Here is a 458704-nt window from a genome sequence, read left to right as displayed (position 1 = left end):
TCACCGTGCTCGAGGCCGACAAACAATTGCGCAACGTCTGCGGCACCTTGGGCCTGGAGCAGGCGCCTGTCGCGGGCTACGAAATCCATGCTGGCGTCACCCGTGGCCCGGCCCTGGAACACCCGGCCGTGCAACTGGCCGATGGCCGTTGCGACGGTGCCGTCAGCGCCGACGGGCAGATCCTCGCCACCTACCTGCATGGCCTGTTCGAAGGCAGCCAGTCGTGCGCCGCGCTGCTGCGCTGGGCGGGCCTGGAAGATGCCGAGGCCATCGACTACGAAGCCTTGCGCGAACGTGACATCGAGCGCCTGGCCGACCTGGTGGACAAGCACCTGGATACCGCGCGCCTGCGCCAGCTTTGTGGAGTCGCCTGACATGCGCAACCTGATCCTCGGCGGCGCCCGCTCCGGCAAGAGCCGCCTGGCCGAGCAACTGGCCACTGCCTGCGGCCTGCCGGTGACCTACATCGCCACCAGCGAGCCGCTGGATGGCGAGATGAACGAACGTGTCCGCCTGCATCGCCAGCGCCGTCCTGCGCAATGGGGGCTGATCGAGGAACCCCTGGCCCTGGCCGCCGTGCTGCGGGCCGAGGCCGCCGAAGGGCGCTGCCTGCTGGTGGACTGCCTGACCTTGTGGTTGACCAACCTGCTGATGCTCGACGATGAACGACGCCTGGCCCAGGAGCGTGACGCGCTGCTCGACAGCCTGGGGACGCTGCCCGGAACGCTCATCCTGGTCAGCAACGAAACCGGTCTGGGCGTGGTGCCCATGGGCGAGCTGACGCGCCGTTACGTCGACCAGGCCGGCTGGTTGCACCAGGCCGTGGCCGAACGCTGCGAGCGCGTAGTGCTGACCGTGGCCGGCCTTCCCCTCATGCTCAAAGGACCCGCTCTATGAACCAGCCCTGGTGGCGCGATGCCTGCCAACCCTTCGACACCGCCGCCATGGAGCAGGCCCGTGCGCGCCAACGGCAACTGACCAAGCCTGCCGGCTCGCTCGGCCAACTGGAGGACCTGGCGGTGCACCTGGCCGGTTTGCAAGGGCGCGAGCGGCCGACCCTGGAGCGGGTCGCCATCACTGTCTTCGCGGGCGACCATGGCGTGGTGGAGGAGGGGATCTCCGCCTACCCGCAGGCCGTGACCGGGCAGATGCTGCGCAACTTCGTCGGTGGCGGCGCGGCGATCAGCGTGCTGGCGCGGCAACTGGAGGCACGCCTGGAAGTGGTCGACCTGGGCACCATCGAGCCCGACCTGGAACTGCCAGGCGTGCACCACCTGCGCTTGGGCAGCGGCACGGCGAACTTCGCCCGTCGCCCGGCGATGACCGAGGTACAGCTAGGTGCCGCTTTGCAGGCCGGCCGCGACAGCGTGCGACGTGCCAGCGAGCAGGGCGTGCAGTTGTTCATCGGTGGCGAGATGGGCATCGGCAACACCACGGCCGCCGCCGCCCTGGCCAGCGTCTTGCTGGGGTGCCCGGCACGCGCGCTCAGTGGCCCGGGGACCGGCCTGGACAGCGCTGGCGTGCGCCACAAGGCCGATGTGATCGAGCGCGCCCTGGCATCGCACGGGCTGCGCGCGGACGATCCACTGCAGGCCCTGGCCTGTGTCGGTGGTTTCGAGATCGCGGCCCTGGCCGGTGCCTACCTGGCCTGTGCCCAGCAGGGCGTGGCGGTGCTGGTGGATGGCTTCATCTGCAGCGTTGCTGCCCTGGTGGCGGCGCGCCTGAATCCCCAGAGCCGCCCCTGGCTGCTGTTCGCCCACCAGGGGGCCGAACCCGGTCACCAGGCCGTGCTGGAGGCTCTCGAGGCACAGCCGCTGCTGGCCCTTGGCTTGCGCCTGGGCGAGGGCAGCGGTGCGGCGCTGGCGGTGCCATTGTTGCGCCTGGCCTGTGCCCTGCACGGGCAGATGGCGACGTTCGCCGAGGCGGCGGTGGCGGACCGTCCGGCATGATCCTCGACATGTTGCGTCACGGCGAGACCGAACGGGGCGGGGGCTTGCGCGGCAGCCTCGACGACCTCCTGACCGAGCAGGGCTGGGCGCAGATGCGCGAGGCCGTGGCCCAGGCCGGCCCGTGGGATGCGCTGGTCAGTTCGCCGCTGCGCCGCTGCGCGCAGTTCGCCGACGAGCTGGGGGCACGGCTGGGTTTGCCGGTGCAACTGGAGGCCGGTGTGCGCGAGTTGCATTTCGGTGACTGGGAAGGGCGCAGCGCGGCGCAGATCATGCAGGACCAGGCCGATGCCCTGGGGCGCTTCTGGGCTGATCCCTATGCCTTCACGCTGCCTCGGGGCGAGCCGGTGAGCGCTTTTGCCGAGCGGGTCCTGGCTGCCCTCGATGGCCTGGGGCGGCAGCATGCCGGCAAGCGGGTGTTGCTGGTCACCCATGGTGGCGTGATGCGCCTGCTGCTGGCCCAGGCCCGTGGTTTGCCGCGCGAGCAACTGCTGCAGGTGGAGGTTGGGCACGGTGCTTTGGTGCGTCTGGCCCTGGGCAGCGACGGCCGGCTACAGGAGCGCTGCTGAGATGTCGCCGTTCTGGATTGCCCTGCAGTTTCTCAGCAGCCTGCCGGTACGCCTGCCGGGCATGCCGGCACCTCGGGAGGTGGGGCGGTCGCTGTTGTACTACCCGCTGGTAGGCCTGTCGTTCGGCTTGTTGCTGTGGTTGGCCAGTCATCTGTTGCAGGGCACGGCGGCGCCGCTGCACGCGGCCTTGCTGCTGGTGTTGTGGGTCGTGCTCAGTGGTGCCCTGCACCTGGATGGCCTGGCCGACAGTGCCGACGCCTGGCTGGGCGGTTTCGGCGATCGCGAGCGTACCTTGCGGATCATGAAGGATCCGCGCAGCGGCCCGATCGCCGTGGTGACCCTGGTGCTGGTGTTGCTATTGAAGTTCTGTGCCCTGTGGGTGCTGGTGGAAAGAGGCGCGGGAGTCATGCTGGTGCTTGCGCCGGTGGTGGGGCGAGCTGCCTTGCTGGGGTTGTTCATGACCACGCCCTATGTGCGTCCGGGCGGTCTGGGGCAGGCTCTTGCCGAACACCTGCCCAGGCGTGGGGCGGGATGGGTGCTGTTGGCCAGTGCCGGGTTTTGCGTGGTCGTTGGCGGGTGGCGCGGGCTGGCCATGCTGCTGCTTGCAGCGCTGGTGTTCGCCTGGTTGCGTCATGTGATGTGCCGGCGCCTGGGCGGTACCACCGGCGATACGGCGGGGGCGATGCTGGAGATACTGGAACTGGCGGTGGTGCTGGGGGTGGCACTGTTGCCGGTCGGTTAAGGCTTTGGCTGCCATCTGGGGCGCGAAGCGGCCCCAATGGGCCGGTCCAGACACCCGGCGACCTGAAGGCAACCTCTTGCTGTAATGTCTGGCAACCCTTTGGTAACTGCTTCCCTGTGCAACCGGGCGTATCCTCGGCCGCCACTGCAACCGGCCAGGGAGGCCTCCCATGCGTCACTGGATACTCGCCAGCCTGCTCGCGCTGGCTACCCTGCCAGCCACGGCAGCCGATCTGATCGGCTTCTGGAACAGCCCTCGCCATGGCGGCAACAGCTTCAACCGCCTGCCCCCTGACCAAGCCTATTTCGAAGCCCTGCGCGGCTACGGCGCTACCTGGGTGCGGCTGTCCTACGACAAGTGGCGGCCCGAGAAACGCGATTTCCTGCTGGGCAACGCCGATGCCTACCAGGGCCTCGCGGCAGCCGACCTGGCCCAGCTCAGGGCTGTCCTGGACCGCGCCCACGCCGCAGGCCTCAAGGTCGTGATCGCGCCCCTCTCGCTGCCCGGCATGCGCTGGGCGCAAAACAACGAAGGCCAGTTCGACGATCGCCTCTGGCAGGACAAAGGCTATTGGACCCAAGCCGCCAACTTCTGGCGTGACCTGGCCCAGGCACTCGGCGACCACCCGGCCATCGCCGCCTACAACCTGGTCAACGAGCCGGCACCGGAAAAGCAGGGCGGCCTGCCCGAGCATGCCGATCCGCTGCGCATGAAGCAGTGGTACCAGCAGGTGCAGGGAGGCGCGCGCGACCTGCCTGCCCTCTATCGGCAACTGATCGCAGCGATCCGCGAAGTCGATGCCACTACCCCGATCATGGTCGACGCCGGCTGGTACGCCGCGGCCGATGCGTTCAGCTATTGGCCGGCCCCCCTGGCGGACGAGCGCGTGCTGTACAGCCTGCACATGTACGAACCCTACTCGGCCACCAGTGCGCCGAACATGGCCCGCCAAGCGCCCATCGCCTACCCAGGGCCCGCGCCCTTTGCGGGGCGCTCCGAGCCATGGGGGGCGAGGCGGGTGGCGCAGTACCTGCAGCAGCCGCTCGACTGGATGGCCATGATGAAACTGCCACGTTCGCGCCTGGTGGTTGGCGAGTTCGGTTGCATGCGCCGCCTGCCTGGTTGTCGGCAGTACCTGGAGGATGTACTCAGCGTGCTGGACCGTCAGCAGGTGCACTGGGCCTTCTACAGTTTCCGCGAAGACAGCTGGGATGGCATGGACTACGAACTGGGTTCGGCCAAGGTGCCCTGGCGCTATTGGCAGGCGATCGAACAGGGCGCGCCGGATCCGCTGCCGCGCAAGGCCACGGCTGAATTCGAGCCGATCCGTAGCCGCTTGGCCCGCTGATCGAGATGTGAAATGTCTTGCAACATTCAATGTGCGGGTATATACACGCATTCATGTTGACCAGCGAATGCCTCTGTACCCACCTGCGTCGTGCCGCCCGCGGGGTGAGCCGGCACTATGACGAAGCCCTTGTCGGTTTCGGCATCAATGTCGCCCAGTTTTCCCTGCTTCGCCACCTGCAGCGGCTCGACCGCCCCAGCATCACGTCCCTGGCCGAAGCCATGGGGCTGGATCGCAGCACCCTGGGCCGCAACCTGCGGGTGCTGGAAGCCGAAGGTCTGGTTGCCCTGGCCGAGGGGGACGACCAGCGCAATCGCCTGGTGCTGTTGACCGAGGCGGGCAAGGCGCGGCTGCAGGCGGCCCATCCGGCCTGGGAGCGGGCCCAGCGGCAACTGGTCGAGCGGTTGGGGGAAGGGCAACGGGACGCACTGGTGCGGTTGCTGGAGCGCCTGGCCTGATTCACACACCAGAAGCGGGCAGCTACCCGCCTCAACCTTGCGATGCGCAGGAGAACGACAATGACTTCGGTATGGCGAACCAGCGGATGGATTCTACTGGGGGCGGCGTTGATCCTGGCGCTGTCGCTGGGCGTGCGGCACGGTTTTGGCCTGTTCCTGGCGCCAATGAGCGCCGATTTCGGTTGGGGGCGCGAGGTGTTCGCCTTCGCCATCGCCCTGCAGAACCTGATCTGGGGGCTGGCCCAGCCTTTCGCCGGTGCCCTGGCGGACCGCCTGGGCGCGGCGCGGGTGGTGATCATCGGCGGCATCCTCTATGCCGCGGGCCTGATGCTGATGGGCATGGCCGACTCGGCCTGGTCGCTGTCGCTGAGCGCCGGCTTGTTGATCGGCATCGGGCTTTCGGGAACGTCCTTCTCGGTGATCCTCGGCGTGGTGGGGCGTGCCGTACCGGCGGAAAAGCGCAGCGTGGCCATGGGTATCGCCAGCGCGGCCGGCTCCTTCGGTCAGTTCGCCATGCTGCCCGGCACCCTGGGGCTGATCCAGTGGCTGGGCTGGTCGGCGGCATTGCTGGTACTGGGCCTGCTGGTGGCCCTGATCATCCCGCTGGTAGGGATGTTGCGGGATCGCCCGCTGCCCAGCCTCGGCGCCGAGCAGACCCTCGGCCAGGCCTTGCGCGAGGCCTGCTCGCACAGCGGTTTCTGGCTGCTGGCCCTGGGCTTCTTCGTCTGTGGTTTCCAGGTGGTATTCATCGGGGTGCACCTGCCGGCCTACCTGGTGGATCAGCACCTGCCGGCCAGTACCGGCACCACCGTGCTGGCGCTGGTCGGGCTGTTCAATATCGTCGGTACCTACACCGCAGGCTGGCTGGGTGGGCGCATGTCCAAGCCGCGCCTGCTCAGCGCGCTGTACCTGCTGCGTGCTCTGGTGATCGTGCTGTTTCTGTGGGCGCCGGTGACCGAGGTCAGTGCCTACCTGTTCGGCATCGCCATGGGGCTGTTGTGGCTGTCCACGGTACCGTTGACCAATGGCACCGTGGCCACGGTGTTCGGCGTGCGCAACTTGTCCATGCTCGGCGGCATCGTCTTCCTGTTCCACCAGTTGGGCGCTTTCCTGGGGGGATGGCTGGGCGGCGTGGTGTATGACCAGTCCGGCAGCTACGAGCTGGTCTGGCAGATCTCGATCCTGCTCAGCCTGCTGGCGGCCGCGCTCAACTGGCCGGTGCGCGAGCGGCCCGTCGCGCGCTTGCAGGTGCAGGCCGCATGAACCGCTACCTGGCCCGCATCCTCTTGGTGGCGGGTGCGGCAGTGCTCCTGGCGCTGGTGTGGTGGGGCTGGCAACTGGGCGGGTTGCGGTTGATGCAGCTGGGCATGAGCGTTTGTTAGGCGCTACCCTGCAAGTTCAAGGATCGCCTTGCAGGAGAACAACGATGATGCGTGTACGCTGGCTGACGATACCCGCGCTGGCCCTGGCCACCTTTTCTTCCAGTTGGGCAGCGGATTGCCCGGCACTGCTGCAGGGTAGCCTGCCCGAGTTGCGTGGCAAGGAGCAGGTCGACCTGTGCCAGCGTTTCGCAGGCAAGCCGCTGGTGGTGGTGAATACCGCCAGTTATTGCGGCTTCGCCCCGCAGTTCGAAGGGTTGGAGGCGGTCTACAAGGAATACCACGAGCAGGGCCTGGAAATGCTCGGCGTGCCGTCGAACGACTTCAAGCAGGAGGACGCCGACAGCGAGAAGACCGCCAAGGTCTGCTATGCCAACTACGGTGTGACCTTCACCATGACCAAGGCCCAGGCGGTGCGTGGCAAGGATGCGGTGCCGCTGTTCGGTGAGTTGGCGCGCCAGAGCAGTGCGCCGAAGTGGAATTTCTACAAGTACGTGGTAGACCGCCGCGGCAAGGTGATCGCCAATTTCTCCAGCCTGACCAAACCTGACGACCCGGCGTTCAGGACGGCTATCGAAAAGGCGATCGCTTCCCAACCCTGAGTGCCCGGCCTGGCGAGCGTCGCTGCCTTTCTCGGGCTGGGTCGAAGCGGTGCTAATACCTGGGGCCGCTTCGCGCCCCATCGCTGGCAAGCTCCCACAGTGGGGCCCATGCAGAGGACTCTGTGGGGATCACCCAGCCCTTCGGGCTGCGCTGTCGCGTAGAGAACATGCGGTTGACGCAGGCCCCTGTGGGAGCGGGCTTGCCCGCGAAGGGCCGCAGAGCGGCCCCATGGCCTGAAGAAGCCTACGTCTCTTGCAAGGCCCCGGCGACTCAGAAGCGGTAGGTGAGGGACGCGCCGATACCGTGGGCGCTGTTCTCGTACTTGGCTTGGTAGGAGCCCTTGGTCGCGCTGACCTGGTTGACCTTGGTGTCTTCCTCCCACAGGTAGGAGTACGCCACGTCGATGGTCATGTCGTCGGTCGGGCTCCAGCCGGCGCCGAGGCTCAGCACCTTGCGATCGCCAGTCGGGATGCGCGGCGAACGGTCGTGGTTGTTGGTCGGCGACTGGTCCACGGTGAAGCCGGCACGCAGGATCCACTCCTTGTTCACCTTGTAGGACGCGCCGATGGCGTGTGCCCAGGTGTCATGCCAGTTCTGCTCCTCGCTGATGGTCTGGAACGGCGAACCGACCAGTGCCGGCGGCACATCGTTCTGCACGGTGATGTCTTCCAGGCGGCTCCAGCGGGTCCAGGTGCTGCCCGCGTAGAGGGTCCACTGGTCGTCCAGCTCGTGGGTGATCGACAGGTCGACGGACTCCGGCGTCTTGATCTTCAGGCTGGCGTCGAACTTGCTGCCGTCGTAGGGGCCGATCAGCGGGGTGCTGACGCGGGTCTTGCCCTCGAGCTTGTAGTCGACCATGGAGTGGTAGGTCAGGCCGACGCGGGTGCGGTCGGTGGCCTGGACCAGGATGCCGATGTTGTAGCCGACTGCGGTATCGTCGCCCTTGATCTTCACTTCGCCATCGTTGCTGCCCGGGGTGAACGGGTTGATCAGGCTGGAGCCCAGCTCGCCCTTGATGCGGTTGAAGGTCGGGCCGAAACCGATCGAGACCTTGTCGTTGAAGGCATAGCTGACGGTTGGCTGGAAGGTGATGACCTCGACGTGGCTCTTCTTGCCCCAGTAGCGGGCGGCGTCGTCGCTGCCGTAGTCGGTGACCAGGCCGAACGGTACGTAGACGCCGAAACCGACGCTCCAGTGCTCATCGATTGGCTTGACGTAGTAGCCCATGGGTACGCCGACGGTCGGGACCATGTCGCCGTCGGTCTCTCCCCCCAGGTTGCTGCCTGGGCCCGAGATGTCGGACTTGGCGATGACGGCGGCGCCGCCCACGGTGATTTGCTCGCGCTTGAGGCGCGACATGCCGGCAGGGTTGCCAAAGACGGTGCTGGCATCTTCGGCAGAGGAAGAACGACCCGCGAAACCTGTACCCATGCCGCTGACGCTTTGCTCGTTGAGGGCGAAACCACTGGCGAGCAACTGGCTGGAAGCGAGGGCAACGGCAACGCCGAGGGAGGTTTTGAGCATTGCTTTTTTCATTATTGTGAAACTCCTTGGGATCTCCGGGGCGAAAAGCTACCAACAAATCACGTGCTGCGCCATAGGCTCGATCGCAGGAGTTAGAGCGGTTTTGTAGGACAATCCGACCAAAATTCCGTTTTTTCCGGTTTTAGCGTAGGACGTTTCTCAAGATGCCTGCGACATCATCGGCTCGACGCACAGATGCCAGGCTTGGGTGAAGTCGCGCAGGCGCCCCGGGGGGTGGAAGACCTGCCGCCAGATACGCGCCAACCCCAACAGGTCGTCGGCGGCGGGCAAGGGCGTGGCCTGTTCTTCGATGAGCATCCAGGCGATGGCGGTGGAGTAGCGCAGGTTGACCGCCAACTCCAGGTGCGGCCCGCGCAGGAAGGCGTGCTGGCTGGCCAGGCCACGGACCAGGCTGGCCAGGTCAGGGTCGCGGGCGAGGAAATCGTCCCACAGCGCCTGGTGACGCGTTTCGCCGATCCGGTAGAGACCATGCCCGCGCCGGTCGTGCAACGCCGAGCCGAGCGCCGATTGGCTGGCGGCGACGCCCAACAGCAGGGCCTCGGCGCTTTCGCAATGGCGGTCCAGGTAGACCAGGGTCGGCCGGATCACATACTGACACAACTCTTTCGCTGCGATACCCATGATGCCCTCGAACGATAAAGGCCGACGGGCACTGGAGCTTGGCAGCTGGTGGATTGATCAGGCCCGCCGGAAGCGGCTCGCACCGCTCGAGTTGAAGTGTAGTGTGATAATCATGGTGTAAAGGGCTGTTTTTAAATCGATTGCTGCCTGTCGTCCGGTGCTATATGCCCTACGGCAATTACGCCAAGAACGATCAGGCAGCGCAGTGGCGGGGATCGATCGCCTGAATGGGCGGGCATTCGCCGCTCATGCGGCCAGCGACTGGCGGGTTCGCTCGATCACTGCCTGCAGCGGTTCGCCGCGGCCGTATTGCTCTGGGTACAGGCGCTCGGTGTGGCACGCGACGCCATGTTCGTCGACCAGGGTGAAGCTGAAGCTGCCCTTGCGTGGGGCGACGATCAGGCACTTCAGTGGGGCGAAGGCCTGGGAAAGGGTGCCGATGGCAGCCTGGATCTGATGGTGCGTATTCATATTGTTGGATGTTCCTGCTTTAAACACGGGTTTCGATCCGTGCATCTTAGAAACGTTCCAGTGACGTCATTATTAAGGGACGCAGAACCTGACTGGAACAGGGCAGCCAGGGAGGCGCAATAAAAAGTGGGCGCTGGGCTGACTGGTAGGTACGTCAAAAGGCGGGCAAGCACACCAGGGCCAAGGTTCGTTGCCTCTGGGTGAAGATCCCGATCAATCTGTGCGTGATTCGTGCTAGGGCAGGTAGGGCTGCCGAGTGAACCATCGAATGGGCCGGTCCGTTTTCAGCATCGCCCGGAGGATCGAGCCGATGACTGAAGGGCGCTTGTGGCCAGAATTGACTTTCAGCTGGGTACTAACAGGGCGGCACCATACAGGAAGCACGCAGCAGGTGCAAGCCTTTGTTCGTTTCGCCAGGCGAGCCGAACAGTATGGCCTTTCTTGCTCAGTCTGTGAAGTAGGGCAAACGGATCATACGCGGCGGGATGATGCCATTTCGTGCATTCAAATGGAGGGATTCGGTGCACTTGTACACACTTGGTGCACGACTTGTAACGGCCCCGCAACATGTCTCGGCGGGCTCGCCAATGCCTTGACTGCACGCTTAAGTCAATGAAAAAAAACACTAATTTTTACTGGTGAAAAAATCGTCAGTTTGACTGAAACCCCCGTTTCATCGGGGTTTGAGGACTTGTCGAGGGGGTTGTCCACCGAGTTATCCACAGGATCTGTGGATTGTCCCGAGCGCTTGCTCTAGGACGGGCGTGCCAGCTCTTTTTCGAACTGTCCGACAATCGTCAACCCGGGATGATGGCAGGGACCACCCAATCGAAAACGTCAAGAAAAGATCATCGAATTTTTTTTCGCCTGCGTGGCGATCGATCAGGCCATCGGCGAAAAAATGGAGTAGAGTGGCGCGCCTCTCGAGTTGCCTTCGCTGTTTGGTCATGAAGTTTCGCGGTAAATACCTCGCAAGCCCCGCTGCAACCCCGTCGGTGCCATCCCCCAAGCGTTTTTCCCTGAAAGTGGCCCTCTGGCTGCTCGATAGCCCGCGCCTGGGTGACAAGCCCAGCGTCAAGCACCTGGCCGGTCGTCTGCTCAAGCAGCCGGCGCGCCAGGGCGTGGTGGTCGCCCAGAGCCGCCTGGGGCAGATGCTCTGCCGGGACTGCGGTAACGCCCGTGACCGCCGCATCGGCCATGAGCTGCTGCGCCAGGCCGCACGGGCCGGCGACCGGCGGGCGCAGGTGGAGTATGCCCGCCTGTGCCAGCACAGTGAGCCGGAGCAGGCCCGCTACTGGCTGGAGTTGGCGGCAGGGCAGGGGTCGCAGGAGGCGCGGCGGTTGCTTGGGCAGTTGCGCTCGAGTTGATACCTGGGGCGGCACGACCGCCCCGGGCCTCACCTGTTAAGCTGCGCGCAGCATTGTCGAACATCGATCGGAGTAGCTATGGCAGTGGATCTTGCCAGTATCCTGCTGGGCATCGTGGCAGCAGCGGTTCCATGCCTGGCCTGGGCGTTGCAGGTGCAGCGACGGCTGTCGGCCCGGCAATCGGAACTGGCCCTGGTGCAAGAGCGTCTCACCGGTGCGCAACTGGCCCAGGAAGGCCTGCAGGCCCAGCTGGAGGCCTGCCGCGACGAGATCAGCGACCTGAGCGAGGCCAACGTGGCCAAGCAGACCACCCTGGCCGCCCAGGCCCGGGAACTGGAACTGCTGCAGATCGAGCGTGACAACGCCCGCGACGCCGCCCATGCCTGGCAACTGGAACGTGTCGGCCGCGAGGCCGAGCTGCGGCGCCTGGAGGCCCAGGTCGCGCGCCTGGAGGCCGAGTTGCGTGAGCAGCAGGAAAGCCACCAGCAACGCCTGGAAGACCTGCAGGAAGCCCGCGACACCTTGCGCGCGCAGTTCGCCGAGATGGCCACGAAGATCTTCGATGAGCGCGAGCAGCGTTTCGCCCAGACCAGCCAGCAGCACCTGGGGCAGTTGCTCGACCCGCTCAAGGAGCGCATCCAGGCCTTCGAGAAGCGCGTGGAGGAGAGCTACCAGCAGGAGGCCCGCGAGCGTTTTTCCCTGGCCAAGGAGCTCGAGCGCCTGCAGCAGCTCAACCTGCGCCTGTCCAACGAAGCCACCAACCTGACCCAGGCGCTCAAGGGCCAGAAGACCCAGGGCAACTGGGGCGAGCTGATCCTCGAACGGGTGCTGGAGCATGCCGGCCTGGAAAAGGGCCGCGAATACCTGACCCAGGTCAGCCTCAAGAGCGCCGAGGGCGAGCGCTACCAGCCCGATGTACTGATCATGCTGCCCGGCGACAAGCAGGTGGTGGTCGATGCCAAGGTCAGCCTCACCGCCTACCAGCAATTCGTCGGCGACGACGACGCCGAGCGCGCCCAGGCTGCGCTGAAGCAGCACGTGCAGTCCCTGCGCAGCCACGTCAAAGGGCTCTCCAGCAAGGACTACAACCGCCTGGAGGGCTTGCACAGCCTGGATTTCGTCCTGCTCTTCGTGCCCATCGAGGCGGCCTTCTCGGCGGCCCTGCAGGCCGAGCCCAACCTGTTCCAGGAGGCCTTCGACCGGCAGATCGTGATCGTCAGCCCCACCACCCTGCTGGCCACCCTGCGGGTGATCGACAGCCTGTGGAAGCAGGAGCGCCAGGGCCAGAACGCCCGGGAGATCGCCGAGCGTGCCGGGTGGCTGTACGACAAGTTCGTGTTGTTCATCCAGGACCTGGACGAGCTGGGCAGCCGCCTGCAGCAGGTGGACAAGGCCTATGCCGCGGCGCGCAACAAACTCTGCGAAGGGCGTGGCAACCTGGTCAGCCGCAGCGAGCAGCTCAAGCTGCTCGGCGCCCGGGCCAGCAAGAGCCTGCCGGCCGACTTGCTCGAACGCGCGCTGTCCGACGACGCGGTGCCTGACGAGGCGCTCACTGAACCAGGCTCAGATGCCGATTGAGCAGGGCGCGCAGGGCCGCTGGCTTGACCGGCTTGGCCAGGTAGTCGAGGCCGGCGGCATGGACCATGGCGATGGTCTCGTTGCGTCCGTCGGCGCTGATCACCACGCCCGGTACCGGTTCGCCCAGGCGGGTGCGTAGCCAGGCCATCAGCTCGGTCCCCGTCTCGCCATCGTCCAGGTGGTAGTCCACCAGCGCCAGGTGCGGGCGCATGCCCTTGGCCAGCAGGGCTTCGCATTCGGCGCGGCTGCGCGCGGTCCACACCTGGCAACCCCAGCGGCTGAGCAGGCTGTTCATGCCGACCAGGATGCTGTCTTCGTTGTCGACGCACAGCACCTGCAGCCCGGCCAGCGGTTGGCCAGCCTGTGGCTCCGGTGGCGCGCTGGGCGCCGCGACGGCGGCCTTGGCGATCGGCACGCCGACCCGGAACACGCTGCCCTTGCCTGGCCAGGAGCGCACCTGAAGCGGATGGCCGAGTACCCGGCACAAGCCGTCGGCGATCGCCAGGCCCAGGCCCAGGCCTTTTTCGGCGCGCGTCTGGTGGCTGTCCAGGCGCTTGAACTCCTGGAAGATCACCTGCAGCTTGTCGTCGGCGATGCCTGGGCCTCGGTCCCAGACTTCCAGCCACAGGCGCCCGCCCTGGCGGCGCACGCCAAGCAGCAGTGGGCTCTTGCCATAGCGCAGGGCGTTGGTCAGGAAGTTCTGCAGCACCCGCCGCAACAGTTTCATGTCGCTGTCGACCCGCAGGCGACTGCCGCGCAGGCGGAACTCCAGGCCCTTTTCCGCAGCCAGCAGCTTGAACTCGGCGCCGAGGGTGTCGAACAGCTCGTTGAGGGCGAAGGGCTTGATGTCGGGGGTGATCCTGCCGTTTTCCAGGCGCGAGATGTCCAGCAGGTCGCTGATCAGTTCCTCGGCCGAGCGCAGCGAGCTGTCCATGTGCTGCACCAACTGCCGGGCTTCCTCGGACATGCCCTCGGCCTGCTGCGACAGGGCGGCGGAGAACAGCCGCGCGGCATTGAGCGGTTGCATCAGGTCGTGGCTGACCGCGGCCAGGAAGCGGGTCTTGGACTGGCTGACCGCCTCGGCATGGCTCTTGGCCTCGGACAGCGCCTGGTTGAGCTGGGACAGCTCATGGGTGCGCTCGGCGACCCGCTGCTCCAGGCCCTCGTTGGCGTCCTTGAGCGCCTGCTCGGCCTCGCGGAACGGGGTGATGTCGGTGAAGCTCATGACGAAGCCGCCGCCAGGCATGGGGTTGCCGATCAGCTCGATCACCCGGCCGTTGGGGAACAGCCGCTCGGAGGTATGGGCACGGCCCTGGCGCATCCAGTGCAGGCGCCGGGCCACATGGACCTGGGCCTCGCCGGGGCCGCACAGGCCACGTTCGGCGTTGTAGCGGATGATGTCGGCAATTGGCCGGCCCACGCTGATCAGCCCGTCGGGGTAGTTGAACAGCTCCAGGTAGCGCCGGTTCCAGGCCACCAGGTGCAGGTTCTGGTCCACCACGCTGATGCCCTGGTTGATGTTCTCGATCGCCCCCTGCAGCAGGGCGCGGTTGAACTGCAGCACCTCGCTGGCCTCGTCGGCGATGCGCACCACGTCCTCGAGCTGCATGTCGCGGCCTTCGATGGCGGCCTTGACCACCGCACGGGTCGAGGAGGTGCCGAGCACGCCGGCCAGCAGGCGCTCGGTGTGTTCGATCCAGTCGCCGTCGGCGTTCTGGTTGGGGTTGAAGCCCTTGCCCTGGCGGTAGGCGAAGCGGATGAAGCTCTGCCGCGCGCGTTCCTCGCCGACGAAGCGTGCCGCCAGCTTGAGCAGGTCGTCGATCTGCACCGCCAGCAGCGACCGGCTGTTGGGGCGGGTGGTCTGCTGGCCGATGAAGCGCCCGGCCTGCCAGTGTTCCGAGACCCGGGTGCGGGAGAAGATCGAGACCCAGGCGAACAGCACGAAGTTGCCCGCCAGCGACAGCACCACGCCCTGGGTCAGCGGGGTGATCGGCAGGTTCAACGGGTTGCCGTGCAGCCAGGCAAGGCCAGGGAACAATTGCAGCGACCAGCCCAGGCTGTGCGCGGCGATCGGCAGCACCAGGGTGTAGAACCACAGGAAGATCCCGGCCGCCAGGCCCGCGAACACGCCGCGCCGGTTGGCCTGTTTCCAGTACAGTGCGCCGAGCATGGCCGGGGTCAGCTGGGTCACTGCGGCGAAGGCGATCTGGCCGATGGTCGCCAGGCTCGCGGTGGAACCGAGCAGGCGGTAGCTGACGTAGGCGAGCAGAAGGATGACCACGATGGTCACTCGGCGGACCGAGAGCATCCAGTGGCGGAACGCCTCGAACGGCCGTTCGGCGTTCTTGCGGCGCAGCAGCCAGGGCAGCAGCATGTCGTTGGACACCATGGTCGACAGCGCCACGGCCTCGACGATGACCATGCCGGTGGCGGCCGAGGCGCCGCCGATGAAGGCCAGCAGGGCCAGGCTCGGGTGGGCTTCGGCCAGGGGCAGGCTGATGACGAAGGAGTCGGAGATCACCGTGCCCGGCAGCAGCATCTGCCCAGCCAGGGCGATCGGCACCACGAACAGCGCGGCCAGGGCCAGGTACAGGGGGAAGACCCAGCGCGCCATGCGCATGTCCTGGGGCTCGATGTTCTCCACCACGGTGACGTGGAACTGTCGCGGCAGGCAGATGATCGCCATCATCGCCACGGCCGTCTGCACCACCATCGAGGGCCAGTTGATGGTCTCCTGCCAATAGCTTTCCAGGTGCGTCGACTGGCGCGCCTGCTCGAACAGGTCGTCGAAGCCGTCGTACAGGTTGAACACCACGAAGGCGCCCACGGCGAGGAATGCCAGCAGCTTGACCAGCGATTCGAAGGCGATCGCCAGGACCATGCCGCGGTGGTGCTCGGTGACATCCAGGCTGCGGGTCCCGAAGACGATGGAGAACAGCGCCAGCACCAGCGACACCACCAGCGCGGTGTCCTGCACGCGGGTGCCGGTGGCATCGGCGCTGGCGCCGATCAGCAGGTTGACGCCGAGCACGATGCCCTTGAGCTGCAGGGCGATGTAGGGCAGCACGCCCACCAGGCAGATCAGCGCCACCACCACGGCCAGGGTCTGCGACTTGCCATAGCGCGCGGCGATGAAGTCGGCGATCGAGGTGATGTTCTGCTGCTTGCTGATCAGCACCATCTTTTGCAGCACCCAGGGGGCGAAGATCAGCAGCAGCACCGGCCCCAGGTAGATCGGCAGGAACGCCCACAGCTGTTCGGCGGCCTGGCCGACCGCGCCGAAGAAGGTCCAACTGGTGCAGTACACCGCCAGCGACAGGCTGTACACCCAGGCACGCAGGCGCGGCGGCAGCGGGGTGCTGCGGCGGTCGCCGTAGAAGGCGATGGCGAACATGATGGCCATATAGGCCAGGGCGACCACGGCGATCAGCCCGCTGGACAACGACATGCAAACTCCGGAGCAAAGAATAGAACGCGGTCCCGATCAATCAGTCTGGCATGGCGCCTGGCGTTCGTCAGCGCAGACGATGGTCGCAGTGGCAGGACGTCGCAGCCCTTGCTGCTCAGCATAAGGGCGAGGGCGGGGTTTGTCGTGAGTCTTTGTGGTGCTCAAGCTCGATGCCGGTCATTCGAGTGGCAGCGGGGCTGCTGTGCAGCCATCGTCGGGGGGACGTGGTGCTCCTTCGGCATCTGCTTGGCAGAGGATTCTGTGGGTGCGGCTTGCCAATGGCCGGCTTTCCCATGCAGATTTGTGGCTCTGTGCGGCCTGCGGGCCTCCAATGACAAAAGCCCCCAGGAACAAGGACGATGAGTCACCCCTCGCAATTCACCTTGCTCGGCAAGCGGCGTTTCCTGCCGTTCTTCATCACCCAGTCGCTGGGTGCCTTCAACGACAACCTGTTCAAGCAGTCGTTGATCCTGGCGATCCTCTACAAGCTCAGCCTGGAAGGCGACCGCTCGATCTGGGTCAACCTCTGCGCCTTGCTGTTCATCCTGCCGTTCTTCCTGTTCTCGGCCCTGGCCGGGCAGTTCGGCGAGAAGTTCGCCAAGGACGCGCTGATCCGCGCGATCAAGCTGGCCGAGATCGTCATCATGGCCATCGGCGCCACGGGCTTCGTCACCCACCACCTGGAGCTGATGCTGCTGGCGCTGTTCGCCATGGGCACCCATTCGGCGCTGTTCGGCCCGGTGAAATACTCGATCCTGCCCCAGGCCCTGCGCGAGGAGGAACTGGTGGGCGGCAACGGCCTGGTGGAAATGGGGACCTTCCTGGCGATCCTCGCCGGGACCATCGGCGCGGGGGTGATGATGTCGTCCACCCACTACGCCACGGTGGCGGCGGGGGGCGTGGTGGGCACCGCGGTGCTCGGCTACCTGGCCAGTCGCTGGATCCCTCGGGCCGCGGCAGCGGCCCCGCAGATGAAGCTGGACTGGAACATCTTCCGCCAGTCCTGGGCCACCCTGCGCCTGGGCCTGGGGCAGACGCCGGCGGTTTCGCGCTCGATCGTCGGCAACTCGTGGTTCTGGTTCGTCGGGGCCATCTACCTGACCCAGATCCCGGCCTATTCCAAGGACTGGCTGCACGGCGACGAAACCGTGGTGACCCTGGTGCTGACGCTGTTCTCGGTGGGCATCGCGGCGGGCTCGCTGCTGTGCGAACGGCTCAGCGGCCGCAAGATGGAGATCGGCCTGGTGCCGTTCGGCTCGTTCGGCCTGACCCTGTTCGGCCTGCTCTGGTGGTGGCACTCCGGCGACGTGCCAGCCGGCGAGGCGCCGCATGACTGGCTGGCCCTGCTGGGCATGGGCCAGGCCTGGTGGATCCTGGTGTCGATCGTAGGCCTGGGGGTATTCGGCGGTTTCTACATCGTGCCGCTGTATGCCCTGATCCAGGCGCGTACCCCCGAGGACCAGCGGGCGCGGGTGATCGCCGCCAACAACATTCTCAATGCCCTGTTCATGGTGGTCTCGGCGATCCTCACCATCGTCCTGCTGAGCCTGGCGCAACTGAGCATCCCGCAGTTGTTCCTGGTGGTGTCGCTGCTCAACATCGCGGTCAACGCCTATATCTTCCGCATCGTCCCTGAGTTCACCATGCGCTTCATGATCTGGCTGCTCAGCCATTCCATGTACCGGGTCGAGCATCGGGACCTGGAGCGTATTCCCGACGAGGGGCCAGCGTTGCTGGTGTGCAACCATGTGTCCTTCGTCGATGCGCTGCTGATCGGGGGGGCGATCCGCCGACCGGTGCGTTTCGTCATGTACTACAAGATCTACGACCTGCCGCTGCTCAACTTCGTATTCCGCACCGCCGGGGCGATTCCCATCGCTGGCCGCAGCGAGGACGAAGCCACCTACGAGCGGGCCTTCGCGCGTATCGCCCAGTACTTGGCCGCGGGTGAAGTGGTGTGCATCTTCCCGGAGGGCAAGTTGACCTCCGATGGCGAGATCGACGTGTTCAAGGGGGGCGTCAACCGCATCCTCCAGGAAACCCCGGTACCGGTGATTCCCCTGGCGTTGCAGGGCTTGTGGGGCAGTTTCTTCAGCCGCGATCCGGCCAAGGGCTTTTTCCGGCGCCTGTGGTCGCGGGTGACCCTTGTGGCTGGCGCCGCCATCCCGGTGGAGGCGGCGCAGCCAGAGGTGCTGCGCGAGAAGGTCATGGCCTTGCGCGGCGACCAGCGTTGAGGGAAGGGGAGTGGGTCAGCCGGTGCTGACCTTCAGGCCGACCAGGCCGGCGATGATCAGGGCCACGCTGGCCAGGCGCACCAAGGCCATGGATTCGCCGAACAGGATGATCCCGGCGATCACCGTGCCGACGGCGCCGACGCCGGTCCAGATGGCATAGGCGGTACCCAGTGGCAGTTCCTTCATGGCCAGGCCCAGTAGACCCAGGCTCACGGCCATGGCGGCGACGGTCAGTACGGTGGGCAGGGGACGGGTGAAACCGTCGGTGTACTTCAGGCCTACGGCCCAGCCGACTTCGAACAGGCCGGCGAAGAACAGGATGATCCAGGACATGAGAGCCTCCATCGTTTTCAAGGATGGGGCCGTCCCCGGAATGGTCACGCGGTGCGTCGTGAGGTCGTCCTCACAGTGCGCACTATAGTGCACATTTGCCATGTGCAGGGCAAGTCGGGCGGATCTGCGGTGCCTGTTCCGGCACAGTGGAGAACACCGGACGTGTGGATCAGGCTGCCGCGAACAGGCCGGTGCCGTCAGCCCATCAATGCCTGGCCGGCTCGGCCTCTACAGGAGCGCCGGGCTCTTCCATCCGGCGGAACCAGGTCGACAGCACCGCCCCGGAGATGTTGTGCCACACGCTGAACAGCGCACTGGGCACCGCTGCCAGCGGCGAGAAGTGCGCCGCCGCCAGTGCCGCGCCCAGCCCGGAGTTCTGCATGCCCACTTCCAGCGCCAGCGACTTGCGCTGGGCCAGCGGCAGCTTGCACAACTTGCCGGTCAGGTAGCCGAGCAGGAAGCCGAAACTGTTGTGCAATATCACCACGGCCATGATCAGCAGGCCCGACTCGGCGATCTTCGCCTGGCTGGCCGCGACCACCGCGCAGACGATCATGACGATGCTCACCACCGACACCAGCGGCAGCACCTGCACCGCCAGTTGCACCCGCGCGCCCAGTACCCGCTGGGCCAGCACGCCGAGGACGATCGGCAGCATCACCAACTGCAGGATCGACCAGAACATGTCCATGAAGGACACCGGCAGCCAGGCCGAGGCCAGGAACCAGATCAGCGCCGGGGTCAGCAGCGGTGCCAGCAGTGTGGTCACCGCGGCAATGGCCACTGCCAGGGCCAGGTCGCCCTTCGACAGCCAGACCATCACGTTCGAGGCCGTGCCGCTCGGGCAGCAGCCGACCAGGATCACCCCCACGGCGATCTCCGCTGGCAGGTGGAACAGCTGGCACAGCAACCAGGCCATGCCCGGCATGATCACGAAGTGCGCCACCACCCCCAGCGCCACCCGCCAGGGCTGGCGGGCGAGGGCGGCGAAGTCGTCGAGCTTGAGGGTCAGGCCCATGCCGAACATCACCAGGCCCAGCAGCGGCACTATGGCCACCTTCAGGGCGATGAACCACTGGGGTTGAAGGAAGGCCAGACAGGCGAACACCAGCACCCACAGGGCGAAGGTGTTGCCGACGAAGCGGCTGAAGGCGGCCAGGGCACGCATGGGGGGAAATCTCCGGTTTCAGCTTCAAGCTTCAAGCTGCAAGTAAAAGCGGGACGGTGTGGCCGTTCGATTCCGCATGTTCTCGAAGCTCTGTGCTGTCGCTTTGGCTTTTTCTTGCAGCTTGCAGCTGCCGTCAAACCCCTTGGGGAATCTCTTCGCCGCCCAGGGCCTCGAACAGCGCCGGGAGGAACTCGGTGAAGGTCATCATCATCAGGGTGAAGCTGGCATCGAACTGCTGCTGGGCCTCTTCGCCGCCATCCTGCTCGGCCTGCTCCTGCAGCAGCTCCTCGAACTTCAGGCGCTTGATCACGGTCTTGTCGTCCAGCACGAACGACAGCTTGTCCTGCCAGGCCAGGGCCAACTGGGTGACCACCTTGCCAGTGCCCAGGTGCAGCTGGATCTCCTCGCTGGCCAGGTCCTGGCGCTTGCAGCGCACGATGCCGCCGTCTTCATGGGTGTCGCGCAGCTCGCACTCGTCCAGGACGAAGAAGTCCGCAGCCGGCGCCTGGGACTTGACCCAGTCGGTCATGGTCGCGCTCGGGGCGGTTTTCACGGTGACCGGGCGCACCGGCAGCGAGCCCATGACCTCGCGCAGGGTCGAGAGCAGGTCTTCGGCGCGCTTGGCGCTGGCCGAGTTGACCAGGATCAGGCCCAGGCGCGGGGCGATGGCGGCGAAGATCATCGAGCGACGGATGAAAGCACGGGGCAGGAAGCTTTGGATGATGTCATCCTTGATCTGGTCGCGCTCCTTCTTGTAGACCTTGCGCATCTGCTCGGTCTCGATCTCCTCGACCTTTTCCTTGACCGCATCGTTGACCACGCTGCTGGGCAGGATGCGTTCCTCCTTGCGTGCGGCGATCAGCAGGAAGTCACCGCTGACGTGTACCAGCGGTGCGTCCTCGCCCTTGCCGAACGGGGCGACGAAACCATAGGTGGTCAGCTCCTGGCTGGCGCAGGGGCGGGCCGGCTTGCTGGCCAGGGCGGCTTCCAGTGCTTCGGGTTCGAACGGGACATCCTGGGTCAGGCGGTAGGTCAGCAGGTTCTTGAACCACATGAGGGGGAATCTCTCCTTAATGCATAAGGCGGGCATTATTCTCCGAGTGACGGTTTGCGACCACCCCTGTCAGAGGGCCAGCAGCCATTAATCGCCAGGAAAAGGGCAGTGATGCTAGGTCTTTGAAAGGCTTCAAAAAAAATTTGAAAAAAGTGCTTGCCAGGGTGGCGGGTCCTCCGTAGAATGCGCGCCACACCGAGACGAAGGGTGGTTAGCTCAGCCGGGAGAGCATCTGCCTTACAAGCAGAGGGTCGGCGGTTCGATCCCGTCACCACCCACCAATCTCGATGTATAGCGCAGCGGTAGTTCAGTCGGTTAGAATACCGGCCTGTCACGCCGGGGGTCGCGGGTTCGAGTCCCGTCCGCTGCGCCATATTCCAGCTTCCAGGGCCCACTGAACACCCGGAAGCCACAAAGAAAGCGACCTTGAGGTCGCTTTTTTTGTTTATGGCATTGCGTCAGAATCCTTCCTGTCCGCCGGATGCGGCCAGCAGGTCGCGTTCCGGTTCTTCACCGCGAGCACGAGACCGACCATGCAGGATGCCAGTACCTCTCCATCCCCCGCGCAGCCAACCCCGCTCCTGGGCATCGACCTGGGCACCACCAATAGCCTCATCGCCGTCTGGCAGGATGGCCAGGCACGCTTGATCGCCAATGCCCTGGGCGATGTACTGACGCCGTCGGTGGTCAGCGTCGACGACGATGGCAGCATCCTGGTGGGCAAGGCCGCCCGTGCGCGCTTGACCACCCACCCGCAGCGCACCGCTGCGGCCTTCAAGCGTTTCATGGGCAGTGACAAGCGTTTCGAGCTGGGCGAGCACCGCTTCAGCCCCGAGGAGCTCTCCGCCCTGGTGCTGGGCGCGTTGAAGCAGGATGCCGAGGCCTACCTCGGCTGCCAGGTGAGCGAGGCGGTGATCTCGGTGCCGGCCTATTTCAGCGACGAGCAGCGCAAGCGCACGGTGTTCGCCGCGGAGCTGGCGGGGCTGAAGGTACAGCGGCTGATCAACGAACCGACCGCCGCGGCCATGGCCTATGGCCTGCATGAACAGGCATTCGAGCGCACGCTGGTATTCGACCTGGGCGGCGGCACCTTCGATGTCACCGTACTGGAGTACGCCCTGCCGCTGATCGAGGTGCATGCCTCCACCGGCGACAACTACCTGGGCGGAGAGGATTTCACCGACGCCTTGCTGGCCGCCTGCCTGCACGACTGGGGCCTCGAGGCCGAGGGCCTGGAACCCCAGGCGCTGGCCAGCCTGCATGACGCCATCGAGCAGTTCAAGCATGACCTGGGCGAGGGCAGGCGCATCCTGGACTGGAATGGCGATGGCCAACTGCGCGAGTGGACGCTCGACGAGACGCGCCTGCAGTCGATCTGGGCACCGTTGCTGGCCCGGGTGCGAGCGCCCATCGAACAGGCTCTGCGCGATGCCCGCCTGAGCCCGCGCGAGCTGGACAGCCTGGTGCTGGTCGGTGGTGCCACGCGCATGCCGCAGATCCAGCAACTGGTGGCCAAGCTGTTCGGCCGTCTGCCGTACCGTCATCTCGACCCGGACACCATCGTCGCCCTCGGCGCTGCCAGCCAGGCCGCCTGCAAGGCCCGTGACCAGGCCATCGACGAGCTGATTCTCACCGACGTCTGCCCCTATACCCTGGGCGTGGCGTCCCAGCGTGGCGAGGAGGTGTCCGGCGCCTTTTCGCCGATCATCGAGCGCAACACGGTCATCCCCACCTCCAAGGTGCAGCGCTTCTACAGCAGTCATCCGCAGCAGAAAAGCGTGCGCATCGACGTGTACCAGGGCGAGCGCCCCTGGGTGCGCGACAACATCCTGGTAGACAGTTTCGAGATTCCCTTGCAGCAGACCGGGCAGGTGCAGTCGCTGGACGTGCGCTTCAGCTACGACATCAATGGCCTGCTGGAGGTGGACGTGACCTTCCTGGAAACGGGCCAGAAGCACAGCCACAGCATCGACCGCAGCCCCACTGGCCTTGACGCCGAGGCCCGCCAGGCCAGCCATGAGCGCCTGGCGCGGTTGAAGATCCACCCCCGCGACGCCTTGCCCAACCGCACCCTGCTGGCGCGCCTGGAGCGGGCCTGGATGCAGAGCCTGGGCGACGAGCGCGAGTTGATCGGCAGTTGGCTGGATGCCTTCAATGCGGTGCTGGCCAGCCAGCAGGCTGGCGAGATCAACCGGCAGCGCCAGCAGTTGAGCCAGGCGCTGGACGATCTGCGTTACTGAAAGCCAAGGCCCAGGGGTCAATGCCGGTCGGTCAAGGGGGGCTGGGGCTGCAAAGCAGCCCCGGGGGCGGTGAAGAACGCTGACCTAGCGCCGCAACGCCGCTTGCAGCCCGTACTGCAGAACATCCTGCCTACTCGCGGTGATGCCATAGCGGTTAGGCAACGGATCACCTCCAAGACCGAGCAGCACCAGCACGGCGAACGGCAACAACCGGCTGACCCCCATCAGCACCAGCAGCGACGGTACGCCACGCCCCATGTCGCGCAGGCGGCGCAGGCAGGCGCTGATCAGCACCAGGGCGATCACCGGCAGCACCGCGGGCTGCGTGGTATAGAAGGGGGCCGCCAACAGGCACAGCAGCAATTGCAGGGCAAAGTTGCTGCGATCCAGGCGGCTGCGCAGTTTCCATAGCTCCCAGGCCGGTGTCGGGGGCGTCTGCGCGAACTCGAACAACAGGCGCTCGCTCCACGACAGCAGGGCGGTGAGGGCACAACGCAGGCCGAGATCGAGGTTCGGATCGTCCTTGCCCCGTTGCAATGCCCGCAGGGTACGGTGGCGTGGAATGCCATCCAGGCCTTGGCCTGCCAGGCTGCGCAGGCTGTTCAGGGCGCTGCGCAACAGGTCGTATTCCAAGCCCAGGCCAAGCGCCCTGGCATCCCGCGCAGACAAGACGGGCGTGCCCTTGACCAGGCTGTCGCGAAAGCGCAGCGCCAACTCGCTGCCCGCATCCAGGCCTTCGAGCCGTTCCAGCATGCGCTGGCGTTGCGCCCTGTCCAGGCTGGGGTCGTGGTAGAGCACGGCGTACAACAGCATCTGGTGGAGCCGATGCCCGTCAAGCAGCGGTGTGCAGTGTTCCAGGCAGGCATGCAGTTGCAGGTTGCTCGGCAGCCTGTCGCTGGCCAGCGCCTGGTGCAGGTCGAGCAGGCGTGCGCTGACGATGCGCTGCAGTGGATCATGGCCGTCCAGCCAACCGAGCAGGTGGTCGGTTTCGTCCTGGCGCTGCAGGTGCAGGAGCAGGTCGTGCAAGGCGGCGCAGGGGTGCCCGGCGGGAAACGCCAGCTGCGTGAGCAGTGTCGGCGAAACCAGCGCCAGCCAGCGGGCAGGGTCGAGCACCAGGGCGAGCATGAACAGGTTCTGCCGGTGCCAGCCCCACAAGGCCTCGTCGTCGTCGGGCGGCGCCGGCAGCAGCGCCTGCTCGGTCAGCAACGCCTGCACATCCATGGCGAAGGGGGCGGTGAACATGCGTTGCATCTGGAAGTGGTCGTTGAGCCGCTGCAGGGCGATGGCCGAGTAGGGGCGCATGCGCCGCAGCCATTCGCGGCACACCGGGTGAATGTCGACCTCGTCGAGCGCCTCGGGCAGCATGGGCGCCGGGTCGTCGCTGGCGCAGGCGCGCACCAGGGCCTGCACCACCGGCGAGTGTTCGAGCCAGTGCAACTGTTGTTCGGCCTGGCGCTGGAAGCCTTCCAGGATCAAGGCGTCGAGGGCATCTTCGCCGATAGGCTCGGCGAGGACCTGCCGCAGCAGGCCGGCCTCTCCCCGCTGCAAGGCCCAGGCATGCCGGTACAGGCGGTGCAGCGCGTGGTCCTGCTGGTCCTCCAGCAGCCAGGCGAGCAGTGGCAGTTCGTCGTCGCCATCCAGGCGCCACTCGACGAAGCGGCCGGCGATGCCGTCCAGTTCCAGGCGTGCGGCTTGTGACCAGCGCGCCAGGGTCTGCGGGCTTTGCGCCGGGCTGCCCCAGGCCTGCGCCGGATCGGCCAGGTCGTCGGGCCAGGTAGTGGGCCTGGCCTGTCGGTCGAAGGCCTGGATCAGCAGGGGCAGGCGCTGGGGCTGGAGCCGGGTGCACAGGTCGAGCAGCCAGCGTTCGGCCTCGGGGTGCGCCTGCTCGCGCCACAGCCGCAGCCAGCAGTCCAGGGCCTGCTCCTGCGCGCCGAGGGCATCGGCCTGGCGCGCCAGCAGGTAGAGCAGGTCGGGATCGTCCGGGGCCAGGCGCTGCTGTTCCAGCAGGAGCCCATGCAAGGTGCGGCTGGCGATCCCGGCCTGGCTGAATTGCACCAGCAGGCGCTGCACCAGGGCTTCATCGTCAGGGATCGCCAGGCAGGTATGCAGGCTGGCGAACTGCTCGTACTCGAACAGTGGACGGTTCTGGTAGCAGTACTCCAGGCTGCGGAAGTACCACAGCGTTTCCAACTGCGCGGTGGGAGGCCAGTCGCGCATCAGGCCGGTGTCGAACGGGTCTGGCTCTTCCAGGCGTTGCAGCAGGGCCTCCACCTCTTGCGGGTTGGGCAGGCGCAGCACCTGCTCGGCCCAGCCCAGGCGCCGGGCCAGCAGGTTGGCGCAGCGGTGGCCGAGCGGTCCGCAGTTGGGCAGTAGCGCCAGCAATTGCCGGCCGAGGTCTTCCAGCGTCTCCAGCGGCAACTCGTCGAGTTCGGCGATGTAGCGCTGCCAAGCCTGGGGATCGAAGCGTTGGGTGGGCTCCTCCAGCAAGCGGTGAAAGGCCGCCAGCGCCGGATGGCGTTGCGTATCGTCGTGGTCTGGCGCTTGTTCCTCCAGGCTCGACGCTGCGCCTTCGCGGGCCAGGCGCAGGGCTTGCTCATAGGCTGCGCGCAGGGCCTGGAAGCCCTCCGGGTCGGATTCCGGGTGGTGCGCCGGCAACTGGCGGCGGTAGGCCTGGCGGATGGCGTCCAGGTCGTGGGTCGGCTCCAGGCCCAGGTGAATCCAGCAACTCATGACCAGCAGCCCTTTTCCAGCGAGGCGGGGCGTTGCGGTTCGGGCAGCGGCAGGTCCCAGGGCAGGCTGCGCAGCAGGCTGCTGGCGCCGAGCCGCAGGTTGAGCACGATGCAACGGTTCCAGTGCTCGCTGCCTTGGCGCTCGAGGTCGGCGGCGAGGCTTTCGTCGCTGCTCTGCGAGACATTCCACAAGGCCTTGCCGAACAGGTAGCCGGCCAGGTAACTGTCCCAGCGGTTGTAGTAGTGGCGCGCGCGCAGGGCCAGGCGATGGTGCAGGTAGAGGCTCTCGTCGCGGCTGACCAGGCCCTTCTTCACCCCGGCGCGCAGCAAGAAACCCATGCGCCCCAGGTCCCAGGCACGGGTACCGCCGGGGCCGCAATCGGGGAAGGTGCGCGCGGCATATTCGAACTTGATGCGTTCGCGCAGCGGCAGGCCGTCGAGCAAGCTGCGCCATTGGCTGGGCAGGCAGCGCTGGAATTGCCAGTAGGCTTCGCTCAGCTCCGTGGCGTGGCCGTTGTCGGCCATGTGCAGGGTGTCCAGCAGTTGGCTGCGGTCGCTGATGCCCCAGCCGCGTTCCAGGTCGGTCTGGTCTTCGCCTTCGAAGTACTCGGCGGCGGTATAGCTGGCGCCGTTGAGGGCGGCCATGGGCGCCGAGAGGGCATGCAGCCAGCGCTGTGCGTGTTCATCCATGAGCGGGCTCCTGATCAGACGACGTCCTGGCGCAAGGCCCGTTCCTCTTCACGCAGGGTGAGCACCTCGAAGCCTTGGCCCGTGACCGCCACGGTATGCTCCCACTGCGCCGACAGGGCGCGGTCGCGGGTGATCACCGTCCAGCCATCGCGCAGGGTGCGTGTGCCGCGCCCGCCCTGGTTGATCATCGGTTCGATGGTGAAGACCATGCCAGGCTTGAGTTTCATGCCCATGCCCCGTTGGCCCACGTGCAGCACCTCGGGTGCCTCGTGCATCTGCCGGCCGATGCCATGCCCGCAGTATTCGCGCACGACGCTGTAGCCGGCGGCTTCGGCATGGGCCTGGATGGCATGGCCGATATCGCCGAGGGTGGCGCCCGGACGGACCTGCTCGATGCCCTTCCACAGCGCCGCGTAGGTGGTGTCCACCAGGCGCCGGGCCTCGTCGCTGACCGGGCCGAGGCAGTACATCTTCGACGAGTCGGCGATGTAGCCGCCCTGTTCCAGGGTGATGTCGACGTTGACGATCGAGCCTTCCCCTAGCACCTCGTCGGCATTCGGCACGCCGTGGCAGACCACGTGGTCCACGGAGGTGTTGAGGGCGTAGGGGAAACCGTACTGGCCCTTGCTCGCCGGGCGTGCCTTGAGCGTTTCGACGATGAACGCCTCGGCGCGGTCGTTGATCTGCAGGGTGGTCACCCCGGGACGGATGAAGCCGTCGAGGTGGGCGAAAACCTGAGCCAGCAGTTGCCCGGCGCGGCGCATCAGGTCGAGTTGGGCGGGGGTCTTGAGGATCACCTGGGACATGGGGGCAGGGGCGGATCTCGATCGATAGGGGTGTTCAGGATATCCCCATGAGGATCGCAGGTGCCACCGCTTGGTGCGCGGGTCACCAGGATGGTGCGGTATCGGGGTTCCCATAGGCGAGTGCTGGGGCGCGAAACGGCCCCAAAGCACGCTTCACAGCCTCGCCCTCCCACTGGCCCGCCTTTTGCTGCAGCTCGTCCATCCAGGCCATCAACGCCGATGGCCCACATCCTCTTCACGACAAAGGCGCCGTGTTGCCCCTCCTGCTCCAGCAGGCCGGGGCGGCCGGCGCTTTTTTCGTTCATTCGGGCAGGAGACAGATCGATGAGCAGCAGCGAGGTGCGCAGCGTTTGCCCGTATTGCGGGGTAGGGTGCGGCATCGTCATGTCTGTGGTCGACGGCAAGGTCAGCAAGATCAGCGGCGACAAACAGCACCCGAGCAACTTCGGCCGCCTGTGCACCAAGGGCCTGACGGCGCACCTGCCGCTGAGCGCTGCCGGGCGCATGGAGCATGCCTACGTGCGCCAGCAGCGCCACCAGGAGCCGGCACGCGACGCCATCGACCGCGCCATCGATCAGGCCGCCGGGCGCCTGCGGCGGGTCATCGACGAGCATGGCCCGGACGCCGTGGCTCTGTACGTTTCCGGGCAGATGTCGCTGGAGGCGCAGTACCTGGCCAACAAACTGGCCAAGGGCTTCATCCGCACCCGCCACATCGAGTCCAACTCGCGCCTGTGCATGGCCAGCGCGGGCAGTGGCTACAAGCTCTCCCTGGGCGCCGACGGCCCGCCCGGCAGCTACCAGGACTTCGAGCATGCCGAGGTGTTCCTGGTGATTGGTGCGAACATGGCCGACTGCCACCCGATCCTCTTCCTGCGTCTGCTCGATCGCGTCAAGGCCGGTGCCAGGCTGATCGTCGTCGACCCCCGGCGCAGCGCCACCGCCGACAAGGCCGACCTGTTCCTGCAACTGCGTCCGGGCACCGACCTGGCCCTGCTCAATGGCCTGTTGTACCTGCTACACCAGGACGGCAAGACCGACACCGGCTTCATCGCCCGCCACACCGAGGGCTGGGAGGCGATGCCGGCCTTTCTCGAGGACTACACCCCGGCGCGGGTCGCCGCCATCACTGGCCTGGCCGAGGCCGACATCCGCCAGGCCGCCGAGTGGATCGGCACCGCGGGCGACTGGATGAGCTGTTGGACCATGGGCCTGAACCAGAGCATCCACGGCACCTGGCACACCAATGCGCTGTGTAACCTGCACCTGGCCACCGGCGCCCTCTGCCGTCCTGGCAGCGGCCCGTTCTCGCTGACCGGCCAGCCCAATGCCATGGGCGGGCGGGAAATGGGCTATATGGGGCCAGGCCTGCCGGGGCAGCGTTCGGCGCTGGTCGAGGCCGACCGCGCGTTCGTCGAGCAGCGATGGGGCCTGGCCCCGGGTAGCCTGCGCAACGAGGGCGGCGAGGGTACCGTGGCGCTGTTCGAGCACATGAAAGCCGGTGCGGTGAAGGCCTGCTGGATCATCTGCAGCAACCCGGTGGCCAGTGTCGCCAACCGCCAGCAGGTGATCGATGGCCTGCGCCAGGCGGAGCTGGTGATCAGCCAGGATGCCTTCCTCGACACCGAGACCAACCGTTACGCCGACATCCTCCTGCCTGCCGCCCTGTGGGCCGAAGGGGAGGGGGTGATGATCAACAGCGAGCGCAACCTGACCCTCATGCCCCAGGCCGTCGAGCCTCCCGGCCAGAGCCTGCCTGACTGGCAGATCATCGCCCGTATCGCCTGTGCCATGGGTTACGCCGAGGCCTTCGACTACCCCGACGCCGAGGCGGTGTACGACGAGATCCGCCGTTTCTGGAACCCCGCCACCGGCTACGACCTGCGCGGCATCGGCTATCCCGAGCTGCGCCAAAAGCCACGCCAGTGGCCCTGTGCACCGGGGCGCGAGGACGACCGCAGCCCGCTGCGTTATCGCAACGACGGCGTCAGCCAGCAGCTGTTGCGCGACGAGCAGGGCGAGCTGCCGGCGCTGGCGTTCCCCACCGCCAGCGGCAAGGCGCACTTCTTCGCCCGCCCCTGGCTGCCACCGGCCGAACTGCCCGACACGGACTTTCCGCTGGTGCTCAATACCGGGCGCGTGCAGCACCAGTGGCACACCCTGACCAAGACCGGCAAGGTACCGAACCTGAACAAGCTCGAGCCTGGGCCCTTCGTCGAGCTCAACCCCGAGGACGCCAAGCGCCTGGGCATCGCCGACAAGGACCAGGTGGCGATCCGCTCGCGTCGCGGCCAGGCCGTGCTGCCGGCGCGGATCAGCGAGCGGGTGATGCCGGGCAATTGCTTTGCGCCCTTTCACTGGAACGACCTGTATGGCGAGCAACTGGCGATCAACGCCGTGACCTGCGACGCGGTGGACCCTGTCTCGCTGCAACCGGCCTTCAAACACTGCGCCGTGGCCCTGGAGCGGCTCGCGGGAGAACGCATCGAGGCCCTTGAACTGACCCCAGCCATCACCGCGGAGCCTGCCAGCATGCCGACCGCCACCCTGTCCCGCCTGCTTGGCCTGGACACCCTGCCCACGCCCGTCCTGGCCGACGAGGAGCGTCATTACCTGCAGGGCTTCCTGCTTGGCCTGGAGCAGGGCCAGGCCAGGCAGGCGGTGCCGAGCCTGCCGGACGCCGCGCCGCTGTCACCGGCCCAGCGCTTGTTCGTCGATGGCCTGCTGGCCGGCCTGTTCGCGCAGCCGGCGACGCAGTCGGCGGAGCTGCCGGCGGCATTGCCAAAGGCGCCGTGCCACCGGGTGCTGTGGGCGTCGCAGACCGGCAACGGCGAAGCCCTGGCCGAACGCTGCGCCCAGCGCCTGCGCGATGCCGGCCTGGCGGTCGAGCTCAGTTGCATGGAGGCGGTCAGCCCTCGTCAGTTGCAAGGGGCCGCCAGCGTGGTGCTGATAGCCAGCACCTTCGGCGACGGCGAGGCCCCCGACAGCGGCGCGGCGTTCTGGCAGGCCTTGCAGGGCGAGGAGGGCAGCCACTGTGCCGAGCTGCCCTATGCCGTGCTGGCCCTGGGCGACTCCAGCTACGCGCAGTTCTGCGGCTTCGGCCGCCGGCTCGACCAGCGCCTTGCCGAACTCGGCGCTCGGCGCCTGCTGTCGCGGGTCGACTGCGAGCCGGAGTTCGACGAGGCCTTCAGCGCCTGGCTCGACGCCCTGCTGCCGGAGCTGGGCAGCCCGGCAGCTCCGCCGGTGCCCCCCGTGTCGGCCCCGGTGTCCCTCTACAGCAAGCAGCAGCCCTGGCCAGCCAGGCTGCTGGAGAACCGCCTGCTCAATGGCCCGGGCGCCAGCAAGGAAACTCGCCAGTTGGTGTTCGACCTCAGCGGCAGCGATTTCACCTACCAGGCTGGGGACGCTCTCGGGGTGTGGCCGCGCAACTGCCCGGCGCTGGTCGAGGAGCTGCTGGCGCTGATGAAGCTCGACGGCCAGACACCGGTCGAGCTCAAGGGCCATCCGGCCATGCCACTGGCGACCGCCCTGGAGCGGCACCTGGAGATCGCCCGGGTCACCCGACCGCAACTGGAGGTCTTCAGCCGTTGCGCCGACGACCTGCAGCGCCTGCTGCAGCCAGGGCAGGAAGCCGCGCTGGGCGACTGGCTGTGGGGGCGGCAACTGGCCGACGTGTTGCGTGCGTTTCCCCAGGACTTGCCGCTGGCCGACTGGTTGGCCCTGCTCAAGCCGTTGCAGCCGCGCCTGTACTCGATCAGTTCCAGCCCTGCGGCTCATCCTGGGCAGGTCCACCTCACCGTTTCCACGGTGCGCTATGGCACGCGCAAGGGCGTGTGCTCGACCTTCCTCGCCGACCGTGCCGAAGGGCTGGAGGTGGCGATCTTTCCCCAGGTGTCGAAGCACTTCCGCCTGCCGGACGATGACAGCGCCCCGGTGATCATGGTCGGCCCCGGCACCGGCATCGCGCCGTTCCGCGCCTTTCTCGAAGAGCGCCAGGTGCGTGGAGCGAGCGGGCGCAACTGGCTGTTCTTCGGCGAGCAGCACGAGGCGAGCGATTTCTACTACCGCGACCAATTGCTGGCCTGGCAGGCCAGCGGCCACCTGCGCCTGGACACCGCCTTCTCCCGCGACCAGCAGGCCAGGATCTACGTCCAGCAGCGCATGCTCGAGCAGGGCGCGCAGCTGTGGCGCTGGCTGGAGGAGGGGGCGTATTTCTACATCTGTGGCGATGCCCAGCGCATGGCCAAGGATGTCGATGCCGTGTTGCGCCAGGTGGTGGCCGAGCAGGGCGGCATGAGCGCGGAGGCGGCGGATGCCTATGTCGAGGCGCTGAGCAGGGACAAGCGCTACCGGCGCGACGTGTACTGAAATGCACCGGGATGGGGAGAGGCGCACCGCAATGGTTCGATATCGTCAACGAGCATTCGGTTGCTCCTCCACAGGGGCGCTGCAAGTCCTGGGTTGAGCGCTTGGCACGCTCCCTGCTTTGAGAAGGTTACAACACGCCCCGCCGGTCAACGGCGACCCGCAGGGGCCTCACACTGATGAGTACAGGCAAAGGCGCCTGGAGCTTCGGCTCCAGGCGTTTTTTTTCGTCTTGAGCGCGGGTAGCCCCGCGAACCGTGAGCGAGGATCGGCGATGAAGGCAACAGAGAACGGCGGACAACGGCAACGATTGGTCATCGTTGGCAACGGCATGGTCGGCCATCACTGCATGGCGCAACTGGTCGAGCGCGGTGCCTTGGCGCACTTCGAACTGCGGGTGTTCGGCGAGGAGCGCCAGCACGCCTACGACCGGGTACACCTGTCGGCATACTTCAATGGCAGCGACGCCCAGGCCCTGGCCCTGTGCGAGGCGGGGTACCACGACCGCCATGGCGTGCACCTGCACCTGGGCGAGGCGGTCCTGGAGATCGACCGCGAGCGCCGCGAGCTGGTCACCGCCGAGGGGCGCTACGGTTACGACGTGCTGGTCCTGGCGACTGGCTCCTATCCCTTCGTGCCCTCGATCGAGGGCTCCAGCGGTGCCGCGCGCCTGGTCTACCGGACCCTGGACGACCTCGATGCCATCCGCGCCGCCGCCGGCGAGGCCCGTCGCGGCGTGGTGGTGGGCGGCGGCTTGCTCGGCCTGGAGGCCGCCAACGCGCTCAAGTCCCTGGGCCTGGAAGCCCATGTGGTGGAGTTCGCCCCACGGCTGATGCCGGTGCAACTGGACGGCGAGGGCGGTGCCGCGCTGCGTGCACGCATCGAGGCGCTGGGCGTGGGCGTGCACCTGGCCCGGGCCACCCAGTCGATCACCGCCGGGGAAGACTATCGCTACCGCATGAACTTCGACGGTGGCGAGTCCCTGGAGACCGACCTGATCGTGTTCTCCGCCGGTATCCGGCCCCAGGATGCCCTGGGCCGCGCCTGTGGCCTGGAGATCGCCCCGCGCGGCGGTGTGGTGATCGACGGCGAATGCCGCACCAGCGACCCGCGGATCTTCGCCATCGGCGAATGCGCCTCGTGGAACGGCAGCGTGTTCGGCCTGGTAGCGCCGGGCTACGCCATGGCCCGCAACCTCGCCGCGCGCTTGCTCGGCGAACCTGCCGAGGCCTTCGCCGGGGCCGATATGTCGACCAAGCTCAAGCTGCTGGGTGTCGACGTCGGCTCCATCGGCGACGCCCATGGCGCCACGCCGGGCGCGCGCAGCTACCGCTTCATCGACGAGGCCAATGCCGCCTACCGGCGCCTGGTGGTGGACGCCAGCGGCAAGCGCGTGCTCGGTGCGGTGCTGGTGGGCGACAACAGCTACTACGACACCCTGCTGCAGTACGTGCAGAACGGCATCGCCCTGCCGGTTGACCCAGCGGCCCTGATCCTGCCGCAAGGGGGTGGCGCACCGGCGCTGGGCGCCGATGCGCTACCCGACAGCGCGACGCTCTGCTCCTGCCACAACGTCAGCAAGGGAGCGGTCTGCGCGGCCATCGACAGTGGCTGCACCGACCTGGCGGCGGTCAAGGGCTGCACCAAGGCCGCCACTGGCTGCGGCGGCTGTGCGGCGCTGCTCAAGCAGGTCTTCGAGCACGAGCTGGGAGCCCGTGGCATCGCCGTCGACAAGCGCCTGTGCGAGCACTTCGCCCATACCCGCCAGGAGCTCTATGCACTGGTGCGGGTCGAGGGCATCCGAACCTTCGACGAACTGCTCGCGCGCCATGGCGAGGGCCATGTCGGCTGCGACATCTGCAAGCCGGCGGTGGGTTCGATCCTCGCCTCGTGCTGGAACCAGCCGATCATGGACCCGGCCCTGGTGCCGTTGCAGGACACCAACGACACCTTCATGGCCAACATGCAGAAGAACGGTACCTACTCGGTGGTGCCGCGTATTCCTGGCGGCGAGATCACCCCCGACAAGCTGATCGTGATCGGCCAGGTGGCGAAGAAATACGACCTCTACACCAAGATCACCGGCGGCCAGCGCATCGACCTGTTCGGCGCCCAGTTGCACGAGCTGCCGCTGATCTGGGGCGAGCTGATCGAGGCCGGTTTCGAGACCGGGCACGCCTATGGCAAGTCGACCCGCACGGTCAAGTCCTGCGTCGGCAGCACCTGGTGCCGCTATGGCGTGCAGGACAGCGTCGGCATGGCCCTGCGCCTGGAAGAGCGCTACAAGGGCCTGCGCTCGCCGCACAAGCTCAAGTTCGCCGTGTCCGGCTGCACCCGCGAATGCGCCGAGGCGCAGAGCAAGGACATCGGTGTGATCGCCACCGACAAGGGCTGGAACCTGTACGTGTGCGGCAACGGCGGCATGCGTCCACGGCATGCCGAACTGTTCGCCACCGACCTCGATGACGAAACCCTGGTGCGCCTGATCGACCGGGTGCTGATGTTCTACATCCGCACCGCCGACAAGCTGCAGCGTACCTCGGTCTGGCGCGAGAGCCTGGAGGGCGGCCTGGATTACCTCAAGGCGGTGATCCTCGACGACAGCCTGGGCCTGGCCGCCGAACTGGAGGCGCAGATGCAGCATGTGGTCGACCAGTACGAATGCGAGTGGGCCAACGCCCTGAAAGACCCCGAGAAACTCAAGCGTTTCCGTACCTTCGTCAACGACCGGCGCGCCGACCCGGACGTGCATTTCGTCCGCGAGCGCGAGCAGCGCCGGCCCGTTGCCCCCCTGCACCTGATCCCCACCATCGAGGAGGCTGTCTGATGAACCTGTCCAATGCCGCTGTCGTCCAACAACCCAACTGGCAGGCGGTCTGCCATGTCCAGGACCTGGTCGCCGATTCCGGCGTGGTGGTCTGGCACGAGGGCGCCCAGGTGGCGCTGTTCTACCTGCCGGGGCAGGCGCAGCCGCTGTACGCCATCGACAACCGTGACCCGCGTTCGGGGGCCAATGTCATCGGCCGTGGGCTGGTGGGCAGCCTGCAGGGCGAACTGGTGGTCGCCGCGCCCTTGTACAAGCAGCATTTCAGCCTGGAAAGCGGGCGCTGCCTGGAGGACCCGGCCCAGGCGCTGCGCGTGTGGCCGGTGCGTTTGAAGGGCGAGGCGGTGGAGTTGGCGGTCTGAACGATTCAGCCTGCTCTTGCAGCGTACGGTGCGACGCTGCAAGCTGCCGGGCATGAACCTCGATACCCGTATCAAGTATCGCCACCTGCTGTGTTTCCTGGAGATTGCCCGGCAGGGCAGCCTGGCCAGGGCGGCCGACATGCTGGCGATCAGCCAACCGGCGATTTCCAAGACCCTCAAGGAGCTCGAGGACCTGCTCGAGACGCGGCTGTTCGAGCGTTCCCGCCAAGGGGTCGAGCTGACCCCGGCGGGGGTGCGCTTCATGCGCTATGCCGGGCCCAGCGTGCAAGCCCTGCGCGATGGTGTGAGCACCCTGCGCGGCGAGGCCCGGGTGCCGTCGCAGGTGCGCATCGGCGTGTTGTCGACGGTCGAGAGCCTGCTGATGCCCGAGGTGCTGTGTCGCCTGCACCAGCGGCACGAGGCCCTGGTGGTCGGCGTGGTGACCGGTGCCAGCGCCCAGTTGCTCGGGCAGTTGCGCCTGGGCGAGCTGGAACTGGTGGTCGGGCGCATGACCGACAGCCCGCAGATTCAGGGGCTGTCGTTCGAGCACCTGTACAGCGAATCGATGACCTTGGTGGTACGGCCAGGGCACCCCTTGCTGGCGCGCCAGCCCGTGGAGCGCGCCCGGGTCGGTGACTACCCGCTGGTCTTGCCGCCGACGGGCACCACCATTCGCCAGCATGCCGACAGCCTGTTCGTGCAGTGCGGGATACAACTGCCGGCGCAACGCCTGGAAACCTTGTCCCTGGCCTTGAGCCGGCGCTACCTGTTGGGTAGCGATGCGGTCTGGGTGGCGCCCCGTGACGCCGTCCTGATCGATCTCGGGCGCGGCGAGCTGGCCGAACTCGACCTGGGCGTGCGCGAGCCTGGCGGTTCGGTGGGGATCTGTCGTAACGCCGCCTTGGCGCAGAGCCTGCCGGCGCAGTGGGTATGCGAAGTGCTGCGGGAGGTCGCGGCGCAGTACAGGGACGGGCACTATCCCTGAACACGTCGCTGGCACCGCCGGATGAACAAGCCTTCATCCGCTGAACTTCTCGCCCGCAGGCCGTTCCTATGCCGGTAGCCATTGGTCGTGGCAGCCTGATAAGCTCGCGGCTTTACCCTGATTGCCCTCATGGCGCATGAACAAGGAAATAGCATGAAACAGCATCGTTTGGCGGCTGCGGTTGCCTTGGTTGGCCTGGTCCTGGCGGGCTGCGACGCACAGACCAGCAGCGTCGAGCTGAAGACTCCGGCACAGAAAGCCTCCTACGGTATCGGCCTGAACATGGGCAAGAGCCTGGCTCAGGAAGGCATGGAAGACCTTGATTCGAAAGCGGTGGCCCTCGGCATCGAGGACGCGGTCGGCAAGAAGGAGCAGCGCATCAAGGACGAAGAGCTGGTCGAAGCCTTCACCGCCCTGCAGAAGCGCGCCGAGGAGCGCCTGGCCAAGGCCAGCGAGGAAGCCGCTGCCGCTGGCAAGAAGTTCCTCGAGGAAAACGGCAAGAAGCCAGGCGTGGTCACCACCGCCTCGGGCCTGCAGTACGAAGTGGTGAAGAAGGCCGACGGCCCGCAGCCCAAGCCTACCGACGTGGTCACCGTCCACTACGAAGGCAAGCTGATCGACGGCAAGGTGTTCGACAGCTCCGTCGAGCGTGGCAGCCCGATCGACCTGCCGGTCAGTGGCGTCATCCCGGGTTGGGTCGAAGGCCTGCAACTGATGCACGTCGGCGAGAAGTACAAGCTGTACATCCCGGCCGACCTGGCCTACGGCGCGCAGAGCCCGAGCCCGTTGATCCCGGCCAACTCGGTGCTGGTGTTCGACCTGGAGTTGCTTGGCATCAAGGATCCGAGCAATCCGGAAGGCGAGGCACCGCAGGCCGAAGAACCGGCCAACTGAGCCTGGCTCCAGCCACGACGCCCCGTTTTGACGGGGCGTCGTCGTTTCTGCGCCCGACTCGCCCGCGAACCTCACGGGGCCTGTACTGTCCGAACAACAGCGTAGACTTTTCACGCGAGTGCTTCGGACGTTTCTGACGCAAATCGTTTGCGGATCTGAAACGACTGTGTAAAAAACGGCCGATCTGAGCGAGGCCCTTGCCCGATGGGCACCTCGCGGCGGAAACTGCACCCTGTTCACAAGGTTATCCACAATAAATGTGGATAACCTTCCTGCCGATCTGGAGGCCCCATGAGCGCACCCTGGAATTTCGCCCGCTTCCTGCCCCTGGCCGAGCGCCTGCTCAGCCGTGGCCGGCTGCCAGCCTTGCTGTTCGCCGTGGCGCGCAAGGGCCCGCGGCTTGGCCAGTTACGCGAGGATGTGCGCCTGTTGCAGGCGTTGTGCCTGGCCTGGTGGCGCGGCGAGTACCGTGCCATCAGCCCCAAGGCCCTGTTGACCGTGGTGGCGGGGCTGCTGTATTTCGTCAGCCCCCTCGATGCCATTCCCGACTGGCTGCTGGGCGTCGGCCTGCTCGACGACATCGCCGTGCTGGGCTGGGTACTGAAGACCGTGGCCGACGAGCTGGCGCGCTTCAAGGCCTGGCGCGACAGCCAGGCGCCCGACCGGCTGCGGGTGGTCGAGCGCCTGCCGGATACCCCCGAAGCCCTGCGTCTGGAGCGGCGTGCGCCCTGAAATTGGCTTGAACTGCACAGACTCCCGAGCTTGGTAATATAATTGGCATAAGGATTATGCCTACGGATTACATGCTGTAATCCTACGTAAGGGGGTGGTAATGGGTATTCAGGTCATCAGCCGGGACGGTCAGCCCGAGTACGCCGTCGTTCCCTGGGAGCAGTACCAGGCACTGCTCAAGGCCGCAGGACAGGCGCCTGCCGATGCTGGGGAGAGCGAGGCGGCAGCGGCGGTCGACGGCAGCAGCCAAGGCACCAGCAGGCCCTCCCTGGCCGAGCTGGCGCACTTGCGTCAGGCCAAGGGGCTGGCGCCGGAACAACTGGCGCGCAATGTCGGTATCAGCCCAGCCTACCTGGCCATGATCGAGGCCGGCGAGCGCCAGCCAGATGCCGCGATCCTGCGCAGCCTGGCGTGGCACCTGGGCGTTGCCGGCTGGAGCGAGCCGTCATGAGCCAGGTCAGGATCAGCCGCCAGCATTGGGAGAGCCTGCTGAGCGAGCTTGATCTGGCCCGCCGTCAACGCCACCTGCTCACCTACCGCGCGCTGCTAGAGCGCCTGCAGTTGCCCAGCCCGGCCATGCAGACCCTGACCGCTGCCCTGGAGTACCTGGCGGTGCTCGACGCCCGGGCCGACCAGCCGCTGCGCAGTTCGCTGGTGATCAGCCAGGGCGCCAGCCGGTTGCCGCGTACGGGGTTCTTCGAATGCGTCGAGCGTCTGGGGCGCTTCTCCGGACCGGTCGACGGCATGGAGGCGGCCTCCTGGCACGCCTCGGAAGTGGTTCGGGTATTCGAGTACAGCTATCCCGAAGAGGCGTGATGCGGGCACCCAGAAAAAGGGCCGGACGTTCGCACGTCCGGCCCTTCTTGTTTGCCGATACCGCGAGGCCGGATCATTCCGCCCTCGCGCTGTCGACCCGCATTCAGTGCTTGGCCACCTGGGCGTTCAGGCTCAGGTAGTCGAGCAGGATGCGGCCCGTCTCGGACAGGTAGGCGTCGTCCTCCGGCTTGGTGTTTTCCTCCTCGGCCAGCAGGGCATCCTCGTCTTCCTTCTTCAGCTCCTTGAGCGGCTCCTCGCCCTTGGCCTTGCGCCGGGTGTTCTCCAGCGCCAGCTGCTTGGCTTCGATCGCATCGTGGCGGGCGCGGCGCTCCTGTTCGTTGAGGCTGACGGTCTTCTCGTTCATCAGCTTCTGGGTCAGGGCCAGGCGGTCGCGGATGTAGGCGAACTCCGGATCCTTGGCGCTGCGCGCATCATGCCGTGCCTTGAGCTCGGCCAGGAACGGCTTGAACGGGTCCACCGCCGGGCGTACCACCGGGCGGATGGTGTCCCACGGCATGGCCTCGGGCAGGGCGCTCTCGCCGATTTCCTTGGTGTCGATGATCGACGGGTAGTCGATGTCCGGCAGCACGCCCTGGTGCTGGGTGCTCTGCCCGGAGACACGGTAGAACTTGGCCAGGGTCAGCTTGAGTTCGCCATGGTTGAGCGGCTGGATGGTCTGCACGGTGCCCTTGCCGAAGGTCTGGCCACCGATGATCAGGGCGCGGTGGTAGTCCTGCATGGCGCCGGCGAAGATCTCCGAGGCCGAGGCCGAGAGGCGGTTGACCAGCAGCGCCAGCGGGCCTTTGTAGAAGGCGCCGGTGTTCTCGTCCTCGAGCACGTCGACGCGGCCATCGCTGTTGCGCACCAGCACGGTGGGGCCCTTGTCGATGAACAGGCTGGTCAGCTCGGTGGCCTCCTGCAGGGAGCCGCCGCCGTTGTTGCGCAGGTCGATGACCACGCCGTCGACCTTTTCCTTGTTCAGCTCGGTGAGCAGCTTCTTCACGTCGCGGGTGGTGCTCTTGTACTCTGGATCACCGGCACGGTAGGCCTTGAAGTCCAGGTAGAAGGCCGGGATCTCGATGATCCCCAGCTTGTAGTCACGACCGTCCTGCTTGAGCTTGAGCACCGACTTCTTCGCCGCCTGCTCCTCGAGCTTGACCGCCTCGCGGGTGATCGACACCACCTTGGTGGTCTGGTCGTTGGGCGCATTGCTGGCCGGGATGATCTCCAGGCGCACCACCGAGCCTTTCGGGCCACGGATCAGCTTGACCACTTCGTCCAGGCGCCAGCCGACCACATCGACCATCTCCTTGTCGCCCTGGGCCACGCCGATGATCTTGTCGGCCGGGGCCACCTGCTTGGTCTTGGCCGCGGGGCCGGCCGGCACCAGGCGAACGATCTTGACCTGGTCGTTGTCGCTTTGCAGCACCGCACCGATGCCTTCGAGCGACAGGCTCATGTTGATGTCGAAGTTCTCGGCGTTGTCTGGCGACAGGTAGTTGGTGTGCGGGTCGTAGGACTGGGCGAAAGTATTGATGTAGGCCTGGAAGATGTCCTCGGCGCGGGTCTGGTCCAGGCGCGACAGCTGGTTCTTGTAGCGCTTGGTCAGGGTTTCCTGGATCTGCTTGGGTTCCTTGCCGGCCAGCTTCTGGCGCAGCACCTCGTCCTTCACGCGCTTGCGCCACAGGTCGTCGAGCTCGGCCTCGTTCTTCATCCAGGGGGCGTCCTTGCGGTCGACCAGCAAGGTTTCACGGACGCTGAAGTCCATCTTGTCGACGCCCTTGCCCAGTTCGGCCAGGGCGAACTCCAGGCGCGACTTCACCCGGTCCAGGTAGCGTTTGTAGATGGTGAAGCCGGGGTCGAGGTTGCCACTTTTGAGGAAGTCGTCGAACTGGGTCTTCCATTTGTCGAACTGGGCGATGTCGGCTGCGGTGAAATAACTGCGCGACGGGTCGAGCAGCTTGATGTAGCTGTCGTAGATGATGATCGAACGGGCGTCGTCCAGGGGGGGCTTGCTGTAGTGGTGGCGCTTGAGCAGTTCGACCACGTTGAGGCTGGCGACGATCTCGTCACGGTCGGGCTGCAGGCTGTCCCATTTGTTGGCGGCCGCCGCATTGCCGCCGAGCGTCAGGCTGCCGAGGCCGATCATGAGGGCCAGGGCCGTGCTGGGCAGGAAATGCTTCATGCTGATTCGACGTAAAGGCAATTGATCACGCATAGTAGGCCGTCTTTTCCGTTCGCCGGTTCCACAGGAGCCGGACGCATACTGCAAAAAGCCTGGGACATGGCGATCCCAGGCTCAGTCATGACTCAACTATGGAGGCACTGTGAAGGCATTGCAAGGCGTTGACGGACATGTGGTGTGGGGCGAGGTCGAGCGCCCGATCTGTGATGCGGGCCAGGTACGCATTCGGGTGGCGGCCGCGGGACTCAACCGCGCCGACCTGCTCCAGCGCGCGGGCCTGTACCCGCCGCCGCCGGGTGCCAGCCCTTACCTGGGCCTGGAGTGTGCCGGGGTGATCGAAGAGGTCGGCGCCGGTGCCGACTGGCGTGTGGGCGATCGGGTCTGTGCGCTGCTGGCCGGGGGTGGCATGGCCGAGGAAGTGGTGGTGGATGCCCGCCATGTGTTGCCAGTGCCCGAAGGCCTGAGCCTGCACGAGGCGGCGGGGATTCCCGAGGTCTATGCCACGGCCTGGCTGAATATCTTCCAGCTCGGCGGGCTGAAGGCCGGCGAGAAGGTGCTGGTGCATGCCGGAGCCAGCGGCGTTGGCTCGGCGGCGATCCAGCTGTGCAAGGCGTTCGGCAATCCGGTGTGGGTCAGCGTCGGCTCCCGGGACCGCCTGGCCTACTGCCAGGGCCTGGGGGCGAGCGGTGGCGTGGTGCGCAACGAGAACCTCGACGACCTGGAGGGCCTTGCCCCGTTCGACGTGATCCTCGACCCGGTGGGCGCCAGCTACGGGCCGCTCAACCTCAAGCTGCTGGCGCGTGACGGGCGTTGGGTGATCATTGGCCTGATGGGCGGGCGCAAGGTCGAGCTGGACCTGGCGCTGGTGCTGGGCAAGCGCTTGCAGGTGACCGGTTCGACCCTGCGTAACCGCGACGATGCGTTCAAGGCGGAGTTGCTGCGCGACCTCGGCCAGCAGGTGTGGCCGCTGTTCGCCGAAGGGCGGCTCAAGCCGCAGTTGGTGGACAGCTACCCGGCGGCCCTCGCCGAGGCGGCATTTGCCGAACTGGCCAGCAACCAGGTATCGGGCAAGCTGGTGCTGGTGATCGACGAGACCCTCGTCTAGCCAGCGCCGTTCCATTCGCGGCGGTCCAGCGCTCCGGCCCGCCGCGAATGGAGCCTCAGCTCCAGCTCAGGATCGGCCAGCCATTGATCTGGGCATGCTCGCGCAGCACTGGGTCCGGGTTCACCACGTGGGGGTGGTCCACCCTCAGCAGCAACGGCAGGTCATTGCGCGAGTCGGAATAGAAACTCGCTCCTTCCAGGTTCTCCTGCTCCTGGTCCAGCCACTCCAGCAAGCGGGTGATCTTGCCCTCGCGGTAGGTCAGCACGCCGTGGGTCTTGCCGGTGTATACGCCATTGACCGCTTCCAGCTCGATGGCCAGGTACTCCTCGACCCCGAGCCGCGCGGCGATAGGGCCGACCAGGTGGGTGCCGGAGGCGGAGATGATCAGGATGCGGTCACCCAAGCGGCGGTGCTCGGCGATGCAGCGGCAGGCATCGCCATAGATGATCGGCTCGATCACGTCCTCGACCCAGGGCTCGACCAGGTGCTCCACCTCTTCCAGGGTGCGCCCGGCGATCGGCTCCAGGCTGAACGCCATGTAGTCCTCCATCTGCAGGTGGCCCTTGCCGTAGGCCTCCATCAGCTCATGGTCGCGGCGCAGGAATTCCTTGCCATCGACCCAGCCCAGGCGGGCCATCTGCTCGCTCCACAGCGATGCACAGTCGCCGTGGATGAGAGTTTCGTCCAGATCGAAAATTGCCAATGCCATTGCGTTAGTCTCCTAGGCCACTTCTCGTAGCGCCGTGGGGTCGATCGACAAGCCTACCTGCTGCCCGTCGGCATGCAGGTCGGCGGACGAGCGATTGAGCACGTCCACCACCAGTTCCACGCCACGAACCTCGACCCGGTAGCGGATCACGTTGCCCAGCAGGCTGTGGCTGCGTACGTAGCCTTGCAGCTCGCCGCCCGCACCCAGGCTGATGGCCTCCGGGCGGATCGCCAGGCGGCTGGCCACCGGGCGTTGCAGCAGGCGGCTGGCACTGTCGGGGTCGAGCAGGTTGTAGTTGCCGATGAAGCCTGCGGCGAACAGGTCCACAGGTGCGGTGTAGAGCGTCTCGGCATCGCCGCTCTGGACGATGCGCCCTTGGTTCATCAGGAAGATGCGGTCGGACATCGTCAGCGCTTCTTCCTGGTCGTGGGTAACGAAGATGGTGGTCAACCCCAGCTCGCGCTGGATGGCGCGGATCTGTTCGCGCAGGTGCTTGCGGATGCGCGCATCCAGGGCCGACAACGGCTCGTCGAGCAGCAGCAGGCGCGGCCGGGTCACCAGCGAACGGGCCAGGGCCACGCGCTGGCACTGGCCGCCCGACAACTGATGCGGGTAGCGTTCGGCGAAACTGCCCAGCTCCACCAGCTCCAGGGCCTCGCGTACCCGCGCCTGGCTTTCGCCGGCCTTGATCTTCTGCATGCGCAGGCCGAAGGCGACGTTCTGTTCCACGGTCATGTTGGGGAACAGCGCATAGCTCTGGAACACCATGCCGACTCCACGCTTCTGCGGGCTGAGTGGCACCAGGTCGTGGCCATCGAGGAGGATCTGGCCGCTGTCCACCGGGGTGAGCCCGGCAATGCAGCGCAGCAGGGTGGACTTGCCGCAGCCGGAGGGGCCGAGCAGGGTGACGAATTCGCCGCGCTCGATCTGGCAGTCGATGTCGTGGAACACCGGGTTGCCGGCATAGCGCTTGTGCAGTTTGCGGATGCTGACGAAGCTCATCGTTGCGATTTGTCCTTGTTCAGGCGGTTGGCGACCCAGGTCAGCGCCAGCACGAAGGCGAAGTAGGATATTACCAGCGCGCTGTTGAAGTGGCCGCTGCTGTTGCGCATGTTGTTCAGGTACACCTGCAAGGTCTCGTAGCGGGTACCCACCAGCAGGTTGGCGAAGACGAATTCGCCGAACAGGAACGAGAACGACAGCAGCAGCGCCACCATCAGGCCCTTGCGCAGATTCGGCAGCACCACCAGCAATGCCGCCTGCCAGGTGCTGGCGCCGAGCAACTGGGCGGCGTCCATCAGGTCGCGCAGGTTGATCGCCTGGAGGTTGTTGGTGATGGCCCGGTACATGAACGGCAGGGCGATGGTGAAGTAGCAGCCGATGAGGATCCACGGCGTGCCGACCATGGCCATCGGGCCGCTGCCATACAACTGCAGCAGGCCCACCGAGGACACCACCGGCGGTACCGCGAAGGGCAGCAGGATGAGGATGTTCATCAGTGCATCCAGGCGCGGGAAGTGGTAGTGCACCACGAACAGCAGCGGCAGGATCAACAGCACCGACAGCACCAGGGCCGCGACGCACACCAGCAGTGACTGGCCGAAGGCGGCGAGGAAGCGCGGTTCGCTCCACAGCGCCAGGTACCACTTGAAGGTCAGGCCGCTGGGCAGCAGGCTCGCCGACCAACTGGTGGCCAGGGAGTAGAGCAGGGTGCCGGCCAGCGGCAGCAGCAGGATGAGAAACAGCAGGTACACCACCATCCGGTGGTAGAGGCTGCCGCGGGGTTCAGCGCGCATGGTAGCTCCTTCTCAGCAGCCATTGGTGGACCACCGTGACCAGGGTCATCAGCCCCACCAGCACCATGGCCAGGGCGCTGGCCAGGTTCGGGTCGAGGGTGATGTCGCCGGCCACCAGGGCGGCGATGCGGATCGGCAGCACGTTGAAATTGCCGGTGGTCAGGGCGTAGACCGTGGCGTAGGCGCCCAGGGCATTGGCCAGGAGGATGACGAAGGTGCCCAGCAGCGCCGGGGTCAGCACCGGCAGGCCGATGTGTCGCCAGTACTGCCAGTGGCTGGCACCGAGCAGCGCGGCGGATTCGCGCCAGTCTTCGCGCAGGGCGTCGAAGGCCGGGTAGAGCAGCAGCACGCCCAGCGGGATCTGGAAGTAGGTGTAGACCAGGATCAGCCCGCTCTTGGAGTAGATGCTGAAGTCCTCCAGCAGGCCGACCTGCTTGAGCAGCAGGGTCAGGGCACCGTTGAAGCCCAGCAGGATGATGAAGGCGAAGGCCAGCGGCACCCCGGAGAAGTTGCTGGTCATGTTGGCGAAGGCGCTGACGAAGTCGCGCAGCTTCGAGTCGACCTGGCGCAGGGAGTAGGCGCCCAGGGTGGCGATCACGATGCCGAACAGGCTCGACCAGAAGCTGATTTCCAGGCTGCGTTGCAGCGCCTGCAGGTAGAACTTCGAGGCGAAGATCCGGCTGAAGTTGTCCAACCCCCAGCCGCTTTCGCCTTGCAGGCTATGGAGGGCGACCCAGCCCAGCGGGGCGATCTGGAAGATCACGAAGAACACGGCGAACGGCAACAGGCAGAGCAGGGCGAGGTAGCGGCCTCGAGGGCGGGCATTCACTTGAGCAGCTCCCGGCACAGCGATTTGTCGTGGGGGGCTCCGAGCAGTTCGCAGAGGGTGCCGCACAGCTCGGTCTGCAGGGGCTTGGCAGCCGGGTCAAGGCTGAATGCGTCGCCGAAGACGAACAGCGGCACCTCCCGTTCCTCGGCCAGCAGGCCGTTGTGCGAGCGATCGTTGTTCATGCCGTGGTCGGCGGTGACCAGCACCTGGTAGCCCTCTTCCAGCCAGCGTGGCAGGTAGTCGGCCAGGAGGATGTCGGCCGTGCGCGCGGCATTGCGGTACTGGGCGCTGTCCAACCCATGGCGATGGCCGGCGTCGTCGATGTTCATCGGGTGCACCAGCAGGAAGTTCGGGGCATGGCGGCGGCGCAGGTACTCGGCGTCGGCCAGCAGGTGCGAGTCGGGGTAGTGGTCGGCGTAGTAGAACAGGCCGTGCTGGATCGGCAGCTTCGGCGCGTGGGTGTGGCGGTCGCGCAGCGGGTCGAACGGCGAGCGGTTGTACAGCTCGCTGATCCAGTGGTAAGCCGCCGCCGCGGTACCCAGCCCGGCTTCGCGGGCATAGTGGAACACGCTGCGTTGGGTGGACAGGCGGTTGATGTTGTTGTGCACGATGCCGCTGTCGATCGGTGCGACACCGGTGAGGATGCATTCGTACAACGGCCGGGACAGTGCCGGCAGTTCGCACTCCAGGCGGTACAGGGCGGCGCGGTCGGCCTCGACGTAGGCATGCAGGTGGCCCATGGCATGGTGGGCCACCTGGTGGTTGAGGCCGTCGAGCAGGACCAGGATGACGTTGTGTTGCATGGGGGGCTCCGTTCAGCGGCAAGCTACAAGCGGCAAGTAAAAGCAGGGCGTGCGATGGGCCGCTTTTTTCGCACGGCTTGAAGCTGCGGTCTTCAAGCGGCAGGAAGAAGCGGGTCTATGCACGGCCCGCTTTTACTTGCCGCTTGCAGCTTGCAGCCGCCTCATTCCATCTCGATGATCACTTGCTCCTGCCACATCTGCGGCAGTTTCTTCGAGGTCGCTTCCCAGGCCTCGGCGTTCTTGATCGGCTGGGCGGCGGCGTACTGGTCGTTGGGCAGCAGCTTGGCCTGTACCTCGGCCGGCAGCTTCAGGTGCTCGGCGCGGATCGGGCGGGCGTGGCCGATGGCCAGGTTGGTCTGCCCGGCATCGCTGAAGATGTACTCGCGCGCCAGCTTGGCGGCGTTGGGGTGCTTGGCGTACTTGTTGATGAGCGTGGTGTAGCCGGAAATCACCGAGCCGTCGGACGGGATCAGCACCTCGAAGCGCTTGGGATCTATCTGTTCACGATAGCTCAGGCCGTTGAAGTCCCACACCACGCCAACCTCCACCTCGCCCTTCTCCAGGGTCTGGATGGTCGGGTTGGCCAGCGACAGGCGCTTCTGCTGGGCCAGCTTGGTGAACAGCTGCAGGCCAGGGGCGATGTTGCTTTCGTCGCCCTTGTAGGCGATGGCGGCGGCCAGCACGCCATTGGCGGCCTGGGCGGCGGTGCCGACGTCACCGATGGCGACCTTGTACTTGCCTTTTTCCAGGTCGTGCCAGGTTTTCGGGCGTTCGTCTTCCTTGACCAGGTCTTTGTTGATGATGAAGGCGATGGTGCCGGTATAGGCCAGGGCCCAATGGCCATCCTTGTCCTTGGCCCAGGCTGGGACCTGGTCCCAGGTGCTCGGCTTGTACGGCTGGGTCACGCCCTTGGCGACGGCGATCGGGCCGAAGGCGGCGCCGACGTCACCGATGTCGGCGCTGGCGTTGTCCTTCTCGGCCTCGAACTTGGCGATTTCCTGGGCCGAACTCATGTCGGTGTCGCTGTGCTTGAGGCCGTACTTGCTGGCCAGGTCTGCCCAGGTGTCTTTCCAGTTGGCCCAGGCATCCGGCATGCCCACGCTGTTGACCGCGCCTTCCTTGCGGGCGGCCTCTTCCAGGGCCTTGAGGTCGGTATCGGCGGCCATGGCCGAGGTGCACAGGGCGATGGCCGAGCCGAGCAGTGACGCCATGAAGAACTTTTTCATCCGAAGCTCCTTTGGTGGGGGCCTTGCAGTCGTCAGGGAGAAAACCTTGCGTGCGAACCTTTGGTCTAGGTCAGCAAACCTTGAGCCAAGGTAGGCCCGTTGCGTGACAGTTTGATGTAAGCGCCTCGCTGGCCCGGTATGCCAGCGACCTTGGAACTACAGCGTAGACCAGATCGAAGGCCTTGATTCCCAAGGCCTGGTTCGGTTCTGGCAAGGGGCTTGGGGATGCCTTTGTCACAGGATGTTCATCGGCCGTGCCTAGGCTTGCACTATTCTCCAACTGCCCTGTTCTGGGGCTGGACTAGTCCAGATAGGTAACCATCGATGCAGTCGACGCCACCGCGCGCGGTAACAGCCATCTGCCATGCCTTGCAGGAGCAGATCGAACACGGCCTGCTGGCGCCAGGCGGCAAGCTGCCGGCCGAACGCAAGCTCAGCGAGGTGTTCGACACCACCCGCATCACCCTGCGTGAGGCGTTGGTGCAACTGGAGGCCCAGGGCCTGATCTATCGCGAGGAGCGGCGGGGCTGGTTCGTCGCCCCGCAGCGGCTGACCTACGACCTGATCGAACGCAGCCACTTCCACGCCATGGTCCGCGACCAGGGGCGGGTGCCGAGCACCGAGCTGTTGTCAGCGCGCCTGCAGCCGGCTTCGGCGGCCATCTGCGCGCGATTGCGCCTGCCAGCGTTGTCCAGCGTGGTGCGCATCTGCCGGCTGCGGCGCATCGATGGGCGGGCGGTGCTGTATGCCGAGCACTATCTCGACCCGCGCTACTTCCCCGGGATTCTTGAACAGGACCTGAGCCAGTCGCTGACCGAGATCTATGGCCGGGCGTACGGCATCGCCTATGGCCAGGTGTGCTTCGAGATCCTGCCGACGGCCCTGCCGGTGGCGGCGGCCAGTGCCTTGAAAGTGTCGGTCGGCAGCCCGGGGTTGCATATCACCCGGGTCAACAGTGACCAGCATGGGCACCTGATCGATTGCGACCTGGAGTATTGGCGACATGATGCGATCCGCATCCGGGCGCAGGCGGGGTAGGGAACTGCCTTGCCGGCGAGGGGGCGAAGCGGCCCTAGCTGCCAGCACCTGCGGCCTCGCTCATTGCGCCGCCGCCGGCCGTCACCACCTGCACCGACAAGCGCGGCGTCGCCAGGTCCAGCCCGGCCTCGTCCAACTGCCGCTTGAGCGCCAGGTTGAACGCCCGCGACACTTCCCACTGCTTGATCGGTGCGGTCTTGAACCGCGCCCGCAGGATCGCCGACCCTGACTCGAAGCTCTCCACCCCCTGCAGCTCCAGCGGCGACCAGATGTTGCGGCGCATCAGCGGGTCGTTGCGCAGTTTCTGCCCCACGTCGCGAATCAGCGTGATGGCCTGGTCGATGTTCATGCTGTGGGGGATGGCCACGCGGAAGATGGCGTAGCCGAACTCCCGCGAGTAGTTCTTGATGCTCTTGATCTCGCTGAACGGAATGGTGTGCACGATGCCGTCGATGTCTCGCAGGCGCACGGTGCGGATGGTCAGGCCTTCGACGGTACCCAGGTGGCCGCCGACGTCCACGTAGTCGTCGATGGCCAGGGAGTCTTCGATGATGATGAACAGGCCGGTGATCAGGTCGGCCACCAGCGACTGCGCACCGAAGCCGATGGCCAGGCCGATGACGCCGGCACCGGCGAGCAGGGGCGTGACGTTCATGCCCATGTTGGCCAGGGCGACGATCACCGCGATGATGAAAATGGCCACGAACATCACGTTGCGGATCAGCGGCATCATCGTTTGCGCCCGGGCATTGGCCATGCCCCGGCGCGACCGCACCAGGGCATGGTGCACGGCGGTGTCGGCGAGGATCCACACCAGCCAGGCGACGATCAGCGTACCGGCCAGGCCCAACAGGCGCAGGCTGACCTCATGCCCCTCGCCCTCGGCGAAGTCGATCATCGACAGGCCCCAGACCCGCAGGCCCAGCTCGATGAACACCAGCCAGATGAACAGGTGCACCAGGGCATAACCGAAGTTGCGCAGGCGCTCGGCATATACTGCCTGGCGCCGGCTGGCCCGCTTGGGATTGTTGGCCTGGCGGCGCACCAGGCCGTTGAGCACCATGCACACCACCACCAGCACCGTGCACATCAGCGACTGGCGCAGGGCCGTGCTGGTGTCGCCGGCGGAGACGAAGGTGGCGAACAGCGAGATGGCCACCAGGATCAGCGCCGGCACGAACCAGAAGCTGCCGAGGATCTCGATGGTATCGCTGAGGGTGCGACGGGTCAGGCGCCGGGACAGGGGCTGGTTGCGGATCAGGTGGGCGATCGGCCGGCGGAAGCGCAGGATGAACAGCCCGGTGCACAGCGCCGCCAGGACGTTGGCCAGGGTCGCCAGGGAATGTGCCAGGTGGCTGCCCAGCGCGGTAGTCATGCGCGGGTCGCTCATCGCCTCGCCGAAGGCGGCGAAGCTACCGATCAGCCACAAGGGGCGGAACGCCTGGCGGCGCAGGATGTACAAGGCACGGTGGCGGTGCGGGCCGTCCAGCAGGGAGAAGGCGATCACGCAGATCGCCGAGAAGCAGGTGCCGACCACCAGGGCATAGGCCAGGACCATGGCCAGCGACTTGCCGAGTGACGGCGGCAGGGCGAAGCTCAAGTACACGGTGAACACCAGGGCCACCAGCCATGGCCCGAGCTTGCGCAGGGCGAAGCGCACCAGGTCCCAGGTGCGCGGGTGTTGCGGCAGTTCCTCGGTCAGGCCGAAGCGCAGGCGCACCCGGTGGCCGATCCAGTTGAACAGGTAGGCCAGCAGGCTCCACACCGCGATGATCGCGGCGAAGCCGAACAGGATCGTCGGCCATTGGTGTACCGGCACCACCAGCGCGGTCAGTTCCGACTGGGCCTGGTCGATCTCCAGGGACCAGCGGCGGAATGGGCTGGCATCGCCGCTGAACTGTTTTTCCAGGTCATGCAGGGCGCCGCCGATCAACCCGAGCACGCCCTGTTCGGCGGGCGGTTGCGATTGCCGGGTGGCGTCGCGCAGCTTCTTCAGGTCGCTCAGCAGCTTGGTCCGCTGCTGGTCGTTCTCCAGGGTCTTGATCACCTCGTCCAGCGACTTGCCCAGCGGCTCGGTGGCTTCGGGCTGCGCTGGCGCGCTAGAGCCGAGCAGACCGGGCAGGCCAGCGGCCTGCACCGGGGCGATGAACAGGAACAGCAGCAGGGTCAGGCAACGCAGGAGGGCAGGCACCGGGAAATCTACCTCAGGTCAAACGATTGCCCGAGTGTAGAGGTTTCTCAGGCCAGTTTCTCGAGGATCTTCCAGCACATGATGCCGATCATGCCGAGGGTGCCGATCCACATCATCAGCACGCCGATGTTGCGCTCGCGCAGGCTGAAGCCGATGGTCAGCAGAAGCAGGCCAGCGAAGACCGGCAGGAACAGGGAAAGGAACGGCGACATGGACAGGGATCCTTCTGTATGGGGGGCCATGTCCTAAGCATAGCGGTTTGGCTTGCCGGGAGGATTGATCGAGGGCAGGTAGGAGGCTGCTGTGCGGCTTGGGCTGGCCTGTTTGCGGGCAGGCCAGCCCAGGCACCGTGATGCTTCAGGGCAACTCGCGGCTACGGTAGAACGCCGTCAGCACCTTCACCAGGTGCGCCAGGTCGTGACTGCCGCACAGCTCGCGGATCGAGTGCATGGCGAAGGTCGGCAGGCCGATGTCGACCGTGCGCACGCCCAGGTGGCTGGCGGTGATCGGGCCGATGGTCGAGCCGCAGCCCATGCCGCTGCGCACCACGAAGCTCTGCACCGGTACCTCTTCGGCCATGCACAGGTGGCGGAAGAAGCCCGCGGTCTCGCTGTTGGTGGCGTAGCGCTGGTTGGTGTTGACCTTGATCACCGGCCCGGCGTTGAGCTTGGGCCCATGGTTGCCGTCGTGCTTGTCGGCGTAGTTGGGGTGCACGCCATGGGCGTTGTCGGCCGAGACCAGCAGCGAGCGCTGGATGGTGCGTACGTAGTCGTCGCCGTCAGGCAGCAGGCGCTGCAGGGTCTGCTCGAGCATCGGGCCGTCGGCGCCGCAGGCCGAGCACGAGCCGACCTCCTCATGGTCGTTGCACACCAGCACGCAGGTCTCGTCGCTGTCGGCGGCCAGCAGCGCCTGCAGGCCGGCGTAGCACGACAGCAGGTTGTCCAGGCGGGCACCGGCGATGAAGTCGCCGTTCAGGCCGACCAGTGCGGCGTCCTGGGTGTCGTAGAAGCTCAGCTCGTAGTCCAGCACCACATCGGCGTTGAGCTGGTGTTCGCGGGCCAGTTGCTCGGTGAGCAGGGCGCGGAAATCGACCCGCTCGTCGCCGGCGACCTGGGCGAGGATCGGCGGCAGTTCGTGCTGCGGGTTGATCGCCCAGCCTTCGTTGGCGGTACGGTTGAGGTGGATGGCCAGGTTGGGAATGATCGCGATCGGCAGCTTGAAGTCCACCAACTGGCTCTCGACCTTGCCATCGCGGCGGAAGGTGACCCGCCCGGCCAGCGACAGGTCGCGGTCGAACCAAGGCGCCAGCAGCGCACCCCCATAGACTTCCACGCCCAGTTGCAGGAAACCCTGGCGCTGCAGCTCGGGTTGCGGCTTGACCCGCAGGCACGGGCTGTCGGTGTGGGCGCCGACCATGCGGATGCCACCCAGCAACGGTGAATGCTTGCCGAGCTTGATGGCGATGATCGAGGAGTCGTTGCGGGTCACGTAATAGCGCCCGCCGGGCACCGTGGCCCAGCTGTCACGCTCGTCCAGGCGCTGGTAACCAGCGGCCTCCAGGCGCAGGGCGAGGCTCGCGGTGGCATGGAAGGGCGTGGGGGAGGCCTTGAGGAAATCGATCAGGCCGGCATTCAGGGAATCGCGCATAACTCACTCCAACAAATCGAGCTGCAAGCCTCAAGCTTCAAGCAAGAGCGCCCACCGGAGCAAGCACCAACGCGATCCGCTCTGGCTTTTTCTTGCAGCTTAAAAAGGTGCCGGGCACTCGAATTTCAATCGTTCACCGGAAACCGGGTGGGTAAAGCCCAGCATGCTCGCATGCAGGCACAGCCGCTCATGAGCCGCCAAGGCCTCGGGGTTGGCATACAGACGGTCGCCCAGCAACGGGTGCCCGATCGACAGCATGTGCACGCGCAACTGGTGCGAGCGCCCGGTGATCGGGGTCAGCTCGACCCGGCAATGGTCGCCGCAGCGCTCGAGGATGCGCCAGAAGGTCAGGGCATGCTTGCCCTGCTCGTGATCCACCACATGGCGCGGCTTGGTCGGCGGGTCGTAGCGCAGGGGCAGGTCGATGCTGCCGCTGTCCAGCGCCGGCTGCCCCCAGCACAGGGCGGTGTAGGCTTTCTCGGTCTCGCGGTCGTGGAACTGGCGCGACAGCTCGCGATGGCTGTCGGCATCGCGGGCCAGCAGGATGATCCCGGAGGTCTCCCAGTCCAGGCGGTGGACGATCAGGGCGTCGGGGTAGCCGTTCTCCTGCAGGCGGGTGATCAGGCAGTCCTTGTTGTCCTCGGCACGGCCCGGCACCGACAGCAGCAGGGTCGGCTTGTTGACCACCAGGATGGCGGCGTCCTCGTGGAGGATCTGGATGTTCGACAGCGGCATTGTCGCAGGTTCTCTAAAGCACTGTGGGAGCGGGCTTGCCCACGAACGGGCCGGTAGGCGCCGTGGAGGATGGCGCCGGTACCGGCCCGTTCGCGGCACAAGGCCGCTCCCACAGGGATCGCGGTGTGCCCGGAAGCGCTGGATCAGCGGTCGGGCAGGGTGATGTTCAGCTCGAGGATCGAGCAACTGCCCTGGTTCTCCAGCTCGATGTGCACGTCGTCGTTGCCGATGTTCACATACTTGCGGATCACTTCGAGCAGTTCTTTTTGCAGGGCTGGCAGGTAGTCCGGCTCGCTGCGCTGGCCTCGCTCGTGCGCCACGATGATCTGTAGACGCTCTTTCGCTACCGACGCGCTGCTCTGTTTCTGTCTGCCACGAAAGAAGTCAAAAAGGTTCATGGTTTATTTGCCTCCAAACAGGCGCGCGAAGAATCCTTGCTTCTGCACATCGATGAACCGCAGTGGCTTCTCTTTACCCAGCAGACGGTCGACCGTGTCGCTATACGCCTGGCCGGCATCGCTCTGGTCATCCAGGATGACCGGGATGCCCTGGTTGGAGGCCTTGAGTACGGCCTGGGATTCGGGGATCACGCCCTTGAGCTTGATGGCCAGGATCTCCTCGACATCGGCGATGCTGAGCATCTCGCCCTTGCTGACGCGCTCGGGGTGGTAACGGGTGATCAACAGGTGTTCCTTGATCGGCTCCTCGCCGTTCTCGGAGCGGCGCGACTTGCTCGAGAGGATGCCCAGCATGCGGTCGGAGTCGCGTACCGAGGAAACTTCCGGGTTGGTCACGACGATCGCTTCGTCGGCGAAGTACATGGCCAGGTGGGCGCCTTTCTCGATACCTGCCGGGGAGTCGCAAATCACGTAGTCGAAGGTTTCCTTCAGTTCCATCAGGACCTTCTCGACGCCTTCCTGGGTCAGCGCGTCCTTGTCGCGGGTCTGGCTGGCGGCCAGGACGTAGAGGTTCTCCAGGCGCTTGTCCTTGATCAGGGCTTGCTGCAGGTTGGCCTCGCCGTTGACGACGTTGACGAAGTCGTACACCACGCGGCGCTCGCAGCCCATGATCAGGTCGAGGTTACGCAGGCCGACGTCGAAGTCGACGATGACTGTCTTGTAGCCACGCAGTGCGAGGCCGGTACCGATAGCGGCGCTGGTGGTGGTCTTGCCCACGCCCCCCTTGCCGGAAGTAACCACGAGAATCTTGGCCAAGGTGTTTCACCCCTAAATAAACGGGACGCGAGTCCCTGCAAATACGAAAAACGGCAACAGCAAAAAAGTTGCGCTAAAAATGGCGGCAGTATCCGTTAAAGACGGGTGATGTTCAACACATCGCCAGACAGGCTGACCTGCACGCCGGCCCCCCACAACGGGTCGCGGCGCAGGTCTTCGCAGACCTTGTACTGGCCGGCGATGGACACCAGTTCCGCAGTCATCTGCTGGCAGAAGATACGCGCCCGGGTATTGCCCTTGATGCCGGCCAGGGCGCGGCCACGCATGGCGCCGTACACATGGATGTTGCCATCGGCGAGAAGTTCCGCACCCGGGCTGACCGAAGCGGTCACCACCAGGTCGCCGCCCTGGGCGTAGATCTGCTGGCCGCCGCGCACTGGCGAGGTGATGATGCGCGTGGGGCGCACCTCGGGTTCCGGCGCTGCCGGGGGGGCTGGCGCGGGCTCGGGCTTCTTCACCTCGGGTTCGGGCTCCAGCGGCCGCTCGCGGGCACCGGAAGGCGGCAGCACCGGCAGGTCGATGGCGATCGCCGCGGCGATGTCCTCGATGCGGTTGGCGCGGATCGCCAGGGTGCGCAGGCCGTGATGGCGACAGATGCGCATCAGCCCGGGCAGGTCGATCGCCCCTTCGCCGGCCGGCAGCTTGTCCAGGGCCAGCACCAGCGGCGTGTTGCTGAAGAAATTGGGGGCCTGGGCCACTTTCGCCGCCAGTTGCAGGTCGAGGGCTTCGAGGTCGTTGCGCGCGAGTTCCAGCACGGTGATGGCAAGCATGCTGCCCTTGAGCTGGAACACGGAGGCGATATCGGGTGTCTGGTTGAGGCTCATGGTCTGCATAGACGGCTTGTTGCGGAAAAAGTGCCCTGACTTATAGCGATAAGACCCGTTGGCCGCAACCGATGTAGAATGCCCACCTTTGTCTTTCCGGAAGCTTCAATGGAACGCCCGCGTTTTCGTCCCTCTTTCCTTCACCCGCGATTCTGGGGCCTGTGGCTGGGGCTCGGCCTGCTGTGGCTGGTGGCCCAGTTGCCGTACCGCGCCCTGCTGTGGCTCGGCCGTGCCCTGGGCGCGCTGATGTACCGGGTGGCCGGCGAGCGTCGGCGTATCGCCGCCCGCAACCTGGAGCTGTGTTTTCCTGAACTGTCCGGCGACGAACGGCAGCGTTTGCTGAAGGAAAACTTCGCCTCCACCGGCATCGCCTTCTTCGAGATGGCCATGAGCTGGTGGTGGCCCAAGGCCAGGCTGGCACGCCTGGCCCACATCGAAGGGCTGGAGCACCTGCAGGATGCCCAGCGCGAAGGGCAGGGCGCGATCCTCATGGCCGTGCACTTCACCACCCTGGAGATCGGCGCCGCGCTCCTGGGTCAGGCCCATACCATCGACGGCATGTACCGCGAGCATGGCAACCCGGTGTTCGACTACATCCAGCGCAGCGGCCGCGAGCGCCATAACCTCGACTCCCTGGCGGTGGAGCGCGAGGACGTACGCGGCATGCTCAAGCTGCTGCGCGCCGGCCGGGCGATCTGGTACGCCCCGGACCAGGACTACGGCGCCAAGCAGAGCCTGTTCGTGCCGTTGTTCGGCATTCCGGCAGCGACGGTCACCGCCACCACCAAGTTCGCCCGCCTGGGCAAGGCTCGGGTGATTCCCTTCACCCAGAAGCGCCTGGAAGACGGCAGCGGCTACCGCCTGGTGATCCACCCGCCGCTGGCGGACTTCCCCGGCGAGAGCGAAGAGGCCGATTGCCTGCGGATCAACCAATGGGTCGAAAGCGTGCTGCGCGAGTGCCCCGAGCAGTACCTGTGGGCGCACCGGCGCTTCAAGTCGCGACCGCCAGGGGAGGCGCGGCTGTATGACAAGAAGAAGCGTTGAGATGCGTGGCCTGCGCCGGCGATGGGGCGCGAAGCGGCCCTAAATGGCAGTTGAGCGTCATGGCTGACTGGCTTCGGTACTGACACCCCACCAGGGAGGCATTCGATGGCTTCACCCCCCACCACCGGCCTGATTCTCTCCGGCGGCGGTGCCCGCGCCGCCTACCAGGTCGGTGTGCTGGCCGGCATCGCCGAGCTGCTGCCAGCCGGTGCGGCCAACCCCTTCCCGGTGATCGTCGGCACCTCGGCAGGTGCCATCAATGCCGTGACCCTGGCCAGTGGCGCCACCCGTTTCACTGAGGCGGTTCAGCGGCTCACCGCCTTCTGGCAGCACTTTCGCAGCCACCTGGTGCTGCGCAGCGACTGGCCCGGGGTGATCCGCCAGGCCAGCCGCTTCGTCAGCCACAACCTGCTGGGCCTGGGGGGCCAGGTGCCGGTGGCCCTGCTCGACAGCAGCCCGCTGCGCTCGCTGCTGCAGTCGCACCTGGACCTGGACGGCATCACCCATGCCCTGGCCGCCGGGCAACTGCGGGCTGTCGCCATCACCGCGTTTGGCTACGAGTCCGGCCAGGCGGTGACGTTCTACCAGGGCCGTGGCGCCATCGAGCCCTGGCTGCGCCACCGGCGTATCGGCCTGCCGACGGCCCTGACCATCGAGCACCTGCTGGCCAGCGCGGCGATCCCGCTGCTGTTCGCTCCGGTCAAGCTCGGCGAGGAGTACTTCGGCGACGGTGCGGTGCGCCAGTCGGCACCGATCAGCCCGGCGCTGCACCTGGGCGCCAGCCGCGTGCTGGTGGTCGGGGTCAGCGGCAACCCACAGCGGCCCGCGCCTCCCTTGCCGACCCAGCGGGTCTTCAGCGGCCAGCAACCGAGCCTGGCGCAGATCGGTGGGCACATGCTCAACAGCACCTTCATCGACAGCCTGGAGGACGATATCGAGCTGCTCCAGCGCCTGAACCACCTGAGCCACCTGTTGCCGGCCCACCTCGACGCCCGACGCCTGGGGCTGGCGCCGATCGAGGTGCTGGTGGTGGCGCCCAGCCAGCCGCTGGACGAGATCGCCGCGCGGCATCGGCGCGAGCTGCCGGCGGCGTTGCGCCTGTTCCTGCGTGGGCCGGGCGCGACCCGTACCAGCGGGGCAGGGGTACTCAGCTACCTGCTGTTCGAGGCCAGCTATTGCAGCGAATTGATCGAACTGGGGCGCAAGGATGCCCTGGCCAAGCGACGGGAGCTGTGCCAGTTCCTGGGGCTGGCGGGGTAGCTGCCGAGCCAGCGGCCTTGGGGCCGCTTCACGCCCCAGGCGAACAGGGCGGCACCTTACTCGGCGATCTGCAGCTTCCTCGCCTGGGTATACACGTACCGCACCTTCTCGTACTCGAACGGCGAGTTGAGCTGCCCATAGCGGAAGTTGGTCGTGTAGCGCTTGTCCACCGCGCGCAACACGGTGATCTCCGGGTGGTCGCTGCTGGCCTCGGCCACATTGAGGAAGTTGGCCTCCTGCTCGCCCACGTAGTCCACCACCAGCCCGGCGGTATCGCGCAGGTTCGACGGCCCGAGGATCGGCAGCATGATGTACGGCCCGTTGGGGACGCCATAGAAGCCCAGGGTCTGGCCGAAGTCCTCGCTCTGCCGTGGCAGGCCCATCTTCGTGGCCGGGTCCCATAGCCCGCCGACGCCGATGATGGTGTTGAACATCAGCCGTGCGGTGATTTCCGCCGAGCGCTTGCCCTTGAGCTGCAGCAGGCTGTTGAACAGGTTGGGCACGTCGCCCAGGTTGTTGAAGAAGTTGCTCACCCCCGTGCGCACGAAGCGCGGGGTGACATAGCGGTAGCCGTCCACCACCGGCAGCATCACCCACTGGTCGAAGCGGTAGTTGAAGTGGTAGATGCGCCGGTTCATCGACTCCAGCGGGTCATAGACGTTCAGTGCGGTCAGGGTCGAGCGCTCGAACTCGCGCTGGTCGAGCCCGGGGTTGAACTTCAGCTCGCGCAGTGGATCGAGGAAGCCGTCGGTTTCCACGGCCGGTGTGTCGATCGGGTCGGCCTCGACCACGCTGGTCCGTGGCGCGGTCTCCGCCGCCAGGGCATTGCCGGCGGCGAACAGGGCGGTGACGAGCAGCAGTTTGTTAACCACGGAAGAACTCCAGCATGGCGTCGCTGTTGACGCGGTAGTTGAGGTTGCCGCAATGGCCGCCATGGGGGTACAGGGTCAGGCGATCGCCGAACACCCTGCGCAGAAAGCCGATGTCGCCGGGGCCGAGGATGACATCGTCGGCGTTGTGCATCACGGCGATCTTCGTGCTTTGGCGCAGGTAGTCCTCCAGGGCGTAGAGGCTGGCCTGGTCGATCAGTTGCAGGATGCTGCCGCCGTCGGTGCGGGCGCGCCACATGGGGATCACCTGCTCGGTCATGTAGCACTCGAAATCACACTGCAAGGCACGCTTGAAGAACGGCGTGAGGCTGCTGCCCTCGGTGATCGGGTACTTCGGCGGGGTGATCAGCCCACGACGGTTGATCAGGTCGGAGGTGAAGGCGATGTCGGCCGCCGAGAAACGGAACGAGGTGCCGATCAGCATGGCCATCTGTTCGTTGGACAGGTGTTGGCGGGACTTCTGGAAGTCGTAGAGCAAGGCTTCGTTGAGGTCGATGTAGCCCTTTTCCTGGAAGTAGAGCGTGAGCTTTTCCAGCATCAGCTCGTAGAAGGTGGTGCTGCGGTCGATGCCCCTGACCCGCGTCTGCACCAGCTTGTCCAGGTTGCTGACCGAGGTGTACAGGTTGACCGGTGGGTTGAGCAGCAGCACACGCTTGAAGTTGAAGCTGCGCCGGGTTTCGTCCAGGTGGCTGACGAAGGCGGCGTCGAGGGCGCCGAGGCTGTAGCCGGTGAGGTTGAAATCGCTGACCGGCAGGCGCGGATGTTGGGCACGCACGGCCTGCATGACCCGGTACAGGTCCTCGGCATCCTCGCTGCTGATGCCAGGGGTGGCGAAGCGCGAGGCGGCGCTCATGAAGTCCCAGCTGGTGGGCGACGACAATTGCACCACGTGGTAGCCGGCCTGGTAGAACAGCTTCTTCAGGTATTCGTTGATGGTGCTGGTGTAGGGCGCGCCGGTGCCGGCGATGATGAAGATCAGCGGCGCCTCGCGGTCCTGGCGGGCCAGGCGGTACTTGAGCTTTTTCACCGGCCAGAAGTTGGCCGGTAGGTTGAAGGTTCGCTCCGGGCGCAGGTTCAGGCTGTAGTCGGCCTGGGTGATGTCCTCGTCGCTGGGCAGGGTAGGGCGTTGGTCCGGCGGCGTGGTGGCGATGGTTGCCTCGAACGGGTTGGTCAAGGGGTAGCCGTAGCTGGCGGCGTCGATATCCCGCGCCGAGGCGGCCGCAGCCAGGAGCAGGCCGCCGAGCAGGGCGGCGAGGCGCAAGGGTCGAAACATGAATTCCCCCAAAGAGATCGGCAAGGCGAAGCGATGACGAGCCTAGGACCGCAACGAACAGGGCAAAGTTGCCCATCGCCCCGCCATTTGTTGCACCAGATGTTGCCGCGAAGGTCTACGGCGCGGCAATGCTCGTTCTGTGGAACATAGCGCAAAGTGATGATTTTGCCTGGGCAGCGGGCCGCAGGCATGCAAGGATCGCGCAGGCTGGCGGGGCGATCTGGCGTTAATGGCGAAATGCTGTCGCTTACTGTTCGGTGAAGGTCGCTGACAGAGCAGGTCGCCTCGTGTGGCAGGTTGATGATGCAGTTTCCGAGACCTGACGAGGGGATGCTTTGATGAAAATGCGACGTTTCCTGGGCGTGGGGACAGCCCTGGTATTGGCCATGAGCGCTGCGCAGGCGATGGCCAAGCAAGTGAGCATAGGTTACGTGGATGGTTGGTCCGACAGCGTGGCGACCACCTTCGTGGCCGCCGAAGTGATCAAGCAGAAACTCGGTTATGACGTGGACCTCAAGCCCGTCGCCACCGGCATCATGTGGCAGGGCGTGGCCACCGGCAAGCTCGATGCCATGCTGTCGGCCTGGCTGCCGGTGACCCACGGCGAATACTGGGCCAAGAACAAGGACAAGGTGGTCGACTACGGCCCCAACTTCACGGATGCCAAGATCGGCCTGATCGTGCCCGAGTACGTCAAGGCCGCCAGTATCGGCGACCTCAAGACCGATGACAGCTTCAAGCACAAGATCGTCGGCATCGACGCCGGCTCCGGCGTGATGCTCAAGACCGACCAGGCGATCAAGGACTACGCCCTGGACGGCTACAAGCTGCAGGCCAGCTCCGGTGCGGCGATGACCGCCGAGCTCGGGCGTGCCTATGCCAAGCAGCAGTCCATCGCCGTGACCGGCTGGGTGCCGCACTGGATGTTCGCCAAGTGGAAGCTCAAGTTCCTCGAAGACCCACAGGGCGTGTATGGCGCTGCCGAGACGGTCAACAGCATCGGCAGCAAGGAATTGGCGAGCAAGGCACCGGAAGTGGTCGAGTTCCTCAAGAACTTCCACTGGCAGTCCAAGGACGAGATCGGCGAGGTGATGCTGGCGATCCAGGAAGGCGCCAAGCCCGAGGCGGCGGCCAAGGACTGGGTGGCCAAGCACCCGGAGCGGGTGAAGGCGTGGACCGGCAAGTGATCGGCTGGTATTGAGCGATCATCCAGGGCCGCTTCGCGCCCATCGCCGGCAAGCCGGCTCCCACAGGGACCGAGTCGACCACATATGATGCGGTTTGCAGGGGCCATGTGGGAGCCGGCTTGCCGGCGATGGGGCGCGAAGCGGCCCCGGCATGACAAAGCCCTACCTGGCCGGCCTTGGGCCTTGCTGTGCCCCCCAGGTTGTTACCGATCCTGCAAAACAGTTTCTCATCTAAGACTAAGGTCGTCTGGTTGGTGTCCATCGGCAGCATAAAGTAAGGGCGGGTTCTCCCTTATTTGTGTTGCTGCTAGGACAAAAACAATGAACGACAGCATCTACCAATCGATACAGAACAGTCCGCGCTTCAAGGAACTTGTCACCAAGCGCGAGCGTTTCGCCTGGATCCTCTCGGCGATCATGCTCGGCCTGTATTGCGCCTTCATCCTCCTCATCGCCTACGGTCCGCAGGTACTGGGCGCCAAGCTCAGTGTCGGCTCGTCGATCACCTGGGGTATCCCCCTGGGCGTCGGCCTGATCGTCTCGGCATTCATCCTCACCGCCATCTACGTGCGTCGCGCCAATGGCGAGTTCGATGAGCTGAACAAGGAAATCCTCAAGGAGGCGCAGCAATGATCCGCCAAACCAAAGCCTTGGCCGCGCTGGCCTTCGGTGCCTTCGCACCCGCCGTGTGGGCCGCCGACGCCCTGACCGGCGAGGTGCACAAGCAGCCGCTCAACGTCTCGGCGATCGTCATGTTCCTGGCCTTCGTCTGCTTCACCCTGGGGATTACCTACTGGGCCTCCAAACGTAACAAGTCGGCGTCCGACTATTATGCCGCCGGCGGCCGTATCACGGGCTTCCAGAACGGCCTGGCGATCGCCGGCGACTACATGTCGGCGGCCTCCTTCCTGGGGATTTCCGCCCTGGTGTTCACCTCCGGCTACGACGGCCTGATCTACTCGATCGGCTTCCTGGTCGGCTGGCCGATCATCCTCTTCCTGATCGCCGAGCGCCTGCGCAACCTGGGCAAGTACACCTTCGCCGACGTGGCCTCGTACCGCCTTGGGCAGAAGGAGATCCGCACCCTGTCGGCCTCTGGCTCGCTGGTGGTGGTGGCGTTCTACCTGATCGCCCAGATGGTCGGTGCCGGCAAGCTGATCCAGCTGCTGTTCGGCCTGGACTACCACGTCGCGGTGATCCTGGTGGGTATCCTGATGTGCCTGTACGTGCTGTTCGGCGGCATGCTGGCCACCACCTGGGTACAGATCATCAAAGCCGTGCTGCTGCTCTCCGGTGCCAGCTTCATGGCGCTGATGGTGATGAAGCACGTGGGCTTCGACTTCAACACCCTGTTCTCCGAAGCGATCAAGGTGCACGCCAAGGGTGAGGCGATCATGAGCCCGGGCGGCCTGGTCAAGGACCCGATCTCGGCGTTCTCCCTGGGCCTGGCGCTGATGTTCGGTACCGCCGGCCTGCCGCACATCCTGATGCGCTTCTTCACCGTCAGCGACGCCAAGGAAGCGCGCAAGAGCGTGCTCTACGCCACTGGCTTCATCGGCTACTTCTACATCCTGACCTTCATCATCGGCTTCGGCGCGATCCTGCTGGTCAGCACCAACCCGGACTTCAAGGACGCCGCCGGCGCCCTGATCGGCGGTAACAACATGGCAGCGGTGCACCTGGCCAACGCCGTGGGTGGCAGCGTGTTCCTCGGCTTCATCTCGGCGGTGGCCTTCGCCACTATCCTGGCGGTGGTCGCGGGCCTGACCCTGGCCGGTGCCTCGGCGGTGTCCCATGACCTGTACGCCAGCGTCTGGCGCAAGGGCAAGGCCAACGACAAGGACGAGATCCGCGTGTCGAAGATCACCACCATCGCCCTGGGCGTGCTGGCGATCGGCCTGGGCATCCTGTTCGAGAACCAGAACATCGCCTTCATGGTCGGTCTGGCCTTCTCCATCGCTGCCAGCTGCAACTTCCCGGTGCTGCTGCTCTCGATGTACTGGAAGAAACTGACCACCCGTGGCGCCATGATCGGCGGCTGGATGGGCCTGGTCAGCGCGGTGGGCCTGATGGTCCTCGGCCCGACCATCTGGGTGCAGATCCTCGGCCACGAGAAGGCGATCTACCCGTACGAGTACCCGGCGCTGTTCTCCATGATCATCGCCTTCATCGGCATCTGGTTCTTCTCGGTCACCGACAAGTCCAAGGCCGCCGACGAAGAGCGTGCGCTGTTCTTCCCGCAGTTCGTGCGTTCGCAGACTGGTCTGGGGGCCTCCGGCGCCGTCTCCCACTGATAGCGCAGGCCTGACGGCAAGCCGCAAGCGAGTGCCTGGTGCACTGGCTTGCGGTTTTTTCTTTTCTAGATCATGCCCAGCAACAACAGCACCAGCAGGATCACCAGCACCACGCCGATGATGCCGGAGGGGCCATAGCCCCAACTGCGCGAGTGAGGAAAGACCGGTAAGCCACCAATCAACAGCAGGATCAGGATGATGATGAGGATCGTGGTCATGGCGGAGTCCTTGCGTGGTTGAGGGTCAAGGGCCTCGGAATGCTGGCCTCTTGATAATTCCGACTGGGGGCGATGGCTAAAGATTCCATTTGCGGTCAGTTGGGGCTGCTCTGCAGCCATGCTCCTGCATTCACCAGCCTGATAGCAGCGCCCTGCACGCCAGGCCTTGTATAGACTCCCTCCATCACCTGTCAGCACAAGGCTTGCCACCATGCACGACCGCATCATGATCACCGGAGCCGGCTCCGGCCTCGGCCGCGAGATTGCCCTGCGCTGGGCCCGCGATGGCTGGCGCCTGGCGCTGGCAGACGTCAACGAGGCCGGGCTGCGCCAGACCCTCGAACGGGTCCGCGAGGCCGGTGGCGACGGTTTCGCCCAGCGTTGCGACGTGCGCGACTACAGCCAGCTCACCGCCCTGGCCCAGGCCTGCGAGGAGCAGTTCGGCGGCATCGACGTGATCGTCAACAACGCCGGGGTGGCCTCGGGCGGTTTCTTCGCCGAGCTGTCCCTGGAGGACTGGGACTGGCAGATCGCGGTCAACCTGATGGGCGTGGTCAAGGGCTGCAAGGCTTTCCTGCCGCTACTCGAGCGCAGCAAGGGGCGGATCGTCAACATCGCCTCCATGGCTGCGCTGATGCAGGGGCCGGGGATGAGCAACTACAACGTGGCCAAGGCCGGCGTGCTGGCCCTCTCGGAGAGCTTGCTGGTCGAGTTGCGCGCGTTGGACGTGGCGGTGCATGTGGTGTGCCCATCGTTCTTCCAGACCAACCTGCTCGACTCCTTCCGTGGGCCGAACCCGGCCATGAAGGCCCAGGTCGGCAAGCTGCTGGAGGGTTCGCCGATCAGCGCCGCCGAGATCGCCGACTACATCCATGCCCAGGTGGCCGCTGGGGTGTTTCTCATCCTGCCCCATGAGGCTGGGCGCCAGGCCTGGGAGTTGAAGCGTCAGGCGCCGGCGCGGCTGTATGACGAGATGGCCGACATGGCGGCGAAGATGCGGGCCAAGGGGCGTAGTGGTACCTGATGTATCTTGGGGCCGCTGTGCGGCCCATCGCCGGCAAGCCGGCTCCCAGGGGATGTGGGTCATTCTTCAGATCAGGCTCCCAGGGAGGTGGGCCATTCTTCAGATCAGCGCTATCCCTGTGGGAGCGAGCTTGCCCGCGATGGGCTGCAACGCAGCCCCAAGGACCCTGACTGACCGGTGCTGGAGCGTACCTTGCGCGAACCGGACGCTCTGGCCAGGGCGCTCGATCAGGTATGCTGTGCGCCGCTTTGGACTGGCAAGGGTGCCTGGCGTGATCAATTACCTGTGGTTCTTCCTGGCGGCGATGTTCGAGATCGCCGGCTGCTATGCCTTCTACCTGTGGCTGCGGCTGGGCAAGAGTGCCTGGTGGCTGCTGCCGGCGCTGGTCAGCCTGACCTTGTTCGGGCTGATCCTCACCCGCGTCGAGGCCGCCTATGCCGGTCGGGCCTACGCCGCCTATGGCGGTATCTACATCGTCTCCTCGCTGCTCTGGCTGGCGCTGGTGGAGCGGGCGCGGCCACTGGGCAGCGACTGGATCGGCGCACTGCTGTGCGTCGTCGGGGCGACCATCATCGTGTTCGGGCCACGGCTGCAACAGGGCTGAAACCAGGCGATTTCTGTAGGGATAGTTACCCGTCTGCGTAGGCTGCGTCTATTTAATGGGTGAAGTGTTGAGTGGCCGAATGTACCCGATGCAGTCTCCGATTTTCCCTTGGGTGGAGGATCGGATCATGCTGGTTATAGGGCGCGAAGTCGGGCAGGTCATCAACATCGGTGACGACATCCAGCTCAAGATCATGGCGATCGATGGCGGTGTGGTGCGTTTCGGCATCAGTGCGCCGCGCCAGGTCCAGGTGCATCGGGCGGAGGTCTACAGGCGCATCAAGGAGAAGGCCGAGCGGCAGGCCGATGGCTGACAGGGGGCTATTCGCGGCCCCAAATGGCAACTCGAAGTCTTGACTGACCGTATTGAGCAAGCCAACCGCTTCCCCGCTACTCAAGCCACTCCCGCGGCACCTCATGCCGGGCCAGCAGTTGGCACTGCTGGCTCTCGGGGTCGAACAGGATGAATGCCTGCCCCTTGGCCAGGGCCTGGCGTACCCGCAGCACGCGGGTTTCCAGCGGCGTGTCGTCACCGTTGTCGGTGCCGTCGCGGGTGACGAAGTCCTCGATCAGGCGGGTCAGGGTTTCGGCTTGCAGTTGGTCGTAGGGGATCAGCATGGCGGGCAGGGTTCGTTCATGAATGCCGCCATGCTACGCCAAACCCGCCGGGGGCATCAGTTTTTGTTGCCCAGCAGGCTGTCCACCGCCGGGACCCGGGTATCGCTTTCCATCTGCGCGTCGTGCTCCAACTGGTGGCTGAAGCGCTCGAGGGAGGCATTGGCCGGTTGCGAGTCGCTGGCGAACACCGGCGGGCTGAGCAGGTAGCCGGTCAGCAGGCGGCTGAGCGCTGCCAGGCTGTCGATGTGGGTACGCTCGTAGCCGTGGGTGGCGTCGCAACCGAAGGCCACCAGGGCGGTGCGGATGTCGTGGCCAGCAGTCACCGCCGAGTGGGCATCGCTGAAGTAGTAGCGGAACAGGTCGCGGCGCACCGGCAGGTCCTGGTCGGCGGCGAGCTTGAGCAAATGGCGCGACAGGTGATAGTCGTAGGGCCCGGAGGAGTCCTGCATGGCCACGCTCACCGCATGCTCGCTGGAGGCCTGGCCCGGTGCCACTGGGGCGATGTCGATGCCGACGAATTCGCTGACGTCCCAGGGCAGCGCCGCGGCGGCGCCGGAGCCGGTCTCCTCGGTGATGGTGAACAGCGGGTGGCAGTCGATCAGCGGCTGGCGGCCGCTCTCCACAACGGCCTTGAGCGCCGCCAGCAGCGCCGCCACGCCGGCCTTGTCGTCCAGGTGTCGGGCACTGATGTGGCCGCTCTCGGTGAACTCCGGCAGCGGGTCGAAGGCGACGAAGTCGCCGATGGCGATGCCCAGCGCCTCGCAGTCGGCGCGGGTGGTGCAGTAGGCGTCCAGGCGCACTTCCACGTGTTCCCAACTGATCGGCATCTGGTCGATGGCGGTATTGAAGGCATGCCCGCTGGCCATCAGCGGTAGCACGCTGCCCCGGTACACGCCGGTGTCGGTGAACACACTGACCCGGCTGCCTTCGGCGAAGCGGCTGGACCAGCAGCCTACCGGCGCCAGGGCCAGGCGGCCGTTGTCGAGCAGTTGGCGCACGCTGGCGCCGATGGTGTCCAGGTGCGCCGAGACGGCGCGGTCGGGCGAACTCTGCCGGCCCTTGACGGTGGCACGGATGGTGCCCCGGCGGGTCAGCTCGAAGGGGATGCCCATCTCGTCCAGGCGTTCGGCCACATAGCGCACGATGGTGTCGGTGAAGCCGGTAGGGCTGGGGATGGCGAGCATCTCCAGGAGGACTTTCTTCAGGTAGTCCAGGTCGGGTTCGGGATGTCGGTCCGGCATGTCCATTCCTCTGTTGGCATGGGCTGGGTGATGCATGGCTGACGCCTGTGGAGGGGGCACTTCGTGGGAGCGGCCTTGTGTCGCGAAAGGGCCGCTCCCACGAAGGCTGCTCCTGCAAGCGTGCGTCAGGCCAGCGGCCGGCTGTGCGGGAACAGCAGGTCGACGAAGCGTTCGGCGGTAGGTTGCGGTTCGTGGTTGGCCAGGCCGACCCGTTCGTTGGCCTCGATGATCACGTAGTCCGGCTGGCTGGCGTCGCGCACCATCAGGTCGAGGCCCACCACTGGGATGTCCAGGGCACGGGCGGCGCGTACCGCGGCATCGGCCAGCACTGGGTGCAGGCGCTCGGTGACGTCCTCCAGGGTGCCGCCGGTGTGCAGGTTGGCGGTGCGGCGCACGGCCAGCCGCTGGCCGGCTGGCAACACGCTCGTATAGTCAAGGCCCACGGCGCGCAGGGTGCGCTCGGTTTCCTCGTCCACCGGGATACGGCTCTCGCCACCGGTGGCAGCCTGGCGCCGACGGCTCTGGGCTTCGATCAGCGCGCCGATGCTGTGCTTGCCGTCGCCGGTCACCTGGGCCGGATGGCGGATCGCCGCGGCGACCACTTCGAAGCCGATCACCACGATGCGCAGGTCCAGCCCCGGGTGGTAGCTCTCCAGCAGCACGCGGCTGTCGAAGCGGCGAGCCTGCTCGATGGCCTGGCTGACCTCCTCATGGCTGCGCAGATCGACTGCCACGCCCTGGCCTTGCTCGCCATCCACTGGCTTGACCACCACTGCGTGGTGTTCTTCGAGAAAGGCCAGGTTGTCGTCGGCATTGCCCGCCAGCTGTTGCACCGGCACCTGCAGGCCGGCGGCCTGCAGGGCGTGCTGGGTCAGGCGCTTGTCCTGGCAGAGGGTCATGCTCACGGCGCTGGTCAGGTCACTCAACGATTCCCTGCACCGGACCCGGCGCCCGCCGAGGCTCAGGGTGAACAGGCCGGCGGCGGCATCGTCCACCTGCACCTCGATGCCCCGGCGGAAGGCTTCGTCGACGATGATCCGGGCATAGGGGTTGAGCTCGGCCTCGGGGCCGGGGCCGAGGAACAGCTGCTGGTTGATGCCGTTCTTGCGCTTGACGGCGAAGGTCGGCAGGTTGCGAAACCCCAGCTTCTGGTACAGGCGCTTGGCCTGGCGGTTGTCGTGCAGCACCGACAGGTCGAGGTAGGCGAGGCCGCGGCTCATGAAGTGCTCGATCAAGTGGCGTACCAGCACCTCGCCGACGCCTGGGCGGCTGCACTGCGGGTCGACCGCCAGGCACCACAGGCTGCAGCCATGCTCCGGGTCGTCGAAGGCTTTGTCGTGGTTCAGCCCCATGACACTGCCGATCACCGCACCGGTGTCTTCGTCCTCGGCCAGCCAGTACACCGGCCCGCCGAGGTGACGCGGGGTGAGCAGCTCGGGGTCGACCGGCAGCATGCCGCGAGCCTGGTACAGGGCGTTGATCGCCTGCCAGTCGGCCTCGGCCTGCGCCCGGCGGATACGAAAGCCGCGGAACACCCGTTGCGCCGGGCGGTAGTCGGTGAACCACAGGCGCAGGGTGTCCGACGGGTCGAGGAACAGTTGCTGTGGGGCTTGGGCCAGCACCTGCTGGGGGGCGGCCACGTACAAGGCGATGTCGCGCTCGCCAGGGCGTTCGTCGAGCAGCGCCTCGGCGAGCACGGCCGAGTCAGGGTAGGTGTGGCCGATCAGCAGGCGGCCCCAGCCGCAGTGCACGGCACGCGGCTGGTCGTGGGGTTCGCTGCCGTCGCCGGCCAGGCGCGCCTGCAGGCGCTCGTACGAAGGGGCTTGCCCGCGAAGAAGGCGCTGACCGTAGGCAGTATGGGCTTTCATCGGTCAGATTCCTTGTTCGCTGAGCCACAGGTTCAGGGCCGCCAGTTGCCACAGCTTGGAGCCGCGCAGCGGGGTGAGCTGGCCGTGGGGATTGCTCAGCAGGCGGTCGAGCATCGCCGGGTTGAACAGGCCACGGTCCTGGCTCGGGTCGGTCAGCAGCTCGCGTACCCAGTCCAGCGTGGCGCCTTGCAGGTGCTTGAGGCCGGGCACCGGGAAGTAGCCTTTCTTGCGATCGATCACTTCGTGGGGGATGACCCGCCGCGCAGCGGCCTTGAGCACCTGCTTGCCACCGTCCGGCAGCTTGAAGCGTGCCGGGATGCGCGCCGACAGTTCCACCAGGCGGTAGTCGAGGAACGGCGTGCGCGCCTCCAGGCCCCAAGCCATGGTCATGTTGTCGACGCGCTTGACCGGGTCGTCCACCAGCATCACCGTGCTGTCCAGGCGCAGTGCCTTGTCCACCGCCTCGGACGCACCGGGGCGGGCGAAGTGCTCGCGGACGAATTCGCCGGCCACGTCGGTCTCCAGCAGCCAGGGCGCCAGCACCGTGTCGCGGTATTCGGCGTGGCTGCGGTCGAAGAAGGCTTCGCGGTAGGCGGTGTAGGCATCGTCGGCGCCATCGACCTGCGGGTACCAGTGATAGCCGGCGAACAGCTCGTCGGCGCCCTGGCCGCTCTGCACGCCCTTGCAGTGCTTGGCCACCTCCCGCGAAAGCAGGTAGAAGGCGATGCAGTCGTGGCTGACCATCGGCTCGCTCATGGCGCGGAAGGCGGCCGGCAACTGCTCGATGATCTCGCTTTCGGCGATGCGCAGCTGGTGGTGACGGGTGCCGTAGTGACGGGCGATCAGGTCTGAGTATTGGAACTCGTCGCCGCGCTCGCCGCCGGCGTCCTCGAAGCCGATGGAGAAGGTCGACAGGTCGTCCACGCCGACGTCTCGCAGCAGGCCGACCAACAGGCTGGAGTCGACGCCACCGGACAGCAGCACGCCCACGTCCACCGCCGCGCGCTGGCGGATCGCCACGGCATCGCGGGTGGCGTCGAGCACGCGGGTGGTCCAGTCGTCCAAGTCCAGCTCTTGTTCGTCAGGGTTGGGGCCGTAGTGCAGTTGCCACCAGGTCTGGCGTTCTACCTGGCCATGGCGGTCGAGGCGCATCCAGGTGCCTGGCTCGAGTTTCTGCACGTTGGCCAGCAGGGTGCGCGGTGCAGGGACCACGGCGTGGAAGTTGAGGTAGTGGTTGAGCGCGACAGGGTCGAGCACCGGGTCGATGTCGCCGCCCTTGAGCAGCGCCGGCAGGCTCGAGGCGAACCGCAGGCGCTCGCCATTGCGCGACAGGTACAGGGGCTTGACGCCGAGGCGGTCGCGGGCGAGGAACAGGCGCTGGTTGTCGCGCTCCCAGATGGCCAGGGCGAACATGCCGTTGAGCTTGGGCAGCAGTGCCGCGCCCCAGGCGTGGTAGCCCTTGAGCAGCACTTCGGTGTCGCCGTCGGAGAAGAAGGTGTAGCCCAGGTCCTGCAGCTCTTGGCGTAGTTCCGGGAAGTTGTAGATGGCGCCGTTGAAGGCCAGCGACAGGCCTAGAGTGTTGTCGATCATGGGCTGGGCCGAGCCGTCGGACAGGTCCATGATTTTCAGGCGGCGGTGGCCGAGGGCGATCGGGCCCTGGCTATGGAAGCCCCAGGCGTCGGGGCCACGGGGTGCCAGGTGATGGGTCATGCGCTCCACCGCGGCGAGATCCGCCGGGCGAGGGGCTTGGTCGATGGGGGTGAAACGAAACTCTCCTGCTAATCCGCACATAGGTCCTTACCGGTTTTGCCGTTGGGGAAGTCTTTTTTAGGTATACCCCGAAATGGGGTGGTATGGAACCGACCTTTGAGATTTATGAGAGTTTTAGAACGATTTGCTATAAGCGTGGATGTGGGGGGCCGCTTCGTGCCCCCAAGGAGTCCCTACTTGCCGCGAATCAACCTGCGCAACGCAAAGCGATTCGGGTGACAGGCCTCGGCCACCGCGCGAGGCACCGGCAGGGGCTCGCCACTGGCCCAGGCCGCGATCAGCTCACCGCTCAAGGGCGCCGTGATCAACCCCCGCGAGCCATGCCCGCTGTTCACGTACAGCCCTTCCAGCCACGGGCAGGTGGGGTCGGGCACCTGGCGGGCATCCTTGGCCAGCACCGCATAGGCCTCGGCGAACGCCTGGGCATCGGCCAGCGGCCCGACGATCGGCAGGTAGTCGGGGCTGGTGCAGCGGAACGCCGCGCGGCCCTCCAGGTGTTCTGGGTCTAACTCATCGGTGTGCAGTCGCTGGGCAAGATCGGTGGAAATCGCCTCCAACAAAGCCAAGTTGCCTTGGTGTTCGGCGACAGTCGGCGCAAGGTCGTCACTGTGGAAGTCGAAGCTGGCGCCCAGGGTATGCTCGCCCTCGCGCGGGGGCGCCACGTAGCCTTCGGCACAGACCACCGTGCGCAAGGCGCGGCTGGCTTCGGTGCTGGGCAGGCGGGTGACTTGCCCGCGGATACGTTTGAGCGGCAGGCCGGCGCAAGGCGCGAAACGACGCACGTCGGCGGCGCCGGCCAGCACCACCAGCGGCGCACTGGCCAGCAGGCGCTCGCCATCCCAGGCCTGCCACAGGCCGTCGGCCTTGCGCAGCTCGATCACCTCGTGGTGCGCCAGCACGCGGATGCGTGGGTGCTGCAATTGCGCCTGGCACAGGGCCGGCGGATGCACCCAGCCGCCCTCGGGATAGAACAGCCCGCCAGCAGGCAGGGCCACGCCGGCCAGCGTTTCGGCCTGGGCCTGGTCGAGCGGCTGCAGCAGGCTGCAGTCGAAGGTCTGGGCCAGCTTGGCCTGGCGTTGCGCTTCCGGGGCGTCGAAGGCCAGTTGCAGCACGCCACAGGCGTCCCAGTCCTGGCCGCGTCGCAGGCGCTGCAGCCAGCGACGGGTATAGCCGAAACCGGCGAGGATCATCTGCGACAGGGCGGTGCCATGGGCCGAGAGCTTGAGGTACAGCACGCCCTGGGGGTTGCCGGAGGCTTCCCGGGCGGGGGCGTCGTGGCGCTCCAGCACGCTGACCTGCCAGCCGCGCGCGGCGAGGCTGGCGGCACTGGCGCTGCCGGCCAGGCCCGCACCGATGACCAGGGCCTGGCGTGCGCCGGGCATTGGCCGGGGGCGGGCATACCAGGGGGCCGGCCGCGAGGGCACGGGCTGCTCGGCGGGCCAGCCCTGGAAGTCGCCGCGCATGATCTCCCATTTCTTGCCGATGCCCGGCACCTTGTGCATGGCGAAGCCTGCGGCGATCAGGCCCCGACGGACCCAGCCGGTGGTGGTGAAGGTGCCCAGGGTGGTGCCCGGGTGCGATAGCCGCGCCAGTTGCGCGAACAGCTCGGGCGTCCACATGTCGGGGTTTTTCGCGGGGGCGAAACCGTCGAGGAACCAGGCGTCGACCTGGGCATCGAGTTGGGGCAGTTGTTCGAGCGCATCGCCGACCAGCAATGTCAGGGTGACCCGCCCATCCGCGAAGGAGAACTGCTGGAACCCCGGATGAATCGCCACGTATTGCGCCAACAGCGGTTGCCAATAGGGCGCCAGCTCCGGCCACAGCTGCACGGCGCGTGCGAGATCGTCATGGCTGAGCGGGTACTTCTCGACACTGACGAAATGCAGGCGGGCCTCGTCAGGCGCCTGTTCGGCGAACAACTGCCAGGCGCAGAAGAAATTCATGCCGGTCCCGAAGCCTGTCTCGCCGATCACCAGGCAGGCGCCGGGCGCCAGTTCGGCGAAGCGCTGACGCAAGTGGTTCTGTTCGAGGAAGACGTGTTCGGTCTCCGCCACGCCCTCGTTCTTGGAGAAATAGACGTCGTCGTACTGCCGCGAATGAGGTCGGCCCTGGTCGTCCCAGTCGATTTGGGCGTGTTGGGGAAGGCGGGTATCTGGCATGGTCGTTTCAATTGCGGATGATCGGGGAGCTGCAAGCTTCAAGCTGCAAGTTACGAGATGGTGCGCATGGTGGCACGGCCTACACTTTCTTGCAGCTTGCAGCTTGCAGCTTGCAGCTTGCAGCTTGCAGCTTGCAGCTTGCAGCTTGCAGCTTGCAGCTTGCAGCCCCGACTTCCGCTAGTCTTGCTTATCCATTGAAGGAGCCCAGGCAAGCATGTTCGAATCCGCCGAAATAGGCCACAGCATCGACAAGGAGGCTTTCGACGCCGAAGTGCCCGCCCTGCGCGAGGCGCTGCTCGAGGCCCAGTACGAACTCAAGCAGCAGGCGCGCTTTCCGGTGATCGTGCTGATCAACGGCGTCGAGGGCGCCGGCAAGGGCGAGACGGTCAAGCTGCTCAACGAGTGGATGGACCCCCGCCTGATCGAGGTGCGCACCTTCGACCAGCAGACCGACGAGGAACTGGCGCGGCCGCCGGCCTGGCGCTATTGGCGAGCGTTGCCGCCGAAAGGGCGCATGGGGGTATTCTTCGGCAACTGGTACAGCCAGATGCTCCAAGGCCGGGTCCATGGCCTGTTCAAGGACGCGGTGCTCGATCAAGCCATCACCGGGGCCGAGCGCCTGGAGCAGATGCTCTGCGACGAGGGCGCGCTGATCATCAAGTTCTGGTTCCACCTGTCCAAGAAACAGATGAAGGCTCGCCTCAAGGCGCTCAAGGACGACCCGTTGCACAGTTGGCGCATCAGCCCGCTGGACTGGCAGCAGTCGCAGACCTACGACCGCTTCGTGCGTTTCGGCGAGCGGGTGCTGCGCCGTACCAGCCGCGACTATGCACCCTGGCACATCATCGAAGGCGTCGACCCGTACTACCGCAGCCTGGCGGTGGGGCGCATCCTGCTGGAGAGCCTGCAGGCGGCCCTGGCCAGCGAGCCGAAGGGCAAGCACAAGGGCAACGTCGCGCCCCTGGGCCGCAGCATCGACCAGAAGAGCCTGCTCGGCGCGCTGGACCTGAGCCAGCGCCTGGACAAGCGCGACTACCAGGAGCAGTTGGTCACCGAGCAGGCGCGCCTGGCCGGCCTGCTGCGCCACAAGCAGATGCGCCGCCACGCCCTGGTGGCGGTGTTCGAGGGTAACGACGCGGCAGGCAAGGGCGGTGCGATCCGCCGCGTCGCCGCCGCGCTCGACCCGCGCCAGTACCGCATCGTGCCGGTCGCCGCGCCCACCGAGGAGGAGCGCGCCCAGCCTTACCTGTGGCGCTTCTGGCGACACATCCCGGCGCGAGGCAAGTTCACCATCTTCGACCGCTCCTGGTATGGCCGTGTACTGGTGGAGCGGGTCGAGGGCTTCTGCACCCCCGCCGACTGGATGCGCGCCTATGGCGAGATCAACGATTTCGAGGAGCAGTTGAGCAACGCCGGCGTGGTGCTGGTCAAGTTCTGGCTGGCGATCGACCCGCAGACCCAGCTGGAGCGTTTCGAGGAGCGCGAGCAGATTCCCTTCAAGCGCTACAAGATCACCGAGGAAGACTGGCGCAACCGTGACAAGTGGGATGTCTATGCCGAGGCGGTGGGCGACATGGTCGATCGCACCAGCACCGAGATCGCGCCCTGGACCTTGGTCGAGGCCAACGACAAGCGCTGGGCGCGGGTCAAGGTACTGCGCACCATCAACGAGGCGCTGGAAGCGGCATTCGACAAGAAGTAGTCGTGGCGCGCTTTCAAGCTTCAAGCTTGCAGCTCGCCTGCCATGCCTGGGGGGAATGACCTGATGAAATCTTTTCCAGGCACTTCCCGCCAGCCAATCACAGCAAACCCTTAGAATTTCAGCACCCCCACCAAAGGGCTTGAGATCGAGGACGTTATGCACATTTCTTCCGGACGCTGGGTCTATGGCCTGTTCCTGGCACTTCTGACCGCGTTGCTCTGGGGCATCCTGCCGATCAAGCTCAAGCAGGTCCTGCAGGTGATGGACCCGGTGACCGTCACCTGGTATCGCCTGCTGGTCTCCGGCAGCCTGCTGTTCGCCTGGCTGGCGGCCAACCGGCGGTTGCCGTCGTTCGGCAAGCTCGGGCCCAAGGGCAAGGGGCTGGTGGCGCTGGCTGTGTGCGGCCTGATGGGTAACTACGTGCTTTACCTGGTCGGGCTGAACCTGCTCAGCCCCGGCACCGCGCAACTGGTGGTACAGATCGGCCCGGTGCTGTTGCTGGTGGCCAGTGTGTTCGTGTTCAAGGAGCGCTTCAGCCTGGGGCAGGGCCTGGGGTTGCTGGTGCTGCTGGCGGGCTTCGGCCTGTTCTTCAACCAGCGCCTGGAAGAGCTGCTGACCTCCCTGGGCACCTACACCACCGGTGTGCTGACCATCCTCCTGGCGACCAGCATCTGGGTGTTCTACGCCCTGAGCCAGAAGCAACTGCTGACCGTCTGGCATTCCCAGCAGGTGATGATGGTGATCTACCTGTGCTGCGCCTTGCTACTGACGCCCTGGGTGCACCCGCTCGAAGCGCTGCGACTGACCCCCATGCAGGGCTGGTTGCTGCTGGCGTGCTGCCTGAACACCCTCGTGGCCTACGGCGCGTTCGCCGAGGCCCTGGCCCATTGGGAAGCCTCGCGGGTCAGCGCGACCCTGGCCCTGACGCCGCTGGTGACCTTCGTGGCGGTGGCCGTGGCGGCCTGGGTGTGGCCGGAGTATGTGCATGCCGAAGACATCAATGCCCTGGGCTATCTCGGCGCGGTGACGGTCGTGGTCGGGTCGGCGCTGGTGGCCCTGGGGCCTTCGCTGGTGGCCGGATGGCGGGCCCGGCGGGCGCGGTTGGCCCAGGTGCACTGAGCGCGGGTCGGCACCGACGCCGGTCAGGCCTGTAATCCTGGGGCTGCTTTGCAACCCATCGCCGGCTTGCCGGCGATGGGGCGCGAAACGGCCCTGAACGCTAGGCCAGGGTGGCGAAGACTCAGCCCTTGGCACCGGGGGCGAGCATGTTCTGCGGCCTTACCCACTGGTCGAACTGCTCATTGGTCAGGTACTTCAACTCCAGCGCCGCCTCGCGTAGGGTCTTGCCCTCGCTGTAGGCCTTCTTGGCGATCTCCGCGGCCTTGTCGTAGCCGATGTGCGGGTTGAGCGCGGTCACCAGCATCAGCCCCCGCTCCAGGTGCGCGGCCATCTGCTCGGCATCCGGCTCGATGCCGGCCACGCAGTGCTGCTGGAAGTTGCGGCAGCCATCGGCCAGCAGCTCGATCGACTGCAGCAGGTTGTGGATGATCACCGGCTTGAACACGTTCAACTGCAGGTGCCCCTGGCTGGCGGCGAAACCGATCGCCGCGTCGTTGCCCAGCACCTGGCAGGCCAGCATGGAGAGCGCCTCGCACTGGGTCGGGTTGACCTTGCCCGGCATGATCGAGCTGCCTGGTTCGTTGGCCGGCAGGCGCACCTCGGCAAGCCCCGCGCGTGGGCCGGAACCGAGCAGACGCAGGTCGTTGGCGATCTTCATCAGGGCCACGGCCAGGGTCTTGAGGGCTCCGGCCAGGCTGGTCAGCGGCTCATGGCCGGCGAGGGCGGCGAACTTGTTCGGCGCGGTGACGAACGGCAGCCCGGACAGCGCCGCCAGCTCGGCGGCCACGGCCTCGGCGAAGCCATGCGGGGCATTCAGGCCGGTGCCCACGGCGGTCCCGCCCTGGGCCAGCTCGCAGACCGCTGGCAGGGTGGCACGGATCGCCCGCTGGGCATAGTCGAGCTGGGCGACGAAGGCCGACACCTCCTGGCCGAAGGTGATCGGCGTGGCGTCCATCATGTGCGTGCGGCCAGTCTTGACCAGGTGCTGGTGGCGCGCCGACAGCTCCGCCAGCCCCGAGGACAGTTCGGCGATCGCCGGCAGGAGTTTCTCCTGCACCGCCTGTACCGCGGCGATGTGCATGGCGGTGGGGAAGCAGTCGTTGGAGCTCTGCGAGCGATTGACGTGGTCGTTGGGGTGCACTGGCGCCTTGCCGCCACGGCCCTTGCCGGCCAGTTCGTTGGCGCGCCCGGCGATCACCTCGTTGACGTTCATGTTGCTCTGGGTGCCGCTACCGGTCTGCCAGACGACGAGCGGGAACTGGTCGTCGTGCTGGCCGGCGAGCACTTCGTCGGCAGCCTGTTCGATCAGCCGGGCGATGTCGGCCGGCAGGTCGCCATTGCGGTCGTTGACCCGTGCCGCGGCTTTCTTGATCAGCGCCAGGGCATGCAGCACGGCCAGGGGCATGCGCTCCTTGCCGATGGCGAAGTTGATCAGCGAACGCTGGGTCTGCGCGCCCCAGTAGGCGTCCTCTGGAACTTCGACCGGGCCCAGGCTGTCTGTCTCGATACGGCTCATGCTGCGTTCACTCCTTTGCGGGTTCGAAACCGCAGTTTAGGCCCTGATTCGACAGAGCGGTTCCATCGCTCGTCGTGCCACTTGAGCAGGGCGCCCGCCGCGGCGCAGAATGCTCTACTCTGAGGTATCCGCCTCCCTCTCTCATGAAGGAATTGCAATGACCCGTCTCCGTGCCCTCTGCGCCGCCGTCGCCCTGGTCTGTGCCAGCGGCCAGGTCCTCGCCGCCACCGCCAGCCACAACGCCAGCGCAGAAAAATTCCTGGTCCTGGCCAATGCCGACAAGCTGGGCACCCCGGTGTACATGCAGGTGCAGCAGATGTTCGCCCAGCGTTTCGCCCAGACCAAGGCGCCGACCTCCAAGCAGGCCGTGCTGGAGAGCTACCAGGCCAAGGCCAATGCCGCCCTGGACAACGCCATCGGCTGGAGCAAGATCAAGCCCGACATGGTCAAGCTGTACACCGACACCTTCACCGAGGCCGAGCTCAAGGACCTGGTCAAGTTCTATGAGTCGCCGCTGGGCCGCAAGGTCATGCGCGAGATGCCCAAGGTTACCCAGCAGTCGGCCCAGCTGACCCAGGCCAAGCTGGAGCCGGCGGTACCGGTGGTCAACAAGCTGCTCGAGGACATGACCAAGGAACTCGACCCGAACGCCGGCAAGGCCGCGCCAGCGAAGAAGTGAGTGCGACACCCATGAGCATGCAGCAACGCATCGAGCAGCAACTGGCTGCCCTCGGCCCACGCCATCTGGAAGTGCTCGACGAGAGCCACATGCACAGCCGTGGCCAGGAAACCCACTACAAGGCGGTGATCGTCAGCGAGCAGTTCGAGGGCCTGAACAGCGTCAAGCGCCACCAGAAGGTCTACGCCACCATGGCTGAGCTGATGAGCCAGATTCACGCCCTGGCGATCCATACCTACACGCCCGAGGAGTGGGCCCAGGTCGGCGCAGCGCCGGCATCGCCGGTGTGCGCTGGCGGCGGGCACTGAATCCTTTCCGGGATTCTGGTAGACTCCCGCGTCGATTATCGGGGCCGCTGCGCGGTCCTTTCGCGACACAAAGCCGCTCCTCCAGGTACCGCGCGGTACCTGGAGGAGCGGCTTTGTGTCGCGAAAGGGGCGCACCGCGCCCCGAACCAACCCGCACCACCTGTCATCCGGTCCGCCCTTTGCGAGGGCGACCACCTGGAGAATCGTTTCATGACCCAAGCTATCGTCGTGGCGGCGCTGTACAAGTTCGTCACCCTGGAAGACTACGTCGAACTGCGCGAGCCACTGCTCAAGACCATGCTCGACAACGGCGTCAAAGGCACCCTGCTGCTGGCCGTCGAAGGTATCAACGGTACGGTCTCGGGCACCCGCGAAGGCATCGACGCGCTGCTCGCCTGGCTGCGTAGCGACCCGCGCCTGGTGGATGTCGACCACAAGGAATCCTATTGCGACGAGCAGCCGTTCTACCGCACCAAGGTCAAGCTCAAGAAAGAGATCGTCACCCTCGGCGTGCCGGGCGTGGACCCCAATCACAAGGTCGGTACCTACGTCGAGCCGAAGGACTGGAACGCCCTGATCAGCGACCCTGAAGTGCTGCTGATCGACACCCGCAACGACTACGAAGTGGCCATCGGCACCTTCAAGGGCGCCATCGACCCGAAGACCGAGACCTTCCGTCAGTTCCCCGAGTACATCAAGGCCAACTTCGACCCCAGCAAGCACAAGAAGGTGGCGATGTTCTGCACCGGCGGCATCCGTTGCGAGAAAGCCTCCAGCTACATGCTCGGCGAAGGCTTCGAGGAGGTCTATCATCTCAAGGGTGGCATCCTGAAATACTTCGAAGAAGTGCCTCAGGAAGAAAGCCTCTGGGACGGCGACTGCTTCGTCTTCGACAACCGCGTCACGGTGCGCCATGACCTGTCCGAAGGCGACTACGACCAGTGCCATGCCTGCCGCCATCCGATCAGCGTGGAGGACCGTGCGTCCGAGCACTATTCGCCAGGCATCAGCTGTCCGCACTGCTGGGACAGCCTGAGCGAGAAGACCCGGCGCAGCGCCATCGACCGGCAGAAGCAGATCGAGCTGGCCAAGGCGCGCAACCAGCCCCACCCGATCGGTTACAACTACAAAGCCGAGGCCTGACGCATGTCCGCACGCCTGCTCTATGTGATGGACCCGATGTGCTCCTGGTGCTGGGGCTTCGCGCCGGTGGCCGAGACGCTGATCGCCCAGGCGCGCGAGGCCGGCGTGCCAACGCGCCTGGTGCCCGGTGGTTTGCGCTCCGGCGGCAGCGCCCTGGATGCCGCGACCCGTCGCTACATCCTCGAGCATTGGCAGGCAGTGGCCGAGGCCACCGGCCAGGCGTTTCGTTTCGAGGGCGCCATGCCCGATGGCTTCGTCTACGACACCGAGCCCGCCTGCCGCGCCCTGGTCGCGGCCCGTGAACTCGACGCCGAGCGCACCTGGTCGTTGCTGGCACTGATCCAGCAGGCCTTCTACGAGCAGGGCGTGGACATCACCTGTGCCCCGCAACTGGTAGCGCTGGCCGAGCGTTGCGGCTTCGACCGCGGGCGTTTCGCCGAGGCCTTCTCCCACGCCGAGACGCGCGCCGCCACCGCGGCCGACTTCAGCTGGGTGCAGGGCCTGGGTATCGCCGGCTTCCCGACCCTGCTGGCCGAGCGCAACGGCCAGCTGGCCCTGCTGACCAATGGCTACCAGCCGCTCGAGCGCTTGCAGCCCTTGCTCGGCCGCTGGCTGCAGCAGGCCGTCTGTGCTTGACCTGCCAGGGTCGTCCGACCCTGTGCCGGGGAGCGCCCCCGCCGTGGCCGATCGATTGAGCTGGGCGGAAATCCGCCGCCTGGCCCTGCATCACCGCAAAGCCCTGTGGAGCGCCAACCTGGTGGCGGTGCTCGCAGCCCTGTGCAGCGTGCCGATCCCCTTGTTGCTGCCCCTGCTGGTGGACGAAGTGCTGCTGGGGCATGGCGATGCGGCGCTGAAATGGATGAATCACCTGTTGCCGACCGGCTGGCAGGTGGCAGCCGGCTATATCGGCCTGATGCTCGTGGCCACGCTCGGGCTGCGCCTGGCCGCGCTGGCCTTCAACGTGGTCCAGGCCAAGCTGTTCGCCGGCCTGGCCAAGGACATCGTCTACCGCCTGCGCATCCGCTTGATCGAGCGGCTCAAACGCATTTCCCTCAAGGAGTACGAGAGCCTGGGCAGCGGCACGGTGACCACGCACCTGGTCACCGACCTGGACACCCTGGACAAGTTCGTCGGCGAGACCTTGAGCCGTTTCCTGGTCGCCGTGCTGACCCTGACCGGCACCGCTGCGATCCTGATCTGGATGCATTGGCAACTGGCCCTGCTGATCCTGCTGTTCAACCCGCTGGTGATCTACTTCACCGTGCAGTTGGGCAAGCGCGTCAAGCACTTGAAGAAGCTGGAGAACGACAGCACTGCGCGTTTCACCCAGGCCCTGGCCGAGACCCTCGATGCCATCCAGGAGATCCGCGCCGGCAACCGCCAGGGCTATTTCCTCGGCCGTCTTGGCCTGCGCGCCCGTGAAGTGCGCGACTATGCCGTGGCCTCGCAATGGAAGAGCGACGCCAGCGGGCGTGCCAGTGGCCTGCTGTTCCAGTTCGGCATCGATATCTTCCGGGCCGCGGCCATGCTCACGGTGCTGTTCTCCGACCTGTCCATCGGCCAGATGCTGGCGGTGTTCAGCTACCTGTGGTTCATGATCGGGCCGGTCGAACAACTGCTCAACCTGCAGTATGCCTACTACGCCGCCGGCGGCGCCCTGAGCCGGCTCAACGAACTGCTGGCGCGGGCCGACGAGCCGCGCTACCCGGCCGCCAGCGACCCGTTCGCCGGGCGCGAGACGGTCGGCATCGAGGTGCGCGACCTGCGTTTCGCCTATGCCGAAGAGCCGGTGCTGGAGCACCTGGACTTGTCCATCGCCCCGGGCGAGAAGGTGGCCATCGTCGGCGCCAGCGGTGGTGGCAAGAGCACCCTGGTGCAATTGCTGCTGGGGTTGTACAGCGCCCAGGGCGGGACCATCCGCTTCGGTGGCGCCAGCCTCCAGGAGATCGGCCTGGAGACCCTGCGCGAGAACGTCGCGGTGGTGCTGCAGCATCCGGCGCTGTTCAACGACAGCGTGCGCGCCAACCTGACCATGGGTCGCGAGTGCAGCGACGACGCCTGCTGGCAGGCGCTGCGCATCGCCCAGCTGGACGCCACCATCGCTGCGTTGCCCCAGGGGCTGGACAGCGTGGTGGGGCGTTCCGGGGTACGGCTGTCGGGCGGCCAGCGCCAGCGCCTGGCGATCGCCCGCATGGTGCTGGCCGAGCCCAAGGTGGTGATCCTCGACGAAGCCACCTCGGCCCTCGACGCCGCCACCGAATACAACCTGCACCAGGCCCTGGCGCGCTTTCTCAGCGGCCGCACCACACTGATCATCGCCCACCGCCTGTCGGCGGTGAAGCAGGCCGACCGGGTGCTGGTGTTCGATGGCGGGCACGTCGCCGAGGAGGGCGATCACCAGCAACTGATCGCCGAGGGCGGGTTGTACGCCAAGCTGTATGGGCATTTGCAGCAGAGCTGAGGTTCCTGGGGCTAGACCCTGCATGCCTGGCAGTGGGGCGCGATGCGGCCCCAAATGGACGTCGAATGTTGTGAACGGCTCGAGCGAGTTTGCCGGATCGCCCCGAATGAGCCAGCGCAGGCCAGCAAAAAGCCCTTCAAAACCGTGGCAAATCGCCTACGCTGTGCTTGTCTGGATCGACCCAGTCTGATCCGCTCTACGACAGGGACTACATGAAGGGAACTCGCACACTCGAAGCCCCCAGGTTGCTGGGCATCATCTGGCCATTCATCGCCATCGTGGTCTTCCAGGTGCTGCTCGGCAGCATCAGCCTCTATGCCTTGTCGGCGGTACGCGCCTACGTGGCCGGCGAAAGCCTGTGGTCCAAGGCGCAGAAGGACGCCATCTACTACCTCGACCGGTACGCCGACAACCGCGACGAGCGCATGTTCCAGCGCTACCGGCAGGCCATCGCCGTGCCCCAGGGCGACCATGAGCTGCGCCTGGCGCTGGATCAGGCCAGCCCCGACCTGGTGGCGGCGCGCAACGGTATCCTGCAGGGCGGCAACCATCCGGACGATGTCGATCGGATCATCTGGTTCTACCGCAACTTCCGCCACATCAGCTACATGGAAACGGCCATCGCCTACTGGGATATCGGCGACGACTACCTGCGCCAGCTGGACACCCTCGCCACGGAGATGCGTGACGGCTTCGCCCAGGGCCAGGTCCCTGCGCACCAGGTGGACGCCTGGAAGGCGCGTATCGTCGCCATCAACGAAGGCGTGACCCCAGCCTCCAAGGCATTCAGCGATGCGCTGGGAGAGGGCTCGCGGATGTTGTTGCGGGTGTTGCTGATCACTAACCTGGCCACCGCGCTGTTCCTCATCGCCCTGGCCTGGCGGCGTTCGGGCAAGTTGCTGGCCCAGCGCCAGGCCTTCGCCACGGCCTTGCAGGCAGAGCGGGAGCGGGCGCAGATCACCCTGCAATCGATCGGTGACGCGGTGATCACCACCGATGTCGAGGGCTGCATCGTCTACATGAACCCGGCCGCCGAGCAGTTGACCCACTGGCAGGCCGGCCATGCCCAGGGCCTGCCGCTGGCGGCCTTGTTCAGCCTGGTCGACGAGCAGGCCGAGCACGACAGCCGTACCCTGGTCGAGCAGGTCCTCAGCGGCAGCCTGAAAGGGGACTCGGAGCATGCCCGGCTGATCCAGCGCCTGGACGGCAGCACGGTGTCGATCAACCTGGTCGGTTCGCCGATCCTCACCGATGGCCAGGTCAGCGGTATCGTGCTGGCCCTGCACGACATGACCCAGGAGCGCCAGTACATCGCCAACCTGTCCTGGCAGGCGACCCACGATGCCCTGACCGGCCTGGCCAACCGTCGCGAGTTCGAATATCGCCTGGAGCAGGCGCTCAATGGCCTGGCGCGCCAGAGCGGGCGGCATTCGCTGATGTTTCTCGACCTGGACCAGTTCAAGCTGGTCAACGACACCTGTGGCCATGCCGCCGGCGACGAGCTGCTGCGGCATATCTGTGCGGTGTTGCAGGCTGGCCTGCGCGAGGGCGATACCCTGGCGCGGCTGGGGGGCGACGAGTTCGGCGTCCTGCTGGTGAACTGTCCGCCGGAGCATGCCGAACGCATTGCCGAACAACTGCGCCAGAGCGTACAGAGCCTGCACTTCGTCTGGAAGGGGCGGCCGTTCGTCACCACCGTGAGTATCGGCCTGGTGCATGTCACCCAGGCACCGGGCACCCTGGAGGCATCCCTGCGCGCTGCCGACATGGCCTGCTACATGGCCAAGGAGAAAGGACGCAACCGGGTCCAGGTGTACCATGCCGACGACAGCGAGCTGTCCCTGCGCTTTGGCGAGATGGCCTGGATCCAGCGCCTGCATCTGGCTCTGGAAGAAAACCGCTTCTGCCTCTACGCCCAGGAGATCGCCCCGCTCAAGGCCCTGGAGGGGCCGGGCCATGTGGAGATCCTGCTGCGCCTGCACGACGAAAGCGGCCGCACCATCCTGCCCGACAGCTTCATCCCCGCTGCCGAGCGCTATGGCTTGATGACTGCCCTGGACCGCTGGGTAGTGCGCAATGTGTTCCAGGTCATCCGCCAGTGCCTGGACGAAGGCCGGGAGGGGCCGCTGGCGATGTGCGCGATCAACCTGTCGGGGTCGAGCATCGGCGACGACAACTTCCTCGAATACCTGCAGCGGTTGTTCGGCGAGTTCGGCATACCGCCACGGCTGATCTGTTTCGAGATCACCGAAACCATCGCCATCGCCAACCTCGGCAGTGCCATTCGCTTCATCAACGAATTGAAGGGGTTGGGTTGCCGGTTCTCCCTCGACGACTTCTGCGCGGGCATGTCGTCATTCGCCTACCTGAAGCACTTGCCCGTAGACTTCCTGAAGATCGACGGCAGTTTCGTCAAGGACATGCTGGATGACCCGGTCAACCGTGCCATGGTCGAGGTCATCAATCATATCGGCCACGTCATGGGCAAGCGCACCATTGCCGAGTTCGTCGAGACGCCATTGATCGAGCAGGCGCTGCAGGAGATCGGCGTGGACTACGCCCAGGGCTACCTGATCGAGCGCCCGCAGGTGTTCACCTGCGACAGCCTGCAGCGCCAACGGATTGCCGCGAAGCCCCTGTTACACCGGGCGCCTGGGACCTTTCGCTGAAACACCTGTCCGGAAAATCACAAGGAACCTAAGGAGCTGAAAGTGATGGACGCATTCGTACGGATCGGGCCGCTGATGGACCCTGCCAGCTATCCCGACTGGGCCCAGCAACTGCTCGAGCGATGCCATGAAAGCAAGCAGCGGGTGGTGGGGCACGAGCTCTACCAGCGCCTGCGCGATGGCCGGCTAAGGCCTGCGACCCTGCGCCAGTACCTGGTCGGGGGCTGGCCGGTGGTCGAGCAGTTCTCCCTGTACATGGCCCACAACCTGACCAAGACCCGCTATGCCCGCCACCCGGGCGAGGACATGGCGCGGCGTTGGCTGATGCGCAACATCCGGGTCGAGCTCAACCATGCCGACTACTGGCTGCACTGGTGCCAAGCCCATGGCATCAGCTTGGCCGAGCTGCAGGCCCAGGAGGTGGCGCCCCAGCTCAATGCCCTCAACGACTGGTGCTGGCGGGTGTGTACCACCGAGCCCCTGGCGATCGCCATGGCTGCCACCAACTACGCCATCGAGGGGGCGACGGGGGAGTGGGCGGCGCTTGTCTGTTCGTCCGACACCTACGCCCTGGGCTTTCCCGAGGACCAGCGCAAGCGCGCCATGAAGTGGCTGAGGATGCATGCCCAGTACGACGATGCCCACCCGTGGGAGGCGCTGGAGATCATCTGCACGCTGGTGGGCGAGCGCCCGGCGCCGGCCTTGCGCGACGAACTGCGCAAGGCGATCTGCAAGAGCTATGACTGCATGTACCTGTTTCTGGAGCATTGCATGCAGTTGGAGAAACAGCGCCAGCCAGGGAGGGCGCGGCCGGCGTTGGCGGCGGGGTGAGGCCAGGGGGCCTGCCTTTGCCAAGGCCCCAATGCCCTATTGCGCGTCGAACGCCTGCCCATTCACCCCGGCGCTGTCCGGCCCCATCAGGTACAGGTAGACCGGCATGATCTCCTCGGGCAGCGGGTTGTTCTGTGGGTTCTCGCTAGGGTAGGCCTGGGCGCGCATGGCGGTGCGGGTGGCGCCTGGGTTGATGCTGTTGGCCCGTACCGGGGCGACACCTTCCAGTTCGTCGGCCAGGGTCTGCATCAGCCCTTCGGTGGCGAACTTCGATACCCCATAGGCCCCCCAGTAGGCGCGGCCCTTGCGCCCGACGCTGCTGGAGGTGAACACCACCGAGGCGTCCTCGGATTGCTTGAGCAGCGGCAGCAGCGTGCTGGTCAGCATGAAGGTGGCGTTGACGTTGATGTGCATCACGCGCATGAAGTTGTCGCCCGACAACTGCTCCAGCGGCGTGCGCGGGCCGATGATCGAAGCGTTATTGAGCAGGCCGTCGAGGCGGCCGAACTGCTCCTCGATCATCACCGCCAGCTCGTCGTACTGGTGGGGCAGGGCGGTTTCCAGGTTGAACGGGATCACCACTGGCTGTGGGTGACCCGCGGCCTCGATCTGGTCGTAGACCTCGTTGAGGTTGGCCTCGGTCTTGCCCAGCAGCAACACGGTCGCGCCCAGGGCGGCATAGGCCCTGGCGGCTGCGGCACCGATACCGCGGCCAGCGCCGGTGACCAGGATGATCCGGCCCTTGAGCAGGTCGGGGCGGGGGGTGTAGTCGAACATGTCGGGGTCCTTGGGGTTGGAGCGGCAAGCTGCAAAAAAGCAGGGTGCTGCACAATGCCGGTCAGTTAAGACTTTCAGTTGTCATTTGGGGCCGCTTCGCGCCCCATCGCCGGCAAGCCGGCTCCCACACTGTCCGTGCAAACCGCATCATGTGTGGTCGCCGCGGTCCCTGTGGGAGCCGGCTTGCCGGCGATGGGGCGCGAAGCGGCCCCAAAAATGACAAAGCGCCGCTTAACTGACTGACATTAGGGTGCTGCACGGTTTACTCTTTCTTGTGGCTTGCAGCTTGCGGCTGAAAATCAGCAGCCGCAGAGCGCGCTGTCGATCACCTTGCGCAGTTCCAGCGGGTGGTCCACCACCACGTCAGCGCCCCAGTTGTTGGGGTTGTCCTGAGGATGAATATAGCCGTAGCGGACCGCCGCCGTGCGGGTGCCGGCATCGCGGCCAGACTCGATGTCGCGCAGGTCGTCGCCGACGAACAGCACGCTGGCCGGGTCCAGGTTCAGTGTCTTGCAGGCCAGTATCAGCGGCTCCGGGTCGGGCTTGCTGTTCTTCACGTGGTCCGGGCAGATCAGCAATGCCGAACGCTCGGCCAGGCCCAGGCGCTGCATGATCGGCTCGGCGAAACGCACCGGCTTGTTGGTCACCACGCCCCACAACAGGTTGCCTTTCTCGATGTCGGCCAGCAGCTCGGCCATGCCGTCGAACAGGCGGCTGTGCACCGCGCAGTCGCGCTGGTAGCGTTCGAGGAACTCCAGGCGCAGGGCCTCGAAACCTTCGTCTTCAGGGTCGATGGCGAAGGTCGCCGCGACCATCGCCCGGGCGCCGCCGGAGATCACGTCGCGGATGCGCTTGTCATCGATGGCTGGCAGGCCGCGCTCTGCCAGCATGGCCTGGCAGATGGCGATGAAGTCCGGCGCCGTGTCCAGCAGGGTGCCGTCCATGTCGAAGAGTACTGCTCGCAAACGCATGCTCATTCCTCGCGCAGGGTCTGGATCATGTAGTTGACGTCGACGTCGCCGCTGAGCTTGTAGTGCTTGGTCAGCGGGTTGTAGGTCAGGCCGATGATGTCCTTCACTTCAAGGCCGGCAGTGCGGCTCCAGGCGCCCAGCTCCGAGGGGCGGATGAACTTCTTGAAGTCGTGGGTGCCACGTGGCAGCAGCTTCATGACGTATTCGGCGCCGATGATGGCGAACAGGTAGGCCTTGGGGTTGCGGTTGATGGTCGAGAAGAACACCTGGCCACCGGGCTTGACCAGGCGTTGGCAGGCCTGGATCACCGAGGACGGATCCGGCACGTGCTCGAGCATCTCGAGGCAGGTGACCACGTCGAACTGGCCGGGCATTTCCTCGGCCAGGGCCTCGGCGGTGATTTGCCGGTATTCGACCTCCACGCCCGACTCCAGTTGGTGCAGCTGGGCTACGGCCAGCGGCGCCTCGCCCATGTCGATGCCGGTGACGGTGGCGCCACGCAGGGCCATGGCCTCGCTGAGGATGCCGCCGCCGCAGCCGACGTCCAGCACCTTCTTGCCGGCGAGGCTGGCGCGCTCGTCGATCCAGTTGACCCGCAGCGGGTTGATGTCGTGCAGCGGCTTGAATTCGCTTTCGCGGTCCCACCAGCGGTGGGCCAAGGCTTCGAACTTGGCGATTTCGGCGTGGTCGACGTTGCTCATGGAACAGTCCTCTGAATCTTCGATAAAAGTGTCACAGGGCGGCAGCCGTGGCTGCCGGCCGGTCATTCCTTGCCTGCGATGCGCGCGCCCCAGGCGCGGGCGGTGGCCGTCAGGGCCTGTTCGTCCATCCGGGTCAGGCGGCGGTCGTCGAGCAATTGCTGGCCGGCCACCCAGACGTGCCGCGCGCAGTCGCGGCCTGTTGCGTAGATCAGTTGCGAAACCGGGTCGTGTACCGGCTGCTGGGCCAGGCCCGACAGGTCGAAGGCCACCAGGTCGGCGGCCTTGCCCACCTCCAGCGAGCCGGTGACGGCCTCCAGGCCCAGGGCGCGGGCGCCGTTGAGGGTCGCCATGCGCAGCGCCCGATGGGCATCCAGGGCCGTGGCCGAGCCCGCCACCGCCTTGGCCAGCAGGGCCGCGGTGCGGGTTTCGCCGAGCAGGTCGAGGTCGTTGTTGCTGGCCGCGCCGTCGGTGCCTACTGCCACGTTGACCCCGGCCAGCCACAGGCGTTCGACCGGGCAGAAGCCGCTGGCCAGCTTGAGGTTGGACTCGGGGCAGTGCACCACGCTGGTGTCGCTTTCTACCAGCAGGGCCAGGTCCTCGTCGCTGACCTGGGTCATGTGCACTGCCTGCAGGCGCGGGCCGAGCAGGCCGAGGCGGGCCAGGCGCGCCAGTGGACGTTCGCCACGTTCGGCCAGGGCCCGCTCGACCTCGCCGGCGGTCTCGTGGATGTGCATGTGCAGGGGCGCGTCCAGTTGGTCGGCGATGACGCGGATCTTCTCCAGGTTCTCGTCGTTGACCGTGTAGGGCGCGTGCGGCCCCAGGGCGATGCTGATGCGCGGATGGTGGCGCAGGTCGCCGAACAGCTCGATGGCCAGGTGCAGGCCCTCCTCGGGCGTGCGTGCGCCGGGGATGGGGAAGTCCAGCAGGGGCACGGCGACCTGGGCACGGATGCCGCTGCGGTGCACCCGGTCGCAGGCCTCCCGGGGGAAGAAGTACATGTCGGCGAAGCAGGTGATGCCGCCCTTGAGTTGCTCGGCGATGGCCAGGTCGGTGCCGTCGCGCACGAACCCTTCGTCGACCCAGCGGCCTTCGGCCGGCCAGATGTGCTGCTCGAGCCAGGTCATCAGCGGCAGGTCGTCGGCCAGCCCGCGCAGCAGGGTCATGGCGGCGTGACCATGGGCGTTGACCAGGCCGGGGCACAGCAGGCAGTCGGGCAGCTCGCGTACCGCGTGGGCCTGGGGTGCCCGCTCGCGGGGGCCGATCCAGGCGACCCGCCCGTCGCGCACGCCCAGCGCATGGCCCTCCAGCACCACACCGGCCGGTTCCACGGGCACCAGCCATTGTGGAACGAGCAGCAGGTCGAGGGGGGAGGGGGCTGTGGGCATGCGCGGTACCTGGGCGATTCGGCGGAACGCGCAGTATACCCGAGCGTCTGCGGCCGAGGCTCGCTATAATCGTCCGCTTTTTATGTCCGGACGTTGGGGAGAGGCGATGCGTGAGCGACTTTTGGCGGCGGAGAAGGTGACCGGCATCCGCTGGCACGACGGCGCCTTGCACCTGCTCGACCAGCGCTTGCTGCCGTCCCGGGAATGCTGGCTGACCTGCACCGATGTCGCGGCGGTCGCCGAGGCGATCCGCGGCATGGCGGTGCGTGGCGCCCCGGCCATCGGCATCAGTGCCGCCTACGGCCTGGTCCTGGCCTTGCGCCAGCGCCTGGCCGAGGGCGGCGACTGGGAGCAGGCGCTGGAAGAGGACTTCCTCTGCCTGGCCGAGGCGCGGCCGACCGCTGCCAACCTGTTCTGGGCCCTCAACCGCATGCGCGAACGCCTGCAGCGCCTGCGTGCCGAGGAAGACGCGCTGGCAGCCCTGGAGGCCGAGGCGATGGCCATCCACGAGAGCGACCGCGAAGCCAACCTGACCATGGCCCAGCATGGCATCGAGCTGATCCGCCGGCACCAGGGCAACGAACAGGCCTTGCTGACCCACGGCAATGCCGGCGCGCTGGCCAGCGGTGGCTTCGGCACCGCGCTGGGGGTGATCCGCGCGGCCTATCTGGAGGGCATGGTCGAGCGGGTCTACGCCAGCGAGACCCGTCCCTGGCTGCAGGGCTCGCGCCTGACCGCCTGGGAGCTGGCTCGCGAGGGCATTCCCGCGACGCTGTTCGCCGACGCGGCGATGGCCCACCTGATGAAGACCAAGGGCATCACCTGGGTGGTGGTGGGGGCCGACTGCATCGCCGCCAATGGCGACGTGGCCAGCAAGATCGGCACCTACCAGCTGGCGGTGAGCGCCATGCACCATGGCGTGCGTTTCATGGTGGTGGCGCCGAGCACCAGCATCGACCTGAACCTGGCCACGGGCGACGACATCCCGCTGGAGGAGCGCGATGCCGATGAGTTGCTGGACGTGGCCGGCAATCGGGTGGCGGCCGAGGCCGAGGTGTTCAATCCGGTGTTCGATGTGACTCCGGCGGACCTGGTCGATGTGATCGTGACCGAGAAAGGTGTGGTCGAGCGGCCAGACACCGCGAAGCTGGCGCAACTGATGTGCCGCAAGCGGTTGCACTGAGCGGCGGGTTTCCAGCTTGCCGCTGGAGGCTTCGAGCATGTCGCTCGATCTCTGCCTTTGTGATACCATCCGACAGTTTCCAGGGCCGCCCATTGCAGCGGCTCTCATTGCGCAGATCCATGGCTCAACTCATTGATTTGTCGTAAGTCGTCGCACCACTGTGCGCTGCGGCGGCGAGCTTCGTTCGTCCTCCGAGGGAAACGACGAAGTTTCACCAGAAAAAGGAATCAGGCTTCTCATGGGCGAACTGGCCAAAGAAATCCTCCCGGTCAATATCGAAGACGAACTGAGACAGTCTTACCTCGACTACGCGATGAGCGTGATTGTCGGGCGAGCGCTGCCCGATGCGCGTGATGGCTTGAAGCCCGTGCATCGCCGCGTGCTGTACGCGATGAGCGAACTGGGCAACGACTGGAACAAGCCGTACAAGAAGTCCGCCCGTGTGGTCGGTGACGTCATCGGTAAATACCACCCCCACGGCGACATCGCGGTCTACGACACCATCGTGCGCATGGCCCAGCCGTTCTCGCTGCGCTACCTGCTGGTCGACGGTCAGGGCAACTTCGGTTCGGTGGACGGCGACAACGCCGCGGCCATGCGATACACCGAAGTACGCATGACCAAGCTGGCCCACGAACTGCTGGCCGACCTGCACAAGGAAACCGTCGACTGGGTGCCCAACTACGACGGCACCGAGCAGATCCCGGCGGTCATGCCGACCAAGATCCCCAACCTGCTGGTCAACGGCTCCAGCGGTATCGCCGTGGGCATGGCGACCAACATCCCGCCGCACAACCTCGGCGAGGTCATCGACGGCTGCCTGGCGCTGATCGACAACCCCGAGGTCACCGTCGACGAGCTGATGCAGTTCATCCCCGGCCCTGACTTCCCCACTGCCGGCCTGATCAACGGCCGCGCCGGCATCATCGAGGCCTATCGCACCGGCCGTGGCCGCATCTACATGCGTGCTCGCTCCGAGGTCGAGGACATCGACAAGGCCGGCGGCCGCCAGCAGCTCGTCATCACCGAGCTGCCCTACCAGCTGAACAAGGCACGGCTGATCGAGAAGATCGCCGAGCTGGTGAAAGAGAAGAAGATCGAAGGCATCACCGAGCTGCGCGACGAGTCCGACAAGGAAGGCATGCGCATCGTCATCGAGCTGCGCCGTGGCGAGGTGCCGGAGGTGGTGCTCAACAACCTCTACGCCCAGACCCAACTGCAGAGCGTGTTCGGCATCAACATCGTCGCCCTGATCGACGGTCGCCCGCGCCTGCTCAACCTCAAGGACCTGCTCGAGGCGTTCGTCCGTCACCGCCGCGAAGTGGTGACCCGCCGCACCGTGTTCGAGTTGCGCAAGGCTCGCGAGCGCGGCCACATCCTCGAAGGCCAGGCGGTGGCGCTGTCCAACATCGACCCGGTGATCGCCCTGATCAAGGCCTCGCCGACCCCGTCCGAGGCCAAGGAAGCCCTGGTCAGCACCGCCTGGGAATCCAGCGCCGTGCAGGTGATGGTCGAGCGCGCCGGTGCCGAGTCCTGCCGCCCGGAAGACCTTCCGGAGCAGTACGGCCTGCGCGACGGCAAGTACTACCTGTCGCCGGAACAGGCCCAGGCGATCCTCGACCTGCGCCTGCATCGCCTGACCGGCCTGGAGCACGAGAAGCTGCTGGCCGAGTACCAGGAGATCCTCGAACAGATCGGCGAACTGATCCGCATCCTCAGCAGCGCCGAGCGCCTGATGGAAGTGATCCGCGAGGAACTCGAAGCGATCCGTGCCGAATACGGCGACGTGCGCCGCACCGAGATCCTCAACGCCAGCCACGACCTCAGCTACGGCGACATGATCCCGGAAGAAGAGCGCGTGGTGACCATCTCCCACGGCGGCTACGCCAAGACCCAGCCGCTGTCCGCCTACCAGGCCCAGCGCCGTGGCGGCAAAGGCAAGTCGGCCACCGGCGTGAAGGACGAGGACTACATCGAGCACCTGCTGGTGGCCAACAGCCACGCGACCCTGCTGCTGTTCTCCAGCAAGGGCAAGGTGTACTGGCTCAAGACCTACGAAATCCCCGAAGCGTCCCGCGCCGCCCGCGGCCGCCCACTGGTCAACCTGCTGCCGCTGGAGGAGGGTGAGCGCATCACCGCCATGCTGCAGGTCGACCTGGAGGCCCTGCAGCAGAGCGCCGATGCCGAGGAAGACCTGGACGACGCCGACGACAGCGTGATCGAAGGCGAACTGGTCGAGGCCGAGGATATCGACGAGGAAGACGGCGATACCCCGGAATGGGCCGCCGAGCCGACCGGCGCCTACATCTTCATGGCCACCGCCTCCGGTACCGTGAAGAAGACCCCGCTGGTGCAGTTCGCCCGTCCGCGCTCCAGCGGCCTGATCGCCCTGAAGCTCAAGGAAGGCGACACCCTGATCGCCGCGGCCATCACCGACGGTGCCAAGGAAGTCATGATGTTCTCCGACGCCGGCAAGGTGATCCGCTTCGCCGAGAGCGCGGTCCGCGAGATGGGCCGTAACGCCCGCGGCGTGCGCGGCATGCGCTTGGGCAAGGGCCAGCAGGTGATCTCCATGCTCATCCCCGAGTCCGGCGCGCAGATCCTCACCGCCTCCGAGCGCGGCTTCGGCAAGCGCACGCCGTTGTCCAAGTTCCCGCGTCGCGGCCGTGGTGGCCAGGGTGTGATCGCCATGGGTACCAAGGGGCGCAACGGCAACCTGATCGGCGCCATCCAGGTGCAGGAAGGCGAGGAGATCATGCTGATCTCCGACCAGGGCACCCTGGTGCGTACCCGTGTCGGCGAGGTCTCCAGCCTGGGCCGCAACACCCAGGGCGTGACCCTGATCAAGCTGGCCACCGACGAGACCCTGGTGGGCGTGGAGCGTATCCAGGAGCCGTCCGAGGACGATTTCGATGACGTCATCGAAGCGGACGAGGAGGGCGTCGAAGTCGACGTGCCTGAGACGGCGGACGACAATGCGGGGGCCGAAGAGGCGCCGCAGGAGTAATGCTACACCCGGACGGGGCGACCAAGGTCGCCCCGTTTGACTGATAACAGCTGGTAAAGCCTGGCCCTGTGGGGGGCGGGCTTGCCCGCGAAGCAGACGCTGCGGTGTAGGGCGCCGGCCTTGCCGGTGTTCGCGGGCAAGCCCGCTCCCACAGGGTCGCTGCTAACCCATGTAATGGTTTTTGTTCTGTTTAGAGCGAGAGTGGATGTGAGCAAACGAGCCTTTAACTTCTGCGCAGGCCCTGCTGCGCTTCCCGACGCTGTCCTGAAGCGTGCCCAGGCCGAGATGCTGGACTGGCGTGGCAAGGGCTTGTCGGTGATGGAAATGAGCCATCGCAGCGACGACTATGTGGCCATCGCCGAGAAGGCCGAGCAGGACCTGCGCGACCTGCTGTCCATCCCCTCCAACTACAAGGTGCTGTTCCTCCAGGGCGGTGCCAGCCAGCAGTTCGCCGAGATCCCGCTGAACCTGCTGCCGGAAAGCGGCACGGCTGATTACATCGAGACGGGCATCTGGTCGAAGAAGGCCATCGACGAGGCGCGCCGTTTCGGCAACATCAACGTCGCCGCCAGCGCCAAGCCCTACGATTTCCTGGCTATCCCAGGCCAGAATGAGTGGAACCTGACCAAGGGCGCTGCCTACGTTCACTATGCGTCCAACGAGACCATCGGCGGCTTGCAGTTCGACTGGGTGCCCGAGACCGGTGATGTGCCCCTGGTGGTCGACATGTCCTCCGACATCCTCTCGCGCCCGATCGACGTCTCTCAGTACGGCCTGATCTACGCGGGTGCACAGAAAAACATCGGCCCCAGCGGCCTGGTGGTGGTGATCGTCCGCGAGGACCTGCTCGGCCATGCCCGCAGCAGCTGCCCGACCATGCTCGACTACAAGGTCGCCGCCGACAACGGCTCGATGTACAACACCCCGGCCACCTATTCCTGGTACCTCTCGGGCCTGGTGTTCGAATGGCTCAAGGAGCAGGGTGGCGTCGAGGCCATGGAGCAGCGCAACCGCGCCAAGAAAGATCGCCTGTACGGTTTCATCGACGACAGCGCGTTCTACAGCAACCCGATCAGCAGCAATGCCCGCTCCTGGATGAACGTGCCGTTCCGCCTGGCCGACGAGCGCCTGGACAAGGCCTTCCTGGCCGGCGCCGATGCCCGCGGCCTGCTCAACCTCAAGGGCCACCGTTCGGTCGGCGGCATGCGCGCCTCGATCTACAACGCCCTGGGCCTGGAGGCGGTGGACGCCCTGGTGGCCTACATGGCTGAATTCGAGAAGGAGCACGGCTGATGTCCGACCAGGAGCTCAAGGCCCTGCGCGTGCGCATCGATAGCCTCGACGAGAAGATCCTCGAGCTGATCAGCGAACGCGCCCGTTGCGCCCAGGAAGTGGCCAAGGTCAAGACCGCCTCCCTGGCCGAAGGCGAGAAACCGGTGTTCTACCGCCCCGAGCGCGAGGCCGCGGTACTCAAGCGCGTGATGGAGCGCAACAAGGGGCCGCTGGACAATGAAGAGATGGCGCGGTTGTTCCGCGAGATCATGTCCTCGTGCCTGGCCCTGGAAGAGCCGCTCAAGGTCGCCTACCTGGGCCCAGAAGGGACCTTCACCCAGGCCGCGGCCATGAAACACTTCGGCCATGCCGTGATCAGCAGGCCGATGGCGGCCATCGACGAAGTGTTCCGCGAAGTGGCGGCCGGTGCCGTGAACTTTGGCGTGGTACCGGTGGAGAACTCCACCGAGGGTGCGGTCAGCCACACCCTGGACAGCTTCCTCGAGCACGACATGGTGATCTGTGGCGAGGTCGAGCTGCGCATCCACCATCACCTGCTGGTGGGCGAGAATACCAAGACCGACAGCATCACCCGCATCTACTCCCACGCCCAGTCCCTGGCCCAGTGCCGCAAGTGGCTGGATGCCCACTACCCGAACGTCGAGCGGGTGGCGGTGTCCAGCAACGCCGAGGCGGCCAAGCGGGTCAAGGGCGAGTGGAACTCTGCGGCGATCGCCGGCGACATGGCAGCCAACCTCTATGGCCTGACCCGTTTGGCCGAGAAAATCGAGGATCGCCCGGATAACTCCACGCGCTTCCTCATGATCGGCAACCAGGAAGTGCCACCGACCGGCGACGACAAGACTTCGATCATCGTCTCCATGAGCAACAAGCCAGGTGCGTTGCACGAGCTGCTGGTGCCGTTCCACGAGAACGGCATCGACCTGACCCGCATCGAGACCCGTCCTTCGCGCAGTGGCAAGTGGACCTACGTGTTCTTCATCGACTTCGTCGGCCACCACCGCGACCCGCTGATCAAGGCGGTGCTGGAGCAGATCAGCCAGGAGGCCGTGGCGCTGAAGGTACTGGGGTCCTATCCGAAGGCGGTACTCTGATCGAGATTTCGGGGTCGCTGCGCAAACGCGGTACTTGTGGGAGCGGCCTTGCGTCGCGATGGGCTGCGCAGCAGCCCCCTGCGGTCTCACTGACTGGCATAGTTTCTGAACAGGGTTCGCACACGTGGTTGATGTGGTAGCAAACAAACCGGGGCCGATCATCGGTCGCCTGGTGGTCGTAGGCCTGGGCCTGATCGGCGGTTCCTTCGCCAAGGGCCTGCGTGAAAGCGGCCTGTGCCGCGAGGTGGTCGGCGTCGACCTGGACGCCCCGTCGCGCAAGCAGGCCGTGGCCCTGGGCGTGGTCGACCGCTGCGAAGAAGACCTCGCCGCAGCCTGCGTCGGCGCCGACGTGATCCAGTTGGCCGTGCCCATCCTGGCCATGGAGAAAGTGCTCGCCCGCCTCGCCGACCTGGACCTGGGCGATGCCGTCATCACCGACGTCGGCAGCGCCAAGGGCAATGTGGTGCGCGCGGCCCGTGCGGCCTTCGCCGAGCGCCTGCCGCGCTTCGTCCCCGGCCACCCGATCGCCGGCTCCGAACAGAGCGGGGTGGAGGCCTCCAATGCCGCGCTGTTCCGTCGCCACAAGGTGATCCTCACGCCACTGGCCGAGACCGACCCCGCCGCGCTGGCGCTGGTCGACCGCCTGTGGCGCGCGCTGGAGGCGGATGTGGAGCACATGCCGGTGGAGCGCCACGACGAGGTCCTGGCCGCCACCAGCCACCTGCCGCACCTGCTGGCCTTCGGCCTGGTCGACTCCCTGGCCAAGCGCAATGAAAACCTGGATATCTTCCGGTACGCTGCGGGGGGCTTCCGCGATTTCACGAGAATCGCCGGCAGCGACCCGATCATGTGGCACGACATCTTTCTCGCCAATCGCGAGGCCGTCCTGCGCACCCTGGATACATTTCGCAGCGACCTCGACGCCTTGCGCGACGCGGTCGATGCAGGGGACGGGCACCAACTGCTGGGTGTGTTCACCCGCGCCCGGGTCGCCCGCGAGCATTTCAGTAAAATCCTGGCCCGCCGGGCCTATGTGGACGCTATGAACGCCAACGATCTGATTTTCCTGGCCCAACCTGGTGGCCGCCTGTCCGGACGGATCCGCGTACCGGGCGACAAATCCATATCCCACCGCTCGATCATGCTTGGCTCGCTGGCCGAAGGCACCACCGAGGTCGAAGGTTTCCTCGAAGGCGAGGATGCCCTGGCGACCCTGCAGGCCTTCCGCGACATGGGGGTGGTCATCGAAGGCCCGCACCATGGCAAGGTGACCATCCATGGTGTTGGCCTGCATGGCCTGAAACCGCCACCCGGGCCGATCTACCTGGGTAACTCCGGCACCTCGATGCGCTTGCTGTCTGGCCTGCTGGCCGCCCAGCCGTTCGATGTGACCATGACGGGCGACGCTTCGCTGTCCAAGCGCCCGATGAACCGTGTGGCCAACCCGCTGCGCGAGATGGGTGCCGTGGTCGAGACCGGCCCCGAGGGCCGTCCGCCGCTGACCATCCGTGGCGGCCACACGCTCAAGGCGCTGAACTACACCCTGCCGATGGCCAGTGCCCAGGTCAAATCCTGCCTGCTGCTGGCCGGCCTGTACGCCGAAGGCACCACCACCGTCACCGAGCCGGCGCCGACCCGCGACCACACCGAGCGCATGTTGCGCGGCTTCGGCTATACCGTGGAGTCCAACGGCCCGGTCGCCTCGCTGCAATCCGGCGGCAAGCTCACCGCGACCCGTATCGAAGTGCCGGCCGACATCTCCTCGGCAGCCTTCTTCCTGGTGGCGGCGTCCATCGCCGAGGGTTCGGAGTTGGTGCTCGAACACGTCGGCATCAACCCGACCCGCACCGGCGTGATCGACATCCTGCGCCTGATGGGCGGTGACATCACCCTGGAGAACCAGCGTGAAGTCGGCGGCGAGCCGGTGGCCGACCTGCGCGTGCGTGGGGCGAAGCTCAAGGGGATCGAGATCCCGGAAAACCTGGTGCCGCTGGCCATCGACGAGTTCCCGGTGCTGTTCGTCGCCGCGGCCTGTGCCGAAGGCCGTACCGTGCTGCGGGGCGCCGAGGAACTGCGGGTCAAGGAGTCCGACCGTATCCAGGTCATGGCCGACGGCCTGGTCACCCTGGGCGTGAAGTGCCAACCGACCCCGGACGGCATCATCATCGACGGCGGCCCGATCGGGGGGGGCGAAGTGCATGGTCACGGCGACCACCGTATCGCCATGGCCTTCAGCGTGGCATCGCTGCGTGCCACGGCGCCGATCCGCATCCATGACTGCGCCAATGTCGCCACCTCCTTCCCGAACTTCCTGGCGCTGTGCGCTGAAGTCGGCATCCGTGTTGCAGAAGAGGGCAAGTCGTGAGTTCGCAAGCACCGGTCATCACCATCGACGGGCCAAGCGGCTCGGGCAAGGGCACCGTGGCTGGCCTGCTGGCCCGCGAGTTGGGCTGGAAGCTGCTGGACTCCGGCGCCCTCTACCGCCTGCTGGCCTTCAACGCCACCAACCACGGCGTCGACCTGACCAACGAGGAACTGCTCAAGGCCTTGGCCGCCCATCTGGATGTGCAGTTCATCGCCGCGGAACCGGGTAAGCTGCAACAGATCATCCTCGAAGGCGAGGATGTCAGCAATGTCATCCGCACCGAGACGGTCGGCGCCGGCGCCTCGATGGTCGCCTCGCTGCCGGCGGTGCGTGAAGCGTTGCTGCAACGCCAGCGTGCCTTCCGCGAAGCCCCCGGGCTGATCGCCGATGGCCGCGACATGGGCACCGTGGTGTTCCCGGACGCGCCCTTGAAGGTCTTCCTCACCGCCAGTGCGGAGGAACGCGCTCGACGCCGTTATTTGCAGTTGAAGGCGAAGGGCGATGATGTTAGTCTGGCGAGTCTGCTAGATGAGATTCGTGCGCGCGATGAGCGCGACACCCAGCGTGCGGTAGCCCCGCTGAAACCAGCGGCCGATGCCATCCAGCTGGACTCCACCGAGTTGTCCATCGAGCAGGTGTTGCAACGCATCAGGAGCGAGCTCGTCCAGCGCGATCTGCTCTGATAGCCAGGAAGGCAGGCAGGGTCACCAGTCAACGTCCTGCCGGTCTTCCTTTACATGAACGAAACCCACATTGTCTGGAATGTGGCGATGGGCGTCTGTTTCGCCCGAATCTACAGGAATTAAAATGAGCGAAAGCTTTGCAGAACTCTTTGAAGAAAGCCTGAAAACCCTCAATCTGCAGCCGGGCGCGATCATCACCGGTATCGTTGTCGACATCGATGGCGACTGGGTTACCGTTCACGCTGGCCTGAAGTCCGAGGGCGTCATCCCGCTCGAGCAGTTCATCAACGAAGCTGGCGAGCTGACCATCAAGGTCGGTGACGAAGTTCACGTTGCGCTGGACGCGGTCGAAGACGGCTTTGGCGAAACCAAGCTGTCCCGTGAAAAAGCCAAGCGCGCCGAGTGCTGGATTGTTCTGGAAGCAGCTTTCGCCGCCGAAGAAGTGGTCAAGGGCGTTATCAACGGTAAGGTTAAGGGCGGCTTCACTGTCGACGTTAACGGCATCCGTGCGTTCCTGCCAGGCTCCCTGGTCGATGTCCGCCCTGTGCGCGACACCACCCACCTGGAAGGCAAAGAGCTGGAATTCAAGGTCATCAAGCTGGACCAGAAGCGCAACAACGTTGTCGTTTCCCGTCGCAGCGTGCTGGAAGCCGAGAACAGCGCCGAGCGCGAAGCCCTGCTGGAAACCCTGCAGGAAGGCCAACAGGTCAAGGGTATCGTCAAGAACCTCACCGACTACGGTGCCTTCGTGGACCTGGGTGGTATCGACGGCCTGCTGCACATCACCGACATGGCTTGGAAGCGCATCAAGCACCCGTCGGAAATCGTCAATGTTGGCGATGAAGTCGACGTTCGCGTCCTGAAGTTCGACCGTGAGCGCAACCGCGTTTCCCTGGGTCTGAAGCAGATGGGCGAAGATCCATGGGTCGCCATCACCTCGCGCTACCCAGAAGGTACCCGCGTACAGGCTCGCGTCACCAACCTGACCGACTACGGCTGCTTCGCCGAGCTGGAAGAAGGCGTCGAAGGTCTGGTACACGTTTCCGAAATGGACTGGACCAACAAGAACATCCACCCGTCGAAAGTCGTTCAGGTTGGCGACGAAGTGGAAGTCATGGTTCTGGACATCGACGAAGAGCGTCGTCGTATCTCCCTGGGCATCAAGCAGTGCAAGTCCAACCCATGGGAAGACTTCTCCAGCCAGTTCAACAAAGGTGACAAGATCACCGGTACCATCAAGTCGATCACCGACTTCGGTATCTTCATTGGCCTGGAAGGCGGCATCGACGGCCTGGTTCACCTGTCCGACATCTCCTGGAACGAGTCCGGCGAAGAAGCCGTACGTCGCTTCAAGAAGGGCGACGAGCTGGAAACCGTCATCCTGTCGGTCGATCCAGAGCGCGAGCGCATCTCCCTGGGTATCAAGCAACTGGAAGACGATCCGTTCTCCAACTTCGTTGCTCTGAACGACAAGGGCGCTATCGTCAAGGGTACCGTCAAGGAAGTTGACGCCAAGGGCGCCATCGTCACCCTGGCCGACGACATCGAGGCTACTCTGAAGGCTTCCGAAATCAGCCGTGACCGCGTCGAAGACGCCCGTAACGTGCTGAAGGAAGGCGACGAGATCGAAGCCAAGATCATCAGCGTCGACCGCAAGTCCCGCGTCATCAGCCTGTCCATCAAGTCGAAGGACGACGCTGAAGAGCGCGAAGCCATCCAGAGCCTGAAAAACGCTCCGGAAGCGGCTGCCGACACCACCATGGCTGCGCTGCTGCGCGAAGCGATGGCCAAGCAGAACTAAGTTCTGTTTGATCGGTAAAAAAGGGCGACCTTCGGGGTCGCCCTTTTTTTTTGAGCTTTGTTGCGGGGTGGATAAGGGCGTCGTGGGTTTTGGTCGGCAAATCGAGCGCCGCCCGCGCGATCTCGCAGGCACCATGCGCCTTAAGGTGTGCCCCCCCTCGGCCCCAACCCAATCCCTGCCAAGCCCATCCAGTTCAAGACATATTTCACTTCGTTCAATCTTGAATTTTTTTATTAAGTCAAGAACCACCCTGTTCAAATCTGCCGTACCGTGCTACAAACTGGTTAAGCAATGATCTAGCTGCTTGATAACGAAGGGAAAAATATGACGAAGTCGGAGCTGATCGAACGTATTGTCACCCATCAGGGGCTGCTCTCGTCCAAGGACGTGGAGTTGGCCATCAAGACCATGCTTGAGCAGATGTCACAATGCCTGGCCACTGGCGATCGCATCGAGATCCGTGGTTTTGGCAGCTTTTCCCTGCACTACCGGGCGCCACGGGTAGGTCGCAACCCCAAGACCGGCCAGTCGGTGAACCTCGAAGGCAAGTACGTGCCACACTTCAAGCCAGGCAAGGAACTGCGCGACCGGGTCAACGAAGAAGACCAGGTCCCGCACTGATCGAAAAAGGAACAGCCTGATGCGTAACCTCAAGCGCGCCATCGCGGCGTTGTTCGTGCTGCTGTTGGCGGCAGTGGTCCTGTTCTTCGTTCTGGAGAACCAGCAAACGGTATCCCTGATGCTGTTCGGCTGGTCGGCGCCGGCCGTGCCGGTGGCGATCCTGGTGCTGGCAGCATTGGTCGTCGGCCTGGCCGTTGGCCCGTTGCTGGGGGCTTATGGCGTATTGCGCAGCAAGCGCAAGATCCGAGCTGCTGCGCGCGAGGCGGCGCTGTCTCGTAGTTAAAGGGCTTTTCCTATGCTGTTTTGAGAATCCTCTGACGTAAGTGCAGGCAGAGGCATGGAGTAATAGGGCGCTTCACTTCTCGCACCCGAAAGGCATCAGCAGCATGGCATATCCCGCCCTTGCGCATCATGGCGGCACCCGGGGTGTCACCGGTTCCTGCCACCAGTTGCACCTCGACAGCACTACCAGTCTCCTGATCGACTGCGGCCTGGAACAAGGTGCCGAAGCCAGCCCCGAGGGTGAGTTTTCATCCCTAGGCTTCGCTATCGAAGGCATTCAGGCCCTGGTCATCACCCATGTCCACCTCGATCATGTGGGCCGGGTCCCCGCGTTGCTCGCCGCCGGTTACCGCGGCCCGATCCTCTGCAGCGAACCCTCGGCGGTGCTTCTGCCGCTGATTCTCGAAGACGCCTACAAGCTCGGCATCAGCAGCGAACCCACCCACGTGGCCCGTTACCTCGAGTTGTTGAATGGCCTCATCGAGCCCGTGCCGTTCGAACAGTGGTACCGCGTCGTCGACCGTGAGGGGCTGCAGTGCCGTATACGCCTGCAGCGTGCCGGCCACCTGCTCGGCTCGGCCTATGTGGAGTGCGATGTGCGTTACACGCAAGGTGAGCCAAGTACCCGTGTGGTCTTCTCCGGCGACCTCGGCGCCCCCTGCAATCCTTTGCTGCGCCCCCTGCAGCCTCCGGAGCGCGCCGACCTGTTGGTGCTGGAAAGCACCTACGGCGATCGTCTGCATCCCGACCGTAGCGAACGCCAGCAGCGCCTGGAGGCCGCCATCGATCGCGCCCTGGCCGACCAGGGTACCATTCTCATCCCTGCGTTCAGCCTTGGCCGTACTCAGGAGCTGCTGTACGAGATCGAAGACATCCTTCATCGCAAGGCCTTGCTGACTAGCCCGACCGAGAAGGCTGACGGCGATCCTCTGGACTGGTCCCAACTCCCCATCATCCTCGACTCGCCCCTGGCTCAACGGGTGACTCGGGCATATAGGGCGCTGCACCAGTACTGGAATGACGAAGCCAGGCAGCGGCTGGGGGAGGGGCGTGATCCTCTCGGGTTCGGTCAGTTGATCTGTGTCGACACGCATGCCAGGCATCAGCAGGTCGTCAATTACCTCAAGAGCACGGGGCGGCCTGCTATCGTTATTGCTGGTAATGGCATGTGTTCTGGTGGGCGAATCGTCAATTACCTCAAGGCCATGCTGGGGGATCCACGGCATGAGGTGATGTTCGTTGGGTATCAGGCCAGAGGGACGCCTGGGGCTTTCATTCAGGCCAGCCAGAAGGCTGGAGGCGTGGTGGGGGTTGACCTGGATGGACGAATGCTTGAGATTCGTGCGAAGGTCATGACGCTGGAGGGGTATTCGGGGCATGCCGACCAGGAAGGCTTGGTGCGGTTTGCTCTAGGGCAAGGCAATGCGGTGAAAAAGGTTGTACTTGTGCATGGTGAGGGGAAGGCGAAGCAGGCGCTGGCCCAGGCGTTGCGGCGGTGCTTCTCGAGGCTGGGATTGGAGCTGGAGATCAGCATACCGGGATGACCGCTTGGCGGAGGGCTGGGGGTTGGTCGGGAAGCGGGGAACTTATTTAGATGCGTTCCCTCTACTGTCGATTATAAAAATTTTGAAGCGAAGCTTAGAGCATCACGAACATTGGAAATTGAAAAAATGTCCTGAGTGTCGGCAAAATGATGTTACATCTCATGGAGACGGCTTGGGGCTGAAATAGTGGGTAGCCCCAGTGATGTCGGCTCCAGTTGGGAGCTTACGCAAACAGACGGACCCCAAGGAAAAGTAGAATAAATGCGCAATGAACGTGAGCGCCTGAGAAGTGCTGATGGTGAGATTGATCTTTTCGAACTGATTGAGGAGATATGGAGGCAGAAGGTGTTGATCATCGTGACAACGGCGATTGTGACGGTGATTGCGATAGCTTACGCCCTGCTTGCGAAACCTGTCTATGAAGCCAAGGCTTTTGTTCAGCCTCCTACGCAGAATGACATTGCCCAATTGAATTTTGGGCGTGGTGGCACCTCTGGATTGAATATCCTCACGGTAAAGGATGTCTATGACATCTACTTGCGAAATCTCCAGTCAGAGTCGCTGCGGCGAGAGTTCTTCCGAAGCATCTATCTGCCAAGTCTGACAGAGAAAGAGCGTACCGGCTCGCAAGATGAGCTGTATAGCCGTTTTCAGGAAGTGCTAGCGTTAGGGGTGGCGGCCAAGGAAACGCCGAATCGGTTTTTCGTAAAAGTTAATGTATCGGATCCTCGACAAGCCGCCGAGTGGGTTGTCCGTTATTTAGAAATGGCGGGTGAACGAGGTCGGACAGAGGTTATCAGGGATGTAAAAGCCGATGCCACAGTCAAGGCAGACAACCTGGAGCAGCAGATTACTGCAGCGCTTGAAAGTGCCAGAAAGCAACGTGAAGATCAGATCATTCAATTGACTGAAGCCTTACGTGTAGCTAAAGCTATCGGTTTGGAAAGCCCCCCGATAATCTCTAACACTTTGTCGAGTGAGGTCTCTGCTGGGATGGACGGCTCGCTTATGTACATGCGTGGTAGCAAGGCCTTGGAGGCTGAGATAGACAATCTACGCAAGCGCACGTCCGATGGTCCGTTCATCAAGGACCTCCGCCAGCAGCAAGAGGCTTTGGCGTTTTACCGGTCCTTGCAGATAGAAAAGGGTGTGATCCAGGTCTACAGGCAGGATGGTGCTATTGAGTCGCCAGACAGGCCTGTAAAACCGAAGAGGCTGATTATCATAACTATAGGGATAGTGATGGGCTTCGGGTTGGGCCTGCTATTCGCTATCTTGCAATATTGCAAGAATGAAATGACTCGGCGAAAAATGGCTCAGGGTTAAGCGAAATGATTGCAGCGCGCTGGTGTAGTACCGCATGAGTAAATGTGAATGAATTCTCATTCGTACCTCCGGGTCAAGGATGTTTCTGGAGTGGGAGCTTTCTCTACTCTGGCGCGTAGCATGTTGTGGTTTCTGTCGACATTGAATGTACGGACGGGACAGTGTTCTCGATTTTTATCTGCTATATAGATTATCGCGTCGACATAGATAGGATGCTTTTCTTTATGACCAATGTAACGCTACCTTGATTAGCTCCCAGAGTGCCAACTTAAGCGGATATTAAGCCATTGGATATGTTACTGGAAAAATTGCTTTCTAATCGGATTTTGCTAAGGTTTTTAAACATTGGTATCCGCGGTGGCACGGTTTTGGGGCGATTCGTGCTAATAATGTTTTTGGCAAAATTTCTACCCGAGGCCGATGTCGGTAAGTTCGGGATATTTGTCGCTACGGTATTATTTTGTGTGCTCTTGGTGAGCTTTGATTTTAATAAGTATATGTACGGAGAGCTGTTTGCGCAAGGAGAAGGTGCCCGAGCTCGAATACTAGGATCGCATTTTAAGACTGTAGCCTGTCTTTACCTTGTCAGTATTCCGTTCTTTTATTTAATATTTTTCGGCGGCTTCATTGAGTTTGACTACATCGTTTATTTCTACTTGACTCTATTTTTTGTAATGGTGTCTCTGGAACTGGAGGCGCTATTGGTTGTGCTTGGTAATCAGCTTTTGTCTAGTTTTGTGTTTTTTACTCAGACATCTGCATGGGTTTTTTTTGTCGTTCCGGTTGTTTATTTCTTTCCCGCTTATAGGTCGTTGGAATTCATATATCTCTCGTGGCTAGGGGGAGCCGGTTTATCTATTCTGATCGCATTGTGTTTTTTAAAGGCTAATAATATAAGGGTGGATTTCAATGGGATGGGAGGGGCTTGGGTTCGCAGTGGTCTGAAAAAAAGTGTAATTTTTCTCTTGTCATCCATCATGTTGAAGTTGTTGTTGACTGTTGATCGGTACGTGATGGAGTATTATTCGACTCCAGAGTTGGTGGGTGTTTATGTGTTTTATATAAGTGTGGTGATGGGGGTGTTTAACTTTCTCGATCCCGCTGTTTTTTCATTTATATACCCGAAGCTTTTGCGCTCCTATAAGGAAGGTAATCATGCTGCTTATGCGGCGGCGCATAAGGAGTTAATATGTTCTACGGCGATTGGAGTGGTAGTGCTTGCTCTGTTTATCGGCTACCTTGTTCCTTATATAATTGAAGTGCTAAGCTTGCATGCATACGAAAAAAATTTAGATAGCCTTTGGCTTGTGATTTTTGCGGCAGCTGTCTTTAAACTTGGGTTCATCCCTCATTATGTTTTGTATAGTCGAGGGATGTTTAACTGGCTTTCGTATTCCAATGCAGCCTCGCTTGTCGCGTTTTTGTTATCGGCATACTGTTTGTCAATGCAGTCAACCATCAGCTTGCTCGCCAGTTGTCTGTTAATCGCCTTTTCTGTTGGTGGTGCTGTGAAACTATATGCGGCATATGGGCTGCGGGATGGGCAAGTTCATAATGTACAATAATAGATGGTTGTCTGGTGAGGCATTACTATTTGGCGGCTTTTTGTTTTTTGTCTACATGCTCGCCAAGGCTCCCTTGCTTTTGGCTGGAGAGATGGATGGTATTCAATTGATCGGCTCTCTATTGTTGATGTTGATGTTAATGTCGATCGCTATTTTGCTGCTGGTGCTCTGTAGGAAAATATATGCCTGTTATTTTTTGACATCGTTTAATTTGTTGTTTTTGTTTAATTTGATGTTTGGGGCTTTTAATGATTTCGGCTTTTTGAAATATGTGTCGCTGTCATTTCTTCTCTCAGTGACAGCCATTGTGTACTGCATACTGCCGAAAAGAAAATCGCTAGGGTCGGTATTGCTGAATTTTGCTGGGTTGTTGGTCTTCTATGGTTGTTTGGCTGTTCTTTGGGGGGGTGCCAAAGGGCAGCAATTTGTATTGCGTGAACCAATTGGGGTAAATGGCCCCATTGTGTTTGGTCAGCTTATGGTTATCGCAAGTGCAATTCTTCTGCTATATGGCAATCGAAAACTAATACTCGCCTCGCTTCCTGCCGCTCTTTCATTGCTATCTTATTCCAAGGGGCCTATTTTGGCGGGAATGTTTATATTGTTTTTGAAGAAAAGAATGTTCTTTATGATGTTGATAGTCCTATCTGTTCCTTTGCTCTTGGTGTTGCCAGGTGAGCTTCTTGATAATAGGGTGTTTCGTTTTTTTGGGTCGCTATATGAGTCTCTCAGTAGTTCGGATTTTGGAATGCTATTCGAAGGCGCGAACTATGGATCGATCGGTGCGCGTCTGGAGCAATATTTGCTTGCTATTAATTTGCTATCTGACTATCCATTGGGTATTGGTATAGGGCAGTGGGCGCTTTTCTCGGAGTATGAATATCCACATAATTATTTAGTTGAGATATTGATAGAGCAAGGGTTGGTTCTAGGTATGGGGTCATTGCTCATGATCGCGTTTTTTTTCACAAAGATACGTGATAGGAATTTAGTTTATCTTTTGTTGATGCTTTTTCTGTTTTCTATGTTTAGTGGTTCGGTGGTGGATAATAGAGGGATTTATCTTATGGTTCTTCTAGGAATGCTCTATCGAGAGGGGAGCAGCCCTGAGCAGAAAGAAATGGAAGTTAGACACCTGGGCTCAGATAGCAAAAGTCTTTGCTAATCATGGGGGAATGCCAGAGAATACCCTCTGGATAGCCGCATGGCTACTGATTCTAGTACTGTTCAAGCGATATAGCGACGTACAATTTTACGGAGGGGTGTGTTGTGAAGACATTGTGTGTATTTGGGACGCGCCCTGAGGCTATTAAAATGGCTCCCCTGGCTATTGCACTAGCCGATGATGGTCGCTTTGAGGCCAAAGTGTGCGTAACAGGTCAGCATCGAGAAATGCTTGATCAGGTGTTGAATCTGTTCTCATTAGAGCCAGACTATGATCTGGATATTATGAAAGCAGGACAGGACTTAACTGATATTACTGTCGCTATTCTTGGTGGTCTTAAAAAAGTATTTATGGATTTTAAACCAGATGTGGTTTTGGTTCATGGAGATACCGCCACGACCTTTGCTGCTTCTCTGGCAGCCTATTACCAGCAGATTCCCGTGGCTCATGTTGAGGCTGGCTTGCGTACAGGAAATTTATTATCCCCATGGCCAGAAGAGGGGAATAGGAAGTTGACTGGAGTCCTTGCGAAAATACACTTTTCGCCGACGGAGACTTCAAAGTCAAATCTTCTTAAAGAAGGGGTTGACTGTAGGGATGTAATAGTGACCGGTAATACCGTCATTGATGCACTGCTTGACGTTATCCATCGATTGGAAACGGATGGCGAGTTAAGGGCTGCAGCCATGAAGCCAGCCGGGTTTCTATCTGATGATAGGAAAGTTGTTTTGGTTACTGGTCACAGGCGCGAAAGCTTTGGCGGTGGGTTCGAAAGAATTTGTCAGGCACTAATTGAATTGGCGAGAAAGTATCCTGAGGTGGATATTGTCTATCCGGTTCATCTGAATCCCAATGTGAGGGAACCCGTCAACCGGCTACTAAATGGTTTGGATAATGTTCATCTTATAGAGCCATTAGACTACCTTCCGTTTGTGTATTTGATGAGCAGGTCTTATGTGATCTTGACCGATTCAGGTGGGATACAGGAGGAGGCTCCTTCCCTTGGGAAACCTGTCTTGGTAATGAGAGATACCACGGAGCGCCCTGAGGCTGTCGTTGCAGGTACAGTTCAGCTTGTTGGGACTGAGACGGATAAAATAGTTTCGCATGTCAGTAGGCTTCTTGATGATGAGGAAGCTTACCAAAAAATGAGTATTGCCCATAATCCATATGGTGATGGGAAGGCTTGTGAAAGGATCATTGAAGCGTTGCTTCAGATTAATTCATGAGCTGACTTGTAAAGTAATCTTTATTTGAGGTTGGTGGATTATGCCTTTTGAAAAAATTTCAGTTGTTGGCCTTGGCTATATCGGTTTGCCAACGGCTGCGGTATTTGCCTCTCGAAAGAAGAGCGTTATAGGCGTGGATGTAAATACACATGCAGTCGATACCATCAATCAAGGTAAGATTCATATCGTTGAACCTGATCTTGACATGCTTGTGAACGCTGCTGTAACTAATGGATATCTCAGGGCGACCACGGTTCCAGAGTCGGCTGATGCATTTCTCATTGCTGTGCCTACACCGTTCAAAGATGATCATCAGCCGGATCTTTCCTTTATTGAGGCTGCCTGTAATGCGATAGCTCCCGTATTGGAAAAAGGGAACTTGATAATTCTGGAGTCGACTTCGCCTGTTGGTACTACGGAACAGATGGCTACTTGGTTGGCTAATAAACGACCCGATCTTACGTTTCCACAGAATCATGGCGAAAATTCTGACGTTCGAATAGCGTATTGCCCAGAACGTGTTTTGCCAGGGCACGTTCTTCGTGAGCTCGTGCAAAATGATCGAGTGATTGGTGGGTTGACGACACGTTGTTCCAAAGCGGCTGTTGAACTTTATAAGACCTTCGTTGAAGGAGAGTGCGTCGTTACAAATGCTCGCACAGCGGAGATGTGCAAGTTAACCGAGAATAGCTTCCGGGATGTTAATATTGCGTTTGCTAATGAGTTGTCGATGATCTGCAATAAATTAGATATTAGCGTATGGGAGCTTATTAAGCTTGCTAACAGGCATCCGCGCGTAAATATTCTACAGCCGGGGCCCGGTGTTGGAGGCCATTGCATTGCTGTTGACCCTTGGTTTATTGTCAGCAAAACTCCGGAAGAAGCAAAACTAATCCGGGTGGCTCGGCAGGTTAATGATAGCAAGCCTGACTGGGTGTTGAATAAGTTAAAGTCTGTTATTGGCGAATTTCTACAGAAAAATCCGAACAAAACAGCTTCTGATGTTACGATTGCTTGCTATGGCCTCGCTTTTAAGCCAGATATCGATGACCTGCGAGAAAGCCCAGCGATGCTTATCGCGAAAAAAATTGCCGCTGAGCACCCAGGCGAAGTTCTAGTCGTTGAGCCGAATATTTCACAGCTTCCCCCAGGGTTGGGAAAGGCTGCTCTGGTCTCATTGACGAAAGCCTTGCAAGTATCTGATATTCAATTACTGCTGGTTGATCACTCCGAATTCAAGAGTGTTGAGGTTTCTAGTGGTTCTTTGGTTGATACAAGAGGTATATGGCAGGACTGAAATTAGGTAGCTGAGGTAGGCGCTATTATTACAGCGCTAGTCCTTGGGGTTTGAACGTGATCGTTGGGTTGCACGATTCGATAACCATGCCGTAATGGTCTGTTGGCCACTCTCAAGCGGTTTAATAGATTTAGGGCGGGTGTCATATGTCGATGAGGCCTACTCGGTTTGAACTGGTGTCAGGTTGAGAGTCGCGTTACTATCTGGCTTAGGACGAGCTTCTGGTATTTATAATGAAATCGATCAACCAGGGTCGCTGATGACGGAGTTTTCTTGAGGTCATGAAGGTTTTATATTTTCATCAACACTTTACAACTCCTCAAGGTGCGTCGGGGATCCGTTCGTACGAGATGGCACGTCGCTTGCTGGCACGAGGGCATCAGGTCACAATGGTATGTGGCAGTTCGGGTGCAGGAAAAACCGGGTTAACCGATCCGTTCAGGCATGGTATGCGCCGAGGATTTGTGGATGGTATTGAGGTTGTTGAGCTCAATCTTCCTTATTCAAATAGTGATGGTTTCGTCAGGCGTGGAGTTACTTTTCTAAAGTTTGCACTACGTAGTGTCAAATTGGCACTGACTGAGAAGTACGACCTAGTATTTGCGACAACAACGCCGCTCACCGCAGGTATTCCTGGGGTATTTGCCCGTTGGTTGCGTGGTAAACCATTTGTATTTGAGGTTCGTGACCTATGGCCGGAACTCCCTAAGGCAATGGGGGTTATTCGCAATCCATTGATTTTGTGGGCCATGTCTGCGTTGGAATGGGTAAGTTACCGATCGGCGCATCGCGTTATCGGACTCTCGCCCGGAATAGTGGAGGGGATTTCTAAATGCGGGGTGCCGTCCCGAAATATAGCGCTTATCCCTAATGGCTGCGATCTTAGTATATTTTCTCAAGATGTAGACCGTTGGCGACCGTCGCAAGTAGGTACGAATGATCTATTGGCCGTTTTTGCTGGTACACATGGAATAGCTAATGGCTTGGATGCTGTCTTGGATGCAGCGATGGAGTTAAAGCGCCGTCATAGAACAGATATAAAAATTGTTCTGATCGGGCAGGGTAAACTAAAGCCGAGTTTGCAGGAGCGTGCTCGGCGCGAAGGCCTGGATAACGTCATATTTCATGAGCCTGTTAATAAGGCCCGTCTGGCTGGACTCATGGCGAGTACGGATGTTGGGTTGCAGGTGCTGGCGAATGTTCCAGCTTTTTACTATGGAACTTCGCCGAACAAATTTTTCGACTATATTGCGTCTGGCCTCCCTGTACTTTGTAATTACCCAGGGTGGATGGCCGACATGATAAAGGATAGTCAGTGTGGATTTGCCGTGCAGCCTGAGCATGCTGGCGATTTTGCAGATGCCCTGGAGAAGGCGGCTGATGATCGTATTGCCTTGAAGACAATGGGGCGCAGGGGACGTACTCTTGCAGAGCGAGAGTTCGATCGTCAGAAGCTCGCAAATCAGTTTGTAGATTGGCTAGAGAGGGCGAGGTCATGAGCAAGCGTATATTCGATATCTTTGCTTCACTCTTCGGTCTTTTTATTTTGGCTCCAGTAATTTTGATAATTTCCTGGCAGGTGAAGAAAAAGCTGGGGGCGCCTGTTTTTTTTCGACAGGTACGTCCGGGGCTGCATGGACGGCCATTTGAAATGATCAAGTTCAGAACAATGCGTGATGCCTATGGAGCTGATGGCAAACCTCTAGCAGATGTAGAGCGAATGACTCCGTTTGGTCAATTCCTGCGCTCCACTAGCCTCGATGAGTTGCCTGAACTTTGGAATGTTCTGAAAGGCGATATGAGCCTCGTCGGGCCTCGGCCCTTATTAATGGAGTATCTACCGCTCTACAACCCATATCAGTATCGCAGGCATGAGGTTCGTCCCGGCGTCACCGGTTGGGCTCAAATTAACGGACGCAATGCATTGAGCTGGCAGGAAAAATTCGAGCTGGATGTTTGGTATGTCGATAACCGCTCTCTATGGCTGGATTTTAAGATCATCCTATTGACGATCAGAAAAGTGGTCCGAAGAGACGGTATTAGTGCGGCTGGAGAAGTTACTGTGTCCAAATTTACAGGCAATCCGTAATGAAGAGGCTTGCTATCCTTGGGGCCAGTGGGCATGGCAAGGTTGTTGCCGATACTGCTGAGTGTTGCGGTTGGGATAAGATAGAGTTCTTTGATGATGCATGGCCTTCATGTAGCGAAAACGGAAACTGGCCGGTCAAAGGCACTACGAAGGAACTGATCGAACAGATCAATAATTTTGACGGTATTGCAGTCGCGATCGGTAATAACGCTGTCAGGCAGGAAAAAATTTCCTTAATTACGCAGATGGGAGGACGTTTACCTTCACTCATTCATCCTATGGCCTATGTGAGTCGCCACGCTTTCATTGGTCATGGGACAGTGGTTTTTGCCGGTGCTGTAGTAAATGCCGGAGCAAAGATTGCTTCAGGTGGCATTCTCAATACAGGCTGTAGTGTTGATCATGACTGTATCTTAGACGAGGCTGTTCATATCAGCCCTGGTGCCCGTCTCGCAGGTGGCGTCGTGGTCGGCGCGCGAACATGGGTGGGCATTGCCGCCTGCATCAAGCAGTTGGTATGCCTCGGTGCAGATGTGACTGTGGGTGCAGGCGCTGCCGTAATCCGTAGTGTTGCTGAAAAAAATACGGTCGTCGGTGTACCAGCTGATCTAATAGAGTCACGGGGTGATAAATAATTAATTTATTACCTTTGTGTGAGTGTGGACTGTCTGTCTATATACTTTTTTGCACGTCGGAGTTTATATGCTCAACACACCTTTTTCGCCTTGGCCCTCCTTTACAGAAGAAGAGGCAAACTGCGCCCGTGATGTCATTTTGTCTAATAAGGTCAACTATTGGACAGGGCAGGAGTGTCGTAAATTCGAGCAGGAGTTTGCCGAGTGGATAGGCACAAAATATGCTGTTGCGGTTGCCAACGGGACCGTAGCGCTTGATCTGGCGCTAAAGGCGCTTGGTATTGGAAACGGAGATGAAGTTGTCGTTACGTCCCGTACATTTCTGGCCTCGGTCTCCAGCATTGTCAATGCTGGCGCAGTGCCTGTTTTTGCAGATGTCAACCGCGACTCGCAGAATATCGACGCCTCGACCATCCAGCGGGTACTGACTCCCCATACCAAGGCAATTGTTTGTGTGCACCTTGCCGGTTGGCCTTGTGACATGGACCCGATCATGGCATTGGCTGCCGAGAAAGGGCTGTGTGTCATCGAAGATTGTGCTCAGGCTCACGGCGCTACCTATAAGGGCAAGGCGGTTGGCTCGATAGGGGATGTTGGCGCCTGGTCTTTCTGCCAGGACAAGATCATGACCACAGGAGGCGAGGGGGGCATGGTCACCACCAACGATCGTGAACTCTGGTCGAGAATGTGGTCGTTCAAGGATCATGGTAAAAGCTGGGAATCCGTATACGAGCGCCAACACCAGCCTGGTTTTCGCTGGCTGCATGAAAGTTTTGGCACCAATTGGCGCATGCTGGAAGTGCAGGGAGCGATCGGCAGGCTTCAGTTGCAGCGTATGCCTCAATGGCATCAAGCTCGATTGCACAATGCTCAGCGTATCTGGGCCTGTGCCAACACGCTGGCTGGTCTCAGGGCTCCGCAGTTGCCCGATGACATTGAACACGCTGCGTATAAGTGCTATGTGTTCGTTGAACCTGATGCTCTTCGTGATGGATGGGATAGGGATCGAATCCTCAATGAGATCGTAGCGCGGGGGGTGCCGTGCTTCTCCGGTTCCTGCTCGGAGGTCTACCTGGAGAAAGCGTTCGATGGTACTGCCTGGAGGCCTGAGCCACGGCTGCAGGTGGCTCGGGAATTGGGCGAGACCAGTCTTATGTTCCTCGTGCACCCAACCCTGACAGATGCCGAAATCCAGAAAACTTGCGAAGTACTGACGTCTGTCATGGGCGAGGCAGTAACAGCGGCGGAATTGAAGACACGCTGATTTGCATGTTGTAGCGTGCAAGCAATTGATGACCTGTCATTGGCTCGGTCGGCTTTTGATCAGGAAGAATCTAGGAAAATGGATAGAAAGGGGTCCGGCTTGGTTCGGAATCAGGAGAGCAATCGAATGACGGATAAGCTTCGCAGGGGAATGCTCTTGCTACCGAGGCATTATAAGCGTGCCCTTCAGGTGATTACGGACGTAATATTGGTGTGGCTTGCTCTTTGGCTCGCCTTCCTTGTGCGTCTGGGCATCGGTGGCGTGTACGAGCCATTGCGCATCCATTATTGGTTGTTCCTCGCTGCTCCGGTCATTGCTATTCCTATCTTTATCAGATTTGGAATGTATCGGGCCGTCATGCGATATTTTGGTAATGACGCACTGATTACAATCGGAAAGGCTGTCTCTCTGGCCTCCTTGTTACTGGCTCTGGTGGTCTACTGGCATAGTAATCATACTGCTGTGGTGCCGCGCTCGATCGTATTCAACTACTGGTGGTTGAGCCTGGTGCTAATTGGTGGCTTGAGGTTGGTGATGCGCCAGTACTTCCTCGGAGATTGGTTTGCCGCCAGCCAGCATGTGCCCTTCGTCAGTCGCGACAATGGGTTACCGAAGGTAGCCATTTATGGAGCTGGTGCTGCCGGTAACCAACTGGTGGCAGCCCTGCGTATCGGCCGGGCCATGCGTCCCGTTGCCTTTATTGATGACGATGAAAGTGTCGCTGATCGCGTAATTTCGGGTCTTCAGGTGTTCCGGGGAAAGGATATCCAGCGGATGATTGATATCACCGGCGCAGAAGAGGTGCTATTGGCCATTCCTTCGGCATCCCGAGCCCGCCGCCGTGAAATTCTGGGTTTTCTGGAGAATTTCCCGCTACACGTGCGTAGCGTTCCGGGTTTCATGGATCTGGCGAGTGGTCGGGTCAAGGTAGATGATATTCAGGAGGTGGATATCGCTGACTTGCTGGGGCGCGATGCTGTTCCTGCACAAGATGACTTACTCGCCCATTGCATTACTGGCCAAGTTGTCATGGTCACCGGCGCGGGAGGGTCGATTGGTTCCGAGCTATGTCGCCAAATTCTCCTGCTGGAGCCGAAGGCTCTCTTACTGTTCGAGCACAGCGAGTTCAATCTATACAACATTCACAGTGAGTTAGAACAGCGTATCCATCGTGAAGCATTGTCGGTTCGCTTGGTGCCATTCTTAGGGTCGATCCGAAACCCAAAGCACCTTCTTGATACCATGAGCATGTGGCATGTAGATACTGTTTACCATGCGGCGGCATACAAACATGTGCCGATGGTTGAGCACAATATCGCTGAAGGTGTCCTCAATAATGTCATCGGTACGTTGAATGCAGCTCAAGCCGCCCTGCAAGCGAACGTTTCAAACTTTGTGCTGATTTCGACAGACAAGGCTGTACGCCCTACCAACGTTATGGGAAGTACCAAGCGTTTGGCCGAAATGGTGTTGCAGGCTCTTAGTAAGGAAATGGCGCCAGTATTGTTCGGAGACTCTGCAAATGTTGCGCGCGTCAACAAAACCCGCTTCACTATGGTACGCTTTGGCAATGTTTTGGGCTCTTCGGGTTCGGTAATTCCCCTGTTCCACAAGCAAATTAAATCAGGCGGGCCGTTAACTGTCACGCACCCCAAGATTACACGGTATTTCATGACTATCCCTGAAGCAGCGCAATTGGTCATTCAAGCGGGCTCTATGGGCCAGGGTGGAGATGTATTCGTGCTTGATATGGGAGAGCCAGTGAGGATTGCCGCATTGGCGGAAAAAATGATTCATCTGTCCGGCTTGAGCATTAGATCCGAAAAGAACCCTCATGGAGACATTGCCATCGAATTTACAGGCCTTCGCCCTGGTGAGAAACTCTATGAAGAGTTGTTGATTGGCGACAATGTATCGCCGACGCCACACCCTATGATCATGACGGCAAATGAAGACTATCTGGACTGGGACTCTCTGAAGGATCGTATATCTGCCCTGTTGGACGCCGTAGGCAAAGAGGACTTCACCCGAGTGCGCCAGCTGTTACGCGAACTGGTTAGCGGCTACACCCCAGAAGGCGAGATCGTTGACTGGGTTTATCAACAACGTCGCCAGGATATCTGACAGCGAGAGGTATCCCACTCGAGGTTTCGCGTAGCCCTACAGCTGGCAGTAATCATGCTGTCAGCTGTTCAATTCAGTAACTATTCCATCTTTCAAACCACTTTCAAGACACCTTCTGAACCGCTAGCTTTGCCTGGGCAGCAACGGAAACGCTGCCCCCAAAACTGCAACTCACAGGAGTGTCCAAAGTGCGCAACACCATCCTTTCCTACCTCTTCCTCCCATTGTTCACCGGCCTGTCCTTTTCCCTCAGCGCCGCCCCGAACGCCACCCCTGTCCCGACAACCGAGCTAACCACTACCCAAACGGTCGCCTCGGCAGCAGACGCTCAATCCGCAAGAATCAACCTCAACACCGCCGACGCCCCAACCCTGCAAAAGGAGCTGAACGGCATCGGCAAGGCCAAGGCCGAAGCCATCGTGGCCTACCGCGAGGCCAACGGCCCCTTTGCCTCGGTGGACGAGTTGCTGGAAATCAAGGGTATCGGCAACGCGCTCCTGGAGCGTAACCGTGACAAGCTGGTGGTAGCGGAGTAACAGGCAGGGTAATGGCCGGCCCACGCGGGTCGGCCCATCGAGAAGAGGATCTCAACGATCCTTCGCCTCCTTGGCATCCATCTCGGCGTTGCGTTCATGGATCTTCTTCAACTGCTCTTCGGTCAACGGCAATTTCTTCGCCGTATCCCGCAACAGCAACAACCCGCCAACGATCGAGCCAAGGGCTATGATCAGTATCAACCAGGCATACCAGGGCATGATGTTCTCCTGTAGACCGGGGATGGCAACGCTCGTACGAGGTTCGAGCGATTCTTGCATCCTTTGGTTCAATTATAGGAGCCGACCACTCCTGGGCCAATTCTCATGACCCATGGCCCCCAAAGCCCCCGCCACATCGTTTACAATGCGCGCCGTTTTCGACTTGCCAAGAGACCCTGCCCATGTCCGCCTGCCAGACGCCCTTGATCGTCGCCCTGGATTTCCCCACCCGTGAGGCCGCTCTGAAGCTGGCTGACCAGCTCGACCCGGCCCTGTGCCGGGTAAAGGTCGGCAAGGAACTGTTCACCAGCAGCGCCTCGGGGATCGTCGAGACCCTGTGCGAGAAGGGCTTCGAGGTATTCCTCGACCTCAAGTTCCACGACATCCCCAACACCACGGCGATGGCGGTGAAGGCCGCGGCCGAGATGGGGGTATGGATGGTCAACGTGCACTGCTCCGGCGGCCTGCGCATGATGGCGGCGTGCCGTGAGGAACTGGCCAAGCGCAGCGGGCCGCAGCCGTTGCTGATCGGGGTGACCGTGCTGACCAGCATGGAGCGGGAAGACCTGGCGGGCATCGGCCTGGATATCGAGCCGCAGGAGCAGGTGCTGCGCCTGGCGGCGCTGGCCGAAAAAGCCGGGATGGACGGCCTGGTCTGCTCGGCGCTGGAGGCGCCGGCGCTCAAGGCGGCGCATCCGGCGCTGCAACTGGTGACGCCGGGCATTCGCCCCAGCGGCAGTGCCCAGGATGACCAGCGACGGATCCTCACGCCACGCCAGGCACTGGATGCCGGTTCCGACTACCTGGTGATCGGCCGTCCGATCAGCCAGGCCAGCGACCCGGCCCAGGCGCTGGCGGCGGTGGTGGCTGAAATCCGCGGTTGATCCTTACCCAGGATCGGCGCCTTGCCAATGCCGGAGTGGGGGCTGCATGGGCTTTTCCCTTTGCCCCCAGATCGCTATTATCGCGTCTATACATCAGCAATTTCTCACGCCACGCGTTCAGGCCTGGTCTTGCTTTTTTCCTGTACACAGCAAGGCACTCCCCGGAGTCGAACCGCTCTGGGGCGTTGAGCCGCTTTGCCGAAAATGTGTTGGCCAGACATACCGGCTGTCCGCAGGATGGGGCGGTGCTCGGAAGCGTTTTAAAGGAATAGGTTTTGATTAAGCGTAAACAGGTAGCAATTGTCGGTTGTTCTTTCCGTTTTCCGGGCTCCACCTCCAGCACTTTCTGGCAAAACCTGATGAATGGACGCGACCTGGTGACCCAGGTCGATCCTTCGCGTTGGGACCACGCACAGTTCCTGCACCCAGACAAGGCTCACCCTGCCACGAGCTACACCTTCGCCGCTGGTACCCTGGGGGATATCAGCGCGTTCGATGCAGGCTTCTTCAATATCTCGCCGCGCGAGGCGGCGATGATGGACCCGCAGCAGCGCATGCTCCTGGAGATGTGTTGGGAAACCTTCGAGAACGCCGGGGTCAAGCCGTCCAGCCTGCGGGGCAGCAATTGCGGTGTGTACCTGGGCATCGCGGGGGTTGAGCAGGCCTATCGGCTGGTCGAGGACTTGGCATCGATCGACGGTGCCTCCGCCACTGGCAACACCATGAGCATTGCCGCCAACCGCCTGTCCTTCTTCTATGACTTGCGTGGCCCGAGCATGGCCATCGACACGGCCTGTTCGTCGTCCCTGGTAGCTTTCCACCAAGCCTGCCAGGCCATCCTCAACGGTGATATCGACCAGGCCGTGACGGGTGGAATCAGCCTGCACATGCACCCGTTCGGCTTCATGATCTTCGCCAAGGCCACCATGCTGTCGCGCGGCGGCCGCTGCCAGTCGTTCGATGAACGGGGCGATGGTTATGCGCGTGCCGAAGGCGGTGGCCTGTTCCTGCTCAAGGACTACGACCAGGCCGTGGCCGATGGCAACCCCATCCTCGCCGTGGTAGCGGCGACCGCGGTCAATACCGATGGCCGCAAGTCCAGTCTGACCCTGCCGAATTCGCAAGCCCAGGCCGCGTTGCTCGAGAGCGCTTATGCCCGGGCGGGCATCGACCCGGCGCAGCTCGACTACTTCGAAGCCCACGGCACCGGAACGGCCGTTGGCGACCCGGTGGAAACCCGTGCCATTGGCGAGACGCTCGGCCAGGCGCGTGGCGATGGCAACCCGCTGCCGATCGGCTCGGTCAAGAGCAACCTCGGCCACCTCGAGGCGGCCTCCGGTGTCGCCGGCCTGGTCAAGGCCCTGTACAGCCTGCATGCGCGTGTCGTGCCGCCCACCATCGGCATCCAGGCGCTCAACCCGAACATCGACTTTGCCGGGCTCAACCTGCAAGTGGTCAGCGAGCCCCTGGCGCTCAAGGCGCAGGGGCAACTGACCGTTGGTGTCAACTCCTTCGGCTTCGGCGGGGCCAATGCCCACGTCATCCTGCAGAGCGCCGAGCCGCAAGCGCCATCGTCTTCTGCGCCGCAGGCGCGGCCGCTGCCATTGCTGCTCAGTGCCAAGACGGCCGAGGGGCTGCGTGCCAACGCCGAGCGTTTTGCCGACTACCTGGCCGGCCACGACGATGCCTGCTACTACGACGTGGCCTACCAGGCCATGTTCCGTCGCGACGCCTTGCCCCATCGTTTGCTGCTGGTCGAGGCCGATCCGGCCAAGGCTGCCCAGGCGCTGGCCGACTACGCCCAGGACCCGAGCCTCAGCGAGCTGAGCTCGGTGCTCGAGGCCGGTGTTGGTCTGGAGCAGGCCAACGGCCCGGTCTTCGTCTACTCCGGCAACGGCTCGCAGTGGCAAGGCATGGGGCGGGCGATGCTCGACGAGCCGGTGTTCGCCGAGGCGCTGGCGGACGTCGATGCGATCTTCGAGCCGCTGGCAGGTTATTCGCTGCGCGCCGAGTTGCGCGGCGAGCATGGTGACGACCGCTACGCGCTCACCGAGATTGCCCAGCCGGCACTGTTCGCCTTGCAGGTCGCGGTAACCCGTGTGTTGGCCGCACAAGGCGTGCAGCCGGTAGCCGTGGTCGGCCATAGCGTCGGCGAAGTGGCCGCCGCCTGGGCCTGTGGTGCCCTGACCCTGGAAGACGCGACCCAGGTGATCTACCACCGCAGCCGCCTGCAAGGCCTGACCCGTGGTTGCGGCCAGATGAGCGCTGTCGGCCTGAGCGGCGAAGCCACCGCAGCGCTGCTCGTCGAACTGGGGTTGGCCGAGCGCCTGGTCGTGGCCGGTGAGAACAGCGCCCGTGGCGCGACCGTCGCCGGTGATGTCGAGGCCCTGGCGGAGCTCGAGCAGGCCCTTGCCGAACGGCAGGTTTTCGTCCGCCGTCTGGGCCTGGACTACGCGTTCCACTCGCCAGCGATGAATGTCATCGAGCAGCAGGTCATCGCCGACCTGGCGCACATCCGCCCACGCAGCGCCAGCCTGCCGTTCTACTCCACGGTGACTGGCGGCCAGCTCGATGGCCTGCGCCTGGACAGCCAGTACTGGTGGCAGAACATCCGCTTCCCGGTGTTGTTCCAGGGCGCGATGGACAACCTGGTGGAGCAGGGCCTGAATGTCTTCGTCGAAGTCGGCCCGCATCCTATCCTGCGCGGCTATGTGGTCGACGCCCTGGCCCAGCGCGAACAGCCGGGGCAGGTGATCGCCACGCTGCTGCGCAACGACCACAGTCCGGTGCTGTTGCAGCGTAGCCTGGCCAAGTTGCTGATCGCCGGCATCGAGCCGCACTGGCAGGTGCATTTCCCGGTCGCGGGCAATCCCGTGCAACTGCCCAACTACGCCTGGCAGCATGACCACTTCCAACTGCCGGTGAGCGCTGAGTCGTTCGGCGTGCTGCAGCGCGCAAGCCTGCATCCGCTGTTGGGCTATCCGCTGGCCGACCATGCCCTGACCTGGGAGAGCCAGCTCGACATCCAGCGTTTCCCCACCCTGGCCGACCACAAGGTCGGTGAATCGGTGCTGTTCCCGGGGGCCGGCTTCACCGAGCTGGCCCTGGCCGTGGCCTTGGTGCAACAGCCGGGTGAGTACGTCGATATCGAGGAGCTGGAGATCCATAACCCGCTGCTGCTCGCCAGCGAGGGCAGCAAGAAGGTCCGTGTCACCCTCGAGGAGGCCGATGGCACCCTGCGCATCGCCTCGCGTACCCTGGCCCAGCGTGAAGAGTGGGTACAGCATGTGGTCGCGCGCCTGCCGGGCGAAGCCCGTGGCGTCCTGCTCGACGCGCGCGCCCCGGCCTTGCCCCAGCGCCCGGCCGACTACAGTAGCGAACGGCACCTGGCCCTGACCCGTGCGGTCGGCCTCAACTACGGCCCGGCCTACCAGGCCGTGGCGGCGGCCTGGGTGGAGCCGGCGCGCATCCTCGCGCAACTCGAGGCGCCGGCGGTCATCGAGGCCGAGTTGGCCAGCCTGCATGTGCATCCGGCGCTGCTCGACGGCGCCTTCCAGTTGATCACCGAACTGCTGGTCGACCAGCCCGGCAGCAACCGGGGGCTGGCGTTCATTCCGGTGCGCTTTGGCCGCATCGCCTATGCCGTGGGCAAGGGCGTGCCGTGCCTGGCCGAGGTTCGCCAGCTCAAGCGCACCGCGCATTCCCTGCTGGTGGATTTCACCCTCTTCGACGCTGCCGGGGAGGCCGTGCTGGCGATCAAGGAGGCGCGCTTCCGTGGCGTGCGCCTGCAGCGCGACCGCTCCAACGACGTCAAGCGCCTGGCCCATGTCGGCATTGCCGCGCCTGGCCAGGTGGTACCGCTGCAACGCCATGCCCAGGCTGCCACGCCGTTGCTGGCGCAATTGCAGGGCCTGGCCGACGACCCGCTGCAGGCGCGCTACCTCGATGAGGTCGAGCCCTTGCTCGATGCCCTTTGCTCGAGCTTCGTCCAGGACCTCGTCGAACACTGCGGCGGCAGCCTGGGCGCCGAGCAGTTGGCGCATTGGTCGCAGGTCGAAGGCGTGCCGGGCGACTACCTGGCGACCTTGCTGCGCCATGGCGAGCAGGACGGCAGCCTGTCGTGCGCTGCCGATGGCAGCTGGCAGCTGGCCGACCCGGCACCGCGCCCCGCGTCCGAGGCCATCTGGCGCGAGCTGTTCCACAGCTACCCGGAATGCTTCCAGATCATTCATTCGGTGGGGCGTATCGGCCGCCACTTGAAAGCCCTGCTCGACGGCTGCCAGGCGATCGACCAGCTGCAACCGCGAGAAACCAGTGCCGCCAGCCTGGCCCGCATGGTCCTCGGCGCCGCTGGCCAGCAGCGCCTGCTGAGCGGTGTGCGCGAAACCCTGGCCCAGCGCCTGGCCGCATTGCCCGCAGGGCAACGCCTGCGCGTGCTGGAGTTTGGCTTCGGCGCGGCGTCGTTCGCCGAGCTGCTGTACCCAGGCATCGACTTCGACCGGGTCGACTATTGCTACTGCGTTCAGGCCCCGGAGCTGGAGCAGCGGCTGCGCGACGAATGCCCGGCCCTGCAGGTCCTCGCCCTCGAGCAATTGGCCGACGCTGGCGCATTCGATTGGGTGCTGGTGCCGACCGACCTGGCGCCGTTGGCCACCCTCGGCGAGGCCCTGCGCCTGGCCGCCCACCAACTCAACCCGCATGGCCAACTGGCCTTGCTCGCCCATTACCCCACCCGCTGGGCCGAGTTCGTCTTCGGCGCCCAGGCCGATTGGTGGCTGGCCGGTCCGCAGCAGGCCCTGTCGCGTCAGCAGGCGCCGGCGTTCTGGAGCCACGAGCTGCAACGCCACGGCCTTGACCCGGCGCAACTTGTCGAAGCGCTGCCGGGCAACGCCTGCGGCAGTTACCTGCTGCTAGCCGAAAAGCCGGCCACTCCTTTGGCCAGCCGAGCACCGGTCGCACAGCAGCGCTGGGCATTGCTGGCCGAATCCGGGCAGGAGGCTACCGAGCTTCTGGCCAGCCTCCTGCGTGAGCAGGGCCAGCAGGTCAGCCTGCTGCAGCCGGGCGATGCCCAGGCGCTGGTGACGCAGTTGCGGGCCCTCGAACAGCCTCCCGAGCACCTGGTGCACCTGGCGGGCTTCGACAGCGACGCAGGCCTGGAGGGCCAGGCCGCACGCTGCATGCAGGCTGCGGCATTGGTGCAGGCCTGCGAAGCCCTCGGCGTTGCCCCGCAATGCTGGCTGCTGACCCGTGGCGCGGCCATGCACTGGCATGCGGGCGCCGAGGCCGAGAGCCTGGCGTCCATCGCCGATGCCGCGCTCTGGGGCTTTGGCCGTACCCTGGCCAATGAATCGGGCAACTGCCGCGTGCGCCTGCTCGACCTGGCGCACGGCGCGCCCGTGGAGCGCCTGGTGCCGGCCCTGCTGCACGCCGACGCCGAGACCGAACTGGCGCTCGACGCCGAGGGCCGGCGTTACGTACCCCGCCTGCGCGTGCTGCGCGAACAGGCCCAGGCCGACGACGGCCAGTGGGTGTGCCTGGGCTTCGACCTGCCTGGCCAACTGCGCAACCTGCGCTGGGAAGTACGTCCACCGCGTCAGCCGGCGGCGGACGAGCTGGACATCGCCGTGCGCGCCACGGGTCTGAACTTCCGCGATGTGATGTTCGCCCTTGGCCTGCTGTCCGACGAGGCCATCGAGAATGGCTTCTCCGGCCCGACCCTGGGCTTCGAGTTCGCCGGTGTGGTGCAGGGCAGGGGGGCCCAGGTGCCGGGCGACTTCGCCCCAGGCGACCGGGTTGTAGGCTTCGGCCCCTGCAGCTTCGCCACGCGCCTGGTGACCAACGCCAACGCCGTGGCGCGTATTCCGCAGGGTATGTCGTTCGAGGCCGCAGCGACCATCCCCAGCACCTTCTTCACCGTCTATTACGCCCTTCACCACTTGGCGCGCCTGGAGCCTGGCGAGAAGGTGCTGATCCACGGGGCCGCCGGCGGCGTGGGCATCGCCGCGATCCAGGTCGCCCGCTGGTGTGGCGCCGAGATCTACGCCACCGCCGGCAGCGACGAGAAGCGCGACTTCCTGCGCCTGCTCGGGGTCGACAAGGTGTACGACTCCCGTTCGCTGGCCTACGCCGACCAGATCCTCGCCGACACCGACGGGCGGGGCGTGGACGTGGTGCTCAACTCCCTAGCGGGCGAGGCGATCAACCGCAACCTGCGCGTGCTCAAGCCGTTCGGCCGCTTCCTGGAACTGGGCAAGCGCGACTTCTACCAGAACACGCGCATCGGCCTGCGACCGTTCCGCAACAACATCAGCTACTTCGGCATCGATGCCGACCAGTTGATGAGCGAGCGCCCGGCACTCACCCGGCGGTTGTTCGCCGACATGATGGCGCTGTTCGAGCAAGGCATCCTGCACCCGTTGCCGTTTCGCGAGTTCGATGCCAACCAGGTCGTCGAGGCCTTCCGCTACATGCAGCAGGCCCGGCAGATCGGCAAGATCGTGGTGACCTACGGCAACCCGATCGAGCAGCGGGTCGATACCCGCGAGCGCCCAGCCGCAGCCTTGCGCCTGTCTGGCGAGGCGACCTACCTGGTCACCGGCGGGCTGGGCGGTTTCGGCCTGCGCACGGCCCAGTGGCTGATCGACAAGGGCGCTCGCCACCTCGTGCTGCTGGGGCGTCGTGGGCCGGCCAGCGTCGAGGCGCAACCGAGCCTGGCGCTGTGGCAGGCCCAGGGCCTCGACGTGCAGGCCGTGGCCTGCGACATCACCGATGCCGGGCAACTGCGCACGGTATTCGAGCGCATCGCCGCCAGCGCCTACCCACTGCGCGGCCTGGTGCATGCCGCGACGGTCATCGACGACAGCCTGATCCGCAACCTGGATGACGAGCAGTTGCGCCGGGTGCTGCAACCCAAGGCCCAGGGTGCCCAGCACTTGCACGAGCTGACCCGTGGGCTGGCGCTGGACTTCTTCGTGATGTTCTCCTCGGCTACCACCCTGTTCGGCAACCCCGGGCAGGCCAACTACGTGGCCGCCAACCATTGGCTCGAAGCCCTGGCGCGCCATCGCCGCAGCCAGGGGCTGGCGGCCACCGCCGTGCTGTGGGGGGCCATCGACGACGTTGGCTTCCTGGCGCGCAACACGCAGATCAAGGATGCCCTGCAAAGCCGGATGGGTGGCGCCGCGTTGCGTGCCGAGGTCGCCTTGGCGCAGCTCGAGCGCATGCTGCTCGAGGGCGACGATGGCATCGGCGTGCTGGAGCTGGACTGGAAGGCCCTGTCGCGCTTCCTGCCCAGTGCTGCCACGCCGCGTTTCGTTGAACTGGCCCGTACCCATGGTGGCGACCAGGAAGACGACAACGACGGTGAGGACATCCAGCGCATGCTCGCCGAGCTGGATGACGCCGAACTGCTGGAGCGTTTCGCCGAGATGCTCAAGTACGAAGTCTGCGAGATCCTGCGCTTGCCCGCGGCGCGCCTGGACACCCAGCGCCCGCTGCAGGAGCTGGGCCTGGACTCGTTGATGAGCGTGGAACTGGTGGTGGCCCTGGAGGAGCGTTTCGGTATCCGCCTGCCGGTGATGGAGCTGAGCGACAGTTCCAGCATCGACAAGCTCAGCGTGCGCCTGCTGGAGCTGCTGCGTGGCGACGCCAGCGAGGAGGCTGCGCCGGCCAACCTGGCCGAGAACCTGCTGGCGCGCCACGGTAGCGAGCTTACCCGCGAGCAGATGGCCGAGCTCAATGCCGGACTGGCCGATGCCAGTGCGGCGCCCAATCGATTGATCGAGTAACAGACTTCATGAGCGCAACGACGCCGACCGGCCTGGCGGTCGACACCAAGCAACGCCTGATCCAGCAAGCACTGGCGCGCCGTCGCAGCGAGGGCCGGGACGCCGCCGGTGCGACCCTGGAGCAGGCGCAGCAGGCGAGCCTGAAGGTGCCCGAGGCGTTCTACCGCTTCGACCAGCACCCTGGCTACCAGCAGTTGCGGGTGATCCAGCAGAGTGCGCGACAGCTTGGCCTGGCCAACCCGTTCTTCCGCCTGCACCAGGGCACTGCCGGGGCGCAGACCTGTATCGGCGATCGGCAGTACCTCAATTTCGCCAGTTACAACTACCTGGGGTACTCCGGCCATCCCGAGGTGGTTGAAGCGGCCAAGGCCGCCATCGATCGCTATGGCACCTCGGTTTCGGCCAGCCGCCCGGTGTCTGGCGACCGGCCGCTGCACCGCGAGCTCGAAAGGGAACTGGCCAACCTGTACCAGGTCGACGATGCGGTGGTGATGGTCAGCGGCCATGCCACCAACGTCACCACCATCGGCTACCTGTTCGGCCCGCGTGACCTGGTGCTGCACGACGAGCTGATCCACAACAGCGTGCTGCAGGGTATCCAGTTGTCCGGTGCCCGCCGCTTGAGCTTCGCCCATAACGACTGGCAGGCGCTGGAGCGCCTGCTCGCCGAGCAGCGTCAGCATTTCGAGCGTGTGCTGGTGGTGGTCGAAGGCATCTACAGCATGGACGGCGACTACCCCGACCTGCCGCGTTTCGTCGAGCTCAAGCGCAGGCACAAGGTCTTCCTGATGGTCGATGAAGCCCACTCCTTGGGCGTGATGGGCGCCACTGGCAAGGGGATCCGCGAGCATTTCGGCCTGTCGGGCGATGACGTGGACATCTGGATGGGGACGCTCAGCAAGACCCTGGCCAGTTGCGGTGGCTACATCGCTGGCAGCACGGCGCTGATCGAGCACCTGAAGTTCCTGGCCCCGGGGTTTCTCTACAGTGTCGGCATGCCGCCCGCCGTCACCGCATCGGCCCTGGCCGCGTTGCGCTTGCTGGCCAGCGGCCGCGAGCGCGTGGCTACGTTGCAAGCCAGGGGCGAGCTGTTCCTGCGCCTGGCGCGCGAGGTCGGGCTGGACACCGCGACCAGCACGGGCCTGGCGGTGATCCCGGTGATCACCGGCAGCTCGTTCAAGGCCGGGCGGTTGTCCAGTGCATTGTTCGACCGGGGAATCAATGCCCAGCCGATCCTGTATCCGGCAGTGCCGGAGCAAGCGGCGCGGGTGCGGTTCTTCGTCTCGTGCGAGCATACCGAGGAGCAGATCCGCCAGACCGTGGCGATCGTTGCCGAGGAGATGGCAAAGCTGGGGTGAGAGGGGCTCGCCAGTGCCGCCCCAGGGCGCTATACAACTTGCCGCCCTGGAAGTAATCGCCCTCACGCAGCGCGGCAATGTCCCGCACACGCAGGGTACGCTCGGACGCAGCGACGATGACGGATTGGCCGTCCGTGCGGGACTTGAGCCAATGGTTGAACGCCAGGTTCATCAAGATGGCCAGGATTGCCGCCGAACTGATCCCCGACGCAAACCAGTCCGGGAATGGCTCATAGAAGTTCGGTGCGGCGATCGGAATCATGCCGAAGCCCAAGGACGCGCAGACAATGAGCAGGTTCAAGTTGTTGCGGTAGTCGACCTTCGACAGGGTACGGATGCCACTGGCAGCGACAGTGCCGAACAGGACAAGACCTGCGCCACCGAGCACCGGCGGTGGAATGGCCGCAATAACACGTCCCATGATCGGCAGTAGCCCCAGCACCACCAGGAATACCCCGCCAGTGGCCACGACGAAGCGGCTCTTGATGCCTGTTAAGGCAACGAGCCCTACATTCTGGGCAAAGGCGCTCTGGGTGAAGGAGCCGAACACTGGCGCGATCAGGCTCGACAGCATATCGGCACGTAGGCCGTTGCCCAGGACCTTGGTGTCCACCGGGGTATTGATGATCTCACCGACCGCGAGAATATCGGCAGAGGTTTCCACCAGGATGACCATGACGACGATGCACATCGATAGAACAGCGGCGACTTCGAAAACCGGCATACCGAACTAAAACGGCGAGGGTAGTGCCAGGAGCGGGCCGTCGACGGCTGTGGTGAAGTCGGCCATGCCCACGGCGGTCGCGATGAGGGTGCCGATGACCATCGCCAGCAAGATCGACAGCCGCGAAATCGCAGCTATCCCCAGCTTGCTCAGAATGAGGACGATGAGGAAGGTGACGGCTGCCAGGGCGATATTGGCCATGCTGCCGAAATCGCTTGCATGGCTGTTGCCGCCCATGATCCAGCGGGCCGCGACCGGAAGCAGGGAAAGGCCGATAGAGGTAATGACGATGCCGGTGACCAGCGGCGGGAAGAAGCGGATGATCTGGGAGAATATCGGTGTGATCAACAGGCCAAAGAGCGAAGCTGCCATGACGGCCCCGAGCACTGCCGGCATACCTCCTGATCCGCTGGTCAGAATAGCGCCCATGGTGGCCACGCCGGCGAAGGAAACGCCTTGAACCAGGGGCAATCTACAGCCGAAAAACGGGAGGCCTATCGTTTGCAGCAAGGTAGCCAAGCCACCGGTGAACAAGGTTGCAGCAATGAGCAGGCCTATTTCGCTGGGTGTCAGTCCGGCAATCTGACCCAGAATGAGTGGGGTGGCGACCATGCCGCCGTACATGGTCAGTACATGTTGCAGCCCGTAAACCACATTGGGGCCTATGCCAAGTCTTTCATCTTCAGGTCGTTGCGCTGCAGGCGTAGTCATGGAGTTCGAACCTCGTATTATTATGAAAATAGCCGATCATCCAGAAACATATGTATAGCGACCTTGTCAGGCTTATAAGGCGTGAGCTCCTTTTTATGTGAGTGTGGCGCGTGGGATAACGTTATTTTGCCAGTCAAGGTATTGCGACTGGCCCCGAGCAAACATCAGATGGCTCGAAGCCATGTCGCTGCAGACGGTATTCAACGTTTACAAGTGGGCCTCAGTAAACGATGGCAGAGCGTATCGGCTCTCCTCGCCTCATGAGGTAAATCACATCGAGCGCAAGTCAGTCGGATTTTTTTCAGCCTTTATTTCCTCCCATGTCGCGCGGAACCACTCTGCAATTGCCACGTTTTGCTCAAACAAAGAGTATTTAACGCCGCCGCCATAGTCAGGCATGTCGATCATGTCTGTCGTGATGTATCGCAGTGGGCTGTCGGGGGTGTCGCGATGATGACGCAATACTCTGCGCACAACATCCTTGCAGGGTTCGACCCGATACGCTCGCCATGGCAAATGCCACTCGCCCGGTGCTGGTCGGAAAAATGGATACTGGCACGCCCGACCGTAGGTCCCACCGTCCTTGAGCTGCCAAATGTTCTTTGGTCCTTGCGGCGAGACCGGACGAATCTGCAACCAGTGTGTCATGTTCATGCCGATCCATTCGTCGATGACATTGCCTGGTTCATACGGGTCGATCACCAGCTGGCCCGACTCGATGTCACCGCGAATGCCGCTGACATCCTGCTCTTCGAGACAATCGACTTTCAGCAGTACATGGCTATGATCGAGCACGAAGTTGAAAGGGACTCCGCGCGCGCTCACCTGTTTGGCCACCCGGCTAATGCGGCGGAAGTCTTCGGTCCACATATAGATATGAACTTCAAAGCCGATGGTGATGCCGATTGTTTCGCCGGCCTCGTGGGCGTGCAGGTAAAAGTCGACGATTTCATTGTCTGTCAGGGTGTGACCTTGCGCATGCTTGGTGTAAAGCATGATGTTGTGAAATTCAGCGCCGGCTTCTTTGCACAATTTCAAGTTCTTGACCAGTAGCGCTTCATCACGACCTGCAGTATATGACCAGAGGCCTGTGCGAATAGGAATGCCGTATTTGTTGGAGGCACGCAGGTATTCAGATTCTTCGCCGGGCTGCGGCATGCGATCGAAGTGGTCGAAGACACCTGACTCCTTGATCATTCGAAACTGCTCGTCCACCGAAACGGGCTCAAGGTGTTGTACACCGCGACCATTGCAGCCTACAGAAAATTCCATGCTGTTCTCTCTTGTATTTGTTTTTAATAAACGAACGTCACGCGTCGACGGTCTGGACTGCGATCTGGGCTGGCACGTCACTGCGCTCAGCCACTTGCAGGCGCTCTATCATCTTACGGATGCGCACGGGGGCATTATCGATGCCCAGGCGAACATACTCGCGCACCCCGGTTATCTCTTGCTGGGCCTGGACGTGGGTCAACAGCTCCAGGTCTTCATTGAATGTCAAGGTCATCAGTTCGGCGACTTCTTCATCCACGCGGGTATCATGAGGATGATAATTGCGAAGGTGAAGCCAGAAGTAGTGGGTCGTGCGTTCTGTTTCTGGGGTCAAGAAGTTGAAGCTGAATGAGCGCAAGCCACGATCTTTGTTTTCTTCGGTGGGTTCGACACCGGCGTCTATCCCGCCAAAGTCTACATAGGAAACCGATGGCATATGCAGGTAATAATATTGCCAGCGATCGGTCAAGCCCTTGAAGTTACCCATTTTTTCAAACAAAGGGACAGGCGCGGCATTTTTGATCCAACGGTAAGCCAAGACATGGTCATCACCTTGCTCGACTTTGACTCCCACTTCAGCGCCATCGGCCCCACCGATAGTGTTTTTATGAACGTAGGTGGTGTGGGCGGGGTCCACCAGGTTGTCCGTAATGTTCAAGTAGTTTGACTTGAAGTACAGGTATTGGTTGTCGACCAAGCCCCAGCCTTTATCGCCATAATGCGGAATATCAATGATTTTTTCAGGGTCGGCCAGCGCAGGTTCGCCCATCCAGATCCAAACGGCGTTGTACTTCTCGAATAGCGGAAACGCTCGCACTTTGGCGTTAGGGGGGATGCTGGCCTGGCCGGGAATGTGCGAGCATTGACCTTTGCAATTGAAGGTCATGCCATGATAGCCACACTGCAGTTCGTCCCCCTTCAACTCGCCGAGCGATAAAGGCGCAAGCTTATGGGGGCAGCGGTCCATCAAGGCAACGGGCTGCCCATCTTCGCGACGGTAAAATACAATTTGCTCATTCAGAATTGTCCGGGCCAGTAGTGTGCGACAGATTTCATGGCTCCAGGCTGCGACATACCACCCGTTTTTAACGAAGCTGCTCATTCTTATCTCCTCACCGTTAGGGCACACTGACGGTTTAAGCATCCAGTGTTAAGCGTGGGCTAGTGGCACGGGACACACAGATGCATATTTTATTTTCGTTGTGACGCTCATCTTCGGATAACGCGTAATCGCGATGATCTGGGGTGCCGGTCAGTACCGTCTGCGCGCACACACCGCATTCGCCGCGCTTACAATCAAACAGTGGATCGAGCCCCGCTTCGAGCATTGCATCGAGCAGGCTTTGCGACGCAGGTACATGGAGGACTCGCCCGCTCCGGCGCAGAACGAGTTCCACAGGCTGGTCCGACTGATGGCCGCTGCTGCCGAACAATTCGAAATGCACATGCGACGACGGCCAGGAGAGCTCCGCCGCGGTGGCGATCACGGCATCCAGTAGCGGCTTGGGCCCACACACGTAGACGTGCCGGGATTTATCATGGGGGCCTAGCAAAGCAGCCAGTGACATTGTTCGTGGTGCCGGCCCTTGGTCAAAGTAAAGGCTTGCCTGTGGCCCCAGGCGTTCTATTTCAGCGCGGTACGCCATCATCGCGGGCTCGCGCGCACCGTAATGCAGTTCAAAGCTGCTGTTGTTGCGCGTCAATATTCGAGCCATCGATAGAATGGGCGTGATCCCGATTCCGCCTGCGATCAGAACCGCATGGTGTTCCGTGTCGAGCAAGGCAAAGTCGTTCCTTGGCGTGCCCGCCAGTATTTGATCCCCGGCGCGAAGACCGTGCATGTACCTCGAGCCACCCTGGCCTGCATCTTCTCGCTTTACGGCGATTTCGTAGTAACCCGATTGGTTGTCACTGTTGACCAAAGAGTAGGCTCTTTCATCAGTGCGACCGTCTTCAAGTCGGACACACACTTTCAAGTGTGCGCCGGCCGAAAATACAGGCAACAGGGAATCGTCTGCAGCCTTTAGAATGAATGATTTAATTTCGGGTGAGCGTTGCCGTACTTCCGAGACGATCAGTCGAAGGGGATATTCTTTATTCGAATTCATTCTTTATCTCCGGGGTACGTTGAACTCAAGTCGAGCGCTACCGTCGCGCCCACACAGAAGGCACAGTTAGAGGGGCTCCAGGCGATAAAAATATTCCTGGAGTTTCAAGAGGCGTAGAGATGCTTCAGTACTTAAAAGGCGACAAGCCTGTCATGATCAGGCGCCAGGCAATCACATCTATCGATCAAGACACGTTGATAGAGTCGTCTGCGTCTAGGCAAATGGTAAAACGAGGTGGGTGATGCGAAAAGTGCTAAATAAACACTGCTGCGCTGTATTTTTTGCATCGCATGGCCGTCAATCGGCGCTACGCCGTTTCGTAGGCGCGCAAGAGTTCGCTGACGATGTTGACGAAGGCGGCGAGCGACGGAGATAGAGCCCTGCCTTTGCGAATGTAGACGCCAAGCTTCGCCTCCACTGCGCTGGGTGGGCGCAACGGTAGATGTACCAGCGAGCCCTCCTGGAGCTCTGCTTTCATCCCTAGCCTGGTTTGAAACGCCACGCCCATTCCTCGTTGTGCGAGCTTCTTCATCATGACCAGCGAGCTGGTCTGAAGCAGCACATTGGCGCAGCCTTGGTGTCCCTCTAGCAGCGGCTGCATCAGGGAATAGATAGCGATCTCCGGTGTCCCCAGAATCAGCGGGTATGCCAGGCAATCGGCAAAGGTGATGTCGACCCGGCTAGCCAACGGGTGGCTTGGCTGTACGATTGCGCCCAGCTTCAAATTGACCGCTGCACAGCATTGAAGGTTCGCTTCTGACGGGATGGAAAACGCCAGCCCCAGATCCACCTCACCCTCTTCGATCAGCCGGGCAATATTGGCTGAGCCATCGAATCGACAGTTTATTTTCACACCGGGGTAGGTCGAGATCATTTTCTCGATCACAACCGGCATGAAGTCTTCATTGAGCCCCTCGACCGAAACGACGCTGATGTTCCCGCTGCGAATGCCTTTTAACCCTTCGAGTTCGCTTTTGAGCCGCTGCTCGTCTTGAAAAACCGTGACCAGGTGCTGCGCCAATAAACGGCCCGCTTCGGTAAGCTTCAGCCCGGACGGCAGGCGCTCGAAGACTTCTGCCCCTAAGGTTTCTTCTAGTTTTATGAGTTGGCGGTTGACGGCTGAGGCATCGACATGCAGTTGGCGTGCGGCTTCTCGAATGGAATGGCACTGACGAATCTTTTCAAAATAGAGTAAAGAGCGGGCATGGATCTTCAAGGTGTAGCCGCCTTAACGCCTTGCGTTTTTAACACGCTTGTTTGGATGGGGGCGAGTATGGTCGGGCGTGCCGTCGCACGCAAGATTGCATAAGCCCCAAATGGCGGGTGCAAGCAGGCCCTGCACAGGCCTGCAAGCCACATCATTGGTCGTTCAGATATGCGGCGCCTCGTAGGCATTCAATTGCTCGATGAAACGCCAGTGGCTGCGCTTGTCGAACCCCATCAGCCGCTTGAGACGGATATCCCAGCGCATGTGATGGTTGGCGATCCAGGGCAGGGCGAACAGGTGCGCGCCGCGCCAGGGGATGAAGGGGTTGCGCCGCAGGCTCGCATAGATCTCCACCCGATGGCTCGCCTGGCGGCTGGCGCAACGGGCATGGAAGCCGGAGGTGTCGGCCACCACCAGCGTGTTGGCGGGCACGGCGAAGCGGCGCGGGGCGGGCAGGCCGAGGGCCGCCAGTTGCTCCTCGTCGATACGGAACGAGCCTTCGCGGTGCATCTGCTCGCCCGAGCGGGCGGCATCCAGGCTCTGGCGGTATTCCCAGGCCAGGCGCTCCGGGGTCAGGCGATGGGAGCCGGGCACATAGCTGAACGGGCCCTGGTCATCGGCCACGTCGTCGAGGAACAACCAGGCCTTGGCCGTCGGGTGGAAGGTGTCGGCATGCAGGCGGGTCTGTGGGTCCTGGTCGGCATTGGCGGCGTCGATGATGATCGACTGCAGTTGATAGGTGATGCCACCGCTGTTGGACGAGGCATAGGCGATCAGGTCGCGTACGCCACGGTCGGCGACGAAGGCCGCGCTGGCCGGATTGTGCACCAGCACGTCCTGGTCGAGGCTGACCCGGCGGGTCACCGCACGGCCCTGGCGCATTTCCCAGCCGGTACTGCGCAGCGCGCCCAGCTCGGCGCGCAGCGCGGCGAACTGCTCGGCCGGCAAGGCGTTCTCGCGGATGAAGAAACCGTTCTGCTCGAAATGCTCGCGCTCGCGGGCATCCAGCCGCGACGCCAAAGCCCGCCGGCGCAACGCGGCCATGCCCATGGCCAACTGGCGGCGCTGCACATGCAGGCCCAGGGCGTTGAGCCGACGGCTGCCGATCAACGGGTTGTTCTCGAAGGATTTGGCATGGGTCGCCAGTTGCAGGCAATGCCAGGGGAGTGCCGCGTAGCGGCCGATGTCCTTGATCGAAACAGGCATGGTCTAGTCCTTTGATGGGGCCAGTGGCCGGCCGCAGCCGAGCATGGTCCAGGTGTAGTTGAGCAACGGCGCCACTCGGGCGTGTTCGGCCAGCCGCACAGGGCGCGGCGTCGACAGGCAGGCGAGGGCGTGCCAGGCATCGCAGGGCAGGGCTTGCTGGACGTCGGCATAGCGCGCATAGCGCAACAAGGCGCCGGCTACCAACTGGTCCAGGGTCAGGCGCCGGGTGCGGCGCGGCATTGGCTGGTGGTCGTGGGTCAACCCCCAGCCGGCATAGAAAGGTGTGCCATAGGTCACCACGGGCAGGCCGCGCAGCAGCGCCTCGAAGCCGGCCGTGGAACTCAAGGTGTGCAACTCATCGACCTGACCGTACAGCACGGCGATGTCGACACCGTCGAGCACCTGGTCGGCCAGCCCCGCCAGCTGTTGCGGGGCGATATGGCCCAGGCGCTTGCCGGCCTCGACATCCGGATGTGGCTTGTACAGGATCCAGGCAGCGGGCGCAGCGGCGCGTACGCGCTGCAACAGGCGCAGGTTGCAGCCCGGGCCGCCACCGCTGCACAGCGTCGAGGCGTCATCCTCGACCTGGCCGACCACCAGCAGGCGCCGCTGCCCCGGCCGGCCTAGCAGCATTGGCTGCGGCCCCTGGCGCAGGTTGAACTTGCTGGTACCGCTGGCGACGATGTGCGCCCGCAACTGCGCGGCTTCGGCGAGGCTGGCGGCATCGAACGCCTCGTGCTGCAGCAGTTGCTCGAGGTCGCTGGCCGAGGCGGCATCGTAGTGGATACCCCCGCGGTCGAGCACCAGCGACAGTGCCGGGCTGTTGGTCGCCCCCAGCCCGATGGAGCGCAGGAAGCCGTCCTCGACCCGCCACAACGGCACCCCGGCCTGCCGGGCACGCTGGGCCAGGCCAGCGGGTTCGCGCGCCGCCCAGACCAGCAGGCGGCCTTGTTCGGCGGCCACCCGCTGCACCAGTCCTGGCCCATCCACGGCAAAACGCAACTGGCCCCAGCGGCTGGCGAAGAAGCGGCGGATGTTGTGCCGCTTGTGGCGCTTGACGCCGATCACCGTGGTAGGGCCGGCGAACGCCGCGTCGCGGGCCTTCTTGCGTGCCAACTGGCGGGCCACGGTCAGGGCGTCGGTGAGCTGGCCGGTGAGCGGGTCGACATAGCGGCAGTAGCGCACGTAGGCCGCCGCCACCAGTTGCACCAGGTCTGGCCGGCCCTGGCGCCGGGGGATCGCCATGCGGTCGTCGGTCAGCCCCCAGCCGGCATAGAACGGCAGGCCGAAGCAGGTGACCGGCACCCCCTGGATCAGCGCTTCCAGGCCGGCCTGGCTGGTGCCGATGTACACCCGCCGCGCGCGCCGGGCGAGCGATGCCCACGACACCGGGCGTGCCTCCAGGGTGACTCCGCGGGTCTGCGCCGCCGCCAGCAGGCAACTGGGTTTTTGCCCACCGAGGCAGTCGGGGTGGATGCGCACTCGCACATCGGCATCGGGGTTTTCCGCCAGGGCGGTGTCGAGCATGCGCACGTAGTCGGCTTCGCACAGCCCGCCACCGGGGATCGAATAATCGCCCGCCGTCTGGTCGACCACCAGCACCAGCGGGCGTTCGCGGCCCAGCGGGTCGTCGGCGGGCAGATCCTGGGCATTGTTGTACTTGCCGATACCGCTGCTGCGCATCAGCGCGATCAGCTCACGGGCGCAGGCCAGCTCGTCCTCGCCCAGACGCTCAGGGGATTGGAGGATGTTTTCCAGCAGCGATGGCCGGTCGGCCAGGTAATGGATACCGATGGGATCGACCACCATCGACATCGGCGTGTCGCCCTCGATGCCCAGTGACGACGAACGCAGGAAGCCGTCTTCCAGCGCGATATACGGCAGGCCCCAGCGCTGGCACAGCACCCGGGCATGGGCGGAGGAGGCCTTGTAGCCGATCCCGGCGATGGCCTTGAGCCCCTTGGGTGCCTTGCGGCCACGCCGCCACAGCCAGAAGGGCGGCCCCTCGGGGCCGAGGAACTGCGGCAGGTGCAGGACCTTCCATGCCACCCACTGGGACATGATGCCGATCCAGCCGGGGCCGTCGACCAGGGAGGGTACCGCGACCGGGCTGCCCAGACGTTCGCTCATGGCAGCGCCCTCCACATGCCGCGCACCGGCGGGAAGGGCACCCAGCGCTTGCGCCGCAGGGCGAAGCCATTGTGCAGGTAGAGGCGGCGCGCGCGCGGATTGTCCAGCGGCACTTCCAGGTCGACCCGGGCAAAGCCCTCGGCGGCGGCATGGGCGCAGCAGGCCTGGACCAGCGCCGAGCCCACGCCCCGGCCGCGTGCGGGCTTGTCTACCCGCAGGCCATACAGCAGGAACGGGTAGCGCCACTCGCGCAGCTCGCTCAGGCAGAAGCCGGCGAAGCGCAGCCAACCGCCGAGGTAGCCGAACTCACGGATGAACGGCCGCCAGTGCAGGGCGAACGGCCCGCGCCGATGATGCTTGAAGGCGGCAAAGCCCAGTACCTGGTCGCCCTCGAAGGCCAGCAGCACACGGTCCCAGTGGATGCTCGCGCCGAGCAGCCGATGGCGGCAGGCCGTGTCGCCGATCAGGAACGCCAGCGAGCCGCGCCCCTGGGTCAGCAGGCGCGCCAATGCCGGGTCGGCAGCACGTTCCGCTGCCAGGTTCGCGCCCAGGACGATGCGTACCACCTTGTCAGGCCACGCCCGAAACAGGCTTGACCTTGGGCGCACGGGCGTGCCCGAGCAGCGCACCCGACAGCGCCTCGACCCGGATCGGCGCGGGTGCGCAGCCAGGCTGGCGGCGATTCGACCAGATCAGGTAGTCGGTATCGCCCGCCGGTGCGCCGATCGCCTGGTAGACTTGCGGCAAGATCGGCACATGGTCACCGAAGAAGCACAGCAGCGCCTCGTTCGGCTGGGCCATCAGCGTGTCGCGGAGCATGCCGAGCATGCGATCGGCGTTGCCGATGTGCCGCAGGTAAGGCGCCAGGTCGCTCATGCCCGGTTGCAGGGGGCGCTCGAACCAGGCTGGCAGCTCGCTGTCGGCCACGGTCTCCAGGTGCAGCGGGCCGTGGTTCTCCATGGTCACGGCATGGATGAACAGCGGCTGCTCGCGGCCTGGCGCCTGCAGCAGTTCGCGGATCTTCTGCGCCACCGCGCAGTCGCCAATGAATGGCCCGGCCTTGTGCGAGGCGTCGAAGGCGCGCACATCGATGAAGGCGTCGAAGCCCAAGGCCGGCAGCACCTTGTCGCGGCCATAGAAACTGCCGTCGTAGGGGTGGATGCAGACCGTGCGATAGCCTTGCGCTTTGAGTGCCGAGGCGATGCTCGGCAGGCCCTGGCGAGCCAGCACGCGGTAGGGGTTGAAACGGTGCACGCCAAGGCGCCCGGCAGGGATGCCGGTGAGGTAGGCGAACTCGGTACGCACGGTGTTGGCCCCCCAGGCCGCCACCTGCAGCTTGCCCCGTGCCAGGGACTCGCGGCCCAGGCGGTCGAATTCGCCGAGGACTTCCCGGCGCACGCCGGGCCACAGGTCGCGGACGTCGAAGAACGACTCGCTCTGGATCGAGACCAGGTCGGGGAGGGGGCCTGTGGCGGTCTGCGCTGCCGTGCAGGCAAACGGCGACCCCAGCCCCGCCCGATCCACCGGCACCCGCGCCGCCCAGAAATACCGCCACAGGCTGGCTGCCAACCCCCACGTCCGTACATCCTGCTCGGCGTCGAAGCTCGGCGTCACCCGCCGGCTGCCCAGCCGCAACAACCCCAGCCCCAGCGCCAGTGGAACCAGCGCCTCCAGCCGCGCGCCCGGCGTCTCGAAGCTCAAGCCCGCCCACAGGTACACCAGGAACCCCAGCGCCAGCAGCGCCGCCTTGCCGAAGCCGAAGAACGGCAGGTACAGGCGCGGAAAGTGCACCGCGTCGCTGAAGTACTCGAAGTCGGCGCACACGAAGGGCTCGCGCAACGAGTGGTACTTGGCGTTGCTCACCAGCACGATCAGCAACCACAGCAGCAGCAGGTTCACGCCGCTGAACAGGGGCCGCGCGGTGAGCCCGTACAGCAGCCCCAACCCCACGCACCACAGCCCCGCATGCAGCATCCAGCAACTGGCCGGGCGACGCAGGGCAGGTCGGGGCACCAGCAGGCGCTCCACCAGCACGGTCAACGACAGGCCGATCAGCGCGACCGGCAGGAGAGAAACGTCAATCACTGTACTTCAGCCCACGCAGGATCATCGAAGAAAGCCACTGCGGGATCAGCCCCAGCAGCCAGGTACCCAGGTTGAGCGGGAAGGGGAAACTGATGCGCGCCTGGTTCGCCGCCAACCCGCGCTTGATGCGCCGGGCGGCCTTCTCGGCGGTCCACAGGAAGGGCTTGGGCCCAGGCATCTCGAAGCACATCTTCGACTCCACGTAGCCCGGCACGATGACGTTCACCTTGATCCCCTCCGGCGCCAGCCAATCGCGGATCGCTTCGCCATACACGCGGATCGCCGCCTTGCTGGCGCTGTAGGTGGGCGTCACCGGCAGGCCGCGCCAGCCAGCCAAGGAGCTGAACAGCGCAATTTGCCCATGGCCGCGGCTGCGCATGGTGGGCAGTGCCGCCTCCACCGTAGCCAGGGCCGCCAGCACGTTGACCTCCAGCAGCGCACGGCTGTCGTCCCAGTGCTCGGCCTCGCCATTGCTGCCGACTGCCGTGTTGAGGCCGGCACCGACCAGCACCAGGTCTGGCTGCTCCTGTTCGCTGACGCGCCGCACCATGGCGCGCAGGGCATCGAGGTCGCGCACGTCGATGGCTTCGAGCAGCACGCGGGCACCGAGGGCACGGCATTGCTCGGCCATTTCATCCAGCCGGTCCTGGCGGCGGCCTTGCAGGATCAGGGTCACGCCCGGTGCGGCATAGGCCGGCGCCAGCGCGCCACCGATGCCGCCGGTAGCGCCGGTGATGAGGATGCAGCGAGGCGAAGCGGTGTGGTTCATAGGTAGTTTTCGATTCTCGACGTTCTGGCCATCAGGACTTCCAGGCAGTTGGCCACAGCCATCTCGATGCCGCAGCGGGTGTAGAAACCGCCATTGACCTGGGTGGTGTGGATGACCGTGTTGCGAAAGCGATGGAACAGGGTGTTGTCGGGCGCCTCGGGGTTCTGCCAGAAGTCGTCCAGATGGCCCTGGTGGGTGAGCCCCGGCATGGCGTAGATCGGGTCGGCCAGCACGCACGTCGGGCGGTGGTGCAGCAACGCCGAGGCACCGGCAGTGCTGTTGACCGTGATCAGCCCGGCAATGTGCGATAGCAGCGTGGGCATGTGCCCGCTTTCGAGGAAGTCGACCCGTTCGGCCACATCGTATTCGCGTGCCAGGCGCTCGGTGACCTTGCGGTAGTTGACCAGGCCCGGGGTCAGGGGATGGTTCTTGATCAGCAGCCGTGCATCGAACGGGGCATTGAGCGAGAACGAGTTGATCACGTGGTCGATCACCTCGGTCATGTTCTGGAATGGCGAGTGGTCGCGGATCTGCGCATCGCTGTCCAGCTGCAGCGGCAGCAGGAAGGTCGGGTGTCGCTCACGGGCCACTTCCGCCACCAGCGCATCGTCATGCACCCGCGCGCGCAGCAGGCGCAGGCCCTGACGGACGAACCCCGCGTATTCCACCGCCGCGTTGAAAGGCGCATGGGTGCGGTACCTGGGGAAGCACAGCGCGTTGAGCGCACCGCCGGTGTGGTACAGCACATCGTGGGTGGCGCGGGCGGTGAACGACAGCTTGAAGGCGTTGCCGTTCTGGTAGCGCGGGATGTGCTTGCCGACCTGGCGGTACCAGTCCGGGTCGCGCGGCAGGCGCGAGTTGTTGTTGACCCCATCGCGCTCCAGGGTGACCCAGTAGGGGCGGAAATAGCCCTCCTCGAACACATGCACGCGAATGCCCAGCGTCCGTGCCAGGCTCACCGCTGGTTGGTGCACCGGCCGGCAATCGCCGAACAACACCAGGTCGGTGATATCCAGTTCGTGGAACACCTGGGCGTAATAGGCGTGCAGTTCTTCCTGGCGCTGCATGCAGGTGCGCACCGATCCACCGGCGCCGTAGAGCACGTCGCCGACGTTGAAGCGGATGCTGTGCACATGCTGCCCGATATCGCGCAGCGCCTTGGCCAACTGACGGAAGAACGGCGAGCTCACACCCTGCAGGAACAAGAAGTTGTTGCACGGAAGGCGCAGCAGCGGACCGCGCGGCGCCTTCGCATTCAGTTCGCTGGGCGCTTCATGCCCAACAAACTGCTCAAGCGTCGTATCAAGTCCTGCCATCGGGAGGGTGCTCCTGGCTGCGGTAGCGCGTGCCAATGTTGTAGTTCGTAAAGGGTCTGTTCAGCGGTGGTGAAACGGTTGGTGATGCGGCTGACATAGGTGGGGTAGAGCAGTAGCGTCCCCGCCACCAGTTCGTCGAGGGTGAGTCGGCGGCTGCGCCGGGCCTGCACCTGGGGGTCCAGGTCGCGGTCTTCGGTAAGCCCCCAACCGGCGTAGAACGGCTGGCCGTAGGTAGTGACCGGTACGCCACGCAGCAGCGCCTCGAAGCCGGATTGCGACGTCAGCACGTGTACCTCGTCGACTACCTCCAGCAACTGTTGCAGCGGCGTATCGCCGATCACCTCGTTGCACCAGTGCACGGTCTGCGCCTCGTCGTCGCCGCGCGCGCGGGTGCCGGCCAGGACTTCCGGGTGCGGCTTGTACAGCACCCAGGCCTGCGGGTTGGCCTCGCGCACCGCACGCAGCAACTGCAGGTTGCTGCGAATACGGTTGCCACCGAAACGAATCGATGCATCGCCCTCGACCTGGCCCGTCACCAGGATCACCTGGTGCGCGTCGGCCGGCCGCTGCCAATGGGCACCGGGCAGGTTGTACTTGGTCAGCCCGGCGCGGCAGATGGCCAGGCGCAGGGCCGCGGCGCGCGCCAGCAGGTCGCTGTCGAACGCCTGGGTGGCGAGAATCCGCTCCAGGCGGGAAGGGCGTGTGGCGTCGTAGTAGATGCCCAGGTCATCGACCACCCACGACAACGGCCGGGCCTTGCCCGCGCCCAGGCCGACCGATCGCAGGAAGCCGTCTTCGACGCGGTTGATGGCGTGAGGGTGGTCGTGCAGGTCGTCGTCGTGCTTGCAGCCCCAGGTCACTACCGGCAGGTCGCGGGTCAGCGGTTGCTCGGGCTTGACGAAGCGAATGGCCGCGCCGTTGAAGAACAGGTCTGCCAGCGGCTCCTTCCAGCGGCTGAAACCGAGCATCTGCACCTGTTGTGGTAGAGCGCTGCGGTGATGACGCTGCAGGCCCAGCCACTCGATCAGCGCTTCTGGCGTGCACGGCTCGCCGCGCTCCGGGCACACATAGCGCGGGTAGCGCACCAGGCTGGCGTGGATCAGTTGGGCCAGGTTCACCGGCTGGCGCCGTGCCGGTGCCGGCAGACGGTCGTCGGTCAGTCCCCAGCCGGCGTAGAAGGGCATGCCCCAGGTGTGCACCGGCACATCCCACAGCAGTGCATCGAAGCCGAGTTGCGAGGTCATCACGAATACCGCGCGCATGCGTGGCAGCAGTTCGGCCGGATGGACATTGCGCGCCAGCACCTGCACCCGCGGATTGCCGGCCAGCGCTGCCAGGTCGAAGTGCCCAGCCTTACGGCCTGCCACCACGTCTGGATGCACCTTGAGCAGGATCGTGCTGTGTGGATAGCGCGCCAGTGCCGCCTCGAGCATGGCGCGAAAGTCATCGGCTCCGGCGCCCTGCAAGGACGCATCGGCGCAAGTCTGGTCGGCCACCAGTACACAGTCGTCGGGCAACTCCAGCGTTTCGATGCGCGCATCGTTGTACTTGGAAACCCGCTGGCGCTGCCACAGCGCCTGCAGGGCCAGGGCCCGTTCGGTTTCCTGCGCGGTGAGCGGCGTGGCGATCAACTGCTCCAGGCGCGAGGGCGCGCTGGCATCGTAGTACACGCCCACATCGTCGACGATCAGCGACAACGGCGGGTCGTCGGCACCGAGCCCCACCGAGCGGAGAAAGCCGTCCTCGAGCGTCAGCACCGGCTTGCCGGCCTTGCGCGCCTCGGCGATGGCCTTGAGTGCACTCGGCTTGCGTCCCCAGGCCATGATCCAATCCGCCTGCGGCACGTCGCGCACGGCACCGTTATGCAGCGCGTAATCGGGCAGCAGGGCGGGCAGTGTCGTGATGCTTTGGGCCCCCTTGGAAAGGACCAGCAGGCGTGGGCGGGACGAAGCGTCATCCATAGAAGTGAAGCGGCTTTCCGTGCGAAATGGGACGGTTTGGGCGTAGGCCCAATGGATCCAGAGGAGGAAGATTTAGTGCGCGGAATCTTAATACAAATTCACAGATTGTAGGATCTGTTCGACAGGAAATCGTATGAATAATTCCGGCATACCAGACATCGGTCAATGAATGATGTCAAAATGACAGTTTTACAGCAAGCTCAGCAGGTACTCGTACTTGTCGCGCAGCAGCGGCATACGCTCGCGAGCCTGGTATTCCTCGAGGGTTTCCGGGCGCAGGCAGTGGAAGAGGGCGGTCAGCAGGAACACATAGCGCAGATTGCCTAGCGCCTGCTCTCCCTCGAAATGCGCCGGCAGCGCCTCCCGGTAGGCTTCGGTAAACTCCGACTGGGCGGTGAGAAACATCGCCATTTCCTTGCGCCGGAACAAGCTGCCCAGGTACGCCCCCCCATCGAACCCCACCCGCCCGATTTTCACCTCGCTCCAGTCGATCAGGTGCAACTGGCCCTTGTCGATGAACAGGTTCTTGCGCAAATAGTCCATGTGGCTGATGCAGCGCGGGCTGCGCCGCGCCTGGCTGGCCAGGTGACGGACCAACGGCACGAAGCCGCTGAAACGCTCGGCCAGGCCGGCAAAACGCGCATCCTCCTGCCCCAGCTGTTGCAGCCCCGGCAGGCAACGGGCGAAGTTGAAGCGCGGGCGCAGCAGGAACCACGGCCGGAAGAAGTCCATGCTCCACAGCAGTGGCGCCTTGCCTAGCGGCTGCGCTGCCAGGTATTCATGGCTGCGGCTTTCCAGTTCCGCGATACCCAAGGCCAGTTGACGCGCGATCGCCTGCATGCGCGGCGGCTTGCCACGCACGAACTCGGTGAAGATCAGGCTCTCGAAGGGTGTTTCGATCACGCCCAGGCAGGATGGGTAGCGAAAGTGCGTGCTACCCGCCAGCATGCCTTCGGCGCGGTGGAAGCGGGCTTCCTGGCTGCTGATGAAGGCCAGCTTGCGGATCGACTTTTCCACCAACTCCACTGGCTGCCCCGTGCAGGGGTCGAGCAGGCGGTGATGGCGCACGTAATTGACGAACGACGCATTCGACGCCAGGTCCTGGCTGGTGATCGCCAACGGGAGCTCGCCCCAGTGGGGCATCAGTGCGCGCAGGTGATTTTCGAGAGGGGCCCGTTGCCAGCGGTAGAGCGTCTTGCGCTCCGCGGGCGAGGGAGAAGGGGCATTCATGACATCCAATCAGGCAGCGCCGTACGTCCGATTTGTAACTGTTCTGGTAACAATATGCTGCGTCATACGTCGGCGACACACAACGAAAAGTTTCAACAACGTATTGATTTGCAACGTCGCGACCTGTCGGTTGCGCTGTCCGGCGGGCTGATTCAACCACTCTGGAGCAGAGAAGAACCGCCGGCTGACGGCAGGCCCCGAGCTTTCTATCTGACAGGGAGCCCTGTGAGGGACTACCCAGCTCTCCGAACTGCCCTGCCGCGAATAGGTCGGTCCTGGCACCACCAGTCTGCGAGCAAATAACTTCTGCCTGACAGGGAACCCTGTGGGAATGAGCTTGTCCCACTGGCGATCGGTTAAGGCTTCCAACCGCCACGTGGTGTTGTGAAGCAGGCCTAGGATTGCAAGGCTCCATTTAACTGACCGGCATTGGGGCTTGCCCCGCGAATAGACTGATCCTGATACCACTGATGTATGGCAAACCGTCTTCCCATTCGCAACGTAAGCCTCCAATCAGCTGCTCAGCAGCTGCGGTTCCAGCTTCCTCCGTGACCTACTAGTCATATTTCGCTTCAATCCCCATCATCGCGCTTTGCTTATATTTGCAAAATCTTTAACATTCGCCGTTTCTCAACTATCTGCAGTCTTCAAGGACGAATATGAATCACCTCACGATTGCCAAAGAAGCCCTCATCGCTCAGGCCCAAGCCGTTACCCAGCTGGCCGAGCGCATCAATGGCGAATTCCAGAGCGCCGTCGAACTCATCCTAGGCTGCAAGGGGCGCACGGTCGTCTGTGGCATGGGCAAATCCGGCCTGATCGGCCAGAAGATGGTCGCCACCTTCGCCTCCACTGGTACCCCGAGTTTCTTCCTGCACCCAGCCGAAGCCTTCCACGGTGACCTGGGCATGCTCAAGCCGATCGATGTGCTGATTCTCATCAGTTACAGCGGCGAGACTGAGGAACTGATCAAGCTGATCCCGAGCCTGAAGTCCTTCGGCAACAAGATCATCGCGATGACTGGTAATGGCAAGTCGACCCTGGCTAAGCATGCTGATATTTGGCTGGACATTTCTGTCGAGCGCGAAGTCTGCCCGAACAACCTGGCGCCGACCACTTCGACCTTGGCCACTATGGCCATGGGGGATGCCTTGGCGGTTGCCCTGATTGACGCGATCCAGTTCAAGCCGATGGACTTCGCTCGCTATCATCCCGGCGGCAGCCTGGGTCGTAAACTGCTGACCCGTGTCAGTGATGTCATGCATTCGCCAGCGCCGTTTGTGAGCCCAGCTACCAGCTTCCATGATTGCCTGCTGGTCATGACTCAGAGCCGCCTCGGTCTGACCGTTGTTATGGATGAAGGCAAACTGGTCGGCATCGTCACAGACGGTGACCTACGCCGTGCCTTACTGAGTAACGAAGGCGTGATCCATACCACTGTTGCTCACTTCATGACCGCTACCCCTCATACCATCAAGGAAGATGCGCAAATGTCGGAAGCGGAAGCCTATATGGTCGATAACAAGATTCGTGCGTTGGCTGTTACCAACGAGGAAGGAGTTGTTGTGGGTGTGGTTGAAATATTCGACTAACCACTAATAAATATCTGCTATGTATGGACTTCGACATGTCCCAGTCTTGTGGTATTAATAGAGCTAGTGAGTGTCACTTCGTTACTCTCTGAATGTGGACTTTTGTGCTGTCCAACGAGGTGATGCTGCCTATAGTTAATGCAAGTAACACTCATTAAGGTTGTGAGCATTAAATTTTAATTGCGCAAGGCTTCATGATTGTGCTGTTCGGAGGCGAGTTTGAATAATAGTAGGCGAGGCAGCAAAAATATGATCAGCTCCGAGTCCAGAGTCTCGGAGGAGGCCACGCTGATAGCGCCTGTGCGGTTATATGGCAAAGTGGTAATTGATAAAAGCTCTACAGTTGGAAAATATACATATATTGGGGCGGGGACGTATGTTCAGCATAGTTCTATTGGGAACTATTGCTCTATAGCTAGAAATATTGAGATCGGAGCTAAATCTCATCCATTAACTATGCTTTCGTCTCACTCATTCCAATACAACAATAATCATTTCTCTTCGCAGCCTGGGTATAAAACTGTAAAAGTAAAAGCGCCTATAAAGGCTGGGCGTATGACAGAGATTGGTAGTGATGTTTGGATAGGTACGAAGTCTGTTATACGCGGAGGCGTTAAAGTTGGTCATGGAGCAGTAATAGGTTCGAGCTCCGTCGTTACAAAAGATGTTAGACCATATGCCATCGTGGCAGGGGTGCCTGCGAAGGAAATAAGGCTGCGCTTTGATGAAGCGACTATTTCACGTTTGCTGGAATCAAGATGGTGGGAGCTTGACCCAGAGGACATGGAAGGTGTTGATTTTAATGATATTGAAAAAGCTTTGAGGGAAATAGAATCTCGACGAATCAGTTACAGGAAATCAATAATCGATTCTCTCCGCGCCTCGCTAAAAAATACAGTGAGTAGCAAGAGTGGAATAATTTGGTTTGATGTTGATAAGTCATATGCGGAGCCAGAAATCTTAAAGGAATTTGACACTGTTAATGTTGTTGAATCATTTTTTTGTGCGGGTGTCTTTGAAGTTGAGAATTCTTGGTATAATGCAAAGAAAAATCTCTTCGCCTTAAAGATTTCTGGGGTGTCGGGGGAAATTCCTGAGGGAGCGGTAACGTTCACTTTTAATAGGGTTGATGACTAATGGGTTGGGTGAATTTATAATTTTGTGGTGTTTTCAGAATTAGAATTCATGCTTGCTCAAATCATGAGGCTTAAAAATACCTCCACCTCGCACAGATCCATACATACGAATTTGTGCGAGGGAGAGGTGATTACTGCTTACTGCGTCATCTTTGCCATTACTTGCGCATAGCCAGCTGCTGTGCCTAATACGGCATCTTTGCCCTGCGCAAACAGAATGGCATCTGCCACTTCGCGGAATGCGCCAGTACCCCCTTTAGCATTCAGCGTATGGGTGGCCGCTGCCTTGACATACGTAGGTGCATCCGCCACAGCAAACGATAGGGCGCAAGCTGTGAATGCCGGCAGATCGATGGAGTCATCGCCTATGCATGCCGTTTGTGCAGCGCGGACACCTGCTTCGGCCATCAACTGGTTGCAGGCGGCCTGCTTGTCCTTCACACCGAATTGACAGAGGGTAATGCCCAGGTCTGCAACGCGCTTGCGCAAGGTCGCCGAGTCACGACCCGAAAGTACCGCTACGCGAACACCGCTTTCTTCCAGCAGACGCATACCCATGCCATCGCGTACGTGGAAGCGCTTGATGCATTCACCGGTGGCATCGTAATAAATACCGCCATCGGTAAGTACGCCATCCACATCGGTAATTACCAGGCGGATGTCATTGAGCGACGGTTTTGGAGCAGGAGGTTGGCCGCTCATCAGCGCACGAACATGCTCTAGGCATTCCGGAGTATCGACGCCTGGGCCAGTAGGTTCTACCAGGTAGGCGCGAATACAATAACCTGCAGCCATCAGCCTCAATTGCTCAAGCTTCTCTGCATGCTCCAGCATGGGTTGCGGTAGGCTGCTGTAATCGGCCAGCACTTCGCGACGGTAGCCATACACACCGACGTGCTTGAGATAGTTGGTGACTTCGCCGTCACGTGGGTAGGGGATAGGCGAGCGGCTGAAATACAATGCATTGCCGTTATTGGCAAGTACCACTTTCACGGTGTTGGGGTTGCTGGCTTCGTGCGTATCGATCGGATGGCACAAGGTACCAACCTTTACGCTCGGATCGTCCAGCATACCGCTGGCGAGCGCTTCGATGTCGGCCGGCCGCACCAGCGGCTCATCACCTTGTAGGTTGATGTAGATATCTGCATCAACCTGGGTCATGACCTCCGCCAAGCGGTCGGTACCAGATGGGTGATCTGGCGAGGTCATGACGCATTCGCCACCAAACTCTCGTACCGCTTGCGCAACGCGCTCATCATCGGTAGCAATGACCACTACTTGGACATTACCGACCTGTAGGGCGCGCTCGTAGACGTGCTGCACCATGGGCTTCCCGGCAATGTCGGCTAGTGGTTTGCCGGGTAGACGAGTTGAGCCATAGCGGGCCGGAATGACAATCGCGACCCGTTGTTCTGGGCTTGCCATGTTTACAATCCTTGCGTCTTAAAGAGGCATAGCTTTTAGCGGATGTTCAACACTGGGAACGATTTGACCAAATCATCCAGGGCCTTGATTTGCGCCAGGAAGGGTTCCAGTTGGTCCAGTGGCAGGGCGCTTGGGCCGTCGCATTTGGCTTGATCCGGGTTCGGGTGTGCTTCTAGGAACAGGCCTGCCAGGCCAACACCCATACCGGCACGGGCCAGTTCCACTACTTGCTCTCGACGGCCGCCGGATGCTGCGCCCGAAGGGTCGCGCTGCTGCAGGGCGTGGGTCACGTCGAAGATGATTGGCAGGTCTTCGCAGGTACGCTTCATCACTCCGAAGCCGAGCATGTCTACCACCAGGTTGTCATAACCCAGGCAGGTGCCACGGTCGCAGAGAATCAGTTGATCGTTACCGGCCTCCTTGAACTTGTGCACGATATTCTGTACTTGCGATGGGCTCAGGAACTGCGGTTTCTTGATGTTTACTGGTTTGCCGGTTTTGGCCAGAGCCATGACCAGATCAGTCTGGCGTGCCAAGAACGCAGGCAGCTGCAGCACGTCTACCACCTCGGCAACCGGTGCGGCCTGGTAGATCTCATGGACATCGGTGATCACTGGAACGCCGAATTCAGCCTTCACTTTCTCGAAGATGCGCAGGCCTTCTTCCATGCCTGGGCCACGGTAGGAGTGAATGGAAGAACGGTTGGCCTTATCGAAGCTTGCTTTGAACACATACGGGATGCCCAGCTTCTCGGTGGCACGAACGTATTCTGCACAAGCGGTCAGAGCTAGATCCAGAGACTCTAGAACGTTAATGCCGCCGAATAGGACAAAAGGAGCAGTGTTGGAGCATTCGATAGTGGGGGTGATTTTGATCATCTGGATACCCAGCAAAATTATAAGATTTTGAATATATACTCGGGTTAATATTTAAGCCGAGTATATATGATTGTCTTGGTGGATTGTTTGTTGTACGATATATGTCGGTTTATTAGTTTAGCCAATCGGCGAGCCAGTCGTGAATTCCCGCAGTATCACTTGCAGGAATAGAATATTTGTTAACGTAGTAGTGTAGAAGTTTTCGTGTGCGCTGACGATCGAAATTTAGGTCACCACTAAGGCAGGTTTTTAGCTCGCCAATAGTACGTGGGTAAGCTGAAACAGCATAAGAGTAGTCGCAGTCACCCGTAATAACAACTGGGCGACCATGTAGCAAAGCTTCCAGGCCAACACCGGAGTTAACCGTGAACACAGCTTTTGCGCCTCCGATCAGGTCATGAACTGAGGCGTCGGACAATTCAATCGCGTTGCTGCTAGAGAGCGATTCAAGCGTTCTTTGAACTTCCATGCTGTTACAGTATGGGTGGCGTTTAACTCGAACTTTTGTCGAGCTTCCGAAATAGTGTTCGGCAACGGTGCGGACAAGTTCGACTCCGGTGATACTAGCGAGCGCTGCTACGGTATCTGTGGGGATTTGCATCGCTACAAACACGTAATCGTCCTCGAATGTAACTCGTTCGAGAGTTTGCGAGTACTTAGATACGTTGTTGTGCACGTAGGTTTCGCGCAGTTCTCGCTCATTATCTGCTAACGCTTGCTCTGAGCAATCAAGACTAAATAGTTCAATTGGTGCGTGAATCGTTGCTAGAGATGAGTAGCCAGCAAAACCCTGGTGGTCCATGCTACAACGGCCTGCCAATGGAACTTCTTGAATATGCAGGTGATTACTGTTCAGCGGAGCGTTAGTGTGATAACTGACGACCTTTGCTCCGGGAATTCGTGGATCACAATTCCTCCAATTCCACTGATGCCTTGGAACCAATATTAAGTCACTTCGCCCCATCAGATAGCTGTAGACGTTAGACAGGAATTCACGGACTGTAGCGTAGCTTGGCTTTTCCTCGGTAGGTGCAGCAAAGAACACAGTCGGAATAAAGACCTCTACAACTTTAGAAAGATCGATGTTCTCGATTTCTATATCTACGATTGAACCGTTTTTCAATCCATACAAGTGCGGAGAGGTTTCATTAGCGCTCGCTGCCTCTACCAAGGGGCGGGCATGCCCTAGATTATAAAGGACAGTATTTAGCCACGCCTGGTTTTCGCTGGAAACAGGTTCGTTTCCCGACTTGTTCCGATTGATTATTTGCTGCGCCTCAAATAGCCAGCGGCACTTTATGGCGACCTTTACCTGCTCGGTCGGATTCATGCCTTTTCTGCCTTTTTCTGCAGCAATAAGCTCGCGCGCCTGGTTTCGTGCCGCTAGTGTTTCATCACGCAAGTCAGGAAAGAATGGAGTTGCGCGATTTATCATCGGCATAAACTTCATCAGTACTTCTCGTGGGAACTCTAGGATGCCCAAGAGCGTATCACGCGCATTATCAAATAGCGCATGGTCAATTTCGAAGGAAAGACGCCTTACTGAGCCATAAGCAGGGTATACTGCTTGCGCGGCACACAAATACGAATACGCACGTGCTACCTGAGTATCATCCCGCAACATATCACTGATCCGCATTAGCAGTTTACGCTCCGACGGATGTTCAATTTGTGCGGCAATCAAAACGCCAAAAGCCGCCAACTGATTACGGTTCGAGTTATAAGCGCTCGCAAGCATCAGGCGATAGTTAAGTTTTGAGGACACGCTTTCGGGAAAGGAGTTAATTGCTTCGATCAGTTTTTCGTGTTGATTGAGCTGGCTGTAAGTGCGCGCGAGGATATTGTAGTTTGTAATATTTTCTGGGTTGTTTTTTATTGCTTGGTGTGCTTGTTCAGCAATTATATTAAGCCAAGAGGCGTCATTGCCAGCCATGAGCAATGAACTTTCCAAGTCGTCAGTTGGTACCCGCGGCCTGGGCTTTATAGTATTGGATTTTTTGGGCTTGGAAATTGGGGGGGCGATACGATATTGCAACATAGCGTCAAGAACCGGGCCGCAGGATGGGGCCTGTTCAAGCGTCTCTATAGCGTCTTCAGTTGCTCCGCGTGCAGCTAAGATTTTAGCTTTTTCCAAATAACCGAATGAATTAGACGGGTATCTTTCAATGGCATAGGTCGAAAAGCGAAGCGCTGCATCATAATCGTTTTGAGTGATAGCTGTAAGAACGGCTTGTCTTAATTGGCCTAGCGATACATTCAAACGCAACAGCCTATCGGTACAAGCAAGACTTGCACGATGCGCGCCAAATTTGGAAAGCAGGAATATTGCTTTTACAATGAGGTGTCGCTGGATAGATTGCATTATTTTTGTTCGCTCTGATTTTTCTTGGCAATAGCCAATTGTCGCTTGGTTTTATAATATTCCTTTAGTTCCTTGCGTACATAGGATTGAGGCTGGCTAGGCGTGAACTCACCTTTCCATAATCTAATCAGTGCATCATGTGCCAAACCTAAAGAGTTTTTGGTGTCGGTAAACAAAGTATCGCGAAGGGCTCCATACTGTTCAATGTATTTTTCTGGACTTTTCGCAATCTCTTCGACACCAGCCCTTAGCGCCTCAGGTGACTTGACTGTGAGTCCCAGGTCCTCGCGGCGGGAATATTCTAGACTATACTCATCGATCTTTTTTCCGCCCATCTGCTCAGCAAGATCGGCGTCAAGCAACACTATGGGTTTTTTGCAGTAGATTGCGTCAAAAATGGCGCCGCTGTAATCCGAGATTACAATGTCGGAAATCGAAAGAAGTTCTAGAAGGTCATCATTTGCCCCGAAGTGGCAAATGGCACCCATGTCCATTTTGCTCTTTCGTTCACTTTCAAGAAGCTCTGTATTGTGATGCATCTTCATCAAAACGTTAAAATTTTCAGCCAAATCATAAATGGCATCAACGTATTTATCTACGCTAGATAGTTCGCCCCATGTCGGTAGGTAGAGAACAGTTTTTCGACTGGGGTTTAATTTGCCAGCATGCTTCAACTTGGCAGACTGATGAAAGCTATCAATATGCCAATCGTCGTATCGAGGATTACCAACGGAGGTGGTAGGGCTAAAGTAATCGATTCGTTCAGACGCGTAGGGCCCATAGGTCAAGCAAACATCTGCGAAGGCACGCCATGGGCCGTAGTTGTGTGGCTCCTTCGCATATCCGTACTGAATCATCGCAATCTTTGATTTCTCAATAGCTTCAATACGAGAAAACGGAGTTTGACAGACAATAATGTCAAAGACGCCGTCAAGCGATGCCATTTTGGCGCGATCCCACACCATGATTGGTGTCTTTGGATTTTTCAGAACATCATCGCTGAATTCAGAGATAAAGTCTTTGCGCTTTTCAATAACGAAGCAAGCCCCAGGGAAGGTGCTTGCCAGCTTTTGAATATGAAGGAACTGAAAAGGGTTCCATCCCACGAACCCAATTCGGGGAAGGTTACCCATACTTCTTGATCTCAGCTATCAATTGAGTTGTGGAAATACCATCGGTGCGAGGCAGATAAATAACTTCGCACAGAGACTTATATTCGTCAAAACGGCCCTCCCAGTCATTGCCCATGACCAAAACGTGAGCACCGAACTCTTTGATATATTGAGCTTTAAGTTCTAGTGACTCCTCGATGAATACTTCATCTACGCAGGCTAGGGAAGCGATAATATCGCGACGCTCGGCTTCTGGATAAACCGGGTTGCGTTGTTTTTTTGAGAAATTCAACGCGTCAGAAGAAACGCCGACAATCAGTCTGTCACCTTGAGCACGGGCGCGCTGCAGGATCCTAACGTGACCGATGTGAAGCACATCGAAAGTGCCGAAGGTGATTACTGTTCTCATAACTATCCCTATCGTATTTGCGGTTGCGTTACATGGGCCTACACATGGCCTTGCTATCGAGCTGAAACTGACAAGTACCTTGTCCAATAGCTTCAGTCTTTATCCCCGGTTGGGAATGGGCACCGCTCCCAGCTTTGGATAAATCCATGTGCAGCACAAGCACCTATCAAGCTAACTACTCGACTGCATCGAACGTCCCCATTGGGGACGCTCTGTTTGATGACTCGTCGGTTTGCTTACTAGTTTGGCTGAGGGCTGGCTGTACCAAGCTTGAACTTGAACTTTTTCTTGAAAATTTTTCCTTTGTAGGGTTTATCTTCTACTAGAAATGTGAGGCGGTACCTGCCGCGCTTGACATCATACGATGCGCTCTCAATCGGGTAGGTACCGGGAGATAGCAATTCTGAGGTGTCGTCCGGCCCTGCTTCATGTGCAACGATCTCGATCGATGTAAATCGATCGAGAGCATCTAGGTCGGCATAGGCTGTTGGAGTCGTGAACCACACAATACCAGATGCGGTACCACTAGCATTATTAGTTAGCGTGCGTGCAAGAGCGCTGCGGTTTCGAAGATTGATATGCAGTTTAATAGCACTGATTTTATCCAGCGCTTCATGAACATCTTCAAAATTGACATCAAGCATGTCTTTGGGCTCAAGGTCCCACCACTTACTAGCCAAAAGTCTATCGATAGTCGCCTCATCAAACCGATAGCGAATGATTTGAGCAGGAACTCCACCGACGATGGCATATGGTGGCACATCTTTGGTGACGACAGCTCCTCCGGCAACTACGGCTCCTGTGCCAACCGTCACACCTTGGCAGATCATTGCACCTGCTCCAATCCATACATCATGACCAATTACCGCGGGATTTGAGATTGGCCCTTTTACGCGCTGATGAACTAAATAGTCCTCAAGCTCAGTAAAGTGATTGGTATTGTACTGAAAGGGATGACAACTCAAATAATGGGTTGGATGATTGATTGGGCTTATTTCCGCATTGCGCGCAATTGAGCAGTAATTGCCAATGGTTACACCTCGGCCTATGTAGCCGTCGCGCCCAATATAAGTATATTTTCCGATTTGAGCCTTCGCGTTAACTGTGACGGCACCGTAAAGCTTTACTGGGGAGACTAAAACGGCATCCTCGGAAATGGTTGCAAGCTTCGATATTAACTTATCTTCCATGAGTTAAATTGCTCTAAATCAAAAATGCTTTCAGCATAAAACAAAAAATAAGGGTGTTCCGATAGCGTCAAATCGACAATTTTATCGATGTGTCAAATTTATGTCAAGCATATAGTTTCCTTATGGTAGTTATGGTAGTGAGGTAGTTATAAGAAGCCAGAAATGGACTCTGGCTGATGGCATTTTGCGTCTGCGCTGACGTCGGGCTGTCTTGGTAGATGACTCTGCCCCTGCTCGCGAGCGTGGGGGTGTGGAGGGTTATGTTTTCATAATTTTTTACGAAAAATCTATAAAAATCGGCGAAAATTTAGAGGTTTTGTGAGAGTTTTTGCTTTTTGCCTTGTCACTGGAGGGCTTTCTGGAGATATATAAGGAAAGCCTTGGAATGTGGCAAATGGCCATGATTGGTATGCCTGATGTTATTTTTACCTAGTTCCTCTTTTAAAATCTTTTAGGGGTGGGCAGCGGGCAGGAAGGAGACAGCGGGCAGAGAGAGAAGTTCAATAGATTGCGCTGCCAATAATATGGCGCCTGTATTTTGGCGGTGCGTCTGTAAGTCCACTAATCATGTAGTGGCATGCCTATAATTTCTACGAGCAGCTCCGATCGTACTTATGCACTTTCGATGGGGGCTTAGCAAAAAAAGTCATAAGGGTTGAGTCTGTGAGTCAAGTAATTTCTATTTTATATCAATTAGCTGAACAGGGCGGGGGAGTGACGCGGGTGTCTCTGGGGAGGACGGCAGCCTTATCTAAATCAGGGTTACTCGCTCGCGTTGCGCTATTGGATTACGATGAGAAGCTAGATAAGACATTCAAGCAGCTTGTTATGCAAGGTAGGGTTTGCAAAACACTGCAGGTTCTGAATTTTTATAAGTGGTTTTCCTACAGGGCTTCTTGTTTGGCTTCAGATAAAGATGCAAGTGCTAATTTAGACACTCTGGTGCATTTGCGTGTTAAGGTTAAAAGGCGTGTTGATCATATTAATTCCACAGGTCTATGCGTAGTAAGATATATGACCGAGGCTGGGCTTATTTTTTTAGAGGAGTTCGTCAAGCCCGGCAACGTCGTTGTTATGGTTATGATTTCTATGCCTGGAACTGGTCCATTAAAATTCAATTCGCTGGCATCGGCTCATGCTTATTGGCTTAAGTGCTTGTCTGAGGAGTGTCTTCCCAGCTTCCTGGTTGCCGATTCTATTGGGGCTGCCGATAGCATTTGCATGATAGAGAGAGAGGGGGTGTTCCGCATACTGATGATGCACAGTAATCATTTGCTTAAGCCGTACGTGGTGGGAGGTAAGGTTGCGCCGAAGTATGATGGCGTTATCCGTGGGATACCAAGTTGTGATCGCTTGGTCGTTCTGACGTCAGGGCAGATGCGTGATCTACAAGAGCAGTTTCCATCGGATAAATATTCTGTAATTGGAAATCTAGTCACCATTTCACCTGACGTAACTGATGTTAAGCGTGAAGAAAATCTTGCAGTCATTGTTTCTCGGCTTCATGGGATAAAGCGGATCAAGGCAATTATTAGTGTATTCGCGCGTGTGGTAGAGCTAAACTCTGCTGCACGACTTGAGATTTGGGGGACAGGAGAGCAGGAGGAGGCGATTAGAGAGCATATAGAAAAGCTGGGTTTGCAGGAGGTTGTAAAGTTGATGGGGTTTGCGACGGATGTTTCCGTCGTTTTCCGGCGTGCCAGTGTCAGTTTGGGGATGTCGGCTACTGAGGGGTTTGGGATAAGTTTTGCTGAGTCTTTGGGGTATGGGACTCCTCTTGTTTCAACGAAAACTAATTATGGACCATCAGAGATTGTTACTAATGGTGTTGATGGATATATTGTAGATTCCGAAGATGAGTTTGTGGAGAAGGTTTGTTTGCTGTTGGGTAACAGGGAGTTGGTCGAGAGAATGGGGCGGGCGGGGCGGCTAAGTGCGGAAAGATATGGGGCTAAGACGATAGTTAATCTTTGGTTGGAGCTGTTTGAGTTTTTGTTGAGTTCACCTTCTGGTCGTGTTGATGCTCTTTTGCCCGACGGGCCGGTACTGCAAAATGCAATGTCAAGCCGGTTTGGGTGGATATATTTATCAAAATTTGATGGCGACAGTGTTCGGGAAAGCTTCTTGAGGTCGGTTAGTAGGGCGCGAGTGATAGATGTCTGCCGTGATGTAGAAGTTTTCGGCGAATTTATTTCCTTGTCGACAGGGGACTATGAAATAGACGAAATGATTTTTGATGGTGAGAGACAGAGATATAAGTTTCGTCTTATGAGGGACGGGAAGCCATATTGTGGGGTGATTGCAGGTCAGGCGGTTAAATTCATTCTGATGTGACTTGTTTCAAATACTTTTCATTGCTTTCGGAGGGGGTTTTAGCTGGCATATGAATTTCCCTTATTAGTAGTAGGGCGGATTTATTGGACTGCTTGGATCTAGGCTAACTGACATCGTTTCGTCATGGGGATCGGGTAGAACTGAGCTCGAATGCAATTTCGAGTCTTAGGTTTGCTTGGATCGGCCTGTCGGTCTTGCGATGGAGGAAAGCTGCATGGGAATCTCGCTTTGGGGGCTTTGTGGGGGGGGGGGCGCTATGTTTCTTTGTTGTGATATCTTCATCATTGCTTGGCTGGATTCTTCATTTGCGAACTGAGAAAGATATTGATTATTAGGCGTGTTGTTCTGTTCTTGGTTTAATGGAGTGGTCTGTTCGTGTAGTTAAGATTTGGAGGCTTAGTGTTTATTGGGGTGGTTGTTTTTGGGGCGTTTGTTGTTGGTATTCAGAGTGGCTATTAGTTTGATGAAGAGCTAATGGGGATTTTTTGGATGGTGAGAGGTCAGCTTTTGTATTAGTTGACTGCTTGTTTGGGGGGATTATGAGGAAAACTTTGTATTTTTTATTGGCGCTGGGCGGTGGAGCGTTTTTGGTCAGCCCCCTTGGAGTGCTAGCTGCAGACATTAGTAATCGTTGCACTTCGCCTAAGAGAGTTGTAGGTAATGTGAAGCTGCAAGCAGATTGTATTTATTATCAGTCTTTCGAGATATCAAGAAGTGACACTAGTTTAGACTGTGATGGTGCGATTCTGGATGGTGAGCATTCACGTGCGATTGGTGTATCGGTTAATGGTAGAGGCAGGCCGATAGAAAATATAAAAATATCAAATTGCCGAATAGTAAATTTTAGGAATAGGGGGGTTAGTATTACCTCTGGCGTTCGTATTAATGAGTTCTCGTCAGACATATCGGAAAATTACAAAATCGCTCCTAGAAATGTTGTATTGGATGGTGTAAAGGTCTTGAGAAGTGGGCGTGGAGGGGTCTATTTTGAAAGCTATGTCACTGACTCAGTACTTAAAAATTCTATAGTTAAAGATTCGGGTAAGGTTGGAGTGTACTTGGATCAGGGGAGTCAGCGTATAAGTATTTTGAATAATGTTATTCAGGGGAATGGGGTGAATGGCCGGCGGGAGGGGGTGGCTATAGACTCGTCTGCTTATAATGTTATTGAGGGTAATAAATTTTTAGGTAATGCTGGTGGAGGGATTTTTCTATATAAGAATTGTGGGGAGAATTTCAAAACGGGAAAGTCGGCTATTCGGTGGCAGTCTAGTGATCATAATGTAATTAGGAACAATTTATTTTCACATGAGCCAGTGGGTGTCTGGATAGCATCAAGGCAAAGCAGAGATTTGAGTAAGTGGGGGTGCGGCGATCCGGCGTTAGATGATAAAGGTCGATTTTACAGAGACTATGCTAACTTTAATGTTGTTGAAGGTAATGAATTTTGTGGCTCGCGTATTGGGGTAAAAATTGAGGGGGACAACAACGTAGTTGTCAAGAATCGGATGGGGAAATCAGTTAGGCAGCATGTGGTTGAGCCATACAAAGATATGCTTAAGCCTGATGGGTATAAGAATCTTGGGAATAAAGTGAAAGAAAATGAGATTTTCTCTTGCTCTAGATGATCTCATTGGGGCAAAGAGCTGTTTTGCTCTTGAGGCTTCTGCTTAGGTTATCTAGCTAGTGTCCCGAATGGGTAGGGTAGTTCGTTAATCTAAAAGCCTCGGAACCATTGGGTGAAGCAAGTTAAGTAGATAGCGAATTAACCGCTTAGTGCGCTACTAGATAAATCAAGGCTTTTTGATTGGCCTTGATTTATCTTTGGTGTAAAACTTATGCTGATCTAGCAGAAAGCTTATTATTTGCCTCGGCCCCGTTGATGCTGATGGGGGCGCGGTCGATCAACTCAAGCTCTCCGCGTAATTCCATTTCTTTGATTTGCTTTATGGCTAATTCAACGTTGTCAAAATCAACGCCAAGTAGAGAGTCTGCGTCAAATCGCCACCACTTTAGCTCTAATAGTTCTTGAATTGTTTGTTCGTGGAATCTGTACTTTATTATTTTTGCTGGGCAGCCAGCAACAACTGCATAAGGTGGAACATCTTTGGTGACAACGGCCCCGGCACCAACCACCGCCCCATCAAAAATTTTAACTCCTGGCATAATTGTTGCGTTTGCTCCTATCCAGACGTCATTTCCAATCTCACTTGCGCTTGGCTTTTTCTGTTTCATTTTTTTGAAAGGGAAATCTTTTTTCTTTGTCCACGCTTTAAATACGGATCCGGTGCCGTACTGAAAAGGATGACTAGACAACCACGTCATCACATGATTGGAGTCTCCCGCCGTAAAGCCTGGTGCAATAGAACAGTATCGACCAATTCTTTTCAGGGCTGGGCCTATCCTGCCACCCCTCATATACGAGTATGCACCAATAAAACCTTTCATATTGGTATCGGTACCAATCAGGACAGGTGGTTCGCACTGTAATATCGAGGCGGTACCTATGGTACCGCCTCCAGCGATGTAGATGCCTTTGTTTTTGAGCTCACTCTTTAACTCTTTGTTAATCACCGGCTCCAGCTCCTTCAACGTGAGTCAATATTTTGGCCCGTAATGGAATTAAGGGCACGTGTGGGCAGAGCGGCAATGTATCTCGCAAAATGCGTTTTTACAACAGCAGATGCTTGATTCGAGTGGCTCTCGATTGAGTTTTCCAGATTGGGGCAGCTTTGGTGTGGTGGTGTTTGAATCATGTGCGCCCTGAATAAGGTTAACCTTGGAGGTTTGTCGACGAAGCTTACGGAGTCGTGTGTTATTGGAGGGGCGCTGAAGTTATTTAAGTGGTTCTGAGCCTATTTGTCATAAGAAATTTTCTTTTATCATCGCTTCTTAAAACTAGGTTAAGGAAAGGTGAGGCGTTGTAGTTTAAAGGGGCAGCCCTGAAGGCGGCAGGGCTGGTTTTTGTGGGCTTCAAAAGTTCTTTTTTATTTTGGATTTTAGCTAATTACTGAACGCCGGTGGCGCGTCCCAGTAACATGGTTTGAACGATTGGGCTAATAACTTTTTGCCATTCATGTACTGCTGCGTTGGTTACATAGATTGTGTCGTCTGGTTTGATCATGATTTGACGTGCATAGAATATAGCTGTTGGTTCACGCATATTCAGACGCATCACGACCGGTTTTGCATTCTCTTCTGTGCCCATGCGGAATACAAATACGCCTTCAGGATTCGCGCTACCTTCTTTCAATCCGCCGACACTGCTTAAGGCATCGAGTAGGCTTGTGTATTGTGCTGGCATATCTTTTAAGCCAGGCTCTGCGACAGCTCCCATAGCCACAAAGCGCTGGCGTGCTCGATCCAAGACGACTTCGGAGTTTGGACGCAGCACCATATTGTTGCCTGCCAGTACGTCTTCATAGTTGAACTGCTGAACTTGGCTACCAGTCCGCACGGTGACATTGACCAAGTGTGGTTCCATCACCGGGCCGCCGGCCTGATTCACAGCATCCAGCAGAGTCAGGGGACCTTGAAGGGTGCTGAATCGGCCTGGAGCTTTGACGGCGCCAGCTACCAGTACCGAGCCAGATAGGTCGCCGACCAATTCGACGTGGGTTTGCACGTCAGTGGTGATGCCCTTGAGTTGGCGACGAATCATGTCCTCGACCTCATTGAGGGTCATGCCAGCGACGAACTGGCGACCGACATAAGGCAGCGATAGCATGCCTTTAGCGTCAATGCGGGACTTGAGCTGGGTACCACCGGTAGCCAGTGGAGCGAACAGCGCCGAGCCTTCCGGTGCGGTGTCGGCGATCAGCACGTTGAGGGTATCGCCAGGCATCAGCCGAACTTCTGGTGGCAAGGGCTTAGTCACGGTGGCGAGTGGCGGGCGCACGGCGCCACGCATGTATGGGCCGATGGTGCTGGCATTGATATCTACAAGGTTATAGGCCTCGGTCTTGCTTTCTATCTCGCCCTTATAGGGACCGGCACCCGACAAGGTGCCGCCACATCCGGCTAGCCCCAAGGTTGCCAAGGCCAGCGCAGCCAGTTTCAGGTTGAGCTTGTGGGGGACAGCTATGGATTTAATCACGATGATCCTCGATCGAAGCCAGGATGAAGCGGGTGATGCCGTACACCATCAGCAGGCCAAGCAGGATGGTTGCCAGGTTGTACAAGCGCTCCGGGTACAGGGCGAGTTGCGGGGTATTGGGGCTGACCACGGTGACCAGGGTGCGGATCTTCTTGCTGGCCTCGATGCGAGCGTTGTCCAGCGCAGCGACGGCGGTCTTGTAGGTTTCTTCCGCGATGCCGGCGTCGAGCGTCAATTGCTGATAGCGCGAGGCGACCACGTTGAGTTGTGAGCCCTGTGGCGAGGAGACGAGCAGGCGTTTTTCCTTGGCCAGTTGCTGGGTGATGGCTTCGACCTTCTGCTTCTGCTGGCGGATCTGCGGGGCGTCGGCGCGTAGCTTGAAGGACATCTCGGTGAGCGCGGCCTGTTCGGCGGTGTACTGCCCTTCTAAGTTGGCGATGATGGTCGCGCGACTCTGAGCAGTATTGCCGCCGTCGAGCACCTTGTTCTCGTTCTGGAAGTTCAGCAGCTGGGTCTTGCGCTTGGAGTAGTTCACGCGTGCGGTTTCCAGCTCGCCTTGGGCGAACTTCATCTGCTCGCGGGCGATATTGTGGCTGACCTCGTTCACGAAGTGTTCGCTGGCCTGGAGAATGGTGCGCAGCATCTGCTCGGACAGCTCAGGTGTGAACGCCTGGACTTCGACGCGCAGCAGGCCAGTGGTTTCGTCGTAGTGGGCCGAAACCATACGCTGGTAGTACTCGAGTAGGTCTTCGCGTGGAGCGTCCTTGTCGAGCCAGAAGAACACATCGCGGCTCTGGTCGGCGTATTGCTCGATCCAGTGCACACGATCTTCAAGCAGCAGCATCATATCCATCGAGGTGATGTATTCACGCAGGTAGAGGGTCTCTTCCCGCGACGCTGGGTTGGTGCCAGTCAGCAAGGTGGCAAGGCCTGGTACCTGGGCCGCCTGGTTGTTCCCGTCCTGGCGGACTACTACTTGGGCGGAACTGACATAACGATCGATGGCAAAGATGCCGTAGTAGATGGCCGCAAGGACCATTGGCACGACGACCATGGCGATCGCCAGGCCCCAGCCCTTGTGTTTACCCGTACTGCTCATAGTGTGATGCATCCTTGATGTGGAACGGTGCTGCGAAGCGGTAATGGTGTGATCAGTTGTTGTAGGCCTTGATGCCTTCGGCGACGTCGTCATAGACCTGGATGCCGCCGTCACGCACCAGCAGGACGATGTCGCAGAGCTTCTCGATCTCCGGCATGGAGTGGGAAACGAGCACGACATTGGATTTCTGCAGTTTTTCCTTGAACACTGCGGCGCACTTGCGCTTGAACTGCGCATCGCCCACCGACATCACTTCGTCGATCAGGTAGTAGTCGAAGTCGAACGCCATGCTCAGGCCAAAGGCCACCCGCGAGCGCATGCCCGATGAGTAGGTCTTGATCGGCTCGTCGATCCAGTCACCGATCTCGGCGAACTCCTGCACGTAGCGGACCTTCTCGCGCATGGCATCGCCGGTGGCGCCATAGACGCGGCAGACGAACTTGATATTGTCGCGACCGGTCATGCTGCCCTGGAAGCCACCGGTCAGGCCCACCGGCCAGGAGATGCTGCGGTCGGTGACGATGGTGCCGGAGTCGGGCACATCAGCGCCGCCGAGCAGGCGCATCAGGGTCGACTTGCCAGCGCCATTGCGGCCGATCAGGCCGATGTTCTTGCCGGGCGGAATGGCCAGCGACAGGTTGCGGAAGACGTAACGCCGCCCCTTGGGCGTGAGGTACGACTTGGTGACGTTTCTGAGCTCGAACACGTGGGGCCTGTAGTTAACCGTTCTTGGTGGAAATCAGGTGCATCCTGCGGGCGCGGTAGGCGCCAAGAGACAGGAACAGCAATACCAGGGTAAAGGCGATCACATAGGTCGCGGACACCCCATCAACAGGGGTGTAATGAGGTAGTACTTCGGCGCGGATAAGTTCAAGCAAATGTAAGAAAGGATTCAGGAGTAGCAGGGGCATCATGGGCGTAGGTAAATAAGACGGTGGAAGAAGCACGCCGGAAATGAAATAGAGGGGGAAGAATGCCATGCGGATAAAGGCTTTGAGGCTCGGCAAGGCATGGGTGATTAGGGCCAGGAACATCCCCAGGCCGAAGGCGAACAGCAGACCGAGGAATAGGCTGGCGACCCACTGCAGTGGGCTGTGCACCGACATGTCGAATCCAAACCAGGCGAAGGTGAACACCAGAATGGCGTAGACCGTGGCTGCGACACAGGTTTCCACGATGACGCGGGCGACATAGGTGTCCAGGGGCTTGATCTGTTTGTAACCGAACAGCGAGCGGTTTTCTCGCAAGCTGTCCATTAGGCGCAGGGCGGTGTTGCGGTAGAGCAGGAAGGGAGCCATGCCGACCAAGATGAACACAGGGTATTCGACCCCGGAGATGGTGCGTCCGCGTAATATCGCGAACAGCAGGGAGAAAATCAGCAGGTGGCAGATGGGTTCGACCAGCATCCAGACTGCCCCCATACGACGAGCTCCAAAGCGGGCACGAGCCTCGCGCAGGACCAGAGCGAAGATGACCGATTTTTGGATCTGGAAAGAGGAGCGAGGCTTCAAGATGTTTACCGCAAAGCAAAGCAGCGCGCCTAAGCACGCCGGGGGTTCATCTTCAGGAAAGACCCGCTTCCAACTTGCGCCTGGCTAGGGAGGATCTCGGAGACTTCCATGTTCTAAGGCTCGCGAGAGTAAGCGCAGAAGGGTATAAGCGTCAAGGATATGCCATGAAACTGCTTGAAGCCCCGGGGATTAGGGGGGCTCAGATCTCCCCTTGGCCGTACATATGAAGTTGATTTGTTGCAAGTGTCATATGTCTGATTCTTGTTTTTGCGACTAACGGTTGTCAGGCGTCGGGTAGGAGCAACAGTGCTGCTTCGTATCCCCTTCGCAGCCCTTCGCGGGCAGCCGCTTGCCCTCCCGCACGACAGCGTCATCCGCACGGAGAGGCAAACAGCATCAGATTCTCACACCTTCAACACCAACTTCCCAAAATTCTCCCCACTGAACAACCTGAGCAACATCTCAGGAAACGTCTCCAACCCCTCCACCACATCCTCCTTGCTCTTCACCTGCCCGCTGGCCAACCAACCGGCGATTTCCCGCGCAGCCTTCCCATACTCCTTGGCATGGTCGAACACCACGAACCCTTCCATGCGCGCACGGTTGACCAGTAACGACAGGTAGTTGGCCGGCCCCTTGACCGCCTCTTTGTTGTTGTACTGGCTGATAGCCCCACAGATGACCACGCGGGCCTTGAGGTTCAGGCGGGTGAGCACGGCATCGAGGATATCGCCGCCGACATTGTCGAAGTACACATCGACCCCCTGGGGGCATTCACGCTTGAGGCCGGCGAGCACGTCTTCGGCCTTGTAGTCGATGACGCCATCGAAGCCCAGTTCGTCCTTGAGGTACTGGCATTTCTGCTGGCCACCGGCGATGCCGACCACGCGGCAACCCTTGAGCTTGGCGATCTGCCCGGCGATGCTGCCGACCGCGCCGGCGGCGCCGGAGATGACCACGGTTTCGCCGGCCTTGGGCTGGCCGACTTCGAGCAGGGCGAAGTAGGCGGTCATGCCGGTCATGCCCAGGGCGGAGAGGTAGCGGGGCAGGGGGGCGAGCTTTGGGTCGATCTTGTGCAGGCCCTGGGCGTCACCGGTGTAGTAGTCCTGCACGCCGAGCAGGCCGCTGACGTGATCGCCAGGCTCCAAGCCAGGGTGCCGGGAGGCGATCACTTCGCCCACGCCCAGGGCGCGCATTACCTCGCCGAGGGCGACAGGTTGAATGTAGGACTTGCCTTCGTTCATCCAGCCGCGCATGGCCGGGTCCAGGGAGAGGTACAGGTTCTTCACCAGCACCTGGCCGTCGGCAGGGGCGGTGGTAGGGACCTGTTCATAGGTGAAGTCGTCCCGGCGCACGGCACCGACCGGACGTTTGGCGAGCAGGAAGCGGCGGTTGGTCTGGGGCATTGGGGGTTCCCTTTGGTTGGGGGAGGCAGTGCCGGCCGATTTGCAGGCGGCTTGCGTGTGAAGTAGGCCATCACTGGCAACGCAACTCACGGCGGCAGACTCCATTAGATAGCCCGCCCTCGCCCTTGGATCAAGTTCCACAGCCCCCGCAAATACACCCCGATCCACCTGGTTGATCCTGCTGCCCAGCGTACGCCGCTCCTGTCTAGACTCCCTCCACCCCTACGAATCCGTTAAGGAGCCAGCAATGAGCATGAGGTTTTCCGGCCAGGTCGCCCTGGTCACCGGTGGTGCGGCGGGCATTGGCCGGGCGACGGCGTTGGCGTTCGCCGCCGAGGGCCTGAAGGTGGTGGTGGCCGACCGTGATGCGGTGGGCGGTGAGGCGACGGTGGCGCTGATTCGCGAAGCGGGTGGCCAGGCGTTGTTCGTCGCCTGCGACGTGACCTGCGAGGGCGAGGTGCGCCAGCTGCATGAGCGGGCCGTCGAGGCCTTCGGGCGCCTGGACTATGCCTTCAACAATGCCGGCATCGAGATCGAGCAGGGGCGGTTGGCGGAGGGGAGCGAGGCACAGTTCGACGCCATCATGGGCGTCAACGTCAAGGGCGTGTGGTTGTGCATGAAATACCAGCTCCCGCTGATGCTGGCGCAGGGCGGCGGGGTGATCGTCAACACCGCCTCGGTGGCGGGGCTGTCGGCGGCGCCGAAGATGAGCATCTACAGCGCCTCCAAGCATGCGGTGATCGGCCTGACCAAGTCGGCAGCCGTCGAATATGCCAAGAAGGGCATCCGGGTCAATGCGGTATGCCCAGCGGTGATCGACACCGACATGTTCCGCCGGGCCTATGAGGCCGACCCGCGCAAGGCCGAGTTCGCCGCAGCGATGCACCCGGTCGGGCGTATCGGCAAGGTCGAGGAGATCGCCAGCGCGGTGCTCTATCTGTGCTGCGACGGTGCCGCCTTCACCACAGGCCACGCGCTGACCGTCGATGGCGGTGCCTTGGCGATCTGAATGGCCTACCAGCGGCTTTCGATGTGGCCTGCGAGGAAGATATCGCGGCGCGCCAGGCGCCCGATGTCCTGGTGCTTGGCGATGGCGTACACCCGGTCGAACGCGGTCCGTTCGACCTGGGGGAAATACGTGGCGAGTGCCTGCTCCACCTTGGCGTCGTAGTCCGCTTCGGTGATGTAGCGGTAGATTTCGTGATAGTAGAGGAAGCCGAGCTGGAACCCCAGGGTTTCGTTGGGGAAGTCCGTCGGTTTGCAGAAGCTGTTCTCCAGGTCGATGGCCATGGGCTGGGCGCGTTCGTCGAGCGGCAGCATCACGTTAGCGGCCCAGAGGTCCATGTGGGTGATGCCTTGCGCCTGCAGCGCATGCAGCAATTCAAAGGCCGCCTCGAGCACGCGGTCGAGGGCCGCCGGGTTCTGGCGGATCAAGGTCAGCCCGTCGACATGGCCTTCCAGCAATTGGGTGATGAGAAACAGGTCTTGCACCAGGCCCAGCTTCGAGCGGCTGTAACCGTAACCGACCAGGTTGGGCACCCGTGCGCCGCGCCTGGAGGCTTCGCAGGTATTGATCAGCTCTTCCAGAGTCCAGTCGTAGAGGCCGCTGCGCTTGGGCGTGCCCCGCTGCACGCGCCATTTCTTCTTCAACGAATCCAGCTGTTCGCGCTTGGTGAACAGCGCGCTCTGGGCGCAGCCCAACGGTGCGCTGACACGCTTGGCGCCCGGGCGCTGTTCGATCAGTTGCTCGATGGCGGCACGAGTATGGGGGGTAAGCGGGGCTTGGAAATGCAGCGTGGTGCGGCGGTGTTTCAGGGTGTAGGGGTATTCGCCGGCGAGAAGATGAATGCTACGGACCACGCTGCCTTATTCCTAGTGATATCAAAGTGACATTGTTATTTCCTTGAAATATTACAGTTATTTAATAAATTTCCTACAGATTTTTACGTATTTTCACACTTGCGAAGCGGCGAGTTCCTCCAAGTGCTGTTGACGCATCCGCCGCAACAGGGCGCTTGCGACCAGCAGGCAGCCGATGAGCAGCGCCACGCCGAATACCACCAGCGCCATGCGTGGTCCCAGTCGGTCGTTCAACCACCCGGTCACGATCACCGGCAGGCTGAATCCGAGGTAGGCCAGCAGGAAGAATCCGGCGCTGGCGCGGGTTTTTTCGCTGCTGGCCAATTGGTTCACCGCAGCCAGCCCTCCGAGGTAGATGAAGCCGTAGCAGGCGCTGCTGGCAGCCACCGCGCCCAGCAGCACCGCGGCCAGGTGCCCGCCGGCGGCGCCCCAGGCCAGCACGGCATAGCTGCAGGGCAGGATCGCCAGGCCCAGCAGGGTGGCGTGGGCATTGGGCAGGCGACGGGCCATGGGCTGGAACAACAGGCCGCAACTGATCACGCAGAAGGTGGAGAAGCCCGACCAGGCACTGAGCGCGTGCTGGCGCAGGATGCCTGGCAACAGGGCAATGACCAGGCCGACGCAGGCCCAGGCCAGGAGAATGGCAAAACCGTAGGCGAGGCTGCCGGCCGGGTAGCAGGGCAGGCGCAGCATGGCGCTGCGTTGGGCCGGGCGTGGATCGGGCAGGCGCCACACCAACACCAGGGCGACGGTGGCGAGCAGCAACTGCAGGTGGAAGCTGGCCGGTGCCAGGGTGGGGCCGGCCAGCAGGCACAGGCTGGTCAGTGCAGCACCCAGGCCAAAGCCCAGGGAGGTGCTGGCGGTCACCCAGTTGGCGGCGCGGCCGATATCGCCGCCGGCCATCAGTTCGCCCATGTAGGCGGTGGCGGTGGCTGTCGCCATCCCGGTGCCCAGGCCCAGGACCAGGCGCGCCAGGCCGAGGGTTTCCAGCCCTGGGGCGAGCAGGAGCAGGGAGGTGGCGATCATCGACAGGCACAGGGCGGCGAGGATCAACGGCCGGCGCCCGACGCGGTCGGCCAGGCCACCCAGGGCGATCAGCACAGGCAGTACGCCCAGCACATAGCTGGAGAAGGCCGTCGCCGTGGCCGCCGCGCCACGGCCGGAAAGGTCTGCATAGGCGATGTACAGGGGCGCGGGCAGGTTCACCGCCAGGGTGATCAGGCACAGGGCGAAGGCCAGACGGGCCGGGGCGGAGCGGGTGGGCATGGGGGAATCCTTCTTGAGGGCGCGAAGCGGCCCCGGAGGGCAACCGAACGTCTTGGGCTCGTGAGCACAACAGTGGGCCTGGCCCCCTTGACCAACAAGGCACACTCCCAGCCCATTTGTGATTAACTGTTCTGTCAAAACAACCGAACACCTGACGATGAACATCCACCTCGACCGCCACGCTGCCACCCCCCTGGTGCAACAACTGACCGACCAGCTGCAAGCCTGGATCACCCAGCAACGCCTGCGCCCCGGCACCCGCTTGCCGTCGATCCGCACCCTGGCGCGCAACCTGGCCGTTAGCCCGTCCTGCGTGATCGAGGCCTACGACCGGTTGGTCGCCAGCGGCTGGCTGGAGGCGCGCCATGGCACGGGGTTCTTCGTCGCCGAGCGCAAGCCGGGCCTGGAGCAGGATCAGGCACAAGCCTGGGGCGAGGCGGTGGATGGCAGTTGGCGGCAGTTTCGCGAGGGCCATGACGAACTGCTCAAGCTGGGCTGTGGCTGGCTCCCCAGCGCCTGGCGGGCCGGCGACGAGCTGGCCCAGGCCATTCGCCAGGTCAGCCGTAGCCACCCCGAAGCGCTGTTCGACTACTGCCCACCTCTGGGCCTGGCCAGCCTGCGCCTGCAACTGCACAAGCGCCTGGCGCGCCTGGACATCCCCGCCGGTACGGAGCGCATCCTCACCACCCAGGGGGCCAGCCATGCCCTCGACCTGCTGGTGCGCACCCTGTTGCGTCCGGGCGATGCGGTACTGGTGGAAAGCCCCGGCTACTACAACCTGTTCAACCTGCTGCGCCAGCACCAGGTGCGCATGCTGCCGGTACCGCGCACCCCCAGCGGGCCGGACCTGAACGCACTGCAGCGCCTGCTGGCCGAGCACCGCCCGCGCTGCCTGTTCGTCAACAGCCTCTACCACAACCCGACTGGCACCAGCCTCACGCCCAAGGTCGCCTATCGCCTGCTGGAACTGGCCCGGGAGCATGACCTGCGGATCGTCGAGGACGATATCTACGCCGACTTCCAGGACGGCCCGGCAACACGCCTGGCGACCCTCGACAGCGAGCAACGGGTGATCTACATGGCCAGCTTCTCCAAGACCCTGAGCAGCGCTCTGCGGGTCGGCTACCTGGTGGCCGACCCGGCGCTGGTCGCGCGCCTGGCGGAGCTGAAGATGGTCACCGGCATCGGTACCTCGCGCTTCGCCGAGCAGGTGGTGGGGCAGATGCTCGCCAATGGCAGCTACCGCAAGAGCATGCAGCGCCTGCGGCTACGCCTGGGGCAGCACATGGCCAAGCTGCTTGGGCAACTGGAGGCCTACGGCTGGGAGGTGTTCTGCGAGCCCTATGGGGGCATGTTCGTCTGGGCGCGTGCACCTGGCCTCGACTATGCCCGCCTGGAGCGGATCGCCCTGGACAACGCCGTGCTGCTGACGCCGGGCAGCGCCTTCGATCACCAGGGGGCGTCGAGCGACTGGCTGCGCATCAATGTCGCCTATGGGCAGGATGTGCGTGCCCAGGCGTTCTTCCGGCATGCAGGGCGACCTTCAGCCTGCTGAAAACGACACAGGCATAGCTATTTGACATCATTGTGGCGGCTGGGCCTTGTGAGCAGGGCGCGCCTGTTGCCATTCTTGGCCTGAAAAAGGGCTGCTCTGCAGCCCCCATCGGCATACATGCGACTGGCAGGGGGAATCGGTGATGCGGGCGACCAAGCACGGTGTTCTGGCCAACCTGGGCATGGCCCGCAAGCTGGGCCTGGGTTTCGCCCTGGTGCTGTTGCTGACCCTGGCGGTGGCGGCCATCGGCGTCGTGGCGCTGCAGGGAGTGGGCCAGCGTTTCGACGGGTTGCGCCAGATGAGCCAGTTCAACACCGACCTGCTCAGGCTGCGCCAGCACGAACAGGCCTTCGCCCTGCGCTCGGACATCAAGGAGGCCGACGCCCTGCGCAGCGGCCTGCAGGGCCTGCTCGAGCGCGCCCGCGGCGTGCCGGCGCTGGCGGCGGCGCAAGCGGACCTGCAAGCCTATGGCCAGGCTTTCGAGGCCTTCGTCGAGGCGGTGCAGGGCAAGGAGCTGGCGCTGGACATGGCCAGTTGGTCGGTGTCCAGCGTGGCCAACAACCTCGATGTGCTGCAAGCGGGCCTGGCCGACGATGGCACCTATACCTTGCAGCAGTCCCAGGGCCAGGAGGGGGGCGAGTTTCTCGAGCAGGCCGCGCAGGTGGCCCAGGTCTCGCGCCTGATGCTGCAGGCCATGGACGAGGCGCGGGTGCGCCTGGAGCAAGGGCGCAAGGGCGAGGAGGCGGTCAACGAGGGGCGCATCGCCCAGACCGTCGAGGCCGCGACCCTGGTCGACCAGCTCAAGGCGGCGGTCAGCGATGCCGGCTACCAGAGCGTGCTCGGCGAAGTGGCCGGGCATATCGCCAGTTTTTCCGACAAGCTCAACGAATACACCGACCTGTTGGCCAAGGAGCAGGGCCTCAAGGCGCAGTTGCAGGCGCGCGCCGGGCAGGTCACGGCACGGGTCGACCAGGCCTACGCCACCCAGGAGCAGGCCATGCAGGGCGAGCTGGGCCGCAACACCCTGGCCATCGTCCTGGCCACGGCGCTGGCCTTGCTGGTGGGGGTATTGGCGGCCTGGTTGATCACCCGGGCGGTGGTCGGGCCGCTCAAGCGGGTGATCGACCGCGCCCGGCGCATTGCCGCCGGTGACCTGGCCATCGACGGTGAGGTGGCGCGCCGTGACGAGGTGGGCCAACTGATGCAGGCCATGCAGCAGATGGCAGCGGGGTTGGCGGGCATCGTCAGTGGCCTGCAGCATGGCATCGAGCAACTGGCCGGCAGTGCCCAGGCGCTGTCGGCGGTGACCGAGCAGACCAACCGTGAGGTGGGCAGCCAGAAGGAGGAGACCGAGCAGGTGGCCACCGCCATGCAACAGATGACCGCCACCGTGCACGATGTGGCGCGCAATGCCGAAGAGGCCGCCCAGGCTGCGCAGAGTGCCGACGACAAGGTCGGCTCCGGCCAGCAGGTGGTACGCCAGAGCATGCAGCGTATCGAGCAGTTGGCGGCGGCGGCGGAAACCGCGAGTGCCGGGATCGACAGCCTCAGCGCCGAGATCCACACCATTGGCGATGTGCTCGACGTGATCAAGAGCGTGGCCGAGCAGACCAACCTGCTGGCGCTCAATGCGGCCATCGAAGCGGCCCGGGCCGGTGAGCAGGGGCGTGGTTTCGCGGTGGTGGCCGATGAAGTGCGCGCCCTGGCCCGGCGTACCCGGCAGTCCACCGAGGAAATCGAGCGCCTGGTCGCCAGCCTGCGCGGCAATGCCCAGCAATCGGTGGCGCAGATCCGTGGCAGCACCGAGCTGGTGCGGCTGGCGGTGGCCGATGCGCTGCATACCGAGAGCGCCCTGGGCAGCATTGCCGCGGCGGTTTCGTTGATCCAGCAGATGAACCAGCAGATCGCCGCGGCGGCCGAGCAGCAGAGTTCGGTGGCCGAAGAGATCAGCCGCAGCGTCACGCAGATTCGCGGCAGTGCCGATCAGGCGGCGTTGGCCATGCAGGGCAATGCCCGGTCGAGCGTGGCGCTGGCGCAGTTGGGAGATGAGCTGAAGGGGATGGTGGGGCATTTCCGGTTGTGAGTTGCCTGCGTTGGCTGGTTGGGGCTGGCCAATGCTGGGGCTGCTTTGCAGCCCATCGCCGGCAAGCCGGCTCCCACAAGTTCTCTGCATGACGCATGATACGTGAGCACCTCGGGCTCTGTGGGAAGCCGGCTTGCCGGCGATGGGGCGCGAAGCGGCCCCAAGGCTTCCCGCTGGCTTCGAAATAGTGCGGAGCCAGCCCCATCGATCAAACCCTGCGCGGGCTCAGGATCAGCAAGGTCAACACCCCCGCCACGATCCCCCAGAACGCCGACCCGATCGAAAACAACGTGAACCCCGATGCCGTGACCATGAAGGTGATCAACGCCGCCTCACGCTCGCGGGCCTCGCCCATGGCCACGCTCAGCCCGTTCATGATCGAGCCGAACAGCGCCAGCGCAGCGATCGACAGCACCAGCTCCTTGGGCAAGGCGGCGAACAGCGCTGCCAGGGTGGCGCCGAACACCCCGGCGATGCCATAGAAGATCCCGCACCACACCGCCGCGGTATACCGCTTGCCTGGGTCTTCATGGGCATGCGGCCCGGTGCAGATCGCCGCGCTGATCGCCGCCAGGTTCACCCCGTGCGAGCCGAACGGCGCCAGCAACAGCGAGGCCAGGCCAGTGGCCGAGATCAGCGGCGAAGCCGGCACCTGGTAGCCATCGGCACGCAGCACCGCGACGCCGGGCATGTTCTGCGAGGTCATGGCCACCACGAACAGCGGGATGCCGATGCTGATGGTCGCCGCCAGGGAGAAGCTCGGCGTGGTCCATACCGGCCTGGCCACTTCCAGGTGGAAATCGCTGAAGTCCAGCAGCCCGAGGGCGCCGGACAGGGCGGTGCCCACCAGCAGCGCGGCGAGCACGCAATAGCGCGGCGACAGGCGCTTGACCAGCAGGTAGCTGAAGAACATGCCCAGCACCAGCACGGTGCGGTGCTGGGCCGCGACGAAGATCTCGCTGCCGATCTTGAACAGGATCCCAGCCAGCAGCGCCGAGGCCAGCGACGCGGGGATGCGCCTGACCAGGCGCTCGAAGCTGCCGGTCAGGCCGCAGATCAGCACCAGCACGGCGCAGGTGATGTAGGCGCCGATGGCTTCGCCATAGCTGACCCCGCCGAGGCTGGTGATCAGCAGTGCGGCGCCGGGCGTCGACCAGGCCACGGTGACCGGCGTGCGGTAGCGCAGCGACAGGCCGATGCTGCACACCGCCATGCCGATCGACAGGGCCCAGATCCACGAGGAAATCTGCGCGCTGGTCAAGCCGGCCGCCTGGCCCGCCTGGAACATCAGCACCAGCGAGCTGGTGTAGCCGGTGAGCATGGCGATGAAGCCGGCGACCACCGCCGACGGGGAACTGTCTGCCAGGGGGCGCAGGCGCGCGGAGGTGGCATCGGTCATGGGAAAGTCCTTGTAACTATGTAAGCGTTTTTTTCAGACTACCCTGCCAAGGCTCGATCCTTGCGATACAGCGACCATTGCTTTTAACCGTACAGTCGCCAACCATTGGGCTCGAACCGGCAACTGCATGCGAGGGGGAGGGGTGATGTACAAGGTCTACGGGGATTACCTGTCGGGCAACTGCTACAAGGTCAAGCTGATGCTCCATCTGCTCGACCGTCCGTATGAATGGCAGGCGGTGGACATTCTCAAGGGCCAGACCGAGACGCCCGAGTTCCTGGCCATGAACCCCAACGGCAAGGTGCCGGTGCTGCAACTGGAGGACGGCACCTGCCTGTGGGAATCCAACGCCATTCTCAACTTCCTGGCCGATGGCAGTGCCTTCCTGCCGAGCGAGCCGCGCCTGCGTACCCAGGTGCTGCAGTGGCAGTTCTTCGAGCAGTACAGCCACGAGCCGTACATTGCCGTGGCGCGTTTCATCCAGTTCTACCTGGGGCTGCCGCAGGAGCGGCTGGAGGAGTACAAAGGTCTGCACAAGGGCGGCTACAAGGCGCTCAAGGTGATGGAGAAGCAGTTGCAGATGACGCCCTACCTGGTGGGTGAGCAGTATTCGATCGCCGACGTGGCGCTGTATGCCTATACCCATGTGGCGCATCAGGGGGGCTTCGACCTGGGGCCATATCCGGCGGTGAAGGCCTGGCTGGCGCGGGTGGCGAGCCATCCGCGGCATGTGCCGATGGGGGAGTGAGGGGCAGGGCCGCTTCGCGCCCCATCGCCGGCAAGCCGGCTCCCACACGGATCAGCGGTGCTCACAAATGATGTGCCAGGCGCAGAACCCTGTGGGAGCCGGCTTGCCGGCGATGGGCTGCAAGGCAGCCCCAAGATGACAAGGCACTGCGTGCCTGACGGGATCGAGGCCGCAGCAGGCGACCGAAAAGCCAGTCTCAGATCGCCGAGAACCGCTTGTCCAGGTAGGCGATGATGTCGTTGGATTCATACATCCAGGTCACCTTGCCGTCGTCTTCCTCGATCCGCAGGCACGGCACTTTCACCCGACCGCCGCCTTCGAGCAGGGCCTGGCGATGCACCGGGTCGTTCTTCGCGTCGCGCAGGGTCACCGGCACGTTGAGGCGGTGCAGGGCGCGGCGGGTCTTGACGCAGAATGGGCAGGCATGGAACTGGTACAGCGCCAGGCCCTTGGCCTGCTGCTCGACACGCGCCTGGGCCGCCGCGTCGCGCTTGCGCTTGGCCGGGCGGCTGATCCAGTCGCCGAACACGATGAGCTGGCCGAGGCCGACCCGCAGGGCTTTGACGATCATGGGCAACTCCTGGGCAAAAGAAAAAGCCGACCCGCGAAGGGTCGGCCCGGGGTCACAGGCCGATCACTTGATCAGGCTGAGGAACTCGCTGCGGGTGGCGGCGTTCTCGCGGAACTCACCGAGCATCACCGAGGTGATCATGGTCGAGTTCTGCTTCTCGACACCGCGCATCATCATGCACATGTGCTTGGCCTCGATGACCACCGCCACGCCGGCGGCGCCGGTGACCTGCTCCACGGCCTCGGCGATCTGGCGGCTGAGGTTCTCCTGGATCTGCAGGCGGCGGGCGAACATGTCGACGATCCGCGCCACCTTCGACAGGCCCAGGACCTTGCCCTTGGGCAGGTAGGCGACGTGGGCCTTGCCGATGAATGGCAGCATGTGGTGTTCGCACATCGAATAGAGCTCGATGTCCCGGACCAGCACCATCTCGCTGTTGTCGGAGCTGAACAGCGCGCCGTTGGTGACTTCTTCCAGGGTTTGCTCATAACCGCGGCAAAGGTACTTCATGGCCTTTGCGGCCCGCTTGGGCGTGTCGAGCAGGCCCTCACGGGAGACGTCCTCGCCGAGCTGGCTGAGGATCTCGGTGTAGTTCTGTTCCAGGGACATGGATCTACCTGTGGGAATAATCGCAAAGGCGAAGGGTACGGCGGCGAGGGCGGCGCTGCAAGCGCGGCGTCACTCGTCGCGGCCTTCGAGCATGGTGCGCTTGAGCATCACGTACACGGCGCCGGTGCCGCCATGGCGGGCCTGGCAGGAGGTGAAGCCGAGCACTTGCGGGTGCTGGCGCAGCCAGGTGTTGACGTGGCTCTTGATCATCGGCCGCTTGCCGTCCAGGCGCGCGGCCTTGCCGTGGGTGACGCGCACGCAGCGCACTTCCAGCCGGGTGGCTTCGGCGATGAAGTCCCAGAGGGTCTCGCGGGCCTTTTCCACGGTCATACCGTGCAGGTCGAGGCTGCCCTCGAAGGGGATCTGGCCGAGCTTGAGCTTGCGGATCTGGCTTTCCTGCACGCCGTCTCGGCGCCACATCAGTTCGTCTTCGGCACCGACGTCGATGACGAACTGGTCGGACAGGCCATCGACCACCAGCGGCTGGTCGCTGCGCAGCGTCGCGGCCTGGCGCAGGCTGGCCATCTGCTTGCGGTCGGGCTTGGGCTTGCCGACATCGGCACGGTCGTGCTTGATCGGTTTCACGCCGCGCATCTCGGAGTGGAACAGGGAAAAATCGTCGTCTTGCATGATGCCTCCACGTGGGCGGCGTAGTTTACGCGACTGTGGGCGGGCGTACAGCCTGTGGTGGCCTATTCGCGGGTGGCTTCGGTGTCACCGCATTGAGGCGCCTCAGTCGTGTTTCTTCATCAGATGCGGTGCCAGGTTCAGTTCTCGGCTGCGGCGCAGGCGAATGCGGCTGCGCCGCCAGAAGCGCACGCCGACATACAGCAGAAGCAACCCGACCACGGCCAGGGTGACGGCCAGCGGCCGGTTGGCATTGAGTTCAGCCAGGGCTTCGTAGTTGCCCAGCAGGCCGGCGATGCCGGCCATGGCCAGGAGCACACCCAGCGTGGCCAGCAGGGCGGACAGGCCGGCAGCCAGGCGTGCACCCCAGTTGCGCGGTTCGCGCGGGCGCAGGCGCTTGGCATCGAGACTGTCGCGGAGCTTCATTACGGTTTCCTCGGGATCTTGCGTCGCTGATCCAGAATTCGACCTGAAGCCGGCCGGCAGGTTCCGCCCGGCCGCCGGGCGGTCGTCGCGGTCAGATCAGGCTGGCGGTCGGGGCGACGCAGGCGAAGTTGTCGGCCATCACGGCCATTTCGCACTGGTGGATCTGCGCGGCCGGGATGACCGTGTCCTTGAACGCCAGGTCGCGGGTGGTGGAGGCATCCTCGACCAGGGTGCAGCGGTAGCCATAGTCCTTGGCCCGGCGCACGGTGGTGCTGACGCTGGAATGGCTCATGAAGCCGCAGACGATCAGGTCCAGGTGGCCCAGCTCCTGCAGCGTCTCGTGCAGCTTGGTGTTCTTGAAGGCGTTGGGCATGCGTTTTTCGATGATGATCTCACCTTCGTGCGGCTCCAGGCCGGGAATGAATTCACCGCGGCTGCCCTGGGGGTCGAACAGGCCGCCGACGGTGCCCAGGTGGCGGACGTGGATGATCGGACGACCGGCGCTGCGCGCGGCGTCGAGCAACCGGGCGATGTTGGCCACGGCCTCGTCCATGCCCGACAGCGCCAGGGGACCGCTCAGGTACTCCTTCTGCGCATCGATGATGATCAGGCTGGCTTGGCCCAGCTTGGCCGGCGGGTAGTCGCGGCCGCTGAGGCGGAACATCGTGGTTGGAACGGACATCAAGGGCTCCTTTGGATAGGGCTTTTGTGCCCCTATTCTCCCTTGCCTCGCCGCCAATGTGAATGGTTGACATCGCAGGCGGCATGGTTACTGGTCTCTGGCCGGCAAATGACGAACCCGGGGGAACATTTGCGCGGGTGGGCTGTTAGACTTTTGTCCTGTCTGAAAAGGAGTCCCCCGTGATCACATCCCGCCTGCGCACCCTGCGCGACCATATCCGCTGGGCGGTCAGCCGCTTCCATGAGCACGAGCTGTTCTTCGGCCACGGTGCCGACAACGCCTGGGACGAGGCCCGCCTGCTGGTGCTGGGTGCCGTGCACCTGCCCTGGGAAGTGGCCGACAGCTACCTGGACTGCCAGCTCGAGGATGACGAGCGGGTGCGCCTGCAGCACCTGCTCAAGCGCCGTATCGAGGATCGGGTGCCGACCGCCTACCTGCTGGGCGAGGCCTGGTTCTGTGGCATGTCGTTCCTGGTCGACGAGCGCGTGCTGGTGCCCCGTTCACCGATCGGCGAGCTGATCGAGAAACGTTTCGAACCCTGGCTGGCGGCCGAGCCTGCGCGGATCCTCGACCTGTGCACTGGCTCCGGGTGCATCGGCATCGTCGCCGCCGACGTGTTTACCGAAGCCGAGGTGGTGCTGGCCGACCTGTCCTACGATGCCCTGGAGGTGGCCAACCAGAACATCGAGCGGCATGGCCTGGAGGCGCGTGTCTACACCGTGCAGGGCGATGGTTTCGCCGGGTTGCCGGGGCAGCGTTTCGACCTGATCCTGTCCAACCCCCCCTATGTCGATGCCGAGGATTTCGCCGACATGCCGGCCGAATACCACCATGAGCCCGAGTTGGGCCTGGCCTGTGGCAACGATGGCCTGGACCTGGTACGGCGCATGCTCGCCGAGGCGGCCGACCACCTGACCGAGAAGGGCCTGCTGATCGTCGAGGTGGGCAACAGCCAGGTGCATGTGGAGGCGCTGTATCCAGAGGTAGACTTCACCTGGCTGGAGTTCGAGCGCGGCGGGCATGGGGTGTTCATGCTCACGGCCGAGCAGTGCCGGCAGCACCAGGAGCTGTTCCAGGCGCGGGCCTGATCGGGGCAGGGGGCTGCTTTGCAGCCCATCGCTGGCAAGCCAGCTCCCACAAGTTACCCTGCAAAGCGAATCACCTGTGATCGACTCGGACCTGTGGGAGCTGGCTTGCCAGCGATGGGCCGCGAAGCGGCCCCGCTCGATCTCAGCGCGTAGCGATCCAGATCAACAACCCCGCCTGGAACACCGCGAACGCCACCAGGCAGGTGATGGTGAAGCGCAAACCGCTGTCTTCGCGGCGGTACTTGGCCACACGCTCATCGCGCTCGCGCAGTTGCGCTTCCTTCTCCTGCAGGTTCTGCTCGGCCTGCTGCAGCATCCCCGCCGCCTCGAGAATGTCGACGCGCTGCACCTTCTCGCCGTTCCAGCCGCCCTTGAGCTGGCCCACCGGGGTTTCCACGGTGCGGCCCTTGAGCAGTTGCCCGTCGGTGTACTCCACCTCCAGGCCGACACTGCGCAGCACATGGTCGCGGCGCAGGCGGGAGTCCTCGTTGAGGGCGTCCTTGCTCGGCAGGCTCATGCCTTCGATCTGGTAGTGCGACCACTTGCCCTGCAACCACTGCGCGGCCTGGCCCAGCAGGAAACGGCCAAGGCCACGGTTGAGCGGCTCGAGCTGCAGGCCGCCGTCGCCACCGATGCGCACCTGGCGCTGCTCATGGTCGACGCGGATATCCAGGTGGTTCTGCTCCTTGCGCACCTTCTGCCCGGGCAGGCGGATCTCCATGCGCAGCAGGCTGTGCGTCTTGCTGTGCCGCTCGGCATGGCCGAACTGCACGAAGCGCAGGGGGCGGGCGCCGCTGTTGCGGTCGGTGGGCAGGGGCGCCAGGCGCAACAGCTGGAAGTGCTCGACGGCAAGGTCTTCCCAGGGCAGCGGAGCGCTTTGCGGGGCTTGTGAGTCTTCGTCCGCCTCAACGGCGGCGGGGGCATCGGTCATCAGGGGTGTCCTCGAATGCACGGCGGGCGGAATGGGGGCATAGGGCTGCTGCGCAGCAGCCCCAAGAGCACCGGTACCGCCTCGATACCGCGTTATCGGCAGCGACGAGGACTTCCTGAGCGCAATCTAGGCCGGCGGCAACTGGCGGATGAACGCGACGATCCGCTCACCCAGTTCGTGGGCCAGCGGCAGGCCGGGGTTGTTGTAGCTGTCGCGTTGCTGGCGCATGCCCCTTGGGCTGATGCGCAGCATATGGTTCATGCCATCGATCAGCGCCAGTTGCGCATCGGGCTTGGCCGCCTTGAGGCGCTCGGCGTCGGCGACGTCCACCTGCACGTCGTTGCGGCCCTGGACGATCAGCGCCGGCACCTTGAGACGGGCGAAGGCCGCCGCCGGGTCCTGGCGCAGCAGGGAGATCAGGTACGGCTGCACCGTGGGGCGGAACACCTCGCGCAGCGAGGGCGGTACGTCGAGGCTGGTCTGCCCGGCCTGCAGGCGATCGATCAGCGCGTTGCCGCGCGCCAGTTGCGCCGGCGGCAGGCGTTGGGCCAGCTGTTCGCGCAGCACTTCGGCCACCGGCCGGCCGCTGCCGGCCACGGTGATCACCGCGCTGGCGCCGGCCTGTTCCGCGGCCAGGCTGGCGATCAGCGCACCTTCGCTGTGGCCGAGCAGGATCAGTGGGCCGAAGCGCGGGTCGGCCCTGAGTTTGCGACCCCAGGCCACCGTGTCGGCGACATAGCGCTCGACGCTGAGGTCGCGCTCGTCGGGCGTGGCCGGCTGGCTGGCGGCCACGCCACGCTTGTCGAAGCGCACGCTGGCGATATGCTCGCTCGCCAGCAGTTGGGCCAGGCGCTTGAGGTTGTCCAGGCGCCCGCTCGCCGGGTTGTTGCCGTCGCGGTCGGTAGGGCCGGAGCCGGCGATGATCAGCACCACCGGTGGCGGGCTGTCTTGCTGGGGCAGCAACAGGCTGCCATGCAGCACGCCCTGGCCGGTGTCGAGGTCGATGGGGCGATGCAGGACGGTGGGGGAAGCAGCCTGGGCGAGGGTGGTACAGCATAGCAGGAGGAGGGCGGCAAGGCGCAATATCATGGAGCTACTACCTGGAGGGATGCTGGTTGGACCGGATGGTGGTGGGAAGGTTCGCGCGGGCCAGTGGCGGCCAGATATTTCGAATTTTTTCGCAAACCCCCGGCTTTCCGTATACTGGCGGCCTCCTTCCCATTCAGGCAGATTCGCGGAGCGTCCATGTCCGGCAATACCTACGGCAAGCTGTTCACTGTCACCACCGCTGGCGAAAGCCATGGCCCGGCGTTGGTCGCCATTGTCGATGGGTGTCCACCGGGCCTGGAGATCTCCCTGGCCGACCTGCAGCACGACCTCGACCGGCGCAAGCCCGGCACCAGCCGGCACACCACCCAGCGCCAGGAGCCTGACGAAGTGGAGATCCTTTCCGGGGTCTTTGAAGGGCGCACCACCGGCTGCTCGATCGGCCTGCTGATCCGCAACACCGACCAGAAGTCCAAGGACTATTCGGCGATCAAGGACCTGTTCCGCCCCGCCCACGCCGACTACACCTACCACCACAAGTACGGCATCCGCGACTACCGTGGCGGTGGCCGCAGTTCGGCGCGCGAGACCGCCATGCGCGTGGCCGCCGGCGCCATCGCCAAGAAGTACCTGGCCACCCAGGGCATCCGCGTGCGTGGCTACATGAGCCAGCTGGGCCCGATCGAGATCCCGTTCAAGACCTGGGACGCGGTGGAGCACAACGCCTTCTTCAGCCCCGACCCAGACAAGGTGCCGGAGCTGGAGGCCTACATGGACCAGCTGCGCCGTGACCAGGATTCGGTCGGCGCGAAGATCACCGTGGTCGCCGAAGGCGTGATGCCGGGCCTGGGCGAGCCGATCTTCGACCGCCTCGATGCCGAGCTTGCCCATGCGCTGATGAGCATCAACGCGGTCAAGGGCGTGGAGATCGGCGCCGGCTTCGCCAGCGTCGCCCAGCGCGGCACCGAGCATCGCGACGAACTGACCCCGGACGGTTTCCTCAGCAACAACGCCGGCGGCATCCTCGGCGGGATTTCCTCCGGGCAGCCGATCGTCGCCCACCTGGCGCTCAAGCCGACCTCCAGCATCACCACCCCGGGCCGCTCGATCGACATCGATGGCAACCCGGTCGAGGTGGTCACCAAGGGCCGTCACGACCCCTGCGTGGGCATCCGCGCCACGCCGATCGCCGAGGCGATGATGGCCATCGTGCTGATGGACCACCTGCTGCGCCATCGCGCGCAGAATGCCGGTGTGCAGGTGGGGACGCCGGTGCTCGGGCAGCTCTGATTGCGTCTGTGATTGTGCTGGCCTTTTCGCGGACAAGCCCGCTCCCACAGGTTCAACGCTGACGTGCAGAGCAGCGCAACCCCTGTAGGCGCGGGCTTGCCCGCGAATGGGTCGGTAGGCGACAACATTCCTGACTGACCGCCGGCCCGCCCCATGACCTCCATCCCTTATTGGCGCCTGTCCAGCTTCTACCTGTTCTACTTCGCCCTGCTCGGTTCCACCGCGCCGTTCCTGGCGTTGTACTTCGACCACCTGGGCTTTTCCCCGGCCCGCATCGGCGAGTTGGTAGCCATCCCCATGCTGATGCGCTGCATTGCGCCCAATCTGTGGGGCTGGCTGGGCGATCGCAGTGGCCAGCGCTTGCTCATCGTGCGCCTGGGCGCCTTGACGACCCTGGCGACCTTCTCGCTGATCTTCCTGGACAAGAGCTACGCCTGGCTGGCGTTGGTCATGGCCTTGCACGCGTTCTTCTGGCACGCGGTGCTGCCGCAGTTCGAGGTGATCACCCTGGCCCACCTGCATGGGCAGACCGCGCGCTACAGCCAGGTCCGCCTGTGGGGCTCGATCGGCTTCATCCTCACCGTGGTCGTCCTGGGTCGGTTGTTCGAATGGCTGAGCCTGGACATCTACCCGGTGGCCCTGGTGGTCATCATGGCAGGGATCGTCGCCGCCAGCTGCTGGGTGCCCAACGCCCAGCCGGTGGAGCATGCCGAACGCCGTGCGACGGGCGGCTTCCTGCGCCAGCTGGCGGCGCCGGGCGTGGCGGCCTTCTATGTATGCGTGGCGTTGATGCAACTGAGCCACGGGCCGTACTACACCTTCCTCACCCTGCACCTGGAGCACCTGGGCTACAGCCGTGGCGCCATCGGCCTGCTGTGGGCGCTGGGGGTGGTGGCCGAGGTGCTGGTGTTCATGGCCATGAGCCGGATCTTTACGCGCTTTTCCGTGCGCCAGGTGCTGCTGGCCAGCTTTCTCCTGGCGGCGCTGCGCTGGCTGCTGCTAGGCAACCTGGCCGACCTGCCCGCAGTGCTGGTGTTCGCCCAAGTATTGCACGCGGCCACCTTCGGCTGCTTCCATGCCGCGGCGATCGCCTTCGTCCAGGCCAGCTTCGGCGCCCGCCAGCAAGGCCAGGGCCAGGCGTTGTATGCGGCGTTGTCCGGCACCGGCGGCGCATTGGGCGCCTTGTATTCGGGCTACAGCTGGAAACTGCTGGGCCCGTCCTTCACCTTTGGTATGGCCAGCGTCGCGGCGCTGGCGGCAGCCGTTATCATTGCCATCCGTTCGAACCAGACCAGGAACAGCCCCTGATGAGCATTCTCAGCGTTTTCCACCCGTCCAGCCCGGAGCTGCCGAACAAGGTGCTGACCCACCACGACGATATCACCGCGACCCTGGCCGAGCAGGGCTTGCGGTTCGTGCACCGCCCGCATGAGCTGCGGGTTCGGCCGGGCAGCGGCCAGGACGAGGTGATGGCTGCCTGCAGCGGGCTGCTCGATCAACTGATGAGCGAGCATGGGGGCGCGGCCTTCACGTTGCTGAACCGCGACGGCGTGGACCCGGGGCAGATCGACTTGCGCGACGAGCACGTGCATGACGCCGATGAGGTATTCGCGGTGGTCACTGGCCGTGGGCAGGTCAGCCTGCGCGTGAACGATTACGTCTTTGCCGTGCTGTGCGAGAAAGGGGATGTGCTGGTGGTGCCGGCTGGGGTGCGGCGTTGGTTCGACCTGGGCGATGCGCCGTTCTGCCTGGCCTTGCGAGTGTTCGGCAGCGAGCAGGGGATGCCGCCGCGCTTCACCGGGGATGACAGTGCCCGGCAGTTTCCGGGGATCGATGAGTTCTAGCAAGGGGTGACGCTTGAGCCCATCGCTGGCAAGCCAGCTCCCACAGGGGCCGAGTCGATCACGCATCATGTGATTTGCAGGCCCTTGTGGGAGCTGGCTTGCCAGCGATGGGCTGCAAAGCAGCCCCAACATCCTCGGATCAGCGATACGTCGGCAGGGCGAACCGCTGCTGGCTCTGCAACATCGAGATCACCGGCAGCTCACTGGCCTGTTCGGCCAGGTCGCGGCGAATGGCGCTGATCGCCCAGGACAGTTGCTCGGCGCTGTGCAGTTGGGCATACGACAGCACGCGGCGGGTGATCTTGCCATCGGCGGCGCGCAGGCTCAGCAGGATGCCGCCATCGGGGCGGGACTGGGTCTCGACCTGGTAGGCGCAGAAGACCGAGGCGAATTTTTCCTGGATGAGGTCCATATCAACTCCTGACTGTTATGTTTGCAGACGTGAGTTGAGTGCTGCAGCGACCGTGCCAGGCTTTACGGCCTTATAAAACCCTTTTGAATCAGTAGCTTACTCGTTTGTGCGGATCGCTGGGCCGTGCATTCTGCATGGTCGTGCATTTTGCACAGTGCATTTTGCAAGGTCATAGGCTCTGTCTCTGGCCCCCATAGAATCTGAACCTTTGACCCGCCGCCATTGCCTGACGAAGACTTGGGCTCCCAACGATGCCAGGAGGTTCCCCGATGTCCGACCAACAGCCCACCGCCATGACCGACGAAGAAACCGCCGCCTTCGCCGAGGAGGTGTTCGAACGGGCCCGCCGGGGCGATGCCCAGATGCTCGGGCGCCTGCTGGAAAGCGGCCTGCCAGCCAACCTGCGCAATCACAAGGGCGATACCTTGCTGATGCTGGCCAGCTACCACGGCCACCATGACGCGGTGCGGGTGTTGCTGGCCCATGGCGCCGATCCGCTGATCGCCAACGACAACGGCCAGTTGCCCATCGCTGGCGCGGCGTTCAAGGGCGACCTGGCGATGATCCGCCTGCTGCTGGAGCACGGTGTGCCGGTGGACGCGGCCGCAGCCGATGGGCGTACCGCACTGATGCTGGCGGCCATGTTCAACCGCCGCGAGATCCTCGACTACCTGCTGGCCCAGGGCGCCGACCCGGCGCGCCAGGATGTCCGTGGCGCCACCGCCCTGGCTGCGGCCCAGACCATGGGCGCGGTCGACACCGCCGCGCGCCTGCAGGCGCTGGCCGGCTAACCCTGCGGGGGCGTTTGCGGCTATCCTTGGCGACTTTTTTCGCCAGCGCAGGGCCCCCGTCATGAAAAACCAGTTGCTCGAACTCATCAGCCTCATCGGCGCCGGCTGCATGCGCGAGCAGGATATCGAGCGCATCGCCGACGAGGCCGCCCAGGCCTACGCCGATCCCGCCGGTTTTCTTGCCGCCAACCCGGACATCAACTACGACGACAGCTTCCCCATCCCCCTGGGCGAATGGGTGGTGGTCGGCAGCCTGCCAGACACCGTGCTGTTCCAGGCCGACAGCTACCAGGAACTGTTCCAGCGCATTACCGACTCGTTCGACAAGCGCGTGCCGTTCAACCTCAAGCCCAAGCAACTGGCGCGCACCGAGCCGCTGACGGCGCTCAACCGCATCCAGGTGCAGATGGCTGCGCTGAACAAGGAGGCCGGCGGTTATGTGCTGCTCAATTTCAGCCAGTTGCTCGATGACGAACTGCAGATGGTGATGGTGGGGCAGAACGACCTGGCGCGGGTGCTGGCGCTCGGTGCCGAGGTGGGGATCAAGGTGGAGCCGGCATTGGAGGCATTGAAGGTCGCGGTGCACGTCTGAGTCGGGGGCTGCAAAGCAGCCCCCAAAGGCTCAACCCAACGCGGTATCGAGGAACATCATCACCCCGAACCCACCCATCAACCCGAGGGTCGCCGCAGTCTGGTGGCCATTGCGGTGGGTTTCGGGAATCACCTCGTGGGACACCACGAAGATCATCGCGCCCGCCGCCAGGCCCATGCTCACCGGGTAGGCGAGGGCGAAGCCGGTGGATATCCCCAGCCCGATCACCGCGCCCAGGGGCTCCATCAGGCCAGAGCCCACGGCCACCAGCGCCGCTTTCAGGCTCGACAGCCCGGTGGCGCGCAAGGCCAGGGCCACGGCCAGGCCTTCGGGAATGTCCTGGATGGCGATGGCGCTGGTCAGCGGCAGGCCGATGTGCATGTCGCCATTGGCGAAGCTCACGCCAATGGCCATGCCTTCGGGCAGGTTGTGCAGGGTGATGGCCAGGACGAACAACCACACCCGGCTGATCCGTTCCGCCTCGGGGCCGCAGGGGCCAGTGCTTTCATGTTCGTGCGGGGTGAAGCGGTCCAGGCCGAGCATCAGCAGGACGCCCAGGCCCATGCCCAGCACCACGGTGAAGGCCGCGGCCGGTCCGTTGCCGGTGATCTCCCGGGCGGCATCCAGGCCGGGCAGGATCAGCGAGAAGGAGCTGGCGGCGAGCATCATGCCGGCGGCAAAGCCGAGCATCACGTCCTGGCTGCGCGCGCTGACGTCGCGCAGCACCACCGCCAGCACCGCGCCCAGGGCGGTGGCGCCGAAGCCGGACAGCCCGCCGAGCACCGCCAGGTGCAGGTACTGGGCATGGTCGCCGTGCACCGCGTTCCACAGGCTGGCCAGCAACAGGACGAGAATGGCCAGCAGGCTCACGCCAAGCCCGGCACTGAGCCAGGGCATGTCCTGGGCCTGTTGCCGCCAGGCGCTCAACAGCGAGACGGGGGCGGTGCTTTCGGTGCTTTCAGTCTGGGCAGGGGGCATACGGACCTCACGGCAATGTATGGAAACAGTCTACCCAGCGACCCACCCGGCTGGCCAAGGATTCCCCTCTATCGACGTGATAGCCGGCTATGCTCAGCAACACAGGTTGCCAAGGGAGTGAAGGCATGGGTTCGACATTCAACGGCCTGGTGGGCCTGATCATCCTGGTGTTGGACATCTGGGCGATCCTCAACGTTCTCAAGAGCAGTGCCGAGGTGGGCATCAAGGTGCTGTGGATTCTGCTGATCCTGTTGTTGCCGGTGATCGGGCTGATCATCTGGGCCATCGCCGGGCCCAGGGGCAACGTGCGCCTCTGAGCCAACATCGCTCGTCACGAAATTTTCACACCCTATTATCGAAAATCCGCGCCGCACGCAATGCTGCGTTGGCCCTATTGCCATGCCAGCTGCAGGGCGACACCGCCTTTTTCGCAAACCCGCAATCCTAGGATCTTCCCATTCATGGCTAACACGGATGCCTTGAAACAACGGGCCGTGCCGGCCCCGTTCGCGCCGACCCTCAAATCGCACCTGGCCTACACCTTGCTGAGCGCCCTGGTGATCATGCTGATGCTCAGCCTGGTCCGCCTGGCGCTGCTGGTCTACAACAGCGACATGATCGGCGACACGCCCCATGCGACCGTGGCCGAGGGCTTCTTCAACGGCCTGCGCTTCGACCTGCGCGTGGTGGTGTACCTCAGCATTCCGCTGCTGCTGGCGGTGCTCAGCCCCTGGGCCATGGCCCGTCGCGGGTTCTTCCGGCTGTGGCTGACGCTGACCGCGAGCATCGTGATGTTCCTGGGCCTGATGGAGCTGGACTTCTACCGGGAGTTCCACCAGCGCCTCAACGGCCTGGTGTTCCAGTACGTCCAGGAAGACCCCAAGACCGTCCTGAGCATGCTCTGGTACGGCTTCCCGGTGGTCCGCTACCTGCTGGCCTGGCTGTTCGGCACCTGGTTGCTGAGCCTGCTGTTCAAGGGCATCGACCGCCTGACCCGTGGCGCCGGCGGCGATCATGGCCAGGCTGCCGGGCGCCGCAGCATCACCCCCTGGTACAACCGCCTGGCGGTGTTCATGGTCGTTCTGCTGGTGGCCGTGGTCGCTGCCCGTGGCACCCTGCGCCAGGGGCCGCCGATGCGGTGGGGCGACGCCTTCACCACCGAGTCGAACTTCGTCAACCAGTTGGGCCTGAACGGTACCCTGACGCTGATCGACGCCGCCAAGAGCCGTTTCGGCGAAGACCGCGCCAATGTCTGGAAGGCTACCCTCGACCCCGAGGTGGCCCGGCAGAGCGTGCGCGATTTGCTGCTGACCACCAACGACACCCTGGTCGACGGCGACGAGGCGGCGGTGCGCCGTGACTTCGTGCCGCCGGCCGACCGTACCCTGCCGGTCAAGAACGTGGTGGTGATCCTCATGGAGAGCTTCGCCGGCCATTCGGTGGGCGCCCTGGGCGGCAACGGCAACATCACCCCGTACTTCGACAAGCTGGCCAAGGAAGGGCTACTGTTCGACCGCTTCTTCTCCAACGGTACCCATACCCACCAGGGCATGTTCGCCACCATGGCCTGCTTCCCCAACCTGCCGGGCTTCGAGTACCTGATGCAGACCCCCGAGGGCGGCCATAAGCTCTCCGGCCTGCCCGCGCTGCTCAGCACCCGCGACTACGACGACGTCTACGTCTACAACGGCGACTTCGCCTGGGACAACCAGTCCGGGTTCTTCGGCAATCAGGGCATGACCACCTTCATCGGCCGCAACGACTTCGTCAACCCGGTGTTCTCCGACCCGACCTGGGGGGTGTCCGACCAGGACATGTTCGACCGCGCCGCCGAGGAGCTGGCCCACAACTATGGCAAGAAGCCGTTCTATGCCCTGTTGCAGACCCTCTCCAACCACACCCCGTATGCCTTGCCCGAGGACCTGCCGGTGGAGAAGGTGACAGGCCAGGGCCGCCTGGACGAACACCTGACCGCCATGCGCTATTCCGACTGGGCCCTGGGCCAGTTCTTCGAGCAGGCGCGCAAGCAGCCGTATTTCAAGGACACCCTGTTCGTCATCGTCGGCGATCACGGCTTCGGCAACCACCAGCAGGTCACCGAGCTCGACCTGGGCCGCTTCAACGTGCCGCTGCTGCTGATCGCCCCGGGCATCCAGGAGAAGTTCGGCGCGGTGGACCATACCGTGGGGACCCAGGTCGACATCGTGCCGACCATCATGGGCCGCCTCGGTGGCCAGACTCGCCACCAGTGCTGGGGCCGCGACCTGCTCAACCTGCCGCAGGGCGACCCGGGCGTGGGCATGATCAAACCCTCGGGCAGCGAGCAGATCGTCGGCCTGGTGCAGGGCGATCGCATCCTCATCGAGTCCAAGGACATGAGCCCGCGGCTGTATCGCTACCAGCTGGGGCGCGAGTTCAAGGCCGAACTGATCCAGAGCCCCGACCAGCCGGAGTTGCTGAAGAAACTCGAGTCGTACATCCAGACGGCCACCAAGAGCCTGCTGGACAACACGGCCGGCGTGGTCCACGGCACGCCGAAGTAGAACCAGGCGGGGCTGCAAGGCAGCCCCTCTGCCGCGCAACAAAGCCCAGGCCAGGACTGAACGAAAGCCCTCGCCAACGGTCAAGCATACAGGCGTCAACCGGTATTCCTTGATGGGAGGGCTGATCAATGAAAGAGTGGGAAGTCACCTTCGTCGACCAGGACGGTGTGCAGGGCTCGCTGCTGTACAACGCCGATCAACGCCCCAGCGACGAGGAGGCCGCACGGCTGATTCGTTCGCACTTGTTCCCGGTCATCGATGAACTGGACCTGAACGACTTCCAGGACCGTAGTCCATCCCCCACGGTGCGCTGGCTCAAGGAGCAGAGCGGCGTGTCCATCACCCGCATCAGCGAACGGCCCTGAACGTGGCCACTGGCGCCGTCCGGCGCCAGGCACTAGGATGCAACGAGGCACAGGTCTTTTCTGCGGGCCTTTGTCGGTTTCACTCGCGTCTCGCATCAGCTCGGTCTGCCAGGCACCTTGGGTGTGTCGGCAGGTGCGTAGTGCACGGAAAGTCTATCCATTGCTTTGCAGGAGGACGTTTCATGAGCAGCCAGAACGACGACATCAGCAGCAGTGTCCTTCGCCAGATGAAAGCTGGCGGTTTCGACTTCACCCGCATCCATCCCATCGAGTTCTACGCGGTGTTTCCCGACGAGGCCGGTGCGCGCCGGGCGGCGGGGCAGTTCCGCGGCGAATCCCTCAATGCCCAGGTGCGCGAACGCGACGACGGCGCCTGGCACCTGGAACTGAGCAAGATCATGTATGCCACCTACCGTGGTATCGGGGCCTTCGAAGAGGCTTTCGAACAGGTCGTCTCGCCCTTGGGCGGCGAGGTCGAGGGGTGGGGCGTCAAGCAGGAGCGGCCGGTTGCCTGAGTGGCTCCGGGATCTCACGGCTTACGCGTAGCCATGTGCGCCAGATAGGCGATCAGGTCGTCCAGTGCCTGATCGCTCAGCACGCTCTGCGCGAACCCCGGCATCCGCCCTTGCGGCCACTGCCGCAGGCTCTGCGGATCACGGATATAGCGACGCAGGAAACCCGGCTGGAAATACTCGGTCGGGTTGTATGGCACGTTCAGGTCCGGGCCGAACTGAGCGTCGCCTGCGCCGTTGAGCCGATGGCAGGCCAGGCAGTTCTGCTGGAACAGGGCAAACCCCCGGCGCACCGGATCGTCCGCCGGCAAGCCGACATCGGGCAGCAGGGCAGGGAAGCGCGCCTGCACCGACGCCAGGCGACGGATCGTGGTGATCTGGAACGGCCATTGCTCCGGGCGGATACCGCTCGCCTGCGGATCGGTCCACACCAGGTAGAACGGCCCGGCGCTCGGCTTGCCAGGGCCCAGGGCCGGCCACGGCCTGGCGGGGTCTTCGATGGCCAGCCAGGCGCGTGCCGGGCCGGTCTGCAGCAAAGGGCCAGCGGGCATTTCCGCGGCGAAGCCGTCCAGTGCCACCGCCTGCAGGTGGTCGCCGGCGCCCACGCCGTCGAGCAGCGCGGCCAGGGGCACGGCGCGGTACTGCATGGGGCGCTTGTAGGAGACGTCCTGGGCGATGCTGATGTCCCGGGCTTGCGGGTGGGCGAGCAGCTCGGCGCTTTGCCACTGGCCGTGCCTGTCGCCCAGGTCCAGGTGCAGTTGGGCCGCCGACAGCGGCAGGCAGAGCAGGAAGGTCAGCAAGGCGAAGCAGTGGCGCATGGGTGATCTCCAACCGTCAGGGTCGGCAGATTACCTGTGCGTTGCCCGCAAGAGCCACCGCTGCGTTCATCCGAACAGACGTGTCAGGTTCGGCAGGATCAGCAGCAAGGTCGTGGCGAAGAGTATGAGCCCGGCTTGGCGTATCTTGGGTTGTCTGAACATGGCGGACCGCCTTCTTGTTGTTATTCCTGAATAGCCCTTGGCTTCCTTGTCTCGCTTCGGGTCGATCGCAGTGGCGTGGCTGCACGCCATTCCTGCTTGCCTCTTGTGTCTGGATATACAACCAACAGTAGGGCGCGCGTCATCCATGTTTCAGAACCCTTTGTTCTAGATTTTTTTCTGTAGATTTCCATTGGTTTTAAGGCCAATGGCCAGCTCGCTGGCATGCTCTGGCTAGACGGGTGCGCGAAGGGGGTTACCAAGGGTGACAGGCACTACCGTTCGTCAGCGCATCCTACTTGCTTGTACGTGCCTTTCGCGTCAGTCTCTACAGCAAATCCCACCCATGTCGTTCAGGACTATCCTTATGTCGTTACGCATCTGCATCCTTGAAACCGATGTCCTGCGACCGGAGCTGACCGCGCAGTACCAGGGCTACGGAAGGATGTTCGAGCAGCTGTTCTCGCGTCAGCCGATCGCCGCCGAGTTTCGCGTGTACAACGTGATGAACGGCGAGTATCCCCCCGAAGACGAAACCTTCGATGCCTACCTGGTGACCGGCAGCAAGGCCGACTCGTTCGGGAGCGACCCCTGGATCCAGACCCTCAAGGCCTACCTGCTCAAGCTGTACGAGCGTGGCGAGAAGCTGCTGGGTGTGTGTTTCGGCCATCAGGTGCTGGCGCTGGTGCTCGGCGGTAAGGCCGAACGGGCAGAGCAGGGCTGGGGCCTGGGCATCCACCGCTACAGCCTGGCCGCCCATGCGCCGTGGATGGACCCGGAGGTGTCGGAGCTGACCCTGTTGATCAGCCACCAGGACCAGGTCACCCAGCTCCCGGAAGGGGCCACGGTGATCGCCTCCAGCGACTTCTGCCCCAATGCCGCGTACCACATTCGCGACCAGGTGCTGTGCTTCCAGGGCCACCCGGAGTTCGTGCACGAATATTCCCGGGCGCTGCTCGATGCACGCCAGGAGGTTCTGGGCGACGAGGTTTACCAGCGGGCGATCGCCAGCCTGGCCGAGGACCACCAGGGCGATCTGGTGGGCAAGTGGATGCTGCGTTTCATCGGGCATTCGGGCAAGAAGGCCAAGGAGAACGCGGCCTAGGTTTGGCGTTTCATCGAGTGGAGCCGCTTTGCGGTCCTTCGCGGGCTTGCCCGCGAAGGGCGCGGCGAAAATCTACAACCAGCCAGAACGCTTGAAGCTGGCATACAGCGCCGTGCAACCCACCCCGATCACCCCCAGTATCCCGAAATAGCCATAGTGCCAGCCCAGCTCCGGCATGTTCTGGAAGTTCATCCCGTAGATCCCGGCAATGGCGGTAGGGAACGCCAGGATCGCCGCCCAGGCGGCGAACTTGCGTTGCACGATGCTCTGGCGCGACGACTCCAGCAGCATGCCGATCTCGATGGTCTGGCTGGCGATGTCGCGGATGCTGGCGAGGTCTTCCATCTGCCGGGTGACGTGGATCTGCACGTCACGGAAGTACGGGCGCATGTTCTTGTCGATGAAGGGGAAGCTCAGGCGCTGCAGCTCTTCGCTGACCTCCACCATCGGCGCTACGTAGCGGCGCAGGCGCAGGATGTCGCGGCGCAGGCTGTGCAGGCGCTGGATGTCTTCTTCCCTGAGCGAGTTGCCCAGCACGCTCTGCTCCAGTTCCTCGATCTCGCCGTGGATGGCTTCGCTGACCGGCTGGTAGTTCTCGGTGACGAAATCGAGCAGGGCATAGAGCACGAAGTCCTCGCCGTGCTCGAGCAGCAGCGGGCGCGCTTCGCAGCGCTGGCGCACCAGGGCGTAGGACTTGGAGTGGCCGTTGCGGCAGGTGATGATGTAGCCGTTGCCGGCGAAGATGTGGGTCTCGATGAACTCCAGCTTGCCTTCATGGCGCACTGGCGAATAGGTGACGATGAACAGGGCGTCGCCGAAGGTCTCGAGCTTTGGCCGGCTGTGTTTCTCCAGCGCGTCCTCGATGGCCAGCTCGTGCAGGTTGAACTGGCGCTGCAGGTTGGCCAGCTCCTCGGCGTTGGGTTCCTCCAGGCCGATCCAGACGAAGTGGCCGGGCTTGCGCGCCCATTCGCTGCCTTCGTCGATGTTGATGTTGGTGACCTTCCTGCCGGCGCTGTACACCGCCGCTGCCACGACTCGGCCCATGGTTGCTCGCTTTTTCGGTTGAACACGCAGATACAGCTTGGGCTGTGCCGGGCCATAGAGCAACCGTCGGCTGGCCTGGTGCATTGGGGCAAGCCACTCAACCGTTAGCCAGCTCGCCCTCCACCCGCTCGAGCTCGCTGTCCATCCGGTCGATGCACTGCTGCATCTGCGTGCGGCACTGTTCGATCAGGGCCGGCAGGTCCTGCTGGCTCATGCCTGCGGTAGCGATCGGTGGCAGCGAGCGGACGATCACTGTGCGGCGCCGCCAGCTGTTGAGGCCCAGGCGTTTCGAATAGCGGCTGACGCACACCGGGACGATCGGCACACCGGCCTCGACGGCCATGTGGAACGCGCCTTTCTTGAACGCCAGCAGTTGTTCGCCAGGGTTGCGTGTGCCTTCGGGGAAGATCCAGATCGAGGTGCCATCGCCCAGGATCCGCGTAGTGACCTGCAAGGCCTTGCGCGCCTGGTAGGCGTTCTTGCGGTCTACCAGGACGTTGCCGCCGAGCCAGAACAGCTGGCCGAACAGCGGGATCCAGCCCAGGCTCTTCTTGCCGATGGCCACGGTGCGCCGGGGCACCACCTGGCCGAGGATGAACAGGTCGAAATTGGACTGGTGGTTGGCGACGATGACGCAGCCCGGCGGCTGGTCCCACAGCGGGCCGACCTCGGCCTTGACCTGGATGCGCATCAGCCAGGCGGCGGGCACGCTGTAGAGGCGGGCGAACAGGCGGCTGTTATCGGGGTTGAACGGGCGGCACAGGCCGATGACCAGGCCCACCACGCCAACGAGCAAGAAATGCAGCGCCAGAAGGAGCATGCGGAGCATATAGAGCATGATACGACTCACACCAGACAGTCGCGGCGCAGTGTACGGCTGTACACTGTCCGGGGCAAACCCTGGGTGGGCAGTGCAGGCCTGCTCGCGGGCAAGCCTGCTCCGATGATCGATTCGGACCTTGGGAACCGGCTTGTCGGCGAATGGGTCGGTAAGGTCAGCCGAGATGCTGCTGGTCCCGCACGATGGCCGCGTCCAGCGTATCGAGCAGCCCTTTGCGCACCTTCAGCTTGGTGTTCTTGTGGGCCAGCATGTTCAGCTTCTTCAACTCGCGAGCCGTCGCCAGGGCGACCTCCTGCAGTTGCTCGGCCGGTACCACTTTATCGAGAAAGCCGGCATCCACCGCAGCCAGGGGATCGAACACCTCGGCATTGATCACCGAACGATGGAAGGCCGAGCGACGCAGGCGGTCGCGGGCCAGCTCGATGCCGGCATGGTGCATGGTCATGCCGATCTGCACTTCGTTCAGGCAGATCTTGTACGGCCCCTCGACCCCGATGCGGTAGTCGACCGAGAGCAGCAGGAAGGCGCCCTTGGCCACGGCATTGCCGGGGCAGGCGACGATCACCGGGAACGGGTGGGCGAGCAGGCGGCGGGCCAGGGTGGAGCCGGCGGTGACCAGGTTGATCGCTTCCTTGGGGCCGGATGTCATCACCTTGAGGTCGTAGCCGCCGGAGAGAATGCCCGGCTGGCCGGTGATGATCACCACCGCGCGCTCTTGTTCGGCGCGGTCCAGGGCGGCGTTGAAGGCCGTGATGACATCCGGCGAGATGGCGTTGACCTTGCCGTTGTTCAGGGTCAGGGTGGCGATGCCGTCTTCGGCGTGGTAGGTAATCAGCTCGCTCATGACAGAGTCCTTTGGGTGGCGTGGCGACGACGTTACCCAGCGGCGCGGGCCAGGTAAAGCGGCAAGGCTGACTGGTCAGTCAGCAGTTGCGGGCATGCCGTGCGGCATCGGGGCAGGGGCCTTGGCTGGCTGCAAAAGCGCGGGGCAGATTGGCAGCATCGCCCTGGCGCCCAGGGTTTTTTGGGCGAAGGGCTTAAGCGCATGAAAATTCTGAAAAAAATGCTTGCCAAAGGGAATGGCTTCTACTAAATTAGCGCGCCTCGACAGGCTGAACAGCTTGAAGAGATCCGGTGAAGTGTCCGAGTGGTCGAAGGAGCACGCCTGGAAAGTGTGTATACGGGAAACCGTATCAAGGGTTCAAATCCCTTCTTCACCGCCACATTCCGCAAGAAGCCCCCGCGCTGAAAAGCCCGGGGGCTTTTTGTTTTCTGGCATGGTTCAGGGCCAAGCGGGGCCTTGTGATCCTGGGGCCGCAAAGCGGCCCCGGGGGCCCTCAGAAACTCACCGACGCCGACAACCGCGCCGTACGCGGCGCCCCCTGGAACAGGTAGTTGTCCCCCAGGTAATCCCCCACATCGCGCCAGTAGCGTTTGTCGAAGACGTTGTCCACCGTCAGCCGCAGCACCGTGTCATACCCGCCGATGCGCGTGCGGTAGCGGCTGCCGATATCGAACACGGTATAACCGCCGACCTCGACATTGCCCGCCTGGCTGGCGTACTTGCTGGCGCTGTAGCGGGCGCCGCCGAGCAGCGCCAGGCCTGCGACCGGCAGGCTGTAGTCGGCCTGCAACGCGGCGCGCAGCCGGGGCACGTTGATCGCCTGGTGGCCTTCGTAGGCGTCGGTGCCGCTGTTCTGCACCCGGGCGCGGATCGCCGCGGCGCTGGCCTGGAGCTGCAGGCGCGAGGTCAGCCAGCCGCTGGCGCCCAGCTCCAGGCCGGTGTTCTTCTGCTGGCCTTGCTGCACGTAGGTGAAGGCACCGTCAGCCTCGGGGCGTGCGTACTGGTAGGCCTGGCGGATCTGGAACAGCGCGGCGCTGAAGCTCATGCCCTGCCAGTCGCGCTTGATGCCCACCTCCAGTTGGCGCGACAGGGTGGGGGCGAGGATCTGGGCCTGGTTGGTGGCGTACCAGGGGGCGGTGCCGCCCGCGGACAGGCCCTTGGAGTAGCTGGCGTACAGCGTGGTATCCGGGCGCGGCTTGTAGATCAGTGCGGCGTTGGGCAGCAGTTGGTACTTCTGGGTATGGCGACCCGCGACACCGTTCTCGTCCCAGGTTTTCTCGTCCAGGCGGACTTCGCGGGCACCGAGGACGGCCTGCCAGTGTTCGTCGAAGGTGATGCGGTCGCTGACGAACAGGCCGTACTGGCGGCTGTCCAGGCGGCGCTCGCTCGAACCGACGGGCCTGTCGGACGGCGGCAGCGCCGGGGCGCCGGTATGGATGTTGCCGGTGCCAATCCACTCGTTGTAGTACGGCCGCTGGTCGAGGGTGCGGCGTTGGGCGCTGGTGCCCAGGGTCAACTCATGGCCCAGGCCCAGGGCCTCGAAGTGCCCGGCGAGCATGGCCTGGGCCTCGTCGACGCGCCGGGTGTCGTCCGGGCTGCGAAAGTCATAGATGTCGTAGTCGCCTTCGGGGCTGAAATGGGGCGCCCAGCCTGCTTGGCTACCCCACGCGAACGAACTGTAGTCGTCGATCACCACCTTGCTGCGCGAGGCGCTCAGGGTAGCGCTCCAGGCATCGCTGAAGCGGTACTCGAAACGCCCGCCCAGGTTCAGCGAATCGGTTTGCACCGGCTTGGCCCAATGCTGGTAGGCCAGGCGGTCGTCGGGGTCGATGCCATGGGGCACCTCGGTACCGCCGAGCAACTGGTAGCCCGGCACCGAACGTTGTTCACGGTGCTGGTATTCGGCATCCAGTTGCAGGGTGGCGTTGGGGGTGATCTGCCAGTCGAAGGCCAGGGAGGCGAAATCGCGCTTGCCGTCGGCATGGTCGACATAGGAGCGGATGTCTTCGTGGGCCAGGTTGGCGCGCAGGCCGAACTGCCGTTCGCTGCCGAACCAGCCGCCCAGGTCGGTGGCCAGGTAACGTTCGCCCTGTTCGTTGCTCGAGACGCTGATGCTGTGCACATCCTCCGGACGCTTGGTCACGTAGTTGACCAGCCCGCCCGGCGCCGACACGCCGCTCTGCAACCCTGACAGCCCCTTGAGCAGTTCTACCTGTTGCTTGTTCTCCAGGGCCACGTTCTGCTCGCCGGCGATGGTCTGGCCGTTGATCCGGTAGCTGCTGGCGGCGTTGAGCTCGAAGCCGCGCACGTTGAAGTTCTCGTAGTAGCCGATGGGCGCGTAGCTCTCGCCCACCGAGGCGTCGCTTTGCAGCACCTCGCTGAGCAGGCGCACCTGGCGGTCCTGCAGCAGCGGCTGGCCGAACACGCTGACCGAGGCCGGGGTATCGAGCAGGGGCGCGGCCTGCCAGCCGCCTGCCTGGGCCTCGCGCACCTGGTAGCCGTCGTCGCCATAGCGCTCCGATACGCGCAAGGGCGCCAGGGTGACGCTGTCGTCGGCAAAGCCCTGGCCGCTGTGCAGGGCAAGGCCCAGGCCGAGCAGGCTCAGGGGCAGGCGGGGGCGAGGCGAGGTCATGCAAGGGCTCCTTGAAAGGCGGGCGGTGCGGGTGTGTCGGGCAGTGGGGCCGGCCGGTCTTTGTGCCGGTCAGGCAAAAGGGCGCCATGTTAGCAGGCACGGGTGCGCCGGGTGCCTGCATTTCGCAGGCGCCCGGCTAGTGGACGGATGGGATGGCGGCGGATTCAGCGAGCCGGTGGCCGCTGGTGCCTGCGCCAGGTGTCGTCGATCTTCGACCAGGTCTTGCCATCGGTGATGGCCATCAGCTTGCGGCCATCCTTGAAGGTGGCGACGAAGGTGGCTTCTTCTTCCTTGCCTCCCAGCCAGAGGCCGGCGAGCAGGCCGACCGGGCCCGCCACCAAGGCACCGGCCACGCCCCAGCCGAGCGTGCTGCCCAGGCTGCGGCTGGATTCCAGGCTGGCCAGCTTGAGATCCTTGATGCGCGCCAGCGAGATCCGCTCGCCGGGCGAGGGGCTGCGCGGGGTCTTGAGGGTGAGCGCTCCATTGCGATACTCGCCTTCACCTTGCAAGAAATCGCCGGATTGCACCGTGAGCCTTGTCATTGTGTCGTCCTGTCAGGGAAAGGGCTGTGGCTAGCACTTAATGAGCGCTACGGCAGCGGCCAAGTCAACGAGCAGGCGACGGAGGGTGGATGGCAGGTTGCCGCATGCTTGGGCAGGGTGTCAGTGAGGGCCTATTCGTGGGCAAGCCCGCTCCCACAGGGTGCGCGCTGCTCTTGAGACCGGCGCAAGACCTGTGGAAGCCGGCTTGCCGGCGATGGGTTGCAGGGCAGCCCCAGCGCTCACGTGGCCTGGACAGCCACCTTGCGCTTGCGCTCGGCCAGCCCCCAGACCACCAGGGCCAGCGTCCCGATCGCCGCGCCGGCCATGACGATCCCCGTCCAGCCATGGCGCTGGAACAGCTGGGTCCCCAGCAGCGAGCCGAGTGCACCGCCAATGAAGTAGCAGGTGATGTACCCGGCATTGAGCCGCGTGCGCGCTTCCGGCCGTAGGACGATCACCGCGTTCTGGTTGCTGACGTGCACCAGTTGCACCGCCAGGTCGAGCAGCAGCACGCCCAGCAGCAGCGCGACCAGCGACGTCTGGGCGAAGCCCAACGGTATCCACGACAGCAGCAGGGCGACCAGGCCGACGGTGGTGCCCAACTCCCCGCGACCGCGGTCGGCCAGGCGCCCGGCCCAGTTGGCCGACAGCGCACCCGCCGCGCCGGCCAGGCCGAACAGGCCGATCACCGCGTCGGAGTAATGGTAGGGTTCGCGGGCCAGGAGAAACGCCAGTGGCGTCCAGAACAGGGCGAACAGGCTGAACGCCAGCAGGCCCAGCAGCGAACGCAGGCGCAGCACCGGCTCTTCGATGAAGAGGCGGAACACCGAGCCGATCAGCGCCGGGTACTTCAGCCCGGCATGGCTGTGGTGCTGCGGCAGGCTGCGGTACAGGGCGATGGCGGACACGGCCATCAGCACCGCGGCCAGCACGTAGATGCTGCGCCAGCCACCCAGTTCGGCCATGAAGCCAGCGGCGGTGCGGGCCAGCAGGATGCCCAGCAGCAGGCCGCTCATCAGCGTGCCCACGGCCCGGCCGCGTTGTTCCGGCGAACTGAGCGCCGCGGCCAGCGGCACCAGGATCTGCGCCACCACCGAGAACAGTCCGGTCAAGGCGGTGCCGAGCAGCAGCCAGGGCAGGCTCGGTGCACAGGCGCTGATCACCAGGCCCAGGGTGGAGATGGCGACCATGACGACGATCAGGCGGCGCTGCTCGAACATGTCGCCCAGCGGGGCCAGCAGGAGCAGGCCGGCACCATAGCTGAGCTGGGCGGCGATGACGATGGTACCGGCGGTGGCGGTATCCAGGCCGAACTGTTCGGCGATGCTGTGCAGCAGCGGTTGGGCGTAATAGTTGCTGGCCACGGCCAGGCCAGTGGCGGTGGCCATCAGCAGGATCAGGGCGCGGCTCAGGGCGGGGGCGTTCATGGCAGCTCTCGGGGCGGATGGTTCAACAGGCAGGCAAGTGGCCGGCATGATAGCAACTGGCGGCGGGCTTGCCCTCAGTTAAGGTTTTCAGTTGCCATTTGGGGCCGCTTCGCAGCCTAGACAACCTCCACCACGATTTGCACCTGCGCCTGCCCACCCAGCACCAGGCTCACTTCGTCATCCTGCCGCTTGCCGAGCAATTGCTGCCCCAAGGGCGAGCGCGGGGTGATGACGGTCACTTGCTCCTCGCCCTCGCCAATCTTCAGCCCGGCCCCCTCGGGCCCGAGAAACAGCCGGCGCGGGTGGCCAGCCTCGTCCTCCAGGGTGACCAGGTTGCTGACCTGGATCCCACGCGCCGGATCGTAGTCGCGCAGCAACAACTGCTGGTAGGCCAGCAGCGCCTGGCGGATCTCGGCGGTGCGCCGGGCCTGGCCGGTGGCCAGGTACGAGGCCTCCAGGCTGAGGGTGTCGTACTTGTTCTCGGCGATGTTCTCTTCGGCGGTGGCGGCCTCGTAGGCGGCCTGGGCTGCGCGGCGCAGCACGTCCATGTCGTGTTCGAGGGTTTCGACGATACGGGCGAGCAGGGTGGTTTTGTCCATGGTCAGTAGCAGAACTCCAGCACGTTGGCCTGGCTCTTGTCGGTGGGCGCGGTACGGTTCTGCTGCAGCCAGAACTGGCACTTGGGGTTGTTCAGGTTGCGTGGGCTGCCCTGGGCGGTTTCGGCGGCTTGCTGCATTTGCTGGCGGTGCAGGATCTGCTTGTAGCGCTCGAACATCTCGGCCTGGGCATCGGCCGGTTGCGCGGGGGCAGCCGTGGCCGGCGCGATGGCCTGGGCCAGCGGTTGCACCTGCTGCGGCCACAATTGCCAGGCCAGCCACAGGCTCAGGGCAATGGCCACGGCACCGAGCCACAGGCCGAAGGCCACGCAGAGAATGAGCTGCAGGGGCTTTAGGGTTATCTTCAGTTCGCGGCGGGGCATGGCGGCCTCCTGGCAGGGCGGGTCGTGAGCGCATTGTCGCATGGCGGGGCAGGCATTTTTCAGCAGCCCTTTCGCCGGCGAGCATTTATCCGCAGAATCCGCGGTTTTTCCGCGTAGCGAGGGGCGTGGGCATGAAAGCCACCTGGGACATCTTCTGCACGGTCGTCGACAACTACGGCGACATCGGCGTGACCTGGCGCCTGGCTCGGCAACTGGTGGCCGAGCATGGGCTGGCGGTGCGCCTGTGGGTGGATGACCTGAACGCCTTCGTGCGTCTGTGTCCGCAGGCCGAGGCTGCGGCCGAGCGGCAGTGGCAGGCCGGTGTCGAGGTACGTCGCTGGCCGGCCGAGTGGCAGCCGGCCGGCACCGCCGATGTGGTGATCGGCGCCTTCGGTTGCCGCTTGCCGGCCGACTACATCGAGGCCCTGCGCTTGCGTCCGGTGCCTGCGCTGTGGCTGAACCTGGAATACCTCAGCGCCGAGGAGTGGGTGGAGGGTTGCCATGGCCTGGCTTCGCCCCAGGCCAATGGGCTGCGCACGCTGTTCTTCTTCCCCGGCTTTACCGACAAGACCGGTGGGCTGCTGCGCGAGGCCAGGTTGCTGGCGCGGCGCCAGGCCTTCGAGGCGGACCCGGCGGCGCGCGCGGCGTTTCTCGGCGGCCTGGGTGTACAGGTGGAGGAAGGCGCGCGGCTGATGTCGCTGTTCGCCTACGAGAACGGGCAACTGGGCAACTGGCTCCAGGCCCTGGCCGAGGATGGGCAGGCCACGCACCTGCTGGTGCCCGAGGGGCGCAGCCTCGCCGATGTGCGCGCCTGGCTGGGCGAACCGGGGCTGGCGGTCGGCGATGTGCGACGCCAGGGGGCGCTGACCGTGCAGATCCTGCCGTTCGTCAGCCAGGACGACTACGACCGCCTGCTCTGGTGTTGCGACTTCAACGCCGTGCGCGGCGAGGACTCCTTCGTCCGCGCCCAGTGGGCGGGCCGGCCGCTGCTGTGGCACATCTACGTGCAGGAGGAGAACGCCCACTGGGAAAAGCTCGAAGCCTTCCTCGGGCTTTATCGCCAGGGCCTGTCGCAGGCGGCGGGGGATGCGCTGGTCGATCTGTGGCGTGCCTGGAACATGGACCGCGACATGGGCGAGGCCTGGCGCCGGGCCCTGGGGCACTGGCCGGAACTGCAGGCCCACGCCCGCCAATGGAGCGCCGCGCAGGCCGCTCGGCCGGACCTTGCCACGACGCTGGTACAGTTTTACCGAAATTGGCTATGATATGCGGCCTCGATTTTTATAAATCCATCCAGATTCGGATATTTCGTAATGAAAACTGGTAAAGAGCTGAAACCCGGTACCGTACTGCGGATCGACAACGACCCGTGGCTGGTCCAGAAAGCCGAATTCACCAAGTCGGGTCGCAACAGCGCGATCATGAAGACCAAGCTGAAGAACCTGCTGACCGGCTACAAGACCGAAACCGTCTACTTCGCCGACGACAAGCTGGACGACGTGATCCTGGACCGCAAGGAAGTCACCCTGTCGTTCATCAGCGGTGATGCCTACACCTTCATGGACACCACCGACTACACCATGTACGAGCTGAACGCCGAGGACATCGACGCCGTTCTGCCGTACATCGAGGAAGGCATGCAGGACGTCTGCGCGCTGACCATGTACGAAGAGAAAGTCGTATCGGTCGAACTGCCGACCACCATCAGCCGCCAGGTCACCTACACCGAGAACGCCGCGCGTGGCGATACCTCGGGCAAGGTCATGAAGCCGGCCAAGCTGGCCAACGGCACCGAACTGCAGGTTGCCGACTTCATCGAGATCGACGAGTGGATCGATATCGACACCCGCGACGGCAGCTTCAAGGGCCGTTCCAAGAAGTAATGCTTCTTGCGGTGTACGAAAAACCCGGCCTCGGCCCAGTGCCGGTCAGTTAAGACTTTCAGTTGTCATTTGGGGCCGCTTCGCGCCCCATCGCCGGCAAGCCGGCTCCCACATTGTCCGTGCAAACCGCATCATATGTGGTCGCCGCGGTCCCTGTGGGAGCCGGCTTGCCGGCGATGGGCTGCAAGGTAGCCCCAAAAATGACAAAGCGCCGCTTGACTGACTGACATTAGGCCTCGGCCGGGTTTTTCGTGCGCGTGGTATCGGTGTTCGGGGCTTTGCGGGCAAGCCCGCCCCTCAGACCGTCACATGCAGCCGCACGTCGACGTTGTTGCGGGTGGCGTTGGAGTACGGGCAGACCTGGTGCGCCTTTTCCACCAAATCTTCGGCATCCGCCTGGGCCAGCCCTGGCAGGTTGATGTGCAGGTCGATGTCGAGGCCGAAACCACCTGGGATCTGGCCGATGCCGACCTTGGCGGTGATCGAGCTGTCTGCCGGCAATGGCTGCTTCTGCTGGCCGGCGACGAATTTCAGTGCGCCGATGAAGCAGGCCGAGTAGCCGGCGGCGAACATCTGCTCGGGGTTGGTGCCTTCACCGCCTGCGCCACCGAGTTCCTTGGGGGTGCTCAGCTTGACGTCCAGCTTGCCGTCGCTGGAGCGCGATGTGCCGTCGCGACCGCCGGTGGAAGTGGCTTCTGCGATGTACAGTGGAGTGACCTTTTGCATCTTGAGCCTCGCTTGTGTGCTGTGCGCCATGGCGCGGGGGTGGGTACGGGATTTAAATTATCGCGCAATTATTTTGCGCGCAAGATAAATCGTTCACCGTTCATCCGAACGGCCACTTCACAGCATAGCCCTCAGAGGTTCTTTTGCAGGCTGGCGCGCAGCTCCAGCAGGTCGGCCTGTAGCTGCTGCAGCTGTTCCACGCTGCGGCCGCTGGCTTGCAGGATGCAGTGCGGCACGCGCTTGGCGTCTTCCTGCAGGGCTCGCCCCTTGTCGGTCAACTGCACCAGCACCACCCGTTCGTCCTCGCGGCTACGGGTGCGCTTGAGCAGGCCTTCGCTCTCCAGGCGCTTGAGCAGGGGCGTGAGCGAGCCGGGGTCGGTGAGCAGGCGCTGACTGATCTCGCCCACGGTCAGGCCGTCCTGCTCCCAGAGCACGAGCATGGCCAGGTACTGCGGGTAGGTCAGGCCGAGCGCTTGCAGCAGCGGCTTGTAGACCTTGGTCATCAGCAACGAGGTGGAGTGCAGGGCGAAGCAGACCTGGTTGTCCAGCAGCAGCTCGTCGCAGGGGGCTTGGGTGTTGGCGTTCATGCAGGTCCTTGGATTGGGTCAGGTAAGAATCTAGCACGCTGATGGTTAGCGCGATCATCATCCACGCAGTTCGCTGCGCAGGGCCAGGTCCCAGGGAGGCACCGGGCTGAAACGGCTCTTGAGGAATTCGAGCAGCAAGCGGCTGCGAGAGTTCGTTTCATGTGCAAGGCGCAGCGCATAGATGCCGCTGCTTTCCGCCGCCGGCAGGCCGCCGTCGCAGAACAGCGGCAGCAGGTCACCCCGCACCAAGTAGTCGCTGATCAGCCAGGTGGGCAGGTGGGCGATACCAAGCCCGGCCAGTGCGCCGAACAACAGGGTCTCAGCATTGTTGGCGGTCATGCGCATGCGCGACGGGCGGTACAGGCGCGTCTGGCCGTTCACCACGAAGCGCCAGGCGAACGGTGGTGCCAGGCCGTCCCAGTCCAGGCCATCGTGTTGCGGCAGCTCGCTCGGGCAGGCCGGCACGCCACGGCTGGCCAGGTAGGCGGGGCTGGCGCAGGCGATGCGCACCATGTAGGCCAAGGGGGTGGCGACCAGGCGAGTATCGGCCAGGGGGCCGGCGCGCAGCACCAGGTCCACTTCGCCGAGGTGGCTGCCGTGCAGGTCGACGAAGCTGTCGATCAGGCGCAGTTGCACGTCCAGCCCCGGGTAGGCCACCAGGAAGTCGGCGATGGCGGGCGCCAGGTGGCGGCGACCGAAGGCGGCGGGCGCGTCGATGCGGATCAGGCCTTCCGGCGCGTTGCTCAACGACACCGCCTCGGCGCGGGCCAGGCGCAGTTCCTCGACGATACGCCGGGCCCGTTCGGCGAAGGCCGTGCCTGCCGGTGTGGCGCGCACGGCGTGGGTGCTGCGCGTGAACAGGCGGCTGCCTACGGCCTGCTCCAGGTTGTCGATACGCCGCGCCACGGCCGAGGGGGTCAGTGGATGGCGGCGGGCGGCGGCGGAGAAGCTGCCGGTTTCCAGGACGTCGAGGAACAGGCTCAGTTGTTCGGTAAGGGCATCGGGGCTCATGGTTGCTCTGCTTATGCGAAATACGCAAAGCCATTTTGCGCTGCTATGCGTTTCCCCACCAGCCCCGACTCGCTAGCATGCGCCCATTGGCAAACAGGCGGATGAGGCACTGATGATCGAGTGGTTGATGTACGTGGTCCTGGGGGCCTTCCTGGGCACGATGGGAGGCTTGTTCGGCATTGGCGGCGGGCTGATCGCCATCCCGGTGCTGGGCGTGCTGTTCGGCCTCGACCAGCAGTTGGCCCAGGGCACGGCCTTGGTGATGGTGGTGCCGAACGTGCTGTTGGCATTGTGGCGCTATCACCAGCGTAATCGCATCGAGTTGCGTCATGCGTTGCCGCTGGCGGTGTGCAGCTTCCTGTTCGCCTGGCTGGGGTCGATCTGGGCGGTGGGTATCGATGCCCAGTCCATGCGCCTGGGCTTCGTCGGTTTCCTGATCGCGCTGGCGGTGTGGAACGTGACGCGCATGTTCCTGCCGCTGGCGCCACCGAGCAGCGAGCTGCGCTACCCCTGGCCGTGGCTGGGTGTGCTGGGCGGTTTCGCCGGCACCATGGGCGGCCTGTTCGGCGTGGGTGGGGCGGTGGTCGCCACGCCGATCCTCACCAGCGTGTTCGGCACCACCCAGGTAGTGGCGCAAGGGCTGTCCCTGGCCCTGGCCGCGCCCAGCACCCTGGTGACGCTGGTGACCTATGGCGTGCACCACAGCGTTGCCTGGCCGGTGGGCATACCGCTGGCGGTGGGCGGCCTGCTCAGCATCAGCTGGGGCGTGCGGCTGGCCCATGCCCTGCCGGAGAAGGTCTTGCGCTCGCTGTTCTGCCTGTTCCTGGTGCTCTGTGCGGTGATGCTGGGGGTGGAGGGGTGAAGCGGCAAGCTCCCAGCTTGCCGCTGGTTCAGGGCGCAAACCCTTCGATGATGTAGCCGGCCATGCAGTCGGTGATCGGCGACTGGTGTTGGGTGTTGCGCAGCAGCATGACGTTGGCCAGGGGTAGCTGTGGCAGGCCTTCGTTCTCGCCGAGGATGCGCAGGTTGCCGCTGATCAGGCTTTGCAGTTGCGCGGTGACCGCAAGGCCGGCCGTGACGATGGCGAACAGCGCCGCCAGGCTCGGGCTGGTGTAGGCGATGCGGTAGTCGACGCCCTGGGCCTGCAGGGCATTGCACGCCCAGGCGCGGCAGAAGCAGTCGCTGTTGAACAAGGCCAGCGGTATCGGGCGCTGCTCCTGGGGGCAGAAGCCCTCGGCTGCCGCCCAGACCAGGCGCTCTTGGCGCAGCAACTCGCCGATCTCGTTGCCGGGCTCGCGGGTGACGATGGTCAGGTCCAGGTCTTGGCGCAGCATCAGTTGCTTCGACGAGTCGCAATGCACCTCCACCTGGATCAGCGGGTAGGCCTGGGCGAAGCTCGACAGGATCGTCGGCAGGAAGCGCATGGCGTAGTCGTCCGGGGTGCCGATGCGCACCACGCCGACCATGTGCGGCATGCGCAGGGTGTTGAACACCTCGCCCTGCAGCTTGAGGATGCGCCGGGCATAGCCGAGCAGCACCTGGCCCTCGGCGGTCAGGCGCACCTGGCGGCCGTCGCGCTCGAACAGCTGGCGCTGCAGGATGTCTTCCTCCAGGCGTTTCATCTGCATGCTCACGGCGGATTGGGTGCGGTTGACCACCTCGCCGGCGCGGGTGAAACCGCCTTGCTCGGCGATGGCGACGAAGGTGCGCAGCACGTCCGAATCCAGGCTCTGGTACTGGGACATTGCATCAATCTCCGAGATGCATGGCATCAGAAACATTCGTTGGATTGATCTTAGGCCTGGCAGGAGACTGAAGCCATCTACACGGAGGGCTTCGCGATGAAAGGTCAAATCACCACCCTGTATGGCAAACCGTCCTTTTCCTTCGTGGGGGTAGGGCGTGGGCTGCTGGCGCGGATTGCCCGTTGGCACCAGCTGTATCGCCAGCGGCGCGAGCTGGCCAGCCTGAGCGATGCGACGCTGGAGGACCTGGGGTTGAGCCGGGCGGATATCCTGCGGGAATCTGAGCGGCCGTTCTGGGATGATCCGTTGCGCAAGTGAGGATAGGGGGCATTGCCCCAATGCCAGTCAGCTAGACGGCATTGGGGCGCGAAGCGGCCCCTTAGCGGCGCACCTGCTTGAGCGTCTCGGCGATCAGGAAGGCCAGCTCCAGCGACTGGTCCGCATTCAGCCGTGGATCGCAATGGGTGTGGTAGCGGTCGGACAACCCATCCTCGGTGATCGGCCGGGCGCCGCCGATGCACTCGGTGACGTTCTGCCCGGTCATCTCGATATGAATCCCCCCGGCATGGCTGCCTTCGGCCTGGTGCACCTGGAAGAATTGCCGGACCTCGTCGAGGATCTGCGCGAAATCCCGGGTCTTGTAGCCGCTGCTGGCCTTGATGGTATTGCCGTGCATCGGGTCTGAGCTCCACAGCACCTTGCGCCCCTCGCGCTCGACGGTGCGGATCAACCCCGGCAGGTGCTCGCCGACCTTGCCGGCGCCCATGCGCACGATCAGGTTGAGGCGGCCCGGGTCGTTGTCCGGGTTGAGGATGTCGATCAGGCGGATCAGCTCGTCCGGGTCCATGCTCGGGCCGACCTTGACCCCGATCGGATTGTGCACTCCCCGCAGGAACTCCACGTGCGCGCCGTCCAGCTGGCGGGTGCGGTCGCCGATCCACAGCATGTGCGCCGAGCAGTCGTAGTCGTCGCCGGTCAGGCTGTCGCGGCGCACGAAGGCTTCCTCGTAGTTGAGCAGCAGCGCTTCGTGGGCGGTGAAGAAGCTGGTCTCGCGCAGTTGCGGTGCGCCGTCCAGGCCGCAGGCGCGCATGAACGCCAGGGTCTCGTCGATACGGCCAGCCAACTGGTGGTATTTCTCGGCCAGGGCCGAGTTGGCGATGAAGTCCAGGTTCCACTTGTGCACCTGGTGCAGGTCGGCGAAACCGCCCTGGGCGAAGGCGCGCAGCAGGTTGAGGCTGGCGGTGGCCTGGTGGTAGGCCTGCAGCAGCCGCTCCGGGTCCGGCACGCGGCTGTGCTCGTCGAAGCCGATGCCGTTGACGATGTCGCCACGGTAGGCGGGCAGGGTCACCTGGCCGATGGTCTCGTCGCCCGAGGAGCGCGGCTTGGCGAACTGGCCGGCCATGCGCCCGACCTTGACCACCGGGCAGCCGGCGGCGAAGGTCATGACGATGGCCATCTGCAGCAGCACCTTGAAGGTGTCGCGGATCTTCGCCGCGGAGAACTCGGCGAAGCTCTCGGCGCAGTCGCCGCCTTGCAGCAGGAACGCCCGGCCTTCGGTGACCTCGGCGAACTGCCGGCGCAGCTCACGGGCCTCGCCGGCGAACACCAGCGGCGGGTAGCTCGCCAGGGTCTGCTCGACCTTGAGCAGGTGCGCGGCGTCGGGGTAGGTCGGTTGCTGCTGGATCGGCAGGGTGCGCCAGCTGTCGGGGCTCCAGGGTCGGTTCATCACGGGCTCGATATCGTGGGTAGGCTGCCTGTCATGGTATCAGCTGGCGCTGCGCTTGTTGCACCGAGGGCATTGACGGACAATGCGCGTTTTGCATGGGGCAGGTGGCGAGCAATGACGACGGAGCGGGAAGAGCGGCTGCTGGCCCGGGTCGAGGATGCCTTCGGCGTCATCAGCGTGTACGAGGTGGAGGACTATCGCTTCCTCGAGTTCGGCGACGCCATCGAGCAGAGCTGCACCTTCACCGCCGACCCGAGCTGGCTGGAATACGACTACACCCGCGCCATGCTGGTCGGCGCGCTGTGCCACGGGCAGCCGGAGAGCGCGCTGTTCCTGGGCCTTGGCGCCGGTACCCTGACCCAGGCCTGTCTGAAGTTCCTGCCCCTGGAAGATGTCGAGGCGATCGAGCTGCGCCCGGATGTGCCGCGCCTGGCCATGGAGTTCATGGGCTTGGACGATGACCCGCGCCTGTACGTGCGGGTGGGCGATGCCATCGAGTTGCTGCCCAGCGCGGAGAAGGCCGACCTGATCTTCGTCGACCTCTACACCGACCATGGGCCGGGTGTCGGCCACCTGGCCTGGGGTTTTTTGGAGAACTGCCAGAGGCAGCTCAACCCGGGCGGCTGGCTGGTGATCAACCAATGGGCCGGCGACGACGGCAAGCCGCTCGGCGCGGCATTGCTGCGCGGGTTGTACCACCGGCACTACTGGGAGCTGCCGGTGAAGGAGGGCAACGTGATCCTGCTGGTGCCGGCGGACCTGGAGCAGGCGGTGGACCTTGATGGTATCCGTGCCCGTGCCGAGGCGCTGGCGCCGCGCCTGGGGTATTCGCTGGATTACCTGATCCGGGAAATCCGGGCTGCGACCTGACGGGCAGGGAAACGATTCAGCCTGTGCGGGCAGGTGGCCGAATGCTGGCCTGTGCCCTTGAAAAAAATCTAACGGCCCGGCGCGAATTCGGGTATAGTACGCGCCGGTCTTTTAGCGGACCCTAAAATCAGGTGGTGCAAATCCTCCGAGTCCAGCTTCGGCTGCGCGTCCGCTAGGCGGACCTCCCCAAGACGTTCCTTTTTCAATCGTTTTCGCAAATCCCCGCCGCCAAAGCTGCCTGGGTGACCCTCGGGTCTTTCAAGGCATGTGCAGCTTTGGAGCATGGGTCTTTGCGGATGCACCTAGAGGCAGACCCATGACCCAGGAAACCGGCGGATTCGCCGCTCTCGATCTTCATCCGAACATCGTTGCCGCCGTGCTGGCTACCGGCTATGAAGAGCCATCGGCCATCCAGCAACAATCGATCCCGATCATCCTCGCCGGTCACGACATGATCGGCCAGGCGCAGACCGGCACCGGCAAGACCGCTGCCTTCGCCCTGCCGATCCTCAACCGCATCGATGTGAGCAAGCGCGAACCGCAAGCCCTGATCCTGGCGCCGACCCGTGAGTTGGCGCTGCAAGTAGCCACCGCCTTCGAAACCTACGCCAAGCAGATGCCGGGCGTGAACGTGGTGGCCGTGTATGGTGGTGCCCCGATGGGCCCACAGCTGCGTGCCATTCGCAACGGCGCGCAGATCGTCGTGGCCACCCCGGGCCGCCTGTGCGACCACCTGCGCCGCGACGAGAAAGTCCTCTCCACCGTCCAGTACCTGGTGCTCGACGAAGCCGACGAGATGCTCAAGCTCGGCTTCATGGACGACCTCGAAGTGATCTTCGACGCCATCCCCGCGTCGCGCCAGACCGTGCTGTTCTCCGCCACCCTGCCATCGTCGATCCGTTCGATCGCCGAGCGTCACCTGCGCGAGCCGAAGCACGTCAAGATCCAGAGCAAGACCCAGACCGTCACCGCGATCGACCAGGCCCACCTGATGGTCCACGCCGACCAGAAGATCCCGGCCGTGCTGCGTCTGCTGGAAGTGGAGGAGTTCGACGCGCTGATCGCCTTCGTGCGCACCAAGCAGGCCACCCTGGACCTGGCTGCCGCGCTGGAAGCCAAGGGCTACAAGGCCGCTGCGCTGAACGGCGACATCGCCCAGAACCAGCGTGAGCGGGTGATCGACTCGCTCAAGGATGGCCGCCTGGACATCGTCGTCGCCACCGACGTCGCCGCCCGAGGCCTGGACGTACCGCGCATCACCCACGTGTTCAACGTCGACATGCCGTACGACCCGGAGTCCTACGTCCACCGTATCGGCCGTACCGGCCGTGCCGGTCGCGATGGCCGCGCGCTGCTGCTGGTCACCCCGCGTGAGCGGCGCATGCTGCAGGTCATCGAGCGTGTGACCGGGCAGAAGGTCGCCGAAGCCCGCCTGCCGAACCCGCAGGCCGTGCTCGATGCGCGTATCAAGAAGCTGACCGCGAGCCTGGCGCCGCTGGTGGCCGAATCGGAAGCCAGCCATGGCGAGCTGTTCGACCGCCTGACCGCCGACCTCGGTTGCACCCCGCGTGCCCTGGCCGCGGCCCTGCTGCGCAAGGCCACCAACGGCCAGGCGCTGGACCTGGCCTCGGTGGAGCGCGAGCAGCCGCTGGTACCGACCTACACCCCGCGTGAGCGTGGTGAGCGCAGCGAGCGTGGCGACCGCGAGCGTCGTGCGCCGATGCCGCTGCCGGAAGGCCGCGTGCGTTGCCGTACCGCCCTGGGTGCCCGTGACGGCATCGCCGCCAAGAACCTGCTGGGCGCGATCCTCAACGAAGGTGGCCTGGCCCGCGATGCCATCGGCCGCATCCAGGTGCGCGACAGCTTCAGCCTGATCGAGCTGCCCGAGGAAGGCCTGGAGCGCCTGCTGTCCAAGCTCAAGGACACCCGCGTGGCCGGCAAGCAGCTGAAGCTGCGCCGCTACCGCGAGGATTGATCCTGGCGCAATGAAAAAATCCCCGGCTCAGGCTGGGGATTTTTTTGTCTGCTCGGTAGGGGCAAGCGTTAATGCTGGGGCCGCTGCACTGTCGCAGCAGGCCTTCAGCCGAACCGATAGATATCCATCCCCAGCGCCCCCAGGGTGAAGCCCTGGTGCACCAGGCCGAACGTGCCGCCAGCCCCGAGGGCGAAGAACAGCGGCAGCAGGTGTTCGTCGCTGGGATGGTTGCGCTCCGCGAACGGTGCCTGCCGCCGATAGTCGAGCAGCGCCGCCTGGTCATCCTCGCCCAACCGCTCGACCACCCAATCACGGAACGCCAGCGCCCAGGGCTCGACGGCATCCGGCCCGGCATGCCAGTCCAGCTCGCCCAGGTTGTGGGTGATGCTGCCGGAGCCGACCAGCAGGATGCCTTCCCCGCGCAATGCCGAAAGCGCCCGGCCAACCCGCAGTTGCAACGCCGGGCCGAGCTGGCTGGGCAGCGATACCTGGATCACCGGGATGCTGGCGTCCGGGTACATCAGCGACAGCGGCACCCAGGCACCATGGTCGAACGGCCGCTCAGGGTCGAGCTGGGCGGGCAGGCCGGCAGCCTCCAGCCGCTCACTGACCTGCCGGGCCAGCAAGGGATCGCCCGGGGCAGGGTATTGCACGGCATACAACGCTGCGGGGAAGCCACGGAAATCGTGCCAGGTCTGTGGTCGTGCATGGCCTGTCACCCGTAGCGCCTGGCTTTCCCAGTGCGCCGAGACCACGACGATCGCCTTCGGCCGTGGCAGGGCGTTGGCCAGCGCGGCCAGGGCCGGTCCGCTGGCACCGGGTTGCAGGGCGAGCATGGGCGATCCGTGGGAAATGAACAGGCTGGGCAGCATGGTGTGCTCCTGGCGGTTAAGATGAGGTCATCTTCGATCAGATACCGATCGAGATCCAATATAAGTTTTCCGGGTATTTCATCGAAAAAGCGGGAGGGAACATGGAGCCAGCGTTCTGGCACAAGCGGTGGGCAGACAACCAGATCGGCTTCCACCAGGCGCAGGTCAATTCCTGCCTGCAGGCCCACTGGCCCGTGCTGGGGCTGGCGCCGGGCAGTCGCGTGCTGGTGCCGCTGTGCGGCAAGACCCTGGACCTGGCCTGGCTAGCCGGCCAGGGGCACCGGGTGCTGGGCGTGGAGCTGTCGCGGCGGGCGGTGGAGGCGTTTTTCCATGAGCATGGCCTGACGCCGGAAATCAGGGTGCAGGGGGATTTCGAAGCCTGGCGCAGCGGCGATGTGGAGTTGTGGTGCGGGGATTTCTTCGCCTTGCGGGCCGAGGATCTGGCCGACTGCGTCGGTGTGTATGACCGCGCGGCCTTGATTGCACTGCCGCCGAGCATGCGTGAGCGCTACATGGCGTTGCTGTCGGCGTTGTTGCCGGCTGCCTGCAAGGGGCTGTTGGTGACGCTCGACTATGACCAGGCGCGGCTCGACGGGCCGCCGTTTTCCGTAGCGGATGATGAAGTGCGGCGAGGGTTCGCGGGGTGGCGAGTGGAACTGCTGGATGAGCAGGAGGTGCTCCGGGACAGCCCGAAGTTCATCCAGGCTGGAGTGCCGAGCCTGGTCGAGCGGGCCTACCTGTTGCAGCGGTGAGGGGGCATCTTGGGGCGCGAAGCGGCCCCAGTTCGCAAGAAAAAGGGCGACCGAAGTCGCCCTTTTTTGTTCCAGCCGGATCAACCGCGACGGCGCAGGGCCTCGATACGGTCTTCCAGCGGCGGGTGGCTCATCAGCAGGCCGGCCAGGCCGTGCTTGAGGCCGCCGTTGATGCCGAACGCCTTCAGGGTGTCGGGCATGTGCACCGGCATGCCTTGTTCCACGCGCAGGCGCTGCAGTGCGCCGATCATCGCGCCGGTGCCGGCCAGCTGGGCGCCGGCTTCGTCGGCGCGGTACTCGCGGCGGCGCGAGAACCACATGACGATGATGCTGGCGAGGATGCCCAGGACCAGCTCGGCGACGATGGTCGCCACGTAGTAGGCAATGCCCTGGCCTTCTTCGTTCTTGAAGATGACCTTGTCGACGAAGTTGCCGATGATGCGCGCGAAGAACATCACGAAGGTGTTCACCACGCCCTGCACCAGCGCCAGGGTGACCATGTCGCCGTTGGCCACGTGGCCGATCTCGTGGGCCAGCACGGCACGCACTTCATCGGGCGAGAAGCGTTCGAGCAGGCCTTGGGACACCGCCACCAGGGCATCGTTGCGGTTCCAGCCGGTGGCGAAGGCATTGGCCTCGTAGGCCGGGAAGATACCCACCTCGGGCATCTTGATGCCGGCCTCGCGGGACAGCTCCTCGACGGTCTGCAGCAGCCACTGTTCATGGCGCGTGCGCGGCTGGGTGATGATCTGGGTGCCGGTGGTCATCTTGGCCATCCACTTGGAGATGAACAGCGAGACCAGGGAGCCGGCGAAACCGAACACGGCGCAGAAGACCAGCAGTTGGTTGAGATTGAGGTCAACCCCGTTGGCCGCCATGAACCCGTTGAAGCCGAACAGGCTCAGGGTAATGCTTGCAACCAGCACCACCGCGAGGTTGGTGGCTACAAACAACAAGATGCGCATCATGGTTGTTACGTTCTCCTGACGGACGAAAATGTCGCTTACTGCGGGCTATATAAGGGGCGGGTCCCGGCGATTCAACCGGTCGACTATTTCAAACTGTGTACCGGCGGAGTATGACAGAGGATTCTGAGAAGCTTCGAAGATAGAGCGTTGCAGGATGTAAGGAATATCCCATCCGGACGGGTGCAAGCGGGGACGCTGCGCGCTCCATTCGCGGCGCGCCGGTGTGCTGCTCCCACATGGCCCTGCAAGCCGCACCATTCGTGATCGACTCGGACCCTGTGGGAGCCGGCTTGCCGGCGATGGGCTGCACCGCAGCCCCCATGGCATTCGAGCTTACTGCTGATAGCTACGCAGGAAATTGCCGATCCGCCCGATCGCCTGCTCCAGGTCATCCACCCGTGGCAAGGTGACCACGCGGAAGTGGTCCGGCCACGGCCAGTTGAACGCCGTGCCCTGGACGATCAGCAGTTTCTCCGAGAGCAGCAGGTCGAGGACGAACTTCTCGTCGTTGTGGATCGGGCAGACCTTCGGGTCGATCTTCGCAAACGCGTACAGCGCGCCCATCGGCTTGACGCAGCTCACCCCGGGGATGGCGTTGAGCAATTCGTAGGTGCGGTTGCGCTGCTCGAGCAGGCGGCCCGGCGGCAGCACCAGGTCGTTGATGCTCTGGTAGCCGCCCAGGGCGGTCTGGATCGCGTGCTGCGCCGGCACGTTGGCGCACAGGCGCATATTGGCCAGCATGTCGATGCCTTCGATGTAGCCCTGGGCATGCTGCTTGGGCCCGGAGATGATCAGCCAGCCGGAGCGGAAGCCCGCCACCCGGTACGACTTGGACAGGCCGTTGAAGGTCAGGCACAGCAGGTCCGGGGCCAGCGAGGCGGTGCTGATGTGCACGGCTTCGTCGTAGAGGATCTTGTCGTAGATCTCGTCGGAGAACACCACCAGGTTGTGCTGGCGCGCCAGCTCCAGCATGCCCAGCAGCAGTTCGCGCGAATACACGGCGCCAGTCGGGTTGTTCGGGTTGATGATCACCAGGGCCCTGGTGTTCGGGGTGATCTTGGCCTTGATGTCTTCAAGGTCGGGGAACCAGTCGGCCTGCTCGTCGCACAGGTAGTGCACCGGCTTGCCGCCGGCCAGGCTCACGGCGGCGGTCCACAGTGGGTAGTCCGGCGCCGGGATCAGCACTTCGTCGCCATTGTTGAGCAGCGCTTGCATCGACATCACGATCAGTTCGGAGACGCCGTTGCCCAGGTAGATGTCCTCGATGCCGACACCTTCGATCTGCTTCTGCTGGCAGTACTGCATGACCGCCTTGCGCGCGCTGAACAGGCCCTTGGAGTCGCTGTAGCCCTGGGCGGTGGGCAGGTTGCGGATCACGTCCTGGAGGATCTCGTCCGGCGCCTCGAAACCAAAGGGCGCCGGGTTGCCGATGTTCAGCTTGAGGATGCGATGGCCTTCCTCTTCCAGGCGTTTGGCGTGCTTGAGCACTGGGCCGCGAATGTCGTAGCAGACATTGGCGAGCTTGTTCGATTTGCTGAACTGCATGATGTGATCCCGATTGAGAAGTCGCGGCGCGCCGCCGTCAAAAGGTTTGAAAAGGGCGAGGCGCGTGCCAGACTGGCTGGCACAACAAGCCGACTAATATACGTGCCACCGGCGCCATAAATAAAGACGGCGCACGGTGAAATTCAGCCTGCCGAGGTTCACCCATGCAAAAGATCGAGAAAACCCTGGAGCAGTGGCGCGAGATGCTCGATCCCGCCCAGTACCAGGTGTGTCGCCTGAAGGGCACCGAACGGCCGTTCAGCGGCAAGTACAACAGCGAGCGCCGCGACGGCATCTACCATTGCATCTGCTGCGATCTGCCGCTGTTCGACTCACGCACCAAGTTCGACGCCGGCTGCGGTTGGCCGAGCTTCTACGAGCCGATCGAGGAGGGCGCGATGATCGAGGTACGCGACACCTCCCACGGCATGATCCGTACCGAGGTCACCTGCGCCCGTTGCGATGCCCACCTGGGCCATGTGTTTCCCGACGGCCCGCCACCGACCGGCCTGCGCTACTGCATCAACTCGGTGTGCCTGGACCTCAAGCCGCGTGACTGACCGGAGAACCGACATGGCCGATTCCCTGCTGGACATTCCCTGCGTCACCCTGGGCGGCGAGCACAAGCGGCTGGGCGACTTCCAGGCCAAGGCGCTGCTGGTGGTCAATACCGCCAGCCAGTGTGGCTTCACGCCCCAGTACAAGGGCCTGGAACAGCTGTGGCAGCTCTACCGCGAGCGCGGGCTGGTGGTGCTGGGTTTTCCCTGCAACCAGTTCGGCAAGCAGGAGCCGGGCGATGCCCGGGAGATCGCCCAGTTCTGCGAGCGCAACTTCGGCGTGAGCTTTCCGCTGTTTCGCAAGATCGAGGTCAACGGCCCTGGCGCTCACCCGTTGTTCGTCGAACTGAAGCAACGCGCGCCTGGCGTGCTCGGCACCCAGCGCATCAAGTGGAACTTCACCAAGTTCTTGGTCGATCCGGCCAGCGGCAAGGTCACCCGCTATTCCCCGAGCACCAAGCCCGAGGCGCTCAAGGCAGCGGTGGAGGCCTTGCTCAGCCGCTGATCGGCACCCAGTGGTCGATCAGCGCCAGCAGCTCCTCGCGGCGAAACGGCTTGGCCAGGTAGTCGTCCATGCCCGCGGCCCGGCAGCGTTCGCGCTCCTCGGGCATGGCGTTGGCCGTCAGGGCGACGATGGGCAGTTGTGACCAGCGCCCGTCCTGGCGAATCCGTCGGCTGGCTTCGTAGCCGTCCATCACCGGCATGTTGCAGTCCATCAGCACCATGTCCACGGCCTCCCGCTCCAGTTGCTCCAGGGCTTCGGCGCCCTGGGTGGCGAGCAGCACCTCGCAGCCGAGCTTGGCCAGCATGCCCTTGGCCACCAGTTGGTTGACCGGGTTGTCTTCCACCAGCAGGATGCGCGCCCGCTGTCGTTGGGCCTTGGCCTGTGCGCCGCCCTGCGGGGTGTCGGCCTCGCCACCTTGCAGGGTGCGCCGCAGGGTCTGGTACAGGGCCTTGCGCGCCAGGGGGCGGGCCAGTTGCAGCAGTGGCGCCAGGCCTGTGGCCGCTTCGCCGTGCAGGAAGCTGCCATAGGCGGTCACCAGCAGGATGGGGGCCTTGAAGCCAGGGCGTAGCGCGAGCGGATGTTCCCGGTTGTCGGTGATCAGCAGGTCGGGCGCCGTAATCTGCACCTCGGCCAGGTCGTCCAGCCGTCGGTAGTCGAGCCCCCAGCCGGGCAACAGGGCCTGTAGCAGCTCCGCCAGGCCACTGGTGGCGTTGCACAGGGCGACGACACGCCCCTGCAACGGTGCCGGGGCCATGGCCTCGGTATGGGCGGGCAGGGGCAGGTCGGCGCTGAAGCGGCTGCCGAAGCCCGCCTCGGAGTGGATGTACAGGTGCCCATGCATGACCTTGCACAGGTTGTGGGTCAAGGTCAGGCCCAGCCCGGTACCGCCGTACTGGCGGGTGATGCCGGCGCCGGCCTGGGTGAAGGGCTGGAAGATCCGCGCCTGGGCCTGTTCGGGAATGCCGATGCCGGTGTCGCGCACCTCCAGGCGCACACCACCGACGATCGTGCCCAGGCGCACGTCGACACGGCCGAAACGGGTGAACTTGAGCGCATTGGACAGCAGGTTGCTGACGATCTGCCGAACCCGGGTGGGGTCGCCCAGCACCCTGCTGGGGAAGTCGCTGGCCACCAGGCAGGTCAGCTCGACATGCGCCGCGGCATTCTGCGACAGCAGGTTGGCGGTGTCCTCGACCATGGCGCCCATGTCGAAGGGGATGCGCTCGAGTTCCAGTTGGCCGGCATCGAACTTGGACAGGTCGAGGATATCGTTGAGCAGCTCGACCAGCACCTTGCCCGAATCATGGGCGATCGACAGCTGTTGGCGTTGTTCGGCGGCCAGCGGGCTGTCCAGGGCCAGGGCGATCATGCCGAGCATGCCGTTGAGCGGGGTACGGATCTCGTGGCTCATGTTGGCCAGGAAGGCGGCCCGCGCCTGGGCCATGTCCAGGGCGCGTCGGCGGGCTTGCTCCAGCTCCTGGTTGGACTGGCTCAGGCGCTCGTTGCTGGCCTTGAGCTCGTCGGTGCGGGCCGAGACGATGTCTTCCAGCTCGTTGAGGTACTGGGTCAGGCGGTTCTCGGCGTTGCGCCGCTGCTGGATCTCGGTGGCCATGCTGACGAATTGCTGGTTGGCCACCTTGACCAGCACGCCGATCTCGTCGTGCTCGTGGCCGTGGGGGCATTCCAGGCGGGCCTGCTGCGGTTGGCGCGGGTCGCTGCTGCTCAGGGCGCCGATCACCGTGACCAGCGGCCTGGTCAGCATCATGTAGAACAGCGCCAGGAGGATACCGGCCAATACCAGGCTGCGGGTGAAGCCGTTGACCAGGGTGACCCCGGCGCGGTCGAGGAAACGGCTGCCGAAGGCGTAGGTGTCGACATCCAGGTACAGCGTGCCCAGGTACTCGTGGGGCATGTGGGCGAAGAACAGGCGCTCCTGGAACAGGCGTTGCTCGCCGAACAGGAAGTCGCTCAACGGGCGGTAGCGGTCTTCCACGCGCGGGCGCTGGACATCGGCCAGCACGGTGTCGTTGTTGTCGATCAGCCGGGCGCGGATCACCGTCGGTGCCTGCAGAAGGCCCCGGGTCAGTTCCTGGGCCAGTTCGGCGTCGATGTTGTAGGCCACGCGTGAGGCCGGATCACGGCTGATTTGCAGCAGCGCTTGCACTTCGCGGTTGATGGAGGCGTCTTCGCTGGCATAATCGATGCCGATCTGGATGAGACTGAGCAATGTTCCCAGGATGAAGCCGACCAGGACTGTCAACCGGGCTTGCTTGTATGACAGGCGATTGGTGAACTTGATATCCATGAGTCCCGAGCCGGTTTCATGTCCCTTGCGCTGCGCAAGCATAGCCGATCAGCCTCGGCTGCTGGCGGGTCTGTCTGTTCATTTCAGTTGATGGCTTAGAGGGGGCCGCCTGACGGCCCCGAAAAAACTGAAATCTGTCTGCTAGGAGTCGTCATGGACGCTCGCTTGAATGCTTTCCTGGAACGCGCCGAATCGGTACTGGCGCGCCTCGAACCCCTGTTGCCCGCGCCCCGCCCGGACATCGACTGGAGCACCACCCTGGCTGCGCGCTGGCAGCGCGATGGCCGCAGCGGCTACCTGATGCCGCTTCAGGTCAGCCTGGACATCCGCCTGGACGACCTGATCGGCGTCGACCAGCAGCGCGAGCAACTGGGCCGCAACACCCGGCAGTTCATCGATGGCATGCCGGCCAACCACGCCCTGCTGTGGGGCTCGCGCGGCACCGGCAAGTCGTCGCTGGTGCGTGCCCTGTTGGCCGAGCACGCAGGCCGGGGCCTGCGCCTGATCGAGATCGAGCGTGACCACCTGGCCGACCTGCCGCGGGTGGTCGAGCAACTGCAGAAGCTGCCTCAACGTTTCGTCCTGTTCTGCGACGACCTGTCGTTCGAAGCGGGGGAGGGCGACTACCGGGTGCTCAAGAGCGTGCTCGACGGTTCGCTGGAGCAGGCCCCGGACAACGTGCTGTTGTACGCCACTTCCAACCGCCGCCACCTGGTGCCGGAGAAGCAGAGCGACAACGAGAACTGGAAGATGATCGACGGCGAACTGCACCCCAGCGAGGCGGTGGAAGACAAGATCGCCCTGTCCGACCGTTTCGGCCTGTGGCTGTCATTCTACCCGTTCACCCAGGAGCATTTCCTCAACGTGGTCGAGCACTGGATCGGCCAGTTGGCCCAGGCGGCCGGGCTCACCTGGCAGCGCGACGAGGCGCTGGACAAACTCGCCGTGCGCTGGGCCACTGGCCGCGGCAACCGTAATGGCCGTTGTGCCTACCAGTTCGCCCGCTACTGGGTCGGACTGCAATTGCTGGAGCAGAAACAATGATCGATCTCAATGCCAGTGGCAGCGGCCTCGATGGCTACGACCTGCTGGCCGCGCAAGTACAGGCGCTGTTTGCCGACGAGCGCGATTTCATCGCCAACGCCGCGCAGTTCTCGGCCTTCCTGTTCAACCAGGTGGAGGACTTGAACTGGGCTGGCTTCTACCTCAACCGCGACGAGCAGTTGGTGCTCGGGCCGTTCCAGGGCCAGGTGGCCTGCGTGCGCATTCCGTTCGGCAAGGGGGTGTGCGGTGCCGCGGCGGCTTCGCGGCAGACCCAGCGGGTCGAGGATGTGCATGCCTTCCCGGGGCATATCGCTTGCGACAGCGCCTCCAACAGCGAATTGGTGATTCCGCTGGTGAAGGCGGGCCGGTTGATTGGCGTGCTGGATCTGGACAGCCCGAAGCTGGCGCGCTTCAGCGAGGCGGATCAGCTGGGGCTGGAGCGCTTGGCGGCGATCTTCCTCGAGTTGACCGACTGCCGATAAAAGAAAAGGGCCGATGATGATGGTAATGCTGTTCACTTAAGCAATTGGGGCCGCCTTGCGGCCCTTCGCGGGCAAGCCCGCTCCCACAAGTACGCTGCAAGCACGATCCTGTGGGAGCGGGCTTGCCCGCGAAGGGCTGCAAGGCAGCCCCAATCGATGTCACATCAGACTTAAGTGAACAGCATTACGATGCTGATGGCCCCTTTTCATGCCTGTTCAGGCCCACGGCTGAGCCAGGATCAGTCGTAGATCACCTTCTTCTTCCAGGTCTCGTCCTCATCGGTCTTGAGTCCCTGGGTCAGCGCGTTCTCGTCGCTCTGCGCCGGCTCCATCTGGTCCAGCACCTGGGCATTGGCCCGCGCCAGCAGTTTCTCCAGGTAGGTCAGCTGCTCTTCGTACACCTTGGGCTCGGGCTGCTTGCGCAGGTATTGCACGCCCCGTTCGAAGGCCAGGCGCGCCTGCCCCGGCTGGTTCTGCTGCAGGGCCTGCTGGCCGAGGTTGTTGAAGAACTCGATGTGCAGCAGCACCAGCATGTGGCGGATCTCCTTGACCCAGTGCTTGCCTTCGCTGGTGGCCAGGAAGCCTTCCTGGGTGGCGCGCACGACCTGGTTGTGCAGCAGCTCCAGCAGGAAACGCACGTCCTTGGCCTTGGCCTCGGTCTGGATCGGGCTGGGCGGGTTGTTCACCGCAATCCCTTCGCCCTGGGCGACCAGCCCTTCGAGTTCGGTGATGCGCGCCGCGAGGTCGCCGTTGTGCTTGTCCAGGGCCAGTTGGCGCTGGTTGAGGTTCAGCTCCAGGCGGGTCAGCAGCAATTTGAGGGCGGGCGTCATCAGTTGCCCGGGGAAGGTCTCGGTGATCTCGCCGCAGCGGCGCAGGCGCTCGCCCAGTTCGATCTTCAGGCGCGCGCGCTCGAGCTTGGCGTTCTCGACCACGTTGTTCAGATAGCCGATCACGATCAGCAACGCGATACCCGCCACGATGAGCAGGGTGATCAGAAGTGGTGTCACCGTTAACGCCTCATGAAGAAGTTTTACAGCTTGAGTGTAGTAAGTTCGCTTTCGACCGAACAGTGCAGCCGGGCGGACAGCGTTCGATCTGCTGTAGCCCCCTGTGGGAGCGGGCTTGCCCGCGAAGCGGTCCCCACTGAGTGGGTATCGGCAAAAAGCCCGATTTCCCCAGGTGCTGGCACTTTGCTGCGAGCTTGCCGGGGTGTCGTCAGAAAATCAACGCCAATCCTTGGGCGCCTCCAGCCCTGGCTATCAAGAAGGGCGGAAGTCATTGATTTAAATAAATTTCCACAAAAGGGTTGACGGCTTCCCAAGGCGTCCATAGAATGCGCGCCACTTGCAGCGTAAAGCACAACGCGATATGCGGCAGGGAGTGAAAAGATGTAGCGTGTCCCCTTCGTCTAGTGGCCTAGGACACCGCCCTTTCACGGCGGTAACAGGGGTTCGAGTCCCCTAGGGGACGCCAATGCGGGAATAGCTCAGTTGGTAGAGCACGACCTTGCCAAGGTCGGGGTCGCGAGTTCGAGTCTCGTTTCCCGCTCCAGTTTCCACGGCATGGCCTTCGGCGGTGCTGGAAAAAGAAATCCAGGATGCTTCGAAAGGAAATCCTGGTGCGCTGAAAAGCGTTGTGTGTCCCCTTCGTCTAGTGGCCTAGGACACCGCCCTTTCACGGCGGTAACAGGGGTTCGAGTCCCCTAGGGGACGCCATTTGCGGGAATAGCTCAGTTGGTAGAGCACGACCTTGCCAAGGTCGGGGTCGCGAGTTCGAGTCTCGTTTCCCGCTCCAGTTTCGATACTGTGGCGTCTATGCGGTGCAGTGATGGTGAAGGTCTTCAAGGCGCTTCACGTCGATTGGCGGTAAAGCTTCACAATGCGGGAATAGCTCAGTTGGTAGAGCACGACCTTGCCAAGGTCGGGGTCGCGAGTTCGAGTCTCGTTTCCCGCTCCAAATATCGATTTGCAGGGTTCCAAGGGAGTCTGTAGATCAACGAAAAAAGACGCTTCGGCGTCTTTTTTCGTTTGTGCGGCGCCGCATCACATGGGCTGGCCATTGCGCCATGGGCAAGGGTGCGTCAGACGCTCGAGCCTCCGTGACCCGCTTGCGCTGCGGCCCGATGAAGCTGTTTACCCACCCAGATGACGATGGCCGCTTTCTCGTAGAGCTCTGCTGCCGACACGCTGGCGTCGGGGCGCAGGAGCGCCAGGCTGCTCCTGGCCGTGCCGTCGTGCAGCGGCTGCACCCAGCCATGCGTCAAGCCCATCGCTTGCGCCCTGGCCCACATGTCAGGGGTGGCGGCGAAGATTTCTGGGGTCCAGAACAACGGGAGCTCCGAACCTTGCTGGTGGGGGGCGCTAAGCTCGAGTGCGGCGTGAATCAATGCAGGGGCTCCCGCCGGCAGGTTACCTGACTCGACGTGATGCCCAGGGCTGCAGAAGGAAAAGTCATGGAACCGAAATCCCAGTTCGTTGGTGATATCCGGCAGGGCGTCGAGCATTGCAGGTAGATCGCTCAAGCGTTGCCAGTGTTCAATGGTCCTGCATTTCATTGCACCTCCTTGTAGGTTGACGCCTGACCTGTGTCGGTCGTGGCGGTCCGACTACCTTTCTTTCTGGAATCGTTGAGGCGGGTCTAGCCGGGGCTGATAGGTCAACCACTGTAGCGCTGAATCCGTGTCCAGGAAAATAAACAGGATGTTTAATCAAGTGGCTGATGAAATCTAACCTGCCAATGGAGCATGGTGTTTTTTGTACTTGGCGTCTGGAGGTCGGGCTGAGCCTTGCCGGAGCCGAGCCGCCTCCGTCACTCGTAACTCACAGTAAAGCTCAACGCGCCCTCCGCCAGCCCAGGTGTGACCTTCGAGGCGCTCTGGTAGTAGCGGGCCTGGAAATCCAGGCGTGTCACGCCTATCTCCACGGGTTTCACATTTACCTTGGTACCTAGCGGCATCGGCGTACCATCGCTGCGTAATAGTTGGATTTCGATGCCCGCGGCGTCCGAGCTTCCCGTCAGGCTGAACCGCCCTTCAGCCGGTACGGTTGGGGTCGAGCCTTTCACGCCATCGAGCTCGATATGAACTCGGGCGGGCTGAGGGTTAGGCGCGCTGGCGTCCTGGCAATCGCTCAGTGTGATATGGAAGGGCACCGCAGGTGTTGTCGTACCAACACCTTTGAAATCATCGAGCTTGTAGTCGCCCAAGAGTACCGGGTCGGCGCTTACGGCATCGGCTTTCAACGAACATTGGGCCTGATGGACCGTTGCACTGAGGTGATACTCCATGACTTTGCCGAAATGGTGGATGAAGCCATGGAATATTTCGCCGCTGACGAACTGGGGCCCTGGTGGGATGTCGCCGATCTTTATGAACAGGGCTTCACCGTACATCGCTGACAGAGGCATGTTGAATCCTGTATTTCTTCTCATCGTCCCGGTATAGGGGATTGCCGTAGAGCCGTCGTCGGGCGTGAAGTTGTTATCGGCGCTGTCATTGTAGGGGTAGCCCAAATCAATGTAGACGCCAACGCCTGGCACATTCGTCTGCATCACGTGGCCATTGACATCCTTGCCGTTAATCGGAGGGAGAGTGCCTGGGAATATAGGCGCCGTGTTGGGCAGGTTGGCCGTGGGTGGATCGTCGGGCATGTAGAAGCAGTTCAGGACCGCGCCTTCCTTGTTTCCCGTATACATGTCTTGCGGGCTGCCGATGACCGAGCCTATGGGGGCGTCTCGGGGCACCCAGAGGGTGCCCATGGCGCGTTCGAAGGTCATGTAGGTCGGGCCGGGGTGGAATCGGCAGTAGGCTTGCACAGACGTTGACAGCAACCAGCAGGGCAGCGCACAAAGTGCCAGCCCGAAGGCGCGGTGACGATGACGGTAACTCGATTTCATTAGAAGAATTCCTGGGCAGTCAAAGAGGAAGAAGGGCTGACGTCATGGTCATGGATGCGATGGCAGTCCAGGCTCTGCAGGCGATACCCGTTGTCCACTGCCATGCTGTGCGGGTCGAGCGCCACTTGGCAGGCTTGCGCGTGAGCATCGCCCCAGCGTACGGTCACGTTCTGCTGGCCTTGCGTGCTGGTCGCCAGCAGTGTCTGGCCGGCCTGACCCACCACGCCCAGGGTTTGCCCCTGGCTGTCGATGACCTGGGCGCCAAACGGCAGTGGCTGGCCGTCGGCTTGCCGGAGTGTCAGCACCATGCGTATGACCCGGCGCGCCTCGAAGGCGGCCTTGACCACTGCGCCGCGCCGGGGCACTACCTGCTGGCTGGCATTTTCGATGATGATCTCTGGCGACAATTGGTCGGTTTCCAGCACCAACGAGTTGCTCCGGTACGGGCGCAGGTAGGGAACCAGGGCATAGCCCTCGGCATTGGTGCGTGAGGCGGTATTTTGTATGCCCAGATCGGCTACCTCCGGCACATGGACCAGCGCCATGGTCTCGCCAAGGTACGGGCTCAATGCCACGCCTTCACCATGCAGTAGAAGCGCGCCGCTGGCGTTGACCGACAGGTTCCGGTAATCGTCGCCTTCGGTGTAGCCCATGCCGATACTGCCCTGGCTGCCTTGATAGGCTAACGACAGCGCGCCGCTTTTGTGCCCCATCCTATCGTTGGTCGCTGAGGCGGTGTAGTTGAGCCGACTGCCCGGCAGGGTGCCGTTGAGGCTGGCGCGTTCGCTGTAGCGGCCATTGTCGCGTTGCAGATCGAATGTGGCGTGGTGGGGGGTGCCGAAGTCCAACGGCAGGCTCAGGCTCACCCCAAACAGGCGGTTGTCGCTGTTGCGTGAATCCAGTGCTTGGGAGGCGAAGAGGTTGATTCCCAGGTTTCCCATGCGGGTGGTGTATTGCACCTGGTACTGGCGGCGCTGATAACGGGTGTGCCAATAGCTGTCTTGCGAGAAGGTCAGGTTCAGGGTGCTGCGCTGGCCGATGCTCTGGTACACCGAGGCTTCCAGGCGGCTGCGTCGATTGCCTCGATAGTGAGTGGCAGCGTTGCGTTCTCGCACGGCCTCGTCGAAATCGCGATACCCTTCGGTGGAGTAGCGGTAGCCGGCGAAACGCAGGTTGGTGCGGGTCTGGAAGCTTTTGCCGTAGCGGATGGCGAAACTGTGGCCCTGCACCTTGCCCAGCTCGGCACCAAGATCGCTGTCGGCACGGGTCACGTCGAACGACAAGGCGCCAAGGTGCGCGAAGTCGCGCGCCAGGCCGAACACGCTGGCATTGTAGTAGTCGCTCGACAGCAGACCGCCATAGAGGGTGGTGTCCCAGGCACCGCCGCGGGCCAGCGTGGCTTGCCAGAAGGGTGGATTGTCGAGATGCTCGGAACCGTCGTAGCGGCCGACGGTTGCCGTGTAGCGCCAGATGCCGTCGCGCAGCAGGTTGCCGATCGATGCGTAGGGTTGGGTAAAGCGGCGGACTTGACCGTCGGCTTCGGTGATCACCACCTCCAGTTCACCATGGCCCGACCCTACGCTCAGGTCGTCGATGGCATAAGGGCCCGGGGCCACATAGGTGGAATAGATCGGGTAACCATTGTGCAGGACTTCGATCTTCGCTCGGCTCTGGGCAACGCCACGTATCACCGGGGCATAGTGCTGCAGTGCGTCAGAGAGCATGCCGTGGTCGGAGGCCAGTTGCGCGCCCTTGAAGCGCACGCTGCGAAACATCTCGTTGTTGGTGAACGTCTCGCCCAGGGTGAGGTTGGCGTGCAAGCCTGGTATGTCGCGCTGGGCATAGGTGTCGCTGCGCGTCCAGCTGCGCGAGCCGTCCTGGTCTTCACGCAGGGCCTGGTTGCTGCGCAGGCGCCAGCCACCGAGATTGAGGCCGGTATTGAGGTACAGGTCCTGGCTGCTGCGGCTACCCCCTGCGCGGCTGCTGCTGTGCTGGGCCGATGCCTGGTAGTTGATGAAGGCGGCATCGATGCCCTCGCTCCAGCGCGCTTCAGGTACGCTACCGAGCCGGTCCTGGCGCAGGACGATCTGCGGTATGGAGAGCGATAGTTGCAGGCGGGTCGGGTCGAACTCGACGCGTGCCTGGGGTATGACCTGCTGCAAGTCCAGACAGCGGTCGTCATCAGGCAGGGGCATGTCCAGGGCCTCTTCGCGCAGGTTCAGCTCGCGTAGCAACTCTGCATTGATGCAGGGTTGCAGGCCACGGCCATCACGACGTTCGCTGAAGTCCACATCGCGTTCGTGCAGGGGTACCAGGTTGAGGAGGATTGCTACGCGATAACGCCCGGCAGGCAGGGCGGTTTGGGTGGCAAGGGCCTGTAGCGCCAGGGCACCGGCTTCGGCGGATTGGCCGGGCGGTTGCCGCATGAAGCCTGCCTGGAATGCGCTGGGTGCAGTGGCCGCTGCCGTGGGTGCAGCCAAGGTCAGGATCATGCTGCAGCCAAGCAGCGGTGGCAATCGGGGAAAAGGGGGGCGCGACGGCATTAGCCTGCGCCGTGCGAGCTGGAGCATGGGCGTGTCCTGAGCGGCGCCAGCGAGAGATGGAGCAAAAGTGGCGCCTGAGCATGAGTGAGAGTGACGACGGTCGTGCAGTCACTGCGGGATGCGGGGGTTAGGTTAAGTACTCAGGACGAGTTGGGCTGTAGGGCGAATCTACGGAGTGGGGAGAATGATTCGATGAACAAGAGGGGTTCCTGCTGCGATCAGCAGCAGGAACGGTAGTGGAGGGAACTACTTAGGCGCACCTGGGATGGTGCCAGACCGCTGGACGACCTCATACTTTCCACCAAGGTTTTTCATGAGGACAAAGCTTCGACTTTCATCAAGTAACGTCAGATTCATTCCGAATCCTGTTCCATTGTTTGAGACATTGTTTGGGAGGGGATGTGTTTTCGGTGTCATCTTGGCTGCAGTGGGAACCGGGTGGACTTCAGCCTTCACCTGGCTGATGGGTTTTGTCTTGATGCCTTGAGACGTCGAAGCGACAGGCGCACGACTGGCGGCAGTCCGCGTTCGGGTGACCGACTCGAAACCCTCCGGGAATGGAAGTTCATCCATCAGATTGACAGCGGTTGCGCGGATGTTTCCGCCCGTTTGAGTTGCGGCCGGTGCCGTCGACGTACCGAGCTCGACTTGTACACCCGCATTGGCAGTGCTCTTGGCGCCGGCATTGGCTCCCCTTGCCAGGGCGCCGGCTGCTTGGGCCTGATTTGCCGCCCGCAGTGACTGATTGACCGCTGCGACCCCCGCTCCACCCAGCACCATACCCAGGAAGCCTACCCCATACGCGACATTGGAAAGTGTACTGGACATCTCCGGATCATCAGCCCAGGTCAGTACCGACGCGGTTTGCAAAGCCGCAGCCGCGGCGTTGGCAGCCACGCCTGCCACCCCTGCGATATAGCCTGCGGTAATGCCTATCGTGGCAGGTGCCGTCCACGGCATGGTGATGACCGACACCACCAGTACGGCAAAGGCTACGGCGACCCCGATCCATGCATACCAGGGGACTTTGGGCTTTTCGGGTGGATCGATGTAGGACCATGGCGCATCCGGCCGCCAGATCGAGCGTGCACGGTGGCCCGTAGGGTCGCGCCAGTTGACGGGGTTGGCCAATGCATACAGGTAAGGGTTGATGCCTGAAACCTCGGGCGGCAGGGAGTCTGGGCTATGGAAACGCATGAGGCCAGGGTTGTAGGCACGGTAACCGCTGCCTAGCAGGTACCAGCCCAGCGCTTGTTCGCGAGCCTCGCCGTTGAAGGCCAGCATGCCGCGCAGGGTGTCGCCCGCTACTTCGCAGGACTGTTCGCCATAGACACTGTAGCTGGCATGCCGAACGCCGTCCTCGTCGCATTCGGTCAACACACTGCCCGCACTGTCGGTCAACAGCAGTGTATTGCTGGCGGCTTGCACGGCTGTCGGCTGGCCACCTGCGTAGAGGTACTGCGTCAGCGCACCGTCTTCCAGAAGACTTTCCAGGCGGTGGTCGAGGAAGCGACGTTGCGATTGGCGCGTGCCTTCCAGTGTCGCGGTCAGTTGGTTGTGGCCGTCGTACAGGTACTCGGCCAGCACCGACGTACCATCGGTATCTATTACCCGTTGCAGGCGCCCCAAACTGTCGTATTGCAGGGTGCGGCCATATTCGTCGTTGAGCATGTTGCCCTGGTCGTCATATCGGAATGCCTGTTGTTGCGGATAATCTTCGAGCAACGTGTGGGTGACTTCGTGCAATTGGAAACTGCCGTCGGGGGCGTAAGAGAAACGTGCATCGTCCTTGTTGCCGTCGACGAAATGGGTGACGCATCGGGTGATGTTGTCCAACTCATCGAAGCGGAACAGTTGGCTGCTGATCGCCCGGCCACGGGCATTGCCGGGCGGCGCCTCGCCCTCGCAGTCATAGGCTTCCAGACGATCGAGCGCGTCGTACTCGAAGGTTTCGCGGCGTACCTGCCTGCCTTCGCGCGACAGGGTGCGGGCACGCAGCATGTCGTTATCCTGCCAGTCCAGCGTCAATGTCTGCTGCTGGCCGTTGGCGCTGAGGGTACGGGTCGTTTCCCGGCCCAGGGCATCATATTGCAGGGTGCACAGGGCTTGCTGCTGGCTGGCGGTGTCCTGAGTATGCGCGCTGTGGAGCAGGCCTTGCGCGTTGTAGGTCAGTGTCGACTGCAAGGTGCCTTGACGGACGCTGCTGACCCTGCCGTGGTCGTCGTAGGTGTACGTGCAGGCCACACCGTCGTTGTGTTTCCGATACAGGGCGCGGCCTTGCTGGGAATGTCGGTACTGGGTCTCGTAGGAGGGGATGCCCTGGTTGCCGATCCAGCACTCCTCGGTCAATTGCCCTAGCGCGTCGTAGCGGTAGATGCGTTCGCCAAGATCGTTCTTCGCGCTGCTGATGCCGGCTGTGCGTGTGTCATAGCCGAAAACTGCCGTTTCACTGGCAAGCGGCTGATTGCCCCCTTCGATGCTGGCGGTCACCTGGCTGGGTTGCTCGGTGAGTTCGGGCCGATACTTATAGGTGATCACCCGCTTGCGTGTTCGGTTGTCGGTCGGTTGCAGGGTGTATGCCGTTCGGGTTTCCATGAGCGATGTAGCGGCCTTGTAGCCATACGTTTCGATACGCGGACCAACGCTCAGGCGGGTCAGGCGCCCGAGCCCGTCGTAGCCGCGCTTGCAGACGGTTTTGCTCGGTGCGTCTTCGCCAGCGCGCACCTGTAGCAGTGTGGTCAGCTCGCCCAGGCTGTGCTTGGCGAAATGCCGGGTCAGTATCGACCCGTCCGCGCGCTGGGTTTCGAACATGCGGCCCAGGGCATCGTATGTGTAGCGCTTGGTGCGTTCGATCGCCTTTCGCTGGGGGGGGTCGTCGAGGGTGAGGGTTTCGCGGATGCAGCGGCCAAGGCCGTCATAGGCATAGTCGGTACGCCCTACTTGTCGTGGGGCCTTGCCGTCTTCTTCGATCAGCCGGTAGTGGTGGATCGGTTTGCCGAAACGGTTCAACTCGCTGACGTTCAACTGTAGGCGTTGGCCAGGGTTCTCGGGACTTTCCTGCCAATGGGCGATGCGTTGTCCGTCGATACCGAAGGGTGAAGTGTCGGTGCGCTCCTTGACGCCATCAGGGCGAGTGACCTCGCAGCGCTGCCCCCAGCCGTCATAGGCATAGGTGTAGGGCATGCTCAGGATGCGTTCCTGCTGGGTCGGGCTGTCCTCTTCGGGGGGCAGGTAATCATGGAAGGTCTCACCGACCAGGCGCCCGATCGAGTCGTATTGGCTGTCCGATACCTTGCGGGTGACCACCTTGGCGTCCTCCCCTTCCTGGGTATCACGCTCTCGTCGCAGCGGGCGGCCGCTGCCATCGTACACTGTGCGCGTGAGTACGCCATTGACGTCGGTGGTTTCTTCGCAGGCATAGGTACGCCCGTTCTCGGTGAGTAGTCGATAAGCAAAACGACGCGTCGCCTGCTCGGGCATGCCAGTGGCGGTGGTTTGTTCCACCAGGCGGCCCAGCACATCGTAGTGGTGGCGTATGGCGATCCCGTTGGGGTCCTCTTCTTCTACCAACAACCCGGTGTGCAGGGAGTGCTTACGGCTGGTGGTTTTTTCCACGGTGCCGCAGGGGGCGCTGAAGGTCTCGGTGCTCTGGCTCCAGGTCAGCTTGTCGGCATCGTCCTCGACCCGTTGGTAGCGCCAGCGGCTGGTCGACGAGGTGCCGTCGATGGTGACGGTCTGCTGGTCGAGGCGCCCATGCAGGAAGGGATTGTCGGGTTTGTGCAGGTAGCGGCGATGAGTGCAACTGAGCACCCGCTCGGTCTTGCCCTCGCCCTCGCCTTGAAGTTCGATCAGTTCCTCTTGTTCGATGGCCAGCCAACCGCCGAGCTTCAGGTTTGGGTCCTGTTGTGCCAAGGCGGGCAGCTTGACGTAGCGGTAACGGGTGGTCACCGTCTGGGCGGGTGCCCCTTCGGTACTGGCGGTAGGCGCCGGATACACGGTCAGGCTTTTGACGCTGCGTACGAAACCTTCTGGGTCGTCTGGGCAATCGTCGTTCTCGTCGTTGGTGTAATACTCCCGCACCATGCGCATGCCGTTGGCCAGTCGTTCTTCGAGCAGGTTGCCATGCTCGTCGTAGGTCATGGTGGCTACTTCTTCCTGGCGTAGGCGTGGATCGTCACGCAAGGTCCAGACCCTTCTTACCTCGCGGGGCAACTGGAAGTGGGCTGGCTGGTCCGGGAAGCGGGCGTTATCGACTTCGTGGTAGAGGGTCTCGACGGTGTCGATGCAGCCCTCCTGGCAAGTCACCTGTTTGCGCAACAGATGAAACCGGTTGAACGTACTCTCGACCGTGCGCAATACCTTGCCGTCCAGGTAGTGGCTGGCCGTGCTGCCATATTCGAAATCGCTACCGGTGAACTCGTAGAGGTTGTCGCCCAGGTCGTCGTTCCAGGTAATGCCTGTACCGTTGCCCAGGAAGTTTTCGGGGGTGTAGCTGTAGCAGGTGTGAATGAAGCTTTTTTCATCAAACGGGTCGGGCTTGACCACATGCTCCCTCACGTAGGGCAGGTACCTGGCGATGCCAGGAAACTGATGACCTTTTTCCTTATAGGTCACTGACTCTCTACCGCCGCCAGGGTTTTGCAGCTGGGTGATGAAGCGTAGCTTGCCGTAGCGCTGGTAGGTCAGTTCCCAGCGGGTATCGTCGGGCAGGATGATCGTTCGAAGTTCGTCGTTGTCCAGCTTCAGCGCGAAGCGCGCGAAGGCCTCCGTGCCGGGATGGATGTCCAGCTTCGGGCGAATGGCGTTTTCGTAATCGATGCTCAGCAGCGTGCGGTGGTCGTCATGGATCTTCCATAAACGCGGCTTGGCCTCGTGAGTGTATTCAAGACGGATACCATGACCGGTGTGCGACAGGATACGTACCGGTAGCGCCATAGTCGGATCGCTCGGCTGTGGTTCGAGCACCTCGATAAGGCCGGATTGATGAGCCACCCGGTAGCGCTTGGTATCGTCATCACTGATGTTCTTGAAGTTGAAACTCTTGAGTTTTTGCTCGGGGATAACGGGTGTCTGGCCGGGCCCATTGTCGTATACCTTCAAACTCTCGCCGGTATGGAGCTCGAGCATGTTGCTGGTCAGTGAATAGCGGCTGAGCTTGAGGCTCCAACCGATCCCCAGCCCGGCATCTTGCTCGTTCAAGGGATTGAAGGTTAATCGCAGGGGCAGGTCGGGTCCGCACAACTCATTGGCGTGCAATACCGGCAGTTCGATAGACAACGTAAATTGCCCGGTCCGCGGGTCGACATTGCTCTGCACGAAACTGCCGAAATTAAAGGCATTGGATGCAATGGCCATGGCATGAAAACTCTCGTGTTGGGATGAGGGCGAAGGAGGTCAGGCCGCGGGCGGGGCTGCGGAGATTTCAACGGTAATACTGCCCAAGCCATCCCGCTTCACTTCCTCGGTGGACTTTTTTGTTACCAGTATGCCCAGGCCTTCGATAATGAAGTCACCTTCGATATAGGAGTTACCAAAATAATAAACTTCAAATCGACGTAGCATTGAAGGGGCATGCGTGGTTTTCCATGTTACCCACCATTTAGGTTGGTCGTTCTCGTCCTTGTCTCTGGACGCGAGGGTAATGATGGCCGCCGACGGTATGCCAGACATCTCGATGAACCGAGGTTCTTCGGTCTTTTCTTCAATATCGAATACTACGGTTTCACCGCTTCCTGACTCGGGAAGATGAAACGTGTAGGACTCTTGCTCCTCGCTGGTCCAGATAATGATGGAGCCTGCTTGTCGTGCCGCCGATGTTCTTGAATTTCCTGGATGCATGAACGTTGCCTCGCTTGCGCTGTCGCGGCAAATGGAAAGATGCGCTCTGTTCGGGCAGAGCGGAGCGTCGAATGGCGCCCGTTTGCCAAAAAAGCTTATAAAAAAGCCAAGGGGGACGCACCTGGCAGATTTATCAGGTCGGGTGGGCTGCGGTTATTCGATTTCGGCATTAGCCCAATGACCTAGCAATTTTGCCAGTTGTTGGAGAAGGTGGGCTGGGCTAAAAAGTTTCCGTGTGGCAGCAGGGCGAAACTCGTATGCACGTTATTTTCTGCAGCCCTCAAGGTCTTGGTAATACGGTGCTGGTACAGGAGCAGTTGGAAATGAATGATCGCCAATCATCAAATCTTGAAGTACCTATTGTTCCTGATTTGACTGAGTTCGATGAAATCGATCTGGAAAAACTGGGCAGCGCTGATCTGGTTGCCGTCATCAAGTACACCGGCATGCAAAAGGGCGACTTGGTCTCACCCCGTTGGGTGGGCAGCAGCCCCGCCGGAGAGGCATTCGATGATGTCGGGGCAACCGTGCCAGTCAGGGAGGGTGACTTGGAGCGGGGGCTCGAGGTCACTATCGCGAACAGCACCATAACCTCCGCTGCTGGCGGTTGGGCGTTTTTTTCGTATACCCAGGCCGGGCGCGAGTCGCTCCGCCAGTTTTGTTATGTTGGCCTGCGAACACGTGGGCAGGACGAACGTTTGCCCGTCATGCAAGCCATCCAGTCGCAAGGATTGATCATTCAGCCAGATACCCTCGACGCTACGGGCGTGAGGTTCCTTGTCCCTCCTTACCAGGCGATGCAGGTCGGTGACAAGGTCACCCTGACCGTAGTGAGCTACGACGAGGAGGGTGACGAAGACGACGAAGAGCGCAAGGTGCTCACGGTCACCCAGGAGCATCTGGACAAAGCGGCGCTGAGTCATGACGTGAGGCGTACGTTCTTCAGGTTCATCGACCCAGGGCATGTGCAGGCTTCGTATGAGATCGAGTTCGTCGACGGCGAGCGTATTGGGTCTCCCGTGCAGCGCCTGGCCGTCGACTCGACGGCAATGCTGCCGCCTCCGTTGGGCAAGCCGGTCATCGACGGGCACGAGGAGGGCGACCCGTTGGACCCGGCGCAATTTCGCAATGGCCTGGTCGTGCGGGTGCCCATCTACGACGAGATGGCTGTTTCCGACCGCATTGTCCTGCGCTGGCGCAGCCCTGCCCGGGATTACCTGCAGACCCTGCGCGTCGACCCCAGCACGGTCGCGTCGCAATCGATTGCGTTCCAGGTGGATTTCGCGGTCTTGGCCGAGAGCCAGGGGGCCACTGTGGAGGTGAGCTATCTGTTCGGTCGAGAAGGGGCTGGATTGCGCTCCGAAGCGTTGCGGCTCGAGGTAGTGATGGCACGCCAGCTGGAGGCGTTGTTGGTCAACCGTGCCACTGCCGATAAGACACCCAACTGGGGCACCCTGGCAGCTGACGATACCCTGAGCGGCGTTTACGTCGATGTACCGCCCGGGGTCGTGCAGCCAGGCGAAGCACTGCACGTGCATTGGTGGGGGATTTCGCCGCTCGGCCAATACATCGCCGAGGAGCCGGCAAGCCCCGACAACCCGTTGCGATTCCATATTCCGCCTGAATATGTACCAGCGAACATGGGCAGAGGGGAGAAGGACGAGTCGCGTCGTTTCCCCGTGTTCTACCGGCTGGTCAGTGCCAAGGGGCACGTGGATTCCGAGCATTTCTTCCTGCGGATAAAACCGGAGCCTGCCCAGTACCATCCGCAAGTCACCTGTGAGCAGGCCGAGTCTCTCAGCTTGTCGCTGGCAGCTGTACCGGCAGCGGGTGCTGACTTGTCATTGGGTACCTGGTCGTTCATCGCCGAAGGGCAATTGCTCACCTTATCGATTGGCAGGGGCTCGGGCCCCGGCTCATGGGAGGAGGCCATCCGTGATGCCCTGCCGGTGACCGCGCAGGAGGTGACGGCGGGGGTGAAGGCCAAACTGGCGAAAAGCCTGCTCGAAAAAGTGCCCCTCGGGGACACCTTCACCCTGTACGCCAGGGCCAGTTTCGATGGTGGCGACTTTTTCACCGAGTTCAAAAGCAAAAGTTTGCAGTTAGTACCCTAAGTTCCGCGCGACATAACAGCACATCGTACTCACGCGACCCGCTAATGCAGGTCGTTATCGCATGATGATGGTGGAGAACCGATCATGGCTAGGCCTACACTTTCGCAATACCTGAATTACCTTGAACAAGAGCCCCGGACCAAAGGCTGGGGGGCGCTGTTGGTTTACGATCGCCAGCGGGCCAACCGGTTGTTGGCGCAGGAGTTCATCGCACGTTTCGATGACAGTCACTGGTTGAAGCCGATCAATGGAACCAAGGAAACCGATAGCGGTATCTGGACGCAAATGTCCGACTTCAAGCTTGGTCAGCCGCGTTTATCGTTCGAAACCGCCAACATCGGCAGTTCAATAGCGACACTGAGCATGCCGGTGGTGAGCGGTAGGCTGACCGAATGGCGTCGTTCCGATAACGGTCAGGCCGAACTGGTGGGCATTTCCCATCTCGACCCGCTTACCGCACCACAGGTTCGCATGCAAATCAAACTCAACCATGCCGATGGGGTTATCGATCAGGATGGTCGTGTGCTGATCGACCTGTCGGACGGGGAGGCGGGCACTTATACCTTCGAAGTGTCCAGTTGGAAAGACCTGAACCTCAAGTTGGGTGAGTTCATCAAGGACGAGTTCGGAAAGCTTCCGGATAACGAAAGGGTATGGGAGTTGAACACGATCCGGCGATTCGAGGACGGGATCGATCCTACTTCATTTGCCGTGCGGACGCATTCCCTGGCCAGAGCTGGCAGATCGACACCGAGTCTGGATGCAGAGGAGCAAGAAGACGGTGCCATATTGGTTGGCGTCGCATTCAATGGCGAGGGTAATGGTGACTTCCCTACCCGAGACCAAGATATGCCGTTTCTATTGCCCGAGTCCACGGACGGGGAGGATTACTCGCTGAGTGTCCTGTTGGGTAATGAAGCGTGGATGAAAAATGTCCTCACCGAAGGCCTTCGGCAGATGCCGGGTTATGGTGGAAATAATTATGAGTATGAGCGTGATGACAGTAAATTTATAACAAAAGTCAGTACTGGTCATATTTTATTGAAGGGTTATCAAGATTATAAGCTTTTTAATGATAATCGGAACCGAATAAATATTGATATCTTTGCAATGTCAGGAGTTGCAAGCGGAGAGTTCAACAAGGGAAAAATTGTATTTCGCTGGAAAGGGATGGCCCCACTGCCGTACGGTTTTGGGTTCTACGTATACATTAATAACGGTTGGGAAGGGGGCAAGATGCCCCTCTATGGTGACATTGATTTGTCCTGCGAGTTTTCCGCAGCGTTAGATGATGAGGGATGCATCGTGTTGACTGGTGGCGAGGTCGCCGGCACAGTCAACCTCTCCACGGGCGATGAGGAGTACGATCGAGATTATATCCCTCACATGCTGGCTAACTTCAACCAAGCCGCTCGTGCAAGCTTCACCCCTGTCCTCAATGCAATGAAAAATATCAGTGTGACTGTCGACCTGCTACGGCTCAACTCGTTGTTGTTCCGTAGTGAACAAGTCGCTACGCCAAGTCTGCTTGAACTACCCGGCGATGTGTCATTACTCGGGTACCTAGCCCCTAAACATACGGCGTTCGCCATCGATCCACTCGAGAAGGTACTGGCTGCAGACGGTACGCTGCAGTTGCGTTTGGACCCTCAACCTGCTGGGGCCGTAACCTGGTCGGTCAAGGGGCTTCCCGGCGAAGAAGGTGATGTCGGGAGTGTCTCTGACGGTCTTTACCAGGCACCAGCAGCAGAGCAGATCACCGGTACTGTGAAGCGCGTCATCGTCACCGCCACCGTTGGCGATCATAGCAGCAGCGCCTTGTTGAGCGTCGTGCCCAAGGCCGTGGCGGTTCGCCCGAACCTGCTCAATGCGTTCTATTCCACTGCCGAAAAGCCGCAGCGCTATGTGGTAGAGGGTGGGAGTATCGACGCGAGCTTGCAATGGGCCATGTCCGAAGACTCACTGGGCACTCAACGAGCACCGGAGCCCGGCGATTCGGACTTGGACATTCCCAAGGACAAGAACGTGCGGATCTATGTCGCACCCGAGAAACCGGCCAACCGAGAACCGGGCCTTGCCAAGCTCATGCATCTGGACCAACTGCAGGTGACCGGTGCTGGACGCACGGAAATCATCGACATTCCAGTGGCTTGGGTCGCCACGCCAGCGTTCATCAGCCTGTCGAAAGTGGGCGATGGTCTCAAGCTTGTATTGTCAGCCGAGGGGGAGGACGGTGAGGTCATTTTCGATCCTGCCGAAACTAACTGGTACACCGTCAAAGGCACAGGCAGCGTCGATGCCGCTACGGGAATCTACACCCCTGGGGCGGACGAGGGCGACTACGTGATTATCGCCGGCGCAGCTAAAAACAGTCCGCTCATCTCGATCTGGAATTACACGGTGGTGCCTATGCCTTATACCGACGCCGAGGCGGCATGTACCGCGCAGATGCGCCAGTTGGTACGTAGCCGGAGGTTCTGACCATGGCCTATTCACTGCAAGACTTGCTCGATGCGCTCAAGGAGGGTGACGCCATGCACGGTTGGGGCGCGATACTTGCCTTGGGCCGCGATCCGGTCAATGAAGCGCTGCAGACGCGGTATGTCGAGGCGTTTGGCCTCGAGGGCATGGCGACTCCGATCAGTGGCAGCTATTACATCGACGAGTCGCGTACCGGGCAGGTGACCTTCGACAATGTGGTCCTGGGCCCTGCGCAACTGTCATTCAAGGGGGCAGTGGGGACGAGCGCCAAGCTCAAAGTGACGATGGAGCTGATTGCAGGCAGTTGTCTGTATACGTCCATGTTGGCGGGCAACGTCCAGCGATTCAGGAAAAAGGACGTGCTCTATCTGGGCATGGGCTATCGCTTCGAGGTAATTGGCGAACTGAAGGTGGTGCCCAACACCTACCTCAGGCGCAGCCAAGTCGTGCTGGACTTGAGTGCCGCCAGCGAACCGACGTGTACCCTCGGCAGTACGCCCATCGCCGCACAAAAGATGGGTGGGTTCATCCTGGAGCAACTCAACCAGCAATTGGCGCTCTCCCGCCCGTTGCCAATTCTGGACATCGACTTCTATGGCAACCATGCCCTGGCGACCGTGGATTTTGCCGTCACTGGTCAGCAAGCACCTGGCGATGCCCAAGAGGGTGGGGCGAGCGAAGACGAGGGTGCACTGCTGTTGCTCTTGCAGTTGGTAGCTGACCGTGCACGAGGAAACTTCCCTAGTAACCTGCCGTACCTGTTACCGCCCAAGGATGAGACCAGCAACTATTCCGCTGCGTTGCTGGTTAGCCGGGAGCGGTCACCGTTGGTTCACGACCTTGGTCGCAGTGGGCTGGACCAGGTGCTCCTGCCTGATGCCTATGAGGTACGGATGGCGAGCGAGCATGCGCCGTACGACAAGATCCTGCTTGGAGACGTACAGGCGGGTGATCTGACACGCCAGGTTCGGCCTGCAATGAGCAGCATGGGGGCAGCGCAGAGCCGGCAGTTTACCGTGAGCGGGCCAGCACCGCTTGGCTGGTCGGCACGCAATGTGGCGTATCCACGTGCCTCGGGCACGATGGACACCAACGGAAATTACACCACCCCAGCCCCCACCGCGATCGCTGGTGAGCAGCAGATCATGCTGGTGAGTGCGCAGGGTGTCGAGGATGCCCCCGGCAAATCGGCATTGGTAGTGGCTTCTGCCGATGCGCTGGGCATCGCGCCCAGGGCGGTGGTGTGGACCAAAGGGCAGGAGCCCATTCGTCTGACCGCGTCCGAAGACGGCGGCACGTGGTCCTTGGTCGAGGCCGAATACGGAACGCTCGATGTCGAGCCGGCGGACACTCGCCATGCTCTGTTCACACCCGATGAACCGGATACCGGCGAGCCGATATGGCTACAGCGCATCCAGGTGCGCAAAGGTGCGAATACTGGCTATGCAACGGTGGTGATCGTTTCCAGGACCTTGGCACTGCAGGTGGAGCCTTTTCATGTGGCGCAGTTGCCCAGCAATGGCCAGCAGCAATTCGAACTCATCGCCGAGCCGCAGCAGCTCGCCCAAGACATCGATTGGGCGGTGTATGGCGTGGGCAACATCGAGGATGGGCTGTATCGCGCTGGGGAGTCGATCACGGGCGAGGTCAGTGTCATCGTGGGCTCCATTGTCGGGCTGCCAGGGTTTGCCGTGATCGAACACCCGCGTAGCTCGGCACGGCAACTGGCAGTGAACCAAGAGCGCTGGAGGGAGTTAAATCACTTCAAGCTGACCCCCAATCGAGCCAATGCCCAGCAGGTTCTGGCCAATGGCAGGCAGCAGGTGGGTATCCGGATCAAAATCGAGACCAAGCCAATCGAAACGCCCGATGGCATCATCTATGACCCCGTGAGTGATCTCGAACTCTCTACCTTGAAACTGCTGCACGAGGACGGTACCGAAATCGACTGGTTGCCGATCGGCGTGGAAGGCCTCGATCCAGAACTTGCAGAAGGCAGCGGCAAGCAGTGGGCAGCCAGCAAACTGCGCAATCGGTTCGATTACCTGCCGGTTTCGACTGCGGGTTCAGGCACGGACGTCGGGCAAGTCGCCGGGGACAATACGCGGATCCTTAACGTTTATGTGCACACGCTCGAAGTGGAGCCTCGCAATATCAAGGCTAAGTTCCAGGACCATCGCAACCGGTGGCACTTTTCGGATGCCAAGGACATCGACGAGAAATGGGTTGAAATCACCGGTGTCAAAGTCCCGGAGGGGGATCGGGCACTTTATGAGTTCGAGCCCAAACGCGTGGAAGCGAAAAATGGCTTTGACTGGGTGGGTGAGGCAGGGGAAACCGACAACTTCAATTATTGGCACTACACCACGCACTATTGGGTTCTCCGGAGTAGAGCCGGGCTCAGCTTCACGGACGTGCGGTTCGATCACTGCTCGATGATACGTTGGGAGAGTGAGCAGCTCGCCGAATCGTTCGCCAGCTATACCGGCTTTGCCTTCAAGCCCAAGCGTCACCCCGATGCCCGGCCTGCTTCCACTGGCATTCAATACCAGGCGCAGTTGCAGCTGTTGGCCCTGGAGTCCCCGGAGGCCGTGTTGGATTACAACTTCAAGGGCCATGAAACCGTCTCCGAAGGCACGTTGTTGCTGAGTTTGGACCGTGTGCCGGATTGGCCTTTCTGGTACGACCGGGGAGTGAAGACGTACCGCCAGGTGCTCGACAGGCCGATGACCTTCACCTTGCTCGACAACTACGGAAGTCCTCACAGGCTGAAGGTGTCTTTTGAGCTGTCCGGCTCGCAAGACCACCGCAACATCCTCGGCTGGGATTTTCAATAATGACAATGATCGTCGCCCCGTTGGGGGCGACGTCATGGCCTTTGAGAGTGAGCACGATGACGACTCAATCGCTGGTGCATTCAAACGCGTTCAATTTCATGAGTTTCGTTCAAGGCAGCGTCGATCCGCGCACAGGCCAATACAGCCTGGCCATCGAACTGCCCGAACTGACCGCCAATCAGCTCAATGGGCCGAGCTTGCCGTTGCGCTTGGGCTTCAACCCGATGAACACCCACGATTCCGGTTTTGGCACAGGTTGGAGCCTTAACCTCAGCCAATACGCCGTGGCATCCGGCCTTCTCAGCCTGCACAGTGGCGAGCGTTTCCTGGTTTACGACAATGGTCCTGGCCAGCCGCCAGTGATTCCTGAACGCAAGATCGAGAGTTTTCACTTCGAGAACGTCACCACAGGGCAAACGCAGCGATTTCGTGTGGCGCACAAGTCGGGACTGGTGGAGCTGCTCGAGCCGCAGGCGCCGGACTACACCCTGGCCCTTCCGGTGCGTGTGCTGGCGCCGACTGGGCACGGTATTACCTTGGCCTACCGGCCGCACAACGGTGTGCCTTGCCTGGAGACTGTCATCGACGACTGCGCCCGCGTGTTGCTCCGGCTGGACTATTCCAGCGGTGCCTGGGTGGACCTCGATATCAACCCCGATACAGTGGCCTTTGCACGTTATCGACTGGAGCGCGATGGAGATGACCTGGGTAGGGTCGTGCTTCCCGATAAGGCCAGCTGGACGTTCACTTACCGCACACTGGGCGAAGTCCGCTGCCTGACCCGGCTGCAAACGCCTCTGGCGGGCGTCGAAGAGATCGAATACGAAGAGCGTGGGCACCACCTGCCAGGTGATGAAGGCAGAACCCTGCCTTGGGTCAAGCAGCATGTGATCAAGCCAGGCGCTGGACAACCCGACATGCTGACGTGCTACTGCTTCAGCGAGGAGAACTTTCTGGGCTACGGCTCGGGCATCGGTTGGATCGACGATGGCCTGGACAATCTCTATCGGTTCACGGGGGCCGACTATTTCTACTCGTCCGTCGCCAGCCATTACCAGCACGGCGAAGTGGCAAGAACGGTCGCGTGCACCTTCAACCGTTTCCATCTGATGACCGAGCAGGTCATTACCGAGCAGGGGTGCGTCGAAGCGAAGACCATCAAGTATGGGGAACTCGCGAATATGCGCTTCGAAGACCAGCCGGCCAACTTTCAGTTGCCTTGCCTCACGATCACCTCCTGGCGCCGAGGCAATGACCGGCGCGACGAAGAGGTCAACACCACGTATGACCACTACGGCAACCTGATCTGGCAACAGCAGGCCAACGGCGTGCAAACCCACTCCAGCTACCTGCCGGCCGAGCAAGATCCGGAGGGCTTCGTCCGCCATCTCGACACTCAGGAGGTGATCCCAACGACCGGTGAGGGAATGGCCGAGGCCTTGCGCAGCGTGTACAGCTACATCGAACTGCCATCGCTGGCGCAGGATGGGAAAGGCACCTTGCTGCTCGAGACCGAGAAGCTGGTGCGTGTGCGTGACGATGCCGTCTTGCAGCTCACCGAGACCCAGTACCATGCGACGGTCGGCGACCCGCTGCGCTACGGCCGGCCCCGGCAGCAGGTGCTCGTGCTCGATGGCAAACGCACCTGTAGCGATTACGCCTACGCGCTGGCCTCGTTGGACGGTCATCCTGTGGTGCAAACCGAGCAGACCATCACCGGTTTCGATCACGGCGCGCCATTGACGCTGCGCGAAACGCTACACACCAAGGCTGGTACCGTGCGCCATGCACGGAAGGTCAATACGTTGCAGCATTCGGTGCTGATCGGCGAGCCCATGCTCAATTATGACGATAACGAGGTGCAGATCGCCTACGTGTACGACGTGCTGCGCCGCGTTACCCAAGAGACGGTCGCACCTGGCACTCCATACTGCGCTACGCGCAACTACAGCTACCACCTGTCCGCCAATGGTGAGCCGGCCGTGCAGACACAAGTTGATGTCAAAGGCGTGACGACTTGGACCTACGTGGACGGGCTCAACCGTGTGGTCAGGCAAGAACGGCAGGACCCGGATTATGGACGAACCTCCGAGGCCAAGGAGGCGGCACGACTTTTCTACAAGGCGCTTTTTGACGAGCTAGGCAACTTGGTATGGGAGGCCGAGCATGATTGGCTTGAACTGGTCGATTTGCCATTGCTCACAAGCTACGAGTACGACGGTTGGCGGCAGCGGTGCTGCGAAGTCGGGCCCGATCGTGTGCGTAACCACGATGTTACCGACTTGACTGGTGCACCGGATTTCACCGGGCCGATTCGCAGGCAATGGCGAGAGTCGGCAGACCAGTCGTTGCGCAGCGGCATGACGATCACGCAGCTCAATCTTTTCGACCAGCCAGTATGGGTCGAGCGTGTAGATACCGAGCAACGACGTGTCAGCTTGCATCAGTACTTTTACGATGGGCTCGGGCGCAGGGCCCGGGAGGTCGATGGGCGTGGTGCGCAGACCTCGTTCCGCCATGATGAGTTCGGCAGGCTTACCGATCACACCCTGGCCGATGACTCGGTGGTACACAGAGTCTATGCCTCTCACAGTACCGAAGACTTGCCTGTTTCGATCGAGGTGGTCGATGGCAGCGACCAGACCAGGTACCTGCTGGGTACCCAGGCGTTCGATGGCCTGGGCCGTCTGATCGGCTCGGTGACGGGAGGGCGTGAACGTACGCAGCTCTACGCGCCAGGGCAGCGCCAGCCCGAGGCAGTCATCACTCCAGCGGGCGTGTGCATCACATATGAATACCTCCCGCAACTGGGTGAAGAACCCTTGCGCCGCATCTTGACGACGTCTGGTGTTGAAGCGAACTACCAGTACGACAAGGAAAATGCCCGCTTGTTGTGGTGCGAGGAAAACGACGAGTCGCTGAGCCGGGAGTACTTCAGTACCGGGGAACTGAAGCTGGAAAGGCGTGAACGTCCCGGGGAGGCTCCCTTTGAGATGAAGTACGTGTACAGCCTGCAAGGGCGTCTGCTCAGTTATACCGATGTGCTGGAGCATACCCAGTCTTATCGCTACAACGCGTATGGCCAGCTCGAGCAGACGTGCCTTGAAAATATCGTGAGCACGTTCACCTATGACGGCTTGGGCCGTATGGACAGCATTCTGACTGAAACCCAAGATCCGGATGGGCAGCCTCGGTATCTCAAGACCGCTCTGGCTTATGACGATTTCGATCGCGAAAGCAGCCGAACTTTCGATCTTGGTGATTCGGTGCAAGTACTCAAGCAGTGCTACGACGCGGTCGATGCCATCAAGACCAAGACCTTGAAGAGTGGCGAGCAGTTGCTGCGCGAAGAAACCTATGGCTATGACCCTCGGGGCCGGTTGGAGGAGTACGATTGCGAGGGGGAGGATGAATACGTGCCAGTCGATTCCTATGGCAAGAAGATCCAGGCCCAAGTCTTCACCTTCGATGCCCTGGACAACATCATCCGGGTTCGCACGTTGTTCGAAGGGGGCAGGATCGATGCAAGGTATCGCTTCGAGAACGAGCAGGATCCGGCGCAGTTGACCGGAATCGAGATCACTGGGCTTGAGGACGTGCCGCGTGTCATTGCCCTGACGTATGACCCAGACGGTAATCTGACGTGCGACGAGCAGGGCCGGACCCTGGTATATGACGCGCTGGGGCGGTTGGAGCGCGTTCAGGCACCCGCGCAGGGCATTGACGCGTTGTATGGATATGATCCGTTGGATCGTTTGGTGACGCAGAGCAACTGAGCCTTTCATAGTCTTACGGGCGAGCCCCAATACTGGCTAGCAAGGGGGGCCTTGCAATCCAGGGGCGGCTTTGCAGCCCAGGCAAGCCCGTTCCTACAGGGCCTCTGCAATCAACGAGTCATGTGTCGATTTATAAGAAGCTGGCTTGCCCCGAGCACGTTTGGCGTGCATATCGAAAACGTGTCGACCTGATAAAAATGCCAGTTGTCATCGTGTATCGGAATGCGTTGAATGAAGTCGCGTGAGCGGAGGTGGTAACTCTTAATCTGTGTCTCCCAGGGAGGTGGATGTGAATAGCTCCGACGCCAAAATCGATGCGGCTGACAATGTACGACGGGCGTTTAGGCTTCGCCGTGCCGAGATATTGAGGGCCGACCCGCTAGCCCGGATTTCTCATGACCGCATAAACAAAAACGGCTGAAAGCCTTATGATTCTTGTCGCCAAACAAAGCCCCATAAGTCTTCAGCCGCGCACAAAATGCTACCAGAAAAACTCCACTTTTCACCCCTCTCTCGCCGCCTCGTCGAGGCCTCTTTCACCGGTGGTCACATCACCTCGGATGCGGGCTTGTTGCTGCTGCGCGAGGTCGACCGGCAACATGGCTTGACCCGCCGCCTGGCCAAAATCGTTCCCGATCGGCGTGATCCTGGGCGTGTCCAGCATGGACTGCAGACACTGCTCGCCCAGCGTATCTATGCACTGGCCGCCGGCTACGAGGATCTCAACGATCATGACGGCCTGCGCCATGACTACGCGCTGCAGACTGCGGTCAACCGCCTGCAACCGCTGGCCGGCAAATCCACTCTGGGGCGCCTGGAACAGCAAGCCGATCGCGAAACGGTGGTGCAAGCCCATCGCCTGCTGTGGGAGCACTTCATCGCCCAGCATGACCAGGCGCCGGCTGAGATCGTGCTCGACTTCGATGCGACCGATGTGCCGGTGCATGGAGATCAGGAAGGGCGCTTCTTCCATGGCTATTACGACCATTACTGCTTCCTGCCGCTCTATGTGTTCTGTGGTCGCCATCTGCTGGTGAGCTATTTGCGCCCGAGCAACATCGATGGCGCCCGACACAGTTGGGCCATCCTGGCACTGCTGGTCAAGTTCATTCGCCGCTTCTGGCCAGAGACCCGCATCGTGTTCCGCGGTGACGGCGGTTTTTGCCGACATCGCATGCTCGACTGGTGTGACCGCAAGCAGGTGGATTATGTGGTGGGTCTGGCCCGCAACACCCGCCTGCAGCGGATGGCGGCGCCGGCCATGCAAGCGGTCGCCGAGGCCTACCAAGAAACCGGGCAGAAGATGTCCGGCGTGTATCGCTTCCTCTATCAGGCCGGTAGTTGGCGTAGGCGCCGCCTGGTCGTGTCGCGCCTGGAACATGGCGAGCAGGGTGCCAATCCACGCTTCATCGTCGTGTCCCGCTTTGCCGAGGATGCTGCCCAGCAGTACTACGAAGACTACTGCGGCCGTGGCGACATGGAGAATCGGATCAAGGACCAACAGTTGGATCTGTTCGCCGACCGCACCTCCAGCCCACGCTGGTGGACCAACCAGTGGCGGCTGATGCTGTCGGCCTTTGCCTATGTGCTGTTCGAACGGCTACGCGATCATCTCCAGGGCACCGCATTGGCGCGCATGAGCATCCATAACCTGCGCTTGAAACTGCTCAAGATCGGTGCGGTGATCATTCGCAACAGCCGGCGCATCCGCGTGCTGATCAGCGAGGCCTATCCGCATCAGGAACTCTTTGCGGGGCTGGTTGCCCGCCTCAAGCCGACCTGAACAGGCGGGCGCCCCCGGCCCGGCTCAATGGGGGAAAGGGGGCAGTGCGCCCCATACGCGGGAATTGAATAAAAAACGATCAATTTTTAGCGGTGGAAGGCAGGTTGTTGATACGCCGAGGCTTCACCGGCCACGCCTGCCGGCCTCATGAGAAATCCGGGCTAGATCCACTTATCGTCGATCCAGACTATTTTGCCGACCCTTCCGATAGGACAGTGAAGAGTGTGCTTTTGCGCTCGGATGGCGCTGGCTTATTCGTCCAGGTACCCCAATGGTTCGTGACCGATGAAGATCTCCTGCGGATAGAGCACTCGCGTGATGGCGTCGGATTTACCTCTATTCATGAGGAGCGTATCCGCTTCTTTGATGACCCCATTAGTTTCCCATATCCCGTCAAACTCGACTTGACGCTCGATGCTTTGCAGCCAGAAGGGGTACACTATTTCAGAAGTTACATCATGTCGGATAATTTTGAAGAGAAGTATTCCGACCCTATCACGCTGCGCTTCGATCGTGTTCCCCCTTATAACAGGGATGTGCCTAACAAGTTCGCGGGTATTCCGGTGGTCACAGATGACAGCCTCGCGGCAGGTAACGACAAGGTTCTTTTGACATTACCCGCTTACCCCGACTGGGAAGCAGGTGACAAAGTCCGTTGGTACTGGTTGAACGAGATACCCACAGACGTTGAAAACATCGAAGAGGTCGGCACCCTTGCAACCACGGGCCAGGCTCAGCAACTCGAAGTGCCCGGCGACTATGTACGCAAGGTCAACGACGGCGGCGTCTATGCCGTGTATGTATTGTTCGACAAGGCCGGCAACATCAGCCAAATCTCCGACTACCTCGCTGTCGATGTGGCGCTCGGTACCTTGCCAACGGTGTTCGATCCGCCGGAGGTACCATTGGCCACGGCGGCGGATGGTTTTCTCATCGATCAGGCCGATGCCTTGGAGGGCGTTGAGGTATGGGTGCCGTTGTTCGATGACCACAAGCCCACAGACACGGTGAAAGTGATCTGGAAGGCTGCGCACTTGAAGCCGCAGCCTGTCGGGTCTACGCCTGAATCCATGATCAGGTTCCCGGTGGACAGCCGCGAAATCCTGTTGACCGAATACGATGATTCATCGGTGCCGGACGTCACGCTGGTTCGTTATGAGGTGTATCGGGGTACTCATTTGTTGGGTGGGAACGAGACGCAGGTCAATGTCGACTTCGAATCGATCGACCCCGGCTGGCCAGGCCCAGATTGGCCGGACCCTGAGCATGCGGGCCTGAACCCTGTGCGGGTAGCAGGAAAGGGAGGGACAAGCGGCGAGAACGAACTCGACATCAACGACACAGGCAAGGCCGCCGATATCACGATCGAACTGCATGACTTTGCACTGGAGGATGATGTGCTGACGCTTTCCTGGGGCGACCAGGAGGGTGCTGCGCGCTACACCGTGAGCGACTCTGACGTGCCAGGGGAAGACGTTACGTTCGAAGTGCCCTGGGCGGTGATCGAGGCAGGAGGGAACAATCCTGCGCTGCCGGTGAGTTATTGGGTCAGCCGGCCCGATGTGCACAATCCGCTGAAGTCGCGTGATACGCCTGTCTTGGTGAACGCCATCAAGATCGTTGCACAGGCGCCTGGATTCCTGGATGCCAATGCGGCAGGCCAGTTGAATTGCAGCACGATCAGGGCCAGTTTGCCGCACGCCGATGGTGGCGCGGTGCAAGTGACGGTGCCTGACCTGACGCAATACACCCAGTACGGAGCAATCACTGAATTCGTTCTTACCTGGTGGGCCGTGAAAGGAGGAAATGAAGATCAAGGTGAGGATGAAGTACCTGGTGTAAGGGAGTCGTTCCCGGTGCCCTTGGGCGCTGACTACCCTCTGGAAGGCTTTACGTGGCGGGTACCTTACTTGAAGCATGTTGCGCCTACATTCGACCCTGATGATCCACTTTTTTACAGAGCCCGCGCGCGGGTGGTCTACAGCTTTAAGGCAGGAACGGAAGACATTGCTTCCGAGCGCGGCGAAATCGTATTGGCCATGTATGAGCCCAGCGGCGCATGCGATTTGACTTGACTGTGCGTCGTTGTGGTACGCGCAGTAAATTGTGGTTTTTTCGCGTAGGAATGTAGGTTTTTTCTTACATGCTTGGCAGAAAAAGCCATGTAGTCTCGTCAGGAAATTCAGGGACGATCCGAACCTGATTTCAATCATTCATGTTGGCGAGCATATATCGATGAACAAACACTCTGCACGCTTCGGCGGCGCGGGTCGGCACGTTTTTGCCTTCGCGTTCGCGCCATTGTACCTGGTCAGTCAAGTGGCATTGGCACTGACCACTATCGTGGAGGACCAAGTCATAGATGGGACAGTGCCATTGGACAGTTATCAAGTCCTTGCCGGTGCCACGTTGACGGCCAATGGTGCCCAGGCGCAGGAGATCCAACTGCGCGCTGGATCGGCGCTGGAATTCAACGGTGGCGGTATCACTGCGACGGGCGACGCGCTGGTGGTCGGAAGCGACTCGGTAGCGAGCCTCAAGGGCACCCAGATCGTCAGTCAGGGCCGCGGTATTGTCGCGGCGCGTAGCGGTGACATCGGTTCCACGGTCAATGTGACGGATAGCACGATCGTCGGTGAGCGCGGTGGTGCGGCGTTGGCCAGCAACTCGCAGCTTCATGTCAGCGGTAGCCTGCTACGTGGCACAGGTGCCGCAAGTGCCGGTTTGCGTATGTTCAATGGGCGGTTCGAGGCGATGGACAGCCAGGTGGTGGGAGCCCAGGAAGGTATCTTGGTGTCGGGCGACACTTCGCTGGATGGTCAGGCCCAGATCGACCTGCAGGGCACGGTTGTCGATGGCTTGGACGGGGCCGCGATCGTCGTCGCCGGTGGCGGCACGGTGCCGGCTTCGGCGCGGATCACTGTCGGCAATGGCTCGCAACTCTCAGGCAGCAATGGCAACGTGCTCGAGGTACGCGACCGCTCGACGGCCGACATGACGGTCGATAATTCGCACCTGGTGGGTAACGTAACGGTAGAGGATGGCTCCAGCGCAACATTGACGCTTGCCAACCAGGCCAGCCTCACCGGCCAACTGGAGGGTGTTTCGCGGTTGAGCATCAGCGACCAGTCGCGCTGGGTCATGGTCAGCGATGCCTCTGTTGGTGACCTGGCACTCAAGGACGGCGCTGTGCAGTTCGGTGGCCCAGGCGCATTCCATCGATTGACCGTGGAAAACCTTTCAGGTAACGGGACCTTCGTCATGGATGCCGATTTTTCGACGGGGCAGAGCGACTTTCTGGAGGTTACCGGCCAGGCGAGCGGCAGCCATGGCTTGCTGATCGGCAGCGCTGGCAAAGATCCCGAAGAAGAGAATCAGCTGCATATGGTGCACACCGCTGGCGGCGATGCATCGTTCTCGCTGGTCAATGGTCCGGTTGATCTGGGTGCTTTTTCCTATGAGCTGGTCCAACGTGGGAACGACTGGTACCTGGACGGTTCGCGCAAAATCATCAGCCCTGGTACGCGTTCAGTGTTGGCCATGTTCAACGCTACCCCCACGGTATGGTACGGCGAACTGACCTCGTTGCGTGGCCGAATGGGCGAGCTTCGCTTGGATGAAGGCAAGGCCGGTGCCTGGGTCCGGGCATACGGTAACAAATATGACGTCGCGGCCAGTTCCGGTGTCGCTTACAAGCAGGTGCAACATGGGATGTCCTTTGGTGCGGACGTCCCCCTGCCGATCGGCGACGGGCAATGGCTGGTCGGCGCGTTGGCGGGCTACAGCCGCTCGGACCTGGATCTGAGCCAAGGTACTTCCGGCGAAATCGACAGCTACTACGTGGGGTTGTACACGACGTGGCTGGATAAACAGAGCGGTTACTATTTCGATGGTGTGCTCAAGCTGAACCGTTTTGAAAACGATGCCAAGGTAGCATTGAGCGACGGCCAGAAGGCCAAGGGTGACTACAGCAACTATGGCGTTGGCGCGTCGGCCGAATTCGGTCGCCATATCGCCTTGCAAAACGATTACTTCGTAGAACCTTATACCCAATGGTCGATGGCGCAGTTTCAAGGTCGGGACTACGAGCTCGACAACGGTCTACAGGCCAAGGGCGAGACGGCCCGGTCTCTGTTGGGTAAGGTAGGCGCTACCTTGGGCCGCAACATCGACCTGGGGGCGGGGCGAATCATTCAACCGTACTTGCGCGCCGCCTATGCATACGAGTTCATCGATGACAATGAGGTCAAGGTCAATACCCATCGCTTCGATAACGACCTGTCAGGCTCGCGTGGCGAACTCGGTGTGGGTGTGGCTGTATCGATGGTGGAGCGCTTGCAACTGCATGCTGATTTCGACTACAGCCGTGGCGAACATATTGACCAGCCGTGGGGGGTGAACCTGGGGCTGCGCTACAGCTGGTGAACAACGCTGAAGAGGAAGACGCCGAGTCTTCCTTTTTTTTTGGGGAGAGGTCGACGATGCGCCAGTCCGATGAAAGCCTGCTCTTGCTCAAACCGGTGATTGTTCCTGATCTGCTGGAGGATATTCCGGGAGGTGAGCCTAACTTGTTGCCCGTCAGGGCTGTGCGAAGGCCGCTTCTGGTCAGCGTTCCCAAGTGGCTGATATCCGACCCCAGTGAAGAGGAACCAGAAACCCTGGAGTTGCAGTGGGATGGCCAGTTTCTCGACTCCAGGTGTTGGACCGTTCCGGTGCGTGAAGAAGACCTGGATTTCGAGGTGCCGGTGGAGAAACTGGTCGAGGGGCGGCATAGCTTGACGTACCGGGTGACACTGGGCAACGAAGGGACGGAAGCGTCCGAGCCGCTTACGCTGTACATCGACAAGACAGCACCTGCGCTAGGCGGCCAACGTGGTCGACTCGAAATCGTCGAGGATGCCGAGCAGATCGAGAGGGACGGGCTGACCGCTCGTTATCTGGAGCGTCACCAAGACCGTTTACGTACCCGGGTCCCCGATTACGAAACCCCCATGCCGGGCGACATCATCACGTGGTACTGGGGAGCGAGCGCTGATGATTCGGAACGCGTCGACAGTAGAACCCTGAACGTCGATGACATCGCGCAGCCCTTGTTCATCGACTTTCAAGGCCAGATGATTCGTGAGCGTCAAGACGGCCAACGTTATGCCTACTACGAGATAGAGGATCGCGCGGGCAATCTGAGCGCGCAGGCTCGTTCGTTGGAGATGGGGGTGAACGCTCAGCCAATACCACGCGACCTGGGCTGGGTGGAAATTCCCCAGGCAACCGGCGCAGGGCCAGACCTTACGTTGTCGATGAATGCATTCGTCGAGCCTTTATTGGTAGAAATCCCTGAGACAGCACGGTTGTTTCCGGACGAGACGGTGACGGTGACGTGGGGCGATCCTGGCGATTATGGTTATTTCTCCACAGCCGAGCCGCAGCCTGGAACCGAGCGGCATTTTCTCATCCCGGTGAAGAGCCTCCTGGCCTACAGTCGGCAAACGGTGGTTGTCGGCTACCACGTGTTTGATGGGGTGGAGACCTTCCCCTCTGCTGCGCGTAATCTTGCTGTAAGCCCATTGTCGGAGCACTTGCCCCAAGTGCAGTTGCAAGGGGCCGATGGTAATGGTTTCAGTCTCGGGCCGGCGCCAGCGCTGGTACCTGTCAGGTTGGGGATCTGGTCATGGATGGCCGTTGGCCAGCAGGTCAGGATCACCATCACTGGCGTCCTGCAAAGTGGTGGTGATGCACAGCCTTACCCTGTGCTCGAAGCGCATGTCGTCACACCGGGCGAGGTCAGCCAGGGTATCGGGATGAACGATAGCGTGACAGTTCCCAAGACGTATCTGGCGCAACTGCGCCGTAACCACACCTTCACGCTGCATGTGGGGGTGAGTTTCGACGCGGGCAAGACATGGGTCGACTTCCCCACCTATAGCCCGATGCTGAAGGCATGAGACGCATCAGGATCGGCTCACGGGGCTGATCACTTTGGGAGTGATACCACCATAGTCATTGACGGTGGTGAACTCGACCTTCAGTCCATCCTGGACCGACAACGTATGGAGTGGATAGGTTTGACGGCCCAAGGGGAGCGCCATGTGCCTGGATTCGATTTTCTCGCTCGCTTGGGGGCCGGTGACGGTGAGTTGGTTGAAGGTGAAGTGAAAAGGGGAGGGGTTGTCCACCACCAGATGCGCCTTGCCCTCTATCGACTGCACTGACCAGGCCAGCTCCGCCAGCCGATCTTGCGGGCGACCTTTGAGCTGGCTTGGGCGGTAGAAGACCTTGATACGGGTGCGCATGGCGATGGTCAAGGCGTTGCCTGGTTCGGCATCCGACTGGGGAATCTCCTGCAGATTGAAGAAAAACAATGACTCGCGATCTTGCGGCAGGTCATTGGGCAGACGGTTGATCTGCACGGTCTGCTCGCTGCCCGGATCGATACGGAACAAGGCTGGCGACGCGATCAACGGGACAGCGGTGGTGTTGTCGTCGGTGCTGGTGTTGACCCAGGCTTGCGCGGCATAAGTGCGCTGACTGGGGTTGGCGACGATCAAGGACGTACTGTGCTTGTCGCTGGGCTGGATAAGGCGGGTTGCGCTGATGGTCAGGGCTGCTTGGGCGTCGAGCGGCGAGAGCAGGCCCAGGCAGGCTGCCACCGCTACTGGCAACTGGCAACCGCGCAGGATCTTGCGAAACATGGAAGAATCTCGTGGTGGGCGGGTAACGGAATGCTCCAGGCTGGTTCGAGACTGCCTGGAGCAACGTATTACTTGATGTCGACCAGGAAGGTCACATCAGCGGCAGCATAACCTGGGGTGACGGTTGCGTTGGTAGCCTGGTACATGGCGTAGAACAGCATGTCAGTGGGCTTGGTATCGTCGAGCGCGTAGCCTGCCGACTCCGCATCGGGCGCCAGGTTGGTCCTGCTCTTGTCTTGAATGGCCAGTGCCAGCCCCTCGGCACCGCCTGGTCGCAGTGCATAGAGATCGGTGCCGCTGGGGCCGTGGAGGGGCGAGAAGGTCACGTAACCTTGCTCACCTGGGTTGATGGTGCAACCGGCTCCCGGTGTGACACGCAGGGCGAATGGAATATGCGGGGTTCGCTTGCCAACGCTGTCGAAATAACTGGGGTGAAAGTTACCAATCACCACGCGGGGGAGAATGGTGCCGCCGCTGCCGGGCTCGACGATTTCGATGGGGCAGGTGCCCCCCGGTGTGACCGTGCCGTGAAAATTGATGTTGCCTGTATTGGCCACTGCGGCGCTGCTTGCTAAGCCCAAGGCGAGGGCTGCCAAAGTCTTTTTCATATCCATAGATCCTGAAGGTGAAAAACGATGCTCAAACATGGACGCGCATGTTCGGCTCGCAGGATAGGTGGGATGGCTCTACAAAAATGTAAGGCTCTTCACCCGAGGGGCGTGGAAATATGGACGGTTACTCTGCAGCCCGTTAAGGCTCAGGCGCTCGAGCGTGACGCACGGGGGCACCTCAGTGCCGGCCGTCACCGTCTGGCAGGCTGAGCCGTTGCTTTTGCTGGTGCCAGTCGAACGCTTCGCCTTTCTGCTCTGCCTCGTACCGGAGTTCTTCCAGTCGCTGATACAGGTCCAGTTCTTCGTCAGGCATGAAATGCAGGCAATCCCCGCCGAAGAACCACAGCAGGTCACGGGGGACCAGATGGGCAATCTGCGGGTAGCGCTGGATCACCTGGCAGATCAGGTCCTGGCCGAGGTACTGGCTTTCGAGCGGGTCCTTGGGAAGCACGGCAAGCAGTTCATCGAAGCGCTCCAGGAACAGCGTGTGGCTTTCTTCAGGCACCTGCTCGGCGTCGCCGAGTGCTACCAGGATGGTGCGCAGATGATGCAGCAACTGCAGGTGGTAGGCTTGGTAGTCGGTCGCCATGAAAAAGTCCTCGAGGAAATTGAGTGGGACGGGATTATAGAGGTCGGTGCATCACCGGCCAGCCAGATTTTTCGTACCTGACAATTCTGCCAGTTTCGAGCCGAGGGGAAAGGTGTTCCACTTGGACGAAAGAGGAGAGTTGCGATGAAAATCATGGAGCTCGAGCCTTCGCCGGTGTTTTTCCTGATTGATCGGGACACGATCAATCGCCAGTGGAGGCTGCATGCCGACAAAGCAACTGCAAAAAGCGAGAGGGTCTATTTTGACCGCATCACCGGCCCGGTCAGTAGGAAAATCAGGCTGGTGTGGCTGGGTTACCCATCGCTTCTCTATACCGATAAGCATATTGAAGTGAGCAAGCACCTGCTGAGTGACTTGGAGATGACCCTGACCCACGAAGCAGGCACAAGTCATGGTTGGGTCAGTGACATAAGCCAGACATGGCCCGGTGACGATAAGACCCTGTCGATCAAGGCCTTGCTGGGGGACAGTCGGTTACGCTACAGGACCTTGGACCTGGGGGCGCTGCGCCTGGAGTGGTCGAGCCCGGCCGAGTACACCTTTAATGGTAGCGATGCGGATCTTGCGTTTTTCAGAGGCTATTTCGAACGTCGGGGGCAAACGCTGTTGTATCGCCTTACGCCACCGTTGAACCCGCTCATGCATGATATATCGGTGCATTTCGAAAACGCTGGTAAGTTTTCGCCCTGGCTTTGGCTGTTCGGCGAGGACACGCGCGCTTTTGCAGCAGCACCGCCATCAGCAGAGATCGCCAGTGATTACAATGTGATCATTATTTCATCGTTGATGTACCCCGAGGTTTATAAAGATCTGCCGCCGAGCGATAGTCAATGGATCGCTTCGCTTTTGGCTCCGCCGTCATCGTTCGAATTCGAGGGCGGTGTCTTTGAAGCCAGCCTCTACAGTTACTGGGCATTCTATGCGGCTGGTACGGCGGCAACGCCACGATCGTCCGACGATGAGATAGCCGGTTTGACGAACACAATGGCCATCACGCCTCTGGTCCGCGCGATTGGCAGTTTCGATGCCAAGCAGGAACTTGTGCTTGAGCCTGCCGGTGAAGCCACCTTTGCTTTCGAAGGTGCCCATCTGGGGACGATGGGGCGTGAAAACGGTAGGCAGTACTACTTCCCGCCAGCGGCGCTGCAACCAGCCGCCGAACTGGAGCCTGACAACAAGACCGACCGCCCTGCCGCGCTGTCGGCGACGGTCCGGGAGCCTGTGACGGTGGATGTGATCAAGGCCAGCCGAGGTGAGAGCATTGCCTTCTCAACATTCATTTCCCGTTATGCGCCCCAGACGCATTTTTTCAAGGCCAAGGTGTCAGCAGGCAAACTGTCGCTGTCGCTATGGTACGTGAGCGCTGAATCCGATGAGCAAGTACAAGTTCCAGTCGACGAGCTCGAGTGGAAGATCGTTTCGGGCAATGGAAAGATCTCTCGGGCGGGCGTGTTCACGCCCGCCGCTGTCTTGCCCACTGCTTTCACTGCCGTGTGGGCGCGCGACCTGAGTGACACCCGGTTCATGTATTGGGCGTTCACGATCATTCCCGTCCCGTTGTTCTCAGCGGAGAAAGTGAGCGAGCTGTTCAATGAATGACCGCTCGCTGCTATCTGGCTTATGCCGGCTATCGCACCTGGTCTGGGTTGAGCGTGAGCGCGTCTTTTTCGAATGCATCGACGTCGATCACTGCCCGTCGGGCTCTTTCGGCTTCGTGCAAACGCTGGCCCTCGGCTGGCTGCAGGACACCGGCTGCGACGGCTTCGTCGATAGCCGATTGCCCGTTCGCTAGCCGTACCCCCCCCTCCTTGATGGCGTGGTGCAGCGTCTTGTGCAAAGGCCCGGTTTCATCCAGCAGGTCGCAGGCCCGCTGCAGTGCCGCCACCGGGTCGCCTTCCGCCTGGGGCCGGAAGCAACCGGTCAACAATTCTTCGAGCGCCGGGTCACCTTTGCTTCGGCCGATCAGCGCCGCCACCTCGGCGTCCAGCTCGTCGCTCGGCCCGGTATGCCGACGGCCGAACGGAAACACCAGGACGCGCAAGGCACAACCGACGAAACGGTTAGGGAAGTTATCGAGCAACCGGTCCAGGGCGTTTTCCGCCTGGCCCAGGCTTTCTTCCATGGCCCAGCGCAACAGGGGCTGCATGTGCTCGGGCGAACCCAGGTCGTGATAGCGCTTGAGCGCCGCCGAGCCCAGGTACAGGTGGCTCAGCACATCGCCCAGGCGTGCGCTCAGCCGTTCGCGGCGCTTCAGCGCACCGCCGAGCAGCATCATCGACAGGTCGGCCAGCAGGGCGAAGGCCGCGGCCTGGCGGTTGAGCGCACGGAAGTAGCCTTGGCTCAGGGCATCGCCAGGGACGTTCTCCAGGCGGCCCAGGCCGAGGTTGTAGACCAGGGTGCTGGCCGCGTTGCCGGCGGCGAACATGATGTGCTTCATCAGCAGCTCATCGAACTCGACCAGCGCCTGCCCGCGGTCCTCGCGCCCGGCCAGGGCCATTTCCTCGAGCACGAACGGGTGGCAGCGGATCGCGCCCTGGCCGAAGATCATCAGGTTGCGCGAGAGGATGTTGGCGCCCTCGACGGTGATGAAGATCGGCGCACCTTGCCAGTTGCGGCCCAGGTAGTTGTTCGGGCCCATGATGATGGCCTTGCCGCCATGCACGTCCATGGCGTGCTGGATGCACTCGCGGCCACGTTCGGTCAGGTGATACTTGAGGATCGCCGACAACACCGAGGGCTTCTCGCCCAGGTCCACGGCCTTGGCGGTGAGCAGGCGGGCGCTGTCCATCAGCCAGGCGTTGCCGCCGATGCGGGCGAGGGATTCCTGGATACCCTCGAAGGCCGCCAGCGGTACGTTGAACTGCTCACGGATGTTGGCGTACTGGCCGGTGACCAGGCTGGTGTACTTGCCCACCCCGGTGCCCACGGCAGGCAAGGAGATCGAGCGGCCTACCGATAGGCAGTTCATCAGCATCATCCAGCCCTTGCCGAGCATACCCTGGCCGCCGATGAGGAAGTCCAGCGGCACGAACACGTCCTTGCCGCTGTTGGGGCCGTTCATGAAGGCGGCGCCCAGGGGCAGGTGGCGCTTGCCGATCTCGACGCCGGGGGTGTCGGTGGGGATCAGCGCCAGGCTGATGCCCAGCTCTTCTTCCTCGCCCAGCAGGTGGTCCGGGTCGTAGGCCTTGAACGCCAGGCCCAGCAGGGTGGCGATCGGGCCGAGGGTGATGTAGCGCTTTTCCCAGTTCAGGCGCAGGCCGATGACCTCTTCGCCATTCCACTGGCCCTTGCAGACGATACCGGTATCAGGCATCGCACCGGCGTCGGAGCCGGCCAAGGGGCCGGTGAGGGCGAAGCAGGGGATTTCCTCGCCACGGGCCAGGCGTGGCAGGTAGTGATTGCGCTGCTCGTCGGTGCCGTAGTGCAGCAGCAGTTCGGCCGGGCCCAGGGAGTTGGGCACCATCACCGTGGAGGCCAGGTCGCCGCTGCGGGTGGCCAGCTTCATCGCCACCTGGGAGTGGGCGTAGGCGGAGAAGCCCTTGCCGCCGTATTCCTTGGGGATGATCAGGGCGAAGAAACCTTGATCCTTGATGTGCTGCCAGGCTTCGGGCGGCAGGTCCAGGTCCTGGCCGATCTGCCAGTCGCTGACCATGGCGCAGAGTGCTTCGGTTGGGCCGTCGATGAAGGCTTGTTCTTCGTCGGTCAGTTTCGGTGCCGGATAGTCGAGCAGGGTGTTCCAGTTCGGGCGGCCGCTGAACAGCTCGCCGTCCCACCACACGGTGCCGGCGTCGATGGCCTCGCGCTCGGTCTGCGACATGGGCGGCAGGGTGCGCTGGAACCATTCGAACACCGGGCCTGTGAATACCTTGCGCCGCCACTGCGGCAATGCCACCAGGGCGATCTTCAGTGCCAGCACGATCCACAGCAGGGTCAGCAGCCAGCCGGGGGCGCTGCTGAAAATGCCCATCAGCAGCACATAGGCCGCGAGGATACCCAGGATCTGCAAGGGCGCCAGGCGCCGGTGCGTGAGGTACGCCGCGCCGATCACCAGCACCACCAACCACAACAGCAACATAATCGGTCCTCCTTGGAACCAGGGGCTTGAGCCGTCCCACAGAGCTTAGACGCAACGGCATGAAGGGTAGGGTCTGAACGATGACAGGGTGTGGTTGCAGGCGTTCTGTCGGGTTCGTCATCCTGGGGCTGCCTTGCAGCCCATCGCTGGCAAGCTCCACACGGACCGAGCCGTTCTTGGGGGCGTTGCCGAACCTGGGGCTTGCCGGCGATGGGGCACGAAGCGGTTCTCTGGAGTAGACTGGTCACCCTCCGCATTCACAAGGACAGGGTCATGCTGAAGATCTGGGGCCGCAAGAACTCGAGCAATGTGCGCAAGGCGCTGTGGATCGCCCATGAACTGGGCCTCGATTTCGAATCCATCGATGCCGGCGGCGCCTTCGGCGTGGTCGACGAGCCTCACTACCGGGCGCGCAACCCCAACGGCCTGGTGCCGATGCTCGAGGACGGCGACCTGGTGCTGTGGGAGTCCAACGCCATCGTCCGCTACCTTTGCGCCGAGTACGGCCAGGAGCAGGGCTGGTACCTGGACGATCCTCGCCAGCGCGCCCAGGCCGACAAGTGGATGGACTGGGCCACCTCGTCCTTCGCCGGCCCGTTCCGCCCGCTGTTCTGGGGCCTGCTGCGCACGCCCGAAGAGCAGCGCGACTGGGTGGCGATCAACGCCGCGCACAAGCAATGTGCCCAACTGCTGGCCATCGCCGATGAAACCCTGGCCCACCAGCCGTACTTGTCTGGTGACCAGATCGGCATGGGCGACATCCCATTGGGGAGTTTCATCTATGCCTGGTTCGAGATGCCCATCGAGCGCCCGGCCATGCACCACCTGCAGGCCTGGTACGAGCGCCTGACGGCGCGCCCGGCCTACCAGGCAGCGGTGATGACCGCGCTGACCTGATCGAACACCTCGGCTTCTTCGATAGTCATTATCAATAGACATGACTGTACTTGTGCGGCCAGGCCTTGCACCATTGGCCGCACTCACTGCGCCAGTGACTTTACCTGGCGTGTCCTGCACCTTTTTCTTCGGTAAGTGACCCGCTATGAGTTCCGCCCTGTCCATACGACAGTTGACCAAGACCTACGGCAATGGCTTCCAGGCCCTCAAGGGCATCGACCTGGAGGTTGCCGAGGGCGACTTCTTCGCCTTGCTCGGCCCCAACGGCGCCGGCAAATCCACCACCATCGGCATTCTCTCGACCCTGGTGAACAAAACCAGCGGCACGGTGAATGTCTTCGGCCACGACCTGGACCGCGAGCCTGCGGCGCTCAAGCGCTGCCTGGGCGTGGTGCCCCAGGAGTTCAACTTCAACCAGTTCGAGAAGACCTTCGATATCGTCGTCACCCAGGCGGGTTACTACGGTATCCCGGCCAAGCTGGCCAAGGAGCGCGCCGAACAGTACCTGACCCAGCTCGGCCTGTGGGACAAGCGCGACGTGCCATCGCGTTCGCTGTCCGGTGGCATGAAGCGCCGGCTGATGATCGCTAGGGCGCTGATCCACGAGCCGCGCCTGCTGATCCTCGACGAGCCGACCGCCGGGGTGGACATCGAGCTGCGCCGCTCGATGTGGAGCTTTCTCACCGAGCTGAACCAGAAGGGCATCACCATCATCCTGACCACGCACTACCTGGAGGAAGCCGAGCAACTGTGCCGCAACATCGGCATCATCGACCACGGCACCATCGTCGAGAACACCAGCATGCGCAAGCTGCTCGGCAAGCTGCACGTCGAGACCTTCGTCCTCGACCTCAAGCACGACTTGCCCGCCGCACCGGCGCTGGAGGGATATCCGTGCCGGCTGATCACCCCGCACACCCTCGAGGTGCAAGTGGACAAGGACATCGGTATCACCGCGCTGTTCGGCCAGCTGGCGCTGCGCAACATCGAGGTGCAGAGCCTGCGCAACAAGACCAACCGACTCGAGGAACTGTTCGTGGCCCTGGTGGAAAAGAACCTGTCGAAGGTGGCCGTATGAACCTGGAACTGCGCACCAACTGGGTCGCCCTCAATACCATCGTCTACCGCGAAGTCCGGCGTTTCCTGCGCATCTGGCCACAGACCCTGCTGCCCCCGGCGATCACCATGGTCCTGTACTTCGTGATCTTCGGTAACCTGATCGGCCGGCAGATCGGCGACATGGGCGGCTTCAGCTACATGGAGTACATCGTCCCGGGGCTGATCATGATGTCGGTGATCACCAACTCCTACGGCAACGTGGTGTCGAGTTTCTTCGGCAGCAAGTTCCAGCGCTCGATCGAGGAACTGATGGTCTCGCCGGTGTCGCCGCACACCATTCTCGTCGGCTATGTGCTGGGCGGTGTGTTGCGGGGGCTGGCCGTGGGGGTGATCGTCACCTTGCTGTCGCTGTTCTTCACCCAATTGCAGGTGCATCACCTGGGCGTGACCATCGTCGTGGTGCTGTTGACCGCGACCATCTTCTCGCTGCTGGGCTTCGTCAACGCGGTATTCGCGCGCAACTTCGACGATATCTCGATCATCCCGACCTTCGTGCTCACGCCGCTGACCTACCTGGGCGGGGTGTTCTACTCGATCAACCTGCTGCCGCCGTTCTGGCAGACCGTGTCGCTGGCCAACCCGGTGCTGCACATGGTCAATTCGTTCCGCTACGGCATCCTAGGGGTGTCGGATATCCGTATTGGCACGGCGATTACGTTCATGCTGGTGGCCACCGCGGTGCTCTACCTGCTGTGTGTCCGCCTGCTGGTCAGCGGCCGCGGCATGCGTGCCTGACAGCCGCTGCTTGCGCCGGCGCCACTGCCGGCCCACCCACCAGCGCCAGTACAGCATGGTCGCGAAGTAGGCGAGCACGCCCAGGACCACGCCGCAGACCACCGAACCGAGCAGGAACGGCTGCCAGACGGTGGCGAGCTGGGCGGTGATCCACTCGAAGGTCAGTTCGTCGGGGAGGGTGCGCGGTGGGATCTGCATCAGCCAGGCGCCGGTCATGTAGGTGACGAAGAACACCGGTGGCATGGTCAGCGGGTTGGTCAGCCACACCAGGCTGACCGCGATCGGCAGGTTGCCGCGCAATGGGATCGCCAGGCTGGCCGCCAGCAGCATCTGCATGGGAAGGGGGATGAGCGCTGCGAACAGGCCGACACCCATGGCCCGCGCCACCGAATGGCGGTTCAGGTGCCAGAGGTTCGGATCGTGCAGCAATCGGCCGAGAAAACGTAAGGACTTGTGTTCTCGAATGCTGGTCGGATCCGGCATGTAGCGTTTGAAAAGACGGCGCGGCATGTAGGCTCCCGGCGGGTCGAAGGCGCTCAGTATGCCCTGATTCCCGCACAGCCTCGTTCAGAGTTTGTGACAATTGTTGAGCGGGCTTTGTCGCCATTTCGTCTATGCCTCAGAAGGCGATTGTGCTTCTGGAGCCTTACCTCATGCGCACAGGGATGTTTGCGCTCGCGCTCGGGCTGTTGAGCCTGGGCTTTCTGCCGGCCTTGCCATCGGTCGGGTGGCTGCTCGTGCTGGCCCTGGCCGGCCTGGCAGGCCTGTGTACGCGCGGCTGGCCGCTGGGCTGCCTGCTGCTGGGCCTGGCCTGGGCCTGCTGGTCGGCGCAGTTGGCACTGGACGATCGCCTGGCGGCGGAGCTGGATGGCCGCACGCTGTGGCTGGAGGGGCGGGTAACGGGCCTGCCGGCCCAGTCGGGGCGGGCCATGCGCTTCGAGCTGGACGAGGCGGTATCGCGCCGCGCGGGCTTGCCCCGGCGGCTGCAACTGAGCTGGTTCGACGGCCCGCCGGTCAAGGCTGGCGAACGCTGGCGGCTGGCGGTCACGCTCAAGCGCCCCCATGGCCTGCTCAACCCTCATGGCCCAGACCGCGAGGCGAGCTTGCTGGCGCGGCGGGTCGGCGCCACGGGCACGGTCAAGGCCGGGCAGTTGCTGGCACCGGCCACCGGGGCCTGGCGCGATGCCGTGCGCCAGCGTCTGCTGGCGGTGGATGCCCAGGGGCGCGAGGCGGTGCTGGCGGCGCTGGTGCTGGGCGATGGCGCAGGGCTTGCGCGTGAGCAATGGCAGGTGTTGCAGGCCACCGGCACGGTGCACCTGCTGGTGATTTCCGGGCAGCACATCGGCCTGCTGGCTGGGCTGGTGTATGGCCTGGTGGCCGGGGCCGCGCGTCTGGGCGCCTGGCCAAGGCGCTCGCCCTGGCTGCCTTGGGCTTGCGCCCTGGCAATGCTCGCGGCCCTGGGCTATGGCGCATTGGCGGGGTTCCAGGTACCGGTGCAGCGGGCGTGCCTGATGTTGGCGGCCGTGCTGCTGTGGCGCCTGCGTTTTCGCCATCTCGGTGCCTTGTTTCCCTTGCTGCTGGCGCTGGTGGGCGTACTGCTGGTCGAGCCGCTGGCCAGCCTGTTGCCGGGCTTCTGGCTGTCGTTCGCGGCGGTGGCGGTGCTGATCTACTGTTTTGGCGGCCGTCTCGGTGGCTGGCGGCCCTGGCAGGCCTGGAGCCGCGCCCAGTGGGTGATCGCCGTGGGCCTGTTGCCGGCCTTGTTGGCCTTGGGGTTGCCGGTCAGCCTCACCGCCCCGCTGGTCAATCTGCTGGCGGTACCCTGGATAAGCCTGGCCGTGCTACCCCTGGCCCTGCTGGGGACGGCGCTGCTGCCGCTGGCAGGGCTGGGCGAGGCGCTGCTGTGGCTGGCCGGTGGCTTGGTCGATCTGCTGTTTCGCCTGCTGGCCGTGGTGGCGGGCTGGCGCCCGGCCTGGACGCCTCCATCCCTGCCGCTTTGGGCCTGGCTGTTGGTACTCGCCGGGGCGGTGCTGGTGTTGTTGCCTCGGGGCGTGCCTCTGCGTGGCCTGGGGCTGGTCATGCTGCTGGCCCTGTGGGCGCCTAGGGAACAAGTACCGCAGGGCCAGGTGGAGGTCTGGCAGTTGGATGTCGGCCAAGGCCTGGCGGTGCTGCTGCGCACCCGCAACCACAGCCTGCTCTACGATGCCGGCCCCGCCTGGGGCGACACCGACCTGGGCGAGCACGTGGTGTTACCGACCCTGCGCAAGCTGGGGGTGAGTCACCTTGACCTGCTGCTGATCAGCCACGCCCATGCCGACCATGCCGGTGGCGCGCAGGCCATTCATCGCGGCTTGCCGGTTGGCCGCGTGCTCGCTGGCGAGGCGATGGCGTTGCCACAGGCGTTGCAGGCACAAGCGTGCAGCAACGACCAGCGCTGGGAATGGGACGGCGTGCGTTTCTCGCTCTGGCGCTGGCCCGAAGGGCAGGGGAGCAACGATCGCTCCTGCACCTTGCTGGTCGAAGCCCAGGGCGAGCGCCTGCTGTTGGCCGGGGATATCGAGGCGGGTGCCGAACGGGCCTGGCTGGATGCCACCGGTGGGCCGCGTATCGACTGGTTGCAGTCACCGCACCATGGCAGTCGCAGCTCTTCCACCGAGGCTTTCATCCGTGCCACTGCGCCGCGTGGTGTGCTGATCTCGCGGGGGCGGAGCAATGGCTTCGGGCATCCGCACCCGCAGGTCATCGAGCGGTACCGGCGGCATGGGCTGGCGATTCACGATACGGCGGTGGACGGGGCACTGCGGCTGGTACTGGGGCGCCACGGCGAGGTCGAAGGGCTGCGGGCGCAGCGGCGTTTCTGGCGAGAGCCTTTCGGGCTTGCAGCCCGAAGCGACCTCCGGCAGATGAGCCCCCCTCGCGCCTATGGTAGAGTGGCGACCTTTTTCCAAGGGGATGTTCAACGTGTGGGAATTGGTCAAGTCCGGCGGTTGGATGATGCTGCCGATCATTCTGAGCTCCATCGCCGCCATGGCTATCGTCGCCGAACGCCTGTGGACCCTGCGCGCCAGTCGCGTGACCCCGCCGCACCTGCTGGGCCAGGTGTGGATGTGGATCAAGGACAAGCAACTGACCAGTGACAAGCTCAAGGCCTTGCGTGCCGATTCGCCGCTGGGCGAGATCCTCGCCGCGGGCCTGGCCAACTCCCGGCATGGCCGCGAGATCATGAAGGAATGCATCGAGGAGGCCGCCTCGCGGGTCATCCACGAGCTGGAGCGCTACATCAGCACCCTCGGCACCATCGCCGCCATGGCGCCGCTGCTGGGCCTGCTGGGCACGGTGCTGGGCATGATCGACATCTTCAGCGCCTTCATGGGCACGCAGATGACCGCCAATCCCGCGGTGCTCGCCGGTGGTATCTCCAAGGCCCTGGTCACCACCGCCGCTGGCCTGATGGTCGGTATCCCGGCAGTGTTCTTCCACCGCTTCCTGCAGCGGCGCATCGATGAGCTGGTGGTGGGCATGGAGCAGGAGGCGATCAAGCTGGTCGAGGTGCTGCAGGGCGATCGCGAAGTCGAAGTGGCCGGAGGCAAGGCGTGAAATTCCGGCGCAATCGGCAGCGGGAGAACGTCGACATCAACCTGGCGTCGTTGATCGACGTGGTGTTCGTGCTGTTGCTGTTCTTCGTGGTCACCACCACCTTCACCCGCGAGACCCAACTGCGCGTCGAGCTGCCCGAAGCCGCCAGTGCCGAGCAGGCGCCGCCGGAGGAGGGCAAGCGCCTGGAGGTCACCATCAGCGCCGATGGCGTGTACTCGGTCAACAACCACCTGCTGCCCAAGAGCGACCTGACCACCCTGGTCGAGGCGCTGCAACGGGAGTCTGGCGGCGACACCGAATTGCCCCTGGCGATCAGCGCCGACGGCCGTACCCCGCACCAGGCCGTGGTCACCGCGATGGATGCTGCCGGCAAACTCGGCTTCAGCCACTTGCGCATGACCACCGTCGAGGCGGCCCAGGGGACCCCCTGATGGCCTTCGCCGACCGCTTGCTCGCCGCCTGGTACACCGGGCACCCGGCCCTGGCCTTGCTGCGGCCGCTCGAGGCCCTGTACCGGCGTGTGGTGATGCGCAAGCGCGCACGTTTTCTCGAGGGTGGCAGCGCCAGCTACCGCGCACCGGTGCCGGTGATCGTGGTGGGCAACATCACCGTCGGCGGCACTGGCAAGACGCCGATGATCCTCTGGCTGGTCGAGCACTGCCGCCGGCAAGGGCTCAGGGTGGGGGTGGTCAGCCGTGGCTATGGCGCCAAGCCACCCCGCTTGCCTTGGCGCGTCGAGGCCGGCCAAGGCGCCGAACAGGCTGGCGACGAGCCGCTGCTCATCGTCCAGCGCACCGGCGTGCCGCTGATGATCGACCCCGACCGCTCCCGCGCCGTGCAGGCGCTGCTGGCCAGCGAGCCGCTGGACCTGATCCTCTGCGACGATGGCATGCAGCACTATCGCCTGGCCCGTGACCTGGAACTGGTGCTGATCGATGCCGCCCGCGGCCTGGGCAATGGCCGCTGCCTGCCGGCCGGCCCGCTGCGTGAGCCGGCCGAGCGCCTGCTGGAGGCCGACGCCGTGCTGTACAACGGCGCCGAAGCCGACCGCGACAACGGCTTCGCCTTCCGCTTGCAGCCCAGCGCCCTGGTCAACCTGCGCAGCGGCGAGCGCTGCGCCCTCGATCATTTCGCCGCCGGCCAGGCCGTGCATGCCGTGGCCGGCATCGGCAACCCACGGCGTTTCTTCGACACCCTGCAGGGGCTAAACTGGCAGCCGGTGCCGCACCCTTTCGCCGACCATGCGCAGTTCAGCGCCGAAAGCCTGGCCTTCAGCCCGCCGCTGCCGCTGGTGATGACCGAAAAGGATGCGGTGAAATGCCGTGGGTTCGCCAGCGACGACTGGTGGTACCTGGCGGTCGACGCCGTGCCATCGCCAGCCTTCATTGCCTGGTTCGACAGCCAGCTCGCGCGCCTGCTGCCCACGCACCGGCAGCCCTGAATCATCGTCAATTTCCGGCCATTGGCCTCAAGGAAGCTTCCATGGACACCAAACTGCTCGACATCCTGGCCTGCCCGATCACCAAGGGCCCGCTCAAGCTCAGCGCCGACAAGACCGAGCTGATCAGCAAGGGCGCGGGCCTGGCCTACCCGATCCGCGACGGCATCCCGGTGATGCTGGAAAGCGAAGCGCGCACCCTGACCGACGAAGAGCGTCTGGACAAATGAGCCTGAACTTCACCGTGGTGATTCCCGCCCGCCTGCGTTCCACGCGCCTGCCGGGCAAGCCGCTGCTGCCGATCGCCGGCAAGCCGATGGTCCAGCACGTGTGGGAGCAGGCGCGCAAGAGCGGCGCCAGCCGTGTGGTCATCGCCACCGACGATACGAGCATCGTCCAGGCCTGCGAGGCTTTCGGCGCCGAAGTGCTGCTGACCCGCGCCGATCATGAGTCGGGTACCGATCGCCTGGCCGAAGTCGCCGCGCGCCTGGAGCTGCCTGCCGACGCTATCGTGGTCAACGTCCAGGGCGACGAGCCGCTGATCCCGCCGTCGATCATCGACCAGGTGGCGGTGAACCTGGCCTCGCACCCGGAAGCGGGCATCGCCACCCTGGCCGAGCCGATCCACGCGCCGCAAGCCGTGTTCAACCCCAATGCGGTCAAGGTCGTCAGCGACAAGAACGGCCTGGCCCTGACCTTCAGTCGCGCGCCGCTGCCGTGGGCGCGGGATGCCTTCGCCAAGGATCGCGACAGCCTGCCTGAGGCGGTGCCTTACCGCCGGCATATCGGCATGTACGCCTACCGTGTGGGCTTTCTCCAGGACTTCGTCGCCTGGGGCCCCTGCTGGCTGGAGCAGGCCGAGTCGCTGGAGCAGTTGCGTGCCCTGTGGCACGGCGTGCGTATCCATGTCGCCGATGCGCTCGAGGCCCCGGCCGTGGGTGTCGATACCCCCGAAGACCTGGAGCGCGTGCGGCGCTTGCTGGAGGCCTGATGCGCGTTTTGTTCGTCTGCCTGGGCAACATCTGCCGCTCGCCGACCGCCGAAGGCGTGCTGCGTCACCAGCTCGAAGCGGCGGGGCTCGCCGCGCAGGTCCATGTGGCCTCGGCCGGCACCGGTGACTGGCATGTCGGCAAGGCGCCCGACGGCCGTACCTGCCGCGCCGCCCTAGCGCGTGGCTACGACCTGTCGCGCCAGCGTGCCCAGCAGGTCCAGGTGGCCCACTTCGGTGAGTACGACCTGATCCTGGCCATGGACAAGCACAATCTCGGTCATCTGCAGGCCATGCGCCCGCACACCGCGAGCGGCGAGCTCGACCTGTTCCTACGGCGCTACGGCGCCGCCCTGGATGAGGTGCCGGACCCTTACTACGGTGGCGCCGAAGGCTTCGAGCAGGTGCTGGACCTGATCGAGGCCGCCTGCCGAGAGCTGGTCGTGGAAATCAAGGGGCGGCTATGACGGCGTGCTGGCAGGAGCGGGTGTCGCTCAAGCCCTACAACACCTTCGGCATCGATGTAACGGCGCGTTACTTCACCCAGGCGTGCAGCGACGAGGCGATACGCCAGGCCCTGGCCGAGGCAGGCGAGCGGCAGGTGCCGGTGCTGGTGCTCGGCGGTGGCAGCAACCTGCTGCTCACGCGTGACGTCGACGCGCTGGTGCTGCACATGGCCAGCCATGGCCGGCGAGTGTTGCACGACGATGGCGAGCGGGTGGTGGTGGAGGCCGAGGCCGGCGAACCCTGGCACCCCTTCGTGCAGTGGAGCCTGGCGCAGGGTTTCTGCGGTTTGGAGAACCTCAGCCTGATCCCGGGCACCGTGGGCGCCGCGCCGATGCAGAATGTCGGCGCCTATGGGGTCGAGATCAAGGATGTGTTCGCCGGGCTGACCGCGCTGGACCGGGAAACCGGCGAGTTGCGGGACTTCGGCCTGGAGGCGTGCGCCTTTGCCTACCGGGATAGTTTGTTCAAGCGCAACCCGGGGCGTTGGTTGATCCTGCGGGTACGCTTCGCCCTGACGCGTACATTGCAGGCACACCTGGACTACGGGCCGGTGCGTCAGCGCCTGGCTGAGCAGGGTGTCGAGCAGCCGACCGCACAGGCCATCAGCGAAGCCATCTGCAGCATTCGCCGGGAGAAGCTGCCGGACCCTGCCGAGCTGGGCAATGCCGGGAGCTTCTTCAAGAACCCGGTGGTGCCGGCGGCGCTGGCCGAACGGATCCGCTCGCGCTATCCGAACCTGGTGGCCTATCCACAGGCCGACGGCCAGGTGAAGCTGGCGGCGGGTTGGTTGATCGAGCAGGCGGGGTGGAAGGGGTACCGGGAAGGGGATGCGGGGGTGCATCGCTTGCAGTCGCTGGTGCTGGTCAACTATGGCCAGGCGAGCGGGGCGCAGTTGCATGACCTGGCGCGCAGGATCCAGGCCGATATCCTGGAACGGTTCGGTGTCGAGTTGGAGATGGAGCCGAACCTGTATTGACCGAGGCGGCTGCTGCGCAGCCGATCGCCGGCAAGCCGGCTCCCACGGGGTCCTTGTTGTGCTTTCGGTCTTTGGTTTCCCCGATGAAAAAGCCCCGCCAGTTCGCACTGGCGGGGCTTTTTCATTCAGCCGATGGCATCAACCGTGGTGAGGCTTGTGCTCCTCGGTGGTTTCCAGGGGCTGTTGCTCGGCCACTTCCGGTTGCTCGGCCGCAGGCGCTTGCTGCTCGATAGCTTCGGGCTGGGCCTCCTGCTGGGCCGCCGCCTGGGCAGCGGCGGCAGCGGCGGCGGCCGCTGCTGCAGCTTCGGCCTCGCGCTTGCGACGACGCACTTCACGCGGGTCGTTCGGGGCGCGGCCGTTGGGCAGCATCACGGTGGCGGGCTCGGCCGGGGCTGGGGCTTCGGCTGGGGTTGGCTCGGCGGCGGCCGGGGAGGCCTCGGTCACTTCCGGCGTGGCCTCGACGACAGCGGCTGGTTGCTCGACGACTGGCGTCTCGACCGGCGCCTGCTCGGCGACCACTGCTGGCTCGGCTTCACCGCCTTCGACCGCAGGCGCCTGCTCGACAGCTTCAGCTTCGGTAACGGGCTGCGGCACGACTTCGACCACTGGCTCGGCGCTTGGCTCGACCACGGCGACAGGTTCGCTGACCGGCTGCTCGACCACTGGGGCGGCGGCGGTTTCCTCGGCCTGGGCAGCCTGTTCGGCTGGCTGGCTGACGGTTTCGGCCTCGCGGGTAACGGCAGTGGCGAGCTCTGCCTGCTGGTTGGCCTGGGCCTCGGCTTCGGCGCTGATGTTGCTGCTGGCGACGGCAGCGGTCACGGCCAGGCCGGCAGCCAGTTCGGCACCCAGCTCGGTGGCCTTGTGTGGCTGTGGCTGCTGCTCGCCGCTGGCTTCTTCCTCGCCACCTTCGATCAGCTCGCCATTGGCGTTGCGCTGGCGTTCGCGGCGGTTGCTGCGACGACGCTGGCCACGGGAGCGGCGGCGTGGGCGTTCGCCATCGGTGCCTTCCTGTTGTTCGTCCTGCAGCAGTTCCTCGTTCGGCAGTTGCTCCTCGGCCGCTTCGGCAGCCTGCTCGGCAGCGCGTGGCTGACGTTCTTCACGTGGCGGACGTGGCTGGCGCTCTTCGCGCTCGACACGTTCTTCGCGTGGCGCACGCTCTTCACGCGGTGCACGTTCCTCACGTGGAGCACGTTCTTCGCGCGGTGCGCGTTCCTCGCGTGGGGCGCGCTCTTCACGGGGCGCACGCTCCTCGCGTGGTGCGCGTTCTTCACGTGGCGCACGCTCCTCGCGGGTTACGCGCTCTTCGCGCGGTGCGCGTTCCTCACGTGGGGCGCGCTCTTCACGGGGCTGGCGCTCCTCGCGGGCGGCAGGGGCTGCATCCAGCGGCTCGCGCAGTTCGCGAACGCGTTCCTCGCGGTTGCCGCGACGGTCTTCGCGTGGCTGGCGCGGCTGGCGCTCCTCGCGTGGTGCACGTTCTTCACGCGGGGCACGCTCTTCACGCGCCTGGCGCTCCTCGCGCGGGGCGCGCTCGCTGCGCTCTTCGCGTGGCTTGCGGTCTTCCTCGCGGCGACCACCGCGGTTGCGGCTCTGCTGGCGGCCGTTGCGGCGCTCCTCGTTGCGCTGCGTGCGCTCGGTGGTGGGCTTGGCGGGGGTGGCGGCCGGTGCGGCGGCAGGCTCTTCCTTGCCGGCGAACAGGCTGACCAGGGATTTCACCAGGCCCTTGAACAGGCTCGGCTCGGGAACGCTGGGCGCGGCTGCGACCGGCGCGGCGGGCTGTTGCTCGGGCGTGCTCGGCAGCGGTGCATTGGCGCGGGCCGGCGCGGTCTTGACCGCAGCTTCCTGGCGAACCAGGGTGCGGGTCGCGGTCGGCTGGGGCGCTTCTTCCGTTTCGGCGGCGGCGATCTCGTAGCTGGACTGGCTGTTCAGCACGTCCGGGTTGTCGTCGCGCAGGCGCTGGACTTCGAAGTGCGGGGTTTCCAGGTGATCGTTCGGCAGGATGATGATGCGCGCACGGGTGCGCAGTTCGATCTTGGTGATCGAGTTGCGCTTTTCGTTCAGCAGGAAGGCGGCGACCGGGATCGGCACCTGGGCGCGAACCTCGGCGGTGCGGTCCTTCAGGGCCTCTTCCTCGATCAGACGCAGGATCGCCAGGGACAGCGACTCGACGTCACGGATGATGCCGGTGCCCGAGCAGCGCGGGCAGACGATGCCGCTGCTTTCGCCGAGCGATGGGCGCAGGCGCTGGCGGGACATCTCCAGCAGGCCGAAGCGCGAGATGCGGCCGACCTGCACGCGGGCACGGTCGGCCTCGAGGCATTCGCGCACGCGCTCTTCCACGGCGCGCTGGTTCTTCGCCGGGGTCATGTCGATGAAGTCGATGACGATCAGGCCGCCGATGTCGCGCAGGCGCAGCTGGCGGGCGATTTCCTCGGCCGCTTCCAGGTTGGTCTGCAGGGCGGTTTCCTCGATGTCGCTACCCTTGGTGGCGCGCGCCGAGTTGATGTCGATGGACACCAGGGCCTCGGTCGGGTCGATGACGATCGAGCCGCCCGATGGCAGGTCGACCACGCGCTGGAAGGCGGTCTCGATCTGGCTTTCGATCTGGAAACGGTTGAACAGCGGGACGCTGTCCTCGTACAGCTTGACCTTGCTGGCGTACTGCGGCATCACCTGGCGGATGAAGGTCAGGGCTTCTTCCTGGGCGTCGATGCTGTCGATCAGCACCTCGCCGATGTCCTGGCGCAGGTAGTCGCGGATGGCGCGGATGATGACGTTGCTTTCCTGGTAGATCAGGAAAGGCGCGGCGCGGTCCTGGGAGGCTTCCTTGATGGCGGTCCACAGCTGCAGGAGGTAGTCGAGGTCCCACTGCATTTCTTCGCTGCTGCGGCCAAGGCCGGCGGTGCGCACGATCAGGCCCATGTCGGCGGGGACGGTCAGGCCGTTGAGGGCCTCGCGCAGTTCGTTGCGCTCCTCGCCTTCGATGCGGCGGGAGATACCGCCGGCGCGGGGGTTGTTGGGCATCAGCACCAGGTAGCGGCCAGCCAGGCTGATGAAGGTGGTCAGGGCGGCGCCTTTGTTGCCGCGCTCTTCCTTCTCGACCTGGACGATGACTTCCTGGCCCTCGCTCAGCACTTCCTTGATGTTGACGCGGCCTTCGGGGGCCTTCTTGAAGTACTCGCGGGAGATTTCCTTCAGCGGCAGGAAGCCGTGGCGTTCGGAACCGAAGTCGACGAAAGCCGCTTCGAGGCTGGGTTCGATCCGGGTGATCTTGCCTTTGTAGATGTTGGCCTTTTTCTGCTCACGCGCGCCGGACTCGATGTCCAGGTCGTAGAGACGTTGGCCGTCCACCAGGGCTACACGCAACTCTTCGGGTTGAGTCGCGTTAATCAGCATTCTTTTCATGTTGTACCGTCGGTTTCCGGGCTGCCGGAAACGGCGTTCGGCACACACGACTTCTCATGGTCGGTGCCAAGGTGCGCAAAGGGTGGCGGGCCACCCCCGTGTCCAGCGACGTTCGGCACCAGCCGGTTGCCCAGCCTGCCGTGGTCGCGACGACGCGTCCTGATTTGCTGCATGTGCACTCAGTTCAGGAGGAGGAATCAGCCAGGGGGCCGTGGACGCCCGTGGGCATCTGGAAAACAGCGGGTCCGCTCGCCAGGCCGTTGTCAGAAGGCCGGTGGCCGGATGCCGTGCTACACGGTCCGAGGTCTGTGCATCTCCACCCTGCACGTATCCCTGATAATTCGGGTGCTGCCGCGCGCTGAATCCGCAACGGGTTGCATTTTTCGCGAGCTCCACGTCGGGAGCTGGCGCATTCATGTCCAAGGCAGATGTTTCCGAAGCATTCGCCAGGTTGCGCGGAAGCGACGGTGGCGGGCAGAGGCGCGGCGAAAAAGAACAGGGAAGGAGGTGAAACACCGCACTCGTCGTTTTTTTTCGGTCTTCTCTACTCGGCGCTGGTGGCGATTCCAGGCATTTCGGTAAACTGGCGAAAACCCCGTCGGACGGCCTCGCGTCCTCGAGAATTGCGTTGGTCAGGGGCCGGCGTGGAGCCATGTGCCGCTGGCCTGCCGCTTTTGGCGGCGTTCGCGACTATAGCAGTAATGATTAAGTGCTTCAATTCCATAAAAAATTGTTATGATCCATCCATGACGACCAATACCCCCCCGACTTCCGGCGTTCAGCTGATCGAAGTCGCGCCGGAGCTTGCCGGCCAGCGCATCGACAATTTCCTCATCACGGCCCTCAAGGGCGTGCCCAAGACCCTGGTGTACCGCATCCTGCGCAAGGGCGAAGTGCGGGTGAACAAGGGCCGGATCAAGCCCGAGTACAAGCTCCAGGCCGGCGATATCGTGCGGGTACCGCCCGTCCGCTTGCCCGAGCGCGACGAGCCGGTGCCGGTGGCCCAGGGGCTGCTGCAGCGCCTGGAGGCGGCCATCGTCTACGAGGACAAGGCGCTGATCGTGCTCAACAAGCCTGCCGGCATCGCCGTGCACGGCGGCAGCGGCCTGAGCTTCGGGGTGATCGAGGCGCTGCGCCAGCTGCGCCCGGACGCCAAGGAGCTGGAGCTGGTCCATCGCCTGGATCGCGACACCTCCGGCCTGCTGATGATCGCCAAGAAACGCAGCATGCTGCGCCACCTGCACGCGGCCTTGCGTGGCGACGGCGTCGACAAGCGCTACATGGCCCTGGTGCGCGGCCATTGGCCCACGTCGAAGAAACAGGTCAGCGCGCCGTTGCAGAAGAGCAACCTGCGCTCGGGCGAGCGCATGGTCGAGGTCAACGACGAGGGCAAGGAGGCGTTGACCCTGTTCCGGGTGCTGCGCCGCTTCGGTGATTTCGCCACCCTGGTCGAGGCGCGTCCGGTGACCGGGCGTACCCACCAGATCCGCGTGCATACCCTGCATGCCGGGCACAGCATCGCCGGTGACAGCAAGTACGGCGACGAGGATTTCACCCGGGAACTGCGCGATCTGGGCGGCAAGCGCTTGTTCCTGCATGCTTATGCGCTGACCGTGCCGCTGCCTGACGGCGGCGAGCTCAAGCTCGAGGCCCCGGTGGACGACATGTGGGCCAGGACCGTGGAGCGCCTGAGTGCGACCTGACTTTTCATGAAAAAGAGCTACGAGCTGTTGATTTTCGACTGGGACGGAACCCTGGCCGACTCCATTGGGCGCATCGTCCTGGCCATGAACGCCGCGGCCGAGCGCGCCGGGGAGGCCCCGAGCGACGAGCGGGCGATCAAGGGCATTATCGGCCTGGCTCTGGGCGAGGCCATCGCCACCCTCTATCCGCACCTCGATGCTGTCCAGGTCGAGGTGTTTCGCCAGCACTACGCTGACATCTACATGGCCCTGGACCAGCAGCCGTCGCCGCTGTTCGACGGCGTGGTCGAGTCGCTGGAGGCCTTCCGTGCCGAGGGCTATCGCCTGGCGGTGGCCACCGGCAAGGCGCGCCGCGGCCTGGATCGTGTGCTCAAGGCCAACGGCTGGGAAGGCTACTTCGACATCACTCGCGCCGCCGACGAGACCCGTGGCAAGCCCCATCCACTGATGTTGGAGGAGATCCTCGCCCACTGTCGGGTCGAACCGCGGCAGGCGCTGATGGTCGGAGATTCGGCATTCGACCTGCAGATGGCCAGCAATGCTGGCATGCACTCGGTCGCGGTGGGCTATGGCGCGATGTCGCTGCAGGCCCTGAGCGAGTTCGGGCCGCAGGTGTGCATCGATCATTTTTCACAGTTGCGCGAGTGGCTGGCCGCTACGCGCAGCGCCACTTCCAAGGTAGGTGAGCATGGCTGACGAGTGGAAAGCGCCCGAGCCCGATGACGGCGAGGAGCGCAAGAGCTGGAAACTGCTGGAGAAGACCCTGCTGGCGGGCGTCCAGGAACAGCGTCGGGCGCGGCGCTGGGGCATCTTCTTCAAACTGCTGACCTTCGTCTACCTGTTCGGTGTGCTGGTGCTGTTCACGCCGCTGATGGACATGGACAAGGCTACTTCGCGCAGTGCCAGCCATACGGCGCTGGTCGAGGTGCGCGGGATGATCGCCGACCAGGAGCCTGCCAGCGCGGACAACATCATCAAGAGCCTGCGCGCAGCGTTCAAGGATCCCAAGACCAAGGCCGTGGTCATGCGTGTCAACAGCCCGGGTGGCAGCCCGGTGCAGGCGGGCTATGTCTATGACGAGATCCGGCGCCTGCGGGCCGAGTATCCGGCGATCAAGCTCTACGCGGTGATCGCCGACCTGGGGGCTTCGGGCGCCTACTACATCGCCAGTGCGGCGGACGACATCTATGCCGACAAGGCCAGCCTGGTCGGCTCCATCGGCGTCACCGCGGCCGGGTACGGTTTCGTCGGTGCCATGGAAAAGCTCGGTGTGGAGCGGCGTACCTATACCGCTGGCGAGCACAAGGCCTTCCTCGACCCCTTCTCGCCGCAGAAGCCGGAAGAGACCGAGTTCTGGCAAGGGGTGCTCGACACCACCCATCGCCAGTTCATCGCCATGGTCAAGCAGGGGCGGGGCGAGCGGCTCAAGGACAAGGAGCACCCAGAGCTGTTCAGTGGGCTGATCTGGTCGGGCGAGCAGGCCAAGGCGCTGGGGTTGGTGGATGGCCTGGGCAGTGCCGGTTATGTGGCGCGTGAAGTGGTGGGCGAGAAGGAGCTGGTGGACTTCACCGTCCAGGAGTCGCCGTTCGACCGCTTCTCCAAGCGCCTGGGCGCCAGCGTGGCTGAACGCCTGGCCATGTGGATGGGGTTCCAGGGGCCTTCGTTGCGCTGAGGGCGCGTCGCTGGCCTTGCGGTGCCTGTGAGATCGAGTGCTGCCCGCGCTGTGCTCGATCTCACAGGCGCCAGAGATCCTGAGCCAGGCTAGGGAATCACCACGCCTTCCTTGGTCAGCATATCCACCAACCTGATCAGTGGCAGGCCAATCAGGCTGGTCGCATCACACCCATGGGTGCTCCGGAACAAGCTCACCCCCAGACCCTCCGCCTTGAAACTGCCAGCGCAGTCCAGCGGCTGCTCCGCCGTCACATAGCGCTCCACCCGCTCCCGGTCCAGTTCACGCAGTGTCACGGTAAACGGCACGCAGTCGACCTGGCATTCCCCGGTGGCGCTGTTCAGCAGTGCCAGTCCGGTCAAAAAGCTCACCTGCTGCCCGCTGCATTCCAACAATTGCTCGCAGGCGCGCTCGAAGGTATGAGGCTTGCCGAGGATCTGCTCGCCGAGCACCGCCACCTGGTCGGAGCCGATGATCAGGTGCCCGGGGTGACTGCCCGCCAGCGCCTCGGCTTTTTGCCTGGCCAGCCGGCGCACCAGTTCCACGGCGGGCTCGTCATCCAGGCGGCGCTCGTCTATGTCGGGGGTTGCCCAGGTAAAAGGCAGGCGCAGGCGCTCGAGCAGTTCGCGCCGGTAAGGGGAGCTGGAAGCCAGTAACAGGGGAAGCATGGTAGACTCCTGGTCAGATGAGCCGATTCTAACATGGCAGATGCCGCCGAATTTCCTTTGACAGGGGCGGGGGGCATCCCTAGAATGCTGCGCCTATGTTGAATGACCCGATTCCACCTCACGTTGACCCGCGCAAATTGGCCGATCGTGGCGTAACCCTCCAGGGTTCGCTGCAACTCGCTGATTTGGAAAGACTCTGCGACCCGCTGTCCGACGATGTCGGTACGGTGCAGGCGAAGTTCGATTTTGAGCGAGACGAGCAAGGCGTTGTGGTGTTCCACAGCGAACTCGATGTCGAAGTCAAGATGGTTTGCCAGCGTTGTCTTGAGCTGGTCACCCTGCCGATTCACAGCGAGTGTACCTACGCTGTGGTGAAGGAGGGTGCGAATACCCAGTCGTTGCCGAAAGGCTATGACGTGCTGGAACTGGGCGAAGATCCTTTGGATCTGCAGGCACTGATCGAGGAGGAGCTCTTGCTCGCCTTGCCCATCGTGCCTGCTCATCATCCGGAAGAATGCCAGCAGCCGGCGGGCGCCGACGAGCCCGAACCGAGCAAGGACGAGGTATCGCGGTCCAACCCGTTCAGTGTCTTGGCGCAGTTAAAGCGTGACCCAAACGTTTAGGAGTTAATCAATTATGGCTGTTCAGCAGAACAAAAAATCCCGCTCTGCCCGCGACATGCGCCGTTCCCACGACGCCCTGTCGGAAAACGCGCTGTCGGTAGAGAAGAGCACCGGTGAAGTACACCTGCGCCACCACGTTTCGCCAGAAGGCGTATACCGTGGTCGCAAAGTGATCGACAAGGGCGCCGACGAGTAATCCTTGTCCGCTCAGATCATCGCGATCGACGCAATGGGCGGGGACTTCGGTCCCCGCAGCATTGTCCAGGCAAGCATTGCCTGCCTTTCGGCTACCCCCTCGCTGCACCTGACCCTCGTCGGTCAACCTTCCTTTCTCGAAGAGCTCGTCAGCGGCCTACCGGCTGCGGATCGTGCGCGCCTGCAAATCGTTGGGGCGAGCGAGGTGGTGGGTATGGACGAGCGGCCGTCCCAGGCGTTGCGCGGCAAGCCTGACTCGTCGATGCGCGTCGCCCTGGAGTTGGTGCGTGACGGCAAGGCGCAGGCCTGCGTGAGCGCCGGCAATACCGGTGCACTGATGGCCCTGTCGCGCTTCGTGCTCAAGACCCTGCCGGGCATCGACCGGCCGGCCATGGTGGCCGCGATCCCGACCCAGGCAGGCTACTGCCAACTGCTCGACCTGGGTGCCAACGTCGATTGCAGTGCCGAGAACCTCTACCAGTTCGCCGTGATGGGCTCGGTGGCCGCGCAGGCCCTGGGTATCCATCGTCCGCGCGTGGCGCTGCTCAATGTCGGTACCGAGGACATCAAGGGCAACCAGCAGGTCAAGCTGGCCGCCAGCCTCCTGCAGAATGCCCGTGGCCTCAACTATATAGGCTTCGTCGAGGGCGACGGCCTGTATCGCGGCGAGGCGGACGTGGTGGTCTGCGATGGGTTCGTCGGCAATATCCTGCTCAAGTCCAGCGAAGGCCTGGCGACCATGATCGGTGTGCGTATCGAGGCGCTGTTCAGGAGCGGGCTGCTCGCCCGTGCCGCCGGTGCGCTGGCCATGCCGCTGCTCAAGCGCCTGCAGGCCGACCTGGCGCCGGCGCGACACAATGGCGCGAGTTTTCTCGGCCTGCAGGGTATCGTCATCAAGAGCCATGGCTCGGCGGGGGTGCAGGGTTTCCAGAGCGCCATCCAGCGGGCGCTGATCGAGATCCAGGAGAACCTGCCGCAACGGCTGCATGGTCGCCTGGAAGATCTCTTGCTTTAATTCCCGCCGTGAAGTGGTTAAATGTGACCGCTTGGTCCCTTTTCCCATCCAAGTGTTCAGTTTCCGCGTCCAGCCCCGGGCTCGACGCACCCTATCCGACGACAAGATCATAAGGGCTTGTTCAATGTCTGCATCCCTCGCATTCGTCTTTCCCGGTCAAGGTTCCCAGTCGCTGGGCATGCTCGCCGAACTCGGCGCAGAGAAGCCGGTAATCGTCGAGACCTTCAAGGAAGCCTCCGAGGCCCTGGGCTACGACCTGTGGAAGCTGGTCCAGCAAGGTCCGGAAGAACAACTCAACCAAACCGACAAGACCCAGCCGGCGATCCTCACCGCCTCCATCGCCCTGTGGCGCCTGTGGCTGGAGGAGGGCGGCGCACGCCCGGCATTCGTCTCCGGCCACAGCCTGGGTGAATACAGTGCGCTGGTTGCCGCTGGCAGCCTGAGCCTGAAGGACGCCGTTCGCCTGGTCGAGCGCCGTGGTCAGCTGATGCAGGAAGCCGTACCGGCAGGCCATGGCGCCATGGCGGCGATCCTGGGCCTGGACGACGCCGACGTGGTGGCCATCTGTGCCGAAGCGGCCGAGGACGAAGTGGTCAGCGCGGTCAATTTCAACTCCCCTGGCCAGGTGGTCATCGCCGGCAACAAGGCTGCGGTGGACCGTGCCATCGAGCTGTGCAAGGCCAAGGGCGCCAAGCGCGCGCTGCCGCTGGCGGTCAGCGTGCCGTCGCACTGTGCCTTGATGAAGCCGGCCGCCGAGCGCTTCGCCGAGGCGGTCAACGCCATCGAGTGGAAGGCTCCGCAGATCCCGGTGGTGCAGAACGTCACCGCCGCGGTCGCCGCCAGCCTCTACGCCCTCAAGCAAGACCTGCTGGCGCAGCTGTACCAGCCGGTGCGTTGGGTGGAATGCGTGCAGACCCTGGCCGCCAACGGTGCGCTCAACCTGGTCGAGTGCGGCCCGGGCAAGGTCCTGGCTGGCCTGAACAAGCGTTGCGCCGACGGCGTGACCACCTACAACCTCAATACCCCTGACGCTGTCGCCGCCACCCGTGCGGCGCTGGCCTGAACTAGGAGAAGCTTGCATGAGCCTGCAAGGTAAAGTTGCATTGGTCACTGGCGCGAGCCGTGGCATCGGCCAGGCCATCGCCCTCGAACTGGGCCGCCAGGGCGCGACCGTGATCGGCACCGCCACCTCGGCCTCGGGTGCCGAGCGCATCGCTGCCACCCTCAAGGAGCACGGCATCGCCGGTACCGGTATGGCGCTGAACGTGACCAGCGACGAGTCGGTCACCGCGGTCCTCAATGCGATCCAGGAACAGTTCGGCGCGCCGGCCATCCTGGTCAACAACGCCGGTATCACCCGCGACAACCTGATGCTGCGCATGAAGGATGACGAGTGGTTCGACGTGGTCGACACCAACCTCAACAGCCTCTACCGTCTGTCCAAGGGCGTGCTGCGTGGCATGACCAAGGCGCGTTGGGGCCGTATCATCAGCATCGGCTCCGTGGTCGGTGCCATGGGCAACGTCGGCCAGGTCAACTACGCCGCCGCCAAGGCCGGCCTGGAAGGCTTCAGCCGCGCCCTGGCGCGTGAAGTCGGCTCGCGTGGCATCACCGTCAACTCGGTGGCCCCGGGCTTCATCGACACCGACATGACCCGCGAGCTGCCAGAAGCGCACCGCGAGGGCCTGTTGAGCCAGATTCCGCTGGGCCGCCTGGGCCAGGCCGAGGAGATCGCCAAGGTGGTTTCCTTCCTGGCATCCGACGGTGCAGCCTACGTCACCGGCGCCACCGTGCCGGTGAACGGCGGGATGTACATGTAAAACTGCAACTCAATGTGACGGATTGCTTCAAAAAAGAGTCATACACGGAGCCTAAAATCCGTTATAAAGCTGCAACCAGATTCCGGGCAGAGGGTCGGGTGACTTGGTGGAAGGCGCGTTCCGCTTGAAAAGCAGGCGTCTTCCTATAAACTTGGTCACCGGCCAGCTGCCTGACATATGTCCATTAGGAGTGAAAACTAGGTATGAGCACCATCGAAGAACGCGTCAAGAAAATCGTCGCCGAGCAACTGGGCGTCAAGGAAGAGGAAGTGACTGCCGAGAAGTCCTTCGTCGATGACCTGGGTGCCGATTCGCTTGACACCGTTGAGCTGGTGATGGCTCTGGAAGAGGAATTCGAGACCGAAATCCCTGACGAAGAAGCCGAGAAGATCACTACCGTTCAAGCTGCTATCGACTACGTCAAAAGCCACCAGGCCTAAGATGCAGTAGTCGACGCTTCTTGTCGGGAAAAACCGCACTGCCTTTGCCGGCGTGCGGTTTTTTCTTTGCGAGCGCCGAGGGCCTGTTGCCATTTCATTCCCTCAACGTGAATGCAATGGCAAGAGACTCTAGTTATTAGAAGAGGAGAGTACTGTGTCGCGTAGACGCGTCGTGGTCACCGGTATGGGTATGTTGTCGCCACTGGGTACCGATGTACCGAGCACTTGGCAAGGCATTCTGGCTGGCCGCAGTGGCATCGGTCCGATCGAGCATACGGACCTGTCTGCCTACTCCACCCGTTTTGGCGGCTCGGTGAAGGGCTTCGATGTCGAGCAATACCTGTCGGCCAAGGAAGCCCGCAAGCTCGACCTGTTCATCCAGTACGGCCTGGCGGCCGGTTTCCAGGCGGTGCGCAACGCCGGCCTGGAAATCTCCGACGCCAACCGTGAGCGCATCGGCGTGGCCATGGGCTCGGGCATCGGCGGCCTGACCAACATCGAGGACACCAGCCGGACCTTGCACGAGCAGGGCCCGCGGCGGATCTCGCCGTTCTTCGTACCGGGTTCGATCATCAACATGATCTCCGGCTTCCTGTCGATCCACCTGGGTCTGCAGGGGCCCAACTACGCCATTTCCACCGCTTGCACCACTGGCACCCACTGCATCGGCATGGCCGCGCGCAATATCGCCCATGGCGAGGCCGATGTGATGATCGCCGGTGGCGCCGAGATGGCCGCCTGTGGCCTGGGCATGGGGGGCTTCGGCGCTTCCCGTGCGCTGTCGACCCGCAATGACGAGCCGGCCCGCGCCAGCCGTCCGTGGGACAAGGGCCGTGATGGCTTCGTGCTGTCCGATGGCGCCGGTGCCCTGGTGCTCGAGGAACTCGAGCATGCCAAGGCCCGTGGCGCGACCATCTATGCCGAGCTGGTCGGTTTCGGCATGAGCGGCGATGCCTTCCACATGACCTCGCCGCCCGAGGACGGTGCCGGCGCTGCCCGTTGCATGGCCAACGCCTTGCGCGATGCTGGCCTTGCGCCGGAAGCGGTCAGCTACATCAATGCCCACGGCACCTCGACGCCTGCGGGCGATTTGGCCGAAGTGGCGGCGATCAAGCAGGTGTTCGGCGAACATGCCTACAAGCTGGCGGTCAGCTCCACCAAGTCGATGACCGGCCACCTGCTGGGCGCAGCCGGCGCGGTGGAGGCGATCTTCAGCGTGCTGGCGATCAACAGCCAGATGGCGCCACCGACCATCAACCTGGACGAGCCGGACGAAGGCTGTGACCTGGACTTCGTACCGCACGAGGCACGCAGCATGCCGATCGACGTGGTGCTGTCCAACTCCTTCGGCTTCGGTGGGACCAACGGTTCGCTGGTATTCCGCCGGTTCGTTGGCTGATGCACAGCTGGATCGACGGCCAGGAGGCGACTGCGGTCAACCTGCAGAACCGCGGCCTGGCCTATGGCGATGGCCTGTTCGAGACCATCGCCGTGCGTGGCGGCAGGCCGAGCCTGCTCACCCAGCATCTCGATCGCCTGGCGCTGGGTTGCCAGCGCCTGGCGATCGAGCTCGACCTGGCGCTGGTGCGTGACGAAGTCGTGCGCTATGCCAGCCTGCTCGGCGACGGCGTGGCCAAGCTGATCCTCACCCGTGGCGATAGCCTGCGTGGCTACGCACCTGCCGTGGGTGCCATGCCCCGGCGTATCCTCCAGGGCAGCCCTCTGCCGGCCTATCCCCGTGAGCATGCCGAACACGGCGTGCGCCTGTTCGCCTGCCAGACTCGTCTGGCGGAACAACCGTTGCTGGCTGGGCTCAAACACCTGAACCGCCTGGAACAGGTGCTGGCCCGTGGCGAATGGCAGGATGGCGAGCATGCCGAAGGGTTGATGCGCGACATGCGCGGGCGGCTGATCGAAGGGGTGTACAGCAACCTGTTCCTGGTGCACGACGGCGTGTTGCTGACGGCCGACCTGAGCCGCTGCGGCGTGGCGGGCGTCATGCGCGCGGCGTTGCTGGAGCAGGCGACGGCGCTCGGCATCCCGGTGCAGGTGCGCGACCTCGAGCTGGCGGAGCTTGCGCGAGCCGACGAAGTGTTTCTGTGCAACAGCGTCTATGGCGTGTGGCCGGTGCGCGAGTTCGCCGCGCTGAAGCTCGGCTGGTCGCCAGGCCCGCTCACCCGTAAACTGCAGGCCGTTGCCCGTACGTTACTGGATATCTGAATTCGTGAGACGCAAATTCCTGCTGCTGCTGGAAATGGGCCTGATCCTCGCCGGTCTGGCCTTGGGCTGGGGGGCCTGGAAGGTCTACACCGTCCTGGAGCAGCCCCTGCACGTGACGCAGGAGCGCCTGCTCGACGTGCCCAGTGGCACCACCCCCAATCGCATGTTCTATCGCATGCAGGGCGAAGGCCTGCTCGAGGATGCCCTCTGGCTGCGCCTGTACTGGCGCTTCAACATGGCCGGTACCCCATTGCACACCGGCGAGTACCGCCTCACGCCGGGCATGACCGTGCACGACCTGTTCGAGGCCTGGCGCCGGGGCGACGTGGTGCAGTACAACCTGACCCTGGTCGAGGGCTGGACCTTCCGCCAGGTGCGCGCGGCCGTCGCCAAGCATGAAAAGATCAAGCATACCCTCGGCGGCTTGTCCGACTCGGAAGTGATGGATCGGCTCGGCCACACCGGCGTGTTTCCCGAGGGCCGCTTCTTCCCCGACACCTACCGTTTCGTGCGGGGCATGAGCGACGTCGAGCTGTTGCAGCAAGCCTACATGCGCCTGGAAGAGGTGCTGGCCAAGGAGTGGGCCGCACGGGCCAGCGGCTTGCCGTATCGCGATCCGTACCAGGCGCTGATCATGGCCTCGCTGGTGGAGAAGGAAACCGGTATTCCCCAGGAGCGTGGGCAGATCGCCGGCGTGTTCGTGCGCCGCCTGCGCCTTGGCATGATGCTGCAGACCGACCCGACGGTGATCTACGGCATGGGCGAGCGCTACAACGGCAGGATCACCCGTGCCGACCTGCGCGAGCCGACGCCCTACAACACCTACACCATGACCGGCCTGCCGCCGACGCCGATCGCCATGGTCGGTCGCGAGGCCATCCATGCCGCGCTGAACCCGGCCGATGGCAGCAGCCTGTACTTCGTCGCCCGTGGTGACGGCAGCCATGTGTTCTCCGACGACCTGGACGACCACAATACGGCGGTACGTGAATACCAGCTCAAGCGTCGTGCGGACTACCGTTCCAGCCCGGCGCCCCAGGCGCAGCCGGAGGAGGGCGGGCAGGTCGCGCCCTCCGAGCCGCCGGCCGAGACCGGCGAGCCCCCGGCCACCGGCCCGGCGGACGCGGGCGACGAGCCTGCCACCGAATCCGCGCCGGCCGAGCCGCCGGCACCTGACGAACAACAGTAAGGACTGCCCGTGAGCGGTTTGTTTATTACCCTGGAAGGCCCCGAAGGCGCGGGCAAGAGCACCAATCGCGAGTACCTGGCCGAGCGCCTGCGCGAGCAGGGCGTGGACGTGGTGCTGACCCGTGAGCCCGGCGGCACGCCGCTGGCCGAGCGAATCCGCGAGCTGCTGCTGGCGCCGAGCGACGAATGCATGGCTGCCGACACCGAGCTGCTGCTGGTCTTCGCTGCCCGCGCCCAGCACCTGGCCGAGGTCATTCGCCCGGCGCTGGCCCGTGGTGCCGTGGTGCTGTGCGATCGTTTCACCGATGCCACCTACGCCTACCAGGGCGGTGGCCGCGGCCTGCCGCAGGCGCGTATCGCCACCCTGGAGCACTTCGTCCAGGGCGAACTGCGCCCCGACCTGACCCTGGTCTTCGACCTGCCGGTCGAAGTCGGCCTGGCCCGTGCCGCCGCGCGGGGGCGCCTGGACCGGTTCGAGCAGGAAGGCCAGGCCTTCTTCGAGGCGGTGCGCCAGGCCTACCTCGCGCGTGCCCGCCGTGAACCCCAGCGCTACAGCCTGTTGGACGCCGCGCAGCCGTTGGAGGCCGTGCAGCGCGCCATCGATGGCCTGCTGCCGGGGATCCTGGAGCGCTGCCGTGGCTGACGCCTATCCCTGGCAGCAGGCGCTCTGGCAACAGTTGGCCGGCCGTGCCCGGCACGCCCATGCCTACCTGCTGCACGGGCCCCAGGGGATCGGCAAGCGTGCCCTGGCCGAGCGCCTGATGGCCCGGCTGCTGTGCCAGCAACCCCAGGGGGTGGATGCCTGCGGGCAGTGCAAGTCCTGCCTGTTGCTCAAGGCGGGCAGCCATCCGGACAACTTCGTGCTGGAGCCGGAAGACACCGACAAGCCGATCAAGATCGACCAGGTCCGTGAGCTGGTGTCCTTCGTGGTGCAGACGGCCCAGTTGGGCGGGCGCAAGGTGGTCCTGATCGAGCCGGTCGAGGCCATGAACGTCAATGCCTCCAACGCCCTGCTCAAGAGCCTGGAGGAGCCCTCCGGCGATACCGTGCTGCTGCTGGTCAGCCACCAGCCTAGCCGCTTGTTGCCGACTATCAAGAGCCGCTGCCAGCAGGTTGCCTGCCCGCAGCCCAGCCTGGCCCAGAGCAAGGCCTGGCTGGCGGATGCCTTGCCCGAGAGCGACGAGGCCGAGCGTGACGAGTTGCTGACCTTGGCCGCAGGCTCGCCGCTGATGGCCGTGAGCTTGCAGGCCCAGGGCATACGCGAGCAGCGGGCGCTGGTCACCGAGGGCGTCAAGAAGTTGCTCAAGCAGCAGCAATCGCCCAGCCAGTTGGCCGAAGCCTGGAGCAGCGTCCCGTTGTTGCTGCTGTTCGACTGGTTCTGCGACTGGTCGCACCTGATCCTGCGTTATCAATTGACCCAGGATGAACAGGGGCTAGGCTTGGCCGATATGCGCAAGGTCCTGCAATACCTGGCGCAGAAGAGCCGGCAGGGCCGGGTGCTGGAGGTCCAGGCGTGGATCCTCGAGCAGCGCCAGAAGGTGCTGGCCAAGGCCAACCTCAATCGCGTGCTGTTGCTGGAAGCCTTGCTGGCCCATTGGCTGCAGTTGCCGGGCTCCCGTTGATCTTTCCTTTCGTTTCCTTCACGTGTGTCGTCATCCCATGCTCGTAGATTCCCATTGCCACCTCGACCGTCTTGACCTGAGTGCCCACCAGGGCTCCCTCGATGCCGCCCTGCAGGCCGCCCGTGAGCGGGGCGTCGGGCATTTCCTGTGCATCGGCGTGAGCGCCGATAACGCCGATGCGGTCAAGGCGCTGAGCGAGCGCTATGCCGATGTCGACTGCTCGGTGGGCGTGCATCCGCTGGACCTGGCGCCGGGCGAGACACCGGCGCTGGCGTGGCTGCTGGGCGAGCTCGCCCATCCTCACGTGGTGGCGATCGGCGAGACCGGGCTGGACTATCACTACGAGCCGGAGGCCGCCGAGTTGCAGCAGGCCTCCTTCCGCCTGCACCTGGAGGCGTCGCGGCAGACCGGCAAGCCGGTGATCGTCCATACTCGCGCAGCGCGGGCCGACACCTTGGCGCTGCTGCGCGAGGCCAGCCTGCCCCAGGCCGGGGTGCTGCACTGCTTCACCGAGGACTGGGACATGGCCCGCGCGGCGCTGGACCTGGGCTACTACATCTCGCTGTCGGGCATCGTCACCTTCCGCAACGCCGATGCCCTGCGCGATGTCGCCCGCCAGGTGCCGGCCGACCGCCTGCTGGTGGAAACCGATTCGCCCTACCTGGCGCCCATCCCGTACCGTGGCAAGCCGAACCTGCCGCAGTACGTACGCGAAGTGGCCGAGTACGTGGCCTCGCTGCGCGGCGTCAGCTATGAGCAGTTGGCGCAGCAGACCACCGCCAACTTCAAGCGGCTGTTTCCGCTGGCGCGGGTTGCCGGCTGAGTTTGCAGGCCGCTCTGTGTGAGCGGTATAGCCATTACTCGGGCCGCTTCGCGCCCCAACGGTGTAACCCGACGCAGTGGCCTGATCGCAGGCAAAAAAAACCCGGGTTCTGGGGGGGGAATCCGGGTTAAGACCATTAGGAGTAAAACAAAGGTACCGCGGTCCCTGGGCACCTTTATTGGCGTGCCACTTGGGGGGATGCGCCACGCCAACACTCCAAGTATTGGTCAGCTTTGGCACAGTGCCAGCGACAACTGGTCGTTTTTTAAACAGATTTGGAATACGCCTGGGATGCATCCGGCCATCAACGCATGGCCAGCGCGCGGACTTGCTGGATCGCTTCGTCGATCGAGCGCTCTTCTGTATGGAAATGCGGCGAAAAACGCACACCCGACCCGCGCAGCGCACAGATCGTCCGCTCGGCGGTGAGTGCCCGGTAGATATCCTCACTGTCGTGCCCATGCAGGCTGAAGGTCACGATACCGGCCCGTCGCGCCGGGTTTGCCGGGCTGTGCAGGCGCACGCCAGGAATCGCCGCCAACCCTTGGTGCAATTGCTCGATGCGTTGCTCCAGGTGGCGCGCCACCACGTCCATGCCGACGTCTTCCAGCAGCGACAGGCTCGCCTCCAGCGCACAGGCGCCCAGCATGTTCGGGCTGCCGCACTCGAACCGCCGGGCGCTGCGCGCCGGTTGCCACTGACGGCGCTCGAAATCGCCCAGATGCTCGAGCATGTGCCAGCCATAGGCGTTGAGCTTCAGGCGCGGGCGCAGTTCGGCGCGGCAGTAGAACATCCCCAGGCCCTCGGGGCCGAGCATCCACTTGTGGCCATCGGCCATGGCGAAGTCGCACTGGTAGCGCTGCACGTCGAAGGGCAGGGCGCCGACCTGCTGGATGGCATCGACGCAGAACAGCACACCCCTTGCCCGACAGGCCTGGCCGAGCCGGGCCAGGTCCAGGCGCAGGCCGCTGGCGAACTGCACGGCGCTGACCGCCAGCAGCCGGGCCCGCTCGCCGCAGGCGGCAAGCAGGGCGGCCTCCGGGTCGGTGCCGGCGAGGCTCACCGGGATCACCTGTACGCCGCGGTCGGCCAAGGCTTCCCAGACCACTCGGTTGGAGGGGAACTCCTCGTCGCTGATCACCACCTGGTCGCCCACCTGCCAGTCGAGGCCGAAGGCCACCAGGGAGAGCGCCTCGGACGTGCTCTTGACCAGGGCGATGTCCGCGCGCGACGGCGCATTGACCAGGCGGGCCAGGCGTTCGCGCAGGCGCCGCTCGGTATCCAGCCAGCGTGGGTACTGGCTGGCGCCCAGCTGCACGCTGTCGCGGGCGAAACGGGCCACCGCCTCGCCGGCCCGCCGTGGCCAGGGGGCGACGGCGGCGTGATTCAGGTAGCGCAGGCCCGGCGCCAGGTCGAACTCATCGTGAAACATAGACATGCTTGGATGATCCGTGCAATTTGCTGCAAGTTAGGCATAATAAACCGCTTCGATTGTCATCCAGTCCTTCCTATGCAGAAAGAACCTCGTAAGGTCCGTGAGTTTCGCCGCCGCGAACAAGAGATCCTCGACACCGCGCTCAAGCTGTTCCTCGAACAGGGTGAAGACAGCGTCACCGTCGAGATGATCGCCGACGCCGTGGGTATCGGCAAAGGTACGATCTACAAGCACTTCAAGTCCAAGGCGGAGATCTACCTGCGCCTGATGCTCGACTACGAGCGCGACCTGAACGCCCTGTTGCACTCGGACGACGTCGACCGCGACAAGGAAGCCCTGTCGCGCGCCTACTTCGAGTTTCGCATGCGTGACCCGCAGCGCTACCGGCTGTTCGACCGCCTGGAAGAGAAAGTGGTCAAGGGCAACCAGGTGCCGGAGATGGTCGAGGAGCTGCACCGTATCCGCGCCTCCAACTTCGATCGCCTGACCCTGCTGATCAAGGGGCGCATCAGCGAGGGCAAGCTCGAGGACGTGCCACCGTACTTCCACTACTGCGCGGCCTGGGCCCTGGTGCACGGTGCCGTGGCACTGTACCACTCGCCATTCTGGAGCAACGTGCTGGAAGACCAGGAGGGCTTTTTCCAGTTCCTCATGGACATCGGGGTACGCATGGGCAACAAGCGCAAGCGCGACCCGGAACCCGCGAACTGAAGCACGCCACCGGGTTTTTCCCGGTACTGTCCGACATGCAGGCTTGCAAAAACCTGATTTTTGAGTCAGGTTTTGCAGGCCCGATTCTTCCATGCCGGAGTCATCCATGATCGTCGATCGTCAAGGCAGGCGCTTTCGCAACCTGCGTGTCAGCCTGACGGCTGCTTGCAACTATGCCTGCAGCTATTGCGTGCCCGACGGCAAGCGCCTGGTGGCGGCGCAGGATGAGCTGCCGGCCGATGCCCTGGCCCGCGGCGTGGCGTACCTGATCGAAGCCGCGGGCATCGAGCGGCTGCGCATCACCGGTGGCGAGCCACTGGTCAGCCCCCGCCTCGAGGCGTTTCTGCAGACCGTGGCAGGGCTGGGCCTGGTGGATATCGGCCTGACCACCAATGGCCAGTTGCTGTCGCGCAAGCTGCCGCTGCTGCGCGCCGCTGGCATCCGCCGTCTCAATGTTTCCCTCGATACCCTCGATGCCCAGGCCTTTCGCCGCATCGCCCGTGGCGGCGACTTGGCCTGCGTGCTGGCCGGCATGGAGCAGGCCAGTGCCGCCGGTATGCGCATCAAGGTGAACATGGTGCCGATGCGTGGGCAGAACCTCGACCAGGTCTTGCCGATGCTCGACTACTGCCTGGCGCGGGGCTACGAGCTACGCTTCATCGAGCTCATGCGCATGGGCCACCTGGCGCGTGATACCAATGCCTTCCTGCAGCAGTTCGTGGGCCTGCAGCACTTGCTGGAGATGATCGGCCAGGCCCACGACTACCAGCCGGCCAGCGCGGCACCGGACGCGACGGCGCTGCGCTACCGGATTCCCGGCAAGGGCCATTTTGGTGTGATCGCCAACGAAAGCATGCCGTTCTGCCGGAGCTGTTCGCGCCTGCGCTTGTCGTCCACCGGCTGGCTGCATGGCTGCCTGTCGTCGGGCAACCGTCATTTCATCGGTGATTTGCTCGACAAACCTCGCCACCAGGCGCTTCCCGCCTTGCAGCGGCTGCTGGTCAAAGCCCTGGCGGACAAGCAGGACCTGGCGTTTTCCGGGGGCGCGACGATCATGAAGGTGATCGGCGGCTGACTCTGGCGCAAAAGCTGCATCTGGCGGCTGTTCGCCGGTTTTTCGTCACCGGTTCTGGAGGAAAGATGCGTAGCCTGGTCTTGCTGCTGGCGCTGATGGCGCTGGGCGGCTGCATGAATGTCAGCGATATGGGCGAAGGTGTTCGCTACCACATGAGCGATGCCGGATTGCTGGATCACAGCGATACGCGCCGCAGCCTGTCGGTGCGCCTGCAACCCGATTCGTTCATCTTCATCGGCCAGGGGGCCTTCGTGCCGCCGGGCAAGGGGCCTGCGCCCCGGCCGAACGTGGTGGCCGAGCAAGCATTCAAGAGTTTCGTCGAGTATTTCCCCTTGGTACGTCGTGCCCAGGGGCCACTGGGGCTGGAGCAGGCGATTGCCGAGGCCCGCTCGGTGGGGGCTCACTATGTGTTGTACACGCGTTTCGCACGGACCGACGACCGGATCGGCAATGGCGATGAATGGTACGACGAGCAGGCGGTCGATCGCCTGGGTGTGGACACCGGCGTGGTACAGATGATGCTGATCGAAACCAGTACCCGCTACTTGATCGACACGGCACGCATCAAGAGCCGTGGCGGTTTGTTGACGTTCCACGACAAGGCGCCGGAAGATTTGCTTGGGCCGCCCATGCGCGATTACGCTCGTAGCTTGTTGGGCATGAGTCGTTGAGGAGAGGGTGATGACAGCTACCGGCAAGGCCAATGATCTTCTGGCGCAGATCCCCAAGGAGAAGGGCCTGCCGCCGGTGCACCTGTGGAACCCGGATTTTTGCGGCGACATCGACATGCGCATCGCCCGCGATGGCACCTGGTACTACCTGGGGACGCCGATCGGGCGCAAGCCGATGGTGCGCTTGTTCTCCACCATCATCCGCCGCGACGGCGACGACTATTTCCTGGTCACGCCGGTGGAGAAGGTGGGGATCCGCGTCGATGACGCGCCCTTCGTCGCGGTGTTGCTGGAGGTGGAGGGCAGTGGCGAGCAACAGGTGCTGCGCTTGACCAGCAATGTCGACGACCAGGCCGAGGCGGGCCCCGACCATCCGCTGCGGGTCGAGATCGACCCCGGCACCCAGGAGCCTTCGCCCTACATTCTCATGCGCAGCAACCTCGAGGCGCTGATCCATCGCAATGTGTTCTACCAACTGGTCGAGCTGGCGGTGCCGCGCGAGATCGCGGGGGAGGAGTGGCTCGGGGTCTGGAGCCATGGCGAGTTCTATCCGATCGGGCGGCCCTAGGTTTTTTGGGGCCGCTTCGCGCCCCATCGCCGGCAAGCCGGCTCCCACACAGGCTGTGTGAAAATCCTCCGAGCAATCGGGCTGTTCAAAAAACAACCTAAAAATCGCGCTTCTACGCGTATTCTGGGTGAGTTGAGCAGCCAAGCTTTTCCAGATTTCGCGTAGAAGCGCGATCCTGAAAAAGCATTGGAGGTTTTCACACAGCCTGCACAGGTATGGCGCAATCCTGAAGTTCGGCGCTAACCCTGTGGGAGCCGGCTTGCCGGCGATGGGCTGCAACGCAGCCCCAGTGTCGCTTAACTGACCGGCATTGCGCGAAGCGGCCCCCTGCTTTTCCTTCAGATTGGCTGTTTTTCTCCCACGGCGTAGGGCCTAACCTGCTGGCAGCCACCCATCAGGAGATGCCCCATGAGACCCATCCCTCTATCCCTGGCCTTGCTCACTGCCGCAGGTCTACTCGCCGCCCAGGCATCCGCCTGGGCCCACGGCGAGGAGCACGGCCAGGTCAAGGTCCTGCAGCAGCAGCGCCCCAGCAACGCCCCCGGCAAGCAAGCCGTGATGCTCACCGTCAGCTATGCACCCGGGCAGGCATCGCCCGCCCATCGGCATCCGGGCGCCGTGATGGCCTACGTGCTGGAAGGGGCGGTGGTGTCGAAGCTCGGCGATGGCCAGGAGAAGACCTACAAGGCCGGCGAATACTGGTACGAGGCGCCAGGCACCGTGCACAGCGTGTCGCGCAATGCCAGCGAGGCCGAGCCGGCCAGTTTGCTGGTCTGGAGCCTGGTGGACGAGGGCAGGGCGGTCACCGAACCGCTGGAATGAAAAAACCTCCAGTGCTTGCGCATCTGGAGGTTTTCAATGTCTGGCTCCGCGACCTGGACTCGAACCAGGGACCCAATGATTAACAGTCATTTGCTCTACCGACTGAGCTATCGCGGAATCTGGGCGTATCTTACTGATTGCCAAGGAGAAGTCAAGCTCCTCCTTGGCAATCGGCGCGTTACAGCACCTCGACGATGGCCTTGGTGACCACGTGGATGTTGCCCTGGTTCAGCGCGGCGACGCAGATGCGGCCGGTGTCCAGGGCATAGATGCCGAACTCGTCCTTCAGGCGGGCGACCTGCGCGGCGCTCAGGCCCGAGTAGGAGAACATGCCGCGCTGGCGGCCGACGAAGCTGAAGTCACGCGAGGCGCCGTATTCGGCCAGCAGCTCGACCATCTGCTTGCGCATGCCGTGGATGCGGCCACGCATCTCGCCCAGCTCGGCTTCCCACATCTGGCGCAGTTCGGCGTTGTTGAGCACGGCGCAGACGATGCTGGCGCCGTGGGTCGGCGGGTTGGAGTAGGTGGTGCGGATGACGCGCTTGACCTGCGACAGCACGCGGGTGCTCTCGTCGCGGGAGCCGGTGACGATCGACAGGGCGCCGACACGCTCGCCATACAGCGAGAACGACTTGGAGAACGAGCTGGAGACGAAGAAATCCAGGCCCGACTCGGCGAACAGGCGCACGGCGAAGGCGTCTTCGGCGATGCCATCGCCAAAGCCCTGGTAGGCCATGTCGAGGAACGGCACATGGCCCTTGGCCTTGACCACGTCCAGGACGTTCTTCCAGTCGTCCAGACCCAGGTCGACGCCGGTCGGGTTATGGCAGCAGGCGTGCAGAACGATGATCGAGCCGGCGGGCAGGGCGTTCAGGTCTTCGAGCATGCCGGCGCGGTTCACGTCGTTGCTCGGTGCGTCGTAGTAACGGTAGTTCTGCACCGGGAAGCCGGCACTCTCGAACAGGGCACGGTGGTTCTCCCAGCTCGGGTCGCTGATCGCCACCACGGCGTTGGGCGACAGGCGCTTGAGGAAGTCGGCGCCGATCTTCAGGGCGCCGGTGCCACCGACCGCCTGCACGGTCACCACGCGGCCTTCGGCCAGCAGCGGCGACTCGGCGCCGAACAGCAGCTTCTGCACGGCCTGGTCGTAGGTGGCGATGCCGTCGATCGGCAGGTAGCCGCGGGAGGCGTGCTGGGCGGCACGCTGGGTCTCGGCCTCGATGACCGCGCGCAGCAGCGGGATACGGCCTTCCTCATTGCAGTACACGCCCACGCCCAGGTTGACCTTGTCGGTACGGGTATCGGCGTTGAATGCTTCGTTGAGGCCCAGGATGGGGTCGCGGGGTGCCAGCTCGACAGCGGAAAACAGGCTCATTGTTACCTTGGCTCTGAATGGAGTGTGATAGGACGCGCACGCTCCGGCCGAGTGCACTGAAGCGGTGCGCAAACGGGGAGTCAGTATAGTGATACCGGCCGGTCACGGCGACAGCCTGGCGCGGCTTTTCCGGGGTTTTGCGCGAATATTTTTCAACCATTGGTCGTATTGCCAGGTCCATTGGAGAAAATGCCCGTCCGCTTGCCTTGAAAGGGGCGCCTGGCACGCTCATTTGGGTATAGACTACTGGCTAAATTTACAGTTGCCGCGACACCATCGAGGTCCGTCATGTCCGAGTTCCAGCTCGTCACCCGTTTCCAGCCGGCCGGCGACCAGCCCGAGGCCATCCGCCAGATGGTCGAGGGCATCGAGGCCGGGCTTTCGCACCAGACCCTGCTCGGGGTGACCGGCTCGGGCAAGACCTTCAGCATCGCCAACGTCATCCAGCAGGTCCAGCGCCCGACCCTGGTGCTGGCGCCCAACAAGACCCTGGCCGCCCAGCTCTACGGCGAGTTCAAGGCGTTCTTCCCCAACAACGCGGTGGAGTATTTCGTTTCCTACTACGACTACTACCAGCCGGAAGCCTACGTGCCGTCGTCGGACACCTTCATCGAGAAGGACGCCTCGATCAACGACCACATCGAGCAGATGCGCCTGTCGGCGACCAAGGCGCTGCTGGAGCGGCGCGACGCCATCATCGTCACCACGGTGTCCTGCATCTACGGCCTGGGCAGCCCCGAGACCTACCTGAAGATGGTCCTGCACGTCGACCGTGGCGACAAGCTCGACCAGCGCGCCTTGCTGCGCCGCCTGGCAGACCTGCAGTACACCCGCAACGAGATGGACTTCGCCCGCGCCACTTTCCGCGTGCGCGGCGACGTGGTCGATATCTTCCCGGCCGAATCGGACCTGGAGGCCATTCGCATCGAGTTGTTCGACGACGAGGTGGAGAACATCGCCGCCTTCGACCCGCTCACCGGCGAGGTGATCCGCAAGCTGCCACGTTTCACCTTCTACCCCAAGAGCCACTACGTCACCCCGCGCGAGACCCTGCTCGAGGCGGTGGAGGGGATCAAGGAGGAGCTCAAGGATCGCCTGGCGTACCTGCACAAGGCCAACAAGCTGGTGGAGGCCCAGCGTCTGGAGCAGCGCACCCGCTTCGACCTGGAGATGATCCTCGAGCTCGGCTACTGCAACGGCATCGAGAACTACTCGCGCTACCTCTCCGGACGCCCGGCCGGCGCGCCGCCACCGACCCTGTACGACTACCTGCCGCCCGACGCGCTGCTGGTGATCGACGAGTCCCACGTCAGCGTTCCCCAGGTCGGCGCCATGTACAAGGGCGACCGCTCGCGCAAGGAGACGCTGGTGGAGTATGGCTTCCGCCTGCCCTCGGCGCTGGACAACCGGCCCATGCGCTTCGACGAGTGGGAGGCGGTCAGCCCGCAGACCATCTTCGTCTCGGCGACCCCGGGCCCCTACGAGGACGAGCATGCGGGGCGGGTGATCGAGCAGGTGGTACGCCCCACTGGCCTGGTCGACCCGCAGGTGGAAGTGCGCCCGGCGCTGACCCAGGTCGACGACCTGCTCTCGGAGATCGGCAAGCGCGTGGCGGTCGGCGAGCGGGTGCTGGCCACGACCCTGACCAAGCGCATGGCCGAGGACCTTACCGACTACCTGGCCGACCACGAGGTGCGGGTGCGCTACCTGCACTCGGACATCGACACCGTCGAGCGGGTCGAGATCATCCGCGACCTGCGCCTGGGTACCTTCGACGTGCTGGTGGGCATCAACCTGTTGCGTGAAGGCCTGGACATGCCAGAGGTGTCCCTGGTGGCCATCCTCGATGCCGACAAGGAGGGCTTCCTGCGCTCCGAGCGCTCGCTGATCCAGACCATCGGCCGAGCTGCGCGCAACCTCAATGGCAAGGCGATCCTCTACGCCGACCAGGTCACCGGCTCCATGCGTCGGGCCATCGACGAGACCGAGCGGCGCCGGGCCAAGCAGATCGCCTTCAACGAGGCCCATGGCATCGTGCCCAAGGGTGTGGTCAAGGACATCACCGACATCATGGAGGGCGCCAGCGTCCCGGGTGGCCGCAGCAAGAAGCGCAAGGGCATGGCCAAGGCGGCGCAAGAAAGCGCCCGCTACGAGGCCGAACTGCAGACCCCGGCCGAGATCACCCGGCGCATCAAGCAACTGGAAGAGAAGATGTTCCAGCTCGCCCGCGACCTGGAGTTCGAGGCCGCGGCGCAACTGCGCGACGAGATCGCCCAATTGCGCGAGCGGTTGATCGCCAGTTGACCGGGGAGGGCGGTTGCGGCCTCGAGGTGCTTTGACGCGGCCCCAATGCGCTCAGCTCTTCCCCTGCCGGATGTTCACTGCTGGAGCCCGATACCCGCTCCCTGCTAACATCCGGCCTTTGTTTCATCTTTCGTCCGAGACTGTCCATGACCACCGTTCGCACGCGTATCGCGCCATCGCCCACCGGCGATCCCCATGTCGGCACCGCCTACATCGCCCTGTTCAACTACTGCTTCGCCAAGCAGCACGGCGGTGAGTTCATCCTGCGTATCGAAGATACCGACCAACTGCGCTCGACCCGCGAGTCGGAGCAGCAGATCTTCGACGCCCTGCGCTGGCTCGGCATCGAGTGGAACGAAGGCCCGGACGTCGGCGGCCCCCATGGTCCGTACCGGCAGAGCGAGCGGGGTGAAATCTACGCCAAGTACGCCAAGCAACTGGTGGATGCCGGCCACGCCTTCTATTGCTTCTGCACCGCCGAGGAGTTGGAGCAGATGCGTGCCGAGCAGATGGCCCGCGGTGAAACCCCGCGCTACGACGGCCGCGCCCTGAAGCTGAGCGCCGAAGAAGTGCAGCGCCGCCTGGATGCCGGCGAGCCCCACGTGATCCGCATGAAGGTGCCCAGCGAGGGCGTCTGCGTGGTGCCGGACATGCTCCGTGGTGACGTCGAGATCCCATGGGACCGCATGGACATGCAGGTGCTGATGAAGAACGACGGCCTGCCGACCTACTTCCTGGCCAACGTGGTCGACGACCACCTGATGGGCATCACCCACGTCCTGCGGGGCGAGGAGTGGCTGCCGTCGGCGCCCAAGCTGATCAAGCTATACGAATACTTCGGTTGGGAGCAGCCGAAGCTGTGCTACATGCCGCTGCTGCGCAATCCTGACAAGAGCAAGCTGTCCAAGCGCAAGAACCCGACCTCGGTGACCTTCTACGAGCGCATGGGCTTCCTCCCCGAGGCCATGCTCAACTACCTGGGCCGCATGGGCTGGTCCATGCCGGACGAGCGCGAGAAGTTCTCCCTGGCCGAGATGGTCGAGCATTTCGACCTGTCGCGCGTCTCGCTGGGCGGCCCGATCTTCGACATCGAGAAGCTGTCCTGGCTCAACGGCCAGTGGCTGCGTGACCTGCCGCTGGAGGAGTTCGCTACGCGGGTGCAGAAATGGGCCTTCAACAGCGACTACCTGATGAAGATCGCCCCGCACGTGCAGAGCCGGGTCGAGACCTTCAGCCAGATCGCGCCGCTGGGCGGGTTCTTCTTCGAGGGCGCGTTGAAGCTCGACGCCAAGCTGTTCGAACACAAGAAGCTGTCGCCCGACCAGGTGCGCCAGGTCATGCAACTGATCCTGTGGAAGCTGGAAAGCCTGCGCCAGTGGGAGAAGGAGCGCATCACCGGCTGCATCCAGGCCGTGGTCGAGGCCCTGGAGCTGAAGCTGCGCGATGCCATGCCGCTGATGTTCGCCGCCATCACTGGCCAGGCCAGTTCGGTCTCGGTGCTCGACGCCATGGAAATCCTCGGCCCGGACCTGACCCGCTATCGCCTGCGCCAGGCCCTGGACCTGCTCGGTGGCGTGTCGAAGAAGGAAAACAAGGAGTGGGAGAAGCTGCTGGCGAACATCGCCTGATCGCTTCGAGCATGGCCTGTAGGGCTGCTTCGCAGCCCATCGCCCCACCCATACGGCGCCGCTGCCAGGGCGGCGCCAGCCTTGTGGGAGTGGGCCTGTCCGCGAAGGCGCGGGTGAATACCCCGCCGCATTTCGGGTGGTTTTTCTCGGCAGGGCGGTAAGTGATTGTTATCTCGAAAAAAACTTTTGGTTTTTTTCAAAAATTTGTTTGACAGCCCTGCAATCCGATCTTAATATGCGCCCCGTCCACAGCGATGAGCGACTACGAAACGCCAGGCACCCAGCCAGCGATTCCGTTCAGCGCGACATTGTGGGGCTATAGCTCAGCTGGGAGAGCGCCTGCATGGCATGCAGGAGGTCAGCGGTTCGATCCCGCTTAGCTCCACCAAATTCCGCTTCACGATCACATTCGTTGATCGGGAGGCAAGATCGGATTCCAGCAATCCGGTCTTGAAGGTAGAAGGTTCGTCCCCTTCGTCTAGTGGCCTAGGACACCGCCCTTTCACGGCGGTAACAGGGGTTCGAGTCCCCTAGGGGACGCCAGTTTTACACAAGCGACGTTTCAGGATGTCGCTGGGCCGAGAGGCTAGAAATCCGGGGCTATAGCTCAGCTGGGAGAGCGCCTGCATGGCATGCAGGAGGTCAGCGGTTCGATCCCGCTTAGCTCCACCAATTTTGCCGGGTTCGCGCAAGCGGATCGGTACGAAGGTTGTTGTCCCCTTCGTCTAGTGGCCTAGGACACCGCCCTTTCACGGCGGTAACAGGGGTTCGAGTCCCCTAGGGGACGCCACTTTTACCCGCGTCTTGCGGGAGTTGAAAGGCTCATTCGCATATTGGATGGGCCTTTTGTTTTCACCTCGGGGCTATAGCTCAGCTGGGAGAGCGCCTGCATGGCATGCAGGAGGTCAGCGGTTCGATCCCGCTTAGCTCCACCAATTCCGCCAGGGTCCGTGAACGCGGATCTGCACGAAGGTCAACGTCCCCTTCGTCTAGTGGCCTAGGACACCGCCCTTTCACGGCGGTAACAGGGGTTCGAGTCCCCTAGGGGACGCCATTTTTACCCGCGTTTTGCGGGAGTTGAAAGGCTCATTCGCATATTGAATGGGCCTTTTGTTTTTTCCACGCCCTTATTTTCTGCTCGATCGATGGTCGCGGATTTCGCTTGCCAGAAAATATTACGCTGATAATATTTCGATCATAATATTTTCGAGGTGAGCGATGAACGACAGGAAGAGCAAGACCCGTGAGCGCATTCTCGAGGCCGCCTGCAACGCCTTGATCCAGCATGGCCCGGCCGAACCGAGCGTCAGCCAGGTGATGGGCGCCGCTGGGCTGACGGTGGGCGGTTTCTACGCGCACTTCGACAGCAAGGACGAACTGATGCTGGAGGCGTTCCGTCATCTGCTCGGCGAGCGTCGGGCCTTGCTCGCCCAGGTCGACCCCAGCCTTGATGGCGCGGGGCGACGGGCCCTGGCGGCGGCCTTCTACCTGTCGCGCAAGCACCGTGATGCCCAGGAACATGCCTGCCCGCTGCCCAATGCTCTGGGCGAGATGCAGCGCCTGCCGGAGGCGTTTCGCGAGGTGCTGGCCGAACACATCGAGTTGATGACCGCGCAGATGGTCGATCGTCCCGAAGATATCGACAAGGCCTTCGCCGACCTTGCCCTGATGATCGGCGGCCTGACCCTGGCCCGTGCCTTGGGCGATGGCGAGCTGTCCGATCGGATCCTGCGTGCCGCCAAGTCGGCGGTGCTCTGAACAACCTGACCCCTGGAGCAAGGTGATGACAACCCTGAGCTGGATTCGAGGCGTCAACGGCACCCTGGGCCACCTGGCCCCTGAAACCGTCGCTGGCCGGATGCGCCGGGCCTTCATGACCCCGCGCAACCTGCCGCCCAGGCAGTGGGAGCTGCCGCTGCTGGCCACGGCCGAGCGCATCACCTTGCGCTTCGGCTTGTCGGCGCTGCGCTGGGGCAAGGGGCCGACGGTGCTGCTGATGCACGGTTGGGAAGGGCGGCCGACCCAGTTCGCCGCGCTGATCGATACCCTGGTGCGGGCCGGCCATACCGTGGTGTCCCTGGAGGGGCCGGCCCATGGTCGTTCGCCCGGCCAGCAGGCCCATGTGGTGCTGTTCGCCCGCGCCTTGCTGGAGGCGGCCGCTGAATTGCCACCGCTGCGCGCAGTGATCGGCCATTCCATGGGCGGTGCCAGCGTGCTGCTGGCCTTGCAGTGGGGCTTGCGCACGGAGGCGGCGGTGAGCATCGCCGCACCCGCGCAGCTGCTTGGGGTGCTGCGCGGCTTCGCCCGGCGCCTGGGGTTGCCGGCGCGGGCCCGGGCAGCGTTCATCCGCCAGGTCGAGCAGGATGTCGGCGTGCAGATCGCGCGCCTGGACGTCAGCGGCTACCAACTCGAGCTGCCCGGGTTGGTGGTGCACGCCAGCGATGACCGGTTGGTGCCGGCCAGCGAGGCCCAGCTCATCCACAAGGCCTGGTTCGACAGCCGCCTGATGGTGCTGGAGGAGGGCGGCCACCAGCGCGTACTGGCCGACCCACGCCTGGGCGAAGCGGTGCTCGAACTGCTGGCGCGTGCGCCACGACCGGCGCGGCAAAGCGCCTGAGCATCCGGTACACTCTGCCCGATCACTGACCAAGGGGAGCGGGCATGAGCTGGGACCTGGCATCGCCATTCATCATCGACCTTCGCGTCGCCACCGAGGACATCGACGGCCTTGGCCACGCCAACAACGCCGTCTACGTGACCTGGCTGGAGCGCTGCGCCTGGCGCCACTCCCAACGCCTGGGCCTGGACCTGGCCGAGTACCGGCGCCTGGACCGGGCCATGGCTGTGGTGCGCCACGAGATCGACTACCTGGCCGCGGCCTATGAGGACGACGAGCTGCAGCTGGCCACCTGGATCATCGACTGGGACCAGCGCCTGCGCATGACCCGGCGTTTCCAGCTCAAGCGCCCGAGCGATGGCGCCACCCTGTTGCGGGCGCAGACCACCTTCGCCTGCATCGAGCTGTCCAGCGGCAAGCCCAGGCGCATGCCGGCGGAGTTTCTCGAAGGGTATGGTCCGGCGCTGATCGGCGCCTGAAGCGGCGACGTTTTTGCTAGACTGGCGCCTTTTTCCGCCGAGAGCCTGACATGCAAATTGCCCTGGCCCCCATGGAGGGGCTGGTCGACAACATCCTGCGCGACGTCCTGACCCGGGTGGGTGGCATCGATTGGTGCGTCACCGAGTTCATCCGCGTCTGCGACCGCCTGTTGCCGGCGTCGTCGTTCGACAAGCTGGCCCCAGAGCTGCGCCACGGCGCGCGGACCGCGGCTGGGGTGCCGATGCGTGTGCAACTGCTGGGCTCCGATCCGGCCTGCCTGGCCGACAACGCGGTATTGGCCTGTGAGTTGGGTGCACCGGTGATCGACCTGAACTTCGGCTGCCCGGCCAAGACGGTGAACAAGTCCCGGGGCGGGGCGGTGCTGCTCAAGGAGCCGCAGTTGCTGCATGCGATCGTCCGCGAGGTGCGGCGGGCGGTGCCGGCGCAGATTCCGGTGACTGCCAAGATGCGCCTGGGTTTCGACAGCCCGGACGCTGCCCTGGAGTGCGCCACGGCCCTGGCCGAGGGTGGCGCCGCGCACCTGGTGGTGCATGCCCGTACCAAGGTCGAGGGCTACAAGCCGCCGGCCCATTGGGAGTGGGTGGCGCGGGTGCAGGAGGTGGTGCAGGTGCCGGTGTTCGCCAACGGCGAGATCTGGACGGTCGATGACTGGCGGCGCTGCCGCGAGGTCAGCGGCGCCGAGGACATCATGCTCGGTCGTGGGCTGGTGTCGCGGCCAGACCTGGCCCTGCAGATCGCGGCGGCCCGCGATGGCCGGGAATACCAGCCCATGGATTGGCAGGCCCTGCTGCCGTTGCTGCGTGAGTTCTGGCGCCAGGCCCAGGCCAAGTTGTCGCCCCGCTATGCGCCGGGGCGGATGAAGCAGTGGCTGGCCATGCTGACCCGCAGTTACCCCGAGGCCGTGGCGTTGTTCGCGCAGTTGCGGCGGGAGGATGACTGCCAGCGGATCAGCGGGTTGCTGGGTGTTGAGCAGGCAGCCGGCGTGAGCTTCGAGGAATGCGTTGCCTGAACGGGCCGTTCGCGGGCAAGCCCGCTCCCACAGGGTGGCTCTGTAAACCACATCATCTGTGGTCGACCCGGACCTGTGGCAGCGGGTTTGCCCCTGCTCCGTGACCTGCAAAAAATTTTTTGCCCGCCTCTTGAAAACCTTTTGCCGGACCTTATCTCTTGAGTACGCGATGCCGAAGTCGGGTCGCGTAGTGACTTACTTGCTGAATCTCAGGAGTTTATGACCATGACCACTGCATTCTCTCTCGCTCCACTGTTCCGCCATTCCGTTGGCTTCGACCGTTTCAACGATCTGTTCGAGTCTGCGGCACGTAACGAGGCGGGTAGCAGCTACCCTCCCTACAACGTGGAAAAGCATGGCGATGACCACTATCGCATCGTGGTTGCCGCAGCCGGTTTCCAGGAGCAGGACCTCGACCTGCAGGTCGAGAAAGGTGTCCTGACCGTCACCGGCGGCAAGCGCGACACCAGCGCCGCAGACGTTACCTACTTGCACCAGGGCATTGCCCAGCGGGCGTTCAAGCTGTCCTTCCGCCTGGCTGACCATATCGAGGTCAAGTCCGCCGGTCTGGCCAACGGCCTGCTCAGCATCGACCTGCTGCGCATCGTGCCGGAAGAGGCCAAGCCCAAGCGTATTCCGATCAACGGCGAGACGCCGGCGCTGAACTGAGTTCGGCAACCTGCAAAAAGGGGCACTTCTTAGAAGTGCCCCTTTTTTGTGTTTTTGACAACCTTTTCAGGGTGTTCGAGACCATTGGGGCTGCAAAGCGGCCCCCAGCGTTTGTCCTTGAGAAGCGCTAATAATCCGCCGGCGCCTCCATCAGCATCTGACGAAACTCCGCCAACGGCAGCGGCCGGCTATGCAAGTACCCCTGATATAGGTGGCAACCCTGGCGTTCGAGGAACGCCAACTGCTCGCTCTGCTCGACCCCCTCGGCAATCACCGCCAGTTCCAGGCTGCGCGCCATGGCCACGATGGCACGGACGATCTCCGCATCGTTGGGGTCGACCGGGGCGTCGCGGACGAAGGTCTGGTCGATCTTCAGGGCATCCACCGGCAGGCGCTTGAGGTAGGTCAGCGACGAATACCCGGTGCCGAAGTCGTCCATGGCGAAGCTCACGCCGTAGCGCTTGAGCTCGCGCATCTTGCTGATGGTGTCCTCGAGGTTCTGGATGACGATGCCTTCGGTGATCTCCAGCTTGAGCATGCGCCTTGGCAGCCGGTAGTCGTCGAGGCTGCGCAGCACCCGTTCGACGAAGTCGTTCTGGCGGAACTGCCGTGGGCTGATGTTGACGCACAGGCTGAAGTCGTCGGCGTCGATCAGCCCGTCCTGCAGCATGTGCGCGCAGGCGTCGCAGGCTTCGTCGAGGATCCAACTGCCCACCTCGAGGATCAGCCCGCTTTCCTCCAGCACCTGGATGAACTGCGCCGGCGGCTGCTGGCCCAGCTGCGGATGATGCCAACGCAGCAGCACCTCGGCGCCGACGATGCGGTTGTCGCGGGCATCCACCTGGGGCTGGAAGTGCAGGGCCAGCTCGCCCCGGGCCAGGGCCAGGCGCAGGTCGTTCTCCATGCGCAGGCGCTCGCTGGCGGCCTTCTGCATGGTGGTATGGAACAGTTGCGTGGTGTTGCGCCCGGAGTCCTTGGCCCGGTACAGGGCGATGTCGGCGCGCTTGAGCAAGTCGGCCGGTGTCGCGCCATGGTCGGGGATCAGCGCCACGCCGATGCTCGGCGTCACCTGCAGGCGCTGGCCGTCCAGGGACATGGGCTCGGCCAGCAGCTCGCGCAGGGTGTCGGCCAGTTCGCGAACCTTGTTCTCCACCTGCTCGCGGCTACCCTCCAGGCCGCTGAGCAGCACCACGAACTCGTCGCCGCCCAGGCGCGCCACGGTGTCTTCCAGGCGCACGCTGGCCTCCAGGCGTGCGGTGATGATCTTGAGCACCGTGTCGCCCACGGGGTGACCGAGGGAGTCGTTGATGTGCTTGAAGTGATCCAGGTCGAGGAACAGCAGGGCGCCGCGCAGGTTGTGGCGTTTGAGCAGGGCGATCTGCTGGCTCAGGCGGTCCATCAGCAGGGCGCGGTTGGGCAGGTTGGTCAGCGGGTCGTGATAGGCCAGGTGGCGGATCTGCGCCTGGGCGTTCCTCAACTGGCTGACATCGCGTGCGGTGAGCAGCAGGCAGTCGGCCTCGTTGAGGCTGATCGGCTCGACCGAGACCTCCACGGTGAGAATGTCGCCACGCTTGTTGCGCCCGAGCATTTCCCGGTGATGGACCCGGCCATGCTCCTTGAGCTCGGTGAGCAGGGCGCTGCGTTGCTTGTCGTCGGCCCAGATGCCGATCTCGTAGACGCTGCGGCCGATCACCTCGGCGGCGCTGTAGCCGGTCAGCCGGCAGAAGCCGTCGTTGACCTCCAGGTAGCGGCCGCTCTTGCGCTCGGTCAGGGTGATGGCGTCGGGGCTGGAGTGGAAGGCCTTGGCGAACTTCTCCTCGCTGGCCTTGAGCGCCGCCTCGGCGCGCTGTTGCTGGGTGATGTCGCGCAGGGTGGTGACGCTGCACGGCTGGTTGTCGACCGTGATCAGGCGGCTGGAGATCACGCAGGTCAAGGCCGTGCCATTGCGATGGTTGACCACCACCGCCACGTTGCTCAGGGCCTGTTCGCGGATCACCCGTTCGATGCGCTGGGCGCGCTTGGCCGATTCGGCCCACAGGCCGATCTGCTCGGCGGTGCGGCCGATCACCTGTTCGGCGCTCCAGCCGAAGGTCTGGGTGAAGGCCGGGTTGATCTCGATGAACTGGCCGCTGTCCTGGCGGGTCACGCAGATCGGGTCGGGGCTGACCTGGAACAGGCTGGCGAATTTCTCCTCCGAGGCGCTCAGGCGCTGCTCACGCTCCACCTGGTCGGTGATGTCGAGCAGGGTGCCGGCCATGCGCAGCGGATTGCCCTGCTCGTCGCGGTACAGGCGCGCGCGGCTTTCGATGTAGCGGGAGGTGCCATTCTCCAGTTGCACCCGGTAGGTGATCTGGTAGTTGCCCGCCGGGCCTTCGCGCAGGCTGCGGTAGGCCTGGCGCATGACGTTGCGTTCCTGCTCCGGCACGCCTTCGAAGAACGCCTCGAAGGATTCGTGGAAGGGCACCGGATCCAGGCCGTGCAACTGGGCGGCGCGGGCCGAGCCATAGAGCATGCCGCTGGGAATGTGCCAGTCCCAGGTGCCCAGCTGGGCCGAGTCCAGGGCCAGGTCCAGGCGCTCCTGGCTGTCCTTGAGGGCCTGTTCGGCGCGCTTGCGCTCGGTGGTGTCGACGAAGGTGCTGATCAGGTAGGTCACCCCCTCCATCTCGATGCCCTGGGTGCACAGGATGCCGTCATGCACCTTGCCGCTGCTGGCGCGGAACTGCACCTCCATGATCAGCGGGCCACCGTTGGCGCGGGTCGACTCCAGCACCTGGTGACGTTGCTCGGGATTGACCCATAGCCCCAGTTCCAGGCTGGTCTTGCCGATCACCTGTGGGCCGGGCCAGCCGAACATGTCTTCGAAATGGCGGTTGACCTCGAAGATCATGCCGTCGTGGCGGCGGGTCAGGAGGATGGCGTTGGGGCTCAGGTGGAACAGCGTGGCGAAGCGCTTCTCCGAATTGATCAGCGCGGTCTCCCGCTCGCGCTGGCGGGTGATCTCGCGGATCACCCCGATCATCTGCGGTCGGCCGTGGCGATCGTGGGTCAGGCTGCCGTTGATCTCCAGCCAGTGCAGGCTGCCGTCCGGCCAGCGGATGCGATGGCGCATGGCCTGTTCCACCGGCTCGCCGTCGACCACGGCCTGGAATGCCTGGCGTGTGCGGGCACGGTCTTCCTCGGGCAGCAGGTCGAGGTAGTCGATGTCGTTGGGCAGGGGCCGCTGCGGGTCGAAGCCGAACAGTGCCTGGGTGGCCCGCGACCAGCTGATCCGGCCGCTTTCTATATCCCACAGCCAGGCGCCCAGGTGGGCGCCGTTGAGGGCGGCCAGCAACTGTGGGGCGCTCTGCCAGGCCTGTTCCGATTCCTGGGGATCGGCCGCGAAGATGCGCGGCAGGCGCGGAAAGCGGTTTGCTGATTTGGGCATCGATACCAGACCTTTGGCGGATGGCGCGTCCTTGGAGTTGAAGTGCCGTGCTGACGACCGGTCAGGCGGGCCCTGCGTGGCTGTCGAGCAGGGCCATGAAGGCCCTGGCCGCGTTCGATAGCGTTCGCTCCGTATGCAGAATGTAGCCTAGCTGGCGCGACAGCTGAATGCCGGGCAAGGCGATGCGGGCAACCTGCTCATCGAGCATAGTACGCGGCAGTACGCTCCACGCCAGGCCGATGGACACCATCATCTTGATGGTTTCCATGTAGTTGGTGCTCATGGCGATGTTCGGTGTCAGGCCCTGGCTTTCGAACAGGCGCTGGACGATATGGTGGGTGAAGGTGTTGCCGCCTGGGAAGACCGCCGGGTGGCGGGCCACGTCGGCGAGGCTGACGGGGTCGATGCTGGCCAGGGGGTGTTCCGGCGCGGCGACGAAATCCAGCGCATCGTCCCACACCGCAACGGCGCGAACCAGGTGATGCGGTTCGGGGGCGAGGGTAATGACCGCTATTTCCGCTCGGCCATGAAGGATCTCATCGTAGGCCGCTTCCGAGTCGAGGAACTGGATATCCAGCGCCACCGCCGGGTGCTGGCGGGTGAACGCCCGCAGCAGCGGGGGCAACCGGTGCAGGCCGATGTGATGGCTGGTGGCCAGGGTCAGGCGGCCGCTCACTTCGCCGGTCAGGTTGCTCAGGGCGCGCCGGGTATCGTCCAGTACATTGAGGATCTGGTAGGCGCGTGGCAGCAGCGCGCGGCCGGCCTCGGTCAGGGTCACCTCGCGGCCGAGGCGGTCGAACAGGCGCACGTCCAGCTGCTGCTCGAGCCCGGCGATACGCTTGCTGACGGCCGGCTGGGTCAGGTGCAGGCGCTCGCCGGCCCCCGAGAAACTGCCGGTTTCGGCGATGGCGATGAAGGCGCTGAGGTTGGCCAGGTCCACGGTTTTTCGGATTCCTGTTGGTTATTCAAAGCATAAAAAATATGAATTTGAGTTATTCAATCTAACGCCATAGCATCGTCCGTACAAGCCAAGGGGTTATTGGCATAGAAAGACGCTGATGAGGAACAGTCTGATGGCTGGCAAAACGCTCTACGACAAACTCTGGGATGCGCATGAAGTCAAGCGACGCGACGATGGTTCGTCCTTGATCTACATCGACCGTCACATCATCCACGAAGTGACTTCGCCCCAGGCCTTCGAAGGCCTGCGCCTGGCCAACCGCAAGCCATGGCGCATCGATGCCAACATTGCCACCCCGGACCACAACGTACCGACCACGCCAGAGCGCAAGGGCGGCATCGAGGCCATCGTCGACCAGGTGTCGCGCCTGCAGGTGCAGACCCTCGACGAGAACTGTGACGAATACGGCATCGTCGAATTCAAGATGAACGACGAGCGCCAGGGCATCGTCCATGTCATCAGCCCGGAGCAGGGCGCTACCTTGCCGGGCATGACCGTGGTCTGCGGCGACTCGCACACCTCGACCCACGGTGCCTTCGGCGCCTTGGCCCACGGTATCGGCACCTCCGAGGTGGAGCACGTGCTCGCCACCCAGTGCCTGGTGGCCAAGAAAATGAAGAACATGCTGGTGCGCGTCGAGGGCCAGTTGCCCGCGGGTGTCACTGCCAAGGACATCGTCCTCGCCGTGATCGGCAAGATCGGTACCGCCGGTGGCAACGGCCATGCCATGGAGTTCGCCGGCAGCGCCATCCGCGAGCTGTCCATGGAAGGCCGCATGACCATCTGCAACATGTCCATCGAAGCCGGTGCCCGCGTGGGCCTGGTGGCGGTCGACGACACCACCGTCGCCTATGTCGAAGGTCGCCCGTACGCGCCCAAGGGCGAGCAGTGGAAGCAGGCGGTCGAGGCCTGGAAGGGCCTGGTTTCCGATGCCGATGCGGTGTTCGACACCGTGGTCGAGCTGGACGCCTCGCAGATCAAGCCGCAGGTCAGCTGGGGCACCTCGCCGGAGATGGTCCTGGCTGTCGACCAGCGTGTGCCGGACCCGGCCGCCGAGCCCGACCTGATCAAGCGTGGCTCCATCGAGCGCGCCCTCAAGTACATGGGCCTGAGCGCCAACCAGGCGATCACCGACATCAAGCTCGACCGCGTGTTCATCGGCTCCTGCACCAACTCGCGGATCGAGGACCTGCGTGCCGCGGCCGAGATCGCCAAGGGCCGCAAGGTCGCCGCCAACGTCAAGCAGGCGCTGGTGGTGCCGGGCTCGGGCCTGGTCAAGGCCCAGGCCGAGCGCGAAGGCCTGGACAAGATTTTCCTCGAGGCGGGCTTCGAATGGCGTGAACCGGGCTGCTCCATGTGCCTGGCGATGAACCCGGACCGCCTGGAGAGCGGCGAGCATTGCGCCTCGACCTCCAACCGCAACTTCGAGGGCCGTCAGGGCGCCGGTGGCCGTACCCACCTGGTCAGCCCGGCCATGGCCGCCGCCGCCGCGGTGACCGGCCACTTCATCGATGTCCGCGAGTTGATCCAAGGGAGCGCAGCATGAAAGCCTTCACCCAGCACACCGGTCTTGTCGCGCCATTGGATCGCGCCAACGTCGACACCGACCAGATCATCCCCAAGCAGTTCCTCAAGTCGATCAAGCGCACCGGCTTCGGCCCCAACCTGTTCGACGAGTGGCGCTACCTGGACGTGGGCCAGCCCTACCAGGACAACAGCAAGCGTCCGCTGAACCCCGAGTTCGTGCTCAACCATGAGCGCTACCAGGGTGCCAGCGTGCTGCTGGCCCGCGAGAACTTCGGCTGTGGCTCGAGCCGCGAGCATGCACCGTGGGCCCTGGACGAGTACGGCTTGCGCTGCATCATCGCGCCGAGCTTCGCCGACATCTTCTTCAACAACAGCTTCAAGAACGGCCTGCTGCCGATCATCCTCGCCGACGAGGAAGTCGACGAGCTGTTCAGGCAGGTCGAGGCCAACCCGGGCTACCAGCTGACCATCGACCTGCAGGCCCAGGCCGTGACCCGCCCCGACGGCAAGGTGCTGCCGTTCGAGATCGACGCCTTCCGCAAGCATTGCCTGCTCAACGGCCTCGACGATATCGGCCTGACCCTGCAGGACAGCGATGCCATCCGCGCGTTCGAACAGCAGCACCGGGCGAGCCAGCCCTGGCTGTTCCGTGACGCCTGATCGGCCGCGCTGAGCCTTTGGCGGGCAAGCCCGCTCCCACGGGGATAGCCGCAGTGCGGTACCGGTGGGAGCGGGCTTGCGCGTCAAAGGGCTCGAGGCAACCACGCAAACGCCCGGGTGTGCTGGTATCGTGGGCCGAACATTGGTTTTTTCCGGCGTGCCGCAGGCGCGCCGTCTGAATGGATAGAGGAAAGCATGAGCAAGCAGATTCTGATTCTCCCAGGTGATGGCATCGGCCCGGAAATCATGGCCGAGGCGGTCAAGGTGCTGGAGCTGGCCAACGACAAGTTCCAGCTCGGCTTCACCCTGGAGCACGACGTGATCGGCGGCGCGGCCATCGACAAGCACGGCGTGCCACTGGCCGACGAGACCCTGGAACGCGCGCGCCAGGCCGACGCGGTGCTGCTCGGCGCGGTCGGCGGGCCGAAGTGGGACAAGATCGAGCGTGACATCCGCCCCGAGCGCGGCCTGCTGAAGATCCGTTCGCAACTGGGCCTGTTCGCCAACCTGCGCCCAGCGATCCTCTACCCGCAACTGGCCGATGCGTCCTCGCTCAAGCCCGAGGTCGTCGCCGGCCTGGACATCCTCATCGTCCGCGAGCTGACCGGCGGCATCTACTTCGGTGCGCCACGTGGCCAGCGCGAGCTGGACGGTGGCGAGCGCCAGGCCTACGACACCCTGCCGTACAGCGAAAGCGAGATCCGCCGCATCGCCCGCGTCGGCTTCGACATGGCCCGCGTGCGCGGCAAGCGCCTGTGCTCGGTGGACAAGGCCAACGTCCTGGCGTCCAGCCAGCTGTGGCGCGAAGTGGTCGAGGACGTGGCCAAGGACTACCCGGACGTCGAGCTCAGCCACATGTACGTCGATAACGCCGCCATGCAACTGGTGCGCGCACCCAAGCAGTTCGACGTGATGGTGACCGACAACATGTTCGGTGACATCCTGTCGGATGAGGCTTCCATGTTGACCGGATCCATCGGCATGCTGCCATCTGCATCCTTGGATGCCGACAACAAGGGCATGTACGAGCCGTGCCATGGCTCGGCCCCGGACATCGCCGGGCAGGGCATCGCCAACCCGCTGGCGACCATCCTGTCGGTGTCGATGATGCTGCGCTACAGCTTCAACCAGCAGGCCGCCGCCGACGCCATCGAGAAGGCCGTCAGCCTGGTGCTGGATCAGGGCTTGCGTACCGGTGACATCTGGTCGGCCGGCTGCAGCAAGGTAGGTACGCAGGAAATGGGCGACGCAGTAGTCGCAGCGCTGCGGAATCTGTAATCTCTCTGGCCCGCCGTCGCTTTCCTGCGATGGCGGCCCACTTTTAGCAAAGGTGTAGTTGCGATGAAACGTGTAGGTCTGATCGGTTGGCGCGGTATGGTCGGTTCCGTGCTCATGCAGCGGATGCTGGAGGAGCAGGATTTCGACCTCATCGAGCCGGTGTTCTTCACCACCTCCAATGTCGGTGGCCAGGGGCCGAACGTGGGCAAGGACATTGCTCCGCTCAAGGACGCCTACAGCATCGAAGAGCTCAAGACCCTCGACGTCATTCTGACCTGCCAGGGCGGCGACTACACCAACGAGGTCTTCCCCAAGTTGCGTGAGGCCGGCTGGCAGGGTTACTGGATCGACGCCGCTTCGTCCCTGCGCATGCAGGATGACGCGGTGATCGTCCTCGACCCGGTCAACCGTAAGGTGATCGACCAGCAGCTCGATGCCGGGACCAAGAACTACATCGGCGGTAACTGCACCGTCAGCCTGATGCTGATGGGCTTGGGCGGCCTGTTCGAGGCTGGCCTGGTCGAGTGGATGAGCGCCATGACCTACCAGGCGGCCTCCGGTGCCGGCGCCCAGAACATGCGCGAGCTGATCCGCCAGATGGGCGGCATCCACGCGGCGGTGGCCGATGACCTGGCCAACCCGGCCAGCGCCATCCTCGACATCGACCGCAAGGTCGCCGAAACCATGCGTGGCGAGGCGTTCCCCACCGAGCACTTCGGCGTGCCGCTGGCCGGCAGCCTGATCCCGTGGATCGACAAGGAGCTGCCCAACGGCCAGAGCCGCGAGGAGTGGAAGGCCCAGGCCGAGACCAACAAGATCCTCGGCCGTTTCAAGAGCCCGATCCCGGTCGATGGCATCTGCGTGCGCATCGGTGCCATGCGCTGCCACAGCCAGGCGCTGACCATCAAGCTGAACAAGGACGTGCCGCTGGCCGACATCGAAGGCATGATCAGCCAGCACAACCCTTGGGTGAAGCTGGTGCCGAACCAGCGCGAGATCAGCATGCAGGAGTTGAGCCCGACCAAGGTCACCGGTACCCTGAACATCCCGGTAGGCCGTCTGCGCAAGCTGAACATGGGGTCCCAGTACCTGGGGGCCTTCACCGTCGGCGACCAGTTGCTGTGGGGCGCTGCCGAGCCGCTGCGGCGTATGCTGCGGATCCTGCTGGAGCGTTGATCGTTCCGGTTTGATCGGAAAAACCGCGCTAGAGATAGCGCGGTTTTTTTGTGTGCGCCAGGCATGGCGCGTTGCGCGTAAGCGCAACCCGTTTGGCTGTGGTGGCCAAATGGGTGACTTGGAGGTGAAAGTCCTCTACACACCCGGCAAGGGGAAGTGTTAGCCAGAGGCAAGGGTGTCGCAGGTGACTGCGAATCTGAAGGAAGCCGAGGCAAAATGCTGGCCTGACGAACAGGAAGCGGATAGAGGCGGCACAGCGGGGTGAGGTGGCACAAATCGCCGAAGCCCGATACTTGCACAGAACACTGTGACGTAGATCCGACAGGCATAAGCAGGAAGGTCGCGCGAATTACCCTGGGAGATCTGCACGTTTGCCACTGTGCTACCGAGCGTCGAGAGGCGGCGGGATGAGCGTGCAGAAGTCAGCCGAAGCCGTAGTAAGTGGCGGTTAACCGCGCCACCAAGGGCCGAACAGGTTATGCCGCCAGTAGGCGTCACTGTCTGGTTGGTAGTCGAAATGCAGAAATTTCCCAAAACGGAAACAGTTATTCAGAGTCCCGGCCAGAAGCCGGGGATGGTGTCTGACAGCGCAGAGGTATCGGCGGCGTCAGTGGCGTGGACGAACGCGGAGCCGGACATGCTGATGGAGCAGGTGCTAGCACCGGCCAACCTCAAGCGTGCGTATCAACGTGTGGTCAGCAACAAGGGAGCGCCGGGTGCCGATGGCCTGACGGTCGCAGACCTGGCGGGCTACGTGAATCAGTATTGGCCGATCCTCAAAGCCAGGTTGCTGGCAGGTGAGTACCATCCCCAGGCAGTGCGAGCGGTTGAGATTCCCAAACCGCAGGGCGGTACACGGCAACTGGGAATCCCCAGCGTCGTGGACCGCCTGATCCAGCAAGCCTTGCAGCAACAGCTCACGCCTATCTTCGACCCACTGTTCTCGGACTATAGCTACGGCTTTCGTCCGGGCAGAAGTACGCATCAAGCCATCGAGATGGCTCGCGTGCATGTGACAGCGGGGCATCGCTGGTGCGTGGAACTCGATCTGGAGAAGTTCTTCGATCGAGTCAACCACGACATCCTCATGGCCTGCGTCGAGCGCCGGGTTGAGGATAAAAGCGTGCTCAGACTCATCCGTCGCTACCTCGAAGCAGGGGGCATGTCGGGCGGCGTCGTCAGCCCGCGGCAGGAAGGGACGCCTCAAAGCGGTCCGCTCTCGCCGTTGCTGACGAACATCCTGCTCGACGAACTCGACCACGAGCTGGAACGGCGGGGCCATCGCTTCGTACGCTATGCCGATGATGCGAACATCTATGTGCGCAGCCCTCGGACCGGCGAACGGGTGCTGGCCAGCGTCGAGCGCTTCCTGAGCCAACGCCTGAAATTGACGGTGAACAGGAAGAAGAGCCAAGTGGCAAGGGCGTGGAAGTGCAACTACCTGGGCTATGGGATGAGCTGGCATCAACAGCCGAAGCTACGTGTGGCGACGATGAGCCTGGAGCGCCTGCGCAACCGGCTTGCAGAACTGCTACGTGGAGCGCGGGGCCGGAAGATGGTAGGAACCATCGAGCGGTTAAACCCTGTCCTGCGAGGCTGGGCGAGCTATTTCAAGCTCAGCCAAAGCAAAAGGCCACTGGAAGAACTGGACGGCTGGATCAGGCACAAGCTGCTCTGCATCCTCTGGCGCCAATGGAAGCGGCCCTCGACGAGGGCGGGCAACCTGATGCGCCTGGGGCTGAGCGAAGAGCGTGCCTGCAAATCGGCCTTCAATGGTAGAGGCCCATGGTGGAACTCGGGCGCGTCGCATATGAATCAGGCGTTGCCGAAGAAACTATGGGATCGACTCAGACTGGTCTCGATACTGGATACGATCAATCGGCTTAGCCGTATAACCTGAACCGCCGTGTACGGAACCGTACGCACGGTGGTGTGAGAGGACGGCGGGTGCGAACCCGCCTCCTACTCGATCCGTGCAGGCCCTATGTTCGCGGTTTGTGGCAATGGCAAGCCGGCGAAATCACCCCCTACAGTAGCCATGAATTTCAATCTGGGTGTGATCGGGCGCTGTGATGGCTCTTTAAACGTTCGGCAACGAGACCCAAAATCAGCGGCGCTGTCCCCAGGAACACGGAAAAAATACCGAAGATGATCGCAGCTGAGCTGCTGTAGTGTTCAGTGAGCATGCCTGCGACGGGTATAGCGGTAATCATTGAAAGTTTGAACAAAGCACTGGTAATGCCAGTGACTCTGCCGAGAGCTGCAGCAGGTAGCAATTTCTGCCTAAGTGTCCAGACGGCAATTACGATATAGGAACCGAAAAAACCGACAAGGAAGGATGAGGAGAAAAATGAGCTGTGTGTTTTCAGGATAAGCGGCAGGCTGCCAGAAGCAGCCAGGAATAGACTGCACAGCACCGCTAGGCTACGGTTGCCAAAAATACTGATTATCTTCGAGGCCGTCACGCCGGACAGGATTGAGCCCAAGGCAAAGGCGATCAGGATATGAGGGACATCCTGAGTCATGAAGAGACCGGCTTCTGCTGCATTGACAAGAACATATAGCAAATAAACTCCGGTAAACGCATTGTTGCCCATGACGACGTAGACGAGATGAAGCAAAGGCTTGTTGTCGATCAAAATACGTAGGTTCCGCAGGAAACTCTCGCTAGCCTGGGAGGGCGGTTGAGATGGAGCGGCGTATAGAGCAAAGTGGTAGAGAACGCTCGAGATACAGAAGCAGACGGCAATGCCCATAAAGCCACTTCTGGGGTTGTTTGAAGATAACAGTAGAGAAGCGACAAGGGGAGCAGCGATCAGGGCAGTGTTCTCCGCTACCAGTAGTGTGGAATTTATCTTAGATAGTTGCGCGGGACTGGTGATACTTGGCATTACCGAGGCGCGTAAGTTATTGAGTGCATAGGTTCCCACCGATACGACCGCAAGGAAGAAAAAAGTTTCACTCAGCGTCTGATCGGGCAGTCGAACGCTATAGCCGGCAGCAACTGCGCTAAGCACAGTTGCAATGGTGCATCCGAGGTTTCGCTTGTTGAAGTGGTCTACTAATATACCAACACAATACCCGAATATCACCGGCCCAATGTAGGCCGTCGCGCGTAAAAATGACGCAGTTATACTTTCGCCGCCGTTGAAGATGAACTGCAGTGGTGTATAGATGAAAAGGGTCTGTGTGCTAAAAACCTCAAGAGCGAAAGCGGAGACGAGAAAGCGGGGGGCGTTGGAGTTAGTCATGGGCGAATTTTATCTTCAGGAATCTCAGAAAAGTCAGCTGGCTGATGAGTGGTATGTAGATCTGGTACGGATCGAAGTAAATCAATTATCGAGCAGCAGAGTGGGCCATAATAGCCGTCGCGATGCATTCGAGTATGGTTTCTGTCTTGCACGATAATGCTCCTGTCTGTCAAGTCGAACGATGGAGAAATGACATGCATGCTTCTCTCCCCTCTCATAATGCCTCTTTAATCGTGCACTATTTTCAGTGTGGTCTTACTGTTTTACAGGAATTTTCTTACAAAGGCCGGATTGTATATTTTTCATATGATTGGCCCCGGGCCGTCCTAGAGAGGTGAAGTGATCCAGCATTTACAGGGGGCAGCGTGGTGCTCGATAAATTTTTGTCAATCAATGAGTCTTGGAGTGTTCTGTCAGGACTTGGTGAGGGTCGTGATAGGTATGAGGTTGGCGTTATATTCACATGAGGGAGGAGGTTTTTTGTCACAAGTTGGTGACAATGGGCTTTGGCTGTGGGTATTTGTAAGAAAATGAAACGAGGGGTTGTTTTAATGCTGAGGGCTGGCTAAGACTAGTTGGCGAAGCATGTGCTAAATAACAACTAGTGGGGTGCGCAATGCCTAGGTCGTCGCTTGCGGGAAATTTCCGACAAAACTTGTTTAATGGCAAGCTGGATTTGATCCTAGAGGCACATAGTGGCTTATCAGCCAGGATAGTAGAGGAAGCAGGATTTTCGGCTATATGGGCCTCGGGGTTGTCCATCGCGTCGGCTCTAGGGCTTCGCGACTGTAATGAAGCATCGTGGAGTCAGGTTGTCGAAGTAACTCAGGCTATCCATGATGTTGTGAATATTCCAATACTATTTGATGGTGATTCGGGTTTTGGAAACTTCAACAATGTCAGGCATATCGTAAAAAGACTTTCCAATTATGGTATTGCTGGGATTTCATTGGAGGATAAGAGTTTTCCAAAAATGAATTCTTTTGTTTCTGGTGATCATGTGTTGAGCTCGGTGGAAGAGTTCTGTGGGAAAATAAAAGCTGCGCAGGACACAAAGTGTGATGATCGCTTTACAGTTATTGCTCGCACTGAGGCCTTGATTGCTGGCCTGGGCGTGGATGTCGCCTTGAAGAGGGCGGAGCAATACCACGAGGCAGGTGCGGACGGAATATTTATCCATTCCAGAGCTCGGGACGCGCAGGATGTGGTGGAGTTTGGACGACGTTGGCAGGGGCGATCGCCGCTGGTCGTGGCGCCAACTACCTATATTGATACTCCTCTAGCCTTGCTTGAACAAGTGGGAGTATCCATTTACATCTGTGCGAATCAATTAATGCGCGCATCTGTCCATGCTATGCGCAGGGCGGCACGGCAAATCCGCCAGGATAACAGCATCAGCACGATCAATTCAGATATTTCGCCACTTGCAGACGTGTTTTCTTTGCTGGATTACGATGAATTGAAGATTGCTGAGCGTATATATGCCCGATAATAACCTGGAGTTGCGTACGGCCTTGCGAACTCTTCAGGTGGTGATGGATGCTTGCGCAAATATAAAACTTACTGAGGGTGGAAGCGTCTTGGAGCACTCTCTGTGGTCTGCTCAGCAGGCGATGGTAAGGAGGGAGAGTAAGGTTATTGTTGTTGCTTCGCTGTTTCACGATGTTGGACATTATATTTGTTCTGGAGACCCTGAGCTTACTGATTACTCCAGAGATCGTGAGCATGCTGCGTTAGGTGCTGCCTGGTTGAGTCGATGGTTTCCCTCTGAGGTTTGTGCACCTATTGCATTGCACATCGATGCTAAGCGTTACCTGGCAACAGTAGATGTTGCTTACTATCAACAGCTTGGATTGGGCTCGGCGCAAAGCCTTGAACATCAGGGAGGGGTAATGTCGCCTGATGAGATTCAGAATTTTCGTTCGGCAGAGCATTTTAAAAGCGCACTGCTTATTAGGGAGTTCGACGATACACCCTATAGAGGTGAAAAGCTATGGCCTTACTCTTGGTATGAGCATGTTGTCATTTCAGTTATGAGGTGAATATGGTCAGGGTGAAAGTTGATTCGCATGTGCATTTGTTGTTGAAAAAGAAGCAAAAAAATCCGGACTGGGAGGTGGTCAGGCAAGTGATAGGTGCGGCAAAAATTAATGAGTTAGACGCAATCTGTGTTACTGAGCATATTGAGGCTGATGCTTATGATGCCCTAATGCACGGATTATTTTTAGAAAATAAGTTAGAAGCTAATTTTCACGACGATGGTACGCTAATTTGCCAAGGTGTTGGGGTGTTTCCTGGCGCTGAACTGGAGCTTGCCAATAGAATGAATGTTGGCGTGCATACGGATTTGTATGTCTTGATGTCGTTGAACCGTAGGCCAGGATTTTACACGTTGGAAACTCTTCATGACGCCCTAGTGAAACGGGGAAGACCCTTTAAATTGGTAGCGCATCACATCTTTTGGCCTGGAAAGACCTGCGATGATCTAAATGCATTAAAGCGATGCCTGAATGCAATCGAGGTACCCGCCAAGGACCTCGCTAACGTGCAGAAATATTTGGAGCTTGCGAGGCTGCTAAGGCTCCAGACCACTGGTGGGTCTGATGCGCATACTTTCATTCAGGTAGGGGCATGTCATACGGTGTTCCAATTGCAGGACCATGAAGAATACTGTACTGCGAAACATTGGATAGAAAGCCAGCGGACCGATCACTCGTATGGTGATCATTCTTCACGTTTGGTATCTATGTCTTATATGTATCGTCAGACACTGGTTGAACAGCAAAAGGAGAGTTGAGATGAGTGGTGGTAAAATTTCTATCCGTATGTCTCGCCTAGAAGATATTTTGGCGACAAGGAAGATGACGATGTCGCATGTGCAGGACTTAAATTTCGACTCGGAGTGTGTATATTTTGAGAGTATTGAGCAGCTACAGAGGCTTGCGGAGTATTTGTCCGTGCCGCTTAGTGAGTTTTTTGTGGGGTACACCGAGAGCGACTTAGATGAGGGGGTGAAAATTGCTAGGCGAAGCAACTCTTTTAAATGTGAGGAGGTCAGGGGTGGCGTGCATTGCTATACATACGAGCATCTGGTGACGACCAATCAGGATCCTAGCCTTATGGCTCTGCGGTTAGATTTGCATAGTGATGTGCTGCAGCCCTTGCATTTGAATAGAGGGCATATTTCGAAAGAGGTCGTCTACGTAACAAGAGGGACGGTGAGAGTGCAGTGGTTGGGAGGTGATGGTGAGTTAAAAGAAAGTGTCTTGAGTGATGGTGACTCTATTTTTATATCGCCAAATGTTCCGCATAGTTTTGTTAATGATGTGGCTGGGCAGCGGTCAGAGATCATTGCTATTAACTACGGTTGAGAAAGGGTTTCTAATTTCTCTCATGGGTAATGTTTTGTGGGTGTCGATAGGCTTTTTTGAACGGGTGAGCCTGATTTTCAATGGTGCTCGTCTGTGTTGAGGAAGCTGGGGGATCCCGCGCAAGATGGGGCGCTCTGGGTTTTCGTTGAGCTTAACTCCTTGCGCTCACGATATGACAGCGCCCTTGCGTCGTTGCAGAAAATTTTGATGCATTCATTGCAGGAGTTTTTATGAATGATGCAGTAGGTTTTATTGGTTTAGGTCGAATGGGGCAGGCCATATGTCAGCGCTTGATGAACAGTCGAGTGCCAATCCATCTCTACAACCGCACCCAGGAGAAGTCACTTGACCTTGTTCGACAAGGAGCAGTATGGGTACCTGATATGGCATCTCTCGCGGGTATGGTAAGAGTTGTCTTCGTTTGTACAACTGGCAGTGAAGCTCAACATGAGATCTATCACTCTCCCAGGAAGGGACTTCTTTCGAATATGGTCGCTGGAAGCACCGTGGTTGATCTAAGCACGGTCGCTCCCGAATCGGCAGTGGCATTACATGCATCATTCAGGGCGCAAGGGGTTGATTACATCGAATCCCCTGTTTCGGGTGGCGTCGAGGGGGCACTGAATGGCACGTTGAGTGCGATCGTGTCGGCTAGGCCTGCGGCTTATGAGAGGGTGTACCCTCTGCTTGGAACCTTCTGCGAGGCAGTTACCTACGTGGAGAGGCCCGGCAAGGCTCAGCGCTTGAAGATCCTCAACAACTTGGCTGAGAGCATTAATCTCGCGGGTGCTATTGAGGTAATTAGCCAAGGGGCCGCTTTAGGCCTGGACCTGAAATCATTGGCTGACGTTTTCACCTCTTGCCGAGGACGCTCTGCATATATGCAGGTCGCTTTGGACTACGCCTTGTCTGATGGGGCCTCCAGCAACGTCAGTCTTGCCACTCGCTGCAAGGATCTCGATTTGGCGCAGGCGCAATTACCTGTTGGGCAGCGATATCCAGTTTCATCAATGGCGATGGAGGTTTTTCACAGGGTTAGGAGATCCTGCGGTGATGAAGGCGACCAGTGCCAGTATTTTTCCTTGCTGTCCTATAACAACGCACGGAGCACGTTATGAAAATTCGTGATGATGTAGTTATTGAAGACACTACGCTGCGCGATGGGGAGCAAGCCCCTGGCGTTTCTTTTGACAGAGCCACCAAGCTGAAAATATTCGATGCGCTGGTTGCCGCGGGCGTCCAGTGGATAGAAGGTGGAATAAATGCGATGGGGGGCAGCGAAAGCCGTACCTTGCATGAGATGCTGGAGCGCACCCAGGGTACGGAAACTCGCTTGGTTGGCTGGAATCGGGGGGTGAGGGCCGACGTGAAGAGTACCCTAGACATGGGCTATCGTCACATCCATATCGGGCTACCGACTTCTGAGATCCACCTTAAGGATAGTGTTAACAAGCCCAGGGATTGGTTGCTAGACCAAGCCTGCGAGCTGGTCGACTACGCAAAGCAACGGGGCGCATTTGTTTCGATCAGTGCCGAAGACGTTGGTCGGTCCGAACTTTCCTTCGTTATTGAGTATGCTGGTCGTATATACGAGGCAGGGGCTGATCGGCTGCGGCTATCCGATACTGTCGGGATACTGACTCCTGAGCAATATCATCGCGTGGTCAGGGCCGTAACCGCCGCGACACCTATCGACACCCAATGCCATGCGCACAATGATTTCGGACACGCTGTCAGTAACACGATCTCCGGTTTGCTAGCGGGAGCGCGATATTTTCACGTCACCGTAAACGGTATTGGGGAACGGGCAGGTATGCCTGATCTTGCACAAATGGTGATGTCTCTGAAGATTCAGTATGGCGTCGACCTAGGTATCAAGCTTGAAAAGCTCCGGTCCCTGAGCGAGGTCGTGGCTGTGGCCACGGCCACGACCATTCATCCTTGGCAGCCGGTGGTTGGGAGCAATGTGTTTGCACATGAATCAGGCATTCATGCCAAGGGCTCTTTGAGTAATGGCAAAGCGTTCGAGCCATTCTCGCCTGAGCTGATGGGGCGTCAAAGGGAAATTGTAGTTGGTAAGCATTCTGGACGAGCCTCCTTGAAATATGCGCTCAGCCAGCTGGAGATAGATTGGTCGGAAAAAGATTTGAGCAGGCTTTTGCAACTAGTGCGGGAGGTATCGATGATCAAGTCTCGTGCCTTGAGTCTGGCCGATCTATCTATGCTCTATTCGGCAATTAAATCGTAGAGTAGGGGCATTTCCATGAAGACTGCCCTCATAGTGGCGAAAGGTGCTTTAAAGCGATTGCTGAGCGCCCGCAAGATAAGCCTCAATAGCGCTCGAGATTTATATGAGGAGGTGAGCGGTGGGCTACAGATGAGTTTCGACCAGCTCCATAGCCTTGCCACACTTTTGAATGTCTCGCTGTCGCATGTGATACAGCAACTCGACTCCGCAGATGGCGATCTTAAGGACCATGTGAAAATCTGCAGTGGGCAGATCCGCTTCGACCGGTTGAAAAGGGTGGAGGGCGAACCCGCGTATTTCTACCGGCACGTAATGAAAACGTCGGCCGACAAGAATCTCATGGTGCTCAGGACTTCTCCATTGTTTACCTCTCCCGACAAAGCGCCTGTGAACAAAGGGCATCAGGCAAAGGAGTTTGTCTATGTCCTGTCCGGGGCGGTGGGGGTGCTTTGGTGCAATAAGGTAGGTGAGCGGCGCGAGGATGTGTTGGCAGTCGGTGATTCTATCTTTATAGATGCGTGGGTCCCTCATGCCTTCTACGCACTTGAGTCAGGTTCGCAGATACTCGCAGTCGATTACACCTGACGCTCAGCCTGGTAGAAGTGCCTGAGCAGGTGTAAACCTATTTCAGGACTAGACAGGCTGTCTATGGTCTTACCCGTGAAGAGGGCATCACTGACAACCCTGTTCCTCTCTCTACAATCCGAGTAAAGTGCCGCCCCCCCGCCGTCTGAGCAAAAGGATTCCCCTCTATGACCCAGCCCATAGACATCGCCATCGTCGGCGCCACCGGCAGCGTCGGCGAAACCCTCGTGCAGATCCTCGAGGAACTCGATTTCCCGGTAGGCACCCTGCACCTGCTGGCCAGCATGGAGTCGGCGGGCAGCAGTGTGATGTTCGCCGGCAGGAAGCTGCGCGTGCGCGAGGTCGACAGCTTCGACTTCGCCCAGGTCAGGCTGGCGTTCTTCGCCGCAGGCCCGGCCGTCAGCCGCAGTTTCGCCGAGAAGGCGCGGCAGGCGGGATGCTCGGTCATCGACCTGTCCGGCGGCCTGGACCAGGCCCTGGCGCTGGTGCCCGAGGCCAACGGCGAGCAGCTGGCGCAACAGCCTCTGCCCGTGCTGCTCGCCAGCCCCAGCGCCGCTGCCGTTGCCCTGGCCGTGGCCCTGGCGCCGCTCAAGGGCCTGCTCGACATCGAACGGGTCCAGGTGATGGCCTGCCTGGCGGTTTCGTCCCAGGGCCGGGAAGCGGTCAGTGAACTGGCCCGGCAGACCGCCGAGCTGCTCAATGCCCGCCCGCTGGAGCCGCGCTTCTTCGATCGGCAGATGGCGTTCAACCTGCTGGGCCGCGTCGGCGGCGCCGATGAGCAGGGCCATACGGCCCTGGAACGCCGTCTGGTCGGTGAGCTGCGCGTGCTGCTGGGCATGCCGGCGCTGAAGATTTCCGTGAGCTGCGTTCAAGTCCCGGTGTTTTTCGGCGATAGCTTCAGTGTGGCGTTGCAGAGCCGCCGCGCGGTCGACCTGGCGGCGGTCAACGCGGCCCTGGAGGCGGCCGAGAGCGTCGAGCTGGTCGAGCCGGACGATTATCCGACGCCCGTTGGCGACGCAGTGGGGCAGGACGTGGTCTATGTTGGTCGTGTACGCCATGGCATCGACGAAGATCAGCAACTCAACCTCTGGCTGACCACCGACAACCTGCGCAAGGGAGCGGCGCTCAACGCCGTGCAGGTGGCCCGATTGTTGATAAAACATATGGCGTAAAAGATACTGGCGAGCACTTTGTCCTGCGCCATTCGCAGGTTTCGGGACGATTCTTACAAGGGAAGAGGTCATGCTTCGAATTCGCAAACTGGTTCTGGCCATGGCGGCAGCCTCGGCGCTGTCGTCCGGCATGGCGAATGCCCTCGGGTTGGGTGAGCTGACCCTCAAGTCGGCGCAGAACCAGCCGTTGGATGCCGAGATCGAGCTGCTCGACGTGCGCGACCTTACCGCCGCCGAAGTCGCACCGAGCCTGGCGCCACCTGAAGAATTCGCCAAGGCGGGGGTGGCCTATCCGTCCTATCTCGAGGACCTGACCTTCACCCCGGTGATCAACCCCAATGGCAAGAGCGTGCTACGGGTGACCTCCAGCCAGCCGCTGCCAGCCCCGGTGGTCAAGTTCCTGGTCCAGGTGATGTGGCCCCAGGGCCGTCTGCTGCGCGACTACAACGTGCTCCTGGACCAGGCCCAGGCACAGGGCGAACAGGCGGGGGCAGACAGCATCGCGCCTGCGCTGAGCGGGGCGGGCAGCTACACCACCAAGCGCCGCGACACGCTCTGGCAGATCGCCGCGCGTCATACACAAGGGGGCTCGGTCCAGCAGACCATGCTGGCGATCCAGGCCCTGAACCCGGACGCCTTCATCGGCAACAACATCAACCAGCTCAAGGTCGGGCAGGTCCTGCGCCTGCCCGACCAGCAGCAGATCCAGGGCATTCCCCAGGGCGAGGCGATCAGCGAGGTGGCCGAGCAGTATGCCGCCTGGCGCGAGGGCCGGCGCCTGGGCCCACCCGCCCGCCAGCTGGACGCGACCCGGCGCGGCGCGGCCGAGGCGGCGCCGGCGCGTATCGCCCAGGGCGATAACCTGCGCCTGGTCAGCCCAGGCAACCAGGCCGGTGCGCAGGATGCCAAGGCCCTCAGCGACCAGCTGGCCGTGGCCCAGGAGAGCCTGGACACCAGCCGCCGCGACAACGAAGAACTCAAGAGCCGCATGGCCGACCTGCAGAGCCAGTTGGACAAGCTGCAGCGCCTGATCGAGCTGAAGAACGACCAGCTGGCCCGCCTCGAGGCGCAAGGTGGGGCCGGGCAGACCCCGCCGCCGGCTGCGTTGCCTGGCGAACCTGCACCCGCGCAGCCGCCCGCCGAGGCCCAACTGCCCCCAGCCGAGCCAGAAGGCGAACCTGCGCCGCAGGCGGCTGCCGAGCGTGAGGCCGGGCAGCAGCAGGGCGTGCTCGACGAGCTGCTCGGCAACCCGGTGCTGCTGGGGCTGCTGGCCGGTTCGGCGTTCCTCGTCCTGTTGTTGCTGTTGCTGCTCCTGGCACGCAAGCGCAAGGCCCAGCAGGAGGCCGAGAAGCACCTGCGCATGGCTCGGGCGCTGGCTGAGGAAAGCGAGCGCAGCCCAGACCTGGACCTGCCTGCGGGCAGCTTCGACGGGCTGGATGTGTCGGCGCCGAGCGTGAAGCTGGCGCCGGCCGTGGTGGCGGCGTCGGCAGCCGCCGCGGCGGCTGCCGAGAAGCCTGCCGCACAGACGGTGCAGGCCGCTGCGCCAGTGGTTGCGCCGGCCGAGCAGGACCTGACTGGCCAACTGCTGACCGAGGTCGAGCAGAGCCTGGCCCGTGGCCGCTTGAATCATGCCGCCGATCTGCTGGAGCCAGCGGTGGCCGCCGAGCCCCAGCGCAGTGATCTGCGCCTGAAGCTGATGGAAGTCTACGCTCGCCAAGGCGACCAGACCGCCTTCGCCGAGCAGGAACGCCAACTGCCGTCTTCCGAGCAGAACAAGGCGGTGGTCGATTCGCTCAAGGAGCGTTTCCCGGCGATGCTCGGCATTGCCGCCGCTGGCCTTGGCGCTGCGGCGCTGGCGGCCGAGATGGATGAGCAGTATGTCCAGGAACTGCTGCAGGACAGCGACCTGAAGCCGACTGTCGAGGAGCCGGAGCCCGTCGCTGAGGCAGCGCCATCCCCTGAGCCCGGGGCGGAGCCAGAGGTGGTCGATGAAGCGCCGGCGACCGAAGAGGACGACCTGGACAGCGCCTTCGACCTGAGCCTGGGTGACGACCTGCCGGTGGAGGATCCGCTGGATCCACCGATGCTGGACACGGCAGAGGCGCAGGTCGATGAGCAACAGGCACAAGAGGCTGCCGAGCCCGAGCCTGAGTCAGTGGCCAGCGAGACCGATGCCGACGCCGATGCCGATTTCGAGGCGCTGCTGGCCCAGGCCCAGGTCGAGCCGCAGACCCAGGACGACCTGGCTGATTTCGACCTCGACGTCGGTGAGCCTGCCGCTGCGGCGCCCACCGAGGATGAGCCGGTGGATGTGGCCGCGGAACTGGCTGCCTTCGACGAGATCCCCGAGTTCGACCCGATCTCCGAGCTGGAGCTGCCGGAGGACTTCGACCTGTCCCTGTCGCTGGACGACGACTCCCAGGCGGCCAAGCACTTCGCCTCGGAGCTGGACGATGTCAACGCCGAGCTGGACAAGCTGTCGCAGAACCTCGAGTCGCCTTCGCTGGAGCCGCACTTCACCGCCGAGGACGCGGCGCGCGAACCCGAGCCGCTGGACGACCTGGACTTCGACTTCTTCTCCGGCACCGACGAGGTCGCCACCAAGCTCGACCTGGCCCGCGCCTACATCGACATGGGCGACCACCAGGGTGCCCGCGACATCCTCGATGAAGTGGTCAAGGACGGTAGCGACGACCAGCGTCAGGAAGCCGAGGAGATGCTCTCGCGTTTGGTGTGACGCCTGCTGGTTGCGTGTAGCGGCCTTGTGGCTGCTGCGCAGCCGATCGCGGGCAAGCCCGCTCCCACAGGGGGGGCGTTGCCTTTTCGGCTTCTGTTCCCTGCGCGACAGCGCAGCCCGAAGGGCTCGGTGATCTCCCACAGGGTCTTCTGCGGAACACCTGATGTGTGAACACCGCCGGCCCCTGTGGGGCTTGCCGGCAATGTCCGCCCAGGCACCGCCGTTGCCGCTATAATGCCCGCCTTCCCGTTTCACCCACAGGTTTCGCTTCCTTGGACATCAACGACAACGACACGGCCGAATCGGCGGCCGAAGGCTACTCCCGCATCGCCCTGGGCGTGGAATACAAAGGCTCGCGCTACCGCGGCTGGCAGCGCCAGGCCAGTGGCGTGCCCAGCGTCCAGCAGGCCCTGGAGCAGGCGCTGTCGAAGGTGGCCGACTCGCCGGTCTCTGTGGTCTGCGCCGGGCGCACCGATGCAGGTGTGCATGCCTGTGGCCAGGTGGTGCATTTCGATACCCGGGCCGTGCGCGACGAGCGCGCCTGGACCATGGGCACCAACTTCAACCTACCCCACGACATCAGCGTCACCTGGGCACGGCCCATGCCCGCGGACTTCCATGCCCGCTTCAAGGCCACGGCGCGGCGCTACCGCTATGTCATCTACAACGACCCGATTCGCCCCGCGCACCTGGCCGAGGAGGTGACCTGGAACCATCGCCCGCTGGACATCGCGCCCATGGCCGAGGCCGCCAGCTTTCTGCTGGGCACCCATGATTTCAGCGCGTTCCGCGCCAGCCAATGCCAGGCCAAGTCGCCGGTCAAGCACATCCATCACCTGCGCGTCACCCGCCATGGCCGGATGATCGTGCTGGACGTGCGCGCCACCGCTTTCCTGCACCACATGGTGCGCAACATCGCCGGCGTGCTGATGACCATCGGCGCCGGCGAGCGCCCGGCCACCTGGGCCCGCGAGGTACTGGAAGGGCGCAACCGCCGCGAAGGCGGGGTGACCGCCCATCCCTACGGCCTGTACCTGGTGCAGGTGGAGTACCCGGAGACGTTCGTCCTGCCGCAACGTTACATCGGCCCACACTTTCTCACCGGCTTCGAAGCGCTGGCCGACTGACGGGCGAAACGTCATTTGCTAACATCCGGCCTTTCACCGATCACTCAGGGTTCGCTTTCCATGAGCAACGTTCGCAGCAAGATCTGCGGAATCACCCGCGTCGAGGACGCCCTGGCCGCGGCCGAGGCCGGCGCCGACGCCATCGGCCTGGTCTTCTACGCCAAGAGCCCACGCGCGGTGGACGTGCGTCAGGCGCGGGCGATCATCGCCGCGTTGCCGCCTTTCGTGACCACGGTCGGGCTGTTCGTCAATGCCACCCGCTGCGAACTCAACGAGATTCTCGAAGCGGTGTCGCTGGACCTGCTACAGTTCCACGGCGACGAAACCCCGGCCGACTGCGAAGGCTACCAGCGCCCCTGGATCAAGGCCTTGCGGGTGCGCCCCGGTGACGATCTCGAGGCCGCTTGCCGGCAGTATGCCGGCGCCCGCGGCATCCTCCTGGATACCTATGTGCCCGGCGTGCCCGGCGGCACCGGCGAGGCGTTCGACTGGTCGCTGGTGCCTGCTTCCCTGAGCAAGCCGATCATCCTCGCCGGCGGGTTGTCGCCGGACAACGTCGGCCAGGCCATCGCCCAGGTGCGCCCGTTCGCGGTGGATGTCAGCGGTGGTGTCGAGCAGGCCAAGGGCATCAAGGATGCGGCGAAGATCGAGGCCTTCCTGCGTGCGGTGAAGCAGGCGTGACAACGGATGTGACGGCGGGGCGCGCGCCATCGTCCATAGCTTTCGCAGCCCGGTGCTGCCAGGCCCGCCCTTGCGGCGGGCTTTTGCAGGGCGCCGGCATGACAGATTGACGATGGCCCGGCTGCCTGGCCGGCCCCGCCCCGTGCGGGCCCCGGAGCCGGTCCATCATCGTTTCATTGAAGAACATGAGCTCAAGGGCAGGGCATGGCCGGCCAGACTGGTCCCCGCCCGCCGATACTGGAGAAAGAAAGCATGAGCAACTGGTTAGTCGACAAACTGATCCCTTCGATCATGCGTTCCGAGGTGAAGAAGAGCTCGGTGCCTGAAGGCCTGTGGCACAAGTGCCCGGCCTGCGAGGCCGTGCTGTATCGTCCGGAGCTGGAAAAGACCCTGGATGTCTGCCCCAAGTGCAACCACCACATGCGCATCGGCGCACGCGCGCGCATCGACATCTTCCTCGATGCCGAAGGCCGTGCCGAGCTGGGCGCCGACCTGGAGCCGGTCGACCGCCTGAAGTTCCGTGATGGCAAGAAGTACAAGGACCGCCTGGTCGCTGCCCAGAAGCAGACCGGCGAGAAGGACGCCCTGGTGTCGATGAGCGGTACCCTGATGGGCATGCCGATCGTGGTCAGCGCCTTCGAATTCTCCTTCATGGGGGGCTCCATGGGCGCCATCGTCGGCGAGCGCTTCGTGCGTGCGGCCAACTATGCCCTGGAGCATCGCTGCCCGATGGTCTGCTTCTCCGCCTCTGGCGGTGCGCGCATGCAGGAAGCGCTGATCTCGCTGATGCAGATGGCCAAGACCTCGGCCGTGCTGGCACGCCTGCGCGAAGAAGGCATTCCGTTCATCTCGGTGCTCACCGATCCGGTCTATGGTGGTGTGTCCGCCAGCCTGGCGATGCTCGGCGACGTCATCGTCGGCGAGCCCAAGGCGCTGATCGGCTTCGCCGGCCCGCGAGTGATCGAGCAGACCGTGCGCGAGAAACTGCCGGAAGGCTTCCAGCGCAGCGAGTTCCTCCTCGAGCACGGTGCCATCGACCTGATCATCTCGCGCGGTGAACTGCGTCCGCGCCTGGCTCGCCTGCTGGCGCAGATGACCGGTCAGCCGACGCCGGCAGAAGCCCTCGAGGCGGCTGCCGTCGCGTGATGAGCCCACGTACTCTGGGCGACTGGCTCGCCTACCTCGAGCAGTTGCACCCCTCGGCCATCGACATGGGCCTGGAGCGTTCGCAACAGGTGGCTGCGCGGCTCGGGCTGGGCAGGCTGGCACCCCGGGTGGTGACGGTCACCGGCACCAACGGCAAGGGCTCGACCTGCGCCTTCGTCGCCGCGTTGCTCCAGGCCCAGGGTCTCAAGGTCGGCGTCTATGCCTCGCCGCACCTGCTGCGCTACAACGAGCGGGTGCGCATCGATGGCGTCGAGGCCGGCGATGAGCAGCTGTGCCAGGCGTTCGCCGCGGTCGAGGCCGCGCGTGGCGAGATCTCCCTCACGTACTTCGAGATGGGGACCCTGGCGGCGTTCTGGCTGTTCCAGCAGTCGGCGTTGGATGCCGTGGTGCTCGAGGTCGGCCTGGGCGGGCGGCTGGATGCCGTGAACCTGGTGGATGCGGACCTGGCGCTGGTCACCAGCATCGGGGTCGATCACGCCGACTACCTGGGCGACAGCCGCGAATCCGTGGCCTTCGAGAAGGCCGGGATCTTCCGCCAGGGCAAGCCGGCCCTGTGCGGAGACCTGGAGCCGCCGCAACCGCTGCTGGACAAGGCCCGCGAACTGGCCTGCCCGTTCTTCCTGCGCGGCCGTGATTTCGACCTGGCCAGCACCGACCAGTACTGGCAATGGCGCGGCAGCAAGGCCGATGGCCGTGTCGTGGAGCTGCACGACCTGCCGCTGCTCGACCTGCCGATGGAAAATGCAGCCTTGGCCCTGCAGGCCTACCTGCTGATGGATCTGCCCTGGGAGGCCGGGCAGATTCGCCAGGCCTTGCTGTCGACCCGCGTCACCGGTCGCCTGGATCGCCGTGTGCTGCACTGGCAGGGCAAGCGCCTGGAGCTGCTGCTGGATGTGGGGCACAACCCCCATGCCGCGCAGTACCTGGCCCAGCGCTTGGCCGCACGGCCCGTCGGCGGGCGGCGCCTGGCGGTGTTCGGTCTGCTCGCCGACAAGGATCTCGAAGGCGTCGTCGCGCCGCTTGAGGGGCTGGTCGACCACTGGGCGGTGGCGCCGTTGGATACCCCGCGCAGCCGGCCGGCTGCGGAGCTGGCGGCAGCCTTGACGAACCTGGGTGCCTCGGTGAAGTCTTATGCCAGCGTCGATGCTGCCCTGGAAGGGCAGTGCGCGCAGGCGGCGGCGGATGACCAGATCCTGCTGTTCGGTTCGTTTTTCTGTGTCGGCCAGGCCCTGGAATGGCTCGAGCGGCAGGCCCCGGAGGGTGGAGTAGATGGCAGTGCTGGATAAAGGGATGAAGCAGCGCATGGTCGGTGCGCTGGTGCTGGTGGCGCTGGCGGTGATCTTCCTGCCGATGCTGTTCACCCGCGAGGATGAGATGCGCCAGGTGCGCGTCGAGGCGCCCGAGGCGCCGGCCATGCCAAGCCTGCCCCAGGTGCAGGTCGAGCCGGTTGCGGTGCCGGAGCCCCAGCCGTTGCCGGAGGCGCCGGAGCAACCGCCGGTGGTCATCGACGAGTCTACCGGGCCAATGACGACGCCAAGCCAGCCGATCGCGCCGGCCCCGTCCGCGCAAGCGCCGGTCGCCAAGTCGCCAGCCCCGGCGCCGAAGACCGAGAACCGTCCGGCACCTGCGGCAACGGCCACTGCCCCCAAGCCGGCCACGCCCTCCAGGATCGACGCCAACGGCCTGCCGGTGAGCTGGTCGATCCAGCTGGCCAGCCTGTCCAACCGCGCTGGCGCCGACAACCTGCAGAAGACCTTGCGCAGCCAGGGCTACAACGCCTACATCCGTTCCGTCGATGGCATGAACCGGGTGTTCGTCGGGCCGCTGGTCGAGCGCGCCGAGGCCGAGCGCCTGCGCGATGTGATCAACCGCCAGCACAACCTCAAGGGCTTCGTGGTGCGCTTCCAGCCGGAGCGCAGCTGAGCTGCACGACAACTGCCCTGCAGGGCGCACTGCCCCTTGTAGGAGCGGCCTTTCCGGGGCACCGGACCGGCAAGGCCGCTCCTACAAGGGTTCGCGTAAACCCGACATTCCGCTTACCCCCAGCCCGCCGCTCTGGTAAAATGCGCCGCCTCAAACGTCTGTAGGCAACACCGTGGCATTTACCTGGGTTGATTGGGCGATCATCGCGATCATCGCCATTTCCTCACTGATCAGTCTCAAGCGCGGCTTCGTCAAGGAAGCCTTGTCCCTGCTCATCTGGATCATTGCCGGTGCGGTCGCCTGGATGTTCGGCGGGTCGCTGTCGCAGTACCTGGAAAGCTACATCCAGACACCCTCGGCGCGCATCATCGCCGGCTGTGCCATTCTTTTCGTCGCCACCCTGCTGGTGGGGGCCATGATCAACTTCCTCATCGGCGAGCTGATCCGCGTGACCGGGCTGTCCGGCACCGATCGTTTCCTCGGCATGGCCTTCGGCGCCGCGCGGGGGGCCTTGCTGGTGGTGGTGGCCATCGGGCTGTTGAGCCTGGGGCCGGTACAACAGGACCCGTGGTGGCAGGAATCGCGCCTGATACCACAATTTCTATTGGTCGCTGACTGGTCGAAGAACCTGATCCTGGGGTTCACCAGCCAGTGGATGTCCAGTGGGATCAGCGCACCGGCTGATCTTCCGTTCCAGGAACAGTTGCTCGGGCCCAGCAAGCCCTGAGCGCTTTTCACTCAAGTTTCATCAAAGTAGGGGTTGCGTCGCATGTGTGGCATCGTCGGTATCGTCGGTAAGTCGAACGTCAATCAGGCGCTGTATGACGCGCTAACCGTGCTCCAGCACCGCGGCCAGGACGCTGCCGGTATCGTGACCAGCCACGACGGCCGGTTATTCCTGCGCAAGGACAACGGCCTGGTGCGCGACGTCTTCCAGCAGCGCCACATGCAGCGCCTGGTCGGCCACATGGGCATCGGCCACGTGCGCTACCCGACCGCGGGCAGCTCCACCTCGGCCGAGGCCCAGCCGTTCTACGTCAACTCGCCCTATGGCATCACCCTGGCGCACAACGGCAACCTGACCAACGTCGAGCAGTTGGCCAAGGAGATCTACGAGTCGGACCTGCGCCACGTCAACACCAACTCCGACTCGGAAGTGCTGCTGAACGTGTTCGCCCATGAGCTGGCCGTGCGCGGCAAGCTGCAGCCGACCGAGGAAGACGTGTTCGCCGCGGTTTCCCACGTGCACAGCCGCTGTGTCGGTGGCTATGCCGTGGTGGCGATGATCACCGGCTACGGCATCGTCGGCTTCCGCGACCCCAATGGCATCCGCCCGATCGTCTTCGGCCAGCGCCACACCGACGAAGGCGTCGAGTACATGATCGCCTCGGAAAGCGTCGCACTGGACGTCCTCGGCTTCACCCTGATCCGCGACCTGGCGCCGGGCGAAGCGGTGTACATCACCGAGGAAGGGCAGATGCACACCCGCCAGTGCGCGAACAATCCGAAGCTTTCGCCGTGCATCTTCGAGCACGTCTACCTGGCCCGCCCGGACTCGATCATGGACGGCGTCTCGGTGTACAAGGCGCGCCTGCGCATGGGCGAGAAGCTGGCCGAGAAGATCCGCCGCGAGCGTCCGGACCACGACATCGACGTGGTCATCCCGATCCCCGACACCAGCCGCACCGCGGCGCTGGAGCTGGCCAACCACCTGGGCGTCAAGTTCCGCGAAGGTTTCGTCAAGAACCGCTACATCGGCCGTACCTTCATCATGCCCGGCCAGGCCGCGCGCAAGAAGTCCGTACGCCAGAAGCTCAATGCCATCGAGCTGGAGTTCCGCGGCAAGAACGTGATGCTGGTGGACGACTCGATCGTGCGCGGCACCACCTGCAAGCAGATCATCCAGATGGCCCGCGAAGCCGGGGCGAAGAACGTCTACTTCTGCTCCGCGGCCCCTGCGGTGCGTTACCCCAACGTCTACGGCATCGACATGCCGAGCGCTCACGAACTGATCGCCCACAACCGTACCACCGACCAGGTGGCCGAGTTGATCGGCGCCGACTGGCTGGTCTACCAGGACCTGCCTGACCTGATCGAATCGGTCGGGGGCGGCAAGATCAAGATCGAGCATTTCGATTGCGCGGTGTTCGACGGTGAATACGTCACCGGCGACATCGACGAAGCCTACCTGGAGCGCATCGAGCAATCGCGCAACGACGCGGCCAAGGTGAAGAACCAGGCCGTCAGCGCGATCATCGACCTCTACAACAACTGATTTGGGAGCGACGGCATGACGGATCAATGGGATGCCGGGCGACTGGACAGCGACCTCGAGGGTGTCGGTTTCGACACCCTGGCGGTGCGCGCCGGTCAGAACCGTACACCGGAGGCAGAGCACAGCGAAGCGCTGTTCCTGACCTCCAGCTATGTCTTCCGCACCGCCGCCGATGCGGCCGCGCGCTTTGCTGGCGAGACGCCGGGCAACGTCTACTCGCGCTACACCAACCCGTCCGTGCGCGTCTTCGAGGAGCGCCTGGCGGCGATGGAAGGCGCCGAGCAGGCCGTGGGCACCTCCACCGGCATGGCGGCGATCCTTGCCGTGGTCATGTCGCTGTGCAGCGCCGGCGACCATGTGTTGGTGTCGCAGAGCGTGTTCGGTTCGACCATCAGCCTGTTCGAGAAGTACTTCAAGCGTTTCGGCGTGCAGGTGGACTACGTGCCACTGGTCGACCTGGCCGGTTGGGAAAAGGCCATCAAGGCCAATACCAAGCTGCTGATCGTCGAGTCGCCATCCAACCCGCTGGCGGAACTGGTGGATATCGCCGCGCTGGCCGAGATCGCCCACGCCCGCGGCGCCATGCTGGTGGTGGACAACTGCTTCAGTACCCCGGCGCTGCAGCAGCCGCTCAAGCTCGGCGCTGACATCGTGTTCCACTCGGCGACCAAGTTCATCGACGGCCAGGGCCGTTGCATGGGCGGCGTGGTGGCCGGGCGCAGCGAGCAGATGAAAGAAGTGGTGGGCTTCCTGCGTACCGCAGGGCCGACCCTCAGCCCATTCAACGCCTGGATCTTCACCAAGGGCCTGGAAACCCTCAAGCTGCGTATGCGTGCGCACTGCGAAAGCGCCCAGGCGCTCGCCGAATGGCTGGAGCAGCAGGAGGGCGTGGAGAAGGTCCATTACGCCGGCCTGCCAAGCCACCCGCAGCACGAACTGGCCAAGCGCCAGATGAGCGGCTTCGGCGCGGTGGTGAGCTTCGAGGTCAAGGGCGGCAAGGAGGGCGCCTGGCGCTTCATCGACGCCACCCGGATGATCTCCATCACCACCAACCTGGGTGACAGCAAGACCACCATCGCCCACCCGGCCAGCACCTCCCACGGTCGCCTGACACCGCAGGAGCGTGAGGCGGCGGGTATCCGCGACAGCCTGATCCGCGTTGCCGTCGGCCTGGAAGACGTCGCCGACCTGCAAGCCGACCTGGCGCGTGGGCTGGCGGCGCTGTGATCGACTGGAAGGGCGGCGAACCGGACCATAACGGTCGGGTAGCCCTGGTCACCGGTGCCGCGCGCGGCATTGGCCTGGGCATCGCCGCCTGGCTGATCTGCGAAGGTTGGCAGGTGGTGCTCAGCGACCTGGATCGCCAGCGTGGCGCGAAGGTGGCCAAGGCCCTTGGCGACAACGCCTGGTTCGTGACCATGGACGTCGCAGACGAGGCCCAGGTCAGTGCCGGCGTGGCCGAGGTGCTGGGGCAGTTCGGCCGCCTGGATGCGCTGGTGTGCAACGCGGCGATCGCCAATCCGCACAACCAGACGCTCGAAAGCCTGTCGCTGGCCCAGTGGAACCGGGTGCTGGCGGTCAATCTCAGCGGCCCGATGCTGTTGGCCAAGCACTGTGCGCCGTATTTGCGCGCCCATGGCGGGGCCATCGTCAACCTTGCCTCGACCCGTGCCAGGCAATCGGAGCCGGACACCGAGGCCTATGCCGCGAGCAAGGGTGGCCTGGTGGCGCTGACCCATGCCCTGGCCATGAGCCTGGGCCCGGAGATTCGCGTCAACGCCGTCAGCCCGGGTTGGATCGATGCACGCGACCCTGCCGAGCGGCGCGCCGAACCCTTGAGCGAGGCCGACCATGCCCAGCATCCAGCGGGCAGGGTAGGGACCGTGGAAGACGTCGCTGCCCTGGTGGCCTGGCTGCTGTCGCGCCAGGCGGGGTTCGTCACCGGCCAGGAGTTCGTGGTCGATGGCGGCATGACGCGCAAGATGATCTATAGCTGAGCCAAGCGGCAAGAAGGGACCGAGAAGGTCCCTTTTTCGTTTTTATGGATCTAGCATCGACGGGGAGGGCAGCGGGCTTTTTCTTGCCGCTTGCTGCTCGACGCTTGCTGCTTGTTTGAAAAAAAATTCAATGGGGCTATTGACTTAGCTCCGGTACCTGCGTAAATTTCGCGGCCTCAGCGAAGCAAACGCACCAACGGGTGGTTAGCTCAGCCGGGAGAGCATCTGCCTTACAAGCAGAGGGTCGGCGGTTCGATCCCGTCACCACCCACCACTTCCTGAGATTGTTCCTGACCCAGGCCGATTCGTACGATGAAGCCAATTGAGAGGAACCGGACGCAAGTCCACAATGCGCAGCGGTAGTTCAGTCGGTTAGAATACCGGCCTGTCACGCCGGGGGTCGCGGGTTCGAGTCCCGTCCGCTGCGCCACTTTTCTTCAGATGGGTGCTGGTCACCGGTCTGGGGTCTGAAGAACCGGCAAGGTCTTCAGGCCAGATCCCAGTTTCAATCAGGCGCAAGCCTGAACGATACGCAGCGGTAGTTCAGTCGGTTAGAATACCGGCCTGTCACGCCGGGGGTCGCGGGTTCGAGTCCCGTCCGCTGCGCCATCTTCGCTTCGAGGCCCTTGAACTTCTCGAAGCAACACAAGAAGCGATCGAGCATCGCTTTTTTTGTGCCTGCCTTTTGTGCGATCGCCGCTGGAAGGTCAGATCCCAGTTTCAATCAGGCGCAGGCCTGAGCGATACGCAGCGGTAGTTCAGTCGGTTAGAATACCGGCCTGTCACGCCGGGGGTCGCGGGTTCGAGTCCCGTCCGCTGCGCCATCTTCGCCTCGAGGTCCCTTGAACACCTCGAAGCTCGCCAGAAAGCGACCTCAGGGTCAATGCCGGTCAGTTAAGACTTTCAGTTGTCATTTGGGGCGCGAAGCGGCCCCAAAAATGACAAAGCGCCGCTTAACTGACTGACATTAACCTCAGCGTCGCTTTTTTGCTTTCCGAGGCAGCTTCCACTGGCTACCTGACGAGCGATCATGAATTTTGCCTGGTGAGACGAGCGTCGCGGTTTCAGTGATGCGCCAGGTGTTGCACAATAAGCACCGTTTGTCCTACCCCCGGAATCCACGATGTCCAGATCATCCGTCTTCGGTGCGCTCGGGCTGGCCCTTGTGCTGGCGGGCGTATCCGGTTGTTCCTCGAAGAAACCCGCAGTCTACGAGCACGAGAACTTCGACGACTCGGGCACCTTTTCGCGTAGCTTCCCGGTCAGCGAGGCCGGCTCCTGCGAGGCAGCCCGGCGTGCCCTGCTGAGCCAGGGCTACATCATCACCAGCAGTGGCGCCAACCAGGTCAACGGCAACAAGAGCTTCCAGCAGAACAGCGAGAACCACCTGCAGATCAGCTTCAACGTCACCTGCGCCCCCGACAGCAACGACGAGCAGGGTTCGACCATGTTCGCCAACGCGCTGCAGGACCGCTACACCCTGAAAAAATCCAATACCTCGGCCAGCCTGGGCGTAGGTGTGCTCGGTTCGGTGTCGATGCCGATCGGCTCGACCGACGACTCCATGGTCAAGGTGGCCAGCGAGACGGTGACGGCACCGCAGTTCTACGATCGCTATTTCGCCCTGGTGGAGAGCTACCTGCCCAAACCCAAACCGGCGAAGAAGGCAAAGCCCAAGGCCGAGGCGCCCAAGGCCGAGAAGCCGGCTGCCGACCTTGGCTTGCCGGAGCAGGTGCAGGCCCCGGTTGCCCCGCCGGCGGCCATGCCGGTGGCAGCCCAGGCTGTCCCCTCGGCACCGGCCGCACCTTCCCTGGCCGAGCCAGCGCCTGCCCAGCCCAGCGCGAGCGAGGCCGTGGAACCTGGCGCGGCTGAAGCACAGGTCGCGGCACCGGCCAGCGAGGTGCCGGTGGCGCCCACGGTGGACGACAGCCAGGGCTCCCAGCCGATAGCGCCACCCAGCGATCCGGCGCCGATCCAGGTGCAGCAGGAGCTGCCGGCAACCGAGGCGGAACCCGCCCCGCAAGCCTCGCCTGAGCCCCTGTAGCGGCGTTCATCCGCTGTTACAGGTGCGATGGGATAACTTCCAGGAGGCCTGCTACGTTTACCACTCATGGAGTTGTCATGATTCCTTCACCTGGCCAGCCTAGGGTGGCGGCATGACCCCAGAGTGCAAACGAGTGAAGAGGACGCAGGCCTATGGATGACTATCAGGAAGAACTGCTCGAAGACCAGGCATACCAACTGGATACCCCCGACCCGGCGGACGACGCCACCGAGCTCTAAGTGCCCGCCCGCCGCTGGTTGCGGCGAAACGCCCCCGGCGTCAGGCCGGTCCAGCGCTTGAAGGCGCGCTGGAAGGCCTCTGCCGAGGCGAACCCCAACAGATAGGCGATCTCGCCAAAGGCCAGCTCCGTATCGCGGATGTAGGTCTCGGCCAGGTCGCGTCGCGTGTCGTTGAGCAGGTCGCGAAAGCGGGTGCCTTCCTCGGCCAGCTTGCGGCGCAAGGTCCAGCTCGGTAACTGCAGGCGCTGCGCCACTTCTTCCAGGCCCGGTTCCCGCCCCCCGTTGAGCAAGGGGCCGAGCAGGTGGGTGATGCGTTCGCCCAGGCTGCGGATGCGGGTGCGCTGGGCCAGTTCCGCTTCGCACAGCTGCAACAGGTGCTGCCACGTGCTTGGGCAATGCTGCGGGTTGGCGCGTTCCAGGGTGGCCCGGCTCAGGCGCAGTTGGTTGTTGGCGGCGCCGAACTGCACCGGCGCGCAGCACAAGGCCTGGTACTGGGCGGCATAGGCGGGCGCCTCGAACTCGATTTCCATGCGCTCGGCCTGCACCGGCACGCCGGCCAGGCCCGACAGTTGCGCCAGCCAGCCGGCCAGCAGCGAGTCGACCACGAAGCGGTTGTAGGCGTTGTAGGGGCTGATGGAATAAAAGCGCAGCCAGGCGCCCTGGGCGTCTTCGATGAAGCTCGAACGGCCTCGGTAGTTGGCCGCGTACAGCGGTTCGAAGCGCAGCAGGGTGCGTGCCGCCTCGCCCAGGCAGGGCGCCTGGGCCGCTGTGACGCCGGCAAGGCCGGCTTGGGCCAGGCGGCTCAGGCTGCCCATGCGTAGCCCCAGGGCCGGATCGCCACAGCGCTCGATGGCGGCATGGCCCAGGTGCATGTAGCGCGGGATCGACAGGCGTGCGCCGGCCTTGCCCAGGCGCGCGGCATCCAGCCCATAGCGGAGCAGCAAGGGCGCCGGGTCGTGGCCGAGCTGGCGCAGCGCCTCGTCCAAGGGCTGGACGAAGCCTACCGAGAGATCACCCAGGCGTACGCGGGGGCGTGGCATCGCGTCACAGCCACAGGTTGAGCAGGCGGGCGCCGTGGCTCGGGTTGCCGGCCAACTGCTCGCCGGCATGGTTGGCAAAGCCCTGCCCATCGCTGCCCAGCTCCCAGAACTGGCCACGCAGGAACACGCTCATGCTGGTGGCCCCGGCATGGGTGGCGCCCAGGGTCAATTGCTGCCAGGCCGTCTGCTCGCTGACCTCGCCGCGCTGCAACGGCAGCTCGGCCGCGGCTCGCTGGTGGCGATTGCCACGCCAGGGGGCGCTCCAGCTGTCCTTGCCACTGAGGAATGCCGGGTTGGCGATCAGCTCCACCGACTGACGGGCCAGCTGCCGATGGTTTTCTGGATACCAGCTGTCGCTGCCCACCAGCACGCCGAGACGCCCTGCGGGGGTCTGCAGCACTTGCAGGGGATGCTGGCGTCCGTCCTGGACATAGCGGCGCATCTCGCTGTCCGGGTACTGCTGGCGCTGCGGCTGGCCGAGCACCGAGCCGTCGCTGGCGAAGACCAGGCTGCTGTTGAACAACGGGCCTCTGCCGGTGCGCAGCACGCCGTGTTCGACATGAGGGGCGGGCAGCACGATGGAGCCGGCCACCAACGTCACGCCGAATTCCTTGGCCAGGCCGCCGAACAACTGCTGGTAGTCGGCGGCCATCTGCTGCGCCTTCATGCGCAGGTGGGCGTCGGAGCGGCGGTCGTCACCGGTGGCGCCGAGCATGGCCAGGCCGTAGCGCAGCGGGTTGCTCAGCTCCAGCCACTGCCACGCCTCGCGGCGCTGGGTGACCTGGTACAGCTCGTTCTTCTCGCCCCGGGCCCACAGCCAGGTGCCGATATGCTCCGGCAGCACCACCACGGTGCGCGGGCCGACCAGCCCCAGGGCGCGGGCCTGTTCCAGGTAGGCGGAAAGCTTGCGGTGCAGGCGTTGCAGGTTCTGGTAGTCGCTGGGGTAGAGCAACGGCTCGATGCCCAGCAGGTTGCCCTGTTCGCCCGGCACCCCGTGGTTGAGCGCCAGCTCGATGCGCAGGTCGGAAAGGTAATGGCCTTCCGGGCGTTGCTGGGTCCAGAAACCATAGCCGCAGAGGGCGGCGATCATCACCAGCGCCAGGGCGCCTGCCAGGAGTTTTCGCATGAAGCTTTAGTTTTCGCTGGGAACGGGAATGGCCACGTGGAAAATCGAACGGATACTGGGCATTTTTCCACGAAACCTCGGGCGCTCGATGCATTGAATCTCGAACGATGGCCCTGTTCAACACCTGAAAACGACTGATGCACCAGGGGCTGCAGGGTTACGGAAGGGTAAAGGATAAGCCTGGTCGATGATAGGGTTTGGACCTGGGTCAATGCCAGTGGCCTGGGCGCTTAAAAGGCTGGAGTGGGCGGCTTGCACTCGCACCGCAGGGTTCAGCTAAGGATGAAGGCCAGCAGGTCGGCGTTTATCTCGTCGGCGTTCCCTGGCGCCACCAGTTGAGGATCACGCCCTGGTCCGCTTTGGCGCCTGGGCGGTTATAGCCATGGAACGGGCGACCACAGCCTTGTTATGAGCTAAGTGCAGCGTGGTCCAGCGCGGGTCGGGGGTGGGTGGCTTCAGCCACTTCGCCCCTTGGCTCTGCAGGACTCTAGGATTAAAGTGCACTTTAAGGTCAATCCATTTCAGAAGGTGTGTCCCATGAGAATCGGAGAGCTGGCCAGGATCACCGGCCTGGCCCCTTCGCGCATCCGCTTCTACGAGGCGAGCGGGCTGATCCAGTCGGTCGCGCGCAAGGCCAACGGCTACCGCGATTATTCGGCCGACGCGGTGTGGGTGCTGGAGATGATCACCAGTGCCCAGGCGGCCGGGTTTTCCCTGGAAGAGATCCGCCACCTGTTGCCGGTCGATTCGAACGGTTGGCAGCATGACGAACTGCTCCAGGGGCTCAAGCGCAAGGTCGAGGAAATCGAAGTGCTGCAACAGCGCCTGGCACACAACAAGGAGCAGCTGCTGCTGGTGATCGATGTCATCCAGAGCAAGCCCGAGGGCATGCCGTGCGTGGACAATACCCAGCGGGTGTTGAATCGGCTGCGCGAAGAGATCGCCCTGGGCAAGGCGAGCGTTGCGCCTGCACATGAGCAAGCTGGCAGGGCGCTGAAGTAGGGCGGGCGTCGACGCGGGCTGTCGCCGCCTGCATCGTCATCACTTGCCCGCGTTCAGCGCTGCCAGTGGCTTGGGCGCATACAGGGCGCTCTGGAACTCGGGCACGTATTCGTATTTCACCAGCTTGCCCAGCTTCAACGAGCGGATGTAGGTCGACAGGCTGCCTTCACCGAGCACCAACTCTGCCGAGTCCGCGCTCATGCTCGATGCATGGCGGGTCTGCCTGGACGTTGCATAGCCGTAGGTCAACTGGCCGTCGTGGTCGAGGTTGGTGAAGCTGTTCGTCACCAGGTCGGCTTCATGGGACAGGCCGTCGAGTTTCTTCGCCTTGAAGGTCACATCGACCTTGCCGGTCTGGTCGTCGAAGAGGTCGTACGAGACCGTCGCGGCTTCCTCTCGGCGGTTGATGTCTGTCAGCCATTTCGGCAGGTTGTAGCCCACCACGCCCCGCACACGTGCGAGCTCCGTGTTCACTGGGAGCTTGAGTACGTAACCCCAGAAGTCTTTCGACAGCGACTGCCCGATCAGGGTGAAGGGCCCGAGATTCGCTTTGCCAGGTTTGTTGGTGATGATCGACAGCGTGATTTCGTTGTAGCTGTCGTTGTCGCAGTAGTCGTAGGTGTAGGCCGTGAACGCCACCAGGCCCCGCCCCGGCCATACCTGCAGGGGCTGCACCTGCTCCAGCACCTGGGCCGGTATCAATGCGCGCAGGCGTTCGAGATCGGCCGTGTAGACAGCGGTCACGCGGCTGTTCTGGTAGTAGAAGTTCGGCGAGTAGGACTCGAACCCCATATCGACCTTGGTTTTTTCCAGGCCTTTGAACCAGCTCAAGTCCATGCCTGGCGCTTGGGCCTGGATCACCGACAGGGGAGGGTTGGAGCGGTAACGGTCGTACAGCCCGCCTTTGAGCACGGGCACCGGGTGACCCGCGATATCGATCACCGTGGTGTCGGCGTGCTTGGGGAGGCCGTTGGCGTCTGCCAGGGCGGCGTTCGCTAGGGGGGTCAGGAGTATGCCAGTCAGTGTGGCGACGGTTCCGAGTTTCACGTGTCAGTATCTCCAGGACGGGGCATCACGCTCGAGGCGTGCGGCCAGGGATTTCGCTCGGCGGTATGCCGGGTAGGTCTTTCACGTTCACCCTAACGTTTAACTTAACTTTAATGTCAAGGGCTGAGGGGGCGTCTTTTTCGGCGCTACAGTGTTGGATTTGGCAAATGCCCCTATCGCGACACAAGGCCCGAGTCAGCTCAGACCGGGGTGCAAGCCGGGCGGCCAGCCACTGAGGGGCTGTGCAGCAGGATCATCAAGTTGTCTGTTTCGATCATTGAGCGCGTTCAAACGGCTGTTTAATGTCGACGCCAGACAAACGACGGGGCCCGCCATGCCGGCCGAGGTACCCGCATTCCGTGATCATGCCTCATGGGGAGTTCTTCCATGGCCGCCGACCGCTATCCACACTTGCTGGCCCCGCTCGACCTGGGGTTCACCACCTTGCGCAACCGCACCCTGATGGGGTCCATGCACACTGGCCTGGAGGAGCGCCCCGGCGGCTTCGAGCGCATGGCTGCCTATTTCGCCGAGCGTGCCCGGGGCGGTGTCGGCCTGATGGTCACCGGTGGCATCGCGCCGAACGACGAAGGCGGCGTGTATTCCGGAGCGGCCAAGCTCAGCACCGAGGAAGAGGCCGAGCAGCACCGTATCGTCACCCAGGCCGTGCATGCCGCCGGTGGCAAGATCTGCCTGCAGATCCTCCATGCCGGGCGCTATGCCTACAGCCCACGCCAGGTGGCGCCCAGCGCCATCCAGGCACCGATCAACCCGTTCAAACCCAGAGAACTGGACGAGGCGGGCATCGAGAAGCAGATCGCCGACTTCGTCCAGTGCGCCGTGCTGGCCCGGCGCGCCGGTTACGATGGCGTCGAGATCATGGGGTCGGAGGGCTACTTCATCAATCAGTTCCTCGCCGCCCACACCAACCAGCGTACCGACCGCTGGGGAGGGTGCTACGAGAACCGCATGCGCCTGGCGGTGGAGATCGTCCGTCGGGTGCGTGAGGCGGTGGGCGAGGACTTCATCATCATCTTCCGCCTGTCGATGCTCGACCTGGTGGAGGGCGGCAGTACCTGGGACGAGATCGTCCTGTTGGCCAAGGCCATCGAGGGGGCCGGCGCCACCTTGATCAACACCGGTATCGGCTGGCACGAGGCGCGCATCCCGACCATCGCCACCAAGGTGCCGCGTGCGGCGTTCAGCAAAGTGACCGCCAAGCTGCGTGGCGTGGTGAAGATCCCGCTGATCACCACCAACCGCATCAACACCCCGGAGGTGGCCGAGGCGGTGCTGGCCGAGGGCGATGCCGACATGGTTTCCATGGCCCGGCCGTTTCTCGCCGACCCGGACTTCGTCAACAAGGCCGCCGAGGGCCGTGCCGACGAGATCAACACCTGCATCGGCTGCAACCAGGCCTGTCTGGACCACACTTTCGGCGGCAAGCTCACCAGTTGCCTGGTCAACCCGCGCGCCTGCCACGAGACCGAGCTGAACTACCTGCCTGTCGCCCAGGCCAAGCGCATCGCCGTGGTCGGCGCCGGCCCCGCCGGCCTCGCCGCAGCCACCGTGGCCGCCGAGCGCGGGCACCAGGTGACCCTGTTCGATGGCGCTGGCGAGATCGGCGGGCAGTTCAACGTGGCCAAGCGGGTACCGGGCAAGGAGGAGTTCTTCGAGACCCTGCGCTACTTCCGCAACAAGGTGAAGCGTACGGGGGTCGAGTTGTGCCTGAACACCCGTGTCAGCGTGGCCGAACTGGTGGCGGGTGGTTTCGACGAGGTCATCCTCGCGACCGGCATCAGCCCACGCACTCCGGCGATCCCGGGTATCGAGCATGCCAAGGTGCTCAGCTACCTGGACGTGCTGCTCGAGCGCAAGCCGGTGGGCGAGCGCGTGGCGGTGATCGGTGCTGGCGGCATTGGTTTCGACGTGTCCGAGTACCTGGTGCACCAGGGCGTGGCGACCAGCCAGGACCGTACCGCGTTCTGGAAGGAGTGGGGTATCGATACGCAGCTGCAGGCGCGCGGTGGCGTGGCCGGCATCAAGGCCGAGCCGCATGCGCCGGCCCGCCAGGTGTACCTGCTGCAGCGCAAGAAATCCAAGGTCGGCGACGGCCTGGGCAAGACCACCGGCTGGATTCACCGTACCGGGCTGAAGAACAAGCAGGTGCAGATGCTCAACGGCGTCGAGTACCTGGGCATCGACGACGACGGCCTGCATGTGCGTATCGGCGAGGGCGAGCCGCAGGTGCTGGCGGTGGACAACGTGGTGATCTGCGCCGGCCAGGAGCCGCTGCGTGAACTGCACGAAGGGCTGCTGGCGGCGGGGCAGTCGGTGCATCTGATCGGTGGCGCCGATGTGGCCGCCGAGCTGGATGCCAAGCGGGCGATCAACCAGGGGGCGAGGCTGGCGGCGGAGCTGTGAGCCGGCGATGGGCTGCAAAGCAGCCCCACTTGTACAGGGCCTGGGCCAACCGCACATGAGGCAGCTTTGCTGGGCCCTAGAGGCGCGCATGTCTCAACTGACCAGCAGCGTGCCAGCACCTGATAGACTCGCCCAATGTCTCCAGCCTTTTCCAATCTCCCTCAAGCCCCCTTGCAACCCTTGACCTTGCCCTGGCTCGACCAGGCCGGCGTCGAGGTCGCGGTGCTGCGCCTGGACCTGGTCGACCCGCTGCTCAGCGGCAACAAATGGTTCAAGCTCCGCCATCACCTGCACGAAGCCCGGGCAGCCGGCGCGCCCGGCCTGATCAGCCTCGGTGGCGATCACTCCAACCACCTCCATGCCCTGGCGGCAGCCGGTAAGCGCTTTGGGTTCGCCACCGCTGGCCTGCTGCGTGGTCATCCCCGAGACACTCCGACGGTGCGCGATCTCCAGGACTTGGGCATGGCGCTACATTGGCTGGGCTATGGTGGCTACCGGGCACGTCATGAGCCGGGTTTCTGGGACTCTTGGCAGGCGCGCTATCCAGGCTGGCACTGCATCCCCGAGGGTGGTGGCGGCCTGGCAGGGGCGCAAGGCTGCGGGTTGATCGTCGAACAGGGCAGGACGCAGCTGGCTGCCGTGGGCTGGGACGACTACGACGCCTGGTGGCTGGCTGCCGGCACGGGCACGACCCTCGCCGGCATCGTCCTGGCCGAAGCAGGCCGGCACCCGGTGCATGGCGCCCTGGCGGTACCCAGGGAGCATGGCGCGCCGCAGAATGTGGCGGCCTTGGCCGGCGCCCGCGGCTACGTATTGCACGAAGCTTGCCGTGGCGGTTTTGCCCGTATCGACGATGAACTGCTGGCCTTCATCGACGAAACCGAGCGCCAGACAGCCCTGCCGCTGGAGGCGGTCTACACCGGCAAGGCGCTGATGGCCCTGCGCGAGCAGGCCGCGGCCGGGCGGTTCGCGCCAGGCACGCGGCTGATCTTCCTGCATACCGGCGGCCTGCAGGGCCGGCGTGGCTACTTGTAGGGCAGCATGCGCAGCAGCGTGTTGTCGCGACGCACATAGTGGTGGTAGAGGCCTGCCAGGGCATGCAAACCGATCAGCCAGTAGCCCCAACTGCCGATCCGCTCGTGCCAGCCCTTGATGAACTTGGCCAGGTCCGGGTCGGGGGCGATCAGCGCCGGCAGTTCGAGGCCATAGAACGGGATCGGCTTGTTGGCGGCGCTGAGGATCAACCAGCCGGCCAACGGCAGGCCGATCATCATCAGGTACAACAGCATGTGCACCAGGTGGGCCAGGCCGGTCTGCCAGGCCGGTGGCCGGGGCACGATCGGCGGGGTGGGGCGCGCGAGGCGCATGGCCAGGCGCAGCCATACCAGCACGAACACCGTCAGGCCCAGGGTGAAGTGCAGCGTCTTCATCAGGTCGCGTTCGGCGCTGTCCTTGGGGAACAGCCCGCGCAGCTCGATGCAGGCGTAGACGGCGGCCAGCAGCACCAGCATCAGCCAGTGCAGGGCGATGGACAGGCGCGCATAGTGCGCGGCGGGTGTGGATGAAACCATGGTCGGTCCTCGTCATCAGCTCGGGATGGCGCTCTGGCGGCGCGTGTTTTCCACTCTAATCGCTGGTTTGGGATTTTTCCTTGAGCCAAGTCGTGTTCTGGCTGCTTTGCAGCTCATTCGCGGTGGGCCCGAGTTCAGAGCGAGTGGGGCTGCCTTGCAGCCCATCGCCGGCAAGCCGGCTCCCACAGGGTCCAGCGGTGTTCACCAATCTGTGTCATGCAGAGGACTGTGTACAGGCTGTGTGAAAACCCTCCGAGCAATCGGGCTGTTCAAAAAACAACCTGAAAATCGCGCTTCTACGCGTATTCTGGGTTAGTTGAGCAGCCAAGCTTTTCCAGCTTTCGCGTAGAAGCGCGATCCTGAAAAAGCATTGGAGGTTTTCACACAGCCTGCACAGGTATGGCGCAATCCTGAAGTTCGGCGCTAACCCTGTGGGAGCCGGCTTGCCGGCGATGGGGCGCGAAGCGGCCCCAGGGTGCGCGCGGTTTCACCCCGGCAGGTGGGGCCAACGGTCAGCCACCAGGAACAGCCGCTCGGTTTCTTCCCAGGCTCCGTCCTCAGCGGCCTGCAACCTGACCAGCAGTTGCGCGGGCGCCATGTCGTCCAGCCCTTCGAGCCAAGCCTCGAACCGTTCCGGCAACCAGCTGTCCTGTGCCTGTACCCGCGCCGGCGCCAGCCAGGCGTGACGCGGCAGGGCCTGCCAGCGGCCAGGGGTGCAGCCAGCCGCATAGGCCGGCCAGTCGCGCCGGTGCAGCCAGCGACCGCGCAGGTGGCGCGGCTCAGCCCCGGTCGGCGCCTCGGCCTGCCCGGGCCAGGGGTAGAACAGGTAGCCACCCAGCCACAGGTGCGCCTGCACCTCGTCCACCCCCAGTCGCGCCAGCGCCTGGCGGCTCTGCGGGCGTGCCGAAATCGGCAGCTGGTGCCCGGTCAGGTGCGAGAGCTTCAGGTCCAGGCGGTCGTGGCAGCCAGGCCCGAGCCAGTGCACCGGGTCATGGCCTGCGTCGCCCACCGGCCCGAGGTAGAGCTTGATCGCCAGTTCCAGGTGATGCACGCCCTCGCGGTCGCGCAGCAGGATGTCCAGCTCGCCCAAGGTATGCCCACCTTCGCGGATCGCCAGGTTGGCGGCCAGCAGCTCGATGCCCGGGGCCTGGCCCAGGGCGAACTGCCACAGGCTTTCGTAGTAGAGGCCCAGGCGGCGGCTGGTGAGCCGGGCCAGCCAACTGCGCAGGGGCTGGTCGTCGGCATCCAGCGCCAGCAGCCACTGGCGCAGGCGCTGCGGATCGTCGGCCCAGGCACTGGCCGCCAGCGGATGGCGCTGGCGGCAGGGCGGCGCGCGCAGCAACGGGGGCGATACCAGTGCCCAGGCCAGGTCGCGCACCGCAGGTTGGCGCAACTGGCGGGGCAGGGCGTGCAGATCGGCGAAGGGCGTCATCCTGCGAGCATAGCCGGTTTGCCGCTGGCGGGTCGTTTCGCCCATAATCCCGGCATCGGCGCCATGCGCCCGTCACCCGCCGCAGAGCCTCGCAGGAGCACCATGGAGCAATTTCGCAATATCGGTATCATCGGCCGCCTCGGCAGCTCCCAGGTGCTCGACACCATCCGCCGCCTGAAAAAATTCCTGCTCGAGCGCCACCTGCACGTGATCCTCGAGGACACCATCGCCGAAGTCCTGCCCGGCCATGGCTTGCAGACCTCCACACGCAAGCTGCTGGGCGAGGTCTGCGACCTGGTCATCGTGGTTGGCGGCGACGGCAGCCTGCTCGGCGCCGCCCGCGCCTTGGCCCGGCACAACATCCCGGTGCTGGGGATCAACCGTGGCAGCCTGGGCTTTCTCACCGACATCCGTCCCGACGAGCTGGAGGTCAAGGTCGCCGAGGTGCTCGACGGCCATTACCTGGTGGAGAACCGCTTCCTGCTGCAGGCCGAGGTACGCCGCCACAACGAGGCCATTGGCCAGGGCGACGCACTCAACGACGTGGTGCTGCACCCGGGCAAGTCGACGCGGATGATCGAGTTCGAGATCTACATCGACGGCCAGTTCGTCTGCAGCCAGAAGGCCGACGGCCTGATCGTCGCCACGCCGACCGGCTCCACCGCCTACGCACTGTCCGCCGGCGGGCCGATCATGCACCCCAAGCTCGACGCCATCGTCATCGTGCCCATGTACCCGCATACCCTGTCCGGGCGGCCGATCGTGGTGGACGGCAACAGCGAGCTGAAGATCGTCGTGTCCCAGGACTTGCAGATCTACCCGCAGGTTTCCTGCGACGGCCAGAACCATTTCACCTGCGCGCCCGGCGACACCATCACGGTGAGCAAGAAGCCGCAGAAGCTGCGCCTGATCCACCCGCTGGACCACAATTACTACGAGGTCTGCCGCACCAAGCTTGGCTGGGGCAGCCGCCTTGGAGGTGGAGGCGACTGATGCTCGATCCGGCGCGAAGTTTCGACATCATCGGCGATGTGCACGGCTGTGCCCTGACCCTCGAACGCCTGCTCGATACCCTGGGCTACAAGCGCGTGGGCGGCGTCTGGCGCCATCCCTGGCGCCAGGCCCTGTTCCTCGGCGACATCGTCGATCGCGGCCCGCGCATCCGCGAAGCGCTGCACATCGTCCACGACATGGTCGAGGCCGGCCAGGCCTTCTGCATCATGGGCAACCATGAGTACAACGCTCTGGGCTGGGTCACCCCGGCGTTGCCCGGCAGCGGCAAGACCTTCGTCCGCGAGCACACCCCGCGCCATGCCCGCCTGATCGACGAGACCTTGACCCAGTTCGCCCAGCACCCCGGCGACTGGCACGACTTCCTGCAGTGGTTCTACCAGTTGCCGCTGTTCCTCGACGCCGGCCGTTTCCGCCTGGTGCATGCCTGCTGGGACCCGCGGCTGATCGAGCCGTTGCGCCAGCAGTACCCGGACGGCTGCATCGACGCGCATTTCGTCCAGGCCTCGGCGGTTTCCGGCAGTTTCGCCGCGACCGTGTGCAACCGCCTGCTGCGTGGCACCGACATGCGCCTGCCGGACGGCCTGACCCTGACTGGCGGCGACGGCCTGACCCGCGCCTTCTTCCGTACCAAGTTCTGGGAGGAAGACCCGAAGACCTACGGGGACATCGTGTTCCAGCCCGACGCCCTGCCCGAAGAGGTGGCCCGCACGCCACTGAGCCGCAGCGAGAAGAACGCTCTGCTGCGCTACGCCGAGGACGAGCCGCTGCTGTTCGTCGGCCACTACTGGCGCAGCGGCCGGCCGGCACCGATCCGCGACAACCTCGCCTGCCTGGACTACAGCGCGGTGCTGTACGGCAAGCTGGCGGCCTATCGGCTGGACGACGAGACACGCATCGACCCGCACAAGTTCGTCTGGGTCGACGTCGACCGTCCGCAGGCCAGCCAATGAATGTGATCGAAGTGATGCGCCTGCCGCTTGCGGTCGACCTCAGTGGCTTCGTCGCCCTGCTGCGGCGCCTGCAGGTGCCGCACCGGGTGGTCGAGGAGGGCGAGGAGCAGGTGCTCTGGGCGCCCCCGCACCTGGCCGACGACGTGCGCCAACTGTACCAGCGCTTCCCCGATGGCAATGCCGACCTGGAACTGCCCGAGGGCACCGCTCTGGCGGAGAACGGCCCGAGGCCGCCGTCGCTGGCGGAGCAGGCCCGCGCCTGCAAGGTCACCGTCGCCGTCCTCCTGCTGTGCCTGGTGGTGGCTGGCCTCACAGGGTTGGGCGAGAGCCTCTCGACCATCGGCTGGTTCACCTTCCTGCAATTTCACGTGCAGGGCGACTACCTGTACTTCACCCCGCTGGCCCAGGGCCTGGCCGAGGGCCAGTGGTGGCGGCTGGTATCGCCCATGCTGCTGCACTTCGGCATCCTGCACCTGGCGATGAACGGCCTGTGGTACTGGGAGCTCGGGCGACGTATCGAGCTGCGCCAGGGGCCTTGGAGGCTCCTGCTGCTGACCCTGCTGTTCAGCCTGGTTTCCAACCTGGCCCAGCATTTCGTGGGCGGCCCCAGCCTGTTCGGCGGTTTGTCCGGGGTGCTCTACGGCTTGCTCGGGCATGTCTGGCTGTACCAGTGGCTGGCGCCCAACCCGTTGTTCAGCCTGCCCAGGGGCGTGCTGGCGATGATGCTCATCTGGCTGCTGGTGTGCCTGAGCGGTGTGGTCAGCCAGCTGGGCTTCGGCCAGATCGCCAATGCTGCCCACGTTGGCGGGCTGCTCATCGGATGCCTGACCGGGCTCTTGGGTGGGGCGCTTGCCCGGCGTAAACTGTCGGCCTGACTGAGGAGACGCTATGTCCACGTTCGCGCAAATGATCGAAAACATCACCCCGGAGATCTACGAAAGCCTGAAGACGGCCGTGGAGATCGGCAAATGGGCCGACGGCCGCAAGCTCACCCCCGAGCAGAAGGAACTGTCGCTGCAGGCGGTGATCGCCTGGGAGATGAAGAACCTCCCGGAGGAGCAGCGCACCGGCTACATGGGCCCGCAGGAATGCGCCTCGAAGTCGGCGCCGATCGCCAACCTCCTGTTCAAGTCGGACTCGGTACATTGATCGAACTCGCACGTGGCTCTCTGAGCAAGATGGCGGTACGCCTGGAAGCACCGGTCGTGCAGTACGCCTTTCGCCTGGGCGAGGAGCAGGTGCCGGTCAACCCGCTGATCGGCAAGTCCCTGCGCCTGGAGTACCTCGGCGCCATCCATTGCACCCACTGTGGCAAGCGCACCAAGACCAGCTTCAGCCAGGGCTACTGCTACCCCTGCATGACCAAGCTGGCCCAGTGCGATGTGTGCATCATGGCCCCGGAAAAATGCCACTACGACGCCGGCACCTGCCGCGAACCGTCCTGGGGCGAGCAGTTCTGCATGACCGACCACGTGGTGTACCTGGCCAACTCGTCGGGCATCAAGGTCGGCATCACCCGGGCCACCCAACTGCCCACCCGCTGGCTCGACCAGGGCGCCAGCCAGGCCTTGCCGATCCTGCGCGTGGCCACCCGGCAACAGTCCGGGCTGGTCGAGGACCTGCTGCGCAGCCAGGTGCCGGACCGCACCAACTGGCGTGCCCTGCTCAAGGGCGATGCCGAGGCGCTGGACCTGCCGGCCATCCGCGAGCGGATCTTCGACGCCTGTGCCGAGGGCCTGCGCGCCCTGCAGGAGCGCTTCGGCCTGCAGGCCATCCAGCCGTTGCCGGATGCCGAGGTGGTCGAGATGCGCTACCCGGTCGAGGCCTACCCGTCGAAGATCGTCAGCTTCAACCTCGACAAGAACCCGGTGGCCGAAGGCACGCTGCTGGGTATCAAGGGCCAGTACCTGATCTTCGACACCGGCGTGATCAACATTCGCAAGTACACGGCCTACCAATTGGCCGTGCACCAGTAAAAGGACCGCCACCATGCGTACCGAACAACCGCAAGTGATCTACCTCAAGGACTACCAGGCGCCCGAGTACCTGATCGACGAGACGCACCTGACCTTCGAGCTGTTCGAGGACCACAGCCTGGTCCATGCGCAACTGGTCATGCGCCGCAACCCCGCGCGTGGCGCGGGCCTGCCGCCGCTGGTGCTCGATGGCCAGCAACTGGAGCTGCTGGGCGTGCAACTGGACGACCAGCCCCTGGCCGCCGGTGACTACCAGCTCGACGATGACAGCCTGACCCTGCAGCCCAAGGCCGAGCGCTTCACCGTCGACACCAGCGTGAAGATCCACCCGGAAAGCAACACGGCCCTCGAGGGCCTGTACAAGTCCGGCAAGATGTTCTGCACCCAGTGCGAGGCCGAGGGCTTTCGCAAGATCACCTACTACCTCGACCGCCCGGACGTGATGAGCACCTTCACCACCACGGTGATCGCCGAGCAGCATCGCTACCCGGTGCTGCTGTCCAACGGCAACCCGGTCGGCAGCGGCACCTTCGAAAAAGGCCAGGGCGAAGACGGCCGGCACTGGGCGACCTGGGAAGACCCGTTCATGAAGCCGGCGTACCTGTTCGCCCTGGTCGCCGGCGACCTGTGGTGCGTCGAGGACAGCTTCACCCGCCAGTCCGGCCGGGACGTCACCCTGCGCATCTACGTCGAGCCGGAGAACATCGACAAGTGCGACCACGCCATGGCCAGCCTGAAGAAGTCCATGCGCTGGGACGAGGAGGTCTATGGCCGGGAGTACGACCTGGACATCTTCATGATCGTCGCGGTCAACGACTTCAACATGGGCGCCATGGAAAACAAGGGCCTGAACATCTTCAACTCCAGTTGCGTGCTGGCCCGCGCCGAGACCGCCACCGATGCCGCCCACCAACGGGTCGAAGGCGTGGTGGCCCACGAATACTTCCACAACTGGTCAGGCAACCGCGTGACCTGCCGCGACTGGTTCCAGCTGTCGCTCAAGGAAGGCTTCACGGTGTTCCGCGATGCCGAGTTCAGCGCCGACATGAACTCGCGCACGGTCAAGCGCATCGAGGACGTGGCCTACCTGCGCACCCACCAGTTCGCCGAGGATGCCGGCCCTATGGCCCATCCGGTGCGCCCGGACAGCTTCATCGAGATCTCCAACTTCTACACCCTGACCGTGTACGAGAAGGGTGCCGAAGTGGTGCGCATGGTCCGCACCCTGCTGGGCACCGAGGGTTTCCGCAAGGGCAGCGACCTGTACTTCGAGCGCCATGACGGCCAGGCGGTGACCTGCGACGACTTCATCAAGGCCATGGAAGACGCCAACGGCGTCGACCTGACCCAGTTCAAGCGCTGGTACAGCCAGGCCGGCACCCCGCGCCTGGAGGTCAGCGAGGCCTACGACGCCGCGGCGCAGACCTACAGCCTGACCTTCCGCCAGAGCTGCCCGCCGACGCCCGACAAGGTCCAGAAGCAGCCGTTCGTGATCCCGGTGGAGCTGGGCTTGCTCGATGCCCAAGGCAACGACCTGCCGCTGCGCCTGGCCGGCGAAGCCGTGCCCCAGGGCACCAGCCGCGTGTTGTCGGTGACCGAGGCCGAGCAGACCTTCACCTTCGAAGGCATCGCCGCCAAGCCGCTGCCGTCGCTGCTGCGCGGCTTCAGCGCGCCGGTCAAGCTGGGCTTCCCCTACGACCGCGACCAGTTGATGTTCCTCATGCAGCACGACAGCGATGGCTTCAACCGCTGGGAAGCGGGCCAGCAGTTGTCGGTGCAGGTGCTGCAGGAGCTGATCGGCCAGCACCAGCGTGGCGAGGCGCTCAGCCTCGACCAGCGCCTGGTCGATGCGCTGGGCACCGTGCTGGGCAACGAAGCGCTCGACGCGGCCATGGTCGCCGAGATGCTCTCGCTGCCGGGCGAGGCCTACCTCACCGAGATCAGCCAGGTGGCCGACGTCGACGCCATCCACGCCGCCCGCGAGTTCGCCCGCCAGCAGATCGCCGAGCAACTGTTCGATGCCCTGTGGGCGCGTTACCAGGCCAACCGCGAGGTGTCGCGCAACACCGCCTACGTCGCCGAGGCCGAGCACTTCGCCCGCCGCAGCCTGCAGAACATCGCGCTGTCGTACCTGATGCTCAGCGGCAGGCCCGAGGTGCTGGAAGCGACCCTGGAGCAGTTCGACCAGTGCGACAACATGACCGAGCGCCTCACCGCCCTGGCGGTGCTGGTCAACTCGCCGTTCGAGGCCGAGCGGGCCAAGGCCCTGGAGGCCTTCGCCGAGCACTTCAAGGACAACCCGCTGGTCATGGACCAGTGGTTCAGCGTGCAGGCCGCCAGCCCGCTGCCGGGTGGCCTGGCGCGGGTCAAGGCGCTGATGCAGCACCCGGCCTTCACCTTGAAGAACCCCAACAAGGTGCGTGCCCTGGTCGGCGCCTTCGCCGGGCAGAACCTGGTGAACTTCCATGCCGCCGATGGCTCGGGCTATCGCTTCCTCGCCGACCTGGTGATCGAACTCAACGCCTTCAACCCGCAGATCGCCTCGCGCCAGCTGGCGCCGCTGACCCGCTGGCGCAAGTACGATGCTGCGCGCCAGGCGTTGATGCGTGGCGAGCTGGAGCGGATCCTGGCGTCGGGAGCGCTGTCCAGCGATGTGTATGAAGTGGTGAGCAAGAGCCTGGCGTAGGACGGGTCGATACGGGGCTGCAAAGCAGCCCCGATTGATCACCGATGTCTTGACTGATCGGCCCCGCGATCCCTTCAGATGCTTAACAAAACATAACGTCCCACTCGTTGTCTTTCTGCCGATATCCCCGATAGGATGGCCCCCAAGCTATTGCAGGGCTCTGGAACAGGGTTTTCGCAGTACCTGCCAATAGATTGACCCACTACAAGAACACAACAGGGGACGGTCATGAGGGAACGGCTGATGGCGGATGCCAGGCGTGGTGCCTGGTCACTGGCGGCTGGCGCGATGCTGGCGCTGGCACTGGGAACGTGGGCAGGCAGTGTGGGCGCGGCGGCGGCCGAGGCGTATTCGACGGAGTCGGCCAAGGCCAGCCAGAGCCTGCTGATCGACACCACCCACGCCGGCAAGCGCCTGGTGGTGGTGGGCGACCGTGGCCATATCCTGTTCTCCGACGACCAGGGCAAGACCTGGACCCAGGCCCGGGTGCCCACCCGGCAACTGCTCACGGCGGTGTTCTTCCTCGACGACAAGCGCGGCTGGGCCGTGGGCCATGACGCCCAGATCCTCGCCAGCAACGACGGCGGCGCCACCTGGAGCAAGCAGTTCGAAGACCTCGCCCGCGAAGCCCCCTTGCTCGATGTCTGGTTCCTCGATGCCCGCCACGGTTTCGCCGTGGGCGCCTACGGCGCCTTGCTGGAGACCACCGACGGCGGCCAGCACTGGCAGGACGTCGCCGAGCGCCTGGACAACCCCGACCAACTGCACCTCAACGGCATCGCCAGGGTCAAGGACGCCGGCCTGTTCATCGTCGGCGAGCAGGGCAGCATGTTCCGCTCCAGCGACGACGGCCAGACCTGGTCCACGGTCGAAAGCCCCTACGAGGGGTCGCTGTTCGGCGTGATCGGTACCGCACAGCCACGTACCTTGCTGGCCTATGGCTTGCGCGGCAACCTGCTGCGTTCCAGTGATTTCGGCGACAGCTGGCAATCGATCGACGTCGAAGCCGCCCGTGGCCCGCTCGAATTCGGCCTGGCAAGCGCTACGCTTCTCGATGATGGCAGCCTGGTATTGGTCGGCAATGGCGGCAGCGTGCTGCGCAGCCACGACGACGGCCAGACCTTCACGGTCTACAACCGGGCCGATCGCATCGCCCTGGCAGGGGTCAGTGGCTTGGCCGACGGTCGCCTGCTGCTGGTCGGCCAGGGCGGCGTGCACCTGGCCACCGCCGAAGGTGCCGAGGAGGTGCAGCCATGACCCACCGGGAGACATTCGACATGCACCAGCAGCACCACCAGGACAAGGCCACCCTGCTCGAGCGGCTGATCTTCAACAACCGGCCGGTGGTCATCTTCCTGTGCCTGCTGGTGAGCATCTTCCTGTTCTGGCAGGCCACGCAGATCCGCCCGTCCACCAGCTTCGAGAAGATGATCCCGCTGGAGCATCCGTTCATCGAACAGATGCTCGAGCACCGCAACGACCTGGCCAACCTCGGCAATACCGTGCGCATCTCGGTCGAGGCGGTCAACGGCGACATCTTCGACAAGGACTACATGGAGACCCTGCGGCAGATCCATGACGAGGTGTTCTACATCCCCGGCGTCGACCGCGCGGGGCTGAAGTCGCTGTGGAGCCCGAGCGTGCGCTGGACCGAGGTCACCGAGGATGGCTTCGCCGGTGGCGAGGTCATCCCCAACACCTACGACGGCTCGCCCGCAAGCCTCGATGCGCTGCGCGACAACGTGCTTAAGTCTGGCCAGGTCGGGCGCCTGGTGGCCAACAACTTCAAGTCCAGCATCGTCGACGTGCCGCTGCTGGAGAACTACCCGGACCCGCAGGACCAGGGCAAGTTGCTGGCGCTCGACTACCAGCAGTTCTCGCACCAGCTGGAAGAGAAGATCCGCGACAAGTTCCAGGCCCAGAACCCCAACGTGAAGATCCACATCGTCGGCTTCGCCAAGAAAGTCGGCGACTTGATCGACGGCCTGGTGATGGTGGCGATGTTCTTCGGTGTGGCCCTGGCCATCACCTGGGCGCTGCTGTACTGGTTCACCTGGTGCATCCGCAGCACCATCGCCGTGCTCATCACCACCCTGGTGGCGGTGGTCTGGCAGTTGGGGTTGATGCACGCGGTGGGCTTCGGCCTTGACCCGTACTCGATGCTGGTGCCGTTCCTGATCTTCGCCATCGGCATCTCCCATGGGGTGCAGAAGATCAACGGCATCGCCCTGCAGTCGAGCGGCGCCGACAACGCCCTGACCGCTGCCCGGCGCACCTTCCGCCAGCTGTTCCTGCCGGGGATGATCGCCATCCTCGCCGATGCCGTGGGCTTCATCACCCTGTTGATCATCGACATCGGGGTGATCCGCGAGCTGGCCATCGGTGCCTCCATCGGCGTGGCGGTGATCGTCTTCACCAACCTGATCCTGCTGCCGGTGGCGATCTCCTACGTGGGCATCAGCCAGAAGGCCATCGCCCGCAGCAAGAAGGATGCGACCCGCGAGCACCCGTTCTGGCGCCTGCTGTCCAACTTCGCCAGCCCCAAGGTGGCGCCGGTGTCCGTCGGCCTGGCCTTGCTGGCTTTCGCCGGCGGGCTCTGGTACAGCCAGAACCTGAAGATCGGCGACCTCGACCAGGGGGCCCCGGAGCTGCGTCCCGACTCGCGCTACAACCAGGACAACAACTTCATCATCAGCAACTACTCGACCAGCTCCGATGTGCTGGTGATCATGGTCAAGACCCCGTCGGAGAGCTGTTCGATCCACTCGACCATGGCGCCGATCGACGAGCTGATGTGGACCATGGAGAACACCCCGGGGGTGCAATCGGCGATTTCCCTGGTGACCGTGTCCAAGCAGGTGATCAAGGGCATGAACGAGGGCAGCCTGAAGTGGGAAACCCTGTCGCGCAACCCGGACATCCTCAACAACTCCATCGCCCGTGCCGACGGCCTGTACAACGCCGACTGCTCCCTGGCGCCGGTGCTGGTGTTCCTCAACGACCACAAGGCCGAGACCCTGGAGCGGGTCACCGCGGTGGCCAAGGCCTTCGCCGACAGCCACAACCGCGACGACCTGCAGTTCTTGCTCGCGGCCGGTAACGCCGGTATCGAGGCTGCCACCAACGAGGTGATCAAGTCGGCCGAGCTGACCATCCTGGTGCTGGTGTACATTTGCGTGGCGGTGATGTGCCTGATCACTTTCCGTTCCTTCGCCGCGACCCTGTGCATCGTCCTGCCGCTGGTGCTGACCTCGGTGCTGGGCAACGCGCTGATGGCCTTCATGGGCATCGGCGTGAAGGTCGCCACCTTGCCAGTGGTGGCCCTCGGCGTGGGCATCGGCGTGGACTATGGCATCTACATCTACAGCCGCCTGGAAAGCTTCCTGCGCGCCGGCCTGCCGCTGCAGGAGGCCTACTACGAGACCCTGCGCTCCACCGGCAAGGCCGTGCTGTTCACCGGCCTGTGCCTGGCCATCGGCGTCTGCACCTGGATCTTCTCGGCGATCAAGTTCCAGGCCGACATGGGCCTGATGCTGACCTTCATGCTGCTGTGGAACATGTTCGGCGCCCTGTGGCTGTTGCCGGCGCTGGCGCGCTTCCTGATCAAGCCGCATAAGCTGGCGGGCAAGGAGGGCGGATCGATCTTCGCGCATTGATCAAAAAGGGGGCCGCCATGCGGCCCCTGGCTATAATGGCCACCTATTTCTTTCCGGGTATCCCCATGACCACCCTCGCCACCGCCCTGCACACCTGCGACATGCTCCTGATCGACGGCCTGCACGCCTTCGACTTCACCTTCGACGCCTCGGGCCTCACCGTCGAGTGCATGGACGGGCGCCAGCTCCGTCGCTGGCACTTCACCACCGAGCAGGTCGCCGCTGCCGTGGCCGAAGGCGACGACTGGCGCCTCGACGATGGCCAGGGCGAGCATCGGCTAGTCTGTATGAGTGCCTTGCGCGCCTCGGAAGATGACGATGATGAAGCGGACCTGGAAGCACCTGCTGAGCGCTAGCCTCATGGGCCTGGCGATCGATGCCCACGCTGCCACCTTGCTGGTGGGCAGCTATACCGAGGGCGCCAGCCAGGGGATCTACCGCTATGCGTTCGACACGCGCAGTGGCCGGATCGAACCCAAGCCCCAGCAGGTGGTCAAGAGCGTGAGCCCCTCGTGGCTGGTGCTCTCGGCCGACCAGCGCCAGTTGTTCGCGGTCAACGAGACGCCGAAGGGGCACGTCAGCAGCTTCTCGCTCAGTGCCAAGGGCCAGATCAAGCCGCTCAACCAAGTGGCAAGCCTGGGTGATGAGCCGACCCACGCCAGCCTCAGCCATGACCAGCGCTACCTGTTCGTCGCCAACTACGCCGTCGCCCCCGACCCGGGTGGCAGCCTGGTGGTGATCCCGGTGGCGCGCGACGGCAAGCTCAAGCCGGTGGTCCAGCAACTGCGCCATGCGCCCAGCAAGGTCAACGCCGAGCGCCAGGTCGGTGGCCATGTGCACTCGGTGGTGTTGTCGCCCGAGGGGCGCCACCTCTATGCCAGCGACCTGGGCGCCGACAAGGTGTTCATCTACCGCTACGATGGCGCCAGTACCGAACGCCCGCTGAGCCCGGCGATTCCCGCCTCGGTGGCGTTGCCGCCCGGCAGTGGGCCGCGCCACCTGCTGTTCGATGCCAAGGGCCAGCATGCCTACCTGACCCTGGAAATGAGCGGCGAAGTGGTGACCTTCGACGTCCAGGACGGTGCACTGAACGAGCGCCAGCGCCTGCCCCTGACCGAGCGCCAGGAGGCTGCGGCCAAGGCGGCGGGAGGTTTGCACCTGTCGGCCGACGGGCGCTTCCTGTATGTCAGCAACCGCGGCACGGCCAACGAGATCGTGGTCTATGCCGTGGGCAAGGACGATGGCCAGCTGACCTTCTTGCAGCGCCGCTCGGTGGAGGGCGATCACCCGCGCGAATTCAGCCTCGACCCCAGCGGCAACTTCCTGCTGGTGGCCAACCAGAAGAGCGACCAGATCGTGGTGATGCGTCGCGATCCGCGCAGCGGCATGCTCGGCGAGACCGTGCAGACCCTGCCCCAGGCGGCCCCCTCGGACCTCAAGTTCATCGAGTGATTATCAATCGGCGTGATAATCGTTACTGCCGCAATGAATTTCTGTGCACAGCCTCGGCGGCGTAAGTTTGACCCAAGGCCCATCGGGGCCACTGTCAAACCACCGAAGTCGAGGGCAGCCCGCATGAACTTCAATCTCTTTCCGGTCATCGCCGCTTCCGCCATTTCCGCCTCCGTCGTCCTGCCGGCCCATGCCCAGGTCGAGGTGCGTAGCAAATCGTCCGCCACCCACAGCTACACCGAGAAGTACCTGCAGCAAAGTGCGCACTTCCATGCGGCGCTGAGCGGCAAGAACAGTCACTGAAGCGTGAAAAGGGTCTGGTAATAGCACAACGCCATGTGTTTGAATTTGACGCTGGATTATTGACTCTCCGGGAGGTGGAGCATGATGTGGCGTATCGCGGCGGTGGTGCTGTTGCTGTTTTCTTCGCCGATCCTGGCGATCTGAGTGGCGGGGCTGCGCAGCAGCCCCAAAGACTCCGCTACCGAGCCATGATGGCCTGGAACAACGCTGAATCCAGCCACCCTTGCAACCAGCTGCGCACCCGCGGGTAAGGCGCCTCGGCGAACCATTGCGGTTCGACCCCGGCAAACTGGCGCATCAAGGGGAGCAGAGCCGCATCGGCCAGGCTCGGGTGGTCGGCGAGCAGGTAGGGGCGGCTTGCGAGCAGCGCCTCCAGTTCGGCCAGCCAGGGTTCGGCCTGCTGGCGGTAGTGCGCCCGCGATTGCTCGGGATAACGCTCGGCGTACTTGTACAGGTTCACCTGCGCCTTGAACGTGCTGTCGTTGCGCACGATCAGCGCCTCGCCTTGGGCAGCAGCGGCAGGGTCGGCCTGCAGGCGCCAGTCCTGGGGATCGTGGCGTTCCAGCGCCCAGCGCATGATGTCCAGGCTTTCCTCCAGCACCCCCTCACCAGTATCGAGCACCGGCACCGTGCCCTTGGGCGACAGCGCCAGCAGCTCGGCGGGCTTGTGCTTCATCGCCACCTCGCGGATCTCCACCGGGCAGCCGGCATAGCGCAACGCCAGGCGCGCACGCATGGCCCAGGGGCAGCGGCGGAACGAGTAGAGGATCACCCGCACACCTCCGCCTCGCTCAGGCCGTTGCCCTGGCGGCGCACCTGGATCTGTACCGGGATGCGTTCGTGCATCTCCTGCACGTGGGAAATCACCGCGACCTTGCGTCCCTGGGCCTGCAGGCCGTCGAGGGCGTCCATGGCCAGTTGCAGCGACTCGGGGTCGAGGCTGCCGAAGCCTTCGTCGATGAACAGCGACTCGATGCGCAGGGTGCTCGAGGCCATGGATGCCAGGCCCAGGGCCAGGGCCAGGGAAACCAGGAAGGTCTCGCCGCCGGACAGCGAATGCACCGAGCGCAGCTCGTCGCCCATCTCGGTGTCCAGCACCAGCAGGCCGAGGGCACTGCCGCCGCGCTTGAGGCGGTAGCGCCGGGCCAGCTGGCGCAACTGGCTGTTGGCATGGTGTAGGAGCAGGTCGAGGTTGTAGCCCTGGGCGATCTTGCGGAACACGTCGCCGGTGGCCGAGCCGATCAGCGCATTGAGCCGAGCCCAGCGTTGCCACTCCTGGCGCGCCTGCTCGATTTCCTCGGCCAGGGCCTGGTGTGCCTGCTGGCGGCGCTGGTCGTCGGCCTGTTGGGCGCGCAGTTCGGCGCATTGCTGTTCCTGGGTGGCCAACTGCTCGCGCAGTTCGCCAAGCCGTTGCTCCAAGTCTTCGACGGAGGCCTCGACATTGCCCTGGGCGGCATGCTGCTGCAGGCGCTGTTCGCGCTCCTGGAGCAGCACGCGGCCTTGTTCGACGGCCTTCTCGGCGGCTTGCAGGTGCTGGCGCAGGTCGCCCAACTGGGCCTCATCCATGGCCAGCAGGCGGTCCAGGCCGGCGTCGTCCAGTTCGGGGTGGGCGGCGCGCCATTGGGCGATCTCGCCCTGCAACTGCTGGTGTTCCTGTTCGAGCGTCTGCAGGCGGGCGGCGTTGGCCTTGCGTTCGCCGGCCAGTTGCACGCCCTGGGTGCGTGCATCCTGCAAGCGCTGGGCGGTATCGGCTTCGCCGGCGCGGGCCTGTTCCACCTGCTGCTCCAGGTGCTGCTGCCAGGCCTCGGCATTGGCATGCTCGCCCAGCAGTTCGCCCAGCGTGGTGCGAGCTCGCTGCTGTTGTTCGGCGAGGCTGGCGATTTGCTGTTGCAACTCCGCCTGGCGCTGCAGGCGTGATTGCTGCTGGTCGTGCAGGCGCTCCAGTTGTTGCTGGCGCTGTTGCTGCTCTTGCTGTTCTTCCTGCTGTTGTTCGAGTTGTTGCAGGCGCTGGGTGACCTGCTGGTCGAGGGCGAGGAAGGTGTGCGAGGGCTCGTCGCGCAGGGCCTGGAGAATATCGGCAGGCAGCACACCAGCAAAGTCGGCCAGGGCCTGCTCCAGGCGCTCCTGGTCGGCGGCCAGGGCCTGGTGCTGCTGGTCGAGGCGACGCTGGGCCTGTTGCTGGGCCTCGCTGGCGGCCTGCAATTGCTGGTTGAGGCGTGCGGCGTCCTTCTGCAGGGTGAGCAGGGCGGCCTGGCGTTGCTCGTCACGGCCGATCTCCTCGTCCAGGCGGCGCAGCTGCGCTTCCAGCCAGGCAGCGCGGCCCTTGTCGTCCTCGGCGCTGGCGCAAAGCGCCGGCCACAGGGCATGGGCGGCGAGCTGTTGCTCCAGGGGGGACAGTTGTTCGCCCAGTTGGGCTTGCTGGTGCTGGTACTCCTTGATCTGGCCATTGACCACGCCGACCTGGGTGCGCAGTTCCACCAGGCGGGCGTTGAGGGTGTCCACCTGGGCCTGGGCCGCTGCTTCTTCGGCCTGATCATGGCGGCCCAGGCTCTGCAACAGGGCGTCGGGCTGGTGATAGGGATGCTCGGCGCTGCCGCACACCGGGCAGGGTTCGCCGTCGCGCAGTTGCGCCCGCAGTTCCTCGACGCTGGCCGTGCGCGCCAGGCGCTGGCGTTCGAGCAGTTGGCGGGTGAGGGCCAGGGCCTGCTCCGCGGCTTCCAGCTCGGTCTTGGCCGCCTGGCCTTCGCCGATCAGTTGCTGGCGCTGTTGCAGGGCGTGCTGCTGGCGTTCGCGCAGGGCATGCAGGCTGTGCTGCAGTTCTTGCTGGCGGGCGTGCAGGCGCGCCAGTTCCTCCACGGCGCGCTGTTGCTTGCGGTTGTCCTGCAGCATGCTGCCGAGCAGGTCGAGCTGTTCGGCCAGGGCCTGGGGTTCGGCGCCGGCTTCGCGGAACAGCAGCTCGAAGGCATCGCGCTGTTCCTGCCATTGGGCATTGGCCTGGCTGGCCTGCGCCTGCAGGCCCGGCAGCTCGTCGCGCCCCTGGCTGAGCCGATTGCCGATCTGCAACAGCTGCTGGAGCTGGCCGCGATAGGCCTGCCAGGCATTGCCCAGGGCCGCGAGCGGAGCGCTCTCGGCCAGTGCCGTTTCGATCTGCGCCAGTTGCTGGAGGCTGCGCTGCTGCTGTTGTTCGAGCTGTTGCAGCTGTTGCTGGCCTTCGACAACGGTCTGGTCGGCCTGCTGCCCGGCGGCGTGCAGCCTGGCCAGTTCCTGGTCGAGGCGGGTCAGGCTGTCCTGGGCGGCGAAGGCCTGGCGCAGGCGTGGGGTGTTCTCGCCCTGGTTGGTCTGGGCCTCGGCCAGGGCCTGGCGCGCAACGGCCAGTGCTTGCTCCAGCTCGACCGTCTGGGCCTGCAGGGCTTCCTGCTGGCGCTGCTGTTGTTCGAGCGTCGTGGCCAGGGGCGCAAGCTGGGCGGCCAGGGCCTGCTGACGATGGAACTGGTGCCGCTGTGGCGCCAGGCGCTCCAGGCGTTGCAGGTCCAGGCGCTGGTCGGCCAGTTGCTGCCATGCCTGTTCGGCCGCTTTCAGGGCTTCGCCGGCCTCGCTGTGCTGGGCTTGCAGCTGCTGTCGCTCGTTCAGCCAGGCCCGTTGTTGCTCCAGCTGGCGCTCGCGTGCCTGCTCGGCCTTGAACTGCTGCTGGGCCTGTTCCAGGCGCTGGTCGAGCTCGGCACGGGCCTCGGCGGCCATCGGCAGCAGGAGACTGGCCTGCGCCTCGAGGGCCCGGTGGGCTTCGCCGGCATCCCTGGCCTTGGTGAAGGCGCGTTGGCCCAGGCGGGTGTAGATCGCCGTGTTGGTGAGCTTTTCCAGCAGTTCGCTGCGCTCCTTGTCGTCGGCCTTGAGGAAGGCGCCGAACTCGCTCTGGGCCAGCATCACCGCGCGGGTGAACTGCTCGAAGTTCAGGCCCAGGCGTGCCTCGACCAGTTGCTTGTACTCGTTCTTGCCGCTGCCCAGCAGTTGCTCGCTGTCCAGGTCGTAGAGGCTCTGGCGGCTGTGCTGCAGCTTGCCGTTGGCCTTCTCGCGGGCGCGGTTGGCCTCCCAGCGGGCGCGGTAGCGGCGGCCGTCGATGCCAACGAAGTCGACCTCGGCATGGCCGCTGCCGGTGCCTCGGCGCAGCAGGTTGCGCGGATCGTAGGTCGGAATCTCGCCGTCGGCGTCCGGCACCTTGGCTTCCCGGCCGATGTCGTTGAGCCGCGGCACGGTGCCGAACAGGGCCAGGCACAGGGCATCGAGCAGGGTGCTCTTGCCGGCGCCGGTGGGCCCGGTGATGGCGAACAGGCCGGCGCTGGCCAGGGGCTCGGCGGTGAAGTCGATGTCGATCGGCCCGGCCAGGGAGGCCAGGTTCTTCAGGCGAATGGCAAGGATCTTCATGGCTGCTCCTCCTCCAGCTGGACGTCCTGCAGCAGCAGGGCGAAGTCGGCCAGTGCCTGTTCGTCGACGGGGTTGCCGTAGGCCTGCTCCCAGGCCCGGCTGAACAGGTCTTGCGGGGTCATCTGGGCCAGTTCGACGAACGCCAGCTCGTCATCGTCCTGGTTGCCGCGCCCGGCGTACTCGGCGCCGATGCGCACCAGGCGCACGGCCTTGCCGGCCAGGGCGGCCTCGATCTGCTGGCGCAGGTCGGGCTGCGGTTCGTCCAGGCGCACGCGCACCTCCAGCCAGGGCTGGCGGTTGGGGTCTTCGAGCAGGTCGACCACCGGCAACTCGGCGAGTTGCTCGAGCAACTCGCCCAGCGGCGCCGGGCCGATGCGTTGCAGGGCCACGGCACGCGGCACCAGGCGCGGCTCGATGCTGACCAGCTCGGCACCGTCGAGCTCCACCTCGAGCACTTGGTGCGGGTAGCCGATCTCGGCGAACGACAGGGGGATCGGCGAGCCGCTGTAGCGGATGCGTGCTTCGCGGTTGACCCGCTGCGGCTTGTGCAGGTGGCCCAGGGCGACGTAGCTGATGGCCTTGTCGAACAGGCGTGCCGGCAGGGCCTCGGCGTTGCCGATGATCAGGCTGCGCTCGGAGTCCTCGGAGACTGCGCCGCCGGCCATGTGCGCATGGCTGATGGCGACCAGCGCCTGGTCCTTCTTGCGCTTGGCCTGGGCGGCGGCGATCAATTGCTGGTGCACCTGGGTGATGCCTTGCAGGTAGTCGTCGCCCAGTTGTGGGCCGGTGACCTCCGCCGGGCGCAGGAAGGGCAGGGCCAGGCACCAGGCGCAGACCTTGCCACGGGCATTGGTCAGCGGGATCAGCAGGCGTTCGGCGTCCAGCTGGCCCTCGTCGAGCCAGTGCACCCGGCCCAGGGCATGGGTGCGCAGGCGCCGCATCAGCGCTGCCGGCAGCTCGATGCGCGAGCCGGAGTCGTGGTTGCCGGCGATCATCACGATGTCCAGCTTCGGCTGTTGCTCGTGGGCCTGGACGATGAAGTCGTAGAGCCGCTCCTGGGCTTTGACCGGTGGGTTGACCGTGTCGAAGATGTCGCCGGCGATCAGCAGGGCATCGGGTTGGCGCAGGCGTAGTTGGCCGAGCAGCCAGTCTAGGAAGCAGGCGTGTTCGAAGTCGCGGTCCTGGCCATGCAGGCTTTGGCCCAGGTGCCAGTCGGAGGTGTGAAACAGACGCATGGATGATCCGTTGGATGGGAGCAGGAAAGCTTGTGCCTCACCTGGTCGTTGGGCGTTCATTGAGTGGCCGGGGTGGCCGGCGAGCGAGGACGGTATGTTAACCCAAGTGGTTTTGTGCAGGCTCGATATCGTGCGCGGGAATAGGGTGCAGGGGCGCGAAGCGGCCCCAGCATTAGCCAAACCCAACGGTGTCGCTGGCCTCTAGAACCCAGAGGCTTTGATCATTTCGGATACAACGGCGGCAAGCTCCCGGTTTCCCCAGCAGGCGCCAGCACCTGCTCGGCCGGTGGGATGGCGCCGATGGCGCGCCACAGCTCGTCGCCGTGCCAGTACTGGCCGCTCTCGCTGTACAGGGCGCCGTTGAGGCCATCCAGGGCATCGGACAAGGGCACGAAACGGGCGGCCATCTCAGCCAGGGTTTCCGGTTGCTGGCGTGCCCAGGCGTCCAGCGCCTGGCGCGTGGCCTGGGGGTCGTTGGCCTGGCAGGCACGCTTGAGGTCGTCCAGCAGGGTGCGCGGGCTCGGCCCGCTCTGGGCAGCGCGCAGCACCGCCGGCTGCGAGCGGGCGCGCCACCACAGGGCAAAGCCCAGCAGGGTGGTCAGGGCCAGGACCAGGGTCGCCAGTTGCCAGGGCCAGAGCCGGGCGCTGCTGCCATCGCCCACCGGCGTCTCGGCGCTCAGCGCCGGGTTGTCCTGCACCTGCAGGGTGCGCGCCGGCAGGCTGCTGTGTTCCAGGTGGTCCTCGCGGGTGTTCCACCAGGTGACCTCGAGAGCCGGCAGGGCCAGGTCGCCGCTGTGGGTCGGCACCAGGGCCTCGCGCTCCTCGCGGTTGGCGATCATGCCGCGCTCGTTGATCTCGTTGCGCAGCAGCGGCTGGTCGGGGTAGCGGCGTAGGCCGTAGGTCTCGGTGGCCGGCAGGGGGGGCAACTGGGTGCTCGACAGCCCTTCGGCGCGCAGGGTGATGCTGCGGGTCAGGGAGTCGCCGATCTGCGTCGGCTGGCGGGCCGGGTCCGGGTTCCAGTGTTCTTCCAGGGCCAGGCTGCGTGCCGGCAGCCAGGGCGTGTCGGCTGGCCAGGCGCTGGGAATCGGTCGCACCGTCAGGTGCAGCGGCAGCGAGCTGACCTGCACCTGGCGCCCGACCCGGGGCATGCCGGCCGTTGGCTCGCCGCCGTCGGCCGCCGTGGCGGTGAAGGTCAGCGGCGGGACTTCCAGGCTGCCGCTGTGCTGCGGGTAGATCGCGTAGCGTGTCTCGATCACCCCGTGGCGCACACCGTCGATCTCTTTCTCGTAGGTGCGCGACTCGCCCAGCGGCTCGACCTTGGCATCGTTCAGTTGCAGTGGGCTGAGGCTGCTGTCGTCGTACAGCGACACCGAATGGTAGATGCGCAGGGTCAGCACGGCCTGGGCCTGGACGTAGACCTCGGTGCTGTCCAGGGTCGCTTCGACGAACACCTGGGCGGCGCTGCCAGGGCGGCTGGCATCGGCCTGGAGCACCTGCAGTTCGATGGGCTGGCTGCGCGACTGGCCCAGCTGCAGCTCGGGAATGCGCAGGCTGCCGCTGCGCCGTGGCAGCAAGGTGATGATCCAGCGGGTGCTGGCGCGGGTCTCGCCGTCGAGGGTATGCAGGCTGTTGAGCTGGCGCGTGTCACGGACCTCGAAGTCGCCCTCCAGGGCGCGCAGGTCCGGCTTGCCGAACTGGGTGATGTCCTGGCTTTCCAGGGTCAGTTCCAGGGTTTCGCCGGCTTCCAGGCGGGTACGGTCGACGCTGGCCTGCAGGGCCGGTTGCGCCTGGGCCTGGACGAGCCACAGCAGGCTGAGTAGGAAGACGCCGAAGCGGCTCATCGTGGGGTTTCCTGATGCAATTGCTGTTCGTACCAGAATTTACGCCGCAGCAGCTGGGCCGGGTTGTCGGGAATCTCCCGCAGCCACTGTTCCAGGGCCTGGCGCTGCTCGGCGTCGAGGCTGGTCGACACGGGCCGTTGCGGCGGCTGGGTGACACCGTCGTCGTCGCCGGGCTGGTTGCCAGCCTGGGCCTGGTGCTCGCCAGTGCCTTCGCCGGGCTGTTCGGCCGCGGCCTGCTCTTCGTTGCCGGGCGTGCCCTGGGCCTGGTTGGCGGCCGAGCTGCTGTTGCCGTCGGTCTCGCTGCCGGGCGTGCCTTGGGCATCGCTGCTGGCCGGTCGTTCCTCGGCCTTGGCCTGGCGCTGTTGCAACAGTTGCTGGACCAGGGCGTGGTTGTCCAGGGCAGGCTGCAGGTCGGGCTGGCGCTCCAGGGCCTGTTCGTAGGCGTCCAGGGCGGCTTCCAGCGCACCGGCGCGGGCCAGGGCATTGCCACGATTGTAGTGGGCCGCGGCGCTGTTGCCCTGGGCGAAGGCCTGGGCCGCGCCTTCGAAGTCGCCGGCCTGGTACAGCGCCATGCCGCGCCACTGTGGGTCTTCGAAGCGCTGGGCCGCCTCGGCGGGGCGCTGTTGCTCGAGCAGGCGCTGGCCCTGTTGGTCGGGGCGCAGCCACAGGTCGTCGAACTCGAAGGCCTGGCCCGGTTGCGGCAGCGCCAGCAGCAACGGCAGGCAGAACAACCAGCCGCGTCGGCCGGCGCAGGCGGCCAGCAGCAACAGCGGCAGCAGTAGCCAGTAGCCCTGGTCGGCCCAGCTGTCCAGCTGCAGGGTCTGGCCGTCGTTGCGCAGGATGTGGGGAGTGTCGAACAGCCCCAGCCCACGCAGGTCCAGGTCGTCGATGCGGGCATGCCGGTAGCGCCCGCCGGTGCCCGCGACGAACGCCTTGAGGCTGGCGCTGTCCAGGCGTGGCAGGAGGATGCCGCCCTGGTCGTCCTTGAGGTATTCGCCGTTGGCCTGGCGCACCGGCGCCCCTTCGGCGCTGCCGATACCGAGCATCAGCAGGCTCGGGCCCTGGCGGCCGAGGGCCTGGAGGATGCCATCGCGCTCCTGCGGGCTCAGCGCCGAGCCGACCAGCAGCAGGCGGCCCTGGCCCAGGCCGCTCTGGGCCAGCAGCGCCAGGCCCTTTTGCACGGCCAGGTCGGCGCGCTGGCCGGGCTGCGGCATGATCGACGGATCGACCGCCTCGAGCAGGTTGCGGGTGGTGCCCAGGTCGTCGGACAGCGGCACCAGGGTATGTGCGCTGCCGGCATAGACCACCAGCGCGGTCTGGCTGTCGCGGCGATGCTCGAGCAGGTCGAGGATCTTGCGCCGGGCCTGCTCCAGGCGGTTCGGCGGGCTGTCCTCGGCGAGCATCTGCGGGGTCAGTTCGAGCAGGATCACCAGCGGGTCGGCCGGGCGCTGGCGGGTTTCCTCCAGGCGTTGCCAGCTCGGGCCGAGCAGGGCCAGGACGACCAGCAACCAGGCCAGGCCCAGGGCGATCCAGGGCAGCTTGCTGGTGCTGCCGCTGCCGCCGCCGAGCAGCACGGCATGGAACTGTGGCGGCAGGATCAGTTGCCAACGCCCGGCGCGCTTGCGCCGATGCCAGCGCTTGAACAGCAGCCAGGCGAGCAGCGGCACCACCAGCAGCCAGAGCGGGCGCAGCCATTGCGGCCAGAATTCGATCATCGCCGCCTCCTCAGGCGCAGGCGTTGCAGGCGCTGACGCCACTCCGGGTGCGGCTGCAGGAAGCGCGGCCGACGCAGCAGGCGCTGCAGCCGGTTGTCCGGCCATTGGGCGGCGGCCACCAGCAGCACGCTGAGCAGCAGCGCCAGGGCCAGTGGCCAGGCATACAGGGCCTTGGCGGTGCGCGCCTGGGTCGGTTGCTGGGCCACCGGCTCCAATTGGTCGAGGGTATCGCCGATGGCATCCAGCTCGGCGCCGTCGTGGGCGCGGAAATAGGCGCCGTGGGTCAGCTCGGCGATCTCCCGCAGCGAGGCTTCGTCCAGGTCCAGGCTCGGGTTCAGGCCGAGCAGGCCGGGCGTACCGCTGGCTTCGGGGTTGGCGCCGATGCCGATGGTGTAGATGCGTACGCCTTCCTGGGCGGCCAGGCGCGCGGCGGTCAGCGGGTGGATCTGCCCGCCGTTGTTGGCGCCGTCGGTCACCAGCACCAGCACGCGGCTCTGCGCCGGCCGCTGGCGCAGGCGCTTGACCGCCAGGCCGATGGCATCGCCGATGGCGGTGTTCTTGCCGGCGATGCCGATCTGCGCCTCGTCGAGGAAGGTGCGCACGGTGCGCCGGTCGAAGGTCAGCGGCGCCTGCAGGTAGGCTTCGCTGCCGAACAGGATCAGCCCCACCCGGTCGCCCTGGCGGTCCTGGAGGAAGTCGCCGAGCAGCGCCTTGACCAGGTCCAGGCGGCTGATGTCCTCGTCCTGCCAGTGCATGTCGGGATAGTCCATGGAGCCGGAGACGTCCACCGCCACCAGCAGGTCGCGGCCGCTGGCGGCGACCGGCACCGGCTCGCCCAGCCATTGCGGGCGAGCAGCGGCCAGCAGCAGGAGCAGCCAGATCAGCACGAAGGGGGCCTGCTGGCGCCAGGTCGGCAGGTTGAGGCGGGCGCGGCGCCCGGCCAGGCCTTCCAGTTCATCGAGGAAACCCACCTTGAGCACCGGCTCGCCGCTGTCGGCGGCGGGCAGCACCAGGCGCGCCAGCCAGGGCAGCGGTAGCAGCAGCAAGACCCACGGCCAGGCCAGTTCAAACATGCTTGCGGATCCAGGTTTCGACCGCCTGGGCGAGCCCGGCGATGGCCTTGTCGTCGAGCTTGCACTCGGGCTTGTAGGCGCCTTCGACCAGCACCATCCAGCGGGTCAGGCCGGCGGCGGGGCAGCGGTTGTCGAGAAAGGCCAGCCATTGGCGGCCATTGAGGGTGTGGCTGTTGGCGCCGGGGTAGTGGTTGCGGCACAGGCGCTTGAGCAGGGCGTTGATCTGCTGCAGCCAGGCGCCGGCCGGGGCACCGTCGTAGGGGCGGGGCAGGCGGGCGAGCTCGGCCAGCGCCTCCTGGCGTATCGGGTCCAGCGGCTGCTCGGCGCGCACCACCCGACGCTTGCCAGGGCGCCAGTGGCGCAAGCGCCACAGGCCCCAGCCGAGCAGCGGCAGCATGGCCAGCAGCACCCACCAACCGGGCGCGGGTGGCCACAGGCCGATGCCCGGCGGGGCGATCAGCGGTTGCAACGGGTCCAGCGGATTCATTGAGGGCTCCCGGGGCGCTGGGCATCGAGGTGCTCGCGCAGTTGCTCGATCATCTCGCTCTGGGTGCTCAGGGGCATCAGCAGTATCCGCAGTTTCTGCGCCAGCAGTTCCCAGCGCTCGACGCGCGACTCGGCTTGCTGGCGATAGGCCTGGCGCAGGCTGGCGTCGAGGGTGTCGAGCTCCAACTGGGCGCCGCGCTGGGCGAAGCGCAGCAGGCCGGCGGCCGGCAGGGCATGGTCGAGCGGGTCGGAAACCGGCATCAGCAGCAGGTCGCAGTGGCGCGAGAGCATCGACAGGTGCTGTTCGACGCTGTCGCTCAAGGCGCGTTCGTCGCAGATGACGATGGCCAGGCTGCCCGGGCGCAGCACCTCGCGGGCCCGGCGCAAGGCCAGGCCGAGGCTGTCGGCCTGGGGCTGGGCCTCGGTGTGCAGCGCCTGGTTGACCTTGGCCAGGCGGTTGAGCAGTTGCAGCAGGCTTTGCTTGCTACGCCGTGGCTTGATCTCGTGGTGCTCGTTGTCGCCGAACACCAGGCCGCCGATGCGGTCGTTGTGGCCCAGCGCGGCCCAGCCGAACAGCGCTGCGGCCTGGGCCGCCAGCACCGACTTGAACATCAGGCCGGAGCTGAAGAACAGCCGCTGGCTCTGCTCGACCAGGATGAAGATCGGCCGCTCGCGCTCTTCGTGGAACAGCTTGGTGTGCGGCTCCTGGGTGCGCGCGGTGACACGCCAGTCGATGTTGCGTACATCGTCGCCGGCCTGGTAGACGCGCACCTGGTCGAAGTCCACGCCGCGCCCGCGCAGCTTGGAGTGGTGCAGGCCGACCAGCGGGCTGCGCTGGCCGGGCCGGGAGAACAGCTGGATCTCGCGCACGCGATGGCGCATGTCGATCAGCTCGGCCAGGCCGATGCGGATGCCGGGTTCGGCCGTTCGCGCGGTGGCCATGGGGTCAGGCGACGGCGACGACGTCGAGGATGCGCTGGACCACACGGTCCTGGTCGATCCCCGCCGCCTCGGCCTCGAAAGACAGGATGATGCGGTGGCGCAGCACGTCGAACAGCACGGCCTGGATGTCCTCGGGGCTGACGAAGTCGCGCCCGGCCAGCCAGGCATGGGCGCGTGCGCAGCGGTCCAGGGCGATCGAGCCGCGTGGGCTGGCGCCATAGGCGATCCAGTCGGCCAGCTCGGTATCGAACTTGGCCGGGGTGCGGGTGGCCATCACCAACTGCACCAGGTATTCCTCCACGGCGTCGGCCATGTACAGGCCGAGGATCTCCTTGCGCGCGGCGAAGATCGCCAGCTGGCTGACCCGCCGCTCCGGCTTGGCCTCGCCGCCCAGCGCCTCGCCCCGGGCCTGCTGGAGGATGCGCCGTTCGACGGCGGCGTCCGGGAAGCCGATCTTCACGTGCATGAGGAAACGGTCGAGCTGGGCTTCGGGCAGCGGGTAGGTGCCTTCCTGCTCGATCGGGTTCTGCGTGGCCATGACCAGGAACAGCGGCGACAGCTCGTAGGTGCTGCGGCCGACACTGACCTGGCGTTCGGCCATGGCCTCGAGCAGCGCCGACTGGACCTTGGCCGGGGCACGGTTGATTTCGTCGGCCAGCACCAGGTTGTGGAAGATCGGCCCCTGCTGGAACACGAAGCTGCCGGTTTCCGGGCGGTAGATCTCGGTGCCGGTGATGTCGGCCGGCAACAGGTCAGGGGTGAACTGGATGCGATGGAACTGTGCCTCGATACCCTCGGCCAGTTCCTTGATGGCCTTGGTCTTGGCCAGCCCGGGCGCACCTTCGACCAGCATGTGGCCGTCGGCCAGGAGCACGATCAGCAGGCGCTCGACCAGCTTCTCCTGGCCAAGGATCTGGGAGGAAAGAAATGTGCGCAGCGCGATCAGCGCCTCACGGTGTTCCATCGTCGAGGGTTCCTGGAAATGAGCCGGGCGTGCTGGCACAGCGGCGTCCGGGCAGGGGCTGATACTTTAATCCATCCGGGCCCGTGCCGACCAATGGCGGCATGGAAAATTCTCCAGGGGGCAGGCGCGGGTCGTCGAACAATCGCTGACTACCTGTGGAATCTGCGGGTTCCCGCGTGCGCCGCGAGGCTGCCTCATTGTCGGTCCTGGACAATGAGGACCCCACCGATGGACCTGCAACGCATCGCTTCCGGCACGCCCCATCCGCTCACCTTGCGGGTGGGGGTGTTCTTCGACGGCACTGGCAATAACCTGGGCAACGGCATGCACGCGGGAGCATCGCCCGAACGCGGCGGCAGTTATGCCAATGCCCCGAGCAATGTGGCGCTGCTGTACGGGCTGTACCCGGTCGGGGCCGTGGAGGCGTTTGCGGACAGGGTCTTCTTCAAGGTCTATGTCGAGGGCATCGGCACCACGCAAGGCGCGCCCGACTCGGCGCTCGCCCAGGCCACCGGGCGTGGCCAGACGGGGATCGAGGCGCGAGTGGCCGAGGCGCTGGCGGTGGTTGCCGGGCAATTGCGGCGCTGGCGTGCAGAGCAACCGCAGGGCCCCGTGGCAGGGGTCGAACTGGACCTGTTCGGCTTCAGTCGCGGGGCGGCGGCGGCCCGCGACCTGGCCAACCAGTTGCAGGAGGGCTCGGCCTGCCTGCCGGCGTGGCCTGTGACGATCAACTTCATTGGGCTGTTCGACACGGTGGCGGCCATCGTTGCCCCGTGGCAAGGCAACTTCAGCCCTGCCAACGACCGTTACGGCGGGTTGCGCCTCGGCCTGGGAGAGGGTATTGCGCGCCAGGTCGTGCAACTGGTGGCTGGCGATGAAAGGCGGCACAACTTCCCGTTGGTGCGTAGCGGGCACGATATCGTCGTGCCCGGGGTTCATTCGGACATCGGCGGCGGCTACCTGGAACGGATGACCGAGCGCGTCCTGCTGAGCAAACCGCGATCGAACCTGGTGCCTGCGCGCACGCCAGCCGAGCGGACGCGGGCGTATGCCATCGCCGCCGGGCAGTTGGCAGCGGAGTATGCGGGCATGCCGGGGCCGCAGCCCCGGGTCCTGACCTGGGAGGTGCCTGTCGAGCGGCGTCGCAGGCAGGAGGGGCCGGAAAAGCGCGTGTATGCGGCGGTTTATCGGGAGCGTGAGGTACTGGGGCATTTGTCGCGGATCTACCTGCGCATCATGCGTGAGCTGGCGGTGCGCGGTGGGGTGCCGTTCGCCGAGGTGGAGGCGCGCGAGGCGGCGTATAGGTTGCCGGAGGCGTTGCTGGGGATCAGTGCCAAATTGCATGACTTCGCCCTGGGGCGTAGCGCTGGTCCGGGTTTGAGCGAGGAGGAGCGGCACTTGCTGGAGGCGCGGTACATCCATGCTTCGGCGCATTGGAATGCACTCAAGGGGCTGCGCAACAGCGAACTGGAGGTGATGTTCGTCGACCGGCCGGCGGAAGGCGGGCGGGTGATGCATGTGAATCCAGTGGGGTGAGCGGGCCTGGCATGTGGTGCTTTTGGCATCCTGGGGCCGCTCAGGTACAGCGCTGTTCTGCCATTGAGCGCGGTACCTGGAGCGGCCCCAATTGCGACTGTAAAGCTTTAACTGGCCTAGGCAGCCCTCAGTTCTTCGCGGTGGAGTGCTTGCGCCCCTGGTCGCACAGGGCGAAGACCACCACCAGCACCCCGGAAATCGCCAGGATCAGCGCCACGCCATCGGTGGAATGGGTCGCCGAGCCAGCCACCAGGGCCAGGCCGCCCAGCGGTGCCAGGCCACCGGCCACCGCCGTGCCGATCTCCCGCCCGGTACCGAACCCTGACGAGCGTGTCTGGGTCGGGAACTGCCGGCTGAGGAACGAACCCTGCGGTGCGAACATCATCGGCGCGAGGATCCCGGTGCCGATACCGATGGCCACGTAGATCAGCGTCGGTTCACCCGTGCTCAGCAACTGCAGGAACGGATAGGCGAACAGCGCCGAGAACACGCCGCCGAGCATCAGCACGATCTTGCTGCTCCACTTGTCGCACAGCCAGCCGAAGAACGGCACGGCGAAGATCGCCACCAGGCTGGCGATGGTCACCGACAGCGAGGTGACATGCGCCTGGACGCCCTTGAACTGGGTCAGGTAGGCCAGCGAGAACGTCTTGAAGATGTAGCTCAGGGCGTTGTAGCCGATGGCCACGAAGAACACCACGGCCAGGCCCTTGAGGTCGTTGCGCAGCAGCAGCTTCAGCGGCGACACCTGGGGCTTGTCCTTGGCCTGGTCGAGCTCCTTGAAGTCCGGCGTCTCGGGGATGCTGCGACGTACCCACAGGCCAATGCCGACCAGCGCGATACTGGCGATGAAGGGGATGCGCCAGCCGCCGGCCATGAGGAACGCATTGCCGTTCATGGTCAGCAGGTACACGGTCAGCGACGACAGCAGCAGGCCCAGGTTCAGGCCCAGCGCCGGCCAAGCACCCTGGCTGCCGCGCTTGCCTTCGCTGGCGTGCTCGTAGGAGGTCACTGCCGCGCCGGACAGTTCGGCGCCGGCGCCCAGGCCCTGGATGATACGGATGACCACCAGGATGATCGGCGCCCAGATGCCGATCGTGGCATAGCTGGGGATCAGGCCGATCAGTGCGGTGCACACGCCCATCATGCAGAAGGTGATCACCAGCACCTGCTTGCGCCCGAAGCGGTCGCCCAGGTAGCCGAACAGGATGCCGCCGAAGGGGCGGGCGATGAAGCCGATGGCGAAGGTGGAGAACGCCAGCAGCGAGGCCACCGCCGGGTTGCTGGTGTCGAAGAAGATCTGTGAGAAGACGATCGCCGCCATCGTGGCGTACAGGTAGAAGTCGTACCACTCCAGCATCGAGCCGAAGATGGTCGCCGCTGCCACCTTGCGCAGGCGCTTGCGTTGCTGTTGCGGGGTTTCCGTCGCGGCCAGGGCCGCCTCATGTACCGACATCGAAGGTTCCTTATTGTCTTTGTAGTGGGGTGTGCAGCAGGGTTCAGCGGGCCTCGAGGATCTTGGCAGCGATCATCTGGCCGATCGGGATGGCCGAGGTGGCAGCTGGCGACGGAGCGTTGCAGACGTGCACCATGCGCGCCGTCTCGGCGAACAGGAAGTCGTGCACCAGGGTGCCGTCGCGCATCACCGCCTGGGCGCGGATGCCGGCCTCGTAGGGCAGCAGGTCCTCGACCTCCAGCGACGGGCAGTACTTGCGGCATTGCTCCAGGTAGCCGCGCTTGAACAGCGAGTTCTTCATCTCCGTGGTGCCAGAGCCGAGGTTGTTCCAGATCGTCTTCCAGAAACCCGGGAAGCGTGCGTACTCGGCGACGTCGCGCCAGTTCACCGAGAACTTGCGGTAGTTCTCCCGGCCCAGGCCGAGCACGGCGTTGGGGCCGACGGTGACGCTGCCGTCGATCATCCGCGTCAGGTGCACGCCGAGGAACGGCAGGTCCGGGTCGGGGATCGGGTAGATCAGATGGTTGACGACCTGGTTCTTGCTCGCGGGCAGGCGGTAGTACTCACCGCGAAAAGGGATGATCTGGTGGTCGATCTTCACCCCGGCCAGGCGCGCCAGGCGGTCGGACTGCAGGCCGGCGCAGGCCACCAGCTGGCGTGCCTGCCAGGTCTGCGCGTCGCTGCGCACTTCGACATGCGTGCCGTGTTCTTCGATCGCGCGCACGCTGGTGCTCAGGTGGACTTCGCCGCCGGCCCGCTCGATCACCCGGGCCATGGCCGTACACACTTGCTTGTAGTCGACGATGCCGGTGGCATCGAGGAACAGCGCACCCTTGCCGACGATGTTGGGTTCGCGGCGGCCAAGCTCGGCGGCGTCCAGGCGCTCGACCTTCAGGCCGTTCTGCTGCGAACGCTCGTACAGGGCCTGCATGCGCTGCATTTCCAGGTCGTTGGAGGCCACCAGCAGCTTGCCGCAGACGTCGAAGGCGATGCCGTGCTCGCTGCAGAAGTCCTTGGTGGCCTGGGCGCCGCGCTTGCACAGGTCGGCCTTGAGGCTGCCCGGGGCATAGTAGATGCCAGCATGGATCACGCCACTGTTGTGGCCGGTCTGGTGGCGGCCGAGGCTCGCTTCCTTTTCCAGGATCAGCAGGGACGCGCCGGGACGCTGCTCGAGCAGGGCCATGGCGGTGGCGAGGCCGACGATGCCGCCGCCGATGATGCAGTAGTCGTAGGTCATGCAGGGGTACCTTGGATTTCTTGTCGGTGGATCTGCTTATCAGGTTGTCAGACTAAGTAGTGCGCGTGAAAACCTCGCCAGGCTGCCAGGCGTTCTCCGGGTGTCAGTCGAGGGCGGGGAGGTCGATCTTCAGGCGCTTGGCCGAGGCCCGCAGGTGCGCTTCGGCGCAGGCCGCGGCGGCCTGGCGGTCGCCATCGGCGATGGCCTGGTACAGCGCCTGGTGCTCGCGATTGGCGTCGGCCGAGCCGCCCACGGAGTGGGCGGCGGAGTTTTCCCAGGCGTTGCGGCGCGCGGCGGCCAACTGGCCGCCGAGGAAGTCGTGGAAGGCCACGAAGTACGCGTTCTTGCTGGCTTCGGCGATGGCCCGGTGGAAGGCCACGTCGGCGGCGGAGGCGGCGCTGAAGTCGCTGCGCCTGTCGAGCATTTCCTGCAGGGCCGTGGCCATGCGCGCCAGGTCGTGCGCGTCGCGGCGGCGGGCGGCGATGGCGGCGGCCTGGGTCTCGATCCACAGGCGCATCTCGAACATCTGCACCAGGTCTGGCTTGCGCCCCTGGCTGCCGGGGAAGCGGAACACCGTGCCGCTGGGAGTATGGGAGATGTAGGAGCCGAGCCCGCGGCGGGCGATGAGCACGCCATCGGCCTTGAGCTGCGCCACCGCTTCGCGCACCACCGAGCGGCTGACATTGAGCTGCTCGGCCAGTTGCTGTTCGGTGGGCAGGCGCGATTCGGCGGCCAGGCGGCCGGAATCGATCTCTGCACGGATGGCGCTGACGACCCGTTCGACCAGGGTGTCGGGGCGCTGGAGCTCTAGCATGGAAACGGTTGCCTATTGATCAGGTTGTCAGACAATGCCTGTGTCCGGGCCCTGTTGTCAATCGATTCAATGCGTTATGCCGGGGATTCGGCCAGCAACCGCTGCGTGACTTCCTGCTGGTCACGCCCGCGCTCGATCAGCCAGCGCTGGAAGGCTCGGCAGTGACCGTGGTGGATACTGCCCGGGTTCCAGGTCAGGTAATAGGACGCTGGCATGGGCAGGGCCCGCAGGCAAGGCAGCATCAGTTTGCCGCTGTCGACATCCCGGCTGATCATCGAGTACTGCGCAAGGACGATGCCTTGCCCGTCGATGGCAGCCTGGATGGCCATGGAAGACAGCGAGTAGATCCGGTAGTTGGCGATTTGCACCTCGCCGATGCCAGCCGTGGCGAACCACTCCTCCCAGGACGGCGGTGAATCGAACTTCGGCCGCCAGTCGATGGTGATCAACGGCAGCGCGAGCAGGCGGTCGGCGTCGACCTTCGCGTCCAGCAAGGCTGGGCTGCACGCCGGTACCACGCAATCGCGGAACAGTTCGAGGGTGTGCTGGTCGTCATGCATGCCGGCGCCATAGCTCAGGCGAAAGTCCACGCCATTGGCGTGGGCCTCGGACGGTTCGGTGTGGGTGCCGTCCAGGTAGATGCTCAACTGAGGGAATGCCGCCTGCCACTCGGCCACCAGCGGTGCCAGCCATTTCGACAACAGCGAGGGCAGGGCGCTGATGTAGAGGTTGCTGGTGTTCTTCGAGCGTTCCAACCCCGCATAGGCCGCGCGCAAGCGCTCGAACGCCTGGCTGCAGCCTTCGTGAAAGCGCTGGCCGGCGGCGTTCAGGCGCAGGCGCTGGCCTTCCTTGACCGTCAGGCTCAGGCCAACGGCTTGCTCGAGGATCTTCATCTGCTGGCTGACGGCGCCGGCGGAGATACCCAGGCGCTTGGCCGCCTGGGTGATGCCACCGCACAGGCCGACGGCTTCGAAGACTTCCAGTGCGCGTAACGGGGGGAGCTGGCTCATGACGGGCTCTCAGCTGTGGGGACAGGCCTATTTTTAGTTTAGAAAAACTTAATAAATCAACAGAAAACACCACCTATTCTTTTGTTTCACCCAGGCCTAGGCTGTGTTTCAAGAACCTGATGCAGCCCATGACAACAACAACAGGAGCCTCATGCCATGTTCTTGAGAAATGCCTGGTACGCCGCCGCCTGGGACACCGAAGTGAAGCAGGCCTTGCACGCCACCACTCTGCTCGGCGAGCCCGTCGTGCTCTACCGCAAGGCCGACGGCGCAGTGGTGGCCCTGGAGGATGCGTGCCCGCACCGCAAGCTGCCGCTGTCGATGGGGCGCCTGCACGGCGATGTGGTCGAGTGTGGCTACCACGGCCTCACCTTCGACGGCGCCGGCACCTGTGTGAAGGCCGCCTGCGTGTCGCGCATTCCGCAGGCGGCGAAAGTCCGCAGCTACCCGGTAGAAGAGCGCTACGGCCTGGTGTGGCTGTGGATGGGCGAGCCGGCCCTGGCCGACCGCAGCAAGCTCCTCGACATCCCCGAGTGGGACGACCCGGCCTGGGGCGTCAACCGTGGCGATTCGATGACCATCGACTGCAACTACCTGTACATGACCGACAACCTGCTCGACCCCTCCCACGTGGCCTGGGTCCACCAGAGCACCTTCGGTACCTCGGCCTGTGAGTCGGTGCCGTTGCAGACCCAGGTGAACGACGACGGCGTGGTGGTCTCGCGCTGGCTGCGCGATATCGATGTGGCGCCGTTCTATCGCCAGTACCTGAAGTTCGAAGGCCGCTGCGACCGTCTGCAGTACTACGAGGTACGCTACCCGGCCCATGCGATCATCAAGGGCGTGCACACCCCGGCCGGTACGGGCGGGGAGGGCGGAGCGCTGCATGAGAAGGCGTTCCTGATGGACTCCTACAACTTCATGACGCCGGTCGACGAGAACCGCACCCGTTACTACTGGTTCCAGTTGCGCAATTTCGACGCAGACGACCAGGAGGTCTCCCGCCAGTTCGCTGCCGATGTGCGTCGAGCCTTCGAGGAGGACCGGGTGGTGCTGGCAGCGGTGCATGCGGGCATGAGGCAGCGCCAGACGCCGAACATCGACCTGGCCATCGATTCTGGCCCCTTGCGTTTTCGCCGTGGCATGGAGCGCCTGATTCGCCAAGAGCAGCAGGCCGCCCACGGGCTGGTCGCGACCGTCGAGGTGAACGCTCATGCTTGATGCCATTCCCGCCGCGAAGGGCTTCGCGCGCTTCCAGGTGACAGGGAAGGTACGGGAGAGCGCAACCATCACCTCGTTGTTGCTCAAGCCCGCCATGAACGATGGCCGCGTCGTCTTCCGCCCCGGGCAGTTCATCGTGGTGCGCATCCCCCAGGCCCAGGGCCCGTAGTTGCTGCGTGCCTACAGCCTGTCCAGCGACCCGGATACCCCAGAGCAACTGCGTATCTCGGTGAAGCACGAGCGGGCGCCGGCGCACTTGCCCGACGTGCCGGCCGGCGTGGGCTCGAGCTTTTTGCACGAGGCGCTGGAGGTGGGTGGGCTACTGGAGGTTGCCGGCCCGTCCGGCAACTTCGTCCTCGATGAGCAAAGCACCCGCCCGGTGTTGCTGTTCAGCGGTGGCGTCGGCCTGACGCCCATGGTGAGCATGTTGCATCGCCTGGCGACCCATTCGGCGCGGCCGGTGTATTTCGTCCACGCCTGCGAGAACGGCAGCGTGCATGCCTTGCGTGAGGAAGTGCTGGCCCTGGCGGCCAAGCGTGCCGGGATTCGTGTGCACTTCTGCTACCGGACGCCGAGCGACGCCGACGTGCGCAATGGCCATCACCACAGCAGTGGGCTGGTCAGCCGCGAAACCCTGCAGGCGCTGCTGCCGCTGGACGACTACGACGTCTACCTGTGTGGGCCCAGGCCGTTCATGCAGGCCAACTGGCGCTTGCTGCGTGGCCTGGGCATCGAGCGCGAGCGGATTCGCTACGAGTTCTTCGGGCCGGCGACTGTCCTGGACGAGGACGAGGCCCCCGCCGTGGCCAGCGTGGCCACACCCAGCGCACAGGCGCAGGGTGAACTGACGGTGCGCTTCGAGCCCTCGGGCCGGTCGGTCACCTGGGAGGCGTCTTGCCCATCGCTGCTCGACTGCGCCGAGCAGGCAGGGCTGTCGCCGCCCTTCAGTTGCCGCGCAGGGTTGTGCAGTGCCTGCATGACGCCGCTGCTCAGCGGCACCGTCGAGTACCTTGAAGCGCCCTTGGCCGAGCCCGAGGCGGGCCAGGTATTGCTGTGCTGCGCCCGGCCGACCTCGCCGGTCGTGCTGGCATTGGGCAGGTGCTAGACCACTGGCCAATGGAGGTAACCCCACCGAAAGACGTGCCCTGCGTGCCCTTTACGACCTTCGTGGTCTCGCATCGGAGAATAAGAATGAACAACAAGAAAATCGGATTCGCCGCCTGCTCGTTGTTGATGGCCCTGACCAGTTTCAACGCCCCAGCCAAGGACTGGGACAGCATCCAGATCGCCACGGAGGGCGTCTACGAACCCTGGAACCGCACCCGCCCGGATGGCACCTTCGATGGCTTCGAGCCGGAGATGGCCAAGGTGCTGTGCGAACGCATGCAGGTCCGTTGCAAGATCGTCGCCCAGGACTGGGATGGCCTGATCCCGGGCCTTAAGGCCGGCAAGTTCGACGTGGTCATGGATGCCCTGGCGATCAGCCCGCAGCGGCGCCAGGTGATCGACTTCTCGCGCCCCTACACCAAGGCACCGGCCACCTTCGTTGCCCTGCGCTCCAGCGGCATCGACCTGGGTGACGGCACGTTGCAACTGCAGGGCGACCCGGCGCAGGACACGCCAAGGGTCGATGACTTGCGCAAACGGCTCGAAGGCAAGCTCATAGGTATCGTCTCGGGCACCGTGTACAGCACGTTCATCCATGACCAGTTCGGCAAGGTGGCGACCATCCGCGAGTACAAGACCCCACCGGAGCCGCTGATGGACCTGAAGAACGGTCGCGTCGACGTGGTGTTCGAGGACCTGGGCTTTCTCGCCGGGGAAATGCAACGCGCCGGCAGCGAGGTGGTGCTGGTGGGCCCGGCGATCAACGGGCCGATCTGGGGCGAAGGCGAGGCTTTCGGCATCCGCCAGGGCGAGCCGGAGCTCAAGGCCAAGCTGGATGCGGCGATTGCCTCGTTGATCGCCGATGGCACCATCAGCGAGCTGAGCCGCAAGTGGTTCAAGCACGACTTCACCCCGCCAACCCCCTGAACCTCTGGGGCGTCGCCGGGCATCGTCCCTGATGCCCGGCGACGCAGGCACTGCACGCGGCGGCCTCGGCCGAGCGCTCCCTGACATGGCTATGGGTGGGCGTACACGTGATCGATTTGCTCGGATTTGGCGCACAGGGCTGGGACGGCGTGCTGCTGCTGGCCGCGCTCATGACGCTATTGGTGACCCTGGCCGCCTTGTTGGTCGGTGCGCTGCTCGGCGCGCTGGTGGCGGCGGCGAAACTTCAGGACAACGGCCTGCTGCGGGTGTTGGGCGATGCCTACACCACGGTGTTTCGGGGGGTACCTGAACTGCTGGTGATCTATCTGTTCTTCTATGGTGGTTCGGCCCTGGTGGGCCAGGTCGGCCAACTGTTCGGCGCCGAGGGTTTCATCGGCATGCCGGCTTTCCTGGTGGGGGCGCTGGCGGTCGGCGTGGTCTCTGGCGCCTACCAGGCGGAGGTCTACCGTGGCGCCTTCCAGGCCGTCTCGCGCAACGAGCTGGAGGCGGCCAAGGCGATCGGCATGCCGATGCTGATGCGCTTTCGCCGGATCATCGCGCCGCAAGTGCTGCGTTTTGCCTTGCCGGGGCTTGGCGGGGTCTGGCAGATCAGCCTGAAGGACTCGGCGCTGATCTCGGTGACCGGGTTGGTCGAGCTGATGCGCGCCAGCCGGGTCGCCGCGGCCTCCACCGGGGAGTTCGTGCTGTTCTTCATGACCGGGTGCGCGCTCTACCTGCTGCTCACGGGGGTTTCCAACCTGGTGTTCTCACGTGCCGAGCTGCGGCTTGGCAGAACCTTGCGCCGCGGCTGAAGAGGGGCTCGACATGTCCATCGACTTTGCGTTCTTGTGCGACACCCTGCTGCAACTGCTGCGGGCCTTGCCGACCACCCTGGTGCTGTTCGCCGCCTCGGTGGCCGTTGGCACGCTGCTGGCGCTGCTGGTGGTGTGGCTGCGGGTCTGCGACGTGGCCGCGTTGCGTCACCTGGCGCGTGGCTACATCTTCCTGTTTCGCGGCTCGCCGTTGTTGATCCAGCTGTTCCTGCTGTACTACGGCCTGAGCCAGTTCCCCGAGGTGCGCCAGAGCCCGTTGTGGCCGGTGCTGCGCGACCCGCTGGCTTGCGCGGTGATCGCCCTGGGCTTGTGCACGGCGGGCTACATGGCGGAGATCTTCCGCGGTGGCCTGCTGGCGGTGCCGGCGCAACAGGTCGAAGCGGGGCGGGCGGCGGGTATGTCTGGCGGGCTGCTGGCGCGGCGGATCATCATCCCGATCGCCCTGCGCAGCTGCCTGCCGGCCTACTCCACGGAAATCATCCTGATGATGAAGGCCACCTCGCTGGCCAGCCTGGTGACGGTCTACGAGATCTCGGGCGTGGCCCAGCGAATCATCTCGGAAACCTACCGCACGCTCGAGGTGTTCCTCTGCGCAGCGCTCATCTACCTGGTTCTGAACTTCCTGATCGTCCGCACACTGGCGTGGCTCGAGCGCTGGCTGTCTCCCCGACAGCCGGCGGCCACGCGAACAACGACAAGAAAGTACGCATTCAGCGTGCGAAGGGGTAACTGACATGACTATTGGCAACGATCCGGTACTGCAGGTGAAACATATCCGCAAGTCCTTCGGTAGCCTGGAGGTGCTCAAGGGCATCTCGCTGGAGGCGTACCAGGGCGATGTGGTGTCGATCCTCGGCTCCAGTGGCTCGGGCAAGAGCACCTTCCTGCGTTGCATCAACCTGCTGGAAACCCCGGACGCCGGCGAGATCCGTGTCGCCGGCGAGCAGATCGCGTTCAAGCGGGGGCGCCACCGGCTGCCGGTGCCCGCCGACCGGCGCCAGGTCGACCGCCTGCGCCCGGAGCTTGGCATGGTGTTCCAGAGCTTTGGGCTGTGGTCGCACATGACGGTGTTGCAGAACGTCATCGAAGGGCCGCTGCATGTGCAGAAGCGGCCGCGCGCCGAGTGCCTCGAACAGGCCGAGGCGCTGCTCGAGAAGGTCGGCATGGCGGACAAGCGCAACCACTACCCGGCGTTCCTCTCGGGGGGCCAGCAGCAGCGCGTGGCGATCGCCCGCACCCTGGCGATGCGCCCACGGGTCATCCTGTTCGACGAGCCCACCTCGGCGCTCGACCCGGAGCTGGTCGGCGAAGTGCTGAAGGTGATGCGAGCGCTCGCCGAAGAGGGCCGGACCATGTTGGTGGTGACCCATGAGATGGGCTTCGCCCGCAACGTCTCCAACCGCGTGGTGTTCATGCACCAGGGGCTGATCGAAGCCCAGGGCACGCCAGAGGAGATGTTCAAGGACCAGCGCTCGGAGCGTTTCAGCCGGTTCATCCTCAGCCAGGCCTGAGCCCCCCGGTTACCCGACGTTTTTTCGCCTGTCCCTGAACAGGACGGGCTTCCTGCGCCCTGAAAAAGGCCAATGAGTAGAGAGAGCAGAGCACCATGCGTATTCACCCGAAAGACATTGCCACCGTTACCCTGGACGACGCCAAGCCTTCCCTCGAGGAGTTCATCGCGGTCGCCCGCTACTCGGCGAAGGTGCGGTTTTCCGATGCCTATCGCGCCCGGGTCGACCGCTCGCGTGGCCTGGTCGAGCGTTTTCTGGCGGAAAACCGCCTGGTCTATGGCGTGACCACCGGTTTTGGCGACAACGTCCGCCATGTCATTTCGCCGGAAGATGCCCAGACCCTGCAGGTGAACATCGTGCGCTCCCATGCGGTGTCGGTGGGCGAGCTGCTCAATCGCGAGCAGGTGCGGGCGATCCAGTTGATGATCCTGGTCAGCCTGGGCAAGGGGTTCTCCGGCGTGCGCATGGCCTTGCTCGAACAGATTGCCGGCCTGCTCAACCACGATGTCATGCCATTCGCGCCGGGCGAGGGCTCGGTGGGCTACCTGGGCCCTGAAGGCCACCTGGCCCTGGTGCTGATCGGCGAGGGCAAGGCCCGGGTCGCGGGGGGCGACTGGATCGATGGCGCGGCGGCGCTGCGCCAGGTGGGCCTGCAGCCGATCGAGCTGCAGTGCAAGGAAGGCCTGGCGATGCTCAACGGCACGACCTCGGTCACCGCCATCGCCACCCTGGCCCAGTACAACGCCAACCAGGCCGCCCAGGCGGCAGACGTGGCCGCGGCGATCTCGCTGCAGGTGCTCAAGGGGACCATCCGCGCCTTCGACCCCCGTTACCATTCGGTCAAGGCCTACGCCGAGCAGGCCCAGACCGCCAGCTACATCAAGCGCCTGCTGGGCGACAGTCGGTTGATCGAAGAACACATCGACTACCGTCTGCAGGACACCTACAGCCTGCGCGCCATCCCCCAGGTGCATGGCGCCTCCAAGCGCTTCATCGCCTATGCCCAGGCCTGCATCGACAACGAGATCGCCTCGTCCGGCGACAACCCAGTGATCTACCCGACCACCGAGGGCAATGGCATCGCCATCTCCGGGGCGAATTTCGACGGCTCCTTCGTGGGCATGGCTGCCGACACCCTGTGCAATGCGATGACCAACCTGGCGAAGATCTCCGAGCGGCGTACCGACCGCATGGTCAACTCGCACTTCAGCGAAATGCCGGCGTTCCTGGTGCGCAACCCGGGCCTGAACAACGGCTACATGATCATCCAATACACCGCGGCGGGGTTGCTGGGCGAGATGAAGGTGCTGTCGCACCCGGCGACGATCGACAGCGTTTCGACCTGTGGCAACCAGGAAGACCCGGTCAGCTTTGCCTTCAGCGCGGCGATCAAGGCCTACCAGGTGTCGCGCAAGCTGGAGTCGGTGCTGGCGATCGAGCTGCTGGTCGGCTGCCAGGCCCTGGACTTCCACGACCCGGCCAAGGCCTCCAGCGCCACCCGCGCCTTGTATGAGCTGGTACGCAGCCGGGTGCCGGTGGCCGACGAAGACCGGGCGTTCTACCCGGACATCGTCGCGGTGACCGAGCAGTTGCGCGAGGGCGAGGTGTTGGCCGTGGTCGAGGGGGCTATCGGATAGCTGCAAGCCGCAGGGACTGAAAAACCGCAAGCAGCCTTCACACAGGCCTGCTTGCGGCTCGGAAAGCTTGCAGCTCAAAGCTCGCTGACGTAGGTGCCGGTGCCGTCGAGGATATTGCGCAGGGTCTGCTCTACCTCCATCAGGTCCGTCCCCGGCGATGTCAGGACGATTTCCAGCTGCGATGCGCCCTTGAGTGCATCGCGATCCCCCGCCGCCACCTCGATCAGCAGGCGTGTGGCGCTGAAGGTCACCTTCAGGCCATCGAGCGTCGACGGCTCGTCGTCCAGGGTCAGGTCCACCGTGTCCTCGTCCGGGTAGCGGGTGAGCAAGAACATCTGGCCCCTGTCGCTGTGGCAGCACAGGGTCGCCATGTTGTCTTCCTCCTCGTCGCAAGGGGTGGCGAAGAGCAGGGCGGTTTTCAGTTGCATGGGGTGGCTTCCGTTGCATGGAGCGGGGTCGGGGGACGAAAGGCCATTCTGACAGCCCCGCGAACATCCATAAACGGAAAGTTACCGCCCCTTGACCGAAATTGTCGCAGCGCTGCAAGCCGTGATGACCGCTCAGTCGTTAAGCTGCCCAGTCGATGGTCACCCGTAAAGCCACGGCCCGAGGCGGCAGTCGTCTTTGCAGGTGCCCATCCATGGAACGGATGGGCGTGCCGGTCACGTCCAAACGCCTGGTTTTCATCGTCCTGTCGCCACGGGTTGGCTATCGTTGATCCGTACACGGCGGACGCACGCGACGCTTCACACATAACAAAGCCCAAGCGGAGTACCACAGATGGCGTTCTTCACCGCAGCCAGCAAAGCCGACTTCCAGCATCAACTGCAAGCGGCCCTGGCGCAGCACATCAGCGAACAGGCACTGCCACAAGTGGCCCTGTTCGCCGAACAGTTCTTCGGCATCATCTCTCTGGACGAACTCACCCAACGCAGGCTGTCCGACCTGGCCGGCTGCACCCTCTCTGCCTGGCGCATCATCGAACGCTTCGACCCCGCGCAGCCACAGGTGCGGGTCTACAACCCCGACTACGAGCGCCACGGCTGGCAGTCGACCCACACCGTGGTCGAGGTGCTGCACCACGACCTGCCGTTCCTGGTCGATTCGGTGCGCACCGAGCTCAACCGTCGCGGCTACAGCATCCACACCCTGCAGACCACGGTGCTGAGCGCGCGGCGTGGGGCCAAGGGCGAGCTGCTCGAGCTGCTGCCCAAGGGCACCCAGGGCGAGGGCATCAGCCACGAGTCGCTGATGTACCTGGAGATCGACCGCTGCGCCAACGCCGCCGAGCTCAACACCCTGACCCGTGAGTTGGACCAGGTGTTGGCCGAGGTGCGGGTGGCGGTGGACGACTTCGAGCCGATGAAGGCCAAGGTCCGCGACCTGCTGGCGCTGGTGGAGCAGACCGGGTTCGGCCCGGAGCAGCATGACAAGGCCGAGGTGCAGAGCTTCCTGGCGTGGCTGCTGGACAACCATTTCACCTTCCTCGGCTACGAGGAGTTCACCGTCGAGTCGGACGCCGATGGTGGCCACCTGGTCTACGACGAGGGCTCGTTCCTTGGTCTGACCCGCCTGCTGCGCGCCGGGCTCGGCATCGATGACCTGCGCATCGAGGACTACGCCGTCGCCTACCTGCGCGAGCCGCGCCTGCTGTCGTTCGCCAAGGCCTCGCAACCCAGCCGCGTGCATCGTCCGGCCTACCCCGACTACGTGTCGATCCGGCAGATCGACGACGATGGCAAGGTGGTCAAGGAGTGCCGTTTCATGGGCTTGTACACCTCCTCGGTGTACGGCGAGAGCGTGCGCACCATCCCCTACATCCGTGGCAAGGTGGCCGAGATCGAGCGCCGCTCGCACTTCGATCCCAAGGCCCACCTGGGCAAGGAGCTGGCCCAGGTGCTGGAGGTGCTGCCGCGCGACGACCTGTTCCAGACGCCGATCGACGAGTTGTTCAGCACCGTCATGGCCATCGTGCAGATCCAGGAACGCAACAAGATCCGCGTGTTCCTGCGCAAGGACCCGTACGGGCGCTTCTGCTATTGCCTGGCCTATGTACCGCGGGAGATCTACTCCACCGAGGTGCGGCAGAAGATCCAGCAGGTGCTGATGGAGCGCCTGAAGGCCAGCGACTGCGAGTTCTGGACGTTCTTCTCCGAGTCGGTGTTGGCGCGGGTGCAGTTGATCCTGCGGGTCGATCCGAAGAACCGCATCGACATCGACCCGCAGCAGCTGGAGAACGAGGTGATCCAGGCCTGCCGCTCGTGGCACGACGACTATTCGGCGCTGGTCATCGAGAACTTCGGCGAGGCCCAGGGCACCAACATCCTCGCCGACTTCCCCAAGGGCTTCCCGGCCGGCTACCGCGAGCGCTTCGCCGCCCATTCGGCGGTGGTCGACATGCAGCACGTGCTGGCATTGTCCGAGAGCAAGCCGCTGGCGATGAGCTTCTACCAACCGCTGACCCAGCTCAGCGAGCGCCAGTTGCACTGCAAGCTGTACCACGCCGACACGCCATTGGCCCTGTCGGACGTGCTGCCGATCCTGGAGAACCTCGGCCTGCGCGTGCTCGGCGAGTTCCCCTATCGCCTGCGCCACGCCAGTGGCCGTGAGTTCTGGATCCACGACTTCGCCTTCACCTACAGCGAAGGCATGGAGCTGGACATCCAGCAACTCAACGACATCCTCCAGGACGCCTTCATCCACATCGTCAAGGGCGACGCCGAGAACGACGCCTTCAACCGCCTGGTGCTCACCGCCGGCCTGCCGTGGCGCGACGTGGCGTTGCTGCGCGCCTACGCCCGCTACCTCAAGCAGATCCGCCTGGGCTTCGACCTGGGCTACATCGCCGCGACCCTGAACAACCACACCGACATCGCCCGCGAGCTGACCCGGTTGTTCAAGACCCGCTTCTACCTGGCGCGCAAGCTCACCCAGGACGACCTGGACGACAAGCAGCAGCGCCTGGAGCAGGCCATCCTCAGCGCCCTGGACGAGGTCCAGGTGCTCAACGAGGACCGCATCCTGCGTCGCTACCTGGACCTGATCAAGGCCACCCTGCGCACCAACTTCTACCAGCCGGACGCCAATGGCCAGAACAAGCCGTACTTCAGCTTCAAGTTCAATCCGAAGTTGATCCCCGAGCTGCCCAAGCCGGTGCCGAAGTTCGAGATCTTCGTCTATTCGCCACGGGTCGAGGGCGTGCACCTGCGCTTTGGCAACGTCGCCCGTGGTGGGTTGCGCTGGTCGGACCGCGAGGAAGACTTCCGCACCGAGGTGCTCGGCCTGGTCAAGGCCCAGCAGGTGAAGAACTCGGTGATCGTCCCGGTCGGTGCCAAGGGCGGCTTCCTGCCGCGCCGCCTGCCGCTGGGCGGCAGCCGTGACGACATCCAGGCCGAAGGCATCGCCTGCTACCGGATCTTCATCTCGGGCCTGCTCGACATCACCGACAACCTCAAGGACGGCGGCGTGGTGCCGCCGGCCAACGTGGTCCGCCACGATGACGACGACCCCTACCTGGTGGTGGCGGCGGACAAGGGCACCGCGACCTTCTCCGACATCGCCAACGGTATCGCCATCGACTACGGCTTCTGGCTGGGCGACGCCTTCGCTTCGGGCGGCTCGGCCGGTTACGACCACAAGAAGATGGGCATCACCGCCCGTGGCGCCTGGGTCGGCGTGCAGCGCCACTTCCGCGAGCGCGGCATCAACGTGCAGGAAGACCCGATCACCGTGATCGGTATCGGCGACATGGCCGGCGACGTGTTCGGCAACGGCCTGCTGATGTCCGACAAGCTCAAGCTGGTCGCGGCGTTCAACCATCTGCACATCTTCATCGACCCGAACCCGGACCCGGCCACCAGCTTCCTCGAGCGCAAGCGCCTGTTCGAGTTGCCGCGCTCGGCCTGGAGCGACTACGACACCAGCATCATGTCCGAAGGCGGCGGGATTTTCCCGCGCAGTGCCAAGAGCATCGCCATCAGCCCGCAGATGAAGGAACGTTTCGCCATCGAGGCTGACCGCCTGACCCCGACCGAACTTCTGCACGCACTGCTCAAGGCCCCGGTCGACCTGCTGTGGAACGGCGGCATCGGCACCTACGTCAAGGCCAGCAGCGAGAGCCACGCCGATGTCGGCGACAAGGCCAACGATGCCCTGCGGGTCAATGGCGACGAGCTGCGCTGCAAGGTGGTGGGCGAGGGCGGCAACCTGGGCATGACCCAGCTTGGCCGGGTCGAGTTCGGCCTCAACGGCGGCGCCACCAACACCGACTTCATCGACAACGCCGGCGGGGTGGACTGCTCCGACCACGAGGTCAACATCAAGATCCTGCTCAACGAAGTGGTGCAGGGTGGCGACATGACCGAGAAGCAGCGCAACCAACTGCTGGGCAGCATGACCGACGAAGTCGCCGGCCTGGTGCTGGGCAACAACTACAAGCAGACCCAGGCCCTGTCGCTGGCGGCCCGTCGCGCCCGCGAGCGGATCGCCGAGTACAAGCGCCTGATGGCCGACCTGGAGGGGCGTGGCAAGCTCGACCGGGCCATCGAGTTCCTGCCGTCGGAGGAGCTGCTGGCCGAGCGCCTGGCCGTGGGCCAGAGCCTGACCCGCGCCGAGCTGTCGGTGCTGATCTCCTACAGCAAGATCGACCTCAAGGAGCAGTTGCTCAAGTCGCTGGTACCGGACGACGACTACCTGACCCGCGACATGGAGACCGCCTTCCCGCCGTCGCTGGTCAGCAAGTTCGCCGAGGCCATGCGCCGCCACCGCCTCAAGCGCGAGATCGTCAGCAACCAGATCGCCAACGACCTGGTCAACAACATGGGCATCACCTTCGTCCAGCGCCTGAAGGAGTCCACCGGCATGAGCCCGGCCAACGTCGCCGGGGCTTATGTGATCGTGCGCGACATCTTCCACCTGCCGCACTGGTTCCGCCAGATCGAGGCCCTGGACTACCAGGTACCGGCCGAGATCCAGCTGACCCTGATGGACGAGCTGATGCGCCTGGGCCGCCGCGCCACCCGCTGGTTCCTGCGCAGCCGTCGCAACGAGCAGGATGCCGGTCGCGACGTGGCCCATTTCGGGCCGAAGATCGCCCAGCTGGGGCTCAAGCTCGACGAACTGCTGGAGGGCCCGACCCGCGAACGCTGGCAGCAGCGCTACCAGGGCTTCGTCGAGGCCGGGGTGCCGGAGCTGCTGGCGCGCATGGTCGCCGGCACCACCCACCTGTACACCCTGCTGCCGATCATCGAGGCTTCGGACGTCACCGGCCGCGACCCGGCCCTGGTGGCCAAGGCGTTCTTCGCCGTGGGCAGTGCCCTGGACCTGACCTGGTACCTGCAGGAGATCAGCAACCTGTCGGTGGAGAACAACTGGCAGGCCCTGGCCCGCGAGGCGTACCGCGACGATATCGACCTGCAGCAGCGCGCCATCACCATTTCCGTGCTGCAGATGGCCGATGCGCCGGAGGACATGGACGCCCGCGTGGCCCTGTGGATCGAGCAGCACCGGGTGATGGTGGAGCGCTGGCGTGCCATGCTCGACGACCTGCGCAACGCCACCGGCACCGACTACGCCATGTACGCGGTGGCCAACCGTGAGCTGGTGGACCTGGCCATGAGCGGGCAGGCGGCGCTCCTGCCGGCCAACTGAAGCGACAAGCTGCAAGCAGACCGCGTTGGTCTTGCTTGCAGCTTTCTGGCTTGAGACGGTGCGGGCCCCGGCACCGCTGCTCTTTCTTGCAGCTTACTTGAACCGCCGCTCCACGCCTTTCTCTACCAGGATCTTCGCCGCGATCTCTTCGACCGAGAAGTGCGTGGAGTTGATGTTGGGGATGTTTTCCCGGCGGAACAGGTTTTCCACCTCGCGTACCTCGAACTCGCACTGGGCGAAGCTGGAGTAGCGGCTGTTGGGCTTGCGCTCGTGGCGGATGGCGGTGAGGCGGTCGGGGTCGATGGTCAGGCCGAACAGCTTGTCCTGGTACTTCTTCAGCACCGTCGGCAACTGCAGGCGCTCCATGTCGTCCTCGGTCAGCGGGTAGTTGGCGGCGCGGATGCCGAACTGCATGGCCATGTATAGGCAGGTGGGGGTCTTGCCGCAACGCGACACGCCCACCAGGATCAGGTCGGCCTTGTCGTAGTAGCGGGTACGCGCGCCGTCGTCGTTGTCCAGTGCGAAGTTGACCGCCTCGATACGCTCCATGTAGTTGGAATTGCCGCCGATCGAGTGGGACTTGCCCACGCTATACGACGAATGGGCGGTCAATTCCTGCTCCAGCGGGGACAAAAACGTCGAAAAGATGTCGATCATGAAGCCGTTGGAGGTGGCCAGGATCTCACGGATGTCCTGGTTGACGATGGTGTCGAAGATGATCGGCCGCATCCCGTCGCGCTCGGCCGCGGCATTGATCTGCTCGACCATGGCCCGTGCCTTGTCCGGGGTGTCGATGTACGGGCGGGTGAATTTATTGAAAGGAATGCTATCGAATTGTGCGAGCAGGCTTTGCCCCAGCGTTTCTGCAGTGATGCCGGTACCGTCGGAGATGAAGAACGCGGATCGTTTCATTTGCACCCTGGGCCTTAAGCTGCCGAAGTTTTCTGGAGTATGATACGTTCGGTTTGCCGAACACGGTTGTTCGGCATTCTCACTTATTTTCCAGGTCCAGGCCACAAGCGTCCGGCCAAGTCTGAGCAGGCAGGCGGGCGCCCTTGAGCTTTTCCAATACAGTTAGTGGAGAGATCACCTTGGTAGAGTACGTAGTTTCCCTCGATAAGCTCGGCGTCCATGATGTAGAGCATGTGGGGGGCAAGAACGCATCCCTGGGCGAGATGATCAGTAACCTCGCAGGTGCCGGCGTATCGGTGCCGGGCGGCTTTGCCACTACGGCTCAGGCGTACCGCGATTTTCTCGAACAGAGCGGCCTGAACGACCGCATCCACGCCGCGCTCGATGCGCTGGACGTCGACGACGTCAACGCCCTGGCCAAGACTGGCGCGCAGATCCGCCAGTGGGTCATGGACGCCGAATTCCCCCCGCGCCTGGACGCCGAGATCCGCAGCGCCTTCGCCGAGTTGAGCAAGGGCAACCCCAATCTCGCCGTCGCCGTGCGCTCCTCGGCCACCGCCGAGGACCTGCCGGACGCGTCCTTCGCCGGCCAGCAGGAAACCTTCCTGAACATCCGTGGCGTCGACAATGTCATCCGCGCCGCCAAGGAAGTCTTCGCCTCCCTGTTCAACGACCGCGCCATCGCCTACCGCGTGCACCAGGGCTTCGACCATAAGCTGGTCGCCCTGTCCGCCGGCGTGCAGCGCATGGTCCGTTCGGAAACCGGTACCGCCGGCGTGATGTTCACCCTCGACACCGAGTCGGGCTTCCGTGACGTGGTGTTCATCACCGGCGCCTACGGCCTGGGCGAGACCGTGGTGCAAGGCGCGGTCAACCCCGACGAATTCTACGTGCACAAGAGCACCCTGCAGGCCGGCCGTCCGGCCATCCTGCGCCGTAACCTGGGCAGCAAGGCCATCAAGATGGTCTATGGCGACGAAGCCAAGGCCGGCCGTTCGGTCAAGACCGTCGAGGTCGACCGTGCCGACCGCGCGCGCTTCTGCCTGAGCGATGCCGAAGTCAGCGAACTGGCCAAGCAGGCGATGATCATCGAGCAGCACTACCAGCGCCCGATGGACATCGAGTGGGCCAAGGACGGTGACGACGGCAAGCTGTACATCGTCCAGGCGCGCCCGGAGACCGTGAAGAGCCGCGCCAGCGCCAATGTCATGGAGCGCTACCTGCTCAAGGAAAAGGGCATCGTCCTGGTCGAGGGCCGTGCCATCGGCCAGCGCATCGGTGCCGGCAAGGTCCGCGTGATCAACGACGTGTCCGAGATGGACAAGGTGCAACCGGGCGACGTGCTGGTCTCCGACATGACCGACCCGGACTGGGAACCGGTCATGAAGCGCGCCAGCGCCATCGTCACCAACCGTGGCGGGCGTACCTGCCACGCGGCGATCATCGCCCGTGAACTGGGTATCCCGGCCGTGGTCGGTTGCGGCAACGCCACCCAGGTGCTCAAGGACGGCCAGGGCGTGACCGTGTCCTGCGCCGAAGGCGACACCGGCTTCATCTTCGAAGGCGAGCTGGGCTTCGACGTCAAGCAGAACTCGGTCGATGCCATGCCGGAACTGCCGTTCAAGATCATGATGAACGTCGGCAACCCGGACCGTGCCTTCGACTTCGCCCAACTGCCCAACGCCGGTGTCGGCCTGGCGCGCCTGGAGTTCATCATCAACCGCATGATCGGCGTGCACCCCAAGGCACTGCTGAACTATGCCGGCCTGCCGGCGGACCTGAAAGAAAGCGTCGACAAGCGCATCGCCGGCTACAACGACCCGGTCGGTTTCTACGTCGAGAAGCTGGTCGAGGGCATCAGCACCCTGGCGGCGGCCTTCTACCCGAAAAAGGTCATCGTGCGCCTGTCGGACTTCAAGTCCAACGAATACGCCAACCTGATCGGCGGCAAGCTGTACGAGCCGGAAGAAGAGAACCCGATGCTGGGCTTCCGTGGCGCCTCGCGCTACATCAGCGAGTCGTTCCGTGACTGCTTCGAGCTCGAGTGCCGCGCCCTCAAGCGCGTGCGCGACGAGATGGGCCTGACCAACGTCGAGATCATGGTGCCGTTCGTGCGCACCCTGGGCGAGGCCAGCCAGGTGGTCGACCTGCTCGCCGAGAACGGCCTGGGCCGTGGCGTCAACGGCCTGCGCGTGATCATGATGTGCGAGCTGCCGTCCAACGCGCTGCTGGCCGACGAGTTCCTCGAATACTTCGACGGCTTCTCCATCGGCTCCAACGACCTGACCCAGCTGACCCTGGGCCTGGATCGCGACTCGGGGATCATCGCCCACCTGTTCGACGAGCGTAACCCGGCCGTGAAGAAGCTGCTGGCCAACGCCATCCAGGCGTGCAACAAGGCCGGCAAGTACATCGGCATCTGCGGCCAGGGCCCGTCGGACCACCCGGATCTTGCCAAGTGGCTGATGGAGCAGGGTATCGAGAGCGTGTCGCTGAACCCGGACTCGGTGCTCGAGACCTGGTTCTTCCTGGCCGAGGACCAGGGCGCGGCATGAGGCAGTGAACGCGGGAGCGCCCCATGGCGCTCCCGCCTGGTTTCATCCAGGGCGAGTTCCAGCAATGGATCCCGCCCTTTTTTGTGCAATCGACCTATGCAAAGCAGCAGTACCTTGTTCCCCGTGGCCCTGCTCAGTGCCGAGCGCCGCGGCGACCTCAGCGAAGACGTGTACCGGATCAAGGCCGGCAACAGCCCCGACCCCAGCGTCGAGCTGGCCATGACCCGCCTGGGCCAGGCCGACCAGCCCCGCGCCCAGGGCGTGCCGGTGATCCTCCTGCATGGCAGTTTCTCCAACCGGCGGTTCTGGTATTCGCCCAAGGGGATTGGCCTGGGGGCCTACCTGGCACGCGCTGGCTTCGATGTGTGGATCCCGGAGATGCGGGGGCACGGCCTGTCGCCGCGCAATCGCGCCTGGCGCCACAACCGGGTCGCCGACTACGCCTGCTTCGACCTGCCGGTGATCGCCGCGTTCGTCCAGGAGCAGAGCGGGCAGGTCGCGCACTGGATCGGTCACTCCCTTGGCGGCACCACCCTGGCCGCCGCGCTCGGTGGGGGTTACCTGCAGGCCGGCAGCGTGGCCAGCGCGGCGTTCTTCGGCACCCAGGTCAGCCGGGTCTACTGGCCGTTGAAAGTCCCGCCGGTGGCCTGGAGCGCTCGCCTGCTGCTCAAGCGCTTCGGCCAGTTGTCCGGCTCACGGCTCAAGCGTGGCCCAGAGGACGAACCGATAGGCCTGGCCCTGGAGAGCCTGCGCTGGCATGGCCTGTTCGGGCGTTTCGGCGACAAGCAGGACGACTGGTGGGCAGGGCTGGCGCAGGTCGAGGTGCCGGTGCTGGCCGTGGCGGGGGCGGCGGATTACCAGGATCCGGTGTGGGCCTGTCGCAAGCTGTTCGAGCAACTGGGCGGTGGGCACAAGCAGTTCCTGCGTCTGGGGCGCGAGGAGGGCTTCGATGCCTTCGGGCATGTCGACATGCTGGTCAGCAAGGCGGCCCAGGCGCAGGTGTGGCCGTTGGTGGAGCGCTGGCTGCGTGACCCGCTGGCGCCGTTGCACGGGGCGGTGGGGGTGACGGAGGCTGTGCCTGCCAGTTGAGTTTTACGCGCCTGTACTGGCCCATTCGCGGGCAAGCCCGCTCCCACAGGGTTCTCGTTGCCCTTTCGCTCTCTGTTCTCTGCGCGGCAGCGCTGGGTGATCTCTCACAGGGACAGCGCAATCCGGAAGTTCAGCAGCGGTCCCTGTGGGAGCGGGCTTGCCCGCGAATGGGCCAGTACAGGCGCCGCAAACATGACTGCTCGGTCCTGGGTGACTGCGACACCACCCAAGGTGTAGCCTTGGCAGCAACCCGCAAGATCCGCCCTTTCGTTGTGACTGACAGGAGTTTCCCATGCAGCATTACGTAACGCCCGACCTGTGCGACGCCTACCCCGACCTGATCCAGGTGCTGGAGCCGATGTTCAGCAATTTCGGCGGTCGCGATTCCTTCGGTGGCCAGATCGTCACCATCAAGTGCTTCGAGGACAACTCGCTGGTCAAGGAGCAGGTCGAGCTCGATGGCAAGGGCAAGGTCCTGGTGGTCGACGGCGGTGGCTCGCTGCGCCGGGCGCTGCTGGGCGACATGCTCGCCGAGAAGGCGGCGAAGAACGGCTGGGAAGGGCTGGTGATCTATGGCTGCGTGCGTGACGTGGACGTGCTGGTGCAGACCGACGTCGGCGTCCAGGCCCTGGCCAGCCACCCGATGAAGACCGACAAGCGCGGTATCGGCGACCTCAACGTGCCGGTGACCTTCGCCGGGGTGACCTTCCGCCCGGGGGAATACGTGTATGCCGACAACAACGGTGTGATCGTCTCACCAAGCCCGCTGCAGATGCCGGAGTGACGCGCCGCGGGCGCTGATGGAGCTTGAATGTTCGAGGAAGACAACGCGCAGTGGGGGCTGGTGCATGCCCTGGTGCTCGATGGTAAAGGCGGCGCACGCACGATTGCCCGGACCGAACTGGACGCTCTTGACCTGCAGCCGCAGGAAAGCCTTTGGCTGCACTGGGACCGCAGCCATCCGCAGACCCGCAGCTGGCTGCTGCGCGACAGCGGCCTGAGTGAGTTCGCCTGCGACCTGTTGCTGGAGGAAAACACCCGGCCGCGCCTGCTGGCGCTGGCTGGCGAGCAGATGCTGCTGTTCCTGCGCGGGGTCAACCTCAACCCGGGGGCCGAGCCCGAGGACATGGTCTCGGTGCGTATCTTCGCCCAGGCGCAGCGGGTCGTGTCCCTGCGCCTGCGGCCGCTGCGCGCCAGCGACGAGATCCTCCAGCAGTTGGAGGAAGGTCGGGGGCCCAAGTCGGCCTCCGAGCTGTTGCTGCTGATGGGCGAGCTGCTCACCGAAAAGGTCCAGGCCCTGGTCAGCGACCTGTCGGAGGTGGTCGATCTTGAGGAAGAGAAGGTGGAATCCGACGAACGGTATAGCCCTGCCCAGGGCAGCCTGCAACAGATCCGCCGTCGGGCCGCCGGCCTGCGCCGTTTCCTCGCCCCGCAGCGCGACATCTATGCCCAGTTGGCGCGCAACAAGTGGAGCTGGTTCGCCGATGCCGACGCCGATTACTGGAACGAGCTCAACAACAGCCTGATCCGCTACCTGGAGGAGCTGGAACTGACCCGCGAGAGGGCTGCCCTGGTGCTGGAGACCGAGGACCGGCGGCGTAGCGAACGGATGAACCGGACCATGTACCGCTTCGGCATCATCACCTGCATCTTCCTGCCCATGAGCTTCGTCACCGGGCTGCTGGGCATCAATGTCGGCGGTATTCCGGGGGCGGACAGCCCCTTTGGCTTCCTCTTCGCCTGCCTGGTGGTGCTGGGGCTGGCGGCGGGGCAGTGGTGGCTGTTCCGACGCTTGCGGTGGGTATAGATGAAGAGTGTGCTGGGGCGGTCTTTTCGCGGGCAAGCCCGTTCCCACAGCCACCGCGCCGCTCTCAAGGGCTTGCCCGCGAAAAGGTCGTCCTGCGCTGGTCTTGAAACATGCGTCCCACATCCCAGTGTGACCCATTGCCCGGCGCCCTCGTCTCTGACAGATACTGCGCGAGGTGCCCATGCACGATCCGTTTGAAGAATCCCTGCGTGACCTGCTCAAGGCATCGCCGTCCGGCCATGACCGCGACGACGCCGCCTGCCTGGGTCGCGTCCTGAAAACCGCCAACCGCCAGGTCGGCGCGGGCGATCTGTTCAGTCTGCTGGGCCGCTGGAGCCAGGCGCTGCTGATCGCCGTGAACAATGGCTCGGCGCATGTCGCGCCGGTGCGCCGCAACCCTGCCGCTGGCAGAAAAGCTGATAAGGCCGATTGAATATGGAACTCGATCTCTGGACCCAGAGCCTGGTCACCGCCATGACCGCCCTTTGGACCAAGGTGGCGAACTTCATCCCCAACCTGTTCGGTGCCCTGGTCGTGGTGCTGCTCGGCTTCGTGGTGGCCAAGCTGCTCGATACGCTGTTGTCCAAGCTGCTGGCCAAGTTCGGCCTGGATCGCCTGATGAGCGGTACCGGGCTGACCAAGATGCTTGGCCGGGTCGGCATCCAGGTGCCGATCTCGACCCTGATCGGCAAGATCGTCTACTGGTTCGTGCTGCTGATCTTCCTGGTGTCCGCCGCTGAATCCCTGGGGCTGGAGCGGGTCTCGGCGACCCTCGACATGCTCGCCCTGTACCTGCCCAAGGTGTTCGGCGCGGCCCTGGTGCTGCTCGCCGGCGTACTCCTGGCACAGGTGGTCAACGGGTTGGTGCGTGGCGCCGCCGAGGGCATCGGCCTGGAATATGCCGCGGGCGTCGGGCGTATTGTCCAGGGGCTGGTGATCATCATCAGCATCTCGGTGGCCATCAGCCAGCTGGAGGTCAAGACCGACCTGCTCAACCACGTGATCGTCATCGGCCTGATTACCGTTGGTCTGGCCGTTGCTCTGGCGATGGGCCTGGGCAGCCGGGAAATCGCCGGGCAGATCCTGGCCGGCATCTACGTTCGCGAACTCTACCAAGTGGGCCAACAGGTGCAGATTGGCGAGGTCGAAGGGCAGATCGAGGAGATCGGTACGGTCAAGACGACACTGTTGACCGATGATGGCGAATTGGTGTCGCTGTCCAATCGAGCATTGCTCGAACAACGAGTCAATAGCCGCTAACCGCACAAAAGCTGTTAATGTATGCCGCCGCGAAAAACGGCCCAAGGGGGCCGAGCGGCGACATTGACCTGACTGTCGGCCAGATCCGTTTTGAATAAAGTTCACTCGCTGCCCATGCGCTATGACCCCCGCGAGCTCACCGACGAGGAGTTGGTGGCGCGTTCGCATGAGGAGCTGTATCACGTTACCCGCGCCTATGAGGAACTCATGCGGCGCTACCAGCGGACCCTGTTCAACGTCTGTGCGCGTTACCTGGGGAACGACCGGGATGCGGACGATGTCTGTCAGGAAGTGATGCTGAAGGTGCTGTACGGTCTGAAGAACTTCGAGGGCAAGTCCAAGTTCAAGACCTGGCTCTACAGCATTACCTACAACGAATGCATTACCCAGTACCGCAAGGAGCGTCGCAAGCGACGGCTGATGGATGCCCTGAGTCTGGACCCTGTCGAAGAGGCGTCCGAAGAGAAGGCTCCGAAGGCCGAAGAGAAAGGCGGGCTGGATAAATGGCTGGTCCATGTCAACCCGATCGACCGCGAAATCCTGGTGCTACGATTTGTCGCAGAGCTGGAGTTCCAGGAGATCGCTGACATCATGCACATGGGCCTGAGCGCCACGAAAATGCGCTACAAACGGGCGCTCGACAAGCTTAGAGAGAAATTTGCCGGGTTGACTGAAACTTAGTGGCTGGTAAATACCTCTAACCAACCGGCGAGTTCTGCTAGACTTGCCGACGAGTTGTCCCCCGGAGTTTGTCGGGACTGCTTAACTATCACCAGATGGGGATTTAACGGATGAAATTGAAAAACACCTTGGGCTTGGCCATTGGTTCGCTTGTAGCCGCCACTTCAATTGGCGCTCTGGCACAAGGTCAAGGCGCCGTCGAAACCGAGATCTTCTACAAGAAGGAATTCTTCGACAGCCAGCGCAACTTCAAGAACGACGGTAACCTGTTCGGTGGTTCGATCGGTTACTTCCTGACCGACGACGTCGAACTGCGCCTGGGCTACGACGAAGTTCACAACGCGCGTGGCGACGACGGCAAGAACATCCTGGGCTCCAACACCGCCCTGGACGCCGTTTACCACTTCAACAACCCGTACGACGCCATCCGTCCGTACGTTTCGGCTGGTTTCTCGCACCAGAGCATCCGCCAGACCGGTCGCAGCGGTCGTGACCACTCCACCTTCGCCAACGTCGGCGCCGGTGCCAAGTGGTACATCACCGACATGTTCTACGCCCGTGCTGGCGTAGAAGCCCAGTACAACATCGACCAGGGTGACACCGAGTGGGCACCGAGCGTCGGTATCGGCCTGAACTTCGGCGGTAGCCCGAAGCAAGCTGAAGTCGCGCCTGCTCCGGTTGCCGAAGTCTGCGCCGACAGCGACAACGACGGCGTCTGCGACAACGTCGACAAGTGCCCTGACACTCCGGCCAACGTCACCGTTGACGCCGACGGCTGCCCGGCAGTCGCCGAAGTCGTACGTGTCGAGCTGGACGTCAAGTTCGACTTCGACAAGTCGGTGGTCAAGCCGAACAGCTACGGTGACATCCAGAACCTGGCTGACTTCATGAAGCAGTACCCGCAGACCACCACCACTGTTGAAGGTCACACCGACTCCGTTGGTCCTGACGCTTACAACCAGAAACTGTCCGAGCGTCGTGCCGATGCGGTCAAGCAGGTCCTGACCGAGCAGTACGGCATCGAGTCCTCCCGTGTTGATTCGGTTGGCTACGGTGAGACCCGTCCGGTCGCCGACAACGCCACCTCGGAAGGCCGTGCCATCAACCGTCGCGTTGAAGCTCAGGTCGAAGCCCAGGCCAAGTAATTGGTTTGATGCTTCACGGAAAAACCCGGCTTCGGCCGGGTTTTTCTTTGGTGGGGGTTTTATTGGGGCCGCTTCGCTAACCCACCAATGCCCGTAACTCGCCCGCTAGCGCTGCCGATTCGCCCACGACCTCGCCAATGACCAGGATCGCCGGGCTGCGCAGGCCGAACGCCAGGGCGTCGTCCGTCATCCCACCCAACCGGCTGCGGCACGCCCGCTGTTGGGGCAACGAGGCGTTCTCGATCATCGCCACCGGTGTGTGCGCCGCCATACCACCTTCCAGCAGGCCGCGACGGATATGCTCCAGCCGCGCCACCCCCATGTACACCACCAGCGTCGTGCCGCCCTCGGCCAGGGCCTGCCAGTTCACTTCGCTGTCATCCTGGGTATGCGCTGTCACCAGCGTCACGCCCCGGCTGACGCCGCGCAGGGTCAGGGGGATCCCGCACTGCGTCGCGCCGGCCAGCCCTGCGGTGATGCCGTTCACCACCTCCACCTCGATGCCCCGCGCCTGCAGCCACAGCGCTTCTTCGCCGCCGCGGCCGAAGATGCACGGGTCGCCGCCCTTGAGTCGAACCACGCAGCGGCCCTGGCGGGCGTGGCGCAGCATCAGGCGCTGGATGAACGCCTGGGGCGTGGAGCGGCAGCCGCCGCGCTTGCCCACGGCAATGACCCGGGCGCCTGGGCAGTGCTCCAGCATGGCGGGGTTGACCAAGTCATCGACCAGCACCACCTGCGCCTGTCGCAGCGCACGCACGGCCTTGAGGGTCAGCAGCTCGGGGTCTCCAGGGCCGGCACCGACCAGCCAGACTTTCGCATTCATTCGTATTCTCCTCATGGGCAGGCACCGTTCAGCCCTTGAACAGGGCGAAGAGCACGATCAGGTTCAGCAGCAGGGAAAGCAGCGCCAGGGTTCTCCAGGTCTTCAGTGGTTCGCGTTCCAGCAGGGGGCGAGGGCGCCCGGGCAAGTCCTGGCGGTCGCCGCGCTCGAGCAGCAGCAGCCATTGTTCGGCGGTTTCGAAGCGTTGGCCGGGGTCTGCGGCCACCGCCTGCTGCAGGTTGTGCTGCAGCCACTCCGGCACATCGGGGCGATAGCGCGCTGGGTTCACCGGGTGGCTGAAGCGCGGGCGCTGGAAGGCTTCGATCTCGCCATAGGGGTAGTGGCCGGTCAGCAGGTGGTACAGGGTCACGCCGGCTGCGTAGAGGTCCTGGCGCGGGCTGGGAGGCTGGCCTTCGAAGGCTTCCGGGGCGATGAACGACGGCGTGCCGGGCAATAGGTGCGGCGTATCCTCGGACAGGCCCGGGCAGTAGGCCAGGCCGAAGTCCAGCAGGCGCAACTGGCCGTCGTCGCCAAGGTGCAGGTTGTCTGGCTTGATGTCCCGGTGCAGCAGGTTGCGCCGGTGCAGGATGCCCACGGCCTGCAGCAACTGGCGCGCCACTTCGAGCCAGCGCGCCAACGACAGCGGCCCGTGCTCGGCCAGCAGGGCGGCCAGCGTCTGGCCGGGATACTCGCGCATCAGGTAGTACAGGTGCTGGCGCTGGCTGGCGGCATGCACCTCGGGGAAGTGTCGGCCGCTGACCCGGCGCAGGAACCACTCTTCCAGCAGCAGGCGCTGGGCGGCACCTTCCTGGTGGGCGGGCAGGGTCTTGAGCAGCCAGGCTTGCCCCTGCCTGTCACGGGCGCGGTAGAGCACCGATTGCTGGCTGCGCGACAGCAAGGCCTCGATGTGCCAGCCATCGAGCGACTGACCTGGGCGCAGCGCGGCCGGGATCGGCCATTGCTGCAACTGCGCCAGGGTGTCGCCGAGGTTCGCCGGGCCGAGCTGTTCGACACGCACCAGCAGGGCGCTGGCGTTGTCCTGGCTGCCACAGCGGTGGGCCGTGGCGACCAGGGTGTCGGCGGCCTCCTGCAGGTCGCTCTGCTCGCGCAGCAGCGAACGGATGCGCTGGTCCCCCAGGCTTGCCCACACCCCATCGCTCAGCAGCAGGAAACATTCGCCGTGGCGCAGCTCGCCCTCCAGGTAATCGACCAGCAGGTGCTGGTCCAGGCCCAGTGCACGCTTGAGCACATGCTGCATGCCGGGCTGGTCCCAGACATGGTCTTCGCTCAGGCATTGCAACTGGTCGTCGTGCCAGCGGTAGGCGCGGCAATCGCCGACGTGCGCCAGGGTGAAGCGGCGCCCGCGCAACACCAGGGCGGTGAGGGTGGTCAGCAGGGGCTGGCCGTTGCCCTGGGCGCGCAGCCAGCGATTCTGTGCCAGCAGCAGGCGATCGAGGGCCTGGGCCACGCTCCAGGTCGCCGGGGTGGCGTAGTAGTCCAGGGCCAGCGCCTGCAAGCTGGCCCGTGCCGCCAGGCCGCCGTCGGCGCACTGGCTGACGCCGTCGGCGAGGGCGAAGAGGTAGCCCTTGCTGGCGGCCAGCTCCGCTGCCGGCGTGACCAGGCGCAGGGCGTCCTGGTTTTCCACGCGCGGCCCGGTGGCGCTGGCCTGGGCGAAGTTCAGTCGCAAGTCCATGGGCGGCGTTCAGATGCGGGCCGTGGTGACGGCCGCCGAGCCCCAGGTGGTGCGCCAGCGCTGCTTGACACCGTACAGGCCGAACCAGGCCAGCAGGCCCAGGCTGGCGAACAACCACAAGCCCAGCTGGTAGTCACCGGTATGCTGCTTGATGGCGCCGAGGCCGGCGGCCAGGAGGAAGCCGCCGATACCGCCGGCCATGCCGATCAGTCCGGTCATCACCCCGATCTCTTGGCGAAAGCGCTGCGGCACCAGCTGGAAGACTGCGCCGTTACCGGCGCCCAGACCGAGCATGGCGCTGACGAATAGGGTCAGGGCGGCAGTGGCACTGGGCAGGTTGAAACCCACCGCTGCGATGCACACTGCAGCCACGCTGTACATGGCCAGCAGGGTGCGGATACCGCCGAAGCGATCGGCCAGGGCGCCGCCCAGCGGGCGCATCAGGCTGCCGGCGAACACGCAGGCGGCGGTGTAGTAGCCGGCGGTGACCGGGCTCAGGCCGTACTGGTCGCTGAAGTAGCCGGGCAGGGCGCTGGCCAGGCCGATGAAGCCGCCGAAGGTGACGCTGTAGAAGAACATGAACCACCAGCTGTCGCGATCGCCGAGGGCCTTGAGGTAGTCGGCCATGGCCTTGGGCTTGGGGCGCTGTGGCGCGTTGCGGGCGAGCAGGGCGAACAGCGCCAGGGTCAGCAGCAACGGCACGAGGGCGAAGCCGAACACATTGTTCCAGCCAAAGCCTGCGGCCAGGGCGGGCGCCAGCAGGGCGGCGAACACCGTGCCGGAGTTGCCGGCCCCGGCGATGCCCATGGCCTTGCCCTGGTGCTGCGGTGGATACCACTGGGAGGCCAAGGGCAGCGACACGGCGAACGAGGCACCGGCGAAACCGAGGAACACGCCCAGCAGCAGGGCCTGTTCATAGGTGTTCACGCCCAGTTGCCAGGCACAGGCCAGGGCGACGATGACCACCACCTGGCCGATCAGGCCGGCGGTCTTCGGCGACAGGCGATCGACCAGCAGGCCCATGGCGAAACGCAGTATCGCGCCCGCGAGGATCGGTGTGGCGACCATCAGGCCCCGTTGCTGGGCGCTCAGTTGCAGGTCGGCGGCGATCTGCACCGCCAGAGGGCCGAGCAGGTACCAGACCATGAAGCTCAGGTCGAAGTACAGGAACGCGGCAAACAGGGTGGGCACATGCCCGGATTTCCAGAAGCTCGTACTCATCGAACACCTCGCGCGGTTGCAGCGGTAGTCATGCCCTGCCTGCGCAGGGCGGAACGAAAAAGACGCCGCTTCCCTGTCCACCGAGGTGGAGGGGGAGCGACGTCTTTGTCGGGAGTGGGGCAACCGCCGTTGGCTACCTGTGGGTATCGTTCAGCAAGAGCCGGGCCAACTTGTGTTGGGTTGAGGGCGAGTCTGTGAATGCTGGCAACGGGTGATCCTAGGGCCGCTTCGCGCCCCATCGCGGGCAAGCCCGCTCCCACACGCCCCTGCAAACCGCATCATTTGTGATCGACTCGCCCTCTCTGTGGGCGCTTGCCCACGAAGCGGCCCCCGGGGGGCTCGAGGCTAGGCTCACATCCTCGAGGCCCTGGCTTCAGCCGAGCATTTCATGCATGGCGATGATCTGCTCGGCCACCTGGATCAACTTCTGCTGGCGGCTCATGGCTTGGCGCCGCATCAGGGTGTAGGCCTGTTCCTCGTTGCAGTCCTTCATCTTCATCAACAACCCCTTGGCCTGCTCGATGCGCTTGCGCTCCGCCAGTTGCTGGTCGCGGGCCAGCAGTTGGGCCTTGAGCGCCTGGTCGCTCTCGAAGCGGGCCATGGCCACGTCGAGGATCGGCTGCAGGCGCACCGCCTGGATGCCTTCGACGATGTAGGCACTGACGCCGGCCTGGATGGCCTGGCGCATCACCCCTGGGTCATGTTCGTCGGTAAAGAGCACGATGGGCCGGGGGCGGTCGCGGCTGACCAGCACCACCTGTTCCATCACGTCCCGGCCCGGTGACTCGGTATCGATCAACACCACGTCCGGATGCACCGTTTCGACGCAGGTGGGCAGGTCGATGGTCAGGCCCGTGGCTTCGATCACCTCGAAGCCGGCTTCGATCAGCGCGGCCTTGAGGCGGCCGACTTTCTTTTCCGTGTCGTCGATCAGCAGGATGCGCAGCATGTTCGTCCCCCTCACAGACCGGCGCGCACGCCGTGCGCCTCGTCCAGGGCATGCAGGCGGAAGCCACGGGCATAGCCGTGGGGATCGCTGCCGTCCCAGTGGATGCCATCGAGCAGCAGGCTGCTGCGCATGGGCGAGTCGTCGCACGGCACGCCGAGCGCCGTGGCCGCCTCACGGTACAGCGCCAGTTGCTGGACCTGGCGGGCCACGCCGAGGTAGTCGGGGTCGTCGTGCAGCAGGCCCCAGCGGCGGAACTGGGTCATGAACCACATGCCGTCGGACAGGTAGGGCAGGTTGGCGCGGCCCTGGTCGAACAGCCGCAGGGCGTGGCGGTCGTGCCACTGGTTGCCCAGGCCGTCCTGGTAGTCGCCGAGCAGCCGCGCCTCGATGCTCGACAGCGAGGTGTCCAGGTATGCCTTGCCGCTGAGCAGTTGGGCAGTGCCTCGGCGGTTTTCCTGGCTTTGTTCGATGAAGCGGCTGGCGGCGAGGATGGCCTTGACCAGGGCGCGGGCGCTGTTGGGGTACTGCTCGACGAAGGCGCGGGCGCAACCGAGCACCTTTTCCGGATGGTCCGGCCAGATCGACTGGCTGGTGGCCAGGGTGAAGCCCTGGCCCTTGGCCACGGCGTCGGCGGACCACGGCTCGCCGACGCAGAACCCATCGATGCGCCCGGCCTGGACATGCGCGGCCATCTGCGCCGGCGGCACCACCACGCTGTGCACGTCGCGCAGCGGGTGGATGCCCTGGCTGGCCAGCCAGTAGTACAGCCACATGGCATGGGTGCCGGTGGGGAAGGTCTGGGCGAAGGTCAGGCGCGCGCCATGCTGGTGCACCAGGCGCGCCAGTGCTTCAGGGCTGGTCACGCCCCGGCGTTGCAGGGCCGGGGACAGGTTGATGGCCTGGGCGTTCTGGTTCAGGCCCATGAGCACGGCCATGTCGCGGGCCGGTACGCCGCCGATGCCCAGGTGCACGGCATAGACCAGGCCGTACAGGCAGTGGGCGGCGTCGAGTTCGCCGCTGACCAGCTTGTCGCGCAGGCCGGCCCAGGACCCCTGGCGCTTGAGGTTGAGGGTCAGGCCGTGGAACTGGGCGAAGCCCTGGGTGGCGGCCACCACCACCGATGCGCAATCGGTCAGGGCCATGAAGCCGATGTCCAGGCTGGTCTTTTCCGGCGCGTCGCTGCCGTTGACCCAGGCCAGGGGCATGCTTGGAAAGTGTGTATTCACGGAGTTCTCGCCGTTGCTCGATAGGCTGTCGTTGTGCCTGACGAAGCAACCCATGTGCCAGGGCCCTGTCGCCCGGGCGACGTGCTGGCTATAATCCACCCCCTCACTCACCGCGAGTCTTGCCCGCCCATGTATACCCTGGCCCGCCAGCTGCTGTTCAAGCTTTCCCCGGAAACCTCCCACGACCTGTCCCTGGACCTGATCGGCGCCGGTGGCCGCCTCGGGCTCAATGGCCTGCTGTGCAAGCAGCCGGCGGCTTTGCCGGTGACGGTCATGGGCTTGAACTTCGCCAACCCGGTGGGCCTGGCCGCGGGCCTGGACAAGAACGGCGCGGCCATCGACGGTTTCGCCCAGCTGGGGTTCGGTTTCGTCGAGATCGGTACCGTGACGCCGCGCGCACAGCCGGGCAACCCTCGGCCGCGGCTGTTCCGCCTGCCGGAGGCGACGGCGATCATCAACCGCATGGGCTTCAACAACCTGGGCGTCGACCACCTCCTGGCACGGGTACGGGCGGCACGCTACGACGGTGTGCTGGGCATCAACATCGGCAAGAACTTCGATACCCCGGTCGAGCGTGCGGTGGATGACTACCTGATCTGCCTGGAGAAGGTCTACGGCGCGGCCAGCTACATCACCGTCAATGTCAGCTCGCCCAACACGCCGGGCCTGCGCACCCTGCAGTTCGGCGATTCGCTCAAGCAACTGCTCGATGCCCTGGCGGCGCGGCGCGAGCAACTGGCGCTCGAGCACGGCAAGCGTGTGCCGCTGGCGATCAAGATCGCCCCGGACATGACCGACGAGGAAACCGCCTTGGTCGCCTCGGCCTTGCTGGAGTCGGGCATGGATGCGGTGATCGCCACCAACACCACCCTGGGCCGCGAGGGGGTCGAGGGCCTGCCGTTCGGCGACGAGGCGGGTGGCCTGTCCGGTGCGCCGGTGCTGGAGAAGAGCACCCATACGGTCAAGGTGCTGTCGGGCGAGCTGGGCGGCAAGCTGCCGATCATCGCCGCCGGGGGGATCACCGAAGGCCGGCATGCGGCGCAGAAGATCGCCGCAGGCGCCAGCCTGGTGCAGATCTACTCGGGGTTCATCTACAAGGGGCCGGCATTGATCCGCGAAGCGGTCGATGCCATTGCGGCGATGCCGCGCCAGTAAATCGGCGGGCATAAAAAAGGGCCCCTCGAAGGGGCCCCTGGGCCTTAGCCCGCCGCCCGGATAGGGCGTGCATGGTGACTCGAATTCAGTGTCCTCGCTCAGCCAACGGCGTGATTTTCGTTGAGTCTCTGGATACCAGCGGTGCCGGTCAGACCGTCCCAGTTGTCGCCCCGTCCTTCACGCCAGCCATTGATCCAGGCTTGGCGAACGGATGGCAGGTTGAAGGGGCAAAGCTCGCGGGATTTGCCGGTGACCCCATACTGGTAGCCACGTGAATATGCTCTTTCCAACGGATCACGCTTAAGTCTTCTCATAGGGTGTTGCCCTCACTTGTTGACTGTAATGTCCCGTCGACCTCTCCGAGGCCGGGCAGAATCTTTCTGCCGGTATGCGCTCGCTGCCGGCGTGGCGAGCAGAAGTGCCGTCCCGTTGCGAGACGGCCTAAGAGGAGTTCTAACCAAAGCGCGTCACACTGTGAATGATCGATTTGTCATAAGGACGTAACCTTTCCGAGGGTCAGAGGATAAGTAAATAAATGCGACTCAACTTTATTTGCTGTTGAGCCCGCTATGATCAGGGTTTAATGCCCCTTGGCGTCATTTGGCCAGTGCTGCTGGAGGATGACGGTAATAATAGGTAATGCGACGAAGGGTCACATCGGCTGCTTCGCCGCCGGAAATTTTCGTACTGCCTGACGATCTAACCTGCTTTCGCCACGGGCGGAGGGTATGTCGATCAGGCGGCCTGGCGCTTCCCGGAGACGGGCAAGGCCACTCGGACGCCTGCTGGAAGGGCGTTCGGGCAAACATCGGCGGGGCGATGCGTCGCCCCGTCACTCACTCAGCCCAAGGCTCTGGATTGCTCATGTCGGACCGTTTCGAACTCTATCTCACCTGCCCCAAGGGCCTGGAAGGCCTGCTCGCCGAGGAGGCCCGCGGCCTGGGCCTGGACGATGTGCGCGAGCACACCTCGGCCATCCGTGGTCTGGCCGACATGGAAACCGCCTACCGCCTGTGCCTCTGGTCGCGCCTGGCCAACCGCGTGCTGCTGGTACTCAAGCGTTTCGCCATGAAGAACGCCGACGAACTCTACCAGGGCGTGCACGGGGTCGACTGGCAGGACCACCTGGCCGCCGACGGCACCCTGGCGGTGGAGTTCAGCGGCCATGGTTCGGGCATCGACAACAGCCACTTCGGCGCCCTCAAGGTCAAGGACGCCATCGTCGACAAGCTGCGCAACCGTGAGGGCCAGCGCCCGTCGGTGGACAAGATCGACCCGGACCTGCGCGTGCACCTGCGCCTGGAGCGCGGCGAGGCGATCCTCTCTCTCGACCTGTCCGGGCACAGCCTGCACCAGCGTGGCTATCGCCTGCAGCAGGGCGCTGCGCCGTTGAAGGAAAACCTGGCGGCGGCGGTGCTGATCCGTGCCGGTTGGCCGCGTATCGCCGCCCAGGGCGGCGCCCTGGCCGACCCCATGTGCGGTGTCGGTACTTTCCTGGTCGAGGCGGCGATGATGGCCGCCGATATCGCCCCGAACCTCAAGCGCGAGCGCTGGGGCTTCAGCGCCTGGCTCGGCCATGTGCCGGCGCTGTGGCGCAAACTGCACGACGAGGCCCAGGCCCGTGCCCAGGCCGGGTTGGCCAGGCCACCGCTGTGGATTCGCGGCTATGAGGCCGACCCACGGCTGATCCAGCCAGGGCGCAACAACGTCGAGCGCGCCGGGCTGGGGGACTGGGTGAAGATCTACCAGGGCGAGGTCGGCAGCTTCGAGCCGCGCCCGGACCAGAACCAGAAAGGCCTGGTGATCAGCAACCCGCCCTACGGTGAGCGCCTGGGCGACGAGGCCAGCCTGCTGTACCTGTACCAGAACCTCGGCGAACGCCTGCGCCAGGCGTGCCTGGGCTGGGAGGCGGCGGTGTTCACCGGCGCTCCGGAGCTGGGCAAGCGCATGGGCATCCGCAGCCACAAGCAATACGCCTTCTGGAACGGCGCGCTGCCCTGCAAGCTGCTGCTGTTCAAGGTGCAGCCCGACCAGTTCGTCACCGGCGAGCGTCGCCAGGCCGATGCCGAGGCTGGCGAGCCGGGGCGGCCTGCGAGCGTGGCCAGTGAGCCGGCGCGTCTGTCCGAGGGGGCGCAGATGTTCGCCAACCGCTTGCAGAAGAACCTGCGCCAGCTGGGCAAGTGGGCCCGGCGCGAGCAGGTCGACTGCTACCGCCTGTACGATGCCGACATGCCGGAATATGCCCTGGCGGTCGACCTCTACCAGGATTGGGTGCATGTCCAGGAGTACGCCGCGCCGCGCTCGGTCGACCCGGACAAGGCCCAGGCTCGCCTGCTCGACGCCCTGGCGGCGATCCCCCAGGCGTTGGGCATCGACCCGCAGCGCGTGGTGCTCAAGCGCCGTGAGCGCCAGAGTGGCACGCGCCAGTACGAGCGCCAGGGCAGCGAAGGCCGCTTCCAGACCGTGAACGAGGGCGGCGTCAAGCTGCTGGTCAACCTCACCGACTACCTGGACACCGGCCTGTTCCTCGACCATCGGCCGATGCGCCTGCGCATCCAGCGCGAGGCGGCCGGCAAGCGCTTTCTCAACCTGTTCTGCTACACCGCCACGGCCACGGTCCATGCGGCCAAGGGCGGCGCGCGCAGCACCACCAGCGTCGACTTGTCCAAGACCTACCTCGACTGGGCGCGGCGCAACCTGTCGCTCAACGGCTTCTCCGAGCGTCACCGCCTGGAGCAGGGCGATGTGATGGCCTGGCTGGAAGACAACCAGGACAGCTACGATCTGATCTTCATCGACCCGCCGACCTTCTCCAACTCCAAGCGCATGGAAGGTGTGTTCGACGTGCAGCGCGATCACGTGCAACTGCTCGACCTGGCCATGGCCCGCCTGGCGCCGGGCGGTGTGCTGTACTTCTCCAACAACTTCCGCAAGTTCCAGCTCGACGCGAGCCTGGTCGAGCGTTACGCGGTGGAGGAGATCAGTGCCCAGACCCTGGACCCGGATTTCGCGCGCAACAACCGGATCCACAGGGCCTGGCGCCTGCAAGCGCGGTGAGTCGACGAGGTACGTTGCGGGGCTGATGGCCAATGGCTATAAATCAGCATAGGGCTGGACAATTCGCAGGACGCTGACGTGATGAGAATGCTCTATGTCGAAGTGTGGCGTGCGTGCGAAGGTGCTCGGCCTGTTCAGCGAAGCGCTGTCCGCCTGGGCCGTGGCCTTGGCGGCCCTGGTCGCGGGCGGCCTGCTCACGGCCGCGCTGGCCATCGCCGCGCAGAGCCTCTACAAGCAGCAGTTGCGCCAACGCTTCGACCTGCTGGCCAATGAGCGCTACAGCCGTATCGCCGAACGCTTCGACGACCAGGAGCAACGGCTGGATGGCTTGCGGCGCTTCTTCACCTACTCCAACGAAATCACCCCCCGGGAATTCGACGGCTATGCCCGCCCGCTGCAGCACCGGACCCAGGCCTACGCCTGGGCGCCGCGGGTCGAGGCCGGGCAGCGCGATGACTTCGAGCGACGGGCCAGCGCCTGGCTCGGCCAGGACTACCGCATCCGCGACCAGGACGGGCAGGGCGGTTGGCGCCCGGCAGCGCCCCGCGACCCTCATTATCCGGTGCTCTACACCCAGTCTTCTGACGTGCTGGGCCTGCCCGCGGGCCTGGACCTGCGTGGCCAGCCCCAGCGCGAGGCGACCCTGGCCCGGGCCGTCTCGCCGGGTAGCATGGCGGTGTCCGCGCCGCTGGATGTGATCAACGCCGAAGCGGGGGCTGTCCGAGGCTTGCTGATGGTGGCGCCGGTGTTCACCGAGAACGCCCTCGGCGGCCCACCCGCCGGCTACGTGATGGCGCTGCTGAGCCTGCATCAGTTGATCGCCGAGGGCCTGCCGCCAGCGGCCGAGGACAACCTGGTGGTGCGTATCCTCGATACCTCCGGGCCGAGTGGCGACGAAGTGCTGTTCGACTCGCAGAGCCCGGTCGCCCGGGTGCGATTGGCCAGCCGGCACCTGTTGCACCTGGCCGACCATCATTACCAGCTCGACATTCGTCCCAGCCTGGTCTTTCTCCGGGCCAATCGCGCCTCCGTGGTCCTGGCGGTCAGCCTGCTGGGCGGCTTGCTGAGCGTATTGCTCAGCGCCTTGCTCTACAGCCTGTTCAGCCAACGGCAGCGGGCCTTGCACCTGGTCGAGCAGCGTACCGCCGAGCTGCGGGTCAGCGAGCAGTCCCTGCGCGAGACCCACAACCAGTTGCGCAGCGTGCTGGATGCCGCGACCCAGGTGGCGATCATCGCCACCAGCCTCAAGGGCTTGGTCAGCACCTTCAATGCCGGCGCCGAGCGGATGTTCGGCTACACGGCCCGCGAGGCGATCGGCCACTTGACGCTGGAGGACCTGGTCCAGCCCGAGGAATTGCATCAGCGTGCCCACGCCTTGAGCCTGCGCTACGGGCGCGAGATCTGCGGTGGCCAGGCGATGTTCGCCGAGACGGTGCAGGAGGGCGGTGGCGAACCGGGGGAGTGGACCCTGGTGCGCAAGGATGGCAGCCACCTGTTGGGCAACATGCTGGTCACCGCGGTGCTCGACGAGCAAGGCCTGTGGGTCGGCTACCTGGCGATCTGCATCGACGTCACCGAGCGCCGGCGTGTCCTCGAAGCGTTGGCCGTGCGTGATCGCCTGCTGGAAAAGCTCAGCGCCGAAGTCCCCGGTGGCATCTACCAGTACCGCCTGGACGCTGATGGGCGTTCCTGTTTCCCCTATGCCAGCAAAGGCTTGTACGACATCTATGAGGTCGACCTGCAGCTGCTGCGCCAGGATGCCACGGTGGTGTTCGAGCGCATCCACCCTGACGACCTGGACCGGGTGCGCAGGTCAGTGCGCTATTCGGCCGAGCATCTCACGCCGTGGCGCGAGGAATACCGGGTGGTCCTGCCCCGGGCGGGCCTGCGTTGGGTCCGTGGCGAGGCGACGCCGGAGGAGGGCGAGGATGGCTGTACCTTGTGGCATGGCTACCTGACCGACATTTCCGATCTCAAGCGGGTCGAGGAAGAGCTCAGGACTCTCTCGGTCACCGATGCGCTGACCGGTATCCACAACCGCCGCTACTTTCAGGAGCGGCTCAAGAGCGAGCTGGAACGGGCCCAGCGGGATGGCCTGGACCTGGCGGTGATCATGCTCGATATCGATCATTTCAAGCGGATCAACGACCAGTACGGGCATGCGGTGGGCGACCATGTGTTGCGCAGCCTGTGCCAGCGTATCGGGCACAGGCTGCGGCGTACCGATGTGTTCTGTCGGCTGGGGGGAGAGGAGTTCATGGTGCTGTGCCCGGGGAGCAATGCCGAGCAGGCGCGCTCGCTGGCGCTGGAGTTGTGGCAGGGGGTTCGCAGTGTGGCGGTGGAGGGCGTGGGCAGGGTGACGGCGAGCTTCGGGGTGGCGGGCTGGCGGCCGGGAGAGGGCGCCGATGCGCTGTTGCTGCGGGCCGATGCCGGGGTGTATGCGGCGAAACAGGCGGGGCGGGATCGGGTCGAGGCGGAGTTGTCCTGAGGTTTGGCAGGGCGGGATTTCGGCATTATGTGTAGGCAAGTACGCCATTTTGGGGGCCGCTTTGCGGCCCCAAGCCCATCAGGGCCCTGTAGCCGCCGTACGCTCGATCAGCTTCGGTTGCCGATAAAGGTCCAACAAGACCTGGTCAAGCACCTGCGAAGCCCCCCAGGGCCGGGGATCGTTGAGGATTGCCGCCACTGCCCAGGTATGGCCGTTGCTGTCCCGAGTGTACCCGGCAATCGCCCGCACGGTATTGAGCGTCCCGGTCTTGATGTGGCCCTCGCCGGTCAGGGCGGTGCGCTTGAGCCGCTTGCGCATGGTGCCGTCCATGCCTACCAAGGGCATGGAACTGATGAACTCGGCCGAATAAGGGCTCTTCCACGCCGCCTTGAGCAGCGCCGCCATCTCCCGCGTGCTGACCCGCTCGGCGCGAGACAGCCCGGATCCGTTCTCCATCACCAGGTGTGGCGCGGTGATGCCCTTGCGCGCCAGCCACTGGCGCACCACGCGCTGGGCGGCACGGGCGTCGTCGCCGTCGACGTCGGTACGGAACTGCGCGCCCAGGCTGAGGAACAACTGCTGGGCCATGGTGTTGTTGCTGTACTTGTTGATGTCGCGGATCACTTCCACCAGGTCTGGCGAGAACGCGCGGGCCAGCAGGCGTGCGCTCTTGGGCACGTTCTCGACGCGGTCGCGGCCCTGGATGGTACCGCCCAGCTCGCTCCAGATCGCCCGCACGGCGCCGGCGGCATAGGTCGGATGGTCGAGCAGCGCCAGGTAGGTCTGGGAGTTGCAGCCATCGCCCAACTGGCCGCTGACCACGACGCTGACACCATTGGCCTGCACCGTCGGGTTGTAGCGCACCTCACCGGTGCACTGCCGGGACGTTAGGGCCTTGACCTGGTTGTCGATGCGGATGTTGGCGATTGGTGGTTCGACCGATACCGTCACCTTGCCGCCGTCGTTACGGGCGACGAAGCGCAGGGCCTTGAGGTTGACCAGCAGCGAGTCGGGCCTGACCAGGAACGGCTTGTTCATGTCGCCGCCGTCATCGTCGAACTGGGGCAGGTTGGGCTGGACGAAGTGGCTGCGATCGAGCACCAGGTCACCGCTGACGGTGCGTACCCCGTTGGCCCGCAGGTCGCGCATCAGCAGCCAGAGCTTCTCCATGTTCAGCTTCGGATCGCCGCCGCCCTTGAGGTACAGATTGCCGTTGAGCACGCCGTTGCTCAGGGTGCCATCGGTATAGAACTCGGTCTTCCACTGGAAGGTCGGGCCGAGCAGTTCCAGGGCGGCGTAGGTGGTGACCAGCTTCATGGTCGACGCCGGGTTCACCGACACGTCGGCGTTGTAGATCGTCGGTGTGCCTGGCCCATCGAGGGGCAGCATCACCAGGGACAGGGCAGAATTCTGCAGCTTGTTGTTCTTCAGCGCCTGCTGCACCTTGGGCGACAGGGTGGTGTTGACGGGGGCGGCCTGGCTGGGCATGGCCAGTGGCAGGAGCAGGCCGGCGAGGAGCAGTGGGCGGAGCGTTTTGATCATAGGTACTGGAACCCTGCGTACGAGGGAAAGGACAACGGGGCTGTACGAGATGATGGCCCCCAGACGAAATATAGTGCGCATTATGCCCCAAGCGTACCGCCCATGGGCCATGTCCGACGGAAAAGCGCCGCATCGCCACGGAAACTGGTAAAGTGCCGCGCGTTATTACTCAAGAGGATTGTTTCATGGCTACCAACCGTTCCCGTCGTCTGCGCAAGAAGCTGTGCGTGGATGAGTTCCAGGAGCTGGGTTTCGAACTGAACCTGGAATTCAAGGAAGACCTGTCCGAAGAAGCCATCGATGCCTTCCTCGACGCCTTCCTCGCAGAGGCCATGGATGCCAACGGCCTGGACTACGTCGGCGGCGATGACTTCGGCCTGGTCTGCCTGGCCAAGCGTGGTTCGGTCAGCGAAGAGCAGCGCGCTACCGTCGAGGCCTGGCTCAAGGGCCGTGGCGAACTGACCAAGATCGAAGTCAGCCCGCTGCTGGACGCCTGGTATCCGGACAAGCCGATCAACGCCAAGGCCGATTGATCCTGCCGAAGCGGCCGCCGTCGGCGTGCCGCTTCACCGAGCGCCGACCGGGCCGTGCAGGTACCGGGCCAGCGCTTCCTCGACGCGGCGCATGTGCCGCGCCAGTGCCTGCCGTCGCAGCTTGAGCTGCATCAGCGGTAAATCTTCCTGTTCAAGGGCCTCGCAGGCCGCCATCAACTCCCTGGCTTCCAGCATCCGTGCCGCGCTGAGGATCTTGTGCGCCTGGCCGGCGATCGCCTGGGCATCTTCGTGTGGATCGATGGCCATCAAGATGGCCAGGTCCTGCTGCAGGCTTTGCAGCAGGGTGGCCAGCAGGCGCTGGCGATCTTCCTGGTTGTCGCCGACGATGGTCGCCAGCCCGTCGAGCGTGAAACGCTTGCGCTTGCGTGGGGATGGCGCGCAGGGCGTTACGCTGGCCAGGCGCTGCTTCAGGGTGCGCAGGCCGATGGGCTTGAGCAGGCAGTCGTCCATGCCGGCGTCCAGGCATTTCTGGCGGATCTCGGGCTGGGCGTTGGCGGTATAGCCGAGGATGACGCAGCGCGGCCGGCCTTGCGCGCCTTCCTCGGCGCGTATCGCCTCGGCGACCTGGTAGCCGCTCATGTGCGGCATGTTGCAATCGAGGATCAGCACATCGAAACCGCCCTCGCGCCATTTCTCCAGGCCTTCGCGGCCATCGCCGGCGCTGGCATGGCGCAGCCCGAGGAACCCCAGTTGCTGCGCCATCAGCAACTGGTTGGCCGGGTGGTCGTCGATCACCAGCACGTTCAGCCGGGTATCCGGTGTGTCCACGTCCGCGACGTCAGGGGGGGCGGACGAGGGCGCCGCGACGCGCTGCAGGGGCATCTGCAGGCGGACGCGGGTGCCGACCCCTTGCAGGCTCTCGAGCGTCAGGTCGCCGCCCATCATCTGGCACAGGTTGCGGCTGATGGCCAGGCCCAGGCCGGTGCCGGCACGTGCGCCCTCGCTGTGGGGGTTGGCCTGGACGAATGGGTTGAACAGCTGACGCAGTTCGTCTTCACGGATGCCGATGCCACTGTCGCGCACCTCCAGGTCAAGGGTCGGGCCGGCTGCCGGGTTTTCGTCGTGCAGGGCCATGCTGATGCGCACCTGGCCGTGTTCGGTGAACTTGATGGCGTTGCTGACCAGGTTGGACAGCACCTGCTTGAAGCGCAGCGGATCGAGCAACGCATGGCAGCGTGCGTTCGCTGCGATGACCACTTCCAGGGACAGCCCTTTCTGCCGCGCCAGGCCATCGAAGACCCGGCCCACCGACTCGACCAGTGCACCCAGGTCGACCGGTTCCACGGACAGGGACAGGTGGCCGGACTCGATCCTGACGATGTCGAGGATGTCGCCGATCAGGCCCAGCAGGTCCTTGGCCGAATGGTAGGCGACCTCCAGTGCCGGTCGGTCCAACTGCCCCTGGTCCGCCCGCCTGACGGCCAGCTCGAGCATGCCGATGATGGCGTTCATCGGTGTACGGATCTCATGGCTGATGGTGGCCAGGAAGGTACTCTTGGCGCGATTGGCATCGTCGGCTTGCTGCTTGGCCTGGCGCAGGGCCTGGACCAGCTTGCGCCGGTCGCTGATATCGATCCAGCCGCCGATGATCCCCTGCACCTCGCCCAGCGAGTCGCGGTAGGGCAGGATCCAGTGGTAGATGGTCAGCTCCCGTCCTTTCATTTGCAGAGGACGATCCAGGATCAGTGGCGTGCCGGCCTCCATGACCTGCTGGTAGTCGGCCTCGATCTGCCGGGTATGTTCAGGGTCGCTGCACAGGCTGTCTGCCAGGCGCTTGCCGATGACCTCCGCGGGCTGCGCCTGGACGGCCTCCAGGTAGCTGTCGTTGCAGCTTTGCAGGCGCCTCTCGCGATCGCGTACGTACATCGGGTGGGGAGTGCCGTTGAGCAGTGCGCGCATGAACTCCAACTGGTCGCTCAGCGCCCGTTCGGCGCGCTGGCGATGCCGGATCTGCCGGCGCAGGCGGGCGTTCCAGACCAGCGCCAGCAACAGCAGCAGGCCGAAGCCCAGCAACACCCGTACGGCCAGGCGGCGAAACTCCCGCCAATGGGCATCGTCCTGCACGCCATAGCCACGCCAGCGGTTGTTGATCACACCCAGTTCTTCCGGCGAGATGCTCAGCAGGGCCTTGTCGAGGATCGAGGCGAGCGCCTGGGCCTGGCCGGTGCTGGCCATCGTGAAGGTGGCTGGCTCGTTGCCGATCGTGCGGCGGATGACCAGGTCGGGATTGCCGGCCAGCGCATGATTGGCGTCGATCAAGGTGGCGATCGCCGCATCCACCGCGCCGCTGCCGAGCAGCGCCATGGAAAAGAACGGGCTTTCGGTCTCGATCCGCCTGACCTGAGGGTGCTGCGTCGCGAGCAGTTCGGCCATGAGGCTATCGCGGGTGATGGCGACCCGCTTGCCCTGCAATTGCTCGAGGGAGGAGGCTTGCCCGGTGCCTGCACGGGTCACCAGCACGTAGTTGCTTTCCAGGTAGGGACGGCTGATCCGCAAGGCGCCGTCGTGTTTCTCGTCGCTGGAAATGGCCGCGATCACGTCCGCCCGGCCGTCCTTGAGGCGGGCGATCATGTCACGGATGCCGCTGGCCCGCTGGACCTCGAAGCGCAGCCCGGTGCGCAGGCGGATCAACTCCAGCAGGTCGGCGGCGATCCCACGGAAATGGCCGCTGCCGTCGAAGTAGGACACCGGGGCCGCGGTTTCGTTGACGGCGACGCGCATCACCGGGTGCTGCTGCAGCCAGTGCTCCTCGTCCGGCGTCAATTGCAGCTTGCGGTCGGTCAGGAGCATGTCGCTGCCGGCGCTCCAGCGCTTGAAGATACTGGCGGTCACGGCGTTGGGCTGGCTGTCGAGCACGGCATCGACCAGTGCCTTGAGCTGGGTATCCTCGCGGCGCATGGCGAAGCTGAAGCCGATGGCTTCGTGATTGCCGAAGCTGGCCATGCGCAGCAGGGGCAGGTGGCCCCGGTTGAGCTGGTAGTGGGTGGAGATGGTGTCGCCGATGAACACGTCGGCCTGGCCGAAGGCCACGGCGTTGAGTGCCTGGGTGGACGAGGGGAAGGCCAGGAGCTCGGCCTGCGGATAGTTGTCATGCACTTCCCGCGCGGGCAGGTAGTGGTAGAGCATGCTCAGGCGCATGCCTGCGAGCCCGTCGTCCAAGGGGCGCATTTCGTCCTCGCGGGTCACCAGCACCGGCTGGTCGATGGCGTAGGGCCGGGACAGCGCCAGGCCCGCCGAGGCTTCGTAGCCATTGGCGCTGCCGAGCAGGTCGATGCGGCCCTGCTTGAGCGCGTCGACCGCTGCCTGGCGGCTGGAAAAGCGCAGCACCCGTACCGGCAAGCCGAGCACCTGGCCGATCAGGCCGGCATATTCGGCGGTGAGCCCCTGGTAGTCGCGGCCGCCGGTGGTGATGTCGAAGGGCGGGTAATCCGGAAAGGATGCACCCATCACCAGTTCCTGTTTGCCTTCCAGCCACTGGCGTTGCGCCTCGGTCAGTTCGGGGCGGGTGGGCTTGACCGTCGATCGCGTGAGCAGGGTGAAGGCCTCGGCATCGGCCTGTGCCGCGTAGGCCTTGCCACAGGCCAGGGCCAGGACGATGCACAGGCAGGTCAGGTAGCGCTTCATTACCTACCCACCTCAGACCAATGCATTGCGTTTGGCCACATCGATCAGGTCGACCAAGGTATCGACCTGGAGTTTTTGCATCAGGCGCTTCTTGTAGGTACTGACCGTCTTGTTGCTGAGAAACATGCCTTTTGCAATTTCCTTGTTGCTTCTACCTTGTGCGAAAAGTTGCAGGACCATCAACTCCCGGTCATTGACCTGTCGGAAAAGTTGTTCCTCGTTGTTCACTTTTCCCGGATTGCTGTTGACTGCCTGGCTGGGGAAGTAGTTGTAGCCGGCAAGTACGGCCTTGATCGCGCTGAGCAGTTCGCCCAGGTCTTCCTGCTTGCAGACATAGCCGGCGGCACCCGAGTGCATGCAGCGCACCGCGAAAAGCGCTGGCGACTGGGCCGTCAGCACCAGCACCTTCAGAGGCAGCGCCATGGCCTGGAAGCGCGACAGCACCTCCAGGCCGTCCAGTTTGGGGATGGCGATATCGAGGATGACCAGGTCGGGGCGCGTTTCGCGGATCATCTGCATGGCATCGACGCCATTGTCCGACTCACCGACGATCCTGTAGTTCTGGTTTTCCAGCAACATGCGAACGGCCAGCCGGATAACGGGATGGTCGTCGACAATAAATACGGAGTGCATATTCAACTTCCTAATGCGGCAGCTGTCGGAAACAGTGCGCACCTTAGCCCGGATTTCTCATGAGGCCGGCAGGCGTGGCCGGTGAAGCCTCGGCGTATCAACAACCTGCCTTCCACCGCTAAAAATTGATCGTTTTTTATTCAATTCCCGCGTATGGGGCGCACTGCCCCCTTTCCCCCATTGAGCCGGGCCGGGGGCGCCCGCCTGTTCAGGTCGGCTTGAGGCGGGCAACCAGCCCCGCAAAGAGTTCCTGATGCGGATAGGCCTCGCTGATCAGCACGCGGATGCGCCGGCTGTTGCGAATGATCACCGCACCGATCTTGAGCAGTTTCAAGCGCAGGTTATGGATGCTCATGCGCGCCAATGCGGTGCCCTGGAGATGATCGCGTAGCCGTTCGAACAGCACATAGGCAAAGGCCGACAGCATCAGCCGCCACTGGTTGGTCCACCAGCGTGGGCTGGAGGTGCGGTCGGCGAACAGATCCAACTGTTGGTCCTTGATCCGATTCTCCATGTCGCCACGGCCGCAGTAGTCTTCGTAGTACTGCTGGGCAGCATCCTCGGCAAAGCGGGACACGACGATGAAGCGTGGATTGGCACCCTGCTCGCCATGTTCCAGGCGCGACACGACCAGGCGGCGCCTACGCCAACTACCGGCCTGATAGAGGAAGCGATACACGCCGGACATCTTCTGCCCGGTTTCTTGGTAGGCCTCGGCGACCGCTTGCATGGCCGGCGCCGCCATCCGCTGCAGGCGGGTGTTGCGGGCCAGACCCACCACATAATCCACCTGCTTGCGGTCACACCAGTCGAGCATGCGATGTCGGCAAAAACCGCCGTCACCGCGGAACACGATGCGGGTCTCTGGCCAGAAGCGGCGAATGAACTTGACCAGCAGTGCCAGGATGGCCCAACTGTGTCGGGCGCCATCGATGTTGCTCGGGCGCAAATAGCTCACCAGCAGATGGCGACCACAGAACACATAGAGCGGCAGGAAGCAGTAATGGTCGTAATAGCCATGGAAGAAGCGCCCTTCCTGATCTCCATGCACCGGCACATCGGTCGCATCGAAGTCGAGCACGATCTCAGCCGGCGCCTGGTCATGCTGGGCGATGAAGTGCTCCCACAGCAGGCGATGGGCTTGCACCACCGTTTCGCGATCGGCTTGCTGTTCCAGGCGCCCCAGAGTGGATTTGCCGGCCAGCGGTTGCAGGCGGTTGACCGCAGTCTGCAGCGCGTAGTCATGGCGCAGGCCGTCATGATCGTTGAGATCCTCGTAGCCGGCGGCCAGTGCATAGATACGCTGGGCGAGCAGTGTCTGCAGTCCATGCTGGACACGCCCAGGATCACGCCGATCGGGAACGATTTTGGCCAGGCGGCGGGTCAAGCCATGTTGCCGGTCGACCTCGCGCAGCAGCAACAAGCCCGCATCCGAGGTGATGTGACCACCGGTGAAAGAGGCCTCGACGAGGCGGCGAGAGAGGGGTGAAAAGTGGAGTTTTTCTGGTAGCATTTTGTGCGCGGCTGAAGACTTATGGGGCTTTGTTTGGCGACAAGAATCATAAGGCTTTCAGCCGTTTTTGTTTATGCGGTCATGAGAAATCCGGGTTAGCTCAGTTGGAAGTCGTCGGGACATGGAGGAAACGGCTGTGGGCCGTATATGGGAATTTACCTACAGTAAAAAGTTAACAGCGCTACGAATTGATCACGAATAAGTCATGTCAATTCGTTGTTTGGTAACTTTTTATTGAAAAGTTGGGGCGGCTGTTTAGTTTGTCCTGCGATGACCTAGGAAATTTCCTTCAGAGCATGCCGATGCATGCCATGGTCGGTTTGTGGTCTTTCAGGTTGGGCTGGAGCGACCGGTCATTTCGCAGGCCATTTCACTGGCGTAGCTGTCGGTCATGCCGGCGATGAAATCGATCATGCGCAGGTAGGCGTTGTGCAGTGAGCCTTGTGGGTCTGGGGCATGGTTGCCGAGCAGGTCCAGGACACGTCGGCTCTTGAAGGAGGGCGTGCGGCCTCCGTGCTGTTCCAGGGCGGCTGCGCAGAATGCGTTGAGGAGAATCTCCAGGGTGGTATAGGCGCCGATCTCGTGCAGCGTCTTGCGCTTGTCCTGGAAGATCTTCTTGCGCGCCATGTCCTTGGCCTGCAGCACGCAGCGTTTGGCCGGGCCGTGCATATGCTCGACCAAGTCGCCTGCCAGGCAACCGGCGAGCAGGGCCGGCTGCTGTTCGACGAAGGCCTGGGCGGCGGCATTGGTCAAATGCTCGATGGCCTTGCCGCGCAGGATCGCCAGCTTGCGTCGCCGCGAGTCGCCGGGCCCCAACTGACGGTAGGTGTCGGGGAGGTCGTCGCCGACCAGGTCGAGCAGCAAGGCCTCGACCTCGGCGTATTGCAGCAGCTCCATCTCCAGGCCGTCTTCCAGGTCGATCAGCGCGTAGCAGATATCGTCTGCCGCCTCCATCAGGTACACCAGTGGATGGCGTGCCCAGCGCTGCTCGTCCAGCTGTGGCAGGCCGAGCTTGCGGGTGATCTGTTGCAGCAGTGGCAGTTCGCTCTGGTAGCAGCCGAACTTGTGCTTCTTGTAGCCCAGGGCATCGGCGTGACGGGCGCTCCAGGGGTACTTCAGGTAGGTGCCCAGGGTGGCGTAGGTCAGCCGGGTGCCACCGTCGAACTGGTGGTACTCCAGTTGGGTCAGGACACGAAAACCTTGGGCGTTGCCTTCGAAGTTGAGGAAGTCGGCCCGTTCGTCGTCGCTCATGTCGTCCAGCCAGCCACGTCCAGCGGCCTGTTGGAACCAGTGGCGGATGGCATCTTCGCCGGAGTGGCCGAACGGCGGGTTGCCAATGTCGTGGGCCAGGCAGGCCGACTGCACGATCATGCCCAGGTCGCTGGGCTCGCACCAGTCAGGCAGGCTGTCGCGCAGGGGCTCGCCGACGCGCATGCCCAGGGAGCGGCCGACGCAACTGACTTCCAGCGAGTGGGTCAGGCGGGTGTGGATATGATCGTTGCTGGAGACCGGGTGGACCTGGGTCTTGCGCCCCAGGCGGCGGAACGCGCCAGAGAAGATGATGCGGTCGTGGTCCTTGTGGAAGGGACTGCGCCCCAGTTCCTCGGGGCTGTACAGGGCTTTGCCCAGGCGTTCGCGGGTCAGCAGGGTATGCCAGTCCAAGGCTCGATCTCCCGTCAGGTGGACGCCATAGCTTCCCGTGTCGGGCGCGCCCGCGCAAGCGGCAGGCGCGACCGCTCAGCCGCGCCGGTTGTGCAGGAACAGGCGGACCAAGGGCACCAGGCTGCTGCCCAGGCGCACCAGGCGGCTGAGATTGCCGCTGCGCACGCCCTTGCCGGTGAGAAAGCCCAGCGCGACCACCGCGCCCAGGCCCCACAGCGGCGCATGCCGGATGCCCAGGCCATCTTGCAGCGAGCTGCCCATGCCACGCAGGCGCCTGACCGGCTCGACCAACTGCGCCGATTCGTGGCGGATCTCCTGGCGGTGCATTTCCAGGCGCAGGCGCAACAGTGCCTTGCGCAGTTCACGGGGATTACGGGTATTGGGGAGTTCAGGCAGGTTCATGGCAACAGGCGCTCCCTGTCCTTGGCAAGTTCCTCGAGGGTGGCGCTGAACGGCGACGATTCGTCGAACACCGCGGCCTTCAGACGCAACCCGCAGTACAGGGCGGCGACGCCATAGAACACGCACAGGCCAATGATGCCGGCCAGGCGATAACTGTCCCACAGCAGCACCAGGACCAGCCCGGACAGCGCGGTCAGCAGCAGCAAAGCGAACACCAGCGCCAGGCCGGCGAACAGCAGCAGGCTGAGGGTACGGGCTTTCTGCTCCTGCAGTTCGATGCCGAACAGCTCGACATGGCTGTGCAGCAGGCCGAGCAAGGCCGCGCCAAGGCGCTTGCCGGAAGCGCTGGTGCCCAGAGCGTCGTTTTCCATGGGAACTCCTCAGCGCCGATTGGCCAGCAGGCCGATCAGCAGGCCGACGCCGGCGGCGATGCCGATGGCCTGCCACGGATTCTCCTGCACGTACTGCTCGGCACTGCCGAGGGCCGCCTGGCCGCGCTGGCGTACCGAGTCCTGGGTCAGTTGCAGGGTCTCGCGGGCCTGGACCAGGCGGTCGTGGATCTGCTCGCGCAGTTCGTCGGCCTGGTCGCCGGCCAGGTTGGCGGTGTCGGCGAGCAGTTTCTCGGTGTCGCGCACCAGGGCCTGGAAGTCAGCCATCAATATCTCTTGAGCAGTCTTTGCCGATTTGCTGGCCATGGGTCTCTCCCTGTGGATGTGTGTGGCTATTTCGAGTGATGGGGAAGAAGGAAGGTTCAGTGCCATCGCTGGTACGACCCTTGCTATCTCCCGGGGCGTGGCCGTGGGGTGCTGCGCCGAATGCGTGCGCTGGCCCGACGGATACCGATAAACCTTAACCCAATCCACGACAAACCCAAGAAAAACCACGCAGGCCTTGCCCGGCTCACCGAAACGGGGCGGGGCCATGGCACCGAATCGGTGCAAGGAGGTGGATTCTTGAACCGTCCTGGTGCCTTTTTCAGCAGGTCTGCCTCTTTCATGGAAAACATGCACAGCGCGATGGACTCCCTGGTCCATGGCTCCAATACCTTGTTCATTCTCATGGGCGCCATCCTGGTCCTGGCCATGCACGCGGGTTTCGCCTTCCTCGAAGTCGGTACCGTACGGCACAAGAACCAGGTCAATGCCTTGTCGAAGATCCTCAGCGACTTCGCGGTCTCGGCCCTGGTGTACTTCCTGCTCGGCTACTGGGTGGCCTATGGGGTGAACTTCTTCCAGCCGGCCGGCGAACTGGCTGCCGACCATGGCTATGCCCTGGTCAAGTGCTTCTTCCTGCTGACCTTCGCCGCGGCGATTCCGGCGATCATTTCCGGTGGCATCGCCGAGCGTGCCCGGTTCGTGCCGCAACTGTGCGCCACGGCCTTGATCGTGGCGCTGGTCTACCCGTTCTTCGAAGGCGTGGTGTGGAACGGCAACTTCGGCGTGCAGGGCTGGCTGCAGGCGCGCTTCGGGGCGCCGTTCCACGACTTCGCCGGCTCGGTGGTCGTGCATGCCATGGGCGGCTGGCTGGCGCTGGCGGCGGTGCTGTTGCTGGGCGCGCGCCGTGGCCGCTACCGTGAGGGCCGGCTGGTGGCGTTCGCACCGTCGAGCATTCCGTTCCTGGCCTTGGGGTCGTGGATCCTGATCATCGGCTGGTTCGGCTTCAACGTCATGAGCGCCCAGACCTTGCAGGGCGTCAGTGGACTGGTGGCGATCAATTCGCTGATGGCCATGGTCGGCGGGACCCTGGCTGCCTTGGCAGCCGGGCGCAACGACCCTGGCTTCCTGCACAACGGCCCGTTGGCCGGGTTGGTGGCCATCTGTGCCGGATCCGACCTGATGCATCCGCTCGGTGCCCTGGCCACCGGCCTGGTGGCGGGGGGGCTGTTCGTCTGGAGCTTCACCGCGGCGCAGAACCGCTGGAAGATCGACGATGTGCTGGGCGTCTGGCCTTTGCATGGCCTGTGCGGCGTCTGGGGCGGCATCGCCTGTGGCCTCTTCGGCCAGGCTGCGCTCGGCGGGCTGGGCGGTGTCAGCCTGGCCAGCCAGTTGGTCGGCAGCCTGGCGGGAGTGCTGGTGGCATTGCTGGGCGGCTTTGCCGTGTATGGCCTGATCAAGGCCGTGCCGGGGCTACGCCTGAGCCACGAGCAGGAGTTCCAGGGCGCCGACCTGTCGCTGCACCGCATCGGCGCCACCAGCCAGGATTGACGCAGGCCAGGTGCACGTGGCCCGGCATGGACCTAGAATGATCATCCCATTCCTTGCTGATGCGGGACCTGTCCATGCTGCCTGAATGCCAACTGTTCGGCACCCTGGGGTGCCATTTGTGCGAAGTGGCCGAAGCCTTGCTGATGCCTTTCGTCGAGCACGGCCTGCTGGTGGAGTTGGTCGATATCGCCGACAGCGAGGCGTTGTTCGAGCGCTATGGCCTGCGCATTCCCGTGCTGCGCCGTTGCGACACCGGTGCCGAGCTGGGCTGGCCGTTCGATGCGGAGCAGGTGGTGGCGTTCCTGAAGGGATGATTGCCGAGAGGGGAAGCGGTGCCCTCCTGCATGATCCGGCGCGCAGGGCGAAGATGCGAGGCCGACCGAGACAGGTCGGCCCCTTCAATCGTCCTGGAGTAGCTCTGCGATGCTCATCACCCCCCATTTCACCCTCGAGGAAATGACCGTTTCGCAAATCGCCGCGCGCGAAGGGCTGGACAATGCGCCCCCCGCGCAGGCCCTGGCCAACCTGGGCCTGCTGTGCCGGACACTCGAACAGGTGCGCGCGCTGTGCGGCGCCCCCATCATCGTCAGCAGTGGCTACCGCAGCCCGGCCGTCAACCGGCGCGTGGGCGGGGCATCCAGTAGCGCCCACCTCAGTGGCCTGGCCGCTGACTTCACCGTGTTCGACCTCGCGCCCCGCGAGTTGGCCCTGCGTATCCGTGACAGCGACGTGATGTTCGACCAGCTGATCCTCGAGTTCGACGGCTGGGTGCACCTGGCCGTATCGCGTGGCGCGCCGCGTCGCCAGGTGTTGACCATTCGCCGGGGCACGGGCTACCTCGCCGGGATCCGCTGAAGCCCAGGCCAATTGACGGCATACCGGTCACGTCCGTATGCTGTATATAAATACAGTATCAGGGTGAATCAATGCTCAACGTCGAGCAACTGAAGTACAGCGTCAACCGCATGTCCCCCGAGCGGGTCTGCGACGCCGTACTGGAGCTGCGCCTCGAAGGTCTGGTGACGGATGACCGGACGCCGTTCGGCAAGGTCCATTTCAACACCTGCTTCGCCGAGATCGAGGCGCTGTTCCAGCGTGCCGGTTACCATCGTCAGCTGGATGTGGTGGGGTACCAGGGTTTGGTCTATGCCCTCTACGATCCGGGGCGCTGGGATGCGGTGCAGGTCTTGCGCTGGCTGAAGGCACGCAGCGAGACGGCGGCCCGGGCTGGTTGACCTGGCGGGCATGGAGGATAATGCCCGCCCTTGAGTTTGCGAGCCCTGCCATGACCGCGCCTTTCGACCCCGCCCACCAGCAAGCCAGTACGGTCTGCCTGCCACCAGGTCGCTGGGCGACGGTACTCGACTGCCTGTGCGATCGTTTCAAGGGCATCAGCCGCGAGCAGTGGCTCGACCGTTTTGCTCGTGGGCGCGTGCTGGATGCCGCAGGGCAGGCGATTCCGGTGGACATGCCCTATCGCCAGGGCATGCGCCTGCACTACTTTCGCGAGGTGCCCAACGAGAAGCCGATCCCGGTGCAGGAAACGATCCTGCATGTGGACGAGCATCTGGTGGTGGCCGACAAACCGCATTTCCTGCCGGTCACCCCGACCGGTGAGTATGTCGAGCAGACCTTGCTGCGTCGCCTGATCCGTCGCTTGGGCAACCCGCACCTGGTGCCGCTGCACCGTATCGACCGGCATACCGCCGGGCTCGTGCTGTTTTCCGCCAACCCACACAGCCGCAGTGCCTACCAGCGGCTGTTTCCCGAACGGCGCATCGACAAGCGCTACCAGGCGATCGCCGCGGCGCTACCCGAGCGTGAGTTTCCCCTGGTGCACCGTAGCCGCCTGGTGCATGGCGAGCCCTTCTTTCGAATGCAGGAAGTGGCGGGGCAGCCCAACAGCGAAACCCTGGCCGAGGTCCTGGAGAAGAATGGCAAGCTGTGGCGCTACGGCCTCTCGCCGGTGACTGGCAAGACGCACCAGTTGCGGGTACATATGGCGGCGCTGGGCGCGGCGATCTGCAACGACCCGTTCTACCCGGCGCTGTGCGAGGTGCAGGATGACTACCAGCGGCCACTGAAGCTGCTGGCGCAAGGGTTGCGGTTCGAGGATCCACTGACAGGGGAGGTGCGCTGCTTCGAGAGTCGCCTGTCGCTGGAGTGGTGAGGAGGGGAGCCAAGGGCTGCAAAGCACCCTTTGACTGAGTGACATTGGGGCTGCTTTGCAGCCCCAGGTGACAACGACCGGCGATAAAGGCCAGCGCCTCAGCGGTTGAAGCGCTCCACCAGGGAATACTGGCTGCCCGCCGTGCTGGTCAGCTCTTCGCTGAGCAGTGCCGAGCGCTGGGCCTGTTCGGCGGTCTGGTCGGCCAGGTCGGCGATGGTGCTGATGTTGCGGCTGATCTCGTCGGCCACCGCGGTCTGCTCCTCGGTCGCCGCGGCGATCTGGGTGGCCATGTCGGTGATGTTGGCCACCGCTTCGCTGATGCCCGCCAGCGCCTGGTCGGCTTCCATGACCCGCTCCACGCCTTCCTGGGCCTGGCGGTGGCCATTTTCCATGGTCTGTACGGCGTTGTTGGCGGTCTGCTGCAGCTTGGCGATCAGGTTGTGGATCTGCCCGGTGGACTCGGCGGTGCGCTGGGCCAGTTGGCGTACCTCGTCGGCGACCACGGCGAAGCCTCGGCCCATCTCACCGGCGCGCGCCGCCTCGATGGCGGCGTTGAGGGCCAGCAGGTTGGTCTGGTCGGCGATCCCCTTGATCACATCCACCACGCCACCGATCTCGTCGCTGTCCTTGGCCAGCTGGGTGACGGTCTGGCCGGTTTCGCCGACGGCTGCCGACAGGCGCTCGATGGCCTCGCGGGTCTCCCCAGCGATGTGCCGGCCCTGGCTGGTCAGGCGGTTGGCTTCCTGGGTGGCATCGGCGGTGCGCTGGACGTGATTGGCCACTTCCTGGGTGGTGGCTGCCATCTGGTTGACCGCGGCAGCGACCTGCTCGGTTTCCACCCGCTGGCGTTCCAGGCCCGTGGAACTCTGGTGGGCCAGAGCATCGGACTGGCGCGCCTGGTCGCTGAGGTGCTCGGCGCTGTCCTGCAGGCGAGTCAGGCAGGTCTTCAGGCGCGCGTCTTGGCTGAGCATGGCCATTTCCAGGCGGGCCTGCACGCCACGGCTGTCGGTGTACATCTGCGCGATCAGCGGGTCGGAGGTGGTCTGTTCGGCCAGGCGCAGCAGGCGCTTGAGGCCGCGTTGCTGCCAGGTCAGGCCGAGCAGGCCGAGCGGTACCGACAGGCCCGCGGCCAAGGCGAAGCCCCAGGAGTGGCCGAGCCAGTTGCCGATCAGGAAACCGACCTGGCTGACCAGGATGAACGGCAGCCAGTCCTGCAGCACCGGCAGCCACTTGTCACGCCGTGGTACTGCCGGCTTGCCTTGGTTGATGCGCTGGTACAGTGCCTCGGCGCGGCGGATCTGCTCGGCGGTGGGCTTGATTCGCACCGACTCGTAGCCGATCACCTGGTTGTTGTCGAAGATCGGCGTGACATAGGCGTTGACCCAGTAGTGATCGCCCGACTTGCAGCGGTTCTTGACGATGCCCATCCACGGCAAGTCCTGCTTGAGGGTCTGCCACATGTGGGCGAAAACCGCCGGGGGCACGTCGGGATGGCGGACCAGGTTATGGGGCGCGCCCGTCAGTTCCTCGCGGGAGAAACCGCTGATGTCGATGAAGGCATCATTGCAATAGGTGATCACACCCTTGGCATTGGTGGTGGAGATCAACCGTTGTTGGGCAGGGAAGGTCCGTTCTCTCTGGGTAATCGGCTGGTTGTTACGCATGGGCAGTCAATCCGCAAGGCTTTCGACAGGTATCGGCAAGCCGGTGATTTTATTGAATGGATACTTAAATTCGCTTGACCTGGCTCAATGAGCACAGGGCGCGCCTGGGTTAAAGGATCTGGCGATTTCACGTAAGTTGCCGTCAGGTTTGCGTTTTTTTAACGATTTATGACGGTTTGGTCCGATCATGACTGATTGTTCGGAGAAGGGCCAGCGGCGAATGGGGGAGGGGAAGGTTGCCGTTGGCCTTGCAGGAGCGGTCAGGCGCCCCGGCAAGGCCGCTCCTGCAAGTGCCTCCGTGCTTCAGGCCGCAATCAGCTGGCGCAGCACATAGTGCAGGATCCCTCCGGCCTTGAAGTACTCCACTTCATTGAGGGTATCGATCCGGCATAGCACCTCGATCTGTTGCTGCTGGCCATCCTCGCGGGTGATGCGCAGCGGCAGGCTCATGCCTGGGCGTAGCTGCGCGCCGGACAGCCCCAGCACATCGATGCGCTCCTTGCCGGTCAGGCCCAGGGTCTTGCGGCTTTCCCCGGCCTTGAACTGCAGCGCCAGCACGCCCATGCCCACCAGGTTGGAGCGGTGGATACGCTCGAAGCTCTCGGCCAGCACTGCCTTGACCCCCAGCAGGTTGGTACCTTTGGCCGCCCAGTCACGGCTGGAGCCGGTGCCGTACTCCTGGCCGGCGATCACCACCAGCGGTGTGCCTTCGTCCTGGTAGCGCATGGCCGCGTCGTAGATCGACAGCTTCTCGCCACTGGGCACGTGCAGGGTGTTGCCGCCTTCCTCGCCACCGAGCATCTCGTTGCGGATGCGGATGTTGGCGAAGGTGCCGCGCATCATCACTTGGTGGTTGCCGCGGCGCGAGCCGTAGGAGTTGAAGTCGCGTGGCTCCACGCCCTGGCTGCGCAGGTAGCGGCCGGCAGGGCTGTCGGCCTTGATGTTGCCAGCCGGGGAGATGTGGTCGGTGGTCACCGAATCGCCGAGCAGGGCGAGGATGCGGGCCCCCTGGATATCGTCGATCTGCGGCAAGGGGCCGGCGATGTCGTCGAAGAACGGCGGGTGCTGGATGTAGGTGGAATCGTCCTGCCACACATAGGTGGCCGCCTGCGGCACTTCGATGGCCTGCCATTGGGCATCGCCAGCGAAGACCTCGGCGTATTCCTTGTGGAACATGGCGGTATCGACCTTGGCCACGGCATCGGCGATTTCCTGCTGGCTGGGCCAGATGTCGCGCAGGTAGACCGGCTGGCCATCGGTACCGGTCCCCAAGGGATCGCAGGTCAGGTCCAGGCGCACGCTGCCGGCCAGGGCATAGGCCACCACCAAGGGCGGCGAGGCCAGCCAATTGGTCTTGACCAACGGGTGCACGCGGCCTTCGAAGTTGCGGTTGCCCGAGAGCACCGAGGCGACGGTCAGGTCGGCGCTGCCGATGGCTTTCTCGATGGCTTCGTCCAGCGGGCCGGAGTTGCCGATGCAGGTGGTGCAGCCATAGCCGACCAGGTCGAAACCGAGCTGGTCGAGGTAGGGCGTGAGGCCGGCGGCCTTGAAGTAGTCGGTGACCACCTTGGAGCCTGGCGCCAGCGAGCTCTTCACCCAGGGCTTGCGCTTGAGGCCCTTTTCCAGGGCTTTCTTCGCCACCAGGCCGGCCGCCATCATCACGCTGGGGTTGGAGGTATTGGTACAGGAGGTGATGGCGGCGATCACCACGGCGCCGTCGCGCAGGGTGTGGGTCTGGCCGTCATGGGTGTAGTCGACCTCGCCGGCCTGGTCGGCATTGCCTACCGCCACGCCGCCGCCACCTTCGCTTTCCAGCCGGCTGACTTCCTTGGCCAAGGGCCTGGGTTGCAGTTCGATGAAGCCGTCGAAGGCCTGGCGCACCTGGGACAGGGCGACCCGGTCCTGCGGGCGCTTGGGCCCGGCCAGGCTGGCCTCGACGTCGTGCATGTCCAGCGCCAGGGTGTCGCTGAACAGCGGCTCCTGGCCTGGCAGGCGCCAGAGGCCCTGCGCCTTGCAGTAGGCCTCGACCAGTTGCACCGTCTCCTCGGCCCGGCCCGACAAGCGCAGGTAGTCAAGGGTCACCTGGTCGACCGGGAAGAAACCGCAGGTGGCACCGTATTCCGGTGCCATGTTGGCAATGGTGGCGCGGTCGGCCAGGGGCAGGTCGGCCAGGCCATCGCCGTAGAACTCGACGAACTTGCCCACCACGCCTTTCTTGCGCAGCATCTGCGTGACCGTCAGCACCAGGTCGGTGGCGGTGATGCCTTCGCGCAGCTTGCCGGTCAGCTTGAAGCCGATCACCTCGGGGATCAGCATCGATACCGGCTGGCCGAGCATGGCCGCCTCCGCCTCGATGCCGCCCACGCCCCAGCCGAGCACGCCGAGGCCATTGATCATGGTGGTGTGCGAGTCGGTGCCGACCAAGGTGTCGGGGAAGGCATAGGTGCGACCGTCTTCCTCACCGGTCCACACCGTGCGGCCCAGGTATTCCAGGTTGACCTGGTGGCAGATGCCGGTGCCTGGCGGCACCACGCGGAAGTTGTCGAAGGCGCTCTGGCCCCAGCGCAGGAAGGCGTAGCGCTCGCCATTGCGCTGCATCTCGATGTCGACGTTCTGGGCGAAGGCCTGGGGGCTCGCGTAGCGATCGACCATCACCGAGTGGTCGATCACCAGGTCCACCGGCGACAATGGGTTGATCCGCTGCGGGTCGCCGCCGGCCTTGGCCATGGCGGCGCGCATGGCGGCCAGGTCGACCACTGCGGGCACCCCGGTGAAGTCCTGCATCAGCACCCGCGCCGGGCGGTACTGGATCTCGCGATCAGAGCGACGCTCGCCGAGCCACTGGGCCAGGGCGCGCAGGTCGTCGCCGGTGACGGTCTTGCCGTCCTCCCAGCGCAGCAGGTTCTCCAGCAGCACCTTGAGCGACATGGGCAGGCGCTCGAGGTCGCCGAGTTGGCGGGCGGCTTCGGCGAGGCTGAAATAATGGTAGGTACGGCCGGCCGCCGTAAGGGTCTTGAGGGTCTTCAGGCTATCGAGCGAGGGCATTGCCAACTCCTTCTGCGCCGGTGCCCGGTACCTTCGGTGGTGCGTGCGGTTGATTCGCGTACTCAAGTCCTGGCGCTGAAATCGAATGCGCGAACCCGCCACACAGACCACGGGATACCGGTGTCACCGCTCTGTGGTGGTCCGCACGGCACGGACCTGGCTGAATGGTCAGGGTAGACCGAATTGCCGGACCTGACCTTGTTCTGGACCGGTGGGGCATGTCGCCGGTTCCGATCTTCCTTTATCATCGCCGCCCTGCCGGCGCCTGCCTTGCGCCGGATCAAGGCTGGCGGTGCACGCCAGCGACGTGGAGTGAGAGATGAATATCCTGTTCATGCATTGCCGGCCCGGCTTCGAGGGCGAGGTTTGCGCCGAGATCAGCGAACACGCCGCCCGCCTGGGTGTCGCGGGCTATGCCCGGGGCAAGCCGCAGAGCGCCTGTGCCGAGTTCGTCTGCACCGAGCCGGACGGCGCCGCGCGCCTGATGCGTGAACTGCGCTTCGAGCAGTTGATCTTTCCGCGCCAGTGGGCCCGGGGCGAGTTCGTCGAGTTGCCCGAGAGCGAGCGCATCGGCGTGCTGCTCGAGCACCTGGCCGAGCATCCGGTGTACGGCAGCCTGTGGCTGGAGGTGCTTGACAGCAACGAGGGCAAGGCGCTCTCGACCTTTTGCCGCAAGTTCGAGGTGCCGCTGCGCAAGGCCCTGGAAAAGGCTGGCCGCCTGGTCGAGGGCGCCGGGCGACCGCGCCTGCTGCTGACCTTCATCAGTGGCCGGCGGGTGTTCGTCGGCCTGGCCGAGGCGAACAATTCGGCGCTCTGGCCCATGGGCATTCCGCGCCTGAAGTTCCCCCGCGAGGCGCCCAGCCGCTCGACCCTCAAGCTGGAGGAGGCCTGGCACCAGTTCATCCCGCGCGAGCAATGGGAGCAGCGCCTGAACGACGACATGACCGGTGTCGACCTGGGGGCCTCGCCCGGTGGCTGGACCTACCAGTTGGTTCGGCGCGGCATGCTGGTAACGGCCATCGACAACGGCCCGATGGCCGAGAGCCTGATGGACACTGGCCTGGTCCAGCACCTGATGGCCGACGGTTTCACCTGGCGGCCGAAGCAGACGGTGGACTGGATGGTCTGCGACATCGTCGAGAAGCCTGCGCGCACTGCAGCGCTGATCGAGACCTGGCTGGGCGAGGGGTTGTGCCGCGAGGCGGTGGTCAACCTCAAGTTGCCGATGAAGCAGCGCTATGCCGAGGTACGCCGCCTGCTCGAACGTATCGAGGCCGGCTTCAAGGCACGCAAGGTCAAGGTGTCGATCGCCTGCAAGCAGCTGTACCACGACCGCGAGGAGGTCACCTGCCACCTGCGCCGGCTGGACCTCAAGCCACGCTGAGGCGGCTGGCTGGCGGCCGCGCCCGGGCGAATGTGCCCGGGCGCTTGGAGCGCGCGGCCCGATGCGCGACAATGCCCCCATCATTTGTGGAGCACCCCATGACCGAATTCACCCCTGACGCCATCCTCGACGCCACCGGCCTGAACTGCCCGGAGCCGGTGATGATGCTGCACCAGCACGTCCGTGACCTGGCGGCCGGCGGCCTGCTCAAGGTCATCGCCACCGACCCCTCGACCCGCCGCGACATCCCCAAGTTCTGCAACTTCCTCGGCCATGAGCTGCTCGAGCAAGAGGAACAGGCCGGCACCTACCTGTACTGGATCCGCAAGAAGGCCGATTGAGCCCGCTGGATCGTGCCTGGCATAGCGCCTACACTGCGTGCCCCTGACAGGAGAGCGCCATGCTGATAGTTGCCGACGAGAATATCCCGCTGCTCGATGCCTTCTTTGCCGGTTTCGGCGAGATTCGCCGTTACCCCGGACGCAGCATCGACGCGGCCTGCGTCAAGGACGCCGATGTATTGCTGGTGCGCTCGGTAACCCAGGTCGACCGGCAACTGCTCGCGGGCAGCCAGGTGCGTTTCGTCGGCACTTGCACCATCGGCACCGACCACCTGGACCTGGACTACTTCGCCGAAGCCGGTATCCACTGGAGCAGCGCCCCGGGCTGCAACGCCCGGGGGGTGGTGGACTACGTGCTGGGCAGTCTGCTGACCCTGGCGGAGCTGGATGGCGTGGACCTGGCCAAGCGGGTCTACGGCGTGGTTGGTGCGGGGCAGGTCGGGGAGCGCCTGGTGCGGGTGCTGCACGGCCTGGGCTGGAAGGTGCTGGTCTGCGACCCGTTGCGCCAGGCCCGTGAGGGTGGCGATTTCGTCAGCCTCGAGACGATCCTCGAACAGTGCGATGCGATCAGCCTGCATACGCCGTTGCAGCGCGAGGGCGCACACCCCACCTGGCACCTGCTGGGCGCGGGGCAACTGGCGCGCCTGCGTGCGGGGGCCTGGTTGATCAATGCCAGCCGCGGTCCGGTGGTGGACAACCAGGCCCTGCGCGAGTTGCTGCTGGAGCGCGAAGACGTGCATGCGGTGCTGGATGTCTGGGAGGGCGAACCCCAGGTGGACCTGGTCCTGGCCGACCTGTGTACCCTGGCTACCCCGCATATCGCCGGTTACAGCCTGGATGGCAAGCAGCGTGGCACGGCGCAGATCTACCAGGCGTTCTGCCGCTGGCGGGGTGAGCCGGAGCAGGTGCAGTTGGCCGACTTGCTGCCGGCGCCGGCTCTGGCGCGGCTCGACCTGGATGCCGCCGCGGATCCGGCCTGGGCCTTGGCGACCCTGTGCCGGGCGGTGTACGACCCTCGGCGCGACGACGCCGATTTTCGCCGCAGCCTCAGTGATGTTCCGGCCGAGCAGCGCGCGGCCTTCGACCTGCTGCGCAAGCATTACCCGCAGCGGCGCGAGATCGAGGGGCTGAAGGTGCACCTGAACGGCGATGCGCCACAGTTGGCGCAGGTGGTCAGTGCCTTGGGGGGCGTGCTGGTCTAGGGGGATGGGCTGCGACGCAGCCCCACGATGGTGCCCCTGAAAAGCAAAAACCCGGCGCAAGCGCCGGGTTGTAAGGGATTCGTTGCCTTCAGGCCTTGCGCACGGGTTCTTCCCGGCTCTTTTCCAGGTCCTTGCAGGCCTTCTGGATCATCTGCTCGGTGATCGGGATTTCACGGCCCTGGGCGTCGATGATCGAGCCGCAGACCTGGGATTGCGGTTGGTTCGTGGTCTTGGGCGTATCGCTGCTATGCTGCAAGCTCATTTCCTGTCTCCTCATCAGGTTCAAGCTCAGGGTAAACCACTTGCCGTGACTAGCCTGTGACAGCTCCCTGGGCGTCACGACAGGGACAGTCCAACAGAAAGCGCGGCAAAGCTCCAGAGGCACGTTAGAACGAAAGGGTATAGCAACCTTGGCCATCGCCTCGCCGCTGCGCTGTGGTCCTCATTGCGATACCGGGAGGCTGGCCACGGTTCCCCGTGAGCGGATGAGTGGTAGTCTGCTGCCCCCTAGCTGTGAATGGACACCTTCATGCCCGAGCCGGTTTCCTCCCGCCAGCGCCGCGCCCTGCGCCTGGGCTGGCGGTTCATCCGTCCGTACCGCAGGCAGGTAGCGCTGGCCTTGCTGGCACTGGTCGTGACCGCCGCCATCACCCTGTCGATGGGACAGGGCATCCGCCTGCTGGTGGACCAGGGGTTCATGACCCGCTCCCCACACCAGCTCAACCAGGCCATCGGCTTGTTCCTGCTGCTGGTGCTGGCCCTGGCGGTAGGGACCTTCAGCCGCTTCTACCTGGTGTCGTGGATCGGCGAACGCTGCGTGGCGGATATCCGCAAGGCGGTATTCGATCACCTGGTCGGCCTGCACCCGGGGTTCTTCGAGGACAACCGCAGCTCGGAGATCCAGTCGCGGCTGACCGCCGACACCACCTTGCTGCAATCGGTGATCGGCTCGTCACTGTCGATGTTCCTGCGCAACGCTTTGATGGTGGTCGGCGGGGTGGTGCTGTTGTTCGTCACCAACCCCAAGCTCACCAGCATCGTGGTGCTGGCGCTGCCCTTGGTGTTGGCGCCGATCCTGCTGTTCGGTCGGCGAGTGCGCAGCCTGTCGCGGCAGAGCCAGGACCGGGTTGCCGACGTGGGCAGCCACGTGGCCGAGGCCCTGGGGCAGATCAAGACGGTGCAGGCCTACAACCATCAGGCGCGGGACCGCGAGCTGTTCGCCGGCACCGTGGAAGCGGCGTTCGCCGTGGCGCGACGGCGCATCGCCCAGCGCGCATGGCTGATCACCCTGGTGATCGTGCTGGTGCTCGGTGCGGTGGGGGTGATGCTCTGGGTCGGCGGCATGGATGTCATCGCCGGGCGCATCTCCGGTGGCGAACTGGCGGCCTTCGTGTTCTACAGCCTGATCGTCGGCAGTGCCTTCGGCACCCTCAGCGAGGTGATCGGCGAGTTGCAACGAGCGGCCGGCGCCGCCGAGCGCATCGCCGAGCTGCTGGCGGCGCGCAGCGCCATCCTGGCCCCCGTCGAGCCTGCCGTGCTGCCGAGCGGGCGGGCCAAGGGGCGTATCGAGCTGCAGGGTATCCATTTTGCCTATCCGTCGCGGCCGACGGTCGCGGCCATCGATGGCCTGAGCCTGACCATCGAGCCTGGGCAGACCGTGGCGCTGGTGGGGCCTTCCGGTGCGGGCAAGTCGACCCTGTTCGACCTGTTGCTGCGCTTCTACGACCCCCAGCAGGGGCGCATCCTGCTCGACGGCCAGGCGATCGCCGAGCTGGCCCCGGACGAGCTGCGTCGGCAGTTCGCCCTGGTGGCGCAGAACCCGGCGTTGCTGCGTGGCACGGTGGAGGCCAACATCCGTTATGGCCGGCCCGAGGCCAGCCTGGCGCAGGTCGAGGCAGCGGCGCGCAGCGCCCATGCCCATGAGTTCATCCAGCAATTGCCCCAGGGGTACCAGACCCTGCTGGGGGAGGGTGGCATCGGCTTGTCCGGCGGCCAGCGCCAGCGCCTGGCGATCGCCCGCGCGCTGCTGGTGGATGCGCCGATCCTGCTACTCGACGAGGCCACCAGCGCCCTCGATGCCCAGAGCGAGCACCTGGTCCAGCAGGCATTGCCCGGCCTTATGGCGGGCCGGACCACGCTGGTGATCGCCCACCGCCTGGCCACGGTGCAGCATGCCGACCGCATCGCGGTGATCGACAAGGGCCGCTTGGCGGCGATCGGCAACCATCGTCAATTGATCGAGGAAAGCCCGCTCTATGCAAGGTTGGCTGCCCTGCAGTTCAGTTCTGCGTGAAGAGTGGGGCAAGCTTCACGCCGCAAGCTGTAAGTAAGAGCGGGCGGCGCTCAGGCATGACACCCTGCGCCGATCAGCTTGAAGCTTGGAGCTTGAATGGGGGAAATCCGCCATTTGCTGGACAAACGCCCGCTGCAGGTGGCGGATTGTCGCCAGCAAAACTGCCAATCTTCGGGTGCGACCATGCGCCTCAGCTATTAGCCATTGGTCTTGGTGGAGCTGGCACGGCTTGTGCTTTGGCGCGGGCTGGGCTTAGTGCCCGAGGCGATCGTGCCCCGATCCATCGAAACCCCATTCGCCGACCCTGCGATCTTGCTGGCCAACTGCCGCAAGACGCCACTCGCCTCGAGTGCCGGTCGTGCGGGCGAGAACAACAACCGGGCGTGCACACCGGCGGCAACGAGATGCCAACCACTTCACTTCAATTGGATTGAGCTATGAAAAAAATCCTGCTGACGCTCCTGTGCCTGAGCGTCATCGGCTGTTCCAAGCCCGGCGAGCCGGAAAAGTCCGTCGATGTCCTGCTGATCGGCGGCGGTATCATGAGCGCGAGCCTGGGGACCTACCTCACCGAGCTGGAGCCGAACTGGACGGTCGACGTCTACGAACGCATGGACCAGGTCGCCGAGGAAAGCTCCAATGCCTGGAATAACGCCGGCACCGGTCACTCCGCCTTCTGCGAGCTGAACTACACCAGCGAAGGCAAGGACGGCAAGATCGACATCAGCAAGGCGGTCAACGTCAACGAGCAGTTCGAGGTCTCCAAGCAGTTCTGGGCCTACCAGGTCGAGCAGGGTGTGCTGAGCAACCCGAAGTCGTTCATCAACAATGTGCCGCACATGAGCTTCGTCTGGGGTGACGAGAACGTCGCGTTCCTGCACAAGCGTGTCGAGGCCCTGCAGCACAGTTCGCTGTTCCGTGGCATGGAGATCTCCGAGGACCACGAGCAGATTCGCAAGTGGGTGCCGATCGTGATGGAGGGCCGTTCGCCCGAGCAAAAGGTCGCCGCGACCCGCATGGCCATTGGTACCGACGTCAACTTCGGCGAGATCACCCGCCAGTTGTTCGCTTCCATGGCCCGCAACCCGAACGTCAAGCTGCACCTGCGTCACGAAGTGCGTGACATCGTGCGCAATGATGACGGCAGCTGGAACGTGGTGGTGGCGGACCTTGCCAAGGGTGGCAAGGAAGCCCGCGTCAAGGCCAAGTTCGTGTTCATCGGCGCCGGTGGCGGCGCGCTGAAGCTGCTGCAGAAGTCCGGTATCCCTGAAGCCGAGGGCTACGCCGGTTTCCCAGTCGGTGGCCAGTTCCTGATGACCGACAACCCCGACATTGTCGCCCGCCACAAGGCCAAGCTGTACGGCAAGGCTTCGGTCGGCGCACCGCCCATGTCGGTCCCGCACCTGGATACCCGTGTCATCGACGGCAAGGAAGTGCTGCTGTTCGGCCCATTCGCGACCTTCTCGACCAAGTACCTGAAGAACGGCTCGCTGCTGGACATGTTCGCCTCGCTGACCACCCATAACATCAGCCCGATGATCAATGCCGGCATCGACAACTTCGACCTGAGCACCTACCTGATGGGCCAACTGATGCTCAGCTTCGACGACCGCATGGATGCCCTGCGCGAGTATTTCCCCAACGCCCAGAACCAGGACTGGAAACTGCTGCAGGCCGGCCAGCGCGTGCAGGTGATCAAGAAGGACCCTGAGCACGGCGGCATCCTGCAGTTCGGCACCGAGGTGGTGGCCTCCCAGGACGGCACCATCGCCGCGCTGCTGGGCGCTTCGCCAGGCGCTTCGACGGCTGCGCCGATCATGCTGACGGTGCTGGAGAAGACCTTCAAGGACCGCATCAAGACCCCGGAATGGCAGGCCAGGCTGAAGGAGATCGTGCCGACGTATGGCCAGAAGCTGAACAACGACCTCGAGCTGACCAACAAGACGCGTGAGTGGAGCCATTCGCGCCTGCAACTGCTGCACGTTCCGGTGCTGCCGGAGGAAGTGGCTGCGGTGCAGTAAATTGAAGCATGCACCGCGGGGCAATGCTGTTGCTCACGCCATGGGGCTGCTTTGCAGCCCATCGTCGGCAAGCCGGCGATGGGGCGCGAAGCGGCCCCCAATGGCCGCAGTAAAAGAGCCTTTTTCCAGGCACAACAAAAAGCCCGCTCAAGGCGGGCTTCTTGCAGTTTCGAGGAATTTGGTCGGAGAGACAGGATTCGAACCTGCGGCCTTCTCGTCCCGAACGAGACGCGCTACCTGGCTGCGCTACACTCCGATGACCGAAATCCTACTGCATACCCTTTTCGAACGCAACCCCTTGTTGCAAAAAGGAGCTTTGCCAAAAAGGGGAGGCGAAATCACAGCTCTTTGACGGTCCGGATCTGGTCTTTGTTGACGCGGGTACGCTTGCCGTCGAGCTGTTCGAATTCGTAGAAGCCGGAGTCTTCGTCATAGGAAGGGGTGTCCACTGCCTGGATCTCGCGGCCGTCGTTCAGGGTAATGACGGTTGGCGATGCGCAGCCGGCGAGGGCGCCCAGGCCCAGGGCGAGCAGGAAAGCGGGAAGGGTCCGTTGGATCATCGTGTTTCTCCAGTGCAATGGTGCTTGATGCCAGTTAAGACGCAAGGTGTCTGCGCAAGTTCCTTGCAAAGTGCAGCATAGCGGCAAAGGTGGGGCATTGATGGAGAACAATAGCCTGTCGTCCTGGGGCGCGCTTGCCCCCCGAATCTCAAGAACGGCGCGGCCCCTGGGAGCTGGCTTGTCGGCGATGGGCTGACAAATCCCAGTTGCCCCCTGCATAGCCACGCAGCGCAGCCTGCGACGGCCCACCCTGTGATATAACAACCGCCATCACCCACCGCTGCGACGGATCTCCATGAAAGCCAAGGCAGATACCCCCTTCGTGCCGCTGAACATCGCCGTGCTGACGGTCAGCGACACCCGTACTTTCGAAACCGATACTTCCGGCCAGTTGTTCGTCGACCGGCTCACCGCCGCCGGCCACCGATTGGCCGCGCGGGTACTGCTCAAGGATGATCTGTACAAGATCCGCGCCCAGGTCGCCACCTGGATCGCCGATGACCAGGTGCAGGTAGTGCTGATCACCGGCGGTACCGGCTTCACCGGCCGCGACAGCACGCCGGAAGCCGTGGCCTGCCTGCTGGACAAGCAGGTCGAGGGCTTCGGCGAGCTGTTCCGGCAGATCTCCGTGGCCGACATCGGCACCTCCACCGTGCAGTCCCGTGCCCTGGCAGGCCTGGCCAACGGTACCCTGGTGTGCTGCCTGCCGGGCTCGACCAATGCCGTGCGTACCGGCTGGGATGGCATCCTCGCCGAACAGCTCGATGCCCGTCACCGGCCCTGCAACTTCGTCCCCCACCTGAAGCAGGCAGCGGCCTGTGACAGCCGTGGTTGAGGGTATGCAGGCCCGGCCGCTGATGCCGGTGGAAGAAGCCCTGGAGCGGCTGCTGGCGCTGGCCGAGGCCGCGCCGATCCGTGACACCGAGGACGTGGCCCTGGCTGACGCCGAGGGCCGGGTGCTGGCCCGTGACCTGGTGGCCAGCCTCGACCTGCCGCCATGGCCGAACAGTGCCATGGATGGCTATGCCCTGCGCCTGGCCGACTGGCAGGGCGAGCCGCTGGCGGTGAGCCAGCGTATCTTCGCCGGCCACGCACCCGCGCCGCTGCAGTCGGGCACCTGCGCCCGGATCTTCACCGGCGCGCCACTGCCCGAAGGCGCCGACTGCGTCGAGATGCAGGAAAACGTCGAGGTCCTCGAGGATGGCCGGGTACGCTTGCTCGAGCCGTTGCAGGTCGGCCAGAACGTTCGCCCGCAGGGCCAGGAAACCCGGGTGGGCGAGCAAGTGATGGCCACGGGTACGCGCCTGGGGCCGATCGAGCTGGGCCTGGCCGCGACCCTGGGTCATGCCAGGCTCGAGGTGGTACGCAGGGTGCGGGTGGCCGTGCTGTCCACCGGGGACGAGCTGGTCGAGCCCGGCCTGCCGTTGGGGCCGGGGCAGATCTACAACAGCAATCGCCGCCTGCTGGCCAGCTGGTTGCAGCGCCTGGGCTGCGAGGTGGTGGATGTGGGCATCCTCGCCGACGACCTGCAACGAACCCGCGAATGCCTGGCCGGGCTGGGCGATGTCGACCTGATCCTGTCCACGGGCGGCGTTTCGGTGGGCGAGGCCGACTACCTGGGAATGGCCTTGCGCGAAGCTGGTGAACTGGCCCTCTGGAAGCTGGCGATCAAGCCGGGCAAGCCGCTGACGTTCGGGCATTTTCGTGGCGTGCCGGTCATCGGCCTGCCGGGCAACCCGGCGTCGACCCTGGTGACCTTCGGCTTGTTGACCCGGCCCTACCTGTTGCGCCGCCAGGGCGTGACCCAGGTCGCGCCACTGCGTTTCGACATGCCGGCAGGATTCGACTGGCCCCGCCCAGGCACGCGCCGCGAATACCTGCGGGCGCGGATCGAGCAAGGCCAGGTGCGCATCTACAAGAACCAGAGCTCTGGCGTGCTGCGCAGCGCGGCCTGGGCCGAGGGGCTGGTGGAAGTGCGCGAAGGCACCACGCCGCGCCAGGGCGACAGCGTGTCGTTCATTCCCTTCAGCGAGCTACTTGGCTGAGCGGCCGAGCAACACGTCGCCCAGGGACGCGGCCTGCGCCGGTGCCAACTGGCGCAGGCGCATGTGCACGTTCTCCAGTTGCTGGGCCGCGACGCTCCAGTCGTGGCGTTGGCGGGCGAACTGGCGGCCGGCCTCGCCCAACTGGCACATGCGCCAGGGCTGGTTGAGCAGTTGGGTGATCAGCAGGGCGAGCTGACCACCCTCGTCACTGCCCAGGTAGTGCTCGCCGTTGTTGACCGCAAGGCCGGACGCGCCCTTGTGGGTGGTGATCACCGGCAGCCCGGCGGCCATCGCCTCGAGGATCTTCACCTTCGAGCCACCGGCGTAGCGCAGCGGCGCGAAGAACAGCGCCGAACGTCGTTGCAGCTCGCGCAGGTCGGGGCGATAGCCGATCCATTCGATGCGCGGATCGTTCCAGTGCAGTTTCCAGCTGGGCGGCAGGGCATGCCCGGCAATGGCCAGGCGTACCGCCGGGTTGCTCATCCATACCTGGGGCAGGATCTCCTCCAGCGCCCATTCGATGGCTTCCAGGTTGGCGCCATACTCGAAGTTGCCGACGAACAGCAGGCGCTGGCTGTGAAAGGCCGGGCACACCGCCTGGTAGTAGTCGCAATCGACGCCATTGACCACCACGTTCACCCGGCGCCCGCTGATCTGGCTGATCAATTCGGCATCATGGGCGCTGACTGCCACTACCTCGCTGGGCTGGCGCAGTACCCGCTGTTCCCAGCGCCGATAGCGCCAGCGGTCGAAGGCATTGAGCGGCCGTAGCCACAGGGGCAATCGGTCGTGGCAGGCGACGCCCATCACCGATTCGAGGGTGTGCTCACTGAGCATGTAGGGCAGGCCACGGGCCTGCAGGGCTTTCTCGAAGGGCTGGAAGCTGTAGCTGTGTTCGATCTGGATCACGTCCCAGGGCTCGTCCAGCAGTTGCTCGAAGCGGTGTCGCAGGCACGGCGCCAGGCCATGGATGATGGCCCGCATGGGGTAGTCGATGATCGGCGAGGCCAGCAGGTTGAGCGGGCTGTGCAGTGGCCGCCTGGGGAGCACGACCAGGCGCTCGACCAGGGGCTCCAGGGCCTCGCGGGCGGCATCGCCGAGCGGTACCTTCGACTGCACCAGCAAGGTGATCCGGTGCCCGTGCCGCGCCAGTTCGCGCAGCAGGTGGTATTGCCGGGTCTTGCTGCCGCTGGTGGTGGGCCAGGGCAGGTAGGGCAGTGTCCAGAGTATGCGCATGGCCCCGTTCCTCGCTATGGGCCGCCTGGCGGCCCTGAAAGACAGAACGCGCCCTGGGGGCAGTCAACCGAGGGCGGCTGCCGGGGCGCGTCCATAGATATCAGTAAAGCGCACGATGTCGTCTTCGCCCAGGTACTCGCCGCTTTGCACCTCGATCATCACCAGGTCGATGACGCCGGGGTTGGTCAGGCGGTGGGTGCGGCCTGGCTTGATGAAGGTGGACTCGTTGGTGTCGAGCAGGAACTCTTCATCGCCGTTGGTCACGCAGGCCATGCCGCTGACCACGATCCAGTGCTCGCTGCGATGATGGTGCATCTGCAGGGACAGCGATTCGCCCGGGCGCACCATGATGCGCTTGATCTTGAAGCGTGGCCCTTCCTCGAGCACGGTGTAGGTGCCCCAGGGGCGGGTGACGGTGCGGTGCAGGCGATAGGCATCGTGGCCTTGGCGCTTGAGCTGCTGGGCGATCACCCTGACCTCCTGGCTGCGCGCGGCATCGGCGATCAGCAGGGCGTCGGGGGTGTCGATGACGATCAGGTTGTCCAGGCCGACGGCCCCGACCAGCCGGCGCGGCGCATCGATGTAGCAGTTGTGCACGTCGTGCAGCACGGCTTCGCCGTTGCAATGGTTGCCATGGCGGTCGGTGGGCCTGAGTTCGCGTACCGCCTCCCAGCAGCCGATGTCGCTCCAGCCCAGCTCGCACGGCACCACGGCGACCTGGCGGGAATGCTCCATCAGGGCGAAGTCGATGGAGATGTCCGGGGCCTTGGCGAAGGTGGCCGGCTCCAGTTCCACCTGCAGGGTGCGGTCACCCTGCTTGGTCTCGCTCTGCTCCAGGCACTCGGTCACGCTGGCCAGTACCTGCGGCGCATGGGCCTGCAGCTCGTCCAGCAGGGTGTCCACGCGCAGGCAGAACATGCCGGCATTCCACAGGTGGCGGCCGCCGTCGAGGTAGGCCTGGGCAGTGGTGGCGTCGGGTTTCTCCACGAAGCGTGCGACCTGGTAGCCGAGCTCGCCCAGTGCCTGGCCTTGCTCGATGTAGCCAAAACCGGTCTCGGCTCGGGTCGGCAGCAGGCCGAAGGTGGACAGCCAACCGGCGTGGGCCAGTTGGGCGGCCTGGGCGACGGCCTGCTCGAAGGCATCCAGGTCCTGGATCAAATGGTCGGCTGGCATGACCAGCAGCAGGCAGTCGTCGCCATACAGACGGGCACAGTGCAGCGCGGCGGCGGCGATGGCAGGAGCTGTGTTGCGCCCGCAGGGTTCGAGGATGAAGTCCAGGGCTGCGTTGAACGGGTTGACCTGCTGGTACTCGTCCTGGGTGCGGAAGAAGACATCGCGGTTGGTCACCGTCACCACCCGCTCCACGCCTGGCAGGGCGCTGGCGCGGGCGAAGGTCTTCTGCAGCAGGCTCTGGCCATCGGGCAGGCGCATGAAGGGCTTGGGCATGGCCTCGCGGGACACTGGCCAGAGACGGGTGCCGGCGCCGCCAGCGATGATGCAGGGAATCAGAACGCTCATTTCACAGCCTCGAATCAGGGCGCTGCGGGCAGCGCGACCAAAGGAAATCTCGACCTGTCAGGCGTCTGGCGGGGAGAAAAGTCAATAAAATGACTTTTTCTGTCGGCATCATCCGTGAAGGCCAAATATTTGTCGAATGATGCACCCGCTGCTTTCAGCTTTCAATGTTATTTATGTGAAACCGGCTATCTGCTGACGCAATCGCCCTTGGCATGCAGCAATCTGCCTCGGGCGATGGTCGAGATCGGAGTGGACTTTCTTCAGGGAGTAGCGCGATGCACGAGCGCAAGGCGATGTTGATCCTGCATGGCAAGCAAGCCATGAACGAGGAGGTGCGCAGCGCCGTGGGCAGCTTGCGGGAACGAGGCTGGACACTGGACGTGCGCTTGACCTGGGAGGCGGGCGATGCCCAGCGCCTGGTCGATGAGGCCTTGGCGGCCGGTTATCCCCATATCGTGGCCGGTGGCGGCGATGGCACCTTGCGTGATGTGGCCGAGGCCATGGGCCTGGCCGGCGGTCAGGCCAGCCTGGCGCTGTTGCCGCTGGGCACGGCCAATGATTTCGCCAAGGCCGCGGCGGTACCGCTGGAGCCGGATGCCGCCCTGGCCCTGCTGGAGCAACCCGCCCGGGCCATCGACCTGGGCAAGGTCGGCGAGCAACTGTTCCTCAACATGGCCACGGGCGGTTTCGGCAGCCAGGTCACGGCCAATACCTCGGAGGACTTGAAGAAGGTGCTGGGTGCGGCCGCCTATCTGTTCACTGGCCTGTCGCGTTTCAACGAGCTGCAGGCGGCCTCGGTGGAGCTGCAGGGACCGGACTTCCACTGGCAGGGCGACCTGCTGGCGCTGGGCATCGGCAATGGCCGCCAGGCCGGGGGCGGGCACGTGCTGTGCCCGCAGGCGGTGGTCGACGACGGCCTGCTGGATATCGGTATCCTGCCCGCACCGCAGGAGATGGTGGGGGCCTTGCGTGAGTTGCTCGCCGGGGAGGAATTGTTCGTCCGGGCCCGCTTGCCCTGGGTGGAAATCAAGAGCTCCCAGGGCCTGGACATCAACCTCGACGGTGAACCGCTGCAGGCCGACAGCCTGCGATTCGAGGCCTGCCCGGGGGCATTGCGTCTGCACCTGCCGGCCGATTCGCCGCTGCTCAGTCGTCCAGGCTGATGATCTTCTCGCGCACGGCGAACAGCACCAGGCCCGCCACGTCGTAGATCTGCAGGCGCTTCATGATCTGCGAGCGGTGGGTTTCCACGGTCTTGATCGACAGGCCCAGGCCGTTGGCGATCTCCCGGGTCGATTTGCCGCGCACGATCAGCCGCAGGATCTCCAACTGGCGGGCGGTCAGGTTGTGCCGGTCGCTGGCAGGCTGCCTGCCCGTCTGGGCGCGTAGCAGGGCCTGGTTGATCACCGTGTGGGCGATGGCCGGGCTGAGGTAGCGCTCGCCGTTGCACAGGGCGAGCAAGGCCTGCTCCAGTTCGGTGGCCGTGGTGTCCTTGAGCAGGTAACCGTGGGCGCCGCTTTCCAGGGCGCGCATGATCAACTCCGGGTCGGTATGCATGGAGAGGATCAGCACCTTGCAGGTGCAACCGCTCGCCCGCAGTTGGGTGAGGGCGTCCAGGCCACCGGTCGAGCGCATGGAAATGTCCAGCAGGACGATATCCGGCGCCAGGCGTTGGACCATCTCCAGCAACTGGCTGCCATCGTCGGCTTCGCCGATCACCGCGTAGCCGGGAATGTCGGCGACCAGGGCGCGGACCCCGGCGCGGATCAGCGAGTGGTCGTCCACCAGCAACAATCTACAGGTCATGGGCAGCGGAGGTCCTGGCACGTTCTCGGGTGCGTGGCGGCCATGGGAACAGGGCGTCGATACGGGTGCCCTGGCCAGGTCGACTGGTCACCTGCAGGCTGCCCTGCAGGGCCGTCGCTCGCTCAAGCATACCTGCCATGCCCCGTTGGCCGGCCTTGGCCGGATCGTCGGCGGGGACGAAGCCGCAGCCGTCGTCCTGGATCGACAGGGCGAGGCCCTCGGGTGTGCGTTGCAGGCGGATCGTCAGGTTGCGTGCATGGGCATGGCGCAGCATGTTGGTGACCGCTTCCTGGGTGATGCGAAAGGCGGCCATGGACACGGCTTCGCAGATACCGCCCAGGCGTTGCCGGCATTCCAGGCTCCAGTGCACGTCGGTGTTTTCCAGGGTGCGCAGCAGATGGGCGCGCAGGCTGGCTTCCAGGCCGAGGCTGGCCAGTTGCCGTGGATTGAGGATCGCCGAGACATCGCGCACGTTGGCCAAGGTGTTCTCCAGGGTCGTACGCAAGGTGGTGCACTGTGTCTGCAACTCGTCGGGCGCGCGGCGTTGCAACCAATCGACCTGGAGCTTGGCGGCGGTGAGCAACTGGCCTATGTCGTCATGCAGTTCCCGGCTCAGCCGCTGGCGCTCGCTTTCCTGGACCTTGAGCATGCGGTCGGCCAGTTCCGCCGGGCGCAGGTTGATCGACCGGGCCCCATGGCGCAGTTGCCAACCGACCCCGAACATGGCGGCCAGTTGCAACAGCAACAGGCCGAGCGGCAGCGGTTGCGCACGCAGGCACAGCACCAGGTTGGCAGCCAGCGATGCCACGCACAGGGCGGCGGTCGTCCAGTGCAACAGGGCAGTGCAGGAGCGGCAACGCTGGGGGATCTTCAAGCGTGGGAGCATAGATTGGGAAGCCACTGAATCATCGCTGTTGGAGGCCTTGCATGTGCCAGAGGCTTTGGCGTCCTGCTTTCAGTCAGTCATCGAGTGTGCGTCGAATCGAGCCATACCTGTGACGTGCGCACTTGTTGTGCGCATGGTATCACTTCAGGTTGATTTGGTCGCGACTGGCTAATTGACTGAAACCTCAGGGTTTTCGGGCCGATACGAGCGGTCGTGCGGCCAGTTGGATGGCAATGTGCTGTTACTGGGTGGGTCGGCTTTACTTCCAGGTACAACTCACCGAGCCACCCCGCTCGTTTCGTCTGCACCAAGCCAACGTTCCAAGCTGAAGTTGTGCATGTACCTAGTTGGCTTTCGTGAGGCTCGACGCATTCCCCTGGTTGGGGAGGGTGTGCGGTGGATGCGGGTGGATGCAGGCGTTGCCGCTCTCCTGGCAGGGCCCGCACAATTGCGGGAGTGGCTGGCCCAGGGCGCTGGCCAGTTCGCCAAGCAGCTCGGTCTGTTCCGCAGGGTCCAGGTTCAGGCGGCCGGTGCGTACATCGACCAGTTCCAGTTGCCAGGCCAGCAGGGTCAGGCAGCCCTGTAGGGCGGCCAGGGCGCTGCCTGGCAGGTGCTGCTGGCAGCAGGCGGGGGCGAGCAACTGCTGCAGGCCGGCGGTGTAATGAGACACCTCGAGCAGGCCCAGGGTGTCGGCGCGCCGGGCGAGGGTGGCTAGGGCATCGTTCAGGCAGTGGCAGGCATCAGGGTCGTTGTCGATCAATTCCAGGTGCTGCAGGCACTCCTGGGACTTGGTCAACAAGACTTGGGCGTCCAGCAGGAAATCCTGCAGGGCACTGCTGTTCAGGGGTGCGCTATCCATCATGAAACTCCAGCGTGCGGGGCTGGAGCAGGGGGTGGCGACACCAAAACGATCGCTAGCAAAAGCCTGACTCCGTTCATGCAATGAGAATGGCGTCACATTAATGGCTAACTGATGGCGGGAACATCAGGTTGCACCCGATTGCGCCTAGGGGATTCCCTGATGGGTGGCGACAGGGGCTGTAGGTGCGTGGCAGCAGTAAAGCATGATGTTAAAGTGATATCAATTGCTCGGGCGGCATTTTCCGATAGGGGTCAAGCCGTATCGAAACCCGCCGATACAAGGCAGATGAATTCACTTTCCTGACTCAAGCCTGGAGGTTTTCCAATGGCTGGCATTCTCGACACGGTAGATCAACGAACGCAACTGGTGGGTGAGAACCGCCTGGAAATCCTCATGTTCCGGCTGGCGGGTCGCCAGTTGTTCGCAATCAACGTGTTCAAGGTCCAGGAAGTGCTGCAGTTGCCCAAGTTGACCTTGATGCCACAGCGCCATGCTTTCGTCTGCGGCGTGGTCAACCTGCGCGGGCAGACCTTGCCGGTGATCGACCTGTCCCAGGCGATCGGCATGCGCCCGCTGCAGCCAGGCCCCGACAGCACGATCATCGTCACCGAGTACAACCGCTCGGTGCAGGCCTTCCTGGTGGGCGGTGTCGAGCGCATCGTCAACATGAACTGGGAAGCTATCATGCCACCCCCGTCCAGCGCGGGGCGCCAGCATTACCTCACCGCGATCACCAAGGTCGATGAGCGGCTGGTCGAGGTGATCGACGTGGAGAAGGTGCTGGCCGAGATCGTGCCCTACAGCACCAAGGTTTCCCGCGACAAGCTCGAGGACCCGGTCCTGGCCCGTGCCCGGGGGCGCGAGGTGCTATTGGTGGACGATTCCAGCGTGGCCCTGGCGCAACTGCGTGACACCTTGTCCCAGCTCGGCATGAAGCTGCACGTGGCCAGCGATGGCCTGAAGGCCCTGCGCATGCTCAAGGGATGGGCCGATGCGGGGGAGGATGTCTGCGAAAAGCTGCTGATGGTCTTCACCGATGCGGAAATGCCGGAAATGGACGGTTACCGGCTGACCACCGAGATACGCGGGGATGCCCGCCTGCGTGGCCTGTACGTGGTCTTGCACACGTCGCTGTCGGGAAGCTTCAACGAGTCGATGGTGAAGAAGGTCGGCTGCGACGACTTCCTCTCCAAATTCCAGCCCGACCGGCTGGTGGAGGTGGTGCAGCAGCGCTTGATGCTGGACCATGTCATGGCCTAGCTGAGCTGCGCTCTACGGCTTGCGCAGGACCTTGTGGGAACGGCCTTGTGTCGCGAAGAGGGCGCGTAGCGGCCCCTGCATCGGGTATAAGCTTGATGTTTTCGACTGGGCAAGGCGGGCAGGATGTTCTTGAGTGCGTTGTATCGGTACCCGGTGAAGTCAGGGCAGGCCCAGGGGCTGCAAGATTCACCGGTTGACCTGTTGGGGTTGCAGGGCGACCGGCGCTGGATGGTAGTGGAGGCGGAGAATGGCCGCTTCCTCACCCAGCGTGCCTGGCCGCGGTTGGGCCAGCTCAAGGCGAGCCATGGCGAAGGCAGGCTACTGCTCGAGACAGCAGGGCAGGCGCCGCTGGAAGTGGCCGTGCCACCTGCCGACGAGGCCCTGCGGGGCGTGACCATCTGGCGCGATACCTTGCGTGTTCCGGATGCCGGCGATGCCGCCGCGGCCTGGCTGAGCGAGCTGCTCGGCAAGCCCGTGCGCCTGGTGCATTGCCCCGAGCAGCGGGCCCGTTATTTGCCCAATGGCTATGGCCTCAACAGTGACCGGGCGGCGTTTCCGGATGGCTTTCCCTTGTTGTTGATCGGCCAGGGTTCGCTGGATGAGCTGAATCGACGCATCGGACGGCCCATGGATATGCTGCGGTTTCGGCCGAACCTGGTGGTCGAGGGGGCAGCACCGTTCGCCGAGGATGGCTGGAAGCGCATCCGCATCGGCGATATGACGTTTCGGCTGCTCAAGCCCAGCGTGCGCTGCATCCTGACCACGCTCGACCCGCATACCGGCGAGCGCAGTGCTGATCGCGAGCCGCTGGCCACGCTGAAGACCTTCCGCGAGCGGGAAGGGGATGTGCTGTTCGGGCAGAACCTGGCGGCAGATGGCAGGGGCCGGATCGAGGTGGGGATGAAGGTCGAGGTGATCGAGTAGGGCCGCGAAGCGGCCCTGTACATCACATGTCGTCGAAATACCGTTCGTGCCAATCCACCAACGGTTGCGGCGAATTGAGCTTCTGCCCGTAGATGACCGAGTAGGACAGCACGTTCTGCACGTACTGGCGCGTCTCGTCGAACGGAATGGACTCGACCCACACATCGAAGCTCAGGTGCCTGGCCCCCTTGAGCCATTGCCGCACCCGGCCCGGCCCGGCGTTGTAGGCCGCCGAGGCCAGTACCCGGTTGCCGTTGAACTGCCCGTGCACCTGGCTCAGGTAGGCCGCACCGAGCTGGATGTTCTTGTCCGGATTGAACACCTGGCGCGGTGAGGCCAGCGGGATGTTGAACCGGCGTGCGGTCTCCTTGGCGGTGGCCGGCATCAGTTGCATCAGGCCGCTGGCTCCCACCGGGGAGCGGGCGTCCTCCATGAAGGCGCTTTCCTGGCGGGTGATGGCGAACACCCAGCTCGAATGCAGGCCGCGTACCTTGGCTTCGCGCACCAGGGTGTCGCGGTGGGCCATCGGGAAGCGGATGTCCAGGTCATCCCAGTACTGGGCCTGGCTGATGGTACGGATGGCCGGGAAATACCAGCGCAGCTCGTAGCCCAGCCGTGCCTGGGCGACCATCTCCTCGCGGGTGAAGTGGCGGCTGACGTGGTACCACTCGCGGCGCCCCTCGACGATCTGGCCACGGGCATGGAACTCCAGGGCGCGACGAATGCCTGGGGTATTGCGGACCTTGTTGATCACCTGCTGGCTCAGCACCAGGGGGCGGTTGTTCAACTGGTAGGGGGTCTGCGCCCGGTCGGCGGCGAGGAAGCCATAGAAATCGCGCTCGCGGGCCACGGTCTTGTACAGCAGCGGGATCTGCGGGTCGTTCGGCTGCGCCAGTTCCAGGCTGCGGGCCTGCCAGTAGCGCCAGCGGTTGCTGCTCGCCAGGTCCTGGGGCAGGCGCTTGGTCAACTCGTAGGCCTCTTCCCAGCGGCCCAGGCGCAGCAGTAGGCGCAAGCGCCATTCGCTGACCGTGTTGTCGCGCAGTTCGGGGTCGTAGCGGGTCATCAGGTCGAGCGCACGTGGGTCGTAGCGGCGAGCCAGGGTCAGGCCGATCTCGCGGGCGATGGCTACCTTCTCGTCACGGGAGAAGTGCATGCGCTGGGCATAGCCGTCGAGCAGCGCCATGGCTCGCTCCGGGTCCTGCCGCGCCAGACGACGCAGGCCGAGGCTGACCACGTCGGACATGGCCTCGTTGACTGGCGTGAAACGCGACGGTTGGTTGAGCAACTCGGGCTTTTGCGCCACCTCGACCAGCAGCTTGCCCTGGGGCGCGAGGGTGGTGAGGTTCCTGACCAGGCTGTTGGCCAGGCCGTAGTTGCGTGCCTGGGCCGCCAGCTTGGCGCGGTGCCAGCGCTTGGCCTCGGTCAACTGGCCCTGGGCGGCCCACAGGCTGAACAGAGGATCGCAGGCGGCCGGCTGCGACTTGCCGACGTTCCACAGCTTTTCGGCGGTGGCGAAGCCTTCGGCGCGCAGGCCATGGGTCAGTTGGTACTGGCCGTTGAGGCAGTCCAGCTCGGTGAAGTTGAGCTTGGGGTCGTAGTATTTGACGAAGGTGTTCCAGTCGCCGCGCTCGGCCAGCCAGCGCAGCCAGCGCAGTTTCATCCAGTTGGCCTGGGGCAGGTCGCCATGCTTGGCGAGGAAGCCCTCGATCTCCTGGTTGCTGGCGCTCTTGAGGCGGGCGGTCAGCTCGTCGTAGGCCAGGTAGGGCGTCAGCGGGTAGTCGCGCAGGGCCTGGGCATAGCGCAGGTAGGGGCCCTTGTCGCCCTTGGCCAGGGCGCGCTTGGCCTCGTCGTAGTACCGCCGTTGCTGGGTGATGTCGATGGCGTGTGCCGCGCTCGCGGTGGTGGCGGTGAGCAGCAGGCAGGAAACGAATTGGAACAGGCGGCTGCGCATGATACGTCCGGGCAGTTGAACCATGGGAAAGTGACGGCGAAGCCAGCACTGTTGGGGTTGATTGCCTTAGCTTAGCCGTTTGCCAGCCACGGGTGAAAGCACTGCGCTTGTATCCAATCATTATCTTCGACCGGATGTCGCAAAGCCCCCGGAAGATGGCCTGCCTGATGCCGGGAGAGGGTAAGTCGGGTAGAATGCGCGCCCGGTTTTTGGAGACGATCATGACCCTGCTCAAATTCAGCGATGTGTCCCTCGCGTTCGGCGCCATGCCGCTGCTGGACAAGGTGTCCTGGCAAATCGCCCGTGGCGAGCGGGTGTGCATCATCGGTCGCAACGGTACCGGCAAGTCGAGCATGCTGCGCCTGGTCAAGGGCGAGCAAAAGGCCGATGACGGCGAGATCTGGCGCGCGCCGGGGCTGAAGATCGGCGAGCTGCCGCAAGAGCTGCCGGTGGCCGACGAACGCAGCGTGTTCGACGTGGTCGCCGAGGGCCTGGACGGTGTCGGCGCACTGCTGGCCGAGTATCACCACCTGAGCCAGAACATCCAGGGCGACGCCGACCTGGACAAGCTGATGCGCGTCCAGCACGAGCTGGAGGCCCGCGATGGCTGGCGCCTGCAGCAGGTGGTGGAGAGCACCCTGAGCCGCCTTCAGCTGCCGGCCGACAAGACCCTGGCCGAGCTGTCCGGTGGCTGGCGCCGCCGCGTGCTGCTGGCCCAGGCGTTGGTGTCCGAGCCCGACCTGCTGTTGCTCGACGAACCGACCAACCACCTGGACATCGGTGCCATCGCCTGGCTCGAGGAGGCCTTGAGCGGCTTCAACGGCGCCGTGCTGTTCATCACCCACGACCGTTCCTTCCTGCAGAACCTGGCCACCCGCATCCTCGAACTGGACCGCGGCGGGCTGATCGACTGGAACGGTGACTACGCCAGCTTCCTGGTGCACAAGGAGGCCATGCTGGCCGCCGAGGAAACCGCCAATGCGCTGTTCGACAAGCGCCTGGCCCAGGAGGAGGTGTGGATCCGCCAGGGGATCAAGGCGCGCCGCACCCGCAACGAAGGCCGCGTGCGTGCTCTCAAGGCCCTGCGCGTCGAGCGCAGCCAACGCCGCGAGCGCCAGGGCAAGGCGAACATCCAGCTCGAAGTGGCGGACAAGTCCGGCAAGCAGGTGATGGTGCTGGAGAAGGTCAGCTTCGCCCACCCCGAAGGCCCCCTGCTGGTCAAGGACTTCTCCATGGTCCTGCAGCGCGAGGACCGCATCGGCCTGCTCGGCGCCAACGGTACCGGCAAGACCACGCTGCTCAAGCTGATGCTCGGTGACCTGGAGCCGACCTCGGGGACGATCGAGCGCGGCACCAAGCTGGAGGTCGCCTATTTCGACCAGATGCGCCATCAGCTGGACCTGGAGAAGACGGTGATCGACAACCTGGCCGAAGGGCGCGATTTCATCGAGATCGACGGCCAGAGCCGACATGTGCTGAGCTACCTGGGCGACTTCCTGTTCAGCCCCCAGCGTGCCCGCACGCCGGTCAAGGCGCTGTCGGGCGGCGAGCGGGCGCGGCTGCTGCTGGCCAAGCTGTTCAGCAAGCCGGCCAACCTGCTGGTACTGGACGAGCCGACCAACGATCTGGACGTGGAGACCCTCGAGCTGCTCGAGGAAGTGCTGTCCGGCTTCAAGGGCACCGTGCTGATGGTCAGCCACGACCGTGCCTTCCTCGACAACGTGGTCACCAGCACCCTGGTGTTCGAAGGCCAGGGCAAGGTGCGCGAGTATGTCGGTGGCTACGAGGACTGGATCCGCCAGGGTGGCTCGCCGAAGCTGCTGGGCGTGACCGAGAGCAAGGGCGGCAAGGCCGAACTGGGCAGTGCGGTGGTGGAAAAGCCGGTTGCCGAGGCCGCGCCCACGCCGGCCGTTGCCGCTGCGGCGGAGCCGGCGAAGAAGAAGCTCAGCTACAAACTGCAGCGCGAACTGGAGGCCCTGCCAGGGCAGATCGACGAGCTGGAGCAGCGCATGGCCACGGTGCAGGAAGAGGTCAACGCGCCAGGCTTCTACCAGCGGCCGATCGGCGAAACCTCGGCGGTGCTGGCGAAGCTGGAGCAGATGCAGGCCGAGCTGGACGCGCTGGTCGAGCGCTGGGCCGAACTGGAAGGCTGATGCGCACTGGCCCTTCGCGGGGGTACCCGCGAAGGGCCAGTCTGGCTGAGCGGTGTGCTATCAGCCTTCTTTTTTCTGGAGTCGCACCGCCAGTACGTCGCACGGCGCGCCATGCAGCACGTCGTTGGCTGTGGAGCCGAGCAGCAGGGCCAGGCCGTGGCGGCCATGGCTGCCGACCACGATCAGGTCGCAGTTCTGTTCCTTGGCCAGCTGATGGATCTCCTGGCGTGGCTGGCCGTAGGTCAGGTGCGAGTCGCCACGGTTGATGGTCGGGTATTTGTTGAACAGGCGGTCCATGCGCTCCTTGGCCTGGTCGAACTGTTGCTGCTGCAGTTGCGACAGGTCCATCGGCACGTCGCCACCGAAGGCCATGGCCATGGGTTCGACGATATGCACCAGGGATACCTTGGCACCGGTGGGTTCGGCGAGCTTCATGGCGCGTTTGATCACCGGGTCGCATTCTTCGGTCAGGTCGACGGCGACCAGAAGATGTTCGTAGGACATGAGCGGTACTCCTGACAATCGCGATAGTAGAAGTATGGTCGCTTTCGGGCCGGTCGCCGTGAAACATGGCTAACCGGCTCATTTGCAACGCTTTATGGGATCTACAGATATGACGGTATGGCTGGTGGTGTCAATCCTTGCGCTGATTCTCAGCCCTCTGGCCTGGTTGCGTCCATCGCGCAAGCAGAGCGAGCAGATGAACCTGCGCCTGGAAGGGCGGCGCATGGGGCTGGCCATGCAATTGGCGCCCCAGCAGTGGCCGCACTGGCTGGAGAAAGAGCCGCCCAGCCCGTGCCCACAGTACCACCGGGCGCGGCGCAAGGGGCACGACGACCGCTGGAGCTATTGGCAGGTCACCCCGGGCGTATGGTGGAACCAGTGGCGCGAACCCTGCGAGGAGCCGCGCCTGGCCGAGGCCTTTGCCCGTTTGCCGGCGAGCGTCTACAAGGTCGAGGCCGACAACCGCATGCTGGCCCTGTACTGGAGCGAGCGTGGCGACAAATCTGTATTGCAGGATATTGCCCAGGTCCTCGAGGACCTGGCCTGAAGCCAAAAAAAAGACCGCGGGGCAATCCCGCGGTCCCAGGCAGACCCACCAGGGCGACCCTGGCGTGCCCTCAAGGCCAGGCAGGCCGGTTGAACATCGCCTCGCCAGTGTAGTCACTCATTTCCCGCCTGCTGACATTTTCTGCTGCGCAGGGGCTATCGCTGACATGAATGTCCGGCGATCACTGTCATCATGTTTCCTGCCCATGGGGTGCAAAATGACCGGAAAGTCGCGTTTTCAGGCTGCTTGCGAGCATTTGACAACGTCGATCTTTTCGGAGAATGTGTGCGTACCCAAATCAAACGGGCGTATGAATTGAGCGTTTGTATGTCAGACCGCTCGTACAGAATCCCGACTAGCGCGCTGACGGGTGTGCCTGGGAAAGGGGCGGGATAGCCGGCCCTTGCACCAGCGATCGGCGTGTACAGTTCAGCTTCCATATCGTGGAGATCAGTTGATGATTTACGAAGGTAAAGCCATCACGGTTAAGGCTCTTGAAAGCGGCATCGTCGAACTGAAGTTCGACCTCAAGGGTGAGTCCGTCAACAAGTTCAACCGCCTGACCCTGGACGAACTGCGCCAGGCCGTGGACGCCATCAAGGCCGACGCCGCCATCGAGGGCGTGATCGTCAGCAGCGGCAAGGACGTGTTCATCGTCGGCGCCGACATCACCGAATTCGTCGACAACTTCAAGCTGCCCGAGACCGAGCTGGTCGCCGGCAACCTGGAAGCCAACCGTATCTTCAGCGACTTCGAGGACCTCGAAGTGCCGACCGTCGTCGCGATCAATGGTATCGCCCTGGGCGGCGGCCTGGAGATGTGCCTGGCCGCCGACTATCGGGTCATGTCCAGCACCGCCAAGATCGGCCTGCCGGAAGTCAAGCTGGGGATCTACCCGGGCTTCGGCGGTACCGTGCGCCTGCCGCGCCTGATCGGTTCGGACAACGCCATCGAATGGATCGCCGCCGGCAAGGAAAACCGTGCCGAAGACGCCCTGAAGGTCGGCGCCGTGGATGCCGTGGTCGCCCCCGAGCTGCTGCCGGCGGCGGCCCTCGATCTGGTCAAGCGTGCCATCAGCGGCGAGCTGGACTACAAGGCCAAGCGCCAGCCGAAGCTGGAAAAGCTCAAGCTCAACGCCATCGAGCAGATGATGGCCTTCGAGACTGCCAAGGGCTTCGTCGCCGGCCAGGCCGGCCCGAACTATCCCGCACCGGTCGAGGCCATCAAGACCATCCAGAAAGCCGCCAACTTCGGCCGTGACAAGGCCCTGGAAGTCGAAGCCGCCGGTTTCGCCAAGCTGGCCAAGACCTCGGTCGCCGAAAGCCTGATCGGCCTGTTCCTCAACGATCAGGAGCTCAAGCGCAAGGCCAAGGCCCATGACCAGATCGCCCACGACGTCAAGCAGGCCGCCGTGCTCGGCGCCGGCATCATGGGGGGCGGCATCGCCTACCAGTCGGCGGTCAAGGGCACGCCGATCCTGATGAAGGACATCCGCGAGGAAGCCATCCAACTGGGCCTGAACGAAGCGTCCAAGCTGCTCGGCAAGCGCGTCGAGAAGGGCCGCCTGACCCCGGCGAAGATGGCCGAGGCGCTCAACGCCATCCGCCCGACCCTGTCCTACGGCGACTTCGCCAATGTCGACATCGTCGTCGAGGCCGTGGTCGAGAACCCGAAGGTCAAGCAGGCCGTGCTGGCTGAGGTGGAAGCCCAGGTCAAGGAGGACGCGATCCTCGCCTCCAATACCTCGACCATCTCCATCAGCCTGCTGGCCAAGGCCCTCAAGCGCCCGGAGAACTTCGTCGGCATGCACTTCTTCAACCCGGTGCACATGATGCCGCTGGTGGAAGTCATCCGTGGCGAGAAGTCCAGTGAAGTGGCCGTTGCCACCACCGTGGCCTATGCCAAGAAGATGGGCAAGAACCCGATCGTGGTCAACGACTGCCCGGGCTTCTTGGTCAACCGCGTGCTGTTCCCGTACTTTGGCGGCTTCGCCAAGCTGGTCAGCGCCGGCGTCGATTTCGTGCGCATCGACAAGGTCATGGAGAAGTTCGGCTGGCCGATGGGCCCGGCCTACCTGATGGACGTGGTCGGTATCGACACCGGCCACCACGGCCGCGACGTGATGGCCGAGGGCTTCCCGGACCGCATGAAGGACGATCGCCGCTCCGCCGTCGACGCCCTCTACGAGGCCAACCGCCTGGGCCAGAAGAACGGCAAGGGCTTCTACGCCTACGAGACCGACAAGCGCGGCAAACCGAAGAAAGTCGCCGACCCGTCGGTGCTCGACGTGCTCAAGCCGATCGTCTTCGAACAGCGTGAAGTGAGCGACGAGGACATCATCAACTGGATGATGATCCCGCTGTGCCTGGAGACCGTTCGCTGCCTGGAAGACGGCATCGTCGAGACTGCCGCCGAGGCTGACATGGGCCTGGTCTATGGCATCGGCTTCCCTCCCTTCCGTGGGGGCGCGCTGCGCTACATCGATTCGATCGGGGTCGCCGAGTTCGTCGCCCTGGCCGACCAGTACGCCGATCTGGGGCCGCTGTACCACCCGACTGCGAAGCTGCGCGAGATGGCCAAGAACGGCCAGCGCTTCTTCAACTGAGCGCCCAACGAGTTAGAGCGAGAATATTGATATGAGCCTGAATCCAAGAGACGTGGTGATTGTCGACTTCGGCCGCACGCCGATGGGCCGTTCCAAGGGTGGCATGCACCGCAACACCCGTGCCGAAGACATGTCCGCGCACCTGATCAGCAAACTGCTGGAACGCAACGACAAGGTCGACCCGAAGGAAGTCGAGGACGTGATCTGGGGCTGCGTCAACCAGACCCTGGAGCAGGGCTGGAACATCGCCCGCATGGCCTCGCTGATGACCCCGATCCCGCATACCTCCGCTGCGCAGACCGTCAGCCGCCTGTGCGGTTCGTCGATGAGTGCGCTGCACACCGCCGCCCAGGCGATCATGACCGGCAATGGCGATGTGTTCGTGGTCGGCGGTGTCGAGCACATGGGCCACGTCAGCATGATGCATGGCGTCGACCCCAACCCGCACCTGTCGCTGCACGCCGCCAAGGCCTCGGGCATGATGGGCCTGACTGCGGAAATGCTCGGCAAGATGCATGGCATCAGCCGTGAGCAGCAGGATCTGTTCGGCCTGCGTTCGCACCAGCTCGCCCACAAGGCGACGGTCGAAGGCAAGTTCAAGGACGAGATCATCCCGATGCAGGGCTATGACGAGAACGGCTTCCTCAAGGTCTTCGACTACGACGAGACCATACGCCCGGAAACCACCCTCGAAGGCCTGGCTTCGCTCAAGCCTGCGTTCAACCCGAAAGGTGGTACCGTTACCGCCGGTACCTCGTCGCAGATCACCGACGGCGCATCGTGCATGATCGTCATGTCTGGCCAGCGTGCCATGGACCTGGGGATCCAGCCGCTGGCGGTGATCCGTTCCATGGCCGTGGCCGGTGTCGACCCGGCGATCATGGGCTACGGCCCGGTGCCGTCGACGCAGAAAGCGCTCAAGCGTGCCGGCCTGACCATGGCCGATATCGACTTCATCGAGCTCAACGAAGCCTTCGCTGCACAGGCCCTGCCAGTGCTCAAGGATCTGAAAGTGCTCGACAAGATGGATGAGAAGGTTAACCTGCACGGCGGCGCCATCGCGCTGGGGCATCCGTTCGGTTGCTCTGGGGCACGGATTTCCGGCACCCTGCTCAACGTCATGAAGCAAAATGGCGGGACCTTGGGTGTCGCCACCATGTGCGTCGGCCTGGGCCAAGGCATCACGACTGTCTTCGAACGCGTCTGAGTGCGTCGCTGACAGCAGCCGGGGCCTAGCGCCCCGGTTTTTGTTTTTTACAGGATTTGTTCAAGAGGGTGGGCGACATGCAGATACAGCCAGGCGTGTACCGGCATTACAAGGGGCCTGAGTACCGTGTCTTCGGCGTCGCACGGCACTCCGAAAGCGAGGAGTGGGTGGTCTTCTACCAGGCGCTGTATGGTGAATACGGGCTCTGGGTACGACCGCTGTCGATGTTCCTGGAGTCCGTCGAGGTTGACGGCGAGCAGGTGCCACGCTTTGCTTTGGTCAAGGCCGAGGATGGGCTGTTCGGGCGTCCTGCGGCAGCCGACGAGTAGCTGCCCGCGCTTGACCTCACCCTGTTGCCACTATATATAGCGGTGCCGCGTCCGGCACCTGACGCGTTTTTCATCTTCAGATTCAGGAATACTCCGATCCATGGGCAAATCGCTGGTCATTGTGGAATCCCCGGCCAAGGCCAAGACCATCAACAAGTACCTGGGCAGCCAGTACGTGGTGAAGTCGAGTATCGGCCATATCCGAGACCTTCCCACCAGCGGTTCGGCTAGCGCCAGCAAGGAACCGGCGGCCAAGCGTGGCAAGGCCGCGGGCGAGGCTCCGGCCCTGTCGCCGAAGGAAAAGGCCCGTCGCCAGCTGGTGGCGCGCATGGGCGTCGACCCGGAGGCGGGCTGGAAGGCCAAGTACGAGATCCTGCCGGGCAAGGAAAAGGTCATCGACGAATTGCGTCGCCTGGCCAAGGATGCCGACACCATCTATCTCGCAACCGACTTGGACCGCGAAGGGGAGGCCATCGCCTGGCACCTGCGTGAAGCCATCGGTGGCGATGACAGCCGCTACAAGCGCGTGGTGTTCAACGAAATCACCAAGAAGGCCATCCAGGAGGCCTTCTCCCAGCCGGGCGAACTGGACATCGACCGGGTCAATGCCCAGCAGGCGCGCCGCTTCCTCGACCGCGTGGTCGGCTACATGGTTTCGCCGCTGCTGTGGGCCAAGATCGCCCGTGGCTTGTCTGCCGGCCGCGTACAGTCGGTGGCGGTGAAGCTGGTGGTCGAGCGCGAACGTGAGATCCGCGCGTTCGTCCCGGAAGAATACTGGGAAGTCCATGCCGACCTGGGCACCGCCAAGAACGCCAAGGTGCGTTTCGAAGTGGCCCGGGAGAACGGCGAGGCCTTCAAGCCGCTGAACGAAGCCCAGGCCATGGCGGCCCTGGAGAAGCTCAAGGCTTCCAGCTACAGCGTGGCCAAGCGCGAGGACCGGCCGACCAGCAGCAAGCCGTCGGCGCCATTCATCACCTCGACCCTGCAGCAGGCTGCGAGCAACCGCCTGGGCTTTGGCGTGAAGAAGACCATGATGATGGCCCAGCGCTTGTACGAGGCAGGCTACATCACCTATATGCGTACCGACTCGACCAACCTGTCGACCGATGCCCTGGACATGGCGCGTGGCTACATCGAGCGTGAGTTCGGCAAGCAGTACCTGCCGGAAAAGCCGGTGGTGTATGGCAGCAAGGAGGGCGCCCAGGAAGCGCACGAGGCGATCCGCCCCTCCGACGTCAACACTCACCCGAGCAAGCTCAGCGGCATGGAGCGTGACGCTGAGCGCCTGTACGAGCTGATCTGGCGCCAGTTCCTGGCCTGCCAGATGCCGCCGGCGCAGTACCTTTCCACCAGCGTCACGGTGAATGCCGGTGACTTCGAGCTGCGTGCCAAGGGCCGTATCCTCAAGTTCGACGGTTACACCCGTGTGCTGCCGCAACAGAGCAAGCCGGGTGAGGATGACGTCCTGCCGGAAATGGCCCAGGGCGAATCGCTCAAGCTGATCCAGCTCGATCCCAGCCAGCATTTCACCAAACCCCCGGCGCGCTACACCGAAGCCAGCCTGGTCAAGGAAATGGAAAAGCGCGGCATCGGGCGCCCGTCGACCTATGCGGCGATCATTTCCACCATCCAGGACCGCGGCTACGTGACCCTGCACAACCGCCGCTTCTACTCCGAGAAGATGGGCGACATCGTCACCGAGCGCCTGTCGGAGAGCTTCTCCAACCTGATGGACTACGGCTTCACCGCCGGCATGGAGGAGAACCTCGACGACGTGGCCCAGGGCGAGCGTGACTGGAAGAACGTGCTCGACGAGTTCTACGGTGATTTCAGCAAGAAGCTGCTGACCGCCGAGTCCGCCGAGAATGGCATGCGGGCCAACCAGCCGACCCTGACCAACATCGCCTGCAAGGAATGCGGCCGGCCGATGATGATCCGTACCGCTTCCACGGGTGTGTTCCTGGGCTGCTCGGGCTACAGCCTGCCGCCGAAGGAGCGTTGCAAGGCCACGGTCAACCTGGTGCCGGGCGACGAGATCGCGGCGGACGACGAGGGCGAATCCGAGTCCCGCGTATTGCGTGGCAAGCACCGTTGCCCGATCTGCGCGACGGCGATGGACGCCTACCTGCTGGACGAAAAGCACAAGCTGCACATCTGCGGCAACAACCCGGACTGCCCGGGCTACGAGATCGAAGAGGGCAGCTACCGCATCAAGGGCTATGAAGGGCCGAGCCTGGAATGCGACAAGTGCGGTAGCGAGATGCAGCTCAAGACCGGCCGCTTCGGCAAGTTCTTCGGCTGCACCAACCCGGCGTGCAAGAACACCCGCAAGCTGCTCAAGAGCGGCGAGGCGGCGCCACCGAAGATGGACAAGGTGGACATGCCTGAACTCAGGTGCGAGAAGGTCGACGACACCTACGTGCTGCGCGATGGCGCCTCGGGGCTGTTCCTGGCTGCCAGCCAGTTCCCGAAGAACCGCGAGACCCGTGCGCCGCTGGTGCTGGAGATCATCCCGCACAAGCACGAGATCGATCCGAAGTACCATTTCCTCTGCGATGCACCGCAGAAGGACCCGGACGGCCGCCCGGCGGTGATCCGCTACAGCCGTAAGACCAAGGAGCAGTACGTGCAGTCCGAGGTGGACGGCAAGCCGACTGGCTGGAAGGCGTTCTACGACGGCAGTGCGTGGAAGGTCGAAGACAAGCGCTGATCGGTCGGCATTTGGGGGCGCTTCGCGCCCCTAAAGGCAGCCGCATGTCATGACTGACCGGCTTCGAAGCGGATGTGCTTGCGGCCGGGCCTGCCGATCCCCGACACTGCAGTATCGCCTTGCAGCCTTTAAGGGAGGGCACTGAAGATGGCCCAGGAACTCTACACCCGCACCAACCAGAAACTGTTCTTCGCCGGGCTCGCCCTGGAGTCCATGGCCAAGGCTGCCGACAGCCAGGCGATGAACGCCCAGGGGCTGATCCAGGCCGAGCGCGAGTCGGCGCTGTTCCATCTGTACGGGGCCTTGCTGGGGCTGTGCCACGAGATCGCGGGCTTCTATCGCTTGCCCCAGGCAACGGCGCCGCGTGTGGAACTGCTGCTCAGCGACGACGCGCTGGAACGTATCGCCATCCCCGAGGTGGCCGAGTTGCTGGAGCTGGCCCGTCAGCCGGAAACCTGGCTCGCGCAATTGCTGCGGGCTTATGCCGATTTGTTCCGACCGCCGGTCGCGAGAAAAGCCCCGAAAACAGACGTTACCCAGCCATTGATTCAGGCTGTCAACCTGGATGAGCCCGAGCAACCCGCACTGTCGCGGGACGAACTGGAAAGCTGGCGGCAGAACCTCAAGCACCTGGTGCGTCGTTTCCGTGACGCGTTGAGTGAGTGCTGACAACGCCCGTGGCTGGTACAATACTGGCCTTTCGTGAAAAGCAGGCCCTATATGTCAACGTCCTTCCTAGAAATTGTCGAGTTGCCTGATGGCCGGATCGAGCTGCGCCGCGCCGAGGATGAAGGCTCCCTGGTAACCCTGGATTTCTCTGAGGACGCCAAGGTATTCCTGCAAGGACAGCATGTGGAAGTGGCCAAGGCCATGCTCAGCGTGGGCGTGCAGATGGCAGGTCGCCTGATCGAAGGCGACCTCGAACGTGACGAGGGGGCGCGCGTGCTGCATTGAGCGTCGCGCTTCCCAGATTCAGAGCAGCTACAGGCAAAGCCTGAACATCAGCCGAGGCGGATGTTCAGGCTTTGCGCGTTTCCGGTATTGGCAGCGCGGATCAGTTGCTGGCGTGTGCTGGCATTGACACTGCCGAGCCAGCTGACCACGGTGTGGCTGCGGCCCAGGCGCAGGGCCTCGCAGGCCAGTTGCAGGGTATTCTGGTTGCCGCGCGGTTGCAGTAGCAGGATGCGCTCGCGGTTGAGGCCGGCATCGCGCAGCCAGGCCTGGGTCAGGCTGGCGGGCGGGGCGATGAGCGTCAGCCAGCGGGTGTCGTCCTCCTCGCTCAGCTCGCGCAGGATGGGAGCCAGCAGGCTCTGGCAGTGACCCGCCGCGCCGCGCAGGGACAGCTCGCTGAACCGCTCGGGCTGGTTGCCCTTGAGGGGTTGCGACGGGGTGTGGGCCTTCAGCCCGGGCAGTACCGGTTGGGCGAGGAAGGCCTCGAACAGGGGCAGCTGGGCTTGCTGGGGTGCATGGATGAACTGCTGCATGACGCCTCCTGGATCAGCGGCGAATGACGCCGACGCTCAAGCCCTCGATCACCAGTTCCTGTTCTTTCAGGTCGACTTCGATAGGGGCGAATTCGGGATTCTCGGCGAGCAGCCAGACCTTGCTGCCTTCGCGCTTGAAGCGCTTGACGGTCACTTCGTCGCCGAGGCGGGCGACGACGACCTGGCCGTTGCGGGCCTCGCGGCAGGTGTGCACCGCCAGCAGGTCGCCGTCGAAGATGCCGATGTCCTTCATGCTCATGCCGTGCACGCGCAACAGGTAGTCGGCACGGGGATGGAAGAACGCCGGGTTGATGTTGCAGGATTCCTCGATGTGCTGCTCGGCGAGGATCGGCGCACCGGCGGCGACCCGGCCGATGATCGGCAGGCCGCTTTCCTCGGCCTTGGCTTCCAGGCCCGGGATACGGATGCCGCGGGAAGCGCCCGGGGTCATCTCGATCGCACCCTTGCGGGCGAGGGCCTTGAGGTGCTCCTCGGCGGCGTTGGGGGACTTGAAGCCCAGCTCCTGAGCGATCTCCGCGCGGGTCGGCGGGAAGCCGTTGTCTTCCAGGCAGCGTTTGATGAAGGCCAGGATCTCGGCTTGGCGTGGCGTCAGTTTCAGCATGGCGGGCGCTCTGTCTTTTTATACAGTGACTGGGATTATATACAGTAGAGGGCGAGCTGCAAGCCATCAGATGCAAGAAAAGCGCGATAAGGCGCCCTGGGCCCTTCGCCGAGTCCCCGCAGGTGCGCATCTACAGGGCTGGCACCTCTTGCCGCTTGCAGCTTGACGCTTGTAGCTTTTAAATGGCGACCGCCTAGTCACGGAGCCTTGACAGGAACAGGCCTGAAACGTATGTTTCAAACAACTGTTTGTCAGGCGGAGTAGTCATGGCCCAATCGGAAACCGTTGAACGCATTCTCGATGCTGCCGAGCAGCTGTTCGCGGAAAGGGGGTTCGCGGAGACCTCGTTGCGGCTGATCACCAGCAAGGCCGGGGTCAACCTGGCTGCGGTGAACTACCATTTCGGCTCCAAGAAAGCCCTGATCCAGGCAGTTTTCTCGCGTTTCCTCGGCCCTTTCTGCGCCAGCCTCGAGCGTGAGCTGGAGCGGCGCCAGGCACGCCCCGAGCACAAGCCGAGCCTCGAGGAGCTGCTCGAGATGCTGGTGGAGCAGGCCCTGGCCGTGCAACCGCGCAGCAATAACGACCTGTCGATCTTCATGCGCTTGCTGGGCCTGGCCTTCAGCCAGAGCCAGGGGCACCTGCG

Annotated in this window: 381 protein-coding genes, 20 tRNA genes and 4 pseudogenes (2 of these 405 running past the window's edge); 245 read left to right on the top strand and 160 right to left on the bottom strand. The window is 63.7% G+C overall.

Features of this window, described 5'->3' with window-relative positions:
* The 10 genes from ACDI39_RS10530 to ACDI39_RS10485 form a co-directional block, all read left to right on the top strand.
* Nucleotides 1-374 carry the 3' end of a cobyric acid synthase gene (locus ACDI39_RS10530; RefSeq protein WP_225788297.1) on the top strand. The gene continues 1081 nt to the left of window position 1, outside the view, so the window shows 374 of its 1455 coding nt (coding positions 1082-1455); the start codon falls outside the window, past its left edge; it ends in the stop codon at nucleotides 372-374.
* A gap of 1 nt (nucleotide 375) precedes the next feature.
* The gene (gene cobU / locus ACDI39_RS10525; RefSeq protein ID WP_225788296.1) at nucleotides 376-897 is read left to right on the top strand and encodes a bifunctional adenosylcobinamide kinase/adenosylcobinamide-phosphate guanylyltransferase; all 522 of its coding nucleotides are present in this window, start codon (nucleotides 376-378) and stop codon (nucleotides 895-897) included.
* Nucleotides 894-1949, top strand: coding sequence for a nicotinate-nucleotide--dimethylbenzimidazole phosphoribosyltransferase (gene cobT, locus ACDI39_RS10520; protein WP_225788295.1), 1056 nt, complete (start codon nucleotides 894-896; stop codon nucleotides 1947-1949). The genes cobU and cobT overlap by 4 nt, the downstream gene beginning before the upstream one ends.
* Nucleotides 1946-2515, top strand: coding sequence for an alpha-ribazole phosphatase family protein (gene cobC, locus ACDI39_RS10515; protein WP_486538603.1), 570 nt, complete (start codon nucleotides 1946-1948; stop codon nucleotides 2513-2515). The genes cobT and cobC overlap by 4 nt, the downstream gene beginning before the upstream one ends.
* Before the next feature lies 1 nt (nucleotide 2516).
* Entirely contained in the window at nucleotides 2517-3257 is a 741-nt protein-coding gene (locus ACDI39_RS10510; protein ID WP_225788293.1) for an adenosylcobinamide-GDP ribazoletransferase, read from the top strand.
* Between the two features lie 169 nt (nucleotides 3258-3426).
* On the top strand, nucleotides 3427-4605 hold the full coding sequence (locus tag ACDI39_RS10505) for a glycoside hydrolase family 5 protein (RefSeq protein ID WP_253081108.1): 1179 nt from the start codon (nucleotides 3427-3429) through the stop codon (nucleotides 4603-4605).
* A gap of 53 nt (nucleotides 4606-4658) precedes the next feature.
* Nucleotides 4659-5063, top strand: coding sequence for a MarR family winged helix-turn-helix transcriptional regulator (locus ACDI39_RS10500; protein ID WP_225788291.1), 405 nt, complete (start codon nucleotides 4659-4661; stop codon nucleotides 5061-5063).
* A 60-nt stretch (nucleotides 5064-5123) separates the two neighbouring features.
* Nucleotides 5124-6326, top strand: coding sequence for an MFS transporter (locus ACDI39_RS10495; RefSeq protein WP_225788290.1), 1203 nt, complete (start codon nucleotides 5124-5126; stop codon nucleotides 6324-6326).
* Nucleotides 6323-6445: a hypothetical protein gene (locus tag ACDI39_RS10490; RefSeq protein WP_262923706.1), complete on the top strand. Its 123-nt coding sequence runs from the start codon at nucleotides 6323-6325 to the stop codon at nucleotides 6443-6445. Before ACDI39_RS10495 ends, ACDI39_RS10490 begins: the two co-directional genes overlap by 4 nt.
* Before the next feature lie 47 nt (nucleotides 6446-6492).
* Nucleotides 6493-7044 (top strand): glutathione peroxidase, encoded by a 552-nt coding sequence (locus ACDI39_RS10485; RefSeq protein WP_225788357.1) that lies wholly within the window; start codon nucleotides 6493-6495, stop codon nucleotides 7042-7044.
* A 271-nt stretch (nucleotides 7045-7315) separates the two neighbouring features.
* Here ACDI39_RS10485 and ACDI39_RS10480 read toward each other — a convergent pair whose 3' ends face one another.
* The 3 genes from ACDI39_RS10480 to ACDI39_RS10470 all read right to left on the bottom strand — a co-directional run bounded on the left by ACDI39_RS10480 (nucleotide 7316) and on the right by ACDI39_RS10470 (nucleotide 9682).
* Entirely contained in the window at nucleotides 7316-8581 is a 1266-nt protein-coding gene (locus tag ACDI39_RS10480; protein WP_225788289.1) for an OmpP1/FadL family transporter, read from the bottom strand.
* Between the two features lie 147 nt (nucleotides 8582-8728).
* A complete protein-coding gene (locus ACDI39_RS10475; protein WP_225788288.1) occupies nucleotides 8729-9211 on the bottom strand; it encodes a hypothetical protein in 483 nt (160 codons plus the stop codon).
* Nucleotides 9212-9457: 246 nt separating this feature from the next.
* The gene (locus tag ACDI39_RS10470) at nucleotides 9458-9682 is read right to left on the bottom strand and encodes a hypothetical protein (protein ID WP_225788287.1); all 225 of its coding nucleotides are present in this window, start codon (nucleotides 9680-9682) and stop codon (nucleotides 9458-9460) included.
* 947 nt (nucleotides 9683-10629) lie between these two features.
* Between ACDI39_RS10470 and ACDI39_RS10465 the strand changes: the two genes are divergently transcribed.
* Together ACDI39_RS10465 and ACDI39_RS10460 are read left to right on the top strand one after the other, a co-directional pair.
* Nucleotides 10630-11049, top strand: coding sequence for a tetratricopeptide repeat protein (locus ACDI39_RS10465; protein ID WP_225788286.1), 420 nt, complete (start codon nucleotides 10630-10632; stop codon nucleotides 11047-11049).
* A 192-nt stretch (nucleotides 11050-11241) separates the two neighbouring features.
* Nucleotides 11242-12627: a DNA recombination protein RmuC gene (locus ACDI39_RS10460; RefSeq protein WP_225788356.1), complete on the top strand. Its 1386-nt coding sequence runs from the start codon at nucleotides 11242-11244 to the stop codon at nucleotides 12625-12627.
* Here ACDI39_RS10460 and ACDI39_RS10455 read toward each other — a convergent pair.
* Nucleotides 12599-16075, bottom strand: a complete 3477-nt coding sequence (locus tag ACDI39_RS10455; protein ID WP_225788285.1) for a PAS domain-containing hybrid sensor histidine kinase/response regulator — start codon at nucleotides 16073-16075, stop codon at nucleotides 12599-12601. The two genes, ACDI39_RS10460 and ACDI39_RS10455, sit on opposite strands and share 29 nt — an antisense overlap.
* A gap of 359 nt (nucleotides 16076-16434) precedes the next feature.
* Between ACDI39_RS10455 and ACDI39_RS10450 the strand changes: the two genes are divergently transcribed.
* Nucleotides 16435-18309 (top strand): MFS transporter, encoded by a 1875-nt coding sequence (locus ACDI39_RS10450; protein WP_486538598.1) that lies wholly within the window; start codon nucleotides 16435-16437, stop codon nucleotides 18307-18309.
* 15 nt (nucleotides 18310-18324) lie between these two features.
* Here ACDI39_RS10450 and sugE read toward each other — a convergent pair whose 3' ends face one another.
* The 3 genes from sugE to rdgC form a co-directional block, all read right to left on the bottom strand.
* On the bottom strand, nucleotides 18325-18642 hold the full coding sequence (gene sugE / locus ACDI39_RS10445) for a quaternary ammonium compound efflux SMR transporter SugE (protein ID WP_486538596.1): 318 nt from the start codon (nucleotides 18640-18642) through the stop codon (nucleotides 18325-18327).
* A 205-nt stretch (nucleotides 18643-18847) separates the two neighbouring features.
* A complete protein-coding gene (locus ACDI39_RS10440) occupies nucleotides 18848-19810 on the bottom strand; it encodes a bile acid:sodium symporter family protein (protein WP_225788282.1) in 963 nt (320 codons plus the stop codon).
* Nucleotides 19811-19943: 133 nt separating this feature from the next.
* On the bottom strand, nucleotides 19944-20864 hold the full coding sequence (gene rdgC / locus ACDI39_RS10435; protein WP_225788281.1) for a recombination-associated protein RdgC: 921 nt from the start codon (nucleotides 20862-20864) through the stop codon (nucleotides 19944-19946).
* 205 nt (nucleotides 20865-21069) lie between these two features.
* Here rdgC and ACDI39_RS10430 point away from each other — a divergent pair.
* The 3 genes from ACDI39_RS10430 to ACDI39_RS10420 all read left to right on the top strand — a co-directional run bounded on the left by ACDI39_RS10430 (nucleotide 21070) and on the right by ACDI39_RS10420 (nucleotide 23104).
* A tRNA-Val gene (locus tag ACDI39_RS10430) sits at nucleotides 21070-21145 on the top strand.
* 15 nt (nucleotides 21146-21160) lie between these two features.
* Nucleotides 21161-21237: transfer RNA gene (locus tag ACDI39_RS10425), tRNA-Asp, on the top strand.
* Between the two features lie 160 nt (nucleotides 21238-21397).
* The gene (locus ACDI39_RS10420; RefSeq protein WP_486538593.1) at nucleotides 21398-23104 is read left to right on the top strand and encodes an Hsp70 family protein; all 1707 of its coding nucleotides are present in this window, start codon (nucleotides 21398-21400) and stop codon (nucleotides 23102-23104) included.
* Nucleotides 23105-23188: 84 nt separating this feature from the next.
* On the opposite strand, the gene ACDI39_RS10415 is transcribed toward ACDI39_RS10420, so the two are convergent.
* The 3 genes from ACDI39_RS10415 to map are packed head-to-tail and all read right to left on the bottom strand — an operon-like array spanning nucleotide 23189 to nucleotide 27329.
* A complete protein-coding gene (locus ACDI39_RS10415; RefSeq protein ID WP_486538591.1) occupies nucleotides 23189-25834 on the bottom strand; it encodes a molecular chaperone DnaJ in 2646 nt (881 codons plus the stop codon).
* Nucleotides 25831-26523 carry a DUF1266 domain-containing protein gene (locus ACDI39_RS10410; protein ID WP_486538589.1) on the bottom strand — a complete coding sequence of 231 codons (693 nt, stop codon included), beginning with the start codon at nucleotides 26521-26523 and terminating at the stop codon, nucleotides 25831-25833. The genes ACDI39_RS10415 and ACDI39_RS10410 overlap by 4 nt, the downstream gene beginning before the upstream one ends.
* A gap of 14 nt (nucleotides 26524-26537) precedes the next feature.
* A complete protein-coding gene (gene map, locus ACDI39_RS10405) occupies nucleotides 26538-27329 on the bottom strand; it encodes a type I methionyl aminopeptidase (RefSeq protein ID WP_225788277.1) in 792 nt (263 codons plus the stop codon).
* 324 nt (nucleotides 27330-27653) lie between these two features.
* Between map and ACDI39_RS10400 the strand changes: the two genes are divergently transcribed.
* The 8 genes from ACDI39_RS10400 (at nucleotide 27654) to ACDI39_RS10365 (ending at nucleotide 38307) form a co-directional block, all read left to right on the top strand.
* Complete coding sequence (locus tag ACDI39_RS10400; RefSeq protein WP_253081103.1) at nucleotides 27654-31697, top strand: bifunctional nitrate reductase/sulfite reductase flavoprotein subunit alpha; 4044 nt, start codon at nucleotides 27654-27656, stop codon at nucleotides 31695-31697.
* Between the two features lie 271 nt (nucleotides 31698-31968).
* Complete coding sequence (nirB, locus tag ACDI39_RS10395; protein ID WP_368815444.1) at nucleotides 31969-34521, top strand: nitrite reductase large subunit NirB; 2553 nt, start codon at nucleotides 31969-31971, stop codon at nucleotides 34519-34521.
* Nucleotides 34521-34880, top strand: a complete 360-nt coding sequence (gene nirD / locus ACDI39_RS10390) for a nitrite reductase small subunit NirD (protein ID WP_253081101.1) — start codon at nucleotides 34521-34523, stop codon at nucleotides 34878-34880. Before nirB ends, nirD begins: the two co-directional genes overlap by 1 nt.
* Before the next feature lie 52 nt (nucleotides 34881-34932).
* Nucleotides 34933-35865, top strand: coding sequence for a pca operon transcription factor PcaQ (pcaQ, locus tag ACDI39_RS10385; protein WP_253081100.1), 933 nt, complete (start codon nucleotides 34933-34935; stop codon nucleotides 35863-35865).
* Between the two features lie 153 nt (nucleotides 35866-36018).
* Nucleotides 36019-36759 (top strand): BamJ family beta-barrel-assembly machinery protein, encoded by a 741-nt coding sequence (gene bamJ / locus ACDI39_RS10380; RefSeq protein ID WP_225788272.1) that lies wholly within the window; start codon nucleotides 36019-36021, stop codon nucleotides 36757-36759.
* Nucleotides 36760-37050: 291 nt separating this feature from the next.
* Complete coding sequence (locus tag ACDI39_RS10375; RefSeq protein WP_225788271.1) at nucleotides 37051-37491, top strand: YkvA family protein; 441 nt, start codon at nucleotides 37051-37053, stop codon at nucleotides 37489-37491.
* 100 nt (nucleotides 37492-37591) lie between these two features.
* On the top strand, nucleotides 37592-37942 hold the full coding sequence (locus ACDI39_RS10370) for a helix-turn-helix domain-containing protein (RefSeq protein WP_225788270.1): 351 nt from the start codon (nucleotides 37592-37594) through the stop codon (nucleotides 37940-37942).
* On the top strand, nucleotides 37939-38307 hold the full coding sequence (locus ACDI39_RS10365) for a hypothetical protein (protein ID WP_225788269.1): 369 nt from the start codon (nucleotides 37939-37941) through the stop codon (nucleotides 38305-38307). The genes ACDI39_RS10370 and ACDI39_RS10365 overlap by 4 nt, the downstream gene beginning before the upstream one ends.
* Before the next feature lie 103 nt (nucleotides 38308-38410).
* On the opposite strand, the gene ACDI39_RS10360 is transcribed toward ACDI39_RS10365, so the two are convergent.
* Entirely contained in the window at nucleotides 38411-40492 is a 2082-nt protein-coding gene (locus ACDI39_RS10360; RefSeq protein ID WP_225788268.1) for a carboxy terminal-processing peptidase, read from the bottom strand.
* Between the two features lie 142 nt (nucleotides 40493-40634).
* Here ACDI39_RS10360 and ACDI39_RS10355 point away from each other — a divergent pair, with 142 nt between their 5' ends.
* Nucleotides 40635-41597, top strand: a complete 963-nt coding sequence (locus ACDI39_RS10355; protein WP_225788267.1) for an NAD(P)H-quinone oxidoreductase — start codon at nucleotides 40635-40637, stop codon at nucleotides 41595-41597.
* A gap of 55 nt (nucleotides 41598-41652) precedes the next feature.
* Here the strand turns inward: ACDI39_RS10355 and ACDI39_RS10350 are convergent, their stop codons facing one another.
* The 6 genes from ACDI39_RS10350 to ACDI39_RS10325 form a co-directional block, all read right to left on the bottom strand.
* Nucleotides 41653-42306, bottom strand: coding sequence for an HAD family hydrolase (locus ACDI39_RS10350; RefSeq protein ID WP_225788266.1), 654 nt, complete (start codon nucleotides 42304-42306; stop codon nucleotides 41653-41655).
* A 12-nt stretch (nucleotides 42307-42318) separates the two neighbouring features.
* Nucleotides 42319-43308: an ABC transporter ATP-binding protein gene (locus ACDI39_RS10345; protein ID WP_225788265.1), complete on the bottom strand. Its 990-nt coding sequence runs from the start codon at nucleotides 43306-43308 to the stop codon at nucleotides 42319-42321.
* Nucleotides 43305-44102, bottom strand: a complete 798-nt coding sequence (locus tag ACDI39_RS10340) for an ABC transporter permease (RefSeq protein ID WP_225788264.1) — start codon at nucleotides 44100-44102, stop codon at nucleotides 43305-43307. Before ACDI39_RS10340 ends, ACDI39_RS10345 begins: the two co-directional genes overlap by 4 nt.
* Nucleotides 44092-44931 carry an ABC transporter permease gene (locus ACDI39_RS10335; protein WP_225788263.1) on the bottom strand — a complete coding sequence of 280 codons (840 nt, stop codon included), beginning with the start codon at nucleotides 44929-44931 and terminating at the stop codon, nucleotides 44092-44094. Before ACDI39_RS10335 ends, ACDI39_RS10340 begins: the two co-directional genes overlap by 11 nt.
* A complete protein-coding gene (locus ACDI39_RS10330) occupies nucleotides 44928-45734 on the bottom strand; it encodes an alkaline phosphatase family protein (RefSeq protein WP_225788262.1) in 807 nt (268 codons plus the stop codon). The genes ACDI39_RS10335 and ACDI39_RS10330 overlap by 4 nt, the downstream gene beginning before the upstream one ends.
* A gap of 161 nt (nucleotides 45735-45895) precedes the next feature.
* The gene (locus ACDI39_RS10325; RefSeq protein ID WP_225788261.1) at nucleotides 45896-46960 is read right to left on the bottom strand and encodes an ABC transporter substrate-binding protein; all 1065 of its coding nucleotides are present in this window, start codon (nucleotides 46958-46960) and stop codon (nucleotides 45896-45898) included.
* Between the two features lie 324 nt (nucleotides 46961-47284).
* Here ACDI39_RS10325 and ACDI39_RS10320 point away from each other — a divergent pair, with 324 nt between their 5' ends.
* The gene (locus tag ACDI39_RS10320; protein WP_225788260.1) at nucleotides 47285-47998 is read left to right on the top strand and encodes a UTRA domain-containing protein; all 714 of its coding nucleotides are present in this window, start codon (nucleotides 47285-47287) and stop codon (nucleotides 47996-47998) included.
* Nucleotides 47999-48032: 34 nt separating this feature from the next.
* Here the strand turns inward: ACDI39_RS10320 and ACDI39_RS10315 are convergent, their stop codons facing one another.
* The 7 genes from ACDI39_RS10315 to minC all read right to left on the bottom strand — a co-directional run bounded on the left by ACDI39_RS10315 (nucleotide 48033) and on the right by minC (nucleotide 54639).
* On the bottom strand, nucleotides 48033-50189 hold the full coding sequence (locus ACDI39_RS10315) for a mechanosensitive ion channel family protein (RefSeq protein ID WP_225788259.1): 2157 nt from the start codon (nucleotides 50187-50189) through the stop codon (nucleotides 48033-48035).
* A 47-nt stretch (nucleotides 50190-50236) separates the two neighbouring features.
* Complete coding sequence (locus ACDI39_RS10310; RefSeq protein WP_225788258.1) at nucleotides 50237-50401, bottom strand: hypothetical protein; 165 nt, start codon at nucleotides 50399-50401, stop codon at nucleotides 50237-50239.
* 145 nt (nucleotides 50402-50546) lie between these two features.
* The gene (locus ACDI39_RS10305) at nucleotides 50547-51836 is read right to left on the bottom strand and encodes a M18 family aminopeptidase (RefSeq protein WP_486538584.1); all 1290 of its coding nucleotides are present in this window, start codon (nucleotides 51834-51836) and stop codon (nucleotides 50547-50549) included.
* A gap of 99 nt (nucleotides 51837-51935) precedes the next feature.
* The gene (locus tag ACDI39_RS10300) at nucleotides 51936-52571 is read right to left on the bottom strand and encodes an RluA family pseudouridine synthase (protein ID WP_225788256.1); all 636 of its coding nucleotides are present in this window, start codon (nucleotides 52569-52571) and stop codon (nucleotides 51936-51938) included.
* Nucleotides 52572-52714: 143 nt separating this feature from the next.
* Nucleotides 52715-52969, bottom strand: a complete 255-nt coding sequence (minE, locus tag ACDI39_RS10295) for a cell division topological specificity factor MinE (RefSeq protein ID WP_021782476.1) — start codon at nucleotides 52967-52969, stop codon at nucleotides 52715-52717.
* A 3-nt stretch (nucleotides 52970-52972) separates the two neighbouring features.
* Nucleotides 52973-53785: a septum site-determining protein MinD gene (minD, locus tag ACDI39_RS10290; RefSeq protein ID WP_225788255.1), complete on the bottom strand. Its 813-nt coding sequence runs from the start codon at nucleotides 53783-53785 to the stop codon at nucleotides 52973-52975.
* 95 nt (nucleotides 53786-53880) lie between these two features.
* Complete coding sequence (minC, locus tag ACDI39_RS10285; RefSeq protein WP_225788254.1) at nucleotides 53881-54639, bottom strand: septum site-determining protein MinC; 759 nt, start codon at nucleotides 54637-54639, stop codon at nucleotides 53881-53883.
* A 99-nt stretch (nucleotides 54640-54738) separates the two neighbouring features.
* On the opposite strand from minC, the gene ACDI39_RS10280 reads away from it, so the two are divergent.
* Together ACDI39_RS10280 and ACDI39_RS10275 are read left to right on the top strand one after the other, a co-directional pair.
* Entirely contained in the window at nucleotides 54739-55674 is a 936-nt protein-coding gene (locus tag ACDI39_RS10280; protein WP_225788253.1) for a lipid A biosynthesis lauroyl acyltransferase, read from the top strand.
* A 105-nt stretch (nucleotides 55675-55779) separates the two neighbouring features.
* Entirely contained in the window at nucleotides 55780-56934 is a 1155-nt protein-coding gene (locus ACDI39_RS10275; protein WP_253102429.1) for a patatin-like phospholipase family protein, read from the top strand.
* 56 nt (nucleotides 56935-56990) lie between these two features.
* Here the strand turns inward: ACDI39_RS10275 and ACDI39_RS10270 are convergent, their stop codons facing one another.
* Together ACDI39_RS10270 and ACDI39_RS10265 are read right to left on the bottom strand one after the other, a co-directional pair.
* On the bottom strand, nucleotides 56991-57806 hold the full coding sequence (locus ACDI39_RS10270) for an MlaA family lipoprotein (protein WP_225788251.1): 816 nt from the start codon (nucleotides 57804-57806) through the stop codon (nucleotides 56991-56993).
* Nucleotides 57799-59097 (bottom strand): serine/threonine protein kinase, encoded by a 1299-nt coding sequence (locus ACDI39_RS10265; protein ID WP_253081723.1) that lies wholly within the window; start codon nucleotides 59095-59097, stop codon nucleotides 57799-57801. The genes ACDI39_RS10270 and ACDI39_RS10265 overlap by 8 nt, the downstream gene beginning before the upstream one ends.
* Nucleotides 59098-59435: 338 nt before the next feature.
* Here ACDI39_RS10265 and ACDI39_RS10260 point away from each other — a divergent pair, with 338 nt between their 5' ends.
* The 3 genes from ACDI39_RS10260 (at nucleotide 59436) to ACDI39_RS10250 (ending at nucleotide 62578) form a co-directional block, all read left to right on the top strand.
* A complete protein-coding gene (locus tag ACDI39_RS10260; RefSeq protein WP_225788249.1) occupies nucleotides 59436-60284 on the top strand; it encodes a glycine betaine ABC transporter substrate-binding protein in 849 nt (282 codons plus the stop codon).
* Nucleotides 60285-60605: 321 nt separating this feature from the next.
* Complete coding sequence (locus tag ACDI39_RS10255; RefSeq protein WP_225788248.1) at nucleotides 60606-60917, top strand: DUF485 domain-containing protein; 312 nt, start codon at nucleotides 60606-60608, stop codon at nucleotides 60915-60917.
* A complete protein-coding gene (locus ACDI39_RS10250; protein ID WP_253081705.1) occupies nucleotides 60914-62578 on the top strand; it encodes a cation acetate symporter in 1665 nt (554 codons plus the stop codon). The genes ACDI39_RS10255 and ACDI39_RS10250 overlap by 4 nt, the downstream gene beginning before the upstream one ends.
* Nucleotides 62579-62643: 65 nt before the next feature.
* Here ACDI39_RS10250 and ACDI39_RS10245 read toward each other — a convergent pair whose 3' ends face one another.
* The gene (locus tag ACDI39_RS10245; RefSeq protein WP_003252624.1) at nucleotides 62644-62796 is read right to left on the bottom strand and encodes a DUF3309 family protein; all 153 of its coding nucleotides are present in this window, start codon (nucleotides 62794-62796) and stop codon (nucleotides 62644-62646) included.
* 211 nt (nucleotides 62797-63007) lie between these two features.
* On the opposite strand from ACDI39_RS10245, the gene ACDI39_RS10240 reads away from it, so the two are divergent.
* From ACDI39_RS10240 to csrA, 3 genes are all read left to right on the top strand, one after another.
* Nucleotides 63008-63820: an SDR family oxidoreductase gene (locus ACDI39_RS10240; protein ID WP_225788246.1), complete on the top strand. Its 813-nt coding sequence runs from the start codon at nucleotides 63008-63010 to the stop codon at nucleotides 63818-63820.
* Between the two features lie 271 nt (nucleotides 63821-64091).
* Complete coding sequence (locus ACDI39_RS10235) at nucleotides 64092-64424, top strand: YnfA family protein (protein ID WP_225788245.1); 333 nt, start codon at nucleotides 64092-64094, stop codon at nucleotides 64422-64424.
* Nucleotides 64425-64551: 127 nt separating this feature from the next.
* On the top strand, nucleotides 64552-64737 hold the full coding sequence (gene csrA, locus ACDI39_RS10230; protein WP_225788244.1) for a carbon storage regulator CsrA: 186 nt from the start codon (nucleotides 64552-64554) through the stop codon (nucleotides 64735-64737).
* 76 nt (nucleotides 64738-64813) lie between these two features.
* On the opposite strand, the gene ACDI39_RS10225 is transcribed toward csrA, so the two are convergent.
* The 5 genes from ACDI39_RS10225 to mnmC all read right to left on the bottom strand — a co-directional run bounded on the left by ACDI39_RS10225 (nucleotide 64814) and on the right by mnmC (nucleotide 72079).
* Nucleotides 64814-65041, bottom strand: a complete 228-nt coding sequence (locus ACDI39_RS10225) for a YheU family protein (protein ID WP_225788243.1) — start codon at nucleotides 65039-65041, stop codon at nucleotides 64814-64816.
* A 56-nt stretch (nucleotides 65042-65097) separates the two neighbouring features.
* Nucleotides 65098-66282, bottom strand: a complete 1185-nt coding sequence (locus ACDI39_RS10220) for an osmoprotectant NAGGN system M42 family peptidase (RefSeq protein ID WP_486538577.1) — start codon at nucleotides 66280-66282, stop codon at nucleotides 65098-65100.
* A gap of 125 nt (nucleotides 66283-66407) precedes the next feature.
* Entirely contained in the window at nucleotides 66408-68150 is a 1743-nt protein-coding gene (gene ngg, locus ACDI39_RS10215) for an N-acetylglutaminylglutamine synthetase (protein WP_225788241.1), read from the bottom strand.
* A gap of 3 nt (nucleotides 68151-68153) precedes the next feature.
* Nucleotides 68154-69941 (bottom strand): N-acetylglutaminylglutamine amidotransferase, encoded by a 1788-nt coding sequence (locus ACDI39_RS10210; protein ID WP_225788240.1) that lies wholly within the window; start codon nucleotides 69939-69941, stop codon nucleotides 68154-68156.
* Between the two features lie 152 nt (nucleotides 69942-70093).
* Nucleotides 70094-72079: a bifunctional tRNA (5-methylaminomethyl-2-thiouridine)(34)-methyltransferase MnmC2/FAD-dependent 5-carboxymethylaminomethyl-2-thiouridine(34) oxidoreductase MnmC1 gene (gene mnmC / locus ACDI39_RS10205; RefSeq protein ID WP_486538574.1), complete on the bottom strand. Its 1986-nt coding sequence runs from the start codon at nucleotides 72077-72079 to the stop codon at nucleotides 70094-70096.
* Between the two features lie 214 nt (nucleotides 72080-72293).
* Here mnmC and pap point away from each other — a divergent pair, with 214 nt between their 5' ends.
* The gene (pap, locus tag ACDI39_RS10200) at nucleotides 72294-73781 is read left to right on the top strand and encodes a polyphosphate:AMP phosphotransferase (RefSeq protein ID WP_225788238.1); all 1488 of its coding nucleotides are present in this window, start codon (nucleotides 72294-72296) and stop codon (nucleotides 73779-73781) included.
* A gap of 156 nt (nucleotides 73782-73937) precedes the next feature.
* Nucleotides 73938-74900 (top strand): DMT family transporter, encoded by a 963-nt coding sequence (locus tag ACDI39_RS10195; RefSeq protein ID WP_486538572.1) that lies wholly within the window; start codon nucleotides 73938-73940, stop codon nucleotides 74898-74900.
* A gap of 121 nt (nucleotides 74901-75021) precedes the next feature.
* On the opposite strand, the gene ACDI39_RS10190 is transcribed toward ACDI39_RS10195, so the two are convergent.
* Nucleotides 75022-76416 (bottom strand): class II fumarate hydratase, encoded by a 1395-nt coding sequence (locus tag ACDI39_RS10190; RefSeq protein WP_225788236.1) that lies wholly within the window; start codon nucleotides 76414-76416, stop codon nucleotides 75022-75024.
* 157 nt (nucleotides 76417-76573) lie between these two features.
* On the opposite strand from ACDI39_RS10190, the gene ACDI39_RS10185 reads away from it, so the two are divergent.
* The 7 genes from ACDI39_RS10185 (at nucleotide 76574) to ACDI39_RS10155 (ending at nucleotide 84507) form a co-directional block, all read left to right on the top strand.
* Entirely contained in the window at nucleotides 76574-77095 is a 522-nt protein-coding gene (locus tag ACDI39_RS10185) for a DUF2059 domain-containing protein (protein WP_225788235.1), read from the top strand.
* Between the two features lie 11 nt (nucleotides 77096-77106).
* Nucleotides 77107-77403 (top strand): BolA family protein, encoded by a 297-nt coding sequence (locus ACDI39_RS10180; RefSeq protein ID WP_225788234.1) that lies wholly within the window; start codon nucleotides 77107-77109, stop codon nucleotides 77401-77403.
* Nucleotides 77404-77613: 210 nt separating this feature from the next.
* Complete coding sequence (trhO, locus tag ACDI39_RS10175; protein ID WP_225788233.1) at nucleotides 77614-78546, top strand: oxygen-dependent tRNA uridine(34) hydroxylase TrhO; 933 nt, start codon at nucleotides 77614-77616, stop codon at nucleotides 78544-78546.
* A gap of 3 nt (nucleotides 78547-78549) precedes the next feature.
* On the top strand, nucleotides 78550-79182 hold the full coding sequence (locus tag ACDI39_RS10170; RefSeq protein ID WP_486538568.1) for a DsbA family protein: 633 nt from the start codon (nucleotides 78550-78552) through the stop codon (nucleotides 79180-79182).
* Nucleotides 79175-81007, top strand: a complete 1833-nt coding sequence (locus ACDI39_RS10165) for an ABC transporter ATP-binding protein (protein ID WP_253081789.1) — start codon at nucleotides 79175-79177, stop codon at nucleotides 81005-81007. The genes ACDI39_RS10170 and ACDI39_RS10165 overlap by 8 nt, the downstream gene beginning before the upstream one ends.
* A 212-nt stretch (nucleotides 81008-81219) precedes the next feature.
* Nucleotides 81220-83676 carry an EAL domain-containing protein gene (locus ACDI39_RS10160; RefSeq protein WP_225788230.1) on the top strand — a complete coding sequence of 819 codons (2457 nt, stop codon included), beginning with the start codon at nucleotides 81220-81222 and terminating at the stop codon, nucleotides 83674-83676.
* 42 nt (nucleotides 83677-83718) lie between these two features.
* Nucleotides 83719-84507, top strand: a complete 789-nt coding sequence (locus ACDI39_RS10155; protein ID WP_253081791.1) for an iron-containing redox enzyme family protein — start codon at nucleotides 83719-83721, stop codon at nucleotides 84505-84507.
* Nucleotides 84508-84543: 36 nt separating this feature from the next.
* Here the strand turns inward: ACDI39_RS10155 and ACDI39_RS10150 are convergent, their stop codons facing one another.
* From ACDI39_RS10150 to ACDI39_RS10135, 4 genes are all read right to left on the bottom strand, one after another.
* Nucleotides 84544-85284 carry a YciK family oxidoreductase gene (locus ACDI39_RS10150; RefSeq protein WP_225788228.1) on the bottom strand — a complete coding sequence of 247 codons (741 nt, stop codon included), beginning with the start codon at nucleotides 85282-85284 and terminating at the stop codon, nucleotides 84544-84546.
* Between the two features lie 299 nt (nucleotides 85285-85583).
* Nucleotides 85584-86255 (bottom strand): N-acetylmuramic acid 6-phosphate phosphatase MupP, encoded by a 672-nt coding sequence (gene mupP, locus ACDI39_RS10145; protein WP_225788227.1) that lies wholly within the window; start codon nucleotides 86253-86255, stop codon nucleotides 85584-85586.
* Nucleotides 86256-86257: 2 nt separating this feature from the next.
* Nucleotides 86258-86956, bottom strand: a complete 699-nt coding sequence (gene ubiG / locus ACDI39_RS10140; protein WP_225788226.1) for a bifunctional 2-polyprenyl-6-hydroxyphenol methylase/3-demethylubiquinol 3-O-methyltransferase UbiG — start codon at nucleotides 86954-86956, stop codon at nucleotides 86258-86260.
* A gap of 62 nt (nucleotides 86957-87018) precedes the next feature.
* On the bottom strand, nucleotides 87019-88341 hold the full coding sequence (locus tag ACDI39_RS10135; protein WP_486538563.1) for a TRZ/ATZ family hydrolase: 1323 nt from the start codon (nucleotides 88339-88341) through the stop codon (nucleotides 87019-87021).
* 106 nt (nucleotides 88342-88447) lie between these two features.
* On the opposite strand from ACDI39_RS10135, the gene mtnA reads away from it, so the two are divergent.
* The 21 genes from mtnA to ACDI39_RS10030 all read left to right on the top strand — a co-directional run bounded on the left by mtnA (nucleotide 88448) and on the right by ACDI39_RS10030 (nucleotide 115444).
* Nucleotides 88448-89524, top strand: a complete 1077-nt coding sequence (mtnA, locus tag ACDI39_RS10130; RefSeq protein WP_486538561.1) for an S-methyl-5-thioribose-1-phosphate isomerase — start codon at nucleotides 88448-88450, stop codon at nucleotides 89522-89524.
* Nucleotides 89525-89762: 238 nt separating this feature from the next.
* Complete coding sequence (gyrA, locus tag ACDI39_RS10125; protein WP_486538559.1) at nucleotides 89763-92531, top strand: DNA gyrase subunit A; 2769 nt, start codon at nucleotides 89763-89765, stop codon at nucleotides 92529-92531.
* A gap of 207 nt (nucleotides 92532-92738) precedes the next feature.
* The gene (gene serC / locus ACDI39_RS10120; protein ID WP_486538557.1) at nucleotides 92739-93824 is read left to right on the top strand and encodes a 3-phosphoserine/phosphohydroxythreonine transaminase; all 1086 of its coding nucleotides are present in this window, start codon (nucleotides 92739-92741) and stop codon (nucleotides 93822-93824) included.
* The gene (gene pheA / locus ACDI39_RS10115; protein WP_253081300.1) at nucleotides 93824-94918 is read left to right on the top strand and encodes a prephenate dehydratase; all 1095 of its coding nucleotides are present in this window, start codon (nucleotides 93824-93826) and stop codon (nucleotides 94916-94918) included. Before serC ends, pheA begins: the two co-directional genes overlap by 1 nt.
* A 157-nt stretch (nucleotides 94919-95075) precedes the next feature.
* Nucleotides 95076-97283, top strand: coding sequence for a bifunctional prephenate dehydrogenase/3-phosphoshikimate 1-carboxyvinyltransferase (locus tag ACDI39_RS10110; protein ID WP_253081304.1), 2208 nt, complete (start codon nucleotides 95076-95078; stop codon nucleotides 97281-97283).
* Nucleotides 97280-97966, top strand: a complete 687-nt coding sequence (cmk, locus tag ACDI39_RS10105) for a (d)CMP kinase (RefSeq protein WP_253081299.1) — start codon at nucleotides 97280-97282, stop codon at nucleotides 97964-97966. The genes ACDI39_RS10110 and cmk overlap by 4 nt, the downstream gene beginning before the upstream one ends.
* A 124-nt stretch (nucleotides 97967-98090) precedes the next feature.
* Entirely contained in the window at nucleotides 98091-99767 is a 1677-nt protein-coding gene (gene rpsA / locus ACDI39_RS10100; protein ID WP_225788218.1) for a 30S ribosomal protein S1, read from the top strand.
* 324 nt (nucleotides 99768-100091) lie between these two features.
* Nucleotides 100092-100388 carry an integration host factor subunit beta gene (gene ihfB / locus ACDI39_RS10095; RefSeq protein WP_225788217.1) on the top strand — a complete coding sequence of 99 codons (297 nt, stop codon included), beginning with the start codon at nucleotides 100092-100094 and terminating at the stop codon, nucleotides 100386-100388.
* A 19-nt stretch (nucleotides 100389-100407) separates the two neighbouring features.
* The gene (locus ACDI39_RS10090) at nucleotides 100408-100671 is read left to right on the top strand and encodes a lipopolysaccharide assembly protein LapA domain-containing protein (protein ID WP_225788216.1); all 264 of its coding nucleotides are present in this window, start codon (nucleotides 100408-100410) and stop codon (nucleotides 100669-100671) included.
* Nucleotides 100672-100774: 103 nt separating this feature from the next.
* On the top strand, nucleotides 100775-102214 hold the full coding sequence (locus ACDI39_RS10085; protein WP_486538553.1) for an MBL fold metallo-hydrolase: 1440 nt from the start codon (nucleotides 100775-100777) through the stop codon (nucleotides 102212-102214).
* A 261-nt stretch (nucleotides 102215-102475) separates the two neighbouring features.
* Nucleotides 102476-103540, top strand: a complete 1065-nt coding sequence (locus ACDI39_RS10080) for an LPS O-antigen chain length determinant protein WzzB (RefSeq protein WP_486538551.1) — start codon at nucleotides 102476-102478, stop codon at nucleotides 103538-103540.
* 293 nt (nucleotides 103541-103833) lie between these two features.
* Entirely contained in the window at nucleotides 103834-105105 is a 1272-nt protein-coding gene (locus ACDI39_RS10075) for a lipopolysaccharide biosynthesis protein (protein ID WP_486538549.1), read from the top strand.
* Nucleotides 105080-106270 carry a hypothetical protein gene (locus ACDI39_RS10070; protein ID WP_486538547.1) on the top strand — a complete coding sequence of 397 codons (1191 nt, stop codon included), beginning with the start codon at nucleotides 105080-105082 and terminating at the stop codon, nucleotides 106268-106270. Before ACDI39_RS10075 ends, ACDI39_RS10070 begins: the two co-directional genes overlap by 26 nt.
* 149 nt (nucleotides 106271-106419) lie before the next feature.
* Nucleotides 106420-107499, top strand: coding sequence for a non-hydrolyzing UDP-N-acetylglucosamine 2-epimerase (gene wecB, locus ACDI39_RS10065; RefSeq protein WP_486538979.1), 1080 nt, complete (start codon nucleotides 106420-106422; stop codon nucleotides 107497-107499).
* A 40-nt stretch (nucleotides 107500-107539) separates the two neighbouring features.
* Nucleotides 107540-108796 (top strand): UDP-N-acetyl-D-mannosamine dehydrogenase, encoded by a 1257-nt coding sequence (gene wecC, locus ACDI39_RS10060; RefSeq protein ID WP_486538545.1) that lies wholly within the window; start codon nucleotides 107540-107542, stop codon nucleotides 108794-108796.
* Nucleotides 108797-109077: 281 nt separating this feature from the next.
* The gene (locus ACDI39_RS10055) at nucleotides 109078-110295 is read left to right on the top strand and encodes a glycosyltransferase family 4 protein (protein WP_253168335.1); all 1218 of its coding nucleotides are present in this window, start codon (nucleotides 109078-109080) and stop codon (nucleotides 110293-110295) included.
* Nucleotides 110292-110885, top strand: coding sequence for a sugar transferase (locus ACDI39_RS10050; RefSeq protein WP_225788208.1), 594 nt, complete (start codon nucleotides 110292-110294; stop codon nucleotides 110883-110885). Before ACDI39_RS10055 ends, ACDI39_RS10050 begins: the two co-directional genes overlap by 4 nt.
* Entirely contained in the window at nucleotides 110885-111520 is a 636-nt protein-coding gene (locus ACDI39_RS10045; RefSeq protein ID WP_225788207.1) for an acetyltransferase, read from the top strand. The genes ACDI39_RS10050 and ACDI39_RS10045 overlap by 1 nt, the downstream gene beginning before the upstream one ends.
* 67 nt (nucleotides 111521-111587) lie before the next feature.
* A complete protein-coding gene (locus ACDI39_RS10040) occupies nucleotides 111588-112784 on the top strand; it encodes a DegT/DnrJ/EryC1/StrS family aminotransferase (RefSeq protein WP_225788206.1) in 1197 nt (398 codons plus the stop codon).
* 126 nt (nucleotides 112785-112910) lie between these two features.
* Nucleotides 112911-114908: a polysaccharide biosynthesis protein gene (locus ACDI39_RS10035; protein WP_225788205.1), complete on the top strand. Its 1998-nt coding sequence runs from the start codon at nucleotides 112911-112913 to the stop codon at nucleotides 114906-114908.
* Between the two features lie 188 nt (nucleotides 114909-115096).
* Nucleotides 115097-115444, top strand: coding sequence for a ComEA family DNA-binding protein (locus tag ACDI39_RS10030; protein ID WP_225788204.1), 348 nt, complete (start codon nucleotides 115097-115099; stop codon nucleotides 115442-115444).
* A gap of 51 nt (nucleotides 115445-115495) precedes the next feature.
* On the opposite strand, the gene ACDI39_RS10025 is transcribed toward ACDI39_RS10030, so the two are convergent.
* Nucleotides 115496-115663: a DUF2897 family protein gene (locus ACDI39_RS10025; RefSeq protein ID WP_084854939.1), complete on the bottom strand. Its 168-nt coding sequence runs from the start codon at nucleotides 115661-115663 to the stop codon at nucleotides 115496-115498.
* 182 nt (nucleotides 115664-115845) lie between these two features.
* On the opposite strand from ACDI39_RS10025, the gene pyrF reads away from it, so the two are divergent.
* From pyrF to ACDI39_RS10010, 3 genes are all read left to right on the top strand, one after another.
* Complete coding sequence (gene pyrF / locus ACDI39_RS10020; RefSeq protein WP_225788203.1) at nucleotides 115846-116547, top strand: orotidine-5'-phosphate decarboxylase; 702 nt, start codon at nucleotides 115846-115848, stop codon at nucleotides 116545-116547.
* Nucleotides 116548-116822: 275 nt separating this feature from the next.
* Complete coding sequence (locus ACDI39_RS10015) at nucleotides 116823-124334, top strand: SDR family NAD(P)-dependent oxidoreductase (RefSeq protein ID WP_486538540.1); 7512 nt, start codon at nucleotides 116823-116825, stop codon at nucleotides 124332-124334.
* A gap of 8 nt (nucleotides 124335-124342) precedes the next feature.
* Nucleotides 124343-125692 (top strand): aminotransferase class I/II-fold pyridoxal phosphate-dependent enzyme, encoded by a 1350-nt coding sequence (locus ACDI39_RS10010; protein WP_225788201.1) that lies wholly within the window; start codon nucleotides 124343-124345, stop codon nucleotides 125690-125692.
* 19 nt (nucleotides 125693-125711) lie between these two features.
* Here the strand turns inward: ACDI39_RS10010 and ACDI39_RS10005 are convergent.
* The 13 genes and pseudogenes from ACDI39_RS10005 to ACDI39_RS09945 all read right to left on the bottom strand — a co-directional run.
* A pseudogene (locus tag ACDI39_RS10005) lies at nucleotides 125712-127127 on the bottom strand (nucleobase:cation symporter-2 family protein); the annotation flags it as partial.
* Between the two features lie 270 nt (nucleotides 127128-127397).
* Nucleotides 127398-128399, bottom strand: coding sequence for a hypothetical protein (locus tag ACDI39_RS10000; RefSeq protein WP_225788200.1), 1002 nt, complete (start codon nucleotides 128397-128399; stop codon nucleotides 127398-127400).
* Between the two features lie 37 nt (nucleotides 128400-128436).
* On the bottom strand, nucleotides 128437-129501 hold the full coding sequence (locus ACDI39_RS09995) for an aromatic ring-hydroxylating dioxygenase subunit alpha (RefSeq protein ID WP_253168341.1): 1065 nt from the start codon (nucleotides 129499-129501) through the stop codon (nucleotides 128437-128439).
* Between the two features lie 34 nt (nucleotides 129502-129535).
* Entirely contained in the window at nucleotides 129536-130507 is a 972-nt protein-coding gene (locus tag ACDI39_RS09990) for a PDR/VanB family oxidoreductase (protein ID WP_253091281.1), read from the bottom strand.
* A 307-nt stretch (nucleotides 130508-130814) separates the two neighbouring features.
* Nucleotides 130815-131723 carry a LysR family transcriptional regulator gene (locus ACDI39_RS09985; RefSeq protein WP_225788197.1) on the bottom strand — a complete coding sequence of 303 codons (909 nt, stop codon included), beginning with the start codon at nucleotides 131721-131723 and terminating at the stop codon, nucleotides 130815-130817.
* Nucleotides 131724-131876: 153 nt separating this feature from the next.
* Nucleotides 131877-132920 (bottom strand): phytanoyl-CoA dioxygenase family protein, encoded by a 1044-nt coding sequence (locus tag ACDI39_RS09980; protein ID WP_225788196.1) that lies wholly within the window; start codon nucleotides 132918-132920, stop codon nucleotides 131877-131879.
* A 3-nt stretch (nucleotides 132921-132923) separates the two neighbouring features.
* Nucleotides 132924-135050 (bottom strand): capsular polysaccharide biosynthesis protein, encoded by a 2127-nt coding sequence (locus tag ACDI39_RS09975; RefSeq protein ID WP_225788195.1) that lies wholly within the window; start codon nucleotides 135048-135050, stop codon nucleotides 132924-132926.
* Nucleotides 135047-135616 (bottom strand): GNAT family N-acetyltransferase, encoded by a 570-nt coding sequence (locus tag ACDI39_RS09970; protein ID WP_253091283.1) that lies wholly within the window; start codon nucleotides 135614-135616, stop codon nucleotides 135047-135049. Before ACDI39_RS09970 ends, ACDI39_RS09975 begins: the two co-directional genes overlap by 4 nt.
* A gap of 4 nt (nucleotides 135617-135620) precedes the next feature.
* The gene (locus ACDI39_RS09965) at nucleotides 135621-137135 is read right to left on the bottom strand and encodes an LTA synthase family protein (RefSeq protein ID WP_486538535.1); all 1515 of its coding nucleotides are present in this window, start codon (nucleotides 137133-137135) and stop codon (nucleotides 135621-135623) included.
* Nucleotides 137128-137904 (bottom strand): SDR family NAD(P)-dependent oxidoreductase, encoded by a 777-nt coding sequence (locus ACDI39_RS09960; RefSeq protein ID WP_225788192.1) that lies wholly within the window; start codon nucleotides 137902-137904, stop codon nucleotides 137128-137130. Before ACDI39_RS09960 ends, ACDI39_RS09965 begins: the two co-directional genes overlap by 8 nt.
* A complete protein-coding gene (locus ACDI39_RS09955; RefSeq protein WP_486538533.1) occupies nucleotides 137901-139220 on the bottom strand; it encodes a capsule biosynthesis protein in 1320 nt (439 codons plus the stop codon). The genes ACDI39_RS09960 and ACDI39_RS09955 overlap by 4 nt, the downstream gene beginning before the upstream one ends.
* Complete coding sequence (locus ACDI39_RS09950; protein WP_225788190.1) at nucleotides 139160-141181, bottom strand: capsular polysaccharide biosynthesis protein; 2022 nt, start codon at nucleotides 141179-141181, stop codon at nucleotides 139160-139162. Before ACDI39_RS09950 ends, ACDI39_RS09955 begins: the two co-directional genes overlap by 61 nt.
* Nucleotides 141182-141370: 189 nt before the next feature.
* Nucleotides 141371-142411, bottom strand: coding sequence for a phosphotransferase (locus ACDI39_RS09945; RefSeq protein ID WP_486538531.1), 1041 nt, complete (start codon nucleotides 142409-142411; stop codon nucleotides 141371-141373).
* A 659-nt stretch (nucleotides 142412-143070) separates the two neighbouring features.
* On the opposite strand from ACDI39_RS09945, the gene ACDI39_RS09940 reads away from it, so the two are divergent.
* Nucleotides 143071-144003, top strand: coding sequence for a KpsF/GutQ family sugar-phosphate isomerase (locus tag ACDI39_RS09940; RefSeq protein WP_368816684.1), 933 nt, complete (start codon nucleotides 143071-143073; stop codon nucleotides 144001-144003).
* A gap of 249 nt (nucleotides 144004-144252) precedes the next feature.
* Nucleotides 144253-145140, top strand: a complete 888-nt coding sequence (locus tag ACDI39_RS09935) for a CatB-related O-acetyltransferase (RefSeq protein ID WP_486538529.1) — start codon at nucleotides 144253-144255, stop codon at nucleotides 145138-145140.
* Nucleotides 145141-145277: 137 nt separating this feature from the next.
* On the opposite strand, the gene kdsB (ACDI39_RS09930) is transcribed toward ACDI39_RS09935, so the two are convergent.
* The 6 genes and pseudogenes from kdsB (ACDI39_RS09930) to ACDI39_RS09905 form a co-directional block, all read right to left on the bottom strand.
* Nucleotides 145278-146564 carry a 3-deoxy-manno-octulosonate cytidylyltransferase gene (gene kdsB, locus ACDI39_RS09930; protein WP_368816686.1) on the bottom strand — a complete coding sequence of 429 codons (1287 nt, stop codon included), beginning with the start codon at nucleotides 146562-146564 and terminating at the stop codon, nucleotides 145278-145280.
* A gap of 35 nt (nucleotides 146565-146599) precedes the next feature.
* The gene (gene kdsA, locus ACDI39_RS09925) at nucleotides 146600-147442 is read right to left on the bottom strand and encodes a 3-deoxy-8-phosphooctulonate synthase (RefSeq protein ID WP_486538527.1); all 843 of its coding nucleotides are present in this window, start codon (nucleotides 147440-147442) and stop codon (nucleotides 146600-146602) included.
* Nucleotides 147443-147554: 112 nt separating this feature from the next.
* Entirely contained in the window at nucleotides 147555-149804 is a 2250-nt protein-coding gene (locus tag ACDI39_RS09920) for a capsular polysaccharide export protein, LipB/KpsS family (RefSeq protein WP_368816688.1), read from the bottom strand.
* A complete protein-coding gene (locus ACDI39_RS09915; protein ID WP_486538524.1) occupies nucleotides 149804-150937 on the bottom strand; it encodes a CDP-glycerol glycerophosphotransferase family protein in 1134 nt (377 codons plus the stop codon). Before ACDI39_RS09915 ends, ACDI39_RS09920 begins: the two co-directional genes overlap by 1 nt.
* Nucleotides 150930-151325 (bottom strand): FAD synthase family protein, encoded by a 396-nt coding sequence (locus ACDI39_RS09910; RefSeq protein ID WP_368816690.1) that lies wholly within the window; start codon nucleotides 151323-151325, stop codon nucleotides 150930-150932. Before ACDI39_RS09910 ends, ACDI39_RS09915 begins: the two co-directional genes overlap by 8 nt.
* Before the next feature lie 662 nt (nucleotides 151326-151987).
* Nucleotides 151988-152194: pseudogene (locus ACDI39_RS09905) on the bottom strand (DapH/DapD/GlmU-related protein); the annotation flags it as partial.
* A gap of 984 nt (nucleotides 152195-153178) precedes the next feature.
* Between ACDI39_RS09905 and ACDI39_RS09900 the strand changes: the two are divergent.
* Entirely contained in the window at nucleotides 153179-154849 is a 1671-nt protein-coding gene (locus tag ACDI39_RS09900) for a glycosyltransferase (RefSeq protein WP_368816692.1), read from the top strand.
* A 539-nt stretch (nucleotides 154850-155388) separates the two neighbouring features.
* Nucleotides 155389-156477, top strand: coding sequence for a right-handed parallel beta-helix repeat-containing protein (locus tag ACDI39_RS09895; protein WP_410045886.1), 1089 nt, complete (start codon nucleotides 155389-155391; stop codon nucleotides 156475-156477).
* 208 nt (nucleotides 156478-156685) lie between these two features.
* Here ACDI39_RS09895 and ACDI39_RS09890 read toward each other — a convergent pair whose 3' ends face one another.
* From ACDI39_RS09890 to ACDI39_RS09865, 6 genes are all read right to left on the bottom strand, one after another.
* A complete protein-coding gene (locus ACDI39_RS09890; protein WP_486538521.1) occupies nucleotides 156686-157423 on the bottom strand; it encodes a CatB-related O-acetyltransferase in 738 nt (245 codons plus the stop codon).
* Nucleotides 157424-157856: 433 nt separating this feature from the next.
* Nucleotides 157857-158945, bottom strand: coding sequence for a polysaccharide biosynthesis/export family protein (locus ACDI39_RS09885; RefSeq protein ID WP_368816695.1), 1089 nt, complete (start codon nucleotides 158943-158945; stop codon nucleotides 157857-157859).
* Nucleotides 158938-160044, bottom strand: a complete 1107-nt coding sequence (locus ACDI39_RS09880) for a KpsE/RkpR family capsule polysaccharide export protein (protein WP_368816696.1) — start codon at nucleotides 160042-160044, stop codon at nucleotides 158938-158940. Before ACDI39_RS09880 ends, ACDI39_RS09885 begins: the two co-directional genes overlap by 8 nt.
* A 52-nt stretch (nucleotides 160045-160096) precedes the next feature.
* The gene (locus ACDI39_RS09875; RefSeq protein ID WP_368816697.1) at nucleotides 160097-160750 is read right to left on the bottom strand and encodes an ABC transporter ATP-binding protein; all 654 of its coding nucleotides are present in this window, start codon (nucleotides 160748-160750) and stop codon (nucleotides 160097-160099) included.
* A 13-nt stretch (nucleotides 160751-160763) separates the two neighbouring features.
* Nucleotides 160764-161555: an ABC transporter permease gene (locus ACDI39_RS09870; RefSeq protein ID WP_368816698.1), complete on the bottom strand. Its 792-nt coding sequence runs from the start codon at nucleotides 161553-161555 to the stop codon at nucleotides 160764-160766.
* 404 nt (nucleotides 161556-161959) lie between these two features.
* Nucleotides 161960-162961 (bottom strand): NADP-dependent oxidoreductase, encoded by a 1002-nt coding sequence (locus ACDI39_RS09865; RefSeq protein WP_225787147.1) that lies wholly within the window; start codon nucleotides 162959-162961, stop codon nucleotides 161960-161962.
* Between the two features lie 247 nt (nucleotides 162962-163208).
* Between ACDI39_RS09865 and ACDI39_RS09860 the strand changes: the two genes are divergently transcribed.
* Nucleotides 163209-163970 (top strand): SDR family oxidoreductase, encoded by a 762-nt coding sequence (locus tag ACDI39_RS09860; RefSeq protein WP_486538517.1) that lies wholly within the window; start codon nucleotides 163209-163211, stop codon nucleotides 163968-163970.
* A 5-nt stretch (nucleotides 163971-163975) separates the two neighbouring features.
* On the opposite strand, the gene ACDI39_RS09855 is transcribed toward ACDI39_RS09860, so the two are convergent.
* Nucleotides 163976-164821: a lipopolysaccharide kinase InaA family protein gene (locus ACDI39_RS09855; protein WP_225787145.1), complete on the bottom strand. Its 846-nt coding sequence runs from the start codon at nucleotides 164819-164821 to the stop codon at nucleotides 163976-163978.
* A 93-nt stretch (nucleotides 164822-164914) separates the two neighbouring features.
* Nucleotides 164915-166087: an MFS transporter gene (locus ACDI39_RS09850; protein WP_225787144.1), complete on the bottom strand. Its 1173-nt coding sequence runs from the start codon at nucleotides 166085-166087 to the stop codon at nucleotides 164915-164917.
* A 157-nt stretch (nucleotides 166088-166244) separates the two neighbouring features.
* On the opposite strand from ACDI39_RS09850, the gene ACDI39_RS09845 reads away from it, so the two are divergent.
* The 3 genes and pseudogenes from ACDI39_RS09845 to ACDI39_RS09835 all read left to right on the top strand — a co-directional run bounded on the left by ACDI39_RS09845 (nucleotide 166245) and on the right by ACDI39_RS09835 (nucleotide 169725).
* Nucleotides 166245-167642 (top strand): aminotransferase-like domain-containing protein, encoded by a 1398-nt coding sequence (locus ACDI39_RS09845; protein ID WP_486538514.1) that lies wholly within the window; start codon nucleotides 166245-166247, stop codon nucleotides 167640-167642.
* A 142-nt stretch (nucleotides 167643-167784) separates the two neighbouring features.
* A pseudogene (locus ACDI39_RS09840) lies at nucleotides 167785-168816 on the top strand (methyl-accepting chemotaxis protein); the annotation flags it as partial.
* A 27-nt stretch (nucleotides 168817-168843) separates the two neighbouring features.
* The gene (locus ACDI39_RS09835; protein ID WP_486538978.1) at nucleotides 168844-169725 is read left to right on the top strand and encodes a methyl-accepting chemotaxis protein; all 882 of its coding nucleotides are present in this window, start codon (nucleotides 168844-168846) and stop codon (nucleotides 169723-169725) included.
* Between the two features lie 208 nt (nucleotides 169726-169933).
* Here the strand turns inward: ACDI39_RS09835 and ACDI39_RS09830 are convergent, their stop codons facing one another.
* Nucleotides 169934-171124, bottom strand: coding sequence for a benzoate/H(+) symporter BenE family transporter (locus ACDI39_RS09830; protein ID WP_253167578.1), 1191 nt, complete (start codon nucleotides 171122-171124; stop codon nucleotides 169934-169936).
* A gap of 145 nt (nucleotides 171125-171269) precedes the next feature.
* Here ACDI39_RS09830 and ACDI39_RS09825 point away from each other — a divergent pair, with 145 nt between their 5' ends.
* The gene (locus tag ACDI39_RS09825) at nucleotides 171270-171872 is read left to right on the top strand and encodes a glutathione S-transferase family protein (RefSeq protein WP_225787140.1); all 603 of its coding nucleotides are present in this window, start codon (nucleotides 171270-171272) and stop codon (nucleotides 171870-171872) included.
* A 196-nt stretch (nucleotides 171873-172068) separates the two neighbouring features.
* On the opposite strand, the gene ACDI39_RS09820 is transcribed toward ACDI39_RS09825, so the two are convergent.
* The 5 genes from ACDI39_RS09820 to ACDI39_RS09800 all read right to left on the bottom strand — a co-directional run bounded on the left by ACDI39_RS09820 (nucleotide 172069) and on the right by ACDI39_RS09800 (nucleotide 174787).
* Complete coding sequence (locus ACDI39_RS09820; protein ID WP_225787139.1) at nucleotides 172069-172443, bottom strand: glutaredoxin family protein; 375 nt, start codon at nucleotides 172441-172443, stop codon at nucleotides 172069-172071.
* A gap of 63 nt (nucleotides 172444-172506) precedes the next feature.
* Nucleotides 172507-173052: a GTP cyclohydrolase I FolE gene (gene folE / locus ACDI39_RS09815; protein ID WP_225787138.1), complete on the bottom strand. Its 546-nt coding sequence runs from the start codon at nucleotides 173050-173052 to the stop codon at nucleotides 172507-172509.
* A gap of 69 nt (nucleotides 173053-173121) precedes the next feature.
* Nucleotides 173122-173682, bottom strand: coding sequence for a Smr/MutS family protein (locus tag ACDI39_RS09810; RefSeq protein ID WP_253091301.1), 561 nt, complete (start codon nucleotides 173680-173682; stop codon nucleotides 173122-173124).
* Between the two features lie 102 nt (nucleotides 173683-173784).
* Nucleotides 173785-174105 (bottom strand): hypothetical protein, encoded by a 321-nt coding sequence (locus ACDI39_RS09805; protein ID WP_225787136.1) that lies wholly within the window; start codon nucleotides 174103-174105, stop codon nucleotides 173785-173787.
* 91 nt (nucleotides 174106-174196) lie between these two features.
* A complete protein-coding gene (locus tag ACDI39_RS09800) occupies nucleotides 174197-174787 on the bottom strand; it encodes a cysteine hydrolase family protein (protein ID WP_225787135.1) in 591 nt (196 codons plus the stop codon).
* Nucleotides 174788-174966: 179 nt separating this feature from the next.
* On the opposite strand from ACDI39_RS09800, the gene prmB reads away from it, so the two are divergent.
* On the top strand, nucleotides 174967-175875 hold the full coding sequence (gene prmB / locus ACDI39_RS09795) for a 50S ribosomal protein L3 N(5)-glutamine methyltransferase (protein WP_253091302.1): 909 nt from the start codon (nucleotides 174967-174969) through the stop codon (nucleotides 175873-175875).
* A gap of 142 nt (nucleotides 175876-176017) precedes the next feature.
* Here prmB and ACDI39_RS09790 read toward each other — a convergent pair whose 3' ends face one another.
* A complete protein-coding gene (locus ACDI39_RS09790) occupies nucleotides 176018-176806 on the bottom strand; it encodes a hypothetical protein (protein ID WP_253081484.1) in 789 nt (262 codons plus the stop codon).
* Nucleotides 176807-176932: 126 nt separating this feature from the next.
* A complete protein-coding gene (locus ACDI39_RS09785; protein WP_225787132.1) occupies nucleotides 176933-177895 on the bottom strand; it encodes an alpha/beta hydrolase in 963 nt (320 codons plus the stop codon).
* 156 nt (nucleotides 177896-178051) lie between these two features.
* Between ACDI39_RS09785 and aroC the strand changes: the two genes are divergently transcribed.
* The 3 genes from aroC to ACDI39_RS09770 all read left to right on the top strand — a co-directional run bounded on the left by aroC (nucleotide 178052) and on the right by ACDI39_RS09770 (nucleotide 180987).
* Nucleotides 178052-179143 carry a chorismate synthase gene (gene aroC, locus ACDI39_RS09780; RefSeq protein ID WP_225787131.1) on the top strand — a complete coding sequence of 364 codons (1092 nt, stop codon included), beginning with the start codon at nucleotides 178052-178054 and terminating at the stop codon, nucleotides 179141-179143.
* A 153-nt stretch (nucleotides 179144-179296) separates the two neighbouring features.
* The gene (locus tag ACDI39_RS09775) at nucleotides 179297-180451 is read left to right on the top strand and encodes an MFS transporter (protein ID WP_486538508.1); all 1155 of its coding nucleotides are present in this window, start codon (nucleotides 179297-179299) and stop codon (nucleotides 180449-180451) included.
* Nucleotides 180451-180987, top strand: coding sequence for a cupin domain-containing protein (locus ACDI39_RS09770; RefSeq protein WP_225787129.1), 537 nt, complete (start codon nucleotides 180451-180453; stop codon nucleotides 180985-180987). The genes ACDI39_RS09775 and ACDI39_RS09770 overlap by 1 nt, the downstream gene beginning before the upstream one ends.
* Before the next feature lie 139 nt (nucleotides 180988-181126).
* Here the strand turns inward: ACDI39_RS09770 and ACDI39_RS09765 are convergent, their stop codons facing one another.
* The gene (locus ACDI39_RS09765; RefSeq protein ID WP_225787128.1) at nucleotides 181127-181399 is read right to left on the bottom strand and encodes a DUF3509 domain-containing protein; all 273 of its coding nucleotides are present in this window, start codon (nucleotides 181397-181399) and stop codon (nucleotides 181127-181129) included.
* A 269-nt stretch (nucleotides 181400-181668) separates the two neighbouring features.
* Here ACDI39_RS09765 and ACDI39_RS09760 point away from each other — a divergent pair, with 269 nt between their 5' ends.
* Both ACDI39_RS09760 and ACDI39_RS09755 read left to right on the top strand, forming a co-directional pair.
* Nucleotides 181669-182190: an ankyrin repeat domain-containing protein gene (locus tag ACDI39_RS09760; protein ID WP_225787127.1), complete on the top strand. Its 522-nt coding sequence runs from the start codon at nucleotides 181669-181671 to the stop codon at nucleotides 182188-182190.
* Nucleotides 182191-182251: 61 nt separating this feature from the next.
* Complete coding sequence (locus ACDI39_RS09755; protein WP_225787126.1) at nucleotides 182252-182782, top strand: hypothetical protein; 531 nt, start codon at nucleotides 182252-182254, stop codon at nucleotides 182780-182782.
* A gap of 30 nt (nucleotides 182783-182812) precedes the next feature.
* On the opposite strand, the gene ACDI39_RS09750 is transcribed toward ACDI39_RS09755, so the two are convergent.
* Nucleotides 182813-183760, bottom strand: a complete 948-nt coding sequence (locus ACDI39_RS09750) for a ZIP family metal transporter (protein ID WP_253081487.1) — start codon at nucleotides 183758-183760, stop codon at nucleotides 182813-182815.
* Nucleotides 183761-183885: 125 nt separating this feature from the next.
* Between ACDI39_RS09750 and ACDI39_RS09745 the strand changes: the two genes are divergently transcribed.
* The 4 genes from ACDI39_RS09745 (at nucleotide 183886) to ACDI39_RS09730 (ending at nucleotide 187183) form a co-directional block, all read left to right on the top strand.
* Nucleotides 183886-184077: a PLDc N-terminal domain-containing protein gene (locus ACDI39_RS09745; protein ID WP_225787124.1), complete on the top strand. Its 192-nt coding sequence runs from the start codon at nucleotides 183886-183888 to the stop codon at nucleotides 184075-184077.
* Nucleotides 184078-184221: 144 nt separating this feature from the next.
* Nucleotides 184222-186303 carry an LTA synthase family protein gene (locus ACDI39_RS09740; protein WP_225787123.1) on the top strand — a complete coding sequence of 694 codons (2082 nt, stop codon included), beginning with the start codon at nucleotides 184222-184224 and terminating at the stop codon, nucleotides 186301-186303.
* Nucleotides 186304-186431: 128 nt separating this feature from the next.
* The gene (locus ACDI39_RS09735) at nucleotides 186432-186668 is read left to right on the top strand and encodes a hypothetical protein (RefSeq protein ID WP_225787122.1); all 237 of its coding nucleotides are present in this window, start codon (nucleotides 186432-186434) and stop codon (nucleotides 186666-186668) included.
* Between the two features lie 182 nt (nucleotides 186669-186850).
* On the top strand, nucleotides 186851-187183 hold the full coding sequence (locus tag ACDI39_RS09730) for a ribonuclease E inhibitor RraB (protein ID WP_225787121.1): 333 nt from the start codon (nucleotides 186851-186853) through the stop codon (nucleotides 187181-187183).
* Nucleotides 187184-187197: 14 nt separating this feature from the next.
* On the opposite strand, the gene ACDI39_RS09725 is transcribed toward ACDI39_RS09730, so the two are convergent.
* Nucleotides 187198-187998: a cytochrome c gene (locus tag ACDI39_RS09725; RefSeq protein ID WP_486538503.1), complete on the bottom strand. Its 801-nt coding sequence runs from the start codon at nucleotides 187996-187998 to the stop codon at nucleotides 187198-187200.
* 526 nt (nucleotides 187999-188524) lie between these two features.
* Here ACDI39_RS09725 and ACDI39_RS09720 point away from each other — a divergent pair.
* Entirely contained in the window at nucleotides 188525-189262 is a 738-nt protein-coding gene (locus ACDI39_RS09720; RefSeq protein WP_225787119.1) for an amidotransferase, read from the top strand.
* Nucleotides 189263-189334: 72 nt separating this feature from the next.
* Here ACDI39_RS09720 and ACDI39_RS09715 read toward each other — a convergent pair whose 3' ends face one another.
* The 3 genes from ACDI39_RS09715 to ACDI39_RS09705 all read right to left on the bottom strand — a co-directional run bounded on the left by ACDI39_RS09715 (nucleotide 189335) and on the right by ACDI39_RS09705 (nucleotide 191991).
* Nucleotides 189335-190306, bottom strand: coding sequence for a magnesium and cobalt transport protein CorA (locus tag ACDI39_RS09715; protein WP_225787118.1), 972 nt, complete (start codon nucleotides 190304-190306; stop codon nucleotides 189335-189337).
* Nucleotides 190307-190403: 97 nt separating this feature from the next.
* The gene (locus ACDI39_RS09710) at nucleotides 190404-191144 is read right to left on the bottom strand and encodes a lysophospholipid acyltransferase family protein (protein ID WP_225787117.1); all 741 of its coding nucleotides are present in this window, start codon (nucleotides 191142-191144) and stop codon (nucleotides 190404-190406) included.
* A gap of 157 nt (nucleotides 191145-191301) precedes the next feature.
* Complete coding sequence (locus ACDI39_RS09705) at nucleotides 191302-191991, bottom strand: crotonase/enoyl-CoA hydratase family protein (protein ID WP_225787116.1); 690 nt, start codon at nucleotides 191989-191991, stop codon at nucleotides 191302-191304.
* A gap of 289 nt (nucleotides 191992-192280) precedes the next feature.
* Between ACDI39_RS09705 and ACDI39_RS09700 the strand changes: the two genes are divergently transcribed.
* Nucleotides 192281-192370 (top strand) — tRNA-Ser (locus ACDI39_RS09700).
* Between the two features lie 114 nt (nucleotides 192371-192484).
* Here the strand turns inward: ACDI39_RS09700 and ACDI39_RS09695 are convergent.
* From ACDI39_RS09695 to ACDI39_RS09675, 5 genes are all read right to left on the bottom strand, one after another.
* Nucleotides 192485-194623: a TonB-dependent siderophore receptor gene (locus ACDI39_RS09695; protein ID WP_225787115.1), complete on the bottom strand. Its 2139-nt coding sequence runs from the start codon at nucleotides 194621-194623 to the stop codon at nucleotides 192485-192487.
* A 164-nt stretch (nucleotides 194624-194787) separates the two neighbouring features.
* On the bottom strand, nucleotides 194788-195165 hold the full coding sequence (locus ACDI39_RS09690; RefSeq protein ID WP_253081491.1) for a hypothetical protein: 378 nt from the start codon (nucleotides 195163-195165) through the stop codon (nucleotides 194788-194790).
* A gap of 239 nt (nucleotides 195166-195404) precedes the next feature.
* Nucleotides 195405-196592 (bottom strand): MFS transporter, encoded by a 1188-nt coding sequence (locus ACDI39_RS09685; protein WP_486538499.1) that lies wholly within the window; start codon nucleotides 196590-196592, stop codon nucleotides 195405-195407.
* Nucleotides 196593-196708: 116 nt separating this feature from the next.
* The gene (locus tag ACDI39_RS09680) at nucleotides 196709-197191 is read right to left on the bottom strand and encodes a GreA/GreB family elongation factor (protein WP_225787112.1); all 483 of its coding nucleotides are present in this window, start codon (nucleotides 197189-197191) and stop codon (nucleotides 196709-196711) included.
* Between the two features lie 2 nt (nucleotides 197192-197193).
* Nucleotides 197194-197571, bottom strand: coding sequence for a hypothetical protein (locus ACDI39_RS09675; protein WP_225787111.1), 378 nt, complete (start codon nucleotides 197569-197571; stop codon nucleotides 197194-197196).
* A gap of 131 nt (nucleotides 197572-197702) precedes the next feature.
* On the opposite strand from ACDI39_RS09675, the gene earP reads away from it, so the two are divergent.
* A complete protein-coding gene (earP, locus tag ACDI39_RS09670) occupies nucleotides 197703-198836 on the top strand; it encodes an elongation factor P maturation arginine rhamnosyltransferase EarP (protein ID WP_486538496.1) in 1134 nt (377 codons plus the stop codon).
* Between the two features lie 48 nt (nucleotides 198837-198884).
* Complete coding sequence (gene efp, locus ACDI39_RS09665; protein WP_225787109.1) at nucleotides 198885-199454, top strand: elongation factor P; 570 nt, start codon at nucleotides 198885-198887, stop codon at nucleotides 199452-199454.
* A 297-nt stretch (nucleotides 199455-199751) separates the two neighbouring features.
* On the opposite strand, the gene ACDI39_RS09660 is transcribed toward efp, so the two are convergent.
* From ACDI39_RS09660 to ACDI39_RS09650, 3 genes are all read right to left on the bottom strand, one after another.
* Nucleotides 199752-200180, bottom strand: coding sequence for an organic hydroperoxide resistance protein (locus ACDI39_RS09660; RefSeq protein ID WP_225787108.1), 429 nt, complete (start codon nucleotides 200178-200180; stop codon nucleotides 199752-199754).
* Between the two features lie 131 nt (nucleotides 200181-200311).
* The gene (locus ACDI39_RS09655; RefSeq protein WP_225787107.1) at nucleotides 200312-200767 is read right to left on the bottom strand and encodes a MarR family winged helix-turn-helix transcriptional regulator; all 456 of its coding nucleotides are present in this window, start codon (nucleotides 200765-200767) and stop codon (nucleotides 200312-200314) included.
* Nucleotides 200768-200824: 57 nt separating this feature from the next.
* Nucleotides 200825-201778 carry a LysR family transcriptional regulator gene (locus ACDI39_RS09650; protein WP_225787106.1) on the bottom strand — a complete coding sequence of 318 codons (954 nt, stop codon included), beginning with the start codon at nucleotides 201776-201778 and terminating at the stop codon, nucleotides 200825-200827.
* Nucleotides 201779-201890: 112 nt separating this feature from the next.
* Here ACDI39_RS09650 and ACDI39_RS09645 point away from each other — a divergent pair, with 112 nt between their 5' ends.
* Complete coding sequence (locus ACDI39_RS09645) at nucleotides 201891-202640, top strand: sulfite exporter TauE/SafE family protein (RefSeq protein ID WP_225787105.1); 750 nt, start codon at nucleotides 201891-201893, stop codon at nucleotides 202638-202640.
* Nucleotides 202641-202668: 28 nt separating this feature from the next.
* Here the strand turns inward: ACDI39_RS09645 and ACDI39_RS09640 are convergent, their stop codons facing one another.
* Nucleotides 202669-203523 (bottom strand): LysR substrate-binding domain-containing protein, encoded by an 855-nt coding sequence (locus ACDI39_RS09640; protein WP_225787104.1) that lies wholly within the window; start codon nucleotides 203521-203523, stop codon nucleotides 202669-202671.
* Between the two features lie 96 nt (nucleotides 203524-203619).
* Between ACDI39_RS09640 and ACDI39_RS09635 the strand changes: the two genes are divergently transcribed.
* Nucleotides 203620-203841 (top strand): DUF1127 domain-containing protein, encoded by a 222-nt coding sequence (locus ACDI39_RS09635; RefSeq protein WP_225787103.1) that lies wholly within the window; start codon nucleotides 203620-203622, stop codon nucleotides 203839-203841.
* A 61-nt stretch (nucleotides 203842-203902) separates the two neighbouring features.
* On the opposite strand, the gene ACDI39_RS09630 is transcribed toward ACDI39_RS09635, so the two are convergent.
* Complete coding sequence (locus ACDI39_RS09630; protein ID WP_225787102.1) at nucleotides 203903-205249, bottom strand: class II 3-deoxy-7-phosphoheptulonate synthase; 1347 nt, start codon at nucleotides 205247-205249, stop codon at nucleotides 203903-203905.
* Between the two features lie 114 nt (nucleotides 205250-205363).
* Between ACDI39_RS09630 and ACDI39_RS09625 the strand changes: the two genes are divergently transcribed.
* Both ACDI39_RS09625 and ACDI39_RS09620 read left to right on the top strand, forming a co-directional pair.
* On the top strand, nucleotides 205364-206119 hold the full coding sequence (locus ACDI39_RS09625) for a spermidine synthase (RefSeq protein WP_253080453.1): 756 nt from the start codon (nucleotides 205364-205366) through the stop codon (nucleotides 206117-206119).
* Between the two features lie 316 nt (nucleotides 206120-206435).
* Nucleotides 206436-208094, top strand: a complete 1659-nt coding sequence (locus ACDI39_RS09620) for a DEAD/DEAH box helicase (protein ID WP_486538491.1) — start codon at nucleotides 206436-206438, stop codon at nucleotides 208092-208094.
* Between the two features lie 104 nt (nucleotides 208095-208198).
* Here the strand turns inward: ACDI39_RS09620 and ACDI39_RS09615 are convergent, their stop codons facing one another.
* Nucleotides 208199-208966: a DODA-type extradiol aromatic ring-opening family dioxygenase gene (locus ACDI39_RS09615; RefSeq protein ID WP_253090858.1), complete on the bottom strand. Its 768-nt coding sequence runs from the start codon at nucleotides 208964-208966 to the stop codon at nucleotides 208199-208201.
* Nucleotides 208967-209067: 101 nt separating this feature from the next.
* Between ACDI39_RS09615 and ACDI39_RS09610 the strand changes: the two genes are divergently transcribed.
* Nucleotides 209068-209718, top strand: a complete 651-nt coding sequence (locus ACDI39_RS09610) for a thiopurine S-methyltransferase (protein WP_253167569.1) — start codon at nucleotides 209068-209070, stop codon at nucleotides 209716-209718.
* An 80-nt stretch (nucleotides 209719-209798) separates the two neighbouring features.
* Here the strand turns inward: ACDI39_RS09610 and htpX are convergent, their stop codons facing one another.
* Both htpX and ACDI39_RS09600 read right to left on the bottom strand, forming a co-directional pair.
* A complete protein-coding gene (gene htpX / locus ACDI39_RS09605) occupies nucleotides 209799-210686 on the bottom strand; it encodes a protease HtpX (RefSeq protein WP_225787098.1) in 888 nt (295 codons plus the stop codon).
* A 333-nt stretch (nucleotides 210687-211019) separates the two neighbouring features.
* Nucleotides 211020-212231: a pyridoxal phosphate-dependent aminotransferase gene (locus ACDI39_RS09600; RefSeq protein WP_225787097.1), complete on the bottom strand. Its 1212-nt coding sequence runs from the start codon at nucleotides 212229-212231 to the stop codon at nucleotides 211020-211022.
* A gap of 164 nt (nucleotides 212232-212395) precedes the next feature.
* Between ACDI39_RS09600 and msrB the strand changes: the two genes are divergently transcribed.
* Nucleotides 212396-212791: a peptide-methionine (R)-S-oxide reductase MsrB gene (msrB, locus tag ACDI39_RS09595; RefSeq protein ID WP_253080452.1), complete on the top strand. Its 396-nt coding sequence runs from the start codon at nucleotides 212396-212398 to the stop codon at nucleotides 212789-212791.
* Nucleotides 212792-212804: 13 nt separating this feature from the next.
* A complete protein-coding gene (locus ACDI39_RS09590) occupies nucleotides 212805-213293 on the top strand; it encodes a glutathione peroxidase (RefSeq protein ID WP_225787095.1) in 489 nt (162 codons plus the stop codon).
* Here the strand turns inward: ACDI39_RS09590 and ACDI39_RS09585 are convergent.
* Complete coding sequence (locus tag ACDI39_RS09585; RefSeq protein WP_253080451.1) at nucleotides 213283-215640, bottom strand: response regulator; 2358 nt, start codon at nucleotides 215638-215640, stop codon at nucleotides 213283-213285. The two genes, ACDI39_RS09590 and ACDI39_RS09585, sit on opposite strands and share 11 nt — an antisense overlap.
* Before the next feature lie 111 nt (nucleotides 215641-215751).
* On the opposite strand from ACDI39_RS09585, the gene ACDI39_RS09580 reads away from it, so the two are divergent.
* A complete protein-coding gene (locus tag ACDI39_RS09580) occupies nucleotides 215752-216642 on the top strand; it encodes an ATP-binding protein (protein WP_225787093.1) in 891 nt (296 codons plus the stop codon).
* Entirely contained in the window at nucleotides 216639-217124 is a 486-nt protein-coding gene (locus ACDI39_RS09575; RefSeq protein WP_225787092.1) for a GAF domain-containing protein, read from the top strand. The genes ACDI39_RS09580 and ACDI39_RS09575 overlap by 4 nt, the downstream gene beginning before the upstream one ends.
* A 239-nt stretch (nucleotides 217125-217363) precedes the next feature.
* Here the strand turns inward: ACDI39_RS09575 and ACDI39_RS09570 are convergent, their stop codons facing one another.
* Complete coding sequence (locus ACDI39_RS09570) at nucleotides 217364-218131, bottom strand: hypothetical protein (protein ID WP_225787091.1); 768 nt, start codon at nucleotides 218129-218131, stop codon at nucleotides 217364-217366.
* A 390-nt stretch (nucleotides 218132-218521) separates the two neighbouring features.
* Here ACDI39_RS09570 and ACDI39_RS09565 point away from each other — a divergent pair.
* The 5 genes from ACDI39_RS09565 to ACDI39_RS09545 all read left to right on the top strand — a co-directional run bounded on the left by ACDI39_RS09565 (nucleotide 218522) and on the right by ACDI39_RS09545 (nucleotide 219080).
* A tRNA-Glu gene (locus ACDI39_RS09565) sits at nucleotides 218522-218597 on the top strand.
* A gap of 2 nt (nucleotides 218598-218599) precedes the next feature.
* Nucleotides 218600-218675 (top strand) — tRNA-Gly (locus ACDI39_RS09560).
* Nucleotides 218676-218763: 88 nt separating this feature from the next.
* Nucleotides 218764-218839 (top strand) — tRNA-Glu (locus tag ACDI39_RS09555).
* Nucleotides 218840-218842: 3 nt separating this feature from the next.
* Nucleotides 218843-218918: transfer RNA gene (locus tag ACDI39_RS09550), tRNA-Gly, on the top strand.
* A gap of 86 nt (nucleotides 218919-219004) precedes the next feature.
* Nucleotides 219005-219080: transfer RNA gene (locus ACDI39_RS09545), tRNA-Gly, on the top strand.
* Nucleotides 219081-219204: 124 nt separating this feature from the next.
* Here the strand turns inward: ACDI39_RS09545 and ACDI39_RS09540 are convergent.
* The 5 genes from ACDI39_RS09540 to ACDI39_RS09520 all read right to left on the bottom strand — a co-directional run bounded on the left by ACDI39_RS09540 (nucleotide 219205) and on the right by ACDI39_RS09520 (nucleotide 229399).
* Nucleotides 219205-219678: an autoinducer binding domain-containing protein gene (locus tag ACDI39_RS09540; protein ID WP_253080450.1), complete on the bottom strand. Its 474-nt coding sequence runs from the start codon at nucleotides 219676-219678 to the stop codon at nucleotides 219205-219207.
* Nucleotides 219679-219932: 254 nt separating this feature from the next.
* Complete coding sequence (locus tag ACDI39_RS09535; protein ID WP_253166263.1) at nucleotides 219933-221018, bottom strand: fimbrial protein; 1086 nt, start codon at nucleotides 221016-221018, stop codon at nucleotides 219933-219935.
* A complete protein-coding gene (locus ACDI39_RS09530) occupies nucleotides 221018-223588 on the bottom strand; it encodes a fimbria/pilus outer membrane usher protein (protein ID WP_253080448.1) in 2571 nt (856 codons plus the stop codon). Before ACDI39_RS09530 ends, ACDI39_RS09535 begins: the two co-directional genes overlap by 1 nt.
* A gap of 219 nt (nucleotides 223589-223807) precedes the next feature.
* Nucleotides 223808-228916 carry an RHS repeat domain-containing protein gene (locus tag ACDI39_RS09525; protein WP_486538484.1) on the bottom strand — a complete coding sequence of 1703 codons (5109 nt, stop codon included), beginning with the start codon at nucleotides 228914-228916 and terminating at the stop codon, nucleotides 223808-223810.
* A gap of 39 nt (nucleotides 228917-228955) precedes the next feature.
* Nucleotides 228956-229399 carry a hypothetical protein gene (locus ACDI39_RS09520; RefSeq protein WP_225787086.1) on the bottom strand — a complete coding sequence of 148 codons (444 nt, stop codon included), beginning with the start codon at nucleotides 229397-229399 and terminating at the stop codon, nucleotides 228956-228958.
* A gap of 257 nt (nucleotides 229400-229656) precedes the next feature.
* Here ACDI39_RS09520 and ACDI39_RS09515 point away from each other — a divergent pair, with 257 nt between their 5' ends.
* The 8 genes from ACDI39_RS09515 to ACDI39_RS09480 all read left to right on the top strand — a co-directional run bounded on the left by ACDI39_RS09515 (nucleotide 229657) and on the right by ACDI39_RS09480 (nucleotide 248332).
* Nucleotides 229657-231513: a hypothetical protein gene (locus ACDI39_RS09515; RefSeq protein WP_253080446.1), complete on the top strand. Its 1857-nt coding sequence runs from the start codon at nucleotides 229657-229659 to the stop codon at nucleotides 231511-231513.
* An 84-nt stretch (nucleotides 231514-231597) separates the two neighbouring features.
* Nucleotides 231598-233994 carry an Ig-like domain-containing protein gene (locus ACDI39_RS09510; RefSeq protein WP_253080445.1) on the top strand — a complete coding sequence of 799 codons (2397 nt, stop codon included), beginning with the start codon at nucleotides 231598-231600 and terminating at the stop codon, nucleotides 233992-233994.
* A gap of 2 nt (nucleotides 233995-233996) precedes the next feature.
* On the top strand, nucleotides 233997-236831 hold the full coding sequence (locus tag ACDI39_RS09505; protein WP_253103135.1) for a hypothetical protein: 2835 nt from the start codon (nucleotides 233997-233999) through the stop codon (nucleotides 236829-236831).
* A complete protein-coding gene (locus ACDI39_RS09500; RefSeq protein WP_225787080.1) occupies nucleotides 236831-240607 on the top strand; it encodes an RHS repeat domain-containing protein in 3777 nt (1258 codons plus the stop codon). The genes ACDI39_RS09505 and ACDI39_RS09500 overlap by 1 nt, the downstream gene beginning before the upstream one ends.
* A 478-nt stretch (nucleotides 240608-241085) precedes the next feature.
* Nucleotides 241086-242390: an IS1380-like element ISPa33 family transposase gene (locus ACDI39_RS09495; RefSeq protein ID WP_010793081.1), complete on the top strand. Its 1305-nt coding sequence runs from the start codon at nucleotides 241086-241088 to the stop codon at nucleotides 242388-242390.
* 278 nt (nucleotides 242391-242668) lie between these two features.
* Nucleotides 242669-244465 (top strand): hypothetical protein, encoded by a 1797-nt coding sequence (locus tag ACDI39_RS09490; RefSeq protein WP_486538480.1) that lies wholly within the window; start codon nucleotides 242669-242671, stop codon nucleotides 244463-244465.
* Nucleotides 244466-244625: 160 nt separating this feature from the next.
* Complete coding sequence (locus ACDI39_RS09485; protein WP_225787078.1) at nucleotides 244626-246815, top strand: autotransporter outer membrane beta-barrel domain-containing protein; 2190 nt, start codon at nucleotides 244626-244628, stop codon at nucleotides 246813-246815.
* 56 nt (nucleotides 246816-246871) lie between these two features.
* Nucleotides 246872-248332, top strand: a complete 1461-nt coding sequence (locus tag ACDI39_RS09480) for a hypothetical protein (protein WP_225787077.1) — start codon at nucleotides 246872-246874, stop codon at nucleotides 248330-248332.
* A gap of 6 nt (nucleotides 248333-248338) precedes the next feature.
* Here ACDI39_RS09480 and ACDI39_RS09475 read toward each other — a convergent pair whose 3' ends face one another.
* The 3 genes from ACDI39_RS09475 to ACDI39_RS09465 form a co-directional block, all read right to left on the bottom strand.
* Nucleotides 248339-249079 (bottom strand): fimbrial biogenesis chaperone, encoded by a 741-nt coding sequence (locus tag ACDI39_RS09475; protein WP_225787076.1) that lies wholly within the window; start codon nucleotides 249077-249079, stop codon nucleotides 248339-248341.
* Between the two features lie 68 nt (nucleotides 249080-249147).
* Complete coding sequence (locus ACDI39_RS09470) at nucleotides 249148-249687, bottom strand: fimbrial protein (protein ID WP_225787075.1); 540 nt, start codon at nucleotides 249685-249687, stop codon at nucleotides 249148-249150.
* Between the two features lie 181 nt (nucleotides 249688-249868).
* Nucleotides 249869-250279, bottom strand: a complete 411-nt coding sequence (locus tag ACDI39_RS09465) for a PA2817 family protein (RefSeq protein WP_225787074.1) — start codon at nucleotides 250277-250279, stop codon at nucleotides 249869-249871.
* 144 nt (nucleotides 250280-250423) lie between these two features.
* On the opposite strand from ACDI39_RS09465, the gene ACDI39_RS09460 reads away from it, so the two are divergent.
* Nucleotides 250424-251899 carry a hypothetical protein gene (locus tag ACDI39_RS09460; protein ID WP_225787073.1) on the top strand — a complete coding sequence of 492 codons (1476 nt, stop codon included), beginning with the start codon at nucleotides 250424-250426 and terminating at the stop codon, nucleotides 251897-251899.
* 28 nt (nucleotides 251900-251927) lie between these two features.
* On the opposite strand, the gene ACDI39_RS09455 is transcribed toward ACDI39_RS09460, so the two are convergent.
* Nucleotides 251928-254375, bottom strand: coding sequence for an acyl-CoA dehydrogenase (locus tag ACDI39_RS09455; protein ID WP_225787072.1), 2448 nt, complete (start codon nucleotides 254373-254375; stop codon nucleotides 251928-251930).
* A 273-nt stretch (nucleotides 254376-254648) separates the two neighbouring features.
* Here ACDI39_RS09455 and ACDI39_RS09450 point away from each other — a divergent pair, with 273 nt between their 5' ends.
* The 3 genes from ACDI39_RS09450 to ACDI39_RS09440 all read left to right on the top strand — a co-directional run bounded on the left by ACDI39_RS09450 (nucleotide 254649) and on the right by ACDI39_RS09440 (nucleotide 257126).
* Nucleotides 254649-255272, top strand: a complete 624-nt coding sequence (locus tag ACDI39_RS09450) for a glutathione S-transferase (protein ID WP_225787071.1) — start codon at nucleotides 254649-254651, stop codon at nucleotides 255270-255272.
* A 145-nt stretch (nucleotides 255273-255417) separates the two neighbouring features.
* Complete coding sequence (locus ACDI39_RS09445) at nucleotides 255418-256350, top strand: ABC transporter ATP-binding protein (protein WP_225787070.1); 933 nt, start codon at nucleotides 255418-255420, stop codon at nucleotides 256348-256350.
* Nucleotides 256347-257126: an ABC transporter permease gene (locus ACDI39_RS09440; RefSeq protein WP_225787069.1), complete on the top strand. Its 780-nt coding sequence runs from the start codon at nucleotides 256347-256349 to the stop codon at nucleotides 257124-257126. The genes ACDI39_RS09445 and ACDI39_RS09440 overlap by 4 nt, the downstream gene beginning before the upstream one ends.
* On the opposite strand, the gene ACDI39_RS09435 is transcribed toward ACDI39_RS09440, so the two are convergent.
* The gene (locus ACDI39_RS09435; protein WP_225787068.1) at nucleotides 257010-257636 is read right to left on the bottom strand and encodes a DUF2062 domain-containing protein; all 627 of its coding nucleotides are present in this window, start codon (nucleotides 257634-257636) and stop codon (nucleotides 257010-257012) included. The two genes, ACDI39_RS09440 and ACDI39_RS09435, sit on opposite strands and share 117 nt — an antisense overlap.
* A 143-nt stretch (nucleotides 257637-257779) precedes the next feature.
* Between ACDI39_RS09435 and ACDI39_RS09430 the strand changes: the two are divergent.
* The 8 genes and pseudogenes from ACDI39_RS09430 to murB form a co-directional block, all read left to right on the top strand.
* Nucleotides 257780-259990: pseudogene (locus tag ACDI39_RS09430) on the top strand (DNA internalization-related competence protein ComEC/Rec2); the annotation flags it as partial.
* 94 nt (nucleotides 259991-260084) lie between these two features.
* Nucleotides 260085-260720: a MotA/TolQ/ExbB proton channel family protein gene (locus ACDI39_RS09425; protein WP_410045865.1), complete on the top strand. Its 636-nt coding sequence runs from the start codon at nucleotides 260085-260087 to the stop codon at nucleotides 260718-260720.
* The gene (locus ACDI39_RS09420; RefSeq protein WP_225787065.1) at nucleotides 260717-261151 is read left to right on the top strand and encodes an ExbD/TolR family protein; all 435 of its coding nucleotides are present in this window, start codon (nucleotides 260717-260719) and stop codon (nucleotides 261149-261151) included. The genes ACDI39_RS09425 and ACDI39_RS09420 overlap by 4 nt, the downstream gene beginning before the upstream one ends.
* Nucleotides 261151-262161: a tetraacyldisaccharide 4'-kinase gene (gene lpxK / locus ACDI39_RS09415; protein WP_368816584.1), complete on the top strand. Its 1011-nt coding sequence runs from the start codon at nucleotides 261151-261153 to the stop codon at nucleotides 262159-262161. Before ACDI39_RS09420 ends, lpxK begins: the two co-directional genes overlap by 1 nt.
* 41 nt (nucleotides 262162-262202) lie before the next feature.
* Complete coding sequence (locus ACDI39_RS09410) at nucleotides 262203-262388, top strand: Trm112 family protein (protein ID WP_011532874.1); 186 nt, start codon at nucleotides 262203-262205, stop codon at nucleotides 262386-262388.
* Nucleotides 262385-263149, top strand: a complete 765-nt coding sequence (gene kdsB, locus ACDI39_RS09405; protein WP_225787063.1) for a 3-deoxy-manno-octulosonate cytidylyltransferase — start codon at nucleotides 262385-262387, stop codon at nucleotides 263147-263149. The genes ACDI39_RS09410 and kdsB (ACDI39_RS09405) overlap by 4 nt, the downstream gene beginning before the upstream one ends.
* Nucleotides 263149-263613 carry a low molecular weight protein-tyrosine-phosphatase gene (locus tag ACDI39_RS09400; protein WP_225787062.1) on the top strand — a complete coding sequence of 155 codons (465 nt, stop codon included), beginning with the start codon at nucleotides 263149-263151 and terminating at the stop codon, nucleotides 263611-263613. The genes kdsB (ACDI39_RS09405) and ACDI39_RS09400 overlap by 1 nt, the downstream gene beginning before the upstream one ends.
* Complete coding sequence (murB, locus tag ACDI39_RS09395) at nucleotides 263610-264629, top strand: UDP-N-acetylmuramate dehydrogenase (RefSeq protein WP_225787061.1); 1020 nt, start codon at nucleotides 263610-263612, stop codon at nucleotides 264627-264629. The genes ACDI39_RS09400 and murB overlap by 4 nt, the downstream gene beginning before the upstream one ends.
* A gap of 138 nt (nucleotides 264630-264767) precedes the next feature.
* Here the strand turns inward: murB and rne are convergent, their stop codons facing one another.
* Nucleotides 264768-268031 carry a ribonuclease E gene (gene rne, locus ACDI39_RS09390; protein ID WP_486538471.1) on the bottom strand — a complete coding sequence of 1088 codons (3264 nt, stop codon included), beginning with the start codon at nucleotides 268029-268031 and terminating at the stop codon, nucleotides 264768-264770.
* 746 nt (nucleotides 268032-268777) lie between these two features.
* On the opposite strand from rne, the gene rluC reads away from it, so the two are divergent.
* Genes rluC through ACDI39_RS09375 form a run of 3 tightly spaced genes read left to right on the top strand, consistent with a single transcriptional unit; the run spans nucleotide 268778 to nucleotide 271406 of the window.
* Nucleotides 268778-269734 carry a 23S rRNA pseudouridine(955/2504/2580) synthase RluC gene (rluC, locus tag ACDI39_RS09385; protein ID WP_225787059.1) on the top strand — a complete coding sequence of 319 codons (957 nt, stop codon included), beginning with the start codon at nucleotides 268778-268780 and terminating at the stop codon, nucleotides 269732-269734.
* Nucleotides 269735-269740: 6 nt separating this feature from the next.
* On the top strand, nucleotides 269741-270430 hold the full coding sequence (locus tag ACDI39_RS09380; RefSeq protein ID WP_225787058.1) for an HAD family hydrolase: 690 nt from the start codon (nucleotides 269741-269743) through the stop codon (nucleotides 270428-270430).
* Nucleotides 270423-271406 carry a S49 family peptidase gene (locus ACDI39_RS09375; protein ID WP_486538468.1) on the top strand — a complete coding sequence of 328 codons (984 nt, stop codon included), beginning with the start codon at nucleotides 270423-270425 and terminating at the stop codon, nucleotides 271404-271406. The genes ACDI39_RS09380 and ACDI39_RS09375 overlap by 8 nt, the downstream gene beginning before the upstream one ends.
* An 89-nt stretch (nucleotides 271407-271495) precedes the next feature.
* On the opposite strand, the gene ACDI39_RS09370 is transcribed toward ACDI39_RS09375, so the two are convergent.
* A complete protein-coding gene (locus tag ACDI39_RS09370) occupies nucleotides 271496-272074 on the bottom strand; it encodes a Maf family protein (RefSeq protein WP_225787056.1) in 579 nt (192 codons plus the stop codon).
* A gap of 95 nt (nucleotides 272075-272169) precedes the next feature.
* Here ACDI39_RS09370 and ACDI39_RS09365 point away from each other — a divergent pair, with 95 nt between their 5' ends.
* The 12 genes from ACDI39_RS09365 (at nucleotide 272170) to ACDI39_RS09310 (ending at nucleotide 282020) form a co-directional block, all read left to right on the top strand.
* On the top strand, nucleotides 272170-272697 hold the full coding sequence (locus ACDI39_RS09365; RefSeq protein ID WP_225787055.1) for a YceD family protein: 528 nt from the start codon (nucleotides 272170-272172) through the stop codon (nucleotides 272695-272697).
* A 13-nt stretch (nucleotides 272698-272710) separates the two neighbouring features.
* Nucleotides 272711-272893, top strand: coding sequence for a 50S ribosomal protein L32 (rpmF, locus tag ACDI39_RS09360; protein ID WP_008096416.1), 183 nt, complete (start codon nucleotides 272711-272713; stop codon nucleotides 272891-272893).
* Nucleotides 272894-272896: 3 nt separating this feature from the next.
* Complete coding sequence (gene plsX, locus ACDI39_RS09355) at nucleotides 272897-273907, top strand: phosphate acyltransferase PlsX (protein WP_262923643.1); 1011 nt, start codon at nucleotides 272897-272899, stop codon at nucleotides 273905-273907.
* A gap of 124 nt (nucleotides 273908-274031) precedes the next feature.
* Nucleotides 274032-274970 (top strand): ACP S-malonyltransferase, encoded by a 939-nt coding sequence (gene fabD / locus ACDI39_RS09350; RefSeq protein WP_225787054.1) that lies wholly within the window; start codon nucleotides 274032-274034, stop codon nucleotides 274968-274970.
* A gap of 16 nt (nucleotides 274971-274986) precedes the next feature.
* On the top strand, nucleotides 274987-275727 hold the full coding sequence (fabG, locus tag ACDI39_RS09345; protein ID WP_225787053.1) for a 3-oxoacyl-ACP reductase FabG: 741 nt from the start codon (nucleotides 274987-274989) through the stop codon (nucleotides 275725-275727).
* A 203-nt stretch (nucleotides 275728-275930) separates the two neighbouring features.
* Nucleotides 275931-276167: an acyl carrier protein gene (acpP, locus tag ACDI39_RS09340; RefSeq protein ID WP_043214413.1), complete on the top strand. Its 237-nt coding sequence runs from the start codon at nucleotides 275931-275933 to the stop codon at nucleotides 276165-276167.
* Nucleotides 276168-276321: 154 nt separating this feature from the next.
* A complete protein-coding gene (gene fabF / locus ACDI39_RS09335; protein WP_225787052.1) occupies nucleotides 276322-277566 on the top strand; it encodes a beta-ketoacyl-ACP synthase II in 1245 nt (414 codons plus the stop codon).
* Nucleotides 277566-278387 (top strand): aminodeoxychorismate lyase, encoded by an 822-nt coding sequence (gene pabC / locus ACDI39_RS09330; protein ID WP_225787051.1) that lies wholly within the window; start codon nucleotides 277566-277568, stop codon nucleotides 278385-278387. The genes fabF and pabC overlap by 1 nt, the downstream gene beginning before the upstream one ends.
* 4 nt (nucleotides 278388-278391) lie before the next feature.
* Nucleotides 278392-279576 carry an endolytic transglycosylase MltG gene (mltG, locus tag ACDI39_RS09325; RefSeq protein ID WP_225787050.1) on the top strand — a complete coding sequence of 395 codons (1185 nt, stop codon included), beginning with the start codon at nucleotides 278392-278394 and terminating at the stop codon, nucleotides 279574-279576.
* Nucleotides 279577-279585: 9 nt separating this feature from the next.
* Entirely contained in the window at nucleotides 279586-280218 is a 633-nt protein-coding gene (gene tmk, locus ACDI39_RS09320; RefSeq protein WP_225787049.1) for a dTMP kinase, read from the top strand.
* Nucleotides 280211-281197 carry a DNA polymerase III subunit delta' gene (locus tag ACDI39_RS09315; protein WP_253080437.1) on the top strand — a complete coding sequence of 329 codons (987 nt, stop codon included), beginning with the start codon at nucleotides 280211-280213 and terminating at the stop codon, nucleotides 281195-281197. The genes tmk and ACDI39_RS09315 overlap by 8 nt, the downstream gene beginning before the upstream one ends.
* A gap of 37 nt (nucleotides 281198-281234) precedes the next feature.
* Nucleotides 281235-282020 (top strand): TatD family hydrolase, encoded by a 786-nt coding sequence (locus ACDI39_RS09310; protein WP_225787047.1) that lies wholly within the window; start codon nucleotides 281235-281237, stop codon nucleotides 282018-282020.
* A gap of 304 nt (nucleotides 282021-282324) precedes the next feature.
* Here ACDI39_RS09310 and ACDI39_RS09305 read toward each other — a convergent pair whose 3' ends face one another.
* On the bottom strand, nucleotides 282325-283458 hold the full coding sequence (locus ACDI39_RS09305; RefSeq protein WP_225787046.1) for an aminotransferase class V-fold PLP-dependent enzyme: 1134 nt from the start codon (nucleotides 283456-283458) through the stop codon (nucleotides 282325-282327).
* Between the two features lie 72 nt (nucleotides 283459-283530).
* Here ACDI39_RS09305 and ACDI39_RS09300 point away from each other — a divergent pair, with 72 nt between their 5' ends.
* The 5 genes from ACDI39_RS09300 (at nucleotide 283531) to ACDI39_RS09280 (ending at nucleotide 287302) form a co-directional block, all read left to right on the top strand.
* Nucleotides 283531-284166: a TetR/AcrR family transcriptional regulator gene (locus tag ACDI39_RS09300; protein WP_225787045.1), complete on the top strand. Its 636-nt coding sequence runs from the start codon at nucleotides 283531-283533 to the stop codon at nucleotides 284164-284166.
* A 106-nt stretch (nucleotides 284167-284272) separates the two neighbouring features.
* Complete coding sequence (locus tag ACDI39_RS09295) at nucleotides 284273-285241, top strand: GTP 3',8-cyclase MoaA (RefSeq protein ID WP_225787044.1); 969 nt, start codon at nucleotides 284273-284275, stop codon at nucleotides 285239-285241.
* A 65-nt stretch (nucleotides 285242-285306) separates the two neighbouring features.
* A complete protein-coding gene (locus ACDI39_RS09290; protein WP_368815726.1) occupies nucleotides 285307-285912 on the top strand; it encodes a DUF4823 domain-containing protein in 606 nt (201 codons plus the stop codon).
* A 10-nt stretch (nucleotides 285913-285922) separates the two neighbouring features.
* Nucleotides 285923-286480 carry a DUF1285 domain-containing protein gene (locus ACDI39_RS09285; protein ID WP_225787042.1) on the top strand — a complete coding sequence of 186 codons (558 nt, stop codon included), beginning with the start codon at nucleotides 285923-285925 and terminating at the stop codon, nucleotides 286478-286480.
* 408 nt (nucleotides 286481-286888) lie between these two features.
* Nucleotides 286889-287302, top strand: a complete 414-nt coding sequence (locus ACDI39_RS09280) for a cupin domain-containing protein (protein WP_253104505.1) — start codon at nucleotides 286889-286891, stop codon at nucleotides 287300-287302.
* A 41-nt stretch (nucleotides 287303-287343) separates the two neighbouring features.
* Here the strand turns inward: ACDI39_RS09280 and ACDI39_RS09275 are convergent.
* Together ACDI39_RS09275 and ACDI39_RS09270 are read right to left on the bottom strand one after the other, a co-directional pair.
* A tRNA-Asn gene (locus tag ACDI39_RS09275) sits at nucleotides 287344-287419 on the bottom strand.
* Nucleotides 287420-287480: 61 nt separating this feature from the next.
* A complete protein-coding gene (locus tag ACDI39_RS09270) occupies nucleotides 287481-288677 on the bottom strand; it encodes an amino acid aminotransferase (RefSeq protein WP_225787040.1) in 1197 nt (398 codons plus the stop codon).
* A gap of 288 nt (nucleotides 288678-288965) precedes the next feature.
* On the opposite strand from ACDI39_RS09270, the gene uvrB reads away from it, so the two are divergent.
* From uvrB to ACDI39_RS09205, 13 genes are all read left to right on the top strand, one after another.
* Entirely contained in the window at nucleotides 288966-290981 is a 2016-nt protein-coding gene (gene uvrB, locus ACDI39_RS09265) for an excinuclease ABC subunit UvrB (protein WP_225787039.1), read from the top strand.
* Between the two features lie 146 nt (nucleotides 290982-291127).
* A complete protein-coding gene (gene gltX / locus ACDI39_RS09260; RefSeq protein ID WP_225787038.1) occupies nucleotides 291128-292609 on the top strand; it encodes a glutamate--tRNA ligase in 1482 nt (493 codons plus the stop codon).
* A gap of 312 nt (nucleotides 292610-292921) precedes the next feature.
* Nucleotides 292922-292997: transfer RNA gene (locus ACDI39_RS09255), tRNA-Ala, on the top strand.
* Between the two features lie 79 nt (nucleotides 292998-293076).
* Nucleotides 293077-293152, top strand: a tRNA-Glu gene (locus ACDI39_RS09250).
* A gap of 53 nt (nucleotides 293153-293205) precedes the next feature.
* Nucleotides 293206-293281, top strand: a tRNA-Ala gene (locus ACDI39_RS09245).
* Between the two features lie 42 nt (nucleotides 293282-293323).
* Nucleotides 293324-293399 (top strand) — tRNA-Glu (locus ACDI39_RS09240).
* A gap of 69 nt (nucleotides 293400-293468) precedes the next feature.
* A tRNA-Ala gene (locus tag ACDI39_RS09235) sits at nucleotides 293469-293544 on the top strand.
* A 43-nt stretch (nucleotides 293545-293587) separates the two neighbouring features.
* A tRNA-Glu gene (locus ACDI39_RS09230) sits at nucleotides 293588-293663 on the top strand.
* Between the two features lie 164 nt (nucleotides 293664-293827).
* Nucleotides 293828-294367: a TetR/AcrR family transcriptional regulator gene (locus tag ACDI39_RS09225; RefSeq protein WP_225787037.1), complete on the top strand. Its 540-nt coding sequence runs from the start codon at nucleotides 293828-293830 to the stop codon at nucleotides 294365-294367.
* A 25-nt stretch (nucleotides 294368-294392) separates the two neighbouring features.
* Nucleotides 294393-295226, top strand: a complete 834-nt coding sequence (locus ACDI39_RS09220; RefSeq protein WP_368815729.1) for an alpha/beta fold hydrolase — start codon at nucleotides 294393-294395, stop codon at nucleotides 295224-295226.
* 44 nt (nucleotides 295227-295270) lie between these two features.
* On the top strand, nucleotides 295271-295705 hold the full coding sequence (locus ACDI39_RS09215; protein WP_225787035.1) for an acyl-CoA thioesterase: 435 nt from the start codon (nucleotides 295271-295273) through the stop codon (nucleotides 295703-295705).
* 50 nt (nucleotides 295706-295755) lie between these two features.
* Nucleotides 295756-296736 (top strand): tRNA dihydrouridine synthase, encoded by a 981-nt coding sequence (locus tag ACDI39_RS09210; protein WP_253104514.1) that lies wholly within the window; start codon nucleotides 295756-295758, stop codon nucleotides 296734-296736.
* 225 nt (nucleotides 296737-296961) lie between these two features.
* On the top strand, nucleotides 296962-297405 hold the full coding sequence (locus ACDI39_RS09205; protein WP_225787033.1) for an Hsp20 family protein: 444 nt from the start codon (nucleotides 296962-296964) through the stop codon (nucleotides 297403-297405).
* A 127-nt stretch (nucleotides 297406-297532) separates the two neighbouring features.
* On the opposite strand, the gene ACDI39_RS09200 is transcribed toward ACDI39_RS09205, so the two are convergent.
* Both ACDI39_RS09200 and ACDI39_RS09195 read right to left on the bottom strand, forming a co-directional pair.
* Complete coding sequence (locus ACDI39_RS09200; RefSeq protein WP_225787032.1) at nucleotides 297533-300829, bottom strand: PAS domain S-box protein; 3297 nt, start codon at nucleotides 300827-300829, stop codon at nucleotides 297533-297535.
* A 61-nt stretch (nucleotides 300830-300890) separates the two neighbouring features.
* Nucleotides 300891-301769, bottom strand: a complete 879-nt coding sequence (locus tag ACDI39_RS09195) for a LysR family transcriptional regulator (protein ID WP_225787031.1) — start codon at nucleotides 301767-301769, stop codon at nucleotides 300891-300893.
* 133 nt (nucleotides 301770-301902) lie between these two features.
* On the opposite strand from ACDI39_RS09195, the gene leuC reads away from it, so the two are divergent.
* The 5 genes from leuC to ltrA all read left to right on the top strand — a co-directional run bounded on the left by leuC (nucleotide 301903) and on the right by ltrA (nucleotide 308331).
* Nucleotides 301903-303336 carry a 3-isopropylmalate dehydratase large subunit gene (leuC, locus tag ACDI39_RS09190; RefSeq protein WP_225787030.1) on the top strand — a complete coding sequence of 478 codons (1434 nt, stop codon included), beginning with the start codon at nucleotides 301903-301905 and terminating at the stop codon, nucleotides 303334-303336.
* Nucleotides 303333-303977, top strand: a complete 645-nt coding sequence (gene leuD, locus ACDI39_RS09185) for a 3-isopropylmalate dehydratase small subunit (RefSeq protein ID WP_253090869.1) — start codon at nucleotides 303333-303335, stop codon at nucleotides 303975-303977. The genes leuC and leuD overlap by 4 nt, the downstream gene beginning before the upstream one ends.
* Before the next feature lie 195 nt (nucleotides 303978-304172).
* On the top strand, nucleotides 304173-305255 hold the full coding sequence (gene leuB / locus ACDI39_RS09180) for a 3-isopropylmalate dehydrogenase (RefSeq protein WP_225787028.1): 1083 nt from the start codon (nucleotides 304173-304175) through the stop codon (nucleotides 305253-305255).
* A 63-nt stretch (nucleotides 305256-305318) separates the two neighbouring features.
* On the top strand, nucleotides 305319-306431 hold the full coding sequence (gene asd, locus ACDI39_RS09175; RefSeq protein ID WP_225787027.1) for an aspartate-semialdehyde dehydrogenase: 1113 nt from the start codon (nucleotides 305319-305321) through the stop codon (nucleotides 306429-306431).
* 478 nt (nucleotides 306432-306909) lie between these two features.
* Nucleotides 306910-308331 (top strand): group II intron reverse transcriptase/maturase, encoded by a 1422-nt coding sequence (gene ltrA / locus ACDI39_RS09170; protein ID WP_486538455.1) that lies wholly within the window; start codon nucleotides 306910-306912, stop codon nucleotides 308329-308331.
* A gap of 145 nt (nucleotides 308332-308476) precedes the next feature.
* Here the strand turns inward: ltrA and ACDI39_RS09165 are convergent, their stop codons facing one another.
* Entirely contained in the window at nucleotides 308477-309682 is a 1206-nt protein-coding gene (locus tag ACDI39_RS09165; RefSeq protein ID WP_486538453.1) for an MFS transporter, read from the bottom strand.
* Nucleotides 309683-310298: 616 nt separating this feature from the next.
* Here ACDI39_RS09165 and aepX point away from each other — a divergent pair.
* The 23 genes from aepX (at nucleotide 310299) to ACDI39_RS09050 (ending at nucleotide 331009) form a co-directional block, all read left to right on the top strand.
* Nucleotides 310299-311174, top strand: a complete 876-nt coding sequence (gene aepX, locus ACDI39_RS09160; RefSeq protein WP_253080432.1) for a phosphoenolpyruvate mutase — start codon at nucleotides 310299-310301, stop codon at nucleotides 311172-311174.
* Nucleotides 311164-311724, top strand: coding sequence for an HD domain-containing protein (locus ACDI39_RS09155; RefSeq protein ID WP_253080431.1), 561 nt, complete (start codon nucleotides 311164-311166; stop codon nucleotides 311722-311724). Before aepX ends, ACDI39_RS09155 begins: the two co-directional genes overlap by 11 nt.
* Nucleotides 311725-311726: 2 nt before the next feature.
* Nucleotides 311727-312479, top strand: coding sequence for a PHP-associated domain-containing protein (locus ACDI39_RS09150; RefSeq protein WP_486538450.1), 753 nt, complete (start codon nucleotides 311727-311729; stop codon nucleotides 312477-312479).
* 1 nt (nucleotide 312480) lies between these two features.
* Nucleotides 312481-313053: a cupin domain-containing protein gene (locus tag ACDI39_RS09145; protein ID WP_486538448.1), complete on the top strand. Its 573-nt coding sequence runs from the start codon at nucleotides 312481-312483 to the stop codon at nucleotides 313051-313053.
* Between the two features lie 230 nt (nucleotides 313054-313283).
* Entirely contained in the window at nucleotides 313284-314171 is an 888-nt protein-coding gene (locus ACDI39_RS09140; RefSeq protein WP_486538446.1) for an NAD(P)-dependent oxidoreductase, read from the top strand.
* A complete protein-coding gene (locus ACDI39_RS09135) occupies nucleotides 314168-315301 on the top strand; it encodes a homocitrate synthase/isopropylmalate synthase family protein (RefSeq protein ID WP_486538444.1) in 1134 nt (377 codons plus the stop codon). The genes ACDI39_RS09140 and ACDI39_RS09135 overlap by 4 nt, the downstream gene beginning before the upstream one ends.
* Nucleotides 315302-315316: 15 nt before the next feature.
* On the top strand, nucleotides 315317-315886 hold the full coding sequence (locus tag ACDI39_RS09130) for a cupin domain-containing protein (protein WP_486538442.1): 570 nt from the start codon (nucleotides 315317-315319) through the stop codon (nucleotides 315884-315886).
* Between the two features lie 167 nt (nucleotides 315887-316053).
* A complete protein-coding gene (locus ACDI39_RS09125) occupies nucleotides 316054-317058 on the top strand; it encodes an aspartate-semialdehyde dehydrogenase (protein ID WP_225787026.1) in 1005 nt (334 codons plus the stop codon).
* Nucleotides 317059-317128: 70 nt separating this feature from the next.
* Entirely contained in the window at nucleotides 317129-319795 is a 2667-nt protein-coding gene (locus ACDI39_RS09120; RefSeq protein WP_225787025.1) for a FimV/HubP family polar landmark protein, read from the top strand.
* A gap of 272 nt (nucleotides 319796-320067) precedes the next feature.
* Nucleotides 320068-320922: a tRNA pseudouridine(38-40) synthase TruA gene (gene truA / locus ACDI39_RS09115; RefSeq protein WP_225787024.1), complete on the top strand. Its 855-nt coding sequence runs from the start codon at nucleotides 320068-320070 to the stop codon at nucleotides 320920-320922.
* Nucleotides 320923-320982: 60 nt separating this feature from the next.
* The gene (locus ACDI39_RS09110; RefSeq protein ID WP_225787023.1) at nucleotides 320983-321603 is read left to right on the top strand and encodes a phosphoribosylanthranilate isomerase; all 621 of its coding nucleotides are present in this window, start codon (nucleotides 320983-320985) and stop codon (nucleotides 321601-321603) included.
* Nucleotides 321604-321855: 252 nt separating this feature from the next.
* On the top strand, nucleotides 321856-322749 hold the full coding sequence (accD, locus tag ACDI39_RS09105) for an acetyl-CoA carboxylase, carboxyltransferase subunit beta (protein ID WP_225787022.1): 894 nt from the start codon (nucleotides 321856-321858) through the stop codon (nucleotides 322747-322749).
* A complete protein-coding gene (gene folC, locus ACDI39_RS09100; protein ID WP_253080969.1) occupies nucleotides 322749-324056 on the top strand; it encodes a bifunctional tetrahydrofolate synthase/dihydrofolate synthase in 1308 nt (435 codons plus the stop codon). Before accD ends, folC begins: the two co-directional genes overlap by 1 nt.
* Nucleotides 324040-324693: an SPOR domain-containing protein gene (locus ACDI39_RS09095; RefSeq protein WP_225787020.1), complete on the top strand. Its 654-nt coding sequence runs from the start codon at nucleotides 324040-324042 to the stop codon at nucleotides 324691-324693. The genes folC and ACDI39_RS09095 overlap by 17 nt, the downstream gene beginning before the upstream one ends.
* 172 nt (nucleotides 324694-324865) lie before the next feature.
* On the top strand, nucleotides 324866-325420 hold the full coding sequence (locus tag ACDI39_RS09090) for a CvpA family protein (protein WP_225787019.1): 555 nt from the start codon (nucleotides 324866-324868) through the stop codon (nucleotides 325418-325420).
* Nucleotides 325421-325462: 42 nt separating this feature from the next.
* On the top strand, nucleotides 325463-326968 hold the full coding sequence (purF, locus tag ACDI39_RS09085; protein ID WP_253080971.1) for an amidophosphoribosyltransferase: 1506 nt from the start codon (nucleotides 325463-325465) through the stop codon (nucleotides 326966-326968).
* Between the two features lie 15 nt (nucleotides 326969-326983).
* Complete coding sequence (locus tag ACDI39_RS09080; protein WP_225787017.1) at nucleotides 326984-328195, top strand: O-succinylhomoserine sulfhydrylase; 1212 nt, start codon at nucleotides 326984-326986, stop codon at nucleotides 328193-328195.
* A complete protein-coding gene (locus ACDI39_RS09075) occupies nucleotides 328192-328965 on the top strand; it encodes an SDR family oxidoreductase (RefSeq protein WP_225787016.1) in 774 nt (257 codons plus the stop codon). Before ACDI39_RS09080 ends, ACDI39_RS09075 begins: the two co-directional genes overlap by 4 nt.
* A 198-nt stretch (nucleotides 328966-329163) precedes the next feature.
* Nucleotides 329164-329239: transfer RNA gene (locus ACDI39_RS09070), tRNA-Val, on the top strand.
* Between the two features lie 79 nt (nucleotides 329240-329318).
* A tRNA-Asp gene (locus ACDI39_RS09065) sits at nucleotides 329319-329395 on the top strand.
* Nucleotides 329396-329497: 102 nt separating this feature from the next.
* Nucleotides 329498-329574: transfer RNA gene (locus ACDI39_RS09060), tRNA-Asp, on the top strand.
* Nucleotides 329575-329712: 138 nt separating this feature from the next.
* A tRNA-Asp gene (locus ACDI39_RS09055) sits at nucleotides 329713-329789 on the top strand.
* A 299-nt stretch (nucleotides 329790-330088) separates the two neighbouring features.
* Nucleotides 330089-331009: a DUF2242 domain-containing protein gene (locus ACDI39_RS09050; protein WP_225787015.1), complete on the top strand. Its 921-nt coding sequence runs from the start codon at nucleotides 330089-330091 to the stop codon at nucleotides 331007-331009.
* 235 nt (nucleotides 331010-331244) lie between these two features.
* On the opposite strand, the gene ACDI39_RS09045 is transcribed toward ACDI39_RS09050, so the two are convergent.
* Together ACDI39_RS09045 and ACDI39_RS09040 are read right to left on the bottom strand one after the other, a co-directional pair.
* The gene (locus tag ACDI39_RS09045) at nucleotides 331245-332288 is read right to left on the bottom strand and encodes an AraC family transcriptional regulator (protein ID WP_225787014.1); all 1044 of its coding nucleotides are present in this window, start codon (nucleotides 332286-332288) and stop codon (nucleotides 331245-331247) included.
* A 4-nt stretch (nucleotides 332289-332292) separates the two neighbouring features.
* Nucleotides 332293-333414 (bottom strand): carbon-nitrogen hydrolase family protein, encoded by a 1122-nt coding sequence (locus ACDI39_RS09040; RefSeq protein WP_225787013.1) that lies wholly within the window; start codon nucleotides 333412-333414, stop codon nucleotides 332293-332295.
* 537 nt (nucleotides 333415-333951) lie between these two features.
* Between ACDI39_RS09040 and ACDI39_RS09035 the strand changes: the two genes are divergently transcribed.
* On the top strand, nucleotides 333952-334416 hold the full coding sequence (locus ACDI39_RS09035) for a MerR family transcriptional regulator (protein WP_225787012.1): 465 nt from the start codon (nucleotides 333952-333954) through the stop codon (nucleotides 334414-334416).
* A 39-nt stretch (nucleotides 334417-334455) separates the two neighbouring features.
* Here the strand turns inward: ACDI39_RS09035 and ACDI39_RS09030 are convergent, their stop codons facing one another.
* Nucleotides 334456-335424: an acetoacetate decarboxylase (ADC) gene (locus tag ACDI39_RS09030; protein ID WP_253167599.1), complete on the bottom strand. Its 969-nt coding sequence runs from the start codon at nucleotides 335422-335424 to the stop codon at nucleotides 334456-334458.
* A 426-nt stretch (nucleotides 335425-335850) separates the two neighbouring features.
* On the opposite strand from ACDI39_RS09030, the gene ACDI39_RS09025 reads away from it, so the two are divergent.
* Both ACDI39_RS09025 and ACDI39_RS09020 read left to right on the top strand, forming a co-directional pair.
* Nucleotides 335851-337887, top strand: coding sequence for an NADPH-dependent 2,4-dienoyl-CoA reductase (locus tag ACDI39_RS09025; RefSeq protein ID WP_225787011.1), 2037 nt, complete (start codon nucleotides 335851-335853; stop codon nucleotides 337885-337887).
* Nucleotides 337888-338022: 135 nt separating this feature from the next.
* The gene (locus ACDI39_RS09020; protein WP_225787010.1) at nucleotides 338023-338922 is read left to right on the top strand and encodes a 1-aminocyclopropane-1-carboxylate deaminase/D-cysteine desulfhydrase; all 900 of its coding nucleotides are present in this window, start codon (nucleotides 338023-338025) and stop codon (nucleotides 338920-338922) included.
* Here the strand turns inward: ACDI39_RS09020 and ACDI39_RS09015 are convergent.
* Both ACDI39_RS09015 and ACDI39_RS09010 read right to left on the bottom strand, forming a co-directional pair.
* The gene (locus tag ACDI39_RS09015) at nucleotides 338913-339458 is read right to left on the bottom strand and encodes a cytochrome b (RefSeq protein ID WP_253080976.1); all 546 of its coding nucleotides are present in this window, start codon (nucleotides 339456-339458) and stop codon (nucleotides 338913-338915) included. The genes ACDI39_RS09020 and ACDI39_RS09015 overlap by 10 nt on opposite strands.
* A gap of 487 nt (nucleotides 339459-339945) precedes the next feature.
* Nucleotides 339946-340935 (bottom strand): DUF1853 family protein, encoded by a 990-nt coding sequence (locus ACDI39_RS09010; protein ID WP_253090873.1) that lies wholly within the window; start codon nucleotides 340933-340935, stop codon nucleotides 339946-339948.
* A 57-nt stretch (nucleotides 340936-340992) separates the two neighbouring features.
* Here ACDI39_RS09010 and ACDI39_RS09005 point away from each other — a divergent pair, with 57 nt between their 5' ends.
* From ACDI39_RS09005 to ACDI39_RS08955, 11 genes are all read left to right on the top strand, one after another.
* Nucleotides 340993-341883 carry an NAD(+) kinase gene (locus ACDI39_RS09005; RefSeq protein WP_225787007.1) on the top strand — a complete coding sequence of 297 codons (891 nt, stop codon included), beginning with the start codon at nucleotides 340993-340995 and terminating at the stop codon, nucleotides 341881-341883.
* Nucleotides 341883-342854, top strand: a complete 972-nt coding sequence (locus ACDI39_RS09000; protein WP_225787006.1) for a metallophosphoesterase — start codon at nucleotides 341883-341885, stop codon at nucleotides 342852-342854. Before ACDI39_RS09005 ends, ACDI39_RS09000 begins: the two co-directional genes overlap by 1 nt.
* Nucleotides 342851-343729: a rhomboid family intramembrane serine protease gene (locus ACDI39_RS08995; RefSeq protein ID WP_225787005.1), complete on the top strand. Its 879-nt coding sequence runs from the start codon at nucleotides 342851-342853 to the stop codon at nucleotides 343727-343729. The genes ACDI39_RS09000 and ACDI39_RS08995 overlap by 4 nt, the downstream gene beginning before the upstream one ends.
* 13 nt (nucleotides 343730-343742) lie before the next feature.
* Nucleotides 343743-344003: a YeaC family protein gene (locus ACDI39_RS08990; protein ID WP_225787004.1), complete on the top strand. Its 261-nt coding sequence runs from the start codon at nucleotides 343743-343745 to the stop codon at nucleotides 344001-344003.
* Entirely contained in the window at nucleotides 344000-344830 is an 831-nt protein-coding gene (locus ACDI39_RS08985) for a DUF2797 domain-containing protein (protein WP_225787003.1), read from the top strand. Before ACDI39_RS08990 ends, ACDI39_RS08985 begins: the two co-directional genes overlap by 4 nt.
* A 13-nt stretch (nucleotides 344831-344843) precedes the next feature.
* A complete protein-coding gene (gene pepN / locus ACDI39_RS08980) occupies nucleotides 344844-347516 on the top strand; it encodes an aminopeptidase N (protein WP_253090874.1) in 2673 nt (890 codons plus the stop codon).
* 228 nt (nucleotides 347517-347744) lie between these two features.
* Nucleotides 347745-348773, top strand: coding sequence for a WD40/YVTN/BNR-like repeat-containing protein (locus tag ACDI39_RS08975; protein WP_225787001.1), 1029 nt, complete (start codon nucleotides 347745-347747; stop codon nucleotides 348771-348773).
* Entirely contained in the window at nucleotides 348770-351172 is a 2403-nt protein-coding gene (locus ACDI39_RS08970) for an efflux RND transporter permease subunit (RefSeq protein ID WP_225787000.1), read from the top strand. The genes ACDI39_RS08975 and ACDI39_RS08970 overlap by 4 nt, the downstream gene beginning before the upstream one ends.
* A 65-nt stretch (nucleotides 351173-351237) precedes the next feature.
* Nucleotides 351238-351528: a DUF5629 family protein gene (locus ACDI39_RS08965; protein WP_253080978.1), complete on the top strand. Its 291-nt coding sequence runs from the start codon at nucleotides 351238-351240 to the stop codon at nucleotides 351526-351528.
* Nucleotides 351494-352624: a lactonase family protein gene (locus ACDI39_RS08960; protein ID WP_225787156.1), complete on the top strand. Its 1131-nt coding sequence runs from the start codon at nucleotides 351494-351496 to the stop codon at nucleotides 352622-352624. Before ACDI39_RS08965 ends, ACDI39_RS08960 begins: the two co-directional genes overlap by 35 nt.
* 123 nt (nucleotides 352625-352747) lie before the next feature.
* Nucleotides 352748-352927: a hypothetical protein gene (locus tag ACDI39_RS08955; RefSeq protein ID WP_225786998.1), complete on the top strand. Its 180-nt coding sequence runs from the start codon at nucleotides 352748-352750 to the stop codon at nucleotides 352925-352927.
* Between the two features lie 178 nt (nucleotides 352928-353105).
* On the opposite strand, the gene ACDI39_RS08950 is transcribed toward ACDI39_RS08955, so the two are convergent.
* The 9 genes from ACDI39_RS08950 to ACDI39_RS08910 all read right to left on the bottom strand — a co-directional run bounded on the left by ACDI39_RS08950 (nucleotide 353106) and on the right by ACDI39_RS08910 (nucleotide 365602).
* Complete coding sequence (locus tag ACDI39_RS08950; RefSeq protein ID WP_225787155.1) at nucleotides 353106-353699, bottom strand: glutathione S-transferase; 594 nt, start codon at nucleotides 353697-353699, stop codon at nucleotides 353106-353108.
* Nucleotides 353696-357346 (bottom strand): AAA family ATPase, encoded by a 3651-nt coding sequence (locus tag ACDI39_RS08945; RefSeq protein WP_486538430.1) that lies wholly within the window; start codon nucleotides 357344-357346, stop codon nucleotides 353696-353698. Before ACDI39_RS08945 ends, ACDI39_RS08950 begins: the two co-directional genes overlap by 4 nt.
* Nucleotides 357343-358581 carry an exonuclease SbcCD subunit D C-terminal domain-containing protein gene (locus tag ACDI39_RS08940; protein WP_225786996.1) on the bottom strand — a complete coding sequence of 413 codons (1239 nt, stop codon included), beginning with the start codon at nucleotides 358579-358581 and terminating at the stop codon, nucleotides 357343-357345. Before ACDI39_RS08940 ends, ACDI39_RS08945 begins: the two co-directional genes overlap by 4 nt.
* A 221-nt stretch (nucleotides 358582-358802) precedes the next feature.
* Nucleotides 358803-360422, bottom strand: coding sequence for a BatD family protein (locus ACDI39_RS08935; protein ID WP_486538428.1), 1620 nt, complete (start codon nucleotides 360420-360422; stop codon nucleotides 358803-358805).
* Complete coding sequence (locus tag ACDI39_RS08930) at nucleotides 360419-362137, bottom strand: vWA domain-containing protein (RefSeq protein ID WP_486538426.1); 1719 nt, start codon at nucleotides 362135-362137, stop codon at nucleotides 360419-360421. Before ACDI39_RS08930 ends, ACDI39_RS08935 begins: the two co-directional genes overlap by 4 nt.
* Complete coding sequence (locus ACDI39_RS08925) at nucleotides 362134-363210, bottom strand: vWA domain-containing protein (RefSeq protein ID WP_225786993.1); 1077 nt, start codon at nucleotides 363208-363210, stop codon at nucleotides 362134-362136. The genes ACDI39_RS08930 and ACDI39_RS08925 overlap by 4 nt, the downstream gene beginning before the upstream one ends.
* Entirely contained in the window at nucleotides 363203-363697 is a 495-nt protein-coding gene (locus ACDI39_RS08920) for a DUF4381 domain-containing protein (protein WP_225786992.1), read from the bottom strand. Before ACDI39_RS08920 ends, ACDI39_RS08925 begins: the two co-directional genes overlap by 8 nt.
* Complete coding sequence (locus tag ACDI39_RS08915) at nucleotides 363694-364638, bottom strand: DUF58 domain-containing protein (protein ID WP_486538423.1); 945 nt, start codon at nucleotides 364636-364638, stop codon at nucleotides 363694-363696. The genes ACDI39_RS08920 and ACDI39_RS08915 overlap by 4 nt, the downstream gene beginning before the upstream one ends.
* Before the next feature lie 4 nt (nucleotides 364639-364642).
* Entirely contained in the window at nucleotides 364643-365602 is a 960-nt protein-coding gene (locus tag ACDI39_RS08910) for an AAA family ATPase (RefSeq protein ID WP_225786990.1), read from the bottom strand.
* Between the two features lie 228 nt (nucleotides 365603-365830).
* Here ACDI39_RS08910 and ACDI39_RS08905 point away from each other — a divergent pair, with 228 nt between their 5' ends.
* Nucleotides 365831-367138, top strand: a complete 1308-nt coding sequence (locus ACDI39_RS08905; protein WP_225786989.1) for a phospholipase effector Tle1 domain-containing protein — start codon at nucleotides 365831-365833, stop codon at nucleotides 367136-367138.
* 127 nt (nucleotides 367139-367265) lie between these two features.
* Here ACDI39_RS08905 and ACDI39_RS08900 read toward each other — a convergent pair whose 3' ends face one another.
* The 4 genes from ACDI39_RS08900 to ACDI39_RS08885 form a co-directional block, all read right to left on the bottom strand.
* Complete coding sequence (locus tag ACDI39_RS08900; RefSeq protein WP_486538420.1) at nucleotides 367266-368594, bottom strand: MFS transporter; 1329 nt, start codon at nucleotides 368592-368594, stop codon at nucleotides 367266-367268.
* 43 nt (nucleotides 368595-368637) lie between these two features.
* Nucleotides 368638-369831, bottom strand: a complete 1194-nt coding sequence (lhgO, locus tag ACDI39_RS08895) for an L-2-hydroxyglutarate oxidase (protein ID WP_225786987.1) — start codon at nucleotides 369829-369831, stop codon at nucleotides 368638-368640.
* Nucleotides 369832-369934: 103 nt separating this feature from the next.
* Nucleotides 369935-370645 carry a FadR/GntR family transcriptional regulator gene (locus ACDI39_RS08890; RefSeq protein WP_486538418.1) on the bottom strand — a complete coding sequence of 237 codons (711 nt, stop codon included), beginning with the start codon at nucleotides 370643-370645 and terminating at the stop codon, nucleotides 369935-369937.
* 74 nt (nucleotides 370646-370719) lie between these two features.
* The gene (locus ACDI39_RS08885) at nucleotides 370720-371655 is read right to left on the bottom strand and encodes a LysR substrate-binding domain-containing protein (RefSeq protein WP_225786985.1); all 936 of its coding nucleotides are present in this window, start codon (nucleotides 371653-371655) and stop codon (nucleotides 370720-370722) included.
* A 156-nt stretch (nucleotides 371656-371811) separates the two neighbouring features.
* Here ACDI39_RS08885 and ACDI39_RS08880 point away from each other — a divergent pair, with 156 nt between their 5' ends.
* From ACDI39_RS08880 to ACDI39_RS08845, 8 genes are all read left to right on the top strand, one after another.
* Entirely contained in the window at nucleotides 371812-372876 is a 1065-nt protein-coding gene (locus tag ACDI39_RS08880; RefSeq protein WP_486538415.1) for an aromatic ring-hydroxylating dioxygenase subunit alpha, read from the top strand.
* Complete coding sequence (locus ACDI39_RS08875) at nucleotides 372869-373045, top strand: hypothetical protein (protein ID WP_486538413.1); 177 nt, start codon at nucleotides 372869-372871, stop codon at nucleotides 373043-373045. The genes ACDI39_RS08880 and ACDI39_RS08875 overlap by 8 nt, the downstream gene beginning before the upstream one ends.
* Entirely contained in the window at nucleotides 373046-373981 is a 936-nt protein-coding gene (locus ACDI39_RS08870; RefSeq protein ID WP_486538411.1) for a 2Fe-2S iron-sulfur cluster-binding protein, read from the top strand.
* A gap of 86 nt (nucleotides 373982-374067) precedes the next feature.
* A complete protein-coding gene (locus tag ACDI39_RS08865; RefSeq protein ID WP_225786982.1) occupies nucleotides 374068-374910 on the top strand; it encodes a transporter substrate-binding domain-containing protein in 843 nt (280 codons plus the stop codon).
* 107 nt (nucleotides 374911-375017) lie between these two features.
* A complete protein-coding gene (locus tag ACDI39_RS08860; RefSeq protein WP_486538409.1) occupies nucleotides 375018-375722 on the top strand; it encodes an ABC transporter permease in 705 nt (234 codons plus the stop codon).
* A 13-nt stretch (nucleotides 375723-375735) separates the two neighbouring features.
* Nucleotides 375736-376476, top strand: a complete 741-nt coding sequence (locus tag ACDI39_RS08855; protein ID WP_253100505.1) for an ABC transporter permease — start codon at nucleotides 375736-375738, stop codon at nucleotides 376474-376476.
* Nucleotide 376477: 1 nt separating this feature from the next.
* A complete protein-coding gene (locus tag ACDI39_RS08850; protein ID WP_225786979.1) occupies nucleotides 376478-377254 on the top strand; it encodes an ABC transporter ATP-binding protein in 777 nt (258 codons plus the stop codon).
* 95 nt (nucleotides 377255-377349) lie between these two features.
* Nucleotides 377350-378891, top strand: a complete 1542-nt coding sequence (locus ACDI39_RS08845) for an HAL/PAL/TAL family ammonia-lyase (RefSeq protein ID WP_486538406.1) — start codon at nucleotides 377350-377352, stop codon at nucleotides 378889-378891.
* A gap of 74 nt (nucleotides 378892-378965) precedes the next feature.
* On the opposite strand, the gene ACDI39_RS08840 is transcribed toward ACDI39_RS08845, so the two are convergent.
* Entirely contained in the window at nucleotides 378966-379319 is a 354-nt protein-coding gene (locus ACDI39_RS08840) for a hypothetical protein (RefSeq protein WP_225786977.1), read from the bottom strand.
* A gap of 352 nt (nucleotides 379320-379671) precedes the next feature.
* Between ACDI39_RS08840 and ACDI39_RS08835 the strand changes: the two genes are divergently transcribed.
* Complete coding sequence (locus tag ACDI39_RS08835) at nucleotides 379672-384540, top strand: NAD-glutamate dehydrogenase (protein ID WP_486538404.1); 4869 nt, start codon at nucleotides 379672-379674, stop codon at nucleotides 384538-384540.
* Between the two features lie 93 nt (nucleotides 384541-384633).
* Here the strand turns inward: ACDI39_RS08835 and ppsR are convergent, their stop codons facing one another.
* On the bottom strand, nucleotides 384634-385452 hold the full coding sequence (gene ppsR, locus ACDI39_RS08830; RefSeq protein WP_225786975.1) for a posphoenolpyruvate synthetase regulatory kinase/phosphorylase PpsR: 819 nt from the start codon (nucleotides 385450-385452) through the stop codon (nucleotides 384634-384636).
* 179 nt (nucleotides 385453-385631) lie between these two features.
* Here ppsR and ppsA point away from each other — a divergent pair, with 179 nt between their 5' ends.
* From ppsA to ACDI39_RS08790, 8 genes are all read left to right on the top strand, one after another.
* The gene (ppsA, locus tag ACDI39_RS08825) at nucleotides 385632-388007 is read left to right on the top strand and encodes a phosphoenolpyruvate synthase (RefSeq protein WP_486538402.1); all 2376 of its coding nucleotides are present in this window, start codon (nucleotides 385632-385634) and stop codon (nucleotides 388005-388007) included.
* Nucleotides 388008-388103: 96 nt separating this feature from the next.
* Nucleotides 388104-389096: an alpha/beta fold hydrolase gene (locus tag ACDI39_RS08820; protein ID WP_486538400.1), complete on the top strand. Its 993-nt coding sequence runs from the start codon at nucleotides 388104-388106 to the stop codon at nucleotides 389094-389096.
* 292 nt (nucleotides 389097-389388) lie between these two features.
* Nucleotides 389389-389880, top strand: a complete 492-nt coding sequence (gene rraA / locus ACDI39_RS08815) for a ribonuclease E activity regulator RraA (protein WP_225786972.1) — start codon at nucleotides 389389-389391, stop codon at nucleotides 389878-389880.
* Between the two features lie 27 nt (nucleotides 389881-389907).
* A complete protein-coding gene (locus ACDI39_RS08810; RefSeq protein WP_253080513.1) occupies nucleotides 389908-390903 on the top strand; it encodes a zinc transporter ZntB in 996 nt (331 codons plus the stop codon).
* A 181-nt stretch (nucleotides 390904-391084) separates the two neighbouring features.
* Nucleotides 391085-391336: a CrfX protein gene (locus ACDI39_RS08805; RefSeq protein ID WP_225786970.1), complete on the top strand. Its 252-nt coding sequence runs from the start codon at nucleotides 391085-391087 to the stop codon at nucleotides 391334-391336.
* A 2-nt stretch (nucleotides 391337-391338) separates the two neighbouring features.
* Nucleotides 391339-392163: a mechanosensitive ion channel family protein gene (locus tag ACDI39_RS08800; protein ID WP_225786969.1), complete on the top strand. Its 825-nt coding sequence runs from the start codon at nucleotides 391339-391341 to the stop codon at nucleotides 392161-392163.
* 90 nt (nucleotides 392164-392253) lie between these two features.
* Entirely contained in the window at nucleotides 392254-392844 is a 591-nt protein-coding gene (gene sigX / locus ACDI39_RS08795; RefSeq protein WP_225786968.1) for an RNA polymerase sigma factor SigX, read from the top strand.
* A 110-nt stretch (nucleotides 392845-392954) separates the two neighbouring features.
* Nucleotides 392955-393989, top strand: a complete 1035-nt coding sequence (locus tag ACDI39_RS08790; protein ID WP_253090882.1) for an OmpA family protein — start codon at nucleotides 392955-392957, stop codon at nucleotides 393987-393989.
* 76 nt (nucleotides 393990-394065) lie between these two features.
* On the opposite strand, the gene cobA is transcribed toward ACDI39_RS08790, so the two are convergent.
* The 5 genes from cobA to ACDI39_RS08765 all read right to left on the bottom strand — a co-directional run bounded on the left by cobA (nucleotide 394066) and on the right by ACDI39_RS08765 (nucleotide 399877).
* Entirely contained in the window at nucleotides 394066-394812 is a 747-nt protein-coding gene (cobA, locus tag ACDI39_RS08785; protein ID WP_253167555.1) for a uroporphyrinogen-III C-methyltransferase, read from the bottom strand.
* Nucleotides 394813-394840: 28 nt separating this feature from the next.
* Complete coding sequence (locus ACDI39_RS08780; protein ID WP_253167554.1) at nucleotides 394841-396502, bottom strand: bifunctional protein-serine/threonine kinase/phosphatase; 1662 nt, start codon at nucleotides 396500-396502, stop codon at nucleotides 394841-394843.
* A 9-nt stretch (nucleotides 396503-396511) separates the two neighbouring features.
* Nucleotides 396512-397723 (bottom strand): nitrate/nitrite transporter, encoded by a 1212-nt coding sequence (locus ACDI39_RS08775; protein ID WP_225786964.1) that lies wholly within the window; start codon nucleotides 397721-397723, stop codon nucleotides 396512-396514.
* Between the two features lie 373 nt (nucleotides 397724-398096).
* On the bottom strand, nucleotides 398097-398672 hold the full coding sequence (locus ACDI39_RS08770) for an ANTAR domain-containing response regulator (protein ID WP_225786963.1): 576 nt from the start codon (nucleotides 398670-398672) through the stop codon (nucleotides 398097-398099).
* Between the two features lie 11 nt (nucleotides 398673-398683).
* Nucleotides 398684-399877, bottom strand: coding sequence for a CmpA/NrtA family ABC transporter substrate-binding protein (locus ACDI39_RS08765; protein WP_262923523.1), 1194 nt, complete (start codon nucleotides 399875-399877; stop codon nucleotides 398684-398686).
* Nucleotides 399878-400027: 150 nt separating this feature from the next.
* Between ACDI39_RS08765 and ACDI39_RS08760 the strand changes: the two genes are divergently transcribed.
* Complete coding sequence (locus ACDI39_RS08760) at nucleotides 400028-401053, top strand: quinone-dependent dihydroorotate dehydrogenase (protein ID WP_225786961.1); 1026 nt, start codon at nucleotides 400028-400030, stop codon at nucleotides 401051-401053.
* 98 nt (nucleotides 401054-401151) lie between these two features.
* Here ACDI39_RS08760 and rmf read toward each other — a convergent pair whose 3' ends face one another.
* On the bottom strand, nucleotides 401152-401367 hold the full coding sequence (gene rmf / locus ACDI39_RS08755) for a ribosome modulation factor (RefSeq protein ID WP_225786960.1): 216 nt from the start codon (nucleotides 401365-401367) through the stop codon (nucleotides 401152-401154).
* A 550-nt stretch (nucleotides 401368-401917) separates the two neighbouring features.
* Between rmf and rlmKL the strand changes: the two genes are divergently transcribed.
* Together rlmKL and ACDI39_RS08745 are read left to right on the top strand one after the other, a co-directional pair.
* Nucleotides 401918-404110 carry a bifunctional 23S rRNA (guanine(2069)-N(7))-methyltransferase RlmK/23S rRNA (guanine(2445)-N(2))-methyltransferase RlmL gene (rlmKL, locus tag ACDI39_RS08750; RefSeq protein ID WP_486538394.1) on the top strand — a complete coding sequence of 731 codons (2193 nt, stop codon included), beginning with the start codon at nucleotides 401918-401920 and terminating at the stop codon, nucleotides 404108-404110.
* 94 nt (nucleotides 404111-404204) lie between these two features.
* Nucleotides 404205-406598, top strand: coding sequence for a sensor domain-containing diguanylate cyclase (locus ACDI39_RS08745; RefSeq protein ID WP_253100490.1), 2394 nt, complete (start codon nucleotides 404205-404207; stop codon nucleotides 406596-406598).
* Between the two features lie 78 nt (nucleotides 406599-406676).
* Here the strand turns inward: ACDI39_RS08745 and dacB are convergent, their stop codons facing one another.
* A complete protein-coding gene (gene dacB / locus ACDI39_RS08740; protein ID WP_225786957.1) occupies nucleotides 406677-408140 on the bottom strand; it encodes a D-alanyl-D-alanine carboxypeptidase/D-alanyl-D-alanine endopeptidase in 1464 nt (487 codons plus the stop codon).
* 185 nt (nucleotides 408141-408325) lie between these two features.
* On the opposite strand from dacB, the gene ACDI39_RS08735 reads away from it, so the two are divergent.
* Nucleotides 408326-408673, top strand: coding sequence for a YggL family protein (locus ACDI39_RS08735; protein ID WP_225786956.1), 348 nt, complete (start codon nucleotides 408326-408328; stop codon nucleotides 408671-408673).
* Nucleotides 408674-408706: 33 nt separating this feature from the next.
* On the opposite strand, the gene ACDI39_RS08730 is transcribed toward ACDI39_RS08735, so the two are convergent.
* The 7 genes from ACDI39_RS08730 to ACDI39_RS08700 all read right to left on the bottom strand — a co-directional run bounded on the left by ACDI39_RS08730 (nucleotide 408707) and on the right by ACDI39_RS08700 (nucleotide 417223).
* Complete coding sequence (locus ACDI39_RS08730; RefSeq protein WP_486538391.1) at nucleotides 408707-412318, bottom strand: transporter substrate-binding domain-containing protein; 3612 nt, start codon at nucleotides 412316-412318, stop codon at nucleotides 408707-408709.
* A 12-nt stretch (nucleotides 412319-412330) separates the two neighbouring features.
* Nucleotides 412331-412951: a response regulator transcription factor gene (locus ACDI39_RS08725; RefSeq protein ID WP_225787154.1), complete on the bottom strand. Its 621-nt coding sequence runs from the start codon at nucleotides 412949-412951 to the stop codon at nucleotides 412331-412333.
* A gap of 208 nt (nucleotides 412952-413159) precedes the next feature.
* On the bottom strand, nucleotides 413160-414464 hold the full coding sequence (locus ACDI39_RS08720; protein WP_010793081.1) for an IS1380-like element ISPa33 family transposase: 1305 nt from the start codon (nucleotides 414462-414464) through the stop codon (nucleotides 413160-413162).
* 330 nt (nucleotides 414465-414794) lie between these two features.
* Nucleotides 414795-416126 carry a deoxyguanosinetriphosphate triphosphohydrolase gene (locus ACDI39_RS08715; protein WP_253090888.1) on the bottom strand — a complete coding sequence of 444 codons (1332 nt, stop codon included), beginning with the start codon at nucleotides 416124-416126 and terminating at the stop codon, nucleotides 414795-414797.
* Between the two features lie 75 nt (nucleotides 416127-416201).
* Nucleotides 416202-416528 carry a hypothetical protein gene (locus tag ACDI39_RS08710; RefSeq protein WP_225786953.1) on the bottom strand — a complete coding sequence of 109 codons (327 nt, stop codon included), beginning with the start codon at nucleotides 416526-416528 and terminating at the stop codon, nucleotides 416202-416204.
* Nucleotides 416525-416899, bottom strand: coding sequence for a phage holin family protein (locus ACDI39_RS08705; RefSeq protein WP_225786952.1), 375 nt, complete (start codon nucleotides 416897-416899; stop codon nucleotides 416525-416527). The genes ACDI39_RS08710 and ACDI39_RS08705 overlap by 4 nt, the downstream gene beginning before the upstream one ends.
* Before the next feature lie 9 nt (nucleotides 416900-416908).
* On the bottom strand, nucleotides 416909-417223 hold the full coding sequence (locus ACDI39_RS08700) for an ElaB/YgaM/YqjD family protein (RefSeq protein WP_225786951.1): 315 nt from the start codon (nucleotides 417221-417223) through the stop codon (nucleotides 416909-416911).
* Between the two features lie 300 nt (nucleotides 417224-417523).
* On the opposite strand from ACDI39_RS08700, the gene ACDI39_RS08695 reads away from it, so the two are divergent.
* From ACDI39_RS08695 to ACDI39_RS08675, 5 genes are all read left to right on the top strand, one after another.
* Entirely contained in the window at nucleotides 417524-418732 is a 1209-nt protein-coding gene (locus ACDI39_RS08695) for an ammonium transporter (protein WP_253100484.1), read from the top strand.
* A 74-nt stretch (nucleotides 418733-418806) separates the two neighbouring features.
* Nucleotides 418807-419046 carry a glutaredoxin family protein gene (locus tag ACDI39_RS08690; RefSeq protein WP_317235047.1) on the top strand — a complete coding sequence of 80 codons (240 nt, stop codon included), beginning with the start codon at nucleotides 418807-418809 and terminating at the stop codon, nucleotides 419044-419046.
* Nucleotides 419047-419155: 109 nt separating this feature from the next.
* Nucleotides 419156-419587 (top strand): D-Ala-D-Ala carboxypeptidase family metallohydrolase, encoded by a 432-nt coding sequence (locus ACDI39_RS08685; protein ID WP_253080503.1) that lies wholly within the window; start codon nucleotides 419156-419158, stop codon nucleotides 419585-419587.
* A 71-nt stretch (nucleotides 419588-419658) separates the two neighbouring features.
* Complete coding sequence (locus ACDI39_RS08680) at nucleotides 419659-419967, top strand: transcriptional regulator (RefSeq protein ID WP_253080502.1); 309 nt, start codon at nucleotides 419659-419661, stop codon at nucleotides 419965-419967.
* Nucleotides 419968-420017: 50 nt separating this feature from the next.
* Nucleotides 420018-420902 carry a pseudouridine synthase gene (locus ACDI39_RS08675; RefSeq protein ID WP_253100481.1) on the top strand — a complete coding sequence of 295 codons (885 nt, stop codon included), beginning with the start codon at nucleotides 420018-420020 and terminating at the stop codon, nucleotides 420900-420902.
* 98 nt (nucleotides 420903-421000) lie between these two features.
* On the opposite strand, the gene ACDI39_RS08670 is transcribed toward ACDI39_RS08675, so the two are convergent.
* Nucleotides 421001-422566: a methyl-accepting chemotaxis protein gene (locus ACDI39_RS08670; protein ID WP_253100478.1), complete on the bottom strand. Its 1566-nt coding sequence runs from the start codon at nucleotides 422564-422566 to the stop codon at nucleotides 421001-421003.
* 303 nt (nucleotides 422567-422869) lie between these two features.
* Nucleotides 422870-425611: an aconitate hydratase AcnA gene (gene acnA / locus ACDI39_RS08665; protein ID WP_225786945.1), complete on the bottom strand. Its 2742-nt coding sequence runs from the start codon at nucleotides 425609-425611 to the stop codon at nucleotides 422870-422872.
* Between the two features lie 319 nt (nucleotides 425612-425930).
* On the opposite strand from acnA, the gene rlmM reads away from it, so the two are divergent.
* The 3 genes from rlmM (at nucleotide 425931) to pdxB (ending at nucleotide 428538) form a co-directional block, all read left to right on the top strand.
* On the top strand, nucleotides 425931-426995 hold the full coding sequence (rlmM, locus tag ACDI39_RS08660) for a 23S rRNA (cytidine(2498)-2'-O)-methyltransferase RlmM (RefSeq protein ID WP_486538384.1): 1065 nt from the start codon (nucleotides 425931-425933) through the stop codon (nucleotides 426993-426995).
* Between the two features lie 98 nt (nucleotides 426996-427093).
* Entirely contained in the window at nucleotides 427094-427336 is a 243-nt protein-coding gene (gene tusA / locus ACDI39_RS08655; protein ID WP_225786943.1) for a sulfurtransferase TusA, read from the top strand.
* A 59-nt stretch (nucleotides 427337-427395) separates the two neighbouring features.
* Nucleotides 427396-428538, top strand: coding sequence for a 4-phosphoerythronate dehydrogenase PdxB (gene pdxB, locus ACDI39_RS08650; protein ID WP_225786942.1), 1143 nt, complete (start codon nucleotides 427396-427398; stop codon nucleotides 428536-428538).
* Nucleotides 428539-428626: 88 nt separating this feature from the next.
* On the opposite strand, the gene ACDI39_RS08645 is transcribed toward pdxB, so the two are convergent.
* On the bottom strand, nucleotides 428627-428800 hold the full coding sequence (locus ACDI39_RS08645) for a PA1571 family protein (protein WP_225786941.1): 174 nt from the start codon (nucleotides 428798-428800) through the stop codon (nucleotides 428627-428629).
* Nucleotides 428801-429067: 267 nt separating this feature from the next.
* Here ACDI39_RS08645 and ACDI39_RS08640 point away from each other — a divergent pair, with 267 nt between their 5' ends.
* Both ACDI39_RS08640 and mqo read left to right on the top strand, forming a co-directional pair.
* The gene (locus ACDI39_RS08640; RefSeq protein ID WP_253090890.1) at nucleotides 429068-430831 is read left to right on the top strand and encodes an ABC transporter transmembrane domain-containing protein; all 1764 of its coding nucleotides are present in this window, start codon (nucleotides 429068-429070) and stop codon (nucleotides 430829-430831) included.
* Between the two features lie 437 nt (nucleotides 430832-431268).
* Nucleotides 431269-432852 (top strand): malate dehydrogenase (quinone), encoded by a 1584-nt coding sequence (gene mqo / locus ACDI39_RS08635; protein ID WP_486538381.1) that lies wholly within the window; start codon nucleotides 431269-431271, stop codon nucleotides 432850-432852.
* A gap of 179 nt (nucleotides 432853-433031) precedes the next feature.
* On the opposite strand, the gene ACDI39_RS08630 is transcribed toward mqo, so the two are convergent.
* Together ACDI39_RS08630 and ACDI39_RS08625 are read right to left on the bottom strand one after the other, a co-directional pair.
* A tRNA-Pro gene (locus ACDI39_RS08630) sits at nucleotides 433032-433108 on the bottom strand.
* Between the two features lie 82 nt (nucleotides 433109-433190).
* A complete protein-coding gene (locus tag ACDI39_RS08625; protein WP_110971301.1) occupies nucleotides 433191-433412 on the bottom strand; it encodes a YgdI/YgdR family lipoprotein in 222 nt (73 codons plus the stop codon).
* 295 nt (nucleotides 433413-433707) lie between these two features.
* On the opposite strand from ACDI39_RS08625, the gene moaB reads away from it, so the two are divergent.
* Nucleotides 433708-434247: a molybdenum cofactor biosynthesis protein B gene (gene moaB / locus ACDI39_RS08620; RefSeq protein WP_225786938.1), complete on the top strand. Its 540-nt coding sequence runs from the start codon at nucleotides 433708-433710 to the stop codon at nucleotides 434245-434247.
* Nucleotides 434248-434251: 4 nt separating this feature from the next.
* Nucleotides 434252-435457 carry a molybdopterin molybdotransferase MoeA gene (locus tag ACDI39_RS08615; protein ID WP_225787152.1) on the top strand — a complete coding sequence of 402 codons (1206 nt, stop codon included), beginning with the start codon at nucleotides 434252-434254 and terminating at the stop codon, nucleotides 435455-435457.
* Here the strand turns inward: ACDI39_RS08615 and ACDI39_RS08610 are convergent.
* Entirely contained in the window at nucleotides 435446-436693 is a 1248-nt protein-coding gene (locus ACDI39_RS08610; protein WP_225786937.1) for a glycosyltransferase family 4 protein, read from the bottom strand. The two genes, ACDI39_RS08615 and ACDI39_RS08610, sit on opposite strands and share 12 nt — an antisense overlap.
* A 63-nt stretch (nucleotides 436694-436756) precedes the next feature.
* On the bottom strand, nucleotides 436757-438211 hold the full coding sequence (locus tag ACDI39_RS08605) for a mannose-1-phosphate guanylyltransferase/mannose-6-phosphate isomerase (protein ID WP_253100475.1): 1455 nt from the start codon (nucleotides 438209-438211) through the stop codon (nucleotides 436757-436759).
* A 275-nt stretch (nucleotides 438212-438486) separates the two neighbouring features.
* Here ACDI39_RS08605 and yegS point away from each other — a divergent pair, with 275 nt between their 5' ends.
* Complete coding sequence (yegS, locus tag ACDI39_RS08600; RefSeq protein WP_253100472.1) at nucleotides 438487-439374, top strand: lipid kinase YegS; 888 nt, start codon at nucleotides 438487-438489, stop codon at nucleotides 439372-439374.
* Here yegS and ACDI39_RS08595 read toward each other — a convergent pair.
* The 3 genes from ACDI39_RS08595 to ACDI39_RS08585 all read right to left on the bottom strand — a co-directional run bounded on the left by ACDI39_RS08595 (nucleotide 439358) and on the right by ACDI39_RS08585 (nucleotide 441762).
* The gene (locus tag ACDI39_RS08595; RefSeq protein ID WP_225786934.1) at nucleotides 439358-440017 is read right to left on the bottom strand and encodes a response regulator; all 660 of its coding nucleotides are present in this window, start codon (nucleotides 440015-440017) and stop codon (nucleotides 439358-439360) included. The two genes, yegS and ACDI39_RS08595, sit on opposite strands and share 17 nt — an antisense overlap.
* Nucleotides 440007-440903 carry a sensor histidine kinase gene (locus ACDI39_RS08590; protein WP_253100469.1) on the bottom strand — a complete coding sequence of 299 codons (897 nt, stop codon included), beginning with the start codon at nucleotides 440901-440903 and terminating at the stop codon, nucleotides 440007-440009. Before ACDI39_RS08590 ends, ACDI39_RS08595 begins: the two co-directional genes overlap by 11 nt.
* Before the next feature lie 343 nt (nucleotides 440904-441246).
* Nucleotides 441247-441762, bottom strand: coding sequence for a histidine kinase (locus ACDI39_RS08585; RefSeq protein ID WP_410896918.1), 516 nt, complete (start codon nucleotides 441760-441762; stop codon nucleotides 441247-441249).
* A 327-nt stretch (nucleotides 441763-442089) separates the two neighbouring features.
* Between ACDI39_RS08585 and ACDI39_RS08580 the strand changes: the two genes are divergently transcribed.
* Both ACDI39_RS08580 and ACDI39_RS08575 read left to right on the top strand, forming a co-directional pair.
* Nucleotides 442090-443025 carry a chemotaxis protein CheV gene (locus tag ACDI39_RS08580; RefSeq protein ID WP_225786931.1) on the top strand — a complete coding sequence of 312 codons (936 nt, stop codon included), beginning with the start codon at nucleotides 442090-442092 and terminating at the stop codon, nucleotides 443023-443025.
* A 123-nt stretch (nucleotides 443026-443148) separates the two neighbouring features.
* The gene (locus ACDI39_RS08575) at nucleotides 443149-443949 is read left to right on the top strand and encodes an MOSC domain-containing protein (protein WP_486538375.1); all 801 of its coding nucleotides are present in this window, start codon (nucleotides 443149-443151) and stop codon (nucleotides 443947-443949) included.
* A 22-nt stretch (nucleotides 443950-443971) separates the two neighbouring features.
* On the opposite strand, the gene ACDI39_RS08570 is transcribed toward ACDI39_RS08575, so the two are convergent.
* Nucleotides 443972-445900, bottom strand: a complete 1929-nt coding sequence (locus ACDI39_RS08570) for a transglycosylase SLT domain-containing protein (protein WP_225786929.1) — start codon at nucleotides 445898-445900, stop codon at nucleotides 443972-443974.
* A 221-nt stretch (nucleotides 445901-446121) separates the two neighbouring features.
* Here ACDI39_RS08570 and ACDI39_RS08565 point away from each other — a divergent pair, with 221 nt between their 5' ends.
* Nucleotides 446122-448053 (top strand): ATP-binding cassette domain-containing protein, encoded by a 1932-nt coding sequence (locus ACDI39_RS08565; protein ID WP_225786928.1) that lies wholly within the window; start codon nucleotides 446122-446124, stop codon nucleotides 448051-448053.
* 60 nt (nucleotides 448054-448113) lie between these two features.
* On the opposite strand, the gene ACDI39_RS08560 is transcribed toward ACDI39_RS08565, so the two are convergent.
* Nucleotides 448114-448557, bottom strand: coding sequence for a universal stress protein (locus tag ACDI39_RS08560; RefSeq protein ID WP_225786927.1), 444 nt, complete (start codon nucleotides 448555-448557; stop codon nucleotides 448114-448116).
* Nucleotides 448558-448666: 109 nt separating this feature from the next.
* Here ACDI39_RS08560 and ACDI39_RS08555 point away from each other — a divergent pair, with 109 nt between their 5' ends.
* The 7 genes from ACDI39_RS08555 (at nucleotide 448667) to ACDI39_RS08525 (ending at nucleotide 456909) form a co-directional block, all read left to right on the top strand.
* Complete coding sequence (locus ACDI39_RS08555) at nucleotides 448667-449104, top strand: hypothetical protein (protein ID WP_225786926.1); 438 nt, start codon at nucleotides 448667-448669, stop codon at nucleotides 449102-449104.
* Nucleotides 449105-449561: 457 nt separating this feature from the next.
* Nucleotides 449562-451709 (top strand): fatty acid oxidation complex subunit alpha FadB, encoded by a 2148-nt coding sequence (fadB, locus tag ACDI39_RS08550; protein WP_253090892.1) that lies wholly within the window; start codon nucleotides 449562-449564, stop codon nucleotides 451707-451709.
* Between the two features lie 31 nt (nucleotides 451710-451740).
* Nucleotides 451741-452916, top strand: a complete 1176-nt coding sequence (fadA, locus tag ACDI39_RS08545) for an acetyl-CoA C-acyltransferase FadA (RefSeq protein WP_225786924.1) — start codon at nucleotides 451741-451743, stop codon at nucleotides 452914-452916.
* Nucleotides 452917-452993: 77 nt separating this feature from the next.
* On the top strand, nucleotides 452994-453245 hold the full coding sequence (locus ACDI39_RS08540; protein ID WP_225786923.1) for a DUF1653 domain-containing protein: 252 nt from the start codon (nucleotides 452994-452996) through the stop codon (nucleotides 453243-453245).
* Between the two features lie 100 nt (nucleotides 453246-453345).
* The gene (gene topA, locus ACDI39_RS08535; RefSeq protein ID WP_253090893.1) at nucleotides 453346-455955 is read left to right on the top strand and encodes a type I DNA topoisomerase; all 2610 of its coding nucleotides are present in this window, start codon (nucleotides 453346-453348) and stop codon (nucleotides 455953-455955) included.
* A gap of 147 nt (nucleotides 455956-456102) precedes the next feature.
* Nucleotides 456103-456624: a DUF6586 family protein gene (locus ACDI39_RS08530; RefSeq protein ID WP_225786921.1), complete on the top strand. Its 522-nt coding sequence runs from the start codon at nucleotides 456103-456105 to the stop codon at nucleotides 456622-456624.
* 51 nt (nucleotides 456625-456675) lie between these two features.
* Nucleotides 456676-456909 carry a hypothetical protein gene (locus ACDI39_RS08525; RefSeq protein ID WP_253100463.1) on the top strand — a complete coding sequence of 78 codons (234 nt, stop codon included), beginning with the start codon at nucleotides 456676-456678 and terminating at the stop codon, nucleotides 456907-456909.
* 47 nt (nucleotides 456910-456956) lie between these two features.
* On the opposite strand, the gene sulA is transcribed toward ACDI39_RS08525, so the two are convergent.
* Nucleotides 456957-457439, bottom strand: coding sequence for an SOS-induced cell division inhibitor SulA (sulA, locus tag ACDI39_RS08520; protein WP_225786919.1), 483 nt, complete (start codon nucleotides 457437-457439; stop codon nucleotides 456957-456959).
* Between the two features lie 13 nt (nucleotides 457440-457452).
* Nucleotides 457453-458061, bottom strand: a complete 609-nt coding sequence (gene lexA / locus ACDI39_RS08515; protein WP_253080497.1) for a transcriptional repressor LexA — start codon at nucleotides 458059-458061, stop codon at nucleotides 457453-457455.
* 266 nt (nucleotides 458062-458327) lie between these two features.
* On the opposite strand from lexA, the gene ACDI39_RS08510 reads away from it, so the two are divergent.
* Nucleotides 458328-458704, top strand: the 5' portion of a protein-coding gene (locus ACDI39_RS08510) for a TetR/AcrR family transcriptional regulator (protein ID WP_225786917.1). 337 nt of this gene lie beyond the right edge of the window; the window shows 377 of its 714 coding nt (coding positions 1-377); the start codon lies at nucleotides 458328-458330; the stop codon falls past the right edge of the window.

It is taken from the genome of Pseudomonas sp. Tun-23181, assembly GCF_057415455.1.
Note: the sequence above shows the minus strand (reverse complement) of the source record. Positions and strands in the feature narration are given on the sequence as shown.

Bases quoted from the DNA above. Each gene is read 5' to 3' on its own strand.
- cobU (WP_225788296.1), top strand. From the start codon at position 376: ATGCGCAACCTGATCCTCGGCGGCGCCCGCTCCGGCAAGAGCCGCCTG.
- cobT (WP_225788295.1), top strand. From the start codon at position 894: ATGAACCAGCCCTGGTGGCGCGATGCCTGCCAACCCTTCGACACCGCC.
- cobC (WP_486538603.1), top strand. From the start codon at position 1,946: ATGATCCTCGACATGTTGCGTCACGGCGAGACCGAACGGGGCGGGGGC.
- ACDI39_RS10510 (WP_225788293.1), top strand. From the start codon at position 2,517: ATGTCGCCGTTCTGGATTGCCCTGCAGTTTCTCAGCAGCCTGCCGGTA.
- ACDI39_RS10505 (WP_253081108.1), top strand. From the start codon at position 3,427: ATGCGTCACTGGATACTCGCCAGCCTGCTCGCGCTGGCTACCCTGCCA.
- ACDI39_RS10500 (WP_225788291.1), top strand. From the start codon at position 4,659: ATGTTGACCAGCGAATGCCTCTGTACCCACCTGCGTCGTGCCGCCCGC.
- ACDI39_RS10495 (WP_225788290.1), top strand. From the start codon at position 5,124: ATGACTTCGGTATGGCGAACCAGCGGATGGATTCTACTGGGGGCGGCG.
- ACDI39_RS10490 (WP_262923706.1), top strand. From the start codon at position 6,323: ATGAACCGCTACCTGGCCCGCATCCTCTTGGTGGCGGGTGCGGCAGTG.
- ACDI39_RS10485 (WP_225788357.1), top strand. From the start codon at position 6,493: ATGCGTGTACGCTGGCTGACGATACCCGCGCTGGCCCTGGCCACCTTT.
- ACDI39_RS10480 (WP_225788289.1), bottom strand. From the start codon at position 8,581: ATGAAAAAAGCAATGCTCAAAACCTCCCTCGGCGTTGCCGTTGCCCTC.
- ACDI39_RS10475 (WP_225788288.1), bottom strand. From the start codon at position 9,211: ATGGGTATCGCAGCGAAAGAGTTGTGTCAGTATGTGATCCGGCCGACC.
- ACDI39_RS10470 (WP_225788287.1), bottom strand. From the start codon at position 9,682: ATGAATACGCACCATCAGATCCAGGCTGCCATCGGCACCCTTTCCCAG.
- ACDI39_RS10465 (WP_225788286.1), top strand. From the start codon at position 10,630: ATGAAGTTTCGCGGTAAATACCTCGCAAGCCCCGCTGCAACCCCGTCG.
- ACDI39_RS10455 (WP_225788285.1), bottom strand. From the start codon at position 16,075: ATGTCGTTGTCCAGCGGGCTGATCGCCGTGGTCGCCCTGGCCTATATG.
- ACDI39_RS10450 (WP_486538598.1), top strand. From the start codon at position 16,435: ATGAGTCACCCCTCGCAATTCACCTTGCTCGGCAAGCGGCGTTTCCTG.
- sugE (WP_486538596.1), bottom strand. From the start codon at position 18,642: ATGTCCTGGATCATCCTGTTCTTCGCCGGCCTGTTCGAAGTCGGCTGG.
- ACDI39_RS10440 (WP_225788282.1), bottom strand. From the start codon at position 19,810: ATGCGTGCCCTGGCCGCCTTCAGCCGCTTCGTCGGCAACACCTTCGCC.
- rdgC (WP_225788281.1), bottom strand. From the start codon at position 20,864: ATGTGGTTCAAGAACCTGCTGACCTACCGCCTGACCCAGGATGTCCCG.
- ACDI39_RS10420 (WP_486538593.1), top strand. From the start codon at position 21,398: ATGCAGGATGCCAGTACCTCTCCATCCCCCGCGCAGCCAACCCCGCTC.
- ACDI39_RS10415 (WP_486538591.1), bottom strand. From the start codon at position 25,834: ATGAGTTGCTGGATTCACCTGGGCCTGGAGCCGACCCACGACCTGGAC.
- ACDI39_RS10410 (WP_486538589.1), bottom strand. From the start codon at position 26,523: ATGGATGAACACGCACAGCGCTGGCTGCATGCCCTCTCGGCGCCCATG.
- map (WP_225788277.1), bottom strand. From the start codon at position 27,329: ATGTCCCAGGTGATCCTCAAGACCCCCGCCCAACTCGACCTGATGCGC.
- ACDI39_RS10400 (WP_253081103.1), top strand. From the start codon at position 27,654: ATGAGCAGCAGCGAGGTGCGCAGCGTTTGCCCGTATTGCGGGGTAGGG.
- nirB (WP_368815444.1), top strand. From the start codon at position 31,969: ATGAAGGCAACAGAGAACGGCGGACAACGGCAACGATTGGTCATCGTT.
- nirD (WP_253081101.1), top strand. From the start codon at position 34,521: ATGAACCTGTCCAATGCCGCTGTCGTCCAACAACCCAACTGGCAGGCG.
- pcaQ (WP_253081100.1), top strand. From the start codon at position 34,933: ATGAACCTCGATACCCGTATCAAGTATCGCCACCTGCTGTGTTTCCTG.
- bamJ (WP_225788272.1), top strand. From the start codon at position 36,019: ATGAAACAGCATCGTTTGGCGGCTGCGGTTGCCTTGGTTGGCCTGGTC.
- ACDI39_RS10375 (WP_225788271.1), top strand. From the start codon at position 37,051: ATGAGCGCACCCTGGAATTTCGCCCGCTTCCTGCCCCTGGCCGAGCGC.
- ACDI39_RS10370 (WP_225788270.1), top strand. From the start codon at position 37,592: ATGGGTATTCAGGTCATCAGCCGGGACGGTCAGCCCGAGTACGCCGTC.
- ACDI39_RS10365 (WP_225788269.1), top strand. From the start codon at position 37,939: ATGAGCCAGGTCAGGATCAGCCGCCAGCATTGGGAGAGCCTGCTGAGC.
- ACDI39_RS10360 (WP_225788268.1), bottom strand. From the start codon at position 40,492: ATGAAGCATTTCCTGCCCAGCACGGCCCTGGCCCTCATGATCGGCCTC.
- ACDI39_RS10350 (WP_225788266.1), bottom strand. From the start codon at position 42,306: ATGGCATTGGCAATTTTCGATCTGGACGAAACTCTCATCCACGGCGAC.
- ACDI39_RS10345 (WP_225788265.1), bottom strand. From the start codon at position 43,308: ATGAGCTTCGTCAGCATCCGCAAACTGCACAAGCGCTATGCCGGCAAC.
- ACDI39_RS10340 (WP_225788264.1), bottom strand. From the start codon at position 44,102: ATGCGCGCTGAACCCCGCGGCAGCCTCTACCACCGGATGGTGGTGTAC.
- ACDI39_RS10330 (WP_225788262.1), bottom strand. From the start codon at position 45,734: ATGCAACACAACGTCATCCTGGTCCTGCTCGACGGCCTCAACCACCAG.
- ACDI39_RS10325 (WP_225788261.1), bottom strand. From the start codon at position 46,960: ATGAAAAAGTTCTTCATGGCGTCACTGCTCGGCTCGGCCATCGCCCTG.
- ACDI39_RS10320 (WP_225788260.1), top strand. From the start codon at position 47,285: ATGCAGTCGACGCCACCGCGCGCGGTAACAGCCATCTGCCATGCCTTG.
- ACDI39_RS10310 (WP_225788258.1), bottom strand. From the start codon at position 50,401: ATGTCGCCGTTCCTTTCCCTGTTCCTGCCGGTCTTCGCTGGCCTGCTT.
- ACDI39_RS10305 (WP_486538584.1), bottom strand. From the start codon at position 51,836: ATGCGCGATTCCCTGAATGCCGGCCTGATCGATTTCCTCAAGGCCTCC.
- ACDI39_RS10300 (WP_225788256.1), bottom strand. From the start codon at position 52,571: ATGCCGCTGTCGAACATCCAGATCCTCCACGAGGACGCCGCCATCCTG.
- minE (WP_021782476.1), bottom strand. From the start codon at position 52,969: ATGAACCTTTTTGACTTCTTTCGTGGCAGACAGAAACAGAGCAGCGCG.
- minC (WP_225788254.1), bottom strand. From the start codon at position 54,639: ATGCAGACCATGAGCCTCAACCAGACACCCGATATCGCCTCCGTGTTC.
- ACDI39_RS10280 (WP_225788253.1), top strand. From the start codon at position 54,739: ATGGAACGCCCGCGTTTTCGTCCCTCTTTCCTTCACCCGCGATTCTGG.
- ACDI39_RS10275 (WP_253102429.1), top strand. From the start codon at position 55,780: ATGGCTTCACCCCCCACCACCGGCCTGATTCTCTCCGGCGGCGGTGCC.
- ACDI39_RS10265 (WP_253081723.1), bottom strand. From the start codon at position 59,097: ATGTTTCGACCCTTGCGCCTCGCCGCCCTGCTCGGCGGCCTGCTCCTG.
- ACDI39_RS10260 (WP_225788249.1), top strand. From the start codon at position 59,436: ATGAAAATGCGACGTTTCCTGGGCGTGGGGACAGCCCTGGTATTGGCC.
- ACDI39_RS10255 (WP_225788248.1), top strand. From the start codon at position 60,606: ATGAACGACAGCATCTACCAATCGATACAGAACAGTCCGCGCTTCAAG.
- ACDI39_RS10250 (WP_253081705.1), top strand. From the start codon at position 60,914: ATGATCCGCCAAACCAAAGCCTTGGCCGCGCTGGCCTTCGGTGCCTTC.
- ACDI39_RS10245 (WP_003252624.1), bottom strand. From the start codon at position 62,796: ATGACCACGATCCTCATCATCATCCTGATCCTGCTGTTGATTGGTGGC.
- ACDI39_RS10240 (WP_225788246.1), top strand. From the start codon at position 63,008: ATGCACGACCGCATCATGATCACCGGAGCCGGCTCCGGCCTCGGCCGC.
- csrA (WP_225788244.1), top strand. From the start codon at position 64,552: ATGCTGGTTATAGGGCGCGAAGTCGGGCAGGTCATCAACATCGGTGAC.
- ACDI39_RS10225 (WP_225788243.1), bottom strand. From the start codon at position 65,041: ATGCTGATCCCCTACGACCAACTGCAAGCCGAAACCCTGACCCGCCTG.
- ACDI39_RS10220 (WP_486538577.1), bottom strand. From the start codon at position 66,282: ATGCCGGACCGACATCCCGAACCCGACCTGGACTACCTGAAGAAAGTC.
- ngg (WP_225788241.1), bottom strand. From the start codon at position 68,150: ATGAAAGCCCATACTGCCTACGGTCAGCGCCTTCTTCGCGGGCAAGCC.
- ACDI39_RS10210 (WP_225788240.1), bottom strand. From the start codon at position 69,941: ATGTGCGGATTAGCAGGAGAGTTTCGTTTCACCCCCATCGACCAAGCC.
- mnmC (WP_486538574.1), bottom strand. From the start codon at position 72,079: ATGCCAGATACCCGCCTTCCCCAACACGCCCAAATCGACTGGGACGAC.
- pap (WP_225788238.1), top strand. From the start codon at position 72,294: ATGTTCGAATCCGCCGAAATAGGCCACAGCATCGACAAGGAGGCTTTC.
- ACDI39_RS10195 (WP_486538572.1), top strand. From the start codon at position 73,938: ATGCACATTTCTTCCGGACGCTGGGTCTATGGCCTGTTCCTGGCACTT.
- ACDI39_RS10190 (WP_225788236.1), bottom strand. From the start codon at position 76,416: ATGAGCCGTATCGAGACAGACAGCCTGGGCCCGGTCGAAGTTCCAGAG.
- ACDI39_RS10185 (WP_225788235.1), top strand. From the start codon at position 76,574: ATGACCCGTCTCCGTGCCCTCTGCGCCGCCGTCGCCCTGGTCTGTGCC.
- ACDI39_RS10180 (WP_225788234.1), top strand. From the start codon at position 77,107: ATGAGCATGCAGCAACGCATCGAGCAGCAACTGGCTGCCCTCGGCCCA.
- trhO (WP_225788233.1), top strand. From the start codon at position 77,614: ATGACCCAAGCTATCGTCGTGGCGGCGCTGTACAAGTTCGTCACCCTG.
- ACDI39_RS10170 (WP_486538568.1), top strand. From the start codon at position 78,550: ATGTCCGCACGCCTGCTCTATGTGATGGACCCGATGTGCTCCTGGTGC.
- ACDI39_RS10160 (WP_225788230.1), top strand. From the start codon at position 81,220: ATGAAGGGAACTCGCACACTCGAAGCCCCCAGGTTGCTGGGCATCATC.
- ACDI39_RS10150 (WP_225788228.1), bottom strand. From the start codon at position 85,284: ATGTTCGACTACACCCCCCGCCCCGACCTGCTCAAGGGCCGGATCATC.
- mupP (WP_225788227.1), bottom strand. From the start codon at position 86,255: ATGCGTTTGCGAGCAGTACTCTTCGACATGGACGGCACCCTGCTGGAC.
- ubiG (WP_225788226.1), bottom strand. From the start codon at position 86,956: ATGAGCAACGTCGACCACGCCGAAATCGCCAAGTTCGAAGCCTTGGCC.
- ACDI39_RS10135 (WP_486538563.1), bottom strand. From the start codon at position 88,341: ATGCCCACAGCCCCCTCCCCCCTCGACCTGCTGCTCGTTCCACAATGG.
- mtnA (WP_486538561.1), top strand. From the start codon at position 88,448: ATGCGTGAGCGACTTTTGGCGGCGGAGAAGGTGACCGGCATCCGCTGG.
- gyrA (WP_486538559.1), top strand. From the start codon at position 89,763: ATGGGCGAACTGGCCAAAGAAATCCTCCCGGTCAATATCGAAGACGAA.
- pheA (WP_253081300.1), top strand. From the start codon at position 93,824: ATGTCCGACCAGGAGCTCAAGGCCCTGCGCGTGCGCATCGATAGCCTC.
- rpsA (WP_225788218.1), top strand. From the start codon at position 98,091: ATGAGCGAAAGCTTTGCAGAACTCTTTGAAGAAAGCCTGAAAACCCTC.
- ihfB (WP_225788217.1), top strand. From the start codon at position 100,092: ATGACGAAGTCGGAGCTGATCGAACGTATTGTCACCCATCAGGGGCTG.
- ACDI39_RS10090 (WP_225788216.1), top strand. From the start codon at position 100,408: ATGCGTAACCTCAAGCGCGCCATCGCGGCGTTGTTCGTGCTGCTGTTG.
- ACDI39_RS10085 (WP_486538553.1), top strand. From the start codon at position 100,775: ATGGCATATCCCGCCCTTGCGCATCATGGCGGCACCCGGGGTGTCACC.
- ACDI39_RS10080 (WP_486538551.1), top strand. From the start codon at position 102,476: ATGCGCAATGAACGTGAGCGCCTGAGAAGTGCTGATGGTGAGATTGAT.
- ACDI39_RS10075 (WP_486538549.1), top strand. From the start codon at position 103,834: ATGTTACTGGAAAAATTGCTTTCTAATCGGATTTTGCTAAGGTTTTTA.
- ACDI39_RS10070 (WP_486538547.1), top strand. From the start codon at position 105,080: ATGGGCAAGTTCATAATGTACAATAATAGATGGTTGTCTGGTGAGGCA.
- wecB (WP_486538979.1), top strand. From the start codon at position 106,420: ATGGCTCCCCTGGCTATTGCACTAGCCGATGATGGTCGCTTTGAGGCC.
- wecC (WP_486538545.1), top strand. From the start codon at position 107,540: ATGCCTTTTGAAAAAATTTCAGTTGTTGGCCTTGGCTATATCGGTTTG.
- ACDI39_RS10055 (WP_253168335.1), top strand. From the start codon at position 109,078: ATGAAGGTTTTATATTTTCATCAACACTTTACAACTCCTCAAGGTGCG.
- ACDI39_RS10050 (WP_225788208.1), top strand. From the start codon at position 110,292: ATGAGCAAGCGTATATTCGATATCTTTGCTTCACTCTTCGGTCTTTTT.
- ACDI39_RS10045 (WP_225788207.1), top strand. From the start codon at position 110,885: ATGAAGAGGCTTGCTATCCTTGGGGCCAGTGGGCATGGCAAGGTTGTT.
- ACDI39_RS10040 (WP_225788206.1), top strand. From the start codon at position 111,588: ATGCTCAACACACCTTTTTCGCCTTGGCCCTCCTTTACAGAAGAAGAG.
- ACDI39_RS10035 (WP_225788205.1), top strand. From the start codon at position 112,911: ATGACGGATAAGCTTCGCAGGGGAATGCTCTTGCTACCGAGGCATTAT.
- ACDI39_RS10025 (WP_084854939.1), bottom strand. From the start codon at position 115,663: ATGCCCTGGTATGCCTGGTTGATACTGATCATAGCCCTTGGCTCGATC.
- pyrF (WP_225788203.1), top strand. From the start codon at position 115,846: ATGTCCGCCTGCCAGACGCCCTTGATCGTCGCCCTGGATTTCCCCACC.
- ACDI39_RS10010 (WP_225788201.1), top strand. From the start codon at position 124,343: ATGAGCGCAACGACGCCGACCGGCCTGGCGGTCGACACCAAGCAACGC.
- ACDI39_RS10000 (WP_225788200.1), bottom strand. From the start codon at position 128,399: ATGGAATTTTCTGTAGGCTGCAATGGTCGCGGTGTACAACACCTTGAG.
- ACDI39_RS09995 (WP_253168341.1), bottom strand. From the start codon at position 129,501: ATGAGCAGCTTCGTTAAAAACGGGTGGTATGTCGCAGCCTGGAGCCAT.
- ACDI39_RS09990 (WP_253091281.1), bottom strand. From the start codon at position 130,507: ATGAATTCGAATAAAGAATATCCCCTTCGACTGATCGTCTCGGAAGTA.
- ACDI39_RS09980 (WP_225788196.1), bottom strand. From the start codon at position 132,920: ATGCCTGTTTCGATCAAGGACATCGGCCGCTACGCGGCACTCCCCTGG.
- ACDI39_RS09975 (WP_225788195.1), bottom strand. From the start codon at position 135,050: ATGAGCGAACGTCTGGGCAGCCCGGTCGCGGTACCCTCCCTGGTCGAC.
- ACDI39_RS09960 (WP_225788192.1), bottom strand. From the start codon at position 137,904: ATGAACCACACCGCTTCGCCTCGCTGCATCCTCATCACCGGCGCTACC.
- ACDI39_RS09955 (WP_486538533.1), bottom strand. From the start codon at position 139,220: ATGGCAGGACTTGATACGACGCTTGAGCAGTTTGTTGGGCATGAAGCG.
- ACDI39_RS09950 (WP_225788190.1), bottom strand. From the start codon at position 141,181: ATGGATGACGCTTCGTCCCGCCCACGCCTGCTGGTCCTTTCCAAGGGG.
- ACDI39_RS09945 (WP_486538531.1), bottom strand. From the start codon at position 142,411: ATGAATGCCCCTTCTCCCTCGCCCGCGGAGCGCAAGACGCTCTACCGC.
- ACDI39_RS09940 (WP_368816684.1), top strand. From the start codon at position 143,071: ATGAATCACCTCACGATTGCCAAAGAAGCCCTCATCGCTCAGGCCCAA.
- ACDI39_RS09935 (WP_486538529.1), top strand. From the start codon at position 144,253: ATGATCAGCTCCGAGTCCAGAGTCTCGGAGGAGGCCACGCTGATAGCG.
- kdsB (WP_368816686.1), bottom strand. From the start codon at position 146,564: ATGGCAAGCCCAGAACAACGGGTCGCGATTGTCATTCCGGCCCGCTAT.
- kdsA (WP_486538527.1), bottom strand. From the start codon at position 147,442: ATGATCAAAATCACCCCCACTATCGAATGCTCCAACACTGCTCCTTTT.
- ACDI39_RS09920 (WP_368816688.1), bottom strand. From the start codon at position 149,804: ATGCAATCTATCCAGCGACACCTCATTGTAAAAGCAATATTCCTGCTT.
- ACDI39_RS09915 (WP_486538524.1), bottom strand. From the start codon at position 150,937: ATGGGTAACCTTCCCCGAATTGGGTTCGTGGGATGGAACCCTTTTCAG.
- ACDI39_RS09910 (WP_368816690.1), bottom strand. From the start codon at position 151,325: ATGAGAACAGTAATCACCTTCGGCACTTTCGATGTGCTTCACATCGGT.
- ACDI39_RS09895 (WP_410045886.1), top strand. From the start codon at position 155,389: ATGAGGAAAACTTTGTATTTTTTATTGGCGCTGGGCGGTGGAGCGTTT.
- ACDI39_RS09880 (WP_368816696.1), bottom strand. From the start codon at position 160,044: ATGAGCAGTACGGGTAAACACAAGGGCTGGGGCCTGGCGATCGCCATG.
- ACDI39_RS09865 (WP_225787147.1), bottom strand. From the start codon at position 162,961: ATGCCCCAGACCAACCGCCGCTTCCTGCTCGCCAAACGTCCGGTCGGT.
- ACDI39_RS09860 (WP_486538517.1), top strand. From the start codon at position 163,209: ATGAGCATGAGGTTTTCCGGCCAGGTCGCCCTGGTCACCGGTGGTGCG.
- ACDI39_RS09850 (WP_225787144.1), bottom strand. From the start codon at position 166,087: ATGCCCACCCGCTCCGCCCCGGCCCGTCTGGCCTTCGCCCTGTGCCTG.
- ACDI39_RS09845 (WP_486538514.1), top strand. From the start codon at position 166,245: ATGAACATCCACCTCGACCGCCACGCTGCCACCCCCCTGGTGCAACAA.
- ACDI39_RS09835 (WP_486538978.1), top strand. From the start codon at position 168,844: ATGCAGGCCATGCAGCAGATGGCAGCGGGGTTGGCGGGCATCGTCAGT.
- ACDI39_RS09830 (WP_253167578.1), bottom strand. From the start codon at position 171,124: ATGACCGATGCCACCTCCGCGCGCCTGCGCCCCCTGGCAGACAGTTCC.
- ACDI39_RS09825 (WP_225787140.1), top strand. From the start codon at position 171,270: ATGTACAAGGTCTACGGGGATTACCTGTCGGGCAACTGCTACAAGGTC.
- ACDI39_RS09820 (WP_225787139.1), bottom strand. From the start codon at position 172,443: ATGATCGTCAAAGCCCTGCGGGTCGGCCTCGGCCAGCTCATCGTGTTC.
- folE (WP_225787138.1), bottom strand. From the start codon at position 173,052: ATGTCCCTGGAACAGAACTACACCGAGATCCTCAGCCAGCTCGGCGAG.
- ACDI39_RS09810 (WP_253091301.1), bottom strand. From the start codon at position 173,682: ATGCAAGACGACGATTTTTCCCTGTTCCACTCCGAGATGCGCGGCGTG.
- ACDI39_RS09805 (WP_225787136.1), bottom strand. From the start codon at position 174,105: ATGAAGCTCCGCGACAGTCTCGATGCCAAGCGCCTGCGCCCGCGCGAA.
- ACDI39_RS09800 (WP_225787135.1), bottom strand. From the start codon at position 174,787: ATGTCCGTTCCAACCACGATGTTCCGCCTCAGCGGCCGCGACTACCCG.
- ACDI39_RS09790 (WP_253081484.1), bottom strand. From the start codon at position 176,806: ATGACCGATGCCCCCGCCGCCGTTGAGGCGGACGAAGACTCACAAGCC.
- ACDI39_RS09785 (WP_225787132.1), bottom strand. From the start codon at position 177,895: ATGATATTGCGCCTTGCCGCCCTCCTCCTGCTATGCTGTACCACCCTC.
- aroC (WP_225787131.1), top strand. From the start codon at position 178,052: ATGTCCGGCAATACCTACGGCAAGCTGTTCACTGTCACCACCGCTGGC.
- ACDI39_RS09775 (WP_486538508.1), top strand. From the start codon at position 179,297: ATGACCTCCATCCCTTATTGGCGCCTGTCCAGCTTCTACCTGTTCTAC.
- ACDI39_RS09770 (WP_225787129.1), top strand. From the start codon at position 180,451: ATGAGCATTCTCAGCGTTTTCCACCCGTCCAGCCCGGAGCTGCCGAAC.
- ACDI39_RS09765 (WP_225787128.1), bottom strand. From the start codon at position 181,399: ATGGACCTCATCCAGGAAAAATTCGCCTCGGTCTTCTGCGCCTACCAG.
- ACDI39_RS09760 (WP_225787127.1), top strand. From the start codon at position 181,669: ATGTCCGACCAACAGCCCACCGCCATGACCGACGAAGAAACCGCCGCC.
- ACDI39_RS09755 (WP_225787126.1), top strand. From the start codon at position 182,252: ATGAAAAACCAGTTGCTCGAACTCATCAGCCTCATCGGCGCCGGCTGC.
- ACDI39_RS09750 (WP_253081487.1), bottom strand. From the start codon at position 183,760: ATGCCCCCTGCCCAGACTGAAAGCACCGAAAGCACCGCCCCCGTCTCG.
- ACDI39_RS09745 (WP_225787124.1), top strand. From the start codon at position 183,886: ATGGGTTCGACATTCAACGGCCTGGTGGGCCTGATCATCCTGGTGTTG.
- ACDI39_RS09740 (WP_225787123.1), top strand. From the start codon at position 184,222: ATGGCTAACACGGATGCCTTGAAACAACGGGCCGTGCCGGCCCCGTTC.
- ACDI39_RS09735 (WP_225787122.1), top strand. From the start codon at position 186,432: ATGAAAGAGTGGGAAGTCACCTTCGTCGACCAGGACGGTGTGCAGGGC.
- ACDI39_RS09730 (WP_225787121.1), top strand. From the start codon at position 186,851: ATGAGCAGCCAGAACGACGACATCAGCAGCAGTGTCCTTCGCCAGATG.
- ACDI39_RS09725 (WP_486538503.1), bottom strand. From the start codon at position 187,998: ATGCGCCACTGCTTCGCCTTGCTGACCTTCCTGCTCTGCCTGCCGCTG.
- ACDI39_RS09720 (WP_225787119.1), top strand. From the start codon at position 188,525: ATGTCGTTACGCATCTGCATCCTTGAAACCGATGTCCTGCGACCGGAG.
- ACDI39_RS09715 (WP_225787118.1), bottom strand. From the start codon at position 190,306: ATGGGCCGAGTCGTGGCAGCGGCGGTGTACAGCGCCGGCAGGAAGGTC.
- ACDI39_RS09710 (WP_225787117.1), bottom strand. From the start codon at position 191,144: ATGCTCTATATGCTCCGCATGCTCCTTCTGGCGCTGCATTTCTTGCTC.
- ACDI39_RS09705 (WP_225787116.1), bottom strand. From the start codon at position 191,991: ATGAGCGAGCTGATTACCTACCACGCCGAAGACGGCATCGCCACCCTG.
- ACDI39_RS09695 (WP_225787115.1), bottom strand. From the start codon at position 194,623: ATGACCTCGCCTCGCCCCCGCCTGCCCCTGAGCCTGCTCGGCCTGGGC.
- ACDI39_RS09690 (WP_253081491.1), bottom strand. From the start codon at position 195,165: ATGACAAGGCTCACGGTGCAATCCGGCGATTTCTTGCAAGGTGAAGGC.
- ACDI39_RS09685 (WP_486538499.1), bottom strand. From the start codon at position 196,592: ATGAACGCCCCCGCCCTGAGCCGCGCCCTGATCCTGCTGATGGCCACC.
- ACDI39_RS09680 (WP_225787112.1), bottom strand. From the start codon at position 197,191: ATGGACAAAACCACCCTGCTCGCCCGTATCGTCGAAACCCTCGAACAC.
- ACDI39_RS09675 (WP_225787111.1), bottom strand. From the start codon at position 197,571: ATGCCCCGCCGCGAACTGAAGATAACCCTAAAGCCCCTGCAGCTCATT.
- earP (WP_486538496.1), top strand. From the start codon at position 197,703: ATGAAAGCCACCTGGGACATCTTCTGCACGGTCGTCGACAACTACGGC.
- efp (WP_225787109.1), top strand. From the start codon at position 198,885: ATGAAAACTGGTAAAGAGCTGAAACCCGGTACCGTACTGCGGATCGAC.
- ACDI39_RS09660 (WP_225787108.1), bottom strand. From the start codon at position 200,180: ATGCAAAAGGTCACTCCACTGTACATCGCAGAAGCCACTTCCACCGGC.
- ACDI39_RS09655 (WP_225787107.1), bottom strand. From the start codon at position 200,767: ATGAACGCCAACACCCAAGCCCCCTGCGACGAGCTGCTGCTGGACAAC.
- ACDI39_RS09650 (WP_225787106.1), bottom strand. From the start codon at position 201,778: ATGAGCCCCGATGCCCTTACCGAACAACTGAGCCTGTTCCTCGACGTC.
- ACDI39_RS09645 (WP_225787105.1), top strand. From the start codon at position 201,891: ATGATCGAGTGGTTGATGTACGTGGTCCTGGGGGCCTTCCTGGGCACG.
- ACDI39_RS09640 (WP_225787104.1), bottom strand. From the start codon at position 203,523: ATGTCCCAGTACCAGAGCCTGGATTCGGACGTGCTGCGCACCTTCGTC.
- ACDI39_RS09635 (WP_225787103.1), top strand. From the start codon at position 203,620: ATGAAAGGTCAAATCACCACCCTGTATGGCAAACCGTCCTTTTCCTTC.
- ACDI39_RS09630 (WP_225787102.1), bottom strand. From the start codon at position 205,249: ATGAACCGACCCTGGAGCCCCGACAGCTGGCGCACCCTGCCGATCCAG.
- ACDI39_RS09625 (WP_253080453.1), top strand. From the start codon at position 205,364: ATGACGACGGAGCGGGAAGAGCGGCTGCTGGCCCGGGTCGAGGATGCC.
- ACDI39_RS09620 (WP_486538491.1), top strand. From the start codon at position 206,436: ATGACCCAGGAAACCGGCGGATTCGCCGCTCTCGATCTTCATCCGAAC.
- ACDI39_RS09615 (WP_253090858.1), bottom strand. From the start codon at position 208,966: ATGCTGCCCAGCCTGTTCATTTCCCACGGATCGCCCATGCTCGCCCTG.
- ACDI39_RS09610 (WP_253167569.1), top strand. From the start codon at position 209,068: ATGGAGCCAGCGTTCTGGCACAAGCGGTGGGCAGACAACCAGATCGGC.
- htpX (WP_225787098.1), bottom strand. From the start codon at position 210,686: ATGATGCGCATCTTGTTGTTTGTAGCCACCAACCTCGCGGTGGTGCTG.
- ACDI39_RS09600 (WP_225787097.1), bottom strand. From the start codon at position 212,231: ATGCAGTTCAGCAAATCGAACAAGCTCGCCAATGTCTGCTACGACATT.
- msrB (WP_253080452.1), top strand. From the start codon at position 212,396: ATGCAAAAGATCGAGAAAACCCTGGAGCAGTGGCGCGAGATGCTCGAT.
- ACDI39_RS09590 (WP_225787095.1), top strand. From the start codon at position 212,805: ATGGCCGATTCCCTGCTGGACATTCCCTGCGTCACCCTGGGCGGCGAG.
- ACDI39_RS09585 (WP_253080451.1), bottom strand. From the start codon at position 215,640: ATGCTTGCGCAGCGCAAGGGACATGAAACCGGCTCGGGACTCATGGAT.
- ACDI39_RS09580 (WP_225787093.1), top strand. From the start codon at position 215,752: ATGGACGCTCGCTTGAATGCTTTCCTGGAACGCGCCGAATCGGTACTG.
- ACDI39_RS09575 (WP_225787092.1), top strand. From the start codon at position 216,639: ATGATCGATCTCAATGCCAGTGGCAGCGGCCTCGATGGCTACGACCTG.
- ACDI39_RS09540 (WP_253080450.1), bottom strand. From the start codon at position 219,678: ATGAAATGCAGGACCATTGAACACTGGCAACGCTTGAGCGATCTACCT.
- ACDI39_RS09535 (WP_253166263.1), bottom strand. From the start codon at position 221,018: ATGAAATCGAGTTACCGTCATCGTCACCGCGCCTTCGGGCTGGCACTT.
- ACDI39_RS09530 (WP_253080448.1), bottom strand. From the start codon at position 223,588: ATGCTCCAGCTCGCACGGCGCAGGCTAATGCCGTCGCGCCCCCCTTTT.
- ACDI39_RS09525 (WP_486538484.1), bottom strand. From the start codon at position 228,916: ATGGCCATTGCATCCAATGCCTTTAATTTCGGCAGTTTCGTGCAGAGC.
- ACDI39_RS09520 (WP_225787086.1), bottom strand. From the start codon at position 229,399: ATGCATCCAGGAAATTCAAGAACATCGGCGGCACGACAAGCAGGCTCC.
- ACDI39_RS09515 (WP_253080446.1), top strand. From the start codon at position 229,657: ATGCACGTTATTTTCTGCAGCCCTCAAGGTCTTGGTAATACGGTGCTG.
- ACDI39_RS09510 (WP_253080445.1), top strand. From the start codon at position 231,598: ATGGCTAGGCCTACACTTTCGCAATACCTGAATTACCTTGAACAAGAG.
- ACDI39_RS09505 (WP_253103135.1), top strand. From the start codon at position 233,997: ATGGCCTATTCACTGCAAGACTTGCTCGATGCGCTCAAGGAGGGTGAC.
- ACDI39_RS09500 (WP_225787080.1), top strand. From the start codon at position 236,831: ATGACAATGATCGTCGCCCCGTTGGGGGCGACGTCATGGCCTTTGAGA.
- ACDI39_RS09495 (WP_010793081.1), top strand. From the start codon at position 241,086: ATGCTACCAGAAAAACTCCACTTTTCACCCCTCTCTCGCCGCCTCGTC.
- ACDI39_RS09485 (WP_225787078.1), top strand. From the start codon at position 244,626: ATGAACAAACACTCTGCACGCTTCGGCGGCGCGGGTCGGCACGTTTTT.
- ACDI39_RS09480 (WP_225787077.1), top strand. From the start codon at position 246,872: ATGCGCCAGTCCGATGAAAGCCTGCTCTTGCTCAAACCGGTGATTGTT.
- ACDI39_RS09475 (WP_225787076.1), bottom strand. From the start codon at position 249,079: ATGTTTCGCAAGATCCTGCGCGGTTGCCAGTTGCCAGTAGCGGTGGCA.
- ACDI39_RS09470 (WP_225787075.1), bottom strand. From the start codon at position 249,687: ATGAAAAAGACTTTGGCAGCCCTCGCCTTGGGCTTAGCAAGCAGCGCC.
- ACDI39_RS09465 (WP_225787074.1), bottom strand. From the start codon at position 250,279: ATGGCGACCGACTACCAAGCCTACCACCTGCAGTTGCTGCATCATCTG.
- ACDI39_RS09460 (WP_225787073.1), top strand. From the start codon at position 250,424: ATGAAAATCATGGAGCTCGAGCCTTCGCCGGTGTTTTTCCTGATTGAT.
- ACDI39_RS09455 (WP_225787072.1), bottom strand. From the start codon at position 254,375: ATGTTGCTGTTGTGGTTGGTGGTGCTGGTGATCGGCGCGGCGTACCTC.
- ACDI39_RS09450 (WP_225787071.1), top strand. From the start codon at position 254,649: ATGCTGAAGATCTGGGGCCGCAAGAACTCGAGCAATGTGCGCAAGGCG.
- ACDI39_RS09445 (WP_225787070.1), top strand. From the start codon at position 255,418: ATGAGTTCCGCCCTGTCCATACGACAGTTGACCAAGACCTACGGCAAT.
- ACDI39_RS09440 (WP_225787069.1), top strand. From the start codon at position 256,347: ATGAACCTGGAACTGCGCACCAACTGGGTCGCCCTCAATACCATCGTC.
- ACDI39_RS09435 (WP_225787068.1), bottom strand. From the start codon at position 257,636: ATGCCGCGCCGTCTTTTCAAACGCTACATGCCGGATCCGACCAGCATT.
- lpxK (WP_368816584.1), top strand. From the start codon at position 261,151: ATGGCCTTCGCCGACCGCTTGCTCGCCGCCTGGTACACCGGGCACCCG.
- ACDI39_RS09410 (WP_011532874.1), top strand. From the start codon at position 262,203: ATGGACACCAAACTGCTCGACATCCTGGCCTGCCCGATCACCAAGGGC.
- kdsB (WP_225787063.1), top strand. From the start codon at position 262,385: ATGAGCCTGAACTTCACCGTGGTGATTCCCGCCCGCCTGCGTTCCACG.
- ACDI39_RS09400 (WP_225787062.1), top strand. From the start codon at position 263,149: ATGCGCGTTTTGTTCGTCTGCCTGGGCAACATCTGCCGCTCGCCGACC.
- murB (WP_225787061.1), top strand. From the start codon at position 263,610: ATGACGGCGTGCTGGCAGGAGCGGGTGTCGCTCAAGCCCTACAACACC.
- rne (WP_486538471.1), bottom strand. From the start codon at position 268,031: ATGAAAAGAATGCTGATTAACGCGACTCAACCCGAAGAGTTGCGTGTA.
- rluC (WP_225787059.1), top strand. From the start codon at position 268,778: ATGACGACCAATACCCCCCCGACTTCCGGCGTTCAGCTGATCGAAGTC.
- ACDI39_RS09380 (WP_225787058.1), top strand. From the start codon at position 269,741: ATGAAAAAGAGCTACGAGCTGTTGATTTTCGACTGGGACGGAACCCTG.
- ACDI39_RS09375 (WP_486538468.1), top strand. From the start codon at position 270,423: ATGGCTGACGAGTGGAAAGCGCCCGAGCCCGATGACGGCGAGGAGCGC.
- ACDI39_RS09370 (WP_225787056.1), bottom strand. From the start codon at position 272,074: ATGCTTCCCCTGTTACTGGCTTCCAGCTCCCCTTACCGGCGCGAACTG.
- ACDI39_RS09365 (WP_225787055.1), top strand. From the start codon at position 272,170: ATGTTGAATGACCCGATTCCACCTCACGTTGACCCGCGCAAATTGGCC.
- rpmF (WP_008096416.1), top strand. From the start codon at position 272,711: ATGGCTGTTCAGCAGAACAAAAAATCCCGCTCTGCCCGCGACATGCGC.
- fabD (WP_225787054.1), top strand. From the start codon at position 274,032: ATGTCTGCATCCCTCGCATTCGTCTTTCCCGGTCAAGGTTCCCAGTCG.
- fabG (WP_225787053.1), top strand. From the start codon at position 274,987: ATGAGCCTGCAAGGTAAAGTTGCATTGGTCACTGGCGCGAGCCGTGGC.
- acpP (WP_043214413.1), top strand. From the start codon at position 275,931: ATGAGCACCATCGAAGAACGCGTCAAGAAAATCGTCGCCGAGCAACTG.
- pabC (WP_225787051.1), top strand. From the start codon at position 277,566: ATGCACAGCTGGATCGACGGCCAGGAGGCGACTGCGGTCAACCTGCAG.
- ACDI39_RS09310 (WP_225787047.1), top strand. From the start codon at position 281,235: ATGCTCGTAGATTCCCATTGCCACCTCGACCGTCTTGACCTGAGTGCC.
- ACDI39_RS09305 (WP_225787046.1), bottom strand. From the start codon at position 283,458: ATGTCTATGTTTCACGATGAGTTCGACCTGGCGCCGGGCCTGCGCTAC.
- ACDI39_RS09300 (WP_225787045.1), top strand. From the start codon at position 283,531: ATGCAGAAAGAACCTCGTAAGGTCCGTGAGTTTCGCCGCCGCGAACAA.
- ACDI39_RS09295 (WP_225787044.1), top strand. From the start codon at position 284,273: ATGATCGTCGATCGTCAAGGCAGGCGCTTTCGCAACCTGCGTGTCAGC.
- ACDI39_RS09290 (WP_368815726.1), top strand. From the start codon at position 285,307: ATGCGTAGCCTGGTCTTGCTGCTGGCGCTGATGGCGCTGGGCGGCTGC.
- ACDI39_RS09285 (WP_225787042.1), top strand. From the start codon at position 285,923: ATGACAGCTACCGGCAAGGCCAATGATCTTCTGGCGCAGATCCCCAAG.
- ACDI39_RS09280 (WP_253104505.1), top strand. From the start codon at position 286,889: ATGAGACCCATCCCTCTATCCCTGGCCTTGCTCACTGCCGCAGGTCTA.
- ACDI39_RS09270 (WP_225787040.1), bottom strand. From the start codon at position 288,677: ATGAGCCTGTTTTCCGCTGTCGAGCTGGCACCCCGCGACCCCATCCTG.
- uvrB (WP_225787039.1), top strand. From the start codon at position 288,966: ATGTCCGAGTTCCAGCTCGTCACCCGTTTCCAGCCGGCCGGCGACCAG.
- gltX (WP_225787038.1), top strand. From the start codon at position 291,128: ATGACCACCGTTCGCACGCGTATCGCGCCATCGCCCACCGGCGATCCC.
- ACDI39_RS09225 (WP_225787037.1), top strand. From the start codon at position 293,828: ATGAACGACAGGAAGAGCAAGACCCGTGAGCGCATTCTCGAGGCCGCC.
- ACDI39_RS09220 (WP_368815729.1), top strand. From the start codon at position 294,393: ATGACAACCCTGAGCTGGATTCGAGGCGTCAACGGCACCCTGGGCCAC.
- ACDI39_RS09215 (WP_225787035.1), top strand. From the start codon at position 295,271: ATGAGCTGGGACCTGGCATCGCCATTCATCATCGACCTTCGCGTCGCC.
- ACDI39_RS09210 (WP_253104514.1), top strand. From the start codon at position 295,756: ATGCAAATTGCCCTGGCCCCCATGGAGGGGCTGGTCGACAACATCCTG.
- ACDI39_RS09205 (WP_225787033.1), top strand. From the start codon at position 296,962: ATGACCACTGCATTCTCTCTCGCTCCACTGTTCCGCCATTCCGTTGGC.
- ACDI39_RS09200 (WP_225787032.1), bottom strand. From the start codon at position 300,829: ATGCCCAAATCAGCAAACCGCTTTCCGCGCCTGCCGCGCATCTTCGCG.
- leuC (WP_225787030.1), top strand. From the start codon at position 301,903: ATGGCTGGCAAAACGCTCTACGACAAACTCTGGGATGCGCATGAAGTC.
- leuD (WP_253090869.1), top strand. From the start codon at position 303,333: ATGAAAGCCTTCACCCAGCACACCGGTCTTGTCGCGCCATTGGATCGC.
- leuB (WP_225787028.1), top strand. From the start codon at position 304,173: ATGAGCAAGCAGATTCTGATTCTCCCAGGTGATGGCATCGGCCCGGAA.
- asd (WP_225787027.1), top strand. From the start codon at position 305,319: ATGAAACGTGTAGGTCTGATCGGTTGGCGCGGTATGGTCGGTTCCGTG.
- ltrA (WP_486538455.1), top strand. From the start codon at position 306,910: ATGCCGCCAGTAGGCGTCACTGTCTGGTTGGTAGTCGAAATGCAGAAA.
- ACDI39_RS09165 (WP_486538453.1), bottom strand. From the start codon at position 309,682: ATGACTAACTCCAACGCCCCCCGCTTTCTCGTCTCCGCTTTCGCTCTT.
- aepX (WP_253080432.1), top strand. From the start codon at position 310,299: ATGCCTAGGTCGTCGCTTGCGGGAAATTTCCGACAAAACTTGTTTAAT.
- ACDI39_RS09155 (WP_253080431.1), top strand. From the start codon at position 311,164: ATGCCCGATAATAACCTGGAGTTGCGTACGGCCTTGCGAACTCTTCAG.
- ACDI39_RS09150 (WP_486538450.1), top strand. From the start codon at position 311,727: ATGGTCAGGGTGAAAGTTGATTCGCATGTGCATTTGTTGTTGAAAAAG.
- ACDI39_RS09145 (WP_486538448.1), top strand. From the start codon at position 312,481: ATGAGTGGTGGTAAAATTTCTATCCGTATGTCTCGCCTAGAAGATATT.
- ACDI39_RS09140 (WP_486538446.1), top strand. From the start codon at position 313,284: ATGAATGATGCAGTAGGTTTTATTGGTTTAGGTCGAATGGGGCAGGCC.
- ACDI39_RS09135 (WP_486538444.1), top strand. From the start codon at position 314,168: ATGAAAATTCGTGATGATGTAGTTATTGAAGACACTACGCTGCGCGAT.
- ACDI39_RS09130 (WP_486538442.1), top strand. From the start codon at position 315,317: ATGAAGACTGCCCTCATAGTGGCGAAAGGTGCTTTAAAGCGATTGCTG.
- ACDI39_RS09125 (WP_225787026.1), top strand. From the start codon at position 316,054: ATGACCCAGCCCATAGACATCGCCATCGTCGGCGCCACCGGCAGCGTC.
- ACDI39_RS09120 (WP_225787025.1), top strand. From the start codon at position 317,129: ATGCTTCGAATTCGCAAACTGGTTCTGGCCATGGCGGCAGCCTCGGCG.
- ACDI39_RS09110 (WP_225787023.1), top strand. From the start codon at position 320,983: ATGAGCAACGTTCGCAGCAAGATCTGCGGAATCACCCGCGTCGAGGAC.
- accD (WP_225787022.1), top strand. From the start codon at position 321,856: ATGAGCAACTGGTTAGTCGACAAACTGATCCCTTCGATCATGCGTTCC.
- folC (WP_253080969.1), top strand. From the start codon at position 322,749: ATGAGCCCACGTACTCTGGGCGACTGGCTCGCCTACCTCGAGCAGTTG.
- ACDI39_RS09095 (WP_225787020.1), top strand. From the start codon at position 324,040: ATGGCAGTGCTGGATAAAGGGATGAAGCAGCGCATGGTCGGTGCGCTG.
- purF (WP_253080971.1), top strand. From the start codon at position 325,463: ATGTGTGGCATCGTCGGTATCGTCGGTAAGTCGAACGTCAATCAGGCG.
- ACDI39_RS09080 (WP_225787017.1), top strand. From the start codon at position 326,984: ATGACGGATCAATGGGATGCCGGGCGACTGGACAGCGACCTCGAGGGT.
- ACDI39_RS09050 (WP_225787015.1), top strand. From the start codon at position 330,089: ATGTCCAGATCATCCGTCTTCGGTGCGCTCGGGCTGGCCCTTGTGCTG.
- ACDI39_RS09045 (WP_225787014.1), bottom strand. From the start codon at position 332,288: ATGCCACGCCCCCGCGTACGCCTGGGTGATCTCTCGGTAGGCTTCGTC.
- ACDI39_RS09040 (WP_225787013.1), bottom strand. From the start codon at position 333,414: ATGCGAAAACTCCTGGCAGGCGCCCTGGCGCTGGTGATGATCGCCGCC.
- ACDI39_RS09035 (WP_225787012.1), top strand. From the start codon at position 333,952: ATGAGAATCGGAGAGCTGGCCAGGATCACCGGCCTGGCCCCTTCGCGC.
- ACDI39_RS09025 (WP_225787011.1), top strand. From the start codon at position 335,851: ATGGCCGCCGACCGCTATCCACACTTGCTGGCCCCGCTCGACCTGGGG.
- ACDI39_RS09020 (WP_225787010.1), top strand. From the start codon at position 338,023: ATGTCTCCAGCCTTTTCCAATCTCCCTCAAGCCCCCTTGCAACCCTTG.
- ACDI39_RS09015 (WP_253080976.1), bottom strand. From the start codon at position 339,458: ATGGTTTCATCCACACCCGCCGCGCACTATGCGCGCCTGTCCATCGCC.
- ACDI39_RS09010 (WP_253090873.1), bottom strand. From the start codon at position 340,935: ATGGGCGAAACGACCCGCCAGCGGCAAACCGGCTATGCTCGCAGGATG.
- ACDI39_RS09005 (WP_225787007.1), top strand. From the start codon at position 340,993: ATGGAGCAATTTCGCAATATCGGTATCATCGGCCGCCTCGGCAGCTCC.
- ACDI39_RS09000 (WP_225787006.1), top strand. From the start codon at position 341,883: ATGCTCGATCCGGCGCGAAGTTTCGACATCATCGGCGATGTGCACGGC.
- ACDI39_RS08995 (WP_225787005.1), top strand. From the start codon at position 342,851: ATGAATGTGATCGAAGTGATGCGCCTGCCGCTTGCGGTCGACCTCAGT.
- ACDI39_RS08990 (WP_225787004.1), top strand. From the start codon at position 343,743: ATGTCCACGTTCGCGCAAATGATCGAAAACATCACCCCGGAGATCTAC.
- pepN (WP_253090874.1), top strand. From the start codon at position 344,844: ATGCGTACCGAACAACCGCAAGTGATCTACCTCAAGGACTACCAGGCG.
- ACDI39_RS08975 (WP_225787001.1), top strand. From the start codon at position 347,745: ATGAGGGAACGGCTGATGGCGGATGCCAGGCGTGGTGCCTGGTCACTG.
- ACDI39_RS08970 (WP_225787000.1), top strand. From the start codon at position 348,770: ATGACCCACCGGGAGACATTCGACATGCACCAGCAGCACCACCAGGAC.
- ACDI39_RS08965 (WP_253080978.1), top strand. From the start codon at position 351,238: ATGACCACCCTCGCCACCGCCCTGCACACCTGCGACATGCTCCTGATC.
- ACDI39_RS08960 (WP_225787156.1), top strand. From the start codon at position 351,494: ATGAAGCGGACCTGGAAGCACCTGCTGAGCGCTAGCCTCATGGGCCTG.
- ACDI39_RS08955 (WP_225786998.1), top strand. From the start codon at position 352,748: ATGAACTTCAATCTCTTTCCGGTCATCGCCGCTTCCGCCATTTCCGCC.
- ACDI39_RS08945 (WP_486538430.1), bottom strand. From the start codon at position 357,346: ATGAAGATCCTTGCCATTCGCCTGAAGAACCTGGCCTCCCTGGCCGGG.
- ACDI39_RS08940 (WP_225786996.1), bottom strand. From the start codon at position 358,581: ATGCGTCTGTTTCACACCTCCGACTGGCACCTGGGCCAAAGCCTGCAT.
- ACDI39_RS08935 (WP_486538428.1), bottom strand. From the start codon at position 360,422: ATGAGCCGCTTCGGCGTCTTCCTACTCAGCCTGCTGTGGCTCGTCCAG.
- ACDI39_RS08930 (WP_486538426.1), bottom strand. From the start codon at position 362,137: ATGATCGAATTCTGGCCGCAATGGCTGCGCCCGCTCTGGCTGCTGGTG.
- ACDI39_RS08925 (WP_225786993.1), bottom strand. From the start codon at position 363,210: ATGTTTGAACTGGCCTGGCCGTGGGTCTTGCTGCTGCTACCGCTGCCC.
- ACDI39_RS08920 (WP_225786992.1), bottom strand. From the start codon at position 363,697: ATGAATCCGCTGGACCCGTTGCAACCGCTGATCGCCCCGCCGGGCATC.
- ACDI39_RS08915 (WP_486538423.1), bottom strand. From the start codon at position 364,638: ATGGCCACCGCGCGAACGGCCGAACCCGGCATCCGCATCGGCCTGGCC.
- ACDI39_RS08910 (WP_225786990.1), bottom strand. From the start codon at position 365,602: ATGGAACACCGTGAGGCGCTGATCGCGCTGCGCACATTTCTTTCCTCC.
- ACDI39_RS08905 (WP_225786989.1), top strand. From the start codon at position 365,831: ATGGACCTGCAACGCATCGCTTCCGGCACGCCCCATCCGCTCACCTTG.
- ACDI39_RS08900 (WP_486538420.1), bottom strand. From the start codon at position 368,594: ATGTCGGTACATGAGGCGGCCCTGGCCGCGACGGAAACCCCGCAACAG.
- lhgO (WP_225786987.1), bottom strand. From the start codon at position 369,831: ATGACCTACGACTACTGCATCATCGGCGGCGGCATCGTCGGCCTCGCC.
- ACDI39_RS08890 (WP_486538418.1), bottom strand. From the start codon at position 370,645: ATGCTAGAGCTCCAGCGCCCCGACACCCTGGTCGAACGGGTCGTCAGC.
- ACDI39_RS08885 (WP_225786985.1), bottom strand. From the start codon at position 371,655: ATGAGCCAGCTCCCCCCGTTACGCGCACTGGAAGTCTTCGAAGCCGTC.
- ACDI39_RS08880 (WP_486538415.1), top strand. From the start codon at position 371,812: ATGTTCTTGAGAAATGCCTGGTACGCCGCCGCCTGGGACACCGAAGTG.
- ACDI39_RS08875 (WP_486538413.1), top strand. From the start codon at position 372,869: ATGCTTGATGCCATTCCCGCCGCGAAGGGCTTCGCGCGCTTCCAGGTG.
- ACDI39_RS08865 (WP_225786982.1), top strand. From the start codon at position 374,068: ATGAACAACAAGAAAATCGGATTCGCCGCCTGCTCGTTGTTGATGGCC.
- ACDI39_RS08855 (WP_253100505.1), top strand. From the start codon at position 375,736: ATGTCCATCGACTTTGCGTTCTTGTGCGACACCCTGCTGCAACTGCTG.
- ACDI39_RS08850 (WP_225786979.1), top strand. From the start codon at position 376,478: ATGACTATTGGCAACGATCCGGTACTGCAGGTGAAACATATCCGCAAG.
- ACDI39_RS08845 (WP_486538406.1), top strand. From the start codon at position 377,350: ATGCGTATTCACCCGAAAGACATTGCCACCGTTACCCTGGACGACGCC.
- ACDI39_RS08840 (WP_225786977.1), bottom strand. From the start codon at position 379,319: ATGCAACTGAAAACCGCCCTGCTCTTCGCCACCCCTTGCGACGAGGAG.
- ACDI39_RS08835 (WP_486538404.1), top strand. From the start codon at position 379,672: ATGGCGTTCTTCACCGCAGCCAGCAAAGCCGACTTCCAGCATCAACTG.
- ppsR (WP_225786975.1), bottom strand. From the start codon at position 385,452: ATGAAACGATCCGCGTTCTTCATCTCCGACGGTACCGGCATCACTGCA.
- ACDI39_RS08820 (WP_486538400.1), top strand. From the start codon at position 388,104: ATGCAAAGCAGCAGTACCTTGTTCCCCGTGGCCCTGCTCAGTGCCGAG.
- rraA (WP_225786972.1), top strand. From the start codon at position 389,389: ATGCAGCATTACGTAACGCCCGACCTGTGCGACGCCTACCCCGACCTG.
- ACDI39_RS08810 (WP_253080513.1), top strand. From the start codon at position 389,908: ATGTTCGAGGAAGACAACGCGCAGTGGGGGCTGGTGCATGCCCTGGTG.
- ACDI39_RS08805 (WP_225786970.1), top strand. From the start codon at position 391,085: ATGCACGATCCGTTTGAAGAATCCCTGCGTGACCTGCTCAAGGCATCG.
- ACDI39_RS08800 (WP_225786969.1), top strand. From the start codon at position 391,339: ATGGAACTCGATCTCTGGACCCAGAGCCTGGTCACCGCCATGACCGCC.
- ACDI39_RS08790 (WP_253090882.1), top strand. From the start codon at position 392,955: ATGAAATTGAAAAACACCTTGGGCTTGGCCATTGGTTCGCTTGTAGCC.
- cobA (WP_253167555.1), bottom strand. From the start codon at position 394,812: ATGAATGCGAAAGTCTGGCTGGTCGGTGCCGGCCCTGGAGACCCCGAG.
- ACDI39_RS08780 (WP_253167554.1), bottom strand. From the start codon at position 396,502: ATGGACTTGCGACTGAACTTCGCCCAGGCCAGCGCCACCGGGCCGCGC.
- ACDI39_RS08775 (WP_225786964.1), bottom strand. From the start codon at position 397,723: ATGAGTACGAGCTTCTGGAAATCCGGGCATGTGCCCACCCTGTTTGCC.
- ACDI39_RS08770 (WP_225786963.1), bottom strand. From the start codon at position 398,672: ATGCTGCGCATCCTGCTGATCGACGACACGGAAAAGAAAGTCGGCCGC.
- ACDI39_RS08765 (WP_262923523.1), bottom strand. From the start codon at position 399,877: ATGCCCCTGGCCTGGGTCAACGGCAGCGACGCGCCGGAAAAGACCAGC.
- ACDI39_RS08760 (WP_225786961.1), top strand. From the start codon at position 400,028: ATGTATACCCTGGCCCGCCAGCTGCTGTTCAAGCTTTCCCCGGAAACC.
- rmf (WP_225786960.1), bottom strand. From the start codon at position 401,367: ATGAGAAGACTTAAGCGTGATCCGTTGGAAAGAGCATATTCACGTGGC.
- rlmKL (WP_486538394.1), top strand. From the start codon at position 401,918: ATGTCGGACCGTTTCGAACTCTATCTCACCTGCCCCAAGGGCCTGGAA.
- ACDI39_RS08745 (WP_253100490.1), top strand. From the start codon at position 404,205: ATGTCGAAGTGTGGCGTGCGTGCGAAGGTGCTCGGCCTGTTCAGCGAA.
- dacB (WP_225786957.1), bottom strand. From the start codon at position 408,140: ATGATCAAAACGCTCCGCCCACTGCTCCTCGCCGGCCTGCTCCTGCCA.
- ACDI39_RS08735 (WP_225786956.1), top strand. From the start codon at position 408,326: ATGGCTACCAACCGTTCCCGTCGTCTGCGCAAGAAGCTGTGCGTGGAT.
- ACDI39_RS08730 (WP_486538391.1), bottom strand. From the start codon at position 412,318: ATGAAGCGCTACCTGACCTGCCTGTGCATCGTCCTGGCCCTGGCCTGT.
- ACDI39_RS08725 (WP_225787154.1), bottom strand. From the start codon at position 412,951: ATGCACTCCGTATTTATTGTCGACGACCATCCCGTTATCCGGCTGGCC.
- ACDI39_RS08720 (WP_010793081.1), bottom strand. From the start codon at position 414,464: ATGCTACCAGAAAAACTCCACTTTTCACCCCTCTCTCGCCGCCTCGTC.
- ACDI39_RS08710 (WP_225786953.1), bottom strand. From the start codon at position 416,528: ATGAACCTGCCTGAACTCCCCAATACCCGTAATCCCCGTGAACTGCGC.
- ACDI39_RS08705 (WP_225786952.1), bottom strand. From the start codon at position 416,899: ATGGAAAACGACGCTCTGGGCACCAGCGCTTCCGGCAAGCGCCTTGGC.
- ACDI39_RS08700 (WP_225786951.1), bottom strand. From the start codon at position 417,223: ATGGCCAGCAAATCGGCAAAGACTGCTCAAGAGATATTGATGGCTGAC.
- ACDI39_RS08695 (WP_253100484.1), top strand. From the start codon at position 417,524: ATGGAAAACATGCACAGCGCGATGGACTCCCTGGTCCATGGCTCCAAT.
- ACDI39_RS08690 (WP_317235047.1), top strand. From the start codon at position 418,807: ATGCTGCCTGAATGCCAACTGTTCGGCACCCTGGGGTGCCATTTGTGC.
- ACDI39_RS08685 (WP_253080503.1), top strand. From the start codon at position 419,156: ATGCTCATCACCCCCCATTTCACCCTCGAGGAAATGACCGTTTCGCAA.
- ACDI39_RS08680 (WP_253080502.1), top strand. From the start codon at position 419,659: ATGCTCAACGTCGAGCAACTGAAGTACAGCGTCAACCGCATGTCCCCC.
- ACDI39_RS08675 (WP_253100481.1), top strand. From the start codon at position 420,018: ATGACCGCGCCTTTCGACCCCGCCCACCAGCAAGCCAGTACGGTCTGC.
- ACDI39_RS08670 (WP_253100478.1), bottom strand. From the start codon at position 422,566: ATGCGTAACAACCAGCCGATTACCCAGAGAGAACGGACCTTCCCTGCC.
- acnA (WP_225786945.1), bottom strand. From the start codon at position 425,611: ATGCCCTCGCTCGATAGCCTGAAGACCCTCAAGACCCTTACGGCGGCC.
- rlmM (WP_486538384.1), top strand. From the start codon at position 425,931: ATGAATATCCTGTTCATGCATTGCCGGCCCGGCTTCGAGGGCGAGGTT.
- tusA (WP_225786943.1), top strand. From the start codon at position 427,094: ATGACCGAATTCACCCCTGACGCCATCCTCGACGCCACCGGCCTGAAC.
- pdxB (WP_225786942.1), top strand. From the start codon at position 427,396: ATGCTGATAGTTGCCGACGAGAATATCCCGCTGCTCGATGCCTTCTTT.
- ACDI39_RS08645 (WP_225786941.1), bottom strand. From the start codon at position 428,800: ATGAGCTTGCAGCATAGCAGCGATACGCCCAAGACCACGAACCAACCG.
- ACDI39_RS08640 (WP_253090890.1), top strand. From the start codon at position 429,068: ATGCCCGAGCCGGTTTCCTCCCGCCAGCGCCGCGCCCTGCGCCTGGGC.
- mqo (WP_486538381.1), top strand. From the start codon at position 431,269: ATGAAAAAAATCCTGCTGACGCTCCTGTGCCTGAGCGTCATCGGCTGT.
- ACDI39_RS08625 (WP_110971301.1), bottom strand. From the start codon at position 433,412: ATGATCCAACGGACCCTTCCCGCTTTCCTGCTCGCCCTGGGCCTGGGC.
- moaB (WP_225786938.1), top strand. From the start codon at position 433,708: ATGAAAGCCAAGGCAGATACCCCCTTCGTGCCGCTGAACATCGCCGTG.
- ACDI39_RS08615 (WP_225787152.1), top strand. From the start codon at position 434,252: ATGCAGGCCCGGCCGCTGATGCCGGTGGAAGAAGCCCTGGAGCGGCTG.
- ACDI39_RS08610 (WP_225786937.1), bottom strand. From the start codon at position 436,693: ATGCGCATACTCTGGACACTGCCCTACCTGCCCTGGCCCACCACCAGC.
- ACDI39_RS08605 (WP_253100475.1), bottom strand. From the start codon at position 438,211: ATGAGCGTTCTGATTCCCTGCATCATCGCTGGCGGCGCCGGCACCCGT.
- yegS (WP_253100472.1), top strand. From the start codon at position 438,487: ATGCACGAGCGCAAGGCGATGTTGATCCTGCATGGCAAGCAAGCCATG.
- ACDI39_RS08595 (WP_225786934.1), bottom strand. From the start codon at position 440,017: ATGACCTGTAGATTGTTGCTGGTGGACGACCACTCGCTGATCCGCGCC.
- ACDI39_RS08590 (WP_253100469.1), bottom strand. From the start codon at position 440,903: ATGCTCCCACGCTTGAAGATCCCCCAGCGTTGCCGCTCCTGCACTGCC.
- ACDI39_RS08585 (WP_410896918.1), bottom strand. From the start codon at position 441,762: ATGGATAGCGCACCCCTGAACAGCAGTGCCCTGCAGGATTTCCTGCTG.
- ACDI39_RS08580 (WP_225786931.1), top strand. From the start codon at position 442,090: ATGGCTGGCATTCTCGACACGGTAGATCAACGAACGCAACTGGTGGGT.
- ACDI39_RS08575 (WP_486538375.1), top strand. From the start codon at position 443,149: ATGTTCTTGAGTGCGTTGTATCGGTACCCGGTGAAGTCAGGGCAGGCC.
- ACDI39_RS08570 (WP_225786929.1), bottom strand. From the start codon at position 445,900: ATGCGCAGCCGCCTGTTCCAATTCGTTTCCTGCCTGCTGCTCACCGCC.
- ACDI39_RS08565 (WP_225786928.1), top strand. From the start codon at position 446,122: ATGACCCTGCTCAAATTCAGCGATGTGTCCCTCGCGTTCGGCGCCATG.
- ACDI39_RS08560 (WP_225786927.1), bottom strand. From the start codon at position 448,557: ATGTCCTACGAACATCTTCTGGTCGCCGTCGACCTGACCGAAGAATGC.
- ACDI39_RS08555 (WP_225786926.1), top strand. From the start codon at position 448,667: ATGACGGTATGGCTGGTGGTGTCAATCCTTGCGCTGATTCTCAGCCCT.
- fadB (WP_253090892.1), top strand. From the start codon at position 449,562: ATGATTTACGAAGGTAAAGCCATCACGGTTAAGGCTCTTGAAAGCGGC.
- fadA (WP_225786924.1), top strand. From the start codon at position 451,741: ATGAGCCTGAATCCAAGAGACGTGGTGATTGTCGACTTCGGCCGCACG.
- ACDI39_RS08540 (WP_225786923.1), top strand. From the start codon at position 452,994: ATGCAGATACAGCCAGGCGTGTACCGGCATTACAAGGGGCCTGAGTAC.
- topA (WP_253090893.1), top strand. From the start codon at position 453,346: ATGGGCAAATCGCTGGTCATTGTGGAATCCCCGGCCAAGGCCAAGACC.
- ACDI39_RS08530 (WP_225786921.1), top strand. From the start codon at position 456,103: ATGGCCCAGGAACTCTACACCCGCACCAACCAGAAACTGTTCTTCGCC.
- ACDI39_RS08525 (WP_253100463.1), top strand. From the start codon at position 456,676: ATGTCAACGTCCTTCCTAGAAATTGTCGAGTTGCCTGATGGCCGGATC.
- sulA (WP_225786919.1), bottom strand. From the start codon at position 457,439: ATGCAGCAGTTCATCCATGCACCCCAGCAAGCCCAGCTGCCCCTGTTC.
- lexA (WP_253080497.1), bottom strand. From the start codon at position 458,061: ATGCTGAAACTGACGCCACGCCAAGCCGAGATCCTGGCCTTCATCAAA.